Source organism: Nigerium massiliense, from assembly GCF_000826085.1.
GTDB classification, from domain to species: Bacteria; Actinomycetota; Actinomycetes; order Propionibacteriales; family Propionibacteriaceae; genus Propioniciclava; species Propioniciclava massiliense.
In genome coordinates this window covers 1-459,391 of record NZ_CCYM01000003.1, presented here as the reverse complement: position 1 = coordinate 459,391, position 459,391 = coordinate 1, and the positions used below count along the sequence as shown (strand labels likewise).

Sequence of the window (459,391 nt, the reverse complement as noted above, 5' to 3'; positions counted from 1 at the left end):
GAGAACAAGCCGGGGGACTCCTCCGAAGGCGAGTGCCCGTTCTGCCGGTCCCCGAAGCGGGACGACGCCGAGGCGCTCATCGTCCACCGCGGCGAGCTGTGTTACGTGGTGCTCAACCTGTACCCGTACAACCCCGGCCACCTGCTGGTATGCCCGTATCGACATGTGTCGCTCTACACCGACTTGAACGACGACGAGCGCGAGGAGTTCGGCGTTCTGACCCAGACGGCCATGCGGGTCATCGCCGACGTGTCGCACCCGGACGGCTTCAACATCGGCATGAACCAGGGCGCGGTCGCCGGCGCCGGCATCGCCGCGCACCTGCACCAGCACGTCGTGCCGCGCTGGGGCGGGGACGCGAACTTCCTGCCGGTCGTCGGCCGCACCAAGGCCCTCCCGCAGTTGCTCGCCGACACACGCGCGCTGTTGGCCGAGGGCTGGCAGCGACACTCGGACTGAGGCCGGGACCCCAGGGCGTCGCCTAGGGTGATGGGCGTGAACGACGCCACACCTCCGGCGGACGGTCGCCGGCCGGACTTGTCCGGCGACCTGCTCGACGGCATCGTCCGGGACGCGCTCGACCCCGATTATGCGGTGGTCGCGGCGCGGACGACCCGCCCGCGGCGGCGTCCGGTGCTGACGGCGGCGGCGGTGGCGATCCTCGGCATGCTGCTGGCGTTGGCCTGCGCCCAGACCTTCCGGGCCAGGCCCGCCGACGAGGCCGAGCGGCAACAGCTCATCGAGCGCATCCGGTCTGCGGCCGCCCAGGGCGACGCCCTGCGCGCCCGGTCGGGGGAGCTGTCGCGGGAGAACGCGGCCCTCGAGGTGCGTGCCGCCGGGCTGGACGAGGCCACCCGCACGCGCCTGCAGTCGCTCGAACTCGCCGCCGGCACGCTGCCCGCGCGCGGACCGGGCGTCCGGTTGACCGTCGACGACGGACCGGCGGGCGCGCGCGAGGGCGGCGAGGTCGTGGACGCCGACCTGCGCGTCGCGGTGAACGGGCTGTGGCGGGCCGGCGCCGAGGCGGTCGCCGTCAACGGCCACCGGCTCACGACCCGCACGGCGATCCGCAGCGCCGGCGAGGCGATCACCGTCGACTACCGGTCGCTGACCAGGCCTTATGTCGTGGAGGCGATCGGCGATCCGCGCGGCCTGGAGCGGCGGTTTCGCGACGGTGACGCCGGGGCGTCGTGGCGGACGCTCGGCGACACCTACGGGATGCGCTTCGATCTGCGGACCGCCGGCGACCTCGCTCTGCCCGCCGACACCGGGCCCGACCTGACCAACGCCTCCGCGAAGCGCTGAGTAAAGGAGCAGCGTGTACGCCGTCCTCGCCCTGCTGGCCGGCATCGTCGTCGGCCTGCTGCTGCAGCCGTCGTTGCCGGTGCAGCTCGAGCCTAGCTGCCGATCGCGATCGTCGCGGCGCTCGATGCGCTGCTGGGTGGCGCGCTGGCTTATCTGGAGCGGACGTTCTCCGACCGGGTGTTCGTCGTCTCGTTCGTGTCGAACGTGCTTCTCGCGGCGTTGATCGTCTGGGTCGGCGACCTGCTGGGCGTCGGGTCGCAGCTGTCCACGACCGTGGTCGTCGTGCTGGGCATCCGCATCTTCTCCAACGCCGCTGCGATCCGGCGGAGCCTGTTCCATGCCTAGCCGGGCGCCCCGGCAGCTGAGCGCGCGCCGCGTCCTGCGGGACCTGCGGCGTCCGACGCGATCGCACCTGCTCGTCGCGGTCGTGCTGTTCCTGTGCGCCCTGCTGGTGACGCTGCAGGTGCAGTCGCGCGCGACGGCCGACCCGTACGCGAACCTTCGTCGCGCCGACCTGGTCGCGATGCTGGACGACCTGACCGCCCAGTCGCGACGGCTGGAGAACGAGGTGACCGATCTCGAGGCCGCCCGCGCGCAGCTACGGTCGGGCGCCGACCGCGGGGAGGTGGCCCGCCGCGAGGCGGAGCGTCGGCTGACGTCGCTGGAGATCATGGCTGGAACGGTCCCGGCGCACGGCCCGGGCGTCCGGCTCACCATCAACGCCCCGCACGGCAAGCTCACCCCCGAGCTGCTGCTCGGCGCGATCAACGAGTTGCGCGACGCCGGCGCTGAGGTGATCGAGCTCAACGACAAGGTGCGCGTGGTGGCTCAAACGTGGGTGGCGACGTCCCCGGACGGCCTCGTCGCGGACGGTCAGACGCTGGCCGAACCGGTGGTGCTGGAGGCGATCGGCAACCGGACGACGCTGGAGGAGGCGGTCCGCTTCCGCGGCGGCCTCATCAGCCAGGTCGAGGGCAGCCGCGTCGGCGGGACGGTGCGCACCGAGGTGCTCGACGACGTGCAGGTCGACTCCCTGCACACGGCCGCACCGGCGCAGTTCAGCCGTCCCGGATGACTTGCGTCCCAGGGCAGGCGAGGGGAGTCGCGAACCGCTAGGGTGACGTCGTGCGTCGACCCCGCGCACCCGTCGATCATGGACAAGGAGTCGAGCCGTGTACCCCGAAGACCTTCGCTACACCGACAAGCACGAGTGGCTGCGCGCCGGTAACGAGTCGACCGTCCGCATCGGTATCACCGATTTCGCAGCCGAGGCCCTCGGCGACGTCGTCTACGTCTCGCTGCCGCAGGTCGGCGACGAGGTGGAGCTCGACGATGCCTGCGCCGAGGTCGAGTCGACCAAGAGCGTGTCCGACGTCTATGCTCCGGTCTCCGGCGTCGTCACCGCGATCAACGAGCAGCTCTCGGCAACCCCCGAAACCATCAACAGCGACCCCTACGGGGACGGCTGGCTGTTCGAGATCGAGATGTCGAACCCGGAGGAGTTCGACGAACTGCTCGATTCCGACGGCTACGCCGAGGTGGCGGGGTCGAACTAGTCAATCCGGAGACGCGGCGTGGTCGCGTCTCCCCAGGCCGTGCGTGTGAGTAAGGTGTCACGCACGGCAAGAAAGGGGCTGCACCGTGACGTGTCCCGAATGTGGGCGACAGGTTTCTGACGATGTGAACTTCTGCTCGAACTGCGGCGCCTCGCTGAAGCACCAGACCGGTGACACCACGAGGGTCATTCCCGCGCTGGGCAACGAGGACGCCGTCGAGCTGACCGATTCGCAGTTGTCCGCGCTCAAGGACGTGCCGCGAGGCACGGGCCTCCTCACGGTCGTGCGCGGCCCGAACCAGGGCACAAAGTTCGTTCTCGACCACGAGGTCGTCACCGCGGGCAGGCACCCCCAGTCCGACATCTTCCTCGACGACGTGACGGTCTCGCGGCACCATGCCCAGCTGTCCACCCGTGGCGGCCACACCTGGATCAGTGACCTGAACAGCCTCAACGGCACCTACGTGAACCGTGCGCTCATCGACAACGAGGTGGCCCTGCGCCGCGGCGACGAGGTGCAGATCGGCAAGTTCCGCATGGTCTACCTCGTGGACGCGGCCGGGCAGGACTAGATGGCGGGAGATCGGCGGAGCATCGGTCAGGTTCTGAAGATCCTGACCGAGCAGTTCCCCGACGTCTCGATCTCCAAGATCCGGTTCTTGGAGAGCGAAGGTCTGCTGTCGCCGGACCGGGCCCCGTCCGGCTACCGGCGCTACAGCGACGCCGACATCGAGCGGCTGCGCTACATCCTCGAGGTGCAGAAGAGCCACTACCTTCCGCTGAAGGTGATCCGCGAGCACCTGGAGCTCATGGATCAGGGCCTGGAGCCGCCCAAGCTGGATTCGCCCACGCCCGTCGAGCCCGAGGCCGCCGGGCCGGGCTCCTCCGACGCCCACGAGGTCGCCGAGGCGCTCACGCCGCGCGCGCGGGCGCCGCGCAACCCCATCCGCATCACCCGCCGCGAGCTGCTGCGCCTGTCGGGCCTGAGCGACGCGGCCCTGACCGAGCTCGAGCGACACGCCCTCGTCGTGCCCCGGCGCGGCACCGTCTATTACGGGCGTGACGCGCTGACCATCGCGGTCGCCGCGCGAAAGCTCGCCGGCTACGGCATGGACGCCCGCCACCTGCGCGCGATCAAGCAGGCCGCCGAGCGCGAGGCGGGGCTGGTCGACGCCGCGGTCAACGTGACCGTGCGCCGCGGGCAGAACCCGCGCCAGGTCACCCAGGACGTCATGCAACTCATCCTGCACGCCCACGCCGCCATCCTGCGGCAGTCGATCACCCAGTAGGCGCGCCATGATCCAGCTGCTGTACAGCGACGTGCGGTTCACCGACGTCGGCGCCGACCCGGTGCTGCTGCTGCGGGAGGCCGAGGGCACCCGGGTGCTGCCCGTGTGGATCACCGCCAGCGCGGGGACCGCCATCTTGTCGGCGCTGGAGCCGTCCGAGCCGGATCACCCGTCCGTGCACGACGTCTTCATCGACGCGCTGGCCACCCTGGACGGTCTCGTGGACGCCGTCCGCATCACCGGGCACGACGACGCCGTGTTCGACGCAGACCTGCAGGTGAACGGGCAGTCGCTGCCGTGCCGGCTCTCGGACGGCGTCGCTCTCGCGCTCCGCTGCGGGGCGCCGATCTACGTCACCGAGGCGGTGCTGGACGAGGCGTCCATCGACCCGGACGCGACACCGGACGCGGGGGCGTCCCTGGAGGATGACAACGAGCAGGTCGAGCAGTTCCGCGAGTTCCTCGACCAGGTGAACCCCGACGACTTCGAGGGGCGCTGAGCCTGCGCAGGCGCCGGGGCCTCCACGAGCCGGGGTCAACCCTGAGGGCCGACTTCAGGGTTCTCAGTCGCCCGCCTGGGGGGCGGCGTGTCGTTGACCCCGGAAAATGAACGCGGCTACCGTCGTAGACGACAGCGCGGGGACCAGTGAGAAGAGTAGGGGCGAGGGTGAATCCGGAACGACAGCCGCAGCACGACCTGCCGGCCGAGACGCAGGACATGCTGTTCGACGGTGACTACGCGCCCGTGCCCGACGACCTCGGCTTCCGCGGCCCCATCGCCTGCTCGGCCGCCGGCATCACCTACCGCCAGCTCGACTACTGGGCCCGCACCGGCCTGGTGGTGCCCAGCATCCGCTCGGCGGAGGGCTCCGGCACCCAGCGGCTGTACAGCTTCCGCGACATCCTGATGCTGAAGGTCGTCAAGCGCCTGCTCGATGCCGGCATCTCGCTGCAGCAGATCCGCACCGCCATCGATCACCTGCGCGCCCGCGGCGTCCACGACCTCACGTCGGTGACCCTGATGAGCGACGGGGTCTCGGTGTACGAGGCGATCTCGAACGAGGAGATCATCGACCTCGTGCACGGCGGCCAGGGCATCTTCGCCATCGCGCTCGGCCGGGTCTGGCACGACCTGGAGGGCAGCCTTTCAGAGTTGCCCACCGAGAAGGCGGACGCCGAGCCCGCGGTCGACGAGCTGTCGCTGCGCCGCCGCCAGCGTCACGTCAGCTGAGCCAACCTTCGTCGTCCCCTCGTTCAGCCCGGCCTTGTCGCCGGGCTGACGCGCGTGGGGCGCGGCGGCGGACGGGACGGATCGGGCGCGCGCCGACGACGCCGGCCCGGTGTTGTCGGGAGTCAGGATAGATTGGCTCTCGCGTGCAGGACGCGCGGCATGAGGCCGGCGACGCGAGGGGAGAGCGAGCTATGGAAGCTTTTGTGAGCCGTCACCTGGGAAGCGACGAGGGCGAACGCGCGCAGATGCTGCGGTCGCTGGGCTACGAGGACGCCGACCAGTTGGTCGCCGCGGCGGTGCCGTCCGACATCCTGCTCGACGACTCACTGGGCCTGCCGGCGGCCATCTCGGAGCGCGACGCGCAGAACCGGCTCGCCGCGATGGCCGCCGCCAACAACCCCGGGCGGGCGATGATCGGCCTGGGGTACTACGGCACCGTGACCCCCGCGGTGGTGCGGCGGCACGTGCTGGAGAACGCGGGCTGGTACACCGCGTACACCCCTTACCAGCCCGAGATCAGCCAGGGACGCCTCGAGGCGCTGCTGAACTTCCAGACGATGGTCTCCGACCTGACCGGCCTGCCGACCTCGGGCGCCAGCCTGCTGGACGAGGGCACGGCGGTCGCCGAGGCGATCCAGCTCGCGCGCCGGGCCGTCCGGAAGGGCTCGGTCGTCGTCCTCGACGCACAGCTGCTGCCGCAGTCGGAGGCGGTCGTGCGCACCCGCATGCTCGCCCAGGGCATCGAGATCGTCGTCGCCGACGACCTCGTCGAGGCGCTGCAGCGGCACGAGGCCTTCGCCGTCGTGGTGCAGACGCCCGGGGCCGACGGGCAGCTGCGCACGCTCGACGAGCTCACGACCATCGCCGCGAAGGCGCACGAGAACAACGCGCTGTGCATCGCGGCGGCCGACCTGCTCGCGCTGACGCTGCTGACCCCGCCCGGCGAGTGGGGCGCCGACGTGGCCGTCGGCAGCACCCAACGCTTCGGCGTCCCGCTGTTCTACGGTGGTCCCCACGCCGGCTACATCGCGGTGCGGGAGGGACTCGAGCGGCAGATCCCCGGACGCCTCGTCGGCGTCTCGAAGGACGCCGACGGCACCCAGGCATTCCGGCTCGCGCTGCAGACGCGCGAGCAGCACATCCGGCGCGAGAAGGCGACCTCGAACATCTGCACCGCCCAGGTGCTGCTGGCCGTCACGGCGTCCATGTACGCGGTCTACCACGGCCCGGACGGGCTGAAGCGCATCGCGTCCGACGTCGCGACGGCGACCCGGCAGTTGGCGGCGAACCTCGTGCGCGCCGGGCACACCCCGCGTTACGACACGTTCTTCGACACCCTGGCCGTCGAGGTGCCCGGACGCTCCGACGCGGTCGTCGCGCAGGCCCGCGAGCACGACATCCACCTGCGCCGCATCGATACGGACACCGTCGGCATCAGCGTCGGCGAGGACGCCACACCGTTCGACCTGCACGCCGTCGTCGCCTCGTTCGGCGGGGAGTGGCTGACCGAGGAGGAGTGGGGGAGCCTCGGCCAGCCCGAGCGGACGTCGGCCTACCTGACGCACCCGGTGTTCTCGAACTATCACTCCGAGACCGAGATGATGCGCTACCTGCGCACCCTGCAGGACCGGGACTTCGCGCTCGACAAGGGCATGATCCCGCTGGGGTCGTGCACGATGAAGCTCAACCCGGCGGCCGCGATGGAGCCCATCAGCTACCCCGGCTTCGCGAACCTGCACCCGTTCGTCCCGATCGAGGACGCCGAGGGCTACACCGCGATGATCGCGTCGCTCGAGGAGTGGCTCGCCGCCGTCACCGGGTATGCGCGGGTCAGCCTGCAGCCCAACGCGGGTAGCCAGGGGGAGTTCGCGGGGTTGATGGCCGTCCGGTCGTACCACCGGGCCAACGGGGAGGAGGGGCGGACGGTGTGCCTGATCCCCGCGTCGGCGCACGGGACGAACGCCGCGTCCGCCGCGATGGCCGGCATGAAGGTCGTCGTCGTCAAGACGATCAGCGAGGACGGCTCCATCGACATGGACGACCTCGCGGCGAAGATCGACAAGCACCGCGACCAGCTGGCCGTGCTGATGGCGACGTACCCGTCGACGCACGGGGTCTTCGAGGGCCGCATCGCCGAGGTGTGCGCGATGGTGCACGACGCCGGCGGGCAGGTCTACGTCGACGGCGCGAACCTCAACGCGATGATGGGCCTGGCGCAGCCGGGCCGGTTCGGCTCGGACGTCAGCCACCTGAATCTGCACAAGACGTTCGCCATCCCGCACGGCGGTGGTGGCCCGGGCGTCGGGCCGATCGGCGTCCGCGAGCACCTGGCGCCGTACCTGCCGAACCACCCGCTGCTGCCCGAGGCCGGCCCCGAGACGTCCTACGGCCCGGTGTCGTCGGCGCCGTTCGGGTCGGCGGGCGTGCTGCCGATCACGTACGCGTTCATGGCGATGATGGGCCCGGACGGGCTGCGCGAGGCGTCCGTGGCGGCGGTGCTGAACGCGAACTACCTGGCCAAGCGGCTCTCGGAGCACTTCCCGATCTTGTACCACGGGGAGAACGGGCTGGTCGCGCACGAGTGCATCGTTGACCTGCGGCCGATGACGCAGCGCACCGGCGTGACGGTGGACGACGTCGCTAAGCGCCTCATCGACTACGGGTTCCACGCCCCGACGATGAGCTTCCCGGTGAGCGGGACGCTGATGGTCGAGCCGACGGAGTCGGAGTCGCTGGCCGAGCTGGACCGGTTCGCCGACGCGATGGCGCAGATCGCCGCGGAGAGCGAGCGGGTCGCCGCGGGGGAGTGGCCCGCCGACGACAACCCGCTGCACAACGCCCCGCACACGCTGGCCGAGGTGACCGCCGACGAATGGGACCACCCGTACCCGCGGTCCGTGGCGGCGTTCCCGGCTGGGCGAGTGCTGGGCTCGATCGGTGCCGGCGGGACGGACAAGTACTGGCCGGCGTCCGCGCGTATCGACGGCGCCTTCGGCGACCGGAACCTGGTGTGCTCGTGCCCGCCGCTGGAGTCCTACGCCGCCGACGACGACGTGGACGCCGACGGTGAGACCCCGGCGGGGCCGTAGGAGGCACGATGAATGTTGAGCATCCCGAAGGGCTCCCGGACAAGTTCGCCGCCACGGTCAAGGTCGGACCGAAGGGCCAGGTCGTCATCCCCAAAGGCGCTCGTGACCTGTTCGACATCAAGCCCGGGGACTCCCTCCTGCTCCTCGCCGACGTGGAGGGGGGGATCGCCCTCCTCCGCCAGGAACTCCTCGACCAGATCGTCGCGCAGGCCATGCCTGGTGGACGGCCCGGACCAGGGCCCGTACCGCCGGCTGAGTGAGCGGTCCCACCCGGCACCTGCGTCGCTGCGGCTGACTCAGCCCACGCGGAAGGGCGGACACGCGCGTGGCGTGTCCGCCCGAACTCGTTCACGGCCCGACGCGCCCGAGGCCGGTGGACGCGTGGGGGTGGACTGCCGTTCTCGGGGCTCCTGACAGGGACGGGTGAGGTATCCCAGACCACTGTCGCGCTACTTGTGCCACAAGTTATACTTGTGGCACAAAGGCTACCAATGCACGCGACGAACGGAGTGGGATGAAGAGACAGGCGCTCGACCGACCGGGCGGCCAGGCCGTGCCCGGCGGGGACCCCGAGATGGCGACCCGCACCTCCGGGGGGGCCCGGTGACCGCCGTGGTGGTGTGCGAGGACGTCCGTCGCTCGTTCGACACGACGGTCGCTCTGGACGGGGTGAGTCTGGCGGTGCGACGGGGTGAGATCTTCGGCATCGTCGGCCCCAACGGCGCGGGGAAGACGACCCTCCTCAACTGCCTCGAAGGACTGGACTCCCCGACCTCCGGACGCGTCGAGGTGCTGGGTCTCGATCCGGTGCGTCATCGAGCGGAACTTGCCACGCGTGTCGGGGTCCAGCTGCAGAGCGCGGCCCTGCCGCCGCGGCTGACCGTGGGAGAGTCGTTGGAGCTGTACTCCGCCCTCTACCCGCAGCCCCAGCCGTGGCGCCCGCTCCTCTCCACTCTCGGAATCGAGGGCAAGGCTAAGGATCGGGTGGATCGCCTCTCCGGTGGCGAGCGGCAGCGGGTCTTCGTTGCCCTCGCGTTACTCCACAGGCCCGAGCTCGCCTTCCTCGACGAACTCACCACCGCCCTGGATCCACAGTCGCGCCGCGACATGTGGGGCACCGTCGAACAGGTCCGCGACCAGGGGGCGACCGTCGTCCTCACGACGCATTACATGGAGGAAGCCGAGCGACTCTGTGACCGCGTGGCGATCATCGACCACGGCAGGATCGTCGCCCTCGACACGGTGCCCGCTCTCGTCGCTCAGTACGCCCCGGTCGGGACGGCTCGCTTCGTGCTCTCCGCCGTACCCACCGACGACCTCTCGCTGGCCGATATCCCCGGGGTGGGCCACGTGCAGCTCGAAGGGCGTGACCTCGTCATCCGGGGTTCCGCCGGTGTTGTGCCTGCAGTCTTGTCCCGCCTCGCGGACGACAACATCACCGTCACGGACGTCTCCACCACCTCTCCCGGGTTGGAGGACGTCTTCCTGGCCCTGACCGGGCGCGGCATCCACTCAGAAGGGACTCACTGATGAAGGCGTATCGAGCCCTCGTCACGGCGCTCTGGCGATCCCAACGCCGTGAGCCCGTCGGGCTGTTCTTCGCGTTCGCGTTCGCGCCGGCCCTCGTGCTCATCCTGGGCCTGATCTTCGGGAACGAGCCGCGGCCCGAATTCGGCGGGCGGGGCATGCTCGACTCCGGCCTTCCGGGCTTCGCGTCCCTGGTGCTCGCGATGACCGGTGTCCTTCAGGTCCCCGTCAGTCTCCTGACGCTGCGCGACACGGGTGCCCTGAGGCGACTGGAGCTGACGCCGCTGCGTCGCTCGACGTTCGTCGCGGCCACGCTCACCGTGAACTTCCTCGTCGGCATGGTCGGCATGGTGGCGGCGCTGTTGGTCGGCGTGGTTGTCTTTCAGGTGGCGCTGCCGAGCACCGTGTTGGGCGTCCTCCTCGCGTGCGCGTTCGGCCTCGTGGTGTTCCTGGCGCTCGGGTTCGCATTGGCGGGCCTGTACCCCTCGGTGGGGGCGGCGACCGGCATCGGGAACGTCCTCATGATCCTGCTGATGCTGACGTCGGGGGCCTGGACCCCCATCGCCGTGCTCCCCGAGGGAGTGCGCCGGGTGTTCGCGTACTCGCCGGTGCGGTGGTTCGTCGAACTCGTCCAGCCGCTGTGGGACGGCGGTGCGACGTCCGCTCGCCCACTCCTCCTGCTCGCCGGGCTCCTCGTCGTGTCGGCGCTGGTCGGTCGCCTTCTCTTCCGATGGGAACCGACGCGATGACCTCCCCCGTGGACAACAACCCCTGCCGTCGCGGTCCGTCCGCGGCGGATCCACGGTCTCGACGCCGTGCGAGGCGGAGCGCTCCTGCTGTGCATCATCCTTCACAGCCTGATGCCGATCGCCGCGGGGATGCCGTGGCTCGTCGAGGACACGCGGCGTGCGGACTGGCCCATCGTCCTGATCTCGGCCATCCACTTCTTCCGGATGAGTCTCTTCATGCTCATGGCGGGGTATTTCGGTCGCATCATGAGGGACCGGCGGGGGACGGGTGCCTACCTCGTCGACCGGCTCAAGCGCATCACTCTGCCCGTGGTGGTGTTCTGGCCGTTCGCCGTGATGCCGCTGGGGCTCCTCGCGGCGTGGCACGCCTCCCGGACGGGGACCGAGCTGATCCGGCCCGATGTCGCCGGTCACGGCGGCCTGCTGGGAGGCATCGACCTGGGGCATCTCTGGTTCTTGTGGGTCCTGACCCAGGTCATCGTGACCGTCCTCGTCCTGCGAGCCGTGGCTGTTCGCTTCTTTCCGGCCGCGAGCGATCGAGTGGCGAAGGGCCTGGCCCGCGTGCTCACCATCCCCGGTGGCGTCCTTGTCGCCGCCATTCCCTACGCCGTCACGACGAACATCCAGGCCGACCCCTCAGGGATCGTCGCGCCCTCCACGATCCTTCCCGACCCCGTCGCGCTCATCGCCTACGTCGGGGCGTTCGGGGTCGGATGGCTGCTGACCCATGACGAGGGGTCGCTCGTCCGGCTGGGGCGGCAGGCGTGGTGGCACGCCGGCGCTCTGGTCGTCCTGGTGGTCCTGCTCGAACTGGGCCTCCTACCCGTGGACATGAATGCGCCGCCCCCCGGTTGGTCGACGTTGATAGCCCTCTTCGGCTGGCTGTCCTGCTACGCCGCGCTCGGCCTAGCCGTCCGGTACCTGACCACGGAGCGGCCCTGGATCCGCTACCTGGCGGACGCCTCCTACTGGATGTACCTCCTGCACCTCGTCCTCCTCACTTTCTTCGAGGTGCTCATCGCCGGTCTCGCGTGGCCCCCGGCTCTCAAGGCCTTGCTCAACATCGTCGTGACAACGGCGATCCTCCTGGCCACCTACCAGCTCTTCGTCCGAAACACCGCCGTGGGCGCGTGGCTCAACGAACGACGAGCAAACAGGGCCAGAGGGGAGAGCGCACCTCGTGCGGCGCGGCCATGAACGACACGAGCCAGGAGGTCGCGACCCACTTCGGCCCGGCCACCACACGGCGGCGGGTTCGTCTTGGACGCGACCCTGCCGGGGGCGGTGTCGGCCGCGGAGTCCTGACCGAGCGATGGCGTCCTCACCTTTGGAGCAGACCTGCCATCTGCTTGGCGATGAACTCCATGGCTCGCTGGGGCGCGGCGCGCACAAAGGCGTCCAGGAAGGTGGCGTCCCTCCCGACCATCACCCGGTAGGCGCCCTTCTCCATGCCCTTGATGATGGTCTCGGCGGCGTCTTGCGGCGAGGTCGTGCGGTTCTTGGCGTCGACGGACTCCGGCGGCGGGCTCCCGGGAGTATCGACGCCGCTGTTGGCGGAGATATTGGTGCCGATCGCGCCGGGGAAGACCACCGTCACCGCCACCGCGGTGCCGCGCGTCTCGGCGCGTAGCCCCTCCGTCAGCAGCTTCACCGCGGCCTTGGACGCTCCGTAGACGGTCTGTCCGGGCACGGGGAGGAAGCCGCCCATCGACGACACGTTCACCAGGGACGCCGCGGGTCGCGCCAGCAACTCGGGCAGGAACGCCTGGCAGGTGTTCACGACGCCCCAGAAGTTCACGTTCATCACCCGTTCGATCGTCGCCCGGTCGAGTTCCGCGAAGGGCACGAACGGCTGGATGATCCCCGCCACGTTCAGCACCCCGTCGACCGACCCATGCGCCGGGATCACCTCGGCGGGCAGAGCGTTCACCCGGTCCACGTCGGCGACGTTCGCCTCGTGGGTGCTCAGCCGGGCGCCCGAGCCGGCCAAGGACGCGGTTGCCGCCAGGGCGTCCGGCATCAGGTCGACGGCAGCGACGCGGGCGCCGCGCTTGAGCAGGGCGAGGACGACTTCGCGTCCGATCCCGTTGCCTCCGCCGGTGACGACGAAGGTCTTGCCGCGCACGTCCATGTCAGTTCCCTTCGGCCAGGTGGCGTCCGGCGATGAAGCCGAACACACAGGCCGGGCCGAGCGTCGAGCCGGGGCCGGGGTAGGTGCGGCCCATGACGGACGCCGAGCAGTTGCCGGCGGCGTACAGGCCGTCGATGACCGAGCCGTCCTCGCGGAGCGCGCGGGCGTGCTCATCGGTGACGACACCGCCCTTGGTGCCGAGGTCGCCGGGGACGAGCTCGATCGCCGTGAACGGGCCCTTCTCGATCGTGCCCAGGGTGGGGTTAGGGCGGCAGAGCGGGTCGGAGTAATACCTGTCGTACGCGGAGTTGCCGCGGCCGAAGTCCTGGTCGATGCCGGTGCGGGCGAACCCGTTGAACCGGTCGATGGTGGCGCGCAGGCGGGTGGGCTCCATGCCGAGCTTGGCGGCCAGGGCGTCCAGGTTCGGGGCGACGTGGCGGATGCCGGCCTCGGTGCGTGCCTTGGTGACGCGCGGGTCGAGGGCGTAACTGCGCATGTACTTCAGCGCGTGCCGCAGGTCACTGATCATCCAGTATCTGCCCGGCACGGACGCCGCGTGCTCGCGCATGTGGTGGCCCAGGTCGACGTAGCTCTCGGACTCATTGGCGAACCGGTCGCCGGCGGCGTCCACGATGATGCAGTGCGGCACCGACCGCTCGGAGACGAGGAAGGCCGGCGTGGAGTCGGGGGAGTACGGCGGGATCGAGCCGCCCCACCAGGCGTCGTCCATGAGGGCCAGCGCGGCCCCGATCGACTCTGCCAGCGTGATCGGACCGCCGAGGTTGCCCCTGCTGCCCTGGGACGCCGACCCGTCGACCTCCTGGTACCGCTCGCGCATCTGCTCGTTGTGGTCGAAGCCGCCGGAAGCCAGCACGACGCCGCGGGTGGCGTGGATCGTCTGGCCCTTCGTGACGACGCCCGTGACGCGGCCGTCGGAGACGACGAGTTCGTCGACCGGGGAGCTCAGGCGGAGCTCGATGTTGAGATTCTGGGCGACGTCGAGCAGCGCGCAGGCGAGCGCGGCGCCCATCCCGACCAAGCGTTGACCGCGGGCGAGCATGGCAGCGACGCGGCCCATGACCTGGGCGCCCCGCATCATGCCGCCCGGAGAGGACCACGCCCGCTGCAGCAGCCAGAAGTCGTCGGTCATCGCCGGGGCGGGGACGCCGTCCTGGCCGCGCGAACTGTCCCACCAGTCGCCGATGCGTTTGCGGTCGAACGGCACGACCTCGACCGGACGCCCGATCTTCCCGCCGGGCAACTCGGGGTAGTAGTCGGGGTAGTCGGCGCCGCGAGCGAAGCGGACGCCGTGGCGTTCCAGCAGTTCGACGAGCGGCGCGATGTTGTCGACGAACGCCTCCTTGCGGGCTCGGGAGGTGGCGGCGCCCTCGTCGCCGACGGTGCGCTCAAGGTAGTCCAGCGCCTCCTCGCGGGAGTCGCCGGCGCCGTCGCGCTGCATGAGTGGGTTGTTGGGCAGCCACAGGCCGCCGCCCGACATGGACGTGCTGCCGCCCCAGCGATCGGTGGATTCGAGCATCAGCACCGTCAGGCCGGCGTCCTTGGCGGCGATGGCCGCCGAGAAGGCCGCGCCGCCGGAGCCGGCGACGACGACGTCGTAGGTGGAGTCCGCGGACATGATCCCTCCTATCCGGACAGCAGTGTCCGGTTGCTAGGGTTCCAGCATGCCGCACGAGAAGGCCAGCCACAATCGGGGACCCGCGGCCGCGTCCGCCAACCGGGAGGCGCTCATCGGAGCCGCGCGCCGCCTGTTCGCGGAACGCGGCTACGAGGTGCCCTTGAGCGCGATCGCGAAGGCGGCCGGGGTGGGGCAGGGGGTGCTGTACCGGCACTTCCCTTCCCGGATCGCGCTGGCGCTGGCCGTGTTCTCCGAGAACATCGACGATCTGGCGCGGTTGGCCGCGCTGCACCCGGGGCCGGACGCGCTGGGCATCTTGATGGCTCAGTTGCTGGGGTCGGTGGTGGAGTCGTCCGCATTCGTGGACGCCGTCGTGCACGCGGGGGAGGTGCCCGAGTTCGAGGGGACCGGGACGATCGCCGCGCTGTTAGAGGGGCCGCTGGCGCGGGCACAGGAGTCAGGGCTGGTGCGCTCCGATCTGGAGGTCGCGGACCTGATCCTGGTGGTGCGGATGGCCTACGGGGTCGTGGTCACCAACCCCAGCCCGGACGCCGCACCTGCCGCCGTTCTGCGGGCGGTGGGGTTGGTGGACGCGTCCATCATGGAGAGCGTGCGCGCGACCTGGAATTGATTGGCGGCCCGGAACATTCGGACAATTGATCACGGGCGGTTCGTCGAGAGATCGAGTTCCTCTCCTCGCATCCTCCCGCGGGCAGCCCGTCGGTTCTTCCTCGGGCCTGGGGACGTAGCGAGCGTCATGCTCTCGTCGGTGCGTTAACGTCGTGTTGGCGAAGCGGCTGCCGCGGGGCCTCATATAGGCTGAGTCGGTGGCTGAAGAAACAAAGCAAGAGGTGCTGGAACAGCTGCGAACGATGGTTCGTGAGCGTGACTGGGGACAGTTCCACGCGCCGGACAACTTGGCCAAGAGCATCTGCATCGAGGCAGGGGAACTGCTTGAGTGCTTCCAGTGGGACGCCAACCCGCGACAAGACCGCGTGGCTGAGGAACTCGCCGACGTTCTCACGTACTGCTACCTGCTTTCCGACAAACTGGGACTCGATCCCGACCAGATCGTCCTGGACAAGCTTGGAATGACGGTTGGCAAGTATCCGGTCGAGAAGGCTCGGGGGCGGAGCACGAAGTATGACGAGCTTTAGGATCGACGAACTCTCGTTCCGTCACGGTGTCAAGCCCGAATGGAGCAACGACGACGAAAAGTACGGGAACTGGCCGGTCGTCTACGTGCTGAACAATGCGCGTGACGTCTACGTGGGAGAAACACTTAACCTCGCTGCGCGCATGCGGAACCACGTCGTCTCCGAATCGAAAGCAGGGCTGACGGCCCTTCGCGTAGTGCTCGACGAGCGTTTCAACAAATCAGCCTGTCTTGACCTGGAATCGACCCTCATCCGATGGTTCGCCGGTGACGGAACTCTTCGCGTTCTCAACCGCAATGAGGGCATCACGAACGCGGATTACTATGAGCGTGTCCTCTATGCCTCCACGTTCGATGCAGTTTTCGATGAGCTGAAGGCTAAGGGGCTCTTTACGCGGACGATCCCGCAGATCGAGAGCAGCGACCTCTTCAAGCTCTCGCCGTTCAAGGCGCTGAACCACGACCAGGCCGTGGCCGTTCTCGACATCGTCGAGGGGCTGTTCGATGACATCGAGAGGAAGACACGGTCGCTCAGCGTCGTCCGAGGTGACCCCGGAACAGGGAAGACGATTGTCGCCATCTACCTCATGAAGCTCCTCAAAGACATCGAACACAAAAATCCGCACGAAGATCCTGACGCGGACTCGATGTTCGCCGAATTCTTCACGGCGGGTCACGCCGACGTCTTGCAAGGTCTCCGTATCGGCATCGTCATCCCCCAGCAATCCCTGCGCGCCTCGATCAAGCGGGTTTTCAAGAAGACGCCTGGCCTGGATTCATCGATGGTGCTCAGCCCGTTCGATGTGGGTGACGCTGCCGAAACTTTCGATGTGCTGGTGGTGGACGAGGCCCACCGGCTCAGCCTCAGGGCAAACCAGTCGTCCGGGATGCAGAATGCCAAGTTCCGTGCGATCAACGAGGCATTGTTCGGTGACGACGACCTCAGCCACACGCAACTCGATTGGATCCTGGCTCGCAGCCGTCACCAAGTGCTCTTGTTCGACCCCTTACAAACGGTGCGGCCGGGCGACCTTTCCAAACAAACGGTGGACGCCATCCTGCGCTCCGCTGTCGCCTCGGGACGGTACTTTCAATTGAGTTCCCAGATGCGGGTCCAAGGCGGCGCTGACTACATCGAGTACGTGCGTCGTGTCCTGGGCGACGAACCGCCGCCGGCGCCGCGGACGTTCGGCGGCTATGACCTTCGCTTCTTCGACGACGCAGGGGCCATGCACGACGAGATCAAGCGGCTGGACGCCGAGCACGGGCTTGCTCGGCTGGTGGCGGGTTTCGCTTGGCCTTGGGTCTCGAAGAACAATCCGTCCGCTTACGACATTCATCTCGACGGGCGGGACCTGCGGTGGAACACCACGGAACGAGACTGGATCAACGCCCCGGGCTCGGTGAATGAGGTCGGCTCCATCCACACAATCCAGGGGTACGACCTCAACTACGCGGGCGTCATCATCGGCCCCGATCTGCGACTCGATCGCAGCACTGACCACGTGGTGGTCGATCGGTCGAATTACTACGACAAGAAGGGCAAAGAGAACAACCCCAGGCTGGGGATCGTTCTTACCGACGACGATCTGCGTCGTTATATCGTCAACATCTACGCGGTGTTGCTCACGCGAGGCATCAAAGGCACGTTCGTGTACGTGGGTGATCCTGGATTGCGGGAGAGACTGAGGCCGTTTTTCAGCCAGGGCTGAGGTGCGGCCAAGAATCTGTCTCCCAGGCACCGCGCGGGCCAGCGCACGAGGCGCCAGCCCGCGGGTTGTACTTGTAAAGGGATGCCTGCTTGCAGGTCAGGCCTGCCCGATGTCACTCAGAAGCGCCTTGAACCAGTCCTGCTCCACATCGAAGGGCTTGCCGCCCTTGATGCGCTCGAACTCGATGGCCCGCAGTTCGTCGCCCTGCTCCTCGTCGTGACCGATGACCCCGGATTCACCGCGCAGCGCGCACTCCACGGCAAGGTCCGCCATCGTGTGGATGAGATCCAGGTCGAACTGGTTCGACGCGGCCGACCGCGCGAAGTAGCCGGACTTCTGCACCAGAACCTTCTGGGCGTCCAGGGCCTCGGCGAACTGCTTGCCGAAGTACTGGCCCGGGTTCACCGAGTCGAGCCGGACGTGACCGAAGGCGTCCCGGGCGACCTCCTCACCGCGGGACTCCATCTCGGCGACGATCGACTCCACGCCGGCGCCCTCGGAGATGAACATGTTCACGCAGCTGACCTCGTCCATCACCTTGTGCAGGCGCTCGGCCTCGGCGGCCAGGTCGATCTCGCGCTCCGGCACATAAACCGCGTGGATGTCCCACGCCTTCGGGTCGAGGCCGATCTCCGGCAGCCACTGGGTCTCCTTGACCCAGTCGTGGTACTTGCGGGCGGTCGCGGCGGTCAGCCAGCCGCAGTTGCGGCCCATCACCTCGTGGACGATCAGCGTGCGGCTGTTCGCGTTGTGCTCGGCGAGCACGTTCTTGGCGAACAGGGCGCCCTGATCCGCGGCGGTGTCGGCGCCCAGCGACTGGCGGATCGGCACGACGTCGTTGTCGATCGTCTTGGGCAGGCCGACGACGGTGAGGCCGTAGTCGTTGTTCTTCAGGTAGGCGGCGAGGTCGGCGGCGGTGGTGTTGGTGTCGTCGCCGCCGATGGTGTGCAGCACGTCGACGCCGTCGGTGACCAGGCGCTCCGCGGCGACCTGCAGCGGGTCGGCGCCCTCCTCGACGAGGCCGCGCTTGACGAGATCCTTGGCGTTGGTGAGCTTGACGCGCGAGTTGCCGATGGGGGAGCCGCCGAAGCGCTCCAGCAGCCCGGCGTTCTTGCGGACCTCGTCGGTGACCTCGAAGTAGTCGCCGGTCAGCAACCCCTGGTAACCGCTCTTGTAGGCGATGATCTCGGTGTCGGGCGACAGCTCGGTGTACTTGCTGATGAGCCCACCGACGGCGGTGGACAGGCACGGGGCGAACCCGCCCGCGGTCAGCAGGGCGACCTTCTTGACCATGACGAAACCTCTCGATCGGGAATGCTTGCTGCCCCCAGCCTAAGAGGGGACTTCTCCCCATGCATATGCCTGCAGAAAGTCGCCGGACGCCTCCGCGCCCATGCCAGACTGACGCCGCGGCGTCCGGCCACCGACGCCGCGGACGCGACGGGGGAGGGCCATGAGGAAGCGACGGGACGACCGCGACGAGCGCGGACACTCGCTGACGGTGTTCGTCGCCGTGGTCGTGGCGGCCCTGATCCTGATGGCGGGCCTCGTCGTGGACGGAGGCGCCCAGTCGGCGGCGTCCCGCAAGGCCCACCAGGTGGCGGCCCAGGCCGCCCGCGCAGGGACGGACGCCGGCGCCACCGCCCGGGCCGGCGGACGCGAAGCCGACAGCGCCGAGATGCTCGCCGCCGCGCGCCAGGTGTTGGCGGGCAGCGGCGTCCAGGGGACGGCGACCGTGTCCGGCGGGGCCGTCGAGGTGCGCACGCGCGTCAGCACCGACACCGTCTTCCTGAGCATCATCGGCATCCGGACGCTGTCCGCCGAGGCCGACGCGACCTCGGTGCTGCTCGCCTCCGACCGCGCCGGCGGCTGAACGCCAGCGGCTGGCCTCAGCGCTCCAGCGAGGACGCCATCCGCGTCACGGCCTCGGTGATGAGCTCGGGTGCGGCGGCGAGGTTCATCCGCACGAACTGCCCGTACTCGGGGCCGAAGTCGCTGCCGTTGTTCAGCGCGACCTTGCCCTTCGTCCGGAAGTGCAGCGAGGGGTTCTCCAGGCCGAGGGCCGAGCAGTCGAGCCACGCCAGGTAGGTGCCGGGGGCGCGGCGGTAGACGACGGCGGGCAGCTGCTCGGCGAGCAGGCGCTGCAGCAGGTCCTTGTTGGCAGACACCTCGGCCATGAGGTCGTCCACCCAGCCCTGGGCGTGCCGCATGGCGGCCGTGTGGGCGATCTTCGCGAACTGCCCGCCGGACTGGCGCGCCAGCGGCGGCAGCGCGGCGAGCTTGTCGGCGGCGTCCGTGCCGCGGATGATCAGCCCGCCCTTGAAGCCGGCCAGGTTCCAGCCCTTGCCGGCGGACGTCGCCACCATCGCGTGCGAGCACGCGGGCACCGACAGCAGCGGGACGAACTCGGTGCCGGGGTCGACGAGCACGTTGTGGATCTCGTCCGCGAGCAAATGGACGCCGAACTCGGCGCACAGCTCACCGACGGCGGCGAGCTCCTCGCGGGTATGCACGGTGCCGGTCGGGTTGTGCGGGGAACACAGCAGGTAGGCGGTCGGCTTGTCGGGGCCGGCGAAGGCGGCGCGCAGGCCGTCCAGGTCGAGGCGGTCGTCCACGAGCGGCACCTCGGTGAGGTGGCGCTTGTAGCCGGTGACGATCTGGCGGAACGGCGGGTAGATGGGCGGGTTGATGACGACGTGGTCGCCCTCCTCGGTGAGGCCCTGCAGCATCGACAGCATCGCGTTCATCACGTCGCCGACCCGCGCGATCTCGGTGGCGGGGTCGGGGTGCCAGTCCCAACGGGCCGCGGCCATGGCGGCGAAGGCCTCCTGGTACTCGTTGCCCGCGGGGTAGCCGGTGTCGCTCGCGTCCAGCGCCTCGTCGATCGCCGCGCGGACGGCCGGGTGCATCGCGACGTCCATTTCGGCCACCCACAACGGGAGGACGTCGGCGTCGTACATGCGCCACTTCATGCTGCTGCGCTGGCGGAGGGTCTGTTCGGGGAGGTTCAACGGCATGGCCGTCATTGTGCCACCGGCCCCTCCGGTACCCGGCGGCGGTCCGACTGACCTCGAAGGACGCCGCGGGCGTCCGCCGGGCCGCGTCCGTCAGGGGTGAGCCCGACGACGTGGTGGGGTGGTGGAGCGGGTCTATCCTGACGGAATGGCTCGCTACTTCGAGGTTCACCCGGCCAACCCGCAACGACGCTCGATCGGCCAGGTCGCCCAGATCCTCCGCGACGGGGGCCTGGTGGCCTACCCGACGGACTCCGCGTTCGCCCTCGGCTGCACGATGGGCAACAAGGACGGCCTCGACCGCATCCGCCGCATCCGCAGGCTCACCGACAAGCACCACTTCACGCTGGTCTGCAGCGAGTTCGCGCAGCTGGGCCAGTACGTCCAGATGGACAACGACGTGTTCCGCGCGATCAAGGCGCTCACCCCCGGGCCGTACACGTTCATCCTGCCCGCCACCCGCGAGGCGCCGCGCGCCATGCTGCAGCCGAAGAAGCGCACCGTCGGCGTCCGGGTGCCGTCGCACATCACGGCGCTGGCGTTGCTGGACGAGCTGGAGGAGCCGCTCATGTCGAGCACCCTGATCCTCCCCGACGAGGAGGATCCGCTGATGGAGGGCTACATCGTCGACCATGAGGTCGGCGCCAGCGTCGATGCGATCCTCGATTCGGGCGACTGCGGCTACGGCCCCACCACCGTCGTCGACCTCTCCGGCGACGAGCCTGAGATCGTCCGCCGCGGCGCGGGAGACCCGTCCCCGTTCGAGTGAACGCCGCTCACCTCGAGTGACCTGCGCGGGCAGCCCCCGGCCTCAAAAGACGGTCCGGGGTGCCGACCACGCTGTCGGCACCCCGGGCCTGATCAGGGACGCCCCCCGCGTCCGCCCGGCCGCTACGGGCGCTTGCCGGACTTGCCCTTGTCGCCGTGGGACTTCGCCTTGCCCGACGTCTTTGCCTTGGGCGGCGTGGTCGTGTGGGGCGGCTCGACGTCGTGGTGCTGGTCGTCGCCGTCGTCGGCGTCCTCGGGGTCGACGTACTTCTTCGGCGGCGGCCCGGAGTGCTTCTCGAGCTTGGACGCCACGTCGGGCACCTCGTTCTGCAGCGAGCGGTCGGTGCGCTGGTAGCCGGTGCTCGGTGGCCGCTTCGGCAACTCGAAGCCGGGGTGCTCGACGTGCTCGTAGGGGATCGAGTCGAGCAGGTGCGCGATCATGTTGATGCGCGCCCGCTTCTTGTCCTCGGCCTCGACGACGTTCCAGCGGTTGCCGGGGATGTCGGTGTGCACGAACATCTCGTCCTTGGCGCGGCTGTAGTCCTCCCAGCGGGTCAGCGACTCGAGATCGGTGGGGGAGAGCTTCCAGCGCCGCATGGGATCGGTCAGGCGCGACCTGAAGCGCTTCTCCTGCTCCTTGTCGGACACCGAGAACCAGTACTTGCGCAGCAGGATGCCGTCGTCGATGAGCATCCGCTCGAACGTCGGCACCTGCCGCAGGAAGCGGGTGTGCTCCTCGGGCGTGCAGTAGCCCATCACCTTCTCGACACCGCCGCGGTTGTACCAGGAGCGGTCGAACAGCCGGATCTCGCCGGCCGCCGGGAGGTGCTCGATGTAGCGCTGGAAATACCACTGTGTCTTCTGCCGCTCGGTGGGCGCCGGGAGGGCGACGATCTGGGCGATGCGCGGGTTGAGGTACTCGCTGATGCGCTTGATCGCGCCGCCCTTGCCGGCGGCGTCGCGTCCCTCGAAGATCACGACGATGCGCGCCCCGCTCGCCTTCACCCACTCCTGCATCTCGACCAGCTCGGCCTGGAGCCGCGTCAGTTCCGCTTCGTATAGGTCTTTGTCGAGCTTCTTCTGCTTCGGTGCCATGCCCCATTCTGGCCCACGACCGCCGGTTCGGCGAGGTTTCGGCCTGATCGGGTGGATTTCCGCCACCTCGGGTCGAGGTTTGCCAGGGGTCCGGGGGCGGCGGAGAATGGGGCGTCCGGCCCGCGCCACCTGGAGGAAACGTGATCTACCTGCCCGCCTTCGAGGCCGATTGGACGATGTCGCGCTGGACGGGGCGTCCGCAGGGGCTGTCGATCGACCCGATCGGCGTGGAGTGCCTGGTGCCGGCCGAGGTGCGCCGGGGTCTGTTCGGACGCCGCAAGGCCGCCGAGCAGCCGGCGGCGTTCCTGCACGTCCTCGTACACGAGGAGATGCCCAGCGACCGTATCCGCTCCTGGGCGGCCCGGCAGGTGGCGCTCATGCTCGCCCTGGACGAGCAGCCCCAGCTCGCCGGCGACGCGCTGAACCGGCTCGCCGACGACCACGCGCGCGACCTGCGCGGCCGCGACTGGGTGCCGGCGACGGTGATCCTCGACGGGACCCCGCGCGAGGCGTCCGTCTTCGAGGCGGCGCCCGACCGCTGGGCCGCCTACCTCGACCTCGGCACCGACCGCGTCGCGATCGTCGGACGCGACCTCGCCCTCGCCGACGCCCCGCTGCGCACCGCCACCGCCGAGGAGGCCCGTCAGCTGCGCACCGAGGCGCTCAAGGTCTAGCCCGGCCCGTCCGGGCCGAGCCAGGACGGCAGCCCCCGGGCCGATCCCGCGTCCGAGGAACGGGGTCAGCGGCCGAGCCCGGCCAGCTCCTTGTCATCCTCGCGCCGGGCCGACGCGGGCGTCGCGGCCGCGTTCTTGTGCGCGGTCGCCACCATCAGCTTGATGCGGTTCAGCTGGTTCACCTCGGACGCCCCCGGGTCGTAGTCGATCGAGACGACGTTGGCCTGCGGGTAGAGCCGGCGCAGTTCCTTGAACATGCCCTTGCCGACGACGTGGTTCGGCAGGCAGGCGAACGGCTGGGCGCAGATGATGTTCGGTGTCCCGGTCTCGATGAGCTCGATCATCTCGGCGGTGAGCAGCCAGCCCTCGCCGGCGGTCGTCCCGAGCGAGATGATCGACTCGGCCCGCTGGGCCATCGTCGCGATGTCCACCGGCACGGTGAACTTGCCGTTCGCCCTGGCCAGGGCGCGGTGGGCGGGCTTCTGGTACTGCTCGATCAGCCAGAGCACCACCTTCTGCGCGCGGACGCCGTTGGCGCTGCCCAGCCCGAGGTTCTTCAGCTTCCAGCCGCTGCTCTGCAGGGACTGCAGGAAGAACTCGACGAGCCCGGGCAGCACGGCCTCGCAGCCCTCGTCCTCGACGACCTTGATCGCGTCGTTGTTGGCGTCCGGCTGGAACTTCACCAAGATCTCGCCGACCAGCCCGACGCGGGGGCGCCGCGGGGCGTCCGTCAGGGGGAGGTCGTCGAACTCGCGGACGAGGTGATCGACGATCCAGCCGTAGCCGATGCGGCGTCCCAGCGTGGCGGAGTAGCCGCCGGTGGTGAAGAACTCGCGCACCAGGCCGTCCCAGCGCTCGTAGAGCCGCTGCGCGCTGCCCGGCTCGGCCTCGTAGGGACGCACCCGCAGCAGGCAGTTCTGCAGCAGGTCGCCGATGACGAGGGCCTGGAAACCGCGGTGCAGCAGCCCCGGCGTCAGCTTGAAGCCGGGGCTCTCCTCCAGGCCCTGGGCGCTCATCGCCAGCACTGGCACCTGACCGAAGCCGGCGTCCCGCAGCCCCTTGCGGAGCATGCCTGCGTAGTTGGTGGCCCGGCACATGCCGCCGGTCTGCGTGATGGCGACCGAGGAGTTGTTGGGATCGGCCTTCCCCGAGACGAACGCGTTGATCAGCTGCCCGATCACCATGATCGCCGGGTAGCAGACGTCGTTGTTGACGTAGTTGAGGCCCACCTCGACGTCCTCGGTGGACGCGTGCTCGAGCAGCTCGAAGCGATAACCCAGCCGGTTGAAGATCGGCATGAGCAGCCGGAAGTGGATCGGCGCCATCTGCGGCACGTAGACGGTGTGGTGGCGCCGGTTGTCGGCGGTGAACACCGGGTGGTCGTCGGCGGAGCCGCGCCGCGGGGCGTCGTAGGTGACGATCTCGCTGGACGCCCGCCGCTCCTCGGCGGCCGCCTTCAGCGACCGCAGCCGGATCGTCGCCGCGCCCAGGTTCGCGACTTCGTCGATCTTCAGCGAGGTGTAGACGTCGTCGGCGGCTTCCAGAATCTCCTGCACCTGGTCGGACGTCACGGCGTCCAGGCCGCAGCCGAACGAGTTGAGCTGGACGAGCTGCAGGTCGTCCTCGTCTCGGACGCGTCCGGCCGCCTCGTAGAGCCGGGAGTGGTAGGTCCACTGGTCGCGGACGCGCAGCGGACGCTCCAGGCGCGGGGCGTCGGCCACCGCGTCCTCGGTGAGGACGACCATGCCGAGCTGGTTGATGAGCTCGGGGATGCCGTGGTTGATCTCCGGGTCGGCGTGGTAGGGACGCCCCGCCAGCACGATTCCCTTGCAGGAGTGCTCGCGCATGTACGCCAGCGCCCGCTCGCCCTCCGCGTGGACGTCGGCCTTGACCCGGGCCGCCTCCTCGTAGCCGAGCCGGACCGCCTCGCGCATCTCGGGCAGGCCGATCTCCCAGGCCTCGAAGGTCTCGACGAGGCGCTCGGCCAGCTTGTCGGGCTGGTCGAGGTTGACGAACGGGTCGAGGAACCGCACGCCCGGTGCGCGCAGCGCGTCGATGTTCTTGTCGATCACCTGCGGGTAGAACGCGACGATGGGGCAGTTGAAGTTGTTGTCGGACGCCTCGAACTCCCGCTGCTCGTAGCTGACGCAGGGGTAGAAGATCGTCGTGATCCCCTTCTTCAGCAGCCACTCGATGTGCCCGTGGGCGAGCTTGGCGGGGTAGCAGACGTTCTCGGACGGGATCGACTCCATCCCCGACTCGAACAGCTCGTGGCTGGAGCGTCCGGACAGCACGACCTTGAACCCCAGCGACGTCAGGATCGTGAACCACAGCGGGTAGTTCTCGTACATGTTCAGCGCCCGCGGGATGCCGATCTCGCCGCGGACGGCCTTCCCGTCGGTCAGCCGCCGGTAACGGAATACGCGCCGGTACTTGTACTCCATCAGGTTGGGGATCTCGGAGCGCTTCGGCTTTGCCTCCTGGGACGCCCCCCGCTCGCAGCGGTTGCCGGAGACGTGCTGGGTGCCGTCCGGGAAGTGCGAGATCGTGAGCCCGCAATGGTTCTGGCACAGCCGGCAGGTGCGCCGCTCGGTGTCGATGCGGAAGCCGTCCAGCTCGTCCAGCCCCAACAGCGAGGTGCGCTCGCCGGGGTGGTGGTTGCGGTGGGCGGTGAGTGCGGCGCCGTAGGCACCCATCAGCCCCGCGATGTTCGGGCGGATCACCTCGCGCTTGGTCAACAGCTCGAACGCGCGCAGCACGGCATCGTTGAGGAACGTGCCGCCCTGGACGACCACGTGGTCGCCGAGCGCGGAGGCGTCCCGGAGCTTGATGACCTTGAACAGCGCGTTGCGGACGACGGCGTACGACAGTCCCGCGGAGATGTCCCCGACCCCCGCGCCTTCCTTCTGGGCCTGCTTCACCGAGCTGTTCATGAACACGGTGCAGCGCGACCCCAGGTCGACGGGACGCTCGGCCTCGAGCGCCACCTGGGCGAAGTGGGCGACGTCGGTGCCCATGGTCTCGGCGAACGTTTGCAGGAACGATCCGCAGCCGGCGCTGCACGCCTCGTTCACCGCGATGGAATCGACGGCGCCGTTGCGGATGCGCAGGTACTTCATGTCCTGGCCGCCGATGTCGATCACGGACGTCACGCCCGGCGACACGTGCTCGGCGGCGCGGTAGTGCGCCATCGTCTCGATCTCGCCGTCGTCGACGCGCAACGCGGTCTGGATGAGCTTCTCGCCGTAACCGGTGACGCATGCCCGCCCCAGGTGCGCGCCATCGGGCAGCGCTTCGCGGATGCGCCGGACGATCGCGACCGCGGCGGTGACGGGGTCGCCCTCGTTCTTCGCGTAGTGGCTGAAGACGATCTCGTCGTCGGCGTTCAGGATGACCGCCTTGATCGTGGTCGAGCCGGCGTCGATACCGAGGAAGCACGCCCCGGTCGCGGACGCCAGGTCGCCCTGGGCGACCGTGTGCTGCGCGTGCCGCTCGTCGAACGCGCGGCGCTCGGCGTCGTCGGCGAAGAGCGGGCGCATGGCGGCGGACGCCAGCGGCAAGACGGTGGTGCTCGTCCGCTCCAGCGCCCCTGTGAGCCGGGGGAGCTCGACGGCTTCGCCGGTGGCGAGCATCGCGGCGCCGAGCGCGACGTAGAGCTGGGCGTTGGGCGGGGTGGTGAACGACTCGACCTGGTCGCCCAGCGCCCGCTCGTAGGCGGCGCGCAGCTGGGGCAGGAAGTGCAGTGGGCCACCGAGGAAGACCAGGTTGCCGCGGATCGGGTGCCCGCAGGCCAGCCCGGCGATGGTCTGGGTGGCGACGGCCTGGAACACGGACGCCGCGAGGTCGGTGTGGGCGGCACCCTGGTTGAGCAGCGGCTGCAGGTCGGACTTGGCGAACACGCCGCAGCGCGAGGCGATGGGGTACAGGTGCTCGTAGCGGGACGCCAGCTCGTCGAGCCCCGAGGCGTCCGTGTGCATGAGCGTGGCCATCTGGTCGATGAACGCGCCGGTGCCACCGGCGCACGTGCCGTTCATGCGCTGCTCGGGGACGGGCTTGAGGAACGTGATCTTGGCGTCCTCGCCGCCCAGTTCGATCACCACATCGGCCTCGGGGTGGCGCCTTTCGATCGCCTCCGTCGCGGCGACGACCTCTTGGACGAACGGCACCCCCATGCGCTCGGCCACCTGCAGGCCCCCGGAGCCGGTCACGGCCGCGCGGACGCGGATGGGGCCGAGGGCGTCCGCGATCGACGTCAGCAGCCGGCGCACCTCGCCGCGAACATCGGCGTGGTGCCGCCGATAATCGGAGAAGACGGTCGTGGCTCCGTCCAGGACGACGGCCTTCACCGTCGTCGAACCGATGTCAAGGCCGAGGGTGAAGACCGAAGACACAAACCCTCCCGGGGCAAGGCAAAATGCTCGTTCTAGTCAGGGCTGACTATAGTCTCGCGCAGACGGGAGGGTGCATGAACAGGGAACGAAGTGGCGCGCGCGACGCGATCGTGGACGCCGCGGCGCGCCTGATCCGCACCCGGGGTGTGCATGGGACGTCGATCGCGGGGATCATCAAGGAATCCGGCTCATCGGCCGGCTCGATCTACCACCACTTCTCGTCGAAGAACGACGTCGTGCTGGCGGTCGCGACCAAGGCCCTCTCCGAGCCGCTGTCCGCGCTCGTGCCCAGCGACGGGGCGGTGCTATCGCCCGGCGACCTGCTTCGTACCTTGGTGGCGAACATCGTTGCTGACCGCTTCGATTCGGCGCTGATCCTGCAGTTGTGGGCGGGTTCGTCCGCGGACCCGCACCTGCGCGACCTGGTGGCGGGACAGATGTCCGCGGTGCGCGGCGGCCTGGAGAAGATCTGCGCCGCGTGGCTCGAGTCGCAGGGCCGGCCCGCGACGCCCGTGGCGGTGTCCGCGCTGGCGAGCGCCACGATCGGTTCCGGGATGGGGTTGGTGGCCCAGCGGACGATGCTGCCCGGCATGGACGCCGAGTCCTACATCGCGATGATGGCGGCCACGCTCGACTCGTGCGCGACCGGAGGGGAGTGAACCCGGCGCGCGGCGGGGCGCCCGCGCCGCTGCTGATCGTCGGCGGCGCGATGCTGTGGGGGACGACCGGGACGTCGCAAGCGCTCCTGGGTCCCTCGGTGAGTTCGGTGGCCGTCGGCGGCCTGCGGCTGCTGATCGGCACGACGGTGCTGATGGCGGCGGCGCTGCTCAAGGCACCGCGGGCCGTGCGGGAGATCCCGCGTCGCGTGCCGTGGCGGTGGCTGCTGGCGGGGGGCTTGGGCGTCGCCGGCTATCAGCTGACGTTCTTCGCCGGCGTCCAGCGCACGGGGGTGGCTGTCGGGACGCTGATCATGCTGACGACCGCCCCGGTCGTCGCAGGCCTGCTTGGCTGGCTGGTGCAGCGTGAGCGTCCGGGGGTTCCCTGGGCGATCGGGACAGCGGTCGCGTTGGCCGGCTGCGCGCTGCTGGTGCTGGGCGCCGGGGCGTCCGTGCGGGGCGACGTCGGCGGTGTGCTGCTGAGCGTGGCCGCGGGCGCGTTCTTCGCGCTGTACGTGGTGGCCGGGCGCGGCGTGATGTCGCGCACGCAGGACGGTCTCGCCGCGACGGCGTGGGTCTTTCTCGTGGGGCTCCCGGTCGTGGTCGTCCCGCTGCTGTGGTCCGACCTGTCGTGGGCGGCTTCGCCGAGGTCGGCGGTGATCCTGGCGTGGCTGGGGATCGTCGCCACGGCCGTGGCCTACCTGCTCTATCAGGCGGGCCTGGGCGGGGTGAGCGCCGCCACCGCCGCGACCCTCGCTCTCGCGGAGCCGCTGACGGCGTCGGTGCTGTCGGTGGTGGTGCTGCACCAGCCGTTGACGCCGCTGTCGCTGGCGGGCATCGGGATGGTGCTGCTGGGGCTGGCCGGGGTCGGGGTCGTCAGTTCGCGGCGCCGTCGTCCGGCTCGGCGGGACCCTCTCCCTCGTCCGGACGCTGCTCGACGTTCTTGAGGAACTCCTCGAACTCCTGAGCCAACTCGTCGCCCGAGGGCAGGTCCTCGGCCTCGGCGGTGACGCGGCGGCGTCCCTCCATGAAGTTGTCGTACTGCTCCTCGAGCTGATGGACGACCGCCTGCACCTCTTCGCTGCTCTCGACCTGCTCGTTGACCGAGTTCATCGTGGCGGCCGAGGAGACCTCGAGCCCGGTGGTGGGCAGACGCAACGACGAGTAGCGGCTCAGCTCGTTGAGCAGGGCCAGCGAGGCGGGCGGGTACTCCATCTCGGCGACGTAGTGCGGCACGTGCGCCAGCAGGCCGACGACGTGGTGGCCGGCCTCCCCGAGGCGGACGGTGAGCATGGACGTGAACGACGAGCTCATGTGGAACGCGCCCAGCATCGGGTTGTGCTCCGGGAGCAGGTCGGGGTCGTTGGCGAATGGGGTGATGGCGACCGGACGCGTGTGCGGCGCCGGAGCGGGCATGGCCTGCAACAACACGGTCTGCTCGACGTCGAACTGGTCGATGAGGTGCTCAACGGTGGCGGCCATCCGCTCCCACTGCAGGCTCGGCTCGGGGCCGCTCAGCAACAGGAAGTCGGTGCCGGCGTCGTCGGTGACCTGGCGCAACTCGATGGCCGGCTTCTCGTAGCGGCTCAGGTGGTCGCGGTCGAACAGGATGGACGGACGGTGGTCGGCGTAGTCGATGAGCTGGTCGACGTCGAAATGCCCCAGCAGGTGGTTGGGCAGCGAGTTCATCAGGTGTTGGTTGATCATCTGCTGGCTGTGCCCGGCGTCGACGAAGCTGCCCAGGGTCACGACGAGCGTGCGGGCATGGACGCGTCGCTGATCGACGTGGTCCTCGTAGCTGAACAGAGCGATGGGATCAAGCACGGTTTACCTCCTGACGACCCCCGATGTGACGGTCGATGCTTGTTCAACGCCCGCCGACGGGCGGACATTCCCGGGCGGAAACGGCGTTCGCCGAGGACTGTGCGGCAGGGCGGTTGATCGAGCTGTGGGATGCCGGTGTCCGCCGGTCGGACGCCGTTACCTTGACCTGATGACGAACCAACCCTCCACAGCCCCGGTGATCACCCCGGCGATGGCCCGACGCGCGGCGGCCGGCAGCTTCCTCGGGGCCGTCGTGGAGTGGTACGACTTCCTGCTCTACGGCGTGGTCGCCGCGCTGGTGTTCGCCCACGAGTTCTTCCCGACGTCCGACCCCGCCATCGGGACGATCCTGTCGTTCGGGACGCTGGCCGTCGGGTTCGTGTTCCGGCCGCTCGGAGGCGCGGTGTTCGGCCACTACGGCGACAAGCTGGGGCCCAAGCGGATGCTGGTGATCACGATCGTGATGATGGGCCTGTCCACCGTGCTGATCGGCTGCCTGCCGTCGTACGACTGGTTCCAGGAGCACCTCGGCGCCGGCATCCTCGCGCCGATCCTGCTGACGCTGCTGCGCGTCGTGCAGGGCTTCGCGGTCGGGGGCGAGTGGGGCGGCGCGGCGCTGATGTCGGTGTCCCAAGCGCCGAAGCACCGCAAGGCCTTCTTCTCCTCGGGCGTCCAGATGGGCTACGGCGTCGGGCTGATCCTCGCCAACGGGCTGGTGCTGGTCATGAGCCGTCTGTCGGGCGACGGCTTCCGCGAGTGGGGCTGGCGGGTGCCGTTCCTGATCAGCATCGTGCTCGTCGCGGTCGGGCTGTGGGTGCGCTCCGGCGTCGCGGACATCCACCATGCCCAGACCGCCGAGGCCGCGCTGCAGGAGGAGCGGACGACGCGCCCCCCGCTCGTCGAGGCGCTGACCCGACACCCGGGCGCGTTCCTGCAGATCATCGGCATCCGCATGGTCGAGATGTTCACCATGTACACGGTGACGACCTTCGCGCTGTCGTACTCGACGACGACGCTGCGCTGGCCGCGGGAGATCTTCCTCAACATCGCGATCGCCGTGGGCGCGATCAGCCTGGTGACGATCCCGCTGTTCGCCTACGTCTCCGACCGCATCGGGCGCAAGCCGGTCTACCTGACCGGCGCGGTCGTCGGGGCGGGGTTCGCGATCCCGTTCTTCGTCGCGCTCGGCAACGCCGACGTCATGCTGACGTGGCTGTTCGCGTTGATCCTCGTCAACATCCCCCACGACCTCGCCGTGTCGGTGCAGCAGCCACTGATCACCGAACTCTTCGGCGCGCAGTACCAGAACTCCGGCGCCGGCTTCGGCTACCAGGTCGCGGCGGTGATCGACGGCGGCTTCACCCCGATGATCGCGGCGGCGATCGTCGCCGCGTCCGGGGGTTCGTGGCACGGGGTGGCCGCGTACCTGATCGTCGGATCTGTGATCTCGTTCCTGGTCGTGGCGTTCATGAAGCCGAAGGTGCCGCAGGTGATGACCGCGGACGAGGCGAGGGACGCGCCGGTTCGTTAGGCGCCCGACGTGTCGACGGCGCCGGCGAAGCCGCATTGGCGCCAGGCCTCGTACACGGCGATCGCGGCGGCGTTGGCGAGGTTGAGCGAGCGGCGGTCCGGCAGCATCGGCAGGACGATGCGCTCGGTGACCCGCGGGTCGGCGAGGACGTCCGCGTCCAGCCCGGTGGGCTCGGGGCCGAACAGCAGGACGTCTCCGGGCTCGTAGCGGATATCGGTGTAGCGGACGGACGCGTGCGCGGTGAACGCGAAGACGCGCGCCGGCAGGAGCGCGGCGTAGGCGTCCTCGAGGGAGTCGTGCACGGTGACCAGCGCGAGGTCCCGGTAGTCGAGTCCGGCGCGGCGCAGCTTGGCGTCCTCGAGGTCGAAGCCCAGCGGACGCGCGAGGTGCAACTCGGCGCCCGTAAGGGCCGACAACCGCATCGCGTTGCCGGTGTTCCCGGCGATACGGGGCTGGTGGAAGAGGATGCGGACGGGACACGACATCCGGCCATTGTCGCACCCGTCCGCGACCGAGCCGTCCTAGACCGAGCGGAGCTGCAGCGCCAACCGGGGGCAGGCGGCGACGGCCTCGCGGGCGAACGCCTCGTCCTTGCGGGCGAGCGGAACGTCCGTGCGTCCGGCGGCGGGCTGCCCGGCGGCCTTGGGGAAGCCGTCCTCGTCGGCGACGAGGACGCCCTCGAGGAGTTCGATGCAGACGCCCCGGCCCTCGCAGCGGGTCCAGTCGATGTGCAGCGCGGCGTGGGGCTGCCGTCCGCGGCTCACCGGACGCCCCCGGTGCAGCGGCCCGCGGCGTGCGCGGCCACCTCGGCGCCGAACGTCTCCAGCGTGGAGGCGGCCAGCCTGGCGGTGCCGTCCGGGTGGTGGCAGGCTCCGCTTCCGACCACGGCGTCCAGGCGCTGCCTCAGCCGCGCGGTGTCGCCGCGTCCGGCCGCGATCGCGTGCATCTCCTGCGCGATCCGGGGCAGGCCGAGGACGCAGGGTCCGCACTGCCCGGCGGACTCGGCGGCGAGGTAGTCGAGGATGGCGGCGGTGACCGCGAGCGGGCAGCGGTCCTGGTCGAGCACCATCAGCACGCCGGCGCCGGCGCCGATCCGGCCCGGTCCGGCGGTCGCGGCCAGCGGCTGCGCGTAGCGGACGGGGGTGACCCAGGCGCCGTGGTAGCCGCCGACCAGCACCCCGGCCGTGGCCGTGGGGTCGACGCCGGCGCCGCCCAGTACCAACCCCAGCGTTGCGCCGCCGGGCACCTCGAGCACCTTCTCGGGGCCCTCGGGACGGCCCAGAGTGATCAGGCGCGTGCCCGGGTCGTCCGGCGTCCCCAGGCCGCGGAACCAGCCGGCACCGAAGCGGGCGATGAGCGCTACGTGGGCGAGGGTCTCGACGTTCTGCAGCAGCAGCGGTTTCCCGCGAAGCCCGCGGTCGGTGAGGTGGTGCACGGTGTCCTGCGGGATCTGCTCCTTGCCGGCCAGCGCCGCGGCGACCGCGGTCGACTCGCCGGAGACGAAGCGGTCCTCGGCGACGCGGACGGTGAAGCGCCGGCGGTCGCCGCGCTCGGCCAGGGCGGCGCTGACGGACGCCTCAGAGCCAGGGCCCGCCATCACGACCAGGTCGGCGCGGGGCGCCAGCGCGTCGCCGAGCAGCGCGAGCCCGTCCAGGACGAGGTGGGGCGAGGCGCGCAGCAGCACGGCGTCCTTCGCGCTGAGGGGCTCGCCCTCGGAACCGCTCGCGACGATCACCGTCGGGGCCGTGCGCAGCGAGGCGATCTTGACATCGCCCCCCGGGCCGAGGCCCGACGACTGCTCATCTCCCATTACTCCTACATGGGCACGACACGCCGGCAGGAGCATGAGTGGCGCCGAGTCATCGCCCGAGACTATCGGCGGCCCGTCGCCCTGGCGCATGACCTGTCCTCCTACCGCGTCCGCAGTTCCTGACCATGGGGTTCGTCGCCGGCGAGGATGCCGGCGACGAACGCCAGCCGGAAGGCCGAGGGGCGAGGGTCGACGCGCTCGTGGCGTGCGTGCGGCCCGGACCCCTCGCCGCCGAGCCCGCACAGCACAGGCCGGCCCAGCCCGGCGACGAAGTTCGCGTCGCTCGCGCCGCCGACCGTGATGTCGTCGAGCTCGCGTCCCAGTTCGGACGCGACGGCGCGCGCCCGCTCCAGCAGGGGTCGGGACGCCTCGGTCAGCGTCATCGGCGGCCGGTTCCAGTTCGGCTCGACGTGGACGGCGACCCGGTCGTCCGAGACCCGCAGCGCGCGCAGGCCGGCGTCCACCCGCGCCTGCTCGTCGGCGGTCAGCACGCGGACGTCCATGAGCGCCCGGCAGCGTCCGGCGACGACGTTGCTGCCGGTGCCGCCGTCGATCATGCCGACGTTGATGGTCGTGCCCTGCTCGGGCGAGGCCAGCGCGACGGACTGGGTGATCAGCTCGGCCATCGCATGGATTGCGGACGCGCCCTTCGTGGGTTCGAGGCCGGCGTGTGCTTCGACCCCGGCGGTGGTCAGCTCGACGATGCCGATGCCCTTGCGGCCCGACTTCATCGCCCCGCCGGGGCCGCTCGGCTCCAGGACGAGGGTGGCGTCGGCGTCCGCGCAGACTCGCTCGATGATCGGACGCGACGACGGGGAGCCGATCTCCTCGTCGGAGGTGAACACGAACACGACGCTCGGGAACCGTTCGCCCGACTCGCGCAGCAGCTTGAGGGCGTAGAGCCCCTGGACGAGGCCGTACTTCATGTCGAAGACGCCCGGCAGGCTGAGCCGGTCTGGCTCGTCGACGACGTCCCACTCGGCCAGCGTGCCGACCGGCCAGACGGTGTCGTAGTGGGCCAGGACGACCGCGGTGCCAGGCTTCGTGCCGGGGTAGGTAACGACCGCGCAGTCACCCTGCGGCGCGCAGTCGATGCGCTCGATCGACGCGGGCTCGCCGAGCAGCCGACGGGCGAGGTCGAGCACGTGGTTGAGCCCGGCGTCCAGAGCGGCCTGATCGTAGCTGTGGGTCTCGACGCGGCACAGCGCCTTGACGTCGTCGAGGAAGGGCGCGACGAGCGCGTCTGCGGCTGCGAGCAGTTGAGCGGGGTGGGGCATCAGGTTCCGATTCCGAAGGGGAGGCCGGCGGGGCGCCAGCCGTGGGTGCTGCCCAGAAAGATCAGGCAGTCTCGGCACCCTAAGCGAGGGCGTCAGCCGCGACAACCGCGATTCCGGGACGGTGCGGGTGGCCACGGCAACGAGGCGCCGCTGCGGAAGGCCCGCCGGGTGCCGTCGACCGGGTCGGTGAAGGCGAGTTCCCGGGCGATGAGGGCGAGCGGACGCGAGAAGTCGTCGGCGTCCTCGCCCGGGACGGGGTAGAGCGGGTCGTTCAGGATCGGCGCGCCCAGGCCGCTGAGGTGCGCCCGCAGCTGGTGGGTCTTCCCGGTCAGCGGCGTGAGGCGGTACCGCGCGAGGCCACCGCGGCCCTCGGCGACCTCGACCCGGGTCACGGCGTTGGGTGCGCGCCCGGGCACGGCGACCGCGATCAGCGACCCGCGCGGCTTCGCCAGGTGGTTCGCGACCGTGCGGGGGAACGGGCCCTCGAGGCGGGGCGCCAGCGCCTCATAGGTCTTGTGGACGCCGCGGGTCGCGAAAAGCTGCTGGTAGGGGGCGCGCCAGCGCCGGGCCGTGGTCAGCAGCAGCACCCCCGCGGTGAGCCGGTCGAGCCGGTGGGCGGCGGTGAGCTCCGGAAGGCCGAGCTCCACCCGCAGCCGCACCACCGCGCTCTCGCGGATGTGTCCACCCCGGGGCGTGCTGGAAAGGAACGCCGGCTTGTCGACGACGACGATGCGCTCGTCGCGGTACAGCACCTCGAGCCGGCCGGGCACCGGCGGCTCCGGCGGCAGCTCGCGGTGGAACCACAGCACCGTGTGCGGGCGATACGCCTCCGCCGGCGCCACCGGACGTCCGCGGCCGTCCACGATCTCGCCGGCGGCCAGCATCGCGTCGACGGGCGCCCCCTCCGCGAGACGCTCCCGCAGGTAGGCGCGCATGGTCGCCCAGGGAGGCTCGTGGCCCGGCACGCGATCGGGCGTGCGGACCCACTGGGCGTCCACACCGTCGCGCTGCGGCAGCGGCGAGCGGGGCATCAGGCGGCCATGGCCAGCGCGAACGGCAGCACGGCCGGCGCGCCGGCGCGGCGGAGTTCGGCCGCGGCGACGGTCATCGTCCAGCGCGAGTCGATGAGGTCGTCCACGAGCAGCACGGGGCCGTCCAGACCGGCGAGCCGCCCGCCCAGGTCGTCGCCGGCGACGATGCGTCCCCAGACGCCGGCCAGCCGGAAGGCGCTGTTGCCGCCGCGCTCACCTGTCGGGCCGCCGTGCCGCAGCTCCAGCGGGCCGAGATCGGCCATGCGTCCCATGCGGGCCAGGCCCGCGGCCAGCGTCGCGACGAGCTGGGGGTGCCGCCGCGACGGGATCGAGGCGACGGCCGTCGGCCGCTCGGCCCAGTCCCAGGCCCGGAGGACGAGCGCGCATTCCCGCGCCAACTCATCAGGGACCGGGGCGTCGGGGCCGTCCAGCAGCGTCCGCAGTCGCTGGCCGAGGCCTAGGTCGGTGAGGCGCGACAGCACCCGGCCGGGCTCGGCGCGCAGGCCGGGGTCGATCTTGCCCTTCACTTCGACGCCGAGCCGATCGACGCCCGTGGGCCACAGCCCGCGCGGCTCCACCAGGACGCCCGGGCTGTGCAGCGAGGTGCGGGCCCGCGCGACCGCGCCCTCGGGCAGCTCGGCGTCGTACCACGGCCCGGCGCAGTTGTCGCAGCGGCCGCAGGGCTGCGCCTGAGGGTCGTCGAGCGCCCGCTGAAGGAACGCCATGCGGCACTCGTCGGTGCGCTCGTAGGCGAGCATCAGCTGCTGTTCGCGCTCGCGCGCCGCGGAGATGCGCTCGTAGCGCTCGGCGTCGTAGGTCCACGGTCGCCCGGTTGCGATCCAGCCGCCGCGCACCCGCTCGACCGCGCCGTCGACGTCGAGCACCTTGAGCAGCAGCTCCAGCCGGGTGCGTCGTACATCGACGGCGGTCCCGAGGGCGGCGGTCGACAGCGGCCCTGGCGCGGCCGAGAGCGCGCCGATGACCGCGGCCGCTTGCTCTTCGCGCGGCATGGACGCCGTCGCGAAGTAGTGCCAGATGTCCTCGTCGCCCGCGCTCGGCAGCAGCAAGACGTCCGCGCGCTCGGTGGCGCGACCGGCGCGTCCGACGTGCTGGTAGTAGGCGACCGGGGAGCTGGGCGCACCGACGTGGATCACGAACCCCAGATCGGGCTTGTCGAACCCCATGCCCAGCGCGCTTGTGGCGACCAGCGCCTTGAGCCGGTTGCCTCGCAGATCGTCCTCGAGCTGCTGACGCTCCGCGGTGTCGGTGCGGCCCGTGTAGGCGCGGACGTTGTGGCCGGCCTCGCTGAGCGCGCGGGCGACATCGTCGGCGGCCGCCACAGTCAGCACGTAGATGATGCCGCTGCCCTCGAAGTCGGCCAGGTGCGTGGACAGCCACGCGAGCTGGGTCTCGGCGTAGGGGAGCCGCAGCACCCCGAGCCGCAGCGAGTTGCGCGCCAGGCCACCGCGCACGGTCAGCACATCGCGGCCGCCGGCGCCCAGCTGCTCGGAGACGTCGGCGACCACCCGCTCGTTCGCGGTGGCCGTCGTGGCCAGCACCGGGGTGTCCTGCGGCAGTTCCGTCAGAAGGTCGCGGATGCGGCGGTAATCGGGCCGGAAGTCGTGGCCCCAGTCGCTGATGCAGTGCGCCTCGTCCACCACGAGCAGGCCGCAGGTGGCGGCGAGCCGCGGCAGCTGGGCCGCGCGGAACGCCGGGTTGTTCAGCCGCTCCGGGCTGACCAGCAGGACGTCCACGGCGTCGTCGTCGATCGCGGCGGCGACCTCGTCCCAGTCGGTGGCGTTCGCCGAGTTCATCGTCATGGCCCGCACCCCTGCTCGCTCGGCGGCTGCGATCTGGTCGCGCATGAGCGCCAGCAGCGGCGAGACGATCAGCGTCGGCCCGGCGCCCTGCTCGCGGCGTAGCGCCGTCGCCACGAAGTAGACCGCCGATTTGCCCCACCCGGTGCGCTGCACCACCAGGGCGCGCTGCCGCCGGGCGACGAGCGCCTCGATCGCCTCAAGTTGGCCGGCACGGAACTCAGCGTCGTCGCGTCCGACGAGGCGGCGCAGGACGGACAGGGCCTGGCTGGCGGTGAGGTTCGACATGAGGTGCAGGCTAACGGGCGCCTCCGACATTCCACAGGGAGGGGCATTGTTCCTTGTCGCGAGGTCGTTTCCCCGCTGACCGGACCGTCATGCGGAGGATCTGGAGGCTGTGAGAAAACGTGCGGTGTCTCTGCGTGCATCGCTCCGGGCGCGGTGTTACCTTTCCGATGTGAGACCCGAGGTCCCGGGCGGCGAGGCTCGGCGGGACAAGGGGGCATGGCACAGAATCGCGCGACATCGTTGACGCGCCGACGAGAGGGTATATCAACGTGGATATCAACATCCTGTGGCTCCTGGTGGCTTTCGGCGGTGGAGCCTTCGGAGCCGCGATCGGCCCCCAGACGGCCTTCATCTTGACGGGCTTCGCGTACCTGTTCGGTCTCGCTGGCTTGCTGGCCACCGGCGGCGACAACGCCATGGCGGGCGCCTTCATCGACACGGTCGCCTTCGGCCCCATCTTCGGCCCGCACATCGCGTGGGCGGGCGGCGCGGCCGGCTCGGCATACGCGGCCTATAAGGGCTACATGGAGTCGGGCCGTGACGTGGTCAGCCCACTGGCCGGCCTCGCCAAGTTCGACGTCCTCGCCGTCGCCGGCGTCTTCGGCATGGGCGGCTACCTGTTCGAGCGCGTCCTGCACCTCGTGCCCGTGCTGTCCACCAACGACGGCACCGCCATCGGCTGGACCGACACCGTCGCCCTGACCGTCGTCATCTCGCACGTCGTGGCCCGCATGATGTTCGGCAAGGCGAGCAAGAAGGTCTTCGGCCCGTTCCCGAACGGCCGCCCGCTCGTCCTCGACGATGGCAGCCACTGGGTCGAGCACCAGGAGCGCTGGGGCCTGTCCGCCGGGCACGGCTTCACGTCGGGCATGATCTTCGCCTTCGGCGCGATCTGGCTGGTGGTGAACTACCCGGGCAACGAGATCATCCAGAGCAAGGCCTTCCTGATCGGCTGGGCCGTCTCCGCGCTGACCCTGACCTTCCTGACCTGCGGCCTGAAGACCCCGGTCACGCACCACATGACCCTGATCGCCGCACTGGCAGGCGTCATCTCGCTGCAGATCATGACCCAGGGCGGCAGCATCGGCGACGCCACGATGACGCAGATGGTCATCGCGACGCTGATCGGTGCGGTCATGGGCGCGGTCTCCGGCCTGTGGGGCGAACTCCTGTCCCGCCTCATGAACGCCCGCGGAGACACCCACATCGACCCGCCGGCGCTGGCCATCTTCTCGCTGACGACCGTTCTGTTCATCGTCAAGGCGCTGGCCATGTGATCAGGCGTCCACGCTGACGACCTGCGAGGGCCCCCGAGTTCGCTCGGGGGCCCTCGCCGTGCGTCCTGCGGCCGGCGGTGCTGAGCCGGACGCCGCCGCGTGCGCCTGCGGGCGGCTAGCGGCCGGCGAGGAAGGCGTCCGCCACCTGGAGCAGTCGGTCGTTGGCCTCGCGCTCGCTGATGGTCACGCGGACGCCGTCGGTGCCGTAGAGGCGGACGACGAGCCCGGCGGCGTCGCAGGCGTCGTTGAAGGCCGCGCTCTGTTCCCCCAGGGGGAAGTGGACGAAGTTCGCCTGGGAGCGGGGGAGGCGCCAGCCCTGCAGCGCCAGGGCGTCCGCCACCCGTTCGCGCTCGGCGATGAGCTGCCGGACGCGCTCGGCCAACTCGTCCGCGGCGGACAGCGAGTGGACGGCCGCCGCCTGCGCCAGCACGTTCACCCCGAACGGGATCGCCGTCTTGGCGAACGCCTCCGCCAGCGTGGGGTGCGCGACCGCATAGCCGACGCGCAGTCCGGCCAGGCCGTAGGCCTTCGAGAAGGTCCGGGCCGTGATGAGGTTCGGGAAGTCCGCCTGAAGGCTGAGCCCGTCGGCGGCGTCCTCGTCGCTCACGAACTCGCCGTACGCCTCGTCCAGGACGACGGCGACGGACGGCGGGACCTGGGCGAGGAACGCGCGCGCGTCGGCGTCCGAGATGACGGTGCCGCTGGGGTTGTTCGGCGAGCACAGCAGCACCAGGCGCGTCCGGGCGGTGATAGCCGAGGCCATCGCGCGGAGGTCGTGGTCACCGGTGTCCGTCAGCGGCACCTGCACCGGGACCGCGCCGGCCAGTTGAACGAGGATGGGGTAGGCCTCGAACGAGCGCCACGCGAAGACGACCTCGTCGCCGGCGTCGCAGGTCGCCTGGATGATCTGCGCGAGCACGCCGGTCGAGCCCGGCCCCACGACGATGTTCTCGGCCCGCCGCGCACAGGACGTCGCGATCGCCGCCTTCAGGGCCACGTTGTTCATGTCGGGGTAGCGGTTGATGACGGACGCGGCGCGCGCGATCACCTCGAGGACGCTCGGGAGCGGCGGGTACGGGTTCTCGTTCGAGCTCATCTTGTAGGTCGTCACGCCGGGAAGCGGGGCCGCCGGCTTGCCGGAGACGTAGGCCGGGACGCCGTCGAGCGCCGGACGCAGCCGGACGACGCTGGGCTGGCTGAAGAGATCCGTCATGGCCTCAATCTCTCACGTCCCACGCCGGGACGAGATCACCGTTCGCCCCGGGACGCGTTGGTAGCTTTGCGACATGGCGCATCGCGACGACGACACCATCTGGGAATCGATCCGGGCAGAGGCGGCCGAAGACGCCCGGGCGGAACCGAAACTGGCCGGCTTCCTCAACAACATCATCCTCGGGCGCTCCTCGCTGGAGGACTCCCTGGGCTACCTCCTGGCGAGCAAGCTGGAGAGCCCGGTGCTCTCGGCGCTCACGCTGCGCGAGGTCATCATGCACGTGTTCGGCCACGAGCCCTCGATCCAGGACGCCGTCCGCGCCGACCTCCAGGCCGTGGTGACGCGCGACCCCGCCAGCCGCGGCTACTCCCAGCCGCTGCTCTACTTCAAGGGCTTCCACGCGATCCAGGCGCACCGGGTCGCCCACCACTACTGGACGAACGACCGCCACCCCTTGGCGCTCTACCTGCAGAGCCGCATCTCGGAGGTGTTCGCCGTCGACATCCACCCGGGAGCGAAGCTCGGAAAGGGGCTCCTGTTCGACCACGCGACGAGCGTCGTGATCGGGGAGACTGCCGTTGTCGAGGACGACTTCTCGATGCTGCACGAGGTCACGCTCGGCGGCACCGGCAAGCAGGGCGGTGACCGGCACCCCAAGATCGGCCGTGGCGTCATGATCGGCGCGGGCGCCAAGGTGCTGGGCAACATCCGCGTCGGCGAGGGCGCTCGGATCGGCGCCGGCAGCGTGGTCCTGCACGACGTCCCGCCGCACACGACGGTTGCCGGGGTGCCCGCGAAGCCCGTCGGCATGCAGCCGAAGGGAGCCTTCCCCGCCCTCGAGATGGACCAGGATTTCGGGGCGGAACACGAGTCCTGACGGCGGGTAGGCGACAGCACGGTGACCTCCCGGTGAGCAGCGAGTGTCGCTAACCGATTCTTTGCCAACTTTCAGCTGGAATGCCGGTCCCACTTGCCCTTTTTTCAACATCGATTGAGAGGGTGATCGCGTTGGGACCAACAGGGAGTTCTTATGCTGAACCTTCGTACGTTTGGGGCGTCGCTGATGGCCGTCGCCGTGGTCATGTCGACCGGGACGACGCTCGCCACCGAGACCGCCCAAGCGGCCAAGTCGAACACGACGGCCTCGAGCCAGGTCGGGGCGAAGGCCACGACCAAGACCGCGATGAAGGCGAAGCCGAAGGCCAAACCCTCGTGCCGCGGCATCGTGAACTCGAAGGTGCTGTTCGGCGTCAACTACAGCAGGCTCACCACCCGGCGCGCCTGCGTCACGACGCGCGACTGGGCCACGGCCGGCGAGAGCAACCTGGCCGCCAACACGATCGTGGTCTACGCAGACCCGCGCGTCCCCACCAAGGAGATCGCGCAGACGGCCGCGCACGAGCTCGTGCACCACGTCGACTTCCGCACCACCAACGCCTACCGCAAGCAGCTCTACCGCTTCCTCGGGTACAAGACGAACGGCTCGTTCTGGTCGGTGCCGAGCCCGGCGTCCAACTGGAACGGTGACATGAAGGCCTGGCTGTCCGATCCGCACGAGCGGCTCGCCGAGTCTGTCGTGCGCTGCCAGAGCGGCACCGCACGCTTCAACGGCATGCGGCTGGTGCCCACGAAGAACTGCAAGGCGCTGCTGAGCGTCTACAAGAAGGCGGTCGCGAGCGCCCGCTGAACCCCGCCGACGCCCCGTCTCCGCCGCCGGAGGCGGGGCTTTTCTTCGCTGTTCGCCTGAAGTGGGAAGGGCGATCACTTTAGGATGGCGGCACCGAGGAAAATCGCCACGAGGGGAACAGAAGATGCGCCGTGCGTTGCTGGCCGGACTGATCGCTGCGGGCCTGGTGACGGGGTGCTCTGCCCCGGCGGCCCAACCGGGCGCTGCGTCAGCGGCGTCATCCACGCCCGTGGCGAACGACGACGGCGTCCTGAACCGCCACGGACTCGAGGGACTGGACACGAAGCAGATCATCGAGCGGCTCGACCGCACCAACGAGGACCGCAACCAGGTCAGCGGATCGGTCCGTGGGCACGAGCTCGTGCTCACCGACGACCAGGGAACCGTGACGAAGGCGCTGCCTGAGGGGCAGTTCTACCTGTCGGTCGCGCCCTTCGTGTCCCAGACCCACGACTGCTTCCACCACAACCTCGCCTCCTGCCAGGGCGAACTCGTCGACAAGCCCCTGAAGGTGACGATCACCGATCAGGCCGGCAAGAAGCTCGTCGACGAGGACGTCACGACCTACGACAACGGGTTCGCCGGCTTCTGGCTGCCGGCCGACACCATCGGCACCGTCCAGGTGAGCTACGACGGCAAGACGGGCACCGCACCGTTCAACAGCGGTGCCGACGGCGCGAGCTGCATGACCGACCTCCGGCTGAGCTGAGCCGACTGAACTGAGCCTGCGCCCTCGGTCCTGGTCTTGCGGCGCTCCGAGGAGTCGTGCGGCCGAGCGCGACGGTCGTCCAGGCCGCCGACGGCTGAGGCTCTCGATGCGTCGTTTTAGGTGGTCGAGTGGGTGAAGGTCGGCCGGCGCCGGGAACGGGGCTCGTCTGAGGCGGCGAGAGGGTCCTCTTGCGGACGGATGCGGCGGCCCTTGGAACTCTCGGCGAGGGTCTTCTCCTCGGAGTCGCGCAGGTCGTACGTCGCCAGCGGCTGCGGCCCCGCCATGACCGACCGGGCGACGTGCAGGTAGCCCGCGGAATCCGGCTCGACGCGCCAGCGCACGAGCGCGATCGTCCCGCCGGAGATCTCCAGGCAGGTGATCGAGTCGGGAAAGGTCCCGGCGCCCGTGTTGAAGTAGGGCAGATCGTGGCGGCGGGGGAAGCGCTCGCGGTGCGTGTGCCCGCAGATCAACGGGACGCGGTTGTCGCGGATCCACTTGGCGAAGTTCCGTTCCACCTTGTGCCGCTTGAAGCTGTTGCGCACCGGGCTGGACGGGGAGTTGAACCCGAACGCGTGCAGGTAGCGCCAGAACAACCGGAAAGACAGGCGGGTCATCCGCCAGTTCTGATCGTTTGAGAAGTCGCCCTGGTGACCGTGAACCGTGAGGATCTCCTGGTTGGTCTCCCGGTGACGGAACAGCAGGGCTTGGTGGACGACGAGTCCGGGCATCAGGTCGTGCCAGCTGTCGGTGAACTGGTCGTACCACCGGGATAGGCTTTCCTTCACCACGGCCGGGTCGCGCAGGTCGAGGTCGTGGTTGCCGTACAACCGGTAGTACCGGCCCTGGAGGAACAAGCGGCGCAACTGCTCGAACGTCTGCGGGTTGGCGCGCAGGATGTGCCGGTACTTGAACTCCCACAGGTCGTCGTTGTCGCCGGCCTCGACGAGCGCGAACCCCTCGGCGTCGTAGTGGGCGAGCGCGGCGTTGAAGAGGTTCTTGTTGCGCGCGAACTCGTCCGACTTGCTGCCGTCGCCGCGGTGCGTGTCGCTGAAGAAGACGAACTTGGAGTCATCGTCGAAGTCGATGACGGTCGCCGTCTCGTACGCGTGCGTCAGCTTGGCCTTGGTCTTCACAGAACTCCTCGGGGGTTGTGGTGCTCGTCTCCATTGTTCCCGGTGCGCCCGGTCACAGGGCGTCCCGACGCCCGGGGACACCGCCTCCGGTCGAGCCCGTGTTGACAGCCGCCCGGCCGGGCGAGGTGCCGCGCGGCGTCCGCTCAGGCGTCCTGAGGCTCTTCGGGGGCGATCTCGAGGTCGACCATGAGGTGGGTGGCGACGCCCTCCAGCAGCCCGATCAGCTGGTCAACGTCCACCGAATCCGGGAGCCGGACGACCGCGTCGGCGCGGAACAGTTGCCCGCCGTGCATCGGCGCGTCGCTCGTGGTCGAGGTGAACTCGTCGATGGTGACGCCCCGGCCGGCCATCGCCTCGGTGATGTCGCGGACGATGCCGGGCTGGTCGTCGCCCACGAGGCTCAGCACGAGGCGGGGACCCGCGCTCGTTGTCGGCTCGAAGACCTCGGCAGTCTCCTCGGCATCGGTGCGTGTGACCGACACGGCGAGGTGGACGCTGTCGCCCAGGCGATCGAGGTCGGCGCCGAGCGCGTCGATGGCGTCCTCTGGGGCGTCCACGAGCACGATGCCGGCGAACTTGCCGGCCAGCCGCGCCAAGCGGCTCTCGAGCCAGTTGCCGCCGTTGCCCGCCACGGCCGCCGCCAGGGCGGACACCAGACCGGGTCGATCCGTCCCGATCACCGTCAACACCACGTTCGTCATGCTCTGCACCCTAGTGCCGCGGGGGAGGCGTCGCGACGGTCTCGCGGGCGACGGACGCGACCGCCGACGCCGTGACGTGCCTCAGACGGTGGCGGCCTTGCCGAAGCGCAACTCGTTGCGGGCTCGCGCCTTGGCCCGCTCGACATCGCGATCCTTCGGCGGCGCGGCCGTGGTCAGCGCGTCGACGAGCCGCTGCGTCGCGGCCTCGACCTCGTCGACGGCGGCGTCGAAGGCGGCCCGGTTGGCCTGGGACGGCTTCGTCATGCCGCTGATCTTGCGCACGTACTGCAGCGCGGCGGCGCGCACCTCGTCGGGCTGGGCGGGCGGCTCGAAGTTGAACAGGGGACGGATGTTGCGGCACATGCGACCCAGCGTGACACGCGGCGCCACCCCCGGCAACGGGCGCGACGGCCCCCTGTCGTCATGGAGGTGTCGACGGCGCGTCCGCTCCTGGCAACGCGGCCGACATCGGCGGCCACTTAGATGGAAACGCCCGCCCCCTCTCGAAAGGCACCCCGCCATGCCACGTCCCATCGTCGCGGCCGCCATCGCGTTCGCCACCGCCGCCGCGTGCACCCTCGCTCCCGCCCCTGCGGCCGAGGCGCGAGCCCAAGGACCGGCGCGTCCCCTCACCGTCGTCAGCTACAACATCCACCACGCCCAAGGCGCCGACGGCGTCCTCGACCTGGAGCGCATCGCCTCCGTCCTGGAGGACACGCACGCCGACGTCATCGGGCTGCAGGAGGTCGACAACCACTGGGGCGCCCGCTCGGGCTTCGCCGATCAGGCCGACGAGCTCGCGCGCCGGCTCCGCATGAACGTGTGCTTCAGCGCGAACCTCGACAACCCGCCGGTCGCCGGTCGGACGAAGCGTCAGCAGTACGGCACGGCGATCCTGTCGGTCTACAAGCTGCGCAACTGCCGCAACACCCCGCTGCCGAACCACCCGGGAGGGGAGCAGCGCGGGCTGGCGCAGGCCGACATCAGCGTGCGCGGCGCCCAGGTGCGCTTCTACAACACGCACCTGACGCACAACAGCCAGCCCGGACGCGTCGCGCAGGCGCAGGTCGTGAACGGAATCGTCCAGGCGTCCGGAAAGACGGCCATCCTGGTCGGCGACCTCAACGCGGGGCCGGAGGCGGCCGAGTACGGCACGTACACCGCCTACCTCCGCGATGTCTGGCCAATGGTCGGACGCGGCCCCGGCTACACCTTCGACAGCGACAACCCCAAGGGGCGGATCGACTACGTGCTCACCACCCCCGACGTCACGGCGCGGAGGGCGAAGGTCGTGCCGACCATCGCGTCCGACCACATGCCGGTCGTGGCGACGCTGACGGTGCCGAAGAAGGCGAAGCACCTGCGCCGCTGAGCGGACGCGGCCCGGGCGGGGGACAGCTCCCCCTCGCCCGGCCTGGGGGCGGTAGGCTGCGCTCGTCTGCCGTCGCACGGCGGGCAGCCCAAGGCACCCGAACCTGGAGGATTCCCGTGGCCGGTGGACTCGCAGCCCTGCTCGACGATGTCGCGATGATCGCCAAGATGGCCAGCGCCGCCAGCACGAAGGCCGTGGGCGTGGTCGTGGACGACACAGCGGTGACGCCGCGCTACGTGCAGGGCTTCAGCCCGGCCCGCGAACTGCCGATCATCTGGAAGATCGCCAAGGGATCCCTGCGGAACAAGATCGTCTTCATCCTCCCTGCGGCGCTGCTGCTCAGCCAGTTCGTGCCGTGGCTGCTGACGCCGATCTTGATGCTGGGCGGCACGTACCTGTGTTTCGAGGGTGCCGAGAAGGTCTGGGAGGCCGTCACCGGTCACGGCCAGGAAGCCGCTGAGGCGCCGGCCGCCGAGCGCGGCCCGGATTACGAGGACACGATGGTCAGCGGCGCGATCCGGACCGATTTCATCCTGTCCGCCGAGATCATGGTGATCTCCCTGGGTTCGGTCGCCAACGAGCCGCTGATCCCGCGCGCTGTCACGCTCATCATCGTCGCGCTCGTCATCACCGCGCTGGTCTACGGCGTGGTCGCGCTGCTGGTGAAGCTGGACGACATCGGCCTGGCCATGACCGAGACCGACTCGACATTCAGGCAGCGGGCGGGCCGCGTTCTGGTCTCGGCGATGCCGAAGATCATGAACGTCCTGTCCGGCGTGGGCATCGTCGCGATGTTGTGGGTCGGCGGCCACATCCTGCTGGTCGGAGCGGACACTCTCGGCTGGCACGCGCCCTACCAGCTGGTGCACCACCTCGCCGAGCCGGCCGCGCACGTCGCCGGCGTCGGCGGCTTCCTGGGCTGGCTTGTCGAGACGCTCTGCTCCGCCGTCGGCGGACTCATCGTGGGCGCCGTCGTCGTCGCGATCATGCACGTCCTGCCGTTCCGCAAGGGTGCCGGGCATGCCTCCGGCGATCACGATGCCGTGCGCGACGAGGTGGGCGCCGAGCCGTCCGAGCGGTCCGGGGGAGACGCGAGCCCCGGCGGAAGCACCCGCGCGTAGCGGGCGCCCACCGGGGCCTGTGGCGCCCCGTCAGGCCGAGAAGTTCACGCCCTGGGCGAGCTCGACGCGGCCGGAGTAGTTGATCGTGTTCGTCGCGCGGCGCATGTAGGAACGCCAGGCGTCCGAGCCCGATTCGCGGCCGCCACCGGTCTCCTTCTCACCGCCGAACGCGCCGCCGATCTCCGCCCCCGACGTTCCGGCGTTGACGTTCGCGATGCCTGTGTCGGCACCCTCGGCCGACAGGTAGCGCTCGGCTTCGGTCTGATCGGTGGTGAAGATGCCGCTGGACAGGCCCTGCGGGACCGCGTTGTGCAGCGCGAGGGCCTCGTCGAAGTCGGCATAGGTGACGACGTAGAGGATGGGCGCGAACGTCTCGGTCAGCATGATGCCCTCTTGCTTCGGCACCCGGACGAGGGCGGGGCGCACCCAGGCGCCGCCCATGCCGGTGTCGACGCGCTCGCCGCCGGTCACCACCTCGCCGCCGATCTCGCCGACGCGGCCGAGGGCCTTCTGCATGGTCTCGAAGGCGTCCTCGTGGACGAGCGGGCCGACCAGCGTGCCGCTCTCGAACGGGTCGCCGATGGGCAACGTGTGGAACGCGGCGGCGATCTTGGCGACCACCTCGTCCGCGATCGACTCGTGCACGATCAGGCGGCGCATGCTGGTGCAACGCTGGCCGGCGGTGCCGGCGGCGGCGAACACGATCGAGTTCACGGCCTGATCCTTGTCGGCGCTCGGGGTCATGATGACCGCGTTGTTGCCGCCGAGCTCGAGCAGTGAGCGCCCGAACCGCGCGGCCACCCGCGGGCCGACCTCGCGACCCATCCGGGTGGAGCCGGTGGCGCTGACGAGGGCGACGCGGGGGTCGTCCACCACGATCTCGCCGACCTCGCGGGCGCCCAACACGAGCTGGTGGACGTCCTCGGGCGCGCCGACGTCGCGTGCTGCGCGGCGCAGCAGCGTGTGGCAGCCGATGGCGCACAGGCTCGTCAGCTCGGACGGCTTCCACACGACCGTGTCACCGCACACGAGCGCCACCGCGGTGTTCCACGACCACACGGCGACGGGGAAGTTGAACGCCGAGATGACGCCGACCACGCCGAGCGGGTGCCAGGTTTCCTGCAGGCGATGGCCGGGCCGTTCGGACGGCATCGTCTTGCCGTACAGCTGCCGGCTCAACCCGACGGCCAGATCACAGACGTCGATCATCTCCTGCACCTCGCCCAGCGCCTCGCTGCGAATCTTGCCCGCCTCGATGGTCACCAGGGTGGCCAGCGTCTCGGCGTTCTCGCTGATGAGTTCTCCCAGCCGCTTGACGAGCTTGCCGCGCACCGGGGCGGGCGTCAGCCGCCACTGCGTGAACGCGTCGCGGGCCCGTCCGATGGCCTCCCCGGCCTCGTCGGGGGTGGTCTGCCGGACGCCGAAGAGCTGCTGCCCGCTCAGCGGCGAGCGTGCCCCCAGCGCCGAGTCGGGCACGAACAGCTCCTCGTCGGCGCCGAGCTTTCCCAGCGCCTCGCGCGCGAGGTCGATCAGGTCGTCGTTGGTCTTCATGGGGTGGCCTCCTCGGCGTCGATCGTGATGCCCAGCGTGCCAGCCGCGTCCGACAACGAACGCGCCTGCTGCTCGGCGTAGAGCTTCATGGGGTCGTGCACCTCGCGTCCCATCGCCTGGGCGAACCAGGCCTCGTCGCGGGGCGAGCCCTCCCGCTCGCTGTCGCGGGAGCCCGTGTCGTCCAGGTTGGACGCGAAGATGCCGGCCGCCGACCGCGGCAGGAAATCCTCGTAGACGATGGGCGTCCGGACCAGCCAGCCGTCGGCGACCAGGCTCGTCAGGTCGGCCGGCGGCTCGCCGGCGGGCAGGTCGTGAGCGACCGCGTAGGTGAAGAACGCCAGCCCGCGCTCGGCGAGGCCGTCCTCGTCGGCCGGCAGGTTGCGGCGCCAGACCTCCAGCTTGGCGTCGTTGCGCCCGGCGGGGTCGCGGCCGGCGGCCAGCTCGTCGACGTCGAGGATCATGCGGTCGTACAGGTCGCGGCCGGCCGGGGTGAGCGCGATGCCGCGTTGCTCGACCTCGCCGAACCGTACCGACAGCGTTCCGTCGGCGACGGAGCCATCCTCCTCGCGGAAGCGGCGCCGCTCGGCGAGCGCCTTGAAGGACGTCTGCCGCAGGAGGACGTCTGGGCCCTCCCAACGGGGCGGCCCCTGGATCTCGTCGATCATCGTGATGCCGAGCTCCGACATGCGGCGATACAGGTCGTCGATGTCGAGGACGCGCGGTGTCAGGTGGTTGATGTGGGTGGTGGTGACGCCGCCGATGTCGGCCGCGACCCCGGAGATGCCTGCCAGCCGCCGGTACCAGGACCGGTCGACGGGCTCGTCGGAGAGCTCGAAGCAGGCCGTGGCGATCCGCAGGAAGTGCTCGGCGTCGTCGTCGCCGAGCCCGCCGGCCTTCTCGGCCTCGGCGGCCAAGTCGACGACCTCGTCCGGAAACAGCGTCCTGCCGGCGAGGAAGGTGTCGAGCTCGGCCTGCAGTTCCTCGTCGAAGTAGCGTCGGTCGTCGGTGACCAGGACGGACGTGAACACCCGGAACGGGTTGAGCGCGAGCGCCTCGGGCGACGTCGGGCGGAAGGCGGTCGAGACGATGGGCAGCGACGTCTCTTGAGCCCCGCGCAGGTCGTAGAAGCCGACGGGGGACATGCCCAGGGCGGCGAAGATATGCGCGACGCGGCGCAGCTCGTCGGCCGTCCCGACCCGGATGGCGCCGTGCCGCTCGGCCGTCACCCGGTCGATGCGGCCGAGCCGCTCGGCGGTCTCGGGGTGCTTTTCGACGTAGTCGCGGTTGACCGCGGTGGAGACGTCCACGAGCGTGTTGTAGGCGGGCACCTCGGTGCCGTACATGGCGGACAGCGAGCGGGCGAACGCCGCGCGCAGCCCGTGCGTGTCGAGCATGGCGGTCCTCCTTGACTCAGCGATCGAGGCCGGCGACGACGCGGTCGATGGCGTCGATCGCGCGGTCGAGGTCCTCTCGGGTGACGGTCAGCGGCGGCCGGACGCGCAGCGAGCGCTCACCGCACCCCAGCATGATGATGTGCTCGTCGGCCATCAGCCGCTTCAGGATCTCGTCGCGGATCGCCCCGTTCGGCAGGGTGACCGCGCACATCAGGCCCAGGCCGCGCGGGTTGGAGATGACGTCGTGCTTGGCGGCGAGCTCCGCGAGGCGTCCGACCAGATGGTCGCCGAGGGCGCTGGCGTTCTCCATCAGATGGTCGGCCTCCATGATCTCCAGGATCCGGCGGGCCCGCACCATGTCGGTGAGGTTGCCACCCCAGGTGGAGTTGATGCGGCTGGAGACCTGGAACACGTTGTCGGGGACCTCGTCGACGCGCCCGCCGGCGGTCAGGCCGCAGACCTGCATCTTCTTGCCGAAGGACACCACGTCGGGCTCGATGGACTTGTGCTGGTAGGCCCAGGGCTTACCGGTCATGCCGCCGCCGGTCTGCACCTCGTCGAGGATGAACAGCGCATCGTGGGAGTGGGCCAGGTCGCGCATCGCGGCGTAGAACTCGGGGCGGAAGTGGTGGTCGCCGCCCTCGCCCTGGACTGTCTCCATGATGAAGCCCGCGATGTCGTGCTTGTTCGCCTCGAACGCGGCCTCGGCCTCGCGGAGTGCCTGAGCCTCCAGCGCGGGGACGTCGCGGTCGTCGGCGATGTAGGGCGACGTGATGCGCGGCCAGTCGAACTTGGGGAAGCGGGCGACCTTGTTGGGGTCGGTGTTCGTCAGCGACATCGTGTAGCCGGAGCGCCCGTGGAAGGCCCCGGTCAGGTGCATGATCTTCGTCCCGAGGTCGGGGGAGATGCCGTGCGCCTCGTTCCAGCGGGACTTCCAGTCGAACGCCACCTTGAGCGCGTTCTCGACGGCGAGCGAGCCGCCTTCGATGAAGAAGTAGTGCGGAAGCTCCGGGTCGCCCATCACCCGGGCGAACGTCTCCACGAACCGGGCCATCGCGACGGTGTAGACGTCGGAGTTGCTCGGCTTGTTCAGGGCCACGGTGAGCAGTTCTTCCTTGAACTCGGCGTCCTGGGTGATGCCGGGGTGGTTCATCCCCAACGCGTTGGACGCGAAGAACGTGAACATGTCGAGGTAGGTGTCACCGGTGGCTTCGTCGACCAGAGTTGTGCCCTGGGACTTCTCGAGGTCGAGGACGATCGGGAAGCCGTCGACCAGCAGGTGCTCGCCAAGGGTGCGGCGAACATCGTTCGCGGACAGTGTGTGTGCCATGGCCCGGATCATCTTCGGTGCGGGGTCTAAACCGCAATAGGTAGCGCAGAAGTCGACAACAGTTATTGATTCAGCGGTTCCGGGCCATGGCAAACGAAAAATGTTTTGGCAGTACTCAGAGCTGTTTGAGAATGCCGCGCATCTGTTCGATCTCGGCGTTCTGGCTGTCGATGATCGACTGGGTGAGCTGCTTCACGTCGGGGCTTTGGGAGGTGGGCTGCGCCTTGCGGGCCATCTCGACCGCGCCCTGATGGTGCTCGATCATGCCTTCGAGGTAGCGCTTCTGGCCCTGCTTGGCGTCGGCGGCCTCGAGCTCGCGGATCTGCTGTTCGGACAGCATCCCGTCCATCATGGTCTCGCCGGAGCCGTGGTGCATCTCGGTGGGCGCCCCCCACGCCTGCAGCCACGAGGTCATCTGGTCGATCTCGGGCTGCTGCGCACCCTTGATCTGTTCGGCGAGGGACCGGACGTCGGGACGGATGCCGCCCTTGGCGAGGATGATGTCGCTCATCTGCACGGCCTGGCGGTGGTGGGGGATCATCATCTGCGCGAACTCGACGTCGGATTGGCTGTGGGCAGTCGACGTCATGGAGGGCTTCGGGGAGGCGGACCCCGTCGGTGTCGCGGAGGCCGGTGTGCTGGTCGGCTCCGGGGACGCCGAGGAGGCGACCGTCGACGTGGACGACGGGTGGTCGGCGTCCACGCTCGGCGACGCGGACGGTTGGGCGGAACAGCCGCCCACGAGGAGGAGCGCCGCGATCGACGACGCGAGGAGGGTTCGCCTGAAATCAGTCATGTATTCGTTCTAGCGCACCTTCGCTGATACCCCAAGGGGGTATACGCAAATGGGGCCTGTCGCTCGCGTGGTCGGTGCCGCGTCCGCGGATCCGGCAACGGTCGGCTGGCAGACTGAGGGCATGCAGCAGACCGTGGTGGCCGGGATCGTGGCGGTGCTCGCGAGCGTGGGTCTAGCGCTCGTGCTGGTGTGGGCGCTGCGCGTGGGCACGCCGGAGGGCGAGGAGCGCCCCGATCTCATGGACTCCCAGGGGTGGTGGTCGTCCGTGGGCACCGGCATCGCGCTGGGCGCGGGCGTGTTCGCCTGGCTGTCGGTGAGCAACGGCCTGCAGGCCCCCGCGTGGGCCGCCGGCGTGACCGCCGTTGCCGTCGGGGTGGCCTGCAAGGCCGTGACGATGCTCGCAGGACGACAGATCAGGCGGCGCCGCCGATGAACTCCACCTCCGCAGCCGGGACAGCCTCGGTGGTCCGGCCCGGGGCGCGAGTGAAGCTCCAGTACAGGTTCGCGTAGTCGATCGCCTGACGGGCGGTGATCGGAGAACCCCACTGCGCCATGTCCTCGGCGGTGTGCGCGTCGGTCACCAACGTGACGTCGTAGCCGCGCGCGAGCCCGCCGTGCAGCGTGCAGCGGATGCAGGCGTCCGTGGACGCGCCGGTGACGACCAGGCGTCCGACGCCGGCCTCGCTGAGCACATCGGAGAGGTTCGTGTCCTCGAACGCGTCGCCGTACCGCTTGTGGACGACGGTCTGCGCCTCCGCACGGAGCGCGTCGACGATCTGCCAGGCGTCGGAACCCTCGGCGAGTTCCTCGTCGGAGTGCTGCACGAAGACGACGGGGACGTCTTCGGCGTGCGCCCTGTCCACCAGCCCCCTGATGCGTCCGATGACGCCGTCACGGTCTTCGGCCTGGGCGACGACGCCGTTCTGGACGTCGATGACGAGCAGTGCGGTGCGGTCTTTGTCGAGCGTGCTCATGAGTCGTTCCTCTCGTTGGCTGGGGCGGTGTTCTCGGTGGCTGTCTCGGACGGTGTCGGTTGCGGGTCGTCCGGGCCGGTCGGACGCCAGCCCTCGGGCGGATCTTCACCTACCCGCCCGTCGATCGCTTCGCGGATCAGGTCGGCGTGGCCGGTGTGGCGTCCGTACTCCTCGATCAGGTCGCAGACATACCGACGGATGCTGGGCCGCTGGTCTCCGAACGTGAGATGCCCCGGCTCGTCGAGGCGTCCCTCGGCGACGATCGCGGCCAGCGTCCGCCTGGACCGCGCGACCGACTCGTCGTACCGGCGGTAGAGCCAGCCGGGGTCGTCGCCCGAGGCGTCGAACTGCCAGGCGTCGAGTTCCATGTCGTCGGGCGCGTCGAGGAGCGCGGTGGGTCGCTGGCCGGCGATGCGCCAACTGAAGATGTCGTCCTCGCAGTTGGCGAGATGCTTGAGCAACGCGCCGATCGTCAGCGCCGAGCTGGGGAGGCGCCGGTTCAGCGCTTCGTGGTCGAGGCCGTCCGCCTTCCAGCGGAACGTCCAGCGCAGGCGGTCGAGCATGCCGGTCAGGTGTTGTGCCTCGGAGCCGGCCAGCGGCGGCTCCCACGGGCGTGGGTCGTCGGTCATCGTGGTTCCTCTCGCGGTGGTTAGGGGTGGACTTGGGTGGAGAGCGCGGCCCGGCCCTCTGAGCCGGGAGGCGACGTCGCGGGCTCGACGCTGCGCGCCATGATCCAGGCGTGTTTTCCGACCTGGCGTACCTGCTCGAAGCCTTGCTCGGCCAGGAGTTCGGCGGTGCCGCTGAACAGAAACCGGCCCTGCGCCACGCGCCCCGCGGTCACCTCGCTGATCGCCTCGACCCGTCCGCCGCCGGCCCGGCCGATGAGGGACAGCGCACCTTCCAGCGCCAGCCGGGCGATGCCCTGCCCGCGGTGGCCCTTGTCGACGAAGATGCAGGTGATGCGCCAGTCTGGGGGAGGGGGAGGCGCCTTGGCGTAAGCACGCTTGTGCTTGATGCCGGACAGCTCCTCCGGGTCGCCGTACTGCGCCCAGCCCTGAGCCAGACCGTCTTCGTCGAGCACCAAGGCCGCATGGGCGGTGCCGGACAGGACGCGATCGCGCTTGGCGGCCCGATGGTCGATGCGCTGGCCGCACTCGGGGTGGAACCCGATGCACCAGCAACCGCCGAAGATGCCGTTGTTGCGCTCGACGAGGCCGGCGAACGCGTCCCAGGTGTCGGGCCCCAGCGGGACGACGGAGTAGCTCATGAGTCGACGCTAAACGCGGTCCCGGACGATCGGCGTCCGGGAAGACCGCGAGAGTTCTAGAATTTCTGCATGCCCACCCAGCTCGCCGCCGAGGCCACCCCGGTGGCTCGGGCGCTGCGCGCGCTGGAAGCCATCCAGGATCGGCCCGGCATCACCGCCGCGGCGCTCGCGGAGCGGCTGGGAGTGAGTGAGCGCGCCGTGCGCCGTTACGTGGCGACGCTGCGCGACGGTGGCGTCCCGATCGAGTCGACCGGGGGGCGGTTCGGCGGCTACCGGCTCGGCCGCGGCGCGCGCCTGGCTCCGGTGGTGTTCACCGAGGACGAGGCGATCGCCCTGGTGACGTCGGTGCTCTCCGTCACCGCCGGCCGCCGCAGCAGCGACCCGCGGATGGACGCCCTCGACAAGGTGATCCGCGCTCTGCCGGCACCGGCGCGCCAGGTCGCCGCCGGCGTCCGGGATTCAGCGACGGGCACGGGTGCCCCCGACCCGCTGCCGCAGCCGGCCGTCACCACGACGGTCGTGGGGGCCATTACCCGCGCCCAGGTGCTCGAGCTCGCCTACCGCAGCGAGCAGGGCAACGAACGCGCGTGGCGGGTGGATCCCTGGGCGCTCGTGGTGCGCCACGGGCGCTGGTACCTGTTGTGCCGGGCGCACCACGCCGATGCGGTGCGGACCCTGCGGATCGACCGGATCATCGAGGCGCGGATGGTCGAGGAGCGCTGTGTGATCCCGGACGGCCTCGACGCCGGAGAGGCGCTCGAGCGCGCGCTGGGCGAGGGGTGGCGCTACGACGTGCGTGTCTTCATCGAGGCTCCTCCGGACGAGGTCGCCCCGCGCCTCGGCTCGGCCAGCGGCACCCTCGTCGCCGTCGAGGGAGGCTGCGAGCTGCGCGGCTCCACCCGTAACCCGTGGCTGTTCCTGTGCGAGCGGCTGGCGCCCATCCCCGTTCCGTGGCGCGTGCTGGGCGGCGAGGAGATGCGGGACGCCGCGCGCGACTTGGCGGCACGCCTGGACGCCGCCGCCCGTTGATCGCTTCCGGGAAGCCGCGGTCACCGCGGTGGCGGCAGATCCCCGGGAATCCGCGTCCCCGGTGGCAGACTGTCCCGGGTGACTGTGCCCTCCGCCGATGACCCCTCGGGCGACGTCCCCGCATCGAAGCCGTCCTCGCTCGGACGCGCCAGCGCGCTCATGGCGTCCGGATCGATGGTCTCCCGCGTCCTCGGCATCGTCCGCAACATGCTGCTGGGCGCCTGCATCGGTGGCCTGGGCGGCACGTCGTCCGCGTTCAACACTGCCAACACGCTCCCCAACACGATCTTCATCCTGCTCAGCTCAGGGGTGCTGACGGCCATCCTGATTCCGCAGATCACCCGCGCGTTGAAGCGCGACGGGGGAGGGTCGGACGCCATCAACGCCCTTCTCACCGGGTGCTTCGGGCTCATCACGCTGGTCACCCTACTGGCGACGGCGCTCGCGGGGCCGCTCATGCAACTCATGGGACTACGGGGGGACGCGTTGGTCCTCGGCGTCGCCTTCGCCTACCTCTGCCTGCCGCAGATCTTCTTCTACGCCGCCTACGCGGTCTGGTCGCAGGTGCTCAATGTGCAGGGGCGGTTCGGCCTGGTGATGTGGACGCCCGCGCTGGCCAACCTCGTCCAGATCGTCGGCATGATCGCGTTCCTGGCGTTGTTCACCGGTCAAGCCCCGCCGCAGGAGTGGACGCCGGAAATGATCTGGCTGCTGGCCGGCACGTCGACGCTGGGCGTGGCCGTCCAGGCCCTGGCGCTGGTGCCCGCCGTGCACGCCGCGGGGCTTCGTTACCGTCCCAACTTCCATTTCCGCGGCCACGGGTTCCGCGCGTCCGGGACCGTGGCGACCCTGATGATGGTCGCCGTCATCATCGCCCAGCTGAGCGGCGTCGTCACCCAGGCCGCCATCAACACGGTGAGCGAGGGGGCGCGGCTGGCCGGACAACTGGTGCCCAACATCACGGTCTACGCCTTCGCGTTCACGATCTTCATGGTTCCGCACGGCATCGTCACGGTGTCGATCTTGACGGCCCTGCTGCCGCGGATGACCCGGTCCTCCCTGGATGGCGACACCGGCGCCGTCCGCAATGATGTGGTGCGTGGCCTCGTCCTGCCGCTGCTGGCCATGCTGCCGATGACGGCGGCTGCCGTGGCGCTCGCGTACCCGGGGAGCAAGCTGCTGAACCCGAGCCTCGATGAGCCGTCCGTGCGGGCGATCGCCTGGTCATTCTCGCTGATGTCGCTGGGGCTCGTGCCGTTCGCCGTCGCCGGGCTCCAGCAGCGGTTCGCCACCGCGCGCGAGGACGGCCGCCAGTATCTGCGCTTCCAGCTCATCGTCTCCGGCATCCAGTTGCTCGTCGCTGGACTGATCTTCGTGCTGCCTGCGTCGGTGGCGGTCTACACCGTGAGCCTGGGGCAGACCGTGAGCAACGGCGTCGCAGCTGTAGTGTTCCTGTGGTCGGTGCAGAGGCGGCTCGGGGGGTTGCCGCTCCGCCGGCTCGGCTCGATCGCGTTGCGCCTGGGTTCCGCGTCCGTGCTCGCGGCGTTGCCGGCGTGGTTCGCCGTGGAATGGATCGGCCGCGTGTGGGAACGCGGCGCGCTGCACGCCCTCGTCCTTCTGGTGCTCGGAGCGGCGATCTTCGGCGTCGGGTTGCTCGTCACCGTCCGCATCTTCCGGGTCTGGGAGCTCAATTGGCTCCTGGGGCGTGCCGGGCGCTTCTTGGTGCCCGCGATCCCCGAGGACGCCGAGCCGCTCTACCGCTGACACCGCGCGGGGACCCCGGGCCTGTTGTTGACCTTGATAAAAGCATCGGCAATGCCGCTGACCCCGCGCGGGGAGCGGCTTCGCTTGGTCCGGTGATTGTCTTCGCGCCCCCGCTGACCCCGCGCGCGGGCACCGCGGCTCATGGTCAGCCCGAAGCCAACGCCATCGCTGGTTGGCCCAGGGCGGCTGAGGCGCCACGACAACTCGCCTCGGCGGGTTCGACGGCCATAACGGGATTATCCTGCCACCAGCGCCGAGCCCACGGTCCCCGGGGCGCTAAAAGCCGTTGTCAGCGAGTTATGCACATAGTGGCACTTCGTCTAGCGGCAGGATAATCCCGTTATGTTTTCGATGGCCTTCGGGCGGGACGCGCTGTCGTTCTCGAAAAGCGGGTTCCGCGGCGGACGGTGGGGGACGCCTTTGGCCGGTTGTTCGCGGGACAGAGAACTCAGCGCCTCCGGTTATGCGACGAACCGCGCGGCATGATGACTGCAGACCCGGGTTCATGCCTTTACCGATCGGGTGAGCCGGGCGGCCAGGCTTCCCACCGCCGCCCGGATCGCCTCGTCTCCGACCACGGTGATCTCGTGATCGATGGCGGCGATCCACCGGGCGGCGGTCGCCGGGTCGTCCGCCCCGCTGGTGAACTCCGTGGTGTGCTCGTCCAGGGCCCGCAGCCGCGGCACCTCGGTGGGCAGGCTCGCGGCCACCGCAGCCAGCGGGGCATGCACGTGTACGACGACGCGATGCCGCCAGGCCGAGGCGGGCATGGGTCCGTCCAGCCTGGCCAGCGCCGCGTCCAGGCCGGGGCGAGGGGAGAAGCGCCACGTGGTCACCTCGGCGTCGCGCAATCGGTCGAGTCGGAAGGTCCGCCAGTCGGCGCGGTCGCGGTCCCAGGCGACGAGCACCCAACCCCGGCCGCGGGAGACCAGCCGATGCGGCTCCACCGTCCGCGTCGTGACGACGCCGCGTCGGTCGGTGTAGCCGAAGGTGAGCCGGACCTGGCGGCGGACGGCGTCCGCGCAGGTCATCAGCAGGTCTCCGTCGACGACCGGAGGACCGCTTGGCAGCACCAGAGCGTCCCGCAGCCCTCGCAGGCGGTGCCGCAGGGGACCGGGCGTGACGCCGTCGATCTTGGTGAGTGCCCGCTGCGCCGCCTCCGAGTGGACGCCGACGCGCTGCACGGCCTCGGCGACCAGGCCCAGCGTCACGGCGACGGCCTCCTCCTCGTCCAACAACAACGGCGGAAGCACCTGGCCCCGTCCCAGCGAATAGCCGCCCTCGGCGCCCGCCTCGGCGTCCACGGTGTAGCCCAGGCTGCGCAATCGCTCGACGTCGCGACGGACGGTGCGCGTCGTGACGCCGAGGCGCTCCGCGAGCTCGGGACCCGCCCACGTCGCCCGGGACTCCAAGAGGCCCAACAGCGTGAGGGCGCGGGTGGTCGGATCGCTCATGGGTCCATCATCTCAAGCACTGCGGACAGTATCTGTCCGCATCGTGGTTCACGCTTGGCGCAGCGCCCGGGAGCCCGGGCCGACACGATAGGAGCCGATCATGTCCTTCCTCACCCCGAACGCCTCCGGCGAACTCGCCGTCCTGAAGACGTTCGCCCTTCAGCAGCTCGCGCAGATGCGCACCACCGTCCACGGCCTGAGCGACGAGCAGGCGTACGCGACGCCGAGCGCGTCCGACCTCAACCTCATCGGGCTGTTGCGCCATGCCGGCGAGGTGGGCGCCCACTGGTCGGCCATGGCAGCAGCCGCGCCCGGCGAACCCACCCCCGATCGCCACGGCGGCGACACGATGCTCGAGGAACTCGTCGATGGCGACATGACGCTGCAGGACGCCCTCGCCGAGTTCGACCGCTGCGTCGAGCTGACCGCCGAGAACTTCGATGCGGTGACCGACCTGTCGGCGCCGGTGCCCGTCCCGGAGGCGCCCTGGTTCCCGAAGGAGCTCACGCACTGGGAGGCTCGCTGGTGCCTGACGCACATCACCGCCGAGGTCGCCCGGCACGTGGGTCACGCCGACATCATCCGCGAGACCATCGACGGCTTGGGATCTTACGAGCTCAACGACCTCGCCGACGGTATCGAGCCGGGCTCATGGTGAGGACGACCCCGCCGGCGTCGGCGGGCGCGGTTCACCGGCTCGAGGCGTCCGCGGCGGTGCGGGGGAAGGGATCCGCGCAGCGCTTCCGTCAGGCCCTGGAGGGGCTTCTCGCCGCGGCGCCGGCACCCTGAACAGGCGAACGGCCCGCCCCCTCCATGGGGACGGGCCGTTCGATCAGGACTCGTCAGAGCCCATCAGCGGGTCACTTGGCCGCGTTGGAGTTCTCCTCGGGGACGGGGTTGTGAGCCTCGCCGTCCTTGGGATCGCCACCCGGGACCTGCGGGCCCTTCTTCTCGTGGTACGCCTTCTCGATGCGCTCGCCGACCTCCTGGTCGATGTTGCGCCAGTACTGGAACACGTTGGAGAGGACGGGCTCCTCGACGTCGGGGATCAGCGTGCCGGCGACGGTCTCCACGAGGCGCTCGCGCTCCTCCTCGGAGAAGACGTCGCGGACCAGGGTGTGCGCCTGACCGAAGTCGTCGTCCTCGGCGTGCAGCGTGTAGGCCGCGCGGACGAGCTCGCCGTCGGTCTCCCAGCCGTTGTCGACCGTGCCCTGCTCGTCCTGGAAGCTACGACCGTAGGAGTTCGGCGAGTACACCGGCGCGTTGCCGCTGTGGTGGTACTGCATCTGCCCCTCCTTGTCGTAGGAGTTGGTCGCCACGATCGGCGCGTTGACCGGCAGCTGGTTGAAGTTGACGCCGATGCGGTTGCGGTGCGCGTCCGGGTAGGAGAACACGCGGCCGAGCAGCATCTTGTCGGGGGAGACGCCGGTGCCCGGAACGGTGTTGGACGGGCTGAAGGCCGCCTGCTCGATCTGGGCGAAGTGGTTCTCCGGGTTCTCGTTCAGCGTGAACCGGCCGACCTCGTGCAGCGGGTAGTCCTTGTGCGAGATCGTCTTGGTCAGGTCGAACGGGTTGAACCGGTAGGTCTTGGCGTCCTCGTACGGCATGATCTGCACGCTGAGCGTCCACGACGGGTAGTCGCCGCGCTCGATGGCGTCGAACAGGTCGCGACGGTGGAAGTCGGCGTCTTCACCGGCGATGCGGCCGGCCTCTTCGTTGGTGAGGTTCTCGACGCCCTGGTCGGTGTGGAAGTGGTACTTGACCCAGAACTTCTCCCCGGCCTCGTTGACCCACATGTAGGTGTGCGAGGAGTAGCCGTTCATGTGGCGCCAGCTGCTCGGGATGCCACGGTCACCCATCAGGTAGGCGACCTGGTGCGCTGACTCGGGCGACAGCGACCAGAAGTCCCACTGCATGTTGTTGCTGCGCAGGCCGGAATCGGGCATGCGCTTCTGGCTGTGAATGAAGTCGGGGAACTTCATGGGGTCGCGGACGAAGAAGATGGGCGTGTTGTTGCCCACCATGTCGAAGTTGCCGTCCTCGGTGTAGAACTTCAGCGAAAAGCCGCGGACGTCACGCCAGGTGTCGGGGGAGCCGAGCTCGCCGGCGACGGTGGAGAAGCGGGCCAGCATGCGGGTCTTGACGCCCGGCTGCAGGAACTTCGCCTTGGTGTACTGCGAGACATCCTGCGTCACGACGAACTCGCCGAAGGCGCCGGAACCCTTGGCGTGCGGGCTGCGCTCCGGGACGCGCTCGCGGTCGAAGCGGGCGAGCTTCTCAACGAGAGCGACGTCGTGCAGCATCAGCGGGCCATTGGGGCCCACGCTGAGCGAGTTCGCGTCCGACTCGCGGCGCGCTCCGGACTCGGTGGTGGACGGGATTGACGGATCGAACTTGGTCATCTGCCTGTTCCTTTCGTTCGACACTGACAAGGTGGTTTCTTCCCACCGGGGGGATGGTGGGAGATCAGGGGGAGGCGATCGCCTCGGGGGTCGCCTCGGCGCGGAGACACGCGGCGCACAGGCCGCGGTAGACGACGTCGGCGCCCTCGACGGAGAAGGGGACGTCGCTCGGGACGATGCACGGCGCACTCCCGACGGCGCACGGGACGTCTTCGAGGCGTCCGCAGCGGCGGCAGGCGAAGTGGTGGTGGTTGTCGTGGCGGTTCAGCTCGTAGCGGGTGCGGCGTCCGTCGACGTTCACCTTGCGCAGCAGGCTCGCGTCGCTCAGGGCGCCGAGGCCGTCGTAGATCGCCTGCTTGGAGACCGATCCGAGACGACGGCGGACCTCGCTCACAACGAGGTCGGCGTCCGCGTGATGATGCTCCTCGACCACCGCCAGCGTGGCCAGACGCGGGGCCGTGACGCGCAGCCCGGCCGCGCGGAGGTCGTCCTCGTACTGCGGGGCGTCCTCGTGGCTCAACATGCCTTCACACTATCGGCGTTTCTGGACTTACTCAAGAAAGCACCTGAGTCCAGAAATGTTGCTGTTGGGTCACAGACCCCGAACGGCGGCCGAGATGTCGGACGCCGCCGCCCGGTGGGCGCCCGGATCAGACGACGCCCAGCGACCCTAGGGTGGGCCCGTGACCCATGACTCCAGCGCCCCCGAGGCGCACAGACGCAAGACCGCGCCGCTCTGGTCGCTGCCGGCGGCCGTTCTCGCGGGCGTCGGTGGGGCCGTCCAAGCCCAGCTCAATGGCCGCCTCGCCGTGGAGATCGGCGACGGATTCGTCTCGGCGGTGCTGAGCTTCACCATCGGGCTGCTGTTGGCGACGGTGCTGGTGGCGAGCTCGCCGTCCCTGCGCCGAAAGGCGGGTGAACTCGCCCGCGACGTGCGGGGCGGCAGGTTCCCCTGGTTCTACCTCCTCGGCGGGCTCGGCGGCGCGCTGCTGGTGCTGGGCCAGACCCTCGCCGTCCCGCTGATCGGGGTGGCCCTGTTCATCATCTGTCTCGTCGGTGGCCAGACCGCCGCCGGACTCGTCGTCGACAAGGCGGGGATCTCGCCGGGCGGGCCGCGCCCGCTGTCGGCGAACCGGCTGGTCGGCGCGGGCTTGATGATCGCGGCCGTGGCGCTGTCCATGACGGGCGGCCTGCGCGCCGACGTCACGTGGCTCCTGCTGGCGTTGCCGCTGATCGCGGGGATCGCGACGAGCTTCCAGCAGGCGTTCAACGGCCGGATCACCGCTTGGTCGGGCCACTACCTCATCGCGACGCTCGTCAACTTCCTCGGCGGGACGGCGCTGCTGGCCGTCGTCGCAGCAGCGCACGTCCTGATCGTCGGGCCGCCGGCCGGGGCGCTGCCGGCGAACCCGCTGCTCTACCTAGGCGGCCCCATCGGCGTTGCCTACATCGCGCTCGCGGCGCACCTGGCTGAGCCGCTCGGCGTCCTGACGCTCGCGATGGCGATGATCGCGGGCCAGATCGTCGGCTCCGTCGCCCTGGACGCCTTCGCGCCGACCTCCGCGGGGCACCTCGGCCTTCCGACCGTGGCCGGGGCCGCCTTGACGCTGGTCGCCGCCCTCGTCACGGCCGGCCGGCGACGATGACGTAGAGCGTGCGGGGGCCGTGGACGCCCTCGACGCGCTTGAGCTCGATGTCGCTGGTGGCGGACGGGCCGCTGACCCAGGTGATCGGACGCCGCTGCGCCACCGAGTCCTGCAGCCGCTCGACCGCCTCGGGAACGTCGGAGACGACCTGGTCGGCGCGGACGACGCACACATGGACGTCCGGCACGAGGGTGAGCGCGCGACGGCCCTGGTCGGCGGCATGGTCGAGCATGATCGTCCCACTCTCGGCCGCGCCCACCCGGGCGGCGGTGACGACCCCGCCGATGGCGTTGAGCCGTTCCCGCGAGAGGGGCGGGTCGTCGTCCACGACCTCGACGCCGGCGTCCGCGATGGCCTGCCGCCAGGGCTGCGGCAGCCCGGGCGGCACGACGACGTCGTGGACGCCGATCGTGGCCAGGCCCTCGACGAGCGCGCGCCCGATGGCATCGTCCGACCCGTCGTGCAGCCTGACAACCGTCGCCTCGTAGTCGGCGACGCGCTCGACGAAGCGGTCGAGGACGTCTGGCATGGCCGTGGGGCGCCCGTAGGTCCACTGGCTGGTTTTCGGCTCGTCCGCCGGGACATCCGCGAGCGCCTCGCGGATGCGGCCCAGCACGGCGTCGCGGGCGGAGCTGTTCTCGCTCATCGGGCGTCCCCTTCCTCGGACGCCAGGTGCTCCCGGCCCTTGGCGTCGGGCCTGTCGCCGCGATGCTCGAACCAGTGCCGGAACGTCTCGTCGGGCACCATCGGGACGTCGCGCGCGTTCGTCCACTTGCTCAGCGGCCACGGCAGCGGACCGAAGTGGTCGGTCACGCGGCCGAGCACCTTGCCGCCCACGGTCGCCTCGGCGCCGAGCGCGGCGCTCCAGCGGCGTCCGTCGGAGAACAGCCAGGACGCCGACTTCATCAGCGCCGGCTCGGCGTGCAGGCCAAGCCCCTTCGCCGACACGAGCGGATCGGCCTTCTTCGACTCGACCACCTTGTGCCGCATGTGCACGAGCAGTTCGGCGAGCGGGATCTTCACGGGACAGACCTCGTTGCACGCCCCGCACAGGCTGGACGCGAACGGCAGCGACCGGTCGACGCTGGACGCCGTCCCGCGCAGTTGAGGCGTCAGCACCGCGCCGATGGGGCCCGGGTAGACCGAGCCGTACGCGTGGCCGCCGACCTTCTCGTAGACCGGGCAGACGTTGAGGCAGGCCGAGCAGCGGATGCAGCGCAGCGCGTCGCGTCCGACCGGGTCGGCGAGCACGTTCGTGCGGCCGTTGTCGACGAGCACCACGTGCATGTCCTGCGGGCCGTCGCCGTCGGTGGGCCCGGTCCACAGGCTCGTGTACGGGTTCATCCGCTCGGCCGTGGAGCTGCGGGGTAGCAGCTGCAGGAAGACCTCCAGGTCGGCGAAGGTCGGCACCACCTTCTCGATGCCCACAACCGAGATCAGCGTGTCGGCCAGGGTCAGACACATCCGCCCGTTGCCCTCGGATTCGACGACGCACAGCGTCCCGGAATCGGCGACCGCGAAATTCGCCCCCGAGATGGCCACGTGCGCGCGCATGAACTTCTCGCGCAGGTGCTCCCGGGATGCGTTCGCCAGGTTGACCGGCTGGGAATCGAGATCGGCCGGGGCCGGCTTGCCGTAATTGCCCATCTCGGTGGTGAAGATCTCGCGGACCTCGCCGCGGTTGCGGTGGATCGCCGGTACCAGGATGTGGCTGGGCCGGTCGTGACCCAACTGCGCGATCAGCTCGGCGAGGTCGGTCTCCCAGGCGGCGACGCCCGCGTCCTCGAGAGCCTCGTTCAGCTCGATCTCCTGGGTGGCCATCGACTTGACCTTGACGACCTCTTGGTACGGCTCGTCGACGAGGCGCTCCTTGACCAGGTCGACGACGATGCGGTTGGCCTCGGCGGCGTCCCGAGCCCAGTGCACGACGGTTCCCGCCCGGGTCAGCGATTCCTCGAGCTGAACGAGGTAGCGGTCGAGGTGACGCACCACGTCGTCCTTGATCGCCGCGCCGGCCGCCCGCAGGTCCTCCCAGTTGTCGAGCTCGGCGACGACGTCGGCGCGCTTGGTGCGGATGGCCGTCATCGCGTGGCGCAGGTTGGTGCGCTGGACGGGCAGGCCGAGCTCGCGCCGCGCCGCCTCCGGGAACGGAGGGGAGTCGATCAATTCGCCTTCGGGAGGCGCCGGCGTGAGCCGGGCCCGGCCGTGGTTGTTCTGGGTGACCAGCTTGAGCGGCCTCGGCCCGGTGGGGGACGCGTCCGGGGTGGTCTGGGTGTCGGTCATCGCTGCGCTCCCGTCAGGGTGGGCTCGACGGAGGCCAGGATCTCCGCCAGATGGATGGGCTTGGTGCCGCTGTTCTGCCGGGCGAGGACGCCCCCGATGTTCAACAGGCATGAGTTGTCGCCGGCCACGAGGAACTCCGCCTCGGTGTCGCCGACGTGCCGCGCCTTGTCGGCGGCCATCGCGACGGAGACGTCCGGGTTCTTCATGCTGAAGGTGCCGCCGAAGCCGCAGCAGCGGTCGGCGTCCTCGAGGTCGACGATCTCGATGCCGCGGACGGCCTCCAGCAGCCGGTAGGGCTTGTCGCCGACCTTCGTGATGCGGAGGGAGTGGCAGGTGGGGTGATAGGTGACGCGGTGCGGGAAATACGCTCCCACATCCGTCACGCCGAGGACGTCGACGAGGAACTCGGGGAGGTCGTAGGTGCGGGCGACGATGGCGTCCACGCGGGCGACGAGATCGGCGTCCCCGGTTCGTCGCGCGAGCATCGGGTGCTGGTCGCGTACCGATCCGGTGCAGGAGCCGGACGGGGTGACGATGTAGTCGTAGCCCTCGAAGGCGCGCAGGTAGTTGTGGATCAGCGGCAGCGTCTCGTCGTAGTAGCCCGAGTTGCTGAACACCTGCCCGCAGCACGTCTGCTCCGAGGGGAACTCCACCGTGCAGCCGAGCCGCTCCAGCACCTGGACGACCGCCTTCGGGGTGCCGGGAAACATCGCCTCGTTCACGCAGGTGGCGAACAGCGCTACCCGCTTTCCCGCACCCACCGCTTCGATCTGACCCATGCGTTTCCTCCTCGATCGTGGGATCCGGGCCCGGATGCCGTCTCGCCGGACGCCGCATTTCCCACTCAGCACTGTACGACGTCCGCACCGCCCGCGACACCCCGTTCGTGCATGCCGGCGCGGCACCCGTCAGCTGGGCTCTGTCCGGGTCTCACGGGACGCGCGGGTGCTGAAACCCAGCGACGACAAGACCCGATGTTTTTGGGGAGGGGCGTTCAGCCGACTACGGTGAACGAGTTTTTGCGCCCGGCCCCCTCCGGACGCCACCCTGTTCGCCTCGTAGAGAGAAGCATGTGTGGCTGGCACCCCTGATCGATCCAACCCGACGGACATCCCGCGCCGGTATGCGCTGTCCAAACCCGTCTTCTTCGTCTCGGCCGGCATCATCCTGCTGGCCGTCCTGTTCGCGCTGCTGCTCCCGGACGCCTTCGACGCGGTCGTCTCGGGCATCAACGGCGCCGTCGTCGACTCCATCGGCTGGTACTACGTGCTCGTCGTCACCGTCTTCGTGGCGTTCAGCATCGTCGTCGCGGTCTCCCGCTTCGGCGACGTCAAGCTCGGCAGGGACGACGACGAGCCCGAGTACAGCACCTTCTCGTGGTTCGCGATGTTGTTCGCCGCGGGCATGGGCATCGGCCTGGTGTTCTGGGGCGCCGCGGAGCCGCTGAGCTTCTTCGCAGGCAAGGGCACCATCCCGCCGAACGCCCAAGACCTGGAGGGACCCGCCCGGGCGCAGCGCGCCATGGGACAGACGTTGCTGCACTGGGGGCTCCACGCGTGGGCCACCTACGTCGTCGTCGGGCTGGCCGTCGCGTACGCGGCGCACCGCCGCGGGCGTCCGATCTCGATCCGGTGGGCGCTCGAGCCGGTCCTCGGCAAGTACACCGACACCTGGGCCGGCGACCTCGTGGACATCACCGCCGTCATCGGCACGATCTTCGGCATCGCCACGTCGCTCGGCTTCGGCGTGAACCAGATCTTCGCCGGCCTCGCCCACCTCGGCCTCGTGCCCGGGGACATGCAGTGGCTGAAGATCGTCATGGTCGTGGCGATCACGGGGCTCGCGACGCTGTCGGCCGCGTCCGGCGTCGACAAGGGCATCAAGATGCTCTCGAACGCCAACCTGACGCTGGCGGCGGTGCTGCTCGTCGCGGTGCTGGCGCTGGGCCCCACGGTCTTCCTGCTGCGCGACTTCGTCTCGGGCATCGGCTACTACCTGTCGAACTTCGTTTCCCTCTCGTTCCAGACGCTGCCCTTCTACGGGGACGCCGGCGCCGCCTGGCTCAACGGCTGGACGGTGAACTATTGGGGCTGGTGGATCTCCTGGTCGCCGTTCGTGGGCGTCTTCATCGCCCGCATCTCCCGGGGGCGTACGGTCCGGGAGTTCATCACGGGCGTCCTGCTGGTGCCGACCCTGGTGACGATCATCTGGTTCACCGTCATGGGCGGAACCGCGATCTCGCAGATGGTGCTGCGCGGTCTCGACCTGCGTCAGCCGGACGGGACCATCAACCCCGACACGGCGCTGTTCGACGTGTTCAACAACCTGCCCGCCGGCCCACTGCTGTCAGGCATCGCGATCCTGCTGGTGACGATCTTCTTCATCACCTCGGCGGACTCCGGCGCCTTCGTCGTCGACATGATCGCCCACGGCGGCGACCCGCAGCCGCCGCGGATCACGCGGGTGTTCTGGGCGTCGGCGTCCGGCCTCATCGCCGCGGCGCTCATCGCGGTGGCGCTGCCCTCCGGCGGCGACAGCGCGGGCATGGCAGGGCTGCAGGCACTCGCACTGGTGGCCGCCGCGCCGTTCTCGGTCGTGATGATCGGCATGATGGTGTCGGTCTGGCGTGAACTGCGCAGGGAACTCACGGCGATCGAGCGGCTGGAACGCAAGGCCCGCCAGCGCGAGTTCGCCGAGGAGTATTCGGACGCCTTCGTCGACCGGGTCACCGACCAGGTCGTCGACACCTTGTCGCACCGGCGGCGCTGACCGGCGCCTTTCCGTTCGCCGGCGCCCCGGCCGTCCCGCGTGGACGCCGGGGCGAGGTGCGGACGGGCGTCGCTTGACGGCGGCCCGCTCAGGTAGTCTCGGGCGGCGTCGTGGCCCGCGTCCGGGCCGTGTCCTCCTGGAGATGGGTGAGTGGACTTGCATCAGATCGGCTTCGACCGGGAGAAATACCTCGCCCTCCAGTCCGAGCACATCGAGGCGCGCAGGCGGCAGTTCGGCGGCAAGCTGTATCTCGAGTTCGGCGGCAAACTGTTCGACGACTTCCACGCCTCCCGCGTGCTGCCCGGGTTCACCCCCGACAACAAGATCGCGATGCTGGAGAAACTGGCCGACGACGTCGAGGTCGTGATCGTCGTGAGCGCGGCTGACATCGCCCGGCACAAGGTGCGCGCCGACCTCGGCATCGGCTACGACGCGGACGTGCTGCGGCTCGTGGACGCGTTCCGGGGCTATGGGCTGCACGTCGGCAGCGTCGTCCTGAGCCGGATGACCGACGACAACCGCCAGGCCAAGGCGTTCAAGCGCAAGCTCGAGCGGTTGGGGCTGCGGGTGTTTCGGCACTACCCGATCAAGGGCTATCCGCACGACGTCGCCACGATCGTCAGCGACGCCGGCTACGGCCGCAACGAGTACATCGAGACCACCCGCGACCTCGTCGTGGTCACCGGGCCCGGGCCGGGCAGCGGCAAGATGGCGTCCTGCCTGTCGCAGCTGTACCACGACCACCGGCGCGGCATCGCGTCGGGGTACGCCAAGTTCGAGACGTTCCCGATCTGGAACCTGCCGCTCGATCACCCCGTGAACGTCGCCTACGAGGCGGCGACGGTCGACCTGGACGACGTCAACATGATCGACCCCTACCATCTGGCCGCCTACGGCGAGCAGGCGGTCAACTACAACCGCGACGTGGAGATCTTCCCGGTGCTGAACCTGCTGTTCGAGCGGATGGTGGGCTCGTCGCCGTACCAGTCGCCGACGGACATGGGCGTGAACATGGCCGGCAACTGCATCAGCGATGACGCGGTGTGCCGGCGGGCGTCCGAGCAGGAGATCATCCGGCGCTACTACAAGGCGCTCGTGGACGAGAAGCGCGACGAACTGGAGCCGGCGCTGTCGGACAAGGTTGCGCTGCTGATGGGGCAGCTCGGGATCAGCGCCACGGACCGGCCCGTGGTGAGCCCGGCCCTGGCGCTGGCGAAGAAGACGAAGGCGCCGGCGTCCGCAATCGAGCTGCCGGACGGACAAGTGGTGACCGGTAAGACGTCCGCGCTGCTGGGCTGCTGCTCCGCGATGCTGCTGGACGCGCTCAAGGCCCTGGCCGGCATCGACCCGGACGTCAAGCTGCTCGCCACCGAGAACATCGAGCCCATCCAGCGGCTGAAGACCGAGCACCTGGGCAGCAGGAACCCGCGGCTGCACACCGACGAGGTGCTGATCGCCCTGGCCGTGAGCGCGAACACCGACGACAACGCGCGGCGCGCGCTCGACGAGCTGAACGGTCTGCAGGGCTGCGACGTGCACACCACGACCATCTTGGGCACCGTGGACGAGGGGATCTTCCGCAACCTCGGGGTGAACGTCACCAGCGAGCCCGTCTACCAATCGAAGGGGCTGTACCGGAAGCGCTGAGCCCGGACCGCGACGCGGGACGCGCGCCCCTGGGAGGTCGCGGGGCCGGCCGAGCGGAGTTTCCTACCCCGCGGAGTAGGAAACTTCCGCGGGGTAGGACGCCTCCGCGCGGGCGATCTCGCGCTCGGCGGTAGCGGACAGCGGCGCGAACGGCGCGACGGTCAGGGACCGACGCTTGACGGACCCCGTCCGCGACCAGGTGCCGACGATCTGTCCGGCGCGGTGCACGGTCGCGCGGAAGATCCCGTTGTTTCCGGGGGCGAGCAGCGGGTGGTGCTCGGACGCCACGATGAGCTCGCGGTTCGGGTAGCCCAACACGATTTCGTCGAACGCCGGCAGCAGCAGCGCTCGGGAGACCGACGCGCCCAGGGCGGCGCGCCGCTCGATCAGCCCGGGCGGCCCCCACAGGTCTTCGCCCGCGTCCTGGCCGTACACCTCGAGCCCGCCGGTCGCTGCGGGCGCGGCCGCGCGGATCACCCCGAGCGGGAGCTTGGTCCACCAGGCGAAGTCGCGCACGGTCGCGGGCCCGTGGCCGAGTAGGTAGCGGCGCAGCCAGTGCGCGACGGCGGCGGTCTCGTCGCCGCCGAACCGCTCGGCGAGCCCGTTGCCGGCGGGCAGCCAGGTGGCGGCGTCCACGATGAGGTGGTCGCGGCCGCGGAACGGCCCGTAGACGAGGACGCCCGCCGCCATCAGCGTGAAGATCACGTGGTAGCGGCGCCCGCTCGTCAGGTCGAGCCCGGACGCCTCCAGCGTCGCGGCGAGTTCGTCGCGGGACGCCGTATGGCCGGGGACGTCGGCCAGGAAAGAGCGGATGGTGTCGGCCGCGCGGTCGAGGTCGGTCCGGGTGAGGCCGTGCTCGTCGCGGCGCGTCGCCGCCGCCCGCAACTGGCGCGGCCCGGTGAGGTCGGTGAGCCAGGCGACGTCCTCGGCGGCCACGGCGAAGACCGTCTGGCGCATGGGATAGCTGCGCACGAGGCGTCCCGCCGCGAAGTCGGCGAAGACGTCGTCGATCGTCGGACGCCTCGCGCGCAGGGCGAGCGCCGCGAGGACGCCTGGGACGTGCTGGCCCTGCGCGCAGACGAGGTGGCGGGCGGCGTCCACCGGCCGGGCGAACGGGCGGTCGATGACGCCCTGCGCGACGAGCCGCAGCTCGGCCAGCATCCGGCGGCCGCGGGCCGAGGTGAGGTCCATGGACGTCACCCTAACGGCGGCGCGAGCGGGGTCGATCACGCCGCCGGCTAGGGACCTTCAGCGCTGGGGCGTGACCGTGTAGGTCGGAACGGGGCCGGGGGTCGGATCGACGGGCGTCTCCTCCTCCATCGTCTGCGTTCGCCCGTCGATGACCTCCTTCGCGACCTTGTCCGTGCCCAGGGTGCGGGCCACGTCGGCGGGCAGGGCGTCCACGACCTCGCGGTCGGTGACGACGAGTTCGTAGCGGAGCCCGTCGCTCAGGTTGCCGCTGCCGAGCAGCAGCCCGGTCACGGGATCGAGGTAGAGGAACTGCATCATGCCGGGCCGGGTTCTCTCATCGACGAACGTCACCTTCAGGGCCTGGCGGCCTCGGGGATCCGTGGTCTTCTGCACGGTGACCTTGGGGTTGAGCCCGAGGACGCCGATGGCCGCAGCGCGGACCGTCGCGGGGGCGGCCTCCTGGCGCAGCATGTCGCCCACGGCGACGAAGACGGCCTCGTCGGGGGAGGTCGACCCGGTCACCCGGGCACGCAGGAAGGCGTCCAACAGATGCGGTTCGGTGGGCATGGTGGCCGCGTAGCCGGGCCGGTTCCAACCCCAGCTGGGCGAGAAGATGTACCGCTCAGACCTGCCGTTGACGACGCGGTCGGACCAGGTCCATCCGTCAGCGGCGTGGAAGTCGTCGAAGGAGATGCGCTCGTGGACGTCCTCGGAGCCGGCCATCGGCTCGCTGTCCTGCGTCGAGACCGACCGGACGCGGAGGAACTGTCCGTCGGACCAGGCCTGCGCCGGCCTGCTCTCGACGGAGCGGCCCAGCAATTGGAGATCGGCCGCGGCGGCCGGCGGGGTGAGCCAGCCGGGGACGAGCGCGGGGGCGGCCGCCAGCCCGCCGACGATGACGCAGGCCGCGGCCGCCAACGGCCAGCGGCGGTGCGGGTTCGGCATGGCGGACCGGCCCGCGAAGGCGTGGGAGAGGGCCCTGTCGCGCTGCTCTGGTGTCCAGAGCCGCTCAAGGCGGTCATCGGTGGGCTTGGTGCGATCGATGAGGTTCATAGTGAGTCTCCTTGGGGCAGGGGAGCAGCGCGCAACGTGGTGGCGCGTCCCTCGGTCTGGTCGGTGAGGCGGCGTCGGGCTCGAGAGAGCCGCGCGGCGAAGGTGTTGGGCGAGCAGCCGACGACGCCGGCCGCCTGTTGCGGGGTGAGGCCGTCCCAGCCGACGAGCAGGAGTGTCTCCCGGTCGGCCTCGCTGAGGCGGCTGAAGGCGGTGACGAGCGCCTGCCGGTCGTCACCGTCGGCTGAGGACGCCGTGGCGAGCGCCTCGATGCCGGCGAGTTCGGTGGCGAGCCGCTGCTGTCGGGACCGCGTACGCCAGTGCCGGTGCAGCACGTTGCGCGCCGTGACGATCAGCCAGGGGACCGGCTCGTCGGGAACCTTGTCGCGACGCTTCCAGGCGATCAGGTAGACCTCCGCGACGACGTCCGGGGCCGTGTCCGCGTCCGCGTGCCGTCGGGCGTAGGCGTAGACGCGGGCGCTGGTGGCCTCGAACATGGCACCGAAGGCCGGCTCGGTGGAGTAGGTGCTCACACCCGGTAGTGCCCCGCCACCGGCGATCATGACAGGGCCGCGCCACAACCTCGCGACGGGGGCGCTACGGCGGCCCTCAGGACGCCGCGCATCGGGCGCAGACCCCGGACAGGGCGACGTGGGTCGGGTCCAGCGTGAAGCCGTGCGCCTCCGCGAACGCCTCGCCCGCGGACGCCAGCACCCCCGTCGGCAGGGCGACGAGGGTGCCGCAGCGCCGGCACTGGGCGTACACCCGGTCGTCGGCGGCGAGGTGGTAGACGGTCGTCCCGTGCCCGACGTGGACGTGCGCCACGATGCCGAGCGCGACGAAGGCGTCGATGCTGCGGTAGACGCTCGCGCGGGCGACGGCCGGGTCGCGCTCGGCGACGGCGGCGGCGATCTCCTCGACGGTGCGGTGTCCGGGGCTCTCGGCCAGCGCCTGCAGGACGGCCCGCCGGGGCACGGTCATCCGCTCGCCGCGGGCGTGCAGGTCGGCGGCGGCGCGGGCGAGAAGCTGGTCGGCGTCCACGGCGTCAGGCTAGACCAGCGCCAGGAACGGCGCGGCGGCGGCTCAGGCGCTTTCGAAGCTCTCCTTCACCTTGGGGCTGAGCGCGCCGAAGCTCATCGACGACACGTTGAGCAGCGCCATCGGGTAGGGCTTGGAGCAAGCGGGGCCACCGACCATCACCATCGGCGGCGTTTTCAGCTGCGGTACCGGCGCGACCGAATGCACGAGCCACTCGTAGCCGACCTCGTTGACGTCGCGCTCGGTGCCGAACGCCTGCTCGCCATGGATGCCCTTGGCGCGTTCGTAGATGATCGTGCGGACGTCCCGGTCGAAGGGGCGGCCGTCCCAATTGCGCTCGATGAAGTACTGCTGCATCTCGGGACGGATGCTTTCGAGCAGGTAACGCATGTGGCCGAGGACCGGGTAGTTGCGCAGCACCGCGTGCCGGCGCTGGGTGAGATCGTGGATCGCGAGCCCGGCGAGGGCCGCCCCCGCCGCAGTGAGCGGCGTGATCGCTTTCATTCGTGCTCCTGTCGATCGAGCTGGGGCCCCGCGCCCCGCTGGATCGTAGCCCGGTGCGGGGCGGCGGAAGCCACCCCTGGGTTCAGACCAGGGACGGTTCAGGGGACGGCGCCCTGTGCGAGGGCGACGCGTCGCGCGACGACGGCCGCTTGGGGGTCGGCCTCGGACACCAGGGGCGCCCGCTCGAAGCGGAGGACGACCTCGAGGTCGGCCTCCTCGGCCAGGGCGACGACGGCGTCCACGGGGCGGTGGTGGCGCAGCAGGACGACGTCGTGCCCGCGGTCGCGGAACGCCTGCCCGACGTCGCGTACCGTGCCGTCCCCGGACTGGAACCCCAGCAAGACGTGCCCGCCCGGACGCAGCGTGCGTCGTGCCTCGGCGAGGAAGGCCCGGACGTCGGCGTCCGGGCTATGGATCGTGGAGTACCAGGCGAAGACGCCGTCGAAGGAGGCGTCCGGGTAGGGCAGCGCGGTCAGCGAGCCGACGGTGACGTCGAAGCCCGGGTGGTCGGCGCGGGCACGGCGGACGAACTGCGGCGACAGGTCGAGGCCGCGTACCCGGCAACCGCGGGAGGCCAGCAGCGGCAGCATCCGGCCGGGGCCGCAGCCGGCATCCAGCACGTCGCGCGGGGCGGGCAGCAGCGCGCAGAAGTGGGCGATCAGGGCCAGATCGACGGGCGATTCCGGCACCACGCCGGCGAAGAAGTCGGCGTAGGTGTCCGCCACGGCGTCGTAGGCGTCCCGGACGGCGTCGCGCTCGGTCATCGCGTCACTCCTCGCCGGCGCCCAGAACCTCGTCCACGTAGCACCAGCGCCAATCCTCGCCGGGCTCGATGGAACGCATCACGGGGTGGCCGGTCTCCTCGAAGTGCTTGGTCGCGTGTCGCCCGGCGGAAGAGTCGCAGCACCCGACGTGGCCGCACTCGAGGCACAGCCGAAGGTGCACGGGCGTGAGGCCCTCGGCCTGGCACTCGGCGCAGATGCCGGGCGTGAGCGGAACGACGACCGCGTGGGCGTCCGCGAGGTGTTCGCAAGGCGCGGACCGCAACCGCGGACGCAGCGGATCGGTGCTGGTCTGCTCGTCGGCCTCGTGCAGGCGCGCCAGGCCCGCCTCCTCGATGTCGAGGGCGGCCAACACCTCCCGGACGACGTGGTGGTCGGCCTCGCCGGCGTCGCGCAGGGTGAGGACCTCCGCGCGCTCGGCCTCCAGGCCTATGCTGCGCAGCCGGCGGTAGGCCGCGGCCGGGGTCTCGCCCTCGGGATGGCCGAGGCGCTCCCAGATGCCGTTGACGCGGCGCTCGCCCAGTTCCTGAAGCCGCTCGACGGTCTCTTCGTCGCCGGGACGGGCTGCGGCGACGGTGGCCTCCATCCCGGCGGCGAAGGCACGGCGATAGAGGGCGGCCTCCTGCAGGGCGTCCTCGCGTGCATCGGGGCCGTGGACGCCCAGCCGGAGGGCCAGCCACGGCAACGTCAACCCTTGGATGAGCAAGGTGCCGAGCGTCACCGTGAACGCGCACAGGATCAACACCGCGCGGTAGGGGGTCTGTGTCGGCAGCGTCAGCGCGGCGGCCAGCGTGACCACGCCGCGCATGCCCGCCCACGAGACGACGAGGGTCTCGTTGGTGGTCATCGTCTGCTTGCGCGGGCCGAGATGCACGAGCAGCCGGGTGGCGAGCAACCACACGACGCGCAGCACGATGACGGTGCCGAGCGTGGCCGCGCAGACGCCGGCGACCTGCGTCCAGGTGAGGTCGGTTCCGGTCGCGTTGGAGACGATCTGCCGGAACTGCAGCCCGACGAGCAGGAACACCGAGTTCTCCAGGATGAACTGGATGGTGGTCCAGTTGATGCGCTGGGCCAGCCGCACCTCGCCCGACTGGATGGCGGGGGACTTGTGCCCCAGCACGAGGCCGGCCACGACCACCGCGAGCACCCCGGAGCCGTGCAAATGCTCGGCGGGGACGAACGCGAGGAAGGGCGTCATGAGGCTCAGCGCCGTCGACGTGCTGGTGAAGGACGCCCGGCGGAAGACCCACGAGACGACCAGGGCGACGGTCAGCCCCACCAACACGGCGACGATGACCGCGACGGCGAAGTCGCGGCCGACCTCGCCGACCGTCACCGCGGCCCCCATCGCGGCGACCGCGGTGCGCAGGCTCACCAGGGCGGTGGCGTCGTTCACGAGGCTCTCGCCCTCGAGCAGCGTGACGACGCGACGGGGCAGCCCGATGGTGCGGGCGACGGCGGTCGCGGCCACGGCGTCCGGGGGAGCGACGACGGCTCCCAGCGCCAGCGCGGGCGCCCACGCGATGCCCAACAGGTAGTGGACGACGGTGCCGACCCCGAACGTGGTGAAGATGACCAACCCCACGCTCAGCCAGCCGATGCTGCTCAACTGCCGGCGGAAGTCGACCAGCGACGACGTGATCGCGGACGCGTACAGCAGCGGGGGCAGCGCGACGACGAGGATGAGTTCGGGGGCGAGTTCGGGCGCGTGCACGAACGGCACGTAGCTCCCAGCGACGCCGACGACCACGAGCGCCAGCGGGGCGCTGATCCGGACGCGGCGGGCCGCAACGGACACCGCCAGCACCGTCGCGAGGAACGCGACCACCCCGATGACGAGATCTTCCACGGCGTCCAGTGTGACAGGCGCCCGTCACGGTTCAGGACGCACCTCGGTTCCCGGACCGAACCCGGCACCGCGGGCGCGAGGGCCCCGCCCCTTGGGGGACGGGGCCCGGAGGGTCACCGGTGAGCCGGCGGACGCTCGCCGGGGTGAACGGTGACGGTGGCGTAGTCGGCCGACACCTCGACCATGACGCGGTCGCCGTTCTTGGTGCCACGGGCGTCGAAGGATCCGTCGGCGTCCTTCCGCACCCTCTCGACGGTGATGGCCGCGTCCTTGGCCTTGACGGCCTCCTTGACCTTGGCGGTCTCGGCCGCCGTGGCGTCCGTGTGAGAGTGGCCGCCGCGGGGGCGGCAACCATCCTTGTCGCCCCCGACGTCGGAGGACGCGCCGGAACTGGCCGACGGGGAAGCCACCGGCGTGGTGTCAGGCGTCTGGCCCGCGGCGTTGGCGAGCACCGCGCCGCCGGCCGTGATGATGACGGCGGACGTTGCGGCCCCCGCCGCGAGGATGAGCTTGTTGTTGGGCATGGATCTCTCCTTTGATGGCGAGATGCCGGTGAGGCATCGATGCATCCGAATGCATCGAGCACCACTGTGGAGAGGCGGTCTGTCGTCGCCCTATCGCGAGCCTGTGGACCAGGTATCAGTCCGGCCGGTGCGCCTCGATGACGAACTGCATCGGGAGACGCTCGGGACGATCCCGCAGCCGGACGTCGCCGTCCACGAGCTCCTGCAGATCGGGCCAGCGCACCCACGCCGAGACCGGCGCCTCCTCCAGGGCGTCCAGCACGAGCCCGGCGTCGAGCAGGGCGGTGACGATCTCTCCGATCGCGTGCCGGTGGCGCCGATCGAGTCGAGTTGTGCTCGGCGCTGGAGTTGGGCGGGCTGACGCCGAGCCTCGGGGCCCTGCAGGTCGCTACCGAGCAGGCCGAGGACGTGTTCGTCACCGTCCTCGTCCGGTCGCGTGCGGGCGACTTCACCTACGTCCCCGCGGAGCTGAACGTGATGCAGCGAGCCCGCCTACCTCGAAGAGACCGTCACGGCGACGCGGGACGGGGAGACACCGCCGCCGCTGAGGCGAGCGACGATGATGTCCCCGTTCCCGCTGGCGAGGGTGAGGTCGCCGGACGCTTCGTCGAGTTTCTGGTCGCCCGAGCCGGTCTTGACCTCGAGCGTCCCGTCGATGGAGCCACAATGATCCGCATGGACGACGACGGCGCACACGATCCCCGTTCCGCTCAGGGGGACCCCCATCGACGGGTCGACCCGTACGAGGGTGACGCGCCCATGTGGAGCGGTGACCCCAACCAGGCGCTCGTCGCCGAGGTCGCGGGCATGAGGCCCGGTCGCGCGGTCGACGTCGGCTCCGGCGAGGGCGCGGACGCGCTGTGGCTCGCTCAGCGGGGCTGGCGGGTCACGGCCGTGGAGCCGTCCCCGAACGCGATGCGCCGGGCGCGTGACGCGGCCGACGCCGCCGGCGCCGACGTGGACTGGGTGCAGGCGACCCTGTTGGACGCCGGCCTCCCGACGGCGGCGTTCGACCTGGTCAGCTGCTTCTACCCGGCGTTGTTCCGCTCGCCCGGACGGGACGCCGAGCGCACCCTCGCCGGGCTCGTCGCGCCGGGCGGTTCGCTGTTGTTCGTCAGTCACGCGGAGGTCGATCGCGAGCGCGCCTTGGCGCACGGCTTCGACCCGGACGGCTACGTCGATCACGTCGCCATCCGGGACGCCCTGGGTGACGGTTGGGTCGTCGAGAGGGACGAACGCCGCGAGCGCCACGTCGCCGGCGGGGGCGGCGCGCATCACCACACCGACCTCGTGCTGGTCGCTCGGCGGGCCTGACGACCGGACCAGCGCGGCGCCCGAGCGTTCCTCAACGGGTGGTGGTGGCCGAGGACACCCTCTAGCGTGTCCTCATGGTGAGCCAGGCCTGGCGCCCGCTCGGCGGCGCCACGACGGCGTGGTTCGACGCGCCGTCCCTGGTAAAAGCAGCGGCGCTTGCCGTCCACGCTCTCGCTGTGGCCCCGGACGCCGCCGTCGACGTCCGCGCCACCGGAACCCGCGTGCGCCTGTCGTCCCAGGCGCAGGCCGAAGCCGTCTCTGGACACGCCCGCGAGCTGGGACTCACGGCCGACCCGGCCGCCCTGCAGTTGCTCGACGTCGCGATCGACTCCGTCGCGCCGGCGGCCACCAGCGCCTTCTGGGAGCGGGCGCTCGGCTACGAGGCAACCGGCGGCGAGCTCACCGACCCGCTGCGCCGTGATCCCCGGCTCCTCGTAGGGCGCGTTGAGTCCGCGAGCACCCTGCGCGACCGCTTCCACCTCGACGTGGTGCGACCGGGGGACGCGGTCCGGCGCGCTGGCCTCGGCGAGGCGTCCGGTCCGTACGGCGTCCGGCACGTCGACCCGGACGGCAACGAGGTCGATGTGGTTCCCGGCGATCCGCTTGAGGGAGCCGGCGACTGGCGCGTCGTGTTCGCCACCATGGCGTGCTATCGCACGACGGAGCCGGAACGGCAGCGCCACCTCGTCACCGAGGCTGCGATGATCGCGGACCGGGCCGGCTTCCCCCTGCTCATCGACGTGCGGCCCGGTCTGGTGATCCTCGACAGCGGCAAGGACCGGGCGGACGCCGACGCGCACGGCCTCGATGTCGATTTCCCCGCCTCGGCGGCCGATCTGTAACGCGCGGCACGCGAGGTGGGCGCCTCAGCCGACCCGGCTCTGCCACGGTTCGTCCAGCTCGTCCTGGATGTGCTCGACCCGGTCGCCGCCCGTGCGTTCTGGACGGCCGCACTCGGCTACGTCCCCGATCGCCGCGTCGCCGTCACGGACATCGTCGATCCGCGGCGGCTCGGCCCCGTGCTGGTCTTCCAGGACCTCGACCCCGCCGACGCCGAGCGCCGTGCCCAGCGCAATCGGATCCACCTCGATCTCACGGTGCCCTCCGATGCCGCAGCGGCCCGCGTCCGGGCCGCCGTCGCGGCGGGAGGCACCGCCCTGTCAACGGACGTCGGACGCTGGCGAATCGCCGATCCCGAGGGTAACGAGGTGATGATCCGTGGCGAGTGAGACGTCCTACACGGTCACAGCGCTGACCCCTCAGACATGGCCGGCGTTCGAGGCCCTCGTCGAGCGCCAATCCGGCCTTTTCAAGGGCTGTTGGTGCACCTGGTTCCATCCGGCGTGCGAGGAGCGCGGGCAGAGCGCCGAGGGTAACAGGGCACACAAGTTGGATCTCGTCGAGCGTGGGCTGGCGCACGCAGCGCTCGTCATGGACGGCGACGACGCCGTCGCGTGGGCCGAGTACGGCACCCCGGCCGAGCTGCCGACGATCCACCACCGCAAGCAGTACGACGCGGAGAAGACAGGGGATCCCGACTTTCGCGTCACGTGCGTCTTGTCGACAAAGCACACCGCCGACGGGGCCTCACCGAGATCGCCATCCGGGGTGCGTTGGAGCTGATCGCCCAGGCCGGCGGCGGCACCGTCGAGAGCTACCCGCACGACCTGACGCACCAGACGAAGAAGATGTCCTCGTCGTTCCTCTACAACGGCACCCGGCGCCTGTACGAGCGGCTCGGCTTCACCTATGTGCGTCCCAAGGGCCTGAAGAACTGCGTGATGACGACGACGGTCCCGCCTGCGGCGAACTCAGAGGCCTGACGCGGCTGTCCGCGTGGCCGGTGACGCTCGGGGACACGGACGCCTCCGCCTCAGGCCCGACCGAACGCGTCCAGCAGAACCGCCACGTCGTCGCGCGTCTCCGCGCGGACGCCCAGGAGCGCTTCCGCGGTGCGGCGTCCGAGGAGAACCGCCTCGGGCGAGAGCGCCGCGTCCGGGACGTCCAGATCGTGATGATGGACCACGAGCTCCACGGCCCACGTGGCCAGCAGATCGCCGGCGCTCAGCACGTGCCCTTGGAATCGGACGGGCTGGTCCGGCATCTGAGCAACGGACACGCGGAGCCCGGCGGCGACGATGTGCAGGTGCTCCAGGGCGTGGGTCGGGCGGGCGTAGGCGGTCGCGAGGCGACGCGTCATCAGGATCCCCCGGGACGGGGTCGCTGTCGGCTTGGGCTTCCCAGGCGGACCAGTACGAGGCGGCGTCCTGATCGGGGGAGGCATCGGTGATGGCGGGCAGCCCAGCGAGCAGTTCCTGCAAACCCAGGGTGACGTGGACGAGACAGTCGAGGCGCGCCCACCCGTACGCGCGGCACGCGCCCAGGAGTGCGTGGTCATCGAGCGATTCGGCGGCGGCGACGAAGCGGTCGAGCTCGGCCAGGAACGCCTCCCGCGCCTCCTCCAGGGCGACGCTGTACGCGCGCGGGCCGGTCGCAGGCTGCGTGGACGTCACCTCGACGCCGTCCGCTTCGATCAGCGCCTTGAGCCGCGCGAGATCCTCACGCACCATGGCGCAGTCGCGGTCGAACTCCTCGTCGGTGAGCTCGATCTGACGCACGGTGAACACGACCTCGGCGCCGTCCGGGTGGGCCATCACCCGCAGCGGGTTGGTCACCGTCGTACGCGAGGGCAGGACGACGTCGTGGTCGGCGACGCCGAAGCCGTTGCGGGGCGTGAACCGGACGCGCACCTCGCCCATCGGCGAAGCGGCGATCAGGTCGTCACCGTCGCGCCGCACCTCCGTCTTGGCCAGGCCGGACGCCCACGCCGGAAGATTGTCCGGGTCGGCCACAATCTCGTACACGCGATCCGGATCGGCGTCGATGACGCAGCTGATATGGCGACTCTCCATGACGTCCACGGTGCCACGGGGGCGGCAGTCAAGCCATCTCAATGGTCGAAGCTCTCGTTGGAGCTGCGCCGGCGAGTGAACTACTCGATGCCGTGGAGGGCGATCTCCATGCGCCGCACCTGCTGGACGTCGAGGTCACGTCCGTCCTACGGGGTTTGGAACTTGGCCGCGTCCTGCACCCGGACCGAGTCCGCGAGGCTCTGGACGACTACTGGTCCTTCAGCATCGAGCGTTACGACTTGGAGCCCTTGCGAGCGCGAGTCTGGGCGCTCCGCCACCAGTTCACCAGCTATGACGCGTCCTCCATCGCTCTGGCGGAAGCTCTCGGAGCGCCCCTCGTCACGTGCGACCGAAAGCTCGCCGCGCCGGGTCACCGTGCCGAGGTCCTTGTCATGCATCGCGCCCCTTGACTCGGTGATCTCGCTTCCGGCGTCGTTGTCTCCCTAGACTGACGCCATTCCAACGACAGGAGCGGCGATGACCGGTCAGCCCAACGACGCCATCGAGACCGACGAGCACGGGAGGCCCGAGCCGCCCCTGTCCGCGGGAGAGGTCGCGACGCTGCTCGGCTTCCTCGACTACCAGCGCGCGACGCTGGAGTGGAAGACCCGGGGGCTGGACGACGCCCAGCTGCGCCGACCACTCCCGCCGACGTCCATGACCCTGGGTGGGTTGTTGTCGCACATGTCCTACGTCGAGGACAACTGGTTCACCGACGCCGTCTCCGAGGCGGCGCCCAGCGAGCCGTGGGCGTCCACCGATTGGAAGGCCGACGTGGACGCCGACTGGCACCGGGCTCACGAACTGCCCGGCGACCAGTTGAGGGCCGAGTGGCAGCGCGCGGTCGAGGCGTCCCGCGCGGTCGTCGCGGCCGAGTTGAAGCACCCGGACGGGCTCGACCGGACGCATCCGGCCTGGGGAGGGCGCGCCCAGGTGTCCCTGCGGTGGGTGCTCGTCCACATGATCGAGGAGTACGCCCGCCACAACGGCCACGCCGACCTGCTGCGGGAGTCCGTGGACGGCGAAACGGGCGAGTAGCTCGTCGAAAGCCTGGGATCCTAGCCGCTCTGCGGGGAGCTCACGAGGCGACGGTGAAGTGCTGCTCCCCGGACGGGCTCTCGAGTTCGTCCAAGAGGGCCAGGGCGAGTTCTCCGGGAGTGACCCGGGAGTTGCCGGCGCCGTCGACCAGCAGCGTGGTCGTACCCCGCCTATAGCGACCCGTGGGCTGGCCCGGCTCGAAGACGGCGGAGGGACTGAGGTAGGTCCACCGCTGATAGGCGTGTGCCCGACAGGCTTCCCACTGCGCGAGGCTGGCCGCGGCAATGTCCCGCCATTCGGCAGGGACCCACCGAGGGTCGTCCAGCACGAGGGCATCCGTGGTGGGGGAGGTGAGGGGTGCCGAGCCCCCGACGATCAGGACGGATGCGTGGTGTGCCTGGGCGGCGTCGAGGCATCGGGCGGTCACGTCGCTCACGCGCCGTTCCTGGCCCTCGGGGAAGCGGAGGGCGACGACGACGGCGTCCGCGCCGGCGACCAGGCTGGCGACTTGGCCGCGGTCACTGGCGTCCACCGCGATGGGGGTCACCAGCGGGCTGGCGTGCTGCCGGGGGCGACGTGAGGCGGCCAGGACGTCGTGCCCCGCGCAGGGCGGCCACGTCCGTGATGGCGGTTCCGGCCATGCCGGTGGCGCCGAGGATGACGTTCTTCATCGGGGATCCTTCCAGGTGGGGTTGAGCTGTCCGGCGACCATCGCGGTGAGGGCGACGCCGAAGCCGGCGAGTTGAAGCGGTGCAAGGGTCTCCCCGGCGAGCAGGACGCCGAGCAGGGCTGCCGTGAGCGGGGAGAGAAGCCCGAGGAGGGCCATGGGGGTGACGGAAAGGTGGCGAATGCCCGCGAACCACACGGTGTAGGAGACCAGGGCGCCGACGAGGCCGAGCCAGGCGTAGCCGGCCCAGGCTGGCGCGTCGATGCGTGCCGGTATCCCGTCGAACAGCAGAGCCGGGATGGCCAAGAGGAGCCCGGCCGCCGTGAGTTGCCATCCGGCGAGGCCCATCGCGCTGACGTGTTCCGGACGGCCCCATTTCTTGGTGAGGACGACGCCGGTCGCCATCGACGCCGCACCGCCCAACCCGGCCAGGACGCCGACCGGCTCCAGGGCCGCCTCGGGCCCCAGGACGACCATCGCGATGCCGGCGACCCCGGCGACGCCCCAGAACGACCGCCAGCCCGAGAACGGCTCGCGCAGGATCCAGACGGCGAGGACGGCGATGATGAGGGGCTGGACCGCGCCCAGGGTGGCAGCCACCCCGCCCGGTAGGCGTTGAGCGGCGACGAACAGCAAGGGGAAGAAGACGGCCATGTTGAGGCCACCCAGAACCAGGGTCCGCCACCACCACGCGCCCCGCGGCAGCTGCCTCGTCCAGGCCAGCGCGATCAACCCAGGTGGCAGCGTCCTCATGAACGCGGCGAAGATCGGGTGACCGCCCGGCAGCACGTGGGTGGTGACGATGTAGGTCGTGCCCCAGACCACGGGGGCCACCGCGCTGAGGAGGATCCATCCGAGCTGGGTGCCGGGGGCCGATCCCTCTTTCGTGGTCAGGCTTGTCATGACCTCCAGCGTGCCTACTGGCCAAGGATGAGTCCAACACATGTTTCTCATGGAAGCGATGCACTGGCATCATTTTCGGGTGGAGTTGCAACAATTGAGGTACGCCGTCGCCGTCGCGGAGGAACGAAGTTTCACCCGGGCGGCGGAGCGCTGCTTCGTGGTCCAGTCGGCGCTGAGCCATCAGATCAAGGCGCTGGAGGGGGAGATCGGCGTCCGGTTGTTCGCGCGGAACTCGCGGAGGGTGGAGCTCACGCCCGCGGGGGAGGCCTTTGTGGCGTCCGCCCGAGAGAGCCTGCGGGCCGCCGAGCGCGCCGTCGTGGACGCCGCGGCCGCGGAGGGGGAGGTGCGCGGCGTGCTCTCGCTCGGCATGATTCCCACGGTCGGAGCGGTCGACGTTCCCGCGCTCCTGGCGGATTTCCATGCGGCGCACCCGGCCGTTCGGGTGCGACTGCGGAGCGGGAACAGTGAGGAGTTCCTCGCCGATATCCGGGCGGGAGCCCTGGACGTGGCGTTCCTGGGGCTGCCCGAGGGTGCTCCGCCGGACGGCGTCGGCCTGCGGGAGTTGTCGCGGGAGTCGCTGGTGGCGGTCCTGCCCGCGCAGCACCGCCTCGCGGGCCGGACGCGTCTGGCCCTGGCCGACCTGGCCGACGAACGGTTCGTCGACTTCCCGACGGGGTCCTCCGGGCGGGCTCAGTCCGACCTCGCCTTCAGCGCCGCAGGGCTGGATCGGGACGTCTCGTTCGAGGTCATGTCGCTGCCGGTCATCGTCGACCTGATCGAGCGTGGCTTGGCTGTGGGTCTGCTCTCGGCCTCGGTCCTCCCCGCAGATTCCTCGATCGTGACCGCGGCCCTCACGGACGGTCCCCGACGCGTGGAGTACCTGGCCTGGGACGCGTTCAACCCCAACCCGGCTGCGGTGGCTTTCTTGGCGTTGGTCGCGAAGCAGTCGGCCTAGCGAAACGGGCGCGTTCCCCGCCGGCGCTCCCGGTGGCGCGCCCGTCCGCGACCCTCCAAAGCAGCTCCCTCCCGTCCTCCGTCGGAACGGTGGGCGGGAGGGAGCGCGTCGGGCGCTGCTCAGAGCGTGCCGTCCACCTGCATGACGAGGAACACCGCGCCGAACGGGTCCTTGGCCGTGGCCACGACCGTGCCTTCCTCTTCCTCGACGGGACCGTCGGTGACGACGCCCCCGGCGTCCTTGATGGCGGCGACGGTGGCGTCCATGTCGTCGGTGCGGAAGAACACCCGCCAGCTCGACGGATGGTCGGCGGGGAACATCTCGGCGGCGTCGAACAGGCAGATCTGGGCGTCCTCGTACGGGCCGACGGTGGCGAACTTCTCGCCGCCCTCGCCGTCGCCGTAGACAATGTCCCAGCCGAAGGCCTTCTCGTAGGCGGCGACGTCCGCCGTCAGATCCTTCGTGGGCGTGTCCACGAGCATCGCCATGCCGGTGCAGGTCGGCTCACCGAAGCCGGAGAGCGTCCCCGCTTGCCAAAGCCCGAACGTCGCCCCGGACGGCGCCGTCACGATCGCCATCGAGCCCATGTCGCCGACCGGCATGGCCGGCCGGAAAACCGAACCACCGCTCTGCGCGATGGTGGCGCTCGTCCCTTCTGCGTCGTTGGTGCCGAAGTAGACCATCCAGAACACCGGCATGGCGGGGTCCGGGTTCTGCATCAGGCCGCCGACGAGCGAGCCGTCGCTGGCGGTGATCTGGTGGTAGTGGCCGTACTCGTCACCGCCGTCGGTGAAGGTCCAGCCGAAGACGCGGCCGTAGAAATCTGTCGCTTGTTCGAGGTCAGGGACGCCGAGGTCGATCCAGACGGCCCGGTTGGTGTTCGCGGACATGTCGTCCTCCTTGGTCGGGTGCGTTCAGCCTAAGCAGGACGCCCCCGCCGGGTTTGTCCGATCCTGCACAGTGGCTCGGCTCGTTCGCAGCCTGATCGTCAGCCCATCATCGCCGTGATCAGCGCGACGGCGACGGCGACGATCACGGTGTTGAAGACGAAGGCGATGAGCGCGTGCACGCCTACGTGGCGGCGCATCTCGGTCGTCCGCGCCTCGACGTCGGTTGTTCCGAACGTCGCCTGCACGCCCAGGGCGAGGTAGAGATAGTCGTCGAAGTGGTGCCGGACGTCGCTCCCGGGAAAGCCGAGGTGGCCCTCCGGCTGCGCCGGGTCAGCGAGGTCGAGACGGGCGTAGTGCTCGGCGTAGACCACGACCACGTCCAGCCAGCACGCGGCGACCAGCGCGAATGTCAGCGTCATCAGCGAGCCGTTATCGGTGCCGTGCCGGGTCACGGTGACGCCGACCATTCCGACCAGCGCCAGTACCGCCGAAGTGAGCGACCACGCCGGCGCGTCGCTGCTGACGAAGAGCCGTCGCAGGAGGCTCGGCTTCTGCGACGCCTTCGGCGCTTGCACCATTGCGCGCAGGTCGTCGCCTTCGCGGCGCCGGAACGCGACCCAGGTGAGGACGAGGTGACTCACCGTGAGCGTCAGCCACGTGCAGACGGTGATGAACCAGGCGGTCTCCGGCGGCTCGAACCAGCGGTTGGCGTAAGCGGCGGAGCCCACGCCGAGACCGACCGCGACGGCGATGATAGTGGGCACGGTCGCCCGGCGGTTCGCCGACGTCAGCCAGCGCGGCGGGCCGGCCTGTTCTCGTCGCCGAGAGGCTGGGGAGGACACACCACCCACCCTACGGGCACCCAGGTCAATGTTCGGCTTTAGGTCTTGCTCTCCGACGCCGGTCGGCGCTCGATCGCCAGGAAGCGTCGCACGGCGTCGGCTCCGGTGACCGAGACGGGCCGATCGGGCCGAACGTACGTGTCAGGCGTGATAAGCATCCGCTGCTCGGTCACCCCGATCGTGCCGTCGGCGGTTCGCTGCGCGATGCGTTGGAGGCCGTTGTCGACGTAGCCGACCTTGCGGCTCACCCCCGCCGACCGGTCGTTGCCGACGATGTAGCCCGACCCGCACTCGAGGGCGCCGAGCTCGTCGAACGCGAACCCGACCGCCATCTGGCGCATGAGCGTGCCGATGCCTCGACCCTGATGGGGTAACCCGAGCCACGAGCCGGTCTCGACGTGGCGGGTCTGCGTGAAATCCGTCGCCATCATGTCCTGCATCCCCACGAGGACACCCCTCCTGCGGACGGCCAGCGCCAAGCTCCACTTCTGAGGCTGGAATTGGGCGCGCTGGGTCCACCACCAAGCCAGCGAGGTCGCGGGGAACCCGTCGGGGGAGCCGGGGGAGAAGGGTTCTTCGTGCCACGCCTGCAGGAACGGCATCGGCGCACCCGGCGCCTGGATGCCCCCGCGCACCAGTTCGACCAACTCGGGCAGGTCGTCGTCCCGCAGCACGCGAAGCTCGACGTCCCCGCACGTGATGGCCAGACCATATGGCGGAAAGATCTCCTCGAGGGTGAGCATGATCGATTCTCCCACCCCCGCCTTCCCTCTTCCACGGACGAGGCAGGACGGTCCCTCGGGATAGGTCAGGACGCCGATCGTCGGTACGCCCTCGTCAGCCCGGCGCCTCGTCCCGCAGGTTGGGGAGGTGCGCCGCCGTCCAGCCCGCGGCAAGCAGGAGGCCGGGGGCGTCGGCGTCCAGGTCGGCGTCGGGCGCGGAGAGTTGGTGCAGCAGGAGCCCGTTGACCAGGGCAAGCACCAGACGTGCGCCCGCCTGGGGAGTCCCTTCCGGAAGCGAGGCCGCCGCGGCGTCCAGGAACCGTTGGCGTTGCGACCGGATGAGGCCCTGCAGTTCGGGGCGATCCACCGCGTGCAGGTACAGCTCGAACCGGGCCCGCACCAGGGCCGGACGCGACGTGAGCTCCCGCCAGGCGGCCTCGGCCGCGCGCCAGATCTCGGGAGGGAGGACGCCGGTCCGCTGGGCCCGCGCGTACTGCTCGGGGGTGACGCGCACGACGGCGTCCAGCTCGACGGCCGCCATGTGCGCCACGACCGCCTCGATGAGGCCATCCAAGGAGCCGAAGTGGTACTTGACCAGGCCCTGCGTCACGCCGGCGCGGGTCTCGACGCGGCGGTGGGTGAGGGCGCGCATGCCGCCCTCGGCGAGCTGCTCGATAGCGGCGTCGATGATCCGGGCGCGGGTGGTCGCGGCGTCGCGGCGGCGGGCGTCCGGATTCGGCATGGGTGTGATGATAGCTATTCCACGTTCGTGGAGTAAGCTCCCGACATGGCGATGCAGTCAGCACCCGAGCCCGCGCGTCTCCCCTTGGCCGAATGGATCCTGCGGCGCTCCCGGCGGGTGGGGCCGCTGGCGTTCGGATGGTTGGGACGCCCCTTCGTCTACCTCGTCGGTCCGCGGGCCAATGAGTTCGTGTTCGCCCACGACGACCATTTCAGCCAGCGCGAGGCGTTCAAGTCGCTGATTCCCGTGGACGGGCCGAGGTCGGTGGTCGTGAGCGACGGCGAGGACCACGAGCGGCGCCGCCGACTCGTCCGGCCGGGGTTGCACCGGCGTCAGGTCGATGGTTACGTCGCGACGATGGTGCGGGTGGCCGACGAGGCGCTGGACGCCCTGACCCCCGGCGAAGCCTTCGACGCGTACGCGGTGTTCCGGGCCGCGATCCGCCGCTCGACGATGCGGACGCTCTTCGGCGAGACGATGGCTGACCATGCGGACGCGGTGGGGGACCTACTGCAGCCGCTGCTCGACCTCACGGACCTGCTGCCCGACCTGATCACCTGGCATGAGCGGCTCCGGACGCCCCGGTGGCGACGCGCGATGGCGGCCCGCGCCCGGTTGGACGCCTTCGTCTACGCCGAGATCGATCGGCTGTCGCGGCCCGAAGGGGCGGGGGAGAGCCAGGTTCTCGCGACGCTGGTGCACGGACGCGACGGGTCCGGGTCCGGACTCAGCCGCGATGAGGTGCGCGACCAGGTTGTGACGCTGATCGCGGCGGGCTACGAGACCACGAGCGCGGCGTTCGGCTGGATCGTGCACGGCCTGTCGGGACGCGCCGACATCGCCGAGTCCGCGCGGCGGCAGCTCCGGGAGGTGACGGGCGGGCGTCCGCCCAGCGCGGAGGACCTGCCCAAGCTGACGTGGCTGGGCGCGATCGTGAACGAGGCGCTGCGGCTGCACCCGCCGGGGGCGATCTCTGCGCGCTACGTGGTGCGCGAGCTCGAGTTCGACGGACGGCGGATTCCCGCCGGCACCACGCTGATCTACAGCCCGTACGCGACGCACCGGATGCCCGAGGTCTATCCCGACCCGCTGGCGTTCAAGCCCGAGCGCTGGATGGACGGCCTCGACCCCGGCGCGGGGGAGTTCGTCCCGTTCGGCGGCGGACGCCACCGCTGCCTGGGCTCGACCATGGCGACCACGGAGTTGACGGTGATGGTGGCCCGGCTGCTCGCGCGTGGCCCCTGGGAGTGGGAGCCGCAGAGAGTGACCGCCCGCGGGATGGCGTCCATGCGCCCGCATCCAGGGGTGAAGATCCGGTTCGCTTAGACGAGTCGGGACGCTCGTTCAACGCGATGGCCGGACAGCGAGCGGCCTCAGCCATGCCCGTCTGCGGCGCTCATGCCAGTGGGCTCAGCATGCTGCGGTAATGCCCTGCGGTGTGTCCGACCAGGTGCAGGGCATGAAGACAGACCAGCCGCTGCTCGGTCGTCCGCGTGGCCTGAGCAGGTTGCTCGTCCGATGCGCCCGTTGCGTGGGGTCATTGCCCTCATCGAAGCCTTCCGACTCTCACCCCAGGGAGGCGGTCTCTGCAGCGCAGCCTCGAGGTACGGTGCCGATGCACCGGCTCCGGACGAGGCGACCTGCGCGGGGGTGCCTGAGGCGACCACAGTGCCGCCGTCGTCTCCCGCGCCGGGTCCGAGGTCGATGACGTGGTCGGCTGCGGCGACCACGCGCATGTCGAGCTCGACCGCGACGACGGTGTTGCCTGCTTCTACGAGGGTCTGTAGATGCGCCACGAGCCGGTCGGAGTCGGCGCAGTGCAGTCCCGAGGTCGGCTCGTCGAGTACGTAGAGAGTGTCCCCGCGCTGGGATCGCTGGAGCTCGGTTGCGAGCTTGACGCGCTGCGCCTCACCACCAGAGAGCTCGGTCGCCGGCTGCCCGAGACGCAAGTAGCCCAGGCCCACGTCGATCAGTGCCGTGAGCGAGCGCATGATGTCGAACTCGCCGTCGAAGAACTCGTGCGCCTCCTCGACGCTCATGGCGAGGATCTCCGCGATGTTCCGGCCACGCCAGAGGATCTCCAAAGTGCTGGACTGGTAGCGGGTTCCGTGGCAGTCGGGGCACTCGGTGTAGACCGAGGGGAGGAAGAGCAGTTCCACCGTGACCGACCCCTCGCCCTCGCAGGTGGGGCAGCGGCCGCCGGTGACGTTGAAGGAGAATCGGCCCGGCTTATAACCCCGCGCGCGAGCCTCGGGCGTCTCGGCGAACCTCCGCCTCACGTGGTCGAACAGGCCGGTGTAGGTGGCGACGTTCGAGCGCGGGGTGCGGCCGATGGGCTTCTGATCAATGCTCACGACGCGGCGCACCCCAGAGAGGTCTCCCTGGACCGTTCCCTCGAGCTCCTCGGGCTCGTCCGACAGCAACAGCTCGTCCCCCTCGGCGGCCGCAGCGTCGTCCGCCTGGACAGCCCGCCCCAATCGCTCCCCGAGCAGCGCAGGCAGTGCCTGGCTGACCAGGCTCGACTTGCCCGATCCGGAGACTCCGGTAACGGCGGTGAATGCCCCGAACGGAAGGGGGATCGACACGTCGCGCAGGTTGTTGCGCGTGACGTGCTCGAGCTGCAGCCATCCCTCTGGCTCCCGCGGGGGTCGGTGAGGCAGGCCACTGCCCCCGAAGACATACCCGCGAGTCACGGACTCCTCCACCGCGGCGAGTCCCTCGGTGGGACCGCTGAAGACGACGCGGCCGCCGCGCTCGCCCGCGCCGGGACCGATGTCGACCAGCCAGTCCGCGTGCCGCATCACGTCCACCGAATGCTCTACGACGAACAGGCTGTTGCCTCGGCGCTTGAGCCCGTCGAGGATGCCGAGCAGCGCGCTGACGTCCTGCGGATGAAGCCCTGCGGAAGGCTCATCGAGCACGTAGACCACACCGAACAGTTCGGAGGTCAGCTGGGTCGCGAGCCGCAGTCGCTGTAGCTCCCCACCCGAGAGGGTGGGGGTGGTGCGGCTCAGGGAGAGATACCCCAGACCGAGGTCGATGATGGGCCGCAGCCTGTTGACGAGTTCTGCGCCCAGGCGCGCTGTCGCGGCCAGCTTCTCCACCGAGTGGTTCGGCGTCCTGCGCACGTCGGGGGCTGCCTCGTGGGCTGATCCGCCAGCGTCGACGCGCTGCTGCACAGCGTCGCGTCGGGCTGCCTCGTCCAGTGGCTGACCGGCAGTCTCGGTCCCGTCGAGATCGCCGGTGGCCCGCGCGACTGCCTCCTCGATCAACGTCGAGAGCTCCGCGAGGGGCAGATCGGAGAGATCAGCGACATCGAGGCCCTCGAAGGTCACCGACAGAGCCTCCGGCTTCAGCCGCTTGCCGTGGCAGGCAGGGCAGGGCGCGGCCGTGAGGAACTGTGCCACGCGCCGCTTCATCGACCCGCTCTTGGTGTTCGCGAACGTGTCGAGCACGTACCGGCGCGCACCGACGAAGGTGCCCGAGTAGCTCGGCTCGACGCCAGCCGCGATCGCGGCCCTGGCCTCGGCGAGCGTCAGGCGCGAGTGGACCGGGACGTACGGCGTCTCGTCCGTGTAGAGGATCCAGTCCCGATCCTCCTTCGGCAGATCCTTCCAGGGCACATCGACGTCGTAGCCGAGCGCGACGAGGACATCGCGCAGCTGATGACCGTGCCAGGCCGTCGGCCAGGAGGCGATGGCCCGCTCGCGGATCGTCAATGAAGGGTCCGGCACCATCATGTCCTCGGTGACCTCGTACACCCGGCCGATGCCGTGGCACTCCGGGCATGCGCCCTGCACGGTGTTGGCGGAGAAGTCCTCGGCGTAGAGCATCGGCTGATCATCGGGGTAGTGGCCGGCCCGGGAGTAGAGCATGCGCACCAGCGAGGAGAGCGTGGTGATGCTGCCCACCGAGGACCGCGCGCTGCGGCCCCCGCGCTGCTGCTGAAGAGCGACGGCCGGCGGCATACCCGTGATGGAGTCGACGTCCGGGACGCCTGCCTGGTCGATGAGGCGACGGGCGTAGGGAGCGACGGACTCGAGGTAACGGCGCTGGGACTCCGCGAACAGGGTTCCGAAGGCCAGGGAGGACTTTCCCGAGCCGGAGACGCCGGTGAACACCACCAGAGCGTCGCGGGGGACCGCCAGGTCGATGTCCTGGAGGTTGTGCTCGCGCGCGCCGAGCACCAGCACGTCGGGCTGGACGGGTGAGGAGTCCGACGATGAGGACCTGCGTGCTTCGACCATGCCGGCGAGACTAGCGATACGTTCCACCGATCGGTCGGAGCATGGCCCGGTCCTCCACGGTCCACCTGCCCGTGGTGCCTATCGCCGCAGCCAGGGCGGGCACCTCGGTGGACGGCGAGATTCCTCCTCGCCTAAGCTCGACGAGAGCCGAGGTCGCGGCGACGGGCATCCAAATGACCGTGGCACTTCCGCGACCGGGCCATCCACAACTGGAGGAGATCGTCATGGCAAGCAGCAACCGCGCCGTCGTGTTCCAAAACGTCAAGGACATGCGCGTCGAAACACTCGACTTCCCGAAGCTCGAGATGCCGAACGGCAAGAGCGCCCCGCATGGCGTCATCCTCAAGATCGTCGCCACCAATATCTGCGGCTCCGACCTGCACATCTACCGCGGTTCCTTCCCCGTACCCCAGGGCATGGTGATGGGGCACGAGATGACCGGCGAGGTCGTCGAGGTCGGCTCCGACGTCGAGTTCCTCTCCGAAGGCGACCTGGTCTCGGTCCCCTTCAACGTCGCCTGCGGCCGATGCCGCAACTGCCGCGCCCGCCACACCGAGGTGTGCGAGACGGTGAACCCCGACGTGTCCTGCGGCGCCTACGGGTTCAACCTGGGTGATTTCCAGGGCGGGCAGGCGGAGTACCTGTTCGTCCCCTACGCCGACTTCCAGCTGCTCCGCTTCCCGGACAAGGACCAGGCCATGGAGAAGATCCGTGACCTCGCCCTTCTCTCGGACATCCTGCCCACCGCGTTCCACGGCCTCATGGAGGCCGGGGCGAAGCCCGGCTCGACCGTCTACATCGCCGGCGCCGGACCTGTGGGACGCTGCGGCGCCGCGGCGGCGCGTCTCCTGGGCGCTTCCTGCATCATCGTCGGTGACTACCATCAGGACCGGCTGGACCTGGTGAAGAAGAACGGCTGCGAGACCATCGATCTCAACCAGGACGTGCCGCTGACCGATCAGATCGAGGCCATCCTCGGCGAACCCATGGTGGACTGCGCCGTCGACTACGTCGGCAGCGAAGCCCACGGGATTGGCCGCGAGGCCGAGGACATGAGCCCGGCCCACGCCATCAACCAGGTCATGGACGCCACCCGCGCAGGCGGTGCCACCGGCATCGTCGGCGTCTACGGCCCCGACCCGCTGGCCTCCTCCAAGGCCGAGCAGGAGGGAACCTTCTCGCTCGACTTCGGCAAGGCGTGGATCAAGTCGCCTCGGATCTCCGGCGGCCAGGCCCCGATCATGCACTACAACCGTGAGCTGATGATGGCGATCCTGTGGGACCGCATGCCCTACCTCAGCGACATGCTCAACACCAAGGTCATCAGCCTCGACGAGGCCCCCGACGCCTACGCGACGTTCGACACCGGTGCCTCGGAGAAGTTCATCATCGACCCGCATGGCATGATCCCCGCCTGATTTCGCGCCGTCGTCCCCGGCCCGTGACCATCGCCTCAGCGGCGGTCGCGGGCCGGCTCTCTGCACGGATCGGTTCTCGATGCCGATCCGGGCGAGGGCCGGCGTCGTACTCTGGTAGGCCAGACCGGTATGGAAGAGCACACCAGCACGGACCAGCGAGCAGGGGCGTGATCATGGGACAGGAGAGCACCTCGCTGCCGCGCCTAACGTCCTTCTCGACTCGGAACGCCCCACGGGGCGACGAGGTCGACTACTGGCGCCAGGTCCGCCGGGAAGCGTGCGTCTCAGTTCGGACCGATCCCGTCGGTGCCGGATTCGGCGGAGAGATCCGACTGGGCCAGTACGCCGACTTCCGCCTGTCCACCAAACGGGCCAGGGCCGAGGAGGTCAGGCGCTCCCGCAGCGATATCGCCCAAGCCCACGATGAGCAGGACTACCTTTACTTCCTGTTCCAGACCCGCGGAACCCTGCTCCGCCTGTTCGAAGAAACCGGCGAGTCGGTCATGGGGCGTCTACGCACACTGCGCCTCGAAAGAGCCCGGCTGGTGCTCCGCACCCAACCCGACAAGCCGATCTCCGCGCGTGTTAGATCGTTGAGGGTCATTGCGTGTGGATCATCAGTGATCAGCACGCAGTAGCCGGGGAAGTGCTGGACGTCGCCGATGACGGCGAAGCCGGCACGGAGTCGCTTTAGCACAGTGGGATTGGTCCCCCGGAGCGCGGAGCCCACTCGATCCAGCTTCCAGGCATCGTCCATGGCCCGAGCTTGACACATGATGCGGAACGTACATTGTACGTTGACAGCCTTCTTGGGTCGGACCTGGCCTTGGCTAGGTGGTTGACAACTTGGTTGTCAATCCGCGGTTCGGTTCGTTGACAAGCGTGTTGGCAATTCTGCCGCCGGCTCGTCTAGGAGTCTGCGGGCAAGCAGGTCCAGCCGTCCGGGCACCGCAGGGCCAAAGACCCCCACGCGGCGCAGTTCGCCGATCGCCCGTGACACCGTGACGCGCGTCAAGCCGAGAACAGCGGCGAGTTCCGCTGCAGCGGAACAGGGCAGGGCTGGGCTGAACTGGCTCTGTCATAATGCACATTATCGGACACGCGGAAGTCGATGCGGCAGGCTTGGCGGCACAACTCTGCCAAACCCTGTCACTCTGCTGGTCGCGGGCGGTTGACTATCCCACGATAAGCAAGAGCGCGCGGTCAGTCGTCGTAGACCCTGGACCGGTGGCCAACGTCGAGTGCGACGATGACGACCTCGCTTCGACGGATGTCGAGGACGACCCGGTAGTCGCCAACAGGCAGGCGCCAAAGTCCGGCCAACGGCCCCGACAACGCCTTGCACGGACCCGTCGGATCTTCCAGGGTGCCCAACCGCTCAACCCCGTCGAACACCCGACGGGCCACGGGCTTGTCGAGCTTGCGCATCGCCTTCGCGGCGCGCGGAGCGTACCGGACGCTCCAGGTCATCCGAACAGCTCGGCGGCAAGATCCTCGCTGGAGATCGTCTCGATCTCGCCACGACGGATCGCCTCAGCCTCGCCGGTGATCGCGTAGGCGTACTCCAACTTATCGAGGTGCTCCAGCAAGGCCTGGCGCACGTAGAAGGCAGCCGGGCGTCCGGTGGCAGCGCTCAGAGCATCCAGTCGACTCTTCATCTCATCGTCCAGGCGGACGCTCACCACAGCTGTAGACATGTTTACAGGCTACCTGAGCCACTCGCCGGACCACCAGTGGTCAATCGGTGACGTTGGAGGGTTTCGCGTTGAACGCGAGTGGCTGGTACTCGGCGTGCTTGGCCATGTAGCCGTTGTAGAAGGGGCCCAGCGGCATGACCTTCTTCGTGCCGGTCGCCTTCACCTCGTCGAGGGAGAAGCGCGCCAGCGCACCACCCACGCCGCGGCCCTCGTACTCCGGCTCGACCTCGGTGTGGGTGAAGATGATCAACTCGTCGGTCTCCATGTAGTCGGCATAGCCGGCCAGATTGCCGTCGAGCAGAGCCTCGTAGCGGTTCTTCTCGGGAAGCTTCACCACCGTGATGTCAGTCACGCGGCGACAGTACTAGCGGTCGCTCCGCATCGCTGGAGCGCAGCTGCGTCAGCAGCCGTCGATGAGCGGCCCCGGTGGGGGGCGCCAGCTCACGTCGACGCCCCCTATGGCAGGTGCGCCTGGCCTCAGTGGCCGTGGTGGCGGCGGCGTCCGCGATGTCCGCGATGCAGCGGAGCCTTGGGTGCCCAGCCCTTGATGCCGAGAATGTCGCTGACCTCGGGGTAGTGATTGGTGCACAAGATGCGGAAGCCGGTCTCCACCGCCCGGGTGTAGTATCAACCGTCGAGCTCATCGTTGTGCAGATTATGGTCGTAGCGATTCATCTCGAGCTGCATCGGCGCGTTCCAGTCGTCCTGCATCGTCAGGGAGTCCCTCATATCCGGCAGGTACCAACCGGCGAAGCCAATGACTTTGCCGATCCGTGCCGCACTCTTGATGGACTGGACCGTCGGAAGGCTGCCCGGATCGGTCGGGATGAAGTAGACGCACTCGGGAGCGAGTTGCCTGAAACGCGCGACGTTCTTCGCGCCGTAGGCGCTGAGCACGACCTGCGACTCCAATTCGTACTCGCGGATCTGACGGACGACGTACTCGGGGGTCGCGTCCTTGATGTCGACCCACAGGACCGCGTCGACACGCTTGGCCCACTCGAAGATGTCCTGGACGAGGCGGGGACGCAGCTGCGTGGTCTTGCCCTGCGCGTTGACCAGGCGCTGGTCGAGGACGTACGCCTCGAGGGTGGACATCTTGCCCTTGCCCGTCGTCTCGCGGTCGATGGTGTCGTCGTGCATGTTGATGCACCTGCCGTCCTTGGTCATGCGCATGTCCATCTCGACGAAGACGCTGCCGCGCGTGGCGAGGATGTTCTGCATGGACTCCAGGGCCGACTCGGGCCAGGGACCGTCGGGGTAATAGCCGCCGCGGTGGCCGATGAGCAGCGGCTGGTGCGCGGTCAGGTAGTCGTAGCGGGTGTAGGCGGCGAGCTCCTCAGGACAGTCGAAACGCAGGCCGAACTTGGCCGGACCGGGGGTCGGGACGACGATCGTCTCGCCGGTGTGGGCGGGAGCCGGTTTGAGGGCGGCCTGGGCCGTCGTCGGCAGGGCGGCGGTCGCAGCTGCGGCCAGTGCCCCACCGCCGAGGCCGATGAGGGCAGAACGGCGAGAGATGTCGGTCATCGCGAGAACTACTCCTAAGTCGAAGAAACAGGTGACGCCACAACCTCTCTCGGCCCGTTTAACGTCGATCCTACGGACGGCGTCCGCCGGATGAATCTCTTGGTGCCACACGCCGGTAGCCAGAGCCACTCCGGCCACGCTCGTGCCGTCCGTAACGACTCGGCCCGGGGACGCCTCCAGGTGATCCGGGATCGCCAAACGTTGTGCCATTCTTGGCGCGCGAGCCGTGCGGCTCGGGACGGAGGAGGCGCAAACGATGGCCACGGACGAGGCAGACCCCCCGGATTCGTCGCGCCGCTCCCCCGGGCTGGGTGGGGCGCGCGACGGACGCCGCTCGGCTCAGGGCGAGAATCGCTGGCCCCCGGCGATCGCGGCGATCTGCGCCATCATCGTGTACGCCCTCATGCCGGAGTCGCTGCTGGTCGGGCCGCGCATCGTCATCCCGGCCGTCGAGGCCGTCCTGCTCATCGCGATGCTGTGCACCAACCCGTGGCGGATGACCCGGCAGAGCCGGTGGTCGCGGGCTGCGTCCATCGTGCTGTCCCTGCTGGTCATCGGGACGAACCTGGTCGCGTTGGTCCTTCTGGTGGCCCAGATGGGGACGGACGCGAGCGGCGCCTCCATGCTCATCGGGGCGATGCAGGTATGGGCCACCAACGTGATCGGCTTCGCCCTGTTGTACTGGGAGCTGGACCGCGGCGGCCCGGTGATGCGGCGGCGCGAAGAGCGCCAGAAGATCCCCCTCGCGGACTGGCGGTTCTCCCAGGACGAGAACCGGGACACCGTCGGCGAGGTGAAGGACGGAGCCAGCAGCGAAGCCGACTGGATGCCCCAGTTCATCGACTATTTCTACATGTCTCTGACCAACTCCAGCGCCTTCAGCCCCACCGACACGATGCCGCTGTCGACCCGCGCCAAGCTGCTCATGGGCACCCAGGCCACGGCCGCGCTGCTGACTTCGCTGCTGCTCGTGGCCCGCGCCGTCGGCTCGCTGTCCGGCGGCTGACCAGGCAGCTTCGGCGTCAGGCCGGCTTGATGGTGCCGTCCGCGACGCCGAGCCCGGTGCAGGCGTCCCAGCCCGGACCGGCCTGGTAGGCGCCGTTGTCCCCGTCGACGATGTCGCGGAATCCTGCGGCCGGGCGCTGTGCGGCGGCCGTGGCGTACCAGGCGGGCGTCCCGAGCCCGACGCGTCCGCCGCTGTTCTGGTTGAGCCGCGCGACGAGGCCCGCATAGAGCGGGGCGACCGCGGACGTGCCGCCGATGACGGTCTTCGTGCCGTCGACGAGCACCTGGTAGCCGGTCGCGGGGTCGGCGTTGCCCGCGACATCGGGCACTCCCCTGCCGCTGGCTACGGGGTCCGCGGGCGGCGGGGCGGGCTTCCGCTTGCGCCGCGCCTGGGCGCTCACCTCGGACCGGGCATCCACGTGGGACTGGGCGCTCACCTCGGCCTGTGCATCCATGTCAGACTGGGCGCTCACCTCGGACCGGGCGGTCACCCCCGACTGCGTGAGCGCCGCGGCCTGCCAGGACGGCACCGGAAAGACGTCGCTGATGCCCCCGCCGGTCGCGTTGTTCCAGACGGTCTCGATGATCGCGCCGGCGGAGACACTCAATCGCGTCCCGCCGCAGGCGATGACGTGGGGCGAAGACGCCGGGAAGTCGCAGTGGGTCGTCGTGCCCCGGGCATTCCGGCTGGAGTCCTGATCACCGAACCCGTTGTCGCCGGCGGCGCAGGTCACCGAGATCCCCAGCGCCGCCGCGTCCGCGAAGGCCTGACCCATGGCGTTGCGCGCCTGGGGCGTCCACTGGTCCTCGGAGAGGCCCCAGCTGATGCTGAGGGCCGCCGGCGCGGGTGTCTGATGCGTGGCGGTGGTGATGGCGTCGAGGAATCCGGCGTCGGTGTTCGGCGCGAAGTAGACCACCTGCTGCGCGCCGGGGGCGACGGCTCCGGCGACCTCGATGTCGAGCAGCACCTCACCGTCCGCGCCCCGCGGATCCTGGCCGGGCACGTTGCCGGCCCCGTCGACGCCGACGGCGCGCACGCTGGGCGTCGGAAGGTTGAGGGAGCCGAAGTACGCCGTGAGGTCGCTGTCGGCGAAACCGCCGCCCAACTCGATGAGCGCGATCGTCTGCCCGCGTCCATCGCCGGCCGGCCAGCCGTATAAGTCGGCGACCTCGTTCGGGGTGAACGAGGCGTCCACGCCGGCCCGGGTCCCGGCACATCGTCGCGCCCAGGAGCGACGAGGCGTCCTCTCAGCGACTGAACAGCGCGGACCCATCCCCGGCGGGCCGGGTCTTGCCGGACGCGGGACCGGTGAGGAAGACTCCGCTCATCCCTCCGCAACGAAGCCAGGAGCCCTGAATGACGAGCCTCGATGTCCGCATGCCCGACCCCGCTTCCGCTGATCAGACCCCCGTACTCCAGAACCCCCACGGACTGTCCCGCCGCACCGTGCTCGCCGGAGCCGGCGCCGTCACCCTCGCCGCCGGTCTCGACGTCACGATCCCGGTGTCGGCGACCGCGGCCCCCCACGTCCCGGACGCCGACGTACGCCTCGGCTCCGGAACCGATTTCGGCGTCCGCATCAGCCCGGACGGCCGCCAGATCGCGCTCGACCTGCTCGGCGTGCTGTGGGTCGGGTCGTCCTCGGGCGGCGCGCTCCGCCGGTTGACGAGCGACCTCGACGACATCGCCCAGCCCGACTGGTCACCCGACGGCTCGCTGATCGCCTACCAGGGCTACCGGGAGGGCAACTTCGACCTGTGGGTGATCCGCCCCGACGGATCCGGCAAGCGCCGGCTCACATCGGGCCCTGCCGACCACCGCGAACCGCGCTGGTCCCCGGACGGCCGCACCCTCGTCTTCTCCTCCGACGTCCGCGGCAGCTACGGCATCTACACCTACGACGTCCGGACGGGGCGCATCGCCGTCCTCGCTCAGACGGACGCCGAGGAGTACGAGCCCGCCTGGTCGCCGGACGGCAAGCGCGTCGCGTTCGTCGTGGACAAGACCCGGATCGACGTCGTCACCGTGGCGACCGCCGCCCGGCAGACGCTGGTGCGCGCCGGCGACACCGAGGAGATCCACCAGCCCGAGTTCACCCCTGACGGCAAGGATGTCGTCTACCACCTGTTCCGCAACGGCGAGAACGTCCTCATGGGGGGCGCCGCTCCCCTCGTCCAGGGCGAGGAGCCCTTCCCCTTCCGGGTGAGCTTCCGCGCCGACGGCCGGTTCCTCTACACCGCCGGCGGGCGCGTCCGCGAGCGCAGCCTTCCCGCGTCGGGGCCGGCGACCGGCCAGGCCCGGGCGATCGGGTTCTCCGCGGCGCTGTCGGTGCAGCCCGCGCGCTACCGCAAGCGTCCGCGCGACCTGGCCGGCACCGGGAACCGCCAGGTCATCGGCATCGGCAGCCCGGTGCTCTCCCCCGACGGCAAGTCCGTCGCCTTCCGGGCGCTCGGCGACCTGTGGATCATGCCGCTCGGCGGGACCCCCAAAGCGCTGTTCAAGGACACCACCTGGTGGTATTGCGACCCCGACTTCTCGCGCGATGGCACCAAGCTCGCCTACTGCACCGACCGTTCCGGGACGCTGAACGTCTGGGTCCGTGATCTGGCCACCGGCAAGGACACCCAGGTCACCGCGATGACCGAGCGTGCCGCACTCTCGGCCCGCTGGTCGCCGGACGGCCGCGAGATCGCCTTCCTCGACGAGACCGGCGCGCTGTGGACCGTCGAGGTCGCAACCGGTGACATCCAGCGGGTCTTCGAGGCGACGTTCGAGCCGGGCCGTCCCACCTGGAGCAAGGACGGCCGCACGATCGCGCTGGCCGCCGTGAAGCCGTACTCGAAGCGGTACCGCGAAGGCCTGAGCACCCTGCTGTTCGTCGACCGGCAGACCGGCGCGGCGCGCTACGTCGAGGCGATCCCCAACCGGTCGCTGCAGACTCGCGGCGACGACGGGCCCGTCTGGTCCCCGGACGGCACGAAGATCGTGTTCGCGCTCGGCAGCGTGCTGTGGGTGGCCGACGTGGCGTCCGACGGGACGATGCGAGGGGCCCCGCGCCAGATCACCGACGAGGTCAGCGACGCCCCGAGCTGGGCGGGCGACTCGGCCACCATCGCCTACCTCTCGAACGGACGCCTGCGCACCATCCGCGCGGACGGCCGCGGCGCCCGCACCTGGAAGGTGCCGCTGACCTGGACCAACCACGGGGGCGAGCAGCAGAAGGGTTCCGGGGACCTCGTCATCCACGCAGGCCGGATGTGGGACGGGGTCTCGCGGCAGGTGCGCCGCGACGTCGACGTCGTTGTCCGCGGGCAGAAGATCGTCGCCGTGGAGCCGCACCGCGACAACCGTCCGGCAGCGCGGCGTATCGACGCGTCCGGCAAGTTCGTCATGCCAGGCCTGATCGACATCCACCACCACCGAGAGATGGCCGGCTACGCCTACGGCAACCGGCAGGGCCGCCTCTGGCTGGCGTACGGCATCACGCTCACCCGCTCCCCGGGCAGCCCGGCCTACCACATGTGCGAAGAGCGAGAGGCCATCCAGGCGGGGCTTCGCGTCGGGCCGCGCTACCTGGCCACGGGCGAGGCGGTGGACGGCCCGCGGATCTACTACAACTTCATGCGGCCGACCTACAGCGACCGGCAACTGCGCCTCGAGCTCGACCGGGCGGGCGCCCTGCAGTACGACCTCATCAAGGCCTACGTCCGGTTGCCCGTGCGGTGGCACAAGGTCGCGACGCAGTGGAGCCACCGCCACGGCGTCGCGATCACGTCGCACTACCACTACCCGCCGATGGCGTTCGGGGCCGACCAGACCGAGCACATCGGGGCGACCAACCGGTTCGGGTACAGCCGCACGATCACCAACGTCGGGACGGCCTACGACGACGTCATCGACATGTTCGTTCGCTCGGGCATGCGCCGGACGCCCACGCTCTTCGACGCCAGCGCGCTCTACCGGACCGACACCTCCCTGGTCACCGACGAGCGGACGCGGACGCTCTATCCCTCGTGGCGGCGGGCGGCCCTCAACACGAGCGTGCAGACAGCGAACGGACCGACCCAGCCCGCCCAGCTCGTCAAGCTCGAGAACCAGGTCAAGCAGATCCGCGCGATGCTGGCGAAGGGCGGCAACGTCGTCAGCGGGACCGACGCCCCCATCGACCACGTCGCGATCAGCCTGCACATGAACCTGCGGGCGATGGTGCGGTTCGGCATGTCGCCGCACGCGGCGCTGGTCACGGCGACGAGCGCGACCGCCGACTTCCTCGGGCAGCCGTTGGGCCGCATCGCCGCCGGCAAGCTCGCGGACATCGTCGTCGTCGATGGCGACCCACTGGCCCGCATCGAGGACGCGGCCAACGTCACCCACACGGTGGTCGGTGGGCGGGTACACACCCCTGCGGACCTGATGAAGCCGTACCTGGACGCCGGCGCCTCACCCGCCTCCGGTGGGGGCCAGCGCGTCACCGGGACCTCGTCCGTGACCAACGGACGGCCCAGCCGCGTCCGGCCGGCCGTTCCGACGCATCCGAGCTCCCTGGAGTTCTGGTGGAACGAGCCTTCCGTCCTCGCCGCCGCCCGGAGGTCTTGCTGCGACCACTGACGTGTCCGGGGCGGTTGGGCAGCGCACGAGCTGTGCCCAACCCCCCCGTTGTCTGATCAGGCGGATGCCCAGGAGTGGCGATCGGATCCTCGCAGGGCCATGCTTGGCGACGATCTGATCGGAGATGATGCGGATGAACCACCGTCAAGCCGTGTCGCGGCTCCTCACGGCTCTGGTCGCGGGTGCCGTGACGCTGCCCTTGGTGCTGTGGGGCGGTGGCGGAGTCGTCCTCGCCATCGTCGCCGCCTGGACGGTGCTCGCGCTCACCTACTGCGCGGTGACCTGGCACGCGCTGGCGAAGATGCCCCCCGACCAGACGAAGGAGCACGCCATCACCGAGGAGGCGGGGCGTCACGGGACCAACCTCGTCCTTACCCTTGCGGCTCTGGCGAGCGTGGCCGGCGTCGGCGTCCTGTTGCAGGCCAGCTCCTCCCAGGGGCCGATCCCGTGGGAGGCGCTCGTCGGGACGTCCGCGGTGGCGTCCTCCTGGATGCTCATCCACGTCATCTACACCACGCGGTACGCCGACCTGTACTACCAGGACGCCGAGGCGAAGCCCATCGACTTCGGGGACGACCAGCCTGACTACCAGGACTTCGCCTACCTCGCCTTCACCCTCGGCATGACGTACCAGGTCTCCGACACCGACTTGAAGACGCGCCGCATCCGTCGGGCGGTGCTGCGGCACAGCCTGCTCAGCTACGCCCTCGGGGCAGTGGTGATCGCGTCCACGATCAACTTGGTGGCCCAGCTGGCCTCCTCAGGGGGAGGCCACTGACGCGGGCTCTTCGGGATCCTCGGTGAAGCTCACCGAACTGAGGCCCCCACGTACTCGGCGAGGTGCTGCCCGGTAAGGGTGCTGCGGTCGGCGACCAGGTCGGCGGGCGTCCCCTCGAAGACGACGCGGCCGCCTTCGTGCCCGGCCCCGGGGCCCAGATCGATGATCCAGTCCGCGTGCGCCATCACCGCCTGATGGTGCTCGATCACGATCACCGAGCGGCCGGCGTCGACCAGATGATCGAGCAGGCCCAGAAGCTGTTCGACGTCGGCCAGGTGCAGACCCGTGGTGGGCTCGTCGAGGACGTAGATGCTGCCCTTCTCCCCCATGCGGCTGGCCAGCTTGAGCCGCTGCCGTTCGCCGCCGGACAACGTGGTGAGCGGTTGGCCCAGGCTCAGATAACCGAGGCCCACGTCGTCCAGCCGCTTCAGGATCGTGTGCGCGGCAGGCAGCTTCGCCTCCCCGTCGGCGAAGAACGCCAGGGCGTCTGTGACGGCCATGGCCAGCACTTCACTGATGTCTTTGCCGCCGAAGTGGTACTCCAGCACGGCGGGCTGGAACCGCTTGCCATCGCAGTCTTCGCACACGCTGGTGACGCCGGTCATCATGCCGAGGTCGGTGTAGATGACGCCGTTGCCGTTGCAGGTGGGGCACGCGCCCTCGGAGTTCGCGCTGAACAGCGCCGGCTTCACCCCGTTGGCCTTGGCGAACGCCTTGCGGATCGGCTCGAGCAGGCCCGTGTACGTCGCCGGGTTGCTGCGCCGCGACCCGCCGATGGGGCTCTGATCGATCGCCACGACGTCGTCGCGTCCCGCCACCGAACCGCTGATCAGCGAGCTCTTTCCAGAGCCGGCCACCCCGGTCAGCACCGTCAGCACGCCGAGCGGGATGTCGACGTCGACGTCCTTCAGGTTGTTCTCGTTCGCTCCGCGCACCTCAAGGACGCCGTGGGGTGTGCGGACGTCGTCCTTGAGCCGTGCCCGGTCGTCCAGGTGCTGGCCGGTGCGCGTGTCGGACGTCCGCAACCCCTCGACGTCGCCCTCGAAGCAGACCGCGCCGCCGGCCGACCCGGCGCCCGGCCCGAGGTCGACGACATGGTCGGCGATGGCGATGACCTCGGGCTTGTGCTCGACGACCAGAACGGTGTTGCCCTTGTCGCGCAGTTGCAGAAGCAGCTCGTTCATGCGCTGGATGTCGTGCGGATGCAGCCCGATCGACGGCTCGTCGAAGACGTAGGTGACGTCGGTGAGCGCCGACCCGAGGTGCCGGATCATCTTCGTGCGCTGCGACTCGCCGCCCGACAGCGACCCCGCCGGTCGATTCAGCGACAGGTAGCCCAGCCCGATCTTCACGAAGTTGTCGAGCGTGTCCGACAACGTCTGCAGGAGCGGCCCGACGGACGGCTCGTCCAGCCCGCGCACCCACGTGGCGAGGTCGCTGATCTGCATGCTGCAGGCGTCCGCGATGCTGATGCCGGCGATTGTGGACGTCCGCGCGCCCTCAGCGAGGCGGGTGCCGTCGCACTCGGGGCAGATGGTGAACGTCACGGCCCGATCGACGAACGCGCGGATGTGCGGCTGCATGGCCTCGCGATCCTTACTCAGCATCGATTTCTGGAGCCGCAGGATCAGCCCCTCGTAGGTCATGTTGATGCCGGCGATCTTCATGCGCGTCGGCTCCTTGTACAGGAAGTCGTTGAGCTCGCGCTTGGTGTACGTGCCGATCGGCTTGTTCGGGTCGACGAAGCCGGACTCCTTGTAGAGGCGCATGTTCCAGCCGCCCTGGTTGTAGCCCGGGATGGTGAGCGCGCCCTCCTCCAGCGACTTGGAGTCGTCGTAGAGCTGCGTCAGGTCGATGTCGGTGACGTTCCCCATGCCCTCGCACCGCGGGCACATACCGCCGACCACGTTGAACGTCTTCTTGACCGCCATGGTGTGGCCGCGCTTGACCGTGATCGCGCCGCCGCCCTGCACCGACGGCACGTTGAACGCGTAGGCCTTCGGGCCGCCGATGTGCGGGTCGCCGAGGCGGCTGAACAGGATGCGCAGCAGCGCGTTGGCGTCCGTCGCGGTGCCGACGGTGGAGCGCGGGTTGGCGCCCATGCGCTCCTGGTCGACGATGATCGCCGTCGTCAGGCCCTCGAGCACGTCCACGTCGGGCCGATTGGTCGACGCCATGAAACCTTGCAGGAACGCCGGGTAGGTCTCGTTGATCATCCGCTGCGACTCCGCGGCGATCGTCGCGAACACCAGCGAGCTCTTGCCCGAACCGGAGACGCCGGTGAAGACCGTGAGGCGCCGCTTCGGCAGGTCGACGCTGACGTCGCGCAGGTTGTTCTCGCGCGCGCCGATGACCCTGATCAGGTTGTGGCTGTCCGCGACCGCCTCGATGCTGCCCCGTGCCATGACTCTCCCTCCGCCGCCCGCCGGCGTCCCGCGACACTCGTCGCCGGTGCACGCACGAGTGTGACAGGTCCAGCTGACAAAACCCGCACGCAGCACTCGTGTTTGCTCCCGTCGTCCGCGGCGTACCGGCGCCTGCGCGAGGTGCTGCACTCGTACCGGAGGCAGTAGTGTTTTCTACACCTCCTACTAGAGAAAGGCATCGCCGATGCTGTCTGAGAAGTCTCGCCCGGTGATCGAGGCGACCGCGCCCGTCATCGCCGAACGCATCCCGCACATCACCCCGCTGTTCTACCGCCGCATGTTCACGGCACGCCCCGACCTGCTGGACGGCATGTTCAGCCGGTCGAACCAGAAGTCGGGCGAGCAGCCGCGCGCCCTGGCGGGCTCGATCGTGAACTTCGCCGTCCACCTGCTCAACCATCCCGACAGCTACCCGGACGCGGTACTGTCCCGCATCGCGAACAAGCACGCGGCGCTGGGGCTGCAGGAGGACGAGTACCCGACCGTCTACGAGCACCTCTTCGCGGCGATCGCCGACGACCTGGGGGACGCCGCCACGCCGGAGGTCGTCGAGGCCTGGACCGAGGTCTACTGGCTGATGGCCCACGCGCTGATCCGCATGGAGAAGGGCCTCTACGCGTCCCAGGCCAACGACAAGATGTTCGCTCCCTGGACGGTGGTCGACCGCCAGGAGACCGGTCACGACGTCGTCGTGTTCACCTTCGAGCCTGCCGACGACACGCCCGTCACGCAGGCGCTTCCCGGGCAGTACGTCTCGATCCAGACCGTCGTCAGCGACGGCATCAAGCAGCCTCGCCAGTTCACCCTGCTGCCCGCCCAGACCTCGCAGCGCCGGTTCGCGGTCAAGCTCGATCCCAAGGGTGAGGTGACGCCGCTCCTGCACGCGTCGCTGAAGGTCGGTGACGTCGTCGAACTGTCGAACCCGTACGGCGACCTCATCCTGCGCGACGTCGACAACCCCCTGGTCACCATGTCGGCGGGCATCGGTGTGACCCCGATGCTCGCGCTGCTGGACGCCCTGAAGGAGAAGAACCCGCAGCGCGAGGTGCTGGTCGTACACGCGGACCACTCCCCCGACGCCTGGCCACTCGCCGACGAAATGAAGGCGGACGTGGACGCCCTGCCGAACGCCACCTTGAAGACGTTTTTCGAGGAGCCCGGCACCGGCGACTTCGACGGATTCCTCGACGTCACCAAGCTGGACATCCCCGAGGACGCCAACGTCGTCCTGTGCGGTCCGCTCCCCTTCCTCCAACACACCCGCGAGCAACTGCTGGCCGCGAACGTGCCGGCCGAGCGGATCTTCTACGAGATCTTCGGCCCGGACGTCTGGCAGGTGCAGGGCGCGGTCGGTTGATCGCCGGACGCTGACCTGAGCGTCCGGCCGCCGCACCACACCTCTGCCCCCCACCCTGGACGCCGCGTCGCGCCGGTCTCGGAGCGACCCGGCGGCCGTGAAGACGGTGATGCCCGCCCGGAACGATCCGGGCGGGCATCGCTACGAAGGTCAGGCCCCGTACGGGTGGTACTTCACGGTGACCCGCGGCTCGGCCATCAGGTCGGCGACGTCCTCGCGCCACTTCAGGTAGTGCTCCTGAGTCTTGTGGAAGTCCAGGTCGGAATCCTCCCGGTAGTGCTCGACTAGGACGAAGCGCGTAGGATCGTCGTTGGCCTGAATGAGGTCGAAGAACTCGACGCCCGGCTCCGTCCGGCTGGCTTCTGCGTTGGCCAGGCTGGCCTTGGCGAAGGCGTCGACGCCGTCGTCGGTGACATGAACGTTGCAGTGCACGATGAGCATGGGCCCATCATCCTCGCCGGTTTCGGCCGATGACAAACGGGACGGCCGGCCGGCTGGCGCTCTCCCCTCGCCGGCCGACGGCAGATGCTCAATTCCCGGACGCCTTCTCTGCCCTCGCGGCCGCCTTGGCCTGCTTCTTGAATGCCCGCACCTGCTGCAGCGACTCGGCGGACGTGATGTCGGCGACCGAGCGGTGGCCGTCCAGCCCGTAGTCGCCGGCGGCCTCGCGCCAGCCGGCCGGCGTGACGTGCCAGCGCTTGCCCAGCAGCGCGACGAAGATCTTCGCCTTCTGCTCACCGAATCCGGGGAGCGCCAGCAGCAGCTTCTTCAGCTCTTTGCCGGTGGACGCCGCGGCGTACAGGTTGGCGGCGTCGCCGTCCCACTCATCAACCAGGACGCGGCACAGGTTCTGCACCCGCTCGCCCATCGACTTCGGGAATCGGTGGATCGCCGGCGGCTTCGAGCACAACTCGACGAACTCGGACGTGTCCATCGTGGCGATCTTCCGGACGTCCAGAGTGCCGCCCAACCTTTCGGCGAGGACGGCGGGCCCGCGGAACGCCTTTTCCATCGGCACCTGCTGGTCGAGCAGCATGCCGATCAACAGGGCGTTCGCGTCCTCGGCGAGGAGGCGGTCGGCGTCCTCATCACCCGTGAGATACATCGTGCGGCTCATGCGATCACTCGAACAACACGTACTCGGGTTCGGGCTGCAGGCCCATGACCTCGTCGGGCGTCATCAGCTTCCACGAGCCGCGGGTGTCCTCTTCGTAGAAGAGCTTGAATCCCTTGTGCACGTACTCGGGCGTCCGCTTCACGATGACGTCGTAGGTCTCCTTCTTCATCTTGTAGGAGCCGATGCCGTCGATCGACTTCACCAGCGCGATCCCGGGATGTTCCTTGAGGTCGGTCTCACTACGGACGATGCCGACGTGCAACTGGTGGTACAGAAACACCTTCTGCGGCAGGTCGTTGTCGGTGACGATCTTCGACACGTACTCGGCGCACTCGTTGAGTTCCTGACCGGTGGTGTTGCCGAACACCGCGCCGGGCTTCTGGTTCGCGTCCACCGCCCACTCGGGGTCGAGGGCGACGCCGACGTCCGGCTCCTTCAGCCACTTCTCGAAGTACTTGAGCTCGTCGATGAAGTTCGCGCGTCCCGGCTGAATGTTCAGCAGCAGGATCGCCTTGTGCTGGCGGGCGGTGTCGAGCCAGCTCTGGATGACCTGGTCGTCGACGCGGGTGCGGTACATGCCGTCCGCGCCGGGCTTGCCGTGGACGATGGTCGCGATGAGCTCCATCGTGGGCAGCAACTCGCGGCCCTTGCGGTAGGCCTGCCCGCGCTCCTCCATCTCCACCATGCGCTCGTTGATGTCGCCGATGCCGAGGCGTCCCAGCGCCTTGGCGCCCGGGTAGCCCGAATAGCCGAAGAGGCGGTAGCGCGGGAAGACCTCGCGGCCGCCGCGGGGCAACTCCTTGGGGCCCGGCGTGGACTCCGGGCCCGCCTGCGTCTCGCCCGTCGTGCCAGGGGCCGCGCCCCAGCCGACGTCCGGCCCGACGGACCGGCTGGTCTGCGTCGCCTGGTCCGCCGGCGTGCCGGACGATGCGGGGGCGGCGACGTCCGTCTGTGGCGGCGCGGCGGGGCCGGCCGAGCAGCCGGCCAGCAGGGCCGCGGCGATCAGTCCCACGGCGGTTGAGCGGTAGCGCATGGGCGGCGTCCTTCGAGAGTTGCCGACGACAACGTCGGCCGGCGGTCTGGTCGTCCATGAGGCTAGGCGCTGGCTGTCAGCACCCCCGGGAGGACACGCCCGGTCGTCCAGCACGCCGGATCGCGGGCCGCACCGCTCGCAGGAACGCCGCGGCTCAGGCGTGGTAGTCGTCCTCGGAGACAGGGTCGAGCCACGCGACGACCTGTCCGGACTCGTCCGCCTCCTGCATCGCTACGTGCGCCATGAACCGGTCGCGCGTGGCACCGTGCCAGTGCAACTCCCCGGGCTCGATGTAGACGACATCGCCTGGACGGATCTCCTGTGTGCCCGAGCGCGTCCCAACCCAGCCGATGCCGTCGGTGACGTACAGCGTCTGCCCCTTGGGGTGCGTGTGCCAGTACGTCCGAGCGCCGGGGGTGAACCGCACGTGGGAGCAGCCGATCGCGGTCTGCTCGTCGGGCTTGCGGATGCCGTCGATGAACACTGTGCCGGTGAACGAGTCCGCGGGTCCCGCGGCGCTCTGGGCGCCAATGGGCGTGTACTTCACGGGTCCTCCTAGGGGGATGGATACCTCGGGGTCCACCAATACCGCCGTGACGCGGTGTCCGTCCAGGCCGCATGCGCGGCCGCGAGCTGCAAGGGTGACGGGTCGCGCCCGGGCACCTTCCACGATGGAGCGACGACTACCTTTCGACAGCGCGGCGCGCGTCCATCAGGGACGCACCCGTGCGCTGCCGGTAGAGCCTCATCGCCTGAACCGGACGCCCCTCGTCGACCAGGCCCTGCTCTTCGGGGCTCAACGGTGCGAGCCCCGGTCGGCGCGGGTCACGGATCGGATCGCTCTTGGCGAGCACCGAGAGGTAGGACGCGGCCAGCGCGAGCAAAGCGACGCCGACGACGCCGCTGGCCCACGCGGGCACCGAGGCGATCGGCTGGGGGTACAACAGCCCGGGCAACACGGTGAGCACCATGCCGACGAGCAGGAAGACCAGGAGCCCCCACAGGCGCTTGGTCCTCGCCAGCACTGGGAACGCCCGAGCGAGGACCACGCTGACCACCGCGAGGGCGCCGACGGCCACCACCTCGCCGAGCCGCACCGGGACCGGGCCGCCCCCGGACAGGAGCGCGCCGATGACCGCGCCCGCCCCGAGGTAGGCCGCGCCCCCGACCGCCACGACACCCGCCAGGGATCGTCGGCTCTCGGCCCGCTCGGCAGGCATGACGGTCTCCGCGTAAGCGCGCGGATCGCCGAAAGCCTCCTGCGGGGTCTGCCCCGAGTCGGCGACGAAGGACTCGACCTCCGCCAAGGCGTCCCCCGTCTGCGCGCCGGTGGCGCCCCGCAGGCGAAGCTCGGCGGCGAACCGGTTCAGCCACCCGGTGGTCGTGGTGAGGTCGAAGGTCGAGGAATTGTCCGTCATTGCGTGCTCCCAGAGTGAGTGACGAAACGGCTGGTCAGCTCGGCGAACCGGCCCCAGTCGTCGGAAAGGGCGTCCGACCGCTCGCGGCCGGCAGGGGTGAGCTCGAAGAACTTGCGCCCGGGGCCGCCCTCGCCGGCGGCCCAGTGCGTCGTGACCAGCCCGGACGACTCCAGGCGCGACAGCAACGGGTAGAGCGTGCCGCCCTTGATGTCCCCGTAGCCCGCCTGCGCGAGGCGCTGCGCGATGGCGTACCCGTAGCTCGCGCCGTCCGAGAGAACCCGGAGCACCGAGACCTCCAGGACGCCGCGCAGCCACTCCCCTGGCCAGTTGTTCCCTTGCACAACTAGATCGTATGTCTGACTAGCCAGGCGCGCAAGCTACCTCGTCGCCGAGAACGACGGAGCCCCGTGGGACAACTCCCACGGGGCTCCGGTGCGATCGCTCGGAGGCGCTCTTTAGAGGTTGATCATGTGACCGGCGACGCCCTCGACGGCCTCCTTCAACGCCTCGGACAGAGTCGGGTGCGCGTGGATGGAGCGACCGACCTCGTCCGCGGTGAGGTCCCACATCTGAGCCAGCACGAGCTCGGGCAGCAGCTCGGTCACGTCCGGACCGATCATGTGCGCGCCGAGGATCTCGTTGTAGCGGGCGTCCGCGACGACCTTCACGAAGCCGACGGCGTCGCCCAGGCCCCACGCCTTGCCGTTCGCGCTGTAGGGGAACTTCGCGACCTTCACGTCGTAGCCGCGCTCCTTGGCCTGCTCCTCGGAGTACCCGAAGGACGCGACCTGCGGCTGGCAGTAGGTGGCCCGCGGGATCATGTCGTAGTTGATCGGCATGGTGTCCGCGCCGGCGATGGTCTCGGCCGCAACCACGCCCTGCGCCTCGGCGGTGTGCGCGAGCATCATCTTCGCGGTGCAGTCGCCGATCGCGTAGATGCCCTCGACGTTCGTGCGCATGTAGTCGTCGATCGCGATCGCCTTGCGCTCGGTGAGCTCGACGCCGGTGTTCTCCAGCCCGAAGCCGTCGACGCGGGCCGCGAAGCCCATCGCCTGCAGGAACTTGTCGGCCTCCAGCACCTGCTGGTCGCCACCCTTGGCCGGACTGACGGTCACCTTGACGCCGGAGCCGGTGTCTTCGACCGTCTCGACCTTGGTGCCGGTCATGACCTTGATGCCGAGCTTCTTGTACTGCTTGGCCAGCTCGGCGGAGATCTCCTTGTCCTCGGTGGGCACCATGCGGTCGAGGAACTCGACGATGGTGACCTCGACGCCGTAGGAGTTGAGGACGTAGGCGAACTCGGTGCCGATGGCGCCCGAGCCGCCGACGATGATCGACTTGGGGAGCTTCTCGGCGAGGATCTGCTCCTTGTAGGTCACGACGTTCTCGCTGACCTCGGTGCCGGGCAGCAGCTTCGTGGTCGCGCCGCCCGCGATGATGACGTTGTCGTACGTCACTTCCTCGGTGGAGCCGTCCTCCTTCTCGACGCTGATCTTCTTCGCGTCGACGAACGTTCCCCACCCGTGGATCTCGGTGATCTTGTTCTTCTTCATCAGGAAGTGGACACCCTTGACCATGCGATCGCTCACCGCACGGCTGCGGCTGAACGCCTTGCCGTAGTCGGCGGTCATCTCGCCGGAGAGGCCGAAGGTGTCGGCCTCCTTGGTGATGATGTGGACGATCTCCGCGTTCCGCAGGAGCGACTTGGTCGGGATGCAGCCGACGTTGAGGCAGACGCCGCCCCAGTACTCCTTCTCGATGATCGCGGTCTTGAGACCGAGTTGCGCAGCCCGGATCGCGGCTACATAGCCGCCGGGGCCGGCGCCCAGGACAACAACGTCGAAGTGTGAGCTCATGACGCCACTCTATTCCACGTCCCTGACCTTCCGGTACGGGCGGCGACCGCCGTGCCGCGTGCCGGGTTTCCGTGTCCAGATCGACACCAGCGGGCATGACCGTGGACGACGGCCAGCCGCTCCGCGTCCCTCGTCCCGCTGGGATAACATGCCGAGGTGACTGAGATCTCACCCACGAGCATCGGCGGCCTGATCCGCATCGTTCGGCATCAACGCGGCTTGTCGCAGGATCAACTGGCCGAGGCCGTCGGCACCGAGGCGAGCCAGATCAACGCCATCGAGTCCGGCGAAACCGCGGACGCCGACCTGGTCAACCGCAGCGCCGAAGCCCTCCAGCATCGCCTGTTCGAGAAGCCCGGCGCGGCCATGCACCTGCGGGTGAAGGGACCGACGAAGCTGCACGGCTCGATCCACGTGCGTTCGTCGAAGAACGCGGCGGTGGCCCTGCTGTGTGCCTCGCTGCTCAACCACGGCCGAACCGTCCTGCGGGGCATCGCCCGGATCGAAGAGGTCAACCGCATCCTCGAGGTGCTGGAATCGATCGGCATGAAGGTCGAGTGGGCCGAGGACAAGTCCACCCTGACGCTGGAGCGCCCGGCCGTCCTCGACCTGGAGTCGATGAACGTCGAGGCGGCCCGCCGCACGCGCAGCATCATCATGTTCCTGGGCCCGCTGGTGCACATGATGGACCTGTTCCAGCTGCCCTACGCCGGTGGCTGCAACCTCGGAACCCGCACCGTGACGCCGCACATGCAGGCGCTGCACAACTTCGGCCTCGACGTCACCGCGACGGAAGGCTGGTACAAGGCCCGCGTCCACCAGGTCGGCGCCGACCAGCACAACATCACGCTCACCGAACGCGGGGACACCGTCACCGAGAACGTCCTGATGGCCGCCGCGCTCAACCCGGGCCTGACCGTCATCCGCAACGCCTCGCCGAACTACATGGTGCAAGACCTCTGCTTCTTCCTGCAGCAACTCGGCGTCCAGATCGACGGCATCGGCACCACCACCCTGCGGGTGCGCGGCGTCGAGCGCATCGACAAGGACGTGGAGGTCAGCCCGTCGGAAGACCCGATCGAGGCGATGAGCCTCATCACCGCGGCGATCGTCACCGGCTCGGAGCTCACGATCGAGCGCTGCCCGATCGAGTTCCTTGAGATCGAGTTGGCGATCCTCGAGGAGATGGGCCAGGACTTCTCCATCTCCCCGGAGTACCCGGCCGACAACGGGCACACCCGGCTGGTCGACATCACGGTGCGTCCGAGCCACCTGCACGCGGCCGCGGACAAGATCCACCCGATGCCGTTCCCCGGCCTCAACATCGACAACCTGCCGTTCTTCGCCGTCATCGCGGCGGTGGCCGACGGCCGCACCCTGATCCACGACTGGGTCTACGAGAACCGCGCCATCCACCTGCTCGACCTGGGCAAGCTCGGCGCCACCACGCAGCTCCTCGACCCGCACCGGCTGAACGTCCAGGGGCCCACGCGCTGGCGTCCGCAGGAGCTCGTCTCCCCGCCGGCGCTGCGCCCCGCGGTGTGCCTGCTGCTGGCGACGCTGGCGGCGTCCGGCACGAGCGTGCTGCGCGACGTCTACGTCATCAACCGCGGCTACGAGGACCTGCCGAACCGCCTCAACGCGTTGGGCGCCGAGATCGAGGTCTTCTACGACTAGGCGGACGCCCGGCGCCTGACACGATCACGGGCGGCTCCCTGCCGGGAGCCGCCCGTGGCGCGTCTGCGGGATCGCTCAGATCGGCATGACCTCGAAATGCGCCGTCGGGTTCGCCAGCAGGTCCTGTCCCTGGACGAGGGCGAGCTCGCGGCGTCCGAGCTCCTTGGTCTTCTCCAGCACCGAGTAGACGACGTCCGCGGTGCGGCCCAGCGCCTCCGGCAGCGACCGGCTCCGCAGCCAGTGGTGCAGGAACATGGCGGACGTCAGGTCGCCGGAGCCCGTGTAGTAGTAGTTCATCCGCGGGGTGCGGACGCGCCAGGCGCCCTCGCCGTCCACCGCGATCAACGACAGCTCGTCCTCGGGCGCGCCGTCGACGAGCGCGCTCGTCACGAGCACGGTCTCCGGTCCGGACGCCCGCAGAGCCTGCGCGGCGTCGACGATGTCCTCGACCGTGGACGTCTCCCGCCCGGCGAGGAAGTTCAGCTCGTAGTGGTTCGGGGTGATGATCTGGGACGCCGGGACGACCTCGTCACGCATGAACTCCGGGATGCCCGGCAGCACGTACATGCCCAGACCGACGTCACCCATCACCGGGTCGCAGCACCAGACGGCCTCGGGCGCGCGCTGCTTGACCAGTTCGGCGATCCGCAGGATCTGCGACCCCATCTCGGGCGCGCCCTGGTAACCGGTCAGCACGGCGTCCACCTCACCGAGGACGCCCAAGGCGTCGAGTCCCGCGACGACGTCGTAGACGTCCTCGGGCCGAAGCATCGGTCCCGTCCACTGGTCATAGGACGTGTTGTTCGAGAAGTGCACGGTGATCACCGGCCAGACTTCGACGCCCAGACGCATCAGCGGGAACGTCACCGCGGAGTTGCCGACGTGGCCGTACGCGACCGTGGACTGGATCGAGAGAATCGTTGTCACAAGGGACCATTGTGCTCCACCGTGGCGCTCAGCCCCGCGTGAGCGGCCGCCGCAAGACGTACAGTGTCCCCGTGCCCGACCGTCACCCGTACTTCGGCCGCTTCACCGCTCTCGCCCATCGCGGCGGCTACGGCGGGGACGTCCCGCCGGCGCTCGAGAACACCCTCACCGCTTTCCGCAACGCCCGCGCGCTCGGCTTCCGCGCCATGGAGACCGACATCCACGTCACCGCCGACGGCCAAGTGGTCGCCTTCCACGACGACGTCCTCGACCGAGTGACCGACGGCGCCGGCGCGATCGCCGACCTGACCTACGCCGAACTCGCCGATACCCGCATCGGCGGGAGTGAGCCCGTCCCGCTATTGAACGACGTCCTCGACGCGGTCCCCGACTGCACCCTCAACATCGACATCAAGAGCGACGCGGGCGTCGAGCCGCTCGCCGACCTCATCGAGCGCCGCGGCGTCCAGGATCGGGTGTGCGTCGGATCGTTCGACACCGCCCGCATCCACCGGTTCCGCCGCCTCACCCGGCGCAGCGTCGCGACGTCCGTGAGCGCCGTCGGCGTCGCCTGGCTGGCCGCTCCCCTGCTGCCGCTGCTGGGCCGCCCCGGCGGGGTCGCGGCGCAGGTGCCCACGCGCGTGCCACGCCTCGGCGTCCCCCTGGTCACCGAGCGGTTCGTGGCCGCCTGCCACCGCGCAGGAAAGCTGGTGCACGTCTGGACGATCAACGACGCCGACGAGATGAACCGGCTGCTCGACCTCGGCGTGGACGGCCTGGTCAGCGACGACCTCCTGACGCTGCGCGACGTCGTGACCTCGCGCGGGCTGTGGGAAGACCTATGAGCACCGCGCAGAACGGTGCCCTCGCCCAGCCCGGACGCGGGTCGAAGCGCCAGGTCGTCGCCTGGGCGATGTGGGACTGGGGCACCCAGCCCTTTCAGACCGTCATCACCACGTTCGTGTTCAGCGTCTACCTCACCTCGCCGGCCTTCGGGGAGACCAACTTCACGTCGCAGTCGCTGTCGCTGAGCACCGCCCTCGCCGGGCTGTTGGTGGCCCTTCTCGCGCCGGTGCTGGGCCAGAACTCCGACCGCACCGGGCACACCGTCCGCAATCTGCGCTGGCTGACCTGGGCGCTGGCCGTGATCTCGGGGTTGCTGTTCTTCGTCCGCCCGCACCCGAACTACCTCTGGCTCGGGCTGATCATGCTCGGCGTCGGTTCGATCATCGCCGAGATCGCGAACGTCAACTACTACTCGCTGATCGATCGGGTCGCGACCCCCGCCAACGTCGGACGGGTGTCCGGCTTCGGCTGGGGCATGGGCTACCTCGGCGGGATCGTCGTGCTGCTGCTGCTTTACTTCGCGTTCATCCAGCCGCAGGTCGGCCTCTTCGGCGTCAGCAACGCCGACGGGCTCGACATCCGGGTGTCGATGCTGGGCTGCGCGCTGTGGACGGTCGTCTTCACCCTGCCCACGTTCCTGGCGCTGCGGGACGAGCCACGGCCCGCGGCGCCCAGAATCGGCGTCGCCCGCTCGTACGCCCTGCTCTGGGATTCGATCAAGCGGCTGTGGCGCACCCAGCGCAACACCGCGTACTTCTTGATCGCGTCCGCGCTGTTCCGCGACGGGCTGAGCGGCGTGTTCACCTTCGGCGCGGTGATCGCCGCGGGGACGTTCGGCTTCACCGGCGCGCAGGTCATCGTGTTCGGCGCCGCGGCCAACATCATCGCGGGCCTGGCGACGATCGCGTCCGGATGGTTGGACGACCGATTCGGGCCGAAGCGGGTCATCATCGGGTCGCTGGGCGCGCTCGTGGCCCTGTGCGTGGCCATCTTCGCGCTGCACGACCGCGGGCCCCAGGTGTTCTGGGTGTGCGGCCTCCTGCTCTGCGCGTTCGTCGGCCCGGCCCAGTCGGCGTCCCGTTCTTTCCTGGCCCGGCTCATCCCCGAGGGGCAGTCCGGCGAGATCTTCGGCCTCTACGCCACGACCGGACGCGCCGTGTCGTTCCTGGCGCCGTCGGCGTTCGGCCTGGCGATCGGGCTGGGCGCCCTCGTCACCGGTCAGGCGAACACCCAGTACTGGGGCATCCTGGGCATCGTCGCGGTGCTCCTGCTGGGGGCGCTCGCCATGCTCGGCGTCAAGGACGTGCGAGGCACCCACTGAACATCGGCACGCCGCCCCGGGGGGAACAAATCATCGAGTGGCAACGTTGGAGTGAGCAACCCCGCTCGTAGAAGGAGAGGACGACGACATGGCTGAGAAATCCCTCAAGGGACACGGGCTCGGGTCGAAGAGCCTGGCCGACACCCAGGGGGTGGAGCTCGCCGCCCGACAAGATCTCGAGTTCGATTGCCCCAACGAACATCACTTCGCCGTGACCTTCGCGATGGAGGCCGAGTTGCCCACCGAGTGGGAGTGCCCCCGTTGCGGCGAGATGGCCCGCCGCTCCGACGGCGTGGAGCCCGAGGTGAAAGAGACCAAGCCCGTCCGCACCCATTGGGACATGTTGCGCGAACGCCGCTCCATCGAAGAGTTGGAAGACATCCTCGCCGAGCGGCTGGAGGCCCTCCGCAAGGACCAGTGACCGTGACCGGCGCCACGGGCGCCGCTCGCGCTACTCCTCGATTTCGCCCCGGATGATCGTCGGCCCGCCCGGGCCCCGGTCGCCGGGGCGATGTGCGTCACCGGTCGGGTCGTAGGCGCCCGGACGCCCCGGCTCGGCGGCGCCCTCGACGGTCTCCCCCTCGACGACCGAGCCGCGGTCGAGCCGCGCCTCCACGATCGAGATGCGATCCCTGATGTCCTTGGTCGCCCAGCGCCACACGCCGTTGAGCGCCCGCCCGGCGAACCCGCGGGTGGGCGGCAGCACCAGCAGCGCGCCGACGATGTCGGTGAGGAAACCCGGGACGATCAGCAGGAACGCCCCCAGCATGACGAGCGCGGACGAACTCAGCGCCTCCTCGGCGTGCGCTGGATCGGTGGCGCTCCGCAGGGTGCGCAGCGTTTCGGCGCCCTGCCGCCGGGCGATCCACGCGCCGACGAGGGCGCTGGCCAGCAGGATCAGCAGCGTCCACAGGCCGCCGATCTTGTTGACCGCCGTGGCGATCAGCCAGATCTCCACGATCGCGAGCACCGCCGCGGCCAGCCACAGGATCGTCGAGCGCCGCACGTCAGCGCCCCCCGCCACGAGGGCCGCGCCGGAACCGGCGCGCCAGATCACGCGCCTGACCCGCGCGGTACTTCGCGCCCATCTGCGTGGTCTTCTTCAGCGCCTCGAGCACGACGTCGGAGCCCATCTTCGAGTCGCCGCGCTCGCGCTCGCGGAACTCGATCGGCACTTCCACGATGCGGAAGCCCTTGCGGTAGGCGTTCCAGGTGAGGTCGCGCTGGATGCCGTAGCCGCCGGACCCGCCCGCCTCGACGTCGTCGATGATCGCGCGCAGCGTGTCGGCGCGGAAAGCGTTGAGGCCCCCGGTGACGTCCTTGACCGGGATGCCGAGCATCAGCCACGTCCACACCCCGCCGCCGCGGGACAGCAGCTCGCGCGACTTCGGCCAGTTGACGACTGATCCCCCCTTGACCCAGCGGGAGCCCTTGACCATGTCGGCGTTGCGGAGCGCGGCGAGGATCTGCGGCAGCTGCTCGGGCTGGTGCGAGCCGTCGGCGTCGAACTCGACGAGGACGTCGTAGCCCCGCTCCAACCCCCAGCGGAAGCTCGCCAGGTAGGCGGCGCTCAGGCCCTCCTTGCCCTTGCGGTGGAGCACCTTGATGTGGTCGTCCTCGGCCGCGAGCTCGTCGGCCCGCTCGCCCGTGCCGTCGGGAGAATTGTCGTCGGCGATGAGGATGTCCGCTTCGGGCACGGACGCGCGGAGGCGTCCGGTGATCATGTCGACGTTGTCGACTTCGTTGTAGGTCGGAATGATCACCAGGACCTTTCCCAAATCGGCCTCAGCCATCAGTTGCTCCCCCTCGTCGTTCGGTCGTAGTCGTCCATTGTTCCGCATGGCGGCCGCGTCGCGCTGCGATAAACCCGCCGAGCAGGCACAGGGCCGCCGCGAGGGCGATCGCGTGCTCGGCGAACCGGCCGCCGAGCACGACCGGGGTGCGCAGCGTCGAGCGGTGCAGCGTCACCACGCCGCTGGCGCCCACCGACTCCGGTAACCGCTGGAGCGTGCCGCCGTCCGGCCCGATGAGTCCCGAGACCCCGGACGTCGTGACGACCAGCAGCTCGCGCCGCAGCTCCGCGGCGCGCACCCGGGTGATCAAGAACTGCTGCTCGATCTGCGGCGTGTGCTGGAACATCGCGTTGCTGCTCTGGATCGCCATGGTCTGCGCGCCGGCATCGACCGCCTCGTACAGCGTCTCGGGGAACGCCACCTCGAAGCAGATCGCGACGCCGGCCCGGTAGCCCATCCCAGTCTCGAGGACGCCCGGGGTGGTGCCCGGGACGGTCTGCTCCCCCACGTACCGCAGCAGCGGGATCAGTGGCAGCAGAAGCGAGCGGAACGGGATCCACTCGCCGAACGGCACGAGGTCGCGCTTGGCGTAGGTGCCGGAGGGGCCGTCGGGCGTCCACCAGAGAGCCAGCGTCTGCCGCTCGTCGACGCCCGGGCCGACGACCGGCGAGCCGACCATGACCGGGAGCCCGCCGGCGCGCACCGCGTCGTCCACCAGGCGGCGCGTCTCGGAGTCGCGGAAGGGGTCCATGTCGGTGGAGTTCTCGGGCCAGACGATGAACGCGGGTTGGGGCAGTTCTCCGGAGCGGATGCGGGCGAGCAGCCGGGCGTTCTCCCGGATGTGGTTGTAGGTGATCGTGCGCGGTGTCCCGAGGCCGTAGACGCCGCCGCCGGGGGCGCCGCCCTGCACGTAGCCAACGTCGACGGTGCCCAGGGAGGCGTCCCGGTCGGGTCGGTAGGTGGTGCCGAGGGCGCCGATCCCGAGGACCAGCGCGGCGACGACGAGGGCGGCGAGGACGCGTCGGAGCGTCCGGCGTCGGTTCCGCCCGACGGACCAGACGATCAGGTGTGCCACCAGCGCCACCAGGAAGCCGACAGCGCCCGCCCCGATGAAGGGGTAGTAGCCCTCGAACGGGGAGTCGATCACGCCGTAGCCCAGCCGCGTCCACGCGAACCCCCCGAACGGCCAGCGGGCCTGGACGAACTCGACCGCCGTCCACAGGCCGGCCTGGAGCACGGGCGCGGCCGCCCACGCGCGCACCGCGTACAGCGCGGCGCCCAGAGCGGAGAAGTACAGGGCTTCGATGACGGTGAGCCCGACGTAGGACTCCACGCTGATCACCGCCTGCCAGCTGATCGCCAGCGCGTTGAGCACCAACCCCGTGATCGTCAGCGCGCTCACGCAGGCCCACAGCCCGGGTGCCAGCCGGACCACCGCGGCGACGGCGACGACCCCGGCCAGCGTCCATCCCCAGCCGCCGACGGGCGGGAACGCAGCGGACAAGGCGACGCCGGCCAGCGCGGCCAGCGGAAAGAGCGCCCACCAGGCGAGGAACGGACGGGTCGAGGTCGCGCCTGTGGTGGTGGCTGTCACGGCGTGCAGCCTAGTCGGCGGCTCCGACATCCTCGGGCATTGCTTGCCGGTTCCCACGACCTCGGCGACCGCCGAGCGCCGTCCCCTTCGCGGATTGTCGGAGCACCTCGCTAGGGTCGCTGTCATGACCGAGACTGATCTGCGCGAGGCCGTGGCCCGCGAACTCCCCGGGGTCATCGACGACCTCACCCGCCTGGTAGCGATCCGCTCCATCAGCGCGATGCCCGATCACGACGCCGACGTGCGCGCCAGCGCCGAGGCGGTGGCGCAGCTGCTGCGCGAGGCGTCCTGCCCGGACGTCCAGATCCTCTCCGCGGACGGCGGCAAACCCGCCGTCGTCGGCCGCTACCCCGCGCCGGAGGGCAAGCCCACCGTCACCCTCTATGCCCACCACGACGTGCAGCCGATGGGCGATGAGGAGCTGTGGACGTCCGACCCGTTCACCGTCTCGGAGCGCGACGGCCGGCTCTACGCCCGGGGCGTCGCCGACGACAAGGCGGGCGTGGCGGTCCACCTGGCGGTGCTCCGCGCCTTCGGCGGGAAGCCGCCGGTGGGCGTGACCGTGTTCGTGGAGGGCGAGGAAGAATCCGGATCGCCCACCATGGGCGCGTTCCTGGACGAGCACGCCGACCTCGTCCGCGCGGACGCGTTCGTCATCTGCGACTCCGCCAACTGGACGGTCGGCAGCCCCGCCTTCACCACCACCCTGCGCGGCCTCGCCGACGTGGTCGTCGAGGTGCGCACCCTCGACCACGCGCTGCACTCGGGGCAGTACGGCGGCGTCGTGCCGGACGCGGTGACGACGCTGTGCAAGCTGCTCGGCACGCTGTGGGACGACGACGGCTCGGTCGCCGTCGAAGGCCTCACCGTCGACGACGTCGCCGACCTCGACTACCCCGAAGACCGGCTCCGCGAGGAGACGGGCCTTCTCGACGGCGTCGGTTTCATCGGACGCGGGTCGCTCGTCGAGCGCATGTGGGCCCAGCCGACGATCACCGTGATCGGCCTGGACGCGACGCCGGTCGCCCGGGCGTCCAACACGCTGGCGCCGAGCGCGCGGGCGAAGGTGAGCATGCGGCTCGCCCCGGGGCAGGACGCGGACGCCGCGCTCGCGGCCCTGAAGAAGCACCTCAGCGAACACGCGCCGTTCGGGGCTCAGGTGTCGTTCGGTGAAGAGGGCGCCGCCGGCGGCACGAACGTTCCGTTCGAGGGGGCGGTGACGGACGCCGCGTTCGCCGCGTTGTCCGAGAGCTTCGGCACCGAGCCGGTGTTCATCGGCCAGGGCGGATCGATCCCGCTGGCCGCCGACCTGCGGGCCCGGTTCCCCGAGATGGACCTGCTCGTGACCGGCGTCGTCGACCCCGACACCCGCATGCACGGCATCGACGAGTCGCTCTCGGTGGCCGACTTCGAAAAGGCCATCCTGGGCGAGGCACTGTGGATCAGCAAGCTCGCCGAGCGCCCCTGACCCTGCGAGACCCGGACGGGCCCCGGCCGGCTGGCCGGGGCCCGGTGGTTCGAGTCGTGACGGGCGGGCGGCTCGGCTACCTGGCGGGGCTGATGCCCACCAGCGGCCTCCGCGGAGCCCGAGGCTCAGACGAGCGGGCGGTGCTCGAACGGCACCGAGAGCACCAGCGTCGTCCGGGTGCTCACCCGCGCCGACGTCCTGATCTTGGTCAGCAGCGACTCCAGCTCGAGCGGCGTCCCGACCTGGGCGATCAGCATGTGGGAGGCGTCCCCGGCCACGGAATAGCACGTGACGACCTCGGGCAGTTCCGCGATGCGTTCGGGGACGAGCTCCTCCGCGTCCGGGTCGGTCGCGCGCAGTTCGATCATCGCGGTCAGCACCTTGCCCAGCGAACCGGGATCGACCAACGCGCGATAGCCGGTGATCACGCCACGCTGCTCCAGGCGGCGGACGCGCTGCTGCGCCGCGGACGTGGACAGTCCGGTCTCGCGGCCGATGTCGGTGTACGACATGCGTCCGTCTCGCGCAAGGAGCGCGAGGATCTGCTGGTCGGTGCTTTCCATGCGAGAGATTGTGTCACCATGAGCCAATGAACGAGCCCCATTCGCAGTTTTTTGACGCTGCATCGCTCTTTTTCCGGGCTTTTTTCGGACTTCCCGCCACCCTCGTCTCCCGTGACGGACGCCCCGTCAACGCCGTCCGCGGGCTGCTGGACTTCCTCGCGCGGTTCATCACCGACTACTCCCCCGAGCGGGTCGCGTGCGCCTGGGACAACAGCTGGCGCCCGCAGTGGCGCGTCGACCTGCTGCCCACGTACAAGGCGCACCGCGTCGACCACGGCGACGTCGAGATCGTGCCGCCGGAGTTGACCGCGCAGGTGCCGCTCATCCGCGAAACGCTGGACGCCCTCGGCCTGCCGATCGTCGGCGCGGACGGTTACGAGGCCGACGACGTCATCGCCACGCTGGCCGAGCGCGCCCCCGGCCCGGCGGACGTCGTGACCGGCGATCGGGACCTCTTCCAACTCGTGGACGACGACCGCTCGATCCGCGTGCTGTACGTCGCCCGCGGCGTCCAGAAGCACGAGCGCGTCACCGACGGCTGGCTCGCGGCGAAGTACGGCATCACCGGCGGGCAGTACGTCGACTTCGCCGTCCTGCGCGGCGACCCGTCCGACGGGCTGCCCGGAGTGAAGGGCATCGGTGAGAAGACCGCGGCGTCCCTGCTGGCCCAGCACGGCGATCTCGAGGGCATCGTCGCGGCCGCCGACACGTTCACCCCCGCCGTGCGCAAGGCGCTGACGACGAACGTCGACTACCTGGCGAACGCGTCCCAGGTGGTGGCGTGCGAACGGGACGTCGACCTTCCCGAGCTGGATCTCACCCGGCCCCGAGAGCCTCGCGACCCGAAGCGGTTCGCCGAACTCGCCGACGAGCTCAATCTGGGGGGCGCCGCCGAGCGAATCCTGGCGGCCCTGGCCGGCTGAGGACCGCTCGGCTCGCGCATCCGAACGCGCCCGACGACGACAGCCCACCGACCACGGGGCGCAACCACCCTCCCTCAGCCGGGCGTGGGCGTCCCGCTGGTCGGGCGCAGGACGTAGATCGCGGCGCCGGCGAGGAGGTTGGCGCCGCGTCCGAGCTGGCGCAGTCGGCGTCCGCTGGCGGTGTAGGTGTAGCGGCGCTCGATCCGGAAATTGAGCCGGTCGAACAACGTCTCCAGATCCCGCAGCGTCGTGTGCCGGATGTTCGGCGTGTCGTACCACTCGAACGGCAGCTCCCGCGACTTCGGCATCGAGCCGGCCAGCAGGCGCAACCGATGCCCCCACCAGCCGAAGTTCGGCACCGACACGATCAGGTGTCCGGCGATGCGACCCATCTGCTCCAGCACGTGTGCCGGTCGCTGGATCGTCTGGATCGTGCGCGACAGGACGCACACGTCGTAGCTCCCGTCGCCGAAATCGGTGAGCTGCTCGTCGAGGTCGAGCTCGATCACCGGGACTCCGCGCCGGATGGCCCGCACGACCTTCTCGTGGTCGATCTCGATGCCGGTCCCGGTGCAGTGCTGCTCGGCCATCAGGTGCGCCAGCAGCGTGCCCGACCCGCACCCGATGTCGAGGACGCGCGCGCGCGCCGGGATCTCGCTCGCCACCAGGGCCAGGTCCGGCCGAAGGGCCTCTGTCGCTCCGCTCACAGCCCCACCTCCAGGGCACGGTCGAGATAGGCCCGCACGGTGTCGTGATAGTCGGGCACGGTCAACAGGAACGAGTCATGCCCCCACGGCGCCTCGATCTCCCGGAACGTCACCGGGCACCGCGCACCCTCCAGGTGCCGGACGATCCGCCGCGAGTGCGCGGTCGAGAAGCGCCAGTCCGAATCGAACGAGAGCACGAGGTAGCGCACCGGGCGCTCCCGCGGGACCGGCTCCAGCGTCGCGAACGGGTCGAAGTAGTCCATCGCCCTGGTCAGGTAGAGGTACGACAGCGCGTCGAAGCGCTGCAGGAACACCTGGCCCTGGTGGTCGAGGTAGCTCTCGACCGCGAAGTCGATGCCGAACCCGGGCGCCCGGACGTCCCCCTGCGGCATTCGGCCGAACTTCTCGTCGAGGGCGTCCTCGGACATGTAGGTGATGTGCGCCATCATCCGGGCGATCGCCAGCCCCACGTCCGGGTTGACCCCGCGCGCCGCGTACTGGCCGTCGTGGAACGCCGGGTCGCTGGTGATCGCCCGTCGCGCCACGGCGGAGAACGCGATGTTCTGCGCGGTCAGCCGGCTCGACGCCGCGATGACGATGGCGTTGGCCACCTCGTCGGGGTAGCGCAGCGACCAGTCCAGCACCTGCATGCCGCCGAGCGACCCGCCGATGACGGCCAGCAGCCGCGTCACCCCGAGGTGCCGGGCCAGCGCCCGGTGCACCTCCACGAAGTCGCCCATCGCCAAAAGCGGGAAGTCGAGCCCGTACGCGTGGTCGGTGCCGGGCATCGTCGAGGACGGCCCCGTCGTGCCCTGGCAGCCGCCCAGCAGGTTGGCGCAGATCACGAAGAACCGGTCGGTGTCGACCGGCTTGCCGGGGCCGACCAGCGTGTCCCACCAGCCCGGACGCGTCTCGTCGCCGTGGTAGCCGGCCGCGTGGGCGTCCCCGGTCAGGGCGTGGCAGATGACGACGGCGTTGCCGCCGTCCTCGTCCAGCGTGCCGTAGGTCTCGTAAGCGACGTCGATCGGGCCGAGCGTGCGTCCCGACGTGAGGGCGAGGGGCTCGTCGGCGCTGAACAGCCGCGCCGAGCGGGTGACCGTCAAGCCCACCGAGCCCGCGTCCCTACCGCTCAATGCGTCCTCGCCAAAGCTTGGTCGAGGTCGGCGATGAGGTCGTCGGCGTTCTCGATGCCGACCGACAGCCGGACGCCCTCCGGCACCACGCCGGCCTGGACGAGCTCCTCGTCCGTCAGCTGGCTGTGCGTCGTGGTGGCGTTGTGGATCGCGAGGCTCTTCGCGTCGCCGATGTTGGCCAGGTGGCTGAAGATCTGCAGGCTCTCGATGAACGTCGAGCCGGCCTGACGCCCCGCCTTCAGTCCGAACGAGACGAGGCCGCCGAAGCCCTGGCCGTCCAGGACGCGCAGCGCGGTCTCGTGCCACGGCGTCCCCTCGAGCCCGGGGTAGCTGACCCACGCGACGTCGGGGTGCTGCTGCAGGAACGTGGCCACGGCCATCGCGTTGCTGCTGTGCCGCTCCATGCGCAGGTGCAGGGTCTCCAGGCCGATGAGGATCTGCCAGGCATTCGTCGGAGAGATCGTCGCGCCCATGTTCCGCATCAGCACCGTGCGAGCGCGCGTGATGTAGGCGGCAGGGCCGGCGGCATCCGTCCAGACGGTCTCGTGATAGGCGTGGTCGGGCGAGGTCATGTTCGGGAAACGCGCCGCGTTCGCGGCCCAGTCGAAGCGTCCCGAGTCGACGATGACGCCGCCCATGTGCGTACCGTGGCCGCCCATGTACTTGGTGGCCGAGTGCACCGAGATGTCGGCGCCGTGGTCGAAGACGCGGCACAGATAGGGCGTCGCGACGGTGTTGTCGATGACCAGGGGCAGCCCGTGCGCGTGCGCGCGTTCGGCCCAGGCGTCCACGTCCATCACGTTGAGGGCGGGGTTGCCGATCGACTCGCCGAAGACGAGCTTGGTGCGGTCGTCGACGACGGCGTCCAGGGCGGACGGGTCGTCCGGGTCGACGAAGCGGCACTCGATGCCGAACTGCGGCAGCGTGTGCGCGAACAGGGCGAACGTGCCGCCGTAGAGCTTGGACGACGCGACGAAGTTGTCCCCGGCGCTGCACAGGTTCTGGACGGCGATCGTGATCGCAGCCGCCCCGGTCGCGGCCGCGAGCGAACCCAGGCCGCCCTCGAGGGCGGTGACCCGGGCCTCGAAGGCGTCCTGGGTGGGGTTCATCAGGCGCGAGTAGATGTTGCCGGGAGTGCGCAGCGCGAAGAGGTCGGCGGCGTGCTCGGTGCTGTCGAAGACATACGAGGTGGTCTGGTAGATCGGCACCGCCCGGGCGTTCGTGGCCGGGTCCGGCTGCTCCTGGCCCGCGTGCACCGCGAGCGTCTCCAACTGGTAGTCCATGTTCCCCTCCCAGGACGGGTGTCGTTCGGCCCAGCCTAAGGCGGTCTCACGAGCCGAGCCGCGCTATCTCATCTCTGCAAGGGCAGACGGGCGATCGTCTCGTAGCGGTGGCCCGGATCGTTCAGGTGCGACTCGATCAGCTCGACGCTCTCGGCGCGGAAGGATGCCCCCGGGTACGCGCCGACGACGCCGAGCCACTTGGTCGCGTTGAAAGGCCGTCGGGCGCGGGCCAGCGTGAGGTGGCCGACGTAACGCGCCCCATCGACACCGACGCCGGCGCGCTCGGCTGCGGTCCGGGCGCGATCCGCCAGCTGGGCGAGCTGTGGCTCGCCGTCACGGACGCCGAGCCACAGCGCCCGCGCCTCAGCCGGGTTCGGGAAGACGCCGCCACCGCCGAGATGGAGGTCGAAGGCGGCCGTCCGCTCGCACGCCTCTGCGAGGGCCTCGAGGAGCCGATCGACGTGCCGCTCCCCCACGGCCGCCATGAAAGCCAGGGTGATGTGCCAGGTCTCGGGACGTGTCCACCGGAGCCGGTCGTCCGCACTGCGGCGCGGCTCGACGAAGCCGGCCAGGTCGTCGACGACGTGCTGCGGCGGGACGAGGGCCACGAACATGCGAGCTGCCATGGGCCGATCCTAGGCACTGACCAGCCCGAGCCGGATGACAAGGAGTCGAGGGCGTCCGTGCGAAGATGGACGACGAATCAGAGGAGGAAGCATGGGAAGCCTGGAGAGCCGGCTGAACGCCGACATGATCGCGGCCATGAAGGCCGGGGACAAGCAGAAGACGAGCACGCTGCGCATGGCCATCGCAGCGCTCAAGAACGAGAAGGTGGCCGGCAAGGCCGCCAAGGATTTGAGCGAGGCCGACGAGCAGGCCGTCCTGACCCGTGAGGTCCACAAGCGCAAGGACTCCGCCGAGGCCTACACCCAGGGCAACCGTCCCGAACTGGCCAGCAAGGAACTCGCGGAGGCCGAGACCCTCGCCGCGTACCTGCCGGCGCCGCTGACGGACGAGGAATTGGTCACCCTGGTGGGCGAAGAGGTGGCGAACGCCGAGGCGTCCCTGGGGGCGAAGCCGACCATGAAGCAGATGGGCCAGATCATCAAGGCCGTCACCGGACGTGCCGAGGGACGCGCCGAGGGCGGCACGGTCGCGGCGAAGGTGCGCGCGGCGCTGTCCTGAGCGCTCGCGATCAGCGCTTCAACGTCGCGATGGGGCCGAGGTACTTCTCGGGGTTCACGTACGCGCCGTTCTCCAGCACGCAGAAGTGCAGGTGCGCCACCGTGACCGAACCGGTCGACCCCACGTACCCGATGAGCTGGCCGCGGGTCACCTCGGTACCGGACGTCACCACCGAGCGCGACAGGTGAAGGTAATAGGTGCGGACGGTGGCCACCGCGCCGACCCGCCCATGGTCGATCTTGACGGTGTTCCCGCCGCCGTTCGACCACCCGGACGAGAGGACCGTCCCGCCGTAGGCGGCGTAGACCGGCCGTCCCGCCGCGTTGCCGATGTCGATCCCGTTGTGCAGTTGGCGGACCTTGGTGATCGGGTGGACGCGCATGCCGAACGGCGACGTGGGCGACCCGTTGGTGCCCGTCGGCTGCAGGAAACCGACGGTCACAGGCGTGGCGGGCTTCGCGGGGCCGGGATCAACCGGTGCCGGCGTGGCGGGGGCGGGTGCGGGCGTGGCGCGCGCGGACTCGGCGGGCGCTACCAGCCTGGGTGCGGTCGGGGCGCACGTGTAGGAGTAGCTCATCCAACGGCTGGTGCCGATCTTGAGCCAGCCGCCGCTCTTGGTTCCCCGGACGACGACGCCCTTCTTCACCGACCCGACCTTCTTGTACCTGGTGCTGGGTCCGGAGCGCACGTTGACCGAGGTGGCCTTGCAGACCTGCCGGGTCACGGTCGTTGCGGTGGCGGCCTCGGCGGGCGCGGCCGCGACGGCCGGCAGGGCCAATCCGGCAGCGAGGACGGCGACGGGCAGGGCTTTCTTGAACGACATGGTGGTGATCTCCCGGCACAGGACGGATGGTTGCTGGCTGGCGTCCGCCGGGGGAAGAACTATCGGGACTCTGGTAGCCAGGTACGACCCTCGCAGTTTTAGAGACAGATGTCACCATGCTCTGAGAGAACACCTTCAGGATTGCTTCAACCAATTTTCACATTCACTCGCCGGTGGGCCACCGGACGACCGGGCGAACTCCGGGACCCTTCGAGGGGCTGGGTCGGATCCGGCCGCCCTGCCGGCCCGCTGACGGCGTCTCCGCGCCAGCGGGCCGGTGATGATTCAGGCCAGCTTCACCCGGTAGATGTGGTAGCTGTCGTGGGTGGCGAAGGTGTCGGTGAAGGTCTGCTTCGCCTGAAGCGTGCGCCCCTCGTCCACCACCTCGACGGTCTTGCCCTGCAACTCGCGCGGCAAGGCGAACGTCCGGGAACCCGGCGCATGGTCGTCCGTCGACATCGCGAAGATGTAGGCGTAACCGTCATGCGCCTTCAGCATCGTCTCCAGCCCGTCGCCGAAGGTGAACGCGTACGACTGGGTGTTGAGAACCGGGGCGAGCCGCTGAATCTGCCGGTTCACCTCGCCCATCGCCTCGACCTGCGGCTTGCAGGCGTACCCGGGCTTGGTCTGCGCCTGCCGGATGGCGTTGCTGGCCGCGCAGGCGCCGCCGAAGGAGTTGTTGAACCAGACCAGCCCGCGGGCCTCGTTGATGAGGGAACTCATGGCGGCCCCCTTCACTTGAGCGGGGCTCAGCCGGTACGTGCTGTAACCGTCGGGTGCCACCTCGGTGTTCTCCACGAAGTTCCACACCGGCTGCAGCTTGCCGTCGGCTGCGTCTCGGGCCCGGAGCGACTTCACCGTGCGGCCGTAGTTCTGAGACGTCCGGCACTGGGACTTCGTGAACGGCGTGAGGTAGGCGCCGCCGTGCGGCTCGTCCTGGTCGCATTGGTAGCCGGAGAACCAGTAGGAGTCCAGTGAGACGGCGTCCGTGTACTTGTTCACGAAGTCCAGGGACGCCTTGTCCCACGCCGGGTTGTTGGCGAACCACGAGATCACCATGCCGGTGAAGTTGGTGTACACGATCTTTTGGTGATCGGGCAGCGCGTTCACCGTATCGGCGAGGTGCTGCTGCCCGGCGGCAGGCTCGTAGCGGCCGTCCACCTCGTCAGAGAGGAAGTCGCCCACCCAGGCCGCCGAGCGCCGCTTCTGCCCCGGCAGCGCCGTGCCGATGTAGTCCATGCCGGTGCGCTCGAACATCGCCGGGTCGGAGTCAGGGTTGGTGATGACGTACGTGTTGATTCCGTAGCCCATGTCCGCCTTCATCTCGGCGTCGCTGGACGCCACCCCCCACCACAAACCGATCGGGAAGTGGTGCGCGTCCGCCCATCCGCCACGCACGGCGTCCGGGAACCGCTGGTAGTAGGCGGCCCCGCCCTCCCACGGGACCCGCGACAGGCTCGTCAGGCTGGGGTCCGCGCCGGCACCCCCTGTTGGCGGGACCGAGGCATTGGCGGGACGCGCGGCGGTCGCCCGCAGCGTGGCCTTGGGGGCGGCGCCGACCTGCACCGTCCCCGTCAGGGTGTAGGACGCCTCAGCAGCCGTGGGCTGGGATCGCGCGGTCAGCGCGGGCTCGCCTCCGACCATCGCCTGGTCGACACGGACGGTCACGCTGGCGCGTGCGGGACTGCACTCCTTACGCACGGGCGTGAGGTTGCGCCAGCCACCGGCCTTGCCGTGGCCGATGCCGAGCGTGGCGCAGTCGATGCGGGTGGACGGGTCCGTGTCCGCGGTGAGGGTGATGTCGCTGCCGACAGTGCCCGCGGTGACGGACGCGGCCGAGACGCGCCAGCCGATCGTGGAGGCGGGATCCTGCCAGCGCTCGGGGGCTTGCCAGCCCGACCACGCGGTCGGCCCGGGGGCGGCTTGCGCAGCCGGGACGCCGGCCGCGAGACACAGGAGAGAGGTGGTGATGACGGCCAAGGATCGGAGACCGGGGCACGCAGAGCTGCCCCGACTGGGGTTCGTGTTCACGTGGGGGTTCTTTCTGGGAGAAGGCCAATACGGAGTTGGTCCCTTGGTCCGCTCTTCATTTTTGAGGACACATGTCTCTATGACTAGGTCCGAAAGTACGAAGGACTCGTCAACTTGTTAAGTCCCACCCCGGGGACGCCTCCCCCTGAGGGCCGAGGCCGAATACCCCTGCGGTCCTTGGCCCATCGGCCCGTCGATGTGACCCCCTTGGCGCGCCTCCGATAGGCTCGTTGGGATCCGTTCACCAGAGAGGAAGTCATGGGTAGCCGACTGGTTGCGTTCTGGTTGGGGGGCGTTCGTTGATCGCCGACCCTGACGACCTTCGCGCCTCCGACTTCGATTGCCTGGTGGTGGGGGCCGGCCTGTCCGGCACCACGGTGGCCCGCGAGCTTGCCGAACGGGGCGGGCGGCGTGTGCTCGTTCTCGAGGCCCGCAGGCATGTCGGCGGCAACGCCTACGACGAGTTGGACTCCTCGGGCGTCCTGATCCACCTGTACGGCCCGCACATCTTCCACACCAACAACCAGACGGTGTTCGATTACCTCTCCCGCTTCACGGACTGGAACGGGTACCAGCATGAGGTCCTGGCCAACGTTCACGGACAGTACCTGCCGGTCCCGTTCAACAAGCAGTCGATCCGCGTGGCCTTCGGTCCGCAGCGCGGCGAGGAACTCATCGCCAAGCTCATTGACCGCTACGGCGACGGCGAGAAGGTGACCATCCGGCAGCTGCGGGACGAGAGCGACCCCGACCTGGCCGAGGTCGCCGACTACGTCTACCGCAACGTCTTCGTCACCTACACCACGAAGCAGTGGGGCGTGGGCCCTGACGAGGTCGACCCGTCGGTGACGGCGCGGGTGCCGGTGTTCATCTCGGAGGACTGCCGCTACTTCCAGGACGCCCACCAGGGCCTCCCCGCCGACGGCTACACCGCGATGGTGCAGCGCATGCTCGACCATCCGAACATCACCGTCCGCTGCGGCATCGACGCCCGCTCGGTGCTGAGTCTCGAAGCCGAGCAGGTGCTCGTCCAGGGGGTGCCCTTCGACGGAACCGTCGTCTACACCGGGCCGCTGGACGAGCTCTTCGGCAACCAGTTCGGGCACTTGCCGTACCGCACGATCGACTTCGCCTTCGAGTCGCTCCCCGTGGACGAGTACCAGCCCAGCGGCACGGTCAACTACACCGTCAGCGAGGACTTCACCCGCATCACCGAGTTCAAGCACCTCACCAAGCAGCAGGTGCCGGGGCACACGTCGATCGTCCGGGAGTACCCCCGCGATTACCAGCCGGACACGGACGACGAGGCGTACTACCCGATCATCGACGACGCCAACCTCGACCTGCACCGCCGCTACAGCGAGCTGGCGGCCGAGCTGCCCGACTTCCACGCGATCGGCCGCCTGGCCGACTACCGCTACTTCAACATGGATCAGGTGGTGAACCGAGCGCTGAAGCTCGCGGGACGCCTGATCGACCGCCACTGACCCTACGACCGGAGTTCCCGTGACCGACCCCAAGACGATCTCGTTCGTCATCCCCTGCTACAACTCCGCGGCCTACATGGATCAGTGCGTGGAGTCGATCCTGGTGGGGGGTGACGACATCGAGATCATCATCGTGAACGACGGCTCCACGAAGGACAACACCGGCGACAAGGCCGACGAGTGGGCGGCTCGGCACCCGTCCATCATCAAGGCCATCCAGCAGGAGAACGCCGGACACGGCGGTGCGGTCAACGCCGGCCTGGACGCCGCGACGGGCGTGTTCTTCAAGGTCGTCGACTCCGACGACTGGCTCGACGCCGACGCCCTGCACGCCATGCTCGACACCCTGCGCGGCTTCATCGCGAACGACCAGCAGGTCGACCTTGTGGTCGCGAACTACGTCTACGAGCACACAATCTCGAACTCCCAGCGGGTCATCAACTACCAGCGCGCGCTGCCGGAGAACCGCATCCTCGGCTGGGACGAGGTGGGCCACTTCGGCCCTGGGCAGAACATCCTGATGCACGCGGCGATCTACCGCACCGAGCTGTTGCGCGAGTGCGGTCTGCGGCTGCCCGAGCACACGTTCTACGTCGACAACATCTTCGTCTACGTGCCGCTGCCGCACGTGAAGACGCTCTACTACCTGCCCGTCGACCTGTACCGCTACTTCATCGGGCGCGACGACCAGTCGGTCAACGAGCCGGTGATGGTGTCGCGCCTCGACCAGCAGATGCGCATCACGCGCATCATGGTGGAGGCCCACCGCCTCCCCCAGGACGCCGGCAACCCACGCCTGGCGCGCTACATGGAGGCCTTCCTCGCTCTGATCGTCGCGGCGAGCTCGATCATCGCCATCCTGGCCGATCGGGCCGGCAACGCCGAGGCGCTCGCCGACCGCAGGAAGATGTGGGACCACATCCGCTCGACCGATCCCGCGCTGTACCGCCGCCTGCGCCGCGCGATGCTGCCGCTGGGCGCCAACTTCCCGGGCAAGCTCGGACGCCGCCTGTCGCTGGGTCTCTATCGCCTCGCCCAGCGCCTGTACCGGTTCAACTGACCCGTCGGTACGGTTCCCACAGGGGTCTCTCCCCCAACCGCCGGCCGGCCCGTGTGGACGGTCTTCTGGGCTCTGACCCGCGAGGGGAGAATTCAGCTGCGGGCGGGTTCTTCAGGCGTTCGACCACTGTCATCGGTGGCGCGCTGCCAATCAGGGTGGACGCGCGTGAGCGTCACGACCCCGCCGATGGCGCACAGGCCCAACGCGATCATGCCGATGATCGGCAGCACCCCCATGTGGCGCGCCTCCCCCAGCACCAGGAAGCCGTAGAGCACGGCGACCACGGGGCTCGTCACGGTCATCGAGCCGACGACCACCTCGGCGGGGCCCGTCGCGTAGCCCTGCTGGACGAACGCGCCCGCGGCGATGCTGCCGATGATCAGGGCGATCACGATGCCCCAGATCAGCGGGTCGTGCAGCCAGTCGTGCTCTTGGGCGTACTCGATCAGCGCCTTCACCAGCGCCGCCTCGAGCCCGTAGAAGAGGGCGCCGCCGGACGCGAAGAACAGGCAGCGCCACGGCTTGGGCCCCCGCGTCCCCATCACCGCGAACGCGATGGCGAACACGTACACCACCAGCGCCCCGATCACGATGTCGCGGGCCTTCAGGCCGCGGCCCGACTGGGCGTACACGCCGGTGAGTACGGTGAACGCCAGCGTCGCGACGATCGTGACGGCGAGGGCGACCTTGATCTTGCCCCGCACCGGCGTCTTCGACGCGCGGGCGGCCAGCAGCACCGACCACGGGAAGGCGAGCAGCCCGACCGGCTGCACCACGGACACCGGCGCCATGGTCAGCGCCGCGACCTGGAGCAGGAAGGACGCCCCCATGAAGGCCAGCCCGGCCCACCAGCGCGGCACGCTCAGCAGCCGGGCCAGGGAGCGCAGGTTCATGGCCTGGCGTTGGGAGGGATCCTCCAGGTGGCCGCCGACAGCGCCGTGCTGCACGTGGGCGGACATCGCGAAGCAGAACGATCCGATGACGACCAGAGCGATCGCCAACGGGGTGTTCTGAGGCATGAGGCTCCTTCGGGGGCGCGGGTCCGACGACCAAGCTACTGTACGAGCGCCGGCCACGCACTCAAGCCCCGCGGGGCTGGTCTCACGCTCGCACCCGCAGCAAGGAGACGCGCATGCTCATCACGGACGCCGACGACTCGGCGGTCGCGGCCATCACCGCGATCTACAACGACGCCGTCCGGGAGACCTCAGCCATCTGGAACGACCGGCTTGTCGACGAGGACAACCGCCGCGCCTGGCTGGCCGAGCACGAGCGGAAGGGGTACCCCGTGCTCGTGGCCGTGGACGACGGCGCCGTGGTCGGCTACGCGACGTTCGGCGACTGGCGGCCTTTCGACGGCTAGCGGCACACCGTCGAGCACTCTGTCTACGTCCGGCCCGGCGCCCAGGGCCGCGGGGTCGGGACGCTCCTGACCACCGAACTCATCGCGCGGGCGCGCGCCCTGGGCAAGCACGTGATGGTGGCCGCGATCGAGGCACGCAACACGTGTTCCCTGGCGCTGCACCGCAAGCTCGGTTTCGTGGACGCCGGCGTGCTGCGGCAGGTCGGCACCAAGTTCGGCGAGTGGCTCGACCTGTCCTTTCTGACGCTGCAGCTGGACGACCGGGCGGTTCCCGACGCGGTGCCGCGCTGACGCCGTCCAGCCCGGTGATCCGGACGGCGAGCGCCACCGCCACGCAAGGCAGCGAGCGCGTGTCCGCGGCAACTCCGTGCAACCGGGGCGGCACCGCGCGTCGCGTCCGGTGATCAATCCGTGATGTTCTAGTGTGCGGCCCGCGGCGGGATGCGTCCCGACCGCTCGGCCGCCCCGACGAGGGAGCGGGCGCGTTTCTTCGGCCTGGACGGACACTCATGAACACACTCGACTGGATTGTGGTCGGCCTCTTCTTCGCCTTGATGGTCGGCATCGGTTTCTACAGCAAGCGAAAGAGCAGCGACTCGGCCGACTTCTTCGTCGGCGGCGGCAAGGTGCCCTGGTGGCTGTCGGGCGTCTCCCACCACGTCTCCGGGCACTCCGGCGTCGTCTTCGTCGCCTACGCGGCGATCGCCTACAACATGGGCTTCACCATCTACGTCTGGTGGGCCTTCGTCATCGGCATGGCCACCATCATCGGAGCCTTCTGGCTCGCCCCGCGCTGGCCCCGACTGCGCCAAAAGCTCGGCATCCAGTCGCCCACCGAATACCTCAAGACGCGCTACGGCCTGCCGAGCCAGCAGGTCATCGCCTGGCTCGGCGTCCTGATGAAGCTCCTGGACATCGGCGCCAAGTGGGCGTCCATCGGCATCCTCGTCAACGGATTCTCCGGCGGCGCCGTGCCCGTGCTCTGGGGCATCATCCTGGCGGGCCTCGTCTCGATGATCTACATCACGATCGGCGGCCTGTGGGCCGACCTGCTCACCGACTTCGTCCAGTTCGCCGTCCAGCTGCTGGCCGGCATCTTCATCGCGGTCGGCGTCGGCTTCGCCCTCGGCGAGCGCGGCCTCAACTACGTCACCATGTGGGGTGCGCTCGACCGCGTCCAGCCGAACTTCTCGGCGCCGTTCAACGGCGACTACACGATGCTGTGGTGCCTGCTCTACCTGTTCGTGAAGACGTTCGAGTACAACGGCGGCAACTGGAACCTCGCCGCCCGCTTCATCGCGACGTCGAACGGACGCGAGGCGCGCAAGGCCGAGCTGCTGTCGTCCGCGCTGTACTTCGTGTGGCCGCTGCTGATCTTCGCCCCGATGTGGGCCGGACGCCTCATCTTCCCGGGCATGGACAAGCCGGACGCCAACCTCTACCCGACCCTGACGATGACCTACCTGCCCCACGGCCTCGTCGGCCTGGTGTTGGCGGCGATGTTCGCCGCGACGATGGGCATGACGGTCTCCGACATCAACGCGCTGGCCGCGGTCACGCAGCGCGACATCCTGCCGGTGCTGTCCCGCAAGTGGCGCGCCATGATCGACTCGGGCCGCGAGTCGCTGATGTGGGCGCGCATCATCACGGTCACGTTCACCGTCGTCACGATGATCGTCGGCGCGAACAACGCCGCGTTCGGCGGCGTCATCGGCCTGGTCCTCACCTGGTTCAACGCGCTGGTGGGCGTCACGGGCGGCCCGCTGATCCTCGGCCTGTTCAAGCGGTTCCGGCACACGGACGGCACGTGGACCCTCATCAGCATCGCCGGCGGCGTGGTGGCGTTCGCGATCACCCAGCTGTTCCCGAAGGCGCCGCTGATGTCCGACATCCGCACCGGCCTGCCGCTGTTGGTCACCTGCCTGCTGTTCATCATCGGCAACTACGTGAACAAGTCGGCCGGCAAGGCCGTCCCCCCGGCCGTGGACGACATGCTGGATCACGTCGACGCCCCGGACGCCCCCGAGCCGGCCCCCGCCACGCTCAAGGGCTGAGCGGAGCGGGACGCGCCCGCCTTCGCGACCGTCCCGCTCGCCGTCACCGGGCCCCCGACGCCACCAGCTCCGGCCCCCCGGTTGGCCCGTCGGTCACCGACGGCCCCGCGCCACTTATCTGGCGCGGGGCCGTTCGTCGTCTGCTCACGAACGAGCTCGTCGCGGGCACCACACACACCCCCTGCGCCCACCGTCGCGACCCGCGTTCCCCGCCCAGGTCGGCACCAATCCGGCAACCGGGCTTCCCGGACCCTCGCGAAACGGGTGGAATGAAGCCATGACCGCATCCGGAGACATCATCATCGGCCTGGACGTCGGCACCACGGCTGCGAAGGCGTCCCTCTTCTCCTTCGACGGCACCGTGCGGCTGACCGAATCACGGGAGTATCCCCTCCTCAACCCCCAACCGGGCTGGCACGTGCAAGACCCGGACACCATCGCTCTCGGCGTCCTCGAGGCGACCCGCGACGCGGTCAGCCAGATCGACCCGCAGCGCGTCGTCGGCATCTCGATCAGCACCGCCATGCACGGCCTGATCGGTCTCGGCGAGGACCTCCGGCCCGTCACCCAATTGCTCACGTGGGCGGACTCGCGAGCGTGGGAGCAGGCCAACGAGCTGAACCAGCACTCCACCGGACCGCGCCTGTACTACACGAGCGGGACGCCGACCCACCCGATGTCGCCGCTGGTCAAGCTCAAGTGGTTCGCCGACACCAGCCCGCGGACCGTGTCCGGCACCCGCTACTGGGTGGGGCTGAAGGACTGGATCCTCGTGGTGCTGACCGGCCAGGTGGCCACGGAGCTGTCCACGGCGTCGAGCAGCGGCATGCTCGACATGGAGGAGCAGGCCTGGAACCCCGAGGCGATGGAGATCACCGGGGTCCGGCCGGAGCAGTTGCCCGAGATCCACGACACCACCGACACGCTGCCGCTGGGCGAGCGCGCGGCGGGCATCCTCGGGCTCAGCGCGGGACTGCCCGTCGTGCTCGGCGCCGGCGACGGCCCGCTCGGCAACCTGGGCACCGGCGCGATGGAACCGGGCAAGGCCAGCTTGTCGATCGGCACCAGCGGGGCGGTTCGAATGGTGCTGCGCGCCCCCGCGGTCGTCTCCGGGCTGTTCTGCTACGCCCTGACCAAGGACGTCTGGGTGTCCGGCGGCGCGGTCAGCAACGGCGGACTCGTCCAACGCTGGCTCACCGAGACGTACGCGCCGGGTTGCGACGACGCCGAGGCGTGCCGCCGCGCCGAGGCGATCCCTCCGGGCGCGGACGGCCTGCGGATGATCCCCTACCTCGTCTCCGAGCGCGCCTCGCTGTGGGATTCGGAGATCCGGGGGGCCTTCCTGCACGTGCGCCAGGCGCATACGCCCGACCACTTCATCCGCGCCGGCATCGAGGGGGTGTCGTTCCAGCTGTGGACGATCCTGCGCCGGGTGCGGATGATCAACCGCGTCGAGGAGATCCGGGCCACCGGCGGCGTGTTCCGCTCGCCGGTGTGGCGCGAGATCGCCGCGGGCGTCCTGAACCGTCCCCTCGTCGTGACCGGCGCCGCCGAGGGCTCCGGGCTGGGCGCGGCGATTGTGGGCGTGTACGCCCTGGGCGTCGCGCCCTCGCTGCAGGACGGCTACGAGCTGCTGCGCGGCGACTCCGAGGAGGTCCGCTTGACGGTCTCCGACGATGCGCGCCAGGTGTACGAGGAGATGCACTACGAATTGCCCCAATTGCTCGCCCGCTACGGACGCCTCGGCGCCGATTTCCGCTGACCCGCCGTGCGCCATAAGACGTCATAGCATAACGATGTGATAAGCGAAATCGTGAACAATATCTTCATCGAAACAGTGGCAGAAGCCAATTTGCATAGTTGCCGGATTGTGATGCTAGATCCCTCTTAACCGAAGCACCGTCCCTCCCCCCATTCAGAGCAGTTGCCGAAGATATGGGTTCCCCCGGCGCCATGGTTCAAACAAATGACGCCCTAGGAAGGGAATCTCACCATGTTCGGCAACAACACCGCCACATTGCCTCGGCCTGTGCTCGGCATGATCTTCGGCGCCTTTTTGGCGCTGACGATTCCGGTCACCACTCTGGCCACCGCCGCGCCCCTCGGCGGGGCGGCCCCCGCACCGTTTCCGCCGCCGTCAGCGCAACCGACGACGCGGTCGACCACGTCGCCGTGATCCGCGGCACGGACGCCATCCGGGAAGGCGCCGGCATCCGTACGGCCAACGGCACCTGGTTCGGCCAATGGATCAACGCCGGGCGACTCGCGTACTGCATCGGCCCCGGCCTCAACGTGGCCACCATGCCGTGGTTCACCGAGACCGCGCCTGCGAAGCTCACGCAGGCCTAGACCCGTCGGCTGTCCTACATCGTGTCGACCTGGGGCGACACGAAGAACAAGGCTCAGGCGGCCGCCGTCCGGCTGGCGGCGCTCCACATCGACGACCCGAACAGCGCAGCCGTGAAGCGCGGCCTGGACGCCAAGAGCGGGCTGCCCGCGACGGTGATCGCCCGCGCCCGCACCATGGTGACCGACTCCGCGACCATGGCCGGCCCGTACCGGGTCCAGCTATCCGTGACGAAGGCCGCTCTGCCGGGGGTCGCCGGATCCCTCAGCGTGACCGTCCGACCGGCAACCGGCAGGATCGTCGCCGCGCCGGTGAGCCTGAGCGCCACGTCGCCGCGCCTCGCCAGCGCCACGGTCAATTCCAGTGCGGCTGGCGCGGTCAAGGTCTCTTTCACCAGACATAACACGCCGGCTTCCGTGTCTTTCCGAGCCACGGCGACCGTGGCGTCCCCCGCACTCATGATGACCCGGCCGCGGGCCGGCTAGCAGCGCCTGATCAGCTTCGCCCCCAAGGCGCAGGTGGTGGGCACCGCCAGCTACCAGGCGCAGCTCAACGCCCCCACGGTCAGCTACACCTGCTCCACCGAGTGCGTGGGCGTTCCGCCGGTGACCGTCCGCGCCTGCAACACCTCGTCGGAGCCCATCACGTACGCCGTCCGCGACAACGACTCGGTGGTGGCGCGGTTCACCGCGGTGAGCAGCATGCGGCCGCCCCCGGCGCGTGCGGCTCGCGCACGGTGCCTGTGTCCGACACGCACGTCGTCACGACCACCTGGCAGGCGACCGGCGGCCCCGTCACTCCGTTCGGGGAGCGCCTCACCGTCGACTGCCCGCCGCTGCCGTCCCTCGCGGTGAGCGCCGCGACGAACTGCACGGCCGGCAAGGTGACCGCGACGCTCCCGCTGAACGCCACCCACGCGCAGCGGCTCCTCGTGAACGGCGTCGTCCGCGAGGAACTCAAGGCCGGCCAGGCCCCCACGCCACTCACGGTGCAGGTGCAGTGCGGCCCGACGGAGACGATCGTGCGGTTGGCGGCTTCGGTGCAGCGGACCAACGGCCTTTGGAATCCCGGCGACGTGCTCGCGATCGCGATTCCTGCCCAAAAGAAGTAGGCCTCCGAAACTTGGTCCAAAAGTGCCCGGAATTCATTCTTTAGTCCCGTCCGCTTCGCGGTCCTGGTACGAAAGTAGGAGGACGGTCATCAATCGCCCGGCGACGAAAGCAGTGCGATCTCGCGGTGATTGCTAAGGGGCATGGTGTCGGCCCTCGGACGGCCGCCACCGTCCCGTCCCCTTTGCACCGAGCAAGGCGATGCCCCCGCGCCTAATGCGCGGGGGGCATCGCTGATATCTGGTGCGGGGAATGTCACAAGGCGTCGATGGCCCCGACGAAGTCGTCGAGGTCGTCGGGATTGCGCGAGGTGATCAGCGTCCAGCCGTTCGCGTCGCACGTCACGACGGACTGGTCGTGCCACGTCGCGCCGGCGTTCTGCAGGTCAGGGCGAACCGACGTGTAGGACGTCAGGTTCTTGCCGCTGGCCAACTCGGTATCGACGAGGACCCACGGCGCGTGGCAGATGGCGGCCACGGGCCGACCGGCGCCGGCCTGTTCCTTCACGATGGCCCGGATCCCCTCGTCCATGCGGCCGGCGTCGGCGTTCAGGGTGCCGCCGGGCAGCACGATCACGTCGTAGGGGCCGCTGGCGTCGGCAAGCTTCAGGTCCGTGGGGACGACCTCGTCACGGTCGCGATCACCCACGAACGTCTGGACGTCCTCTCCGGACGGCGTCGCGACACTCACCTGGTGGCCCAAGTCCTTGAGCTTGCGCAGCGGAACCGTCAGTTCGTCGCGCTCGGTGCCGAAGTCGGTCGACACGATCAGAATCTTCTTCTCGGCCATGCATGTCTCCTTCCGCGGGCGGCATCGAGAAACGCGCCCGTCGGGTCCGATTGTAGTAAGAGTGACCGATTATCGGCACACCTCTCCGAGTGAGGACCGCGGGCTGCCGGTCAGGACAGCAACTCCTCGAGCACGACCAAGACGCCATCCTCGTCATGGGACGGGGCCAGCCGGTCGGCTGCCTCCTGCACGCGAGGGCGCGCGTTCCCCATCGCGATCGAGAGCCCCGCGACGCCGAGCATTTCCAGATCGTTGTGGTTGTCGCCGAACGCGACGACGTCGGCCGCATCGACCCCCCACCGCTCCAGCACGTGACCCAGTCCGACAGCCTTGTTGTTCCCGGGAACGTTGAGGTCGACGTCCTCGGGGCCGGAGGCCACGGCGTCCATGCTGCCGCCGAGTGCCTGACCGACCGACTCGGCCGCCGCGACCGGATCGTGCGCCAGGAAGCTCGCCCGGACGACCTCGTCCGCATGCTCCCTCGGGTCAGCCACCCGGGTCAGCCGGTGGAAGTACTGGCTCGCCCAGGACCACCCCTCCGCGCTGACGTCCGAGCGCATCAAGGCACCTTCGGGTCCGCTCACCAGGTACGGCCAGCCGCCATCCTCCAGCAGGCGAATCATGCTGCGCACAGCGTCGGGAGACTGCTCTGCGGAATAGAGGCGCTCGCCGTCCTCGTAGACGAAGTGGCCGTTCTCGCTGACGAAGGCGTCCACCAGGCCGCCATCGAAGAAGGACGCCAACTGCCAGTACTGGTTGCCGCTCGCGACGACGAAGCGGATGTCTGCGGCGCGCATGCGCTCGCGGAGGCGGACGAAGCGCTCGCGGTCATAGGTCATGTCGGAGCGTAGGAACGTGCCGTCCATGTCGACGGCGATGACGCGCACGGTCATGGGGACCTCCCGGGGTGGCAGGGGCGACGGATCGGGGCGTCGAGATCAGGCGGCGGGCGCCTCGTCGGTAGGGGCCCCGGGCAACGGGTGCCTGGCGATGCCGCGCCAGGACCGCCACGCCCAGACGCTGAAGAACCCGACGATCAGCCACGCGAGCACCACCGCCACACCCAGCGCGACGGTCGGCTGGGCGGCGAAGGCGCCGATGCCGACGAGCGAGACCTGCCCTGGGACGGACGCGATGAGCGACGCGACCAAGAAGTCGCGTTGGCCGACACCGAGTCCCCCGGCGGCGTAGTTGACCGGCCAGTACGGGATCCCCGGCAGGACGCGCAGGGTGAACACCGCTGAAAAGCTGCCGTGCTCGAGGCGCTCTTCGAGGGTGTCCCGGTGGGAGCCGAGCATGCGCAGGACGGTGCTGCGGCCGAGCAACCGGGCGATCCAATAGGCGCCATAGGCCCCGATCATCGAACCGATCACCGACAGGAAGCTGCCCTCCACGATGCCGAAGAGCACTCCCCCCGTCAGCGCCATGATCGTCACCGGGATCGGCGTCAGGGCGACCACGGCGTACACGGCCACGAACACGAGGCTGCTCCAGACCCCGTAGCTCTCGATCCGGGCGCGCAACACCGACAGCTCCGGGAGCCGCACGTTGAAGCCGATCCAGATCAGCATGAGCACCGCCACGACCAGAGCCGCCGAGCGCAGGATCGACTGCCAGTCGAGCCCACCGTTCGCCTTCCGCGGCGCCAGTCGCGCGCCCGCGTCAGAGCGCTCGGAATCAGGGGGGATGGACATGACGACCAGCCTACGCGCTGGGCTCGCAGCGCTCCGTGGACAGCTGCCACCGGCACAATGGTCCCATGACTCCTGCCGGCGCCCCCGATCGCGGCCACCCATCGGCTCCGGTACCCGACGCCGGTTCCCGGACCGGCCGGCGTCCGACCGAGGAGGCGGGGCGGGAGATCGCCGGCACCGGGGTGGACGCCGAGGGACGCTGCGCCCACTACCGCACCGAACGGGACGTCGTCGCCAACCGTTGCGCGACGTGCGGGCGCTACTGGGCCTGCCACCGCTGCCACGACGAGCACGCCGGCCACGCGTTCGGCCGGATGCCTCTCGACGCTCCCGACGCCGTGCTGTGCGGCGCCTGTGGCCACGTCATGGGCTACCGCGAGTACAGCGCGCACCCCGCGTGTCCGTCCTGCGGCCATCCGTTCAACCCCGGCTGCGCCGCGCACGCGCCGCTGTACTTCGCGCTGGACGCACCAGACGCGCCGGAGGCGGACGGGCTCCCATGACGGACGACGCCACCGGACGACAGGGGGCCACCAACGGACGCCGGAGGCGCGGCGTCCCCCGCTGGTCCGCCGTCCTGCTCGCCATGGTCGTGGCGACCCTGCTGGCGGGCGCCGTCCTCGTCCCGCGGGACTTTCTGCCGCGTCCGACCGGCCCGTACCCCATCGGCACCACGGTGTTCACCGTCAGCGACGCCGCCCGCGAGGACATCTTCGCGCCCGGGCGCCCGCGGACGTTGACGGTGCAGGCGTGGTACCCGGCGGCGCCCGGATCGTCCGGCCCCGTGGAGCCCTACCTACGCGACCGCGACGCTCTCGCGGGACTCCTCGACTACGCCGGGGCGCCGCGCTGGTTGCTGTGGTACCTGGCCTCCTCGCCCACGCACGCTCTCACCGACGCTCCACCCGCTGAAGGGCGCTTCCCCGTGGTCGTCGTCCTCACCGGCAACATGGGCTACCGCCAATCCCAGACGATCCAGGTGGAAGAACTCGTCTCCCGTGGGTTCGTCGTCGTGGGGCTCGATCAGCCCGGTACGGCGAGCTCGGCCTTGCTCGAGGACGGTCGTCGCATCCCCTACGCCGGATGGACCGTCGCGAAGCCACTCATCGACCAGTCCATCGATCCGGTGTCCCCGGCGCCAACTCTGCGCGGCACGCCCTAGCCGCGCGGCATCGTGCCTTACCTCGCCCAGGACGCCCGGGCGGTGCTCGACCGCCTCGCTGCCGGCCAGCCCGGACGCCTCGCCGGCCACCTCGACCTCGCGCGCGTGGGCGCATTCGGACTCTCCCTCGGCGGGCTGGTGACGTCCGAATGGTGCGCGACGGACGCCCGCGTGCGCGCCTGCCTCATGCTGGACGCCCCGATGGCCCGCGACGCGCGTGCCGGGTTCGGCGTCCCGGCGATGTGGATCACCCGGCCCGCCGCGGACATGCGCTCCGAGGACTGGTCGGAGGAGGAGATGCGTCTCTACGCCGAGGGTCAGCGCGCGCTCTACGAGTTGAACCGCGCACCGGCCTGGTACGCCGAACTCGCCGGGCGCCTGCACGCGGATCTCAGCGACGCCCCCTTCGGCAACAGGTTCCTCGCGTTCGCCGGGTTCACCAGCGCCTCCGGCTGGGAGTCGACGCACGAGGTGACCCGGACGCTGACCGCCGCGTTCTTCGAACGCGCGCTGGTCGGCCGCACTTCCCCGGTGCTGGACACCTCGCCCTGGCCCGATGTCACCCTCGCACACCGACCCTGACGGTCAGCCCACCCTGGCCCCAGCTCGAGCGCGCAATCCTGCGTGACGCGCGGCTGTGGCAGCGGGCCCGTTCCGGTTACTTAGCCTCGCCCCCGGAGGCGTCCGAAGGCGAGGAGAAGTAGCGCAGCGCCAAGGCGAACGCGGCACACACGGTCGACAGCGAGAACGCCAGGTCGCTGAAGCGCTCATCGACCCCTGCGACCAGGGCCCCGTTGTTGAGGAGGACCCCCGCGATCTGCCCGAAGACGACCACGCCGCCGAGCACCATGAACGCGGCGAGGGAGACCCAGAACCCAACCTCGAGAATCTTCTTCATGTCCACATCCTTTCTCGACGCGGTCAGTGCGGGATGGGGAGCCACCCCATGCCGAGCAGCCAGGCGATGCCGATGATGGGGACGACGAACCACACGATCAGCGGCACGAACGTCTCCTTGGGATCGACCTCGGCCATACCGGAAGCCAGATAGATCGGCGCCCCAACCGGTGGCGAGGCGCCTTCGGTCGACGTGCACACCAAGACGGTGCACACGGCAACCACGGGAGGCACTCCCAGGGCCGACAGGGCGACGACCGACGGCGCACCGATGGCGGCAGCCGTCGCGGTGGACGACAAGGGAGTGGCCACGATGATGCACAGCACCGCAACGAGCAGAATCATCAGCGGCTTCGGCAGGTGGGAGCCCACCAGCGCCTCGTTGAGCTGCTTCCCCACGCCCAGCCGCGACATGATGTCTGACGCCGCCAAGGCCGCGAACAGAGAGATGCCCACGGTCGCGAACTGCGGCACCTCCGCGCGCATCGCGCGCGCCACCTCACCCCAGCGGCCCTTCAGGCGGTTCCAGCCCTCGATGACGGCGATCAGCGAGATGAGGATCGGCACGTGCACGATGATCGAAACCGTAGAGATCGCCTCGCCGACCCGCCCGGGCGCCGACAGGTAGTCGAAGATCGGTCCGAACGTGAGCAGCACCGGGATCGTGATGCCGAGGAAGATCAAAAGGGACGTCCAGCCCTCCCGCACCGCTTGCAAGAAGCTCTGACCACGGGACGCCACCGCCGGGATGCGATCCCGCCGCGTCCAGAGCCAGACGACCAGCATGCGGTAGAGCACGCAGTAGGCGCCCGCGACAAGCAGGGACACGTAGACCTGTCCCCCGGTCACGCCGAGGGCGGCGACGGGTGCCGCGCCCAAAATGATGAACATCGTGGAGTTCGGCGGTAAAGAGACCCCCAGGCCGGAGTTGCCGGCCACGAGCGTCGCAGCGCGGCGCGAGCTCCAACCGTTCTCCTTCATCCATGGGATGGTCACCGAGCCGACCGTCGCGGCATTGCCGGCCGTCGAACCGGCCACCAGGCCGACGGCCGCCGAGCCGAGCGTCGAGACATAGGCGGCGCCGCCGGGCAGGCGTCCAAAGACCGCGTCGAAGATGTGGATCAGGCGCCCGATCAAACCGGTTTGGGCCACCAAAACCCCCATGAAGACGAACGCCATGCCCGCGAAGGTGACGTCGTTGCTCACGGCTCGAACGACGGCCCCCCATAGCAGCTGAGGCGCCTGGGCACCTCCGGCCAGGGAGGTCGCGACCAGCGCCACCAGCAGAGCTTCAGCGATATCGCGCTTGAGCAGCACGTTGAGCAACACCGTGACCGCGATGAAAATGAGCAGGGCAACGACGCCCATGAAACCTCCCTGTGACTAGGGATTCTGTCTAGCACGGCTCTACTGCCACGATGTCCCCCTCCGGCGGTTATGGTCATCGTTGCGGGGGCCGTGACCATCCGTCCTCTTCAAGAGGCCGGACGCCTACCGCTCGGGACACGGCCTTCCCCCGGCCCGACGGCGCGTCCCCAGCGGGGAGCCGCCCCTCCTGTGCAGTCGGCCGCGTCGCTACTCGGGCCCGGTGAGGTCGTGGGCGACCAACTCGGTGCGGGACCGGATGTGAGCTTCGCGTACACCCTCGTCAGGTGGTACCGCACGGTCTTGACGGAGAGGAACAGCTCGGCCGCAACCTCCTTGTTCGTCTGGCCGCGCGGCACGAGCGTCGCGACGGCCAGCTCTTGGGGCGTCAGCGCCGCGGTCGGCGTCTGACTGGTCGCGGACGCCTGGTCGCCGGCGCAGCGCTCCACGTAGGCCGTGGCGCCGAGCTCCGCGAACGCCTCGCCGGCCAGGGCGAGAACGCGCTCGGCCTCGGCGCGGCGCCCGGCCCGGCGCAGGGTGCGGCCGTGGGCGAAGTGGACGCGGGCCTGGTCGTAGCGCAGCGCCGTCGGTGCGAGCAGATCGACAGCGCGCGCGAAGGCGGCTTCGGCGGCGTCGAGGTCGCCCCGCTGCCCGAGCAGCCGACCGCGCACGTACGCGAGGCGTCCTCGGGCCGGCGCGTGGCGAGCCGCCTCCGCCCGCTGCTCGTGCACGTGCAGGAAAGCGTCGGCCTCGTCCAGCTGCCCGAGCACCACGAGCGCGTTGCCGTAGACGTCCGCCCACGGCCACCACCCCGGCTGCGATACCCACTCCGCCGCCCACGGCTCCCGCAAGGGGCGCAGGGCCTGTTCGACCCCCTCGTAGTCGGCGCGTGCCTCGCACAGCGCCGGAGCCCTCGCGGACTTTTTCACCGCGTCCTCGTAGCCCCAGCCGTTCGGCCGGATGAGCTCAGGACGCTCCGGTCTGTCCGCGTCGCCGGAATCCCCCGTCCGGCAAGCCTGATCCCCCGACAGGCGCGGCGCTCGGACAGACGAAGGGCGCGACCGGGAGGTTCCCGGTCGCGCCCTTCAGCGTGGCGCACGGCGCGTCAGGCGGCCCTCGCGAACAGCGAGCCCTCGTCGGCGCTCACGGTCTGGGCGCACCAGGGGCAGAACGCCCAGGTCGTGCCGCGACGGACGGACATGGTGTGTCCGCAGGACATGGTGACGTCGTCGAGACGCCAATCAGCGGTATGGGTTCTCATGGTTGTACTCCTTCATGAAGCACCCGGCTGGGTGCGATGCGTGTGGTCCGGCGGGGCGGTGGCCCCCCGGTGGTGATGCGTCCCGCGGCGCGGCCGGTCGTGGCCGCCGCTGTGGCGTGGTCCGCATCGGTGGAGGTCGACCGTTTGTCGACCGCCGTGCCAGGCGGGCACCCATCGCGGGGTGCCCTCTGGAAGACTATTTAGTCAAATATACCAGAAAGGCGGCGCATCCAGAACGTCGCCGTCGACACCGAGCGCCGCCGTGCGATCCGGGTTCGCCCGTCCGGTCTCGTGGTTTGACAGACTGGGCGCATGCTCCATTGCGGCGTCTCGACCCGCCCCCACACCGCCAGCGCGGGAGCGGCTTCGTGAAAGCAGTCATCTCGGCCACGTGCGGTGCCGCCGGGCTCATCGCGCTTGGAGTCGCCACAGGCTTCCGTCGCGCCACAGCCCGCGGGAAGACCCGCCTGGCATGCTACGACGCACGAACGGTCAGGCTGAGCTACGGCGACATGACCTACGTCGACGAGGGACCAGGTGAGCCGGTCCTCTCCCTCCAGGGCCTGTTCGGCGGGTACGACCAGGGCTTCGACGTGGTGCACGCCCACGACCGCGGCTACCGGATCATCGCCCCGTCCCGCTTCGGGTACCTCGGCAGCACGATCAACGGCGACGGAACACCCGCCGACCAAGCGGACGCACTCGTTGAGCTGCTGGACCGCCTCGGGGTCGACGAGACCTACGTCCTGGGAGCCTCCGCGGGAGGGACCTCGGCCATCCGTTTCGCGCTTGACCACCCTGAGCGCACCAAGGGGCTCATCCTCTTCTCCGCTGCGATGCCCTACCCCGCGCCGCCGCACAGGTACTCGACCCACGCGGGGCCGCCCCCGTTCCTCTGTCATGATCTGCCGATGTATCTGCTGAGCCCGTTCTTCCCGCTGGTGATGGGCATGCCGGCCAGCACGATCGACACCATGTTCCCTCTCGCTCAACGTCGCGAGGGAGCACTGCTGGACGCCACCGTCGCCAACCCGGACATGGCACGCAGTTTCGACGACTACCCCATCGAGCAGGTGCGCTGCCCCGTCCTCGTCCTTCAGGGATCGCACGACCGACTGGCGAAGGTCGGCCACGCCGAGGCCGTGCTCGCACGCTTCCCACAGAAGGTCTACGCGCGGTTCGAGGGCGACGGGCACCTGCTGGCCAAACACCAGGCCGAGGTCACGGAGGCGATCTCCTCCTTCATCACCGCCACCCGGGATGAGGATCGCGACCCCGGCACCGAAGCCGCTTGCGAGGAACGTCATGACCACCGATCCAGCAACCGCGGAGGCGCTAGCGCCTGCACAGAGAGCGGCTAGCTGGGCAGCATCTCGCGCAACGCCCGGACATGCCCGGCAAGGGCCCGGCGGCAGGATGATAGGCCGCTCGACGCCGTCCGCCATCGCCTCGATGACCTGCTGCGTGAACGCGCCGTGGTCGGTCGAGGTGCCGATGAGAATGGTCGGTTTGACCTGCTTGACGACCTCGAGGAGGTCGACCTTGCCCTCGGCACGGTTCCAGTCCTTGACCTCGGCCGGATGACGGGCATACACCTGCTGGTAGCCGGGCAGGGCCTTCATGTCATCGGTGACCAGCCCGTTGATGTCAATGAGCCAGACTCGGGACTTGGCCTCCTCCTCGGACAGGCCCGCCCGGACCATCCCGGAATGGATCTGGTCGGCCATGCCGGTGCCCGCAGTTCCCGCTCCGTAAACGACAAGACGCTGATCGGCGAAAGTCTGATGCGTGACCTTCATCCCCGAGATGATCGCGGCCATGACGATGGCGCCCGTCCCCTGCATGTCGTCGTTGAAGATGCGGTACTTGTTCGCGTTGTCGACGAGGATTCGGCGGGCGTTGGATGCGCCGAAGTCCTCGAAGCGGAGCAGCGCCTTGGGGAACTTCTTCGCGGTGACCTCGAGGTAGGTGGCGATGAAGTCGTCGTACTGCTTGCCTCGCACGCGGGAATGACGGTTGCCGAGGTAGGCCGGATCGTTGAGGAGTGCCTCGTTGTTCGTGCCGCAGTCCAGGTTGACGGCGATGGTGCGGCCGGGATGGATGCCGGCGGCGGCGGTGTAGATGGCGAGCTTGCCGACGGAGATATCGGTGCCGTTGACGCCCCAGTCGCCGATTCCGAGGATCTGCTCGGCGTCCGAGCAGACGAGCAGGTCGACGTCGTCTGGTCCGAGGTCGAGTTCATCGAAGGAGAGCTCGATGTCCTCGATGCGGTCGATCGACAGGTAGACCGCGCGGGTGCGGCGGTAATCCCGGGACCACTTCTTGATGGCCTCACCAACGGTCGGGTCATAGACGACGGGAAGCAACTCAGACATGTGATCGGCCAGCAGCCGGTAGTAGACCACATCGTTCCGATTGTGGAGCTGGTCGAGGAAGACGTACTTCTGCAGGTCGCTCTCGTAAGACGACAATTGCGCGTAGCAGCGGGCAGCCTGCTGGTCGAGGGTCTCGACGGCAGACGACCTACGAGACCCAGCTTCTCGCGTTCCTCGGCGGTATAGGCGGTTCCCTTGGTGGCGAGCGGATCATTCAGCGGGCTGGGCACGGTGGACATGGCTGACCTCCGTAGATGTGCGGGCACAGCGACCTGTCGGTCACCGAGACCACCCAATGCATTTTCATCATGGCACCGCACGTCGTGGGCGGCTAGGCGCCTCCGCAGGGTGGATCTCGACGTGATTGAAGCTGTCCCGGCGACAACCGCGCGTCTGACGGCTGACCTGTCAGTATTGGAGCACCCCGGACTGGAAGAAGCTCTGGTAGGAACCCACTCCCACCAGAGCTATTACGTCGGGCTGACAGGATTTGAACCTGCGACCCCTTGACCCCCAGTCAAGTGCGCTACCAAACTGCGCTACAGCCCGCCGTTGCCCGCATCAGCAGCGGTCAACGACTGCCTATGCTAGCCCCAAACACTCTCCAACTTCTAATCGGCCGATGCCGCGTGTCATTGCGGTGTTTCCGCTGGCCACGCGGCCATCAGGTCGGACGGACACGCGCCCGTTGGACACCGACCGCGGCCTTTTTGTCCGGGCGGCAGAGCGCCGCTCGCCCGGTTGACCGGACGCTGGGAGCCGGCCACGCGAGTTCCCGGCCGACGTCGTTGCCTCTTTGGGCGGCGCCGGGACTGGTCCCGTGCGGGAGAAGTGGCTTAGATGGGGGCAACCCCGTCGAGGAGGATGCATCATGACCAACCCGCCGAATGCCCCGACGCCCGAGGAGCGCTACGACGCTGACTCCGACGCCTTCGTCAACTCGAGCGAGCCCGGCTCCGAGAAGAAGGAGTCTCAGGGCGGCAAGGCCCGCTCGCAGGTCAAGCAGGAGTCCGAGCAGGGCAAGTCCGGCCAGTAAGCGCCCAGCGACCGCTCACGCGCGGCGCAGCCGGAGCCACTGGGTGGCCAGCACGTCGAGGTCTGTCTCGCCCGTGAGCGGGGCGTCCGCGATGAGGTCGAAGTAGAAGGCGTGCTCGGTGCTCATCTTCAGGGCGCACCAACTAGACGGGTGTCTAGCTTTTTGTCCTGCGCGCATGCTTCCAGGACCGCGAGGGGACGTCGCCGTGCACCGCGAAGGACGCCCTGCGTCCCCCGTGCCAGCACGGACTCGCGCGCTATGCGTCGAGCTGTCCCGCCCGGTACTGGACGAAGGGCCGATACGCGAGGGCCGCGCAGATCACCAGGATCACGACGAGCGCGCCACCGCCGGCGGCCGTCCAGGCGGTGCCGAGGTATTCGGCCGCCCCGCCGTGCACGACGTCCGCGACGCGCGGACCGCCGGCGACCACCACGATGAACACGCCCTGCAGGCGTCCCCGGACGTGGTCGTCGGACGCCTGCAGCAGGATCGTCTGCCGGAATGCGGCCGACGTCATGTCGGCGACGCCTCCGGCCACCATGGCCGCCACCGCGATCGCCAGCATCGTGGCCGGGAACGCCGGCGCCAATCCGACGGCCACGCCGAACACAGTCATGCTCAGGCCCCACGCGACGATCGCCCAGATCACCGCGAGCCCGTGCCGGGTCACCCGCGACACCCATCCGGACAGGACGCCGCCGAGCGCCGCCCCGGCGGGCATGCCCGCGTAGAGCAGGGCGAACGCGAGCCCGCCCTCGACGGGGCCGCCGAAGCTCTCGTGCGCGATCTGCGGGAACAGCGCGCGCGGCATCCCGAACACCATCGCGATGATGTCCACCACGAACGACATCAGCAGGATGCGGTGCCCGCTGAGGTAGACCAGCCCGTCGATCACCGATCGCAGCCCCGGGGAGCCGGTCGCTCCCTCGACGGGCAGCGACGGCAGCGTCACCACCGCCCAGAGCGTGGCGAACAGCGTGATCGCGTCGGCGAGGTAGAGCCACGAGAACCCGAGCACGGGGATCAGCGCGCCGCCCACCAGCGGTCCGGCGATCGCGCCGGCGCTGAAGACCGTCATGTTGAGCGCGTTGGCGGCGGGCAACTGCTCCAGCGGCAGCAGTTTGGGCAGGATCGACGTCCGCGCCGGCTGGTTCACCGCGAAGAACGCCTGCTGCACCGCGAACAGGCTCAACAGCAGCCACACGTTGTTCAGGCCGAGCGCGGCCTGTGCCCAGAACAGCGCGCTGGTCACGATGAGCCCCGTCGTGGAGATGATGAGCAGGGTCCGGCGGTTCATGGCGTCCGCCAGCGCGCCGCCCCACAGGCCGAACACCACCAGGGGCACCAACCCGAACAGGCCCGTCAGCCCGACGAAGCCGGAGCTGTTGGTGATGGCGTAGATCTGCGCCGGGACCGCGACGACGGTGAGCTGCGCGCCGATGACCGTGATGATGTTCGCCGTCCACAGGCGCCGGAACGCCGGGACCTGCAGCGGCCGAGTGTCGGCGAACAGGCCGCGCAGACGTCCGGCCACTACGAGCGTCCGCGCTTTTCGCGCGCCTTCAGCTCGACGTGCACCGGCGTCCCGCGGAAGCCGAACTCCTCGCGCAGCCGCCGCTCCACGAACCGCAGGTACTGCGGGTCCATGGCACCGGTGGTGAAGAGCACGAACGTCGGCGGCGCCGTCTGGGCCTGGGTGCCGAACAGGATGCGGCTCTGCTTGCCGCCCCGCACCGGGTGCGGGTGCGCCGCCGCGACGCGGCCGAGGAACGAGTTGAGCTGGCCCGTGGTGACGCGCGTTTCCCAGCCTTCCAACGCCTCGCGGATGGCGCGTCCGAGCTTGTCGACGCCACGTCCAGACAGCGCGGAGATGTTGAGCTGCGGCGCCCAGCTGAAGGCCTGGATGTCCTGCTCCACCTCGCGGGCGAGGTAGCGTCGGCGCTCGTCGTCGGTCAGGTCCCACTTGTTGAAGGCGATGACCATCGCCTTGCCGGCCTCCTCGACCATGGTCAGGATCTTCAGGTCCTGGTCGGTGATGGGCTCGGACGCGTCGATGACGACGATGCACACCTCGGCGCGCTCGATGGCGCTTTGCGTGCGCAGCGACGCGTAGTACTCGTGCCCGGACGCCTCGCGAACCCGGCGGCGCAGGCCCGCGGTGTCGATGAACCGATAGACCTCACCGCCGATCTCCACGAGCTCGTCCACCGGGTCGACGGTGGTGCCCGCGACGTTGTCGACGACCGACCGCTGTTGACCGCTGAGCTTGTTCAGCAGGGACGATTTGCCGACGTTGGGCTTGCCGACGATCGCGACGCGACGCGGGCCGCCCACCTCCTCCTCGGACTGCGCGGGCGCCTCGGGCAACGCCGCGAGGATCACGTCGAGCAGGTCTCCGGAGCCCCGGCCGTGCAACGCCGAGACGGGGCGCGGCTCCCCCAGCCCGAGCTGCCACATGGTGATGGCCTCGGGCTCGAGGCGGGCGTCGTCCACCTTGTTGACGGCCAGGACGACCGGCTTGTTGCTGCGGCGCAGGACGCGGACGACCGCCTCGTCCTCATCGGTGATTCCGACGGTGGCGTCCACGACGAACAGGACAGCGTCCGCGGCCTCGATGGCCAGCTCCGCCTGGGCGGCGATGCGACCCGCCATGCCGGACGTGTCCGACACCCAGCCGCCGGTGTCGACGATGACGAACTCGCGGCCGTTCCAGTTGGCGTCATAGCTCACCCGGTCACGGGTGACGCCGGGCACATCCTGGACGACGGCCTCGCGGCGCCCGATGATGCGGTTGACCAGCATCGACTTGCCCACGTTGGGGCGGCCGACGACGGCCAGGACAGGCTTGATACTCAACGTTCTTCCCTCGCTACTCAGGCGTCGGCGCGTCCCGCGTCACGCGCCATGTCGATGATGGTCTGCACGACCTGTTCGAAGCCCATGTCGGACGTGTCCAGCAGGGTGACGCCCTCGGCCGCCGTCTGAAACTCCACGAGCTTGGAGTCGTCCTCGTCGCGGCGCAGCACCTGGTCGCGGAGTTCGTCTTCGGTGACCTCCGGGTCGAGGTCGCCGCGGCGGCGGCGCAGGCGCGCCTCGGGGGACGCGGTGAGCAGGATGCGCAGGTCGGCGTCCGGATAGACGACGGTGGTGATGTCGCGGCCCTCGGCGACGACGCCGTCGGGCGCCGAATCCATGAGGGCGCGTTGGCGCTCGACCAGGTCTGCGCGGCACTCGGGGATGGTGGACACAGCGCTGACGTTCTCGGACGTCCGCGGCTCGCGGATCTCCTCGGTGACATCACGGCCGTTCACCCGCACCCAGCGCTGGTCGGGGTCGAGGCTGACTTGGATGTCGGCCGACCTCGTGGCTTCGATGATGCCCGCGGTGTCGTCGACCGCGACGCCGGAGTCGAGGAACGCCACCGCGACCGCGCGGTACATGGCTCCGGTGTCAAGGTAGCCGATGCCCAGCCGCCGCGCGACCTCGCGGGAGGTCGAGGATTTACCGGACCCGCTGGGTCCGTCGATGGCGATCACGAGGCGGTCGGCGAGAGTCACCCTGGGAGTCTAGTCGGTGGGGCCGTGAACGCAGATCGGCGCGCGACCCGCAGGTCGCGCGCCGATCGGTGCCGTCTCGCCCAGGCCGGGCTGAACCGATGGATCAGACGGTGGCGGCGCGGTTGGCCTTGCGGTCACGCCGGCCACGACCCACCGCGTGGTCAAGCGAGAAGCGCCCGGCGCCCGTGAAGAACAACGCGAGGCCGATGATGGCCCACACGAGCGAGGACTCGAACGACAGGCCGCCGGTGCGAGGATCGATGAAGCCCGCATTCGGCAGGGTGAACACGAAGGCGATGAAACCCATCATGATCGCCAGCAGCAGGCCCGAGAGGCGGGTCAGGAGGCCCACCGCGAGCGCGATCGGCAGCAGGATCTGTCCGGCCACGACGAGGAACGAGAACACGCCCGGCGCGATCGAGCCGAAGGAATTGCTCGCGACCGTCTGGCTGAAACCCGCGTACCCCATTGCCTTGTGGATGCCGTGGAAGAGGAGCATGAGAGTACCGAGGCGCAGGATCAGCAGGCCGATGTCGGTGCTGGCCCGGTTCTGCATCTTGGCCATCTGCAGGTCGTAGAGCACCTTGTCACCCGTGCTCTGCGCGGTGGTCTCCCTGCCGGTGGTGGGACGCGTGGCGGCGGCTCCCGCGGCGGCGCCGGTCGCGGCGGGGGCCACGCTGGTGCGATCGGAGACGGTGCGGCGAGTGTCTCCGTCGCGGTACACGTCGTCGCGGCGGGCATCGTCGCGGCGCAGGTCGTCACGCAGGTTGTCGTCCCGACGGAGGTTGTCCTGGCGCAGGTCGTCACGCAGGTGGTCATCGCGACGGAGGCTGTCGTCACGACGGACGTCGTCACGGTAGGTGTCGCGACGCAGGTCGTCGCTGACGGGGCGATCGGAGGCCCGCGAGGAACCGTCGCGGTCGTAGCCGGCGCGGTCGCCGTTGTCCGCGGTCAGGTCGGGGCGAGTGCCATCGCCCCGAACGCGACCATCTCCCTCGAGATCGGCGTTGAGGTCGTGGGCGCGGCGGTCGGCGTCGCCCTGGTAGCGACGCTCGTCATCAGGAGTGAGGTTGGACATGGGCTTGATCCTCCGATCTGGGAAAAGCTCGGGAACATCCATAAGGCTACGGCAAACACCCCGCTGCACGGCCGTTCGTCAATGAGACACGCCGAGACTCCGCCGGGTCCCTCGGAGCAGTGCTGACCCGCCGGAACCGACCAGGTCACGAGACCTACCGTCGTCACGGCCGCGCGACTCAATCGCGGACGGTCCACCCCGCGGCTTGCATCGCCGTGCGAAGCGAGGGCGCCCGGCCGGGATCCACCAGGACGGTCAGCCGTCCCACCTCGCGTTCGAGCTCGTGGTCGATCGCCACGTCCTCGACGTTGACGCCCGCCTTGTCGATGTCGGAGAACAGCCGCGCCAGCGCGCCCGGCTCGTCGGGGATCTCGACGACGACCTGGGCGTAGTCGGCCGGCAGCGCGCCGTGCTTGCCGGGCAGCCGTCGCGTGCCGCGGCGTCCGCGGTCGAGGAAGGCCGTGACCTGGGCCGGGTCGTCCAGCACGGAGATCAGCTGCTGCAGGTCCTCGGACAGCTCTTCCAACTCGGTGCGGACGGCGCTCGCGTTCGCCGAGATGATCTGCGTCCACATGCCCGGGTCGGACCCGGCGATACGCGTGACGTCGCGCAGGCCCTGGCCGGCGAGCCGGAGATGCTCCACGGGGAGCTCGAGGAGCCCGCCACCGACCAGCGCAGACATCAGCTGCGGCACGTGCGACACCTGCGCCACCGCCTCGTCGTGGTGCCCGGCGGCCATGCTGATGACGCGTGCGCCGCACAGGTCGGCGATGCGCTGCACCGCGAGCACGGCCTTGGCGGACGAGTTGTCGTGCGGGGTGACGATCCAGGTCCGCTCCTCGAAGAGGTCGGCGCGGGCTGTGAGCGGGCCGACGCGCTGACTCCCCGCCATCGGGTGCGAGCCGCAGTAGCGCGACAGGTCGACGCCGCCGGCGCGCAACTGCGCCAGGACGACCCCCTTGATCGAACCGGTGTCGGTGACGGAGGCGTTCGGGTAGGTCGCCAGGGCGTCCTCGATCAGCGGGGCGAGCACGCGCGGCGGGGCTGCGACCACGACGAGGTTGACGTCCTCGGGGTCGATCGGGTCGATGGTGCCCGCGCCGCGGGACGCCGCCACCAGCGCGTGGGTGGGCGAGGCGTCCTGCAGGTGGACCTCCAGCCCGGCGCGGGTCAGCGCGCAGCCGACGGACGCCCCCACGAGGCCGGTGCCGATGATCAGCACCGGCGAGATGCGGACGTCGATCATCGCTGCTCCCCCAGGATCTCCGCGACCTCGCCGGCGCCCAGCCGGCGGAACTTGCGGCGCTGCGGCCGCGTCCGGTCGAGGACGCCGACCTCGAGCGCGGCGGGGTCGATCCGTCGCCCACCCACCGACGCCAGCGCGGCCACCGCGCGGACCAGGGTCGTCGCGAGGTCGTCGGAGGCGGTGCGCTGCGCCGTCTCGTCTGACGTCGAGCCGCCGAGGTCCCGGCGCAGCGCCTTCTCGACCTCGTCGGCCGCCCCGCCGATCACGACGAGCGTCGGATCGTCGCTGACCGAGCCGTCGAAGCCGAGGCGGTACAGCCGGTCGTCCGCGGCGTCCTTGCCGAGCTCGCCGACGACCAGGTCGACCTCCAGCGGCTTCTCCCCGACCGCGGCGAACATGCCCCCCAGCAGCTGGGCGTAGGAGTTCACCAGGGCGCGCGCGGCGACATCCTCGCGGTCGTAGGTGTAACCGCGCAGGTCCGCCTGCCGGATGCCGGACACCCGCAGCGCCTCGAACTCGTGGTAGCGGCCGACGCCGGCGAAGCCGATGCGGTCGTAGATCTCGGAGACCTTGTGCAGCGTGGCCGACAGGTTCTCGGCGACGAACAACAACCCGTCGGCGTAGCGGACGGCCACGACCGAGCGCCCGCGCGCGATGCCCTGGCGGGCGAACTCGGCGCGGTCCTTCATCTGCTGTTCGGGTGAGACGTAGAAGGGCATGCTCATCGCAGCGGCGCTCCCGGGCCGTCAGGACGGGAACGGCGTCCCGCCAGGATGTCGTCGACCAGCGGCTCCAGCCGCTCGGCCCCCCAGCGGCGGACGCCGGCGGCGTCCGCGACGTAGACCAACGGGTAGAGCCGGCGCACCTGATCGGGCCCCGCGGTCGCGGAGTCGTCGTCGGAGGAGTCGACGAGCGCCTGGATCAGCGCGGTGACCGTTCCCTGCTCATCGAGGTCGTCGCGGTACAGCTTCTTCAGGCTGCCCCGCGCGAACACGGCGCCGGAGCCGACGGCGTAGTGGCCGTGTTCCTCGTAGCGGCCGCCCACGACGTCGTAGGACACGATGCGTCCGCGGCGGCCGTCCCAGCCGGCGAAGACCGGCAGCACCGTGAAGCCCTGCATCGCCTGGCCCAGGTTGGCGCGGATGATCCCGCCGAGCCTGGTGGCGCGGCCGTCGAAGGTCAGCGGGGCGCCCTCGATCTTCTCGTAGTGCTCCAGCTCGGCCTGGAACAGCCGGACGAGCTCCACCGCGATGCCGGCCACGCCCGCGATGCCGACGACGGACGACTCGTCGGCCGGGAAGACCTTCTCGACGTCGCGCTGGGCGATCTGGCCGCCCCAGGTGGCGCGGCGGTCGCCGGCCATGACGACGCCGCCGGGGTAGGTGGCGGCGACGATCGTGGTGCCGTGCGGCGCGAGGGGGCCGACATCGGTGCCGGCCGGACGCGGTAGGGCCCCCGGGCTGGAGTGCGCCAGGAGCTCCGCGAAGGACGCGCCGCCCAGGCCCGTGAAGGCGGCAGCGTCGGATCGGGCGTCCGGCGTCCCACCGCGCGGGGAGAACACCGCGCCGTGCTCAGGGATCAGGGGGGTCACTGGCCGCCCTTCTGGACGAAGTTGCGAACGTAGTCCTCCGAGGTCGACTCGAGGACGCCGTCGATCTCGTCGAGCAGCGCGTCGTAGTCCACGGACTGGTCGCGCCGGGCCGTCTGCGTGGCCGGCGCCTCGTCCTGCTGCGGCCGCGTCGACCGTCGTCGTTGGATGCGCTCACTCATGACGCAGGATTCTATCCAGCGTCCAGGCAGGGTCGATCTCGGCGGCCGTCCATGACACGGGCTCGGTCATCTTGAGGTTGTGCAGCCCGCCCGAGGAGTCCTGCACCAGCACCGAGTCCCAGGTCGCCGCGATGACCCGATCGGCGTGCTCGCGGACGAGCAGGCCGCGCGTGAACGCCCGCGTGCCGGACGGCGGTTCGTGCATGGCGGTGGCGACGTCGTCCGGGTCGATCCAGTCGATCAACCGGCCGGCGCGGCGCAGCGCCTCGAACGGGCTACGGTCGCTGAGTTCGGCCCAGAGCAGGTCGAGCCCGGCGAGTCGCGGGGCGTCCCAGGCGAGGTCGTCGCGGTTTTGCAGGCGCTGCAGCAGGGCGCGCTTGGCGCTCCAGTCGAGGCGGTCGGCGGTGGCCGTGGGGTCGGCGGTGAGGTCGTCGAGGACGCGCGCCCACTCGGCGAGGATCTCGTCCGCCTCGGGCTGCTCGGCGCAGCCGGGATGGCCGGCGCACGCGTCGAGGAAGCGGCGCTGGGCGTCCAGGGCGAGCCGCGGGACGTCCTCGCGGCTCGCCGCCCGGAACGCCGCGACGGGGTCGCCGACGTCGACGGCGGGCAGGGCGTCGTCCTCGAGGCAGGCGAGCACGAGCGTCGCGGTGCCCAGCTTGAGCCAGGTGGCGAAGGGGTTGCGGTTGGCGTCGCCCGGGATGACGTGCAGCCGACGCCAACGGGACGGCCGCGCGTGCGGCTCGTCTCGGGTGTTGACCAGGCCGCGATTGCGGGTGGTGTCGAGGCCACTGACACGCTCGAAGAAGTCCGCGCGCTGGGAACGCTGGAAGCCGAGGGTCTCCCCCGCCGGGCCGATCCCCACGCGCCCGGCGCCCGTGTAGATGACCCGGGTCGCGAGGAACGCCGGCAGCAGCGCCAGGACCCGCGCGAAGGGGGTGTCGCGTCGCAGGAGGTAGTTCTCGTGGTAGCCGTAGCTTGCGCCCTTGCCGTCGGTGTTGTTCTTGAAGACCGCGACGTCGACGCCCAGCTCCTCGGAGGCCCGCGCGGCGGCCTGGGCCACGAGGCGGTCTCCGGCGAGCTCGACGACGGTGGCGTCGGTCGGGGTGGTGCTCTCCGGTCCGGCGTACTCGGGATGGCCGTGGTCGACGTAGAACCGCGCACCGTTGCCCAGGACCCGGTTGTGGATCCCCTCGAACACCGGCGTCGCGGGGCCGGCGACGTGCCGGACGACGGTCTGCGAGAGGACGTCCGGGTCGAGGCCGGGTTCGTCCGGCGCGGCGATGCCGAACTCGGTTTCCGTCCCGATCAGCGCCATGCCACTAGGCTAGGGCGTCCGGGGCGTGCGTCTCGGAGCAGCCTGCTGTAGGGAGAGATCCATGCCCACCATCCTCGCCGTCCTCCTCGACCTCGTCGCCGTCGGGCTGTTCTCGATGATCGGCCTGGCCAGCCACGGCGAGCCGCTCGCTCCCGACGCGGTGGTGCGGGTGGCCGCGCCGTTCGTCCTGGCCACGCTGATGGGCTGGATCGTGCTGATGCTGCGCCGGTTCACCGACTCCCTGTGGTGGCAGGGTCTGACCGTGTGGGCGTTCACGCTGACCGTGGGGATGCTCGTGCGCGGCCTACTCGGCATGGGGGTGCAGGTCAGCTTCGTGATCGTCGCCGCGGTCTTCTTGGCGGCGGTGATGTTCGGGTGGCGCGGGATCGCGCGACTCGTCCTGCGGCGCCGGGAGCGGTCCGTTAGGGTGTCCTGATCACAAGCCAGGAGGACCACCCGTGATCGCCACGCCCATCGCGCTCGTCGCCTTCGACCTCGACGACACGCTCGCCCCGTCCAAGTCCGCCCTGCCGGACGAGATGCGTGACGTGCTGATGGAACTGCTCGACCGGCGACCGGTGTGCATCATCTCCGGCGGCAACTACACCCAGTTCGAGACGCAGGTGCTCGGCCGACTGCCCCAGGCGTCCACGCTGGAGCGGCTGCACATCATGCCGACGAACGGCACCCAGTACTACCGCTGCGTCGACGGGGCGTGGCAGGTCCAGTACGCGCACCGGCTCACGCCCGAGCAGGTCGACGCATGCGCCACGGCGCTGGAGACCGGGGCGCGAGAACTGGGGCTGTGGGAGGCGAAGACCTGGGGCCCGCGCATCGAAGACCGCGGCTCCCAGGTGACGTTCTCCGCCCTCGGCCAGCAGGCCCCCGTGGACGCGAAGAAGCAGTGGGACCCCGACGGCAGCAAGCGCGCCGCCCTACGCGACCGGGTGCAGGCCGAGCTGCCCGATCTGGCGGTCCACGCGGGCGGGTCGACGTCGATCGACATCACCGAGCAGGGCATCGACAAGGGCTACGGCCTGAGCCAGCTGTGCGAGATCCTCGAACTCGACCCGGCACAGATCATGTTCGTCGGCGACCGGCTCGCCCCGGGCGGCAACGACTACCCCGTGCTGGCCCTGGGCGTCCAGTCGCACGCCGTGACCGACTGGCCCGACACGCTGGAGTTCCTGCGCGAGCTGATCCCCACGCTCGACCGCGCCTGATCCTCAACCCCACGTGTCCGCCGACGAACGAACCTGATTCCCGACCGCGCCCGGTTCACAGCCTGATGCGCGCCTGATCCTCGAGGCGCTGATCCCGCGCCGCCCGCGCCTGTTTCCACCGCGACCGTTGCGGGCCGTCGCATCGCCCCTCGTCGGTCAGTCCGTCGGGGCCGCGAGCCCACGGATCCGGTCCGCCTGGCGCCGCTGCATCGCTGCGGACGGCTCCAGGAAACCCAACACCGTGCGGAGCTCGGCGTCGCTGAGCTCCTCGAGGATCTCCTTGCCCTCCCGAGCGATGGGCCCGTAAAGCTCCGCCAGGGACGTGACCGCGCGCGGCGTGAGCCGGACGATCGCGCGGCGTCCATCGCCGGGGTCGTGCTCGCGGCTCACCCAGCCCGCCGCCTCGAGGCGCCGCAACGCCACGGTCATGGACGCCGGCGTGATGCGCGCCGACGCCGCCAGTTCCTTCGGCGAGCGCGGCCCCCCGTCGAGGAAACGCAGGATCGCCAGGTCTGTGTGGTTGATCCCCAGATGCTCCGCGGCGCTGCTGTCGACATCGTGGGCGCCGCCCTGCATCTCACGAACCGCGACGACGACGTCGCGCCTCAGGGTCGACGCCTCCGGGTCTCTCCGGGGTTGATGAGACATTCTAACTATCCTAGGATCGGTGATTGTTAGACAGTCTAACTAAATGGACGAGAGCAACAAGCGCTCTCGAAAGGGGATGCACTCATGCGCCACCTCGTCACCGTACTCCTCGCCCTGCTCGCATTCGTCGCAGGCTCCGTCCTCACCGGCTACCTCGGCGATCAGCGCCGCGGGCTCGACGCCGCACCATTGGCTGTCGGCGTCCTCCTCGCGGCCGGGGTCATCGCTCTCCGCCTGTCTCGCCGGCGGACCGTCGCGTGACCCCGCTGTCGCGTCGGCGCGTCCTCGCGCTCGCTGGGGCCACCGCGGGGGCTGCGATGACCGGCTGTGGTGGCCGCTCGTCGACGCCGCCCGCCCGCGATTGGCGGCCCAGCACCCCGCTGCGCATCCCGCCGGTCCTCGAACCGGCGCAGGACCCGTCGGGAGCAAAGCGGGTCGCGCTCAGCCTGCAGGAAGGCGTCCACGCGTTCCTGCCGGGCAAGCCCACGCCGACCTGGGGTATCAACGGGCCGATCCTCGGCCCCACCGTGCGCCTGCGCCGCGGATCGAGAGTCGCCGTCGCCGTGACCAACCGCCTTCCCGAGCTCACCACGCTCCACTGGCACGGGCTCAACGTGCCGGCCGTGTTCGACGGCGGACCCCACCAGCCCATCGAGCCGGGCGCGACGTGGCGTCCGACCTTCACCGTCGACCAGCCGGCCGCGACTCTCTGGTACCACCCACACCCCCACGGCAGCACCGCGCTGCACGTGCACCGCGGCCTGGCGGGGATGCTCTGGATCGACGATCCGGCCACCCCGGCCGAGCTCCCACACCGCTACGGCGTCGACGACGTCCCCCTGGTGCTGCAGGACCGGACGATCGGTCGCGACGGGCAGTCACTGCTCACGACGGAGCCGAACTTCGGGTTCATGGGCACCGACATGTGCGTGAACGCGACGCTGCAGCCGTTCTTCACGGTCACGAGCCGTCTCGTGCGGTTCCGGCTGCTCAACGGATCGAATGCGCGGCTCTACAACCTCGAGTTCTCCGACGGACGGACGTTCCAGGTGGTCGGCAACGACCTCGGGCTGCTGCCCGCCCCGGTCTCTACGGAGCGCCTCCGGCTCGGTCCGGCCGAGCGCGCGGAGATCGTCGTTCCGTTCGGGCCGGGCGAGGCGGTCACCCTGCTCACCCGCGGCGGAACCGAACGCATCGACGCCGGCGACCACAACATCCTGGAGTTGCGCGCGGCGCCTACCCTGGCCGCGTCCGCCCCCCTGCCCGGCTCGCTCGGCGGGGAGGCTCCTCTCGTCCCGGCGCCGGACGCGACCGTCCGGCCGTTCAGGCTGCAGGGCCACGACGCGATCAACGGCCGGGAGATGGACATGGCCAGGGTCGACGAGGTCGTGACCGCCTCCACGACGGAGGTGTGGGAGATCGAGAACACCGTCTACAGCCACAACTTCCACATCCACGGAGTCAGCTTCACGGTCCTGGATGTCGCGGGAAGCCCGCCGCCACCCTGGGCGAGGGGCCGGCGCGACACCGTGCATTTGCCCGAGAAGCAGTCCGCGAGGCTGGCCGTCGAGTTCGGGCCGTTCGCGGACGCCGTGCATCCCTACATGTACCACTGCCACATCCTGCGCCACGAGGACGCAGGCATGATGGGCCAGTACGTCGTCGTCCGACCAGGCGACGAGAGCACGACGCCGCGGATCATCGGCGCGATGGCAACCCACCCGCCGGGGCACTCCGTCCCGGTGACCTCAACCGGTCCCACCGTGGCCGGCGGCGCGCGGCGTCCCTAGGCTTGCGCCATGGCGTGCCGACTCACCGAACTGGTCCTCAACTGCCGCGATCCCGAGGCCTTGGCCGCGTTCTGGTGCGCGGTGCTGGGCTATGAGGTGCTCGGGTACGAAGGCCCGGACATCGAGATCGGGCCGGCGACGGGTTTCGGCGGGGCAGCACCGACCATCATCCTGGCGAAGGTCGACGCCGAGGAGGCGCGGCCCCTGCGCCTGCACTGGGACGTGAACCCGGTCGGCTGCGACCAGGCCACCGAACTCGCCCGCCTCCTCGACCTGGGGGCGCGTCCCGCCGACGTCGGTCAGGGCGAGACGGAGTGGCACGTCCTCGCCGACCCCGAGGGAAACGAGTTCTGCCTGCTGGCGACCGAACTTCCCGCCCTGGAGCGCCCGGCGACTCGAACGACAGACCCGGCGTAGCCCGGTTCAAACGACAGACCGCGCGTAGCCCGGCTCGAACGACAGACGGCGCGTAGCCCGGCTCGAACGACAGACCCGGCGTAGCCCAGCTCAAACGACAGACCGTGCGTAGCCCGCCACGTCGGCGGCGTCCGCCAAGGCGGTCAGTCCTCCACCAGCGCGTGGCGGGGGCTCGTCAGGTCGACCAGCAGGGCGGCCGTGAGGTCGGAGCCCGCGCGCGACAGCCGCTGCATGTCGACCGCGACGCTCCGCCGCGGGGCCTCGCTCGTGGCGGAACTCCCGTCCCCGTCGTCGGACGCCTCCCGCGGCTCCGGCGTCACGGCCTCGGCCATGTCCGCGCGCAGGTCGGCGGACAACAGGCCGCCCTTCTGCCGCGTCCGGTCGGCGAGTTCGACGGCGTACTTCTCGGCCCGGCGCGCGACGTCCGGGTCGTCGCTGGAGAGCAGGTCCGCGGAGTGCACCAGCATCCGGTAACCGCGGTCGAAGTCGCCGCCGCCCGCGTCCGTCACAGCCTGACGGAGCCGGGTCAGCTCGGGACGCTTCGCCTGGCGGGCGAGGATCTCGTACTGCAGGCCGAGCAGGCGCTCCTGGGTGCGGCTGGCGCGTCCCTCGCTGAGCGAATCGACGCCGACGCCGGCCGTCGAGCTGGACGCCATGGTGTCCAGGTATTCGCGGCGACTCTCGTCGGCGGTATGGACGGTCTCGCGCAGCGGCACCTCCTTGATGAAGAGGGTCGCCAGGAACAGCAGCCCCACGATCGGGAGCCACAGCACGAACATGGAGTGCAGCTGATCGGCCAGCCCCTGCCGGACCGCCGTCGCCAAGGCCGGCGGCAGCGACGCCAGCGCGGACGGATCGAGCACAGCGCCGGCGTTCAGGTGCCCCGCCTTGGCCGGGTCCACGCCCGCGGGCAGGTGCGACAGGATCGCCGCTCCCAGCCCGCTCGTCATGACCGTGCCCCACACTGAGATGCCCAGGGTGGAGCCGACGTTCCGGAAGAACTGGGTGGACGCCGTCGCGACGCCCAGGTCGCCGCGGGCCACCGCGTTCTGAACGAGCAGCGTGTAGTTCTGCATCACCGCGCCGAGGCCGACGCCGAACACGATCATCGCGATGGTGACGTCCACGGCCTGCGAGCGGTAGCTCAGCTGCGTCAGCAGGAACACCCCCACAGCGAGGACGACCACGCCGAGCAGCATGAGCTCCTTGTAGCGGCCGGTGCGGCTGATGATCAGACCCGCGATGATGCCCATCACGATCTGGCCGAGGGTCAGCGGCATGACGATCAGCCCGGACGCCGTCGCGCCGACACCCAGGACGCCTTGGGCGAAGACGGGCAGGTAGATGATCGCGCCGAACATCAGCGTCGCGAGCAGCAGGCCGGCGATCAGGCACAGCGTGAAGATCGAGTTCGAGAACAGTCGCAGCGGCAGCACCGGCTCCGCGGCCCGCCGCTCGATCAGGACGAACGCCACCGAGAGGACCGCGCCCGCGACGAACAGCCCGATGATCAGCGGCGAATCCCAGGCGTAGGTGGTCCCGCCCCACGACGCCGCGAGCAGGACGCTGACCAGCGCCAGCGACAGGGTGGCCATCCCGGCGTAGTCGATCGTCGCCTCGCGACGTTCGAACGGCAGCTTCATGAACCGGACGATGACGAACAGGGCCACCAGCCCGACCGGCAGCGCGACGAAGAACAGCCAGCGCCAGCCCCAGGCGTCCGTGATGATGCCGCCGGCGAGCGGTCCGGCGACGGTGGTCACGCCGAAGATCGCGCCCATGTAGCCCTGGTACTTGCCGCGCTGCCGCGGCGGCACGATGTCGCCGATGATCGTCTGGGACAGCGGCATCAGGGTGCCCATGCCGAGGCCCTGGACGGCGCGACCGACCACGAGCATGCCGAAGTTGACGGCCAGGCCCGAGATGACCGCGCCGACCATGAAGACGATCAGGCCGGCGAGGTAGAAGCTGCGGCGTCCATACAGGTCGGACAGCTTGCCGACGATCGGCGTGATGATCGCCGAGGCGAGCATGGCCGCGGTGGCGACCCAGCTGTAGTGCTCCATGCCGCCGAGCTCGGCGACGATGCGCGGCATCGCGGTGCCGACGATGGTCTGGCTGATGGCGGCGACGAACATGCCGAGCATGAGCCCGACGAACGTGCGCGCCTGGTCCCGGCTCATCGTGAACGCAGGGGCCGGGGACGCGGCGGTGAGGGTCGAGTCGCTCACGGGCGATGCTCCTTCGTGGCTGAGGTGGGTCCCGACGCGGCGGGACGGTCGAGGCAGAGGTTGAGTTCATGCAGTTGCACGGTGAGGCGCTCGATGTCGTCCGAGCACCAGGACGCCAGCGACTCCGCGATGGCGCGGGTGCGCTGGCCCCGCTCGGCGGTCAGGGCGTCGTGGCCCGCAAAGGTGATCTGCATCAGGGCCGCCCGACCGTCGTCCGGATCGGGGCGGCGCTCGACCAGACCGCGCTCCTCGAGGGACGTCAGCCGGCGACTCGTCGTCGAGGGGTCGCCACCTTCGAGCTCGGCCAGCGCCCGGCCGCGCAGGGGGCCCTCGCGTTCGAGGATGGCGAGGGCGGAGAAGTCGGCGCGGGTCAGGCAGACCTCGCCCGTGCGCTGCCGGCTCGCCGTCAGCCGGGCGAGGGTGGCGAACAGATGGGTGAGCTCATGCTGGAGCTGATCCACCTCACTTAGTTGCATGCTGCAACCATACGTCTTATTGGTGGCCGCAACCAAATCTTGATGTCGAGAAGACTCTCCTCGGGGGCTGTGAAGCCGAACCGCTGGGTCGCCCAGCCCGTCACAGGCGCAGCACTCCCTTCGGCGTCTGTATGGCGGAGGCATCATCGCCCCTCGTCCCAGCGTTATGCGTTCTCATTCATGCCATCGAGCGCGCGTTCTGTGACGCCCTGCGCACGGTGGACCCGAGCCGGGGGCGTCTATCCGGCGATCCGTCCGACCGGCCGCCGAGCGGGTGCGGGATGATGGCGTCATGCGCGTCTACAACTTCTCGGCCGGACCGTCGATGATGCCCGAGGAGGTGCTCGCCGAGGCCCGCGAGGAGCTCCTCGACTGGCAGGGCTCGGGGATGTCCGTGATGGAGGTCTCGCACCGCGGCAAGCCGTTCGTCGCGTGCGCCGCGGAGGCCGAGGACCGACTACGCCGGCTGATGGGCGTCCCGGCCGGCTACCGGGTGATCTTCGTGCAAGGGGGCGCGTTCGGGCAGTTCGGCGCGGTCCCCCTCAACCTGACCCAGCCCGGCGACACCGTCGACATCGTCGTCACCGGCCAGTGGTCGGCCAAGGCGCGCGCCGAGGCCGAGCGTGCGGGCGTCCGGGTCGACGTCGTCGCGGATCAGTCCGCGTCCGGCTACACGACGGTGCCCGAACCCGGCGACGTCTCCCCCACGCCCGGGGCGCGCTACCTGCACTACACGCCCAACGAGACGATCGGCGGGGTGGAGTTCGGCTACGTCCCGGACGCCGGCGACGTCCCCGTCGTCGCGGACGCCAGTTCGACGGTGCTGTCGCGGCCCATCGACGTCTCCCGGTTCGGGCTGATCTACGCCGGGACGCAGAAGAACCTGGGTCCGTCCGGCATGGCCGTGGTGATCGTGCGCGACGACCTGCTCGGGCGCGCCCGCCCCGGCTGCCCGGCGATCCTCGACTACGCGCGGATGGCGCAGGCCGATTCGATGCTGAACACTCCCAACACGTGGGCGATCTACCTCCTCGGCAAGGTGCTGGGCTGGATCGAGCGCCAGGGTGGGGCCGAGGGCATGGCCGAGCGCAACCGGCAGAAGGCCGAGGCGCTGTACGGCTTCATCGACGGCTCGGGGTTCTACCGCAATCCGGTCGCGGCGAACGCTCGCTCGTGGATGAACGTGCCGTTCCTGCTCGCCGACCCGACCCTGGACGCCCGCTTCGTCGCCGAGGCCGCCCAGGCCGGCCTCACGAACCTGGCCGGCCACCGCTCCGTCGGCGGGATGCGCGCCTCCCTCTACAACGCGATGCCGATCGAGGGCGTCCGCGCGCTGATCGATTTCATGACCGAGTTCGAGCGCATCAACGGCTGACGCTCGCAACGACGATTGCACGGCGAGGCCCGCGGCCGACCGACGTCATGACCGAGTCCGAGCGCATCAACGGCTGACGCTCGCAACGACGATTGCACGGCGAGGCCCGCGGCCGACCGACGTCATGACCGAGTCCGAGCGCGTCAACGGCTGACGTCCGCAACGACGATTGCTCGGCAGAGCCCCGGCTCTGCTCCCGGGCGGCGGGTCAGGCGCGTTGCCGTCGGCGCCCCGCTTTCCCGCCCGGGGGCTCAGCTGGTCGCCCTCGTCGCCGCCGAGCTCGTCGGCGCCTCCCCCTTCCCGCCCGGGGGCTCAGCGTCAACCGACGTCGATCGCGCGGGCGCTGGCCAGCGTCCGCAGGTAGACGATCCGCTCGCCGCGGCGTCCGGACACCTTGGCCCAGTCGTCGGGGTTGGTCGTGTTGGGCAGTTCCTCGTTCTCGGCGACCTCCGCGCGGCAGGCGTCGAGCAGGTGCGCGCGCCGGATACCCCGCTCACCGCCGGCCAAGACCTCCTTGATCGCCGCCTTCTTGGCGCGGCCGACGATGGCGGCGAGCATGGCTCCGGACACGAAGTCGGCGACGTAGAGCACTTCCTTCTCACCGGACGCGTAGGTCACCTCGACGAACCGGTTCTGGTCGCCACGCTCGTACAGGGCATCGACGACGTCGTCGAGCAGGCTGCTCACGAAAGCCTCGGCCCCGCCGGACGCCTCCGCCTCGGACGGGTTCAACGGCACGTCCGTGGTGAGGTAGCGGGCCAGGATCTCGCGGGCGCCGGCGGGGTCCGGGCGGTCGAGCCTGATCTTCACGTCGAGGCGGCCGGGACGCAGGATCGCGGGGTCGATGAGGTCCTCGCGGTTGGTCGCGCCGATGATGATGACGTTGTGCAACTGCTCGACGCCGTCGATCTCGCTGAGCAGCTGCGGGACCACCGTCGACTCGACGTCGGAGCTGACCCCGGAGCCGCGGGTGCGGAACAACGAATCCATCTCGTCGAAGAAGATGACCACCGGACGCCCCTCGACGGCCAGTTCGCGCGCGCGGCCGAAGATCACCCGGACCTGCCGCTCGGTCTCGCCCACGTACTTGTTGAGCAGCTCGGGGCCCTTGATGTTGAGGAAGTGCGAGTCGGCGGCGTTGGCGACGGCCTTGGCGATCATCGTCTTGCCGCACCCGGGCGGCCCATACAGCAGGACGCCCTTCGGCGCGGAAAGCCGGAAGTCCGCGAACAGGTCGCGGTGCTTGAAGGGCAGCTCGACGGCGTCCCGGATCGCCTCGATCTGCTCGCCGAGCCCGCCGATGTCGTCGTAGGTGACGTCGGGGACGTCGTCGAGCCGCAGTTCTTCCAGGTCGCTGCGCTGCACCCGGTCGAGCGCGACGAAGGCGCGCCGGTCGGCCAGCAGCGAGTCGCCCGGCTGCAGATCGGCGTCGGCGAGCGCCACCGCCCGCTGAAGGACGATCTCCTCATCGGACGCCCCGGCCACCAGCACCCGGCCGTCGGGCAGCGCCTCGCGCACCCGGACGATCTCCCCGCCGGGCGGCACCGAGGCGGCGCCCACGACGGTCATCGCCTCGTTGAGGAGCACGGTCGTCCCCACGCGCAGCTCTTCGGGATCGACGAGCTCGTCGGCCAGCTTGACCCGCAGGACGCGCCCCGACACGGAGACGTCCGCCGTCCCGTCGACGGCCCGCGCCACGACGACGCCGAACTGGGCGGGCGGGGCGGCCAGCGCCTCAAGCTGCTCCCGCAGGGACAGCAGCGACTCCCGCGCCTCCCGCAGCGTGCGGTTGAGCCGCTCGTTCTGCTGAGCCAGCGCCCGGGCGTCCGCGCGCGCCTCGGCGAGCCGGCGCTCGACGACCTCCTCGCGCCGCGTGTGCGGCTCTTCCCCGAAGGTCATGCGTCCTCCTGGGTGAACGACCGCTCAGAGCTCGGCCGCTCAGTGACCGGCTCCGACGATCCCGGCAGCGGCGCATTCCCCTCCCGGCGAGCCCGTTCGTCCGAACCCGGGCCCACCAGCGCGTCGTCCAACCCCGCGGTGGCCGCATTCTCTTCGCGCTGCGTCTCTTCCGGTTCACCGTCGCGCGGAGCATGCCGGCGCGCGGCGCGCCGCGGGACGGGCTCGCCGGCGTCCCGGGCGGCCGGTTGCCGAGAGACCTCCTCCAGCGTGGGGACGCCCTTGGGCCGCGGGCCGAGGTACTCCGGCCCGTACGCGCCGGGTGCGGGGCGGCGCCTGCGCATCGGCGCCTCGACGCCCGGGGCGAGTCGTCGGCTGAACACCAGAAACCCGGTGTGGCCGCTGGTGGCGTGCCCGGGGCGGATCGCCAGCCCCTCCGCGTGCCAGTCCCGCGACGTGAACTCACGCCCCACGGGTTCGGTGAACCCGCCGTGGGCGCGCAGGGTGTCCATGACGCGGCCGAGCTGGGTGGCGGTGGCGACGTAACAGCACAGGAACCCACCGGGGACGAGGACGTTCGCGACGGCGTCGATGCAGTCCCACGGGGCCAACATGTCGAGGATCGCCCGGTCGATCGGCTCGGGCCCGATCGCCTCGCCCAGGTCGCCGACGCGAAGGTCCCAGGCCGGGTGCGGCTCGCCGAAGAAGCGGTCGACGTTGCGGCGGGCGACGTCCGCGAATTCCTGCCGGCGCTCGTAGCTGTACAGCCTGCCCCCGGACCCGATCGCCCGCAGGAGCGCCATGCTCAGCGCGCCCGATCCCGCCCCGGCCTCCAGAACGCGGGCGCCGGGGAAGATGTCGTTCCACATCACGATCTGGCCGGCGTCCTTGGGGTAGATGACGGCGGCGCCGCGCGGCATCGTCACCATGAACTCGTTCAGCACCGGCCGGAACACCAGAAACTCCATGCCGCCGACCGACCTGACCACGCGCCCCTCGGGGCCGCCGATCAACTCGTCGTGGCCGATGCCGCCCTTCGTGGTGTGATACGTCGCGCCGGCACGCAGCACGACCGAGTGCCGTCGTCCCTTGGGATCGGTCAGCGTGACCCTCTCCCCCTCAGCCAACGGCCCGGTGCGGACGCCGGACGGGCTCGGCTGCGGCGCTGGCGGCTGGGTTTCGGTCATTCGGTCAGCCTAGTGGCTACCGCCGACAATCCCCGCGCCGCCGCTGCTCGGCGGGCCAGCCCATCGCGGACGGCCGTCCGCTGCCGGCCAGGCCAACCGGATCACCGCGTGCGGAGCCCCCACAATCCGAGCTGGTTGCCCGGACCGAAGGTCTCGCCCTCGGTGCCGGCGTCCCGGGCGGTGTAGAACGGCTCGGGTCCCAGCGAGACGGGCAGCACCGTCAGGTCCGCGGCGGCCTGCTGCTGGATCTCGGCGAGCAGCGCGCGGCGCGTGTCTGGATCGGTCGTCTCGCGGGCGTCCTGATCGAGGCCGAGCAGCTTGCTCTTGCTGCCCGGAAGGGGGTTGTCGAGGTAGGGCTGCAGCCAGCCGAACGCGGTGTTCACCTGTGCCGGCTCGTCGGTCAGCCGCAGGTCGGCGTCCGCGCTGTCCGGCCTCAGTTGGACGCTCAGGCCGCCGCGCTCCTCGAGGCGATCGCGCAGGAGCCGGGCCGAGTCCTGCTGCCCCGGGACGTCCGCGGCGTACGACAGCGTCAGGCGCACGCGCTGCCCGCCGCCTGTGGGCGTGCTCGGGCGTCCGCCGACCGGGAACGAATTCACCGCGCCGTCCACCTCGGGCGGGAGCAGCGACGCTTGGCTGCGGTCGGGCTGCAGCGCTTTGGCAACGGTCGTCCGCAGCGACGCCGTCAGCACATGCGGCGACTTCGGGTTCCACATCAGCCGCTGCATCTTGGCCGAACGCACCGCGAGCTTGTCGAAGCCGGCCCGCGTCAGCTGATCCTGCCCGGAGCTGATCTCGCCGTCCATCCGCGCTTGGGCCGCCGGGTCGAGCCCTCGCCACACCGCTTCGACCTGGTCGTCGTTCATGGCCTGCTCCACGCCCACGCTGTCGCGCCCGTAGGCGAGGCGGATGCGGTCGATCGTGCCCGCGGTGGCCCCCTGGTAGCCCTCGTACCGGACGAACGTGAGCCCCTCGTTCGTCGCCTGCGTCAGCGTGAAGGGTCCCGACCCGACGGGCAGCTGCTCGTTGGCGCGCAGCGCGTCCGGGTCGTAGATCTGTTCGTCCACGATGGACGCCGCCGGCGCGGCCAGCGCGTAACCGAACTGGCTGTCGGCCCATTTCAAGTGGAACCGCACCGTCTTGTCGCCGACGACCTCCACCCGCTGCAGGGAGTTCAGCAGGGACGTGGAACTCCCGCCCACGCCGAGGCGGTAGGCCCGGTCGATGCTGAACTTCACGTCGGACGCGGTGAGCGCGTGCCCGTTGGTGAACGTCAGGCCGTCCTTCAGCTGGCACTGGTAGACCGTCGGGGAGCTGTACAGGCAGTCGTCGGCCGCGTCCGGGTGCAGCTGGCCCTGCGTGCCATAGACGACCATGAGCCGCTGGAAGGCGTCGAGAGCGACCGTGGCGTCCATGGTCGTGGTCGCGGCGGCCGGATCGAACACGACGGCGCGGTCCGTCGTCATCACCGTGAAGTCGCGTGGCGTCTGCGTCGGCGTCGGCTGGGTCGGCTGCGGCGGAGGCACCGCCGGAGTGCAGCCGACCAACGCCAGCACGGACACCAACAGCCCTGCCGCCGCCCGACGGGTCGGGGCGGGACGGCGACGTCCGTCGGGATCAGCGGGCATTGAAGTACTTGGCCTCCGGGTGGTGGACGATCAGCGCGTCCGTGGACTGCTCGGGGTGCAACTGAAGCTCTTCCGACAGCGTGACACCGATCCGGTCCGGACGCACGAGATCGACGAGCTTTGCCCGATCCTCCAGGTCGGGGCACGCCGGGTAGCCGAACGAATAGCGCGACCCGCGGTAGGCCTGGTCGCGGATCATGGCGTCCACGTCCGCGTCCCCGTCCAGCTTGAGCTCCGACCGGACGCGGGCGTGCCACATCTCGGCCAGCGCCTCGGTGAGCTGGACGGACAGCCCGTGGAGCTCGAGGTATTCGCGGTAGGCGTCCTCGGCGAACAAGCGTCCGGTCTCCTCGGCGATGCGGGACCCCATCGTGACGAGCTGGAACGCGATGACGTCCGGGCCGAGCTCGGCCGCCTCCCGCTCGTCGCGGAAGAAGTCGGCCAGGCAGAGCCGCTTGTCGCGTCGCTGTCGCGGGAACGTGAACCGATGCAGCTCGCGGGCGTGGTCCTCCGGATCGAGCACCACGAGGGTGCGCCCCGTCGAGTAGCAGGGCCAGTAGCCGTAGGTGACGGCGAACTCCCCCAGGCCCTCGGTGTGGATGCGGTCGAGCCACATCCGCAGGCGCGGGATGCCCTCGGTCTCGACGAGTTCCTCGTAACTGACCTGCTTGTTCGCCCGCAGCCCCCACTGGCCCATGAAGGTGGCGCGGTGGTCGAGCCAGTTCGCGATCTCGCCCAGCTGGACGCCCTTGACGACGCGGGAGCCCCAGAACGGCGGCGTCGGGACGTCGATGCGGCGGGCCACGGCGGAGCGGACGTCGTCGCCGGAGTCCTCGGGCTCGTCAGCGGAGTGGGGCTTGGCGGCCACGCGGCGCTTGCGCGGCTCGGGCAGCGATGCGCCGTCGACGCCGCGCCGGACGGCCATCACCGCGTCCATCAGCGAGAGCCCCTCGAAGGCGTCCCGGGCGTAGCGGACTTCGCCCTCGAAGATCTCGTTGAGGTCTTGTTCGACGTACGCCCTTGTCAGCGCGGCACCGCCGAGCAGCACCGGGATCTTCGTCATCCCGCGGGAGTTCATCTCCACGAGGTTGTCGCGCATGACGACGGTCGACTTCACGAGCAGGCCGGACATGCCGATGGCGTCCGCGTGATGCTCCTCCGCGGCCTCGAGGATGGCTCCGACCGGCTGCTTGATGCCCAGGTTCACCACGGTGTAGCCGTTGTTGGTGAGGATGATGTCGACGAGGTTCTTGCCGATGTCGTGGACGTCGCCCTTGACGGTGGCCAGCACGATCGTGCCCTTTCCCTGGTCGTCCGTCCGCTCGATGTGCGGCTCCAGGTGCGCGACCGCGTGCTTCATCACCTCGGCGGACGCCAGGACGAACGGCAACTGCATCTGGCCGGAGCCGAACAGGTCGCCGACGGTCTTCATGCCGGCGAGAAGGTCGTCGTTGATGATGTCGAGGGCCGGCTTGTCGGCCAGCGCGGCGTCCAGGTCCTCGTCCAGTCCGCGCTCCTCGGCGTCCACGATGCGGCGGGCCAGCCGTTCGCCCAGCGGGAGGGCGTTGAGCTCGGCGAGACGCTCCTCCTTCGCCTCGGTGGTGGTGACGCCCTCGAACAGCTCGAGGAACCGGGCGAGCGGGTCGTAGCCCGGACGCCTGCGGTCGTAGATCATGTCGAGCGCGACCTCGCGCTGCTCGTCGTCGATGCGGTTCATCGGCAGGATCTTGCTGGGGTGGACGATCGCCGAGCTGAGCCCCGCCTCGACGCACTCGTGCAGGAACACCGAGTTGAGCGTCTGCCGGGCCGCCGGGTTCAGGCCGAAGCTGACGTTGGAGACGCCGAGCGTGGTGTGCACGTCCGGGTGGCGGGCGGTGATCTCGCGGATGGCCTCGATGGTCTCCAGCGCGTCGCGGCGCGTCTCCTCCTGCCCGGTGCCGATGGGAAAGGTGAGGGCGTCGATGATGAGGTCGGATTCCCTCAGCCCCCAGTTGGTCGTCAGGTCGGCGATGAGCCGCTCGGCGACGCGGATCTTCCACTCGGCCGTGCGGGCCTGGCCCTCCTCGTCGATGGTCAGCGCGACGACGGCGCAGCCGTGCTCGACGATCATCGGCATGACCTTGGCGTAGCGGGAGTCGGGGCCGTCGCCGTCCTCGTAGTTGACGGAGTTGATGGTGCAGCGACCCGGGAGGCGCTCGAGCCCCGCCTGCAGGACGGCGGGCTCGGTGGAGTCGAGGACGATCGGCAGCGGCACGGCGGTGTTGAGCCGGAACGCGAGCTCGGACATGTCGCCCGCGCCGTCGCGTCCGACGTAGTCGACGCAGAGGTCGAGCAGGTGAGCCCCCTCGCGCGACTGGGCCTTGGCGATGTTGAGGCAGGCGTCCCAGTTCTCGGCCAGCATGGCCTCGCGGAACGCCTTGGAGCCGTTCGCGTTGGTGCGCTCGCCGATGGACAGGTAGGAGGTGTCCTGGCGGAGGGGAACGTCGGCGTACAGGCTCGAGACGCTGGGGACCGGCGTGGGCGTCCGTTCGGCGAGGGGCCGGGCGCGGACGCGGTCGGCGAGCTGGCGGATGTGCTCGGGTCCGGTGCCGCAGCAGCCGCCGACGAGGCAGAGGCCGAACTCGCCGACGTACTGGTCGAGCGCATCGGCCAGCTCGGTCGGCTGCAGCGGGTACCGGGCGCCCTCCTTGGTGAGTTCCGGCAGGCCGGCGTTGGGCATGCAGGAGACGCCGATGCGGGCGAAGCGGGCCAGGTGGCGCAGGTGCTCGCTCATCTCGGCGGGGCCGGTGGCGCAGTTCAGCCCGATGACGTCGATGCCGAGCGGCTCCAGGGCGGTGAGGGCGGCGCCGATCTCGGAGCCCATGAGCATGGTGCCGGTGGTCTCGACCGTGACGCTGACGATGATCGGCAGGTCGGTGCCCGCCTCGGCTTGGGCGCGCTTGACGGCGATGACGGCGGCCTTGGCCTGCAGAAGGTCTTGGCAGGTCTCGATCTGGAAGCCGTCGACGCCACCGCGGAGCATGGCCGCGGCCTGGGTTTGGTAGCCGTCCCGGATCGCGGCGAACGTCGTGTGCCCGAGGCTGGGCAGCTTGGTGCCGGGTCCCATGGAGCCGAGCACCCAGCGCGGACGCTCGTCGGTGGACGCCTCGTCGGCGGCCTCGCGGGCGAGGCGGGCGCCCGCCTCGGCGAGCTCGGCGATGCGGTCCGCGATGTCGTACTCGCCGAGGGCGGCGAGGTTGGCGCCGAAGGTGTTCGTCTCGACGCAGTCGGAGCCGGCCTCGAGGTAGGCGGCGTGGATGGCCTTGACGACGTCGGGGCGGGTGACGTTGAGGATCTCGTTGCAGCCCTCGAGGTTGTCGAAGTCGTCCAGCGAGAGGTCGAAGCCCTGCAACATCGTCCCCATGCCCCCGTCGGCGACGACGACGCGGGAGGACAGGGCGGAACGAAGAGCTGGACGCATTCGGCCAGGATACGTGGATGAGTACAGTTGGGCGCATGCCATCCACGACCGACCTCCGCAACCTTCGCAATCCAGTGGTGGTGGCCGCGTTCGGCGGCTGGAACGATGCCGGCGAAGCCGCGTCCGGGGTGATCGACCACCTGTCGGACCTCACCCGGGCGGAGTTCATCTTCGCGCTCGACCCCGACGACTTCTACGACTTCACGCAGAACCGCCCGGTGGTCACGACGACCGCGACCGGCGAGCGGATCAACCAGTGGCCCACCGTCGAGGTGCTGGTGGGTCACCTTCCCGAGCGCGACCTGGTGCTCATCGGCGGTCCGGAACCCAACTTCCACTGGCGCGAGTTCTGCTCGCGGCTCGTGTCTGCGATGCGGACGGTGCAGCCGGAGAAGGTCGTGATGCTGGGCGCCATGCTGACGGACGCGCCGCATCGCCGCCCGGTCTTCGTCTCGCAGGACGGCACGGACTACGAGGGCCCGACGGGCATCGTCGGCGTGCTGACCCAGTCGTGCCGGGACGCGGGCCTGGAGACGACGACGCTGTGGGCGTCGGTGCCCCACTACGTGACGGAGCCGCCGAACCCGAAGGCGACGCTGGCGCTGCTCGGCCGCGTCGAGGACGTGCTGGACACGGTGCTCGACGTGAAGGACCTCCCCCAGGAGGCCGCCGAGTGGGAGGAACGCGTCAACGACCTGGCCTCCGACGACCCCGACGTGGCGTCGTACATCAGCTCCCTGGAGGAGCACTACGACCAAGCCGCCGAGGGCGCGGAACCGGGCGACGTGATCGCCGCCGAATTCGAGCGCTACCTCCGTCGCCGCAACCGCTAGTCTCGGACGGCCGACCCAAGTCGACGGACACCTCGGTGACTCCCTCCGGCCGCGACGACTCTGGGTCCCCGGGGATCAGGGATCGCCCGAATGCGCTGGCTCCAACCGCCCGCGACGGCTCCGGCCCCCCGAGAGTCAATGACTCGCGGCGATTCCAGCCGTCGAGCGTCAAGTGACTCACAGCGGCTCCGACCCTCGAGCGTCAAACGACTCACAGCGGCTCCGACCCTCGAGCGTCAAACGACTCACAGCGGCTCCAGCCGTCGAGCCTCAAATGACTCACAGCGGCTCCAGCCGTCGAGCCTCAAATGACTCGCCGCGGCTCCAGCCGTCGAGCCTCAAATGACTCGCCGCGGCTCCGACCCTCGACAGCGCCTCAGACCTTCGGGCGCGGGAGACTGCGCTTCGGGCATCGGAGACTCGCCGGGGCGGCGGCGTCAGCTGACCGCAATGGCTCAGGGCACCCCCTGGCGTCGACGGTTGCTCAGTGGCACCTGGGCACCGTCCACCCGCCGGGGCGGCACCACCTCCGGCAGCCCGTGCGCGTCCATGCGGAGCGTCCACCGGTCGGGCGGCGGACCACTCCAGAACCTGGGCGGTTCGAGCAGATGATGGTGATGCGGACAGACCAGGGCCAGGTTGTCGAGGCTCGTCCGGCCGCCGGCCCACCACGGTTGCACATGATGCGCCTCGCACCGGACGTCAGACACGTCACAGCCCGGGAAGACACAGCCGCCGTCCCGTAGCGAGAGGGCCCTCCTGATTGGCGCCGTCACCAGGCGCGTACTCATCCCGACGTCCAGCACCTCGGAGCGAGTGCCCAACACGACGGGTACGACGTCGGCGTCGCAGCACAACCTCCGCAGGTCGCCAGCGCTGATCGTCTCGCCGGTCTCAAGAACGCCGGCCTGCTCGGCGCGGGCCCGTAGGTCCTCCTCGCGCATCGTGACGACCACGCGCGGTCGATCTCCAGCGACGCGAACGGCCCTCGCTGGCGGGCGAAGCTCAGGCATCGTCGAGGCCGCCGGACTGACCGCTTGCTGCCGGTTGGCGCGAGAACCTGGGGCCGCACCGGGGTGAAATGTCCCTACCTCGTCTCTGCCGATGGAGTCAGCGCGCGGGCGGAGACGGTCGTCGGGAGGGGATGCACGGCCGACCACGGCACCCGGTTCCGCGGCTGCTCGGCCCCCGGCGTCGGCTTCCGCCGCTGCTCGGCCTCCGGCGTCGGCTGCGATCGCTGCTCGGCCCCCGACGTTTGCTCCCGCCGCTGCTCGGCCCCCGACGTTTACTCCCGCCGCTGCTCGGCCCCCGACGTTTGCTTCCGCCGCTGCTCGGCCCCGGGCGTCTGCTCTCGCCGCTCCGCCGGTCAGCTGAGCAATGATCTCGAGAAAGGCGTCGGCCCGGCGCTGCTCCATGGTGGGCGTTCCGGGTGCCCGCGGGGCCGCGCCGCGTCCGTGCCGGGCACCCGGCGCCTGTTCGTCCGGAACACCCGCGGCGTCCCCCGCCGGCCGATTCCGCTCGGCGCGACGGGCGGATTCTACGTAAGCGTCCACCAACGTCACCAAGGGCGCGGCCGACAGCGTCGGCAGGGAGCCCCGGATGTTGGTCGACCCGTCGCCCGCGGGCGACAACACCAAAGACCGTCGAGCGAAGGCGCGGGCGCGTTGGGCGTCCAGGCGGGCCATCTCATCCTCGACCGGGGGCGCCTTGTCGGGAGCGATCATCGTCACGAGCTCCCGGGCCTCCCGATGCGCCTGCTGCGCGTTCAGCAACGGCGCCCGCGCCACCAACTCGTCGTGAGCGCGGGCGCGCTGATCGGCGTCGAGCGTGCCGGGGAGCTCCTCAATGACTCGCTCGATGGTGCGCGCCTGCTTCACCGTGACAGTCCCCGCCAACGCCGCCGCCGCGACGACCGGATGCCGCGCCACGTCGCGTGCTGTGAAGACCAACCCGGCCGCCTCCTTCGGTGGCGTTCCGTCCGCAGCCAGGAAGCTCGTGGTCGGCGTACCGCGGGCGATCGACGCGGACTTGGCGTCATCGGCCTCGGCCACGAGCACGGCCAGCAGCGCCTCGGTACGCCGCGCAACGGTGCGGGCGGCCTCGAGTAGCCCCAGACGGTCGCGGTGCCCCAGCGCTCGCCGCTCGGCGTGGTCGATCTGGTCGAGCGCGTGCGCCATCACCCCTAGCGCACGCCCCGTCGAGCTGCTGACTTCCTCCATGCCTCGACACTACGGACGGGGTCTGACATTTTTCGAACACACTAATCGAACAATCTCTGAAGCTTCTCCCACGACCAGGGTCATGCGTGCAGCGCCCTCCGCACGGCCTCAGGGACGCGGCCAGAAGGTCACGCGGCCAAGAGATCTGGCCGGTCGCCCTCCGCACGGTCCAAGAGTCCAGGCAATCGTCACCGCAGGCAGCACGGCCCTCTCACGTGGGCGATACCCCGTCTCCGCGAAGCCCACAGGACACCGAGACCGCGGGTGGTGGCCAGATTCCAAGAACCGCGGATGGTGACCAGATCCCTGAGATCCCGCGTGGTGGCCAGATCCCTGAGACCCCGCGTGGTGGCCAGATTCGCAGAACCGCGGATGGTGGCCGGATCCATGAGACCGGGGGTGGCCGGGATTCTGACCCGGGGGGTGGCCAGATCCACGGAGCCCGCAGAGGGCAGATTCACAGAGACCGCGCGGGCCAGATCCCCTGGGACCGCAACTCGTGGCCTGCTTCACTGGGACCGTGGCTGTGACCTGGGACGACGCCGATCACCTGGCGCGCGAGTTGATCGCCCGTGAACCCCTCTTCGATCAGCCCGACTTCATCTGGGACGAGGAATCGTTCGAGGCAGAGATCGCCCCCGATTTCACCGAGGTGGGAGCATCGGGAAAGATCTACACCCGCGAGGCGATCAAGGCCGTCGTGCTCGGCCGACTTCTGGGCACCCACCCCATCTCCCTGGTTGGCGGCTACCGGATCGTGGACCCGCATGTCGTTCCGCTGATCAACGGTCTCGTCCACGTGCGATACACGCTGCATGCCCAGGACCGAGTCACGCGGAGGACCACCCTCTACCGCTACACGGGCCGCGCCTGGCAGGCGGTCTTTCACCAAGGGACGGTGGTCGCCGGCGCACGCCCTCTTCCGCCTGACCGGCCGAACCCCGCTGACGCGGGGAGGACCTCACCCCGGATGATGAGCCACCAGGTTCCCTCGGTGAACGAACCCAACGGGCTGCCCCGGCACCCTCCTCATCCACCGCGGTCAGGACGCCTCGCCCCACGCACCAATGTGGGAGGCGAACTGGCTGATCAACTCGGGCACGGTGGACCGCATGAGCCGCGCCACCGCGTGGTGATCGGCGCGCACAACGCCGTCGCCCCAAGCCAGAAGAAGTGCAAGGTCGTCCGCGAGTTCCGGGTGGAGCTCTGCCCATCGGGCGGCCCCCGTGGCCCGGTCCGTGGTCCAGATCGCGTCGTGGACGCTCACCATGCCGGCCACGGCGAACAACGACTTGCGACCGATCCTCCGCGCCAAGGCAGCGATCTCATCGGGGCGATCATCGCTGAGGGAGCCGACTGCCGCGCTCCAGCGGGTCACAACAGCGGCGAAGTCACCGTTGAATCCCCGAGCGGCCCGCGCATCGCCCCTGAAGCGCGGCAGCGATGCGGCCGGGTCCGGACCCGAAAGCCAGGCGCAGTAGTGCTTGAGGAAGATCCGATTTCCGTAGCCTGCGTCACCGTCCGTGAGGTCATCAGGCGACCACGCACCGATCGCCACCTCGCGGGTGACGGCTGCGTACTCGCTCGACAACTCGCGGCCCAGAAGGCGTGCGTGGGTCGGGTCCATGCCTAGAGCAACCACATCGACGTCAGAGTGACCCACCCTCGCGCGTCCTGTGGCGACGGACCCGTAGACGTAGACCGCCACGTCGTCATCCACGGAGTCGCCGATCGCGTCGAGGATCGGCTGGAAGCACGCTTGCACCTGGCGCGCGTCGACGCCCGTCTCGATGAAGCCGGCAGAGTCCAATCGCTCCAGTGGGTCGCGCACGGCTGCTCCTCATGGGCGTCGGGCCAGATCGGTGTTGGCCAGATGGGTGGTGACCAGGCGGCAAGCGTGCCAGAAGCGATCCGCTCCTGCCGCCGACCGCGCTCCGACTCCTCACGCCTTCAGGCGTGGACGCACCAGACTGTTAGTCTCCTTGTTGAGACCTGATCGCAACAACGAGGACCGCTATGTCCCTGCGCCGCACCCTGACGGCACTCACCGCCGTCGCAGCACTCGCGCTGTCCGGTTGCGCCCTCACCACGCCCTCAGGACCCGGCTCGGCCAACGTCACTGACCCAGCCGGCAAGAATCCCTCCTCCCTGGTCCTCGCCGACACCCTCGAGCTCGGCGGCTTCAACCCGGTCTCCGGCTACGGAGAACTCGGGACGTCCCCGCTGTACGACGGCCTTCTCCGCCTCGACAGCACCGGCGACGACAAGCTCCCCGCGCTCAAGCCTGCCCTCGCAGCCAGCGAGCCGACGCTCGAGGCCGACCACACGACCTGGCGCGTGAAGATCCGCCGGGGCGTCACCTTCCACGACGGCACGACGCTCGGTCCCGAGGACGTCGTCGCGACCTACCGCGCGATCCTCGACCCGCGCTCGGCGTCCCCCCTCGCCTCGACGCTCGACATGGTCGCCGGCGTCCGCGCGGATGGCGACGACGTCGTCTTCAGCCTCAGGTATCCCTACTCCGATTTCCCGACGCGGCTCCTCATCGGCATCGCACCGTCGGAGAAGCTGACGGGCGGCCCGTCCGATGAGTCGTCCCTCAACACGCAGCCGATCGGCACGGGCCCCTACAGGCTCGCCCGGCTCAGCCCCGACGAGGCGACCTTCGACGCCAACGCCCGCTACTGGGACGGCGTCCCGCAGGTCAGTCGCCTCACCGTGGTCCGGGTCGCCGACGACAACACGCGCGCCCAGCGGCTGCTGGCCGGCGACCTGGACGGCGCCCAGCTCCCGCCCCTGCTGGCCCACACCTTCGCCGGCAAGGACGGCTGGACCGAGGTCGCGGTGAAGTCCGCCGACTGGCGGGGTGTCTCGCTACCCAAGAACAGCGCCTTCGCCCGCGACCCCGCGGCCCGCATGGCCATGAACCTCGCCGTCAACCGCGACGCGATGGTCTCCCAGGTGCTCGGCGGCGAGGGCATCCCCGCCTTCACCCCGGTCTCCCCCGTCTACGGGGACGCCTACGATCCCGGCGCGACGTTCCCCTTCGACCGCGCCCGCGCCGAACGCCTCCTGGACGCCGCCGGCTGGACCAAGGGCACTGACGGCTTCCGGCACAAGGGCGCCGACGTCGCCCGCTTCACCGTCGCCTACCGCCCCACCGACATCGTCCGCCGCGACCTCGCCACCGCCTTCGCCGCCGACATGCGCGCGATCGGCGTCGACGTGCAGCTCGAAGGTCTCGACTTCGCCGCCATCGAACCCCGCCGCGAAGACCTCGGCATCCTGCTCGGCGGGGGCGACAAGCCGTACTCGCTCGACAGCCAGCTCTACGGGCCCCTGCACACCCGCGTCCCGGGCGCGTCCACCTGGGACAACCCCGGAGACTTCTCCTCCCCCCGGCTGGACGCCGCCCTCGAGCGCGCCCGCCGCAGCACGGACGCCGCCGAGCGCACCGCCGCCTACCGTGCCGTGCAGGCCGACTACGTCGAAGACCCGAGCTACGTGATGTTCGCGTTCCTCCGACACACCTACGTGATGAAGGACGACGGCTGGCAGCCGGGTCCATCCGTGACCGAGCCACACAGCCACGGCGTGAGCTGGGGTCCGTGGTGGAACCTCGCCGGCTGGCGCCGCTCGTGAGGACGCCGTGAGCACCTCGGCGACGAACGCCCGGACGCCCGGACGCTGGGTGCGTCGCCGCCGCGAGGTCGGGGTGCTGCTGGCCCGGCGGGCCGCGGTGTCGGTCCCGCTGCTGATCGTGGTGTCGGGCGTGGTCTTCCTCCTCGCCGCGATGTCCCCGTTCGATCCGCTGGCCGGCTACCTCGGGGACCGCTACGAGCGGGCGACCCCGGCCCAGCGGGCCGAGCTGGAATCGGCCCTGGGCCTGGACAGGCCCTGGTGGCAGGCGTGGCTTCTGTGGGCGTCCGCCCTTGTCAGAGGCGACCTGGGGACGTCCCGCGTGTTCGCCCAGCCCGTCGCCCAGGTCATCGCGGAGCGGCTCCCGTGGACGATGCTTCTCTCGCTGAGCGCCTTGGTGCTGGCGCTCGTCCTGGGATTGACGCTCGGCCTCCTCGCCGGCCTGCGCCCCGGCAGCCTCCTCGACCTCGTCTGCACGGCGGCGGCCGTGATCGTGCAGGCGGTGCCGCCGTTCGTGCTGTCCCTCGTCGCGATCACCGTTCTCGGGCTCGGCCTGCGCCTGCTGCCGATCGGCGGGGTGGCGCCGCCTGGAGAGCCGCTCACCGCAGCCACCTTGCTGCGGCACCTGGTCATGCCCGTGACGGTGCTGGCGATCTCCCAGACCCCGTGGCTTTTGCTCAGCTCCCGGATGTCGGTGCGGCAGGCGCTCGCCTCCGACCCCGTCCAGGCCGCCGCCGCCCGCGGGCTCCCCCGCCGCGTCGTGGTCACCTCGCACGTCCTGCCGGTCTCGCTGGCGCCGCTGGTGAGCGTCCTGGGCGCGCGGCTTCCCGAGCTGATCGTCGGCGCCGTGCTGGTCGAGGAGATTTTCTCCTGGCCCGGCATCGCCGCCGCGCTGGTGGCGTCCGCGCAGCAGTTGGACTTCTCGCTGCTGGCCGTCCTCACGCTCGCCTCGACGCTGCTCGTGCTGCTCGGCTCCGCGCTGGCGGACGCCTGCTACCTGCTGCTGGACCCGCGGGTGAGCGCCGATGCGTGAGCGCACGTGGCAGGACGCCGGGCGGACGGCCCCGCCGACCCCCGGCGATCCCGCCCGCCGCCTTCCGGGGTCGACGACCGTGACCGTCCTGGCCGGCGTCGTCCTGCTGGCCTACGTCGTCCTCGTCCCGCTGCTCTGGCCGGAGGCGTCGTCCCAGGCCAGCCTCTCCCGGGCCCGCCTCGCGCCCAGCGCGGCCCACTGGTTCGGCACCGACTACGCCGGCCACGACCTGTTCGTCCGGGTCGCCCAGGGGCTGCGCGTCAGCCTGACCATCGCCGTGCTGTGCGCCCTCATCGCCACCGTCGCCGGGCTGGCGGTCGGGCTGACCGCCGCCGCGCTGGGCGGGCGCACCGACGCGGTCCTCATGCGCATCAGCGACGCCGTCAACGCGCTTCCGCACCTGTTGCTGGGCATCGTCCTGGTGGCGCTGTTCCGGGGGTCGCTGACCGCGATCGTCGTCTCGATCGCCGTCACCCACTGGCCGCAGGTCGCGCGCATCGTCCGCTCCGAGGCGCTGACCACCCGCGCCGCGGAGTTCGTCGACGCCGCCTACCTCGCCGGGGCGTCCCGCTGGCAGGTGCTGGCCCGCCACCTGCTGCCCGCCACGTTGGCCCAGGCGTCCGTCGCCGTGGTGCTGCTGGTGCCGCACGCGATCTGGCACGAGTCGACGCTGTCCTTCCTCGGGCTGGGCCTCTCCCCCGACCGTCCGTCGCTGGGCACGCTGCTGCAGCAGTCACGCGGCGAGATCCTGCTGGGCGGGTGGTGGAGTCTGGCGTTCCCCGCCCTGGCGCTCGTGGTGGCGACGCTGGTCGTCTCCGGGCTCGCCTCCGCCGCCCGCCACCGCTGGGCTCCCCTGGCGGACGAGGCGCAGGTGCGCTGATGCTCGTCGACGTCGCGGGCCTGACGCTGCGCCTCCCCACCCGGGTGGACGGTCGGCGCGCCTGGGTGCATGCCGCCACCGACCTCTCGCTCACCCTTCAGGCCGGACGCCTCCGCGCGCTCGTCGGGGAGTCCGGCTGCGGCAAATCGATCCTGGCGTCCGCCCTGGTGGGGATGCTCCCGCACGGCACGCGCGCGTCCGGCACCGTGATCATCGACGGCACGGACGTCTCCGGCGCCCTCACCAGCCCGCGCGCCGCCGTCTGGGACCGTCTCCGCGGCCGCGTCGTCGGGCGCGTCCCGCAGTCCAGCGCGACGTTCCTCACCCCCACTCGCACCGTCGGAGCCCAGCTCGCCGAGACGGTCCGTTGGCTCGACGGCCCCCTCCCGCCGGACGCGCTGGCCCGCCGCGTCCGGCTCCCGGAGCCGGCGCTCGACCGGTACCCCCATGAGCTGTCCGGGGGCATGGCCGGACGCGCCGCCGTGGCCTTCGCCCTCGCCGGCGACCCGCGCGTCCTCGTTGCCGATGAGCCCACCGCCAGCCTCGATCCCGAGCTCACCGAGCACGTCCTGGGCCTGCTGCGCGGCTGCGCCGACGAGGGACGCGCCGTGCTGCTCATCACCCACGACCTGCAGTCCCTCACCACGACGGGGGTCGCCGACGACCTCAGCGTCGAGTACGCCGGACGCCTCGTCGACGACGGCCCCGCCGCAGGCCTGCTCGCCCACCCGACGGTCGACTACACCCGCGCGCTGGTCGCCGCGTTGCCCGCCAACGGGTTGCACGCGGCGCCGGGGATGCCGCCCGCCCTGACCGACCTGACGGACGGCGTCCGTTTCGCCGACCGGCTCAGCGAGGCGGCGCGATGACGCTGGAGGCGCGGCGCGTCACGGCGGGCTACGGGGGCGCCCCGGTGCTCGAGGACGTCAGCATCGCGGTCGAACCCAGCCGCATCGTGGGTCTTCAGGGGCCGTCCGGCTCGGGGAAGTCGACGCTGGCGCGCGTGCTGGCCGGGCTGCTCGCCCCCGCGGCGGGTGAGGTCACCCTCGACGGCGTCCCGGTCGAGTTCCGTCGCGGACGCCTGAGCGGTCGGACGGCGATGCTGTTCCAGTCCCCGCGGCGCTCGTGCAGCGCGCGGCGGACGCTGGCCCAGATCATCGCGGAGCCGCTGCACGCCGGGCGCGTCCGGACGACCCGCGCGGCGGTGGCGTCCCTCGCCAGCGAGGTGGGCCTCACCTCCGACCTCCTCGGACGCTTGCCCGCCCAGGTCAGCGACGGTCAGCTCCAGCGCGCGGCGCTGGCCCGCGCGCTAGCCCAGGACCCGCGCTACCTGATCTGCGACGAGGCCACGGCCATGCTCGACCCCATCAGCGCAGCCGTGATCGCCCGGCTCGTCCGGGCCCGGGCGGAGGCGGGCCTGGGCGTCCTCGCGATCAGCCACGATCGGGCATTGCTGGAGGCTTGGGCCGACGAGGTCACCACCCTGGACGCCCGGCGCTAGGCGTCCCCGCCGGGCGTCTCACCCTCGGTCAGCCGGCCGCCGGGGCCACGGCCCGGACGGTCTGGACGGCCTCGGCGTCCACGACGATGCCCATCTTCTCGAAGGCGGTGTTGAAGATCGTCAGCCCCTCGAGCCCGGGCATGCGCGCGACGGACTGGTCGAGCTTGTCCAGCGCTTCCTTCTGCCCGGTGAACAGGTAGGTCATCACGTAACGCACCTCGTCGTCGTCCATGATGCCGGAGCCGACGGGGCGCCACGCCTTGCTCATCAGCAGCCGGGTCAGCTTCGGCGCGGACTCGGAGCGCTCCAGCGCCGCGCGGGCCTGCGTCGTGTAGAACGCGACGTGCCGGGTCTCCTGCTGCGCGATGCGCTGCAGCAGCGGCGAGAGCGCCGGGTGAGACATCATCTCGGCGAGCCGGCGGTAGGCCGCCACGGCCGACAGCTCGTTGGCCGCGCCCCACGTCATGTGGACGGCGATGAAGTCGTCGCCCACCAGGTTCGAGCCCGCGGACTGCTTCAGGGTGCTCAGCGCGTCCTGCCAGCCCAGCTTCATGCGGCGGGCCTTCAGCTCGTCGTAGTCGACGATGATGCCGTGCTGCTTGAGGACGGCCGAAAGAGCCTCCCCGTGCCAGAACTCCTCGCGGTTCCACGTGGTCATGAACCCGCGGGCGTCCTCCTGGCGGTGCGAGCGGGTGACCAGCAGGTCACGCAGGTAGCAGGTCGTGTGGTACTCGACATCGCACATGTAGCGCAGGACGCGCAGCGTTTCGGCGTCCAGCGGGTGGCTGTCGAAGGCGTCGAAGTCGAGGTCTTCCCACGTGACCCGCTCCGAGGTTTCGGCGAACTTTTCCAGATCAAACACTATGACGGTTCCTTCTCGTGAGCATGCCGGGGGTGGCGGGCGGCGCGGCGGACCCGTCGGGCCCGGCGCCGGGGATGGCGTGGCTGGGACGCAGCAGGTCGCGCACGGCGCGCTGAGCCTGACCCAGCGCGGCGCGGGATTCGGGGGTGGCGAAGATGCTCGACAGGGCGCGCCGCTCGTCGGGGTCGGGGACGCCGACGACGCGCAACGGGTGCCAGCCGGTCAGCAGCTGCCACCGGGTGAGGTTCGCCTCCCGGGACGACCGCGCCACCCGGGCGGACGCCTCGAGGGCGAAGAAGCGGATCATCTCGTCGCGGCGATCGGCCACCTCGGCGACCACCCGGGCGGCCTCGCCGTCCAGCCGCGGCAACAGCGCCCGGTAGGCCTGCTGCAGGGACGTCTCCTGCAGCGCCAGCTTGGCCATCTGACCGCCGGTCGAGGCCTCCCCGATGATCGACGTGACGACGGGCACGACCATGGGCATGACGCGCTCGATGTAGCCCTCGTGCAGCTTGGCCCGCACCGACTGCTTGGCGCGGGGCTCGGGGAGGTCGCCGGTGGCGATCATCAACTCGCGCGTCGCGCGGGCGGTCCAGAATCGCTCGTACGCCCACGTGGCGATGAAGGCCGTGATGCGGGCCTCCTTGGAGGTCCAGCTCGCCAGCACCGCGCGGGCCTCCGACAGCGCGGCGGCGTCGAGGCGCCACAGGAAGGCCAGGTCGTCGCGCACGCCGGAGTCGAGGCCCTGCTCGGCGACGGCGTCGCGATCGATCGGGATGCGCCCCCGGGCGGCCCTGGTGTAGGCCTCGACGTCGAAGTCGGTGAACAGGATCTGGGAGTTGTCGGGGTCGGAGAACAGCCGGCCGCGATCGCCGAAAACCTCGCGGGGGATGCCGGGTGATTCTGCCTGCTCGTTCCTGGCGTTCGCTGCTGTGTCGACAAAAGTGTGGGAGGACGCCATGACCCCGACTCTACCCATCCGGGAGGCACCGTCCTAACCGCCCACCGAGGTTTGCCAGGCGGTCGGGACGCCGCGCTCAGCCGTTCCATAGCCGGGTCGGGACGCCGCCGCGCTCAGTCGTTCTCGAGCCGGGCCAACACCTCGAACCCCTCAGCCGCGGCGTCGGCCTCGAGCTGCTGCGTGTTGCGGCTGTTCACGCCCAGCAGCACGGTGCTGTGCTGCCCGTCGCCCCGGTAGACGGCCAGGTGCATGATGTTCGCGCCGTGCTTGGCCGCGATGGCTCCGAGCCGGGAGAGGACGCCGGGGGCGTCCGGGGCCTGGATCGTGAACCGCGTACCGGGGTCGCGGAAGCCGAGCACCTCGATGAACGCGTCCAGGATCGCGCTCTCCGTGATGACGCCGACGAGCGTCCCGTCGTCGACGACCGGCAGCATCTCGATCTTGTTGTCCCGCATCAGCACGGCGGCCTCCTCGAGGAGGGCGTCCGAGCTGATCGTGATGGGGTCGCGCGTCATCACCTTCGCGACCCGCAGCTTGGCGAGCAGGTAGGTGATCTCCCCGGCGCTGAACGTCGTCGCCTGCGACGGGGACGCCGCGGCGATGTCGCTCGGGGCGAGGACGCCGACGACGCGGCCGTCCTCCACCACCGGCAGGTGCCGCACGTGCTTGTCCTCCATCAGCTCCACTGCCTCGGGGAGCCGGGTCTGCGGGGTCACCGTGTACGGGTTCGCGGTCATCCGCGTCTTCACGAACATGGCCTCAGCCTCCCAGGTACGCCTTCTTGATGTCGTCCGTTTGCGACAACTCCGCGGCCGTACCGCTCATCACCATGGTGCCGGTCTCCATGACGTAGGCGCGGTGGGCGACCTGCAGCGCCATGTTGGCGTTCTGCTCGACGAGCAGCACCGTCGTCCCCTCCGCGTTGATGTCGGCGATGATGGAGAAGATCTCCTGCACCAGAAGCGGAGCCAGGCCCATGGACGGTTCGTCCAGCAACAGCACTTTGGGCCGGCTCATCAGCGCTCGTCCCATCGCGAGCATCTGCTGTTCGCCGCCGGACAGCGTGCCGGCCAACTGGCGACGACGCTCCCCCAGCACGGGGAACCGCTCGAACACGTTCGTCAGGTCGGCGGCAACGCCGGCGCGATCCCGGCGCAGGTAGGCGCCGAGGTCGAGGTTCTCCGACACGCTCATCGCGGGGAACACGCGGCGTCCCTCGGGCACCTGGCACAGCCCGCGCTTCACGCGGTCCTGCGCGGACAGCTTGGTGATGTCCTTGCCGTCCAGCGTGATCCGTCCGCTGGTCGGCTTCTTCAGCCCGGACGCTGTCCGCAGCGTCGTCGTCTTGCCGGCGCCGTTCGCCCCCACCAGGGTCACGATCTCCCCCTCGTCCACCCGGAGCGAGATCCCCTTCAGGGCGTGGATCCCTCCGAAGTGGACGTTCAGGTCCTCGACCTCAAACATCGGCTTCCTCTCCGAGGTAGGCCTCGATGACCTTGGGATGGCGGCGCACCTCATCCGGCGACCCCGACGCGATCACGACGCCGTGGTCGAGCACGTAGAGCCGCTCGCAGATGCGCATCACGAGGCTCATGTCGTGCTCGATGAGCAGGATCGAGAGCTTGAACCGCTCCCGCAGCGACGTGATGAGGTCGGTCAGCTGGGAGGTCTCGGCGGGGTTCATGCCCGCGGCGGGCTCGTCGAGGAGCAGAAGCGTGGGCTCGGTCGCCAGAGCCCGGGCGATCTCGAGGTGCCGCTGATCGCCGTAGGACAGGTTGCGTGCCTGCGCCCCGGCCTTGTCGGCCAGGTTCATGATGCCGAGCAGCTCCATGCTGCGGTCGACGATCTCGACCTCGGCCTTGTGGAACTTCGGAGTGTGGAACATCGCCGCGAACAGCCCGTACGGCACGTTCGCCTGCATCGCGATCTTGACGTTGTCGAGGACGGAGAGGTCCTTGAACAGCCGGATGTTCTGGAACGTCCGGCCGATACCGGCGGCGCAGATGCGGTGCGGCGCCATGCCCCCGATGTCGCGCGTGCGGTCGTCGCGGGTGAACTCGATCGCGCCGTGGCTGGGCGGGTAGACGCCGGTCAGCAGGTTGAACACCGTGGTCTTTCCCGCGCCGTTGGGGCCGATCAGGCCCACGAGCTCGCCGCGCCGGATCTGCAGCGACACGTTCGAGACGGCGGACAGGCCGCCGAAGTTACGAGTGACCTTGTCGACGCTCAGCAGCGTCTCGCCGGCCCGGTCGGCCTGCTCGGACGCCGCCGGCCCGGACGCCTGCGGTGCGGGGTGCGCCATCTAGACCACCTCCTCGTCGTCGTCGCGGCGGATGGCGGGAGCGGCGGACGCCGTCGCGACCGCGGGCTCACGGCGCCGGAACCGGTTGAGCACACCCAGGCTGACCTCGCGGGAGCCCATCAGCCCCTGCGGCCGGAAGATCATGATCACGACCAGCGCCAGCGAGTAGATGATCATGCGCAGCTCGGGGAACGGCTGCAGCGCCGTCGAGATCAGGGCCAGCAGGATCGCCGCGATGATCGAACCCGACAGGCTGCCCAGGCCGCCGAGCACCACGATCACCAGGATGTCGACGGACTTGAGGAAGCCGAAAAGGTCGGGCTTGATGAAGTAGAAATAGGACGCGTACATGCCGCCCGCGATGCCCGCGAAGAACGCCCCGATCATGAAGGCCAGCACCTTGGAGCGCACGGTGTGGACGCCGATGGACTCGGCGGCGATCTCGTCCTCGCGCACCGAGATGCAGGCGCGGCCCTGCGAGGAGTGCAGGAAGTTCGCGATGATCCACACCGTCGCGACGGTCAGGAAGAACATCCAGTTCCAGTCGAGGAACGCCGGGATGCCCGACAGGCCGGCCGCGCCGTTGGTGGCGTCCTGGTTGAGCAGGATGATGCGGATGATCTCGGCCATGCCGAGCGTGGCGATCGCGAGGTAGTCGCCCCGCAGCCGCAGGGTGGGCAGCCCGACGAGGAGGCCGACGAGGGCCGCCAGGACGCCGCCCCCGAGCAGTCCGCCGACGAAGCCGAGGACGGACGGCTCCGCCATCGTCACCATGGCGCACGTGTAGGCGCCGATGGCCATGAAGCCGGCGTGCCCGAGCGAGAACTGGCCGGTGAAACCTGTGATCAGGTTCAGGCTGACGGCCAGCACGATGTTGATGCAGATCGTGGCCATCGTCGCCAGGTAGTAGTCCGTGACGATGCCGGCGTTGATCAGCACCAGCACGATCGCCCAGGCGGCCAGCAGCGGCACCGCCTTGACCAGGAAGGAGACCAGGCCCTTCTTCATCGGCTACACCTTCTCCTTGACGTTCCTGCCGAGCAGGCCCGTCGGCTTGATGATCAGGATCGCGATGAGGATGCCGAAGACGACGGCGTCCTTGTAGAGCGACTGACCCGCCGCCGAGACGAACGTCTCGACGCCGCCGATGAAGAAGCCGCCGATCAGCGCGCCCGGGATCAGGCCGATGCCGCCGAACACGGCGGCGACGAAGGCCTTGAGGCCGGGCAGGATGCCCATGAGCGGGTTGATCGAGTTGTAGTAGACCCCCACCAGGACGCCCGCGGCCCCGGCGAGCGCCGAGCCCAGGGCGAAGGTGAACGAGATCGTGTTGTCGACGTTGATGCCCATGAGCCGGGCGGCGTCGGCGTCCTGGGACACGGCCCGCATCGCCCGCCCGACCCGGGTGCGCCGCACGATCAGCTGCAGGATCGCCATCAGCAGCAGCGAGACGCCGATGATGAGTACCTGCTGGTTGCCGACGGTGACACCGCCGACCTGGAAGGAGCCCGTGAGGTAGTCCGGCAACGGCGGGTACGACCGCACCGCCGCCCCGACGAAGAACATCATCGTGTACTCGAGCAGCAGCGAGACGCCGATCGCCGTGATCAGCACGGCGATGCGCGTCGAATTGCGCAGCGGCTTGTACGCCACCCTCTCGATGACCACGCCCAGCACCATGCAGATCACCATGGCGATGAGGAGCGACTCGAAGAACCCGAGCCGCAGCGTGGTCATCGAGAAGTACCCGACGTAGGCGCCGACCATGTACACGTCGCCGTGAGCGAAGTTGATCAGCTGGATGATGCCGTAGACCATCGTGTAGCCGAGCGCGATCAGGGCGTAGATGCTCCCCAGCGACAAGCCGTTGATGACCTGTTGCGCGAACTCTCCCACGGGCCGTTCCCTTTCCTGTTGCGAACGCTCGGGATCAGGACGCGACCTTCTCCGCCGTGGACTGCTGGCCGTTCTTCATGCCGATGACGACGATCGTCTTCACCGGGTTGTGGTTCGCGTCCATGCTGAACGAGCCGGTCACACCCGAGAAGTCCTTGGTGTCGGCCATCGCGGTCTTGATCCCCTCGGCGTTGACGTCGGAGGCCCGGTTGGCGGCGTCCGCCACGAACTTCGCGGTGTCGTAGCCGAGGGCGTTGAACGCGCTGGGCTCGGTGTTGTACTTCGCCTTGAAGTCGCTGATGAACTTCTGGACCTTGGCGTCCTTGTCGAGCGAGCTGTAGTGGTTCGTGAAGTACACGTCGGTCAGCGCGGACGCGCCGGCCAGCTGCAGCAGGGTGGGGCTGTCGAAGCCGTCGCCGCCCAGGATCGGCGCGGTGATGCCCTGCGCGCGGGCCTGCTTGATGATCAGGCCGGCCTCGTTGTAGTAGCCCGGCAGGTAGATGACGTCGAACTTCTGGCCCTTCGCGCGGGTGAGGATCGCGTTGAAGTCGGTGTCGTTGGTGACGTAGGCCTCTTCGCCCACGATCTGGCCGCCGGCCGCGGTGAACGTCTTCTTGAAGTTGTCGGCCAGCCCCTTGGAGTAGTCGCTGGAGTTGTCCTTGATGATCAGCGCGCTCTTGGCGTTCTTCTTCTCGGCCGCCCACTTCGCCATCGCGGTGCCCTGGAAGGAGTCGTTGAAGCACGTGCGGAACGCGTACTCCTGGACGCCCTGGGCGCCCACCGTGACGTCGTCGGCGGTCGCAGACCCGGAGACCGCAGGCACCTTCGCCCGCGTCGCGACGGGGATCTCCGCCTTGAACGCGCCGGAGGTGGCCGGGCCGATGATGGTCAGCACCTTGTCGCTGCTGGTCAGCTTGCTGGCCAGCGTCGTCGCTTCGGCGGGCTCGGACTTGTTGTCGTACTTGACGAGCTCGATCTTCTTGCCCTTGACGCCGCCGCCGTTGTTGATCTCGTCGACGGCCATCTCGATGCCCTGGACGCTCGCCTGGCCATAGGTGGCGACCGGACCGGACAGCTCGTAGTTGAGGCCGACCTTGATGGTGTCGCCGGCCGCATTGCCGCCGCCCGCGGCTCCTCCACCGGCACAGCCGGCCAGCATCGTCAGCCCCATCGCTGCGGCGGCCAGCATCGTCGCGGTTCGCTTCATCGTTGTCCCTCTCCTGGAAGAACCGGGGGTTGACCACGTCGGCACCACCGCGTTGTCAGGCATACGACGCGGCCCCGGGGGCCCGGTGGCCGAAACCTAGTGCAGCGCCGTGAGCGTCCGCCCGATCGGCCCGGAATGTGAGACCCGGGGTCCGATCAGCCGGATGCCCTGTCGGGACGTCGCCCGCCTGCTCAGGCCGAGGGGACGCGGGCGCCCACGCGCATGTCCCAGCGGCCGTCGGACGGCGGTTGCTCGCCGCGCAGCCCGGCCACGAGCTCGCTGATGGCGTCCATGATGCGGCCGGACGCCGCGACCTCCTGCTCACGGGTCGGCGGCTCCCCCGCGGGCGGGCGCAGGTCGTCCAGGTGGACGGGCGGGCCGAGCGTCACCTGGACGGTGCGGCGCGGGAACAGCTTGATCCGGGTGACCTTGGGCGGCGCCATGATCTCGTGCGCACCCCACTGGCCGGCGGGGACGACGTCCGCGCCGGTCCTCAGGGCCAACCGGGCCGCGCCGAGCCGGGGGGTCATGGGCCACAGGTCGGGGTCGCGGGTCACCGTCCCCTCGGGGTACATCGCGACGCACTCTCCGGCGGCCAGCGCGGCCTCCGCGGCGACGAGGGACTCCCCCGAGCGCTCGCTGTTGCGGTACACGGGGATCTGACCGCAGGAGCGCCCGAGCCACCCCACCACGGGCATGTCGAACAACTCCGCCTTGGCCAGGAAGCGGGGGTAGCGGCCGGCCCTCACCAGGAACCACTCGAGCATCACCGGGTCGACGTAGCTGATGTGGTTCGACGCCACGATCACCGGTCCGGACGGCGGCAGGTGCTCCGTCCCCGACCATCGGGTGCGCACCAGCAGGGGCAGCACCGCGTCCTCGACACGGCCGAGGTTGCGGTAGACCGGCCCGACGCGCTCACGTGTCACGCGCCGAAGCGTACGCCGGGCCGGGTCACCGTTCAGTGCCCGCAGCGCAGATCGGCCTTGTCGCGCAGGGCGTTCACCATCGCGTCGGGCTCGTCGGCGCGGAAGACCGCCGAGCCGGCGACGAAGACGTCCGCACCGGCGTCCACGCAGCGCTCGATCGTCGATTCGGAGACGCCACCGTCGACCTGGATCCACAGCTCCTGACCCGTGCGCTTGGCGATCTCGCGGGTGCGCTCGATCTTGGGCAGCATGCTGTCGAGGAACTTCTGCCCGCCGAAGCCGGGGTCAACGGTCATGATCAGCACCATGTCGAACTCGGCGATGATGTCGGCCAGCGGCTCGATCGGGGTCTGCGGGCGCAGGGCGACGGACGCCCGCGACCCGGCGGAGCGGATCTTCCGCGCCGTGGTGATCGGCGCCTGCGACGCCTCGAGGTGGAACGTCACCGACTCGCAGCCGAGTTCGGCGTACTGGGGAGCCCAGGTGTCGGCGTTCTCGATCATCAGGTGCATGTCGAGGAACGAGTCGGGGTGGTTCTTGCGCAGGCACTCCACGACGGGGAGCCCGAGGGTGAGGTTCGGGACGAAATGGTTGTCCATGACGTCGATGTGGATGCCGTCGGAGCTCGGGATGCGAGCGATCTCGTCGTCGAGAGCCGCGAGGTTGGCGTTCAGGATGCTGGGATGGATGCGATTGGCCACGTTCCGACCCTAGTGCCCCACGCGGAACAGGGCCATGAACATCCCGTCGGTTCCGTGCCGGTGCGGCCACAGCTGCGCCGACCAGCCGCCCTCGCGCGCCGCGTCCGGGACGCCGAGGAGGTCGGCGGTGCGCAGCCGCTCGACGGGGGTGGCGGACGCGGCGAGAACGTCAAGGACGATCTCGACGGTCTCGCGGGTGTGCGGGCTGCAGGTCACGTAGGCGACGACGCCGCCCGGACGCGCCGCCCGCAACGCGGACGTCAACAGCCGGCGCTGCAGCCCGACGAGCTCGTCCAGGTCGGCGGGCCGGCGCCGCCACCGCGACTCCGGACGCCGCCGCAGCGCGCCCAGCCCGGTGCAGGGGACGTCGGCCATCACCTTGGCGAAGGCGCCGTCCGCCCAGGCCGGACGGGTGCCGTCGGCGCAGAGCGTGACCGGGGCGTTGGCTCCGGTGTAGGCCCGCAGCCCCTGCTGAACGAGGCGGGCGCGGTGCTCGGCGAGCTCGGACGCCACGAGCGTTTCGCCGGAGGCCATCGCCAGCCCGGCCAGCAGCGCGGCCTTGCCGCCGGGGCCGGCGCACAGGTCGAGCCAGGGCCCGGGCGGCGCAGGATCGACCGCGGCGAGCGCGGCGGCGACCAGCTGCGAACCCTCGTCCTGGACGCCGGCGCGCCCCTCGCGGACGGCGGGGACGTCGGCGGGGTTCCCGGGACGCCGCGCGCCGAACCGGGAGAACCGGGTCGGATCGCCCTCCAGCTCGGCGACCTCGGCCAGGCCGGGGCGGACGACCAGCGTCGGCGCCGGGTTGACGTTGTTGGCGGCCAGCGCCGCCTCGGCCTCGTCCCCGAGCAGGGCCACGTACTCGGCGGCGATCCAACGCGGGTGGTGGGTGCGGGTCGCCAGGGCGCCGAGGGCGTCCTCGTGCCGGGTGAGTTCGGCGATCCAGGCGTCCAGGTCGCGCGCGGCGACCTTGCGGAGCACCGCGTTGGTGAGGCCGGCGACCTTCTCCCCGACGTGCGCGGCGGCGAGCTCGACGCCGGCGTCCACCGCCGCGTGCTGCGGGACACGCATGCTCAGCAGCTGGTGGGTGCCGAGGCGCAGCACGTCGAGGAGTTCGGGTTGCAGCGAGCCGGGCTTGCGGCCGGACGCCGCGGCGATGATGCGGTCGTAGGTGCCCTGCAGGCGGCAGGTCCCGGAGACGAGCTCGGTGACGAAGCCGGCGTCGCGGGCGTCCAGGCCGGCCTCGGCGAGGGCCTGGTGGGTGGCGAGATTGGCGTAGGCGCCGTCCGCGGTGACCTGGCGCAGAACCTGGTAGGCCAGCGTGCGGGCAGGGTCGGCGCCGCGGCGGCGGAGCCGCTGGTGCGGCATCAGCGACCGCCCGGCTCGGCGTCGAAGCGGACGCCGTCCGCGTGCAGGCCGCGTCCCCAGTCGGGGGCGGCCATCTCTTTCTTGCCGGCGGGCTGGACGCGGACGAGCTCGAGGTCGCCGGCCCCGGTGCCGACCAGGACGCGGCGCTTCTCGGCGCGGACCTGGCCGGGCGCGAGATCGGTCGTATCGAACGGCCTGGCCAGGGCCACCTTGACGCGGTCGCCGTCCAGGGTGGTCCAGGCCATCGGTTCGGGGGACGCCCCGCGGATCAGCCGGTCGAGCTCGGCCGCGGGACGGGTCCAGTCGAGGCGGACCTCGTCGACCTCGATCTTCGGCGCGACGGTGACGCCGTCGGCGTCCTGCGGAAGGGGGGTGACGCTGCCGAGCGAGCCCACCACGTCGGCGAGCAGGGCGGCGCCCTCGTGGGCGAGGAGGTCGAGCAGCTCGCCGGCCGTCTCGGTTCCGCTCAGCGGCTGGATGACGCTGCCGTAGAGGGGGCCGGCGTCCAGTTCCTTGACGAGCTCGAACACCGTCGCGCCGGTCACCTCGTCGCCGGCCATGATCGCCCGCTGCACCGGCGCCGCTCCGCGCCAGCGCGGGAGCAGCGAGAAGTGCAGGTTGACCCAGCCGAACCGCGGGATGTCGAGCACGCGCTGCGGGAGGAGCGCGCCGTAGGCGATGACGGGGCAGGCGTCTGGGGCGATCTCGGTGAGTTCCGCGATGAAGTCCTCGTCGCGGGGACGCTGCGGCTTGAGCGTCGGGATCCCCTTGTCGGACGCCCACTGCCCAACCTCGCTGGGCAGCAGCTTCTTGCTGCGCCCGCGGGCGGCGTCCGGGCGCGTGACGACGGCCGCGATCTCGTGGCCGGCTGCCGCGAGGGCCTCCAGGGACGGGATGGCGACGGACGGGGTTCCTGCAACGACGAGACGCACGGCGACCACCCTAGCCGCCCCCTTGACACCGCCCCGGAACGGTTGCCAGCCTCATGCTGGCCGACGACGTTCCCGGCGTGGGACCCGACCTGGAGGCGACCCGGTGAAGATCGACCTGAAGAAGGACCTCAAGCACCTCTACGCGCCCGGGGCCCGCGACTTCGTCGAGGTCGAGGTGCCGCCGCTGACCTATCTGGCGATCGACGGGCACGGCGATCCGAACACGAGCGAGGAGTACGCGGCCGCCGTCGCCGCGTTGTACGCGGCGGCCTACACGATCAAGTTCGCCTCGAAGGGCGCCGGCGTCGACTTCGTCGTCGGCCCGCTCGAGGGTCTGTGGACCAGCGCCGACCCGGCGAGCTTCACCGCCCGCGACAAGTCCGCCTGGGACTGGACCATGCTCATCGCCCTGCCCGACCAGGTCGCCGGCGAGGTCATCGTGCAGGGGCTGAGTTCCGCCGCCACGAAGAAGCCGGAGCTGCCGCTCGACCGGGTGCAGACGCGCCGGATCGACGAGGGCCGGTCGCTGCAGATCCTGCACGTCGGGTCGTACGACGACGAGACCCCGACCCTGGCCAGGCTGCACGGCGAGGTGATGCCCGCCCTCGGGGTGACGTGGAACGGCCCCCACCACGAGATCTATCTGGGCGACCCGCGCAAGAGCGCGCCCGACAAGCTCAAGACCGTGCTGCGCCAGCCGGTCAAGCCCGTGTCCTGAGCCCACCCTTCCGAGGACGCCTTCCGAGCGCCCCCAGGGGTCGCGCCGCGTCAGCGGCGGAAGTGCTCCCCCAGCTCGCCGATCAGGGCGGCGCAGGCGTCCTCGCGCTGGGCGACGATGGCCGACAACCACTGGGTCCCGGCGGTGACGAGCCCGTCCGGCAGCGCCTTGACGGCGTCGACGTACCTCGTCCCGGACGCGGCGGCGGTGCTGAGCTCGTCGACCAACTCCGTCGGCGCCTCGGGCAGCCCGTCGGCGCCGAACCCGCCCAAGGACGCCTCCAGGCCGGCGGCGAACGGAGCGTGCTTGGGGTCGTCCGGGTTGAGCTTGGCCCCCAGATTGCGCAGCCGGGTCAGACGCTCGCCGCGCCCGGACGCGATCATCGCCAGGGCGCCCTCGGCGACCAGGTCCCCCAGCGGTTGGGCGGCGAAGAACCGCAGCCGGACCGTACGGTACCAGGCTTCGAGGGCGTCGAGGTTAGCGAGATAGGTCACGTTGTGCGCGACGAGGCCCGCCAGCTTGGGCAGCCGATGCGGGTCGAACGGGCGGCTCAGATCGGGAGGCGGCGCGACGAGCGTGAGCCGGTCGGGGTCGTCGATGTCGGCGCGGATCACCGACCCTGCCCCGACGATCGAGCCGTACGCGACCCGCACGGGTCCCACCGCGCCGCCCTGACCGCCCAGGAAGATCGGCTTGCTGCGCAGCATCACCCCGGCCGGAACGTCGCCGAACAGCGACGGGGTCGTCTTGTCTCCCGACGGGGTGAAGTTGAAGTGGATGTAGCTCGAGCCGACCTCGGAGTGGTCCGAACGCGACGTCCCGCCGGCCAACAGGCAGTCGCAGAAGTTGATCAGCGACCCCAGGGTCGCGAACGGGAACAGGATGGTCTGCTTCAGCCCGACGGTGTGCGCGCCGCCGGACTCCTCCTCGAGCAGGCAGCCCTCGCGGATGTGGTGGCCGAGCCCGACGTTCGCCCCCTCCAGGAACACCGCCTTCGCGGCGTAGCCGCCCTTGAGCGCGACCTTCGGGCCGAGCCGGCAATCCTCGATCGTCACGGGACCCTCGCGGCCCAGCTCGCAGCCCGCGCTGATCACGGTGGCGGCCCCGCTGAGGCGGCAGCCAGGGTGAATGGTGACGCCGTCGCCGCTGATGCGGTCGGCGTCCACGTCGTCGCCGATGGTGACGGTCGCGGGATTCGGCATCCGAACCCCCTTGTCGAGCAGGCGTTGGACGGCGTCGCTCGCGTCGGCGGATGGCATCGTTCCTCCCTCGGACAGGCTTGGTCCCAGGATGTCAGTCGATCACCTGCGGGTCGACCCGGACGCGCACGGCACCCGCCACCTTTCGGGACGACCGCCGGCTCGACTCGGCCTTCACCCCCGCGAGCAGTTCGACGGTCGCGGACGCCGGCGCCCGCAGCGTCAGCCGGAAGACGTCGTCGGACAGCTCCAGCGGGCCGAAGAGCTCGCGTCCCGGCACCTGGGCGGTCGCGTCGTCGTACCCGGGCAGCGCGTCGGCGGGGCCCTCGATCACGACGAGCTTCGCCACGGGCGGCATGGACGCCGCGGCACGCTCAGCAAGCTCCCGCTCGGCGAAGCCCGGGGCGTCCAGCCGCACCAGGGCCTGGAGGGCGCGGGCGTCCGCGGGGCCGACGGCGATGACGCTGCCGCCCTCCCCGCCCGGACGCACCAGCGAGCACACGGTCAGCCAGCGGCGCAACGCCTCCTCGGCGGCGCGCAGCTCGGGCCGGGTGAGCAGCAGTTCCGAGTCCAGCAGGACGGCCGCGGCGTAGCCGGCGGCCGGTCGCGGCTCGGACCCGGGCGTCGCCAGCACGATCGCGGGCGACTCGCCGACGGCGTCGACCGGGTGACCCGACCACGACTGCACGACGGCGGTCCCGGGGAAGGCCCGGCTCAGTTCCTCGGCGGTCCGGGTGACGCCGACCCGCGGTGCCCGCAGCCTGGTGTCCCCGCACGTGTCGCAGCGCCACGGCTGCCGCAGGGGGCCACACAGCGGGCAGACCAGCCGCAGCCCGGCCGCGGGGTCGCGTTCGCCCCGCAGGGTCTGGCCGCAGCGCGGGCAGCGGGCGGGCTCGCGGCACGTCTGGCACGAGACCGCCGAGACGTAGCCCGCGCGTGGCACCTGCACCAGCACGGGTCCGGACGCGAGTCCCTGCCGCAGCACCGCGAAGACGTCGTGCGGCAGCCGGGCGGCGAAGGCAGCGGGGTCGCGGTCGAGCGCGCGGTCGGTGTCGGACGCCACGCGCACCAGCGGACCCTCCCGGCGGACCGCCGTGAACGGCAGCGCCAGCGGCACCAGCCAGCCCTTGGCCACCAGCGCCTGCACCTCGGCGGTGCGCTGGTAGCTGGCGAACAGCAGCGCGCAGTGCTCGACGCTGGCCCGCAGCGCCGCGACCTCGCGGGCGTGCGGGTAGGGCGCGCGCGGCTCGCTCAGCGTGTCGTTGCCGTCGTCCACCACCACGAGCAGCCCGAGGTCGGGCACCGGCGCGTACACGGCGGCGCGCGTCCCCAGCACGATCCGGACGTTCCCCCGGGCCGCGGCCAGGAAGCTGCGGTAGCGCGCGGCCGGGCCCAGATCGGCGCTCAGCGTGACGAAGCTGCCCGCGCCGAAGCGCTCCTCGACAACCTCGACCAGCCTGTCGAGCGCGTCGGCGTCCGGAACGACGATGACGCCGCGGCGTCCGGACGCCAGCGTGGCGCCCAGCGCCTCGCACACGCCCGCGGCCCAGTCCCCCGCCGGGCCGAACACCGGCGCGGGGTTCCAGGCTGCGCGGACGGGGTTCCCGGCCGCCAGCTCGGCGAGGAACGCCTCCCCCTCGGGGTGGGCGGGCAGCAGCGTCGGCTCGGGCGCCGGGTCGGGGTCGGGGTGGAGCGTCGGCTTGGCCTTCTCGGTGGTCGCGTGCCTGCCGGGCACGGCGAGCCGGGCGACGTCGGCGAACGTCCCGGCGTAATGGTCGGCGACCTCGCGGCACAGCCGCGCCACGGGACCGCTGAGGACGACCTCGCTCGAGACGACCCGCTCCAACGGGCGCAGCTTCGCGTCGGCGTCCGAATCGTCGCCGAGCCCCAGCACGAAGCCGTCGCGCAGGCGCCCGGCGAACCGCACCCGCACCCGGCAGCCCACGGCGATCGCGTCGCGGGCGACCTCGGGCACGAGGTAGTCGAAGGGGCGATCGAGGTGCGGCAGCGACATGTCGACCGCGACGCGCGCCACCAGGGGCGTCGTCGGTTCGGTCATGCCGGCGATCCTAGGGCTCGCCCGGGACGCCCAAGGTTCGGCCGGCGACGGTGCGGGGCGATCAGCCCTTCACCGCGGCGGCGAGCGCCTCGGCGCGGTCGGTGCGCTCCCAGGTCATCACGTCGAGCTCGCGGCCGAAGTGGCCGTAGTTCGTGATCTGGGAGTAGATCGGGCGCAGCAGGTCGAGGTCGCGGATGATCGCGGCCGGACGCAGGTCGAACACCGACAGCACGGCGTCGTTGATCTGCTCCACCGGCACCTTCTCCGTGCCGAAGCACTCGGTGTAGAAGCCGACGGGGTGCGCGCGGCCGATGGCGTAGGCCACCTGCACCTCGCAGCGGTCCGCCAACCCGGCCGCCACCACGTTCTTCGCGACCCAGCGCATCGCGTAGGACGCGGAGCGGTCGACCTTGGACGGATCCTTGCCGGAGAACGCCCCGCCGCCGTGCCGGGCCATGCCGCCGTAAGTGTCGACGATGATCTTACGGCCGGTGACGCCGGCATCGCCGCGCGGGCCGCCGATGTTGAACCGCCCCGTCGGGTTGACGTACGAGCGCATCCCCTGCGAAGAGATGTCGTAGCGGTCAAGGACGGGGGCGATGACCTTCTCGCGGACGCCACTCTCGATGAGTCCTGCGTTCCACGCCTCCTCGGTGTGCTGGGTGGAGACGACGACGGTGTCGACCCGGACGGGCGTGACGCCGTCGTACTCGATCGTCACCTGGGTCTTGCCGTCGGGCAGCACCCAGTCGAGCTCGCCCGACTTGCGCACCTGCGCCAGGCGCTCCGACATGCGGTGCGCGATGTCGATCGGCAGCGGCATCAGCGAGGGCGTATCGCGGCAGGCGTACCCGAACATCAGGCCCTGGTCGCCGGCGCCCTGCTGGTCGAACGCCTCGTCGGCCTCGCCGTCGCGGACCTCCTCGGCGTTGTCGACGCCCTGGGCGATGTCGGGGCTCTGGCTGCCCAGGCAGACCAGGACTCCGCAGGCGCGGCCGTCGAACGACGTCTCGGCGCGGTCGTAACCGACGTTGACGATGCGCTCGCGCGCGATGCCCTGGATGTCGGCGTAGGCCTGCGTCGTCACCTCGCCGGCGACGACGACGGTGCCGGTGGTGACGAGGGTCTCGACGGCGACGCGGCTCTTGACGTCCTGGTCGAGGAGCGCGTCGAGGACCGCGTCGGAGACGGCGTCCGCGACCTTGTCCGGGTGCCCCTCGGTGACGGACTCGGAGGTGAAGAGGCGGCTCATGTGGTTACTCCTTCTCGGCTGCCGGCCGGTGCTGGCGTGCGCGGACGCCGAGGGCGGCGTCCAGGATGCGGTGAGCGACGACGTTCTTGTCGGCGGTCGCGGAGGCGACGATGCGGTCGCGGTCGATGATGGTGACCGCGTTGCCCGCGGCGCCGAAGACGGCTCCCCCGCTGACGTTGTTGCAGACGAGCAGGTCGCAGCCTTTGCGGGCGAGCTTGGCGCGCCCCAGTTCGAGCAGCGCCTCGGGGCTCTCGGCGGTCTCCGCCGCGAAGCCGACGATGACGCCGGCGCGCGGGTGGTCGGACGAGATCGTCGCCAAGACATCCATGGTCTGCCTGAGCTCGAGCGTGAGCCCGGCGTCACCCTGCTTCTTCAGCTTGGTCTGGCTGGACGCCGCGGGCGTGAAGTCGGCGGGCGCGGCGGCCATCACGACGATGTCGGCGTCACGGGCCTCCTCGCGCATCACCGCGCCGAGGTCACCGGTGGAGACGACGCGGCGCACCTCGACCGAGCTCGGCGTGGGCTCGGAGACGTTGGCTGCGGCGAGCGTGACGCGCCCGCCGCGCAGCGCGGCGGCGCGGGCCAGCGCGAGGCCCTGGCGTCCGCTCGAGGCGTTGCCGAGGAACCGCACCGGGTCGAGTGCCTCGTGGGTGCCGCCCGCGCTGACGACGACCTTCAGACCGGCCAGGTCGCGGGTGCGGACGCCCGTGACGGTCGCATCGTCGCCGAGCAGCGAGGACGCCGCCTGGTGGATGTCGTCGGGGTCGGGCAGGCGCCCGGGGCCGGAGTCGGCGCCGGTGAGGCGTCCGTCGGCCGGGTCCATGACGATGGTGCCGCGCTCGCGCAGAGTCGCCACGTTCGCCACGGTGGCGGGGTGCCGCCACATCTCGGTGTGCATGGCCGGGGCCATCAGCACGGGGCAGCGCGCGGTCAGCAGCACGTTCGTCAGCAGGTCGTCGGCGCGCCCGCCTGCGGCCCGCGCCAGCAGGTCGGCGGTGGCGGGCGCCACGACCACGAGGTCGGCTTCCTGCCCCAGCCGGACGTGCGGCACCTCGTGGACGTCGGACCAGACCTCGGTGCGGACGGGACGCCCCGACAGCGCCGCCCAGGTCGCCTCGCCGACGAACGTCAGCGCGTTCCGGGTCGGGACGACGGTGACCTCATGGCCACCTTCGGAGAACCGGCGCAGCAGCTCGCAGGCCTTGTAGGCCGCGATGCCGCCGGCGACGCCCAAGAGGATGCGGCTCACGTCGCGGCCCGATCAGGCCAGATCGTCGGTGCTGAACGGATCGAGGCTGAAGTCGGGGTCCTTCTCGGCCTCGGCGCGCGCGGCGGCCTCGGCCTCGGGGTCGATGTCCGTGCACACGAGGACGTCCGCGTTGATCTCGCGGAGCGCGATGGTCAGCGGCTTCTCCTGCACGGTGGTGTCGACGAGCGGGCCGACGTTCTCCAGCAGGCCCTCCCCGAGCTGGCTGTAGTACGCATTGATCTGCCGGGCGCGCTTCGCTGCGAACGTGACGAGGCGGTACTTCGAATCGACCTTCGTCAGCAGTTCGTCGATCGGCGGGTTCGTGATGCCCTCAGGAATGGGATTGCTCAAGATTGACCTTCGGTCTCGGAGTTTGTCGCTAAGCCAAGCAAGTCTATCAACTGTTCAACAGTCTGGCTCACCTGCTCGTTGACGACGATGTGATCGAACTCGCTCGCGGCGGCCATCTCCACCTTCGCCGTGGCCAGCCTACGCTCCATCTGTTCGACGTTCTCGGTGCCGCGGCCCACGAGCCGGTCGACCAGCGCGCCCCAACTGGGCGGCGACAAGAACACCGACCGCGCCTCGGGCAGCCGCTCGCGCACCTGGCGGGCGCCCTGCAGGTCGATCTCGAGGATCACCGGACGCCCCTCGGCGGCCGCCGCCAGGACCGGCGCCTTCGGCGTCCCGTACCGGTGGACGCCGTGGACGGTCGCCCACTCGAGCAGCCCGTCATTGGCCACGAGGTCGTCGAACTCCTCGTCCGAGACGAAGAGGTAATGGAAGCCGTCCCGCTCCGTCGGGCGCGGCGGTCGTGTCGTCGCGGACACCGACACCCACACCTGGGGGCAGGCCCGGCGCAGGGCTGACACCACGGTTCCCTTCCCGACCGCCGTCGGCCCCGAGATGACCGTGATGTCACCGCTCACTTGAACTCAGCCTTCAGCCCTGCGATCTGGTGACGACCGAGCCCGCGGATGCGGCGGTTCGGGGCGATGTCGAGACGCTCCATGACGGACGACGCACGCTTCTCGCCCACGCGCGGCAGCGACTTCAGCAGGTCGATTACCTTCACGTGCGCGAGGACGTCGTCCTCCCCCGCCGCGTCGATCGCGTCGGAGAGGCTCAGCTGGCCGCTACGCACCTTCGCCTTGAGGTCGGCTCGCTGCCGGCGCGCCTGCGTCGCCGCGGCCCGGGCGGCCTGCAATTGCTCGGTGGTCAGTTGTGGAATCGACACGATGATCTCCGGGGCTCGGTACTGATGAGGTGGCCCCCAACCTAGCGCCCTACGAATGGGTGGGACAGGTTATTCACCCAGGAATTCGGCTACCTTCCGGCGAAGTTCCGGGGCCCGCGGACTTGCGGAAATGATGGCGCGGCCGACAACCGGCAGCACCTGATCGGTCGCGGAGCCGAACAGCGCGGGGAGATCCTCCATGCGTCCGCCCTGGTGCCCGATGCCGGGCACCAGGATCGAACCGTTGAATTCCGAGACGTCGCAGCCCAGGGCCGAGTGCGTCCCGCCGACGACGAGCCCGATGGCCCGGGTGTGCGCGGCGTAGTTCGCCTCCGTCGCGGCGTCGATGATCTGCTGGGCCACCGAGCCCTCGTCGCTGAACGCCAGCTGCACCTGCCCGCCCTCGGGGTTGGAGGTGCGCGCGAGCACGTAAACGCCGCGGTCGTTCTCGAGCGCGCGGTCGAAGGCCGGCTGCAGCGAGCCGAAGCCGAGGTACGGCGAGACGGTGATCGCGTCGCAGCACAGCGGCGCGTCCGGCAGCAGGTAGGCGTCGGCGTAGGCGTCCATGGTCGAGCCGATGTCGCCGCGCTTGACGTCCAGGATGCTCAGCGCCCCGGCGTCCTCGATGTCGCGCAGCAGCCGCTCCAGGACGGCGATGCCGGCCGCGCCGTAGCACTCGAAGAACGCCGACTGTGGCTTGAAGACCGCCACCTGGTCGCCGATCGCCTCGACGATGCCCCGGGCGCAGGACTCCAGCCCGGCGACCGACCGATCGAGGCCCCACGTCTTCAGCACCCCGGGGTGCGGGTCCACGCCGACGCACAGCGCGCCGCGTTCGGCGACGATCTTCGTCAGCCGCTGCCGGTACGTGCTCATGTCAATCCCTCTCCGGCGTCCTAGCCAGGTTCTCGATCCCGCCGATCAGGGCGGGCCCGGCGTAGATGAAGCCGGTGTAGAGCTGGACGAGCTGGGCGCCCGCCTCCAGCATCGCACGGGCGTCGTCGGGCGTCATGATGCCGCCCGACGCGATGATCGGCAGCGCCGTCCGGGCGCGCAGCGCGGTCACGACCTCCAGCGCGCGTGCCGTCAGCGGGCGCCCGGACAGCCCGCCGGTCTCGTCGGCGAGGTGTCGGTCGGCCGGGGCGATCCCCTCGCGGCGCACGGTGGTGTTGGTGGCGATGAGGCCGGACGCCCCGCGCCGCTGGGCCACGTCGACGACGTCGGCCAGGCCGTCGTCCGACAGGTCCGGGGACACCTTGACGAAGATCGGCACCGGCCTCCCGCCGACCGCCAGCGTCCTCGCCTCCTCGACCAGGGCTCCGACCAGCTCGTCGAGCGCCTCGATCTGCTGCAGGTCGCGCAGGCCGGGGGTGTTGGGGCTGGAGACGTTGATCGCCACGTAGTCGGCGTGCGGGGAAACCCAGCGCAGCGACGTCAGGTAGTCGTCGACGGCGTCCGCGACGGGGGTGACCTTGCTCTTGCCGATCGAGATGCCCAGCGGGAGGCCCGCGCGTCCGTTGCCGCGGAAGACGCCCGCGACGGAGAGCCGGTTGGCCAGCGCGAAGGCACCGTCGTTGTTGAAGCCCATGCGGTTGATCAGCGCGCCGCTGTCGGGCAGCCGGAACACCCGGGGCGCCGGGTTCCCGGGTTGCGGGCGGGCCGTCACGGTGCCGAGTTCAGCGAAGGCGAACCCGAGCCGGCGCCACGCCAGGGCGGCGCGGCCATCCTTGTCCATGCCAGCGGCCAGGCCGACGCGGCCGGGGAACGTGATGCCGGCGACCTCGACGGGGTCGGACGCCGCCCGGGTGAGCGCGGCGACGCCCTGGCGGAGCCCGGGAAGGGCCGGCAGCGCGGACAGCGCCCCGATCATCGCGTGGTGGATCTTCTCGGGGTCGCCGCCGCGGGCGCGGAACAGCGCCGGGCGCAGCAGCCGGGCGTAGCCGTCCTCGACGAGGCGGCGGCGATTCGGGTGCTCGGTCATCGGGCGATCTCCTCGTAGCTGTCGCGCAGGTCGTCCTCGTCGGGGGCGACCTCGATGCGCGGGCGGGCGACGTCGTCCAGCAGGACGAAGCGCAGCGCCGACGCGCGGACCTTCTTGTCGCGGTTCATCAGGCGGCGCAGCTCGGGCCAGGCGGCGCGGTCGTAGTCGGTGGGCAGCCCGAGGCGCTCCAGCAGACGACGGTGCCGGCCGACGAGCGCGGCGCCGGCGTGGCCGAGCCGGTGGCTCAGGACGGCGGCGTAGAGAAGCCCGACGCTGACGGCCTGGCCGTGACCCCAGCCGGAGTGCCGCTCGACGGCCAGGCCGAGGGTGTGGCCGTAGTTGAGCACCTCCCGGCCGACGTCGGTGCCCACCGAGGTCGCCTCGCGCAGGTCGGCGCTCGCGATCGCGGTCTTCACCTGGATCGAGCGCGCGATGCCCTCGGCGAGCTCCGGGCGGGCGGGGTCGAACATCGCGGCGGTGCGCGTCTCGAGCAGCTCCAGGGTGGGCGGGTCGGCGACGAGGCCGTGCTTGGCCATCTCCGCCAGACCGCCGCGGAGGGCGTCCGGGTCGCCGGTGAGGTGATCGGTGTCGCACAGGACGGCGATCGGCTCCCAGAACGCGCCGACGGCGTTCTTCGTGCGGCCGACGTTGATGCCCGTCTTGCCGCCGATGGCCGTGTCGACCATGGCGAGCAGGGTGGTCGGGATGCTGACGAAGTCGAGGCCGCGCAGCCAGGTGGCGGCGACGAAGCCGGCCAGGTCGGTGGTCGAGCCGCCGCCGAGCCCGACGACGGCGTCCGCGCGGGTGAAGCCGGCCTCGTCCAGGCGGTGCCAGACGGCGTCCAGCACGGCGGCGCGCTTGGCGTCCTCGCCGTCGGGGACCTCGATCAGGGTCACGTCCGCGTCCGTCGTCTCGACGAGGAGCCCGGCGGCCTCGGCGAGCGGCGCCGGATGCAGCAGAGCGACGCGCTCCCGGCGGCCCAACGCGCGGCCGAGTTCGAACGAGACGCCGCGGCCGACGCGCACCTCATACGGCTTCTCCGCGTTGACGGGGATGACCTCGCCGCCGAACGCGTCGGGCGTGAAGTCGGCGACGTGCGCGGCGATGGAGTCGACGACGGCGTCCACGCCGGCCCGGTCGGTGTCGACGGCGAGGCTGGCCAGCGCCGCGTACGTGCCCGCGCGCTGGGACAGCATGCTGCGCAAGCGCAGCGCCGCGTCCCGGCCGGCGAGCAGCGGACGGTTCTCGTCGTGGCCGATACGGGCGGCGGCGACGGCCGGCGCCACCCGTAGCCAGACGACCGGGTGGCCGCGCAGGGCGTCCGCAACCTGCGGCGTCAGCGGACCACCTCCGCCGAGGCTGAGCACGCCCGGGGTCTGGAGCAGGTCGATCGTGGCGTCACGCTCCAGCGCGCGGAACGCGGGCTCCCCGTCCGCGTCGAAGATCTCCCGGATCGTGCGGCCCTCGCGCCGCTCGACCTCGACGTCGACGTCGTGGTGCGGCAGGCCGAGCTTGGCGGCGAGCATCGGGCCGACGGTCGACTTGCCGGATCCCGACAGCCCGATCAGCGCGATCGCGCTCCCGCGCCCCTTCCGTGCGTGATCTCCGTGCCCGTTCATCGCGCCGAGCCTAGTGGACGGCGCTGCGCGATCCGTCGCGACTCCGGTTCGTGAACCACGGCGTCGCAGGCCGGCGCTCAGAGGTTGTCGTGCACCAGGTCCAGGACGGGCACCAGCTTCTCAACCGGCACCTGGCCGGGGGCCGACGGACGTCCGACCATGCCGAAGGTGGCACACGAGCCGAACACCTCGCCCGCCAGGCGCGACACGACGCCGACGCCCGACATGGCCATGGTCAAGACCACCTGGTTGCTCAGCGCCTTGCGCATCTCCCACGTCGCCTGCAGCAGCGTCAGCACGTCCCCGGCGTCGGCCGGCATCACGGCCGCCTTCGACACCGCGCAGCCGCGCTCGGCCATGGTCTCGAGGTGGCCCACCAGCTCGTGGACGGGCGGGGTGCCGTCGAAGCGGTGGAAGCTGCCCACCACCGGCACGCCGACCTTCCGCGCGGCGGCGATCACCGCGTCCCCGGCGGCTTGGTCGAAGAGGAGCTCGACGTCGACGGCGTCCACCAGCCCGGACTCCACGAGCGCGATGTTCAGCGACGCGTAGGCGTCCGGCTCGATCGACTGCAGCCCACCCTCGGCGGCCGTGCGGAACGTGAACAGGACCGGCACATCGCCGAGGACCCCGCGCAACCGGCGAGCCGCGGCGAGCACGTCCTCCGGGTCGGGGGCGTCGGGAAGGTAGTCCGCCCGCCACTCGACGATGTCGACATCGTCGCGGCCCGCCAGCGCGGACGCCTGCTCGACCAGCTCGTCCGCGCTCTCCCCCGTGATCGGGACGATCACCTTGGTGCGGCCCTCGCCGAGGGTCACCGATCCGAACGCCACCGTTGCCATGTCTGTCCCTCGCCTCCGCCGCGGCGTCGCACCGCCGCGGTCGAGGCTCAGGCTACTCCGCGAGCTCGGCGCGGACGTCGGCGGCCCACTCCTGCAGCGAGCGGACGGTGACCTCGCCGTTCTTCGCGGCCTCGATGCCCTGGACGGCCGCCGACAGGCCCTGCACCGTGGTGATGCACGGGATGTCCATGTAGATGGCCGCCGAGCGGATCGACCAGCCGTCCCGACGCGGCGAGCCCTCCGCGCTGGAGCCTTGGGGCGTGTTGAAGACGATGTCGATCTCGCCGTCGAGGATGCCCTGGACGACCGTCTTGGTGCCGTCGGCGCCGGGGCCCTGGTGCTCCTTGCGGTAGACGGTGACATCGATGCCGTGCCTACGCAGCACCTGCGCGGTGCCGGCGGTCGCGGCGATGCGGAAGCCGAGGTCGGCCAGCCGCTTCACCGGGAAGATCGCGTGCCGCTTGTCCCGGTTCGCGACCGAGACGAACGCGGTGCCGGTGGTGGGCAGGCCGCCGTAGCTGCCGGTCTGGGACTTGGCGAAGGCGGTGCCGAACAGGGAATCGAGCCCCATCACCTCGCCCGTCGACTTCATCTCGGGGCCGAGCAGCGAGTCGACCGAGACGCCCTCGGGCGTCCGGAAGCGGTTCCACGGCATCACGGCCTCCTTGACCGCGACCGGGGCGCTGTCGAGCGACGTCGTCCCGTCGCCGTGCCGGCGCAGCATGCCGTCCCCACGCAGCGCGGCGATGGACTGGCCGAGCATGATGCGCGCGGCCGCCTTCGCGAGCTGGGTGTCGGTCGCCTTCGAGACGAACGGCACGGTGCGGGACGCCCGCGGGTTCGCCTCGAGCACGTAGAGCACGTCGCCCTGCAGCGCGTACTGGATGTTGATCAGGCCCAGCACGCCGATGCCGCGGGCGATGGCCTCGGTCGAGACGCGGATGCGGTCGATGACCTCCTTGCCCAGCGTGATCGGCGGCAGCGAACACGCCGAGTCGCCGGAGTGGATGCCGGCCTCCTCGATGTGCTCCATCACGCCGCCGAGGTACAGCTCGGTGCCGTCGAAGAGCGCGTCCACGTCGATCTCGATCGCGTCGTCGAGGAAGCGGTCGACCAACACCGGCTGCTGGGGCGTGATGAACGTGGCCCGGTTGATGTAGCCGGTCAGCGCCTCGTCGTCGTAGACGATCTCCATGCCGCGTCCGCCCAGCACGTACGAGGGCCGCACGAGCACCGGGTAGCCGATGCCGTTGGCGATCTCGATGGCCTGCTCGGCCGACTGCGCCATGCCGTACTTCGGCGCGGGCAGCTCGGCGGCGGCCAGCACGTCGCCGAACGCGCCCCGCTCCTCGGCCAGGTCGATGGCCTCGGGCGACGTGCCGACGATCGGGACGCCGTTGGCCTTCAGCGCCGCGGCCAGCTTGAGCGGGGTCTGCCCACCGAGCTGGACGATGACACCGGCGATCGGCCCGTGGTCGAACTCGGCGTGGTAGACCTCGAGGACGTCCTCCAGCGTCAGCGGCTCGAAGTAGAGCCGGTCGGAGGTGTCGTAGTCGGTCGAGACGGTCTCGGGGTTGCAGTTGACCATGACGGTCTCGTAGCCGGCCTCGCGCAGGGTCATCGCGGCGTGCACGCAGCTGTAGTCGAACTCGATGCCCTGGCCGATGCGGTTGGGACCGGAGCCGAGGATGAGGACGGCTGGCTTCTCGCGGCGAGCGACCTCGTCCTCCTCGTCGTAGGTCGAGTAGTGGTACGGCGTCGCGGCGGCGAACTCGGCCGCGCAGGTGTCGACGGTCTTGAAGACCGGGTTCACCCCGAGCGCCCAGCGGACGCCGCGGACGACCTCGTCGCTGGTGTTGCGCAGCGTGCCGATCTGCGCGTCCGACAGACCCATCCTCTTGGCGCGGCGCAGCAGGACGGGGTCCATGTTGTAGGACTCTTGCAGCGCCCTGGCCGCCTGGAAGATCTGCACGAGCTGGTCGCAGAACCACGGGTCGATGCCGGTGGCCTCGTGGACGTCGGCGACGCTCGCGCCGGCGCGGATGGCGTCCATCACCTTGTTGAGCCGCCGGTCGTGCGGACGGGAGGCCTGGCGCAGGTACTCCTCGCGGGAGTGCCGCAGCTCCGAGGTGAAGTCGAAGGGGGCGCGCGGGTCCTCCAGGGAGCGCAGCGCCTTGCCGAGCGCTTCGGGGAACGTGCGGCCGATCGCCATGGCCTCGCCGACCGACTTCATGTGGGTGGTCAGCGTGTCGTCGGCCGTCGGGAACTTCTCGAACGTGAAGCGCGGCACCTTCACCACCACGTAGTCGAGCGTCGGCTCGAAGGACGCCGGGGTCTCGCGGGTGATGTCGTTGGGGATCTCGTCCAGCGTGTAGCCCACCGCGACCTTCGCCGCGATCTTCGCGATCGGGAAACCCGTCGCCTTGGACGCCAGCGCCGAGCTGCGCGAGACCCGCGGGTTCATCTCGATCACGATCATGCGCCCGGTCTCGGGCTCGATCGCGAACTGGATGTTGCAGCCGCCGGTGTCGACGCCCACCTCGCGGATGATCGCGATGCCGACGTCACGCATCTGCTGGTACTCGCGGTCGGTCAGGGTCATCGCGGGCGCGACGGTGATCGAGTCGCCGGTGTGGACGCCCATGGGATCGACGTTCTCGATGGAGCACACGATCACGACGTTGTCCGCCCTGTCGCGCATGACCTCGAGCTCGTACTCCTTCCACCCGATGATCGACTCCTCGACCAGCACCTCCGTCACCGGGGAGGCCGCCAGGCCGATCTGCGCCATCTCGCGGAGTTCGGCCTCGTCGTAGGCGATGCCCGAGCCGACGCCGCCCATCGTGAAGGACGGGCGCAGCACGATCGGGTAGCCGAGGTCACCCACGGCGTCCATGATCTCGTCGAGGGTGTGGCAGATCACCGAACGAGCAGACTCGGGACGGGCGCCCGGGACGTCCAGCCCGGCGACGATCTCCTTGAAGCGCTCCCGGTCCTCGCCCTTGTGGATGGCCTCGAAGTTGGCGCCGATCATCTCCACGCCGTACCGCTCCAGGACGCCGTTGTCGTGCAGCGCGACGGCCGCGTTCAGCGCGGTCTGACCGCCGAGGGTCGCGAGGATGGCGTCGGGTCGTTCCTTGGCGATGACCCGCTCGACGAACTCCGGGGTGATCGGCTCGATGTAGGTCGCGTCGGCGAACTCGGGGTCGGTCATGATCGTGGCCGGGTTGCTGTTCACGAGGACGACGCGGAAGCCCTCCTCGCGCAGCACGCGGCACGCCTGGGTGCCGGAGTAGTCGAACTCGCAGGCCTGGCCGATGACGATGGGCCCCGACCCGATGACGAGGATCGAGGAGATATCGGTACGGCGGGGCATCAGGCGTCCTTTCCGGCGCTGTGGCCGTCCTGGTGAGCGGTCATCACGGCGCAGAAGCGATCGAACAGGTAAGCCGAATCGTGCGGGCCTGCCGCCGCTTCGGGGTGGTACTGGACGGAGAAACCCGCCACCGCGCCGTCGCGGGTGAGCTCCAAGCCCTCCACGACGTCGTCGTTGAGGCAGACGTGGCTGACCCGGACGTCGCCCCAGCGGGTGGTGGTGGTCTCCCCCAGGGGCGCGTCGACGGCGAAGCCGTGGTTGTGCGCGGTGATCTCGACCCGGCGCGTGGCCAGGTCCATCACCGGCTGGTTGATGCCGCGGTGTCCGTACTTCAGCTTGAACGTGCCGAAGCCGAGCGTGCGGCCGAAGATCTGGTTGCCGAAGCAGATGCCGAAGTACGGCAGGTCGGCGTCCAGCACGTCCGTGAGCAGCGCGACCGCGTCGTCGGCGGTGGCCGGGTCGCCCGGGCCGTTGGAGAAGAACACTCCGTCGGGGCCCAGCGCCGTGATGTCGTCGATCGTCGAGCCGGCGGGCAGCACGTGCACCTCGATGCCGCGCCGGGACAACAGCTCCGGCGTCATCTCCTTGATGCCGAGATCGATCGCGGCGACCGTGAAGCGCTTCTCACCCTGGGCGGGAACGACGACGGGCTCGGCGACGGTGACCTCGTCCACGAGATTCGCCCCGGCCATCGCCGGCTGCTGCAGGACGCGTTCGCGCAGCTTGTCGGGGTCGGTCTCCACCGTGGACAGGCCCACCCGCATGGCGCCGCGCTCGCGCAGGTGCCGGGTGAGCGCACGCGTGTCGACGCCGGTGACGCCGACGACGCCCTGAGCCTTCAGCTCGTCGCCCAGGTCGCGCTTGGCTCGCCAGTTCGAGCTGATGCGGGACGCCTCGCGCACCACGAAGCCGGCCACCCAGATCCGCCGGGACTCGTCGTCCTCGTCGTTCCAGCCGGTGTTGCCGATCTGCGGGGCCGTCGCGATGACGACCTGGCGGCGGTAGCTGGGATCGGTGAGCGTCTCCTCGTAACCCGTCATGCCGGTCGCGAAGACGGCCTCCCCGAACGCCTCGCCCGGGGCGCCGAACGACTCCCCGCGGAAGGTTCGGCCGTCCTCGAGGACGAGCAGCGCAGGGACGGGTTGAGGTGAGTTCATGGTGATCCTTCCTGGCCCGCCGCGCGGGGAATACGGGCGCCGGTCAAACGATCTGAGCCTACCAGCGGGACCGTCGTTGCCCGGCGAGCGTTCACCCCGCGGCGCGGGGCTCACCGAAGGGGGTGAACCCGGCGCTGCCGCCGCGCTCCTGGACTGACGGCGGTGCGGGGGCGAGGGGCGATCCGGAGGGCACGATGAGAATCTTGGTCGTCGAGGACGAGCCCCAACTCGCCCAGACGATGGCCTACCCCCTCGAGGGCGAGGGTCATCAGATCGTGCGGGCCGGAACGGCCGCGGACGCCGTCCGCTCGCTCGACTTCGACGCCCCGGACCTGCTCGTCCTCGACCTGGGGCTGCCCGACCAGGACGGCCTGGAGGTGCTGCGCCACCTCCGGCGGGGCTCGCCGTCCCTGCCCGTGCTCGTCGTCAGCGCCCGCGCGCTCGTGGACGACCGCGTCCGGGCGCTCGACCTCGGGGCGGACGACTACCTCACCAAGCCCTTCTCCCTGGACGAGTTCCTCGCCCGCGTCCGGTCGCGGCTGCGGGCCCCGGGGCAGCCCACCGCCGCGGAGCCGCGCGTCGGGCCGACGGTGGTCGACCTGCGCACCCGCGAGGTCGTGCGCGCGGACGTCTCCTCCGACCTCACCGCGCGGGAGTACAGCCTGCTCGTGCACCTGATGCGCCACCCCGGACAGGTGCTCAGCCGCGGTCAGCTGCTCGACGGGGTGTGGGGCCCCGGCTACGACACGGACACGAAGGTCGTGGACGTCTACGTCGGCTACCTGCGCCGCAAGCTCACGCGCCCCGGCCTCGCCGACCCCATCGAAACGCTGCGTCACGCCGGCTACCGGTTCCGGAGCGACGGGTGAGCCGGGTGAGGCGGACGCACTCGTTGTGGGTCCAGCTGTCGTCGTCGCCGCGCTCCTCGGCCTGCTCACGCCGCTGGCGGCCCTCGCCTTGGTCACCCAGGCCACCGACCAGCGCCTCGTCGCGCTGTTGGACGCCGACCTCGACACCCAGGCCCGCGAGTGGGGTCGTTACCGCGCGGGCATCCGCGTGTCCGATCCCGCGGCGCTCTGCCGGGCCGCGACCACGTGGCTGGGACAGCAGCGGGACCACCCGGCCAGCCAGTTGCAGCTGATCCAGTGCGGCGACGCCGGGCTGGTCGCCAACCACCCCGACCTGGAGGCGCGGGCCCGCGAGGCTGCGCCGGCCCCCGCCCAGGGCGATCGCCCCTGGCTCCTCCGGGCGCCCGACGGCTTTTCGGTCGCGACGCTGGGCACGGGCGAGGAGCTTCGCGTGCTGTCGGTGCCCGTGATGGACGGCGACCGCCGCCTGGGCACCTTACGGATCGCGGACTCCCTGCTGCCCGTCTCCCGCATGCGCGGCTCGCTGCGCTGGATCGCGCTCGGCACCGGCGTGCCCCTGTCGCTGCTCGCCGCCGGGCTGCTGGCCCTCCTCGCCCACCGGCTCACCCGTCCGCTGCGCCGGGTCGCGGACGTCGCCGCCGACGTCGCCGCGGGCGACCTGACGCAGCGTTCCTCGGTGCGCGAGGGCGCCAGCGAGGTGGTCGCCGTCAGCGCGTCGTTCGACGCGATGCTCGACCGCGTCGAGGAGAGCCGGGACCGCGAGCGCCGCTTCGTCTCGTCCGCGTCGCACGAATTACGGACGCCTCTTTCCGTGCTGCGCATGGGGGCCGAGTCCCTCGAGCGGTTCCAGGGCATCGAGACCGGACGCCTCGTCCGGCAGGTCGACACCCTGAACGCCCCCGTGAGCGACCTGTCAAGTACGCCAACTTCGCCAAGCAGGCCCGCAAGGACGGCTACCCGAAGGTCGCCGAGCTGTTCGCGAAGACCTCCACGTTCGAGTTCCGCGAGCACTACTCCGAGGAGGCCAACATGGTCGGCCTCGTCGGGTCGGTCAAGAAGGATCTCCGCGACGCCATCAAGGGCGAGCGCCACAACATCCGGATGTACTCCTCCTACGCCCGGCAGGCCACGAAGGACCGCGACAAGGTGACCGCCGCGGTGTTCCGCGACATCGCCTCGGACGAGGTGTCCCACCTCAAGCACTTCAAGGCGGCTCTCCGGCACGTCAAGTGAGCGTCCCGCCCCGCTGATCGCGGACGGCCGACGGCCCGGCTCCTCGCAAGGGGGCCGGGCCGTCGTGGTTCGTGGCCACCGCGGAGCGGCGATGCGGGTGCGTCGCCGCGGGCCGCCGTCAGGGGGCGGGCTGGACAGGGTCGTCCCAGTCGTCGCCCGCCTCGGGGTCGTCGGCCGCGTCGTCCTCCTCGGGACCGTCGCCGGTTCTCCGGCCGCCGAGCGGGTAGGTCTCGCGCAGCGTGGCGAGGGCCTTGCCGAGGACGCCGTTCAGGAAGGACGGCGAGTCGTCGGTGGACAGCTCGCGCGCCAGCCCGACGGCCTCGTTGACGGCGATCTCGGGCGCCAGGTCGGTGAAGAACATCTCGTACACAGCGATCCGGGCGAGGTTGCGGTCCACGCGCGGCATCCGCTCCAGCGACCAGCCGGCCGAGAGGCTCTCCGCGATGATGCGGTCGATCTCCTCGCGGTCGGCGGCGACGCCCTCCACGATCTCGGACGTGAACGGGCGCACGGGCGGCTCGCCGGCGGCCACCCGCGCGGCCAGGGTGCCGATGGCCTCGTCGTCGCGCAGGTCGGCCTCGAACAGGATGTCGAGGGCGCGCTTGCGCGCTTTCGTGCGGGTGCCGTAGTGGTGACGCTGGTCGGCCACCCTCAGACCCGACCGAGGTAGCTGCCGTCGCGGGTGTCGACCTTGACCCGCTCGCCCGTCGTGAGGAACAGCGGGACGTTGATCTGCTTGCCCGTCTCGAGCGTCGCCGGCTTGGTGCCGCCGGTGCTGCGGTCGCCCTGCAGACCGGGCTCGGTGTAGGTGATCTCCAGCTCGACCGAGGCCGGCAGGTCGATGTAGAGGGGGGTGCCCTCGTGCAGCGCGACGGTGGCGAGCTGGTTCTCCAGCAGGTAGTCCTTGGCGTCGCCGACGGTCTCGTCCGGGATCGGCAGCTGGTCGAAGGTCGCGGTGTCCATGAAGACGAACGCCGAGCCGTCGTGGTAGAGGTACTGCATCTCGCGACGGTCGACGGTCGCGGTGTCGACCTTGGTGTCGGAGTTGAAGGTCTTGTCGACGACCTTGCCCGTCAGGACGTGCTTGAGCTTGGTGCGCACGACGGTGTTGCCCTTGCCCGGCTTGTGATGCTGGAACCACAGCACCTGCCACAGCTGGCCGTCGAGGTCGAGGACCATGCCGTTCTTCAGATCGTTCGTGGAAGCCACGGTTATGCCTTTCGCCGGGGAATCTGCTCCAGCGGGCAAGTCTAGCGAGACTTGTCCTGCCCCGGAAAACCGGGCCGCCCCTCCCGCAGCTCGCCGAGCAACCGGTAGCGCTCGACCGCGTGCGGCAGAGCAACCTCGTCCATGGCCTCGGCCACCCGAGCGGCGTCCGCGTCGCCCGTCGCGCGCAGGCCCGCCGCGATGCCCTCGACGTCGGCGGGAGCCTTGTTCTGCGACAGCTTGGCCTTGCCTACGACGCGGGTGAGCCGCAGCTCGAGCCCCACGATGGCGCGCAGCATGCGGGCGAAGCCGTCGGCGTCCACGAGCGCGGTGTCGAAGCCGTGCCGGGCGGAGACCTCGCGGACGACCCGTGCCGTCCAGTCGGCGTCGTCGTGGACGATCAGGTCGCCGTAGGCGTGCACGGTGACGTAGTTCCAGGTGGGGACGCCGGGGTTGTCGGCGTAGGACGCGAGCCAGGGCGGGGCGACGTAGGCGTCCGGGCCGGAGCAGATCGCCAGCGCATCGCCCAGGTGCGGACGCTGCCACACGTCGTTGGTGCGGGTCACGTGGAACAGCAGCGAGCCCAGCCCGTCGCCGTCCGGGCGGTGCAGCACGGGCAACAGGGTCGCGGCCGGCCCGTCGGGGTGCGCGGTGACGAGCTCGGCGGTCTCGGCGGCGGTCAGCAGTTCGACGGCCTGCTCGGTCGTCATCGAGAAGTGGCGCGGGACGTACACGGCTCAGCCCTCGATCCGGGCGAACGCGTCGCGCAGCGCGTCCTCGGGCGGGGCGAGCGCGATGCCGGGGTCGGCGACGGCGTCCAGCACCACGAACCGCAGCACCGAACCCCGGGTCTTCTTGTCCAGGCTCATCGCCGCGCGCAGGTCGTCCCACGCGCCGCTGGAGTACGTCGTCGGCAGGCCAAGCGAGGCCAGCACGTCGCGGTGCCGGGCGACGACGGCGGCGTCCAGGCGGCCGAGGGCGGCGGACAGCTCGGCGGCGAACACCATGCCGACGCCGACGGCGTCGCCGTGACGCCAGCGGTAGCGCTCGTGACGCTCGATCGCGTGGCCGAGCGTGTGGCCGTAGTTGAGGACCTCGCGGCCGATGTCCTTGCCGACGGACGTCGTCTCGCGCAGATCGGCCGACACCACGGCGGACTTCACCCGGATCGCCCGGTCGACCACCTCGACGAGCGCGTCCGAGCGGGGGTCGAGGACCGCCTGAGGACCGGCCTCGACGACGTCCAGGATGCGCGGGTCGGCGATGAAGCCGGCCTTGACGACCTCGGCGAGTCCGGCGGCGAGGTCGCGGGCCGGCAGGGTGTCGAGCAGGTCGAGGTCGCACAGCACGGCGCCGGGCTCGTGGAACGCGCCGACGAGGTTCTTGCCGGCCGGGACGTTGATGCCTGTCTTGCCGCCGACGGCGGCGTCCACCATGCCCAACACGGTGCTGGGCACGGCGACGTAGGCCACGCCGCGCAGCCAGGTGGCGGCGACGAAGCCGGCCAGATCGGTGGTCGCTCCCCCGCCGAGGCCGACGACGGCGTCCGAGCGGGTGAAGCCGGCCTCGGCGAGCCGCCCCCAGCACTGCTCGAGGACGCCCGCGGTCTTGGCGCCCTCGGCGTCCGGCACCTCGATCAGGGTCGTGCGGCGGCCGAGCTGCGCGGCGAGCGCCCGGGCCCGATCGGCCAGGACGGCGGGGTGGAGGAGGGCGACGCGCTCGGCGGCCCCGAGGTGGTCGCCGAGCGTGGCCGAGACGCCACGCCCGACGACGACGTCGTAGGGGCGCTCCGCGTGGACGGCGATGGTGCTCATGACCGGGCTCCTCAGGCGAGGCCGCGCTCGGCCAGCCGGGCCAGGTAGGCGGCGTGGTTGCGGCGCACCTCGTCGAGGGAGTCGCCGCCGAACTTCTCCAGCGTCAACTCGGCCAGCACCAAAGCGACCATCGCCTCCGCGACGACGCCCGCGGCCGGCACGGCGCACACGTCGGAGCGCTGGTGATGCGCGGTGGCGGGCTCGCCGGTGGCGACGTCGACGGTGCGCAGCGCGCGCGGCACGGTCGCGATGGGCTTCATCGCCGCCCGGACGCGGAGCGGCTGGCCGTTGCTCATGCCGCCCTCGGTGCCGCCGGAGCGGTTCGACAGCCGGCCGATGCCGTCGGCGCCGGGGACGATCTCGTCGTGCGCCCGCGAGCCTCGGGTGCGGGCCAGCTCGAAGCCGTCGCCGACCTCGACGCCCTTGAACGCCTGGATGCCCATCAGCGCGCCGGCGAGCTTGCCGTCCAGGCGGCGGTCGCCCGCGCTGTGGCTGCCGATGCCCACCGGGACGCCGTAGGCGATGACTTCGACGACGCCGCCGAGGGTGTCGCCGTCGGACTTGGCCGCGGCGATCTCGTCCAGCATGCGTGCCGACGCGTCCGGGTCGAAGCAGCGCACCGGGTCGGCGTCCACGGCGGCGAGGTCGTCGGGGCCGGGCTGCGTGCCCGGCGCCGCCTTGACGGTGCCGAGCTCGACGACGTGGCTGACGATGCGGATGCCGAAGGCCTGCTCCAGGAAATTCGCGCACACCCGGCCGAGGGCGACCCGCGCGGCGGTCTCGCGGGCGGAGGCGCGCTCCAGGATCGGGCGGGCCTCGTCCCAGTCATACTTGGCCATGCCGGCCAGGTCGGCGTGCCCGGGACGCGGCCGTGTCAGCGGGGCGTTACGCGCAAGCTCCGCCAGGACGTCGTCGTCGACGGCGTCGGGCGCCATGACCTGCTCCCACTTCGGCCACTCGGTGTTGCCCACCATGATCGCGACCGGCGAGCCTAGCGTCTCGCCGTGCCGGATGCCGGCGAGCAGCGTGACCTCGTCCGCCTCGAACTTCATCCGCGCCCCGCGTCCGACGCCGAGCCGCCGCCGGGCCAGCGACTCACCGATGTCGTCCGTGGCCACGCGCACGTGCGCCGGCAGCCCCTCGATGGTGGCGACCAGCGCGCGGCCGTGGGACTCCCCTGCGGTCAGATAGCGAAGCATGCCGTCCAGTGTCGCAGAGCCGCCGCGCGGCGCGCGCCTCGTCCCGTAGTCGGGACGGGGATCACGCGCACTTCTTGCGGTTGGCGTCGGACGCCGCGCACCACTGCTGCAGCTTCTGCCGGTTGGCGTTGTGCTCGGCGTTGGTGGTGGCGAAGGCGTTCTCGCCGGTGTCCATGTTGACCACGACGAAGTAGAGCCAGTCGCCCGCCTCGGGGTTCAGCGCGGCCTCCATCGCCCTCTTCGACGGCGACGTGACGGGGCCCGGGGGCAGCCCGGTGTGGAGGTAGGTGTTGTAGGGACTCTTCGTGCGGCGCTCGGCCTTCGTCGTCCAGACGGTGTCGGTCTTGCCGGTGGCGTAGTGGACGGTGGAGTCGAGCTGCAGGCGCATCCCCTTGTCGAGGCGGTTGTACAGGACGCGGGCGACCTTGGCGCGGTCGGCGTCCCGGTGCACCTCGCGCTCGATGAGGCTGGCGACGATGAGCACCTTGTAGGGGTCCTTCACCGGCGTCTGGGCCGCCTTGGCCTGGAAGTCGAGCTGCTTGGCGACGGTGTTGAACTCGGACGTCGTCGTCGAGATCACCGACTCGGCCGTCGGGCTGTCGGGCACCTCGTAGGTGTCCGGGTAGAGGAACCCCTCGAAGTCGGACGCGCCCCGGCCCGGTCTCGACCAATCGGGGACGCCGAGCTCGGCCGGCGAACCCTCCTTGACCGTCTTCTGCAGGTCGGCCAGCGGGACGCCGGACGCCTTGGCCATCACCGGCAGCTGGTCCTTGATGGAGAGACCCTCGCGCAGCTGCATCTGCGAGCGTACGGAGTTGGCCGGATCGAGCATCATGTCGAGGGCGGTGGCGGCCGGGAGCTCCGTCTTCAGCTTGTACCGGCCCGCCTGGAGCTTCTTCGCGTCGTCCGGGCGCATCTGGGCCGCCTGCTGGAAGCTCTTGGCCTCCTTGACGACGCGGGCCTCCGCCAGGACGCGGCCGATCTGGGCGACGCTGGCGCCCTTCGGGATGGTCACCTCCACCGGCGCCACGCCTGTGCCGGTGTAGTCGCCCGCGCTGCGGAAATCGGCCCAGACGCCGCTGATCTTGGTGACGACGAAGATCCCGGCCACGGCGAAGACGCCGAAGGCGATGAGGACGGCGATCCAGCCCTTCGCGCGGCGCCGGACCTCCTTGACGTCCCACTCCCCGGTTTCGGGATCGCGCAGCGTGTCGCGGTCCTTGTACCTATGCCCCGCCATGCTGGGTTCCTTCCAGGATGAGTTCGCCACCGGGTTCGCCTACGTTGCGTTCGACCGTCAGCGCGTGGTCGAGGATCGCGACGGCGGCCGCCTGATCGATGATCGCACGCTGTTTCCTGCTGCCCCGGCCGACGTCGTGGAGCTGCCGCGTCGCCATCACCGTCGTCAGCCGCTCGTCGATCAGCCGCACCCCGATCGAGGGGAACTGCCGGGTGAGCCACTGTGCCCGCTCCCGGATCTTGGCGGCCGAGGCACCTTCGGCCCCCTTGAGGTGCCGGGGAAGCCCCATCACGATCTCGATCGGTTCGTACTCGGCGACGAGTTCGGCCAGCCGCTTCGCGATAGCCCGCTCGTCGCCGACGTTTGCAATTGTCTCCACAGGATAGGCGAGGGTCCCGCGTGGGTCACAAGCGGCGACGCCGATGCGCGCCTGACCCCAGTCGAGGGCCAGGCGCGCGCCGGTGCGGAACTCGCTCATGCGCCCGCCAGCGCCTGCCGGACGGCGGCCAGCGCCTCGGGGGCCTTGGCCGCGTCGGAGCCGCCGCCCTGGGCGATGTCGTCCTTGCCGCCGCCGCGTCCTCCGAGTTGCTGCGCGGCGACGCCGACGAGCTCGCCCGCCTTCGCGCCGGCGGCACGGGCCGCCTCGTTGGTGAGGACGGTGACGACGGGCTTGGCGTCGGTGCCGCCGACCAGCGCGACCACGGCCGGCTGGGACGCCAGCGCCTGGCGGACCTCCATGCCGAGGGTGCGTAGGTCGCCGCCGGCGACGCCCGGGACGTGCTGCGCGACGAGGCTGACCGCGCCGGCCGGGCTCGCGGACGCGGCCAGCTCGCCCACGCGGGACAGCAGCTCGCGCCCCTTGTAGTCGGCGATCTCCTTCTCGGCGGCCTTCAGCTGGCCGATCATGCGCTGGACCCGATCCTCGAGCTGGTCGGGCTGCACCTTCAGCAGGTCCGACAGCGTCATCACCAGCGCGCGCTCGCGGGCGAGGTGATCGAAGGCGTCGGTGCTGACCAGCGCCTCGACGCGGCGGACGCCGGAGCCGACGGACGCCTCCCCCAGCAGGTCGAGCATGCCGATCTGGCCGCTGGAGCGGACGTGGGTGCCGCCGCACAGCTCGCGGCTCCACGGCCCGCCGACCTCGACCATGCGGACGATCTCGGGGTACTTCTCGCCGAACATCGCCATCGCGCCCATCGCCTTGGCCTCGGCCAGCGGCATGTGCCGCTCGGTGACCTCGTAGTCGGCGCGGATGGCCTCGTTGCTGAGCCCCTCGACCTCCTGGCGCATGTCGTGCGAGAGGCCGACCGAGCTGTTGAAGTCGAAGCGCAGGTAGCCGGGCTTGTTGAACGAGCCGGCCTGCACCGCCGTCGGGCCGAGCACGGTGCGCAGCACCTTGTGGATCACGTGGGTCGCCGTGTGCGCCTGGCTGCCGCCGAACCGGGTCTGCGGGTTCACCCGCGCGGTCAGCGTCTCTCCCGTGCCGAGCTCGCCGTCGGTTACCTGCACCTTGTGCACGATCAGGCCGGGGACGGGGCGCTGCACGTCGAGGACGTCCAACGTGACTCCGTCGCCGGTGATCTCGCCCTGGTCGGCGTCCTGGCCGCCGGACTCGGCGTAGAACGGCGTCTTGTCGAGGACGATCTCGACGACGTCGCCCGGCTGCGCGCTCGGGACGACCTGCCCGTCGCGGACGATGCCGCGCACTGTGGAGTCGGCGGTCAGCTCGGTGTAGCCGAGGAACGGGGTCTCGCCCTCGGCGCGCAGGGTGCGGTAGGCCTCGGTGCTGGCGGCGCCGCCCTTCTTCGCGCGCGCGTCGGCCTTCGCGCGGTCCTTCTGCTCGGCCATGAGGCGCTTGAAGCCCTCGCGGTCGACCTCGAGGCCTTGCTCGGCCGCCATCTCGAGCGTGAGGTCGATCGGGAAGCCGTACGTGTCGTGCAGCTGGAACGCCTCGGCGCCGGCGAGCGTCGTCTCGTGCGCGGCCTTCGCGCGTCCCACCGCGGACTCGAAGATCTGCGTGCCGGAGTTCAGGGTGCGCCGGAAGGCGTCCTCCTCGGCGTAGGCGACGGTGGAGACGCGCTCCCACTGGCTCAGCACCTCGGGGTAGGACTCGCTCATCAGGTCGCGGCTGACGGGCAGCAGCTCGGGCAGGACGCGGCCGTCCACGCCGAGCAGTCGCATCGCGCGGATGACGCGGCGCAGCAGGCGGCGCAGGACGTACCCGCGCGCCTCGTTGCCGGGCGTGACGCCGTCCGTCATCAGCATCAGCGAGCTGCGGACGTGATCGGCGACCACGCGCATGCGGACGTCGTCCTCGGGGTCGTCGCCGTAGCGCTTGCCGGCGAGCTCGGCCGCGCGCAGCAGCACCGGCTCGATCTCGTCGATCTCGTACATGTTGTTCCTGCCCTGCAGCAGGAACGCGATGCGCTCCAGGCCGGCGCCGGTGTCGATGTTCTTGCTGGGCAGCGGCGCGGAGATGTCGAAGTCGTCCTTGGCTCGGACGGCCGAGAGATCCTCGGTCTGGAAGACCAGGTTCCAGATCTCGAGGAAGCGGTCCTCGTCGACGACCGGGCCGCCGTCGGAGCCGAACCCGGGGCCGCGGTCGACGTAGATCTCCGAGCAGGGTCCGCCCGGGCCCGGGACGCCCATGTTCCAGTAGTTGTCCTTGAGGTTGCGGCGCTGGATGCGCTCGTCGGGGATGCCGACCTCACGCCACAGCCGCGCGGCTTCCTCGTCGCCCTCGGGGTAGTCGGGGTGGTGGCCGGGGCCGAGCACGGTCACCCAGACCGTGTCGGGGTCGAAGCCGAAGCCCCCCTCGTCCACGGAACCGGTGACCAGCTCCCACGCGAACCTGATCGCGCCTTCCTTGAAGTAGTCGCCGAAGGAGAAGTTGCCGAGCATCTGGAAGAACGTCCCGTGCCGGGTCGTCTTGCCGACCTCGTCGATGTCGAGCGTCCGGACGCATTTCTGACAGCTGACGGCGCGGTGATACGGGGCAGCCTCGTCGCCGGTGAAGTACGGCTTGAAGGGCACCATGCCCGCGTTCACGAACAGCAGCGTGGGGTCGTTGTAGACCAGCGAGGCCGACGGCACCAAGGTGTGGCCGGCCGCGACGAAGTGGTCGAGGAAACGGCGACGGATCTCCGCAGTCTGCATGGTGGCGTCCTTCGGGTCGATGGTGCGGGCAAAACCGACGGCCATCCTACCGCCCGGCCCGGACGCGCCGTCAGGTCAGCTCACGGCGCTCGTCCTGGACGAGCAGGGCGGTCAGCTCGGACTTCTTGGCGGCGTGGGCCCGCCGGTAGGTGTCGGCGAAGTCGGTCACCCAGTCGGTGGCCTGGACGCGGCGCCTGCCGACCTCGCTCTCGATCTGCTCGCTCATGCCCGCCGGCGTGAGCCGGCGGTAGAGCCGCTGGCCCTTCACCGTGACGTAGGCGGACGCCGCGGCCCCGGCCAGGAACCAGAACCCGCGGCGCATCACAGCTCCTCCGTCCGGCGGTTGCCGTCCACCTTGGAGGCGATGGCGGTCCGCAGCGCGTGCGACGTGGACGCCACCGCGACCAGGGGGCGTCCGACCGCGGCGGTCATGACCTTGGACAGGGCCGCCGCATTGCCGGCCGCCTGCGAGGCGTGCCCGCTGACCTTCGCGACGTCGGCGGTCACCTTCTCGACCTCCGCGGTCACGTCCCCGAGGCGCGCGATCTCGGCGTTCGTGACCTCGACGGTGCCCTTGAGCTCGTCGAGGATCGGGGTGGTGCCGGTGCCGACGTCCCGCACGACCGCGGCGAGCTCGTCGAGGACCTTGCCCATCTTGAACAGCGGGATCGCGCACATGCCGACGAGCAGCACGAACGCGATGGCCGCGATCAGCCCGGCGATCTCTCCGACACTTATGCACGCGAGACTATCCGGTCCCGGCTCAACAGCGGTGCATGGTCCCGTGGGCTGAGTGCATGCGACGAGTCGGCCACCCAGGTGAACGCTCGGTGAACAGGCGAGGCCTGAGGGGGTGGTCCTGCGTATCTTGAGCTTTGTGAGAGTCCACCCCTTCCGGCTCGTGGCCCTGCTGGTGGCCGTCGTGCTGAGCGTCGCCGGCTGCACGTCCGACGCCCCCGCCCCCGGATCGTCCTCGTCGCCGATGGAGGCGGCCCCCGGCCGCACGCTGCGCATCGTCGCGGGCAGCGAGCACCAGTCGGTGCTGGAGGAGATCGTGCTGCCGTGGTGCCGGGAGAAGGGTTACTCCTGCGCCTACGAACTGAAGGGGTCGGTCGACCAGTCGCGCATCCTCTCGGCCGGCGGCAGCGACCGCTACGACGCCTACTGGTTCGCGTCCTCGGTCTTCGCCCAGTTGGGCAACACCGATGGCCGCCTGACGGACGTCCAGCCGATGTTCCTGACCCCGATCGTCTACGCCGGCTGGGCGTCCGAGATGCAGCGCCTGGGATTCGGCCCCGCGTCGGACGTGTCGGTCGAGCAGGTCCTGGACGCCGTGGAGGGCGGCCGGACCACCGTGTGGGCGACCAACCCGACCCAGTCGAACTCGGGCGCGACGATGTACTTCGCGTTCCTGAACTGGTTCGCCGGCAACGGCCCCGGCCAGGCGCTCACGATGGAGCAGCTCGCCTCGCCCCAGGTGGCGGACGGCATCTCGCGCTTCGTCCGGGCCATGGACCGCACACCGCCCTCGACCGGCACGATGATGAACGAGTGCCTCGAGGCGGGCCCCGCCACGTGCAAGACCCTGTTCACCTACGAGGACCTCGTCATCGAGAAGAACCTCGAACTCGTCGCGGCGGGCCGCGAGCCCCTGACCGTGGTCTACCCCCAGGGGGCCCTCGCCATCAGCGATGCGCCCCTGGGGTACTTCCCCCGCGCGGACGCCGAGAACGCCACCCGGCGCACCATCTTCACCGAGCTGCAGCAGTACCTGCTGCACGACGACGGCGCCAAGCGCGCCCTCGCCGGCCTGGGACGCCGCCCCGCCGACTCCGTGGGCCTGTCGATGGACAACCCCGACCAGAACGTCTTCAACCCGGCCTGGGGCATCCGGACGGACGTGCGCGCGCAGGCCATCACGTTCCCGGCCGCGCCGGTCATCCAGAAGGCGCTCGACGACTACCACGTGCGCTACCGCCAGCCGGCGAACGTCGCCTACTGCCTGGACGGGTCCGGATCCATGTCCGGGGCTGGCTGGGACGGGGTGAAGGCGGCGGCCGCCGAGCTGTTCGACCCGGACCGTGCCGCGCTGAACCTGCTGCAGACCGGCCCGCAGGACCGCACCACCCTGACCATCTTCAACACCGACACCGCCGCCGGTCCCCTCGTCCTCGACGGCAACGACCCGGCCGGTCTGAAGCGGTTCCAACAGCAGGTCGACCAGTACCGACCGGGCGGCGGCACGAACATGTACGGCTGTCTGGACGCCGCCACCCGCGACCTGCAGGCCGACCAGCGCAAGCGGCTCATCGTCCTGATGACCGACGGCCGCTCGACCACCGGCGGCTCCCGCGAAGCGGTCGAGAACACGAGGCGTGCCGGCATCCCCGTCGTCGCGATCGCGTTCGGCGACGCGGATCCGGAGCAGATGCAAGAGGTTGCGAAGACCACCGGCGGCGCGTTCGTGAAGAGCGACGACCTCGTCGCGGCCCTCCGCGTGGCGGCGGGGTACCGATGATCCGACGGTGGGCGAACCCCCTGGCGTTGGCGACGGCGACGGTCGTCTTCCTGGTGTTCTACGTCGCACTGGCGAGCGCCGGCCCCGTCGTCCAGCTCGCCCTGCCGGCAGTGCTGGCCGCGGCCGCGGCGACCGGCGTGTGGGTGATGCTGGGGCGGACCCCGGCCCAGATCACCGACGACGCCTACCACGACGACGCCGAGGCCATGGCGCGGCAGGTCGGCACCACCCTCGACGCGGTGTCCAGCGCGGCGCGCACCATCCGCTCCCCGACGGTGCGCGCGGACGTCGCCCAGATCGCCAAGCAGGTGCCCGAACTGGTCCGCCGGACTCGCGAGGAGGCCCCGACCAGCCTGTACTCGACCTCGGCGCGGCTGAACGGGCACCTGCAGAGCCTCCACGGGGTCGTCACCCGCTACGCGGAGATCGAGGCGCAGCCGACCTTCTACCCCGGCGCGCACGAACTCCTGACCGACGGCGAGGCCGCCGTCCGCCGCTTCAAGGAGTTCACCCTCAAGTCCATCCAACTCATCAACTCCGGGGGGATCGCCGACTACCGCGCCAACCTCGACACCGTCGCTCCCCCGTCCATCCCCACCTTCGGAGGTGACCAATGAACAGTCGTACGCGGTTCATCGTCGGGCTGCTCCTCCTGCTCCTGGCCCTGGTCGGCGGAGGCGCGGCCGTCGCCTGGATCGGCAACCGGCCCCAACCGCTGCGCCATAACCCGATCACCCTGACCTGCGCCATCGGGTCGGAGAAGAACCCCCTCGTCGCCGACCCGGAGGTGAAGCGACTGTTGTCGGAGCGCTACGGCATCACCTTGGAGACCCGCTCGATGGGCAGCTACGACCAGGTGCTGCTCCCGACCGAGGAGATCCGCTCGCGCGGCTTCGACTGCCTGTGGCCCTCGTCGGCGTCCGCGCTCGGGGTGTTCCAGACCCGGCACGCCGGCGCGTTCCCCGAGGCCCGCAGCGACACCGCACTGCAGTCGCCGCTGGTGGTCTACGCCGGCGTGAACGGCACCGCGGCCCTGGAGAAGGCGGCCCTGGTCGAGAAGCGGGACGGCCGCCACGACCTGCTCAACGTGAAGTCGCTCCTGTTGGACCACGTCGACAAGGGCGCGACCTGGGAGGGGCTCGGCGCGTCCGAACTGCGCGGCCCCGTGAACATCTCCAGCACCGACCCCGCGCGCTCCAACTCCGGGTTCACGCTCAGCCAGCTCGAGCTGACCGTCCTCGCGACCCAGGACGTGACCCGGCCGCCGTCGCTGGAGCAGGCGCAGGCCGCGCTCCCCCGGATGCGCCAGATCTACGACGCCCAGGGCCTGCAGGCGTCCTCGTCCGACAACGGGTTCCGGCAGTGGCTCACCCAAGGGGGCGAGTTCTCGGCGCCGCTCTACGCTGGCTACGAGAACCAGATCATCCAGCAGGTGGTCAGCTCCGGGGCCTCGCGGACGATCGTCGACCAGGTCCGCGTCCTGTACCCCGACCCGACCATCTACTCCGACCACCCCGTGATCGCGCTCAACAGCAATGCGTACCGCCTCATCGACGCGCTCAACGACGAGGAGATCCAGAAGCGCGCCTGGGAGGGCTACGGCTTCCGATCGGCCCGCAACGCCGACCTCAACGACGTCAGCCGCTTCCCGGACCTGCCGCTGCTGCCGAAGGTCCGGGTCATCCCGCCGCCGAGCGGCGAGGTGACCCTGGCCCTCATCGACTGCCTGAACGACCGTTCGCAGTGTTCCTGACCACCCCGACCCACCAGGAGAAGACATGACCGAGATGGCGATCGACTTCGGCGCGATCACCGGGGGCGCCCCGGCCGCCGTAGGCGCGGCCGAGAGCAGCGTCGGCGACGCGCTCCAGACGCAACGGGCCCTGCCCGGCAACGAGGTGGGCGAGCTGTCCTGCCTGAAGATGCTCACCCCCACCCAGGCCGAGCAGGCAGGGGCCGCCGCCGCGCAGCTCTACCCCAAGATGCTCGCCAACACCGACCTCATGGCCACGTTCGGCGACCAAGCCCTGGACGGCGTGAACGCGCAGGTGAACCGGATCTTCTCCGAGATCGGGCCGGTGGAGATCCCGGAGCTGACCTCGATCATGCATGAGATCAACGACCGGATGCGGTCCTTCCGCTCGAAGTACGACCCGACCGTCCCCCAGGTGCGCGAGGCGTTCGACCGGTTCATGGACGCCGTGAAGGGCGTGTTCCAACGCGGACGCGACCTGCTGGAGATGCTGTTCGAGGAGGCGCGCTCCATCGAGCAGCAGCTCGACCGCATCGCCGGCCAGCTGTCCGTGAAGCAGCGCGAGTTGAAGCGCAACGTCGTGCTGTGCGATGAGCTGTACAAGGCGAACGAGGCCGCCATCTCGCAGCTGATCGGCACCATCGCCGTGATGGAGTGCGTCCGCGACATGGCCGTGGAGAACGCCCACGCGATCGTCATCGACCCGAGCGACCCGCAGGCCCGCGAGAAGCAGGAGCAGGTCTCCCGGATCACCGAGTTCGCCTCGGCGATGGAGGTGCGGGTCAACGAGTTCCAGCAGCGCCTGTTCGTCGCGTGGTCGACCTCCCCGCAGATCCGCAACACCCGCGCCCTGCACTTCGGCCTGGGCCAGCGCCTCGCGCTGCTGGTCAACCTCACCATCCCGACGATGAAGCTGACGATCGCCCAGTGGGGCCTCATGCTCCAAGCGCAGCAGGCCGCCCAGATGCAGCAGGCCGTGTCGGACGGGGCCAACGAGGTGCTGCAGGCTTACGCGCGGGCGTCCGGGGCGGCGGTGCCGGAGATCGCCCGGACCATCCAGACCCCGACGCTGAAGCCGGAGACCATCCTCGAGGTGGCGACGTCCCTGGACGCCCAGGCCACCGGCATCGAGGAGGCCCTGCGCTACGGCGAGCAGGCCCGCGGGGAGGTCGTCGCGGCCATCACCACGGCCGCCTCCTCGATGGCGCAGACCCAGCAGCGGCTGAGCTCGACGGTCGTGGAGCTCGTCGGACGCGCGGAGAAGCCGGTGGCCCTTCCGCCCGCACCCGAGCTGCCGGAGGCAGTGCTCGAGATGGCGCCGGCGGTCGAGGAGCGCGTCGCCCGCGGCTGAGTGACCGCCTCAGGCGTCCGGCCGCCCCAGCAGTTGGCGGATGGCCCGGACGCGCTCGGTGACCTGCGCCTCGTAGCCGTGCTGCGTCGGCTCGTAGTACCGGGCGTCGGCGAGGTCGTCCGGCAGGTACTGCTGGGCGGCGACCGCGTGGGGAGCGTCGTGCGCGTACTGGTAGCCCTGGCCGTGCCCGAGCTTCTCGGCGCCCGCGTAGTGGGCGTCGCGCAGGTGGGCGGGCACCGGCCCGCCCTTGCCGGCCGCGATGTCGGCCTGGGCGGCGTTGATGGCCAGGTAGGACGCGTTCGACTTCGGCGCCGTCGCGCACGCCACCACCGCCTGGGCCAGCACGAGGCGGCCCTCGGGCATGCCGATCAGCTGGACCGCCTGCGCCGCGGCGACGCAGGTCTGCAGCACGGACGGAGCGGCCATGCCGATGTCCTCACTGGCCAGGATGATGAGGCGGCGCGCGATGAAGCGGGGGTCCTCCCCGCCCTCCAGCATGCGGGCCAGGTAGTGCAGGCCGGCGTCCACGTCGGAGCCGCGGATCGACTTGATGAACGCGCTGATGACGTCGTAGTGCTGGTCGCCGTCGCGGTCGTAGCGCAGGGCGGCCCGGTCGACGGCCAGCTCGACGGCCTCCGGCGTGATCGTGTCGCTGCCCAGCGCGGTGGCGGACGCCGCGGCCTCCTCCAGGTAGGTGAGGCTCCGGCGGGCGTCCCCGCCCGCGAGGCGGACCAAGGTGGCGCGGGCGTCCGGGTCGAGGGTGAACGAGCCACCCTCCGGGGTGCGGACGCCGCGCTCGTCCGTGAGCCCGCGGTCCAGCAGCGTGTCGATGTCGGCGTCCGTGAGCGGCTTGAGGGTCAGCAACAGCGAACGCGACAACAGCGGAGAGATGACCGAGAAGCTGGGGTTCTCGGTCGTGGCGGCGATCAGGGTGACCAGCCGGTTCTCGACGGCGGGCAGCAGGACGTCCTGCTGCGCCTTGTTGAACCGGTGCACCTCGTCGACGAACAGGACGGTGCCGCGACCGCGGGCCAGTTCGGCCTTGGCCGTGGCCAGCTCGGCACGCACCTCCTTGACACCGGCGGTCACCCCGGACAGCTCGACGAACCGACGGTTGGTCGCGTGCGAGACGACGGACGCGAGCGTGGTCTTGCCCACCCCGGGCGGGCCCCACAGGAACACCGACATGGGCTGTCCCTCGGCCAGGCGGCGCAGCGGCGAGCCCGGCCCGAGCAGGTGCTGCTGGCCCACGACCTCGTCCAGGGTGCGCGGCCGCAGCCGCACCGCCAGGGGCACGTTCGCGTGGTCGGCCCCCGCGAGCGACCCCCCGCTCGCCGGAGCCGGCCGCTGGTCGGGATCCGGGTTCCCGAAGAGATCCGTCACGTTCTCGAACCCTCTCGCGCGCTCAGGCCGGCTCGGACCGGGGCGCCGCCGTCAACCCCGTCACCGTCAGGATGCCCGTGAGCACGGTCTCGTAGGAGCGCTCGGGGTGGTTCACCAACCAGTCGAGCGCCGCCACCAGGGTGGCGCCGAGGATCCCCGCGGCCTGCACCGAGGCCTGTTCAGCGTCGAGGTGGGGAAACTCGGTGCGCAGCGACCGCTCCAGGGGCCCGGCCGTGACGGCACGCCAGTCCTGGGTCGCGTCCGCCCAGTCCCGACTCGTGCGGAACAGCTCGCTCACGATGAAGCGGGTGGTGTCCGGCATCTCGGCGATCGCCTGCAGCAACCCAGCGACGATGGCGCGCCGCTCAGCAGCCCCGGACCGGTCGCGGGCGTCCTCGCGGAGGCGCTCGTCCAGGGCTGCGTTCTCCTCCCGGATCAGTTGCGCCACCAGCTCGTCCTTCGACCCGAAGCTGTTGTAGATGCTGCCCTTGGCGATCCCCGCAGCGGCGGCGATGTCGTCCATGGAGGAGGCCGACACCCCGCGCGTCCCGAACAGGTGGGTGGCCGCCGACACGATCTTGGCTCGGGTGACCTGCGCACGATTCGAACGGCCATCGGACGCGCCCTGTCGATGGGCCATGAGGCATCCCTCCTGTTCAGCGGTAGTCTCACACTACAGCCAGGGCCCCAGTTTGTGAACTGACCGGTCAGTCATTATGGTTGGAGACTGCATTTGCACCCGAGCGAGGCACCGACATGAGGCAAGCACCCAAAGACTCCACGAGTGAACCGGCGTCCGCCGCGCCGGACGCCTCACCGCACCGTGTCACCGAGGAGGGCGCCCCGAGCCAACCCCTCGAGCAGACCCACGTTCCTCAGCATTCGCTCGATTCGGCGCCGGCGCCGGACCGTGTGGCCCCGGACGACGCGCCGGCGCCGGGCCCTGACCTCCCGGACGACGCTCAGCCGCCGGACCATGACGTCCCGGACGACGAGCAGGCCCCGCCCGGGGACGAGCCCCACGGGCCCCTCCCGCTGCTGCGGGCTCGGGGTCTCACCGCTTCGACCAAGCGCGGACGAATCTTCAAGCCGGTGGACCTGGACCTCTACCCCGGGCAGCTGTGCACCATCAGCGGGGAACAGGGCTCAGGCAAGTCCTCGCTCCTGTTGAGCCTGGCGGGGCGCTTCAAGTCGGCCACCGGGGAACTCATCATCAACGGGATCGATGCTTCCGCGGAGCCCTACGCCGTGATCCAGCAGACGTCCGTGGCGCGGTTGGGCGACTACGTCCAGCCCGAGGACCGGTTGACGCTGGACGAGTCGATCATCGAACGCTGCTTCATCGACGGCTATCCGCGTGCCCAGGGCGAGGAGCGGGTGCGCCGGATGGAGGAGGCGCTCGGCTACCGCGTCAACCGAGCGATCGAGCTCGAACAGTTGCAGCCGGTCGAGCGTGCCGTCATCTCGGTGGCACTGGCCATGATCAGGCCCGCGGCCGTCGTCATCATCGACGACGCCGACACGATGGTCCCCCACAGCCAGCAGCACCGCCTGTTCGAGCTCCTCGCCGAACTCGCTCGGCTGGACGACGCCGTGGTCATCGCCTCGGTGGTGGACAACGACGAAACGCTGCCCAGCAGCGTCCACCTGCATCTCGAGTCGCCCATGCCCCCGGCGGGCGAGCCTCTCGACGCCGTTCAAGTAATCGCCGCTCCGCCGGAGCCCGACAACTCACCCGAGGTGATCTCGTGAAGAACGACCTCTTCGTGCCCGTTGGCCGCCTGCTCCAGTTCGAGTTCAGGCGTTTCAAGGGCCGCTCGCGCCTGGCACTCCTGTTCATCCTGATCATTCCGCTGCTGTACGGCGGCATCTACCTGCACGCGAACTGGGATCTCTACAACCACCTGGACCGCGTCCCCATCGCCGTCGTCAACCACGACAAGCCCGTCAAGGTGAACGGGGAGGTGGTCTCGGGAGGCCGCGACTTCGAGGACGCGCTCCGGGAGAACCCCACCTTGGGCTGGAAGTTCCTCGGGGAGAACGAGAGGGCCGCGAACGCGGGCTTGGCGGACGGCAAGTACTACGCCGTGATCGTGGTCCCCGAGGACTTCTCGGCCAAGATCACGAGCGCCTCGACCTACGAGGCGACACGCGCGTCCTTGGTCCTGCACCGCGATGACGCCAACGGCTTCATCATCGGGCTGCTGACCGGTAACGCCGACGCCGCGCTCACCAAGAGCCTCGACGAGTCGGTCTCGCGCACCTACTTCAAGACGCTGTTCACCGATCTCGGGACCATCAAGGACAGCCTCACCGAGGCGTCCGATGGCAGCAAGCAGTTGGACGACGGCCTCGCGCAGGCGCGGGACGGCGTCCACACGATGAACACCCGGGTCGCTGACGCCTTGAGGTCGTCCGCGGGGATCAAGGGTGCGACCGATCAGCTCTCCGCCGGGCTGGACAGCGCGGACAAGGCCACCCAGCAGCTGATGGCGGCCTCGGCGCGGGCCCGCCGGGGCACGTCCAAGATCATGTCGGCCTCCCAGGCCGCCCTGAACGACCTGCAGAACATCACGTCGGCGTCCGACGCGATCCTCGCCTTCATCAAGGACAAGCTGCCGACACTGCAGAAGGACGCGAAGGATCTCGTCGCGATCCACGCCACGCTGCAGAACCCCAACGGCGACTCAGTCGTCGCGATCTCGCGGCACTGGAACGCCAGCGGCCAGAAGCTCTCGGAGCTGCTCGCCGCCCACCCGGAACTCGCAGACGACGCGAGCTATGTCGCCCTCAGCAAGGAGCTCCAGGCCGGGTCCGATTCGACCACCTCGGTGGCGACCAACCTGGCCGCCGCGGCCAAACTCTCCGGCGGCCTCAACCTGAACCTCAACGCCAAAGACCTCGCCGGCGCCGGCAACCGACTCCAGACAGCCACGGGCAAGGCGCGTGACACGTTCGCGAAGCTCTCCTCCGGGCTCGACGACATCAATGCCGCGCTGAACACGGCGGACGGGGCGATGTCCGACCTGAGCGCCGCGGAGGGCAACCTGACGAGTGCCGGGCGGACCCTGTTGAAGGAGGGTGGGAACGCGCTCAGCGGCGTCCAACAACTCTCGGACGGACTCGGCCGGCTGGACACCGCCATGCCGCAACTGGCGTCCGGCGCCCACGAGCTGTCGACCGGACTGGCAGACGGCGCGCAGCAGATCCCGGGCCTGAGCGAGAATCAGCGCGACAACCTGTCTGAGATCATGTCGCAGCCGGTCCAGATCGATCAGGTCGTCGACAACCCCGCCACCTACTACGGACGGGGGCTGGCGCCGATGTTCTTCTCGATCGCCCTGTGGATCGCCGGCGTCTCCACGTTCCTGGTGGTGCGCACGATCTCCGGACGTGCCATGACCGGACGTTCCAGCACGCCGCGCACGACGCTCATGGGATTCGGCCCGATCGCGACCGTCGCCATCGTCGGCGGCCTCATCATGGGCTTCGGCGTCTGGCTGGCCCTGGGGCTGAACCCGGTCCACCCGGTTCTGTTCATCGGCCAGATCATCGTCACCGCGCTCGCCTTCATGGCCCCGGCCTATCTGTTGCGCCTGATCTTCGGTTCGCCGCAGACAGCTCTGTACCTCGTGTTCCTGATCCTGCAGCTGCCGACCTGTGGTGGAACGTTCCCCGTGGGCCTGCTGCCGCCGGTGTACCAGAACCTGGCGATCGTCTCCCCGCTGAAGTATTCGGTGGATGCTTTCCGCGTGTCGATCTCGGGCGGCAACCTTTCGATCTTCTGGGGCTCGATGACGGTGCTCGCCGGCGTCGCCGCGGTTTCGCTGGCCCTGACCATGGTCCTCGTCCACCGGCGCAAGAAGCTGAGGATGCGCGACCTGCACCCGCCGATGGTCACATCGAACTCGACGGCCGACTACGCATTCTCGGTGCGTCCCCGCTGAGTGTGCAGGAGGGTTTGGCGTCCAGAACAGGACGCCACCCTCTCGCTCGGTAGGAGGGCCGGGTGCGTCGGGGCCATGCCCGGGGACGGGCTCCTCAGCCCACCCGCCGCCAGAGGGTCCAGATGTTCTGGGACAGGTGTCCGTCGGGGCGCGGCGCCGACTCAGGGTCGCAGGTCGAGAGCCGGACGACGCTGTCCGGCACGTCCCCGCGGTAACGCGCGGGGTCTGCGTTGAGTTCCGCCTTCGCGATCGTCTCGGCGCCTTGGAGGGCGCGGAACTCGGCCTCCTCCCCGGAGGAGTACGCCACGGTCATGGTGTCCCCGGGCACCACGTCGCGGAGAGCATCGAGCGTGTACAGCTCGCGCCCGCACCGCACGTGCCCGCTCATCAACGCGTAGTAGGGGCTCGAAGCGCCCGGCTCGGGCCATCCGGGCTCCGCGTTCCACGCGACGGAGCCGCACGCAGAGGAGAGGTCTCCGCTCGCGTCGTAGCGGGCGGAGTGCATCGGCATGTCGACGATGACCCGATCATCGTGACGGACGAGAAGACGGGTGGGCGACCCCGCCGGAGCCTCCGACGGGAAGTCGGCCGGCCCGCCCGAGGACGCCCCCGCTGAGCCGCCGTGCAGCGCGGAGGACGCGCCGTCCCCGGCGCTCCGGACGATCGCCGATTCGGCGATGTGACCCGGCTGGGCCACGAGATGGGGGCTGGTCCCCCAGGCGAGCGCACCCGTCAGGGCCAAGGCGCTCCCCCAGATCAGGAGCGGACGCCCCCCTCCCATGTCAGGCGCGCGCCCGCGGGGGCCGAGACCCCCCGAACACCACGGTGCCCGCGGCGGCCAGGGTCAGGAACACGCCCACCCAGGCCCAGAGAGGCAGGCTCGAACGCGTCCCGTCGGAGGCGTCCTCCCGCGGTGGCACGGGCGTCGCGCTGGACGACGCGCTCGGGGAGGCGGGCTCCTCGGTCGCGGTGCTGGAGGGGTCCGTCGTGCGGGTGTCCAGCTGCTGGGTCTCGTTCCCAGCGGCCCGGGCGGCGGGCGCCACCCCGGCACGCGTGACGGTCACCCGGGGCTCGGGCAGCTCGACCGTGTGGCGGGGCAACTGAACACTGACGTCGGCGCGGGGCAGCTGAACACTGACGTCACGCCCGGGCAACTCCACGTTCACATCACGCCCCGGCAACTCCACATTCACATCACGCCCCGGCAACTCCACGTTCACATCACGCCCCGGCCACTGCACGTTCACATCACGCCCCGGCAACTGGACGTTGACGTCACGCCCGGGCAGCTCGAGCTGACCCCGAGCCGTCACCGTGCCGGACGCGGTGACCGTGGGGCGCGACAGCGGGGGACGACTCGCCGACGGGGAAACCTCGCTCTGGCAGAAGCCCTGCAGCTGTTTGGTCACCCGGAACGTACGGCCCCCGCTCGCGGCGCCCTCCGCCCCGGACACCTCGCGCCCGCTGATCGTGAGGACGGGTGTCGAGCAGCGCACCACGGGAATCGAGATCGTCCGGGGCGCAGCCTTCGTGACGACGAGACTGCCGGTCGTCCCCCCGGGGGTCGAGAAGTCGACCTCGACGGGAAGGTCCAGGCTGGTCGAGAGGGTGACCCGGGCTTTGGCGTCAGGTGAGGACGGCTGGGCCACCGACACGCTGAGCCCCCCGTCGGCTTGGGCGAGGGCGGGCAGTCCGGCGACCAGAGCCAGCCCCAGAACTGCCGCCGCAGCGGTCTCACGCACCCTCATGGCGAACCCCTTTCACTCAGAGCAAGCATAGCCCGATACTGACCGGTCAGTACATTCTGTAAGTGCCTCTTTCGTGCCCCGGATGCACCGCGATCGACCGAGCATCGGGCCGCCGGGGGCGACCAAGGGGGGACCGAGCCCGAACACTCGATCCCCCAGGACGCGCACGACGGCGCCGCATCGACGCTCAGGAACGTCCCGGCGCCTCCGCGTCCTCGATGGTCCCCGCCGCCTCGCGTTCGGCAGCCGCGGACTCGGCCATGGCGGCCTGGTCACCCTTCTCGACCTTCGGGGCGGGCTTGAAGTCGACGCCTGCCTCCTTCCGCTGCTGCGGGGTGATGGCGGTGGGTGCCTCGGTCAGCGGGTCGAACCCACCGCCCGACTTCGGGAACGCGATGACGTCGCGGATGGTGTCGAAGCCCCCGAGCAACATCACCAGGCGGTCGAGGCCGAAGGCGATGCCACCGTGCGGCGGGGCGCCGAAGCTGAAGGCGTCGAGCAGGAAGCCGAACTTCTCCTGCGCCTCCTCCTCGGAGAGGCCCATCACGTTGAAGACGCGCTCCTGCACGTCGCGGCGGTGGATACGGATCGAGCCGCCGCCCACCTCGTTGCCGTTGCAGACGAAGTCGTAGCCGTACGACAGCGCCGAGCCGGGATCGGTGTCGAACGTCTCCAAGGATTCGGGCTTGGGCGAGGTGAAGGCGTGGTGGACGGCCGTCCACTTGCCCGCACCGACCGCGACGTCGCCGGACGCCACGGCGTCCGCGGACGACTTGAACATGGGGGCGTCCACCACCCAGAGGAACGACCAGGCGTTCTCGTCGATCAGCTCGCAGCGCCGGCCGATCTCCAGACGGGCCGCGCCCAGGAGCTCCTGGGACGGCTCGCGGGCACCCGCGGCGAAGAAGATCGCGTCACCCGGGTTCGCACCGGCCGCGGCGGCCAGGCCCTCGCGCTCGGCGTCCGAGATGTTCTTGGCGACCGGCCCGCCCAGCGTGCCGTCCTCGCCGACCGTCACGTAGGCCAGGCCCTTCGCACCGCGCTGCTTGGCCCACTCCTGCCACGCGTCGAACTGCCGGCGCGGCAGGGAGGCTCCGCCCGGCATGACGACCGAGCCGACGTACGGGTTCTGGAACACCCGGAACGGGGTGTCGGAGAAGTACTCGGTCAGCTCCCGGATCAACAGGTCGAAGCGCAGGTCGGGCTTGTCGGAGCCGTAGTCGTCCATGGCGTCGTGCCACGACATGCGCGGCAGCGGGCGCGGCATCTCGACGCCGATGAGCTTCCAGCACTCGGCCATGACCTCCTCGGCCAGCGCGATCACGTCGTCCTGGTCGACGAAGCTCATCTCGATGTCGAGCTGGGTGAACTCGGGCTGGCGGTCTGCGCGGAAATCCTCGTCGCGGTAGCAGCGGGCGATCTGGTAGTAGCGCTCCATGCCGCCCACCATGAGCAGCTGCTTGAACAGCTGGGGGCTCTGCGGCAGGGCGTACCACTTGCCGGGGTGCAGGCGCGCAGGCACCAGGAAGTCGCGCGCCCCCTCGGGCGTGGAGCGCGTGAGCGTCGGGGTCTCGATGTCATAGAAGTCGTTGCGGTCCATCACGTTGCGGATCGCGTGGGTGACCTTCGAGCGCAGCACGAGGGCGTCGTGCTGGCGCGGACGCCGCAGGTCCAAGTAGCGGTACTTCAGGCGCGCGTCCTCGCCGACACCGGAGCGCTCGTCGATCTGGAACGGCAGCGGCGCGGCCGGGTTGAGCACCTCGAGCTCGCGGATCGCGACCTCGACCTCGCCGGTCGGCAGGTTCGGGTTGACGTTCTCCGGCGTCCGGGCGTCGACGACCCCGGTGACCTTGATGCAGAACTCGTTGCGCAGGTCGTGGATGCCGGCGGAGGCGAGGTACTCGTCGCGGACGACCACCTGGCAGATGCCGGAGGCGTCCCGGAGATCGATGAAGGCGACACCGCCGTGGTCGCGTCGCTTCGCGACCCAGCCGGTCAGCGTGACGGTCTGGCCGACGTTCTCGGCGCGGAGTTCGCCCGCCTTGTGCGTGCGCAGCATGTGATTCCTTTCTTGCCCCCGCATCGACGGTGCGGAGCGCGTGGGGACGAGTCTAAGGGCTGGCTCCGCTGCGGACGAAGCGCGGTCGCCTTGCGGCCCCGGATCGGCCGTCCGGGGACGCCATGCTCAGAGCCACGTCCGGCTTCCGGTCAGCCCCGGGGGTCTGGGCGCCCCACGTGCGGGCGCAGGTCGTCCGCCGGGGGCGTCCATGCGGACGCGTCGGCCGGCACCTGCTCGCCCGACCGGATGTCCTTCACCGAGCCGTCGCTGAACCACACGTACGGGATGCCGCGGCGGTCGGCGTAGCGGATCTGCTTGCCGAACTTGTCCGCCTTCGGGGCCACCTCGGTCGGGATGCCGCGGGCGCGCAGTCGCTGCGCGGTCGCCACGGCCGCGTCGCGGGCGTCCTCGTTGTCGACGGCCACCAGCACGCAGGTCGGCACCGAGCGGGACGCCACCAGCTCGCCGCGTCCGATCAGCACCCCGAGGATGCGGGTCACGCCCACCGAGATGCCCACGCCCGGGAAGGTGCGCTTGCCGTCGGAGGCGAGCGCGTCGTAGCGGCCACCCGAGCAGATCGACCCCAGGTTCTCGTGGCCCTCCAGCACCGACTCGTAGACCGTGCCGGTGTAGTAGTCCAGCCCCCGGGCGATCCGCAGGTCGGCGACGACGGAGCCCGTGGCCGCGGCGTTCACGGTCCGCACGACGGACGCCAGCGCCGCCAGCCCCTGGTCGAGCAGCTCGTGCTGGACGCCCAGGGCGCGCACCTGCTCGACGAACGACTCGTCACCGCTCTGGATGGTGGCGAGGGCCAGGCACTTGTCGGCGGCGTCGCCGCTCAGGCCCAGCTCGTCGACCAGCAGGGCGCGCACGGCGTCCGGGCCGATCTTGTCGAGCTTGTCGACCCGCTGCAGCACGGCGAGGTGGTCCTCGATGCCCAGCCCGCGGTAGAAGCCCTCGGCGAGGAGCCGGTTGTTGATGTGGAACGTGACCTTGGGCACGCCGAGGGCGCCGAGGCGTCCGAGCGCCTCGACCATGACGAGCAGCACCTCGGCGTCGTGGTGGTCGGCCAGCGAGCCGTCGCCGACGACGTCGATGTCGGCCTGCAGGAACTCGCGGTAGCGACCCTCCTGCGGGCGCTCGCCCCGCCACACCTTCTGGATCTGGTACCGACGGAACGGGAACGCGAGGTGCCCGGCGTTCTCCACGACGTAGCGGGCGAACGGCACCGTCAGGTCGAAGTGCAGGCCGAGGTCGTCGCCCTTGTCGCCCTCCTCGGCGTGCAGCCGGCGGACGACGTAGACCTCCTTGGTGATGTCGCCCTTGCGCGTCAGCGCCTCCATCGTCTCGACGGCGCGCGTCTCGACGGAGGCGAAGCCGTGCAACTCGAACGTGTGACGCAGCGAGTCCAGGACGGCCTGCTCGACGATCCTGCCCTGGGGCAGGAACTCAGGGAATCCGGACAGCGGCTTGGGTCTCATGGTCACCTCAGGAACGACGGTTGCAGGGACGGGTTGGTGGCGCGCTCGTGTGCCACGGTGGTCGCCGGGCCGTGCCCGGGCAGCACGGCGGCGGCGTCCGGCAGCGGGAGGACGACGTCCTTCAGCGTCGCCAGCATCGCGGCGGGGTCGCCGCCGGGCAGGTCGGTGCGGCCGATGGAGCCGGCGAAGACGACGTCGCCGCTGAAGATGAGTTCGCCCTCACCGCCGCCGAGGCGGAACAGCACGCAGCCCGGACGGTGCCCCGGCGCGTGCACGACGTGGAAGCTGAGCCCGGCGACGTCGATCGTCTCGCCGCCGCCCAGCAGCTCGAGGCGGCGCGGCGGTCGCACGTCGACGCCCATCGCGTCGACGAGCTGCTGCATCATCGGGTCGCCGGCCGCCGGGTCGTCCAGTAGCTCGCGGTCGGCCTCGTGCAGCCAACAGGGGACGCCGGAGGCGTCCGCCACGTCGGCGGCGGCCGCCACGTGATCCACGTGGCCGTGCGTCAGCAGAACGCCCACGACGCGGCGGCCGTGCTCCGCGGCGAGGGTGGCGACGCCGTCAGCGGCGCCCTCCCCCGGGTCGATGACGACCGCGTCGTCGCGACCGTCGGCGCCGACCAGGTAGCAGTTCGCCTGGAGGGCGCCGGCGAGGAAGGACGCAACAAGCACGTCGTCCAGCTTATCGCCGAGCACGCGTCACACGATCCCCCGCCTTAGGGCAAGATGGGCGCCATGACTGACTCCACAGGTCCGGCCAGCTTCGGTCGCGTCGCCGAGGACGGCACCGTCTTCGTGCGCGAGGGCGACGACGAGCGCATGGTCGGTCAGATCCCCGACGTCTCCGCCGACGAAGCCCTGCAGTTCTACGTCAGACGCTTCGAGGCTTTGGAGTTGGAGGTGTCGCTGCTGGAGCAGCGCGTCCGCTCGGGCGCACTGTCCCCGGAGGAAGCACGCAAGTCGATCAACACGGCCCGCACGTCCGTGGCCGGCGCGAACGCCGTGGGCGATCTGGCCGCGCTCGCCGCGCGCCTGGACAACCTGGCGCCGCTGCTCAGCGAGCAGTCGGCGGCCCGCAAAGCGGAGCGGGCCAAGCAGCACGAGGAGACCCGACAGGCCAAGGAGGGCATGGTCGCCGAGGCCGAGAAGCTCGCCGAGGGCAACGACTGGCGCGGCGGCGTCAACCGGTTCCGCGCGCTGCTCGATCAGTGGAAGGCGCTGCCGCGCATCGACCGGGCGACCGACGACGCGCTGTGGCGCCGGTTCTCGTCGGCCCGCACCACCTACACCCGTCGCCGCAAGGCTCAGTTCGCCGAGCAGTCCGCGCAGCGCGACACGGCCAAGCGCGTCAAGGAAGCCATCATCGAGGAGGCCCGCCCGCTGGTCGAATCCACCGAGTGGGGGCCGACGTCGGGGGCGTTCCGCGACCTGATGGCGCGCTGGAAGGCGGCCGGTCCCGCCCCGCGCGACGTCGACGACAAGCTGTGGTCGGAGTTCCGCGGCCTGCAGGACCAGTTCTTCAACGCGCGGTCCGCCGCGCAGTCGGAACAGGACGCCGAGTTCCGCGGCAACCTCGAGGCGAAGGAGAAGCTGCTCGCCGAGGCCGAGGCGACGGTCGTCCCCGTCACCGACCTGGAGAAGTCCCGCGCCGCCTACCGGCAGTTCCTCGAGCAGTACAACCAGTTGGGCAAGGTGCCGCGCGACGCGATCCGCGGGCTCGACAACCGCGTCCGCGCGCTCGAGCAGGCCGTCAAGAAGGCCGAGGACGACGAGTGGAAGCGCACCGACCCCGAGGCGCGCCAGCGCGCCCAGGAGACGGTGAACATGCTCTCGACCGAGATCCAGCGCCTCACCGAGAAGGTCGCCAAGGCCGAGGCACGCGGCGACCAGCAGGCCGTGAAGAAGGCGCAGGACTCCATCGCCACCTATCAGACCTGGCTCGACCAGGCGCAGGCGACGCTGGCCGACTTCACCCGCTGACGCTCAGCGCAGCAGCCCGCGAGCCCGGGCGGCGGCGACCGCGGCCGTCCGGTTGTCGACGCCGAGCTTGTCGAAGACGTGGACGAGGTGGGTCTTGACCGTCGCCTCCGACAGGAAGAGCCGCTTCGCGATCTGCCGGTTCGTCATCCCGACGGCGAGCAGCGCGACGACGTCCCGCTCGCGCTCGGTGAGCGAGGTGCCGGGCTCGCCGCCGATGCGGGCGGCCAGCCGTCCGGCGACGCTCGGCGCGTAGACCGGCCGGCCCTTGGCGGCCGACTCCACCCCCGCCACCAGGGTCGCCGGGTCGGCGTCCTTGAGCAGGTAGCCCATCGCACCGGCCTCGACGGCGGCGACGATGTCGGCGTCCGTGTCGAAGGTCGTCAGCACGAGCGCCCGGACGGCCGGGTCGCGACGCCGCAGCTCCCAGATCACGTCGGCGCCGTCGTCGTCGCCGAGCTGAAGATCCATCAGGACGACGTCGGGGCGTTCGCGGCCCACGACGGCCAGCGCGTCGGCCTTCCCGGACGCCTGCCCCGCGACCTCGACCCCGCTGGCCGACAGCAGTGCCACGAGCCCGGCCCGGACGACGGGGTGGTCGTCGACCACGACGACGCGGGTCACGGGCGTTCCCAGGGCAGGGACGCCCCGATCGCCGTGCCCTCGCCGGGGGCCGACTCCACCGAGAGCGTGCCGCCGAGCGCGTCCAGCCGGTCGCGCATGGCGCGCAGTCCGAAACCGCCGTCCGCCGCCGCGGGCGTCGCAGCGGCCGGGTCGAAGCCGACGCCGTCGTCCACGACGTCGACGAGCAGCCCGTCGGGCTCGTAGGACAGCGAGACCGCCACCGTGGACGCCTCCGCGTGCGTCCGCACATTGGCCAACGCGCCCTGCACCAGGCGCAGCACCTCGACGTCGAGCCGGGTCGACGACAGCCGGGGGTCGCCCACGACGTCCAGCCGGGTCTCGATGCCGGTGTGCTCGGCGAGCCTGTTCAGCAGCCGCCGTACCGCGTCCGGCAGCGGCGCATCCGCGAGGGCCTCGGGACGCAGCGCGTGCACGACCGCCCGCGCCTCGGCCAGGTTGTCGGAGGCGGTCTGCTCGATGCGGCGCAGCACATCGTCGGACGGCGACCCTCCGCTGGCCCGGGCCGCCCGGGCGAGCAGGACGATCGACGAATAGCCCTGGGCCAGCGTGTCATGGATGTCGCGGGCGAGGCGGCCACGTTCCGCCAGCGCGCCGGCCTCGCGCTGGGCGACGGCCAATTCCTCCTGGACGGCCACCAGATCGGCCTGTGTCCGGGTCAGCTCCTCCACCAGCCGGCCGCGCGCGACTCTCGTCGAGCACCCGGCGGTAGCCCAGCGCCACCCCGACCGCCACGAGCGCCCCCAGCACCGGGCCGACGATCGCCCCGACCGGCTCGGACGCCGTGGGCGCCAGCGCCACGATCGACAGCGTCGTGAGCACGACGACGATCACGATGCCGCCGACGAACGGCAGCAGGTGCATCGCCAGCAGCGACAGCGGGAACATCAGCCACCCGAGGGCCGGCGACAGCCCGACGAGCAGCGCCCACAGCAGGGTGAGCACCGCGTACCAGGCGCGGCCCGCCGCCGGGGACGCCGCGCCGCGCGCCCAGCGGACGCCGACCAGGTACCAGGCCACGAAGAACGCCAGCGTGACCACGACCCAGGCGGACAGCCGGCCGTCCGCGGCGGTCTGCACCGTCCCGACCAGCACGAGGACGGCGAACAGCACGTGCTGGCCGATCTGGACAGCGCGGGTCGCCGAGGAGACTGCCGAAGACATCGCGTTCACCGTAGCCCCGGCGGCGGTCGGCGCACAGTCCCGCGGGATCAACCGTTCGATGGATGACGGCTCCATCCCCCGGGCGATCTGCCAGCGGCGTCCGCTTCGTAGCGTCGACGACATGCTGATTCTCGCCATCGTTCTGATCACCGGCGCGCTCGTCGCCTACACCGCCGGCGTCTGGGCCGAGCACCGCGCCGGCACCCTGCGCGCCGGCCACGTCGCCCTGTTCGCCACCGGCCTCGTTCTGGACGCCTCCGGCACCGGCGTGATGGGCGTCATCGCCCGTTCCGGCGGCGCAAAGGCCGGCGTCGCGGGGGTGCTCTCCCAGGTCATGCAGGTCACGGGCGCGATCGCGCTCGTGCTGATGGCGGCCCACCTAGCCTGGGCCGTCTGGACCTGGCGGCGCGGCTCCGCGCGCGAGCGCCTGCGCTTCCACCGCTTCTCCACCCTCGTCTGGGCGCTGTGGCTGGTGCCCTACTTCACCGGCATGGCCAGCTCGATGGCGTGACCGGCACCGCTACCCGGAATGCACCCGGCTGACCTCGTAGACGCCGCTGACCCGTTTGACCGCGTCGATCACCCCGGACAGGTGCCGCGGGTCGGGCGTCTCGAAGGTCATCCGGATCGTCGAGACCCGGCCCCGCCCCGCCTGAGCGGACGCCGACAAGATGTTCATGTGCATATCCGACAGCACCCGCGTGACGTCGGACAGCAGGCCCGCCCTGTCGATCCCTTCCACCTGGATGGCCACCAGGAACGCGGCGTCTGCGCTGGGCGCCCACTGCACGGGCACGAGCCGCTCGGGGGTGCGCCGCAGCGCCGCCACGTTCGGGCAGTCGACGCGGTGCACCGAGACGCCGTCCCCGCGGGTCACGAACCCCAAGATCTCGTCGCCCGGTACCGGCATGCAGCAGCGCGCCAGCTTCGCCCACGTGTCCGGATCGCCGTCCACCATGACCCCGGAGTTGTTCGTCGAGGACGAACGCCGCGGCGTCCGCGTGATGAGCGGGACGTCCGCGACGGACGCGTCCGCCACCGCCTCCTCGCCGCCCATCGTGGTGATGAGCGCGGACACGACCGCCTGGGCGCCCGTGACGCCCTCGCCGACGTTCGCCAGCAAGGCGTTCGCGTCGGCGACATGGAACTGCTGGGCCAACCCGGCCAGCGCCTCGGGGGTGATGAGCCGTTGCACCGAGAGGTTGTGCCGCCGCAGCTGCCGGGCCAGCAACTCCTTGCCGTGCTCGATCGACTCGTCGCGCCGCTCACGGGTGAAGTACTGCCGGATCTTCGACCGCGCCCGCGGCGTCTTGACGAAGCTCAGCCAGTCTCGGCTCGGGCCCGCGTTGTCGGACTTGGAGGTGATGATGTCGACGACCATGCCCATGTCGAGCGTGGAATCCAGCGGGACGAGACGTCCGTTGGCGCGGGCGCCGATGCAGCGGTGGCCCACCTCGGTGTGGATGGCGTAGGCGAAGTCGACCGGGGTCGAGCCCTGCGGCAGCGAGATGACATCGCCCTTGGGGCTGAAGACGAACACCTCGTTCTTGACGATCTCGTCGCGGAACGTGTCGAGGAACTCGCCCGAATCAGCCGTCTCCTGCTGCCAGTCGGAGATCGACTGCACCCAGTTGATCTCGCTGCCGTCGGCCTTGCCCTCCTTGTACCGCCAGTGCGCCGCGACGCCGTACTCGGCCTGCCGGTGCATCTCGTGGGTGCGGATCTGCAGCTCCACCGGCTTGCCGCCCGGCCCGAGCACCGTGGTGTGCAGCGACTGGTAGAGGTTGAACTTCGGCATGGCGATGTAGTCCTTGAACCGTCCCGGCAGCGGACGCCAGCGCGCGTGGATCACGCCCAGCACGTCGTAGCAGTCCCGCTTGTCGTTGACGAGCACGCGCAGCCCCACGAGGTCGTAGATCTCGTAGAAGTCGCGGCCGCGGACCATCATCTTCTGGTAGATCGAGTAGTAGTGCTTCGGACGGCCGTAGACGGTCGCGTCGATCTTCGCCTCGGCGAGGTCGGCCCGCACCTGCTCGAGGACGGTGTGGAGGTACTCCTCACGCATCGGCGCCCGCTGCGCGACCAGCTTGACGATCTCGTTGTAGACCTTGGGCTCGAGCACCGAGAACGACAGGTCCTCCAGCTCCCACTTGATCGCGTTCATGCCCAGGCGGTGCGCCAGCGGCGCGTAGATCTCGAGGGTGTCCTTGGCGATGCGGTTCTGCTTGTCGGGCCGCAGGAAGTGGATCGTGCGCATGTTGTGCAGCCGGTCAGCCAGCTTGATCACCAACACGCGGATGTCGCGGCTCATCGCGATGACCATCTTGCGGATCGTCTCGGCCTTCGCGGACTCGCCGTAGACCATCTTGTCGAGCTTGGTGACGCCGTCGACCATGCCCGCGATCTCGTCGCCGAAGTCGGTGCGGAGCTGCTCGAGCGCGTACGAGGTGTCCTCGACGGTGTCGTGCAGCAGCGCCGCGCACAGCGTCGGCTCGGTCATGCCGAGGCCCGCCAGGATCGTCGCGACCGCGAGCGGGTGGGTGATGTAGGGGTCGCCGCTCTTGCGGGTCTGCCCGGTGTGGTAGTGCTCGGCGGTCTTGTAGGCGCGCTCGATGAGGGCGGTGTCGATCTTCGGGTGGTGGGCGCGCATCGCGTTGTACAACGGCTCGAGCTGCGAGCCCTGATTGTTCCGGGGCGCCCCGAGCCGGGCGAGCACCTGCCTCATGCGGATGCGCGGCTGCTCACTGGCGATGCGCTCGCCACCGTCGGGATCCCCCGCGGGCGCAGGAGCGGACACGGTCGTCGGCGTCACCCCGCCGGGACGCTGCGCGCGATCACTCACGACGGTCTCCTTCCTGGTGGGACGAGTTTAGGCACACCCGCCCAAGCGAACCAGCACTCCCACGCAGGAGGCCCGGCAGGACTCCGCCGGCCGCGACCGGGAGGTTCGCGCGGTCGGACGCGCCCGCTCGTTCAGCCCTCGTCGTCGGGCAGCTTGGTCGCCTTCCCCTGCGGCGTCGCGGCCCGGACGACGATCAGCTGATCACCGCCCTGCAGCTTCTCGACGGTGGGGTCGTAGAAGCGGCGCAGGATCTGGTTGCGGACCACGCCGATGACCCGCTCGCCCTCGATATCGGCGGGCGTGATCCCGATCTCATCGCGCTCGAGGTCGCGCTGGGCGACCTCCAGACCGTCGCCGTAGGAGAGCATGTCGTCCATCATCGAGCCGAGCTCGGGACGCACCGCCGACAGCCCGACGAGACGTCCGACGGCGTCCGACGAGGTGACGACCGCGCTGGCGCCGGACTGGCGCAGCAGCGCGACGTTGGGCGACTCGCGCACCGCGACGACGATGTGCGCGCCGGGGCTCAGCTGGCGCACCGTGAGGGTGGCCAGGATCGCTGTGTCGTCGCGGTTGACGGTGATGATGACCTCGCGCGCCTTGGAGACCTCGGCGCGGCGGAGCAGTTCCCGCGACGTCGCGTTGCCCTGGAAGGCCGCCAGCCCGAAGCGGTTCGCGGCGGCGATGGCTCCGCCGTCGTTGTCGAGAACGACGATCTGTTCCTTGTCGACGCCCTGGCGCAGCAGGGTCTTCAGGGCGCTGCGCCCCATCGTCCCGAAGCCCAGCAGCACGGTGTGGTTGCGCATCCTCTTCCTCCATCGGGCGTCGTTGAGGGCCCGGCGGCCCTCGTTCGCCAGCACCTCGAGCGTCGTGCCGACCAACAACACGACGAACGCGATGCGCAGCGGCGTCACGAGGAACGCGTTGAGCAGCCTCGCGTGGTCGGCCACCGGCGTGATGTCGCCGTAGCCGGTCGTGGTGACGGTGACCGTCGCGTAGTAGAAGGCGTCGATCAGGCTGACGCCGTCGCCGTTCGTGTTGTCGGCGTAGCTGTCCCGGTCGAGGTAGACGATGAGGGTGATCAGCGCCAGGATCCCGAGCGCGAGCAGGCCCCGCAGAAGGATCTCGGTGAACGGCGACCTGGTGCGGACGGGCAGCCGCACCATCGCGCGGTAGTCCGTCCAGCGTGACCCGTCATGCGACGGCTGCCCCGACTCCATCGGGTCAGACCGTGACGACGGCGGAGAACGAGTCGATGCCCGCGTCGGCGATGGTCTGACGGCCGTCCAGGAAGCCGAGTTCCATGAGCACGGCGACGTGGACGAGTTCCGCGCCGCCCCGCTTCACCAGGGCCGCGGTCGCGGCCATCGTGCCGCCGGTGGCGAGGATGTCGTCGATGATCATGACGCGGGCGCCCGGCCAGAGGGCGTCCACCTGCATGCTCAGCGACTCCTGCCCGTACTCCAGCGTGAACTGCTCGGTGATGACCTCGCCGGGAAGCTTGCCAGGCTTACGGACGGGGACGAACCCCGCGCCTAGGCGCAGCGCGACCGGGGCGGCGAAGATGAACCCGCGGGCCTCCATGCCGACCACAAGGTCGATCGGGGCCGGCGCCAGCGCGACCAGCTCGTTGATCGCCGTGCGCAGGCCCTGCGGCTTCGCCAGCAGCGGCGTGATGTCCTTGAACACGACGCCCGGCTTGGGCCAGTCGGGGACGTCGTGGATCAGGTCGTTGATGAGCCGCTGGTTGGGCGTGAACTCGTCGCTCATCACTTCTTCCTCTCGCTGCGCGGGCTGCGCTGCGGCTGCTGCCGTTGCGCCGACGTCGCGGGCCGGGCGGGACGCTCCTGCGAGCGGCTCCGCACCTCCTCGGCTGAGACCATCCCGATCGTATCCGGATCGACCGGCTCGGCGGACCCCGTGGCGACGACGCGGCGCGAGGCCGTGGCCCCGCCGCCGGCGGCCGCACCGGCGTTCGCGCCCGCGGCGACGGGCTGGCGCGACGAACGACGGCGCAGGCGGGCCGCGTGCTCACGCAGCGCCGGCTCGCGCTCCTTCATGTCGGTGAGCAGCGGCGTCGCGATGAAGATCGACGAGTAGGCGCCGGCGATCATGCCGACGAACAGGGCCAGGCCCAGGTCCTTCAGCGGGCCGGTGCCGAGGATGAACACGCCGGCGAACAGGATCGCGGCCACTGGCAGCACGCCGATGATCGTGGTGTTGATCGACCGGACGAGCACCTGGTTGACCGCCGCGTTGGCGGCCTGCGAATACGTCCTCCGCTGGTGCGTGATGTCGGCGGTGTTCTCCCGGACCTTGTCGAAGACCACCACCGTGTCGTACAGGGAGTAGCCGAGGATCGTGAGCATGCCGATGAGGCTGGCGGGGCTGAACGTGAACTGCAGGATCGCGTAGACGCCCACGGTGACGAGCAGGTCGTGCACCAGCGCGACGATCGCCGCGATGGCCATCTTGCCGTTGCGGAAGTAGACCCAGATCAACACCGACACCAGCGCCAGGAAGATCACCAGCGCCAAGATGCCGCTCTCGGTGATCTGCTTGCCCCAGGAGGCGCCGATCAGGTTGTTGGTCACCTGGTCGGCCGGGACGCCGGCGTGCGTCGCCAGCGCGTTGCGCACCGTGGTCTCCTCTTGGGCGTTCAGCGCGCGGGTCTGGACGCGGATCTCGTTGGTGCCGATCGCGTTGGCCTTGACGTTGCCGTTGTCGGGCAGCGGCAAGGACTGCACCACGTCGATGTACTCGTCGACGCTCGTGGCCGTCACCGTCGTCGGCACGGCGAACTCCGTGCCGCCGCGGAAGTCGATCGACAGGTTCAGCCCGCGGAACAGCACGAACAGCAGGCAGATCACCAAGATGACGCCCGAGAAGAGGTACCACCTCTTGCGGTGGCCGACGAAGTCGTAGGAGACGTCGCCCGTGTAGAGCCGGTGCGCGATGCTTTGGCGCCGCGCGGCCTTCTCGGGTCGGCCGTCCTCGCCCACCACGGCCGTGGTGTCGTCGCCGGGCGCCGCGGAGCGCTGCTCCTCGCCGGCCTCCGGCGCCTCGTCGAGGACGCCGCCGGTCTGGTCGGCCGCCGCGTCGTTCGTCGTCGCGTCGATGTCGGGGCGATCGTCGTCGGTGCGGGGCATCAGGCCTCCTTCGCGGTGGTGGCGGACAAGCGGCGCGTGCGGCGTCCACGCTGTTCGGCGCCCAGGTGGTCTGCCTCGAAGCCCGAGAACCTGCGTCCCTCGCCGAAGAACTTCGTCCGGCCGAGCAGCGTCACGAGCGGTTTGGTGAAGAAGAAGACGATGAGGATGTCGACCACCGTCGTCAGGCCCAGCGTGAAGGCGAAGCCCTTCACCGATCCGATCGCCAGGATGAACAGCACCAGCGCCGAGAGCAGCGAGACCGCGTCCGCGACCAGGATCGTCTTACGGGAGCCGATCCAGCCGGTCTCGATAGCGGTGGACAGGGAGCGGCCGTCGCGCACCTCGTCCCGGATACGTTCGAAGTAGATGATGAACGAGTCGGCGGTGACGCCGATCGCCAGGATCGCGCCGGCGATGCCGGGCAGGTTCAGCGCCAGCCCCATGCTTTGCCCGAGCAGCACCAGCAGGGCGTACGTGATCAGCCCGCACAGTGCCAGCGAGGCGATGATGACGATCGACAGGCCCTGGTAGTACGCGATCGCGTACAGCGCCACGAGCGCCAGGCCGACGGCGCCGCCGATCAAGCCGGCGCGCAGCTGCTCGCCACCCAGCGTCGGGGACACGTTCGCCGACTCGGAGAGCTCAAAGCTCAACGGCAGAGCGCCGTACTTCAGCACGTTGGCCAGATCGGTCGCGCTGGCCTGGTTGAAGTCGCCGGTGATCTGCGCCCGGCCGCCGGCGATCGCCTCGTTGACCCGTGGCGCCGAGATGACGTCGGAGTCGAGCACGATGGCGAACTGGTTCTGCGGCTCCTGGCGGTCTGGCTGCGACAGCATACGCGTCGCCTCCTCGAACTTCGCCGCGCCCTCGCCGTTGAACTGGAGGCTCACGGTCCAGGAGACGCCGCCGCTGAGGATGCCGGCTTGGGCGTCGGTCAGCTGGTCGCCACGGACGATCACCGGGCCGAGCAGGTATTTGGCCGTGCGCTCCCGGTCGCAGGTGATCAGCGGCTGGTCGGTGACGTCGGGGAACGGCTCGCCGCACTGATAGGCGGCGAAGTCGGCCAGGTCGCGCTGGGTGGGCTGCCAGGCCATCGCCTCGGCGACCGTGGGCTGCTTGGCCGCGGGGGCGGTCGGACGCGGCGAGGGCGCCGGCGTCGGCAGACCCGGGGCCGGGCGCCGGTTCGCGCTGGGGGACGCCGACGGTTCGGCTGGCTGCGGCGCCGGCGTCGCCTGCTGCATCTGGTAGACGGGACGGAAGTACAGCTGGGCCGTCTGGCCGACCATCTCGCGGAGCTGGTCGGGGGCCACGTTCGGCACCGACACCGTGATCTGGTTGCCGCCGACGGTGGTGACCTCCGACTCGCCGACGCCCATGGAGTCGACGCGCTGCTGGATGATCGTGCGGGCCTGCTCGAGGCTGGCCTGGTCGACGCCGCCCTGGCCCGTGGAGTTACGGGCGGTCAGCGTGATCGTGGTGCCGCCGCGCAGGTCGAGGCCCAGCTTGGGCGTCCAGGCGTTGGTGGCGGCCATGACGACGAACAGCGCCGCCGTGCAGAGAAGAAAGATGACCAGCGAGCGCACCGGGTGGGTGCGCACCGCCGGGCGCCTGCTGTGCGTGTTCGTGCTCCCGGCCAATGCCGTTACCCCCGAGGACGATCGTCGTCGGTGCCGTCGACACGGTGGCTGCCCTCGGGGCGCTCCACGTCGACGTGGCCGGGTTCCGCCGGGCGCTCGAAGCCGGTGCGAGGCTCGTCCGTGGCGTCGCCGTCGACGACCGCGCCCTGCTCGAACGCCGGGTCGGACGGCGCGACGTTGTCGGCGGCCGGGGGCACGTTGTCGTAAGAGGAGGCGTAGCCGTCGGACAGTTGGTCGCCCGCGACGCCGGCGGCACCACCCGCGACGGCCGGGTCCGCGGGGGCGTCCGGCTCGTCGGTGTACTCGAAGTCTTCGTCGTCGGAGGAGACGACGCGGCCGATGGCCTGCTTGGCGATGGTCATCTCGACGCCGGGGGCGATCTCGACGATCGCCTGGCGGTCACCCATGTGGACGATGGTGGCGTAGACGCCGGCGGTGGTCATGATGCGGGCGCCGGGCTCCAGCGCGCTCACCGTCTGCTGCTGTTGCTTGAGGCGCTTCTGCTGCGGACGGATCATCAGCAGGTACATGGCGCCCAGCACGACGGCGAACGTCAGCAGCAACGACCAGAAATTATTGTCACCCATGGGTTTCGGCAATCCCTCGAACGAGAAGTCAGGTCAGTCGGGCCACGCGGGCCCGTGCCCGGTCAGACTACCGCCTAGGCGTCGCCGTCCGTGAACAGGTCCGGACCCTCGGCCTGTTGCGGCGCCTGCAAGCCCAGATGCGTCCAGGCCCGCGGGGTGGCGATGCGCCCGCGCGGCGTCCGCATGACGAAGCCCTGCCGGATGAGGAACGGCTCGGCGACCTCCTCGACGGTCTCGGTCTCCTCCCCCACGCTCATGGCCAGCGTCGACAGCCCGACCGGGCCACCGCCGAACCGGACGCAGATCGACTCGAGCACGGCCCGGTCGAGCCGGTCGAAGCCCAGCTCGTCCACCTCGTAGAGCTCCAGCGCGCCAGCGGCCACCGCGGGGGTGATGCGTCCGGACGAGCGGACCAGCGCGAAGTCGCGCACCCGGCGCAGCAGCCGGTTGGCGATGCGCGGCGTGCCCCGGGAGCGGGACGCGATGACCCGGGCGCTGTCGTCGTCCAGCCGGATGTCGAGCAGGGCGGCGCTGCGCAGGACGATGCCGACGAGCGGCTCGGTGTCGTAGTAGTCGAGCTGGCCCGTGAAGCCGAAGCGGTCGCGCAGCGGACCGGGCAGCAGGCCGGCGCGGGTGGTGGCGCCGACCAGGACGAACGGCGGGATCTCCAGCGGGATCGCGGTCGCCCCGGGCCCCTTGCCGACGACGACGTCGACGCGGAAGTCCTCCATGGCGAGGTAGAGCATCTCCTCGGCGGGCCGGCTCATGCGGTGGATCTCGTCGAGGAAGAACACCTCGCCCTCGCTCAGCCCCGACAAGATCGCGGCGAGGTCGCCGGCGTGCTGGATGGCGGGCCCCGACGAGATGCGCAGCGGCGAGCCGAGCTCGCTGGCGATGATCATGGCCAACGTCGTCTTGCCCAGCCCGGGAGGACCGGACAGCAGGATGTGGTCGGGCACGCGGGCGCGCTGCTGGGCTGCGGCCAGCACGAGGCCGAGTTGCTCGGCGACGCGTTCTTGACCCCGGAACTCCGCCAGCGTCGGCGGCCGCAGCGCCGACTCGGCCGCGCTCTCGTCGCCGTGCACGTGCGGGTCGAGCGGATCAGACTCGAGCCGGCTCATTTGGCCAGGCCCCGCAGCGCGGCCTTCATCAGCTCGCCGACGCCGTACTCGGGATGCTCCGCCGCCAGCGGCTCGACGCGTTCGCAGGCCGCCTCGGCGTCCCGGGCCGACCAGCCGAGCGACTCCAGGCCGCCGCGCACCTGGTCGCGCCAGTCGTAGGCCGGCGCGGCGGCCACCGGGCCGGCACCCTCGGCGGTGACGGCGGCCAGGGTGTTGACCTTGTCTTTCAGCTCGATGACGAGCCGGCGGGCGCCCTTGGGTCCGATGCCCGGGACGCGGGTCAGCGCCGCGACGTTCTCGGCCGCGATGGCCGCGCGCAGCTCGGCGGGCGGCAGCACGGAGACGACCGCCTGGGCGATCTTCGGACCGATGCCCGTGGCGCTGCGGACGAGGTCGAACGCGTCGCGCTCGTCGGCGTCGGCGAACGCGAACAGCGCGGGCACCTCGTCGCGGATCACCATCGAGGTGTGCACGGTCGACGTCTTCCCCAGCCGCACGGCGGACGCCACCGCGGGCGTGCACAGCGCGCGGAAGCCGACGCCGCCGACGTCCACCACCACGGCGGTCGCGCTCACCGCGACGACGGTTCCGGTCAGTTGCGAGATCACCCGCGTCTCCTCTCGGCCGCGCGGGCGCGCGCCCGGGCGACCCCTTCGGCCAGCTCCATGCGGCGTTGCGCCTCGGCGATGCGGTTCTGGATCGGCGCGCGCCACAGGTGGCAGACCGCGAGCGCCACCGCGTCCGCCGCGTCGGCGGGCCGGGGCGGGGCGTCCAGCTTCAGCACGCGCATCACCATCTGTCCGACCTGCGCCTTGTCGGCCCGGCCGGAGCCCGTGATCGCGGCCTTCACCTCGCTGGGGGTGTGCTGGACGACCGAGAGCCCGGCCCGCGTACCGACCAGCAGCGCGACCCCGGACGCCTGCGCCGTCCCGATGATCGTCGAGACGTCGCGGCGGGCGAAGACCCGCTCGATCGCCATCGCGTCGGGGCGGTACTCGGCCAGGTACTGCACGAGCGCCCGCTCCAGGTCGGCGAGCCGCTGCCCGGTGTCGGCGGCGGCGTCCGTGCGGACGACGTCGGCCATCACCAGCGCCGGCGGGCGCCCGGTCGTCCCCTCGACCACGCCGATACCGCAGCGGGTCAGGCCGGGATCGATCCCGAGCACACGCATACGCCCTCCTCCGAACAGACGTTCGGATACTAACCTCAGGCGTCGAGCGCAGCGAGCATTTCGTCCGGCACGTCCTCGTTCGAGTAGACGGCCTCGACGTCCTCGACGTCCTCGATCGCGTCGAGCAGCTTGAACAGCTTCTCGGCCTGCTCCTTGGACTCGATCGGCTGGGTGAACTGCGGGATGAACTTCAGGTCGGCCGACTCGTAGTCGATGCCCGCGGCCTGGACGGCCTTGCGCACCTCGACCATGTCGCTCACCTCGGAGATGATCTCGAACACGTCGTCGCCGTCGTTGATCTCCTCGGCGTCCGCCTCGATGGTGGCCTCGAGCAGGTCGTCCTCGGTGATGGTGCGCGGCGCGGCCTTCTTCTCCTCGGGCTGCTGCACCTTCTTCACCTCGACGACGCCCTTGCGGTCGAACACGCGCGCGACCGAGCCCATGTCGGCGACCGTGCCACCGTGGCGGGTGATCGCGACCTTGATGTCGGACGCCGAGCGGTTGCGGTTGTCGGTGAGGCAGTTGATCAGGATCGCCACGCCGCCGGGGCCGTAGGCCTCGTAGGTGATCTCGTCGTAGGAGACCGCGTCCGAGCCCGCACCGGAGCCGCGCTTGACCGCGCGATCGATGTTGTCGTTGGGGACCGAGTTCTTCTTCGCCTTCTGGATGGCGTCGTACAGCGTCGGGTTTCCACCGGGGTCACCACCGCCCACCCGGGCGGCCACCTCGATCTTCTTGATGAGGTTGGCGAAGAGCTTGCCGCGCTTGGCGTCGATCGCCGCCTTCTTGTGCTTCGTGGTGGCCCACTTGGAGTGACCGCTCATCTGTGTCCTTCTAGAGTCGATGTTTGCCGCGGCAACTCTAGTCGAATCGGTCAAAGCGTGTTCGGCCGCCCGTCACCGCGGCGTCCCGCGCCGGTCACCGGGCGCTGATGGGGTGAGGGTGTCTCCTTCATAGACACCCGCGGCCGCCCCGCCACGACGCGGGCGCGGACGCGTCCCTCCCCCTCGATAGGAGTATCTGTGTCCGACAACACCCCCTCCCTGAACCGCCGCCGCCTTCTGGGCGCCACCGGCGCCGTGGGCCTGGCCGCCGGTGCCGGTGCGCTCGGCTTCCCCCAGACCGCTCAGGCGGACAACGCGCAGGGCGACCGCCGGCCCGTGGCGAAGCGCGGCGGCGTCGCCCGCACGTCCCTGCGGTTCCGCAACGACGGCAGCTTCACGATCCTGCAGTTCAACGACACCCAGGACACCCAGCTCACCGACAAGCGCACCCTGGAGCTGATCACGAAGGCGGTGCGCACCGAGCGGCCCGACCTCGTCATCCTCGTGGGCGACAACATCAACGGCACCCCGGCCACCGCGCTGGAGCACAAGCAGGCGATGAACAACGTCGCCGCCACCGTCGAGGCCACCGGCACGCCGTGGCTGGCCACCTTCGGCAACCACGACGAGGACTCCACGCCGAAGTCGGGCATCGACGAGGCCGCCATGCTCGCCTTCTACCGCCAGTACCGCCACAACGTGAACGTCGACGGCGCCCGCGGCATCACCGGCACCGGCAACATGTACCTGCCGATCCTCGCCCCGCGCGGACGCCGCAGCGCCTACGGCATCTGGCTGCTCGACTCCGGGCGCTACGCCCCCGAGAAGATCGCCGGCCAGGACTTCGAGGGCTACCCCGACTGGGACTGGCTGCGCATGGACCAGGTCGACTGGTACTACCGCCTCTCCCAGGAGCTCGAGCAGGACAACCGCCGCGTCGTCCCGTCGTCGATGTTCTTCCACATCGCCCTGTGGGAGCACCGCTTCATGTGGTTCTCCAGCGTGGACGACCGCTCCGCCGCCGCGCACCAGCGGGCCGTCGCCAAGCACGGCATCACCGGTGAGCGCAACGAGGACGAGTGCCCCGGGCCGTTCAACTCCGGCATGTTCAACGCGCTGCTCAAGCGCGGCGAGACCCGCTCGGTGTCCGTCGGTCACGACCACATCAACACCTACTGGGGCAACTACTACGGCATCCAGCTGGGTTATGGCCCCGGCAGCGGCTTCGGCGCCTACGGCCTTGGCGGCGCGCAGAACCACCGCCTGCGAGGCGGCCGCGTGTTCAAGCTGCAGATGGGGTCGAACGGGCTGGCCGAACTCGACCGCACCTACCCCGTCTACGCCAAGGACCTCGGCATCGACATCACCGCGGGCAACCAGCGCATCCCGGCGCCGCTCCCCTTCCCGCGCGGCGTCCGCTGACCCACGCGCTCGCGACGCCCTCGTCGCCTTGTGACCCACCGCGGCCCGGACGCCTCACGCGTCCGGGCGGCGAGCCTGGTCAGCGACCCGCCGCGTCCAGTGCCTGGGGCAGGGAGAAGTTGCCCACATAGAGCGCGGTGCCGATGATCGCGCCGGTGACGCCGGTGGGGACGAGCCCGCGCAGGGCGGTCAGGTCGTCGAGGCGGGCGATGCCGCCGGACGCGATCACCTCGGCGTCCGTGCGCTCGGCGACGGCGCGCAGCAACTCCAGGTTCGGGCCCGTCAGCATGCCGTCGGACTGCACGTCGGTGACGACGAACGTGCGACAGCCCGCGTCCGACAGCCGGTCGATGGCCTCGGCCCAATCGCCGCCCTCGCGCACCCAGCCGCGGGCGGCGAGCTGGGTCCCCTTGACGTCGATCGCGATCCCGATGCGGTCGCCGTGCTCGCCGATGATGCGCTCGCACCACGCGGGGTTCTCCAGCGCGGCGGTGCCGATGTTGACGCGTCGGCAGCCGGTGCCCAGGGCGCGATCGAGGGTCGCGTCGTCGCGAATGCCGCCGGACAGCTCCACCTTGAGATCGAGCGTGGAGATGATCTCGGCGAGGAGCTCGGCGTTGGAGCCGCGTCCGAACGCCGCGTCCAGATCCACCAGGTGCAGCCATTCGGCGCCCGCGTCCTGCCAGCGCCGAGCGGCGGCCAGCGGGTCGCCGAACGTCTTCTCGGTGCCCGCCTCGCCCCGGACGAGCTGGACGGCCTGACCGCCCTGGACGTCGACGGCGGGCAGCAGCGTGAGCTTGTCGGACACGGATTCTCCTTGAACAGTGCGGTTGTGGTCTGCCCGTCAGGCTAGCGGCTCGCTCGTCGACGCTGCGGGCCGCCGGGAGGTGGCCGATCCGCGGCGACGGGCGCCGGCGAGCACGACGCCGGGGTTGCGGTGGGCGTCCGGTCGCGGCAGCGACGCTCAGCGCGGCAGCGTCGCGACCCAGTTGCGCAGCAGCCGCGCACCGGCGTCCGCGGACTTCTCCGGGTGGAACTGGACGCCGGACAGCGCGCCGTACTCCGCGCCAGCGACGAAGCGGTCGCCGCCGTGCTCGGCCCAGGTGAGCCGCGCGCCGTCGGGCCAGTCGGCCCGGTCGTGGACGCCGTAGCTGTGCACGAAATAGAACCGCTCGGTTTCGATGCCGGCGAACAGGGCCGACGAGTCGGCCGCGTCGACGGTGTTCCAGCCCATGTGCGGCAGCCGGTCGCTTGTCAGCCGTTCGACGGTCCCGGGCAGCACGCCCAGCCCCCTCGCCTCCGCGCCGTGCTCGACGCCTCGGTCGAACATCACCTGGTGGCCGACACAGATGCCGAGCACCGGGGCGCCGCGGCGCAGGCGTCCGAGGATGAGCTCGGGCCCGCCGGCGGCGGTCAGCCCCGCCATGCAGGCGGCGAAGGCGCCGACGCCCGGGACCACGAGGCCGTCCGCCTCGTCCGCAGCGGCGAGGTCGGAGGTGAGCAGCACGTCGCTGCCGGTCGCCTCCAAGGCCCGGGTCGCCGAGTGCAGGTTCCCGGAGCCGTAGTCGAGGATGACGACCCGCGCCGTCACAGGGAGCCCTTCGTCGACGGGACGAGGCCCTCGATGCGCGGGTCGGGCTCGACGGCGGCGCGCAGCGCGCGGGCGAGCGCCTTGAACTGCGCCTCGACGATGTGGTGCGGGTCGCGACCGGCGAGCAAGCTCAGGTGGACGCAGATCCCGGCGTTCATCGCGAACGACTCGACGACGTGGTACGTCATCGAGCCCTGGTAGGGCACCCCGGATCCGCCGATGCGCGCGTAGACCTGCGCGTCCGGCTCGCCGGAGCACACGACGTAGGGGCGCCCCGCGAGGTCGACCACGCACCGGGCCAGCGCCTCGTCCAGCGGGACCGTGGCGTCGCCGTAGCGGCGGATGCCCGCCTTGTCGCCGAGGGCCTGGGCGAGCGCCTGGCCGAGGACGATCGCGGTGTCCTCGACGACGTGGTGGCCGTCGATGTGGACGTCGCCGCTCGCCTCGACGGTGAGGTCGATGAGCGAGTGCTTGGACAGCGCGGTCAGCATGTGGTCGTAGAAGCCGACGCCGGTGCTGATCTGGCTGCGTCCGGTGCCGTCGACGTTGACCTCGACGGTGATCGTCGACTCGGACGTCTCGCGGTGCAGTCGGGCGGTGCGGTCGGTCATCGGGCGTCCTCGATCTGCGCGAGCGCGCGGTAGAAGGCTTCCATCTCGGGCTGGGTGCCGGCGCTCACCCGCAGGAACCCCGCCGGACCGGTCTCGCGGACGAGAACGCCCCGGTCGAGCAGCTGCTGCCAGACCGCGTGCCGGTCGGCGAAGCGTCCGACGAGGACGAAGTTCGCGTCCGAGGGGACGATCTCGAACCCCATCGCGGGCAGCCTCGTCAGCATCTCGTCGCGGGTCTCGCGCAGCAGGTCGACCTTGGCGAGCATCTCGTCGGCGTGCGCGAGCGCCACCTCGGCGAGCGCCTGGGTCTGCGCCGAGAGGTGGTAGGGCAGCCGGACGATGCGGCAGGCGTCCACGATCGCGGGGGCCGCCGCGAAGTAGCCCACGCGTCCGCCGGCCAGGGCGAACGCCTTGCTCATCGTGCGGCTCACGACGAGGTTGCCGTAGCGGGACAGCAGCCGCAGCGCAGTGTCCTCGGGGTGCGCGGCGAACTCCTGATAGGCCTCGTCGGCGACGACGATCGCGTCCGTGCCCGCGAGGATCTCCTCGAAGACGTCCAGGCTCGTGGACGTGCCCGTGGGGTTGTTCGGCGTCGTGATGATGACGACGTCGGGACGGTGCTCGTCGATCGCGTCGAGCACGAGGCGCCCGTCGAGACCGAAGTCGTCGCGGCGCGGCACGGTGATGTAGTCGGTGTGCGTGTTGCGCGCGTACTCGGGGTACATCGAGTAGGTCGGGGTGAAGGTGAGCGCGCGGCGTCCGGGGCCGCCGAACGCACCGAGCAGGTGGGTCATCACCTCGTTGGAGCCGTTGGCCGCCCAGGTGTTGTCGATCGTCAGGCCGTGGCCCAGGTAGTGGGCGAGCGCCCAGCGCAGGTTGGTCGCCTCGCGATCGGGATAGCGGTTGACGCGGGTGGTGACGTCCATGACCGCGTCGGCCATCGCCCGGCGGATCTCGGTGGTCGGCGGGTAGGGGTTCTCGTTGACGTTCAGGCAGACCGGGACGTCGAGCTGCGGGGCGCCGTAGGGCTCCTCCCCCACCAGCTCCGGGCGCAGCGGCAGGTCGGCCAGGCTCGGGTTGGGCCTCATCGGGCCTCACCCCGGGGACGGCGGACGGTGACGGCGGCGGCGTGCCCGGGCAGGTCCTCGGCCAGGGCGAACGTCTCGACCGTGGACGCCAGGTCGAGCAGCGCGGACTCGGAGTAGTTGATGACGTGGACGGCCTTGTAGAAGCTCGACACGTTCAGCCCCGACGAGTAGCGCGCCGCGCCGGCGGTGGGCAGGACATGCGTCGAGCCGGCCGAGTAGTCGCCGAGCGAGACCGGCGCGTATGAGCCGACGAAGATCGCCCCCGCGTTGGTGATGCGCTGGGCGACCTCGTAGGCGTTGCGGGTCTGGATCTCGAGGTGCTCGGCGGCGTAGGCGTCCACGACCGCGATGCCCTGCTCGACATCGTCGACGAGGACGATCCCGGACTGGTTGCCGGTGAGCGCGGTGCGGACGCGGTCGGCGTGTTTCGTCTCGGCGACGCGACGCGCGAGTGCGGCGTCCACGGCCTCGGCGAGCTGGGAGCTGTCGGTGACGAGCACCGAGCCGGCCATCGGGTCGTGTTCTGCCTGGCTCAGCAGGTCGGCGGCGACGAACTCGGGGTTCGCGCTGTCGTCGGCGAGGATCGCGATCTCGGTGGGTCCGGCCTCGGAGTCGATGCCCACGACCCCGCGCAGGTGCCGCTTGGCTCCGACCACGTAGATGTTGCCGGGGCCGGTGACCATGTCGACGGGCTCGCACAACCCCTCGACGCCGTAGGCGAACATCGCGATCGCCTGCGCGCCACCGACGGCGTACACCTCGTCGACGCCGAGCAGGTGGCACAGGCCGAGGATGTTCGGATGCGGCAGGCCGCCGAAGTCCTTCTGCGGCGGGGACGCCACCGCGAGCGACCCGACCCCGGCGACCTGCGCCGGGATCACGTTCATCACCACCGAGCTGGCCAGTGGGGCGAGGCCGCCCGGAACGTAGAGGCCGACGCGCGCGACCGGGATGATGCGCTGCTCGACGAACGCCCCCGGCGCCACCTCGACGCGGTTGAGCTCGGGCCGCTTCTCGATGACGGCGACCGCGCGCCGGCGACGGATCGACTCCTCGAACGCGGCGCGGACGGTCGGGTCGAGCTCGTCGGCGCAGCGGCGCAGCACGTCCGCGGGCACGCGCAGGTTCTCGGGGACGACGCCGTCGAAGCGCTCGGCGAACTCGCGCAGGGCGTCCTCGCCGCGTTCGGCGACGGCGTGGCAGATCGGCGCGACGACGTCGACGGCGTGGTCGACGTCGAAGTCGGCGCGGGGGATCACCCGGCGGTAGTCGAGCTGGCGGCCACGGACATCGATCGTTCTCAAGAGCACAGGGTGATTGTATGGGCGCATGTTCATCGGACTCGGCACGGTCACGAACGTGGTCACCGTCGCGGCGGGGGCCCTGCTCGGTGTCCTGCTCGGCAACCGCATTCCCCAGCACGCGCGCGACATCGTCACCGACGTCCTCGGGCTCATCACGGTGGTGCTCGGGTTCGGCAGCGCCGCCGCGATGGGCACCGAGGCCCTGCGCGCCGAGGTCGGCGGGGCCGGCATGCTGATCGTGCTCGGGTCGCTGCTCGTGGGCGCGATTCTCGGCACCGCGCTGCGGCTGGAGCAGCGCATCGAGGGCTTGGCCGAGTTCGTCCAGCGCCGCTTCGTGTCCGGAGGCCAGGACGCCCGCTTCGTGGACGCCGTGGTCACCCCGACCCTGCTGTTCTGCGTCGGCCCGCTCACGATCCTCGGCTCGCTGTCGGACGGCCTGGGTCGCGGCGCCGACCAACTGCTGGTGAAGTCGGTGATGGACGGGTTCGCGGCCATCGCGTTCGCGTCGAGTCTGGGAATCGGCGTGTTGTTCTCGGCCGTCGCGGTCGGGATCATTCAGGGCGCGCTCACGCTGCTGGGGTTCGTACTCGGGGACTTTCTGAGCGCGGCCCAGATCGACGCCCTGACCGCCACCGGCGGCGTCATGCTGTTGGGGCTGGCGCTGCGGCTGCTGAACCTGAAGCAGATCGCCGTCGGGAACCTGCTGCCCGCCCTGCTGCTGGCCCCGCTCGCCACCTGGGGTGTGGCCGCCCTGCTCTAACGGACCCCGTCGCGCGTGGACCGCAACCCCCTCAACCGCAAGGAACGACATGGCGAAGAAGAACAAGGCCGCGGGCGGCACCCCGGCCACCGGCGCGCTCACCGCCGCCGGCGTGCCGTTCACGCTCAGCCACTACACGCATCACGACGGCGAGACCCACTTCGGCGCGGAGGCCGCCGCCGAACTCGGCGTGGACCCCGCGCGCATCTTCAAGACCCTCGTCGTGGACGCCTCCGGCAAGCTCGCGGTCGCGGTCGTCCCCGTCGCGGGGATGCTCGACCTCAAGGCGATGGCCGCCGCGCTCGGTGTCAAGAAAGTGGAGATGGCCGACCCGGCGGTTGCGCAGCGATCGTCCGGCTACGTCGTCGGCGGGATCTCTCCGCTCGGCCAACGCACCCCGCTCCCGACGGTGATCGACGAGAGCGCGACGCGTTTTCCGACCATCCACGTCTCGGCCGGACGTCGCGGCACCCAGGTCGAGCTGGCGGCCGGCGACCTCGCCGCGGTGACGTCCGCGACTTTTGCGCCCATCTCGCGGGGCTGACCTCGCGACGCGCCAAACCGCCACCTGGGGCCCTGTCGCGGCGACCTCCGACGCGCCATCGTCACGTGCGCCCCTGTCGCGGGACTGACCTCCGACGGCGCAGTGACGCCGTAGGGGCCACGGCGCGACGGTTCCGGAAGCGCATGCTCCGCGCTTCGTCGTCACTAGCGCGCAGCTCTCGCGGGACTGATCTGCCGACTCACGCAACATCTCACGTGCAGATCGCGCGGGGCTGGCATCGCGCGCAGACCAGCCGATCGAGCGCGTGCTGTTTACCAAGCTCTCCGGCGCGAGGCGGTCGCCGCGGAGGCTGTCCCGGGCCCCGTCAATCGCCGATTTCGGGCCGAACGCACCCCAGGCGACGAGGGCCAAGTGGACGCCCGCTCCGAGCAGCCGCCTGTGAGCGAGAGGTCACCGTCGCCGACCTGAGCGGCGGACATAACGGGATTATCCTGCCACTCGTGGCGACGGACTCGGTCACTGGTTCGCGAACCTCCTTGTCATCGCAATATGCGTCGATCCGCATCCCGTCTGGTGGCAAGATAATCCCGTTATGCCTAGCAGCGGCGCGGGCAAGGACAGCGCGGGCCGCGCGCAAAGCCGACACGGGCAGCGCGGGCAGCTCGCAAGGACGACACGGGCCGCGCGCACCGCCGCCAGCGCGGACGGCACTGGCCGCGCGCCGGGCCAGCCTGGGCAGCGCAGGCAAGCCAGCGCGGACGAAGCCGGCAGGAGGCGAGCATCCCGTCAGTTCGCGGCGTCTCCAGCGGGGCTGAGGTCCACGCCGGCTGCGAGAGCGCTGTCGACGGCTTCGATCCCGCGCTCCAAGGCGTCCTTGCGGCGGGCGAGCTCGAGGCCGATCAGCGTCAAGTACGTGTCGGTGGGCTCGCCGGCGAGCTCCGCAGCCCAGGCGCGCTGCGCGAGGACGTGCTCGCCGACCACGCTGTCCTGCATCGAACCCAGCGATTCGGTGACCGCCTCCCACCGCTTGGCGATCTGCGCGGCAGCGTCCCCGAACGTGTCCACCAGCGCCTCGGCGCAGTAGCGCACCGCCTTGGCCGCCTTGCGGACGTCGTGCCACGGCTCCAGAACCTGGAGGTCGCCCCCCGCTTTGGCCCGCACGGCCCGCGCCCGCTCGACGGAGGCGTCCAGCAGGCCTGGCAGCACCTCGGTGGCGGGGCGCTCCCCGAGCTCGGAGCTCGGCCGGGTCGCGACCAACTCGTCGAACAGTCCGCGCACCTCGCGGTACCGGTCGGTGTCGAGCGCCTCGACGAGCGCGGCATGCGCACGGGCGTGCTCGGCCTCCAGGTCGGCGGGCAGGCGCTCGGCGACGGGGCCGACGAGCGAGTCGCCGTCCAGCTCGCCAACGAGATCGATGAGGTAGTCGCGCAGCACCTCGGCGTCCCGCGGCGCGCCCAGCTTCTCGCCGAACCACTTCAGGCCCGACTCAAGCTGGCGCGCGCTCCGCTTGTCGAGGACGCTGCGGTAGATCTTCAGGATGCTCCGGGATCTCCTCGCCGCGACGCGCGACTTGTGCACGGCGTCCGGACCGTCCGCCCGGACGTCGTCGGCGTACTGGTCGATCACCTCGGCCTGCTTGGCCAGGTAGGCCCAGACCACCTCGGCGGCCGTGTCAGCTCGCCCGGGTTGCTCCTGATCCGTCATGGTCATCCAGCGTAGTGGACGCCGCCTCCTCGCTCAGCGGCAGGGCGCGGGCAGGTTCGTCCCGGACCTCGGGGCCGAGCGACGACAGGAACAGGGTGGGCGCGACCGCCGCGAAGGCCCACACGGCGATCGCGGACGGGGCGTCCAGGTGCAGCGAAACGGGGACCAGATCGCCGGGCTGCGCGGCGGCCAGCCGTGCGTCGAACGGGCCGGGCCCCAACAGCTGCCCCACCGAGCGGCACACCAGCGCGGCCAGCAGGCCCGCGCCGGTGGCGATGAGAGCGCACGGCCAGCCGACGTGCTTGAACCAGGTCCAGGCCAGGGGGCCGAGAAGCAGCCCGACCGCCATGCCCACCAGGACGTAGACGGCGTCCGCACTCACGATCTGCATCTGCCCGAGCTCGCCGAGGGTGGCGCTCCCGTCGGCGGCGACGCGGTACCCGGGCAGCACGGCGACGCGCGACCACACGAACGCGCCGACGACGCCCGCGAGCGCCGAAACGGCCGCGAGGACGCCCACCCACGTCACGATCCGGGAGTTACGCACGGCGGAAACTCTAGGCCCCGACACAGCTCGGGCCCAACAGCGCCTTGAGGTCGGCCATCAGCGACGGCGACGGGAGCACCCGCAGCCGGTCGTCCAGCCGCCACACCTTGGCGCCCTGCGGGCCGAGCAGCCGCATGCGCACCTCCGCCATCCCGGGATGGTTCCCGAGCACGTAGCGCAGCTGTTCGACGACCGCCGGCGTGCACCGCGCGGTCGGCAGCTGGATCGTCACCGGGCCGGACGGGCCCTCGCTCGTGTCGGGGAAGCTGACGTCCTGGCCGCTCAGCTCCACGCTGTCGTCCTTCTCGCGCACCCGTCCGCGAATGCGGACGACCGTGTCGGTCGCCAGCGACATCGCCACGGGCGCGTACGCGTTGGCGAAGACGAGCACCTCGACGGACGCCTCCAGGTCCTCCACGGTGACGATGGCCCAGATGCGGCCGTCCTTCGACTGCTTGCGCTGGACGGCGGTGACCATGCCGCAGATCGTCACCGACCCGTCGCGGGGGCCGTCGTCGGAGACCAGCTGCGCGATGCTGATGTCCCGGTTCGCGGTCAGGATGTGCTCCAGCCCCTGCAGCGGATGATCCGAGACGTAGAGGCCCAGCATCTCGCGCTCGAAGGCGAGCCGGGTGCGCTTGTCCCATTCCTCCAGGTCGGGCACGGGGCTGGTCGCCAGGCCGCCCCCGCCACCCGAGGCATCGTCCGCGCCGAAGAAATCGGCGAAGAGGTCATCCTGGCCGTTGGCCTGGTTTCGCTTCAGGTCGATGACCTCGTCGACCTTCGTCTCGAAGCACTCCATCAGGCCGCGGCGCGTATGGCCGAGCGAGTCGAACGCCCCGGCCTTGATCAGCGACTCGATGACCCGCTTGTTGCAGGCGATCAGCGGGATGTGGTCGAGGAACTCGTTGAAGTCGGACGCCGGACCCTGCTCGGAGCGTGCTTCGACGATGCCGTGGACGACGTTGTTGCCGACGTTACGGATGGCGGCCAGCCCGAAGCGGATGTCGTCCCCGACAGGGGTGAACCGACCCTCGGACGAGTTCACGTCGGGCGGCAGCACCTTGATCCCCATGTGCCGGCACTCGCCGAGGTAGATCGCCATCTTGTCTTTGTCGTCCTTGACGGACTCCAGCAGGGCGGCCATGTACTCGGCCGGATAGTTCGCCTTGAGGTAGGCCGTCCAGTACGAGATGACGCCGTAGGCGGCGGAATGGGCCTTGTTGAAGGCGTACGCCGCGAACGGGACCATGATCTCCCACAGCGTGTTGATGGCCTCCATGGAGTAGCCGTTCTTCAGCATGCCCTCGGAGAACGGCTTGAACTCCGCCTCGAGGACCTCCTTCTTCTTCTTGCCCATCGCGCGGCGCAGCAGGTCGGCCTGTCCCAGGCTGTAGCCGGCGACCTTCTGGGCGATCTGCTGGATCTGCTCCTGATAGACGATCAGGCCCTGGGTGGTGTCGAGGATGTCGGCCAACGGCTCGGCCAGCTCGGGGTGGATCGGCGTGATCGGCTGCTTTCCGGTCTTGCGCAGCGCGTAGTTGGTGTGCGAATCGGCGCCCATCGGGCCCGGCCGGTACAGCGCGATCGTCGCGGAGATGTCCTCGAAGTTGTCGGGACGCATCAGCTTCAGCAGCGACCGCAGGCCGCTGCCGTCCAGCTGGAACACCCCGAGCGTCTCCCCGGACGCCAGCAGGTCGTAGGCCTTGCGATCCGTCATGTCGCGGCGCAGCTCGTCGAGGTCGAGGTCGATGTCGCGGTTCAGCGACACGTTCTTGACCGCGTCGTCCAGGATCGTCAGGTTGCGCAGGCCGAGGAAGTCCATCTTGACCAGGCCCAGGCTCTCGCAGCTCGGGTAGTCGAACTGCGTGATGATCTGGCCGTCCTGCTCGCGCTTCATCACGGGGATGACGTCCATCAGCGGCGCGCTGGACATGATGACGCCGGCGGCGTGGACGCCCCACTGCCGCTTCAGCCCCTCGATGCCGCGGGCGGTGTCGACGATCTCGCGCACTTCGGGGTCGCCCTCGTACAGCGCGCGGAACTCGCCGCCCTCGTTGTAGCGCGCGTGCTCGGGGTCGAAGACGTCCGCGATCGCCACGTCCTTGCCCTGGACCGGCGGCGTGTAGGCCTTGGTGATGCGCTCGCCCTCGCTGAACGGCTTGCCGAGGACACGGCCGGCGTCCTTGATGGCCTGCTTGGCCTTGATGGTGCCGTACGTGACGATCTGGCAGACCCGGTCGTCGCCGTACTTCTCGGTGACGTACTTGATGACCTCGCCGCGCCGACGCTCGTCGAAGTCGATATCGAAGTCGGGCATCGACGGGCGCTCGGGGTTGAGGAACCGCTCGAAGATCAGGCCGTGCGGCACCGGGTCGAGGTCGGTGATGCGCATCGCGTAGGCGCACATCGAACCGGCGCCCGAGCCGCGACCCGGACCCACCCGGATGCCGTTCTCCTTCGCCCACTTGATGTAGTCGGCCACGACGAGGAAGTACCCGGCGTAGCCCTTGCCGATGATGACCTCCTCCTCGTACTCGGCCTGCTTGACCGCGTAGTCGGGGACGCCCTCGGGGAACCGCTCCAGCAGGCCCCGGTCGACCTCCTTGATGAACCAGGACTGTTCCGACTCCCCTTCCGGGACGTCGAAGCGGGGCATGTACGTGCCGACGCCCTCGTCGAAGCTCGTGCTGCACCGCTCGGCGATGGCCAGCGTGTTGTCGCACGCCTCGGGGAGGTTGCTGAAGAGCTGCCGCATCTCGGCCGGCGACTTGAGGTAGTAGCCGTTGCCGTCGAACTTGAACCGGCCGGGGGTGTCCCGATTCGCGCCGGCAGACACGCACAGCAGCGTGTCGTGCGCGTCGGCGTCCTCGGCGCTGGCGTAGTGCAGGTCGTTCGTCGCGACGAGCGGCAGCGAGAGCTCCTTGGCCAGGCGCAGCAGGTCTTGCCGGACGCGGTTCTCGATGTCGAGGCCGTGGTCCATCAGCTCGACGTAGAAGTTCCCGGCGCCGAAGATGTCGCGGAACTCCGCGGCCGAGTTGAGCGCCTCCTGGTACTGCCCCAGCCGCAGGTACGTCTGAACCTCGCCGGACGGGCAGCCCGTGGTCGCGATCAGTCCCTCGTGGTACTCGTTCAGCAGCTCGCGGTCGGCGCGCGGCTTGTAGAAGAACCCCTCCAGGGACGACCGCGACGACAGCCGGAACAGGTTGTGCATACCGGCGTTGTCGGCCGACCACATCGTCATGTGGGTGTAGGCGCCCTTCGCCGCGACGTCGTCGCCGGTGCCGTCGCCGAACTGAACCCGCTTGCGCTCGCTGCGGTGGGTCTTCGGGGTCAGGTACGCCTCGAGGCCGACGATCGGCTTGACGGTGCTGTCTTTCGCCGTCTTGTACCACTCGTAGGCGCCGAACATGTTGCCGTGATCGGTGACGGCGAGCGCGGGCATGCCCAGGCGCTCGCAGCCCTTCACCAGATCTTTCAGGCGCGCGGCGCCGTCCAGCATCGAGTATTCGGAGTGGCAGTGCAGGTGTACGAACTCATCGGCCATTGCGTGTGGTCAACCTCCCAGAGCGCCTACCCTAACGCGCCGCGCCGACAGTCCCGAGCAGCACCCGCCCGACGTCCTTGGGCGACGTCGCGCCAGCCGGACGCGGCGACAAGATCCACGCCTTCGTTGCCGACACCGCGGCGAATCTCCACTCCTGCCACCGGCGGACACTAGGATCGCCGCGATCACTACTCGGGCCGCTGGCCCGCCCGACACTCCTGAAGGAGCCCCATGAAGGTCTCGCTCATCGGCGTGCCCACGGACATCGGCGCCAGCACCGTCGGCTGCCGCCTCGGCCCCCAGGCGCTGCGCGTCGCCGGCCTCACCAAAGCCCTGGAGGGCTTCGGCTGCGAGGTCCGCGACACCGGGGACCTCGAGGGGCCTCCCAACCCGGAGCTGCCCCCCGTCGACGGCTACCGCCACCTCGGCGAGGTCATCGCCTGGAACACCGCCGTGCGTGACGCCGTCGCCGCCGAACTGGCCGACGGCCGGTTCCCGATCATGCTGGGCGGCGACCATAGCCTGGCGATCGGCTCGATCAGCGCCGTCGCCGCCCATTGCCGGGCGACCGGCAAGAAGCTCCGCGTCATCTGGGTGGACGCCCACGCCGACTTCAACACCGCCGAGTTGACGCCCTCCGGCAACATCCACGGCATGCCGGTGGCGTGCCTGACAGGCCACGGCCCGAAGGAGCTGACCACGCTCTCCGACGTCGAGCCCGCCCTGGGCCACGACGAGATCCGACAGGTGGGGCTGCGCAGCGTCGATCCCGGCGAGAAGAAGTTCCTGTTCGACGAGGGCGTCGAGGTCTTCGACATGCGCTACATCGACGAGGTCGGCATGCGCGCGACGATGGCGCGCGCGCTGGAGGGCGTCGATGACAACACCCACGTCCACCTCAGCCTCGACCTCGACTTCGTCGACCCGGCCGTCGCCCCCGGCGTCGGCACTCCGGTGGTCGGGGGCCCCACGTACCGCGAGGCCCAGCTCGTCATGGAGATGCTGGCCGACGTGGGACGCCTCGGTTCCATCGACCTCGTCGAGGTCAACCCGGCCCTGGACCTGCGCAACGCCACCGCGAAGCTGGCCGTCGACCTGGTGGAATCGCTGTTCGGCAAGAGCACGCTGCAGCGCCTGACGAACCCGGTCGGCGAACCCGATCACGCCCAGGGCTGACCTTCAGGCCTGGTCGGACGGGTCGGCCTGGGCGTCCGGACGCTCGGCCGAACCGGGCCCGGCCTCCTCACGCTCCAGCGGACCGCCTTCGCGCCCGGTGCGCACCAGGTCGCGCAGGGCGTGCCAGCTCTCGATCTTCGTCCGGGCGCGGGCTCGCTCCGCGCCGAGGGACTGCTCCCCCGCGTCGATGCGCAACCAGTCGTCGTAGGTGGACGGTGCGCTCCCTCGCTCGGCCAGCAGGGCCGGCACGTCGACGAGCTGCGCCGACGGCGTCCGGGCGGCGAGGTCGGCGACCAGATGGGCGACGGTCTCCTTGGCGTCCGCCTTGTTGGTGCCGATGACGCCGATGGGGCCGCGCTTGATCCAGCCGACGACGTACTCGCGCTCCTGGACGGCGCCGGCGGTGTCCGTGACCCGCCCCTCGACGTTGGGGATGACGCCGAACGCCTCGTCGAACGGCACCCCGGGCAGCGCCTTGCCGCGGTAGCCGATCGCCCGCAGCACCAGCTGGGCCGCGATCTCGGTCTCCTCGCCCGTGCCGACGACCGACGTCCCGCCCGCGGGCCGGGTGCCCTCCACGACGACGGACTCGACGGCCGCCGTGCCGAGCAGTCTCACGGGCCGGCGCCAGAACAGCAGGTGCAGCGTCGCCCGCGGCTGCGGCACCTCGCGCTCCAGCCCGGCGGCCAGCGCGTCGAGGTTCGCGCGCACCCGTCGATCGAGACCCGCCGGGTCGATCCCCTCGAGCACCGCCGGGTCGAGGTCGAGCGCGACGCCGTCGATGCTCAGCAGCTCGCGCAACTCGGGGGTGGTGAAGCTGGCGTGCTGCGGCCCGCGGCGTCCGATCACCCAGACGTCGGTGACCGGGCTTCCGGCCAGCTCGTCCAGCACGGGCTGCGGCACGTCGGTGCCCTCCAGTTCGAGGGGCGTAGCGAGCAGCATGCGAGCGACGTCGACGGCGACGTTGCCCACCCCGAATGTCACCGCGCTGCGGACGTCGCCCAGCGGGTGGGGGCGGGCGTCCGGATGGCCCGAGTACCAGGCGACGAACTCCCGGGCCGACACGCTGCCCGGCAACTCCTCGCCGGGGACGGACAGCCGGCGGTCTTCGGACGCCCCCGCCGCGTAGACCACCGCGTCGTAGCCGGCGAGCAGTTCGTCGCGACTGACGGTCTCGCCGAGGTCGACCAGGCCGAAGAACCGCACGCGAGGGTCGGCGAACACGTCCGAGAGCCGCTGGGCGATGGCCTTGATCGAGGTGTGGACGGGCGCGACGCCGTAGCGCAGCAACCCGAACGGCGTCGGCAGCCGGTCCAGGACGTCCACGCGCACGTCGAGGTCGTTCTGCTTCAGCAGCGCCTGGGCCGCGAACAGGCCGGAGGGACCTGCGCCGACGATGGCGATTCGGGCGGGGCGCTCAGCTGGCTCGTCCATGCGGGCAGCGTAGCCGCGCCGCCGTCCCGCACGCCGGGGCGACGCCGTTCGCGGACAAGCCGCGCGTCGCGCGGAAAATGATGACACCATCGCCAGGTGAACGAGAGCACGAACAGCCAGGGCTCGGGGGCGTCGGTGGCGCCCGCCGACGAGGGCGGCGCGTCGGAGAGCCTGCTCACGGTGTTGATCGCCCTGGGGGCGAACGCGGTGATCGCCGTGCTGAAGTCGGTCGTGGCCGCGTTGACCGGGTCGGCGTCCATGGTGGCGGAGGCCGCGCACTCCTGGGCCGACACCGGCAACGAAGGTTTCCTGCTGATCGCCGAGCGACGCGCCGCCAAGCCGGCGGATCGCGACCACCCGCTCGGCTACGGACGCGCGGCCTACGTCTGGTCGATGATCGCCGCGTTCGGCCTCTTCGCGGTGGGCGCCGGCGTCTCGATCGCGCACGGGATCAACGCGCTGAGCGCACCAGAGGAGGAGACCGACTACTTCTGGGCCTACGTCGTCCTCGCCGCGGCGTTCGTGCTCGAGGGCGTCTCGTTCCTCCAGGCGCGCCGCCAGCTCAAGGCCGGCGCGGAGAAGGCAGAGGTCAGCCCGCTGCACTACCTCAGCCACACGTCCAACCCGACGCTGCGCGCTGTCTTCTTCGAGGACGCCGCGGCGCTGATCGGCGTCCTGATCGCCGCCGCCGCCATGGCTCTGCATCAGGTGACCGGGAACCCGGCCTGGGACGCCATCGGGTCGATCTTGGTCGGCGTCCTGCTGGGGTTCGTCGCGGTCTACCTGCTCTCGCGGAACATGGCCTTCATCGTGGGCCAGGTGGTCGACCCCGCGATCAACCGGGCCGCCCTCACCTGGCTGGTGGAGCGGCCCGAAGTGCTGCACGTGACCTACCTGCACCTGGAGTACGTCGGGCCACAGAAGGTGTTCCTGATCGGCTCCGTCGACCTGGCCGGCGACGATCCGGAAAGCCAGGCCGCACGCGAGCTGGAGGCGCTGGAGGACGGCCTCGAGCAACATCCGCTCATCGCCAAAGCGCTCCTGTCGCTCGCCGAGCCGGGAGAGGCTCCCCTCTCCCCGCCCGGGCGTTAGCCGCTGAGAACCAGACCCGGGCGTCTGGATTGCTGCGCGCCGCGCTACCCCGCCCACGAGTGACATCGGGTGGGGGACGCCGACGCACTCGCTGACCGACCTTGGCTCATGCTCGACGACCGGCCCGATCACGTCTTCCGTGAGCGCCCCCTCCGAACGTCGTTACGCGCCCAGCGGGGCGCGAGCGGCACTAAAGGACCAAGGCCGCTAACTTTCGGACATCGTGTCGAATGCGGTGCTGACAGGGGGATTCACCGCGTCCTAGCGTTCCTGTCGGCGACACCACCCGGGTGTCGCCCAGCACAAGTGAGGAACAGTCATGGCGATCACCCCCACACGTTCGATCAAGCACCTCCTCGTCGGCACGGCCACGGCCGCCGTCGCCAGCGCGGGTCTGCTCGTATCGGCCCCCTTGGCCCACGCAGCAGCCACCGGCTACACCACCGCCCCGCTCACCGTCCGGGCGGGCACCAACACGAGCACCGCGGCACTCACCAACATCCCCTCCGGTGCGGCGATCTCGCTGCAGTGCCAGACCCCCGGCCAGGCCATCGCCGGCACCTACAACTCCAACTACTGGGGCCGCGTCACCTACAACGGCAAGACCGGTTACGTCTCCCGCGCCTACGTCCGGGTTCCGAACGCGTCCGGCCTCGGCGCCTGCAGCACCTCCACCCCGACGCCGACGCCTGCTCCGCCCAAGTCCGCCGTCAACGGGCCGATCCGACGCGCCGAGGTGCTGGAGCGCGGACGCTACTGGGTCAACCGGGCCGTCCCGTACTCGATGTACAAGTTCACCAACGACCCGCAGGGCCGGAGCTACCGCACCGACTGCTCGGGCTTCGTGTCCATGGCGCTGCACCTCGACACCAGCCTGTCGACCGTGACGCTGCCTGAGCGCGTCCACTCGATCTCGAAGAGCTCGCTGCGCCCCGGTGACATCGTCGGCAACCTGGGCCCCGGCACCGGCGGTGCCGCCGGGCACGTGATGATCTTCAACGGCTGGACGAGCTCGGCTCAGACGAGCTTCCACACCCTCGAGGAGACCCCCGGCTACGCGCAGGCCAAGATCCGCACCTGGGGCTCGGCGTCCTACACCTCGCACGCCTGGCGCTACGGCAAGATCGCCGACTGACACCACCGAGCAACGACACCGGCGCCGCGCCCCTCGTGGGACGCGGCGCCGGTCTCGTCGGTGGTCGTCTACCGCCGGGCGTCGGCTCGCCGGCGTCCCACGAGGACTCACTCGCGGGACGAGCGACGTCCGGTCACACCACCAGCGGGCGAACCTCCGGGCCGATCGGACGCGGCAGGGTCGTGGTGCCCTGCAGGAAGGCGTCCACGCCGTTGGCGCAGGAGCGTCCCTCGGCGATGGCCCACACGATCAGCGACTGGCCGCGGCCGGCGTCGCCGCAGGCGAACACGCCGGGGACGCTGGTCTCGAAGTGGTCGGACCGCTCGATGTTGCCGCGGGGATCCAGCGTCAGGCCGAGCTCCTCCACCACACCGTTGTGCTGCGGGTGCATGAAGCCCATCGCCAGCAGCACGAGGTCGGCGGGGATCTCCCGCTCGGTGCCCTCGACCGGCTCGAAGCGGCCCTCCTTCATCGCCACCTCGCTCAGCTTCAACGACCGGACGTGTCCGTCGTCGTCGCCCACGAACTCGGTGGTCGAGACCGCGTAGAGGCGCTCGCCCGCCTCCTCGTGCGCCGAGCTGACCCGCATGATCATCGGGTAGGTCGGCCACGGCTGGTTGACGGGGCGCTGCTCGGGCGGGGTCGGCATGATCTCCAGCTGGGTCACCGTCTTGGCGCCCTGGCGCACCGAGGTGCCGAGGCAGTCGGCGCCGGTGTCGCCGCCACCGATGATGACGACGTGCTTGCCGGTCGCGACGATCTGGTTCTCGACCTCCTGGCCGAGGGCGGCGCGGTTGGCCTGCGGCAGGAACTCCATGGCCTGGTGGATGCCGTCGAGTTCGCGTCCGGTGGCGGGCAGGTCGCGCGGGATCGTCGAGCCGATGGCCAGCACGACGGCGTCGAACCGGTCGCGCAGCTGTTCCCCGGTGATGTCGACGCCGATGGTGGTGTTGTTCTTGAACACCGTGCCCTCCTGCCGCATCTGGCGCAGCCGGCGGTCGAGGACGCTCTTTTCCATCTTGAACTCGGGGATCCCGTAGCGCATCAGGCCGCCCGGTGCGTCCGCCCGCTCGTAGACGACCACCGTGTGGCCGGCACGGGTCAGTTGCTGCGCGGCGGCGAGTCCGGCCGGCCCCGAGCCCACGACCGCGACGGTCTTGCCGCTGTGCCACTCGGGAGTTTCCGGCACGATGCGCCGGTCGTCCCAGGCCTTGTCCGCGATGGCGACCTCGACGTTCTTGATCGTCACCGGGTCGCGGTTGATGCCGACCACGCACGCCGTCTCGCAGGGCGCCGGGCACAGCCGCCCGGTGAACTCAGGGAAGTTGTTCGTCGCGTGGAGCCGGTCGGTCGCCGCGCGCCAGCGATCGCGATAGATCAGGTCGTTCCACTCCGGGATCAGGTTGCCCAACGGACAGCCCGAGTGGCAGAACGGAATGCCGCAATCCATGCAGCGCGACGCCTGCCGGCTGATGATCGGAAGCACGGCCCGCCCGGGCGTGCCCGGGTAGACCTCGTTCCAGTCATGAACGCGTTCCTCGACGGGACGCCGCTGCGCCACCTCGCGGGGAACCTTCATGAAACCCCTGGGATCAGCCATGTGCAGCCTCCATCATTCTGGCGGTGATCTCGTCCTCGCCCAGGCCTTCCGCCTCGGCGCTGTCGCGTGCGTCCATGATCCGCGCGAAGTCGCGCGGCAGGACCTTGGTGAACCTCGTCCGGAGCGCGTCCTCCCCGGCGTCCAGAAGCTTCTGGGCGACCGGCGAGCCGGTCTGCTCCGCGTGCCGGCCGAGCAGTTCGGTGACGCGCCGGACGTCGAGATCGGTGAGCTCCACGGCGTCCACCATCTCGGTGTTGAGCAGGTCGCGGTTCAGGTCGAGGATCCAGGCCAGCCCGCCCGACATGCCCGCGGCCACGTTGCGGCCGGTGGGGCCGAGGATCAGCGCCTCGCCGCCGGTCATGTACTCGCAGGCGTGGTCGCCCACGCCCTCGACCACCGCGGTGGCCCCGGAGTTGCGCACGCAGAACCGCTCGCCGACCTGGCCGCGGACGAGGATCTCGCCGCTGGTCGCGCCGTAGCCGATGACGTTGCCGGCGATGATCTGCTCCTCCGCCGCGAAGTGGACGCCGTCGGCGGGCCGTAGGACGAGGCGTCCGCCCGAGAGGCCCTTGCCGAGGTAGTCGTTCGTGTCGCCGACGAGCCGCAGCGTGACGCCCCGGGGCAGGAACGCCCCGAAGCTCTGCCCGCCGGTGCCGGTGAGGGTGAACTCGATCGTGTCGTCGGGCAGCCCCTCGCCGCGGGTGGCCTTCGTCACCGCGTTGCCGAGCATCGTGCCGACGGTGCGGTCGACGTTGCGGACGCTCAGTTCCTCGCTGACCTTCTCGCCGCCCTCCAGCGCGGGCCGGGCCAGCTCGATGAGCCGGTTGTCCAGCTTGGCGGCCAGGCCGTGGTCCTGGCCGACGGTGTTGCGCAGCGCCGCGCCCGCGGGCAGCTCGACGCGGTGCAGCACCGGCCCCAGGTCGAGGCCTTGGGCCTTCCAGTGGTCGATCGCCTTGCGGGTCTTGAGCGCCTCGACGTGCCCGACGGCCTCGGCGATGCTGCGGAACCCGAGCCTGGCCAGGTGCTCGCGCACCTCCTCGGCGATGAACTCGAAGAAGTTCACGACGAAGTCGGCGTGGCCGGAGTACTTCTCGCGCAGCTGCGGGTTCTGCGTCGCGACGCCGACCGGGCAGGTGTCGAGGTGGCAGACGCGCATCATGATGCAGCCGCTGACCACCAGCGGCGCGGTCGCGAAGCCGAACTCCTCCGCGCCGAGCAGGGCCCCGATGACGACGTCCCGGCCGGTCTTGAGTTGGCCGTCCACCTGCACGACGATGCGGTCGCGCAGGCCGTTGAGCAGCAGCGTCTGCTGGGTCTCGGCGAGGCCGAGCTCCCACGGGCCGCCCGCGTGCTTCAGCGACGTGAGCGGCGCAGCTCCGGTGCCGCCGTCGTGGCCGGAGATCAGGACGACGTCCGCCTTGGCCTTCGACACGCCGGCCGCGACCGTCCCGACGCCGACCTCGGCGACGAGTTTCACGTGGACGCGAGCCACCGGGTTGGCGCACTTCAGATCGTGGATGAGCTGCTTGAGGTCCTCGATCGAGTAGATGTCGTGGTGCGGCGGCGGGCTGATCAGGCCCACCCCCGGCGTGGAGTGCCGGGTCTTGGCCACCCACGGGTACACCTTCGGGCCGGGCAGCTGGCCGCCCTCGCCGGGCTTGGCGCCCTGGGCCATCTTGATCTGGATGTCGTCGGCGTTCGTCAGGTAGTCGCTGGTGACGCCGAATCGTCCCGACGCCACCTGCTTGATCGCCGAACGGCGCTCCGGGTCGTAGAGGCGCTCGGTGTCCTCGCCGCCCTCGCCCGTGTTCGACTTGCCGCCGAGGCGGTTCATCGCGATCGCGAGCGTTTCGTGGGCCTCGCGGCTGATGGAGCCGTAGCTCATCGCGCCGGTGGAGAACCGCTTGACGATCTCGCTGACCGGCTCGACCTCCTCGAGCGGCACGGGCGTGCGCGACTCGTCGAACTCCAGCAGGCCGCGCAGCGTCATCAGGTTGCGGCTCTGGTCGTCGACCTGGGCGGTGTACTTCTTGAAGATGTCGTAGCGCTTCTGCCGCGTGGCGTGCTGCAGGCGGAACACAGTGTCGGGGTTGAACAGGTGCGGGGAGCCCTCCCGGCGCCAGCGGTACTCGCCGCCGACCTCCAGCGTCCGGTGCGACGGGTTGAGCCCCACCGGGTAGCCATGGTCGTGCCGCGAGCGGACGTCCCCGGCGATCTCGTCGAGCCCGATGCCGCCGATGCTGCTGGTGGTGCCGGTGAAGTAGGTCTCGATGAGTTCCTCGGACAGGCCCAGAGCCTCGAAGATCTGCGCGCCCGTGTAGGACGCGATGGTGGAGACGCCCATCTTGCTCATCACCTTCAAGACGCCCTTGCCGAGCGCCTTGCGGACGTTCCGAACGGCCTGCTCGGGGTCGACGTCGACGAACGTCTCCTTGCGGGCCAGGTCTTCGGCCGACTCGAACGCCAGGTACGGGTTCACCGCGGCGGCGCCGTAGCCGATGAGCAGCGCGACGTGGTGCACCTCGCGGACGTCCCCCGCCTCGACGATCAGGCCCACCTGGGTGCGGGTCTTCTCGCGGACGAGGTGGTGGTGGACGGCCGCGGTGAGCAGCAGCGACGGGATCGGGGCGTCGTCGATCGTGCTGTGCCGGTCGGACAGCACGATCGTGCGGCAGCCGCGCTCGATCGCTTCGCTGACCTCGGCGCAGATCTCGTCGAGCCGGGCGCGCAGGCCCTCGCCGCCGGACAGCACCCGGTACAGGCCGCGGACGACGTAGGTGTCGAACTCGGGCATGGAGCCGTCCCGGTTGATGCGCACCAGCTTGGCCAGCTCGTCGGAGTCGAGCACGGGGAAGCCGATGACGATCTGCCGGCAGGACGCCGGGCCCGGCTCCAGCAGGTTGGCCTCGGGACCGATCGTGGACGCCAGCGACGTGACCAGCTGCTCGCGGATCGCGTCCAGCGGCGGGTTCGTCACCTGCGCGAACAGCTGGGTGAAGTAGTCGAACAGCAACCGCGGCCGGTCGGCCAGCGCCGCGAGCTGCGCGTCGTTGCCCATCGAGCCGATCGCCTCGGCACCGGTCTGCGCCATCGGCGCGATGATCGTCTTCAGCTCCTCGTGGGTGTAGCCGAAGACCTGCTGACGCCGCACGACGGACGCCGACGAGTGGATGACGTGCTGCCGCTCGGGGAGGTCCTCCAGGCGCAGCGAGCCCTTGTCGAGCCACTCGTGGTACGGCTGCTCGGCGGCCAGGCCGGACTTGATCTCGTCGTCGTTGATCAACCGGTGCTGGTCGAGGTCGACCAGCAGCATGCGGCCGGGCTGGAGCCGGCCCTTCTCGACGACGCGGCTCTGCTCGATGTCGAGGACGCCGGCCTCGGACGCGAAGACCACCAGCCCGTCGTCGGTCACCCAGTAACGTCCCGGACGCAGGCCGTTGCGGTCCAGCGTCGCGCCGATCAGCGAGCCGTCGGTGAAGCACAGGGCGGCGGGACCGTCCCAGGGCTCCATCACCGAGCTGTGGAAGCGGTAGAAGTCCCGGCGGGCGGGATCCATCTCCTCGTTGTTCTCCCAGGCCTCGGGCACCATCATCAGGATGGCGTGGGGCAGCGAGCGTCCGGCCAGGTGCAGCAGCTCCAGCACCTCGTCGAACGTCGCCGAGTCGGAGGCACCCGGAGTGCAGATCGGGAAGCAGCGCTCCAGGTCGCCGGGGATCAGGTCGGTCTTCAGCAGCGCCTCGCGGGCACGCATCCAGTTGCGGTTGCCCCGGACGGTGTTGATCTCGCCGTTGTGCGCCAGCATGCGGTACGGGTGGGCGAGCTCCCAGCTCGGGAAGGTGTTCGTCGAGAAGCGCGAGTGCACCAGCGACAGCGCCGACTCGGTCCGCTCGTCCAGCAGGTCACCGAACACCTCGGCGAGCTGCTGGGTGGTGAGCATGCCCTTGTACACCAGCGTGCGGCTCGACAGCGACGCGAAGTACACGCCGGCCTCGTGCTGCGCCCGCTTCCGCAGCGGGTAGACGAGCCGGTCGAGCTCGAGGCCGCTGCGGTTCTCGCCCTGCGCCGTCACGAGCAGCTGCTCCATGTGCGGCATCACGGCCAGCGTGACGGGACTCAGCGTGTCCGAGCGCGTCGGCACCTCGCGCCAGCCCAGGACGCGCAACCCCTCCTCGATGGCGAGGTACTCGATGGTCCGCTTGGCCCGCGCGCGGTCGACCGCCTCAGCCGGCAGAAAAGCCAGCCCGATCGCGTAGTGCCCGGCGGGAGGCAGGTCGAAGCCGACCGTCTCACGGATGAGCCGGTCGGGCACCTGGAGCAGCATGCCCGCGCCGTCTCCCGCGGCCTCGTCGGCGCCGGTCGCGCCGCGGTGGTCGAGGTTCGCCAGGGCGGTCAGGCCCTGGGCGACGATCTCGTGGGTCGGGCGGCCGTCCAACCGCGCGACGAAGGCGACGCCACAGGCGTCGTGCTCGAACTCGGGGCGGTACAGTCCCTCCGCCCGGCGTGCGGGCATGGACATCGCAACCATCTGGTCTCCTTCGATTCGCCTCACCGGCACGCGCAGACTACTGACGCAGAAGTTCTCGTCTCACACCGTGTCGGCTGGTGGAAACAAGAGACTTTCTCGCGGAGCCGCGCTACTGGTCGTCGGCCCCGGCGGGCCGCGCCTCCACCCGGTAGATGCTCTCCTCCCGGCCCGGGAAGGCCCTTCTCAGCCAGACGAACGCGACCACGCCGACGAGCGCCAGGATCAGCGCGGTGATCTGGTTGGTGCGCAGCGGGCCGAGGTAGTAGGAGAAGTCGGTCCGCATGCCCTCGATGAAGAACCGGATGATGCCGTAGCACACGATGTAGAGGCTCAGCGTCTGTCCGTGGCCGAGCCGGAACCTCCGGTCGGCCCAGAGCAGCAGCGCCGCCGCGGCCAGGTTGAGCAGCAGCTCGTAGAGGAACGTCGGGTGGAACGTCGCGTACTGCTCCAACCCCGGGGGCCGGTGCGCGGCGTCGATCTCCAGCCCCCAGGGCAGATCGGTCGGCCCGCCGAAGAGTTCCTGGTTGAACCAGTTGCCGAGCCGTCCGACGGCCTGGGCGACCGGCAGGGCCGGGGCCAGGGCGTCCCCGAAGGAGAGCAACCGGACCCCGGTGCGTCGGCAGCCGATCCAGGCGCCCAGCGCGCCGCCCATCAGCGACCCGAAGACGGCGATGCCGCCCTCCCAGATGAAGAACGCCGACCACGGGTTCACCCCCGGGGCGAAGTAGTCGCCCCAGTGGGTGATCACGTGGTAGATGCGGGCGCCGACGATGCCGAACGGCACCGCCCACAGCACGATCTCGTCGAAGTCCTCCCCCGCGCCGCCGCGGTTGCGGAACCGGCGCGAGGCGATGAGGTAGGCCACGACGATGGCGGCGAGCATCGTCAGGGCGTAGATGCGGATCGTCAGCGGCCCCAGGTTGAAGCTGTTGAACGGCGGGGACGGGATCGACAACAGCATGCGGCTCAACTCCGGGGTGTGCGGCGGACGCCGTCGGCCAGGTCGGCGACGACGCGGCGCAGGGCGCTGAAGTCGCCGGGGCGGCCGGCGTCCTCGGCGTCCAGCAGCGTGCGGACGAATGCGGAGCCGACGATCGCGCCGTCGGCATAGGAGACGACGTCGGCGGCCTGGTCGCCGTTGGAGACGCCAAGGCCGACGCCGACCAGCCGGTCGGGGGCCAAGGCCCTCAGCCGCTCGACGAGCACCGGCGCCAGCGAGGACGACTGTTCGCGCGTCCCCGTGACGCCCATGATCGCGGTGGCGTAGATCCACCCGCGGGACGCCTCGGCGGTCGCCTTCAGCCGCTCGTCCGACGACGAGGGGGCGACCAGGAAGATGCGGTCGAGGTCGTGCTCGTCGGACGCGGCGATCCACTCGCCGGCCTCGTCGGGCGTCAGATCGGGCGTGATCAGGCCGCAGCCGCCGGCGTTGGCGAAGTCGCGCGCGAACCGCTGCACCCCGTAGCGGTCGACGAGGTTCCAGTAGGTCATGGCGACCGCGGGCGTCCCGGTGGCGGCGATGGCCTCGATGGCGCCGAAGACGTCGCGGGTGTGGACGCCGCGGGCCAGCGCCGACGTGCCCGCCCGCTGGATGACGGGGCCGTCCATCATCGGGTCGGAGTACGGCAGCCCGATCTCGACGAGGTCGACGCCCGGGTTGTCGCCGTCGCCGCACAGCGCGGCCATCGCGGCGTACGAGGTCGGGACGTCGGGGTAGCCGACGGGCAGGTAGCCGATCAGCGCGCCGCGTCCCTCCTCCTTGGCCTTCTGGAACGCCTTGCCGGACTTGCCGGCGTGGTCCGGCACGCTCACTTCACGCCTCCCACGGTGTCGTTGGGGAGCCCGTCGATGCCGAACCACGTCAGCGCGGTGTCGATGTCCTTGTCGCCCCGCCCGGACAGGCACACGCAGATCAGCGGCCGCAGGTCCGGGTCGGTCTCGGCGAGCCGGCGGCCGAGCCGCAGGGCGCCGGCGACGCCGTGCGCCGACTCGATGGCCGGCATGATGCCCTCGGTCTGGGTGAGCAACCGGAAGGCGTCCATGGCCTCGGCATCGGTGACGGGCTCGTAGACCGCCCGGCCGCGGGACGCCAGGAACGAGTGCTCGGGGCCGACGCCCGGGTAATCGAGCCCGGCCGAGATGGAGTGGCTCTCGACGGTCTGGCCGTCCTCGTCCTGCAGGATGTACGTCCGGGTGCCGTGCAGGACGCCGATGGAGCCGCCGCCGATGGACGCCGCGTGGCGCTGCGTCTCGACGCCGTCGCCGCCGGCCTCGAAGCCGAACAGGTGCACCTCGGGATCGTCGATGAAGTCGGCGAACATGCCCATCGCGTTCGACCCGCCGCCGACGCACGCCGCCACCGCGTAGGGCAGCTCGCCGTACGTGTCGAGGATCTGCCCGCGGGCCTCGGTGCTGATGACGCGCTGGAACTCCTTGACCATCAGGGGGAACGGGTGCGGGCCCGCGACGGTGCCGATCAGGTAATGGGTGTCGTCGACGGACGCGACCCAGTCGCGCATGGCCTCGTTCATGGCGTCCTTGAGCGTCGCCGATCCCGCCTCGACGGCGATGACCTCGGCGCCCAGCAGCTTCATGCGGGCGACGTTGACGGACTGGCGGTCGGTGTCGACCTTGCCCATGTACACGCGACACTCCAGGCCCAGCAGCGCCGCCGCCGTGGCGGTCGCGACGCCGTGCTGTCCCGCTCCGGTCTCGGCGATCACACGCGTCTTGCCCATCCGCTTGGTGAGCAACGCCTGCCCGAGCACGTTGTTGATCTTGTGCGAGCCCGTGTGGTTGAGGTCTTCGCGCTTGAGCAGGATGCGCGCGTTGCCCGCCTGCTCCGAGAGCCGGCGGGCCTCCGTGATGGGCGAGGGCCGTCCCGCGTAGTCGCGCTGGAGCCGGTGCAACTCGTCCATGAAGGACGGGTCCGCCAGCGCCGAGGTGAACTCGCGTTCGAGCTGGTCGAGCGCCGCGTACAGCGCCTCGGGGACGTACTTGCCCCCGAAGACGTCGTAGTGACCCGATGCGTCGGGCAATGTCACGTCGTCATTCTCCTTACAGGTTCTTCGCGCGCAGCGCGCCCTTGGCGACGCTGCCGACCTCGACGAAGTCGGTGACGGCTTGGCGCGGGTTGCCACCCGTGACGAGCGCCTCCCCCACCAGGATCACGTCGGCCCCGGCCTCGGCGACCCGGGACACGTCCGCGCTGGACATGATCCCCGATTCGGCGACCTTGACCCGGTCGGACGGGATGAGCCCGACGAGCTGCTCGAAGCGGGCGAGGTCCACGTCCAAGGTCTTCAGGTTGCGGTTGTTGACGCCTAGCAGCTCGGCGCCGGAGTCGACGGCGCGGCGCACCTCGTCGGGGGTGTGGACCTCGACGAGCGGGGTCATCGTGAGCTGCCGGGTGAGCTCGAGCAGGTGCGCCAACTCGGCGTCGTCGAGCGACGCGACGATCAGCAGCGCCAGGTCGGCGCCGGCCTCGCGCTGCTCGTAGAGCTGGTAGTCGGTGACGATGAAGTCCTTGCGCAGGATCGGGATGTCGACCGCGGCGCGGACGGCGCGCAGGTCGTCCAGGCTTCCGCCGAAGCGGCGCTTCTCCGTGAGCACCGAGATGGCGGCCGCACCGCCGGCGACGTACTCGCGGGCCAACGCGGCGGGATCGGGGATGTCGGCCAGCGCGCCCTTGCTGGGGCTGGACCGCTTCACCTCGGAGATGACGGCCAGCTCCGGCGCCCGGAACCGCGGCAGCGGGTCGCGGGCGGGCGGCAGGTCGGCCACGGCGGCGATCAGGTCGTCCAGGGGACGCCCGGCCTCGCGCTCGGCCAGGTCCTCCCGGACCCCGGCGACGATCTCGTCGAGGACCCCTGCGCTCACTCCCACACCTGGCCGCGTCCGGCCCGGGACATCAGGCCGCCCGCGATCGCGCCGCCGAGGACGACGACCAGCCCGAGGGCCACGACGATCCAGTTGATGTTCATGAAGAACCCGATCGCGGCGACCACGAAGCCGACCAGCGCCACCATGCTGCCCACCCAGGCGGCCGGCGTGCGGCCGTGGTGGTAGCGCTCGGTGATGCCCTCCGCTCGCGGCGCGAGCGTCGCTGCGTAGTAGCGCTCGGCGTCTGGGTGCTCGACGTACTTCATCGTTGATCCTCCCGGCTGGGTGCGTCTGCGGTGGGGTCGACCCCGGCGTCCATAGCTTTCCAGGAAGCCAGCGAATCATCCAGCGGCTCGCCCTCGTCGCGGACGCCTCGGGGACGGTCGGGCCGTCCCGGGCGCCTGAGTAGCCACAGCGAGGCCGCGACCCCGGCGACCCCGATGACAGCGTACGCCCACGGCCACGCCGTCTCGGTGACCGACTGGGCCGGCGCGAACGTCATCGTCCGCAGCGCCTCCTCGATGGCGCCCGCGCTCGGCCGCGGGTGAACGGCGCCCAACACGGCCACCCCCGCGTAGGTCAGGGCCAGCAGGACGCCGATGACGCGGCGTCCGGTCGAGCGGAGCGTCAGCGTGACGAGGATGCCGCCGAGGCACACCAGGGCCAGGGCTTGGGCGAGGCCGCCGGTCGCGGCCGTCCCGGTCAGCGACGCGGTGACCGCTCCGCCGTCGGCGGCGATGCGCCACCACGGCTGCAGCGCGACGACGAACGCGAGCGCCCCGGTCGTCCAGAGCGCCGGGACCGGCCCGAGCTTCATCGTGGACTCAGCCGCCGCAGCCCGGCAGCGGCCTGGACGGCGCGCAGCGCGGCGGCTGCCTTGTTGCGGGACTCGGCGTCCTCGTTGGCGGGGATCGAGTCGGCCACGATGCCGCCGCCGGCCTGGACGTAGGCGGTGCCGTCCTTGATGACCGCGGTGCGGATCGCGATGGCCACGTCGGAGTCCCCGGCGAAGTCGAAGTAGCCGACGACGCCGCCGTAGAGGCCCCGCCTGGTCAGCTCGAGGCGGTCGATGATCTCCATCGCGCGCACCTTCGGCGCGCCCGACAGGGTGCCGGCCGGGAAGCAGGACAGGGTGGCGTCCAGGGCGGTGAACTCGGGACGCAGCTCACCGACGACGGCGGCCTCCATGTGCATGATGTGGCTGTAACGGCGCACCTTCATGAACTCGACGACCTCGACGCTGCCGGGCACGCAGACGCGGCCGAGGTCGTTGCGGCCGAGGTCGACGAGCATCAGGTGCTCGGCGCGCTCCTTCTGGTCGGCGAGCAGCTCCGCCTCGAGCAGGGCGTCCTCCTCGGGCGTCGCCCCGCGCGGCCGGCTGCCCGCGATGGGTCGGGTGACAACCCGGTGGTCGTTGACGGTGACCAGCGCCTCGGGGCTGGCCCCCACGACGTCGAGGCCGTCCAGGCGCAGCAGGTACAGGTACGGGCTCGGGTTGGAGCGCCGAAGGACCCGGTAGACGTCAAGGGCGTCCGAGGTGCACTCCACCGAGAAGCGCTGGGCGACCACGATCTGGAACGCCTCGCCGGCGTGGATGTCCTCGATGGCCTCGCGGACGGCGGCCTCGAACTCTGGCTGGGGACGCTGCCGGACGATCTCGGGCGGCTCGTGATCCCCCACCCGGACGGCCGTCAGCGGCCGGGCCGGCTCGCGCAGCCGGTCGGCGAGCCTCTCGAGTCGCGCGCAGGCGTCGGCGTAGGCGTCGCCGACGTGCTCGTCGGAGTCGTCGAAGTTGATGGCGTTGGCGATGAGCCATACCTCGCCGGTGTGGTGGTCGAGGACGGCCATGTCGGTCACCAGCATCATCACCAACTCGGGGATGCCGAGATCGTCGGCGCAGGTGTCCGGCAGTTTCTCCAGCCGCCGGACGACGTCGTAGCCGAGGTAGCCGACCATGCCGGACGCCAGGCTGGGCAGTCCTTCCTCGCGCGGGGTGTGCAGCAGCGCCAGGGTCTCGCGGAGCACCTCCAGCGGGTCACCGGCGGTGGGCAGGCCGATGACCTCGCGGCCCGGGAACCGCCAGACGGGCTCGCCGTCCTCGACGGTCAGCGTCGCGGCGGCATTGACGCCGATGAAGGAGTAGCGGGTGAAGACGCCGCCCTCCGCAGACTCGAACAAGAAGGTGTTCGGCCGATCGCCGCACAGCTGGTCGTACAGGCCGACCGGCGTGACGTCGTCCGCCAGCAGCTTGGTATGGACGCTGACCACGCGGCAGCCGTCCACCGCCGCTGCCGCCTCGAAGCCGGCCAAGTCGGGGACGATGGTCAGCTCACTCACCGGCGTCTCCCGCGTCGTCGGCGAGCAACAGGCTGACGTCGAAGCAGCTCTGCTCGCCGGTGTGGCAGGCGGGACCGACCTGGTCGACCAGCACCAGCAGGGTGTCCCCGTCGCAGTCCAGGTGCACCTCGCGCACGTGCTGGGTGTGGCCGGACGTGAGCCCCTTGACCCACAACTCGTCGCGGCTGCGCGACCAGTACGTGCCCTGCCGGGTGGCCAGCGTGCGGGCGAGCGCCTCGTCGTTCATCCAGGCCATCATCAGCACCTCGCGCGTCGTCGCGTCCTGGACGACCGCGGGCACCAGACCGGCATCGTTGCGGCGCAGGGCCCCGGACAGCTGGGGATCGAGGGCGTAGGTCAGATTCACCCGGTCATTCTCCCACGGACGCCCGGGGCGTCCCAGCGCGGTCCGCTCAGTCGACGTTGCTGGCGAACCCGCCGTTGCTGAGCAGCCGCTGCCCGTTGATCCAGCGGCCCTGCGGGCTGAGCAGGAACCGGACGAGGTCGGCGACCGTCTGCGGCTCCCCCAGGACGCCGTAGGGGGTCTTCGCGGCGACGTCGGCGCGAAGGTCGTCGGACATCCACCCGGTGTCGATCGGGCCGGGGTTGATGACGTTCGCCTGCAGGTCGAGGTCCGTCAGCTCGTACGGGGCGGCCACCACGAGCCGGTCGAGCGCGGCCTTGGTCGTCCCGTACGGCAGGTTGTGCACCGCGTGGTCGCTGGTCAGCGCGACGATCGAGCCGGGACCGGCCAGCTGCTCGGCGAACGCCTTGATGAGCTGCCAGCTCGCCCGGACGTTCACCGCGTAGTGGCGGTCGAAGCTCTCCACGGTCGAGTCGAGGATCGAGGAGTCGACCGACTCGCAGTGGCTCAGCACGAGCGCCGAGACGGGACCGAGGGCGTCCCGCGCCCGATCGAGGAGCGTTGCCGGGACGTCCGGGTCGGCCAGGTCGGCGTCCAACAGCTCGACGCGGCGGCCGGTCGCGCGCAACTCGTCCGCCAGGGCCCCCGGGTCGTCGGCGGAGCGGACGAGGTCGAGGCGCTCGTCGTAGTCGCGGTGATACGACAGCGCGAGGTCCCAGCCGTCGGCGGCAAGCGTTCGGGCGATCGCCGCGCCGAGCCCGGCGAGGCGTCCGACCCCGGTGATCAAGGCGGTGCGGTGCATGGCCGCAGCTTAGGCGAGCGCCTCTACAGTGGTGCGCATGAGCTTTGCGAGGAACGAACGCGACGCCTGCTGCGACGCGCTGTTGTCCGCCGGCCCGGACGCCCCGACCCTGTGCGCCGGCTGGACCGCCCACGACCTGGCCGCCCACCTGTGGGTGCGGGAGAACGACCCGATCGGCGTGCCCGGCATGTTCGTGCCCGCACTGGCCAAGGTCACCGACGACCGGATGGCGCGGGTCAAGAAGCGCTGGCCGTTCCCCGAGTTGGTCGAGACCATCCGTCGCGGCCCGAAGGCGCCCTCGCTCTTCGCTCTGCCCGGCCTCGACGAGCAGGCCAACACCGTGGAGTACTTCGTGCACACCGAGGACGTCCGGCGCCCCGCCGGGCTGGAGCCGCGCGAGTTGCCCGCTGAACTGGAGGACGTGCTGTGGGGACGGGCGCGGTCGATGGCGAAGCTGCTGCTGCGCGGCAGCCACGACGGCATCGTCCTCGAGCGCGAGACCGGCGAAAGCGCCCACGTCCAGCCGGGCTCGGAGATCGTCACCGTGATCGGCAAGCCCTCGGAGCTGATGCTGTTCACGTTCGGCCGCAAGCAAGCCGCCCGCGTCCGCTACGTCGGCGAGGCCGGCGCGGTCATGCGGGTACGGCGCGACTGACGCGGCCCCCTCCCCCTCCGGTCGGACGTCCGTCCCCGACAGCGATCGCACCCGAGCGGGCGTCAGCGCCCCCGGACACAGGCGACGTCCGCCCGCAGCGTGCGGGCGGCCGTCGTCGTGGCGGGAGGAGACTCAGCGCTTGACGCGCGCGTTGCCCTTCCAGATCGCCCAGACCTGATCCTCGTCGGCGGGGGCGCCGTAGTCGTACAGCGACGTCGCGGCGAGCGCGCCGGTGGCCCAGCCGAACTGGGCGCACTTCTCGACGTCCCAGCCCTGCAGGATGCCGTAGAGCACGCCACCCACGGAGCCGTCGCCGCCACCGATGCGGTCGATGACCTGGATGTCGCGGAGCGGGCAGACGACGAACTCGCCCTCGCCCCACAGCACCATGCCCCAGCGGTGCTGGTTGGCAGACTCGACCTCACGCAGCGAGGTGCCGATGTACTTGGCGTTCGGGAACGTCTTCTCGACGCGTCCGATCATCGCCTTGAAGTCCTCGATCTTCTCTTCGATGGACTTGCCGCCGGCCTCCGGGCCCTCGATGCCGAGGCAGAGCTGGAAGTCCTCCTCGTTGCCGTAGAGGATGTCGCAGTTCTCGGCGATCTCGTGGAACGCCTTGGACAGCTCGTCCTCGCGGCCCTTCCAGAAGGACGCGCGGTAGTTGAGGTCCATCGCGACGAGGGTGCCGTGCTTCTTGGCGGCCTTGGCCAGCTCGACGCAGAACGTCGAGGTGGACGGCGACAGCGCCGCGATCACGCCGGACATGTGGAGGATCTTGACGCCCTCCTCGCCGAAGAGGCGCTCAAGGTCGAACTGGTCGACCGACAGCTCGCGACCGACCTCGCCGGAGCGATCGTTCCACACGCGCGGCCCGCGGCCGCCGTAGCCGCCGTCCGCGATGTTGAACTGGTGACGCAGGCCCCACGCGTCACCCTGGGGCAGATCCGGGCCCTCGTACTCCATGAAGCGGGAGCGCAGGTTCGACTTGATCATGAGGGAGATCGGCGACTCGGCGACGAAGGCGGTCAGCACCTTCGTTGGGACGCCGAGGTACGAGGTCACGCTGGCGACGTTCGTCTCCGCGCTGGTGACCTGCATGAAGAAGTGATCCGCGGTGTGGACCGGCTGCCGATCCTCCGGGGTGATACGCACGCCCATCGAGGTCGGAACAACGAGGCCCCACTTGGCGTCCTGGCGAAGATCCATGACAAACCTTCCTTTCCTTCTACGCTGACGGTTGGTTCATCCTCGCATGACGCCCACGCGCGGGTCAGGGCCTTGCCGGACTCTTCCAACCCGCCACCCGCACTGTTAGATCAGCGTTACAGTGCCCTCACCCCGGGTCCCGGAGCGAGCGACACCGCTCGGTTCGCGAGCCGGATCCACCCTCGACCCACACACCGCCGTGCAGGAGCGCCATGTCGAACGCGACCGACTACCCCGAACGCACGTTCGCCCAGGACAAGGACCCCTACGTCCTGGATCCGGCGAACATCCAGGAGCCACCGACGAGCCTTGCCGGATCGCTGAAGTTCCTCGGCCCGGGGATGATCACCAGCGCGGCCGTCGTCGGGTCGGGCGAGCTGCTGACCGCCACGACGCTCGGCGCCCGCGTGGGGTTCATGCTCTTCTGGCTCGTCTTCGTCTCGACCTTCGTGAAGGTGTGGGTGCAGATCGAGCTGGCGCGCTGGTCGATCTCGACCGGGCAGCCGGCGATCACCGGCTACAACCGGGTCCCGCCCCGCATCGCCGGTCGCGGCTGGATGGCGTGGCTGGTGCTGCTCATGTTCCTGCAGTTCCTCATGGGGCAGGCCGGCGTGATCAGCGCCAGCGCGTTCGCCTTCTCGACCCTGTTCCCGATCGGCGGCGACCCGTATTCGCTGCTGTCGATCGGAGTCTGGGTGGGCCTCCTGGCCGCGATCGCCATCGGCGTCCACCTGACGAACAGCTACGCCGTGCTGGAGAACATCTCCACCGTGCTGGTCGTGCTGGTCACCGCCTTCGCCGTCGTGGTCGTCTTCCTGCTGCAGGGCACCCCGTTCGCCTGGACGTTCGGCGACGTCGGGGACGGGCTGCGCTTCCAGATCGCCGCCGGCGCTCTCGGCGTCGCGCTGTCGATGTTCGGCATGACCGGCGTCGGCGCGGGCGAGATCACCGCGTACACCTACTGGTGCGTCGAGAAGGGCTACGCCGCCTGGTCGGGCCCGAACGACGGCTCGGACGCCTGGCGCGCCCGCGCGCGCGGCTGGATCCGCGTCATGAAGATGGACGCCTGGGTCTCCTGGATCGTCTACACGATCTCCACCGCCGCCTTCTACATGCTGGGCGCCGCCGTGCTCAACCCTCAAGGCCTGGAGCCCGAGGGCAACGCCGTGATGACGACGATCGCGTCGATCTTCTCCACCGTGGTCGGCGAGTGGGGGGCGGTCGTGTTCCTGCTGGGCGCGGGCGTCGCGCTGTTCAAGACGATCCTGGCGAACGTCCCGAGCCTCGGACGCCAGACCGCCAACACGCTGTCGGTCTTCGGCGCGTTCGACTGGACGGACAAGCCCGTCCGCGACCGCTGGATGCGCGTGATCATGATCGTGCTGCCGCTCTCGTGGGCGATCCTCGGCACGGTGGTGCGCTCGCCGCTGCAGTTGGTGATCATCGCCGGCATCCTGAACGCCGTCTTCCTGATGGGCTTGGCCATCTCGACGCTGTACCTGCAGCGCGCGGAAACCGACCCGGCGGTGCGGGACGGCATGGGATTCCAGGCGATCCTGATCGTCTCCGCGATCGCGATCTTCGCCGTCGGCGTGTACTCGCTGTACGGAGAGTTGATGAAGGCGATCGGGGGCTAGGCCCCGCTCCCCTTGTTCCGTCCCTGGAGGGCGGATCGGCCGGGGGCGCCCCGTCAGAAATGGAGCGGTTCCTGCGGGGTGGCCTGGGGAGCCGGCGCGCCGAGGACGGCGCGATCCCAGAGTTCGTCCTCGACGGCGTGCAGCAGGCGGCGCCCGGTCGGCTCCAGGTAACCCGCCTCTTCGAGCGCGTCGTCGACCGCGTCGCAGGCGGCCTGGTACGCCTCCCGCGAGCCGTACCGCCGGGTGGCCGCGTCCGCCGGGCGGAGCGCCATCGCCCCGAACACGGCATTGATCGGATCGGCGGCCGAGAAATCAGCCAGCGGATTCTCCAGCAGCCCCAGCCGGATCCCGCTTGTTGATGAACCCGGCCTTCGCCGACTATCTCCACTCCTGCGGCGTCACGCTGATGGGGCGGCGGGAGCTTCTGTCGGCCAGCTGAGGACGCGGGTGCGCTCGGCCAGCACCCGCACCACGGCGCTGAGGTCACCCGAAGCGGACGCGGCGGCGGCACGCTGCGCGTCCGCCCCGGTGCCGTCGGCCAGGACGCGATCGAGCGAGGACCGGAGCCAGTCGGCGTCCCCCGGCGCGAGGTGGTCGCGCACCCGGTCGAGGGTCGCCCCCAGCACATCGCGCGCGGACGCCAACCGTCCGGTCACCGGATGCACCAGTTCGCCGCCGAGCCCGTAGCGGCCGGCGCGCCAGTGCGCGGCGTGCAGCAGGTCCGAGCGCACGTCCGGCACGGGACGTCCGGCGTGCAGGTCGGCGACGGCGGCGTCCACCAGGCCACGGCACAGCACCGCCACGGTGAGGGTGTCGCGCAGGTCGAGGCAGACGTCCGCGACGCGGATCTCCACGGTCGGCAGGCCGGCGGCCAGGCGGGCGTCCAGGTAGAGCATCCCGGGGTCGAGGCCGGCGCCCGCGTCGAGCAGGGCCTGCGTGGCGGCCCGGTAGCCGGCGGCATCGCCGTACGGCTCGGCCTGGCCCGCCGTCGGCCAGCGACGCCACACCTGGGACCGGAAGCTCGCGTGCCCGGTGTCGCCGCCGCCCCAGAACGGCGAGTTCGCCGCGAGCGCGACCAGCACCGGCAACCACGGACGCAGCCGGTCGAGCACGGCGACGGCCAGGTCGAAGTCATCGCCCACCTCGACATGCACATGCGTGCCGCAGGTCAGCGCGTCCCGGGCGATGCGGCCGTACTCGGCCTCCATCCGCCGGTAGCGCTCGTCGGGGGTCATCCTCCGTCCGGCCCGCTCGATCACCGGGGTCCCGGACGCCACCAGCGCGGCGCCCGCCTCCTCGGCGGCCCGCAGCGCCAGCCCGCGCACCCGGACGAGGTCGGCGAGCAGTTCGGCGCGCGTGTGGCACGGGTCCGTGCCGGTCTCGATCATCGGCAGGAACAGTTCCTTGGTCACGTCGGAGCCCTCAACGTCGCCGGTGCGGGCGACGTGCCGCCGCAGGGCCCGGCCGCCGGCGGGCACCAGCGCGCCGCTCGCCGGGTCAACCAGCAGAAGTTCCTCCTCGATGCCCACGGATCGGTCCATGCGCACCCCTCCCCCTCGGCGCGGCGCCGTGGCGTCGCGGGTAGATCAGCCCAGCTTGGTCATGATGAGCTCGCGGACGGCCGCCGCGTCGGCCTTGCCCTTCATCTCGCGCATGACCGCGCCGATGAGGGCGCCGACCGCCTGAACCTTGCCGTCGCGCACCTTCGCGGCGGCGTCCGCGTTGGCCGCCAGCGCGCGATCGACCGCCTCGGCCAGCGCACCGTCGTCGGAGACGATCGCCAGACCGCGGGCGTCCACGACCTCGGCCGGGGAACCCTCGCCCGCCAGGACGCCCTCGATCACCTTGCGGGCCAGCCCGTCGTTGATCGTCTTGGCGTCCAGCAGCCTCTGCAGCTCAGCGACCTGCGCCGGCGCCATCGCGACCTCGTCCAGCTCGAGGCCCGACTCGTTCGCGCGCCGCGCCAACTCGCCCAGCCACCACTTGCGGGCGGCCTGGGGCGTCGTCCCCGCGGCGACGGTGGCCTCGATGAGGTCGATGGCCCCTGCGGCGTCCGCGTCGCGCATCTCCAGTTCGCTGAAGCCCCACTCGCCGGCCAGGCGCTCGCGTCGCTGGGCGGGCGGCTCGGGCAACGACGCACGCAGCTCCTCGACCCATTCGCGGCTCGGCGCGACCGGCACGAGGTCGGGCTCAGGGAAGTAGCGGTAGTCCTCGGCCTGCTCCTTGGATCGCCCGGCCGTGGTGACGCCGCCGTCCTCCTGCCACATGCGCGTCTCCTGCTTGACCCGCCCCCCGGAGGCCAGAACCGCGCCCTGGCGGCGGATCTCGTAGCGCAGCGCGTTCTCCACCGAGCGGAGCGAGTTCACGTTCTTCGTCTCAGTGCGCGTCCCGAGCTCAGCGGCGCCCTTCGGCATCAGCGACACGTTGGCGTCGCAGCGCATGTTGCCGCGCTCCATCCGCGCCTCGGAGACGTCGAGCGCCCGCATCAGGTCGCGCAGCAGCGCCATGTAGGCCCGGCCGACCTCGGGCGCCTTGTCGCCCAGCCCGCGCACCGGCTTCGTGACGATCTCCATCAGCGGGACGCCCGCCCGGTTGTAGTCGAGCAACGAGTGGTCGGCGCCCTGGATGCGTCCGGTGGCGCCGCCGACGTGCGTCAGCTTGCCGGCGTCCTCCTCCATGTGCACGCGCTCGATGTCGATGCGGTACGTCTGTCCGTCCACCTCGACGTCGACGTGCCCGTCGAAGCACAGCGGCTCGTCGTACTGGGAGATCTGGTAGTCCTTCGGCATGTCCGGGTAGAAGTAGTTCTTCCGCGCGAACCGGCACCACTCGGCGATCTCGCAGTTGAGCGCGAGCCCGATGCGGATCGCCGACTCGACGGCCTTGCCGTTCACCACCGGCAGCGAGCCCGGCAGCCCCAGGCACACCGGGCAGGTGTGGGTGTTCGGCTCGCCGCCGAAGGCTGTCGTGCAGCCACACCACATCTTGGACGCGGTGTTCAGCTCGACGTGCACCTCCAGTCCGAGCACGGCGTCGTAGTCGGCCATCACGTCGTCGTAGTCGAGGACCTCGTCCATGTCAGGCCTCCTTCAGGTTCAGGTAGGCGCCGGCTTCGCCGTCCGCCAGTTGGTCGGTGAGCGTCCCCGTTCCCCAGCGCTCGGCGAGCTTGCGCTCGAGCGCCGCGCCGACCCGGTAGACCCGATCGTCGGCCAGCGGCGGGGCCATGACCTGGAAGCCGACCGGAAGGCCGTCCTCGGGCGCCAGCCCGCAGGGGAACGACCCGGCCGCGTTGCCCGCCATGTTCGACGGGATCGTGCACAGGTCGGACTTGTACATCGCGAGCGGGTCGGCGACCCGCTCGCCCAGCTTGAACGCCGTGGTGGGCGTGGCCGGCGAGACGAGCACGTCCACGTCCTGGAACGCGGCGTCGAAGTCCTGGTCGATGAGCGTGCGGACGCGTTGCGCCGACCCGTAGTAGGCGTCGTAATAGCCCGAGCTCAGCGCGTACGTGCCGAGCATGATGCGGCGCTTCACCTCGTCCCCGAAGCCGGCCGCCCGGGACAGGCTCATCACCTCTTCGGTGCTGCGCGCGCCGTCGTCGCCGACGCGCAGGCCGTAGCGCATGGCGTCGTAGCGGGCCAGGTTACTAGAGACCTCGCTCGGCATGATCAGGTAGTAGGCACCCAGCGCGTAGCGAAAGTGCGGGCACGACACCTCGACGATCTCGGCGCCCGCCTCGCGCAGCAGGTCGAGCGCCTCGCGGAACCGCTGCTCGACCCCGGGCGCGTAGCCCTCGCCGCCGAGCTCGGTCACGATGCCGATGCGCAGGCCCGTCACGTCGCCGGACCGCGCCGCCTCGACGACCGGCGGCACCGGGGCGTCGATGGACGTCGAGTCGGCCGGGTCGTGCCCGGCGATCACCTCGTGCAGCAGCGCGGCGTCGAGGACCGTGCGCGCGCACGGTCCGGGCTGGTCGAGGCTGGACGCCATGGCGATGACGCCGTAGCGCGACGTCCCGCCGTAGGTCGGCTTCACCCCGACAGTGCCCGTGACGGCGCCGGGCTGGCGGATGGAGCCTCCGGTGTCGGTGCCCATCGCCAACGGCGCCTCGAACGCCGCCAGGGACGCCGCGGAGCCGCCGCCGGATCCGCCGGGGATGCGGTCGAGGTCCCACGGGTTGTGCGTGGGACCGTAGGCGGAGTTCTCGGTCGAGCTGCCCATCGCGAACTCGTCCATGTTGGTCTTGCCGAGGATGACGATGCCGGCCTCCTGCAACCGGCGCGTGACGGTCGCGTCGTAGGGCGGACGCCAGCCCTCCAGCGTCTTCGACCCGGCCGTGGTCGGGATCCCCTCCTGGCAGAAGATGTCCTTCAGCGCGAGCGGGACGCCGGCCAGCGGGCCGAGCTTCTCCCCGCCGTCCAGCCGCTCGTCGATCGCGGCAGCCTGGGCGAGCGCGCCCGCGGCGTCCACGTGCAGGAAGGCGTGGACCCGACCGTCGACGGCCTCGATCTGGTCGAGGAAAGCGCGCGTGACCTCCACCGACGTCACGGTGCGGGCCGCGATCGCCGCGCCCAGCTCAGCGGCGGTGGCCCGCAGGATCTCCAGCCGGTTCATGCGCCCTCCCCCAGGATCCGCGGAACGCGGAAGCGGTTCTCCTCGACGTCCGGCGCCGCCGCGAGGACGGCCTCGGCGCTCAGGCTGGGCCGCACCTCGTCGGCGCGGAACACGTTGGTCAGCGGCAGCGCGTGCGACATCGGCGGGACGTCGTGGGTCGCGACCTGCGAGACCTCGGCGACGGCGTCGAGGATGACGTCGAGCTGGGGCGCCATGCGCTCCAACTCCTCGGCCGTGAGGTGGATGCGCGCGAGGCCTGCCAGCCGCGCGACATCGGTGGGGCTCAAAGCCACGGTTGTGCTCCTTGTCGATCGAAGGCTCGACCCATCCTAGGGCCCGCGCCGAGGCGTCCCGGCGACGATGTCCTACGTCGTGGTCGGTTTGACGATCCCGGTGGGGACTGGGCAAGACTGGTGAAGTGTTCTTGATGCGTGTCGCGCTGCCCGACCGTCCCGGTTCCCTCGGGGCGGTCGCGAGCGCCCTGGGCACGGTATCGGCCGACATCGTCGCGGTGGAGATCGTGGAGAAGTTCGAGGGCTACGCCATCGACGACTTCATGCTGCACCTGCCGGCGGGCGCGCTCGCCGACAGCCTGGTGACCGCGTGCCGCAACATCCCCGATGTCGAGGTGCTCTGGCTGTCGTACTACCCGGAGACGTGGGGCCTCCTGGCCGACGTCGACGTGCTGAACGACATGAGCGAGCACCCGGGCGAGGCCGAGCGGATCCTCGTCGACGCGGCGCCGCAGACGTTCCACGTGACGTGGGCGCTGATGGTCGACCGCGACCGCGGCACCGTCCTGCATCGCTCCGAGTTGGCGCCCGACCTGACGGACGAGCAGGTGGACGTGCTGGGTGACCTCACCACGCTCAGCGCGCGCGAGTTGCCCGACGGCTGGTTGCCCCACTGGAACGACACGCTGCTGGCGATCGCCCCGGTGCGCTACGGCGCGCACTCGGTGGTGCTGGGCCGCAACGGCGGCCCCGAGTTCCTGAAGTCGGAGCTCGCCCGCCTGAGCCACCTGGCCGCGCTGACCAACGTCAGCTGACGCCGTCCCGACGGGCGTAGCGCCCGATCGGGCCAGGCCGCGGCTGACTCCGCGGGGTTCGATCAGCGCAGTTGCGTCCAGGCGAAGAAACCCAGACAGACGAGCGCGACGACGACGGCGACGAGGACGATCACGGTCAGCCACACCTGGCGCAGCTTGGCCGACGTCGTCGGGACGCCCGTGGCGCCCCACTCGCCGATCTGCGGCAGGACGCGCGGAGACGCCTGGCCGTTCAGGTCGAGGTCGCTGTCGAGTCCGTCCACGGCGGTCAGCCTAGCTCGGCCAGCAGCTCGGCTCCCCGGGCCAGCAACTCACCGAACCGCTCCGCGGGCAGGATCGGGACGCCGAGGTCTTCGGCTTTCGCCACCTTCGAGCCCGACGACTCCCCCGCCACCAGCACGGACGTCTTCTTCGACACCGACCCGGCCGCCTTGCCGCCGCGCGCCACGACGGCATCGTTCGCGGAGTCGCGCGTGTAGCCCGGCACCGCCCCCGTGACGACGACGGTCAACCCGTCCAGCGTCTGCGGCTCCTCGGACGCCTCGGGCGCGGGGTCGGACAGCTCCGCCCCGGCGTCCTGCCACTTGCGGACGATCTCGCGGTGCCAGTCGACCGTGAACCACTCCACGATCGCCGCCGCCACGATCGGCCCGATGCCGTCGACGGCCGACAGCTCCTCCTGCGAGGCGGCGGCGAGGGCGTCCACGCTGGGGAAGGCGGCGGCGACGTCGGGCGCGACGCCCTTGCCCACGTGCCGGATCGACAGAGCGACCAGGAACCGCGTCCACGGGCGAGACTTGGCCTGCTCGATGTTCTCCAGCAGCTTGGCGCCGTTGGCCTTGAGCCTGCCCGCGTTCGTCCGGAAGAACGGGGCGGTCAGCAGCTGTTCTTCGGTCAGGTCGAACAGGTCGCCCTCGTCGGCCAGCAACCCGGCCGAGAGCAGGGCGTCCGCGGCCTGGTAGCCGAGCGTCTCGATGTCGAGCGCCTGCCGGGACGCCACGTGGAACAGCCGCTCCCGCAGCTGCGCCGGGCAGGAGCGCTGGTTGGGGCAGCGCAGGTCCTTCTCGCCCTCGCGCTCGTAGGCGAGCTCCGTGCCGCAGGCCGGGCAGGTGGTCGGCATGACGAACGGGCGGGCGTCGGCGGGACGCAGCGGGAGCACCGGGCCGAGCACCTCGGGGATCACGTCCCCCGCCTTGCGCAGGATCACCGTGTCGCCGATCAGGACGTTCTTGCGCGTCACTTCGAACGCGTTGTGCAGCGTTGCCTGCTCGACGGTCGAGCCGGCCACTTTCACCGGCTCCATCACCGCGTACGGGGTCACGCGCCCGGTGCGGCCCACGTTGACGCGGATGTCGAGCAGCGTCGTCGTGACCTCCTCGGGCGGGTACTTGAAGGCGATGGCCCAGCGCGGGGCGCGCGAGGTGTACCCCAGCTCCTCCTGCCGGGCGAGGTCGTTGACCTTGAGGACGGCGCCGTCCATCTCGTGCTCGAGGTCGTGGCGGTGCTCGCCGAGGTAGTCGATGCGCTCGAACGCCTCCTCGAGCGTGTGCACTACCGTGTTGTGGCTGCTGACCGGCAGGCCCCAGCCCTTGATCAGGTCGTAGCACTCGGATTGCCGCGCCGGCCGCTGCCCCGACAGCTCGCCCAACCCGTGGCACAGGAAGTCGAGGTTGCGGGACGCCGTGACCCGGCTGTCCTTCTGCCGCAGCGAGCCCGCCGCCGAATTGCGCGGGTTCGCGAACGCCGGCTTGCCGGCGGCGGTGAGCCCCTCGTTGAGCTTCAGGAAGTCGTCGGGGTGCATGAACACCTCGCCGCGGACCTCGACGACGTCGGGGGCGTCCGCCGGGAGCGTGCGCGGGATCGCCTTGATCGTGCGGACGTTCGCCGTGACGTCCTCGCCGACGCGGCCGTCGCCGCGGGTCGCGGCGCTGACCAGGCGGCGGTTCTCGTAGACCAGGTCGAGCGCGAGCCCGTCGATCTTCACCTCGCACAACAGCTCGGGCAGCTCCGGGCCGAGGCGGGCCGCCCAGCGGCGGACGTCGTCGAAGGAGAACGCGTTGTCGAGGCTCATCAGCGGCACCCGGTGCACGACGGGAGCGAATGTGGCGGCACGCTCGCCGCCGACCTGCTGGGTCGGCGAATCGGGCGAGATCAGCTCGGGATGGCGTCGCTCGAGATCGATGAGCTCGTTCATCAAGGCGTCGAACTCGCCGTCGCTGATGATCGGCGCGTCGTCGATGTAGTAGCGGGCCCGGTGCGCCCGGATCTCCTCCGACAGCTCCAGATGCCGCTTGCGGTCCGCCTCGCCCGCCGCGTCCTGGGGGGTCATGTCCAACTCGTCGCTCACGCGGAGCAAACTACCAACCGGGACGGACAATCCTCGCCCGGGGGCAGCCGGATCAGGCGGCCAGTGTGAGGATGCCGCGGCGGGCGATCCAGCGTCCGGCCTCGGCGAGCTGCTCGGCGTCGCCGTCCAACTGAACCGTGACGACCGAGACGAGCCAGAACTCCATCCGACGGCGCTGCTCGGCGATGAACTCCACCCTCAATCCGAGGTCGTGGACGAGCTGGGAGAGGGTGGCGCGGCCGTCGTGGGCGCCGACGAAGACGAGAGAGGTGGTCATGACGTGCTCCTGGACTGTGGGTGGTGTGGTGGGTGATGGGCTCACCCCGCACAACCCGTCCGGGCGTGTCAGAGGCGAGCGTCGCTCCAGCGACAACACCGACAACAGCCCAGGGGCACGGCGGACGACACGAACGTCGCTCCGCCTGTCCTCTGCATGGGCCCGACTCTAGGCGCTGGCCGAAGCTCACGCCACTGGCCGACCCGCCGATGAGACGGAACTTTCGTCCAGGACTCAGCTCCGCAGCGCGTCCTGCACCTCGTCGGACGCGGTGCGCAGCGCGGAGAGGACGCGGGTGACGTCCGGCGCGGAGAGCCCCGCCAACCCACACGAGGGCGTCAGCCAGAGCCGGTCGGCCAGCGTCTCTCCCAGCTCCAGCGGGCGCAGCTCCGCCAGCACCCGGCCGGTCAGCGCGTTCGCGGGCTCCGGCGCGGAGGTGACGCCCCAGAACAGGTCGATCCCCCGCTCGACGGCGTCCGCGATCGGGTCGAGGTCGCCGACGAGCGCGGCGTCCAGGCTGATGCCGGCGAAGCCCGCTCCGTCGCGCCCGGGGTGGGTCAGCAATTCCACCGGGACGCCCGCCGCACAGCAGTGCGCCACGGATCCCGGGGTCAGCGCGCCGAACGCGGCGAGGGTCTCGGCCACCTCGGGCGCCTCCACACGGCGGTGCCGAAAGTAGCCGCCCTCGGTCGGGACGGCTCCGGTCAGGACGGCGGGCAGGGACGGCTCGTCGACCTGCAGCCGGACGTCCAGCCCCGGCAGCCGGCGGCGCAGCTCGCCGAGCAGGTCCGCCACCCCGGCGGCAAGCGACTGGCCGACGTCGCGCCGGGCGCCGCGGTCGCCCAGGACGCGCCCGCCGAGCGGCCGGAACAGGGCCGCGGCGAGCGTCCACGGCCCCGCGACCTGGATCTTGAAGGGGCCCTCGTAGCCTTGGGCGTTCTCTTCGAGGACGTCGAGGTCGTCGCGCAGGGTGGCCCGGGCGCGGCGGGCGTCGATGCCGGCGGTCGGGGCGAGCTTCCACTGTCCGGCGCTGAGTTCGGTGGCCAGGCCGGAGAGCAGCGCGCACGAACGGCCGATCATCCCGGCCCACGGGCCGCGCGCGGGCAGCTCGGGCAGGCACGGAAGGTCGGGCGTCGCCTCGAACATCAGCCGGACGGCGGCCCCGGCGTCCGTGCCCGGCAGCGAGCCGAGCGCGGCGACGCCGCTCACGCGGCCGCCCGCCCGGCACCCTCGGTCGCCGCGATGGTGGCCGCCCCGATCACCAGGTCGCCCTCGTAGTGCACGGCGGCCTGGCCGGGCGCGATGCCGTGGGCGGGTTCGTCCAGCTCGACGCGGACGCGGTCGCCGTCGGCGGTGATCGAGGCCGGCATCGCGGCGCCGTGGGCGCGCACCTGCACCAGGCCACGCCACGAGCCGGAGCGGGCGCTGCCCGTCCAGGTCGGCCGGATGCACTCCATCGACCGCACCGTCAGCGACTCCCGCGGGCCGACGGTCACCGTGTTCGCCACCGGCGAGATGCCCAGCACGTAGCGGGGCTGGCCGTCCGCGGCGGGCGTGCCCAGCCGCAGCCCGCGCCGCTGCCCCACCGTGAACTGGTGGCTGCCGGTGTGGCGCCCGACGACGGCCCCGGACTCGTCGACGATGTCGCCGTCGGCCTCGCCGAGGTGGCGGTTGAGGTAGCCGGCGGTGTCGCCGTCGGGGATGAAGCAGATGTCGTGGCTGTCGGGCTTCTTCGCCACGTAGAGCCCGCGCTCGGCGGCCTCGGCGCGCACCTGTGGCTTCTCGGTGCCCGCCAGCGGGAACAGCGAGCGGCGCAACTGCTCCTGGTTGAGGACGCCCAGCACGTAGCTCTGGTCCTTGGCCGCATCGGTCGCGCGGCGCAGCTGCACCTCGTCGCCGACGCGCGTCACCCTCGCGTAGTGGCCCGTGGCGATGGCGTCGAAGCCCAGCGCGACGCCGCGCTCCAGCACCGCGGCGAACTTGATCTTCTCGTTGCAGCGCAGGCACGGGTTGGGCGTGCGCCCGGCCTCGTACTCGGCGAGGAAGTCGTCGACGACGTCGGCCTTGAACCGGTCGGAGAGGTCCCACACGTAGAACGGGATGCCGAGCATGTCGGCGGCGCGGCGCGCGTCGTGGGAGTCCTCCAGCGAGCAGCAGCCGCGCGCTCCGGTGCGGAACGACTGCGGGTTCTTGCTCAGCGCCAGGTGGACTCCCGTGACGTCGTGGCCCGCGTCGACCATCCGCGCGGCCGCCACCGCGGAATCGACCCCGCCCGACATCGCGACCAGCACCCGCATCGGCTTCCCCTTCTCTTCGCGGCCGCCTCGACGGCCCAGCCTTGATCTCCCGGTCGCGGCAGTGCCCCGCCCGACCGATGCGCCAGTCTAGGCGAGGGGCCGTCCGCGGGGCTGCGCCGTTACCAGGCGTACGCGGCCCGCGCGCGCCCCACGGCGTCCGGCAACGCGCCGACCAGCGCCTCGACGTCGTCGTCGGTCGTGGCCCAGCCGAACGAGAATCGCACGGACGCCGACGCGTCGGCCTCGCTGCGGCCCATCGCCAGCAGCACCTCGCTGGGCCGGTGGACGCCGGCGGTGCAGGCCGAGCCGGTGGAGCAGTCGACGCCGGCGGCGTCCAGCATGAGCAGCAGGTCGTCGGCGCGGAGCCCGGCGAAGGTCGCGTTGCAGATCGCCGGGGACGTCCCCTCTCCGTTGACGCGCGCCCCCTCGATGCCCGAGATCGCCGCGACGACGCGCTCCCGCAACCCCCCGATCCTGGACGCCTCGGCCGCCAGCTCGGCGACGGCCAGTTCGGCGGCCGCGGCGAACCCGACCGCCAGCGCGACGGAGACGGTCCCCGAGCGCAGCTTGCGCTCCTGCCCCCCGCCGTACATCACCGGCGCCGGCTCAAGGCCGCGGCGCACGACCAGGGCCCCGACCCCGACCGGGCCGCCGACCTTGTGCGCGGACAGGCTCAGCAGATCGAGGCCGGAGTCGGCGAACGAGACGGGCACGTGCCCCAGCGCCTGGACGCCGTCGCTGTGCGCCCACGCCCCGGCGCGGTGCGCGGCCTCCGCCAGGGACGCCACGTCGAAGATCACGCCGGTCTCGTTGTTCGCCCACATCGCCGACGCCACCGCCACGGACCCGTCGAGAGCGTCCATCCACTCCCCCTCGTCGAGGCGGCCGGCGTCGTCCACCCCGACGACGCGGGTGCGGTCCGCCAGCGTCGTCGCAGCCTCGGCCACGGCCGGGTGCTCGACGGACGTCGTCACCAGCCGAGTCCGGCCCGCCTCGCGTGCCCAAGCCGAGGACACCCCGCCCAGCACCGCGATGTTGTCGGCCTCCGTGCCGCCGGAGGTGAACACCACCTCGGCGGGCAGGGCGCCGACGGCCGCAGCCACCTGCTCGCGCGCACCCTCCAGCGCCGCGCGGGCGACGCGCCCGGACCCGTGCAGCGAACTCGGGTTACCCGCGCGTGCCGCGACGGCTGCCATCGCCACGCCCACCTCGGGGCGCAAGGGAGCGCTCGCGGCGTAGTCAAGGTAGTATCGGTAGTCGGCCACTTTCCTCCTGCCCTCGTCGAACTGCCATGGTGCATCACCGGCGAGCAGCCTGGAGGGGTGCTGCGGCTCCTGGGCGCGACGGTTAGAGTCTTCCCTGAAACAGGAGAGGCTCTCGCCCGAAGGCGCGACACACCCCGCACCGCGACCTCGACCTCGACCTCAAGCGAAAGAACCATTTTGACTCGACCACTACTGCCCGCCCCGGAGGATTCCTCGGTTCTCGGCGCTCACGTCAGCGACGGCGGGACGAATTTCGCCCTGTGGGCTCCGCGGGCAACCCGCGTCGAGCTGGCCCTCGTCGCCGACGACAGCTCCCAGACGAACTTCGACATGGAGCGCGAACCGGACGGCGTCTGGCACTTCTTCGCCGAGGGCGTCGGCGCCGAGCAGCGCTACGGCTACCGCGTCCACGGGCCCTGGAGCCCCGAGACCGGCCAGCGTTTCAACCCGGCGCGCCTGCTGCTCGATCCCTACGCCCGCGCGATCACCGGCGGCGTCGACTACTCCGGCCCGATCCGCGACCACCTGGAGGAGTCCAACTACCTGCCCGATCCGACCGACTCGTTCTCGGCGGTCCCGCTGAGCGTGGTGGTGGCCGACACCGAGCCCCCGACGCCGATGGAGTCCCGTCCCAGCCTCGACGAGATGGTCATCTACGAGACGCACCTGAAGGGCTACACCCAGCTGCATCCCCAGGTGCCCGAGCACCTGCGCGGCACCTACGCCGGCCTGGCTTACCCGGCGGTCGTCGACCACCTGAAGTCGCTGGGCGTCAACGCGATCGAGCTGCTCCCGATCCAACACTTCGTCTCCGAGCCCTTCATCGTCGGCCGCGGCCTGACCAACTACTGGGGCTACAACACGCTGGGCTTCTTCGCGCCGCACGCCCCGTACTCCTCCACCGGGACGCTCGGGCAGCAGGTCACCGAGTTCAAGCAGATGGTCTCGACGCTGCACGAGGCGGGCATCTCGGTGATCCTCGACGTGGTCTACAACCACACCGCCGAGGGCGGCCACGAGGGCCCGACGCTGAGCTTCCGCGGCATCGACCACGCCGGGTACTACCGGCTGACCCACGACCTGCGCAACGACTACGACGTCACCGGCTGCGGCAACGCGGTGGACTCCTCCGAGGGCGGCGTCCTCGACATGATCCTCGACTCGATGCGGTACTGGGTCAAACAGATGGGCGTGGACGGCTTCCGCTTCGACCTGTGCACCACGGTCATCCGCGACGGGGAGCACCACGTCGACCAGAACCACGAGTTCAAGAAGCGCGTTGCCGCCGACCCCGACTTCGACGGCATCGTCATGATCTCCGAGCCCTGGGACATGGGCCCCTACGGCTACCAGGTCGGGCGCTGGGGCCCGGGCTGGGGCGAGTGGAACGACCGGTTCCGCAGCTTCACCCGCGACTTCTGGCGCGGCGCCCTGTCCGGCGTCCAGGAACTCGCGACGCGCGTGTCCGGGTCGACCGACATCTACGAGACCCCCGGACGCACCCCGGCCGAGTCGGTCAACTTCGTCACCGCGCACGACGGCTTCACGATGCGCGACCTCGTCACGTACGACCTGAAGCACAACGAGGCCAACGGCGAGAACAACCGCGACGGCTCCGACAACAACTCCAGTTGGAACCACGGCTACGAGGGCGAGACCGAAGACGGCACGATCCAGGCGGACCGGCACCGCACCGTCCGCAACATGATGGCGATGATGCTGCTCAGCGCGGGCACGCCGATGATCGTGGCGGGCGACGAGATGGGACGCACCCAGGGCGGCAACAACAACGCCTATTGCCAGGACTCGCCGCTCTCGTGGGTCAACTGGCACACCCTGGACGGCTGGGGCGACCAGTTCGAGCTCACCCGGACGCTGTTGAAGCTCCGGCAGGAGCACCCGATCCTGCGCCCGTCCCGCTTCCGCACCCGCAACGAGGTGCTGGACGCCGACGGCCACAGCCTCAAGCGCGCCGAGACCGCCTGGTTCAACGAGGCGGGCGTCGAGATGGGCGTCGAGCACTGGCACGACGGCGGACGTCGGACGGTCGGCTGGTACATCAGCGACCGTGACGAGGCGTTCTACATCTTCTGCCACGGCGGCTACGACGGAACGAACCTGACGCTGCCGGGCTCCGACTGGGGCGACCGCTACCGCGTCGTCGCGCACACCGGCAACGAAGGCGAGCTGCCGTCCGACGACCTGGCGCCCGGCCAGACCCTCGGCGTTCCGGCGCGCACGACGGTGGTCTTCCAGGCCGACGTCCGCTCCGTGGCCGAACCCGAGCCCGAGCCTGAGCCCGCGGACGCCGCCGCGTCCGACGACACGTCGGCGGCCACCGACGCGGCGCCGGACGGGAACGCCGAGGCGCCGCAGTCCACCGAGACCAGCGAAAGTGTCCCGGACGGGCCCCAGCAGCCCGCCGACGGGGACGCCCCAGCGTCCTCGTGAACCGATGACCGAAAGCCCCCGCCGGCGCTGGCCGGCGGGGGCAATCGATCGTCCATTCGCCGGCGTCCCACGATGGCCTGCCGACGACCCGGTGCAGTAGCTTGGAGCCATGACCCAGACCACGCCCTCCGCCCCCGCGCGCGGCTTCGGACGCATCCCCGTCACCGGCGTCTCCCCCGTCGTCGAGGGCGGTGCCTATCCGGCCAAGGCCGTCGTCAACGAGCTCATCCCGATCCGCGCGACCGTCTTCCGCGAAGGCCACGACGCGGTCAACGCGTCCGTGATCCTCACCGACCCGGACGGCAACGAGACCCGGCACGACATGACGGCCATGGAGCCCCGCGGCCTCGACCCGTGGGAAGCCTGGGTTCGCCTCGACCGCGAGGGCGCCTGGTCGTTCCGGGTCGAGGGCTGGTCCGACCCCTGGGGCACCTGGCTGCACAACGCCGAGGCGAAGCTCCCGGTCGGCGTCGACGTCGAGCTGGTGTGCCTGGAGGGCCGCGACCTCTTGGAGAAGACCGCTCAGCGTGCCGACGAGCTCGGCGACCCGGTCGAGGCGTCCATCCTGCGGGCCACCGCCGCGCTGCTGATCCCGCAGCGCGAGGCCACCGACCTGCTCGACGTCGCGACCGCCGCCGGCCTCAACGCCTCGATGCGCAAGTTCGGCCCGCGCGAGCTCGTGACCCCCACGCGCGACTACCCGATCTGGGTCGACCGCCGCCGCGCCCTGTACGGCTCCTGGTACGAGTTCTTCCCGCGCTCCGAGGGCGCCTACCAGGACGAGGACGGCCACTGGCACTCCGGCACCTTCGACACCGCCAGCAAGCGCCTGGACGAGATCGCGGCCATGGGCTTCGACGTCGTCTACTTCCCGCCGATCCACCCCATCGGCGACGCCTTCAAGAAGGGCAAGAACAACTCCCTCGACCCGAGCCCCGAAGATCCGGGCTCGCCGTGGGCCATCGGTAACGCCGCCGGCGGGCACGACGCGATCCATCCCGACCTGGGCGACTTCGAGTCCTTCGACCGGCTCGTCGCGCACGCCAAGGAGCTCGGGCTGGAGATCGCGCTCGACTTCGCGCTTCAGGCGTCCCCCGATCACCCGTGGGTCACCGAGCACCCGGAGTTCTTCACCACCCGCCTCGACGGCACCATCGCCTACGCCGAGAACCCGCCGAAGAAGTACCAGGACATCTACCCGATCAACTTCGACAACGACCCCGAGGCGATCTTCACCGAGGTCATGCGGGTGCTGCGCCTGTGGATGGATCACGGGGTGCGCATCTTCCGCGTCGACAACCCGCACACCAAGGCCGTCTCGTTCTGGGACCGCCTCATGCGGGAGCTGCGCGAGACCGACCCCGACGTGCTCTTCTTCGCCGAGGCATTCACCAAGCCGGCGATGATGCACACGCTCGGCAAGGTCGGCTTCCACATGAGCTACACCTACTTCACGTGGCGCGACACCACCGAGGAGCTCCAGGAGTACCTGCTCGAGCTGTCGCGGGAGATGGACGCCTTCTACCGGCCCAACTTCTTCGTCAACACCCCCGACATCAACCCGTTCTACCTCCAGACGGGGAACCCCTCGGCGTTCGCGATCCGGGCGATCCTGGCCGCGACGCTGTCCCCGTCGTGGGGCGTCTACTCCGGGTTCGAGTTGTTCGAGCACGAGCCGCTCAAGCCGGGCGGCGAGGAGTACCGCAACTCCGAGAAGTACGAGTACCGGCCGCGTGACTACAGCGCCGAGCCGAACCTGAACCTGCTGATGGGCACGCTGAACAGCATCCGCCGCGCGCATCCCGCCCTGCAGCAGCTGCGTCGCATCGACTTCCACCGCACCAGCCACCCGGCGCTGATCGCCTACTCGAAGGTGGACGGCGACGACTGCGTCCTGACGATCGTGTCGGTCGACCAGACCAGCACGGTCGAGGGCGAGGTCTTCGTCGACATGGACGCGATCGGCCTGGCCGAGGACGCCCCGCTGCCGCTGCGCGACGAGTTGACCGGCGCGACGTTCACCTGGGGGCAGCGCAACTTCGTCCGGCTCAGCCCGTCGCAGCCGGCGCACATCCTGCACGTCCTTTGAGCACGGAAGGATCCATGACCGCCGAACCCGATTGGTTCAAGACGGCAGTCTTCTACGAGGTACTGGTGCGCTCGTTCGCGGACGCGGACGGCAACGGCATCGGCGACCTCGCGGGGCTGACGTCCAAGCTCGATTACCTGGCCTGGCTGGGCATCGACTGCCTGTGGTTACCGCCGTTCTTCCCGTCCCCGCTGCGCGATGGCGGCTACGACGTCGAGGACTACTTCGACGTCCAGCCCGAACTCGGCACCCTCGACGACCTGCGCACGCTGATCGACGAGGCGCACAAGCGGGACATGCGGGTCATCTCCGACTTCGTCATGAACCACACCTCGGACGCCCACCCGTGGTTCGAGGCGTCGCGGTCCGACCCGGAAGGGCCCTACGGCGACTACTACGTGTGGCGCGACGAGCCGACCGAGTACGAGGACGCCCGGATCATCTTCATCGACTCGGAGGAGTCGAACTGGACCTACGACCCGGTGCGCGGGCAGTACTTCTGGCACCGGTTCTACGGGCACCAACCCGACCTCAACTTCGAGAACCCGGCGGTGCTGGCCGACATCCAGGCCGCCATCCGCTTCTGGCTGGAGCTGGGCTTCGACGGGTTCCGCCTGGACGCCGTCCCCTACCTCATCGAGGCCGACCGGACGAACTGCGAGAACCTGCCGGGCACGCACGCCGTCCTCAAGCAGGTGCGTGCGATGGTGGACGAGGAGTTCCCGGGCGCGATCCTGCTGTGCGAGGCGAACCAGTGGCCGAGCGACGTCATCGAGTACTTCGGCGACGACGACGAGTGCCACATGGCGTTCCACTTCCCCGTGATGCCGCGGCTCTACATGGGGCTGCGGCGCGGCTCGCGCGAGTCGATCAGCCAGATCCTGGCCGACACCCCCGCGATCCCTCCGGGCTGCCAGTGGGGCACGTTCCTGCGCAACCACGACGAGCTCACGCTCGAGATGGTGACCGAGGACGAACGCCAATACATGTGGCACGAGTACGCGCCGGTCCCCCGCATGCGCTGCAACCTGGGGATCCGACGCCGGCTCGCGCCGCTGATGGGCAACGACCAGCGCCGCATCCGGCTGCTGCACGCCATGCTGCTGGCCCTGCCGGGGTCGCCGGTGCTCTACTACGGCGACGAGATCGGCATGGGCGACAACATCTGGCTGGCCGACCGCGACGGCGTCCGCACGCCGATGCAGTGGACGGACGCCCCCGGCGCGGGCTTCTCCGAAGCCGAGGAAGAGCTCTTCCCCTACCCGGTGATCGACGACGAGGAGTACGCGCCCGCGGCGGTGAACGTCGCCGCCCAGCGGGACGATCCCGACTCGCTTCTCAACTGGCTGCAGGGCGTGCTGGCCCTGCGCCGCGAGCACCTCGAGTTCGGGCTGGGCGAATTCAGCGACCTGGGCGGTTCGCACCAGATGTTCTCGTTCGCCCGCCGGCACGAGGACACCACCGTCTTGTCCTTCAACAACTTGACCGACGAAGAATTGACCGTCGAGGTGAACCTCTCCGCGTGGGCCGGGCGCCGGCCCGAACCGCTGTTCGGCAGCGCCCTGGGCACCGAGCCCGCGGAGATCACCAGCGAGCCGTACCGGGTGACCCTGCCCGCCTACGGGTTCTCGTGGCTGACGGTGTGAGGAATCTCCATGACCGCTGACCTGTCCACCGCGTGGTGGAACCATCTGCAAGGCGTCCGCTGGTTCGGCGGCAAGGGCTCGCCCGGCCGCATCACCGAGCTGGCGCCGCTGCCCTTCTCCACCGCCCCGGGCGTATGGCCCGCCGTCCGGAGCGAGATCGCGACGCTCTCCTACGACGACGGCCGCACCGAGCATTACCACCTGCTCGCCGCCTACCGCCCGGCCGCGGACGTCGCCAAGCCGTTGGCCACCGTCGAGGTGCCCGGCCTGGGCCAGGTGGCCGCCACGGACGCCACCGAGGACCCGCAGGCGGTCCTCGCGTTCGTCACGGCGGTCGCGGAGAATCCCGGGGGGCACATGACGTGGAACCGCGCGCTCACGGCCGACGATCTCGCGGCGGCGAGGGTGTGGCGCGGCGAGCAGTCGAACACGACGATCGTCCTGGGCGGCAGCGCCCTGTTCAAGCTGTTCCGCAAGGTCGAGCCCGGCCCCAACCTGGACGCCGAGGTGCTCACCGCCCTCGACGGGACGCCCGCCGCCACCCCGGCCCTGTTCGGACGCCTCACCGGCGCCTGGCCGGTCGGCCAGGTCACCGACCTCGGCATGGTGATCGAGAAGGTGGCCGACGTCACCGACGGCTGGGAACTCGCCACCGCAGCCTGCGCCGCGGGCGAGGACTTCGCCGACCGCGCCGCCGAGCTGGGTCGTAGCCTGCGCCGCGTCCACGACGAGCTGCGCACGCGCTTCCCCACCGCGACGGTGCCCGGCTCCGACGTCGCGGCCACGATGACCCGGCGCCTCGACGAGGCGATCCGCGCGGCGGACGTGCTCGCGCCGCACCGCGACGCCCTGGCCGCCGGCTTCGCGGGTCTGGCCGGCACGGACGTGGCCGTCCAGCGCGTCCACGGGGACTTCCACCTCGGCCAGACCCTGGCCGGGGCGGACGGCCGCTGGACGATCATCGACTTCGAGGGAGAGCCCGCCAAGAGCGCGGCCGAGCGCCGCGAGCCCGATTCCCCGTGGCGCGATGTGGCCGGCATGCTGCGGTCGTTCGACTACGTGCGCAGCGCCCATCCGCGGCCCGAATCCGAGGCCGCAACGAGTTGGTCGCGCACCTCCCGCGAGGCATTCCTGACCGGATACTGTGGGGGCCTGAATCGACCAGCAGCGTTGTTGGACGCCTACGAGATCGACAAGGCGATCTACGAGGTGGTGTACGAGACGAGGAACCGTCCCGACTGGGTGTCCATCCCCATGCGAGCGGTCATGGAGCAAGCCCGACGAGCCTCTATCCAGAGTGAGGACAAGGAGTAACGATGGCGAACGACATCCACGGTGGCCTCACTGGTTGGGACCTGGAGGGATTCCACAGCGGCGGTGACACGGAGGTGTGGCGCCGGCTCGGGTCCCACGTCGTGACGATCCACGACGACGAGCGCGGTGAGGTGACCGGCACCCGGTTCGCCGTCTGGGCGCCCAACGCGCAGGCCGTCCGCGTGAACGCCGACTTCAACTGGTGGACGGGCGACGCGATGACGCTCGTGCCCGGCTCCGGCGTGTGGGCCACCTTCATCGAAGGTGTCGGCGAGGGGACGTTGTACAAGTACAACATCCTCGGCGCCGACGGGGTCTGGCGCGAGAAGGTGGACCCGATGGCCCGGTTCGCCGAGCAGGCCCCGGCCAACAGCTCCATCGTCTACGAGAGCAAGTACGTCTGGAGCGACGACGAGTGGCTCGCCCAGCGCGCGCTCAAGACGCACCACCAGTCGGCGATGTCGATCTACGAAGTGCACCTGGGCGGCTGGCGCAAGGGGAAGACCTACCTTGACCTCGCCGACGAGCTCGTCGACTACGTGAAGTGGCAGGGCTACACGCACGTCGAGTTCATGCCGGTCGCCGAGCACCCGTTCGTCCCGTCCTGGGGCTACCAGGTCACCAACTACTTCGCGCCACAGTCTCGTCTGGGGCGTCCCGACGAGTTCCGTTACCTCATCGAGCGGCTGCACAAGGCTGGCATCGGCGTCATCCTCGACTGGGTGCCCGGCCACTTCCCGAAGGACGAGTGGGCGCTCGGCTTCTTCGACGGGACGCACCTGTACGAGCACGCGGACCCCCGTCAGGGCGAGCAGAGGGACTGGGGCACATACGTCTTCAACTTCGGCCGCAACGAGGTCAAGTCGTTCCTGGTCTCCAACGCGCTGTACTGGATCAAGGAGTTCCACATCGACGCGCTGCGCGTGGACGCCGTCGCCTCGATGCTGTACCTCGACTACTCCCGCGAGCCGGGCCAGTGGGTGCCGAACCGCTACGGCGGCAACGAGAACCTCGAGGCGATCGACCTGCTGCGCTACGTCAACAAGCACCTCTACGAGCGCGAGCCCGGCGTCATCATGATCGCGGAGGAGTCGACGTCGTTCCCGGGCATCACCCGGCCGACCAACTTCGGCGGCCTGGGCTTCGGCTTCAAGTGGAACATGGGGTGGATGAACGACACCCTGCGGTACCTGGCGTTGGAGCCGATCCACCGTCAGTACCACCACAACGAGATGACCTTCGCGATGGTCTACCAGTACACGGAGAACTTCATCCTGCCGATCAGCCACGACGAGGTCGTCCACGGCAAGGGGTCGATGATCAACAAGATCCCGCAGGACGACTGGCGCAAGTTCGCCACCCTGCGCGCCTTCTACTCCTACATGTGGTCGTTCCCCGGCAAGATGCTGCTGTTCATGGGCCAGGAGTTCGGCCAGCGCAGCGAGTTCAACGAGGAAGCCAGCCTCGAGTGGTGGGTCACCGACCTGTGGGGCCACCACGGCCTGCAGCGCATGATCAAGGACCTCAACGCGATCTACAAGGAGCACCCGGCGCTGTGGCGCCTGGACTCCGACCCGAAGGGCTTCCGCTGGATCAACGCGGACGACGCCGGCGCCAACACCTTCAGCTGGATCCGCAGCGACGGCGAGGGCCAGGAGATCGCCGTCATGGTGAACTTCAGCTCCGAGGCGTGGAACGACTACCGCATCGGCCTGCCGCACGCCGGCACCTGGACCGAGATCTTCAACAGCGATGCCACCATCTACGACGGCTCCGGCGGCACCGGCAACATGGGACGTATCATCGCGACGCCGGATCCGCACAACGGGTTCGACAACAGCGCCCTGGTGCAGGTCCCGCCGCTGGGCGCCGTGTTCTTCCGTTACGACCCCGACACCGACACCACCAAGGAGGAAACTGTGAGCGAAGACACCAGCAAGGCCGAGGGCAACTCCGACCTGTCGGAACCGACGAAGGACGTCGACGCGTCCGACGCGGCCCAGCCGGAGAAGCAGCAGCAGCAGGACAAGGCGGTCTCCGGCCCCGGCGTCGTGACCAACGTCGATCCTGAGTGACCAGGTGAGCGGCCGGGTCGAGGTGCAGCTCCAGGTGCAGGGTCCCGCCGGGATCCTCACCTGGGACGGTTCTCCCGACCCGGCCGCTCTCGCGTCCGTCCTGCCGAGGGCCGTCGACGACGCGTTCGCCCAGGGCGTGCATCGCCTGACCGTGAGCGTCCCCGCCGCCGACGGGGAAACCCGCCGCGTCCTGCACCGCGCCGGCTTCCGGTTCGAGGGTCTCGCGCGGCACGAGGACGAGCTCCCCGACGGCGCGTGGGCGGACCGGGCTCACTACGCGTTACTGGCGAGCGACGCCACCGAGGGACGCGAACGCTTCACGTCGGTGATGAGCGCCGTCCTGCCGCGCAAGCGGCTGATCGCGCACGTGCTGCTGCTCGACGGGGCCGGGCGCGTCGCCTTGTGCGAGACCACGTTCAAGCCCGACTACGAACTGCCCGGCGGCATCGTCGAGCCGCTGGAGTCGCCGCGCGACGGCGTCCTGCGAGAGATGATCGAGGAGCTGGGCGTCGCGTTCGAGCCCGACCGGGTGCTGCTCATCGACTGGCTGCGCCCTTATCTCGGCTGGGAGGACGCGCTCGAGCTCGTCTTCGGGTGCCCCGTGCTCTCCGAGGACGACAAGGAGCGGATCCGGCCCGACGGCCTGGAGATCCGGGCCGTGCACTGGCTGTCCCCCGAGGAGGCCGCTCCCACCATGACCGACTTCGGCGCCCGTCGCCTGTTCTCCGCTCTCGCCGCCCACGAGCGCGGCGTCACCGCCTACAGCGAGGCCGGCGTCACCATCGCCGCCCCCGGGGATTGACAAAGCGCCCCTCGCCGTGGGGCGAAGGGCGCAGTTTCGATCGGGCGACGGATCAATCCCTCGGGTAGTCCATCGCGGCAGCGTGGACCGCGTTGTCGCGGATCCAATCCCGGTACATCGTGTGGGCGACGTTGATGATGTGCAACGCATTCCTTCTGTTGTTCTGCTCCAGCCGACGACGGCCGTCCGTCGTCGCGTCCATCCGGAGTGTCTCCATCATATCCAGCAATGAGTCAAGAAGACAAGAAATATTGCAACTCGTCGACAACTGACGCGAGGTTTGCGCGCGAACCCCGCGGGTTTCCCGAAATTGGGTTGTACGGCTTGGCGTCGCGGGCCGCTGCTAGCGTCGGTGCCATGACGGACGCGTTCCCTCCCGCACACCGCGCCGAGGTCGCCCTGCCGTGGGGCCCGGTCTCGTTCCTCGCCTGGGGCGAGCCGGGGCACGGCGAGACGGTCGTGCTACTGCACGGCGGCGGCGTCGACAACGCGGCGCTGTCGTGGGGTTCGCTCGGCCCGGCCCTCGCCGCGGCCGGTCACCACGTCGTGGCCCCCGACCACCCCGGCTACGGCCACAGCCCCGCGGCCCCATGGCCCTCCACCGTCGCGAACCTCGTCGGCTATGTGGACGCCTTCGTCGCCGCGGCCGGCGTGCGCGACCGCTACGTCCTGGGCGGCATCTCGCTCGGCGGCGCGCTCACCCTCGGCCAGGCGCTCGACCACCCCGACGGAATCGTCGGGCTCCTGTTGTTCGCGCCGTACGGGATCGTGCCGTCGATGGGGCGGGGCTGGACGGCGCCGCTCACGCAGGCGCTGAGCTGGGCCTCGATCCAGTCGGGGATTCTCGATCGGCTCACGCCGCTGTTCCTGCGCAGCCGTCGCCTCACGCGGGCGTCCCTGGGCAACCTCATCGGTGACCCGGCCCGCCGAAGCGAGCAGCTGCTGGACGCGGTCATGGCCGCCGGCGCGTCGCCGGCGGCGGGTCGGGCCTTCGCCGAGTTCCAGCGCGACGAGGTGGGCCCGCGCCGCAACAGGACCGACTTCTCCGCCCGCCTGCCCGAGATCGGCGTCCCCGCGCTCTTCGTGCAGGGCGGCCTCGATCCCGGGGTCCCCGCCTTCCGCGCGCGAGCGGCCGCCGATGCGATGCCCCGTGGGCGGCTCCTGCTCGTGGACGGCGCCGCGCACTGGGTACAGCGGGACCGCCCCGACGTCGTCGAGCCCGCCGTCGCCGGCTTCGTCGCCTCGCTCGGACGCCGCTGATCTGACCGGGCCCGGACAGGGCGACGGCCGAGCACCCCCGCGGGGACGCCCGGCCGTCGGGATCGCCAGGTCAGTACAGCGCGGCCATCAGGTCACGGCGCGCCTTGAGCACGGCGGGGTCGGTGTTGCCGATGGTGTCGAACAGCTCCAGCAGCCGCACCCGGACGCGGTCACGCTCGTCGCCGGCGGTGTTGCGAACGACCTCGATCAGCCGCGCGAAGGCGGCCTCGGGGCGTCCGCCCGCGAGCTCGACGTCGGCGGCCGCGAGCTGGGCCTCGACGTCGCCGGGCGCCGCCTGCGCCCGAGCGAGGACGTCCTGCGGGTTCTGGTCGCCCAGGCGGGCGAGGAGCTGCGCGCCGTTGCGTCCGGCGGTGGCATCGGGGTCGTTCGGGGTCTCGGCGAGGATCTTGTCGAACTCGGCGACGGCCTTCTCGAAGTCCCCAGCGGCCATGGCCTCGTCCGCGGCGGCGAAGCGGGGGTCCGGGCCGGCGGGCTCTGCCTCGCCGGAGCCGTCCGCGGGTCCGGAGACCGGCTGGGCCTGGCCGACGATGCCGTTGGCCACGGCGACCTTCAGCAGTTCGTCGATCATCTGCGCGGCGTGCGCCTTGTCTGCGGTGCCCTGGAACAGAGGAGCGAGCTGGCCACCGATCACGCCGACCACCATCGGGACAGCCTGGACGCCCAGGGCGCCGGCGATCTGCGGGTTGGCGTCCACGTTGAGGCGCACCAGGAGGTACTTGCCGCGCGCGGCGTTCGCGAGCGCGACGAGATCGTCCGAGACCTGCTGGGCGTTGGCCCGCGGCGAATAGAACTCGACGACGAGCGGGTACTGCATCGACCGTCCGAGGTACTGCTCGAACGATCGGGCGTCCGCCTCGACGACGTAGGACCCACCCGAGGGCGCGGACGGGGAGCCCCCCGTGCCCGCCTTGGCCGCGTTGGCGAGCCCGGACAGGTCCATCGCGCGCGAGGAATCGAAGTTTGCTGCATTCATGGGTCCATTGTTGCACCGGGGCACCTACACGCTCTGCGCGGGAAGCGGTTAGATGGGCCCATGGCTCATGAACGCGCAGGACAGCCGGCCCGGCCGGAAGACCTCATCGACTACGACGCCGTGATCGGCGCGTACTACGACCTCGTACCCGACCCCAGCAACCCCGACCAGATGGTCGTGTTCGGCACCTCGGGGCACCGCGGATCGTCCCTCAAGACCGCCTTCAACGAGGCGCACATCGCGGCGACCACCCAGGCGATCGTGGAATACCGCGCCACCCAGGGCACCACCGGTCCCCTGTTCATCGGCAAGGACACCCACGGGTTGTCGCTGCCGGCGTGGAAGACGGCGCTGGAGGTGCTGCACGCCAACGGCATCGATGTGCGCGCGGAGCGTGAGGACGAGTACACCCCGACCCCTGCGGTCTCGCGCGCGATCATCGTCTACAACCGCGACAACGACGGCCCCCGCGCGGACGGCATCGTCGTCACCCCGTCGCACAACCCGCCCACCGACGGCGGCTTCAAGTACAACCCGCCGCACGGCGGCCCCGCCGACTCGGACGCCACGAAGGTGATCGCCGCCCGCGCGAACGAGCTGCTGGGCAACTGGAAGAGCATCGCCCGCTCGCCCTACGAAACGGTCGAGAAGGAGATCACCCGCTTCGACTACCGCACGCCGTACTGCGAGGATCTCTCCAACGTCGTCCAGCTCGACGTGATCCGGGGGGCCGGGCTCAACATCGGCGCCCATCCGCTCGGCGGCGCGTCGGCGCAGTACTGGGAGTACATCGCCGACAAGTTCGACCTCGGCCTGAGCGTCATCGACCCGACGATCGACCCGCGCTGGCCGTTCATGACGCTCGACTGGGACGGCAAGATCCGCATGGACTGCTCCAGCCCGTACGCCATGGCGTCGCTGATCGAGAATCGCGACAAGTACGATCTCAGCCACGGCAACGACGCCGACTCCGACCGCCACGGGATCGTGACGCCCGACGCCGGCCTGATGAACCCGAACCACTACCTCGCCGTGGCGATCCAGTACCTGTTCAGCCACCGCGACGGCTGGAACCCCGAGGCCGGCATCGGCAAGACGCTGGTGTCGAGCTCGATGATCGACAACGTCGCCAAGAAGCTGGACAAGTTGCTCGTCGAGGTGCCGGTCGGCTTCAAGTGGTTCGTGCCGGGACTGTCGGACGGCTCGATCGGCTTCGGCGGGGAGGAGTCCGCGGGCGCGTCCTTCCTCACCCTGGACGGCCAGACCTGGACCACCGACAAGGACGGCATCATCCTCGACCTGCTGGCGTCCGAGATCCTCGCCTCGACCGGCAAGACCCCGTCGCAGCACTACGCCGAGCTGGAGAACGAGTTCGGCAAGACGGCCTACGCCCGCGTGGACGCCCCGGCGAGCCGCGAGCAGAAGGCCAAGCTGGGCAAGCTGTCGCCTGAGGACGTCGAGGCGACCGAGCTGGCGGGCGAGCCCATCACGGCGAAGCTCACCAACGCCCCCGGCAACGACGCCCCGATCGGCGGGCTCAAGGTGGTGACGGAGTCCGCGTGGTTCGCGGCTCGTCCGTCCGGCACCGAGGACGTCTACAAGATCTACGCCGAGTCGTTCAAGGGCGCCGATCACCTCGCCCAGGTGCAGAAGGAGGCCAAGGAGGTCGTGGACGCCGTCCTCGGCTGATCCCCCTCCCGGCGCAGCGGCGCCCGGCCCCCTGCGGGGTCGGGCGCCGTTGTCGGTGTGGGCCCTGCCGGGTGATCGTCGGGTGGGCCGGCGCCGCCGCCGGACGGACGCCGATGCCGGTCAGCTCGCGCCGTCGTCCTCGTCGGCGTCGGGCCAGTCCATCCGGGCCCGCAGGCCGGCGCGCTGGATGACCCGCTGGATCGTCAGGTCGCGCTCGTCGATGTTGGGGACGAACTCGATGCGCTTGAGGCCCTGGTCCTGCGCGGCGCTCTCGAAGACGAAGTGGCCATAGCCCAGCAGCAGCCCGAGCGGCGGCTGCAGCACTGAGATGTCGAGGATGCGGGCGATCGGGACGGTCGCGAGGTGCTGGTTGAAGATGCCGTGCACCCGGAACACGCGCATGTTCGTGATGACGAAGCGATCCATGTACTCGTAGTGCATGCGGTAGAACCCGTAGCCGCCCAGGCCCAGCCCCGCGACCAGGCCGAGCCACCACAGCGGACCCAGCAGCGGCATGCAGGCGAAAACGACCATCCCGGCGATGACCAGCAGGACGGGCACGATCAGGGTGACCCAGTGCCGCATCACCTCGTCGACGATGAACTCGCCTTCACTGACGAGCATGCGGCGCGACGTCTGCGGCCACAGCAGCCGCGACAGGTCGAGCGCCACGCGTCACCTCGCGAGCGAGTCGAAGAATCGCCCGATGGAATCGAAGATGCCGAAGATGCCCCGGATGAAGTTCGCGGCCTCCTCGGGGCGCGTGTACAGATAGTACAACAAGAACGCGACGAGAAGCGCCAACAGAAGAGTCTTGAGAAACTTCGACATCGTGGCCCCTAGGGAAGAGTGGCATCAGGCGTACGCACGTCCATGATGCCCCACCCCGCCCCGGGTCGCCCCCGGGACGCGCCGACGATGCGTCCACGCCGTTGCAGGTTGGCTACGAGTTCGTCCAACCCCAGCCACCGCCGGTCGGCTGTGCCAAAGTGAAGGCATGGATAACTCCGATCTGTTTGTCTGCATTGATCACGTTGGTCTCGCTGTTCCCGACTTGGACGAGGCCATCAAGTTCCACACCGAGGTGATGGGCTGGCGCGAACTGCACCGCGAGAAGAACGAGGAGCAGGGTGTCGAGGAGGCGATGATCGGCACCGGCGACCAGGGCCCGGAGAACGCCCAGATCCAACTCCTCGCCCCGCTGAACGAGAGCTCCACGATCGCCAAGTTCATCGGCAAGAACGGCCCCGGCATGCAGCAACTCGCCTACCGCGTCCGCGACCTCGATCAGGTGATGGAGACGCTGAAGGAGCGCGGCGTCCGCCTGCTCTACCCGGAGCCGCGCCGCGGCACGGCGGATTCCCGCATCAACTTCTGCCACCCCAAGGACACCGGCGGCGTCCTGCTCGAACTCGTCGAGCCCAACAAGAACGCCGCGCACTGACGCGTCCTCGTAGATCCCCGGCCGCCACGGCCGGGGATCTGCGCGTGTGATCGGTGAGAACGTGTCGCCAACCCAGTAGAATCCAGCATTGACGACAGCGCCACCTCCAAGGGGAAATCCGTGACCCAGAACCAGTCCAACTCCGACGGCCTCGACCTGTTCGACGAAAAGGCTTCGGCCGTCCGAGGGTTCCCCAACGCCATGCTGGGCTACGACAAGAAGGTGGTGGACGACTACGTCCGCGACCTCGAGCAGCAACTCTCCCGCGCCAAGCACCAGTACCGCGAGGTGCAGAAGGAGCTGACCGCCGCGAACCTGCGCAGCGACGACACCGACTTCTCGAAGCTGGGCGGCCACACCGCCTCCCTGCTGCGCGTCGCCGAGTCCCAGGCGAACGACCTGGTGGTCAAGGCGCAGAACGAGGCCGACCGCCTGGTGTCCCAGGCGCGCGACGAGGCCGAGCGCACGCGCTCCGAGGCCCTGCAGGAGACCGACCATGCCCGCCGGTCCGGCATCGACGAGCTCAAGTCTCTGCGCCTGGAGCTGCAGGACCAGACCACCGCCGAGCTGGAGGCCGCCCGCGTCGAGGCCCAGGGCCTCCGCGAGGCCGTCGACAAGCACCGCGCGATGGTGATTGCGGACGCGCAGCAGCAGGCCAACGCCATGATCGAGGCCGCTCGCGCCGAGGCCGCCCACATCGTGCAGAAGGCCGAGCACGAGGCCGCCCAGCTCACTGACCGGGTCACCCGTGAGACGAACGCCTTGCGGGCCGACACCGCCCAGGCCGTCCAGGAAGCCCGCGCCGCCGCCGACGCCGAAGTGGTCGAGCTGCGCAACATGGTCAACGCCGAGGTCGCCGCCCTGCGCAACCAGACCAAGGCCGACGTCGCCGAAACGCGGGCCCGGCTGGCCGACGAGGTCGCCGCGGTCCGCGACCGAGCCAACGCGGACGCCAACCAGATCCGCGCCGAGGTCGCCGCCGAGCGCGACGAGTCGCTCGCCGCCCTCGAGGTGCAGCAGCGCGAGTTGCGCGACCAGCTCGCCGGAATGGTCACCGACGCACGCCGTCAGTCCGACGACCTCCAGGAGAAGCTGGCCGCCGCGTCCGAGGAGCTCCGCCGCCGGCAGCAGTCCGTGTACGCCGAGGCGGAGCGCATCAAGGCCGACAGCATCAACGAGGCGGCCGCGATCGTCGCTCAGGCCCGGCACAACGCCGACGAGCACTGGCAGCGCACCGAGGGCGAGCTGTTGCGCCGTACCGAGCAGCTCAAGCGCGAACAGAACCTGCTGCGCCAGCGCAAGGAGGCACTCGTCGCCCAGCTCAACAACCTGTCGAGCCTGGCCAACCTCACCGCGCTCGAGTTCCCCGAGGAGGAGAGCAACACCGACCTTGCCGAGCTCATCGAGGAGCCGTCCGAAGGCAAGGGCACCGTCGACGAGGTCGAGATCGTCGACTCCACCGACAACTCCCCTGACGTCAGCGAAAGCCGCCTGGGGTGACGAGCGACCCCGCTCTGCCGGGTTCGACGCCGCCGGCGGGCGTCAACGCCTCCCCCGGCCCTGCGCCGGTCAGCCTGCTTCACCGCTCGCCGCTGCAGATCGGGTTCCTGGGCGTCCTCGGCGGCGTCTTCGCGCTGGCGCTGATCACCGCGCTCATCGCCCTGCAGAACATCGTCCTGGTGGTGCTGTTCAGCCTGTTCCTCGCGCTCGGCCTCAACCCGGGTGTCGAGTGGCTGAACCGGCGGGGTCTTCCGCGCGCGCTGGCGGTGCTCGCGATCGTCATCGCGGTGCTCGCCGCCGTGGCGCTGGCGTTGTGGGCGGTGCTGCCGCTGCTCAACGAGCAGATCGCCAACCTCATCACCAACACCCCCGGCTTCCTGCAGGCGCTGCGGGAGAACCGTCAGATCGCCGGCCTCGACGCGCGCTACGGCGTGATCGACAAGGCGACGCAGTTCATCACCTCCGGCACGTGGCTGACGACGATGTTCGGCGGCCTCGTCGGGGCCGGCCGGCTCGTCGCCGACACCGTGTTCTCGGTGATCATGACGCTGGTGCTGACGCTGTACTTCCTGGCCTCCCTGCCGTCGATCAAAGCCACCGTCTACCAGCTCGCCCCGGCGTCGCGTCGCCCGCGGGTGCGCTACCTGGCCAACGAGATGTTCCGCCGCATCGGCGCCTACATCACCGGCATGTTCCTCGTCGTGACGCTGTGGGCCGTGGGCTCGACGATCGTGATGTACTCCGTCGGGCTGGCGCAGTACGCGCTGGCCCTGGCCGTGCTGGTGGCGATCTTCGCGTTCATCCCCGTCGTGGGGTCGACGTGCGCGATGATCATCGTCTCGATCGTGGCGTTCTCTTCGTCCCCGACCGCCGGTGCGATCGTGCTCGCCTACTTCCTCATCTACCAGCAGTTGGACGCCTACGTCGTCCAGCCGCGGGTATTCTCCCGCTCGATGAACGTGCCCGGCGTGCTGGTCATCCTCGGCGCCATCTCGGGCGGGCTCCTGTTCGGCATCATCGGCGCGCTGGTGGCGATCCCGACCGTGGCGTCGCTCCTGCTGCTCTACCGCGAGGTGCTCGTCCCGCACCTCGACGCCCGCTGACGCCTCCCGTGACCAACCCTCCGAGCATGGCACAGTGAGAACGTGCCCCTCACCGACCGTCTGATCTTCCTCACCGTCGCCGCCTCATCGTGGGAATCACGGTGTGGCGCATCCGCACCGACGCCCGCCGGCTCAGCAACTCCTTCTGGGTGCTCGCCTCGATCGTGACCATCATCGGCGTCATCGCGCTGGCAGGCGCCGACGACCTCGTCGCCGGCTTGATCCTCCTCGTCGGGGTGCTCTCCCCCTGCTCGTGCTCGTGCTCGCGGCGGCGCTGATCGCTAACGGCGTGACCATGCTCAACAAGGAGGGACGCAGCCTCGGCAACCTGCTGTCGCTGCTGCTGGGCGTCGGGATCCTGGCCGTGGTCGCCGGAGCGATCGCGACCCTGGCGCTGGCCAAGGTCGCGCCGTGGCTGGTTGCGGTGCTGATGTTCGTGGTGATGATCTGCGGCTGGTTCGGGTTCCTGTTCTGCGCGTACCTGCTCTACGCCTGGCTGTACCCCAAGCTGTGGAAGCGTCCCGACCCGCGCTACGTCATCGTGCACGGATCAGGTCTCGTCCGCGGACGGGTGCCCCGCCTGCTGGGCGCACGCGTCGACGAGGGCATCGTCCGCTGGCAGGGGGCGCTCGGCCATCACCCGGACGCCACGCTGATCGTCTCCGGCGGCCAGGGGGGCCGACGAGCCGCGCTCCGAGGCGTCCGCGATGGCGGAGTACGCCGTCGGCCGCGGGGTGCCGGAGGGCGCCATCCTGCTCGAGGACCGCTCCACCACCACCGAGGAGAACCTCAGGTTCAGCAAGGAGATGGTGACCCAGCGCTACGGGCCGGACGCCGCCGGCGTCGCCGTGACCAGCGAATACCACGTTCTGCGGACCGCCACCTTGGCGCGACGGCTCGGCGTTGATGTCCAGGTCGCCCCCGCGCCCAGCGCCGCCTACTACCGGGTGAGCGCGTTCCTCCGCGAGTTCGTGGCCCTGCTCGCCCAGCACCCCGTGCTGCACCTCGTCCTGGCCGCGCTCGTGAGCGTGCCGCTCCCGGCGCTCGCCCTCATCGCGATCAACTCCTGAGGGCCCTTCGGCTGCGGGCTCAAAAGAGCCGGTCCTCGGCGTTGTCGAGGCCGCGCAGAGCGTCGTAATCGACGGTGACACAGTCGATGCCGCGGGTCGACGCCAGCACGCGCGCCTGCGGTTTGATCAATTGCGCGGCGAACACCCCGCGAACAGGACGCAGCGCCGGGTCGGCGTTCATCAACTCCAGATACCGCGCCAACTGCTCGACGCCGTCGATCTCGCCGCGGCGCTTCACCTCGACGGCGACGTAGCCGCCTTCGTGGTTGCGGTAGAGCAGGTCGACCGGACCGATCGGCGTGGGGTGCTCGCGCCGCACGAGGCGCCAGCCGCTGCCGAACGTCTCGGGGTGCTCTGCCAGCAACACCTGCAGGTGCGCCTCGACGCCGTCCTTCTGCAGCCCCGGGTCGACGCCCAGGTCGTGCTGGGAGTCGTGCTCGACCTCGGCGATCAGGATGCGCAGGGTGTCGCCGTCCTTGTTCTTGACCTCCCACACCTGCCGCAGGCCCTCCTCGTCCGCGTCGGCCGGGTCGGCGTCGCGCATGGTGACCGTGCACGGCGGGCTCATCCAGTTGAGCGGCTTGTAGGCGCGGTCGTCCGCGTGGACCGAGATCGATCCGTCGGCCTTGCAGAGGATCAGCCGCGTCGCCATGGGGAGGTGGGCGGTGAGGCGTCCCGCGTAGTCGACCTGACACCGGGCAATCATCAAACGCACCGGCCCACCGTACCCGTTATCGTTGAGCGCATGGCCCGTCGACCCAGCAAGCACCTGCGGTCGCCGCGTCCGCTGTCCGCCAGCCTGGGACGGTCAGAGGTCAAGAGCGACGGCCGCTGGATCATCAAGAACATCCCCGCCGAACGCGCCGAGAAGCGCTATCTGTGCCCCGGCTGCAACCGCGACATCCCCGTCGGGGTCGCCCACCTCGTGGCGTGGCCGGACGAGCCGCACATCGGTTCGTCGACGGGCCTGGACGACCGCCGGCACTGGCACAACGCCTGCTGGGCGAGGAGGCGCTGAATGCTGCACACCACCCGCATCGGGGACGGGGAGCCCCGGCTGATGTTCCTGCACGGGTTTCTCGGTCAGGGAAAGAACTGGACGACCGTGGCCCGCGGCCTGGCGCCGCTGGGCGCGAGCATCTTGGTGGACCTGCCCAACCACGGCCGCAGCGACTGGACCGAGGATTTCTCCTACGCCGACATGGCCGACAGCGTCGCGGAACTCGTCCGCGCCGAGCGGGGTTCCGACCCCTTCACGCTGGTGGGTCACTCGATGGGCGGCAAGGTCGCGATGGCCGTCGCCCTGCGCCATCCCGACCTGCTGGACGGCCTCGTCGTCGTCGACATCTCCCCCGACGACTCCGGCGAGGGCTATGGCTTCGGCACCATCATCGCCGCGCTGCAGGCTGTGCCGGCGGCGTCCCTCACCCACCGCAAAGAGGCGGACGCGGCGCTCCGCGACAGCGGCGTCGCCGACGCTGGAGTGCGGCAGTTCCTGCTGCAGAGCCTGCGGCACCGCCCCGAGGGTGGTTTCGGCTGGCAGTTCAACCTCGACATGCTCGCCCGGTCGCTGCCGCAGGTCAGCGGCTGGCCCGACGTCCTGGACGGCCGCTACGACCGCCCGGTGCTGTGGGTGCGCGGGGCGCGGTCCGACTACGTCACCGAGGCCAACTACCCGCAGATGATGCGGCTGTTCCCCCAGACCGCCCTGCTCACCGTCCAAGATGCCGGGCACTGGGTGCACTCCGAGCAGCCGCAGGCCGTGATCGAGGGGCTGCGCAACTTCCTGCTCGCTGAGCAGCTCGCGACCGACCCCGGCGCCTGAGCCGGACCGACCACCCACCGACAATCCCCTAGGGTGGGGCCATGGTCAACCTGACGCGCATCTACACCCGCACCGGCGACAAGGGACAGACGCGGCTCGTCGACAACTCCGTGGCGGACAAGACCGACCCACGCGTCTGCGCCTACGGCGACGTCGACGAGGCCAACGCGATCATCGGCATCGCCACCGCGACCGGCGACCTGCCCCCCGAGCTCACCGAGGCGCTCGGTACGATCTCCAACGAGCTGTTCGATCTCGGCTCCGACCTGGGCAACCCCGTCGTCGCCGAACCCGCGTGGGAACCGCTGCGCATCGAGCAGCCGTCCATCGACCGGCTTGAGGCCTGGTGCGACCGCTTCGGCGCCGACCTGCCCGACCTCACGTCGTTCATCCTGCCGGGCGGCACGGTCGCAGGCTCGCATCTCCACCTGGCCCGAACCGTCGTCCGGCGGGCGGAACGGTCGGCGTGGGCGGCCGCCGCTGAATACGGCCTGGGCCCGCAGGAGGAGGGCCGTCCCGGCGGCATCAACCCGCTGGCGATCACCTACCTCAACCGGCTCTCGGACCTGCTGTTCATCGCCGCGCGGGTGGCGAACGTCTCCGCCGGCGACGTGCTGTGGATCCCCGGGAAGGACCGCGAGCCCACGGACGCCCGGGCCAAGCGGCAGCGCGAACGCATCACCCGCTCGACGACCCTGGCCGCCGGGGACGACGCGGGCGCCGGTGACTGAGCCGGCCTCGCGGGACCCCGTGACCTGAGCCGGCGTCCTTCGGCGCACGCCCCTTCGCTCCGCGGGCTCCTCAGCGCTCGTAGCCGAGACCCGGGGGCGAGGCCTCGAACCAGCTCAGGAAAGCCGTCATGTCTCGCGGGGCCAACGCGACCTCGACGCGGTCCGTGCTGCCGCCCCGGATGGAATCCACCGCGGCGATACGGCCCTGGTCGTAGAGGGAGGCGACCTCGGCTCGGGTGGGTTCCCGGGTGGACGCGACGTAGGCGTCCACGCGGCGGACGGTGAAGCGCGGGCGCAGCGAGAGGCTGAACACCCGGTACCACTCGAATCGGTCCCCGACCAGCCTCGCCACCCCGAGCATCCAACCGGTCGACGTCTCACCAGCCGAGCGCAGCGAGCAGTCGAAGACCCAGCCCTGCTTCGCCAGCCAACGCCCGCGGACGATCAGCCCCAGGACAGGCAACAAGAGGAGGGCCACCGCGAGCACCACCAGCAGAGCTGTCCAGCTCATGTCAGGCGGCACGCGGCACCCTCCCCTTGATCGCGTCGTGCTGGTCAGTGACCCTGTCCGGACGCCTTGTTGGCAGCCTTCACCTGGGCACTGGCCATGTTGTACCGGCGACGAGTCTCCTCGCTATTGTCGCCCTCTTCGAGGAGTTTCACCGCGGCGGCCAACTCGCGCTGAGCGACGTCCTCGGAGATCTCCCGAGCGACCTCGGCGTACTGGGCGATCACCGCGACGTGGTTGTCCTCGACCGAGATGAAGCCCCCGTCGACGGCGACGACCTCGCGCTTACCGTCTTGCGTCACGATCTCCGTGGCAGACGGCACGAGCGCCGCGAGCAGCGGGGCGTGGCGCGGCAGGATGCCGATGTCGCCATCGATGGTGCGCGTGATGACTTGCACGGCCTCGCCCTCCCACTCGGACCCGGTCGCGCTCACCACCTCGACGTGCAGGGCGTCGTCGGCCATGTCAGCCTTCCTTCTGGATCCGGTCCCAGTTCTCCATGACCATGTCCAGGTTGCCGACGTTGAAGAACGCCTGCTCGGCGATGTGGTCGACCTCGCCGTCGCAGATCATGCGGAACGACTCGATGGTCTCGGAGAGAGGAACGGTCGAGCCGGGCACCTGCGTGAACTTCTCGGCCATGTAGGTGTTCTGGCTCAGGAACTGCTGGATGCGCCGGGCCCGACCGACGACGATCTTGTCCTCCTCGGACAGCTCGTCGACGCCCAGGATGGCGATGATGTCCTGGAGTTCCTTGTTGCGCTGGAGGATCTGCTTGACGCGGGTCGCGACGTCGTAGTGCTCCTGGCCCACGTACTGCGGGTCGAGGATGCGGCTGGTCGACGACAGCGGGTCCACGGCCGGGTACAGACCACGGGACGCGATGTCACGGCTGAGCTCGGTGGTGGCGTCCAGGTGGGTGAACGTCGTGGCCGGGGCCGGATCGGTGTAGTCGTCGGCGGGAACGTAGATCGCCTGCATCGAGGTGATGGAGTGACCCTTCACCGACGTGATGCGCTCCTGCAGCTGACCCATCTCGTCGGCCAGGTTCGGCTGGTAGCCCACAGCGGAGGGCATGCGGCCGAGCAGCGTCGAGACCTCGGAACCTGCCTGCGTGAACCGGAAGATGTTGTCGATGAAGAGCAGCACGTCCTGGTTCTGCACGTCGCGGAAGTACTCCGCCATCGTCAGCGCGGACAGCGCGACGCGCAGACGCGTGCCCGGCGGCTCGTCCATCTGGCCGAACACCATGGCGGTGTCCTTGAGGACGTTGGCCTCGTCCATCTCGTTGATGAGGTCGTTGCCCTCACGCGTGCGCTCGCCGACACCGGCGAACACCGAGGTGCCACCGAAGTTGTGGGCGATGCGGTAGATCATCTCCTGGATGAGGACGGTCTTGCCGACGCCGGCGCCGCCGAACAGACCGATCTTGCCGCCCTGCACGTACGGCGTCAGCAGGTCGAGCACCTTGATGCCGGTCTCCAGCATCTGCGTCTTCGGCTCGAGCTGATCGAACGCGGGCGCCGGGCGGTGGATCGGCCAGCGCTCGGTGATCTTGAGCGACGCGGTGTCCTCGTTCAGGCAGTCGCCGGTGACGTTCCACACGTGGCCCTTGGTGACGTCGCCCACCGGGACGGTGATCGGCGCGCCGGTGTCGATGACCTCGGTGCCGCGGCGCATGCCATCGGTCGGCTTCAGGGAAATGGCGCGCACCATGTTGTCGCCGACGTGGAGCGCGACCTCCGCGGTGATCTCACGGCTGAGCTCGCCCGCGTCGATCTCGATCTTGAGCGCGTTGAGAATGTCGGGCATCTGGTCGGGCGGGAACTCGACGTCCACGACCGGGCCGATCACGCGGGCAACGCGACCGGTGCCGCCGCTCCGCTGCTCCGCAGAAGTCTGGTCTGCTGTCACTGTCATGGTCTCTTAGCCTCTCGATGCCTACTCGTTGCCGCTTGATTCTTCGAGCGCGCTGGCCCCGCCAACGATCTCGGTGATTTCCTGGGTGATCTGCGCCTGACGCAGCTGGTTCTCGACCCGGGTGAGGTCGTCGATCAGCTGGGTGGCGTTGTCGGTCGCCGACTTCATCGCGCGCTGCTGCATCGCCAGCTGCGACGCCGCCGACTGCAGCATGTAGAACCACACGCGGCTGCGCACATACAGGGGCATCAGCTCGTCGAGCACCGTCTCGGCGTCCGGCTCGAAGTCATAGATCGGGAAGACCTCTCCCTCGCCGACCTCCCGGACGCCCTCGACGACCTCGACCGGCAGCAATCGCCGGGCGCGGGGCGCCTGGGTGAGCATGGACTCCATGCGGGTGTAAACCGCGTGGATCTCGTCGACGCCACCCTCCTCGCACGGCAGCATGAACTCTTGGATGAGCCGGTCGGCGACGCGCTGCGCGTCCGCGTACGTCGGGGACGCCGACGACCCGTCCCAGGCCTCCGCGTACTCCATGTCGCGGAACTTGAGGTAGCTCGTGCCCTTGCGTCCCACGGAGTACCGGACTACCTCCACGTTGTCGTCGCGCATCCGCCGCGCGAGCCGCGCGGTCATCTTGATGACGTTCGACGAGAAGGCGCCGTTCATGCCCCGATCGGACGTGAAGAACACCAGGGCGATGCGCCGGGGACGCTCCGCCTTCGTGACCGTCAGCGGGTGATCCGACTTCGCGTGCGTCGACACGGACGACACCGCCCGGATGATCTCCCGGGTGAACGGGATCGCCGCCCGGGCCGCCTGCTGGGCCTTAATGACCCGCGAGGCCGCGATCAACTCCTGAGCCTTCGTGATCTTTCTGGTTGACGTCACCGACCTTCGCCGGTTACGCAACTCGCGCAAGCCTGCAGCCATGGATCACTTGCTCCTGTTCACGGCGATCTGCTCGTTGTCCATCTGGCTTTCTTCGAGCGGAGCCTCGTGTTTGGTGTCGTCCCCCTTGGCCTGCGCCTCTTCGGTGCGGAACGTGTCCTTGACCTTCTTGATCTCCTCGACCAGCGCCTGCTGGGTGTCCTCGTCGAACTTCTTGGTCTCGGCGATGGTCTGCAGCACGTTGGAGTTGCGGTGCAGGTGATCAAGCAGGTCGCGCTCGAAACGCAGCACCTGATCGGTGGGGATGTCGTCTAAGTGCCCGTTCGTGCCGGCCCACACGCTGACGACCTGATCCTCGATGGGGTACGGATCGTACTGCGGCTGGCGCAGCAGCTCGGTGAGCCGCTCGCCGCGGTCGAGCTGACGGCGAGTCGCCGGATCGAGGTCGGACGCGAACATCGCGAAGGCCTGCATGTCGCGGTACTGAGCGAGACCGATCTTCAGGGTGCCCGCGACGCCCTTCATCGCCTTGATCTGGGCGGCGCCGCCGACGCGGGAGACCGAGACGCCGACGTCGATGGCCGGGCGCTGGTTCGCGTTGAACAGATCGGACTGCAGGAAGATCTGGCCGTCGGTGATGGAGATCACGTTGGTCGGGATGTAGGCCGACACGTCGTTGGCCTTCGTCTCGATGATCGGCAGGCCGGTCATCGAGCCGCCGCCCAGCTCGTCGGACAGCTTCGCGCAGCGCTCCAGCAGGCGGGAGTGCAGGTAGAAGACGTCGCCGGGGTACGCCTCGCGGCCCGGCGGCCGGCGGAGCAGCAGCGACATGGCGCGGTAGGCCTCGGCCTGCTTGGTCAGGTCGTCGAAGATGATCAGGACGTGCTTGCCCTGGTACATCCAGTGCTGACCGATCGCAGAACCGGAGTACGGCGCGATGTACTTGAAGCCGGCCGGGTCGGACGCCGGGGAGTGCACGATCGTCGTGTACTCCATCGCGCCGGCCTCCTCCAGCGTCGAACGCAGCGCCGCGATGGTCGAGCCCTTCTGACCGATCGCCACGTAGATGCAGCGCACCTGCTTGGTCGGATCGCCGCTCTCCCAGTTCGCGCGCTGGTTGATGATCGTGTCGATCGCGATGGCGGTCTTGCCGGTCTTCCGGTCGCCGATGATCAGCTGGCGCTGGCCGCGGCCGATCGGGATCATCGCGTCGATCGCCTTGATGCCGGTCTGAAGCGGCTCACGGACCTCCTGGCGGTCCATAACGCCGGCGGCCTGAAGCTCCAGGATGCGGCGCTCGGGCAGATCGGTGATCTCGCCGAGCCCATCGATCGGGTTGCCCATCGCGTCGATGGTGCGGCCGAGGTAGCCCTCGCCGACCGGAACCGACAGCACCTGACCCGTGCGGCGCACCGTGGAGCCCTCTTCGATGCCCTCGGAGTCACCCAGGACGACGACGCCGATCTCGCGCTCCTCGAGGTTCTGGGCGATGCCCATCGTCCCATCGGAGAACTCGAGCAGCTCGTTCGCCATGGCGGACGGGAGGCCCTCGACGCGCGCGATGCCATCGCCCGACGTCGTGACGGTTCCCACCTCGTCGCGAGTCGAGGTCTCGGGGGTGTAGTTCTGCACAAACCGGTCAAGGGCGTCCCGAATCTCCTCGGGACGAATCGTCAGTTCCGCCATTGGTTGCGTCCTTAGCAATCGTTTCGTACTAGCTCAACTTACGCCGCGCGTCATTCAGACGCCCGGCGACGGTGCCCTCGATGACTTCGTCACCGATGGTCACCCTGACCCCGCCCAGCACGGCGGGATCGACGATCACGCGCAGCGTGAGGTCACGGCCGATCTGCCTGCTCAGCACGCTGCGCAGGCGCTCTTCCTGATCGCCGGTCAGCGGGTGCGCCACCTCGACGACGGCGATGCTGCGTTGCCGCAACTCGGCCGCCAGCTTGAGGTAGCTCTCCAGCGTGAGATCGAAGGTGCGCTCACGCGCCAGCACGGCACGGCGAGCGAGACCCGCAACCGACGCCAGCACGCGATCAGAGATCAGGCCCGACAACAGGTCTTGGCGGCCATCGACGGGCATGCGCTGATCTGCCAGGGCTGCGCGCAGGTCGTGGTTCGCCTCGACCAACCGGCCTACCTTGAACAGCTGGTTCTCGGCCTCGTCGAGGTCGCCCTCGGCCTCGGCCGCGAGCAGCGCCGCCCGGACGCCTTCGCGTTCCAGCGCTCCGGCCAGCGATGCGCCTGAACCCCAACGCAGGTTGGTGGACTCGGCGAGCACGGCCAGCGCGCCCTCGGAAACCTTGCCCCCGAAGATGTCCATCACCAGGCCCTGCCGGGCCGCTGCCGGAGCCGACTGGTCAGCCAGGGAGCGGCGCAACGCGGGCGTGCTGTTCAGCGCATCCACGATGTCGAACAGCTCGCCGGCCAGGCCGTAGGACGGCTGCTGACCCTCGAGCACCCTGTCGAGGGCGTCCAGCCGTGCTTCGGCGTTGCTGCTCATGACTTCTCCACCGGAGTGCGCTCGAGCGAGTCGATGAACCGGTCGACGGTGCGGCGGGACCGCTCGTCGTCGTCCAGGGACTCGCCGACGATCCTCCCGGCCAGCGTGGTGGCCAGGCCACCCACCTCCGTGCGGAGCTCGTGCATGGCTTGGGCGCGTTCGGCGGCGATCTGCGTCTGGGCGTTGGCCAGCAGTCGAGCAGACTCGGTCTGAGCCTGCTGGCGCATCTCGGCGATGATCGCCGCGCCCTGGGCCTTCGCGTCTTCGCGGATACGTCCGGCCTCTTCGCGTGCGGTCGCAAGCTGTGCCTGGTACTCGTCGCGGGCAGCCTCGGCCTCAGCCTTGGCCTTGTCGGCCTTCTCCATGCCGCCCTGGATGGCGGCGGTGCGCTCCGCGTACGTCTGCTCGAAGGCCGGAACGACCTTCTTCGCCAGAACGAACCAGATGATCAGGAACAGGACGATGCCGACGACGATTTCGGACAGATGCTCGGGAAGGAGCGGTCCAAAGTCGGGCATGTTAGGCGCCCAGGACGAAGGCGAGAGCGATGCCGATGATGGCGAGCGCCTCGACCACGGCGAAACCGATCCACGCGGTGCTCATCATGGCGCCACGGGCCTCGGGCTGACGGGCGGTGCCGTTGATGACCGAAGCGAAGATCCACGCAACACCCAGGGCCGGGCCGAGGGTCGCGAGGCCGTAGCCGAGCATGTTGAGAGAGCCGGACAGCTCAAGAATCGGAAGCATTGGGGATTCCTTTCGGATTTCTTGGTTACTCGGAGTTGGACAGGATCAGTGGTCCTCGGCGAGCGAGGAAGCGACGTACTGGGCGGTCAGCACCGTGAAGATGTACGCCTGGATGAAAGCGATCAGCAGCTCGAGGGCGAAGATCGCGAAGCTGAAGACGATGCCGACCGCGCCCGCGGTCTTCATCAGGCCGACCGAGAACTGGCCGATCGGCTCCGACATCGACATCAGCAGCGTCGAGCCCAGGACGAAGACCAGCACCACGAGGTGGCCGGCGAAGAGGTTGGCGAAGAGTCGCAGCGCCAGCGTGAAGGGACGCACGATGAAGTTCGAGAGGAACTCCAGCGGAATGATCAGGAACCACAGCGGCCACGGCACGCCCTCGGGGAGCGTCATCTTGCGCATGTAGTGGGCAAAACCCCACTTCTTGATGCCGACGGCGTTGTAGAGGATGAACGTGCACAGAGCGAGGCCGTACGCATACCCGATCTTGGAGAATGTCGGGAACATGAAGACGAAGAGCTCGCCGAAAAGGTTGTTCACCAAGATGAACGAGAACAGCGCCAGCAGATAGGGCAGGTACTTCCGGAAATCCGGGCCCAGCGCATCGCGGGCCACGCTATTGCGCACGAGGTTGTAGGCCTGCTCGCCGAAGAACTGGCGCTTGCCTGGGACGACGGAATGCCTACGGGCCAGCCACAGCCACACGCCGATGACGATCAGCGCGCCGATGACCGCTTGCGCCATGTGGTTGTTCAGCCAGGCGAAGTTCGGGCCGAGCTCGGGAAAAAGCGGACGCGAATTGAAGCTCTCCGCGCTGGGCGGCCAGCCTGAGTGATCGCCCTCCCCCTCCATCGGGACCAGAAGGCTGCTCAACCCACTCATCGTTCCTCCTGCATTCATGCCCGCCCGTAACGCTTGATCACCAGATAAATTCCTGCCACCGTACCGAGGATCAGCCCGATAGGTAGCCAAAAAGCTGTAGAAAGCAGGTGGTCCGCCAACCAACCGAGGCCACCGTAGAAGACAAGGCCGGAGATGAGATAGCTGATGATGCGCAAGCCCTGGTCCGCGTTGCCCTGCTCGTTCATAGCGCTCATGACTCTATCAGTGACCTGAGGATGGGTCACGTCGGCTCAGGCGGGGTGTCTCGGGATTGGCTCCCGTCGGACGGTCCGCGTCGTCCGGAGCGTCCCAGACCGGGATCCGGAGCCGCGAGAACACCCAGATCTCGGCCGCGAGCCACGTCACGACGACCGTCACCGCGCCCAGCGCGAGCGGCGCGCGCTGCAACCAGCCGAACCCGGCCGCGTTGCTCAGCACAAGCGCGAGCGCTCCTCCGAGCAGCCCGACCCGCACGAGATAGGACGTCAGCGCAGCCAGCAGCAGGCGCTCGGGCGGGCCGTCCGCGAAGGCGAGCTGGACCCCGTGCCCGATCATGCTGAACGCGAGCGCCAGCACGGCTCCGAGCGCGGCCGACAACGCCGTGGGGACGCCGCCGGTCGCCCAGGCGATGCCGATGGCCGCGAGCGCGCCCGCATGGCCGCCGATCGCCGCACCGGCGAGGAGGCGGCGCAGGGACATCGCGGCGAACGTGGGCGGCCGGCGCCCCTCGGCTCCCCGGCGGGGGCGGTTCACGTCGGCGCGATCGCCGGCCGGGCGGTCCGCGCGCTCCGTGAGGCGGCTCATCGGCGTCCCTCCGGCGCTGTCCGCCGGTGGCGCAGGGGCCCCCAGGTCAGGAACGCGGCGAGCGCCACGCCGCCGGCCACCGCGACGTAAGCCCACCACGCGCCCGTGATGCCGATCAGCACGATGCCGTAGGCGACCACGCCCGACCACAGCCACAGCAGCAGCACCGCGACCCGGTGGGAGTGCCCGAGCGCCAGCATGCGGTGGTGCAGGTGCTGCTTGTCCGCCTGGAACCACAGCCGTCCGGCCAGCGTGCGGCGCACGTAGGCCAGGATCAGATCGGCGAACGGCAGCGCCATCACGGCGAACGGCAGCACCAGCGGCAGGTAGGCGCTGATCAGGACTCCGCCGCCGGGGCTCACCAGGGACGGGTCGATCTGCCCGGTAAGGCTGATCGACGAACAGGCCAGCAGGAAGCCGAGCAGCATCGATCCGGAGTCGCCCATGAACATCCGGGCCCGGTGGATGTTATGCGGCAGGAACCCGCCGCAGACGCCGATGGTCGTGACGCTGATCAGGGACGCGGTGGTCGCCCGCACCAGGTCTTGCTCGTAGGAGAGCAGGTAGGCGTAGACGAAGAACGCGCTCGCGCCGATGCCGACCACCCCGGCGGCCAGCCCGTCGAGGCCGTCCATCAGGTTGATCGCGTTGACGCACAGCAGGATGAAGAACACCGCCAGCAGGATCGACGCGGCGTTGTCGAGGGTGATGACGCGGTCGGCCAGCGGGATCCAGTAGAACTTCACGCCGGCGGCCACCACGATGCCCGCGGCGAGCACCTGGCCGGAGATCTTCGCCAGGGCGTTGAGCTCGATGAGGTCGTCCACGGTCCCGACGCCGCAGATCAGCGCCGAACCGGCGAACACCGCGAGCGTGTCGTGACCCACCAGCGGGAAGCTGCCGAGCCACGGCAGGTTGATCGCGGTGACGAAGGCCGCCACGACCCCGGCCAGCATCGCGATGCCGCCGAAGTACGGGATGGGCTTGGTGTGGACGTCGCGGTCGCGGACGAGCGCGACCGCGTGAAATCGGTACGCGAACCGGCGGCACACGCTGGCGCCCAGCAGGGTCACCGCGACGGCGACCAACATGACCAGCATGTACTCCCGCATGGATCAGCCGTCCGCGGCCGTGCGGTTCGCCTCGGTCTCGGACGCCCCGGCGGTGTCCGGGTCGGCCTCCGCCCGGGGGGCCACGTGCCCGTCATTTTCCTCGGCCTCGGGGGCGGCCCGGTCAGCCGCCTCTTCTTCGGCTTCCGCGATGTGCGCGTCGTCGGCCGGCAGCAGGCCCGGCACGACGGCGTTGAGCTGATCGACGGTGAGCCGGCCGGCGCGCAGCAGGCGCGGCACGCGTCCGGACAGGTCGACGATGGTGGACGGCACGGGGCCGCTCATCGGCCCGGCGTCGATGTAGGCCGCGACGGAGTCGCCGAGCATGCCGAGCGCCTCGTCGACGGTGAGCGCGGCGTCCTCACCGGAGATGTTGGCCGAGCTCACGGCCAGCGGCCCGGTGCGGCGGAGCAGCTCACGGGTCAGGTCGTGGTCGGGCACCCGGACCGCGATCGTCTCGCCTCGGTCGCCGAGGTCGATGCGCAGGCTGGGATGCGCCGGCAGGATCAGCGTGAGCGCGCCCGGCCAGAACGCCTCGCCGAGCGCCGCGACGATGTCGTGGTCTCCCCCCGCCAGCGAGCGGACCATCGGCACCTCGGCGACCAACACGGGCGGGGGCATGTCGCGGCCGCGGTGCTTGGCGTCCAGCAGGGCCTGGACCGCGGACGCGTCGAAAGCGTCGGCGCCCACGCCGTACACGGTGTCGGTGGGCAGCACGATCACCTGGCCCGCGGCGACGGCCTCGACGGCCGCGGCCAGGGCCGCCTCGAGATCGGTGCTCGCGTCGTGGACGCGCTCGCGGAGGGATTCGTCGTCGGGCATGGTCACGGCTCCATCTTGCCAGCGGATCGACGTGCCGCCGTGAACCGCGGTCGGTGGTTCAGGTCGACGTGATCGGTGACCCGGTCGTAGGCGTCCGTGGCCAGGAACACCGCCGGCGCACTCTCGCCCTGCACGTCCGCGTGCTCGGCGCACACCCAGCCGCCCGGGCGCAGCAACCGGGCCGCCACCCGCGCCACCACCGCCATCGCGTCGAGGCCGTCGGGACCCGAGAACAGGGCGAGCGCAGGGTCGTGATCGCGGACGTCTGCGGGCACCTCGCCGTAGGAGTCCAACGGGATGTAGGGCGGGTTCGCCACAACCACGTCGACGGAGCCGTCCAGGTGGGTGAAGGCGGCTGCCATGTCCCCGACGACGATGTCGACGTCCGTGCCGGCCAGGTTGCGGCGCAGGTAGTCCGCGGCGTCCTCGGACAGTTCGACGCAGTGCAGTTCCACGTCCGGCGCCTCGGTGGCGATGGCCAGCGAGATCGCCCCCGAGCCGGCGCACAGCTCGACCGCGACCGGCGGGCGTCCCTCGGCGCGCACCTCGGCGAGCCGGTCGAGCGCGAAACCGGTCATCACCTCGGTCTCGGGTCGCGGGATGAACACGCCCGGTCCGACCTCGACCCGGACGGTGCGGAAGTACGCCTCGCCCGTCAAGTGCTGCACGGGGACGCCGTCGAGCCGCCGCCGCACCAGCGCGGCGAAGGCGTCCGCCTCAGCGCCCGAGACGTCGTCGGCGAGGAGCAACCCGTGCAGGTCAGTGCCCAGCACGTGGGCGAGCAGTGTTCGGGCCTCCGCCCCGCTGTTCAGGTCGGCGCCGGCCCGGTGGAGCAGGTCGCGCGCGACAGGCATCAGGACCGCTCCCCCAGCGCTCCGAGCCGCTCGGCCAGGTCGGCCGCCTGGAGGGCGTCCACGACAGGTTGCAGGTCGCCGGCGAGCACCTGATCGAGGTTGTGCGCCTTGAAGCCGATGCGGTGGTCGGCGATGCGGTTCTCGGGGAAGTTGTACGTGCGGATCCGCTCGGAGCGGTCCACGGTGCGCACCTGCGACTTGCGCGCCGCGGACGCCTCGTCAGCCGCCTGCTCGGCGGCCAGCGCGCTCAGACGTGCCCGCAGGATGCGCATCGCCTGCTCCTTGTTCTGCAGCTGGGAGCGTTCGTTCTGGCAGGTGACGACCGTTCCCGTCGGCAGATGGGTGATGCGGACGGCGGAGTCGGTGGTGTTGACGCCCTGGCCGCCCTTGCCGGAGCTGCGATAGACGTCCACGCGCAGGTCGTCGTCGTTGATCTCGACGTCGGCGGGATCGTCGACGTCCGGCATCACCAGGACGCCGGCCGCGGACGTGTGGATGCGCCCCTGGGTCTCGGTCACCGGGACCCGCTGCACGCGGTGGACGCCGCCCTCGAACTTCAGGACGCCGTAGGGCATGTTCTCCGGCTCCGCGTGCGAGCCGGCCTTCACCGCCAGCGTCACGGACTTGTAGCCGCCGAGGTCGGTCTCCTGGGCGTCCAGGATCTCGGTCTTCCAACCGCGGACCTCGGCGTAACGGGTGTACATGCGCGCGAGATCCCCGGCGAACAGCGCCGACTCCTCGCCGCCCTCACCCGACTTGATCTCCAGCAGGGCATCGTTGGAGTCGTTGGGGTCGCGTGGCGCCAGCAGAGCCGCGAGCCGGTCGGTGCTCGCCTCCAGGCGCTGCGCCAGCGAGTCCGCCTCGCTGGCGAAGGCCGCGTCGGCCTCCCCCAGCTCGCGCGCCGCGGCCAGGTCATCAGTCAGCGCGTCGTGCTCGTCCAACGCCTTCACGATCGGCATGAGCTCGGCGTAGCGCCGTCCGACCTTGCGGGATCGAGCGGTATCGGCGTGGGTCGCGGGGTCGGCGAGCTGCCGCTCCAGATCCGCGTACTCCGCCCGCATCTGATCTGCTGACTCGAACATCTGGCTCCCTGGGGACGTGGGCGGCATGGAACACGAAACGCCGGGCCCGGGGGTCGCTCCCCGGGGCCCGGCGTCTGGCGCAGGCTACTTCTTCTTGGCGTAGCGCTTCTCGAAGCGAGCCACGCGGCCGCCCGTGTCGAGGATCTTCTGCTTGCCCGTGTAGAACGGGTGGCAGGCCGAGCACACCTCGGAGCGGATCTCCCCGCCCTTGGCCGTGCTGCGCGTGGTGAACGTGTTCCCGCAGGAGCACGTGACCGTGGTCTCGTGGTAATCGGGGTGAATACCCTGCTTCATGTCGTCTCTCCTCAGTTTTGGCCGGGTCGCCTCGTCCCAGGGGACGTGCGGACGGCGGATGGAACGCCCAGGCGTGAACCGGCACCAATGGGCCATTGTGCCGTAGCACTGGCCCGGACTCCAAAACGTCCGGGCCGGCTGCGTTATTCCCTAGTCAGAGTTCGGGGTGGTACGCGAGATCACGTGGAGGAACTCGAGGTTCGTCGTGGTCTTCTTCAGTCGGTTGATGAGCATCTCGAGGGCCTGCTGATCGTCCAGGCCGCTGAGCACGCGGCGCAGCTTCCAGATGATCGACAGCTCCTCGCGGGTCATCAACTGCTCTTCGCGGCGGGTACCGGACGCGACCGCGTCGATCGCCGGGAAGATGCGCTTGTCGGCCAGCTCGCGGCGCAGGCGCAGCTCCATGTTGCCGGTACCCTTGAACTCCTCGAAGATCACCTCGTCCATCTTCGAACCGGTCTCGACGAGCGCGGTCGCCAGGATCGTCAGCGAACCGCCCTGCTCGATGTTACGCGCGGCGCCGAAGAACTTCTTCGGCGGGTACAGCGCCGCCGAGTCGACGCCGCCGGACAGGATGCGTCCGGACGCCGGCGCGGCCAGGTTGTACGCGCGGCTGAGGCGGGTGATGCCGTCCAGCAGGACGACGACGTCGTGGCCCAGTTCGACCAGGCGCTTCGCCCGCTCGATCGCCAGTTCGGCGATGGTGGTGTGGTCGTCGGCCGGACGGTCGAACGTCGACGCGATGACCTCGCCCTTGACGCTGCGCTGGAAGTCGGTGACCTCCTCGGGACGCTCGTCGACGAGGACGACCATGAGGTGCACCTCGGGGTTGTTCTCGGTGATCGAATTCGCGATGGACTGCATCACCATCGTCTTGCCGGCCTTCGGCGGCGAGACGATCAGACCACGCTGCCCCTTGCCGACGGGCGCCACGATGTCGACGATGCGGCCGGTCATGTTCGTCCGCGTCGTCTCGAGGCGCAGCCGCTCCTGCGGGTACAGCGGCGTCAGCTTGTTGAACTCGGGACGCCCCTTAGCCTTCTCCGGATCATCACCGTTCACCGTCTCGATCTTGACGAGCGGGTTGAACTTCTCCTTGCGCTCGCCCTCGCGCGGCTGCCGGATCGACCCGGTGATGACGTCGCCCTTGCGCAGGCCGAACTTCTTGACCATCGACAGCGACACGTACGCGTCGTTGGAGCCCGGAAGGTAGCCGGTGGTGCGCACGAACGCGTAGTTGTCGAGGACGTCGAGGATCCCGGACGCCTGGACGAGCACGTCGTCCTCGTGGACGTCGGTGTCGACCTCGAGGCGATCCAGGTTGTTGCCCTGACGGTTGCCGCGCCGGTTCTGCCGGTCCCGGCGCCGGCGGCGGTTGCGCCGCCCGCCCGAGTAGTCGTCGTCGTCGGAGTTGCGGCGGTTATTCTGGTGGTTGTTGTCGCGGGACGAGTCGTCGCGATCGTTGCGGTCGCGACGGGAGTTGTCGCCGCCGCGATTGTTGCTGGTGCCGCCGGACGTGTCGTCGCCGTCGGCCTGATTCTCGGAGCGGTCGCGCCGGCGGCGTCCACCGGACTGGGCGAGCTGCTCCAGTCGGGCGGCCACATCGTCGGCGCCGCCCTCCTCGCCCGGCGCCGGGTCACCCGCCGGCTCGTCGTGGCGCCGCTCGCCGTCGCGGCGGTTGTCGCGGTGCTGATCCTTGCCGTCCTCGGTCGAGCGCTCGGGCCGGCGCTCCCGGGTGCGGCGCTCGCCTGAGCCCTCGCCGCGTGAGTCCTGGTCGCGGCGTCCGGCCTGGCGGTTGTCCGCCTGACGCTCGTCGGCGGCCGGAGCCGGTTGCTCGGCCCGCTGCGGCTGCGTCTGCTGAGGCTCCGTGCGCGGCGCCTCGGCCTGCTGCGCGGAACGGTGGGGGGTGGGTGCGGAGCCGGACTGCGCGCCACGGATGGCGGCGATCAGATCGGACTTACGCATCGCCCCGGTCCCCCGGAGGCCCATGGAATTGGCCAGCTTCTTCAGCTCGGGAAGCAACATGGACTCGAGTCCGGATCCCCCTCGACGGGAGGGACCGGATTCCAACGTGTCGGTCACGGAGTTCCTTTCGGATCGATTCCCGGCGACGTCGCCGCACGTCGATGGTGGGAACCGGCTCGGCTGAGCCGAGCTGAGATTGAAAAATGCTGGTGCGGACCGCGTCGACCTTGAGCAGATCGCGGCGATCACTTCCCCGATCTCGCGAAAAGTCTCGGGGCAGGCGGCGAACGCGCAGTCGTTACTGTAGCACCCCGGCAGAGCGATCGCGCATTCCACCGCGGCGCGCCATCCCGAGCCCGTAGCCGAGGCCCATCGCCAGGAACACCACACCGGCCACGATTCCCGCGTTCGCGATGAACTGGAACACCGGCGTGTAGGCCAGTTCGGCGCCGTCGCCGCCCGGGAGCTTCTTGAACGGGGCCTCGATCGTCCACAGGCAGTAGATCAGCCCGAACAGCCGCAGCGGTGCCGGCAGGTGCGTCCCGCGGAGCAGCACCACCGTCAGCGGGACGACCCACACGTAGTGGTGCGACCACGAGATCGGCGAGGCCAACAGGCTCGTGTAGCCGGCCAGGCAGATCGCCAGCGACACCTCGCCGGCACGGTGCATCGCCACCGCGCCGGCGATGCCCAGCACGAGGACGACGGCGCTGAGCACCAGTCCCCCGCGGTTGAGCTCGCCGAACAGGCGCGCCCATAGTCCCATCGCCGACTGGTTCGTCTTGAAGATGATCCCGGTGTTGATCCCGCTGTCCCCCGACAGCAGGCCGCGCCAGTACGCCATGCTCGCTCCTGGCAGGACGAGCAGCGCGAGCAGCGACGCCGCGCAGAAGGTGAAGAAGGCCACCAGGCCGGGCTTGCGGCGTCCAGCGAAGAAGTTGTAGGCCGCGACGACGGCCGGCGTCAGCTTCACGGCGGTCGCGACGCCCACCAGCCAGCCCTCGGGCAGGAGGCGGCGCCGCAGCAGCCGGGGTCCGGGCGCGGAATCCAGCCAGGCCGCGGCGACCAGCAGGATGCCGAGCTGGCCGAACCCGAGGGTCTCGCGGACCGGCTCGACCACGAGGACGCACAGGGTGGTCGCCATCGCGTTGCGCCAGCCCGACAGGCCCAGCCGGCCCAGGATCGCCCACAGCGCCACCACGTTGAGCAGCAGCCAGAACACCTGGGCCGTCTTCAGGGGAATGAGGCCCAAGGGGAGGCTCAGCAGCGCGGCGAACGCGGGATAGATCCAGGGCAGCTGACCGTCCGGCGTCGCGTAGAAATCCCGCCCGGCGAGGAGGTCGCCGGCGGCGCGGCGGTAGACGTCGAGGTCGATCATCGCGGGCCGCCAGGGGTCGATCGACCCGCCGGCGATCTGGACGGCCGCCACCCAGATGGCGGCGGCCAGGGGCAGAAGCAGCCACGCGAGCCCGCGGGCCGCCCGAGCCCAGACAGCCCGGTTCACTGCAGGCGAGCCCGTTCGAACTCCGCCCGCAGCTCGTCGTAGTCGTTGGCGACCGGGAACTGCGGGAACTCCTCGATGACAGTGGCCGGCGGGCTGAACAGGATGCCGGCCTCGGCGGCGCTCAGCATGCCGGTGTCGTTGTAGGAGTCGCCGGTGGCGACCACGCGCAGGTTCAGGGATTGGAACGCGCGGACGGCCTTCGTCTTCGGGTCGGCCTGGCGCAGCTCGTAGCCGGTGATGCGGTCGCCCTCGGTGCGCAGGTTGTGGCACAGCAGCGTCGGATAGCCGAGGTGGGCCATCAGCGGCATGCCGAACTGGTAGAAGGTGTCCGACAGGATGACGACCTGGTAGCGCTCGCGCAGCCAGTCGAGGAACTCGGCGGCGCCGGGCAACGGACCCATGCCGGCGATCACCTCCTTGATCTGCGACAACGCCACGTCGTGCTTCCCCAGCACGTTCAGCCGGTGGGTCATCAGCTGGTCGTAGTCGGGGATGTCGCGCGTCGTCAGCCGCAGCTCCTCGATCCCGGTGCGCTCGGCGACGTTGATCCAGATCTCGGGTACCAGGACGCCCTCGAGGTCGAGGCAGGCCAGGTCCATGTCACATCCCTTCGACTCGCATGACACGCACACCTTCGCGCACCTGGGGCAGCGATTCCAGCTCCGACACGGTGGCGGCGACGTCGCGATGCGACGCGGCGTGCGTCATGACGCCCAGGCGAGCCAGGCCGGTGACCTCGGGTCCCTCTTCACCCGCGCACGGCTCCTGCCGGACGACCTGGATGGACACCCCACGCTCCGCGAACGCCTCCGCGAGGCGCGCGAGCACCCCCGGGCTGTCCTCGACGAGGAGCTGCAGGTAGTAGCGCGAGCTCGCCTCGCTGGGCTCGGTGATCCCGCGGGTCTGGTGGTTCGGGACGGCCGGGCCCGCGACGCCCCGGACACGGTTGCGGGCGGCCGTCACGATGTCGCCGAGCACGGCGGACGCCGTGGGCGTGCCCCCGGCGCCGGGGCCCATGAACATCAGCTGACCCGCGTTGATGCACTCGACGAAGATGGCGTTGTTGGCGCCGTGGATGGAGGCGAGCGGGTGCTCCAGCGGCACCATCGTCGGGTGGACGTTGACGGTCACCGAGCCTGCGCTGTCCAGCGAGCAGTGCGCGAGCAACTTGATCACGCAGCGCAGCTCCTCGGCCGCCTCGATATCGGCCTCGGTGACGGCGCTGATGCCCTCGGTCTCGACGTCGTCGCGGGTGACCCGCGTGTGGAAGGCGAGGCTGGCCAGCAGGGCGGCCTTGGCGGCGGCGTCGTCGCCCTCGACGTCGGCCGTGGGGTCGGCCTCCGCGTAGCCGAGCCGCTGCGCGTCCGCGAGCGCCTCGGGAAAGCACACCTTGGCGGTGTGCATCTGGTCGAGGATGTAGTTGGTGGTGCCGTTGACCACGCCGGTGACGGACGTGACGGCGTCGCCGATCAGCGACTCCGACAGCGGCCGGATGATCGGGATCGCGCCGGCCACGGCGGCTTCGTAGTACAGGTCGACGCCGGCCTCGGCCGCGGCGGCGAAGAGCTCGGGGTGCGAGGCGAGCAGCGCCTTGTTGGCGGTGACGACGGACGCCCCCGAGCGCAGCGCGCTGAGCACGTAGGCCCGGGCCGGGTCGATGCCGCCGATCAGCTCGACGACGAGATCGATGTCGGGCTCTGCGAGCAGGCCCTCGACGTCGGTGGTGAGCAGCGCCGGGTCGATGCCCGGCCGCTCGGCGTCGTGCCGGACGCCGATGCCGACCAGTTCCAGCCGCCGGCCGACGCGGGCCTCGAACTCGTCGGCCTCCTCGAGCAGCAGGCGCGCCACCTGCGAGCCCACCACCCCGCAGCCGAGCAGCGCCAGGCGCAGCGGCCCGTTCCGTTTGATCATCATCGCCCTTCCCCCACGGTCCCCGTCACAGGCCCGCGTCGAGGGCCAGGAGGTCGTCCAGCGTCTCCCGCCGGATCAAAGTGCTCACAGTACCGTCGGCGACCGAGACGACCGGCGGCCGCGGCGTGTGGTTGTAGTTGCTCGCCATCGACCGGCTGTACGCGCCGGCGGCGGGAACCGCGATCAGGTCGCCGGGACGAAGGTCGTCCGGCAGCCACACGTCGCGCACCAGGATGTCGCCACCCTCGCAGTGCAGGCCCACCACTCGGCTCAGCACCGGTTCTGCCGACGACGCGCGGTTGGCGACGCTCGCCGAGTACTCGGCCGCGTACAGCGCGGGACGGATGTTGTCGCTCATGCCGCCGTCCACGCTCACGTAGCGTCGGCTGAAACCGCCGCCGATCTCCACGCTCTTGACGGTGCCGACGGTGTAGACGGCCATCGCCGCGGGCCCGCAGATCGCGCGTCCGGGCTCGATCGACAGCTGCGGCACGGGCAGGCCGAAGCCCCGGCACTCGTGCTCGACGATCTCGATCAGCGACGCCGCCAGGTCGGCCGGGGACGCCGGGGAGTCCTGCGAGGTGTAGGCGATGCCGAAGCCGCCGCCGAGGTCGAGCTCGCTGAGCACCACCCCGGTCGCCTCGCGGAACTGGTCGATGAGCTTCAGCGTGCGGCGCGCCGCGACCTCGAAGCCGTTGGTGTCGAAGATCTGCGACCCGATGTGGCTGTGGACGCCCAGCAGGTCGATGCGCGGGCTGTGGAAGCAGCGCACCATGCCCACCAGCGCCTGCCCGCCGTTGATGGACAGGCCGAACTTCTGATCCTCGTGCGCGGTCGCGATGTACTCGTGGGTGTGCGCCTCGACGCCGGTCGTGACCCGGATGAGGACGCGGGCCCGGACGTCCAGCTCCTCGGTGAGCCGCTCCAACCGGGTGATCTCTTGGGCCGAATCGACGATGATGCGGCCGACGCCGCTGGTCAGGGCCAGCCGCAGTTCCTCGTCCGACTTGTTGTTGCCGTGCAGGCCGAGCTTGGCCGGGTCGAAGCCGGCGCGCAGCGCCACGGTGAGCTCGCCGAGCGAGCACACGTCCAGCCCGAGCCCGGCCCGCTCGAGCCAGCGTGCGACGGTGCCACACAGGAAGCTCTTGCCCGCGTAGTAGACGTGCCAGCCCTCGAAGGCGTCGCGCCACTCGGCCGCGCGCGCCAGAAAGTCCGCCTCGTCGGTGATGTAGACGGCCGTCCCGGTCTCCTCCACGATGCTCGGGACGCTGCGGCCCCCGACCTCGAGCGCTCCGTCCTCGCCCCGGCGTACCGTGCGGCTCCACAGCCGCTGGTCGAGCGCGTTCACATCGTCCGGCTTGGCGAGCCAGACCGGCGCGGGACTGGTGGCATCGGCGTGGATCGAACCGGCAACGTGCATGTGGGTCACGGTCCGCCACTGTGCCAGATCCCCAAGTCGGGCCGCGCGCGCTTTCAGACGATGGACCGCCGCGAGGAGGCCCGCGTTCTTGATGCCGCGGATCCTTTGCTATGCTGAACGACGCTTGTTCGGCCCCCATAGCTCAGGGGATAGAGCACCGCCCTCCGGAGGCGGGAGCGCAGGTTCGAATCCTGCTGGGGGCGCGACGACGACACCGCGGTCACGAGGCGACGATCAAGCCCAACCAGGACCGAGCCCCACCACAGGACCCAGTCCGGCGCCCACACCACCGCCCTGATGCTCACGCTCTCGACCCGCTGGATCACCCACGCGACGCCGCCCGCTCGGGCCTGGCGAGCCCCCGGCCACCCGACGCAATCCGGTCACGAGTGGGACGGAATCCGGTCACGAGAATGTCCCGGTGTCGAGATACAGCGGCCCGGCGGTACCCCAACTTCTCCGCGACTGGTTAGCATGAACTACGCGGGTCATCCCCGTAGTTCATGTAGCGACCGGAAGAAGGCGATTGTGGCGACGGCGCCCGAGAACAACCACGACATCTCCGCTGAGTTCGGAGCCAACGACTGGCTCATCGAAGAGATGTACGACCAATACCAGAAGGACCCCTCGTCGGTGGACGAGAGTTGGCGCTCCTTCTTCGCCGATCAATCTGACTCCTCCGGCGATTCCGGCGGGGCGTCGGCGCGCGCGGAGGCGTCCTCGACCAAGCCCGCCCAGGAGCCGGCCGGCAACCCCGGCCCGAAGCCTGCGCCGCCCCGCCAGTCGGCGCCGACCGCGGCGAAGGAGCCCGCGACGGACGACAGCTCCGCGAAGCAGCAGGGGGCGGACAAGCAGCCGAGGCAGGCGAACGACGTCCCGACCGAGGCCAACACCGGCGCCTCAACGGAGAAGACCGAGAAGGGCAAGCCGAAGGCGTCCAAGCCGTCCGCGGAGACCCGCACCATCGAGAAGGGCAATGCCAGCAAGCCGGTCACCACGGGCAGGGGCCCCGAGAACCCGGGCTCGGCCGGCGGTTTGTCGGCCAACCGCCCCACGCGTGCCACCAAGCGCGAGGCGAAGGCGGACGGGCCGAAGAAGACCGTGATGAAGGGTGCGCCGATGCGCACCGCCAAGAACATGGACGCGTCGCTGTCCATGCCGACGGCGACCACGGTCCGCAACATCCCGATGAAGCTCGTCATCGACGAGCGCCAGATGATCAACGACCACCTGGCCCGCACCACCGGCGGCAAGGTGTCGTTCACGCACATCCTGGGCTTCGCGATGGTCCAAGCCATCAAGATGGTCCCGGACATGAACGTCGCCTACGAGGTGGTCGACGGCAAGCCGAACCTGGTGCAGCCCAACTCGATCAACCTGGGCCTGGCGATCGACATCAAGAAGGGCGACACCCGCCAACTTCTGGTCCCCAACATCAAGCAGGCCGAGGACCTGAACTTCGCCGAGTTCTGGAAGGCCTACGAGGACATCGTCAAGAAGTCCCGTGAGGGCGCACTCACGGTCGACGACTTCGCCGGCACCACGTGCTCGCTGACCAACCCGGGCGGCATCGGCACCAGCCACTCGGTCCCGCGCCTCATGAACGGCCAGGGTGTGATCCTGGGCGTCGGTTCGATCGACTGGCCGCCGGAGTTCCAGGGGGCCAGCGACCGCGTCCGTCACGACATGGCGGTCTCCAAGATCACCACGCTGACGTCCACGTACGACCACCGCGTGATCCAGGGCGCCGTCTCCGGCGAGTTCCTCAAGGTCATGCACGAGCTGCTCATCGGCCAGCACGACTTCTACGACGAGATCTTCGCCGCGCTGCGCGTGCCGTACCAGCCGATCCGCTGGGCCGAGGACGATTCCGCGCACCGCGCGTTCGAGGTCGGCAAGGGCGCGCGCGTCTTGGAGCTGATCGACTCCTACCGCAGCTTCGGCCACCTGATGGCCGACATCGACCCGCTCGAGTACCGTCAGCGCTCCCACGACGACCTGCTGATCGAGAGCCACGGTCTGACGCTGTGGGATCTCGACCGCGAGTTCCCGGTGGGCCGGTTCGCCTCGCACGAGCACGAGACGATGAAGCTGCGCGACATCCTGACGCAGCTGCGCACGTCGTACTGCGGCAGCGTCGGCGTCGAGTACATGCATATTCGGGACGTCGAGCAGCGGCGCTGGATGCAGCAGCAGTTCGAGGTGCCCCTCAAGCGCTGGCCCCGCGAGGAGCACCTGCGCATCCTCGACAAGCTCAACGAGGCCGAGATCTTCGAGACGTTCCTGCAGACGAAGTTCATCGGGCAGAAGCGGTTCAGCCTCGAGGGCTCCGAGTCGATGATCGTCATGCTCGACGAGATCTGCGAGCAGGCCGCCGACGATGGCCTCGACGAGGTCTGCATCGGCATGCCCCACCGCGGTCGCCTCAACGTGCTGGCGAACATCGTGGGCAAGAGCTACGGCCAGATCTTCCGCGAGTTCGAGGGCACCGTCGACCCGAACCAGACGATGGGTACCGGCGACGTCAAGTACCACCTGGGCGCCGAGGGCGAGTTCAAGGCGTCCTCCGGCAAGACGATCAAGACGTCCGTGGCCGCCAACCCCAGCCACCTCGAGGCCGTGAATCCCGTCCTGGAGGGCATCACCCGCGCCAAGCAGGACCACCTCGGCCCGCCCGACGACGACGACTACTACCCCGTGCTGCCGGTGCTGCTGCACGGTGACGCGTCCTTCGCCGGCCAGGGCGTGAACTACGAGGTCCTGCAGATGAGCCAGCTGCGGGGCTTCAAGGTCGGCGGCACAGTGCACGTGGTCGTCAACAACCAGGTCGGCTTCACAACGGCCCCTACCGAGTCGCGCACGTCGGTGTACTGCACCGACGTGGCCAAGTCGATCTCGGCGCCCGTCCTGCACGTCAACGGCGATGACCCCGAGGCCGTCGCCCGCACCGCGCAGCTCGCCTACCGCTACGTGCAGCGCTTCCACAAGGACGTCGTCATCGACCTGGTGACCTACCGTCGCCGCGGCCACAACGAGGGGGACGACCCCAGCTTCACGCAGCCGCAGATGTACGACCTGATCGAGCAGAAGCGGAGCGTCCGCAAGCTGTACACCGAGTCCCTCATCGGACGCGGCGACATCACCACGGACGACGCCGAGATGGTCAGCGAGAAGTTCCGGGCGCGTCTTGAGAGCGTCTTCCAGGAGGTCCGCGAGCAGACCGGCGAGGACGACGAGTACATGCGCACGCCGTTCTACCCGGCCAAGCTCGGCAAGGATCGCGGCACCGCCGTCGACCGGGAGACCCTCGACCGCGTCATCGCGAGCCAGGTCGAGTTCCCGGACGACTTCGCCGTGCACCCGAAGGTGCTGCCGCAGCTGCAGCGTCGCGTCAAGCAGCTGGAGGAAGGCAAGGTCGACTGGGCCACCGCCGAGCTGCTCTCGATGGGCTCGCTGCTGCTGGAGGGCCGTAACGTCCGGCTCGTCGGCCAGGACACCCGCCGTGGCACGTTCAGCCAGCGGTTCGCGGCCATCGTCGACCGGCGCACCAACGAGGAGTACGTCCCGCTGAAGCACCTGTCGGACGATCAGGGCCAGTTCTACGTGTACGACTCCCTGCTGAGCGAGTACGCGGCCATGGGCTTCGAGTACGGCTACTCCGTGGCTTCCCCGCAGGCGCTGGTCTGCTGGGAGGGTCAGTTCGGAGACTTCGCCAACGGCGCCCAGGTGATCGCGGACGAGTTCATCTCGTCGGGCTTCGCGAAGTGGCAGCAGAAGTCGGGCGTCGTCCTGCTCCTCCCGCACGGCTACGAGGGCCAGGGTCCCGACCACAGCTCCTCCCGCATGGAGCGGTGGCTGCAGCTGAGCGCCGAGGGCGCGCTGGCGGTCTGCCAGCCGTCGAGCCCGGCGTCCTACTTCCACCTGCTGCGCCAGCACACCTATGTGAACTGGCACCGCCCGCTGGTGATCCTCACGCCGAAGTCGATGCTGCGCGCCAAGGCGGCCATGTCGTCGGTCGACGAGCTCACCGACGGACGCTGGCAGCCGGCCATGGGCGACCCGACCATCGAGGATCCCTCGACGGTGCGCCGGGTCATCCTGTGCAGCGGCAAGATCCGTTGGGAGCTGTACGCCGAACGCGCCAAGCGCGGGCTCGAGCAGGAGGTGGCGATCCTGACCCTGGAGCGCCTCTACCCCCTGCCCGACAGGGAACTGGCGGCTGAGCTGGAGCCCTACCGCGAGGTCACGGACGTGCGCTGGGTGCAGGACGAGCCCTACAACCAGGGCGCGTACATGTTCCTCGACCACTTCCTGCCGGACGCCGTCGCCAAGCACCTGCCCGGCTACACGCTGTCGATGCGCCCGATCACCCGCCCGGCGGCGTCCGCCCCATCGGTCGGCCTGGCGAACGTGCACAAGGAGCAGGCCAAGACCCTGCTCGACCAGGCGTTCGCGGAGTAGGGGTGTACTTCACCGATCGAGGGACCGAGGAACTCGAGTCCCGCCGGGGCGAGGAAGAGGTCACGCTGGCGTGGGTCGCCGAGCAGTTGCGCGTGTTCACCGACCTCAACCCGGAGTTCGAGACGGCGATCGAGCGGCTGGCCACCTGGCTGGCGCGGCTCGACGACGAGGACGACGACTGAGCGGTCGCTGACGAGGAGGGGAGCCCGGCAACGGGCTCCCCTTTCCGCGTCAGGAGCGGTCGAGGTGCAGCGCGTGGGTCGTGCTGGGCCACACGGCCGCGACGACGGTCGCGAGCGCGACGACGGCACCGAGCCACGCCCACGGCTGGCTGGTGGCGAAGCTCACCATGCTCGCGACATGGATGAGTGCCGCGGCGACCACGGGACCGCGCGCCCAGGGGCGTCCGCGGAACAGGGCGATCGACACCCACCCGACGATCAGCCCCCACAGGGCCAAGAAGGCCGCGACGCCGCGGCCCAGCGAGCCACCGCCGGCGCTCAACGAGGCGCCCGCCATCGCCAGCAGGAAGACGGCGGCCACCGCGGACAGCGCGGCGGCCAGGACGAGGGCGGCCGGGCGTCCGGCGGGCTCAGTGGTCATCAAAGCCCACTGTAGCGAGGGTCGAACGGGCCATGATCTCGCGGAAATTCGTGCATACCCTTGTGAAATCGTCGCCCACACGCCAATCTTGATCGAGTGCCGCGTCCCGCACAACGGGGCGCTTTTCTTATGTTCACCTCAGAACCAAGCATCAAAGGAGTGGGTGCCGCATGGACTGGCGCCACAGGGCTGCCTGCCTGACCGAAGACCCCGAGTTGTTCTTCCCGGTCGGCAACACGGGCCCGGCGATCATGCAGATCGCCGAGGCCAAAAAGGTCTGCGAGCGGTGCGAAGTGCGCGCCGAGTGCCTGCAGTGGGCACTGGAGGCCGGCCAGGATCACGGCGTGTGGGGTGGCCTGAGCGAGGACGAGCGCCGCGCCATGAAGCGCCGCAACGCCCGGTCACGGTCCCGCCGCTGACCCCCTAGACGAGCGACACCTCGATGCGGGCCACGGTGCCGGCGCCGTCCGGCAGCGGCCTCATCGTGAACGATCCGCGCCGGTCCCGCACCAACGTCGAGACGATGGACAGGCCCAGGCTGTTGGTCTGAGCGGTCACATCGAAGCCCTCGGGGATCGGCTCGCCGTCATTGAGCACCTCGACCACCAAGCGTCCGTCCTCCTGGTGGGGGCGGACGCTCACCGTTCCCGGGCCGTCCTTGAGCCCGTGCTCCAGCGCGTTCTGCGTGACCTCGGTCAGCACCAGCGACAGGCTGTTGGCCACATCCGCGGGGATCAGCCCGAACGTGCCCTCCCGCTTCAGATCGACCAGCGACGGGGACGACGAGACGTCCCGCACCATCGACAGCAGCCGGTCGGCCACCTCGTCGAAGTCGACCGAGGAGTCGAACCCCTGCGACAGGATCTCGTGCACCAGCGCGATCGCCGCGACCCGCTTCTGGGCGTCGCTGAGCGCGTCCTGAGCCTCTTCCGATTGGGAGCGCCGAGACTGCAGCCGCAGCAGCGCCGACACCGTTTGGAGGTTGTTCTTGACGCGGTGGTGGATCTCCCGGATCATCGCGTCCTTGGTCATCAGCAGCCGGTCCTTCGACCGCAGGTCGGTGGTGTCGCGCACCATCAGGAACGCCCCGCACGGACCGTCGTCGCCGCGTAGGGGCTGCATCCGCATCAGGATCGACGCGTGCTCGGTCTCGAACTCCAGTTCCCAGGGCCCCGTGTCCGTCCACTGCGACGGGTACTGGATGGGCTCTCGCTTGAGTTGGCTGAACGCGTCGGTGACATCGACGATGTTCTCCCCCACCAGGTCGCCCATGAAGCCCAGCCGACTGAACGAGCTCACCGCGTTCGGGCTGGCGAACGTGATGACACCCTGGGCGTCCACCCGCAGGCTCCCGTCGCCGACGCGCGGGCTCTGCCACCGCCGCGGGGCGTTTTGCTCCATCGGGAACTCCCCGCGCCACAGCATGCGCTGCAGCAGCCTGGCCACCTCGATGTAGGTGTCCTCCAGGGCGCCGGGTGCCCGGACGCCCATCTGGTTGGTGTGCACCTCGACGATGCCGATGACGTGGTCGTTCCGGCTGACCGGAATGGCCTTCACGTCGACGGGGATGCCCGCGTCGAGCTGGTGCTCCGACGAGTAGGCGATCTCTCCCGACAGGTAGGCCATCGTCACCAGGTGATCGGGCTCGTAGGCGATCTCGTCGCCGACGACGTCCTCCTCCAGCGCCGTCGGCCCGGTGGTCGGCCGGATCTGCGCCGCACCCCAGAACGTGTTGTCGTCGTGGCCCGGCACCCACAGCACCAGGTCGGAGAAGGACAGATCGGCGAGCGTCTCCCATTGACTCGTGAGCTGCTCGAGCCACTGCGCCTCGTCGGCGGTGAGGTTGGTCCGTGCGGCGACCACGTCCGCTAGCGACAACAGCATGGCTGCCAGCCTACGGCGCCCGCCGCGGGAGACGAACTTGGGCACACGGCGTCCGGCGTGGCACAATGACTCTTTGTGCGTTTCGGCGCGCCCACGATCGGATCAACGAAGGAGGCCCCCATGGGGAAGACCGGCCGCAAGCGTCGCGCTCGTCGCAAGAACAAGGCGAACCACGGCAAGCGTCCCAACGCCTGACCACCGCCTGCGGGCCGAGCGATCGACCCGCAGCACGGAAACGGAAGAACCCCCTACCGTCGTGACGGTCGGGGGGTTCTGTCGTGTCGGGAGCCGGGGCCCGCTCAGTCGGTGGTGCGGATCTCGACGTGCGTGTAGCGCATAAGCACCCGCGTCCGCAGGCTCTCGGGCGCACGCTGCGAGCCAAAGCACCGGCGCAGCAGGGCACGGGTCGCGGCTTCGACGTCGGCATGCTCCAGGCACTCGTCGCACTCGGCCAGATGCCGACGGACGGCGTCCGCCTCTTCCTCGCTCAACTCGTGATCGAGGAAGGGATCGATGCGGGCGAGGACCTCGCAACAGTCGGTCAGTTCGTGACGGGACAGTTCCTCACTCATCGGCGTTCGCCTGCCGTCCGATACCGCGGGAGCGGGCGTAGTCGCCGAGCTTTGCGCGCAACTGCGTGCGCCCTCGGTTGAGCCGCGACATCACGGTGCCGATCGGGGTGCCCATGATCTCGGCGATCTCCTTGTAGGAGAACCCCTCGACGTCGGCGAGGTAGACGGCCAGGCGGAAGTCGGGCGCCAACTCCGACATCGCCTCGGTGACGACGGAGTCGGGCGCCAGGTCGAGCGCCTCCATCTCGGCGCTGCGCAGGCCCGTGGATTGGTGCTGCTCGGCACGGGCGAGTTGCCAGTCCTCGACGTTCTCGCCGTCCGCGATCTGCGGCTGGCGCTGCTTCTTGCGGTACGTGTTGATGTAGGTGTTGGTGAGGATGCGGTAGAGCCAGGCCTTGAGGTTCGTCCCCGGCTTGAACTGGTGGAACGACGCGTAGGCCTTCGCATAGGCCTCCTGCACGACGTCCTCGGCGTCGGCGGGGTTGCGCGTCATGCGCAGCGCGGCGCCGTAGAGCTGGTCGAGGTACGGCAGGGCGTCACGCTCGAAGCGCGCGTCGCGTTCGGCCGGGGTCTCGTTCTCGAGATCGACCTGGGGCACGGTGTCGCTGGCAGCCGGAACAGTCATCGGTATCGACCATACCGGGCCAAGGCGCCGCCGCCGTTCACCCCCACGGGTCCTCGGTTCCATCAATGTCATGCTCACAGGCGCTTCAACGCCGTCCCGCCGCTCCAATATTCCTGGTGACCCACGCAGGCACCATTCGGGTCACGATGGCGGGGCGGGCTGGCCTCCCGCCGCGCGACCCGCTAGGAATGACCACATGAATCTTCTTCGTGGTGTCGGCCGCGTCATGCTGGCCTCTTTCTTCATCTCCAACGGCGTGAAGGCCATCCGCAAGCCGGACGAGTTCGTCTCGGCCGCCGAGCCGCTCGCCGAGAAGTTCGTGCCGTTCGCGCAGAAGGCCCTGCCGGAGTCGGTGAGCGCCTACATCCCCGAGGACGCCAAGACGCTCGTCCGCGTGGATGGCGCTCTGTCGGTGCTCGGCGGCCTGGGCATGGCCACCAACGTCTCCAGCCGGGGCGGCGCCGGCCTCGCGGCCCTGTCGATGTTGCCGCACCTGGTGGCGTCCAACCCGACCGGAGCCGGCGACAAGAAGGCTGCCCGCTCGATCTTCATCCGCAACCTCGCCCTGACCGGCGCGGCGCTCGTCGTCAGCCAGGACACCAAGGGCAACCCCAGCATCCGCTGGCGCGCCACCGACCTCGGCGCCCGCCTCGGCCGTTCGGCCCGCAAGCGCGGCGAGGAGATCTCGCGCGATGCGAACAAGTTGAACAAGCAGCTCTCCCGCGACGCCGGCAAGCTGAACAAGAAGGCGCACCGCAAGGCAGAGAAGGCCGGCAAGCAACTCCAGAGCACGTTCAAGTGAGGCTGCGCCCGGCGCAGCTTCCCCGATGAGGCCCTGGCGCTGCCCAACCCCGGCCGGCGCCGTCGCCGGTCGGGTGGTGGTCCCCGGCTCCAAATCGGCCAGCGCCCGAGCTCTGGTGCTTGCGGCGCTGGCCGATGCGCCGTCCGAGCTGTCGGGCGTGCTCGACTCGCGCGACACCAGGCTGATGCGCGCTGGCCTGGCCTCGCTCGGAGTCGGGGTCGACGATGTGTCGCCCGGCCTCGTCAGGGTCACGCCGCGCGGATGGTTCATGGCCGCGCCCGTGTCGGTCGGGCTCGCCGGGACGGTCATGCGGTTCCTGCCGCCGATGGCCGCGCTGGCCGACGGACGGTCTCCGTTCACCGGTGATCGGGCCGCCGAGGCGCGGCCCATCGCTCCCCTCCTGGACGGGTTGGGGCAACTCGGCGTCGCGGTGGAACATCCCGAAGGGCTCCCCTTCGCCGTCAGGGGCGACGGCGGCGTCCACGGGTCGGAGGCGACGATCGACGCGTCCGCGTCCAGCCAGTTCATCTCCGGCCTGCTGCTGAGCGCGCCCCATTTCGACGCCGGCCTGACCTTGCACCACGCGGGCGCGACGGTGCCCTCCCCCGCTTATGTCGGCATGACCGTCGAGATGCTGCGCCGCCGCGGCGTCCGCATCGAGCAGCCGGACGCGACCACGTGGCGGGTCGAGCCCGGGCCCATCGCCGCCCGGGACGAGTCCGTCGAGACCGACCTCATCAACGCCGCCACGTTCCTGGCCGCCGGCATGGTGACCGGCGGCCGCGTCGAGATGCCCTGGCCGGAACTCACGCTCCAGGCCGGAGACGCCGTCCTGGCCGCGCTGGAGGCGTTCGGCGCCGTCGTCGAACGCGGCGAGGGAACCATCGCGGTCGGCGCCGATCACCTGGCGGGCGCCGACGTCGACCTGTTCGACGTGAGCGAGCTCACGCCCGTGCTCACCGCGGTGGCCTGCCTGGCCGAGGGGCCGTCCCGGCTGCGCGGCGTCGGGCACATCCGGCACCACGAGACCGACCGGTTGGCCGCGCTGGCCGCCGAGTTCAGCGCGCTCGGCGCCGACGTCCGCGAGGCGTCCGACGGCCTCGTGATCACCCCCGGCCGGCTGCACGGGGGCACGTTCCACACCTACGCCGACCACCGGATGGCGCACGCGGGGGCAGTGGCCGGCCTGCGCGTCACCGGCATCGAGCTCGACGACGTGAGCTGCACCACCAAGACCATGCCGGACTTCCCCGGCCTGTGGCAGGAGTTGGTGGGGTGAGCCGGCACGGCTACGGGCGCGACGAAGAGGACGGGTACGGTCGTCCGCCGCGGCACACGCGCCCGCGCACCAAGGACCGCCCTGACTTCTCGGACGCCGAGGTGGCCCGGGTGATCGCGGTCGACCGCGGCCGCTACACCGTGCTGATGGACGACGAGTCCCGCGAGGTGCTGACGACCAAGGCCCGGCAGCTGGGCCGCAAGGGCGTCATCGTGGGCGACCGCGTCCGGGTCGTCGGAGACACGTCCGGCGAGGAGGGCACCCTGGGCCGCATCGTCGAGGTGCTGCCGCGGGCCACGGTGCTGCGCCGCACCGCCGACGACGACGACCCCTACGAGCGGCCCATCGTCGCGAACGCCGACCAGCTCGCGATCGTGACGGCGCTGGCCGACCCCCCGCCGCGCACCGGGATGATCGACCGCATCCTCGTGGCGGCCTACGACGGTGGTCTGGAGCCGCTCCTGGTGCTCACGAAGGCCGATCTCGCTTCGCCGCAGCAGTTGATGGCGGCCTACCGCGGTCTCGACCTGCGCGTCGTCGCGACCGAGCCGGACGCCGACCTCACCGAGCTGCGCGATCTGCTCGCCGACCGGCAGACCGTCTTCGTCGGGCACTCGGGCGTCGGCAAGTCGACGCTGGTGAACGCGCTCATCCCGGACGCCGGGCGCGCGATCGGCCACGTCAACGAGGTCACCGGGCGTGGCCGGCACACCTCGACGTCCGCGGTGGCGCTCCCGCTGCCGGAGCCGGGCGGCTGGGTGATCGACACGCCGGGCGTCCGATCGTTCGGGCTCTCGCATGTCACGACCGATTCGATCATCGCGGCGTTCCCCGACCTCGCCGAGATCGTCGAGGACTGTCCTCGCGGCTGCCGGCACGACTCGTCCGCCACCGATTGCGCCTTGGACGCCGCCGTCGCCGCGGGGCGGCTGGCACCCGAGCGCCTGGAATCGTTCCGGCGCATGGAGAGGTCGTGGACCACGCCGCCGAGCTACGACCGCTAGGCTGCCGCCCATGGTGGACCAATCCCTCGTCGACGACCTGCGCCTCGCCCATCTGCTCGCGGACAACGCAGACTCCCTCTCGATGGACAGGTTCCGTTCCCTCGACCTGCGGGTGTCCACCAAACCCGACATGACCGAGGTCACCGACGCGGACGTCGCCGTCGAGGAGGCGGTCCGTCGCACGCTCGCCCGGGCGCGTCCGCGCGACGCCGTGCACGGCGAGGAGGGCGACGACACCGGCTGGGGGCCGCGGCGCTGGGTCATCGACCCGATCGACGGGACCCGCAACTTCGTCCGCGGGGTTCCGGTGTGGGCGACCCTGATCGCGCTGATGCAGGGCGACGAGGTCGTCGTGGGTGTCGTGTCCGCCCCGGCGCTGCAGCGGCGCTGGTGGGCTTCCCGCGGCAGCGGCGCGTTCGCCGGGAAGTCGTTGCTCAGCGGCCAAGCGCCGATCCGGGTGTCCAAGGTCGACCGCGTCTTCGACGCGTCCCTGTCGTACAGCTCGATCGGCGGCTGGGTCGACTCCGGCCGCGGCCAAGCTTTCGTCGACCTGATGCGCGACTGCTGGCGCACGCGGGCCTACGGCGACTTCTGGAGCTACATGCTCGTGGCCGAGGGCGCGGTCGACATCGCCACCGAGCCCGAGCTGGCGCTGCACGACATGGCCGCTCTCGACGTGATCGTCCGCGAGGCCGGTGGCCGGTTCACCAACCTGGACGGCTCCCCGGGCCCGGTCGGCCCGGGCGCGCTGGCGACGAACGGGCTGCTGCACGACGACATCGTCGGACGCCTCGTCGAGACCGAGGACACCGCGGAGCTCCGCTGAGCGCCGCGCCTTCCTGGACGGGAGGACGCGGCCGCCCGTCGGGTCAGTGCACGTCCACCCGGATGGATTCGGGCATGGCGCGCAGCGTCGCGATGACCTCGTCGGGCGCGTCGGTGTCGACGTCGAGGACGACGTAGCCGATCTCGCCGCGGGTGGCGAGCGTCTGTCCCTCGATGTTGACGCCCAGGTCGGCGAGAAGGGTGTTGATCTTCGCGAGGACGCCCGGAACGTTGCGGTGGATGCTCACGATGCGGCGGCGGTCGGCCGACTCCACCTGCACCTGGGGCATGTTCACGCTCAGCACCGTGGCCCCGGTGTTCATGTACGACAGCAGCTTGTCCGCGACGAAGTGCCCGATGTTCTCCTGCGCCTCTTGCGTGGATCCGCCGATGTGCGGGGTGAGGATGACGTTCGGTGTGCCGCGCAGCGGGCTGAGGAAGGGGTCGCCGTTGGACTTCGGCTCGGTCGGGTAGACGTCGAGCGCGGCGCCGGCGATGTGACCAGAATCGAGCGCGGCCTTGAGCGCGTCGATGTCGGCCACGGGCCCGCGGGACAGGTTCAGGAACAGTGAGCGCGGGCGCATCCGCGCGAACTCGGCGGCGCCGAACAACCCCGTGTTGCTGGGGCGCCCGTCCACGTGGACGCTGATCGTCTCGGAGACGTCCAGCAGTTCCTCCAACGAGGAGACACGCTTGGCGTTGCCCAGGGCCAGCCGATCGATCACGTCGTAGAAGTACACGTGCATGCCGAACGACTCCGCGACGACCGAGAGCTGGGAGCCGATATTGCCGTAGCCGACGATGCCGAGGGTTCGGCCGCGCACCTCGTGGCTGCCCTTGGCGCTCTTGTTCCAGCGGCCCTCGTGCATGGCGGCGTTGTGATCGGTCACGTGGCGGGCCAGGGCGATGATGTTGCCGAGCGCCATCTCCACCACCGAGCGGGTGTTGCTGTAGGGCGCGTTGAAGACGGCGACGCCGTGCGCGGTCGCCTCGGGCAGCGCGATCTGGTTGGTGCCGATGCAGAACGCACCGACGGCCTTCAGGTCGGGGGCCGACGCCAGCACCCGCGGCGTCACGTTCGTCCGGGAGCGGATGCCGAGCATGTCGAAGCCGGGCAGCGCCGCGATCAGGTCATCCTCGGCGAGGGCGTGCGATCGGGTCTCCACCTCGACCCCGGCGTCGGTGAGCAGGTTGATCCCGTCCGGATGGATGTTCTCCAACAGCAGCGCTTTCACGGCCGGGAGTTTAGGCGAACCGCGGCGGCGCCCGAACCGGTGACCACGGCTCAAGCAGGACGCCCTCCCGTCGCGTCCGCCCGGGCCGGGTCCCTGACCGCGCGGATGGCCGCTCAGCGCCGGAACTGCGGGATCGCGGCGATCAGCTGCCGGGTGTAGTCCTGCTGCGGGTCCGTGAAGATCTGTTCGGCCGGGCCCTGCTCGACGATCCGGCCCCGCTGCATGACGACCGCGGTGTCGCAGACGTGGCGCACGACGCGCAGATCGTGGCTGACGAAGACGAGCGTGAGCCCGAGGGAGTCGACGAGGTCGGAGAGCAGGTTCAGCACCTGGGCCCGGACGCTGACGTCCAGCGCCGAAACCGGCTCGTCGGCGATCAGGACGTCGGGACGCGGGGCGAGGGCGCGCGCGATCGCGATGCGCTGCCGCTGGCCACCGGAGAAGGCGTGCGGGTGCCGGTCGGCGTCGGCGGGGTCGAGGCCCACCGCCACGAGCAACTCGCGCACCCGCGCGTCGGGGTCGATGCCGCGGTCGCGCAGGTGCGGTGAGCGCAGCGGCTCGCTGATGATGCGTCCCACCCGCATCCGCGGGTCGAGCGACGAGCGTGGGTCCTGGAACACCACCTGGACGCGCGAGCGCAGGAAGCCGAGTCGGCGCTCCGGCTCGGCCAAGCTCCGCCCGGCGAAGCTGACCGTCCCGGACGTCGGCTGGTCGAGGGCGTCCAGCAGCCTCATCAGCGTCGTCTTGCCCGACCCGGACTCCCCCACGATGCCCAGCCGCTGCCCGGCCCGCACGGTGAGGTCGACCCCGTCCAGTGCCCGCACTGGAGTCCGTCCGCCGCGGTATACCCGGGTCAGCCCCCGGACGTCGTAGAGCACCTCCCCGGCAGCGGACGCGCTCGCGCCGGTCCCCTCGCTCATCGGCGCTCCCCCGCGTAGAAGTCGCCGATCACGGGCAGCCGGTCTCCGGGCGCGACGAGGTCGAGGCGGGCGGTGGCGACGAGGCCGCGGGTGTAGGGATGCTGCGGCTGGTCGAAGATGTCGGCGGTGCTGCCCCGTTCGACGATCTGGCCGTCCAGCATCACGGCGATGTCCGAGCACAGCTGGGAGACCACGGCCAGGTCGTGGCTGATGAACAGGCAGGCCGCGCCGGCGTCGCTGAGCACACGGTCGAGGACGCCGAGCACCGTCGCCTGCACGGTCACGTCGAGCGCGGTGGTCGGCTCGTCGCAGATGACCAGGTCGGGGCTGTTGATCAGCGCCATGGCGGTGAGGACGCGCTGCCGTTGCCCGCCGGAGAGCTGGAAGGGATAGCTGTCGGCGACGCGCTCTGGATCGTCGAAGCCGACCTCGGCGAGCATCGCCAGCACCCGCTCCCGCGCGGCGCCTGCCGCGGCGCCCTCGTGCAGCCGCAGCACCTCGGCCACCTGCCGGCCCGACCGCATCGTGGGGTCGAGCGCCGACAGGGGCTCCTGGAAGATCATGCCGAGCTTGTCGCCGCGGAGACGGGCGAGCTCGCGGTCGGAACGCCCGATGAGCTCGTCGCCGTCGATCCGGATCGATCCGCTGAGCCGGGCGTTCTCGGCCAGCAGGCCCATGATCGCCAGGGCGGTGACGGTCTTGCCCGACCCCGACTCGCCGATGACGCCGAGCCGCTGCCCGGCGTCGACACGCAGGCAGACATCGCGGATGGCCGGCGCGCCGCGTCCGAACGCGACCGTCAGGCCGTCCACCTCGAGCAGGCTCATGCCGCCTCCCGCAGTCGTGGATCGAGCCGGTCGCGCAGTCCGTCACCCAGCAGGTTGAACCCGAGGACGCCCCCGGCGACCGCGAGCGCCGGCCACAGCACCTGGCCGGGCTGCAGGTAGAGGAAGTCCTGGGCCTCCTTGAGCATCCGGCCCCACGTGGGGGTGGGCGGCTGGGTGGCCAGCCCGAGGTAGCTCAGCGCCGCCTCGGCGAGGATCGCCATGGCGAACGTCACCGAGGCCTGGACGCCGATGAGCGCGCCGATGTTCGGCAGCACGTGCGTCCAGGCGGTACGCCACCGCGGGATGCCCGCCGATCGCGCGGCCGCCACGTAGTCGCTGGACAGCACCTGCCGGGCGCCCGCGCGGGTCACCCGGATGAACTGCGGGACGGCCGCCGCGCCGATCGCCACCATCGCGGTCGTCGTCGACCCGCCGAACACGCCCGCCAGCAGGATGGCCAGCAGTAGCGCAGGCAGCGCCTGGGCGATGTCCGTGGCGCGCAGGACGACCCGGGCGAGCCAGCGTGGCCCCTGCGCGACGAAAAGCCCGACCGGAACACCGATCAGCGCCGCGATGCCGACGGAGATCACGCCCACGCTCAGGCAACTTCGCGCGCCGACGAGCAGCCGGGAGAAGAGGTCGCGGCCGAAGGCGTCCGTGCCGAGCAGGTGAGCGGGACCGGGCCGCAGCAGCCGGTCCGCCGGCACGATACGGATCGGGTCGTACGGCGTCCAGACGAACGAGACGACCGCCATAGCGGCCACGAGCGCCACCAGCGTCACCCCGACCCCGAGCTCGAGGCGCTTCATGCCACCTCCTCGCCCACGCGCGGGTCGAGGGCGACCGCGGCCACCTCTACCAGTGCGTTGATCAGCAGCACGAACACCACGAGCAGCATCACGATCCCCTGGACGACCAGGACGTCCTTCTGCGCGACCGCCTCGAGCAGCAGCTGGCCCAGCCCCGGCAAGACGAAGACCTGCTCGATCACGATCGCCCCGACCAGCACGGACGCCAGCTGCAGGCCGAGCACCGTCACCAAAGACAGGGACGCGTTGCGCAACCCATGACGCAGCATCGCCAGCCCACGCGTCCAGCCGACGGCGCGGGCGGTGCGGTAGTAGTCCTCGGTGAGGACGTCGATGAACGCCGACCGCACGTAGCGGGTCAGGACGGACGCCTGCACCGCGGCCAGCGCGACCACGGGCAGCACGAGGCTGCGCGCCCAGCCGAGCGGGTCGCTGCGCAGCGGCACGTAGCCGGTCGCGGGCAGCAGGTGCAGCCGCACCGAGAACACCGCGACGAGCACGATGCCCGCCACGAACGCCGGCACCGCCATACCGACCTGCGCCACCGCGGACACGACGAAGCCGCCCGCGTCCCGGCGGTGGAGCGCGGCGACCATGCCGAGAGGGACGGCCACCAGCACGGCCAGAACCAGCGCCAGCCCCGTGAGCCACAGGGTGACGCCCAGCCGGGGGGCGATGAGTTCGGACACCGGCGCGCCTGACAGGTAGGAAGTCCCCGCGTCGCCGTGCAGCAGCCCGCCCATCCATTCCAGGTACCGCACCGGCAGCGGACGGTCGAGGCCGAGCTGGGCGCGCAGGGCGTCCACGTCCGCCTGGGACGCCTCGTTGCCCAACATGATGCGCGCCACGTCGCCCGGCAGTGCTTGGGCGATGAGGAAGATCACCACGGACGCGGCGAGCAGGCTCAGCACGAAGACGCCCAGCCGCCGGGCCACGGACGAAGCCATAGAGGACGCCGGTCAGCCCGCCGCGATCGTCGTCACGTCGAAACTCAGCGTCGGCGCGTTCTGCGAGATGCCGGTGATGTTGGGCTTCGTGACGACGAGGTTGGGCAGCACGAAAAGCCACACGCCGGCGGCGTCGTCGGCGAGGTAGCGAGCGACTCGCTTCATGTCTGGGACGTACTGGTCGGGCGCGGCCTGGTCGGCCTCGAGGTAGAGCTTGGTGAACGTCGCGTTGTTGTAACGCCAGTAGTAGTTCGGGTTGGTGTAGGTGCCCAGATCGCGGGCCTCGACGTGCGCGACGATCGACATATCGTAGTCGGCCTTGCCGTAGACGACGTCGGACCACCGGTTGGGGAACTGCAGCTCCTCGATCGTGACGGTGACGCCGACCTCGCGCAGTTGGCTGGCCACGAACTGGGCGGCGCGGGTCGCGTACGGCAGCGCCGCAGGCTTGAGGCGGAGCGTGAGCCCACCCGCGTAGCCCGCCTCCTTCAGCAGCTGCTTGGCGCGCGTCGGGTTGTACGCGTTCACGCCGGACAGGTCTTCGAAGTAGGGGTCGGTCGGGACGGCCATCGACCCGATGACGCGCCCCTTGCCGTTCCAGACGGTGTCGAGAAGCGCCTTCTTGTCGATGGCCGACGCGATCGCCTGGCGCACCTTGATGTTCTTCAGCGCCGGCGTCGCGTTGTTCAGGCCCAGGACGACCTCGCCGTTCGTGGTGCCCTCGATGACCTTGAAGCGCGCCGGATCCTCGAACTGGCCGATGGCGTCGGGCGCTTGGAGGTTGCTGATGATGTCGAGCTGCCCCGACATCATCGCGGCGGTCATCGCTGTCGGGTCGGTGTAGTAGCGGAACGTCACCTCGTCGAAGCGTGCCGGGGTACCCCAGTAGGCCTGATTGCGCTTCAGGGCGACGGACGTCCCGCGCGCCCACCGGTCGAGGGCGAAGGGGCCGGAGCCCGCGGACGCGGACGCGAGGTCGCGGAAACCCGCGGGGTTGGCGACCATGCCCGCCGTCGAGCTCATGTCGTACAGCCACCCGTTGGACGGCCGCGACAGGGTCACCCTGAGCGTCCCCTCGTCGACAGCCTGGGCGGACGACACGATCGCCATCTGCTGCACCAACTTCGCCGCAACGACGGTGCCGGACTTGGCGGCGACCTTCGGATCCTTGATCCGCATGATGTTGTCGACGACCGCCTGGGCCGTCACCGGGGTGCCGTCGGCGAACCGCGCGGCCCTGTTGAGCACGAACGTGTAGGTGCGCCGGTCGGAGCTGACCTCCCAACGTTGCGCCAGCAGTGGCTGCAGGTCGCCCTCGGCGTCCGTCTTCACGAGCGTCTCGTAGACGTTGTAGAGCATCACCTGCGAGCCGGCCGCAGCCGGCACCGCCATCGGGTCCATCGTGGGCGGCTCGGCCGTCGCGCCGATCGTGAGCGTGCGGGCCGGCGCGCTGGAGGTGGTCGGTCCCGCTCCGCCCGGGGTGCAGGCAGAGAGGACCATCGCCGCCACGACAGCGACGGCGGCGATGAGAGGAAGCCGCCGCGTGCGCTTCGACCGGCCCATGGCAGACTCCTTCGCAGAGGACGGGTAGCTGTTCAGAAAGCAGGCGTCCAGGACGCCGCGGTGATTCTAGCCGGTGGCAGGCTGGTGCGGCCGCAGCCCTCGTCGGCAGCCCGATTTGGAACTTTCGGATCGATGGCCTAGTGTAGAGAGAGCAACGCGGGGTGGAGCAGCTCGGTAGCTCGCTGGGCTCATAACCCAGAGGTCACAGGTTCAAATCCTGTCCCCGCTACGACACAGGCCATTGGCCGGGCTTCGATCCCGGCCAATGGCTCTTTTGTTCGCCGCGTGTCATGGAGTCCGGCCTGGTGTCGGGACTCAATTCGCCCCCTCCCCGTGGCAAGATGCTGCTCAGTCGACGACTCTGAGCCGAGATCCACCGGGATAGGTTTAGACTTGTCGGGACAACAGGGTTGGGGGACCCTACGAGCACAGCAGGGACCACAATGAATCGGCATTCGCCTTCGCATTCCGCCACGCGCATCGCGCGTGGGGCCGCGGGACTGACGCTCACGCTGAGCGTCGGCTTCGCCGTGCCCCTCGTCATGCCCGTCGGCACGCAGGCCGCCGCCGCCCCCGCATCGAGCACGCCGTCCGTCGACGCCCCCCAGAAGTCCGCGGACCGGAGGCCGGGCAAGCGCCGGGAACCGGGGCCCCGCGAGGGCGACGAACCCAGGCCCGGCGAGGGCAAGGATCCCCGCAAGGGCAGGGAACCCGGGCCCCGCAAGGGCAGGGAACCAGGCCCCCGCAAGTCGAGGACGCCGCGGCCGCAGCCTACCCAGACGCCGACCAGCGAACCCACGCCGCCCCTGCGCCGCCGGCCCCGCCGCCCGTCGTGGTGGTCCCGCCGGCGCCGACCGACCCCACGACGGCGCCGGGCCCGGGCACGTCGCCGAGCGCGACCGGGCCGAGCACCAGCCAGCCCGGGCAGACGCCGACCGACCCGCCCACACCCGATCCGCGCGTGCCCTACACGCTCCCGCCCGGCGTCGTCGTGCCCCCGGGCACGGTGCTGCCGCCCGGGACGATCCTGCCGCCCGGCTCGGGTCTGGTCCCCGGCCAGCCGCTGCCCGCCGAGACCGTCCTGCCGCCCGGGACCGTCCTGCCCGCAGGCACCGCGTTGCCGTCCGGCACCAAGATCCCGGCCGGCTCGGTGGTGCCCGTCCACGGAACGGCCATCCAGACGCCGACGCGCTACCCGCAGGCCGCCGCCCCGAAGAGCGGTAGCGCGAGCCCCGACGTCACCTCGCGCTGGTACCCGATCAACCGCGCGGACGCCGGCGACGATTCGCTGCCGGCCAGGATCTCGGCCTCGCCGTACACCCCGATGGTGGGTGGCGGAGCCCTCATCGCCGGGCTGATCCTGACCCTGCTGCCGCCGGGAAGCCGCGGACGACTGTTCTGAGCCTCGCTCCGTTTTCGCCGTGGCGAGGGCGTGTGGTTCGATAGAGATCGTGTCTGTCAACCTCGCCGCGCTGAATTACCCGGTGCATCGCTATGAACTGGGCAACGGTCTTCGGGTCATCATCAGCCCGGATCGAGGCGCCCCCGTCGTCGCTGTGAACCTGTGGTACGGCGTCGGGTCGAAGAACGAAGCGCCCGGTGCAACCGGTCTCGCGCACCTGTTCGAGCATCTGATGTTCCAGGGCTCGGCCAACGTCGGCAGCGGCGAGCACCTCGCGATCCTGCAGGCGCACGGTGGCAGCGCCAACGCGACGACCTGGTTCGACCGCACCAACTACTTCGAGGCCGTGCCCACGGGCGTCCTCGATCTGGCGCTGTGGCTCGAGGCCGATCGGCTCGCCACACTGCCCGACGCGCTGACCCAGGAGAACCTCGACACCCAGCGTGACGTGGTCAAGGAGGAGAAGCGCCAGCGCTACGACAACGTCCCCTACGGCGACGTTATCGACCGGCTGCTGAGGCTCACCTTCCCGGCGGGCCACCCCTACGCGCATTCGACCATCGGCTCGATGGACGACCTCGACCAGGTCAGTACCCAGACGGCGATCGACTTCTTCCGTACCTACTACGCCCCCAACAACTGCGTGCTCACGCTGGCCGGCGACATCGACGTTCGCGAGGGCCTGAGCCACATCAAGCACTTCTTCGGCGGCATCCCGGCCGGTCCCTCCCCCGAGGCGCTCTCCGTGCCGCCGCTGCCCCCGCTCGACGGAGTCCCGCAGGCCGCGGCCGTCGCGCCCGTGCCCGCGGACGCCCTGTACTTCAGCTGGCGCCTTCCCCCGACCGGGACGCGCGAGTTCGATGCCTGCGAGATGGCGCTCGACCTGTTGGGCGGCAGCCAGACGTCCCGGCTCCATCGCCAGCTCGTCCACCATCAGGTCGTGGCCGAGAGCGCAGGCGCCGCTGCCCTCGGGCTCGTGCACGGCACGTCGATGGGGTTCACCTTCGCCCGCGCGCTGGAGGGCACCGGGCTCGACCAATTGACCGACGGCATGATCACGGAGATCGAGCGGCTCGCCGACGAGGGCCCCACGGATGCCGAGGTCGCGCGCGGCCGCGTCCAGTTCCAGCGCTACTGGCTCGAGGAGCTGGCGCGGGTCGACCGGCGGGCCGACCTCTTCAGCCAGTACGCGATGCTCCATGGCGACCCCGAGTTGGTCAACGGCCGCATCGCCGCCATGTCGTCGGTCACCGGCGAGGAGATCCGAGACGCGGCGCGGACCTGGCTCAGCCCCGACAACAGGGCCGTCCTACGCTACCGGCGCGGGCCGTTCGGCGGGAAGGAAGACGAGTGAACCTCCGCAAGCGCCCCAAGGTGCATCGTCCGCGTCCGTGGCGCTTCCCGCGCCCCGAGGAGTTCACGCTGCCCAACGGGCTGCGCGTGCTGCTCTACGATCGGCCCGGGCAACACGTGCTGTCCGCGGGTCTGGCGCTCGACCTGCCGCTCACCGCGGAGCCGGCGAACCTCGAGGGAGTCGCGGCACTGACCGTCCGCGCCCTGGATTCGGGCACCGCCAGCCATCCCGACACCGCGTTCGCGGACGCGGTCGAGAGCTGCGGGGCCGTTCTCGAAGGCGCCATCGGCCACTCGAACACCCACCTGTACACCGACGTGCCCGCGCCCCGGATCGCCGACGCCCTGGCGTTGATGGCCGAGGCCGTGGCCGAGCCTCAGCTCGACGACGCGGACGTCGACCGCGAGCGCATGCTGCGCCTCGCGCAGATCGAACAGCAGCTCGCGCACTCGTCCGAGCGGGCGGGGCACGCGTTCCGCCGCACGATCCTGCAGCGGCGCTACCGGGCGGCCCGGATGAAGAGCGGCGAGCCGGACACGCTCGCTCGGGTGCGGGGGGAGCACGTCCGCAGCTTCCACCGGGACTTCTACGGCCCGATCGGCAGCACGCTGGTGGTCGCCGGCGATCTGGATGCCGGGATCACCGGCGTCGTGGAGGACGCCTTCTCGGGCTGGACCAACCCTCACCAGAGGTTCGTCGACCAGGAGATCCCGCAGCCCCGCCACCGGCACCTCTACCTCATCGACCGGCCCGGGTCCGTCCAGGCCGACGTCCGGCTCGGCCGGTTCACCGTCGATCGCGCCGACCCGGCATGGCCCAACCTGCAGATCGGCGCCCACGCCCTCGGCGGCGCGTTCCTGAGCCGGCTGAACCGTGAGCTGCGCGAGGAGCGCGGGCTCACCTACGGCGTCCACCTCGTCAACGCGCCGATGCGCGACGGCGGCTACTCGTACGTGCAGGGCTCGTTCCGCACCGAGGTGGTCGCCGAGGCCGTAGGCATGCTTCCCTCGCTGCTCGACGTCACCGCGAAGCCGTTCAGCGCCGAGGAGATCGACCGCTCCCGCGACTACCTGACAGGCGTCCAGCCGCTGCAGTACGCGACGGCCAGCGGTGTCTGCAACCAGGTGATGAGCCTGCTCTCGGCGGGGCTGACGTCCGACTACATCGACGCGCTGCGCACCGGCTACCTGCACGTCACGCCGGAGTCGGCCACCGAGGTCGTCGCCACCCTGCTGCCGCCCGATGACCTGTCCCTGGTCGTCGTCGGCGACGCGGCGTCCATCGCGGAGCCGCTGCGCGCGGCCGGCTGGCCGGTGCGCGTCCTGTCGCAGGGCGAGTGGATCTGAGCCCGCACCGGACGGAGACGACGGCGCCGGGCGGAAACCCCCAGGGGTCCCCGCCCGGCGCCGTTCTCGGTTCGGTCAGCGACCCATCGCGTTGATGGCCGCCTGGACGGCCTGACGGGCCTCGTTCGTCTTCGTCTGGTACGTGGCCAGGTCACCGGCCTTCAGCGCCTTGTCGGCGTCGGCGAACGCCGTCCGCGCACGGTCGAGCTGACGGTTGACGGCCGCCTGGTCGACCTGACCGGATCCCGGGGACGGCGACGGGGTCGCGCCCGGTGACGGGGCCGGTGACGGGGCCGCTCCGGGCGCCGGCGTGGCGCCGGTGCCGGGCGCCGGGGCCGACCCGTTCGGGTTCTCCCCCGTGTCCGCGCCGGCGTCGCCCTGGAACACCTGGTCGAGCGCCGCCTGCAGTGTGGCGCCGATGCCGACGCTCTGACCGAACCGGACGACCACGAACGTCAGCGCCGGATAGGAGCCCGCGCTACCCGTCCGCACCGTGTACAACGGCTGGACGTAGAGCAGGCCGCCGCCCACCGGCAGCGTCAGCAGGTTGCCGTAGCGGACGTCCGCCGCGCCCTGGTTGGTGTAGTCACGCAGCAGGTTGGCGACCTTGGGGTCGGTCGTCATCGCGTTGAACGTCTGCCCCGGGCCGTCGATCTGGTGGGTGTCCGACATGCGCAACACCTGCAGCTTGCCGTAGTCGGGGCTGGCCGCTTCGGCGTTCACGGCGAAGTAGGACGCCAGGTTCTGCCGGCCGCGCGGGACGAACACGCTCGTCTGGCTGAAGCGCGGCGCGTCCGTGCCCGGCCACTTGATCGACAGGTAGTACGGCGGCTCTTTGTCCTGGTTGTTGCGCGGGTCGACCGGCACCTCCCACAGGTCCGACTGCTGGTACCAGGCGTCGCTGTTCGTCATGTGGTAGCGGCCCAGGATCTGGCGCTGCACCTTGAACAGGTCCTCCGGGTAGCGCAGATGCGCCAGCAGGTCGGGCGAGATGTCCGACTTGGGCTTCACCGTCCCCGGGAACGCCTTGGCGTACGTCTGCAGCAGCGGGTCGCTCTCATCCCAGGCGTAGAGGCTGACGGTGCCGTCGTAGGCGTCCACCACGGCCTTGACCGAGTTGCGGATGTAGTTGATCTCCTCGTCGGCCTGAGCCCCCATCACCCGGGTCTGGGTGTCGGAGGTGGAGTCGGCCAGCGACACCTTCTGGCTGTTCGGGTAGTTGTTGGACGTCGTGTAGGCGTCGATGATCCACACCAAGCGGCCGTCGACGACAGCCGGGTAGGCGTTCTGATCGGTCGTCAGCCACGGCGCGACCTTGTTCACGCGCTCGTCCGGCGTCCGGTCGTAGAGGATGCGCGACGCGCTGTTGACGCGGTCGGACAGCAGGACGTTCACGTCGGAGAACTTGATGGCGTAGAGCACCCGCAGGAACACGTTGCCGATGTCGACGCCGCCCGCCCCGTCGTAGACGTTGTACTGCTCGCCGCCGCCCTGGCCGCCGCCGGGGCTGTCGAGCTCGATGGGCGGCTGGCCCTCCTGGCGTCCGACGATCGCGAACGAGTTGGACTGCTCGCCGTAGTAGATGCGCGACTGCTTCTCCTCGATCTTGCCGACCGGCGGGATGTCGCGGGTCACCCACACCGGCTCGCCGTTCTGCTGGCGGCGGTTGCCGTAGGCGGAGACGAAGCCGTGGCCGTGCGTGTACACGGTGTGGATGTTGTTCCAGTTGCGGTCGGGGATGCCGGCCAGGTTGAGCTCGCGCGCCGCGACGACGAGGTCGGTCTCGGTCCCGTCGAGGGTGTAGCGATCGATGTCGAGGGAATCTGGGAACGAGTAATAGCCGCGCACCTGCTGCAGTTGCTCGAACGTCGGGCCGATCACGTCCGGGTCCATCAGGCGGATCGCGGGCAGCGCCTCCGCGTCCGCGCGCAACTGGCCGGCGCTGGCCGTCGTGCGCGCCGAGTAGTCCTGGATCTCGACGTCGTCGACGTCGTAGGCCGCGCGGGTGGCCCGGATGTGGTTCGTGATGTAGGGACGCTCCCGGTCCGGCTCGTTCGGGCGCACCGTGAAGGTCTGGATCATCGCCGGGTAGATCAGCGACAGGATCAGGCCCGAGACGAGCATCAACACGACCCCGACGACGGGCAGCAGCAGGTTGTTGATGAACGCGTTGGCGAAGAACAGCGCCGCGACCAGGAACGCGATCACGGCCATCACGATCTTCGCGGTCATCGCGGCGTGGTCGTCGGTGTACTGCAGGCCGTCGAACAGCGGGCCGCTGTCGAGCATCAGGCCGTAGCGGTCGAGCAGCGTCTGCAGGCCGTAGACGACCATGAAAAGGCCGGCGAGGATGGACAGGTGCCGCATCACCGGCGCCGGCGTCGCGCTGCGGATGTGGGGACGTCCGGTGACCAGGTTGCCCACCGCGAAGTGGAGGACGGCCGCAGCGATCAGGCCGAAGATGATCGCGCTCATCAGCAGCGACAGGGCGAGGCGCCACACCGGGTACTCGAACATGAAGAACGAGGTGTCCAGGCCGAAGTAGGTGTCGGTGACGCCCGAGGGCGTCCGGTTGAGCCACGCCAGCACCGGCATGACCTGCGTGCTGGTGGACAGCCCGGCCATCACGCCGAGCACCAGCGACGCGAGCAGCGCGACCCCCCGGAAGTTGCCCTCGAGCATCTCGCGGTAGCGGTCGAGGATCGCGCTGGCGCCGCGGCGGCGCTGCGAGCCGCGCATGCGGAACGCGATGAGCATGTTGAGCGCGACCGAGCCGCCCACGAGCAGCACGCCCAGCAAGAACAGCAGCACCTGGGTGATCAGCTGGGTGCTGAACACGCCCGGGAAGCGGATGGCGTCGAACCAGAGCTTCTCGGTCCACAGGTTCGCGAAGATGGCCAGCACGACGCCGGCCGCGACGAGGATGCCCAGGGTCACCCCCAGCGGGCTACGGCGGGTCGGTGGCGCTGCCTGTCGGGCACCGGGCACGTGGGTCTCCTAGCGGGAAGGGTCGATCAGGGTCTGCGCGAGAGCGCGGGTCAGCCCGGGCACCAGGTCGGTGCCCCCGAGCAGCTCGTCGGGCTGGTCAGCGAGCCGGGCCACGCCGTGGGCGGCGCCCGTGCGCGTCACACCGACGACGACACGGACGTCCTGACGTTGCGGATGGTGGGCGACGAACTCGGCGGCGGCGCCGGGCTCGTCCGGGATCTGTGACTCCACGCTGGGCGGCACGAACGTCCGCTCGACCGCCAGAGCGCAGCCGACCACGGCCGGCGGCCAGGCGATGCGCTCCAGGTCGTCGGCGAGGTCCCCACCGGTGTGAAAGTCGTCCTGCTCGACGGCGGTGAGCGCGTCGGGCAACGGGTCGGGAAGGGACGACAGCTGCGCCGCCAGCGAAGGTTCGGCCGCCAGCAGTTCGTCGGTACGGACCAGCGCGAACAACCGGGCGGGCTGGTCCCACCCGCCGTGCCCGACGTGCCGTTCGATGTCCAGCACCGCCGCGGTCAGCGCATCGTCGCTCATGAGCATCCCTTCACGCTCGCCTGCCGCTTCGGATCCTGCAGCGCTTTGAGGCTGTCGATCGCCTGGCCGAGGCTCGAAACCGGCACGATGCGGATGGCGTGCGGCCGATCGGCGAGATCCGAGCAGTTGGCCTGCGGCAACAAGAACACGTTGGCGCCGTCGCGTTCCGCGGCCGCGACCTTCGCCTCGATCGCACCCACCGCGCTCACCGTCCCGGAGCCGTTGATGGCACCGGACCCGGCCACGTCCAGGGAGCCGACCAGGCCGCCGGTGGTGATCTTGTCGTAGATGGCGAGGGCGAACATCAAGCCGCCGGACGGGCCGCCGATCAGCTCATCGATGGCGAAGTCGACCTTGGCCGAGTACCGGTAGCCATCGCTCAGCGTGACGCCGATGATCGGCGCGCTCGGCGCGTTGCGGGCGCTCACCGTCGTGATCGACACCTGGGAGACCGCCTTGTCACGCTCGATGCTGAACAAGACGTGGTCGCCCACCCGATGGCGCGCGACGGCCTCGGTGACCTGCGCGGGGGTGGTGACCGGGCGGCCGTCCACGCTGAGGACGAGATCGCCCGGCTCCAGCTTGTCGACCGAGGGGCCCGCCTGGGCAACGGACGCGATCTGCGGCGCGCGCTTGATCGGCAGGCCGGCCGCCTGGATCGCGGCGGCGACGGACTCGTCCTGCGACGTCGACATCATCTCGGACTCGGCCTCGCGGACATCGCCGACGGTGGCGCCGACGGGGTAGACGTAGTCGCGCGGGAGGACGCCCCGGTCGCCGGACCAGTGCGCGTAGAGCGCCTCGGGCAGGCTGAGGTCGGCGTCGGCGCGGGTGACGGCGACCGTCGTGAGCCGCAGCTCACCGGTCGTCGGATAGGTGCGGACGCCGTCCACGGTCACCAGGGGACGCTGGCCGTTGGCGCCGAGCAGGTTCTGGGTCGCGCCGGGCGCCCAGACCACGTAGGGCACGGGAACCATGGCGATCACCGCTGCGGACAGCACGAACAGGATCGCGGACACCACAGCCGTCCACGTCTGCTTCGTCATCCGCCCCCCTCGGGTCACCCCCACTGCACTGTCCCCCGAGGGTACCAACCGCGGCCAGCGGGCGTGGATTGCGTCGCGCGATGAGCAACAATGGTGGGTGACCCAGTCGAAGGAGATCAACCAGATGGCATCCGACCGAGGCCGACAGGACGACGAGAACCGCCCCGACGACGAGAACAACCCCCTGGCCGAATTCATGCGCCAGTTCGGCATCCAGCCCGGCGCGGACGGACGGTTCGACCTGAACGACCTGATGGGCAGCCTGCAGCAGGCGATGAACCAGTTCTCCTCCCAGATGAACGCCTTCGGCAGCGGCTCCGAGGACGGGTTGAACTGGACGTTCACCAAGGACGTCGCCCGCAAGGTCACCGCCGCGCAGGGCGCCGACCCCTCCCCCACGCCGGCCGACAGCCAAGCGGTGCGGGACGCCGTCGGGCTCGCCGACCTGTGGCTCGACGGCGCCATGACGTTCGGACGGGTGAGCCTGCCCGCCGAGGCGTGGAGCCGCGCGGAGTGGATCGAGAAGACGTTCGACGTGTGGCGCTCGCTGGTGAGCCCCGTGGCGTCCTCGCTCGCCGGCTCGATCGGCGGCCTCATGCAGGCCGAGAGCCAGGAGATGGCCGGGCTGCAGCCCATGATGGAGCCGATGATGCGCGCCGCCTCCGCCGGCATGCTGGCCGCCCAGATCGGCCAGGCGCTCGGCCAGCTGTCCACGGAGGTGGTCAGCGGCACCGACATCTCCGTTCCCCTGACCGCGCAGCCGCGCGTGGCGCTGCTGCCCGCCAACGTGGCGAAGTTCGCCGACGGCCTCGACCAGAGCGCCGGCGACGTCCGGCTGTACCTGGCGCTGCGCGAGACCGCCCGGCAGCGGCTGTTCGCGTCCGTCGGGTGGCTCGGGCCGCAGCTCCTGGCCCTCATCGAGCACTACGCGCGGGGCATCACGATCGATGCGAGCGCGATCGAGGAGGCCATGGAGGGCCAGCTGTCCGGCGAGATGACCCCTGACGCGATCGAGAACCTCGGCAACGAGGTCGCCGGCAAGCTCTTCGAACCCAAGCGCACCCCCGAGCAGGAGGAGATTCTGGCGCGGCTGGAGACGTTGGTGGCGTTGGTCGAGGGTTGGGTCGACGACGTCGTCTCCGACACCACCGCGTCCCTGATGCCGCAGGCGGGAGCGCTGCTGGAGACGATCCGGCGCCGCCGGGCCACGGGCGGGGCGATGGAGAACGCGCTGAAATCGCTGCTCAACCTCGAGCTGCGGCCCCGCCGCGTCCGGGACGCCGCGAACCTGTGGGCGGCCGTCCGTGCCAAGAAGGGCGTCGAAGGACGTGACGCCGCCTGGTCGCACCCCGACGTCGCGCCGACGTCGGCCGACTTGGACGACCCGCTCGGCTACGTCGAACACGGCCACGCCCAGCTCGCCGCGGCCGACGAGGGCGACGATCTGGACGCCGCGCTGCGGGCGCTGCTGGACGAGGAGTCCGGACGTGGAGAGCAGGACGGTCCCGGGTCCGGCGGTCCGGACGACCGGCCCGGCTCGCACTAACGGCCCTGCCTGCGGACCCGGGAGGCGCCGATCAGGCCGGTCTCAGTCGAGGTCGCCGTCGTCGGGTGCCAGGCCCTGCGCCGTCGCGAAGTCGATGCCCTGGAGGAACGCCTCGGCCCGCTCGGCGTCCTCGAAGCGCGCCAGGATCTCGTGGAAGCGGCGCGTGTGGTTGCGCTCGACCAAATGGATGGCCTCGTGCAGCAGCACGTAGTCGACGACGTGGGCGGGCGCGCGGCGCAGGCGGTCGGTGATGCGGATCTCGCCGGTGTCGGGCGTGCACGAGCCCCAGCGGCGGCGCTGGTTGCCGACCCATCGGGCCGCGAGCGCCGGCACCTCGCCGCCCGTCGCCGGCAGCACGTACTGCTCGTAGAGGAGGCGCGTCCGCTGCGTCAGCTCGTCGTCGCCCCGCGGGGCACCCTTGCGCGCCTCCTTGTCCAAGAACCGCTGCACCAGCGCCGGCACGAGGTCGCGACGCTGCCGGGCCGACAGGTGCGCGGGGACGACGACGATGATCTGCCCGGCATCGCGGAACGCCGTCATCGAACGGCGTCGGCGCGTGCTCGTGCGCACTTCGTAGGGGGGAAGCTGCATCCGTCAACCCTAAGCGAAAGGTCGAGACACCCATTTGACCGCTCTCCTCTGGGGTATTAGCTTTTTGGTCACAAGGCCTCCGATCGGGCCGCACCGCATGCAGGGGAAGGCAAGCGGCACGCGACACGATCGGAGGCCTTGGCCTATGAAGCGGGCATCTGTGGCCGGTTGTCCTAGAGTTGTGGTCGCAAGCGCTCGGCGCGACACCCGTCGCGACGATGCACCTGATCTACCTGAGGAGGAAATCGTGGCCGACGAAACCTACAGCGGTTCGTTCTACTGCGTTAAGTGCAAGGATCACCGCGAGGCCACTGGCGACGTCACGGTGAACGACAAGGGCACCCGGATCGCCAAGGCGAAGTGCCCCGTGTGCGGGACCAACCTGACGCGGTTCCTTCCCAAGAAGTAAGCACGGCACGCCACAAAACGCCGGCCGGGCCGCCCACGGGCAGCTGGGCCGGCGTTTTTGCGCGGGCGGTGTTGTCCGGTTGTTGTCCCGGCCCGCGGGGACCTGGCAGAACGGAGCTGCCGGACCCAAGGTTGGGGGCATGAGCACCTCACCAGTCGAGGCCGGCGCCGTCCGGCTGCGCTGTCCCGTGACGACCGTGTGGCGCGAGCCCGGCGTCCTGCAGGTCGGGCTCGGCCCCGACTGCTTCGTGCTGACCGGCTGTCCGCCCGCGGCGCGCGCCGTGCTGGCGGCTCTGCGGCATCCGGTCTCCCCCGCCGATCTGGCGGCCCGGCACCCGGGCGTGGACGAAGGGTGGCTGCGCAGGTTGCTGCGCGAGCTGGACGCAGCCGGGTTGCTGGACGCGGGTGGCCGGCCAGACACCGAGGTCGGGGTGATCGGCGCGGGGCCGTTGGCGCAGGAGGTCGTCTCGCTGCTGCTCTCGTTCACGGACGTCTGGGTGGCCGACACCGCGGCGCGCGAAGAGCGGTCCGGTCGGGCCGGGCGGCGGCGGGCGTGGCGCGAGTTGGCGGCCGGGCGCGACCATGACCTGCAGCTCGCCGATCACTGGCATTCCGCCGTGTCGCGCCCGGCGGACCTGCTCGTGCTGGCCCCCGACACGGTCGAGGTCGACCGGTCGCAGACCGATCAGGTGGTGCGCCACCACAGGCCCCACCTGGTGGTCACCTGCGACGCGGAGCGTGGCATCGTCGGGCCGTTCGTCATGCCGGGCGAGACGCCGTGCCTGCGCTGCCGAGACGTCACGCGTCGACGCGCGACCACGGGATGGGCCGCGTTCCTGATGCGGCTGACGGAGACCCGGTCGGCGGCGGACCCCGTCGTGCGCTCCTGGGCGGCAGCGACGGCGGCGGCGCAGGCACGCGCCTTCCTTGCCGGACAGATCCCGGACACCGTCGGGCGCACCCTGGAGTTGTCCGCCGACGCCGGCGTCCTGGAGGGCACCTCATGGGGCCGACAGGACGAGTGCGGGTGCGCCCGGGTCCCCGCTCGCGTGGCGACAGGGGTGCCGGCGTGAGCCTCGGCCGTCCCACGGGAGCCGCGTGCGGCCGTCGCGGCGTGCGCCGGGGGGCGGGTCGGTCAGCGGTGGGCGTCCAGGATCTGCAGGACGTCGGCGCCGTAGCGCTCGAGCTTGCGCGGGCCGACCCCCGGGATGCGACCGAGGGAGGCGAGATCGGGCGGAAGCTGCTCCGCGATGGCCATCAGCGTCGCGTCGGTGAAGACGACGAACGGCGGGAGGCTCTGCTCGGAGGCGGCGTCCGCGCGCCACGCCTGCAGCGCGTCCCACAGTTGCGGCGAGTAGCTCGACGGGCAATCCAGGTGGCGGCCCAGCTTGAGCTCGGCGCCCGTGGACAAGCCCCGGCCGCACGAACGACACGACGAGGACAGCACCGTGCGCACGGTGTTACGGCGGCGGGCCGGCACGGCCCGCGCCGGGCCGGGGGCGGCGATCAAGCCGTCCAGGAAGCGGCTTCGCGCCCGGCGCTGGCCACGGCCGTCGCGGCTCGCCGACCACGAGACGCGCAGGTGGGTGCGGGCGCGGGTGACGCCCACGTAGAGCAGGCGACGCTCCTCGTCGATCTCGTCGGGGGTCGTGGCGAGCGCGAACGGCAGGCTGCCCTCGTGGACGCCGGCGATCGCGACGGCGTCCCACTCCAGCCCCTTGGCGGCGTGCAGGGTCGCGAGCGTCACGCCCTCGCCCAGTGGCGCCTGTTGGGTGGCGCGGCGCACCTGCAGCTCCTCGACCAGGTCGGCCAGCGCCGCGTCCGGTCTCGCGGCCGCCATCCGGTCGCCGAGGGACGCCAGCGCGGACCACGACTCCCACCGCTCGCGCAGGCTGCCCTGCCCCTCCGGTGGCTCCGTGGTCCAGCCCAGCCCGGCGAGCACCGCGGCGAGCTGCACGTTCACCGGCTCGCCGGAGTCGGACGCGTTGGCCAGCGATCGAAGGGCCGTGCGCACCTCGGCGCGATCGAAGAATCCTTCGCTGCCCCGGGTCACGAAGGGGATCCCGGCCTGGGTGAGCGCCGCCTCGATGGCCGGGGACTGCGCGTGGATGCGGTAGAGCACGGCGATCTCCGCGGGCGCGACGCCGGCGCTGAGCAGCCCGGCGATCCAGGACGCGATTCCGTCGGCCTCGTCGAACTCGCTTGCAGCTCCGGCGAACTCGGGCGCGGGACCGTCCTGGCGCGCCGAGCGGAGGGTGACGCCGGCGCCGTGCCCGGTCATGAGCCGATTGGCCAGCTCCACGACGGGCGGCGTCGAGCGGTAGTCGCGCACCAGCTCGATACGCGTCGCGCGGGGATGACGAGCGGTGAACTCGAGCAGGAAGCGGGCCTGCGCTCCGGCGAACGAATGGATGGTCTGCGCAGGGTCGCCGACGACGCACAGATCGTCGGAGTCGCCTCGCCACAGGTCCAGCAGGGCTTGCTGCAGCGGGCTGACGTCCTGATACTCGTCGACGACGAAATGCCTGTAGGTGCGCCGCACCTCGTGCGCCACATCTGCGTGGTCGGCCAGCATGCCCGCCGTGCACAGCAGGACGTCGTCGAAGTCGAGCTGCGCCCGGTCGAGCTTGGCCTGTTCGTAGCGGGTGAGCAGGCGCGCGATCTCCTCGGGGTCGTGGCCGGCGACCGTCCGGCCCCGGGACTGCGCGGCGGCAGGGTAGTCGTCCGGGGTGACGTTGCTGACCTTCGCCCAGCTGATCTCGCCGCCGAGGTCGCGCAGAAGCCCGGCGTCGGGGACGAGGCCCTGGCGGCGGACGGCCTCGGCGACCAGGCCGGCGCGGTTGTCGGTCAGCGGAGGCAACGGGCTGCCGTAGGCGCGCGGCCAGAAGTACTGCAGCTGCCGCAGGGCAGCCGAGTGGAACGTGCGCGCCTGCACGCCGGCCACGCCGAGCCGGCGCAGCCGGCCGCGCATCTCCCCCGCAGCCCGCGTCGTGAAGGTGAGGGCCAGCACAGCGTGCGGGTCGAACGCGCCGATGGCGACGCCGTACGCGATGCGGTGGGTCATGGCGCGGGTCTTCCCGGTGCCGGCGCCCGCCAGCACGACGACGGGACCCTCGAGGCTCGTCGCCGCCTGCGCCTGCTCGGGATCGAGCGCCGCGAGAATGCTGTCAGGATCGGCCACCATTTCGCCCAGTCTAGGGAGGCTCCCGCCGCACAGAAGGCCAGCGCGCGGTGGCGAGGGCGGCGGTTGGGCGCGCGCGACGGAAACTGTCGGCGCCGGGTCCTAGGGTGGGGACCGATATGAAGACGATGACGCATGCGGGCGGGCTCCGGCTGGTCAGGGGCGCCGACCCCGTGGCGCTGGTGGCGCGGGCGGCGGCCGAATTGCTGGGCGCCGCCGACGACCCGTTCGTGGCGCCGCTGGTCCTGACGCCGGGGCCGGGGGTGCAGCGCTGGCTCTCGCAGTCCCTCGCCGCGGCGGGCGGGCCAGGCACCGAGGGCATCTGCGCAGGCTTCGACTTCGAGCCCGCCGCACGGCTCGCGACGCTCCTGGGTGCACCCGACGACCGCGACGATCCCTGGTCCCCCGGACGCCTCGTCCTGCACATCCTCGACCTCGCCGCCGGCGACGATCCCCAGCTGCGCCCGCTCAGCGACCATCTGGCGGCCAACGACCAACGCTACGCCAACGCCTCGCGCGTCGCCCGGCTGTTCGACCGCTACGCCCGCTACCGGCCCGACGTGCTCGACGCCTGGTCCGACGGGGGCGGCGACGACTTGGGTTTCGACGCCTGGCAGCCGCACCTGTGGCGCGCACTGCACACGCGCATCTCCGCGCCCGACCCGGTCGAGCGGGCTGCGGCGCTGCGCGACGAGGTACGCCACGGTGGCGATCCGCTGCCGTGGCCGTCCGCCGTGCTGTTCTGCCCGCGGCACCTGACCCGCGGGGACGCCCAGCTGCTCGCCGCGCTGGCGTCCCGGTTGCCCGTGACCGCGTACGTCTACGAGCCCGGACCCGACGTCGGCGCGTTCCCCCTCGCGGAGCGCCTCGGCCGGCGCGCCCGCGGGGTCGCCGCGCTGCTCCGTGAGGTGGCCGTCGCCGAGGAGGCGCTGACCGGATCGGTTTCCCCGCCCGCCGTCGACGTGCACTCGTGCCACGGCCTCGACCGGCAGGTCGAAGTGCTCCGCGAGGCGCTCGCCGGGCTCCTCGCCGATGACCCGAGCCTTGAGCCGCGCGACATCGTGATCGCGACACCGTCCGTCCGTGAGCTCGCCCCGCACATCTCGGCGGCGTTCGGCCCGTCGGACGCGGGGTCGGGTTGGCGACACCCCGGCTACGGCTTCCGCGTGCAGATCGCGGGCCGGTCGGCGCGCGACGCCAACGCGCTGCTGCCGCTGCTGGAGCAGGTCACCGAGCTGAGCCACAGCCGGGGCACGGCCGGCGACCTGCTCGGCTTCTGCGCGCACCCCTTCGTGGCGCGGCGATTCGGCTTCGTCCCGGACGCGCTGGAGCGCCTCGAGCGGCTCGTGCCGGAGGCGTCGATCCGGTGGGGCGTCAACGGCGCGCATCGCGGCCTGTTCGGGTTGGCCGGGCTGCGGCAGAACACGTGGCTCACGGGCGTCCAGCGGCTGATGATGGGCGAGGCGCTCGACGAGGATTCCCGAGCCACCGCCGGCGTCATCACCCCCGTTGACGACGTCGAGTCCACCGATGTCGGGCTCCTGGGCGCCTTCGCCGAGCTGGTCAGCCGGCTCACCCGCTTCAGCACCGAGTGCCGCACCCCGGCGAGCGCGGCGGGCTGGGCGGCCCGGTTCCGCGCGATGGCCGACGAACTCGTCGACGTGCCCTTCGAAGACTCCTGGCAGCTCACCCAGCTATGGTCGGTGATCGAACGCATCGAGCGCCGCGGCGCCGGCAGCGAGTTGGAGTTGTCCACGGCGGACGCCCTCGCCCTTCTGGACGCCGAGTTCTCGACGCGCACGGCACGACCGACCTTCGGTAACGGCTCGCTGATCGTGTGCGGGCTCGCCGACCTGGCCCAGGTGCCGCACCGGGTGATCTGCCTCGTGGGGCTGGAAGACCGCACGTTCCCCCGCCGTTTCGTCGCCGACGGCGACGATCTCATGGCACGCTCGCCCCGACCGGGCGACCCCGATCCGGGCGCCGACGACCGGCAGGCGCTGCTGGACGCGCTCGGTTCGGCGCGCGACCGCCTCGTCGTGATCTTCCACGGCCGCTCGTCGCTCACCAACGAACCGTTCCCGCCGCCCTCGGGCGTGGTCGACGTCCTCGAGGCGACCGGCGCCGAGGTGATCCAGGAGGCGCTGCAGCCCTTCTCACCCCGCTACTTCACCAGCCCGCCCCGCAGCTTCGACCAGAGCGCGCTGGCCGCCGCCCGCGCGCTGAAGGGCGAGCGGCACGCGTCCCCCGATCGTTACGACGTCGGCTACTTGCCCGTCGCGCCGCCCGAGGCGATGGATCTCGAGGCGCTGTGCTCGTTCCTGGCGCATCCCGCGCGGTATTTCCTGCGCCAGCGCGCCCAGCTGACGCTCGGTGAGGAGGAGCAGCCCACCCACTCCATCCCCATCGAGCTGTCGGGACTCGAACGCTGGCAGGTGGGCGACCGGGTGCTGGCCGAGATGCTGCGCGGACGCCCGGCCGCCGAGATCGAGCACCGCGAACGACTCAGCGGAGAGCTGCCCCCCGCCCAGCTCGGCGGCGCCGCGCTCGCGGACGTGATGCGCGCGGCGGAACGTATCGCGCGGCGCGCCGAACCGCTGCTCGCCGAGGAGCCTCGCCACGAGAACATCGATCTCGACGTCGAGGGCATCCGCCTCACCGGACGACTGATCACCCACGGCGGGCGCATCGTTCGGCCGCAGTTCAGCCGCGTGCGCGCCAAGCACCTCGCGGAGGCGTGGGTCGACCTTCTCGCCCTCAGCGCCGCGCGCGGGTCGGGCGCCGAAGCCGTCTCCGTCGACAACCGTGGCGCCCAGACGCTGGCGGTCCCCGACGCCGCGACCGCGCGCCGACACCTCGCGACGATCGTGGCGCTCGCCGTCGAAGGGCTGCAGACCGTGCTCCCGGCGCCCGCTCGGGTCGCCGAGTTCTGGGCGCTGTGCCGCCGGCAGCACCGCGATCCGCACGCCGGATACGACCTGCGCGATGCCTGGGACGCCGAGTCGCAGTACGACGCCGTCTGGCCACGGTTCTACGGACGGGGGCACGAGCCGTGGTCGGAGCGCGTCACCGACGAACCGTGGGCGCAGCCGGGCGAGCCGACCAAGCTGGGCTCGCTGGCGGCGTTGTTGTGGGATCCGATCGTGGGGGCACAGGCATGAGGGCGTTCCGACTCACCGATCCGCTCCCCGACGGCACGGTCGTCCTCGAGGCCAGCGCCGGAACGGGCAAGACCTACACGATCGCCGCCCTGGCTGCGCGCTACGTCGCCGAGGGCCGCGTCCGCATCGACGACCTCTTGGTGGTGACGTTCAGCCGGGCCGCGACCGCCGAGCTGCGCTCCCGCGTCCGGGAGAAGATCAGGGACGCGGCGCGCGCGCTGCGCGTCTGCCTGGCCACCGGCGAACTCCCGGACGACCCGGCCGTGCGCGTGCTCGCCGGGACGGGCGATGACCTGGCCGAGCGGAGTGCCCGGCTCGAGGACGCCTTCCAGCGCTTCGACGCGGCGACGATCATGACCACGCACGAGTTCTGCCAGGGAATGATCCACGGCCTGGGGGTCCTCGCGGCCCAGGAGCCGCAGAGCATTCTTGTCGAAGACCTGACGCCGCTCGTCGACGAGGTGTCCGAAGACCTGTATCTCCAGCGCTACGCAGGCGCTGCGCGGCAGCCGTTCCCCTACGTGAAGTTCGGCCAGCAGAAGGTGGACGCCCGCGGCCTGGCCCGGGCGGCCGTCGAGTTCCCCGGCGAGATCGGGCCGTCCGGCCTCGCCGGAGACGCGGGCGAGCGCGTCGAGTTCGCGCGGCTCGTGCGGGCCGAGGTCGAGCGCCGCAAGGCGCGCCAGCGGGTGTTCTCCTTCGACGATCAGTTGCGGCGGCTGCGCGACGCGCTCGCCGCCCCGCACACGGGGGCGCAGGCCCGCGCGAAGCTCGCGGCCCGGTTCCCGGTCGTGCTGATCGACGAGTTCCAGGACACCGATCCGGTGCAGTGGCAGATTCTCCGCTCCGCGTTCGACGGCGCCGCGACGCTGGTCCTCATCGGCGACCCCAAGCAGGCCATCTACGCGTTCCGCGGGGCAGACGTCCACACCTACAGCGTCGCCGTCAACGAGGCGCGGGGCACCACGACCCTCGGCACGAACCATCGCTCCGACCCGCACGTCGTCGACGCCGTCTCGGCGCTGTTCCGCGGCGTCCTGCTCGGCGACGACATCGCCGCCCCGCCCGTCACCGCACAGCGCACCGACCGCCGGGTGGTCGCGGAACCGGGATCCCCGTGGGAGGCGGGCGTCCAGCTGCGGGTGGTCGACAACGAGGCGCCGCTGTGGAAGAGCACCGCGAACCAACGCATCGCGGCCGACCTCGTCGACACGGTGGCCGGCCTGCTCTCCGAACGGGCCCCGCTCGCCCGGCGGAGCGACGCGGACGGCCGGCCCGCGCCGCTCCACCCGCAGGACATCGCGGTGCTGGTCCGGTCGAACTACCGCGGCCACGACATCGCGCGTGCGCTGAACGCGGCCGGCATCCCCGCAGCCTTCAGCGGCACCGCGAGCGTCTTTTCGACCCCCGCCGCCGACGACTGGCTGACACTGTTGACCGCCCTCGATCAGCCCCGCCGGCCCTACCTGCAGCGCGCCGTCCTCACCGACTTCATCGGGGGCGACCTCACCGCCCTGGCCCAGGCCACCGACGACGACTGGTCGACCTGGGCGATCCTGCTGCGCTCCTGGGCCGGCGTCTTCGCGGGAGCGGGCGTCCCGGCGCTGCTGCGCGCCATCGAGCAGGAGACCGGGCTGACCGAGCGCCTGCTCGCCCGGCAGAACGGGGAGCGCACCGTCACCGACCACCGGCATCTGGCCGAGCTGCTCCACCGCCGCGCCCATGGCCGGTCCGTGCACCTGCGTGACCTCGTCGAGTGGCTGACGCGCGCGATCGGCGAAGCCACCGACGTGGAGCGGACGCGGCGGCTGGAGACCGACGACGAGGCCGTCCAGATCATGACCGTCCACCGCGCGAAGGGCCTGCAGTTCCCGGTCGTGTTGCTGCCGGAGGCGTCCACGGGGCGGCGCGATGAGGGCCGCGACGAAGGCCAGCGGCTCGTCCTGCCCGGGCGGGACCACTGGCTCCTCGACATCGGGGGACCCGATACTCCGGGCCGCGAACAGCGCTTCGAGCAGTTCCGGCGGGACGAGGCCGACGAGAACCTCCGGTCGCTGTACGTCGCGATGACGCGTGCGCAGTCCCACGTCGTCGCGTGGTGGGCCTACACGAAGGAGGTCGGCGGGTCGCCGCTGCACCGGCTGCTGCACGCCGCGCACGACGCCGAGCACCCCGCGGCGGCGGCCTACGGCTACTGGGCGCGAGGCGGCGACCACGGCTCGCCGGCCGGCATGGAATGGCTGAGCGGGGCGGGGGTCGCCGTCCACGAGGTCGGCGAGGCGTCCGCGCGGCCGGCCCGCGCGCTGTCCCCCGCGTCCGAGCTGTCCGTGCGCGAGTGGAACCGCACCGTCGATCACCAGTGGCGCCGGACGTCGTACTCCGGCCTCACCGCCGAGGCGCACGCCGCGCCGCTGGACACCGGGCTCGTGCTGGACGAGGTCCCGGCGGAGGTGGCCGTGGCACCCGATCCGACGCTCGCAGTCACCTCGCCCATGGCGACCCTGCCCAGCGGCCCCGCCTTCGGCACCCTGGTGCACGCCATCTACGAACGGCTGGACGCCCGCGGCGACGAGTGGCGTGAGACGCTGGCCGCCCTCACCGGACAGGCGCTCGCCGAGTGGCCGCTGCCGGGGCTGGCCGCGCCGGAGCTGGCCGAGGCGCTGGAGCCGAGCCTCACCACCCCCCTCGGCCCCCTGAGCGAGGGCACCACGCTGCGCTCGTTCGGCCCGGGGAGCCGGCTCACCGAGCTCGACTTCGAGTTCCCGCTGGAGGCCCCCCGGGCCACGCTCGCCGATGTCGCCGACCTGCTGCGCCGGCACCTGCCGCCCGGCGACCCGCTCGCGTCCTACCCCGACCGCATCGCCGGCCCGACGCTGACGACGCAGCGGCTGCATGGGTTCCTCACCGGCTCGATCGACGCCGTCCTCAGGCTGCCCTCCGGACGTCACCTCATCGTCGACTACAAGACGAACAGGCTCGGCACCGCCGACCTCCCGCCCGAGGCGCTGACCATCGGCCACTACACGCCACCGGCGGTCGCGGAGGCGATGATGGCGAGCCACTACCCGCTCCAGGCGCTGCTGTACGCGGTCGCGCTGCACCGCTTCCTCGGCCAGCGGCTGCCGGGCTACGACCCGGACGCGCACCTCGCCGGCACCGCCTACCTGTTCGTCCGAGGCATGGCGGGCCCGCAGACCCCGCTGGTCGGCGAACACCCGCTCGGCGTGTTCTCGTGGCGGCCGTCGCCGGAGCTGGTGGCCGCCGTGTCCGCCCTGCTCGCGGGAGGTGCCCGATGACCACCGAGGTCACCCGCGACATCGCCGTGTCCGCGACGGGGCTGCTCCGCGACTTCAGCGAGTTCGGCGTCCTCACCTGGGCCGACGTCCACCCCGCCCAGCACCTCGCGTTCCTCTACGGCGAGGGCGACGACCGGGTGAAGCTGGCCCTGGCCCTGACCGTGCGCGCGCTTCGCGCCGGATCACTGTGCGTGGACCTCGCGGCCGTCGTCACCGACGGCTTCGCGGACGAGACCGGTGCGGTCGACGTCCCCGAGGGCGTGTGGCCGCCGCTCGACGAATGGCTGGACGCCGTGCGGCAGAGCCCCTGCGTGACCGACGGCGACGGGCCCACGGAGCAGCCGCGCCCGTTCCGCCTGGTCGGCGGCCTGCTTTACCTCGAGCGCTACTACGACGACCAGGAGACCGTCCGCGATCTGCTGCTCGACCGCCTCGATCAGGTCAGCATCATCGCCGGCGGCCCGGGCACCGGCAAGACCTACCGCATCGGGCTGCTCGTCGCCGAGGCGCTGTCGGCAGACCCCCGACCGCTGATCGCGCTGGCGGCCCCGACCGGGAAGGCGGCGGCGCGCATGACGTCCTCACTGCAGGAGTCGGCGGCGCTCTCGGCGCCGGAACTCAGCGGGCACGCCGCGGGGCTGGCGGCGTCCACGATCCACCGGCTGCTCGGCCCGCTGCCCGGCAGCCGCGGCCGGTTCCGCCACAACGCGGGCAACCCGCTCCCGCATGACCTGGTGATCATCGACGAGATGTCGATGGTGTCGATGACGCTGATGGCGCGGCTGATGGAAGCGCTCAAGCCGTCCGCGCGGCTCGTGCTGGTCGGGGACCCCGATCAGCTCGCCTCCGTGGAGGCCGGATCCGTGCTGGCCGACCTCACCACCGGCGCCAAGTCGGCCGCGCTCGTGACGCGGCTGACCGAGCAGCACCGATTCTCCGGCCACCTGTCCGAGTTGGCGGAAGCCATCCGGTCCGGTGACGCCGACGCGGCCCTCGACCTGCTGACCTCGTCGGCGACGGTGCGGCTGCTGGCGCCCGACGACGCGCTGGCCGATCTGCGCGAAGACACCGTGAGCCAGGGCGCGGCCATGTTCGACGCCGCCCGCGCAGGCGACGCGGACGCGGCGGTGGCGGCGCTGCACCGGCACCGATTGCTGGCCGGGCACCGGCACGGGGAGTTCGGCGTCAGCCATTGGACGCGCACGGTGCAGGGCTGGCTGACCGACGACGTCCCCGGCTTCTCGATGGACGCGGAGTTCTACCTCGGCCGGCCGGTCATGATCACGACGAACCTCGCCGACCTGGGCCTGTTCAACGGCGACACCGGCGTGATCGTCGCCGGGCCCGAAGGGGCGCCGCGAGCCGTCTTCGAGACCGGTCCCGGCAAGGCGTACTCCCCCTACGTGCTCAGCGACCTGCAATCGGTGCACGCGATGACCGTGCACAAGTCGCAGGGCAGCCAGTTCGCGACGGTGAGCCTGATCCTGCCGCCGCTCGATTCGCCGCTGCTCACCCGCGAGCTCCTCTACACCGCGGTGACCCGCGCCGAACACGACGTCCTCGTCGTGGGGACGCCGGACGCGGTGCGCTCGGCGGTCGAGCGACCGGCGCGCCGCACCAGCGGGCTGGCCGACCGGCTCGCCTGACCCGGCTACAGGGCGTCGGGCCTTCGCGGGGCGGCGACGTCCAGCTCCCCGCGGCGCCAGGACGAGATCATCGTCGAAGCGATCGACAGCGGCATCGGCAGCGCGAGCCGCCCGTCCGCGACGCGCTGCTCCACCTCGTCGATCGAGTAGAAGTCGCCCCACTCGATCTCCTCGCCGTCGACCTGGGCGTCCACGCTCGTCGCGCGGGCCACGAAGCCGAGCATCAGCGACCGCGGGAAGGGCCACGGCTGGCTGCCCACGTAGCGCACCTCGCCGAGCGTCAACCCGCTCTCCTCCGCCACCTCGCGACGCACGGCCTGCTCCAGCGACTCCCCCGCGCTCACGAAGCCGGCCAAGATCGACACCCGGTTCTGCGGCCAACCGACGTGATGGCCGAGGAAGAGGCGGCCGTCGTCGTCCAGGACGGCGACGATCACCGCCGGATCCATGCGCGGGAAGCGCTCGCGCTCACAACGAGGGCAATAGCGAACGGTGCCGCCCGCGCGCACCTGGGTCGGCCCCCCGCACACGCCGCAGAACGGCGCCACCGCGTGCCAGTTGACCAGGGCGATCGCCGTGGTGACCAGGTCGAGGCTGGTGTCGTCGAGCGTCGGCCCGATCTCCCGCAGCGAGGTGGCCCGCGGCAGTTCGTCGAGGGCGGCCGCAAAGTGCGGGACGCCGTCCACGAGGCCGAGGAGGAATTGCCGCTCGACCACGAACTCACCGCTGGCGGGCCGCCAGTCCAGCGCCGTCCCGTCGGGCGTGACGGCGACGTCGCCCCGCGCATCGATGCCGAGGACCACCGCGTCGTCCGACCAGATGCGGCGGACCCAGTCGGGGTCGGTGCGCTGCGGGTCGGCTCGATCGAGCTGACTGTCCGGTACCCAAAGATCCATGCTGCCTTCCTCTGGCTCGATGCTCCGCACCCGCGGCGCCCGGAGGACCCCGTGCTGTGTCCGTTCACGTCCCAGCGCCCAGGCGGGCGCCCGCGGCGTCCTGAACGATGGCGGGGTGTCCGTCACCCAGTGTGCCCGTCGCCGGACTGACCGGACAGCAGCCCCGCGGCCAGGGACTCCAGCTGAGCCCGCCCGGGCAGGTTCTCGGGCTCGATGACGCGGTCGTGCACCACGTCGTAGAACACCGCGCCGACCTGCTCGGGATCGAGACCGGCGAGTTCGGCCCAGGCGAGCCGGTACACCGCGAGCTGCAGCGGGTTGGCGCGGTGGGCGGCGCCGGTCTTCCAGTCGACGACCTCGATGCGACCACCGTCGGAGTACACCGCGTCGATGCGGCCACGGATGACCTGACCGCCCAGGAACAGCGCGAACGGCACCTCGACCTCGTCCGGCACCCGGTCGGCGAACCGGCCCGCCTTGAACCGTCGGATCAGCGCGGTGACCTGCCCGTCGACCGGGTCGGGTTCGTCCTCGGCCTCCCACAGGCTCGGGGACGCCTCGAAGCGTCGCTGCAGCCAGGCGTGGAACTCCTCGCCGGCCCGCGAGCCGCGGGAGGGTCGCTGCGGCATCGGACGCCGGATCGCTGCCGCGTAGGCGTCCGGATCGGCGTCCAACTGCATGAGCGCCGTGGTGGACAGGTAGCGCGGCAGCGCGAACCCGCCGGGCCGGCCGCGCAGCGCCTTGGCCTCGGGAACGAGCTGATCGAACGCGTGGTCCCACTCGGCGAGCCGGCCGGCATCATCGAGGGTGGCGACCCTGTCGTCGGGGTAACGGCCGGCCGACCTCGCCTTGGCGCGCGCCCGCTCGACCTGCTCCGCCACGGCCAGCCGGCGTCCGCGGGCCTCCTCGTCGAGCAACAGCGGCCACGGCACCCGGGCGGCGCCGCCGTCGAGCGGGTTGGCCGCCGAGATCTCGTCCGCGTGCACCCGCTCGCCCACCTCGGACAGCACCCGCAGGTAGGGCGACTCGAGCCGTGGCCGGCTCAGCCCCGGGTACCAGGTGTGCGTGCTCGCCACCAGGTGTTGCCGGGCACGGGTGACCGCGACGTAGGCCAGCCGGTCGTCACCGCGGCGGTTCTCGTCCTTCAGCTGCCTGGCGTAGTCCTTGGTGGCCGCGTCGGTGACGTCGGCCAGCTGCGGGACGGAGGCGGCGTCCCCCCGCAGGTCGGCGGGGATGACGCCGGCGTTCTTCAGCCAGTTGTCGGTCACGCGGTCGCTGGGGAAGACGCCGTCGGCCAGCGCCGGCAGGAACACCAGCTCCCACTCCAGCCCCTTCGCCCGATGGATCGTCAGCAGCTTCACCGAATTCTCGTCGCTGACGACCGCCTGCTCGAGCCCGACGCCGTGCTCCTCCTCGGCGGCGAGGTAGGCCAGCAGGCCCGCCAGCGACCCGTCGCCGTCGACGTCGGTGTAGGCCGAGACCGCCGCGACGAACGCGTTCAGTTGCCTGGCGCCGTCGGGGCCCCGCAGGCCAAGCTCGACCTCGACGCCGGACGCCGAGATCACGCGGCGCACCAGGTCGGTCACCGGTTCGCCGACGTACCGGCGCAGCATGCGCAGCTCGGCGGCGCAACCCCGGAGGCGCTCCGTGCCGGCGGCCGTGTACGGCCCCTCACCCGGATTCTCCAGCGCCTCGGCGAGGCTCACGACGCTGGTCGACTCGGCCTGGGCCAGCGTCGCCGCGACGTCGCCGGCGAAGTCCTCACCGGTGGGGCGCTCGACCTCCGCCAGCTCCGCGGCCCGCCGCCCGAGCGCCGCGAGATCGCCCGGCCCGAGCGCCCACCGCGGCCCGGTGAGCAGCCGCACGAGGTCGGGGTTGGCGGTCATGTCCCCCAGCACTCGCAGCGTCGCGACGACGTCGGCGACTTCCGGCACCTGCATGAGGCCGTCCAGGCCGACGATCTCGACGGGCACGTCACGCTCCGTCAGCTCCGCGTAGACGCCGCGGATGTTGGCGTTGCGCCGGCACAGCACCGCGATGTCCGACCAGCGCCGCACCTGGCCCTCGGCGTGCGACGCGACGAGCCGGTCCGCCACCCACGTCACCTCGCCGGGCCAGGTGTCGAACGACGCGGTGACGATGTCGCCGGGCGGCGTCCCCTCGGGCGCGACGAGGTTCTGGTCGATCCCGTCCCAGGCGAGGTCGGGGTCGTCGCGCAGCGGCGCGGCGAGGACGTTCGCCGCGTCCAGGATGGTCTGTCCGCTGCGCCGGTTGACGGTCAGGGCGTAGCCGCGCGCCGGCTCCCCGCCGGCCAGCGGAAAGCTGTCCGCGAACGTGATGATGTTGGACGCCGCGGCGCCCCGCCAGCCGTAGATCGCCTGGCACGGGTCACCGACCGCGGTCACGGGATGTCCCCGGCCGTCTTGGACGGTCTCCCCCGAGAACAGCGCGCGCAGCAGTTCGGCCTGCGCGCTCGAGGTGTCCTGGTACTCGTCGAGCAGGACGACCGCGAACTGCTCGCGCAGCGCGCGAGAGACCTCCGGGACGGCTTGGGCGAGTCGCGCGGCGATCGCCATCTGATCGGCGAACTCCACCGAGCCACGCGCGCGCTTGAGCCGCTGGTACTCCTCGACGAGCCCGGTGAGCTCCTCACGCTCGCGGGCCTTCGCCTCCGCGATCTTCAGCGACGCGTAGATCTGCTTGGTGCGGTTGCGCGGGGACGACTCGACCTCGCGGACGAACTCCTCCGACTGCGCCCGCACCGCGTCGGTGCCGGCGAGGTGCGACTGGAGGTCGGCGTCCAGGCGCAGCACCCGCTCGGTGACCGAGTCGGGCCGCAGCCGGGCCAGGTGCTCGAACGGCCCCGGCGCCGCCGTCACCACCCGGGACGCCAGCCGGAACCGCGCCGCGCCCGTGATCATGCGGGCGTCGCCTTCGATGCCCAGCCGCAGCCCGTGGTCGGCGACGAGCCGGGCGGCGAACGCGTCGTAGGTCATGATGAGCTGCTCGCCCGCGTCGTCGAGGCCCTCGAGGTCGAGGGCCCCGGCGCGCAGCAGCGCCGTCCGCACCCGGCTCGACAACTCGGCGGCGGCCTTGCGGGTGAACGTCAGCCCCAGCACCTGCTCGGGGCGCACCGCGCCGGTGCCGACGAGCCAGACCACCCGGGCGGCCATCACGGTCGTCTTGCCCGAGCCCGCGCCGGCGATGATGACCCCGGGCTCCAGCGGCGCGGTGATCGCCCGCAACTGCTGTTCCGAGAAGTCGATGCCCAACGCCTCGGAGACGTCGCGCGGGAACCTCAGCAGGTGCCGGCTCATGCGATCACCTGCTGCACCTTGGCCGGGCAGCTGGACACGAACGCACAGAACCGGCACTGCTCCCCCGGCGTCGCGTCGTAACGTCCGGACGTCAGGATGCGCCGCGCCTGGGCGAGGCGGTGGTGCACCCAGGTCGGGTAGGCGAGCTCCTCGGGATCGTCGGAGAGATGAGGCCTCTCCCGCAGGGACGGCTGGCCGAGCACCTTCGGGTAGCCGCCGCTGTCGTCGTGGCGCAGGTAGACCAGCGCGCCGCCGCCCGACGGTGCCGGGCCGCCCGCGACGTCGCCGAACGCGCCCTCCTCGACGGCCACCTGGTAGAGGCCGACCTGGTCCATGGCCTCGGCGTCCGCCTTGCTCGGCAGCGAGCGGGACGACTTGAAGTCGACGACCCGCAGCGCCCCGGACCCCTCGCGCTCGAGCCGGTCGACCGACCCGCGGATGACGACCGGTTCGCCGTCCACTTCGACCGTGGTGTCGAACCTCACCTCGACGCCCAGCACGTCGGCGTAGTCGTGGGCCTCGTGCCACGTCATGAAGCGGTTGACGGCGTTCTCCGCCTCCACCCGCTCGGACGCCGAGAACCACGGCGCGGGGAACGGGATGTCGTCCCACACCCGGCCGAGGTACTCCAGGGCCTGCTCGCGGTCGAGCCCGTCGACGAGGGCGTGCTCGGCCAACGCGTGGATCACCGAGCCCAGGATCGTCGCGCTGCCCCGCGGCGGGTCGGCGTTGGCCTCCCGGGACAGGAAGTACTGCCGGGGGCACGCCAGCACCGAGGCCAACTGGCTCGGCGACAGCACGACCCGGTCGCCCAGCTGCACCGCGGTCTCGCCGGTGACCGGCCGCATGCCCCACCAGCGCTGCGGATCGGCATCGGGCACCAGGGGGCGCCCTAAGGCGTCCGTCTCGTCCGCCAGCCGTGCGAGCCGGACGGCCGCCGCGGCGCGCAGTTCGGGGCTGGCCGCCGGATCCTGCGCCGCACCGCGCAGCGACGCGACCAGCGCGCGCAGGGTGTGCAGCCGGGCCGGCTGGGTCGTCACATGCCGCACCGGGACCCCCAGCTCTGTGACGAACCGGGACGGCTGGTCGGCTTCGCCCTCGGTGCCGGCCAGCGCCGTGACGAGCAGCCGCTGCGACGCGCGCGTGCAGGCCAACAGGAACAGCCGGCGCTCGGTGGCGACGAGCTCGCGGGTGTCGAGCCCGGGCCCCAGACCGCCGCCGTCGAGACGCTGCGGGTCGAACATCGAGCCGCGCCGGCGCACGTCGGGCCACACCCCCTCCTGCACGCCGGTGATCACGACGAACGGCCACGAGCGGCCTTTGCTGCGGTGGGCGGTGAGGATGCGGACGCCCCGTCCGCCCACCGCCGCCTCGCGCTCGAGGTCGGCCGGGATCTGTTGCGCCGCCACCTCCGCGAGGAACGCCCGCACCCCGCCCGGCCCCGTCGGGGCCTGCGACTCGCGAGCCAGGGTGAACAGGGCCACCACGGCGTCCAGGTCGCGGTTGGCCCGCGGGGCGCCTTCACCGGCCCCCAGGGCGGCGCCACGCAGCCGGCCGGGCCACGGCGTGGCCGACCACAGCACCCAGAGGATCTCTTCGACGCGGGCCCCGGCGTCCATCGTCCCCACGGCCTCCGCCAGGATCTCGCGACGCCGCTCCACCGCGTCGAGCACCTCGCCGATGCCGGGGTCGTCCGCGGACGCCTCGGGCAGCTCCGCCGCGCCGCTGAGCGCGTCGGCGATCAGCTCGGCCGACGTGCGCCCGCGCGTCGCCTCGGGGTCCGTCTCGGCGCGGCGCGCCCGCAGCGCTCGGCCCAGCCGGCGCATCGCCACGGCGTCCAGCCCTCCCCAGCCCGACGTCAGCAAGCGCACCGCCTCGTCGGGGTCGGCGGGGCCGCCGCGGGCGACCAGCTCGAGGGCCAGCAACAGCGGACGAACAGCGAGCTCGTCGGCCAGCCCGATCTCGTCGCCGGCCACCTCGACCGGGATGCCGGCATCGGTCAATGCCCGGGCCAGCGGCGGGATCTGCGCCCGCCCCGCGCGCACGAGCACCGCCATGTCCCCCCAGGGCACCTTCTCGTCGAGGTGCGCCGCGCGCAGCTCCGCCGCCACGTAGGACGCCTGCGCGGGTTCGTCGGCGAACGTCACCGCCTGGAGTCGCCCGGGCGCGCCGGCGGGCGCCTCCGCCTCGCGGTACCCCACCACCGCGCCCACGTCGATCGCCGCCGTACCCAGCCGCGCCGCCACGTGTCGCGACGCGGCCGCCAAAGCCGGACGCGACCCGTGCCGCACGCCGAGCGTCAGAACCGGCGCCCCGAACGACTCCACGAACGCCGCCGCCCCGCGCGGGTGCGCACCCCGGAACCGGTAGATGGCGGTGTCGGGGTCGGCGAACGCCACGATGTCGCCGCCGTCGGGCACGAGCTCCCGGAGCAGAGCCAGCTGCGCCGGGTCGAGCTCGGCGAACTCGTCGACGTAGACTGCCGCGTACTGCCTCCGGACGGCCGCGAGCACATCGGGCCTGGTCAGGAGGATGCGCGCCCGGTGCACGAGCTCGGAGTAATCGAGGACGCCCTCCGCATCGAGCACATCGAGGTACTCGTCCATGAACGCGCCCAGCCCCGCCCAGCCCGCGTCCCCGGCCCGGGCGCCGGCCGCGGCCACGTCGGCCGGGTCGAGCCCCAGCTGGCGGGCGCGGGCCAGCACCGCGCGCACCTGCATCGCGAACGCCCGCGTGCCGGCCGCGGCGCGCAGCTCCTCGGGCCAGCGCGGGACGTCGCCGGCCAGCAGCTCGCGGATGCGGAACTCCTGCTCCGGTGCGGTCAGCAGCCGGGGCGCCGGGGCGTCCTCGGCCGGCCAGCGCATGAGCAGGCTCAGGCAGAACGAGTGCAACGTCATGACGGCGGGCTGCCGGCTCGTGCGCCCGGACGCCCGGATCACCCGGTCGCGCACCTCACTGCCCGCCTGCCGCGTCAGGCAGAGCGCGAGAGCCTCGCCCCCGCCGCCAGCCAGCCGCCGGGCGACCAGCTCGACCAGCAGCGACGTCTTGCCGGTGCCGGCCGCGCCGAGCACGAGCAGCGGCCCTCCGCCGTGCTCCAGCACCGCCCGCTGGCTGTCGTCCCACATCTCCACCACGCCGTTCATCTCAGCACACGCCACCGACAATTCCTCGTCCCCGGACGCGCGCCCGGGATCCGGTTGAACCGTCGGTTAGAGTGGCGGCGCAATCGTCGACGAAGGAGAGTCATGGAAGTCAAGGTCGGTATCCAGCACGTCGCGCGCGAGGTCGTCGTCGACACCGATCAGCCGGCAGCGGATGTCGAGAAGAGCCTGCGCAGCGCCCTGACGGACGGCGACGTCTTCTCGCTGACGGACGACAAGGGCCGAACCGTCCTCATCCCCACGGCTCACATCGCCTACGTCGACCTCGGCCAGGAGCACGCCCGCCCCGTGGGATTCGGCGCGGTCTAGCCCAAGCGCTAGGCTGGGGCCCGTACGCACCGATACGTGCGTCCTCGGTCGCGCCCCGAAGCGGCGCGCGCGATCGGGTGTCCATCCCCGGCCGCGCGGCCGGTGAGTAGTAGTGAGGCAAGACCCTGAGCGACATTGAGCGGCCCCAGGCCGACGAGCAGACCACTTTCGCCGACCTCGGCGTCCTCCCCGAGATTGTGCAGGCGCTGGAATCCGTCGGCATCGTCCACCCGTTCCCCATCCAGGCGCAATCGATCCCGATCGCGCTGATGGGCACGGATATGATCGGGCAGGCGCGCACGGGTACCGGCAAGACGCTGGCCTTCGGCGTGTCGCTGCTGCAGCGCATCAGCGTGCCGACCGACGACGATTACGCCGAGTTGAAGGCGCCGGGTAAGCCGCAGGCGCTCGTCATGACGCCGACGCGCGAGCTCGCCCTGCAGATCACCAACGATCTCCAGACCGCGTCCACCGTGCGCCGGGCCCGCGTCCTCACCGTCTACGGCGGCGTCGGCTACGAGCCGCAGCTCGAGGCCCTCAGCGACGGGGTCGACGTGGTCGTCGGCACCCCGGGGCGTCTCCTCGACCTGGCCAACCGCCGCGACCTCGACCTCAGCCACGTGCAGGTCCTGGTGCTCGACGAGGCGGACGAGATGCTCGACATGGGCTTCCTGCCGGACGTCGAGCGCCTGATCGCCAAGACCCCGGCGTCGCGGCAGACGCTGCTGTTCTCGGCCACCATGCCCGCCGCCATCGTCGGCCTGGCCCGCATGCATCTGAGCCAGCCGGTGAACATCCGGGCGGAGGCGCACGACGCCAAGGTGACCGTGCCGGACACCACCCAGTTCATCTACCAGGCGCACGACCTCGACAAGCCCGAGATCGTCAGCCGCATCCTGCAGGCCGACGGCGTCGGCAAGGTGATGATCTTCACCCGCACCAAGCGCTCCGCGCAGCGGCTGGCCGACGACCTGGAGTCGCGCGGCTTCGAGGCCACCAGCATCCACGGCGACCTGTCCCAGGCGCTGCGCGAGAAAGCGCTGAAGAGGTTCCGCGACGGAGCGGTGCAGTGCCTCGTCGCCACTGACGTCGCCGCCCGCGGCATCGACGTGGCCGACATCACTCACGTCATCAACTACGAGTGCCCCGACGACGAGAAGACCTACGTGCACCGCATCGGCCGCACGGGCCGCGCCGGCAAGAAGGGCCGCGCCGTCACGCTCGTCGACTGGTCGGACGTCACGCGCTGGAAGACGATCAACCGTACGCTCGGCCTGAACTTCACCGAGCCGGTCGAGACCTACTCGACCTCCCCGCACCTGTTCACCGACCTCGACATCCCCGAGGGCACGAAGGGCCGCCTCAAGGACGCCCCGGCCCCCGAGCACGCCCCGCGCGTGCCGCGGCGCGAACGTCCCCGCGAGCAGCGTCCCCGGTCGAACCGGTCGCGCCGCCGCACGCACAACGGCGAGCCCGTCGCGCGCGAGAGCGGCGCCCCGGGCGCGGAGGCCGCGGCGTCCCACGACCCGGAGAAGTCCCCCACCAGCAGCGCCGTCGACGACGCGCCGTCCCCCCGTCGCCGCCGTCGCCGGGGCGGACGCGGCGGCTCGCGTCCCGACTCGGGCACCGCGGCGCGGTCACGCTCGGACGCGTCGGAGGGCTGACCTCCGCGCTTCCCGAGCGACCGCTCGTCTCTCGTCCCGTCGGCCCCTGCCGGCGGGACGCTTGATTTCGCCACCCGAACGAGAAACGATCGCGTCGTGAACAGTGTCAAGGGAGTCATCGCGCGCGCCAAGGGCGCGTCAGTGGAAATCGTCACCATCAACGTCCCCGACCCGGGACTGGGCGAGGCGCTCGTCCGGGTCGTGTCCTGCGGCGTCTGCCACACGGACTTCCACTACCGCGAGGGCGGGATCGGGGATGACTATCCCTACCTGCTCGGCCACGAGGCCGCCGGCTACGTCGAGGCGGTCGGCGAGGACGTCACGCAGGTGGCCCCGGGCGACTTCGTCGTGCTGAACTGGCGCGCCGTGTGCGGCGAGTGCCGCGCCTGCCGCCGTGGCGAGCCCTGGTACTGCTTCGCCACCCACAACGCCACCCAGAAGATGACGCTCACCGACGGCACCGAGCTCGAGCCCGCCCTCGGCATCGGCGCGTTCGCCGAGAAGACGCTGGTCGCCGCGGGCCAGTGCACCAAGGTCAACCCGGACGCCCGGGCCGCCGCCGTCGGGCTGCTGGGCTGCGGCGTCATGGCCGGCATCGGCGCGGCGATCAACACCGGCGGCGTACGGCGCGGCGAGTCCGTGGCCGTGATCGGCTGCGGGGGCGTCGGGGCGGCCGCGGTCGCGGGCGCGCGCCTGGCCGGGGCGACCACGATCGTCGCCGTGGACGTCGACGACCGCAAGCTCGACCGGGCCAAGCAGCTGGGCGCCACCCATGTCGTCAACTCGACGCAGACCGACCCCGTCGAGGCCGTGAAGAGCGTCACCGACGGCAACGGCGCGGACGTCGTGATCGAGGCCGTCGGCCGCCCCGAGACCTACAAGCAAGCGTTCTACGCCCGCGACCTGGCCGGCCGGGTGGTGCTGGTCGGCGTGCCGACCCCGGAGATGACGATCGAGCTCCCCCTCGCCGACGTCTTCAGCCACGGCGGCGCGCTGAAGTCGTCCTGGTACGGCGACTGCCTGCCCGAGCGTGACTTCCCGATGCTGACCGACCTGTACCTGGCCGGACGCCTGCCGCTCGACGACTTCGTGACCGAGGAGATCGCGCTCGACCAGGTCGAGGACGCCTTCGCCAAGATGGCGTCCGGTGACGTGCTGCGCTCGGTCGTGACCAGCTTCGAGGAGGCCGAGTGAGCGCCCGCATCGACCACACCGTCACGTCCGGCACGTTCAGCCTGGACGGGGAGACCTTCGACGTCGACAACAACGTGTGGGTGGTCGGCGACGACGCGGAGTGCCTCGTGATCGACGCCCCGCACGATCCCGACGCGGTCATGGACGTCGTCGGCGACCGGCGCGTGCTCGCCGTCATCTGCACCCACGGCCACGACGACCACGTCCGCTACGCCCCCGAGGTCGGCCGCCGCGCGGTGGCGCCGGTGCTGCTGCACCCCGCCGACCTGGAGGTCTGGCACCTCACCCACGCCGACGACCCGACGGGCGCTCTCACCGAGGGGCAGGAGTTCCGCGTCGGGGACGCGACGCTGCGCGTCCTGCACACCCCGGGGCACTCCCCCGGGTCGGTGTGCCTGTACTCCCCCGAGCTCGGCGTCCTGTTCTCCGGCGACACCCTGTTCGAGGGCGGACCGGGCGCGACGGGACGCAGCTTCAGCGACGCGGACGTCATCGTCGACTCGATCAAGACCCGGCTGTTCGAGCTCCCCGGGGGCACGGTCGTCAAGACCGGCCACGGCGACGACACGACGATCGACGCCGAACGCGCGAACGTCTGAGCCTCCGCGCCGCCGCCCCCTCAGTCCTTGGGACGGCGGCGCAGGGGCGGCGGCCGCAGGGAGCGGACGTCCATGCTCAGCGGCCGCGGCAGCGTCCACTTGAGCCGGCGCGCGGCGAGCCCCAGGACGACGCACGTCACGATCGCCAACCCCATACCCGCGTCCGGCATCCCCAGCTGATCGAAGATGACCATCTCGATCGCGCCCGCCATCGCGATGACGGCGTACAGAGGACTGCCGCTGAGGAAGATGGCGGGCAGCCGCCCGACGGTGATGTCGCGAAGCGCCCCGCCGCCGACGGCCGTGGTCACCCCGAGGAACACCGCGGGGACGGCGCCGAGCCCGACGCCCAGCGCCTTGCCCGCCCCGGTGGCCGACCAGCAACCGACGGCCAGAACGTCGATGAGGGCGAGCGTCCATCGGCTCCACCGGCCCTGCAGGTCGATGATGTAGCCGATGGCCGCCGCCGAGACCGCGCAGCTCAGGTAGGCCGGGTTGGTCAGCGCGACGGGCGGCCCCGCGTCCAGCATGACGTCGCGGATCATGCCGCCACCCAGGCCGGACAACAGCGCGACCACGGTGAAGCCCACGAGGTCGAACTTCATCTGGCGAGCGACCGCCGCCCCCAGCAGCCCGTTACCGACGACGCCGACCAGGTCGATGACGCCGAACAGCACCGACGGGTCGAATTCACGCATCGACGCCCTCCTCCACGCGAAAGCATCCCGGGCGAACCATGGCTCAGGTGTAGATCATGCCCATCGCCGTGCGGACGTCTGTCAGCGTGGCGTCCGCGACCGCGTTGGCGCGCTCGTTGCCCTCGGCGAGGAGGTCGCGCAGGTAGCCGGGATCGCGCTCCAGCTCGGCGCGCCGGGCACGCACGGGGGCCAGCTTCTCGTTCAGCGCCTCGGTGAGCAGCTTCTTCAGCGTCCCACCGCCGCCGTTGCCGATCTCCTCGGCCACGTCGGTGGGCGTCCGGTCGGTGCACAGCGCGGTGAGGCGCAGCAGGTTGGCGACCTCGGGGCGCGTCTCGGGGTCGTAGGTGATGAACCGCTCGGAGTCGGTGACCGCCCGCTTGATGAGCTTGGCGGTCTCGTCCGCGCTCATCCGCAGCTCGATGGTGTTGCCCTTGGACTTGGACATCTTCGTGCCGTCCATGCCGAGGATCAGCGATCCGCCCTGGCTCAGCAGCGCCTCGGCCTGCGGGAAGACCGGCTGGTCGGAGCGGGCTCGCCCGTAGCGCTCGTCGAAGCGGCGCGCGATCACGCGGGTCTGCTCCAGATGCGGCAGCTGGTCTTTGCCGACGGGGACGAGGTTGGCCTTGCAGAACAGGATGTCCGCGGCCTGGTGCACCGGGTACGTCAGCAGCAGCCCGGACATCGGACGCCCGCTGGTCGCCTCGTGCTCAGCCTTCACCGTGGGGTTGCGGTACAGCTCGGAGTCGGTGACCAGCGCCAGGAACGGCAGCATCAGCTGGTTCAGCGCCGGGATGGCGGAGTGGGTGAAGATCGTGGTGCGCGCCGGGTCGATGCCGATCGCGAGGTAGTCGGTGAGCAGCGAGTACACCCGCTCGCGCAGGGGGCCCGCGACGTCGCGGTCGGCGATCACCTGGTAGTCCGCGATGACGATGAACGTCTCGACGCCAGCGTCCTGCAGGCGTACCCGGTTGGCCAGCGAGCCGAAGTAGTGCCCGATGTGCAGATGCCCGGTGGGGCGGTCCCCCGTCAACATGCGGAACTCGCTGGGGTCCTTGTCGATCTGCTCGGCGATCTTGGCGCTGCGTTCCTCGCTGCGCCGCAGGGACGCCTCCGAGGTCGCCTCGGCCAGGCTCTCTCCCGCGTCGGTGACGTGCGTGTCGGTCATGGTTCTCCGTTTCTGGGACGCCCCGGGCGGACATGGCAAACGGCCGCCCCAGGGACGGCCGTGGACGCTGGAAGGGGTTAGCGGCAGCCGTCGTGCCGGCGCCACGAACCCCTGTGCTTCATGCCGCTCACCCTACCAGCCCCTCCCCGGACCCTCGCGTGCCGGCGTGCGCCGAGATGCGCGCGCGGAGGGCGTCCAGCGCCGCCGGTTCGGTGAGGCACGCCCCCAGCGGGTTGTGGGTCTTTCCGGCGCCGTGGTGATCGGACGACCCGGTCGCCACCATGCCCAGCCGCTCGGCGACCCGGTGCAGCGCGGCGCGGGTGTCGCCGTCGTGGTCGGGGTGGTCCGCCTCGAGGCCGTCCAGGCCGTGATCGGCGACGAGCGACTCGAGCACTGCCAGGGGCAGCACGTGCGCCCGACCGCGTCCCCAGGGGTGCGCGACGACCGCGGCGCCCCCGGCGCCGTGCACCAGATCGATCGCGGCCGCCAGGTCGGGCGAGTAGCGCCCGACGAACGCCGGGCCGTCGTCGTCGAGGTAGCGCGCGAACGCCTCGTCCCGGTTCGCGACATAGCCCTTGGCGACCAGGGCGTCGGCGACGTGCGGTCGCCCGATGGAGGGCGCGTCCCCGGCCTGAGCCAGCACGTCGGACACCTCCAGCGGCATGCCCAGCTCGGTGAGCTTGCGCACCATCGCCGGGACGCGCCCGCTGCGGCCCTCCCGCACCCGGGCCAACTCGGCCAGCAGCGCGGGGTCGTCGGGGGCGCAGCCGTAGCCGAGCAGGTGCACGGACTCGCCGCCGCGCTGCGTGGAGAACTCCATGCCCTCGACGAGCGCGATGCCCTGCACGACCGCGGCCTCTCGCGCCTCGGCGAGGCCGTCGAACGTGTCGTGGTCGGTCAGGGCGACGACGTCGAGACCGGCCGCGCGGGCCTTGGCGACGAGCTCGGCCGGGGCGTCCGTCCCGTCCGAGACCGACGAGTGGGTGTGCAGATCGATGCGCATGCCCGCCAGTCTCGCACCGCTACGCCAGCAGCGACCGCACCGACCGCAGCGCCACGGACATCTTCGCCAGGTCGGTCGAGCCCTCGCAGATCTGCGCGATGAACGCGGCCTCCGCCTCTCCGCCGCCGACAGAATCGAGCCAGCCGGCCACGACGTCCTCCGCCTCGGACGCCTCCGGCGCCGTCTCCAAGGCCTTGCGGACCAGCTGGCCCACGAGCGCCTCCAGATCGTCGCGGAGCGCGGCCCGGGCCATCGTCGACCACTGATCGGTGTGCGCCAGCTCGTCCACCCGCTCCATCATCTTGTCGATGTGCAGCCGGTCGAGGAGCCCGAACGTCACCCGCGCGACGAGCTCCGGATCCCGGTCGAGCTCGTCTGTCACCTCCGCGATGAGCAGCGCGAAGTGGGCGAACCGCGCCACGGACGCCCGCTCGACCACGGCCTCGTCCACGCCGTGCTCGCGCAGGTCGGCGGCGTCGGCACCCGTCAGCTCGCGCTGCACGGGGGTGAACAGGTCCGGCATCACGCTCAGCAGCCGGCTCACGGGGTCGGTCAGCCGCGCCACCTCGGCGCGCGGGTCGACGCTGCGGCGGTTGTGCAGCAACCAGCGCGCGGCGCGCTCCACCATGCGCTGCAACGCCACCCGGACGCTGGTGTCCACGTCGGCGGGCAGCTTGAGCTTGGCGAGCTTGTTCTCGACCTTGGCGACCTGGAAGATCGCCCGCGCCGCCAGCTGTGCCCGCACGATCTGCTCGATGCCCGCCTGGGTCTCCTGCCCCAGCCGGTAGTAGGCGGAGGGGCCCTGGCTGTTCACGAACCGGTTGACGGTGATCGTCGTGATGATCTCCCGGTGCAGCGGGTGGCTGCGCATCTCGTCGGCGTAGTCGGCCCGCATCGCCTTCGGGAAGTACGTCAGCAGCCGGTCGGCCAGGTACGGGTCGTCGGGCAGCCCCGAGTCGAGCACCAGCTCGGCCAGCCGGATCTTCGTCCACGACAGCAGCGTCGCCAGCTCCGGCCGGGTCAGGCCCTCGCCACGGGCGATGCGTTCGGCCATCTCCTCGCTGCTCGGCAGCGACTCCAGCTCCCGCACCAGGTGGCCGCTGGCTTCCAGCTCCCGCATCCAGCCCTCGTGCGCCGCGGCCCGGCCCTCCGCGCGGGTCTCGGACGCCGCGAGCGCCAGGTTCTGATCGATGTTGTGGTCGAGGACGTGCCGGGCGACGTCGTCGGTCATCGACTCGAGCAGGGCGACGCGCTGCTCGTCGGAGAGGCGTCCGCTCTTGACCAGCGGCGCCAGCAGGATCTTGATGTTCACCTCGTGGTCGGAGGTGTCCACGCCCGCCGAGTTGTCTATGAAGTCGGTGTTGATGCGGCCGCCGTTGTGGGCGTACTCGATGCGGCCCGCCTGTGTCCAGCCCAGGTTGCCGCCCTCGCCGGCGACCCGGGCCCGCACGTCGCCGCCGTTGACGCGGACCGCGTCGTTCGCCTTGTCGCCCACGTCGGCGTTCGTTTCGGCCGCGCTCTTCACGTAGGTGCCGATGCCACCGTTCCAGAGCAGGTCCACCGGCGCCTTGAGGATGGCCGTGATGAGCTGGGTGGGCGTCAACTCTTCGACGGCGTCCTCGAGGCCCAGCACGGCGCGCACCTGCGGCGTCAGCGTGATGGCCTTCAGCGTTCGCTCGTACACCCCGCCTCCGGGGGAGATCAGCGAGGCGTCGTAGTCCGCCCACGTCGACCGGTCGAGGTGGAACAGCCGCTCCCGCTCCGCGAAGGACGCCTCCGGGTCGGGATCGGGGTCGAGGAAGATGTGCTGGTGGTTGAACGCGGCCACGAGCTTGGTGTGCCGGCTGCGCAGCATGCCGTTGCCGAAGACGTCGCCGGCCATGTCGCCGATGCCGACGCAGGTGAAGTCCTCGTTCTGGCAGTCGACGCCGGCCTCGTAGAAGTGCCGCTTGACCGATTCCCAGGCGCCGCGGGCGGTGATGCCCATCTTCTTGTGGTCGTACCCCACCGAGCCGCCGGACGCGAACGCGTCGCCCAGCCAGAAGCCGCGCTCCAGCGCGATCGCGTTGGCGGTGTCGGAGAACGACGCCGTCCCCTTGTCCGCCGCGACCACCAGGTAGGAGTCGTCGCCGTCGTAGCGCACCACGTCGGGCGGCGGGACCGTTTGGCCGTCCACCAGGTTGTCCGTGACGCTCAGCAGGGACGCGATGAACAGCTTGTAGCACTCCAGGCCCTCGGCGGCCCACCCGGCGCGGTCGGTGCGCGGGTCGGGAAGGTGCTGCGGCACGAAGCCACCCTTCGCGCCGACCGGCGCGATCACCGTGTTCTTGACCATCTGGGCCTTGACCAGCCCCAGGATCTCGGTGCGGAAGTCCTCCATGCGGTCCGACCAGCGCAGGCCGCCGCGGGCCACCGCGCCGAACCGCAGGTGGACGCCCTGCACCCTCGGGCTCACCACGAAGATCTCGAAGGCGGGCCGCGGCTGCGGCAGCAGGGACAGCTCCTGGGGCAGGATCTTGAACGCCAGCGCGGGCTGGTCGTCGGCGAACGCGTTCGTGCGCACGAGGGCGCGCAGCACGGACACGAACATGCGGACGATGCGGTCCTGGTCGAGGCTCGCGACGTCGTCGAGCATCTCCTCGATCGCGGCGATGCGCTCGTCGAACGCGGCGGTCCGCTCCTCCAGCGATGCGGAGCCACCGGGAGCGAAGCGGGTCTCGAAGGCGTCCACGAGCGCGGCGGCGATCCGAGGGTGGTCGTTCAGCGCGGCGGCGACGTACACCTGGGAGAACGGGATGCCTGCCTGCTGCAGGTAGCGCGAGATGCCGCGCAGCCAGGAGACCTGCCGCCAGGTGAGCTTGGCGCCCATGACGAGCCGGTTCAGCTGGCCGGGGTGGGCCTGCCCGCGGTACGACGCGGCGAAGGCTTCGCAGAACCGGTCACGGTCGGCGGCGTCCCAGTCGGAGGCGGACTCACCGGCCCCGAGCCTGAACCCGAAGTCGTAGACGTGGACGGGCTCGCCGCGCAGGTCCCAGGTGAAGGGGCGCTCGTCGGTCACCTCGACGCCCAGTACCGCGAGGTGCGGCAGCACGTCCGTCAGCGACATCTCCTGCCGCGAGAACACCTTGAACCGGAGGCCCTCGCCGTCCTGCTCGTAGAGGCTGAACTGCAGGTCGTCCTCGCCGCGGAGCTGGTTGGCCAACTGCAGGTCGGCCAGCGCGGTCTGCGCGCTGAAGACCGCCTCGTACGCCTCGCCGAACTCGACGCCGCGCTCCTGGGCGGGCAGCTCGTCTGCGGCCTCGTTGAAGTCGTCGTCCCAGCTGCGGGTGGCGGCGTTCACGCGGCGCTCGAGGTCGACCACGTCCACGTCGGGCACCACCGCGCCGTCGGGAAGCTTGACCACGAAGAACAACCGCGCGAGCACGGACTCACTGACCTGCACCTGGTACTCCAGCGTCTCCCCGCCCAGCGCCTCCAGCAGCAGCCTTTGCAGCCGCAGCCGGACGGTGGTGGTGTAGCGGTCGCGCGGGAGGTAGACGACGGCGGTGAGGAAGTGGCCGTACGGCGACGCACGCAGGAACAGGCGCACCCGGCGGCGCTCCTGGATGCTCACCACCGAGTCGACGACCGGAGCGAGCTCGCTGACGCTGGCCTGGAACAACTCGTCGCGCGGGAAGGTGTTGATGATCTGCTGCACCACGTGGCCGCCGTGGCTGTTCGGCTCGAAGCCGCTGAGCTCGGCGAGCTTCTTGGCGCGCTCCCGCAGCACCGGGATGTGCTCGACGGATTCGGCGTAGGCCGTCGAGCTGAGCAGCCCGAGGAAGCGCCGCTCGCCGACGAGCTTGCCCGTGCGGTCGAAGACGCGGACACCCAGGTAGTCGAGGTAGGCCGGCCGGTGCACGGGCGAGCGCCGCGGCGCCTTGGTGATGACGATGACGTCGTCGTCGTCCTTGCCGGGGGCGCGGGCGGAGAACTCGTCGGGGTCCTCCTCGCGCAGCAGGCCCAGCCCGGTGCCCTCGACGGGGGTGAACGTGGTGCCGTCGACGGTGTACTCCCGGTAGCCGAGGAACGCGAAGTGGTCGTCGACCAGCCACTGCAGCAGGCTGGTCAGGCTGTGGACGCGGTGCGGGCTGACCGGCTGCGGATTGTTGTCGAGCATCTCGATGCACTCGGCGGCGCGCTCGCGCATCAGCCCCCAGTCGTCCACGACCTCGCGGACGCGTTCGAGCCGGTCTCCCAGCGATGCCGTCAGCGCGGCGGTCAGGTCGCCGGCCGATTCCCCGAGCGGCGGGTAGACCTCGATGCCCATCCACGACTCGCGCGGCGCGTCGCCGGCCTCGGCCGTCGTGAGCCCCGTCAGGACGCCGTCGGCGTCCCGGGTCACGGCGAACTGCGGGTGGTAGAGGTGCCGCACCGACCAGCCGTCCCGGGTGAGGTCCATCAGGACCGTGTCGACGAGGAAGGGGCGGTCCTTGGTGACGATCTGGATCACGGTCGAGCCCTGCGCGCTCCACCCGTCGGCCCCCGACGTCGGGGTGGTGACGCTGACGCGGTCCTCGTCGGGGCGGCGACGTCGTCCGAGCGCCAGGTGCGCCTCCAGGAGACCGGACAGGTCGTCGGACGCCTTCGCCTCCATCTCGTCCACGCCGTTGCGGGCGAAGTAGGCGCTCGCGAACTCGAGCAACTGGGCGGACGACAAAACGTCCGTCCTCATCTGCCCGACCGCCTGTTCGATCCGAGCGGTCTTCTCCGCGCCCTGACTTCTCCATGCCGTGAGCATGTGGCCCTCTCCTCGTTGAACTCGACCACTGCCCACTCTAGCCCGACCATGGGCGCACCGCCGCGAAAATCTTCCGGCTCAGGGCCTCGCTGCCTGATAATGGCGTCCATGGAACTGAACGCGCGCCACCATTTCAATGCCTCGCCCGACCGGGTCCGCACCATGCTGACCGACCGCGATTTCCTGGCCGGCGTCTGCGAACGGCTGGGCGCCGTCGCCCACGACGTGCGCGTGGAGGGTGGCCCCCGCACCACCCTCGCCCACACCAGCGCGACCGTCGACTCCCCCGGCGCGGTTCGCGCCTTCGTCGGCCCGACCCTCGACATCGTCCTCGAAATGAACTGGGGCCCCGCGGCCGAGGACGGCTCCGCGCGGGCCCCGTTCACCATGACGGTGCCGGGCGCCCCCGTCACCGCCCGCGGCGTCGCCGACCTGAGCCAGGACGGCGACGGCGCCGCGGTGACCTATACCGGCACGCTCGACGTCGCCGTCCCGCTGGTCGGCGGGCGCATCGAGAAGCAGATCGCGCCCGAGGTCACGTCCCTGTTGGACGCCCAGCAGCACCTCGGCGACGAGTGGCTCCTCACCCACCCCTGAGCGACCGTCACCCCATGTGCGGGTAGGCCGTCGACGTCGGGGGCACGAACGTCTCCTTGATCGCGCGGGGGCTCGCCCACCGGATCAGGTTCCACATCGAGCCGGCCTTGTCGTTGGTCCCGGACGCCCGCGCGCCGCCGAACGGCTGCTGGCCGACCACGGCGCCCGTGGGCTTGTCGTTGACGTAGAAGTTGCCCGCGGCGTGCCGCAACGCACGGCCGGCCTGCTCGACGGCGACGCGGTCGGTGGCGAAGATCGAACCCGTGAGCGCGTACGTGGCGGTGGTGTCGACCAGGTCGAGCACCTTGTCCCACTGGTCGTCCTCGTAGACGTACACGCCGAGGATCGGGCCGAAGTACTCGGTGACGAAGATGTCGTTGTGCGGGTCGTCGGACTGCACGATCGTCGGGCGGACGTACCAGCCCTGCTCGCCGTCGTAGGTGCCGCCCGCGAGCACGTCGGTCCCGGCGGACTGCTGCACGGTGTCGATGACCTTGCTCAGCTTGTCGAACGCCCGCTTGTCGATGACCGCCGAGGTGAAGTTCGACAGGTCGCGCACGTCGCCGACGCTGAGCGCCTCGGTCTGCTCGATGAGGTCGGTGCGGATCTTCTTCCACAGGCTCGCCGGGAGGTAGGCCCGCGACGCCGCCGAACACTTCTGCCCGGAGTACTCGAACGCGCCGCGCACCAGCGCGGTCACGAGCGAGGCCGGGTCGGCACTCGGGTGGGCCAGGACGAAGTCCTTGCCGCCGGTCTCGCCGACCAGGCGCGGGTAGCCCCGGTACTTCTCGATGTTCTGCCCGATCTCCTTCCACAGGCCCTGGAAGACGCGGGTGGAGCCGGTGAAGTGGATGCCGGCGAGGTCGGGGCTGGCGAGGGCGACCTCGGAGACCTCGGAGCCGTGGCCCGGCACCATGTTGATGACGCCGGGCGGCATGCCGGCCTCGGCGAGGACGTCCAGGAAGTAGTGCGCCGCGAGCGACTGGGTGAGCGCCGGCTTCCAGATCACGGGGTTGCCCATGAGGGCGGGCGCGGTCGGCAGATTGCCGGCGATGGCCGTGAAGTTGAACGGCGTGATCGCGTAGACGAAGCCCTCCAGCGGGCGGTACTCCATGCGGTTCCAGACACCCGGGCTGCTCTGGGGCTGCTCGGCGTAGATCTGCTGGGCATAGGCGACGTTGAACCGCAGGAAGTCGATGAGCTCGCAGGCGGAGTCGATCTCGGCTTGCTGCACCGTCTTGCCCTGGCCGAGCATGGTGGCGGCGTTCATCGTCGCCCGGTAGGGGCCGGCGATCAGGTCGGCCGCACGCAGCATCACCGCGGCGCGCTCGTCGAACGGCAGGGCCGCCCAGGAGCGTCCGGCCTCGAGCGCGCCGGCGATGGCCTGCTGGGTGTCGGCCGCGGACGCCTGCTGCACGACGCCGAGCACGTGGGCGTGGTCGGACGGCATGGTCACGTCGAGACGGTCGGCGCCGGTGCCGGGGCGCCGCTCGTCACCGAACGTGCCGTGGATCTCCACGGGAGACTGGGACACCAGCTCGTCGAGCTTCTGCTCCAGATCTGCACGTTCCGGGGCGCCCGGAGCGTAGGTCTTATTGGGTTCGTTCGCCGGAAGGGGAACATTCGTCATCGCATCCACACTGCGAGACTATCCGAACACGGCGGCACGGGCGAGGCTCCTGGCTCGGAGCCCCGCCCGTGCACGGCAGGTCGTCGGGTTTAGCGGCTGGCCGAGCGCACCGTCGCGGCGCTGAGCCCGCGGTAGTAGCGCAGCTTGTAGGTGCTCACCTTCGCGCGGATGGTGCTCATCTTCGCGTACACGTACCGGCCGGGGCAGCTGGTCGACTTCTCGTTGCGGTGGCCCGAGATCGCGTTCAGCGTTCCGGACGAGCCCCACGTCTTGCCGTAGACGGCGACGTTGTGCATGGCGAACTTCCAGGCGACGACGCGCTCGGCGGTGTCCAGCATCGCCGACGACGGGGCCTTCACGTCGTAGTTGCCGAGGAACGACAGCCCGAAGACCCGCGCGTTGGTCACGCCCATCCCGTGGCCGCCGACGACCGCGTTCGTCAGGCCGCCGCCGCGGCCCTCCCACGCGACGCCGTACTTGTCGACGATCACGTTGTAGGCGATGTCCTTCCAGCCGCGTCCCTTGATGTGGTAGCTCTGAATGCTGCGCAGGATGGCCGGCACCTGGGCGCGCGTGTAGCTGTTCGTCGTGGCCGTGTGGTGGAGCATGACGCCGGTGACGACGCCGTAGCCGTACTTGGAGCCCTGCGGCAGCGCGGCGGCCCGCCACGAGGCGCGGGACCGGATGGCCGGCTTGTAGACGCGGCGCTTCCGGGCGTTGGCGCTGACGGCGGACGTCGAGCTGCCCTTGACGGCGGACGTGGAGCTGCCGCTGACCGCCGACGTGCTGGCGATGGCCGAGGTGCTGGCACCGGTGAGCGCGCTCGCCGGCGTGGCGGACGCGTTGGCCGCAGCGTTGGCCTGGGCGGCTCCGGCCGCCTGGGCGGCGTCCCCGGCCGTGACCTGGGTGCCGAAGACCCGCAGGGTCGTGGGCACGGGCGCCGTCGAGACGGTGACGACCTCGACGGTCGCGTGGCCGGTGACCAGCGTGGGCGACGTGCCGAGGTTGGCCGACGCCTCGGCGGCCGTCTCCTTCTCCTGGACCTGCCAGGCCGACGTCTTGCCGCCGACGGTGGTGCGCAGGTAGGAGCGGACGGTGGCAGACGTGATCGGCCACGTGATCCCGACCATGCTTACGTCGCCGGTGACCGTCGTCTTCAGGGAGCGCACATAGGCCCCCTTGGCCGAGGCGGGCAGCCCGGCAGGACGCGAGGACGGACGCAGCGTGCCGCCGCCGGACGTGACGGCGGCGCCCGAGACGCCCTGGGCGGCGGAGGTGCTGGAGGCGGTGACGGCGGGGGCCGCGGTGGCGGTGGGCGCCTGGAGGGGTGGAACGAGGGCCCAGGGAGGGGGCCCACCCGAGGCGGCGACCGGCGGAGGCCGGCCGCCGCCGCGGGAGATCAGCGGTAGTAGCCGGCGACGTCACCGATCAGGTGGGTCGTGTCCGGGGCGGCATTGCGCAGCGCGATGCCGCCGCCGGTGCCGGTCGTGGCCACCACGAGGTTGGGCACGTCCTGACCGGCGACGAAGTTGAGCGAGGACGACGCGGGTACAGCCGGCCCGGCCGGGTAGACCTGGATGTTGCCGGGGGCTTTGGGCTGGGTGACCGTCACGTTAATGACAACCGCCGCGACGCCGGTGGCGGGAAGCCCGCCGCCGCCGGCCGCCTTGAGCACGACCGCGGACCGCGCCGCGACCGGGCCCTTCGCCCCGATCGAGGACCGGGTGTCGAGGACGCGCGCCGGGTTCAACGGCACGAACGCCCCCTTCGCGCTCACCGGGCCGTCGAGGTAGTAGCCGGCGACGTCGGCGATGAGGTTCGTCGCGGACGACGCGCTGTTGGCGAAGTTGATGCGGCCGTCCGACCCCACCTTGACCACGACGAGGTTGGACGTGTCGGTGCCGGGCGTCATGTTGAGGCTGGACGACCGGGGGGCCGAGGTGCCCGACGGGTACACGGAGATGGTGCCGGCCGAGGTCTGGCCCGTGGCGGTGACGTTGAGGACCACCGCTGAGACCCCCGTCGCGGGGACGCCGCCCACGCCGGTGACCTTGAGCGACGCGGTCCCCCGCCCGGAGACGGCGGTGCCCACGCCCGTGCCGCTTCGGGTGTCGAGCATCCGCGCCGGGTCGACGGCCCGGAAGGCGCCCGGCACCGTGGCGGTGCCGCCGAGGTGGTAGCCGGAGACGTCCGCGATGAGGTGGACGGACCCCGAGGACCCGTTGCGCAGCTTGATCTTGCCGTCCGCGCCGACCCGGACGACGACCGCGTTCGGGGTGTCCGTGCGCGGCAGGAAGTTCAGGCTGGACGTGGACGGCTCCGTGCCGTCGGAGGGCCACACCTTCACGTGCCCGGCCGTCTCGGCCCGGGTGGCGGTCAGGTTGAGGACGACCGCCCCGACGTTCCGCGCGGGGACGCCGCCGGCGCCGGTCACCTGCAGGGTCACCACGCCATAGCCCGGGATGGCCTGGCCGCTCGTGCGCGAGTCGTAGATGCGCGCCGGGGTGAGCGGACGGTAGGCGCCGGCGAACTCGGTGGTCATGGTGACCGTGCCGGGCAGGGTCGAGGTGGTGCCGAAGCGTTGCGACGTGCTCGGGCTGAGCCGGATCGAGCCGGACGTGGTGACGCGGAGGATGTCCGGGCCTCCGACGCCGTCGAAGTTCGCGCCGCCGACGATCGCCGCGGCGTCGTCCCAGCCGCTGCCGATGCCGGCCGTGGTCGACAGCACGCGGCCGAAGCCGTTGCCGGCCAGCAGGTCGAGGCTGCCGCCCGGGCGGCGAGCCACCAGGTCGGGCGTGGTGTCACCGTTGAAGGTGCCGGCCAGGCCGATGAGGTCGTAGTCGACGCCGGCGGTCGTGATCGACTGCTCCTTGAGCAGGCCGCCGCGCCCGTTGGACGGGAAGACCAGGATCCGTCGGTTGGCGCGGTCGAGCGCGATCAGCGACGAGCGGATGTCGCCGCCGAAGTTCGGCGCGGCGATGAACGAGGCGTAGCCGCCCCAGCCCGTGGCCAGCGTGGTCGGCGTCTGGCTGTAGGTCAGGCCGCCGGTCAGACCGCGGTAGAGCTGCAGGGTGCCGTCCTGGGTACGCACGACGATGTCGCGGATGCCGTCGCCGCTCAGGTCGCCGGCCAGCACCGCGTCCCGGGCGGGCTCGGCCAGGGTGAGCACCCGGGTCGGAGTGGACGGCTGCTTCATCAGCTGGGCGATCGAGACAAACTTGCCGTCAACGATCGCGACGTCGGGTTTGCCATCGCCGGTGGCGTCCTGGTTGAAGGAACGGTTGCCGTCGTAGTCGGTGGCCAGGTACCCCTTCACCTTCGACCGGATCTCGCCGAACTTCGCGTACACGTTGCGGCCGGGGCACGTGGTGGCGTTCTCGTCGCGGTGGCCGGAGATGGCGTTGAGGAAGGTCGAGCCGCCGTCCTGACCGCCGGAGCCGAAGGTCGTCCCGTAGGGGTCGACGCCGTGCAACTGGAACTTCCAGGCGATGATGCGCTCGGCCTTGTCGAGCATGGCCGCCGACGGCGCCGCCGTCTCGTAGTTGCCCATGAAGGACAGGCCGAAGGTGCGGGCGTTGGTGACGCCCCACCCGTGGCCGCCCTGGACGGCACGGTTCAGGCCGCCGCCGCGTCCCTCCCAGGCGGTGCCGTACTTGTCGACCAGGACGTTGTAGGCGATGTCCGACCAGCCGCGTCCGTTGATGTGGTACGCCTGGATCGAGCGCAGGATCGCGGGCACCTCGGCCTGGGTGTAGCTGTTGCTGCCGGCCGTGTGGTGGAGCATGACCCCCGTCACGGAGGCGTACGTGTACGGCGTGCGGGTGATCGACTCGTTGGCGCCCCACTCGGCGCGGGTGCGGATGCCCAGGCTCGCCGGGGCGCCGTCGATCGCGGTGCCCGACACCTTCTCGGACGCGGCGACCGCGTCGGACGCGGTCTGCCGCGAGGACATCACCTGCAGCTCCGGCTTGATCGGCTTCGCCGAGACGGTGGCCACCTCCACCTTGGCCACGCCCGTCACGACCGTCGGGTCCGTCCCCTGGGTCTGATCCTCAGGATTGGCGTTGGTCTGGTCCTGCAGTTCCCACGCGGTCGCCTTGCCTGCGGCGTCCACGATGCGCAGGTAGACGACGGGCTTCGCCCCGGCAACGGTGCGCCACGTGACGCCGGCGACGGCGACGCCCGCGGGGGCGGGCATCGATGCGGTGGTGACGAGCGCGCCCGCCGAGGCGGACGTCGAACCGGTGGGGACGCCGGCGCCCGCGACGGCGGGGAGGCCGAGATCGGCCTTCGTGGGGGTGAGTACGACCTTGGCGGAGTCGACCGCGGGGGCGGTCGCGCCTCTGCGCCGCCGCCTGCACCGGGGTGGGGGTCGCGTTCGCGAGGGGGACGGTCAGGGACAGGGCTGCCAGGATGGCGAGCATGCGGCGGCGCAGAGGGGATGCCATAGGGCCTGAAGACTCTCTTGGACAGGGACCCGAAGGTCCGTGAGGGCGGCCTCCCCCCCAGCTGATTGCTCTGGGACCGATGTCGTCTGGTCAGGACATGAGGATCCTAAGACATTTTTAGCGACATGGCTCCCTAAAAATCAGCCAACTTGAGACTTTTTCGTCCCCTCGCCCCCTTTCCCCTTGTCAGAACCAGAACGCCGTTTCTTTGCTGCCTCGACCGAAGCCTTAAGGGCCGCCACCAGATCGACGACATCGGCCTCCTTCGGCGCCTCCTCGTCGCTCTGCTCAGGCATCGCGACGCCCTCCAGCTTGGCGGAGACGACCTCCTCCAGCGCCGCGCGGTAGCTGTCCTCGAACGCGGTCGGGTCGAAGTCGGCGGTGAGCTGGTCGATGAAGGACGTCGCCATCGTCAGCTCCGCCTTCGACGCCTTGGCGGTGTCCGGCGGCGCGGCGAACTCCCCGTCGCGTAGCTCGTCTGGCCACAGCATGGTGTGCATCATCAACACGTCGTCACGGGCGCGCACCAGCGCGAGCGACTCGCGGTTGCGCAGCGCGACCTTCACGATGCCGGCGCGCCCCGAGTCGGCCAGCGCCTGGCGCAGCAGCACGTAGGGCTTCACGCCCGGCCCCTCGGCCTCCAGGAAGTAGGACTTGCTGAAGTAGGCCGGGTCGATCTGCTCCATGTCGACGAATTGGACGATCTCGATCGACTTCGCGCTGGGCAGCGGCAGGTCCTCGAGGTCCGACGCCTCGAGCGTCACCATCCGGCCGTCGCCGGCCTCGTACCCCTTGGCGATGTGCTCGTAGGGGATCTCGTTCCCGCAGACCTCGCAGACCCGCTTGTAGCGGATACGTCCGCCGTCCTCGTCGTGAACCTGGCGGAAGGTGATGTCCTTCTCCTCCGTGGCCCCATAGAGCTTGATGGGGATGGTGACGAGGCCGAACGAGACGGCACCCTTCCAGATCGAACGCGGCATGCGCCCAGTGTGACAGGACTGCCCGTGTTGGCAACTTCAGGGACGCCGTCCGGAGCGGTCGGTTCGCCGGGGCCGCGCCTCGGCCCGGGCGCGGGGCCGCTCGGCATCAGTCCTGGGTCAAGCGGTCCCACTCCGCCGGGCCGTGCCACAGCAGGTCGGTCTCGGCGAGCAGTCGCTCGTGGGCCGGATCGTCCCAGGCCTGCGCCAGCGGCGCCTCCCCCAGCTCGGCACGCACGCCGGCGGCGATCGACCGCCCTTCCTCATCGTCGGAGAAGAGCGCGCTGACCGCGTCGAAGCCCACGGTGCCGGTCTCGACCTGACCGAAGTCGTCGCGCAGGTCGCGAGCGCGCTGGTCCTCTGCCACCGCGACCAGCCGGACGCCGTGACGCAGCAGCGCCTCCAGTGCGGCGACGTAGAGGGCGGTGCGCTCGGCGTCCTCGTCGTCCGCCTCGGTCAGGCCGAAGGAGGCGAGGAACGACGGCGTCGTCGCGTAACCGCGGACGCCCTCCAACGGCGTCCCGGACGCGAGCGCGGTCAGGTCGAGCGGGCTGAGCGGAAGAAACACGAGCACGTCCCCAGCATCGCACGCATCGCGACGGGGAGTCCTCCCCATTCCCCGTTCGGCCACGGTGCGGCACCGTGCGCTCATGATGATCCTCGCTCCGGCGCCGCTGACGCGCCCCGCTCGGCGGCTGCTCAACACCGCCACGCCGCTGTCCCCCTTCGCGGTGCCGCTGCCGGCGGCGTCCCGGAGCTCGGGCCGCGGGACGTCCGACGCGCAGCAGGTGGCGCATCGCATGGGTCAGGCGTTGGTGGAGGTGCTCCGCGGTCGGCGTCCGGCCCAGCATCTGGAGGGCGTGACCGCCCCGCGCGTCTACGACACCGTGGAAAGGCTGGCCCGCGGCGGGCACGGCGCCTCCCTCCGCCTCGTGCGGGTGCACGCCCAGGTGCCGGCGCCCGGGGTCGTCGAGGCGACGCTGGCGCTGAGCCACGAGGGGTCCGGGCAGACGTACGCCGCGGCCCTCCGGCTGGAGAACCGCGGCGCGCGCTGGGTCTGTCAGGCCATCGAGATCGCCCTGGCGGGCGGCGGCGTCACCGTCGCCCGTGGCAGTTCTTGAACTTCTTGCCCGAGCCGCAGGGGCACAGCTGGTTGCGGCCGACGTTCTTGAACGTCTCCTCCTCGACCGTCGGGGCGGCGTCCTCGGCCCGGACGATCTGGTTGCCGTCCTCATCCGGCGCCGAGTAGTTGAGCGCGTGCCGGGGGCGGTGCTCGGCGAGTTCGCTGTCCCCGAGCATGTCGGCGGCACGCAGCGGCGTCCCTCCCCCGTCGACCTGCATCCCCACCTCGGGCTGCGGCTGCGCGGGCTCGACGTTGACCTCGAGGTTGAACAGGTAGCCGACGACCTCCTCCAGGAACGCGGCCATCATCGCCTCGAACATGTCCGCGCCTTCGCGCTGGTACTCGATCAGCGGGTCGCGCTGGGCCATCGCACGCAGGCCGATGCCCTCGCGCAGGTAGTCCATCTCGTAGAGGTGCTCGCGCCACTTGCGGTCGAGGACGGTGAGCAACACCTGCCGCTCGAGCTGGCGCATGATGTCGGGGGTGAGCTCCTGCTCGCGCCGATCGTAGGCAGCCTGCACGTCGCCGGTGAACGCCTCGACGAGCTCGGCCTGGGTCAGCTCGACGTCCAGGTAGTCGTCGAGATTCAGCCCCACCGGGTAGAGCGTCTTGAGCTGGGTCCACAGGTGTTCGAGGTCCCAGTCCTCGATGAAGCCCTGGGTGTGCTCGACGACGACGTCGCTGACGACCTTGGACGCCGCGTCGCGCAGCTCCTGCTCGACGTCGGCGCCCTCCAGGACCCGCCGGCGGTCGCCGTAGATCGCGTGGCGCTGGCGGTTCATCACGTCGTCGTACTTCAAGACGTTCTTGCGCATCTCGAAGTTCTGGGCCTCGACCTGCTTCTGGGCGCTCTGGACGGCGTTGGTGACCTGCTTGTTCTCGATCGGCTGGTCGTCGGGGATGCGCAGCACCGTCAGCACCCGGTCGATCAGGTCGCTCTTGAACAGGCGCATCAGGTCGTCCTGCAGCGACAGGTAGAACCGCGACTCGCCCGGGTCGCCCTGACGGCCGGAGCGGCCACGCAGCTGGTTGTCGATGCGCCGCGACTCGTGGCGCTCGGAGCCGACGACGTAGAGCCCACCGAGCTCGACGACCTCGTCGTGCGCGCTCGCAACCTGCTCCTCGAGGGCGGCGAGCATCGCGGGGAACTGCTCGTCGTACTCGTCGGCCCGCTCCACGGGGTCGATCCCCTTGTTCTTCAGGGCGGCGTCGGCCAGGAACTCGGCGTTGCCGCCGAGCATGATGTCGGTGCCACGGCCGGCCATGTTCGTGGCGACGGTGACGGCGCCCTTGCGCCCGGCCAGGGCGATGATCGCGGCCTCACGCGCGTGGTTCTTCGCGTTGAGGACCTCGTGGGCGACGCCCGCGGCGTCCAGCTTGGCGGACAGCAACTCCGACTTGGCGACGGACGCCGTGCCCAGCAGCACCGGCTGCCCCGCCTCGTGCCGCTCGAGCACGTCGGCGACGATCGCGTCGAACTTGGCGTCCTCGGTGCGGTAGATGAGGTCGGCGTTGTCCTTGCGGATCATCGGCCTGTTCGTCGGGATCGGCAGGACCCCCAGGCCGTAGATCTTCTGGAACTCGCTCTCCTCGGTCTTGGCCGTGCCGGTCATGCCCGAGAGCTTGTCGTACATGCGGAAGTAGTTCTGCAGCGTGATGGTCGCCAGGGTCTGGAACTCGTCCTTGATCTCGACGTGCTCCTTGGCCTCCAGCGCCTGATGCAGGCCCTCGGAGTAGCGGCGTCCCAGCAGCGTGCGGCCGGTGAACTCGTCGATGATCATCACCTCGTCCTCGGGCGTGACCATGTAGTCCTTGTCGCGCTTGAACAGCTCCTTGGCGCGGATCGCGTTGTTCAGGTAGCTGATCAGCGGGGTGTTGGCGCTCTCGTAGAGGTTGTCGATGCCGAGCTTGTCCTCGACCAGCGAGATGCCGTCCTCGAGGATCGACACCGTCTTCTTCTTCTCGTCGACCTCATAGTGACCCCACTTGGTGACGTTGCCCTGGCCGTCGGTCTGACCGCGGGTCATCTGGCTGGCGATGCGCGCGAACACCGGGTACCAGCGGTGGTTGTCCTCGGCCGGTCCGGAGATGATCAGCGGGGTGCGCGCCTCGTCGACGAGGATCGAGTCGACCTCGTCGACGATCGCGAAGTGGTGGCCGCGCTGGACGCAGTCCTCCAGCGACAGCGCCATATTGTCGCGCAGGTAGTCGAAGCCGAACTCGTTGTTCGTGCCGTAGGTGATGTCCGCGCCGTAGGCCACGCGGCGCTCGGCCGGGGTCATGTGGGCGAGGATCACGCCGGTGGTCATGCCCAGGAAGTGGTGGATGCGGCCCATCTGCTCCGACTGATACTGCGCCAGGTAGTCGTTGACGGTGACGACGTGGACGCCCTTGCCGGTCAGCGCGTTCAGGTAGGACGGCAGCGTGGCGACGAGCGTCTTGCCCTCGCCGGTCTTCATCTCGGCGATGTTGCCGCGGTGCAGGGCCGCGCCGCCCATGATCTGCACGTCGAAGTGCCGCTTGCCCGAGACCCGCCGGGACGCCTCGCGGACCGTCGCGAACGCCTCGGGAAGCAGGCGATCCAGCGATTCCCCGTTCTCGAGGCGCTGCCGGAAGTCCGCGGTCTGGCCCCGGAGCTCCTCGTCGTCCATCGCCTCGTAGTCGGATTCGATGGAGTTGACCTGGTCGGCGATGGCCCGCAACTGGCGAAGGATGCGTCCCTCACCCATATGCAGCATTTTGTCTACGACACTCACGTGTTTCGCGCTTCCCTTGCTTTCGTCGAAGGCCGCCCAGGTGGCCGGGACCAGATTCCATCGTAGGGGGTGCGCGTCACCTCGTCATGGCGACACCGCCCCGACCTCCCACCAGATCGGCCGCCACACATGCAGCCTGGACGAAAATCATGGTGGATCGCGCCCTTATCATGCTTAGATTCCGCCACCGAACCACGTGAGGGGAAAACAATGCGGACGAAAAAGCCTGCTCTTTGGGCCATCGCTACCACCGTCGGCCTCCTGCTGAGCGCTTGCGGATCGCCGTCGCTGAGCGGGGGCTCCGCCTCCCCCGCCGGCAGCTCCAGCGCCACCGTCGCGCCCGTGGCCGCCGACCCCGCGCTGCACGACAAGTTGCCCGACCGGGTGAAGAGTTCCGGCACGATCATCGTCGGCGTCGACGCCACCTACAAGCCCAACGAGTACCTCGACTCCGACGGCAAGACGGTGATCGGCATGGACGTTGAGCTGTTCGACGCCGTCGCCGCGCGCATGGGCGTCAAGACGTCCTGGCAGCCGTCCGCCTTCAACGCGATCCTCAGCGGCATCCAGGCCAACAAGTACGACGTCGGCGTCTCTTCGTTCACCATCAACACCGAGCGCAAGAAGTCGGTGAACATGGTCAGCTACCTCAACGCCGGCACGCTGTGGGCGGTCCCCGTCGGCAACCCGAAGAAGATCGACCCGAAGAGCGTGTGCGGTCAGACCATCGCCGTGCAGACCGGCACCGTCCAAGAGGACGAGATGAAGGCCGCCCAGGAGAAGTGCCCGATCAACAACAAGATCACCGTGCTCTCCTTCGGCGACCAGGGCCAGGTCAACAACGCGGTCATCTCCGGCCGGGCCGGCGCGATGCTCGCGGACTCGCCGATCACCAACTTCGCGATCAAGCAGTCGAACAACAAGATCGAGGCGCTCGGGGAGGTCACCGACTCCGCGCCGTACGGGTTCGTCGTCTCCAAGAGCAACACCGCGTTCGCCGACGCGATCGCCCAGGCCACCCGTGACATCAAGAAGTCCGGCCAGTACGACGCGATCCTCGCCAAGTACGGCCAGGAGAACTCCGCGACCGACCAGATCTCGGTGAACCCCTGACGATGGCTGAGTCAACTCCTCGGGCTGAGGAACGGCCCGGCGCCATCGACGCCGTGCCCGTCCGGCACCCCGGGCGGATGGTCGCCGTCGTCGTCGTGATCCTGATCGCCCTCATGCTGATCGACCAGTTGCTGCACAACCAGGCGTTCGACTGGTCGTTCACGTGGGCGGCCATGCAGCAGCCGCCGGTCATCGACGGGTTCATCAAGGGCACGCTGATCGTGACCGTGCTGGCGATGCTGTTCGGCGTCGCCCTGGGCATCGTCTTGTCGATCATGCGGTTGTCGCCGAACCCGATCCTGCGCGGGGTGGCGTTCGCCTACACGTGGTTCTTCCGGGCGATCCCCCGGTACGTGCTGCTGACGCTGCTCGGCGCCGCGGGGGCGTTCTTCCCCAGCGGCATGATCCCCCTGGGCATCCCCTACGGGGATCGGTTGATGTCGTTCTTCGGTATCGATGCCACCCTGACGTGGGGCGCCGTCGACGCCAACCAGCTGTTCACCGGCCTGCTCGGCGCGGCGCTCGGCCTGGGCCTGTCCGAGGCGGCCTACATGGCCGAGATCGCCCGCTCCGGCATCATCAGCGTCGACCGCGGGCAGACCGAGGCCGCCCAGGCCCTGGGCATGAGCCGGAGCCAGGCCATGACGCGCATCGTCCTGCCGCAGGCGATGCGCGTCATCGTGCCGCCGACGGGCAACGAGACCATCGCGATGTTCAAGGACACCTCGCTGCTCAGCGCGATCCCGCTGGCCACCGAGCTGTTCTTCCAGCTGAACCAGATTTCCACGCAGTATTACAAGCCGATCCCCTCCTACGTCGCGGCCACGATCTACTATCTGTTGGCCACGACCGTGCTGATGATCGGGCAGGCACAGCTCGAGAACCACTTCGGCCGCGGCTACGCGCCGTCCCCGTCCCGCCGGAACGCGGCGAAGGCGAACGACACCACCGCCGTCGATTTCCCCGGGAGTGATCACTGATGGCCCAGCCCGACCCGTCCGCCCACCAGGTGCTGGCGGTCAACGTCCAGAAGTCGTTCGGCTCGGTGCAGGTGCTGCGCGGCGTCGACCTGACGGTCGACCGCGGCGAGGTCGTCTGCCTGCTCGGCCCCTCGGGCTCCGGCAAGACGACGTTCCTGCGGCTGATCAACCAGATGGAGCGGCTGGACGCCGGCCGCATCTGGGTGGACGGCGAGCTGGCCGGCTACGAGGAGCGGGACGGCAAGCTCTACGAGCGCACCGACAAGGACATCGCCCGTCAGCGCTCGCACATCGGCATGGTGTTCCAGCGGTTCAACCTGTTCCCGCACAAGACCGCGCTGGAGAACGTCACCGAGGCCCCCATCGTCGTCAAGCGGGAGCAGCCCGACCGCGCGCGCTCGCGCGCGATGGACCTGCTGGGGCAGGTCGGCCTGGCCGACAAGGCCGACAACTACCCCTCCCAGCTGTCCGGCGGCCAGCAGCAGCGCGTGGCGATCGCCCGCGCGCTCGCCATGGAACCCGACCTGATGCTGTTCGACGAGCCGACGTCCGCGCTCGACCCCGAACTCGTCGGGGAGGTGCTCGGCGTCATGAAGGACCTCGCGGCGCACGGCATGACGATGATCGTCGTCACCCACGAGATCGCGTTCGCCCACGACGTCGCCGACCGGGTGATCTTCATGGACGGCGGCGTCGTCGTCGAGCAGGGCACGCCCGACGCGGTGCTGCGGCACCCGCAGGAGGATCGCACGCGGACGTTCCTGAGCCGGGTGCGGCACGACCAGGAGCGCGCCGAGGAGACGATCGAACAGCGGGCGATCCCGTTCGCTCACGACGAGCGCGACGGCGCTCCGGTCCCGACCGGAGTAGACGTCGCAGACCGTCAGGCCGGCGACGACGAGCGCCGCTCGGCCGAGGGCGGCTCGTCGCGGGCCGAGGGCTGAGCCTGTCAGGACAGCGCGCGGGCCAGGTGCTCGTGCAGGTCGCCGCGCGGCTCGACGGCCACGTCGCCCAGCGCCTGCCAGGACGCCAGCGTGCGTAGCTCGCCGGCGAGGCGTGCGGCGGTGTCCCCGGCATCCGCGCCGGGCTCGAGCCAGGACGCCAGCACCCGCAGCACCCCGGCCGCCCGGTCGGCCTTGAGGTCGACCCGCGCCGCGATGGCCTCGTCGCACAGGAACAGGTACACGTAGTAGCCGAACTCCCGGCGCGCCGCGGGCGTGTAGATCTCGATGCGGTACCGCAGCCCGAACAGCGTCTCGAGGCGCTGCCGCTCGTAGACGAGCGAGTCGAACGGGCTGATCAACGCCTGGCCATGGACGCGGCGGGGTCGGGCGGCCGTCGTTGCCAGCCAGCCGTCGCGCCAGCCGGGGACGGTGACCCGTTCGGCCTCGCCGGCCGCGACCAGGGTCTGCAGCGAGCGCTTCGTGGTGTCGACGCGCAGGCGGAAGTAGTCGGCGACCGCACGGGTGTCGGCGACACCGAGGGCGCTCAGCGCGCGCCGGGTGAGCTGCAGGTTCGCCTCGACCGGGTCGGGCGTCTCCTCCGCGAGCACGGCCGCCGGGAGGACGTCGGAACGCAGCGCGTAGAGCCGCTCGAACGACGGCGTACGCCCCGCAGACGACACCACCCCCGTGCTGAGCAGCCACTCCAGGACGTGCTTGACCTCCGACCAGTTCCAGCCCCAGTGGTCGCGGCGGCGATCCTCGGCGTGCTCGATGTCGTTGGCACGCAGGGGTCCGCGCTCGGCGAGCTCGGCCACGATGCGTTCGGCGAGGCCGGGGTGGGCGGCCCGGACGGCGTCCACCGCGGGCCACCGCCGCGCCTGCGCGGCCGCCATCCTCGTGCGCAGCGCCGGCTCCAGCCGGACGTCGATGAGGCTCGCCGCGTGCCCCCAGTACTCGAACAGGCGGCGGGGCGCCTTCGCGTAGCAGCGGTCGAGCAGCCCCGGCTCGTAGGGGCCCAACCGGGCGAACAGCGGAAAGTAGTGGGCTCGCGCGACGATGTTGATGGAGTCGATCTGGAACTGTGCGACCTGGTCGATGACCCGCTGCACCTGCCGCATCCCCACCGTGGCGGGACGCGGACGCCCGAAGCCCTGGGCGGCCAGGGCGATCCGGCGCGCCTGCGGCAGAGTCAAGGAGCGGCCGGGCGCCCGAGACGCCCGGCCGCTCACCGAGGGACTCACTCCGCGAGCTTCTCGTCCACGGTCAGGTGAATGACGCCGTAGTCGTAGGCGCGGCGCCGGTAAACCACGCTGGGAGCCTTGGTCTCGGCGTCGCAGTAGAGGAAGAAGTCGTGCCCGACGAGCTCCATCTCGTCCAGGGCCTGTGCCAACGTCAACGGCGTCGCCGGGAAGAACTTCTCGCGCACGACCAGCGGGCCGTCGCCGGTGACCTCGAGCCCCGCGATGCGGTGGGTCTCGACGCCCTCGCCGTCGCCGGAGTCGCCCGGTGCGGGCGACGAACCCAGATCCTGCACCTCGTACTGAGGCGGCCGGAGCCCGCGGTGGTGCTTGCGCCGATCCGCGGCGCGGCGCAGCTGCGCCTTCAGCTTGTCGAGGGCATGGTCGAACGCCACCTGCTTATCCTCGGCCGCCGCGACGGAGCGCACGACCGGCCCCTTCCCCACCAGCGTGATCTCACACTTGATGGCCTGGTCGGGCTGCTTGGCGTGCGGTTCGGCCGAAATCTGGACCTCGATCCGGATCACGCGGTCCTTGAACCGCTCGATCCCGGAGAGGCGCTCAGTGATCTTGTTGCGAAGATCGTCGCTGATGGTGCAACGCCGACCGGTGACGAGGACGTCCATGTCTTCCTCCTGTCTAGGTGCCACTAACAACGACACCCCGGCCGCGCTGTCCCGGCGAAGCCGGTTTCCCGCGGGCGAGGTGCCATGTCGCAAAGCTAGCGCACCTCGGCGGTAACCACAGCGTCACCCTCCCGTCACGCGAGGATGTCGCCGAGGCGTGACCGCCACCACAGCCGCCCCGGCGACTCGGTGCCCGGCCGCCCGCAGCGCACGCTCCGCCTCGAGCAGCGTGGCCCCGCTGGTGACGATGTCGTCGACGAGCACGCAGCACGCGGGCGGGCGCCGCGTCCGCACCCGCATGCTGCCCGCCAGATTCGCCCAACGCCCCTCGACGCTCAGGCCGGCCTGATCGGCGACCGGGCGGGCGTGGGCCAGCAGCGGCGCCGCGGAACAGCCGGTTCCCGCGGACCGCAGTCGTCGCGCGGCGCGCCTGGCCAGCGCGAGCGTGACATCGCGCCCGCGGGAGCGCACGGCGGCCGGCGACGACGGCATCGGCACGAGCAGCCACGGGCCGAGCCCGAGCAGCAGGACTGCCGCGGCGTCCCCCAGAAGGTCGCCGAGCGGGGCGGCCAGCCCGGCGGCGTCGCGTTCCTTGTAGGCGATCAGGGCGGCTCGCCGGGCATCGGCGTACAGCCCGGACGCGCTGACGGGCAGGCCGCCCACGACCAGGCGGGCCGGCTCGGGTGCCAACAGAGCCGCGCAGCCGGGGCACAGCGCGCGGCCCGGGACACCGCACACCGCGCAGCGGCCCCCGAGCAGAAGGTCAGCGGCGGCGGCCGCGAGGCTCGACACAGGCACGCCCCCACGATGGGACCGGCGTTTCAGCCCTTGTCAGCGCGGAGACTCAGCCGGGATAGAGGACCGAGCTGGTCGCGCCTTCCAGCGGCAACCAGCGCATGTTGGAGGAGTAACGCATGGTCTCTGAGTCGGCCAGCCGCACGACCGGCGCCACCCCGGGCGCGCCCGCCAGCACCGAGATGCCGGTGGCGCCCGCCGGCCCCATGGTGTTCGACTGGGCGCCCTCCTGGTCGGAGTGGACGACGCTCGTACCGCCATTGATCGAGGTGACGAGCAGCACCTCGCTGTCGGAGGCCCACGCCACGTCGGTGACGGACGGGTTGTCACCCGACAGTTGCCGCACCCCCAACTCGGTCCAGCCCGCGACGCGGATCCGCCCGTCGTGGCGCTCGATGCGGGCGATGCCGGCGGCGCAGCGCCCGTCGGTGCGTCGCACGACCAGTGCGAGCCGGGTGCCGTCCGGGGCCACCCGGACGTTGGTGACCGCCCCGTCCGGGAGGCCGCCGACGGTGAGGCTGGTCCAGGCGCCGTTCGCATACACCCGCAGGCCGCCGTCGACGGGCGCGAACACCTCACCCTGCCGGGAGAAGTGCGGCCGCCCGATGGACTTGGCGGTCAGGATCGGCTGCAGCGACGGCTCGGTGACCCCCGCGAGCGCCAGCGTGCGCCCGTTCTGCACGACCGCCGCCTGCACGGCGTCGCCACGGACGGCCGCCGCGGTGAGGCCGGTCGCGCCGGGGGCGGCCCCGAGGACGTTGGTGTTCTGCTCGATGTCGAGCACCCGCACGAGCCGCCCGTTACGGATCGCGAACAGCTGGCGCGACGTCTGGGCGGCCACCGGCGAGGCGTCCAGCCCGAACGACATCGGGACCGTGCCGCCCGGATTTCCCGGGAACGTCCAGGGCGTGCCGTCGGCCGACAGCACCCGCAACTTGGTCACGTAGGGGAACTGCCGGAACGTCCAGACCATGCGGGTCACCACCCGCTGCTCCTCCGCGTCCGGCAACGGGGACGCCGTCGGCTTCACCTTCACGGTGACGACGCCCGCGGCGTCCACCTCGGTGGAGTCGAGGTCGAGGGTGGGGCCGGCCTGCACCGACGGCGCCAGCCAGGCGGCGGGACCGCCCAGGACGGCCGCGGCGGCGCGATCGCGGGCGTGCGGTCCCCGCGGGAAGTAGTGCGGTTCCGGCACGAGCCACTGCCCGCTCGGGTCGTAGTGGTACGCGTTGATCCGCAGGAACGACGTGGAGAAGATCGACTGCGACACCAGCAGGCCGGTCGGCGGGTTGGCGATCCGCCACTCCCCCGAGGCGTCCCGGACGACGCCGAAGTCGTGGGTGATCGTGCCGGTGGCCTGCCGGAAGATCCCCTCGGAGTTCACGGCGCCGAGACGTTGCGTGGACAGGACGTAGCGGCCGCCGGTCAGGGTCGGGGCGGCCTTCTGCTCATACACCTGGACGCCCGCGCGCGGGTCCCAACGCGCTGCCGCCTCGGGCGTGAGGTATTCCCGGGCGACCTCGTAGCCGGTCTCGTAGGAGGCCATCGCGGCGACGAAACCGTCCACGACATCCTCGGCGCTCTCGCCGCGGGTCGGCGGATGCGGGTTGACGCGGACGCCGGGGTTGACCGGGTTCGGTTCCGCCGGCACGGGGACCACGGGCCCGGACGTGGGCACCGCGGTGCAGCCGGCGGACAGCGCCGTCAGGCAGGCCAGCACGGCAGCGACGCGTCGCCTCATCGGCCCTCCTCCCCCTCGGGCACGAGCGGCAGCGGGGACCGGACCAGCGGCCGGCCGGGGTGCCGGGGCAGCGTCAGCCGGAACTGGGCGCCCCGCCCGGGCCGACCCCAGACGTCGAGCCAGCCGTGGTGCAGCTCGGCGTTCTCCAGCGCGATGGCCAGCCCGAGGCCGGTGCCGCCGACCGTGCGCACCCGCGAGGGATCGGCCCGCCAGAACCGGTCGAACACCTTCTCGGCCTGCTCGGGGGTCAGGCCGATGCCGTGGTCGCGCACCGCGACGGCCACCGCCTGATCGTCGGCGACCACCGTGGCCTCGACGGGGCGCCCCTCGCCGTGTTCGATCGCGTTGGACAGCAGGTTGCTGACGATGCGGCGGATGCGGCGGGCGTCGAACTGTGCCACGCAGGGTCCGTCCACGTGCACGACGAGTTCGCTCCCGTAGCTGTCGGCGAGCGGCTGCTGCGCCTCGACCTCCTCGGCCACGACGTCGGCCAGATCGTTCTCCTCGATCGCCAACAGCGCGGCTCCGGCGTCGAAGCGGGAGATCTCGAGCAGGTCGGTCAGCAGCGTCTCGAAGCGGTCGACCTCGCGGTTGAGCAGCTCGGCCGACCGGGCGGTGACCAGCGGGAGGTCGTCGCGCTCGGCGTAGATGACGTCGGCCGCCATCCGCACGGTCGTCAGCGGAGTGCGGAGCTCGTGGGAAACGTCGGAGACGAACTGCTGCTGCACCCGGGACAGGTCCTCGAGCTCGCCGATGCGTCGGCTCAGCTCGGCGGCGAGGTGGTTCATCGAGCGGGCCAGCCCGGCGGTGTCGGCGGGGCCCTCCTCGTTCATCCGTGCCTCCAGGTTTCCGGAGGCCATCCGCTCGGCCGCGCGCCGGGCCGCGCGCACGGGCCGCAGGATCTGGGTGCTGATGAGGTACATGATCATCGCCATCAACGGCAGGAAGATGACGCCGCTGACCAGCGCGGCCCGGCGCACGAGCTCGGCCGTCTCGACCTCCTGGTTCATCGTGAACAGGAAGTAGACCGGGTAGTGCCCGAAGGCCTGGGATCCCAGCGTGCCGGCCACGACGACGCCGGGCTCGGGGTCGCGGCCGTCGGTGTAGCGGATCTCGGTGGGGGTGGTGAATATCTCCCCCGGGCTCGCCGCCCGCACCCGCTGCCGGATCTCGGCGGGCACCGAGTCGACGTCCACGCCGGCCGACGCGGCGTCCGCGGAGCCGATCTCGGTGACGACCGAGTAGACGTCCGCCACGTTGCCGCGGTCGGCCGCTTCCCGGGTGATGGTCATGAGCAGGGCGTCGACGTTCGTCCCGCGCAGGTCGCTGCTGCGCAGCTGGTTCTGCATCCACTCGATGGTCGAGGACGCCTCGGCTACCGACTCCTGGGTCTTCGCCTCCACCACGCCGCGTTCGGACTGGTACAGCAGGACGGCGCCGGTGACGGCCAGCACGAGGAGGCTCGCCACGATGACGCTGACCACCGTGCGGAAGGGCAGCGAGTTCGCCCAGAGCCGTTTCGGCGCACCCAGAACGCGGCGCAGAGCGGTCATGCGGCCGACGGAGTCCCCGCCCGGTAGCCGATGCCGCGCACCGTCACGATGATCTCAGGGTGCTCAGGGTCCTTCTCGATCTTCGAGCGCAGCCGCTGCACGTGCACGTTGACGAGCCGGGTGTCGCCGGGGTGCCGGTAGCCCCAGACCTCCTGCAGCAACAGCTCGCGGGTGAACGCCTGGCGCGGCTTGCGGGCCAGCGCCAGCAACAGCTCGAACTCGAGCGGGGTCAGCGCGATCGCGGTCTCCCCGCGGTGCACCGTGTGGGCCTCGACGTCGATGACGAGGTCGCCGATGCGCAGCACCGTCTGCTCGTCGCCCTCGGTGCCCGAACGGCGCAGCCGGGTCTTGACCCGGGCCAGCAGCTCCTGGGTCTTGAACGGCTTCGCCACGTAGTCGTCGGCGCCCGCCTCGAGCCCCGCGACGACGTCCTGGGTGTCGGACTTCGCGGTCAGCATGACGATCGGCACGTCGGACTCGGCGCGCAGCTCGCGGCACACGTCGACGCCGTCGAGCCCGGGAAGCATCAGGTCGAGGAGCACCAGATCGGGGCGGAAGCGCCGGAACGCCTCCAACGCCTCGTCGCCGCGGCCCACCCAGTCTGTTTCGAGGCCGGACGCCTGCAGCACGATCTGCAGCATCTCGGCGAGGGCAGAATCATCGTCGACCACGAGCACGCGGCTACCGGTGAGAGCCTTGGCGGAATCGGGCACCGTTCACTTCCTTCTAGTTCAGTTCGGGGGTGGCGGTCCACCCTGCCAGTAAGGATAGTGCTCCACCCTGCCTGCGGAGCACGCGCCGCCACAGTGTCGACGGGTCGGGGTCGAAGACATCGGAGTAGCGGGTGCTGACAGCGTGCCACAAGCCCCGATCCAGCTCCGCATCGAGCTGACCGGGTCCCCAGCCGGCATACCCCGCGAAGACGCGCAGGTCACGGTAGGCGCCCGCGGCGATCTCCAGCGGGGTGTCCAGGTGCAGCAGGCCGATGCCGCCGTACAGCGGACGCCACCCCGGCGGCTCCTCGCCGTCGTTGAGCGGGGCGGCCAGGCAGATGGCGCCCTCGGGCGAGACGGGTCCGCCGTCGAAGAGGACGGCCGGGAAGCTGGCCAGCGCGGCCCAGCCCGGGAGCGCGGTCTCCAGATCGAAGCCGCTCAGCCGGTCCAGCCGGACGCCCAGGGCGCCGGAGGCGTCCGCGTCGAGGACGAACACGACGGCCTGATCGAACACACCGTCGCTCAGGGCCGGGCTCGAGACGAGCAGCAGCCCCGGCTCGATCGGCGATGTCGTCATCCGCGTCCCCTTTCCGCCCCTCATCCTGCCAGGCGGACAACCCCCGAGCGGGTCGGGGCCGCAACGACGAAGCGCCCGGACCCTCAGGGGCCGGGCGCTTGGCGCTCACACGGGGTGGAGGTGGCGGGAATCGAACCCGCGTCCTCAAGAGGCGAACCAGGTCTTCTCCGGGCGCAGCTGGCGGTGGCGTTCTACTCGGCTCCCACCCTCTACACCAGCAAGTGGTGGACGAGCCCAGCCCTAGAAAAGTCCCGATCAGCCGCTAAGGCGTCAGCTGATCAGCAAGCCTTCTGAATGAGGCCAGGAACCGGGCGGAAGGCTACGCCCGGGCTGACCCTTCGATCGCTGTATCAGGCAGCGAGAGCGAAGTCTGCGCGATTGGATTCGGCAGTTATTAGTTTCCAGGAGTCGTTAACGAGATGTCCCTGGATCCTCGGCCCGCTTCCCCTGGGACTACCGTCCCAAGTCGAAACCAGTCACCCCCTGTTGAGTTGTGCCGAGCCCTGCAGCCCGGCGTCGGACCAGCATACTCCACGCTCGGCCCGCGTTGAACCGGGCGACTCAGCGCTGCGGATCGAGCACCTGCCAGTTGATGACGCGGGTGACCGGATTGCGCCAGTCGGAGCCGCCCGCCGCGCGCACCCCGCCGAACACGGTCAACAGGAACCAGCCGAGCCACCCGATCACCATCACGACGCCGACCGACTCGGTCAAGAGACTCGCGACGACGCCCGTCACGACCGCCAGCACCGACGCGACGACCTGGAAGTTGAACGCCTTGGCGGCCTCGCGGCGCGCGTAGCTGCCCGGGGCGGCGACCTGATAGGCGAGCCACGGCCCGATGATCCAGGTGAACAGGGCCGAGAAGTGCGCCAGGGACGCAAGCCCGGTTCCGCGCGTCACGGCGGGACGCGGGATCGGCGGGATCATGGCCTGGACGGGGACGACGCCCGAGCACGCGCGCATCAGGTCGGTCCGCTGCTCCGAGCCCAGCACCAGCGTCATGCGCTCGTCCAGCTCGACCTCGTCGATGCGCCCCTGCGCGTAGGCGTCCTTGAGCAGGCCCTCGGCGCGCTGGCGCTCCTGGGTGGTCACGGTGGTGGCGGGAGACGGAAACAGGGAACTCATACCTCCAGTGTGCCGACCAAGCCCGCCTGGCGGATCCGGTTTCCCCCGGACGACCCCCGGACCCTAGGCTTCGGGCCATGGACAAGCCTGACGTTGAGATCCCCACCGGCCCCGCCCCCACCGAGCTCGTCATCGACGACCTCGAGGTCGGGACCGGCCCCGAAGCCGTCCGCGGCAAGCGCATCGCCGTGCACTACGTGGGCGTGGCCCACAGCAGCGGCGAGGAGTTCGATGCGAGCTACGACCGCGGCGAGCCCCTCGTGTTCAACCTGGGTGCGGGCCAGGTCATCAAGGGGTGGGACGACGGCCTCGTCGGCATGAAGGTCGGCGGACGCCGCCGCATCACCATCCCGCCGCACCTGGGCTACGGCGCTCGGGGCGCCGGCGGCGTCATCAAGCCCAACGAGACGCTGATCTTCGTCTGCGATCTCGTCGGGGTCGCCTGACCTACCAGCTGCCCGAGCCGCCGCCCCCGAAGCCGCCGCCGGAGAAGCCGCCGCCCCCGAAGCCGGAGCCGCCGCCGAACCCGGAGCCGGAGCCGAAGTTGAAGTTCCCTCCGCCGGCGCCGGTGTCGGGGGCCGGCAGCGCGGTGGTGTTCATGCCGGAGTTCCACAGGCTGAGGTTCCACAGCATGAAGGTGGGATCCCAGCCGGTGGCCCCGTACCAATCGCCGCGAGGCTCGTTGAGGATGCCAAGCTGAACGGCGCGCTCGCACACCTTCACCCAGCGCTCGGTCAGCCCGAACAGGATCGCCCAGGGTAGGTAGCGGCTGAAGATGTCCCCCTCGCTCTCCTCGAACCGCAGCTGGTCGGCCTCGGCGGTCGCGATGTAGCGCCGGAAACCTTCGATCTGGTCGGTGAGCGCGCGGCCCGTCGCCGAACGTTGACCCTTGCGCATCTTGCTGCCCACCACCATCGCGGTCAGCAGAACCATGCCGACGACCGGAAGGGCGAACCACAGCAGCGCTCCCGCTCCCCCGCCGAAGAAGACGATCGCGACCAGCACCATGATGAGCAAGCCCGCACCGCCCCCGACCTGGGCGCGCCCGGGCAGGTTGCGGAACCATCCGTTGCGCGCCGCGGCGAGTTCGGCATCGCGGTTCAGCTCACGGCGCGCCTTGTCCATCTCGCCGGGGACGTTGAGGGCGATCGGCCGCTGGTCGTAACCGAAGAGCCGCTCGTACAGGAGCCGGCTCGGCTCGTCGGGGATGCGGCTCGGGTCGCGCGGCTCCACGATGGGGCTCTCCCCGTCGGTGCGCAGCCGGACGGCCCCCGCCACGGCGAGACCGACCAGGGTGGCGGTCAGGTGCTCGATCTTGTGCTCGCGGTCGAACAGGTAACCCGAGTACGTCAGCGGCAGCCGTGGCGGGCTGAACGCGACGGGCACCTCCACCTTGCCGGTGTCGGCCACGGTGGTCGCGGCCTGGCCGCGACCCGGGAACGTGCCGGGCGGCAGCCCCGCGAAGCGCTCGTCGCGTCCGCGGCGGCGGTAGTAGAGGAAGCCGAGGATGGGCGCCAGCAGGGAGACGCCGGCGCCGGCCCCCAGCGCGGTGTTCCGCGCGCGCTCCTCGGCCAGGCCGTAGCGCTCCACGAGGATCGGTGTCGCCTGGCTCACCTGGCCGGGCTTGATGCCGGCCACGATCGTGAACAGCTCCCCGTCGGCGAGGTTGGTGGCCTTGAAGGTCGCCTTTCCGTCGGCGCCGACCGTGTCGGAGGCGCAGCTCTGGTTCGATCGGACGGCGCCGACGAAGCAGTCGGTCTGGGTCACGCCGCCCGGCACCGTGAGGGTGACCGTCGAGGAGCGGACGGCCGGGTGATCGGAGCCGAAGGCGTCCACGTACAGCTGCGGGGTGTTATTCGGGCTGCGCAGCCAGCCGCGCACCTGATACTTCAACACGTAGGTGGCCGTCGGGGCGCTGATGCGCCGGTTCGCGTCGCCGACGCGCAGCCGCAGGCCCTGGTCGCGGCCGTTGTCGTCCGTGCTGATGGACGTCGCCGTCGAGACGCCCGAGTCGGGCGAGGTGACCTTGATGCTGTTGCGCGGGATCTCGAACACGACGTCCTGGTCGTCGTCGTACGGCTCGCGCGTGGGCAGCGTGCGCTCCAGCCCGTGGCGGCCCGACTGGGAGCCGAAGCGCAGGGTGATGGTCTCGGTGACCTCGGTCCAGCCCTGCGCGTTGACCACGTAGTCGATGTCGTAGCGGTCGTACTGATCGTCCGACGCCGCCATCGCCGGGCGGGCGAAGCCGATCACTGCCCCCAGGGCGAGCAGGACAGCCACGACGAGGCGGGCCGCCACGGTTGGGATGCGGGGGGAGTTAGACCGCGCCGTCACCGCCGCCGGTGCGGTGGGCGCGGCGTGCGCTGACGACAGGGCGTCGGGGCGCCCGGACGTGCTCGTGGCGAGGTTCATCGACGTCCCCTGTTCCGGGCGGCGAGGGCGCGCTGCGCCTCGCGGTTCGCGTCGCGCTCGGCGATGGCCTGGCGCTTGTCCCAGTCCTTCTTGCCGGTGGCGACGGCGATCTCGACCTTGGCGTAGCCGTCGGAGAAGTACAGCGACAGCGGGACCACCGTGCGCCCCGAGTTGTCGGTCTCGCGCTCCAGCTTGTCGATCTGCTTGCGGTGGAGCAGCAGCTTGCGGTTGCGCTTGGGCGCGTGGTTCGTCCAGGTGCCGAAGCGGTACTCGGGGATGTTCACGTTGCGGAGCCAGGCCTCGCCGTCGTCCACGGTGACGAAGCCCTCGACGAGGGACGCCCGTCCCTCACGCAGCGACTTGACCTCGGTGCCCGTGAGCACGAGGCCCGCCTCGAAGCGATCGCCGATGTGGTAGTCGTGCCGGGCCTTCTTGTTCTGAGCGACCAGGACGCGGCCGGATGGTCGTGGCATGGGCGATCCCTCCCCTAGCGCAAACGGTGCCGCCACCCTACCAGGGGCCCCTAGCGCGGCCCGGCCCGCCGGAGGCGTCCGATCCGGGCGCCGCTACGGGGATCCGTGCCGCCCCGGGCCCAGCCGACGCTCGGCCCTTAGGGTGCCGCCGGTCCGGGGCACGGCGGGCAACCGGGCGCCGGCGCGGCCCGCCCTGGGAGGTCAGGGCAGGTAGGCCAGCGGGTTGGTCGGGACGCCGTTGTGGCGTACCTCGAAGTGCAGGTGGCACCCGGTCGACAGCCCGGTCGTGCCGACGTACCCGATGATCTGGCCCTGCTGCACGGTCTGCCCGGTCCTGACGACGATCCGGGACTGGTGGGCATACCCGGTGGTCAAGTAGCCGCCCGGCTGCTCGCCGTGGCCCAGCAGGACGAAGTTGCCGAAGCCGCCGCGCGGGCCGGCCCACAGCACCTTGCCGCTCATCGCCGCGTGCAGGGGCATGCCGCAGGCCGCGCCGAAATCGGTGCCGTTGTGCATGCGCCAGTACTTCAGGATCGGGTGGAAACGCAGGCCGTAGGACGAGCCGGGCGTGGCGTTGACGGGCGACACGAACCCCCGTGCGGACACGCGCCCCCGGACCGAGGCGGTCCGCACGACCGAGGTGGCACGGGACGAGGCGGACTGGCGGGAGACGGCCGCCGCGCGGCTGGCCGTCCGGCTCGCGTTGGCCGCGGCGACGCGGAGCCGCTGGGCCTTCGCCACGGCCGCCCGGGCCTTGGCGGCCCGCTGGGCGCGTTCCTTGGCCGAGCGGGCACGGTTCTCGGCGATGCGGGCGGCCTCCGCCTCGCGGGCGGCTCGCGCCGCGGCGGCCTTGGCGGCGGCCTGCCGGGCGGCCTCGCGCTTGGCGGCGGCCTCGGCGCGGGCCTTCTCGGCGGCGCGGCGCTTGGCCTCCGCGATGGCGCGCTGGCGGGCGGCCTCCCGCTCGGCGGCGATCTGGGCCTGGATCTGCCGGGTCAGGTCGGCGCTCTCCTTGCTGAGCTCGCGGTAACGGGCCTCGTCGGCAGTGAGCTCACCCTGGGCGGCGGCGCGGTTGCGCTCGTTCGTGGCCACCAACCGCGCGACGGTGGCGGCCTGCGCGGACGCCTCGTGCTCCAGGCCGGCGACGACGCCCACCTGGGCGGCCGCGGCGTCCTTGTCGGAGGCGGCCTTCTTCTCGGCGGCGTCCTGGCGCGCCTGAGCCGCCTCGAGGCGCGTCAGCGCCTCCCCGAGGCGGAGCCGGTCCTGGGTCTGGGCGTCGAAGACGGTGGTGTTCCACTGCATCCGCTGCTCCAACTGGGCGGGCGACTCGGCGCCGAAGACCACCGTGACCCCGGTCAGGTCGCTGTGCGACTGAAAGGCCTCCCGAGCCGCCTGCCCGAGGAGGCGTCGCTGGGCGGCCACGTCTGCGGCACCCTGCGCCGTGGCCTTCTTGGCCGCGGCGAGGTCGGCGCGCGCCTGGGCGAGCTCCGCGGCCAGTTGCTTGTCGTAGGCGCGGGCCTGCTGCAACTCCCCCCGGACGCCGGCGAGCTTCGACTGGGCGTCGTCCAGGGCAGCCTGGGACTTCAGCAGGGTGTCGGTGGCGGAGGTGACGTTCGCCTGGGACTGGCGGACGTCCGCGGCGGCGCCGCTCTGCTGTTCGGCGAGCGCGGCGGCGCGACGCTGCTTGTCGGCGACGCTGTCGGCGATCGCCGGCGGGACGGCGACGCCGGCCGTCAGCGCGGCCGCGGCAGCGACCAGGCCGACGCGCAGGCTGGCACGGCGGAGGTTGACCAGGGCGGGGGAAACCTCGAACACGATCGAACTCTCATTCCTTGAGTCAGGGACGCGATCGCGGCACCGGAAGCTGGTCAGACCTTGAGGTACCTACGTGTCGCTATCAACGCAGGAACAGTAGAGAGGACGATCGCCACCAGAACAACCCCTGCCATAGCGACACTCGCATGTTGCCACTCAACCCAGTGCACAGTCTGAATCGAGACTTTAGCGTTGTCGATGATCACGAACTGCTCCAGAGCGGCGAGCGTCCCGCACGCCAGCGCCGCCCCGATGAGGGCCGCGATAAGGGATTCGAGCACGAACGGGGCGGTGATGTACCAGTTGCCGGCGCCCACCAGGCGCATGATCCCGAGCTCGCGCCGACGCGAGTAGGCGGCCATCCGGATGGTGTTGATGATCTGCAGCGCCGCGGCCAGCAGCAGCAATGCCGAGGCTCCCACCGCGAGCCCTTGGGCCAGGTTGAGCCAGCCGAACAAGGGCTCCAGATATTGCCGCAGGTCTTGGACCGCCTGGACGCCGGGCATCCCCTCGACCGCGGCGCGGACGCCCTGGTACTCCTGCGGGTCCTTCAGTTTGATGCGGTAGAGGTCCTGCATGTCCTTCGGCGACATCGCGCTCAAGATCGAGGAGTCCTTGTAGACCTCTTTGAACTCCTCGAAGACCTGATCCTTGCTCTGGTAGTAGACCGTCTGCACCTCGGGGTTCGACTCCAGCGCCTGCCGGATGGCGTCCTTCTGCGCCTGGGTGGCGTCCTGGCCTGCGTCGCAGTTGGGGCCCTGGGACGCGGACGTGCACAGGAAGACCGTCAACTCGATGCGGTCGTACCAGCGGCCCTTGATGAGGTCCACCTGCTGGGCGGCCATGACGCCGACACCGAACAGGGACAGCGAGACCCACATCGTGACGATGACGGCGATCGTCATCGACAGGTTGCGGCGCAGACCGGTGAACGTCTCCGAGAGGGTGTGGCGCATGGGGATCCTTTCCGATTCGACGGTGCTGGCTAGGAGCCGTACACGCCCTTGCTCTGATCGCGGACCACGACACCGTCCACGAGCTCGATGACGCGGCGGCGCATCTGGTCGACGACGGTCGCGTCGTGGGTGGCCATGATCACCGTGGTGCCGGTGCGGTTGATGCGGTCGAGCAGCTTCATGATGCCGACGCTGGTCGCGGGGTCGAGGTTGCCGGTGGGCTCGTCGGCCAGCAGCATCGGCGGGCGGTTCACGAAGGCCCGGGCCAGCGCCACGCGCTGCTGCTCGCCGCCCGCGAGCTCGTCGGGCATCCGGTCGCCGAGGCCGGCGAGGCCGACGAGCTCGAGCGTCTCGGGGACGGTCTTCTTGATCACGGAGCTCGGCTTGCCGATCACCTGCAGCGCGAACGCGACGTTCTGGTAGACGGTCTTACCCGGCAGCAGCCGGAAGTCCTGGAAGACGACGCCGACCTTGCGACGCAGGCCCGGGACGCGCCAGGACGGGAGACGTCCCACATCGTCGCCGGCGACGTAGACATGGCCGGACGTGGGCCGGTATTCGCGAAGGATGAGGCGCAGGAACGTGGACTTGCCCGAGCCGGACGCGCCGACGAGGAAGACGAACTCGCCCTTGGCCACGTCCACGCTCACGTCGGTGAGCGCGGCGTGGGTCTGACCGTGGTAGGTCTTCGAGACGGCGTCGAATGTGATCACAGCGGTTCCCGGAGGGTCGAGGGCGGACACGCACCCCCAGCACGCGGGGGTGACCGTCGCCGAGTCTACGGCTTGCCGCGCAGCGCCCCCGGGGCGACGCGCCTGGGCGGGCACGCTGATCACGACGCGTGTCTCGAAACCGGCTGGACCACGCCCCTCGACCACGACCCACGTTGGGTCGCGACGGGTCAACCAGCGGAAGGTTCTACCGGCAGGTCAACCGCCGGAAGGTTCCACTGGCGGGGCAGCCGCCGGAGAGTTCTACCCAGTGCGTCGTCCGCCACGCGGGTTCGTGAGACGACGCGCACTAAACCGCCGCCGGCGTCCGCGAGGGGCTCAGGCGTCCACCGCCTGCTGGCGGCGCCAGCGGATACCGGCGTCCAGGAAGCCGTCGATCTCACCGTCGAAGACCGCGTCGGGGTTGCCCACCTCGTAGTCGGTGCGCAGGTCCTTGACCATCTGGTAGGGGTGCAGGACGTAGCTGCGCATCTGCGAGCCCCAGCTGTTGCCGCCCTCCCCCTTCAGCGCGTTCATCTCCGCCTCGCGGTCTTGGCGGGCCTTCTCGAGCAGGCGGGACTGCAGCACGCGCAGCGCGGCCGCCTTGTTCTGCAACTGGCTCTTCTCGTTCTGACAGGACACCACCAACCCGGTCGGCAGGTGCGTGATGCGGACAGCGGAGTCGGTCGTGTTCACGGACTGGCCGCCGGGGCCCGAGGAGCGGAAGACGTCTACGCGGATGTCACCCTCGGGGATGTCGATGTGGTCCGCCTCCTCCGTGACGGGCAGAACCTCGACCCCGGCGAAGGACGTCTGGCGGCGGCCCTGGTTGTCGAAGGGGCTGATGCGGACGAGGCGATGGGTGCCCTGCTCGACCGACAGCATGCCGTAGGCGTACTGCTCGCGGATCGTGAAGGTCGCCGACTTGAGCCCCGCCTCCTCGGCGTAGCTGGTGTCGTACACCTCGGACGGGTAGCCGTGCCGCTCGCTCCAGCGCAGGTACATGCGCAACAGCATCTGCGCGAAGTCGGCGGCGTCGACGCCACCGGCCTCGGCGCGAATGGTGATCAGCGCGTCGCGCTCGTCGTACTCGCCGGAGAGGAGGGTGCGGACCTCGAGGGTCTCGATGTCGCCGGTCAGCTTGCGGAGTTCGCGGTCGCACTCGGCGAGAGCATCGGGGTCGTCCTCCTCCTGCGCCATCTCGACCATGAGACCGAGATCATCCAGGCGAGTGCGCAGCGTCGAGACCCGCTCGAGCTGGGCCTGGACCCGCGAGAGGCGCGACGTGACCCGCTGCGCGTTCTCCTGGTCGTTCCACAGGTCGGGCGCGGCGGCCTGCTTCTCCAGGTCCTCGATCTCCGCCCGCAGCTTGTCGGGGTCGATGACGGCCTCGATGGACGTCAGCGACCGATCGAGCTCGGGGATCTTCTCAAGAATGTCTGCAGCAGCCACGAAGGAGGAGTCTAGCCGCGACCCGCACCGGACGCGCGCCGCCGCGTCCGGTGCGACCGTCCCAAACCTCTAGAACGCACGAACGCCCCCCGCGTCCGGGCAGCCGTCCGGCTCAGCCCTTGACCAGACCGCCGTCGACGATCAGGTTCTGACCCGTCACGCCGCGGGCCCACGGCGAGGCGAAGAACAAGACGGCGTCGGCGAGCTGTTCGGGGGTGGTGACGCGGCGCAGCGGCGTGCCCGCGGCGATCGCGTCGAAGACCTCGTCCGGGGTCGCGGCGGAGGCGTCCGTCGTGCGGAGCAGACCGCCCGAAACCATGTTCACCGTGATGCCCTGCGGGCCGAGATCGTCGGCGAAGGTCCTGGTGAGCGACAGCAATGCAGCCTTGGCGGCGGTGTAGTCGTGGTAGGGGACGACGGGATACTGGAACAGATTGGTGCCGATGTTGATCACGCGGCCGAAGCCGACGGCCGCCATGCCCGGTCGGGCCGCCTGGATGACGTTGAGCGGACCCTGAACCGAACCCGCGAACTGGGCGGCGAAGGCGTCGTAGTCGATGCCGCCGGCCTTGGCGCGGGCGTCGCCGTTGAACGAGAAGTCGGCCAGGGCGTTGTTGACCACGGTGGTGAGGGACGAGCCGAAATGCTCCCCGGCGCGGCCCACCAGGTCGTCGACCTGGGCGCGGTCGCGGACGTCCGCCCGGACCGCCCACGCCCGGTCGGGGTATTCACTCACAAGGTCCTGGGCGGCGGCCCGCGACGTCCGGTAGTTGACGACCACGCGGGCGCCCTGGGCGAGGAAGGCCCGGGAGATCGCGGCGCCGAGGCCGCGGGCGCCCCCGGTGACGAGGACGAGCTGCTGGTCGAGTGGGAGGGGGTTGGTCATGTCATGCCTCACTGCCGGGGGCGAAAGCACATCCGACCGCGGCGGGCCCACCTCGGCCCGGCAGTCCGCGGGAAGGGCCGTCGAGCGGCCGATCGGGACATTCCCTTCGCCAGTGCTAACTGGATCAGGTTCGACGGGTGTCATCTCAGCCGACCCGTACTCCGTCCTGGAGAACAGACCCGGCACCCCGTGTCACTGGCGTCATCTCACCACGCGCTCCGGGGACAGCACAAGCGCAAACGGCGGTCGACCCTTCGACGAGGAGGACGGACGATCGCCGGGGAACATTCCGGCCGGCTGCCGTTGAATCACCACTCGACTCATCACACCCCGTGGGCGCAGAGGGACTCGAACCCCCGGCCACCTCCTTGTAAGGGAGGCGCTCTACCAACTGAGCTATACGCCCGAGCCTGGTCATCCTAGCGAGTCGCCCGGCCGCGTCCGCCGAGTCGACGGCGAACCTCCGGGAGCGACGGGCGGCGGACGGACGGTCAGCGGCGTCCGTGCTTGGGCCGGACGATCTTCTGCGCCTGCCATTCCCTGGACACGCTCGCCGGGTTGGCCAGCGCGAGTCCCGCGGTGAGCGTGGCCTCTTGGATGTCGGCGGGATCGACGTAACCCGTGCGGCCGACCTTCGGCGTCAGCAGCCAGATCGAGCCGGTGTCCGAGAGGTCGCGCAGCGCGTCGACCAGGCCGTCGACGAGATCGCCGTCCTCCTCGCGCCACCACAACAGCACGATGTCGACGGCCTCGATGGGCTCCTCCACCATGTCCGCGTCGATCGCGTCCATGATCTGCTGCCGAAGGTCGTCATCGACATCCGAATCCCAGCCAAGTTCCTGCACGATGTTCCCCTGCGCAAGCCCTAGTGCGACGGCTCCCCGGGGCTGGGTGCCCCCGGGCCCGGTCGTGGTACCCACTCGATTCCTCCAGCTCATCGTTACGTCTGATACTGACGACTACCTTGCCAGATATCGGCGCACCCGTGCATGACCTGGCAGTCGCGACGGCCCGATAGACGGCCTCGCCAGGGCCTCAACGGGCGGACGGGACCCCACCCGAAGGTCAGGTCCCGCCGTCAGGAGCGAGCGGTCAGCTCTCGCCGCCGGCGTTGCCGGAGGTGCCGGCGGTCACGTCGAGCAGGCGGTAGCGCTCGGCGGCCTCCTTCGGCATCGACGGGTCGAGCTCGCCGTTGGCGGCCAACATCTGCATCGCCCGGACCGCGATGGACGGCCCGTCGATGTGGAAGTAGCGGCGGGCCGCCGCGCGGGTGTCGGAGAAGCCGAAGCCGTCCGCGCCCAGCGACATGAACTGGCCCGGCACCCAGTTGAGGATCTGGTCCTGCACCTGGCGCATGTAGTCCGACACCGCGATGACCGGGCCGGGACGACCCTCGAGGCGCCGCGTCACGTAGGGCACCTCGCGCTCTTCCTCCGGGTGGAGGAAGTTGTGCTCGTCGCAGCGCAGGCCGTCGCGGCGCAGCTCCGTCCAGGACGTGACGCTCCAGACGTCCGCGACGATGCCGTAGTCGTTCTTCAGCAGCTCCTGAGCCTCCAACGCCCACGGCACCGCGACGCCCGAGGCGAGGATCTGGGCGCGGCGGGCGTCGTCGTTCACGCCCTCCATCGAACCCTCCTTGAGCAGGTACATGCCCTTGAGGATGCCCTCGGCGTCGACGTTCTCCGGCTCGGCGGGCTGCACGATCGGCTCGTTGTACACCGTCAGGTAGTAGATGATGTCTTCGGGGTTCTCGCCGTACATGCGGCGCAGACCGTCCTGCATGATGTGCGCGATCTCGTAGCCGTACGCGGGGTCGTACTGGACGACCGCCGGGTTAGTCGCCGCGAGCATCGGGCTCTGGCCGTCCATGTGCTGGGTGCCCTCGCCGGTCAGCGTGGTGCGGCCGGCGGTGGCGCCGATGAGGAAGCCACGGCTCATCTGGTCGGCGGCCGCCCACATCAGGTCACCGGTGCGCTGGAAACCGAACATCGAGTAGAAGACGTAGACCGGCACCATGGGCAGGCCGTGCGTCGCGTAGGACGACCCGGCCGCGGTGAAGGCCGCCATCGAGCCCGCCTCGTTGATGCCCAGGTGCAGGATCTGACCGTTCTTCGCCTCGCGGTAGGACAGCATCAGCTCGTGGTCGACCGGCGTGTAGTTCTGGCCGTGCGGGCTGTAGATCTTGATCGTCGGGAAGAACGAGTCCATGCCGAAGGTGCGCGCCTCGTCCGGGATGATCGGGACGACGTGCGGCGCGAACTCCTTGTCGCGCATGAGGTCCTTCAGCAGGCGCACCCACGCCATAGTGGTGGCGATCTCCTGCTTGCCGGAGCCCTTCTTCACCGAGTCGTAGGCCTTGTCCTCGGGCAGCTTGATCGACTTGGTCCAGCTCGTGCGGCGTTCGGGGATGTACCCGCCCAGTTCGCGGCGGCGCTCCTTGGCGTAGCGGATGCGCTCGTCGTTTTCGTCGGGACGGATGAACGGCGGCGCGTACGGATCCTCCTCGAGCTGCGCGTCCGTGATCGGCATGTCGAGCCGGTCGCGGAACTGCTTGAGATCGTCGAGCGCGAACTTCTTCATCTGGTGCGTCGCGTTGCGGCCGGCGAAGTGCTGGCCGAGGAAGTAGCCCTTGATGGTGTGCGCCAGGATGACCGTGGGCGCGCCAGTGAACTTCGTCGCGGCGTCGTAGGCGGCGTACACCTTGCGGTAGTCGTGGCCGCCCCGGGTCAGGCGCCAGATGCGGTCGTCGTCCCAGTCCTCCACCATCTTCGCGGTGCGCGGGTCGCGCGCGAAGAAGTGGTCGCGGACGTACTTGCCGTCGTTGGCCTTGAAAGTCTGGTAGTCGCCGTCGGACGTGGCGTTCATCACGTTGACCAGCGCACCGTCCTTGTCGGCGGCCAGCAGCGGATCCCAACCGTGGCCCCAGACGACCTTGATGACGTTCCAGCCGGCACCGCGGAAGAACGACTCCAGCTCCTGCATGATCTTGCCGTTGCCGCGGACCGGGCCGTCGAGGCGTTGCAGGTTGCAGTTGACGACGAAGGTGAGGTTGTCGAGTTCCTCGTAGGCAGCCATCTGCAGGGCGCCACGGCTCTCGACCTCGTCCATCTCGCCGTCGCCGAGGAACGCCCAGACGTGCTGCTGGGAGGTGTCTTTCAGGCCGCGGTTGTGCAGGTACTTGTTGAACTGCGCCTGATAGATCGCGTTGATCGGCCCGATGCCCATCGAGACGGTCGGGAACTCCCAGAAGTCGGGCATCTGCCGCGGGTGCGGGTAGGACGGCAGCCCGCGAACCTTGCCGTCGACGATATGGCTGTGCTCCTGGCGGAACCCGAGCAGGTCTTCCTCCTCCAGACGCCCCATCAGGAAGGCGCGGGCGTACATGCCGGGGCTGGCGTGGCCCTGGAAGAAGATCTGGTCGCCGCCGCCCGGATGGTCCTTGCCGCGGAAGAAGTGGTTGTAGCCCACCTCGTACAGCGTTGCCGACGACGCGTAGGTGGAGATGTGACCGCCGACGCCCACGCCCGGGCGCTGCGCACGGTGCACGGTGATGGCGGCGTTCCAGCGGACGAGGCGGCGGAACCTGCGCTCCAGGTCGGTGTCGCCGGGGTACCAGGGCTCCTGCTCCGGCGGGATGGTGTTGACGTAGTCGGTGGCGGTCAACGACGGAACGCCGAGGTGGCGTTCACGCGAGCGCTCCAACAGCTTCAGCATGACGTAGCGGGCGCGGTTGCGGCCCGCGGAGTCGATCATGCCGTCGAGAGACTCCAACCACTCGGCGGTCTCCTCGGAGTCGATGTCCGGGAGGTTGGTGGGCAGACCGTTGAGGATCGGTCCCTGCTGGTCGCTTCGAGCCACGAGAGGAGTCCTTTCTCCATCCATACTTGTGCTTCGCCATCTTCGCGCATCCGACTGACATTTCCAACGTGAGTACCGTCGGGACGTCGCCCGAGCGCGCGGGGATGCGTTCGACCGGGACGGCGTGCCAGGAGGTCCAGACCGCCTCGCGGAAGTCGCCCGGGATCACGTCGGGGAGCGCGGATGGACGGGACGGTCCGCTCCGCCTCAGGAGCGCGCCCGGGTCCACTCCAGCAGCCGCTCGACGGGCCAGGTGTTCACGATGCGTTCGGGGTCGATGCCGGCGTCCGCGGCGCGGCGCGCGCCGTACTCGCGGAACTCCAACTGGCCGGGGGCGTGGGCGTCCGTGCCGACGGAGAAGACACATCCCATGCCGGCAGCCAGCGCGAGCAGGTCGTCGGGCGGGTCGCGCCGCTCCGGACGCGAGTTGATCTCGACCGCGACCCCGAAGTGCCGGCAGGCCTCGAAGACCACCTCGGCGTCGAAGACCGAGGGCGGACGCGTCCCTCGGTCGCCCTGGACGAGGCGCCCGGTGCAGTGCCCCAGCACGTTCACGCGCGGGTTGGCGATCGCCCCCACCATGCGGCGCGTCATCGCGGCGGAGTCCATCGTCAGTTTGGAATGGACGCTGGCGACGACGACATCCAGCCGGTCGAGCATCGCCGGGGTCTGGTCGAGAGAGCCGTCGTCCAGGATGTCGACCTCGATCCCGGCCACGATGCGAAACGGCGCCAGCACCTCGTTGAGGTCGGCGATCAGGTCGAGCTGGCGAGCGAGCCGGTCCGCGTCCAGGCCGTGCGCGACCTTCAGCCGCGGTGAGTGATCGGTGATCGCGCAGTACTCGTAGCCGAGCGCTCGGGCCGACAGCACCATCTCCTCCACCGAGCTGGAGCCGTCCGACCATTCCGAGTGCACGTGCAGATCGCCGCGCAGCGCGCCCAGCACGGGGTCGTCGCCGGCGACGAGCGGCTCCCGGGACGCCCGCAGCTCGGCCAGCCGGTCCGGCAGCCGTCCCGCGGACGCCTGCCTGATCACCGCAGCGGTGGACGACCCGACCCCCGGCAGGGACGCCCAGTCGCCGCTCGCACTCAGTGCGGCCCGGCGCTCGGGCTCGAGGTCGGCGCAGACGTCCGCGGCCTTCCGGTACGCCTGCGCGCGGCGGGTCTGCCCGCCGGAGCGCTCGAGCAGGTAGGCGATCTCGCGCAGCGCGACGACGGGGTCCATCAACGCCTCCCCGGCCGGACGACTGTTCGCACGCCGACACCCTAGCGACGGGCCCGGGCCGCATCGCGCCATGACCACGCCCGCGGTGCCCCTGGACCGACGATCCGGCCCCCCGGCGCGGCCGACTGGCGGGTCTCCGACCCAGTAGGCTCAGCGCGCGAAGGAGGCGCGATGGCGAGCAAGAACCGTCCGGCGTGGCTGCCCGGGACGCGGACCCGCGCGGCCATGACGAGGCGGCTCGCCGCGGCCTCGGCCGAGATCACCACCGCCGCGCTGACCAAGATGGCGGAGCGCTACCCGTGGTTCCGCGAACTCGATGCCGACCACCGCGCCTCGATCACGCTGGTCGTCCGGTCGGGTATCGACGGCTTCTCGCAATGGTTCTCCGCGGGGGCCGACGAGTCCACCACGACCAACATCTTCGAGAGCGCGCCGCGCTCGCTGCGCACGCTCAGCCTGCAGCAGACGGTCGCGATGATCCGGGCGACGATCGACACCGTCGGCGAGCAGATCGGCCTGATGATGCCCCGCGGCGACCGCGCCGTCCTCGAGACCGCGATGCTGCACTACGCCCGCGAGGTCGCGTTCGACGCGGCCGACGTCTACGCGCGCGCCGCCGAGGAACGCGGCGTCTGGGACGCCCGCCTGGAGAGCCTCGTCATGGACGCCGTGATCCGCGGTGAGGCCGACGAATCGGTGGTCTCCCGCGCCTCCACGCTCGGCTGGCGCGCGCGGTCGTCCCTGGCCGTCGTCATCGGCGACCTGCCCGAGGTGCCCCAAGGACGCGACACCCTGCGGCATCTGGCCGCCCGGGCCAAGCTCGACGTGCTGTCCGCCCCGCAGGGCGACCGGCTGGTCGCGCTGCTCGGCGGCTCCTTCGCCGACGAGGACGAGGCGGTGGCTGCGGCGTCCGCGCTCGTCAGCGCATTCGGGCCGGGACCCATCGTCGTCGGCCCCGTCGTCACCGAGTTCGGCCATGCGGTCACCAGCGCCCGGGCGGCGCTGTCCGGACGCCGCGCGGCGTCCGCCTGGCCCGGGGCGCCCCGCCCGGTGGCGGCGGGGGCACTGCTGCCCGAGCGGGCGCTCTCCGGCGACGGCCAGGCGCGCCGCACGCTGGCCGGGAGCGTCTACCTGGCGCTGCGCGAGCACGGTGGCGACCTGCTGGAGACCCTCGAGACGTACCTCGAACTGGGCACCATCGAGGCGTCCGCCCGCGCCCTGTTCATCCACGCCAACACCGTGCGCTACCGGCTGGCCAAGGTGCACGAGGTCACCGGCTACGACCCGCAAGACTCCCGCGACGCCTACGCGCTCCGGTTGGGGCTGACGCTGGGCCGGCTGCTCTCCTGACGCGGCACGACGACGCTTCGGCGTCCTTCGGCCGGTCGGCGCGGACGCGCGTGCCGAGCGGTCTGATCACCACGCCCGTCCCTGGAGAAGCCGTTGTAGGAAACCCACAAAACTGCGGCGACACATTCTGTCGAGGCAACCCCCGCCCAGGTGACAGGAAAGCGGCATTCTTATGAACGTGCTTGCCATCGTTGCGCCCGGACAGGGCGCCCAGACCCCCGGTTTCCTGAGCCCTTGGCTCGCCGAGTCCGCCTTCGAGGCCCGGCTGCAGTGGTTGTCGACTGTTGCCAACCTCGACCTCGTGCACTACGGCACGGAGGCCGACGCCGAGACCATCCGCGACACGGCCATCGCGCAGCCCCTCCTCGTCGCGGCCGGCCTGCTGGCAGCCCTGGAACTGTTCCCCTCCCCCGCCGACGGCTTCCGCCGCACCGGCGTCGGGGCCGGCCACTCGGTCGGCGAGATCACCGCCGCGGCGGCGTCGGGTGTCCTCACCGCCGAGCAGGCGATGGTGTTCGTCCGCGAGCGGGGCAAGGCGATGGCCGAGGCGTCCGCGCTGCAGCCCACCGGCATGTCCGCCGTCATCGGCGGTGATGCCGACGAGGTGCTCGCCGCGATCGACAACTTCGGCCTGACCCCGGCCAACAACAACGGCAAGGGGCAGATCGTGGCCGCCGGCCCCATGGAACTGTTGGCCAAGCTCGCCGAGAACGCTCCGGCCAAGGCGCGCGTGCGGCCGCTGAGCGTCGCCGGCGCCTTCCACACGTCCTACATGCAGCCCGGCAAGGACCACCTCGCCAAGCTCGCGGGCGCCATCAGCACCCACGATCCGCGCACCGCCCTGCTGTCGAACGCCGACGGTCAGGTGGTGCAGTCGGGCCACGAGTTCCTGCGCCGCCTGGTCGACCAGGTGACGCTGCCCGTCCGCTGGGACCTGTGCATGCAGACCATGACCGACCTCGGCGTCACCGGCCTGCTCGAGTTGCCGCCGGCCAAGACGCTGACCGGCATCGCGAAGCGCAACATGAGCGGCGTCGAGCTGTTCAGTCTGAACACGCCGGACGACCTCCCGGCCGCGCGCGCCTTCGTCGAGAAGCACAGCGACCTTGAGGCGCATCACCGCCGCACGCCCAACACCACGTGGACGATGGTCGTGTCGCCCGCCAAGGGCGAGTTCGCCCCGGCCGACGACCTCGGGTCCGGCGCGACGCTGGAGCCCGGCGCCGTGGTCGGCGCGGTCGCGAACCTGCGCGAGTCCGTCGCGGTGCACACCGAGCACGGCGGCCAGATCACCGAGTGGCTCGTCGAGCCGGGCGACATCGTCAGCCCCGGCCAACCTCTCGTCCGCCTCTACCCCGCTCCGGAGGGAACCGAATGACCACCATCCAGGCCCGACCCGGCAGCCCCTACGCCCGGCTGTACTCGGTCGGCTCGGCGATCCCCTCGCGTGTCGTCGACAACGAGGAGATGTGCACCTACATCGACAGCTCCGACGAGTGGATCCAGCAGCGCACCGGCATCACCGAACGCCGCTGGATCGCCGAAGGTGAGGACGCCCAGTCGCTCGCCAAGAAGGCCGCCGAGTCGGCGATCGAGCGCTCCGGTCTCTCGCTCGACCAGATCGACGCCGTCATCGTCTCGACCGTCTCCCAGTACAAGCAGACCCCGGCGATGGCGCCCCTGCTGGCCGCCGACCTCGGCCTCCAGGACGCCGCGGCGTTCGACATCGGCGCCGCGTGTGCCGGCTTCTGCTACGGGGTCGCTCAGGCGGACGCCCTCGTCCGCTCCGGCGCGGCCACCCACGTCCTCGTCGTCGGCGTGGAGACCCTGTCGAAGATCACCGATCTGCACGACCGCTCCACCGCGTTCCTGTTCGCGGACGGCGCCGGCGCCGCGGTCGTCGGCCCGAGCGAGGTCAACGGCATCGGCCCGGTCGAGTGGGGCTCGGACGGCTACCAGGCCGAGGTCATCGACATGACGGCCGACTGGCTGACAGCCGTCGAGCAGGGCGTCCCCAGCTACGTCAAGATGAACGGCCAGGCGGTGTTCCGCTGGGCGACCGGGTACATCGCGGACGCCGCCAAGCGGACGCTCGAGGCCGCCGGGATCACCCCCGACCAGCTCGACTGCTTCATCCCGCACCAGGCGAACAACCGCATCACCGACTCGATGCTGCGCCACCTCAAGCTGCCCGAGAAGGTCGTGGTGGCGCGCACCATCAAGCAACTCGGCAACACGTCGGCGGCGTCCGTGCCGATCGCGATGGATGAGCTGCTGTCCTCCGGTCAGGCCAAGAGCGGCGACACCGCCCTGATCATCGGCTTCGGCGCCGGGCTCGTGTACGCGGGCCAGGTCGTCGTCCTGCCCTGATCACCACCAGATTCAACCGGCTCCGGCCGGAGTGAGCCCCAACCACACAAGAGGAGAACATCCATGGCTACCACCGAAGAGATCCGCACCCAGCTCGCCGAGCTCGTCAACGACGTCGCCGGTGTCCCGGTCGAGGACGTCCAGCTCGACAAGTCCTTCGTGGACGACCTCGACGTCGACTCCCTGGCGATGGTCGAGATCATCGTCGGCTGCGAGGAGAAGTTCGGCGTCACCATCCCCGACGAGGACTCCAAGAACCTCAAGACCGTGGGCGACGCCGTCGCCTACATCGAGAACCACAGCTGACCTCAGCGCACACGGCGCGCGGCGGTCGTCCGGCCGCCGCGCGCTCCCACCATCCACCTAACACGGAGGACCAATGACGGACGTAGTCATCACCGGCATGGGCGCCACCACGCCCCTGGGCGGAGACCTGGCGTCGACCTGGGACGGCCTCGTCGCCGGCCGGTCGGGCGTCGTCGCCCTCACCGACGAGTGGGCCGCACCGCTCGCCGTCCGCATCGCGGGCACGCTGGCCCAGGAGCCGTCGGAGAAGATCGACCGGGTGAAGGCGCGCCGTCTCGACCGCTCCGCTCAGGTCGCGCTCATCGCCGCCGAGGAGGCCTGGCACGACGCCGGCCTGGGCCTCGGCGAGGACAACCCCATCGACCCCGACCGCTTGGCCGTCTGCCTCGGCAGCGGCATCGGCGGCCTCCACGCGCTGCTCGACAACTGGGACAACTACCGCGACCGCGGACCGCGCCGGGTGAGCCCCTTCACCATCCCGATGCTGATGGCGAACGCGCCGGCGGCGAACGTCGCCCTGTTGGTGGGGGCGGCCGCGGCCGTCCACGCCCCCGTCTCGGCGTGTGCGTCGTCCAACGAGGCGATCTCGCTGGCCGTCGACCAGATCCGGCTCGGTCGCGCCGACGTCGTCGTCGCCGGCGGCGCCGAGGCGACCATCCATGCGCTCCCGCTGGCCGCGTTCGGGCAGATGCAGGCGCTCAGCAAGCGCAACGACGACCCGACCGCCGCGTCGCGTCCCTGGGACAAGGGACGCGACGGGTTCGTGCTGTCGGAGGGCTCCGCCGTCCTCGTGCTGGAGAGCCTCGAGCACGCCAAGGCGCGGGGCGCGAAGATCTACGGCACCGTGGCGGGCGCGGGCGTCTCCAACGACAACCACGACATCGTGCAGCCCGATCCCACCGGCCTCGGGCAGAGCTCCGCGATGCTGAAGGCGCTCCGCGAGAGCGGGCTCAGCGCGTCGGACATCAAGCACGTCAACGCGCACGGCACCTCGACCCCGCAGGGCGATGTCACCGAGGCCGTCTCGATCCGGCAGGCCTTGGGCGACGCCGTCGACGACTGCGTGGTCACCAGCACCAAGTCGATGACCGGGCACCTGCTCGGCGCGGCCGGCGCCCTGGAATCCGTCACCACGATGCTGGCGCTGCACCACCGCATCGTGCCGCCGACGATCAACCTGGAGGACCCCGAGGACGACCTCGGCATCGACATCGCCGCCAACGCCGCCCGCGAGCTGCCGGGCTCCGGCGAGCTGGCCGCGCTGAACAACTCGTTCGGTTTCGGCGGGTCGAACGTGGCCGTCGCCCTCACCACCGCCAACGCCACCGGGCGCTGAAAGGAGCACCATGACTGACACCCTCGCTCCCGCGAAGCCCCGCAAGGTGCCTCGCGAGGAGGATCCCCGTAACCCGAACTTCCGCCTCGCCGCGCTGATGGACGAGGGATCGCTCGCGCTCATCAGCCCGGACGACGGATCCGGCATGCTCGCCGCGACCGGCACCATCATGGGCTCCCCCGTCGTCGCCTTCTGCAGCGACGCCACCGTCATGGGCGGCGCGATGGGCCTGGCCGGCTGCGAGGTCGTCGTGCAGGCCTACCGTCGCGCGATGGTCGACCGCGTCCCGATCATCGGGATCTGGCACTCCGGTGGCGCCCGCCTCGGCGATGGCGTGCTGTCGCTGCACGGCGTGGGCGGCATCTTCCACGCGATGACGCAGGCCTCGGGCAAGATCCCGCAGGTCTCGATCGTGCTGGGCGCGGCCGCCGGCGGCGCCGCCTACGGGCCGGCGCTGACCGACGTGGTCATCATGGCGTCCACCGGCCGCATCTTCGTGACCGGCCCGGACGTCGTCCGGTCGGTGACCGGCGAGAACGTCGACATGGAGCGCCTCGGCGGCGTCGACACCCACGCGCGCCGCTCCGGCGTCGTGCACGTCACCGCCGAGAACGAGCCTGACGCGCTCGACAAGGGTCGCACCGTGGTGAACCTGCTCGCGGCCCAGGGCAGCATCGAGAAGGACATCGACGACGTCGACGTGACGCAGTTCCTGCCCGAGTCGCCCAAGCGGGCCTACGACGTGCACCCGCTCATCGAGGGCATCCTCGACGACGACACGTTCTTCGAGCTGCACGCGCGCTGGGCGCCGAACGTCACCGTCGGTCTCGGACGCCTCGGCGGCCGCACCGTCGGCGTCGTCGCCAACAACCCCCTGCGTCTCGGCGGCTGTCTCGACTCACTGTCGGCGGAGAAGGCCGCCCGCTTCGTGCGGTTCTGCGACACCTTCGGCGTGCCGCTCGTCGTGCTCGTGGACGTCCCGGGCTACCTGCCCGGCGTCGGTCAGGAGTGGGACGGCGTCGTGCGCCGCGGCGCCAAGCTGCTGCACGCGTTCGCCGAGGCCGTCGTCCCCCGCGTCACCCTGGTGACCCGCAAGGCCTACGGCGGCGCGTACATCGCGATGAACAGCCGCTCGCTCGGCGCGACCAAGGTGTTCGCCTGGCCGGGCGCCGAGGTGGCCGTGATGGGCCCGGTCGCGGCGATCCGCATCCTTCACCGGCGCAAGCTGGCCGAGGTGGAGCCGGACCGGCTCGCCGAGGTCGAGCAGGAGTTGGCCGACGAACACGCGCGCCTGGCCGGCGGCGTCGAGAAGGCCGTCGAGATCGGGGTCGTGGACGAGCTGCTGGAGCCCACCCGCACCCGCACCGCCATCGCCGACGCGATCCGCGCCGACGACGACGGCGTCCGCGGGCTGCACACGAACATTCCGTTGTGAGCACGCGTTCCTGACGGGCAGGACCCGGCACCGAGCACGGTGCCGGGTCCTGTTCTATCTGCGTCGAGTACCGGCGAGGCCGGACCTTCGCTGGCGGGTCAGGTCGCGCGGGCGATGCGGAAGTCCGGGAGAATCTTCCGACGCGCGAGGGTTCCGCGCCGGTGTCGCGAGGCCGGCGCGGCCCTCAGCCCACGCGGTGCAGCCAGCGCACCGGGGCACCGTCGCCGGCGAGGCGGAAGGGCTCGAGTTCGGCGTCCCAGGCGGAGCCGAGCAGCGCCTCGAGGGACGTGCGCAGCTGCGGGCCGTCCGGGTTCAGCAGCGCCGCGCGCAGGCGGTTCTCGTCGACGACGATGTCGCCGCTGGGGCTGGTGGCGGCGTGGAAGACCCCGAGGTTCGGCGTATAGGAGTAGCGGCACGCCTCCGCGGCCGCCGAGGCGTCCTCGGTGACCTCGAAGCGCAGCCGGGCCCACCGCATCATCGCGCTCGTGATGCGCGCGGCGGAGCCCGCCGGGCCGGTCCAGGCGTACTCGCAGCGGTAGCTGCCGGGCTCGACGGGCTGGGCGTCCCACTGGAGTTCCACGGGCGCGCCAAGGGCGCCGCCCACCGCCCACTCGACGTGTGGGCGCAGTGCGGACGGCGCGGAGTGGATCTGGACGATCCCGCGTGTCGTTGTCATGGCGTTTCCTCCCGGTTCGAGTGATGCCTTCCCCTGCACACTCACCGGACGAAACGCGCCTTGCCGCTTCATTGTGCCCCACAGACGGCGCCGGCGCCACATGGGTGAAGGGGTGGGGACGCGCGCGGCGAATCCGCCTGCCGGCAAGCGACTGCGACGGCAGCTGACAGCGTCGATGTCCGGCCGTCAGCGCCGAGACGCCGTCCTCAGCAACTCCTGCGCGTGGGCGCGCGAGGCGGCCGAGCCGTCCAGGCCGGCCATCATGCGGGCCAGCTCGTCGACGCGCGCCTCGTCGACGACCTCGCTGATGCCGGAGGTCGTCACCTGCCCGTCGCCGGACTTCGCCACCACGAACTGCCGGTCGGCGAACGCGGCCACCTGGGCGAGATGGGTGACGACGATGACCTGGGCGTGCTCGGCGAGCGCCGCCAGCCGACGCCCGATCTCCAGCGCCACCGAGCCGCCGACGCCGGCGTCGACCTCGTCGAAGATGAAGGTGTGCCCGTCGCTGCCGGCCGCGAGCACCACCTCGAGACCCAGCCGAACACGCGACAGCTCGCCGCCCGAAGCCACCTGGGCGAGCGGCGCAGGCTCCGAACCCGGGTTCGCGCTGAACAGCAGCGAGACCTGGTCGGCTCCGTGGGCGGTCAGGTCGGGCAGCGGCGTCAGCTCGAAGCTGAGCCGCGCCCGCGGCAGCGCCAGCGCTGCGAGCTCGCGCTCCACACGGGATGACAGCTCGGACGCGGCCTTCGTGCGCAGCCGGGTCATGGTGCCCGCGCGCTCGCGCAGGGAGGCGTCCATCGTCTCGATGAGGCCGTCGAGCTCCTGCACCCGGTCGTCGCTGCCGCCGAGCCGCGTGACGTCGCCGGCGGACCGCTGCGCCCAGGCCAGCACGTCGTCGACCGTGTCGCCGTACTTGCGGGTCAGGCCCTGCAACTCGGCCTGCCGCCCGGCGATCCATTCGAGGCGGAGCGGGTCGGCGTCCAGCCCGGCCAGGTAGCTGGCCAACTCCCCGGCGACGTCGTTGAGCACGTAGCCGGCCTCCTCGAGCCGCGTAAGCAACGACGGCACTTGCTCGTCGCTGTCGGCGGTGGTCGACAGCGCCTTGCGCGCCGCCCCGAGCAGGCCGAGCACGTGCGGCTGGTCGTCGAAGGACTCGTCGTCACCGGCAAGCGCGACCAGGGCGTCCCGGGCGGCGGCGCGCAGGTCGTCGACGGCCTGCAGCCGGCGGGCCTCCACCCGCAACGCCTCGTCCTCCCCGGGTTGCGGGTCGACCTTCTCGATCTCGGTGAGCCCGAATTCGAGCATCGCCAGCTCGCGCGCCCGGGCCTGCGCCTCGCCGACGAGGGCGGCACGCTCGGCCGTCCAGGCCCGCAACTGGGCGAAGTCGGTGCGGAACCCGTCGGCCAACGCGGCGAAGTCGGGTCCGGCGAAGGCGTCCAGCACCTCGCGCTGCCGCTCGGACGTGCCGAGGCGCAACTGCTCGGACTGACCGTGGATCGTGACCCGCTCCCCCACCAACTCGCTGAGCGATGCGACCGGCACCTGGACGCCTCCGGCCTGCGCCCGCGACCGGCTGGGGGTGAGCACGCGGGTGAGGATGACCTCGCCGTCGTCGTCGGCGCCGCCGAGTTCGTCCAGGCGGGCAGCCAGGGCGGCGTCCCCCTCGAGACGTCCCTCGACGACGGCCCGCTCGGCGCCGTGCCGGATCAGGCGCGAGCCGGCCTTGCCGCCGAGCAACAGCCCGAGGCCGGTGACGATCATGGTCTTGCCCGCGCCGGTCTCACCGGTCACGGCGGTGAAGCCGGGCCCGAGCTCGAGGATGGCGTCGTCGATCACGCCCAGGTTGGTGATGTGCAGGTGGGAGAGCATGGCTACGCGTCCCGGGACTGGTGCCCCATCTCGACGCCGGGGCTGCGTTCGTCCGATCCGCGCCAGCCGGCCACGGGAAGCTCGAATTTGCGCACGAGGCGTTCGACGAACGGCGCGCTGTCGAGCCGGGCCAACTTGAGCCGCAGGTCGCTGCGTCGGATGCGGACGACGGTGCTCGCCTTCGCGTCCGTCGAGCGCCGCCCGTCGCACCACAGGACGCCGCCCGGACCCTGCGACGGCAGCATGGTGATGGCGATCTCCGAGTGCGGGCTGAGCACCAGCGGCCGGGCGAACAGCGCGTGCGCCAGCAGCGGGACCACGAGCAGCGCCTCCAGGTCGGGCCAGAGCACCGGCCCCTGGGCGGAGAACGCGTACGCGGTGGACCCGGTCGGCGTCGAGACGAGGACGCCGTCGGTGCCCCAGCGCTGCAGCGGCCGGTTGTCGATCTCGACGAGCACCTCGATCATGCGCTCACGGGCGGCCTTTTCCAGCGACACCTCGTTGATCGCGAACGATTGCCAGATCGGCTCCCCGTCCCGTTCGGCGAAGTGCCGGACGTCGAGGCAGAGCCGCTCCTCGACCGTGTAGCGCTTCTCGACGACGCTGCGGATCAGGCTGTCGAACTGGCTCGGCTCGAGCTCGGCCAGGAACCCGACGTGGCCCAGGTTGACGCCGAGGATCGGCACCCCCGCCGGCACCGCCCACTCCGCCGCACGCAGAATGGTGCCGTCGCCACCGAAGACGACGACGAGCTCGAGGTCGACCCGGTCATCTTCGAGCCGCAACTCGTGGATCGTCACGTCATCGCCGAGGTCCGCGCTGATCGCCTCGTAGGTCTCCGTCCGCAGCCAGCACTCCACGCCGAACCCGGAAACCGCGGAGATGAAGTCGACGGCTGCCTGGACGGCCTGCTGCCGCTTGGTGTGCACCGAGATGGCGATGTTCCGTTGGGTCACGGGCTTCACCCTAACCGTCGGCTACGACAAATCCGCCGATCGGGCGGACCCGTGCCGCAATTCCACGAAGAACTCCACGTTGCCCTCGCCGCCCGGCAAGGGGCTGCGCCCGCGCCACACGCACGCCCAGCCCAGCCGCTCGGCGTCCGCAACGACGAGGTCCACCGCGTCCTCCCGGGCCGCGTCGTTCACGACCACCCCGCGGGAGTCCAGCCCGGCGCGTCCGACCTCGAACTGCGGCTTCACCATGAGGAGCGCCACCCCGTCGGGGCGCAGCACGGCGAGCATCGGCTCGACGAGAAGGCGCAGGGAGATGAACGAGACGTCCGCGACGAGGACATCGACGGGCTCGCCGTCCACGTCGGCGAGGGTGAGATCGCGCAGGTTCAGATGCTCGCGGGCGGTGACGCGCGGGTCGCGGCGCAGTTCGTCCACCAGCTGGCCGGTGCCCACATCGACGGCGTAGACGTGGTCGCAACCGCGCTCCAGCAGCACCTGTGTGAAGCCGCCCGTGGACGCACCGGCATCCAGCGCGCGGCCCGAGACCGCGAGACCGGCCTCGTCCAGTGCGCCCAGCAGCTTGTGCGCGGCGCGGGAGACGTACCGGTCGGTCGGCGCGCCCAGCTCGTCGTCGGGGCCCACCGGCGTGGACGGCCGCAGGACCGCTCGGCCGTTCACCAGCACCTCGCCGGAGCGGATCAGGTCGCGCGCCTGGCCACGCGAGCGCGCGAGCCCGCGCTGGACGAGGGCGACGTCCACCCGCTGCCGGTCGTCCACCTCAGCGGCGGGGCTGGGGCTGCTGCGCCTCAGTCAGCACCTGCTGGACGGTCTCCAACGCCCGGGCGAGCTGCTCGTGGTGCGTGTCGGCGTCGCCGGTGAGATCGACGGACGCCAGCGCCGCGTCGATGCGCTCGTGCCCTGTGACCGGACGCTCGTCGCTCATCGGATGCGATCCAGCTTCTCCAGGACGGGCGCCGGGTCGGTGACGATGCCGGCCCACGTGAGCTGCGCGAGCGCCCACACCGCGTCCAGCTGCTCTTCGGGACCGCCGAGGTCGCCCTGCACGGACGCGACGCCCCGGTCGTCGGCCTCGACGACGACCTCGCGACACGTCGCTCGCCGACCCTCGACACGTGCCTCGCGGCGCGGCTCCAGGAGGGAGCGGACGTCGAGCCCGATGCTCGTCGGACGCTGCGCCTCGACGGCCTCGACCAGGTCCTGCTTGCCGTGGGCCCCGGTGAAGACGAGGAACGACTCCATCCCCACCCCGACGGCGCCGGCGATGTCGGTGTCGAGGCGGTCGCCGACGAAGATCGGATTCGTCGCCCCGGTGCGCCGGACGGCCTCCTCCATGAGAGGCGCGTACGGCTTGCCGATGATCGTCGGGCGGACCTTCACGGTCGCGCCGACCGCGTCCACCGCCGCGCCGGCGCCGGGAACGAGCCCGCGGTCGGTGGGTCGCGTGGAATCGGTGTTCGTGGCGAACCAGCGCGCGCCCCCCTGGACGGCGTAGCCGGCCTCGTCGAGCCGCGGCCAGGTCATTTCGGGGTCGTACCCCTGGATGACAGCGACCGGATCGTCCTTGGCGCCGGTGACGGCGGTGAAGCCCGCGCCGGTGATTTCGTCGACCAGGTTCTGGGTTCCCGCGACCAGGATCTTCGCCCCGGGCTCCAGTTCGCGCCGCAGGTAGCCGGCGGCGGCTTGGGCGCTGGTGATGACGTCGTCGAGCGTGCTCGGGAACCCGAGCCGGGTGAGTTGGTCGACCACCGTCTGCGCCGGGCGCGCCGCGTTGTTCGTCACGAAGATCGTCCGGACGCCCCGCTCGCGGAGAGTCGCCACGCCCTCCGGCGCGCCCTCGACGGCCGCCGGGCCGAGGTAGATCACGCCGTCCAGGTCGAAGAAGGCGACGTCGTGGCCCTCGATAACGGGTCGTGTCATGCCCGGTCCTCCTCGTTGTCGTCCCCGCCGGGCGTGTGGTCGCCAGAGGGCTCGTCCTCGACCTTAGCGACCTGGGGCCGGTCCCGTTCGGACGACGGCGGTTCCGGCTCGGACGCCGGCCGTTCCGGTTCGGACGCCGGGGGCGTTTCACCCGCCGCGTCCATATCTCGCGCCGCGTCCGCGTCGGCGTCGGCGTCGGACACACTCTCGGCGCCATCCGCGTCGGCATCAGACACCCCGTCCGCGTCATCCGCGTCGGCACCAGACACCCCGTCCGCGTCTCCCGCGTCGGCACCAGACACCCCGTCCGCGTCATCCGCGTCGGCACCAGACACCCCGTCCGCGTCTCCCCCGTCCGCGCCCATCAGGTCGTCCTCGTCGAGTTCGAGCACCATGCCCTGCAGGACAGCCAGGCGGTCGGCGGCATCGGTCTCGCCCTCGGCGTCAAGGGCGTCGGTCGCCGCGAACCACCGCTCGGCGTTCTCGGTGTCCCCCGTGCGCTCGAGCAGGTCGGCATAGCCGTAACGCAACCGGGCGCGGACCAACCGCGAGCCCTTGCCTCCGCTGGATTCGATCTCGTTCTTGAGCAGGCGCAACGCCTCTTCGGGCTGTTCCATGTCGAGGCGCGCGCCCGCCTCGACCAGGCGCAGCTCGACCCGCTGGGCGAAGTCCGGCGCCGCGGCCAGGCCCTCGCGGACGAGTGCCAGCGCCCGCTCCGGACGGCCCAGCGCGCGCTCGCAGTCGGCCATGGCCGCCAGGTACTCCTCGCCCCCGCTCATCCTCCGCAGCGCGCGGAACTCGTTCAGCGCCACTGCGTACTCGCCCGCGGCGTAGGCCGCCTCGCCGGTCGCCTCGCGGGTCACAGGCAACCGTGCCGCGCGCCGCCGCGCGGCCTCGGCGTGCGCGTAGGCGAGCTGCGGGTCCGTGTCGAGCAACTTGCCCGCCATCAGCAGATGGGCGCCCACCACGTCGGCCCGCTCGCTCGTCAGCGAACGAAGCTCCGCCCGGACGGCGCGGGGCAGTTCGCGCAGGTCGAGGTCGCGCGGGGTCGCGGGCTCGTTCTCCTTTGCGGCGAGGCCGGGACGGGGCGGCTCCCGATGCTCGGCATCCCTGTGATCGTCGTGGACGTCGTCTCGACGCGGGCTGTCTTGTCGGTTGTCGCGGCGGGAACGATCCTCGCGGTCGAAGCGACCGCCTCGACGGTCACCTTGGTTGAACCGCTCATCGCGACCCGGCCGTTCGCCCTGCCCCGAGCGAGCGGCTCGCGGACGATCGCCGCGGTCGTCCCGGCGGGGACGGTCGTCACGGTCGAAACCGCCGTCCCGGCGCGCGTCGCGATCCAAACGCCCACCTCGCCGCCCGTCTCGGTCGAAGCGGTCGTTCCGGCGCGGCCGGTCGGCACGCTCGAAACGGTCACCGCGGTTGTCGCGGCGCGGACGATCGTCGCGGTTAAACCCGCCCTCGCGACGCGGACGCTCGTCCCGATTGAACCCCCCCTCGCGGCGCGGACGGTCATCTCGATTGAACCCCCCCTCACGGCGCGGACGATCATCCCGATTGAACCGATCATCCTGGCGCGGCCGGTCGCCACGCTCGAAACGGTCGCCGCGGTTGTCCCGGCGCTGGCGGTCGTCCCGGTTGAACCCACCGTCGCGGCGCGGCCGGTCGTCCCGGTTGAACCCACCGTCGCGGCGCGGACCCTCGTTCCGGTTGAACCCAGCCTCACGGCGCGGACGCTGATCGCGATCGAAGCGCCCGCCGCGGCGATCGTCCCCAGCAGAACGTTCATAGCGGTCACCGCGCTGCTGGCCGCCGTCTCTACCGAACTTGTCTCCACCGCCGTTGTCCCGGCTTGCTCGCCCGTCGCGGGAGAAACGCTCGTCACGCGAGGAATAGGACCGTCCGCGGTCCCCGCCGCGAGGCCGGTCCCCTCGGGCAGAACGTTCACCGGCGGATCCGGAATCGAAGGAGCGGCGGCTTGACGACGAGGACCGCTCCCCGCCGTCCCCGCGCCACGACCCTCGGGAGTCTTTGCCGCGCCCTCGGCTCCACGAGCCCCGGCTCTGCTCCCCGCCGCTTCCACCGTTGCGGGCGCCTCGGCCGTAGCCCGCGCCGCCGGACGGCCGGCTCGCGCTCGGACGACCCTGTCGGCGCCGGTCCTTCGAATCCCCACTGTATTGATCTGCCACCCCCATAGTTTGCCCGTCCGACACCCGCCGGACCAACCTCGCAGGGCGACGGTGGGGCCACAGGCACAGGGCGGCGATCGCCTCGGCCTCCATCGCAGCCTCACCCGATGGACATGGGACGGCCCCGCAGCGGGAAAGGCTCGTTATAGGCAACTGTCCCCCGTAACGGTTGTTACGGGGGACTGTTGTTGTGTGTCCGGCGATGACCTACTCTCCCACACACCAGCGTGTGCAGTACCATCGGCGCTGAAAGGCTTAGCTTCCGGGTTCGGAATGGGGCCGGGCGTTTCCCTTTCGCCATTATCACCGAAACGACTATTCATTTATCAATCCCCACCCGCCGGGTGGGGGGAACATCACAGACACTCCGGCCACCCCGGACCGGGGTGGTGTGTTGTCTGGGAATCGTATAGCGGACGCGAAACATCTTGCAGCAATCATCTGCGTCAAGACATGTTTTTGGTGGTGTGACAAGCCCTCGGCCTATTAGTAACAGTCAGCTCCACACATTACTGTGCTTCCACATCTGTCCTATCAACCCGGTCGTCTCCCGGGGGCCTTACCAACAAAATGTTGTGAGAGTCCTCATCTTGAAGCGTGCTTCCCGCTTAGATGCTTTCAGCGGTTATCACTTCCCAACGTAGCCAACCAGCCGTGCACCTGGCGGTACAACTGGCACACCAGAGGTTAGTCCGTCCCGGTCCTCTCGTACTAAGGACAGCACTTCTCAAGACTCTTACGCGCGCAGCGGATAGGGACCGAACTGTCTCACGACGTTCTAAACCCAGCTCGCGTGCCGCTTTAATGGGCGAACAGCCCAACCCTTGGGACCGACTCCAGCCCCAGGATGCGACGAGCCGACATCGAGGTGCCAAACCATGCCGTCGCTATGGACGCTCGGGCAAGATCAGCCTGTTATCCCCGGGGTACCTTTTATCCGTTGAGTGACGGCGCTTCCACATGCCACCGTCAGATCACTAGTCCCGACTTTCGTCCCTGCTCGACCTGTCAGTCTCACAGTCAAGCTCCCTTGTGCACTTACACTCAACACCTGATTGCCAACCAGGCTGAGGGAACCTTTGGGCGCCTCCGTTACCTTTTAGGAGGCGACCGCCCCAGTCAAACTACCCATCAGGCACTGTCCCTGAACCAGATCATGGCCCGAAGTTAGATATCCAGAACAACCAGAGTGGTATTTCAACGATGACTCCACAACCACTAGCGTGACCGCTTCACAGTCTCCCACCTATCCTACACAAGCTGTACCGAACACCAATACCAAACTATAGTAAAGGTCCCGGGGTCTTTCCGTCCTGCTGCGCGTAACGAGCATCTTTACTCGTAATGCAATTTCGCCGAGTTCGTGGTGGAGACAGCGCCCAAATCGTTACTCCATTCGTGCAGGTCGGAACTTACCCGACAAGGAATTTCGCTACCTTAGGATGGTTATAGTTACCACCGCCGTTTACTGGGGCTTAAGTTCACCGCTTCGCTCACGCTAACAGTTCCCCTTAACCTTCCAGCACCGGGCAGGAGTCAGTCCGTATACATCGTCTTACAACTTCGCACGGACCTGTGTTTTTAGTAAACAGTCGCTTGGGCCTGGTCTCTGCGACCATCACCGCTACCAACCGCAAAGGGCTGTCACGGATCAGGTCCCCCTTATCCCGAAGTTACGGGGGTATTTTGCCGAGTTCCTTCACCACGATTCTCTCGATCGCCTCGGTATTCTCTACCAATCCACCTGTGTCGGTTTAGGGTACGGGCGGCTCACAACTCGCTCACGAAGCTTTTCTCGGCAGCATAGGATCACCCACACCACACACACGTGTGCAGTGCCATCAAGTCTCAGACACACAGCGCACGGATTTACCTACACGCCGTCCTACACTCTTAGCCCGGGACAACCATCGCCCGGGATGGGCTACCTTCCTGCGTCCCTCCGCAGCTTGCCTACTACAAGATCAGGTCACAGACTCACCCGCCATCACCCGAAGGATCCGACAGACTCGCATGCTTAGTCTCACTCGCCTCGGCAGGATCGTTGTTTCGCCGGTACCAGAATATCAACTGGTTGTCCATCGACTACGCCTGTCGGCCTCGCCTTAGGTCCCGACTTACCCAGGGAAGATTAGCTTGACCCTGGAACCCTTGGATATTCGGCGGACGGGTTTCTCACCCGTCATTCGCTACTCATGCCTGCATTCTCACTCGTGTGAACTCCACGATCGGGTCACCCCACCGCTTCACCGCACACACGACGCTCCCCTACCCACCACACATAACGTGCGGCGCCACAGCTTCGGCGGATTACTTGAGCCCCGCTACATTGTCGGCGCAGAATCACTTGACCAGTGAGCTATTACGCACTCTTTCAAGGATGGCTGCTTCCAAGCCAACCTCCTGGTTGTCTTCGCAACTCCACATCCTTTTCCACTTAGTAACCACTTAGGGGCCTTAGCTGATGATCTGGGCTGTTTCCCTCTCGACTATGAAGCTTATCCCCCACAGTCTCACTGCCGCCCTCAACCTTACCGGCATTCGGAGTTTGGCTGATTTCGGTAAGCTGTTAAGCCCCCTAGACCATCCAGTGCTCTACCTCCGGCAAGAAACAGGCGACGCTGCACCTAAATGCATTTCGGGGAGAACCAGCTATCACGAAGTTTGATTGGCCTTTCACCCCTATCCACAGCTCATCCCCTCGGTTTTCAACCCAAGTGGGTTCGGGCCTCCACGACGTCTTACCGTCGCTTCACCCTGGCCATGGATAGATCACTTCGCTTCGGGTCTAGAGTGCGCGACTCAACCGCCCTATTCGGACTCGCTTTCGCTACGGCTCCCCCACACGGGTTAACCTCGCCACACACCACTAACTCGCAGGCTCATTCTTCAAAAGGCACGCCGTCACCCCGCAAGGCTCCGACGGATTGTAGGCGACCGGTTTCAGGTACTATTTCACTCCCCTCCCGGGGTACTTTTCACCTTTCCCTCACGGTACTCGTGCACTATCGGTCATCAAGGAGTATTTAGGCTTAGCGGGTGGTCCCGCCAGATTCACACGGAATTTCAGGGGTTCCGTACTACTTGGGGTCCATCCAAGGAAGACCACACCATACGCCTACGGGACTATCACCCACTCTGGTCTGCCATTCCAGACAGTTCAACTTCGACGCAGTTTTATCACTCCCCGGCCGGTCAACAGCCCGACCACGAACGGCCCCACAACACCACACATGCAACACCTGTCAGCTCTCACACACGCGCGGTTTAGCCTCCTCCGCTTTCGCTCGCCACTACTCACGGAATCACGGTTGTTTTCTTCTCCTATGGGTACTGAGATGTTTCACTTCCCCACGTTCCCTCCCACTGCCCTATACATTCAGACAGGGGTCGCCGGACACAACTCCGGTTACCTTCGAGGTTTCCCTATTCGGACATCCACGGATCACAGCTCGTTTACCAACTCCCCGTGGCTTATCGCAGGTTACAACGTCCTTCATCGGCTCTTGATGCCAAGGCATCCACCGATCGCCCTTAGTAGCTTGTCACCAAAAAACATCCAACACAGACAAAAAACTACAAAAGATGCTCGCGTCCACTATACAATTCTCAAACAACACACAAACCAACCCGACCAACCCTTAGGCCAGCCAGCGAAGATCCGCCACAGAAACAACCACAACCAACGGCTGCGGAAGCCTCAAAACCCAACAACGTGCCCCACAAACCCATGCCGCCACCGGCCACCCGTTCCACACCCACCCCACAAGGGCCGGCAGTACTAGACGCGCCAACAACAAACACAAGCCTGCATCATCAATGCCTCCACAAAAACAAACCCCCACCCCGCCCACACACAACGGTGGAACCAAGAGTGCAAACTAACCACCACCCACCCACAAGGATGCGTGGCGATCAAAAAGGGCTCCTTAGAAAGGAGGTGATCCAGCCGCACCTTCCGGTACGGCTACCTTGTTACGACTTAGTCCTAATTACCGATCCCACCTTCGACGGCTCCCCCCACAAGGGTTAGGCCACCGGCTTCGGGTGTTACCGACTTTCATGACTTGACGGGCGGTGTGTACAAGGCCCGGGAACGTATTCACCGCAGCGTTGCTGATCTGCGATTACTAGCGACTCCGACTTCATGGGGTCGAGTTGCAGACCCCAATCCGAACTGAGACTGGCTTTAAGGGATTCGCTCCACCTCACGGCATCGCAACCCTCTGTACCAGCCATTGTAGCATGCGTGAAGCCCTGGACATAAGGGGCATGATGACTTGACGTCATCCCCACCTTCCTCCGAGTTGACCCCGGCAGTCTCCTATGAGTTCCCGGCCGAACCGCTGGCAACATAGGACGAGGGTTGCGCTCGTTGCGGGACTTAACCCAACATCTCACGACACGAGCTGACGACAGCCATGCACCACCTGTAAACCGGCCAAAAAGGCACAACCATCTCTGGCTGCTTCCGGCATATGTCAAACCCAGGTAAGGTTCTTCGCGTTGCATCGAATTAATCCGCATGCTCCGCCGCTTGTGCGGGCCCCCGTCAATTCCTTTGAGTTTTAGCCTTGCGGCCGTACTCCCCAGGCGGGGCACTTAATGCGTTAGCTACGGCACGGAGAACGTGGAAGTCCCCCACACCTAGTGCCCACCGTTTACGGCGTGGACTACCAGGGTATCTAAGCCTGTTTGCTCCCCACGCTTTCGCTCCTCAGCGTCAGGAAAGGTCCAGAGAACCGCCTTCGCCACCGGTGTTCCTCCTGATATCTGCGCATTCCACCGCTCCACCAGGAATTCCGTTCTCCCCTACCTTCCTCAAGTCTGCCCGTATCGAAAGCAAGCACAGAGTTAAGCCCCGTGTTTTCACATCCGACGCGACAAACCACCTACGAGCTCTTTACGCCCAATAAATCCGGACAACGCTCGCACCCTACGTATCACCGCGGCTGCTGGCACGTAGTTAGCCGGTGCTTCTTTACCAGGTACCGTCACAAAAGCTTCGTCCCCGGCGAAAGCGGTTTACAACCCGAAGGCCGTCATCCCGCACGCGGCGTTGCTGCATCAGGCTTCCGCCCATTGTGCAATATTCCCCACTGCTGCCTCCCGTAGGAGTCTGGGCCGTATCTCAGTCCCAGTGTGGCCGGTCGCCCTCTCAGGCCGGCTACCCGTCGAAGCCTTGGTACGCCATCACCGCACCAACAAGCTGATAGGCCGCGAGCCCATCCCCCACCAAAAAATCTTTCAACCCACCACCATGCGGCAACAGGTCATATCCGGTATTAGCCACCGTTTCCGGCGGTTATCCCAAAGTGAAGGGCAGGTTACTCACGTGTTACTCACCCGTTCGCCACTAATCCAAACCCCGAAGAGTCCTTCATCGTTCGACTTGCATGTGTTAAGCACGCCGCCAGCGTTCGTCCTGAGCCAGGATCAAACTCTCCATCGAAAAAACAAAGAGCAAGACCATGACAAAAAACCAGAAAAACTGGCATCAATCACTAATCAATCACTCAAAGAAACCTGTAACCCAACC

General features: G+C 70.4%; 418 protein-coding genes, 4 tRNA genes, 3 rRNA genes, 1 other RNA gene, 12 pseudogenes and 1 riboswitch (1 of these 439 cut by a window edge). Of the genes and pseudogenes, 161 read left to right on the top strand and 277 right to left on the bottom strand.

Annotated features, from left to right (window positions below):
- The 14 genes and pseudogenes from BN1187_RS08525 to BN1187_RS08460 all read left to right on the top strand — a co-directional run.
- Positions 1-459, top strand: partial view of an HIT family protein gene (locus BN1187_RS08525; protein ID WP_218184623.1) — the 3' portion only. Its footprint begins 102 nt before the window's first position; the window shows 459 of its 561 coding nt (coding positions 103-561); its start codon lies off the left edge, out of view; the stop codon is at positions 457-459.
- A gap of 36 nt (positions 460-495) precedes the next feature.
- Entirely contained in the window at positions 496-1,305 is an 810-nt protein-coding gene (locus BN1187_RS08520; RefSeq protein WP_040162726.1) for a DUF881 domain-containing protein, read from the top strand.
- A 13-nt stretch (positions 1,306-1,318) separates the two neighbouring features.
- Positions 1,319-1,650, top strand: a pseudogene (locus tag BN1187_RS08515) (small basic family protein).
- Entirely contained in the window at positions 1,643-2,380 is a 738-nt protein-coding gene (locus BN1187_RS08510; protein ID WP_040160853.1) for a DUF881 domain-containing protein, read from the top strand. Before BN1187_RS08515 ends, BN1187_RS08510 begins: the two are co-directional and overlap by 8 nt.
- A gap of 97 nt (positions 2,381-2,477) precedes the next feature.
- A complete protein-coding gene (gcvH, locus tag BN1187_RS08505; protein WP_040160851.1) occupies positions 2,478-2,861 on the top strand; it encodes a glycine cleavage system protein GcvH in 384 nt (127 codons plus the stop codon).
- Positions 2,862-2,946: 85 nt separating this feature from the next.
- The gene (locus BN1187_RS08500) at positions 2,947-3,432 is read left to right on the top strand and encodes an FHA domain-containing protein (protein ID WP_040160848.1); all 486 of its coding nucleotides are present in this window, start codon (positions 2,947-2,949) and stop codon (positions 3,430-3,432) included.
- Positions 3,433-4,149 (top strand): transcriptional regulator FtsR, encoded by a 717-nt coding sequence (ftsR, locus tag BN1187_RS08495; protein ID WP_040160846.1) that lies wholly within the window; start codon positions 3,433-3,435, stop codon positions 4,147-4,149.
- Positions 4,150-4,156: 7 nt separating this feature from the next.
- A complete protein-coding gene (locus tag BN1187_RS08490) occupies positions 4,157-4,648 on the top strand; it encodes a bifunctional nuclease family protein (protein ID WP_052462526.1) in 492 nt (163 codons plus the stop codon).
- Positions 4,649-4,866: 218 nt separating this feature from the next.
- Positions 4,867-5,379: a MerR family transcriptional regulator gene (locus tag BN1187_RS08485; RefSeq protein WP_052462749.1), complete on the top strand. Its 513-nt coding sequence runs from the start codon at positions 4,867-4,869 to the stop codon at positions 5,377-5,379.
- 191 nt (positions 5,380-5,570) lie between these two features.
- Positions 5,571-8,468, top strand: a complete 2,898-nt coding sequence (gcvP, locus tag BN1187_RS08480; protein ID WP_040160842.1) for an aminomethyl-transferring glycine dehydrogenase — start codon at positions 5,571-5,573, stop codon at positions 8,466-8,468.
- Between the two features lie 8 nt (positions 8,469-8,476).
- Positions 8,477-8,728 carry an AbrB/MazE/SpoVT family DNA-binding domain-containing protein gene (locus tag BN1187_RS08475; RefSeq protein WP_040160840.1) on the top strand — a complete coding sequence of 84 codons (252 nt, stop codon included), beginning with the start codon at positions 8,477-8,479 and terminating at the stop codon, positions 8,726-8,728.
- Between the two features lie 343 nt (positions 8,729-9,071).
- Positions 9,072-9,998 (top strand): ABC transporter ATP-binding protein, encoded by a 927-nt coding sequence (locus BN1187_RS08470; RefSeq protein WP_040160838.1) that lies wholly within the window; start codon positions 9,072-9,074, stop codon positions 9,996-9,998.
- Positions 9,998-10,744: an ABC transporter permease gene (locus tag BN1187_RS08465; RefSeq protein WP_040160836.1), complete on the top strand. Its 747-nt coding sequence runs from the start codon at positions 9,998-10,000 to the stop codon at positions 10,742-10,744. Before BN1187_RS08470 ends, BN1187_RS08465 begins: the two co-directional genes overlap by 1 nt.
- A gap of 48 nt (positions 10,745-10,792) precedes the next feature.
- The gene (locus BN1187_RS08460; protein WP_072042025.1) at positions 10,793-11,941 is read left to right on the top strand and encodes an acyltransferase family protein; all 1,149 of its coding nucleotides are present in this window, start codon (positions 10,793-10,795) and stop codon (positions 11,939-11,941) included.
- A gap of 124 nt (positions 11,942-12,065) precedes the next feature.
- On the opposite strand, the gene BN1187_RS08455 is transcribed toward BN1187_RS08460, so the two are convergent.
- Both BN1187_RS08455 and BN1187_RS08450 read right to left on the bottom strand, forming a co-directional pair.
- Positions 12,066-12,875 carry an SDR family NAD(P)-dependent oxidoreductase gene (locus BN1187_RS08455; RefSeq protein WP_040160834.1) on the bottom strand — a complete coding sequence of 270 codons (810 nt, stop codon included), beginning with the start codon at positions 12,873-12,875 and terminating at the stop codon, positions 12,066-12,068.
- A gap of 1 nt (position 12,876) precedes the next feature.
- The gene (locus tag BN1187_RS08450) at positions 12,877-14,511 is read right to left on the bottom strand and encodes an FAD-dependent oxidoreductase (protein ID WP_040160832.1); all 1,635 of its coding nucleotides are present in this window, start codon (positions 14,509-14,511) and stop codon (positions 12,877-12,879) included.
- Positions 14,512-14,557: 46 nt separating this feature from the next.
- On the opposite strand from BN1187_RS08450, the gene BN1187_RS08445 reads away from it, so the two are divergent.
- The 3 genes from BN1187_RS08445 (at position 14,558) to BN1187_RS08435 (ending at position 17,379) form a co-directional block, all read left to right on the top strand.
- Positions 14,558-15,142 carry a TetR/AcrR family transcriptional regulator gene (locus BN1187_RS08445; protein WP_040160829.1) on the top strand — a complete coding sequence of 195 codons (585 nt, stop codon included), beginning with the start codon at positions 14,558-14,560 and terminating at the stop codon, positions 15,140-15,142.
- A gap of 196 nt (positions 15,143-15,338) precedes the next feature.
- Entirely contained in the window at positions 15,339-15,668 is a 330-nt protein-coding gene (locus tag BN1187_RS08440) for a nucleotide pyrophosphohydrolase (RefSeq protein WP_040160827.1), read from the top strand.
- Positions 15,655-17,379, top strand: coding sequence for a DUF2075 domain-containing protein (locus BN1187_RS08435; RefSeq protein WP_040160825.1), 1,725 nt, complete (start codon positions 15,655-15,657; stop codon positions 17,377-17,379). Before BN1187_RS08440 ends, BN1187_RS08435 begins: the two co-directional genes overlap by 14 nt.
- A gap of 96 nt (positions 17,380-17,475) precedes the next feature.
- On the opposite strand, the gene BN1187_RS08430 is transcribed toward BN1187_RS08435, so the two are convergent.
- A complete protein-coding gene (locus tag BN1187_RS08430; protein ID WP_040160823.1) occupies positions 17,476-18,672 on the bottom strand; it encodes a pyrophosphate--fructose-6-phosphate 1-phosphotransferase in 1,197 nt (398 codons plus the stop codon).
- A 160-nt stretch (positions 18,673-18,832) separates the two neighbouring features.
- Here BN1187_RS08430 and BN1187_RS08425 point away from each other — a divergent pair, with 160 nt between their 5' ends.
- A complete protein-coding gene (locus BN1187_RS08425; RefSeq protein ID WP_040160821.1) occupies positions 18,833-19,252 on the top strand; it encodes a hypothetical protein in 420 nt (139 codons plus the stop codon).
- 16 nt (positions 19,253-19,268) lie between these two features.
- On the opposite strand, the gene BN1187_RS08420 is transcribed toward BN1187_RS08425, so the two are convergent.
- Complete coding sequence (locus BN1187_RS08420) at positions 19,269-20,396, bottom strand: MalY/PatB family protein (RefSeq protein ID WP_052462524.1); 1,128 nt, start codon at positions 20,394-20,396, stop codon at positions 19,269-19,271.
- A gap of 145 nt (positions 20,397-20,541) precedes the next feature.
- Between BN1187_RS08420 and BN1187_RS08415 the strand changes: the two genes are divergently transcribed.
- Complete coding sequence (locus BN1187_RS08415; RefSeq protein ID WP_040160816.1) at positions 20,542-21,162, top strand: L-threonylcarbamoyladenylate synthase; 621 nt, start codon at positions 20,542-20,544, stop codon at positions 21,160-21,162.
- 122 nt (positions 21,163-21,284) lie between these two features.
- Here the strand turns inward: BN1187_RS08415 and ppk2 are convergent, their stop codons facing one another.
- Positions 21,285-22,256: a polyphosphate kinase 2 gene (gene ppk2, locus BN1187_RS08410; protein WP_082034609.1), complete on the bottom strand. Its 972-nt coding sequence runs from the start codon at positions 22,254-22,256 to the stop codon at positions 21,285-21,287.
- A gap of 140 nt (positions 22,257-22,396) precedes the next feature.
- Between ppk2 and BN1187_RS08405 the strand changes: the two genes are divergently transcribed.
- Entirely contained in the window at positions 22,397-22,930 is a 534-nt protein-coding gene (locus tag BN1187_RS08405; protein WP_040160814.1) for a hypothetical protein, read from the top strand.
- Positions 22,931-22,995: 65 nt separating this feature from the next.
- On the opposite strand, the gene BN1187_RS08400 is transcribed toward BN1187_RS08405, so the two are convergent.
- The gene (locus tag BN1187_RS08400; protein WP_052462523.1) at positions 22,996-27,321 is read right to left on the bottom strand and encodes an acyl-CoA dehydratase activase-related protein; all 4,326 of its coding nucleotides are present in this window, start codon (positions 27,319-27,321) and stop codon (positions 22,996-22,998) included.
- Between the two features lie 74 nt (positions 27,322-27,395).
- On the opposite strand from BN1187_RS08400, the gene BN1187_RS08395 reads away from it, so the two are divergent.
- Positions 27,396-27,980 (top strand): TetR/AcrR family transcriptional regulator, encoded by a 585-nt coding sequence (locus BN1187_RS08395; protein WP_072042024.1) that lies wholly within the window; start codon positions 27,396-27,398, stop codon positions 27,978-27,980.
- Positions 27,959-28,924, top strand: coding sequence for a DMT family transporter (locus BN1187_RS08390; RefSeq protein WP_147675100.1), 966 nt, complete (start codon positions 27,959-27,961; stop codon positions 28,922-28,924). Before BN1187_RS08395 ends, BN1187_RS08390 begins: the two co-directional genes overlap by 22 nt.
- Here the strand turns inward: BN1187_RS08390 and BN1187_RS08385 are convergent.
- Positions 28,854-29,801: a proteasome assembly chaperone family protein gene (locus tag BN1187_RS08385; RefSeq protein WP_040160808.1), complete on the bottom strand. Its 948-nt coding sequence runs from the start codon at positions 29,799-29,801 to the stop codon at positions 28,854-28,856. The genes BN1187_RS08390 and BN1187_RS08385 overlap by 71 nt on opposite strands.
- Before the next feature lie 169 nt (positions 29,802-29,970).
- On the opposite strand from BN1187_RS08385, the gene shiA reads away from it, so the two are divergent.
- Positions 29,971-31,332 carry a shikimate transporter gene (gene shiA / locus BN1187_RS08380; protein WP_052462521.1) on the top strand — a complete coding sequence of 454 codons (1,362 nt, stop codon included), beginning with the start codon at positions 29,971-29,973 and terminating at the stop codon, positions 31,330-31,332.
- Here the strand turns inward: shiA and BN1187_RS08375 are convergent.
- The 6 genes from BN1187_RS08375 to BN1187_RS08350 all read right to left on the bottom strand — a co-directional run bounded on the left by BN1187_RS08375 (position 31,329) and on the right by BN1187_RS08350 (position 37,555).
- The gene (locus BN1187_RS08375) at positions 31,329-31,817 is read right to left on the bottom strand and encodes a tRNA (cytidine(34)-2'-O)-methyltransferase (protein WP_040160806.1); all 489 of its coding nucleotides are present in this window, start codon (positions 31,815-31,817) and stop codon (positions 31,329-31,331) included. The two genes, shiA and BN1187_RS08375, sit on opposite strands and share 4 nt — an antisense overlap.
- A gap of 36 nt (positions 31,818-31,853) precedes the next feature.
- The gene (locus BN1187_RS08370) at positions 31,854-32,096 is read right to left on the bottom strand and encodes a ferredoxin (RefSeq protein WP_040160804.1); all 243 of its coding nucleotides are present in this window, start codon (positions 32,094-32,096) and stop codon (positions 31,854-31,856) included.
- Positions 32,093-33,142: an NADH-ubiquinone oxidoreductase-F iron-sulfur binding region domain-containing protein gene (locus BN1187_RS08365; RefSeq protein WP_052462520.1), complete on the bottom strand. Its 1,050-nt coding sequence runs from the start codon at positions 33,140-33,142 to the stop codon at positions 32,093-32,095. Before BN1187_RS08365 ends, BN1187_RS08370 begins: the two co-directional genes overlap by 4 nt.
- A gap of 101 nt (positions 33,143-33,243) precedes the next feature.
- The gene (locus BN1187_RS08360) at positions 33,244-34,419 is read right to left on the bottom strand and encodes a M20 family metallopeptidase (protein ID WP_040160802.1); all 1,176 of its coding nucleotides are present in this window, start codon (positions 34,417-34,419) and stop codon (positions 33,244-33,246) included.
- Between the two features lie 92 nt (positions 34,420-34,511).
- The gene (locus BN1187_RS08355; RefSeq protein WP_390620226.1) at positions 34,512-35,354 is read right to left on the bottom strand and encodes a pseudouridine synthase; all 843 of its coding nucleotides are present in this window, start codon (positions 35,352-35,354) and stop codon (positions 34,512-34,514) included.
- Between the two features lie 95 nt (positions 35,355-35,449).
- Positions 35,450-37,555, bottom strand: coding sequence for a RecQ family ATP-dependent DNA helicase (locus BN1187_RS08350; protein ID WP_218184622.1), 2,106 nt, complete (start codon positions 37,553-37,555; stop codon positions 35,450-35,452).
- Between the two features lie 269 nt (positions 37,556-37,824).
- Between BN1187_RS08350 and BN1187_RS08345 the strand changes: the two genes are divergently transcribed.
- The gene (locus BN1187_RS08345; protein ID WP_052462519.1) at positions 37,825-38,832 is read left to right on the top strand and encodes a DUF7973 family transport facilitator; all 1,008 of its coding nucleotides are present in this window, start codon (positions 37,825-37,827) and stop codon (positions 38,830-38,832) included.
- A 115-nt stretch (positions 38,833-38,947) separates the two neighbouring features.
- Here the strand turns inward: BN1187_RS08345 and hisC are convergent, their stop codons facing one another.
- A complete protein-coding gene (gene hisC / locus BN1187_RS08340) occupies positions 38,948-40,045 on the bottom strand; it encodes a histidinol-phosphate transaminase (RefSeq protein WP_040160795.1) in 1,098 nt (365 codons plus the stop codon).
- A 73-nt stretch (positions 40,046-40,118) separates the two neighbouring features.
- On the opposite strand from hisC, the gene cysE reads away from it, so the two are divergent.
- The 3 genes from cysE (at position 40,119) to BN1187_RS08325 (ending at position 42,441) form a co-directional block, all read left to right on the top strand.
- Positions 40,119-40,922: a serine O-acetyltransferase gene (gene cysE, locus BN1187_RS08335; protein WP_040160793.1), complete on the top strand. Its 804-nt coding sequence runs from the start codon at positions 40,119-40,121 to the stop codon at positions 40,920-40,922.
- 153 nt (positions 40,923-41,075) lie between these two features.
- A complete protein-coding gene (locus BN1187_RS08330; RefSeq protein WP_147675099.1) occupies positions 41,076-41,732 on the top strand; it encodes a hypothetical protein in 657 nt (218 codons plus the stop codon).
- Positions 41,733-41,961: 229 nt separating this feature from the next.
- The gene (locus tag BN1187_RS08325; RefSeq protein WP_147675098.1) at positions 41,962-42,441 is read left to right on the top strand and encodes a CueP family metal-binding protein; all 480 of its coding nucleotides are present in this window, start codon (positions 41,962-41,964) and stop codon (positions 42,439-42,441) included.
- Positions 42,442-42,557: 116 nt separating this feature from the next.
- Here the strand turns inward: BN1187_RS08325 and BN1187_RS08320 are convergent, their stop codons facing one another.
- From BN1187_RS08320 to BN1187_RS08310, 3 genes are all read right to left on the bottom strand, one after another.
- Complete coding sequence (locus BN1187_RS08320; protein ID WP_052462518.1) at positions 42,558-43,574, bottom strand: metallophosphoesterase; 1,017 nt, start codon at positions 43,572-43,574, stop codon at positions 42,558-42,560.
- A gap of 143 nt (positions 43,575-43,717) precedes the next feature.
- Positions 43,718-44,275 (bottom strand): glycine cleavage system transcriptional repressor, encoded by a 558-nt coding sequence (locus BN1187_RS08315; RefSeq protein ID WP_040160786.1) that lies wholly within the window; start codon positions 44,273-44,275, stop codon positions 43,718-43,720.
- A gap of 81 nt (positions 44,276-44,356) precedes the next feature.
- Positions 44,357-44,638, bottom strand: a complete 282-nt coding sequence (locus BN1187_RS08310; RefSeq protein WP_040162704.1) for a DUF2277 domain-containing protein — start codon at positions 44,636-44,638, stop codon at positions 44,357-44,359.
- A 157-nt stretch (positions 44,639-44,795) separates the two neighbouring features.
- On the opposite strand from BN1187_RS08310, the gene BN1187_RS08305 reads away from it, so the two are divergent.
- Both BN1187_RS08305 and BN1187_RS08300 read left to right on the top strand, forming a co-directional pair.
- A complete protein-coding gene (locus tag BN1187_RS08305) occupies positions 44,796-45,647 on the top strand; it encodes an endonuclease/exonuclease/phosphatase family protein (RefSeq protein ID WP_040160784.1) in 852 nt (283 codons plus the stop codon).
- Positions 45,648-45,763: 116 nt separating this feature from the next.
- Positions 45,764-46,768 carry a DUF808 domain-containing protein gene (locus BN1187_RS08300; RefSeq protein WP_072042023.1) on the top strand — a complete coding sequence of 335 codons (1,005 nt, stop codon included), beginning with the start codon at positions 45,764-45,766 and terminating at the stop codon, positions 46,766-46,768.
- Positions 46,769-46,798: 30 nt separating this feature from the next.
- Here BN1187_RS08300 and amaB read toward each other — a convergent pair whose 3' ends face one another.
- The 4 genes from amaB to BN1187_RS08280 form a co-directional block, all read right to left on the bottom strand.
- Positions 46,799-48,319 carry an L-piperidine-6-carboxylate dehydrogenase gene (gene amaB, locus BN1187_RS08295; protein ID WP_040160782.1) on the bottom strand — a complete coding sequence of 507 codons (1,521 nt, stop codon included), beginning with the start codon at positions 48,317-48,319 and terminating at the stop codon, positions 46,799-46,801.
- Positions 48,316-49,713: a 2-oxoadipate dioxygenase/decarboxylase gene (gene hglS / locus BN1187_RS08290; RefSeq protein WP_040160780.1), complete on the bottom strand. Its 1,398-nt coding sequence runs from the start codon at positions 49,711-49,713 to the stop codon at positions 48,316-48,318. The genes amaB and hglS overlap by 4 nt, the downstream gene beginning before the upstream one ends.
- A gap of 16 nt (positions 49,714-49,729) precedes the next feature.
- Positions 49,730-51,043, bottom strand: coding sequence for an L-lysine 6-transaminase (gene lat, locus BN1187_RS08285; RefSeq protein ID WP_218184621.1), 1,314 nt, complete (start codon positions 51,041-51,043; stop codon positions 49,730-49,732).
- Between the two features lie 115 nt (positions 51,044-51,158).
- Positions 51,159-51,632, bottom strand: coding sequence for a DUF305 domain-containing protein (locus tag BN1187_RS08280; RefSeq protein ID WP_147675097.1), 474 nt, complete (start codon positions 51,630-51,632; stop codon positions 51,159-51,161).
- Between BN1187_RS08280 and BN1187_RS14315 the strand changes: the two genes are divergently transcribed.
- The gene (locus BN1187_RS14315; RefSeq protein ID WP_147675096.1) at positions 51,631-51,852 is read left to right on the top strand and encodes a hypothetical protein; all 222 of its coding nucleotides are present in this window, start codon (positions 51,631-51,633) and stop codon (positions 51,850-51,852) included. The two genes, BN1187_RS08280 and BN1187_RS14315, sit on opposite strands and share 2 nt — an antisense overlap.
- A gap of 108 nt (positions 51,853-51,960) precedes the next feature.
- The gene (locus tag BN1187_RS08275) at positions 51,961-52,272 is read left to right on the top strand and encodes a hypothetical protein (RefSeq protein WP_147675095.1); all 312 of its coding nucleotides are present in this window, start codon (positions 51,961-51,963) and stop codon (positions 52,270-52,272) included.
- Here the strand turns inward: BN1187_RS08275 and BN1187_RS08270 are convergent.
- Genes BN1187_RS08270 through BN1187_RS08260 form a run of 3 tightly spaced genes read right to left on the bottom strand, consistent with a single transcriptional unit; the run spans position 52,253 to position 54,080 of the window.
- Positions 52,253-52,813: a cysteine hydrolase family protein gene (locus BN1187_RS08270; RefSeq protein ID WP_040160772.1), complete on the bottom strand. Its 561-nt coding sequence runs from the start codon at positions 52,811-52,813 to the stop codon at positions 52,253-52,255. The two genes, BN1187_RS08275 and BN1187_RS08270, sit on opposite strands and share 20 nt — an antisense overlap.
- A complete protein-coding gene (locus BN1187_RS08265) occupies positions 52,810-53,442 on the bottom strand; it encodes a mycothiol transferase (RefSeq protein WP_072042022.1) in 633 nt (210 codons plus the stop codon). The genes BN1187_RS08270 and BN1187_RS08265 overlap by 4 nt, the downstream gene beginning before the upstream one ends.
- Positions 53,443-53,462: 20 nt before the next feature.
- Positions 53,463-54,080 (bottom strand): GNAT family N-acetyltransferase, encoded by a 618-nt coding sequence (locus BN1187_RS08260; protein ID WP_052462515.1) that lies wholly within the window; start codon positions 54,078-54,080, stop codon positions 53,463-53,465.
- A 69-nt stretch (positions 54,081-54,149) separates the two neighbouring features.
- On the opposite strand from BN1187_RS08260, the gene BN1187_RS08255 reads away from it, so the two are divergent.
- Positions 54,150-55,109, top strand: a complete 960-nt coding sequence (locus tag BN1187_RS08255; RefSeq protein WP_040160769.1) for a helix-turn-helix transcriptional regulator — start codon at positions 54,150-54,152, stop codon at positions 55,107-55,109.
- Positions 55,110-55,187: 78 nt separating this feature from the next.
- Positions 55,188-56,873, top strand: coding sequence for a murein biosynthesis integral membrane protein MurJ (gene murJ / locus BN1187_RS08250; RefSeq protein ID WP_147675094.1), 1,686 nt, complete (start codon positions 55,188-55,190; stop codon positions 56,871-56,873).
- 503 nt (positions 56,874-57,376) lie between these two features.
- On the opposite strand, the gene BN1187_RS08245 is transcribed toward murJ, so the two are convergent.
- Complete coding sequence (locus tag BN1187_RS08245; protein WP_040160768.1) at positions 57,377-58,327, bottom strand: helix-turn-helix transcriptional regulator; 951 nt, start codon at positions 58,325-58,327, stop codon at positions 57,377-57,379.
- Between the two features lie 100 nt (positions 58,328-58,427).
- On the opposite strand from BN1187_RS08245, the gene BN1187_RS08240 reads away from it, so the two are divergent.
- A complete protein-coding gene (locus BN1187_RS08240) occupies positions 58,428-58,985 on the top strand; it encodes a mycothiol transferase (protein WP_040160761.1) in 558 nt (185 codons plus the stop codon).
- A 202-nt stretch (positions 58,986-59,187) separates the two neighbouring features.
- On the opposite strand, the gene BN1187_RS08235 is transcribed toward BN1187_RS08240, so the two are convergent.
- Both BN1187_RS08235 and BN1187_RS08230 read right to left on the bottom strand, forming a co-directional pair.
- Positions 59,188-60,729 carry a catalase gene (locus BN1187_RS08235; protein ID WP_052462513.1) on the bottom strand — a complete coding sequence of 514 codons (1,542 nt, stop codon included), beginning with the start codon at positions 60,727-60,729 and terminating at the stop codon, positions 59,188-59,190.
- A 64-nt stretch (positions 60,730-60,793) separates the two neighbouring features.
- The gene (locus BN1187_RS08230; RefSeq protein WP_040160759.1) at positions 60,794-61,252 is read right to left on the bottom strand and encodes a Fur family transcriptional regulator; all 459 of its coding nucleotides are present in this window, start codon (positions 61,250-61,252) and stop codon (positions 60,794-60,796) included.
- Between the two features lie 160 nt (positions 61,253-61,412).
- On the opposite strand from BN1187_RS08230, the gene BN1187_RS08225 reads away from it, so the two are divergent.
- Entirely contained in the window at positions 61,413-62,375 is a 963-nt protein-coding gene (locus BN1187_RS08225) for a DMT family transporter (RefSeq protein WP_040160757.1), read from the top strand.
- On the opposite strand, the gene BN1187_RS08220 is transcribed toward BN1187_RS08225, so the two are convergent.
- From BN1187_RS08220 to BN1187_RS08210, 3 genes are read right to left on the bottom strand one after another with little or no spacing between them, the layout of a single operon-like run.
- Positions 62,353-63,021 (bottom strand): LutC/YkgG family protein, encoded by a 669-nt coding sequence (locus tag BN1187_RS08220; RefSeq protein WP_040160755.1) that lies wholly within the window; start codon positions 63,019-63,021, stop codon positions 62,353-62,355. The two genes, BN1187_RS08225 and BN1187_RS08220, sit on opposite strands and share 23 nt — an antisense overlap.
- Positions 63,018-64,658: a LutB/LldF family L-lactate oxidation iron-sulfur protein gene (locus tag BN1187_RS08215; RefSeq protein WP_082034605.1), complete on the bottom strand. Its 1,641-nt coding sequence runs from the start codon at positions 64,656-64,658 to the stop codon at positions 63,018-63,020. Before BN1187_RS08215 ends, BN1187_RS08220 begins: the two co-directional genes overlap by 4 nt.
- The gene (locus tag BN1187_RS08210; RefSeq protein ID WP_040160753.1) at positions 64,655-65,437 is read right to left on the bottom strand and encodes a (Fe-S)-binding protein; all 783 of its coding nucleotides are present in this window, start codon (positions 65,435-65,437) and stop codon (positions 64,655-64,657) included. The genes BN1187_RS08215 and BN1187_RS08210 overlap by 4 nt, the downstream gene beginning before the upstream one ends.
- A gap of 295 nt (positions 65,438-65,732) precedes the next feature.
- Here BN1187_RS08210 and BN1187_RS08205 point away from each other — a divergent pair, with 295 nt between their 5' ends.
- Positions 65,733-67,427, top strand: coding sequence for a BCCT family transporter (locus tag BN1187_RS08205; protein WP_052462512.1), 1,695 nt, complete (start codon positions 65,733-65,735; stop codon positions 67,425-67,427).
- Positions 67,428-67,577: 150 nt separating this feature from the next.
- Positions 67,578-69,074, top strand: coding sequence for a DUF1846 domain-containing protein (locus BN1187_RS08200; protein ID WP_235750642.1), 1,497 nt, complete (start codon positions 67,578-67,580; stop codon positions 69,072-69,074).
- Positions 69,075-69,137: 63 nt separating this feature from the next.
- Here BN1187_RS08200 and BN1187_RS08195 read toward each other — a convergent pair whose 3' ends face one another.
- The 9 genes from BN1187_RS08195 to BN1187_RS14310 form a co-directional block, all read right to left on the bottom strand.
- Positions 69,138-70,265: a winged helix DNA-binding domain-containing protein gene (locus BN1187_RS08195; RefSeq protein ID WP_052462511.1), complete on the bottom strand. Its 1,128-nt coding sequence runs from the start codon at positions 70,263-70,265 to the stop codon at positions 69,138-69,140.
- A 57-nt stretch (positions 70,266-70,322) separates the two neighbouring features.
- On the bottom strand, positions 70,323-71,318 hold the full coding sequence (locus tag BN1187_RS08190; protein ID WP_040160751.1) for a hypothetical protein: 996 nt from the start codon (positions 71,316-71,318) through the stop codon (positions 70,323-70,325).
- Positions 71,315-71,848, bottom strand: coding sequence for an RNA polymerase sigma factor (locus BN1187_RS08185; protein WP_052462510.1), 534 nt, complete (start codon positions 71,846-71,848; stop codon positions 71,315-71,317). Before BN1187_RS08185 ends, BN1187_RS08190 begins: the two co-directional genes overlap by 4 nt.
- Before the next feature lie 76 nt (positions 71,849-71,924).
- Positions 71,925-72,356: a Fur family transcriptional regulator gene (locus BN1187_RS08180; RefSeq protein WP_040160749.1), complete on the bottom strand. Its 432-nt coding sequence runs from the start codon at positions 72,354-72,356 to the stop codon at positions 71,925-71,927.
- Positions 72,357-72,398: 42 nt separating this feature from the next.
- Complete coding sequence (locus BN1187_RS08175; RefSeq protein WP_040160747.1) at positions 72,399-72,857, bottom strand: hypothetical protein; 459 nt, start codon at positions 72,855-72,857, stop codon at positions 72,399-72,401.
- Between the two features lie 98 nt (positions 72,858-72,955).
- The gene (locus BN1187_RS08170) at positions 72,956-73,621 is read right to left on the bottom strand and encodes a class I SAM-dependent methyltransferase (protein ID WP_040160745.1); all 666 of its coding nucleotides are present in this window, start codon (positions 73,619-73,621) and stop codon (positions 72,956-72,958) included.
- 4 nt (positions 73,622-73,625) lie between these two features.
- Positions 73,626-75,491 (bottom strand): Na+/H+ antiporter, encoded by a 1,866-nt coding sequence (locus tag BN1187_RS08165; protein ID WP_040160743.1) that lies wholly within the window; start codon positions 75,489-75,491, stop codon positions 73,626-73,628.
- A 113-nt stretch (positions 75,492-75,604) separates the two neighbouring features.
- The gene (locus BN1187_RS08160; RefSeq protein ID WP_052462509.1) at positions 75,605-76,015 is read right to left on the bottom strand and encodes a hypothetical protein; all 411 of its coding nucleotides are present in this window, start codon (positions 76,013-76,015) and stop codon (positions 75,605-75,607) included.
- Positions 76,016-76,130: 115 nt separating this feature from the next.
- A complete protein-coding gene (locus BN1187_RS14310) occupies positions 76,131-76,277 on the bottom strand; it encodes a hypothetical protein (RefSeq protein ID WP_157754765.1) in 147 nt (48 codons plus the stop codon).
- Between the two features lie 53 nt (positions 76,278-76,330).
- On the opposite strand from BN1187_RS14310, the pseudogene BN1187_RS15225 reads away from it, so the two are divergent.
- The 6 genes and pseudogenes from BN1187_RS15225 to BN1187_RS14635 form a co-directional block, all read left to right on the top strand.
- Positions 76,331-76,489: pseudogene (locus tag BN1187_RS15225) on the top strand (copper homeostasis protein CutC); the annotation flags it as partial.
- A gap of 3 nt (positions 76,490-76,492) precedes the next feature.
- Positions 76,493-77,329, top strand: a complete 837-nt coding sequence (locus BN1187_RS08155; protein ID WP_390620225.1) for a class I SAM-dependent methyltransferase — start codon at positions 76,493-76,495, stop codon at positions 77,327-77,329.
- A gap of 74 nt (positions 77,330-77,403) precedes the next feature.
- Positions 77,404-78,171, top strand: coding sequence for a VOC family protein (locus BN1187_RS08150; protein WP_040160741.1), 768 nt, complete (start codon positions 77,404-77,406; stop codon positions 78,169-78,171).
- A 15-nt stretch (positions 78,172-78,186) separates the two neighbouring features.
- Positions 78,187-78,558, top strand: coding sequence for a VOC family protein (locus BN1187_RS14640; protein ID WP_218184620.1), 372 nt, complete (start codon positions 78,187-78,189; stop codon positions 78,556-78,558).
- Complete coding sequence (locus BN1187_RS08145) at positions 78,548-78,952, top strand: hypothetical protein (RefSeq protein WP_218184619.1); 405 nt, start codon at positions 78,548-78,550, stop codon at positions 78,950-78,952. Before BN1187_RS14640 ends, BN1187_RS08145 begins: the two co-directional genes overlap by 11 nt.
- The gene (locus BN1187_RS14635; protein ID WP_218184618.1) at positions 78,943-79,152 is read left to right on the top strand and encodes a hypothetical protein; all 210 of its coding nucleotides are present in this window, start codon (positions 78,943-78,945) and stop codon (positions 79,150-79,152) included. The genes BN1187_RS08145 and BN1187_RS14635 overlap by 10 nt, the downstream gene beginning before the upstream one ends.
- Positions 79,153-79,202: 50 nt before the next feature.
- Here BN1187_RS14635 and BN1187_RS14860 read toward each other — a convergent pair whose 3' ends face one another.
- Entirely contained in the window at positions 79,203-79,529 is a 327-nt protein-coding gene (locus BN1187_RS14860) for a hypothetical protein (RefSeq protein WP_052462507.1), read from the bottom strand.
- A gap of 553 nt (positions 79,530-80,082) precedes the next feature.
- A pseudogene (locus BN1187_RS15220) lies at positions 80,083-80,241 on the bottom strand (SRPBCC family protein); the annotation flags it as partial.
- Between the two features lie 41 nt (positions 80,242-80,282).
- Between BN1187_RS15220 and BN1187_RS08135 the strand changes: the two are divergent.
- Both BN1187_RS08135 and BN1187_RS08130 read left to right on the top strand, forming a co-directional pair.
- Positions 80,283-80,651, top strand: a complete 369-nt coding sequence (locus tag BN1187_RS08135; protein ID WP_040160739.1) for a type II toxin-antitoxin system VapC family toxin — start codon at positions 80,283-80,285, stop codon at positions 80,649-80,651.
- Between the two features lie 67 nt (positions 80,652-80,718).
- Entirely contained in the window at positions 80,719-81,279 is a 561-nt protein-coding gene (locus BN1187_RS08130; RefSeq protein WP_040160737.1) for a DinB family protein, read from the top strand.
- 40 nt (positions 81,280-81,319) lie between these two features.
- Here BN1187_RS08130 and BN1187_RS08125 read toward each other — a convergent pair whose 3' ends face one another.
- From BN1187_RS08125 to BN1187_RS08120, 3 genes are read right to left on the bottom strand one after another with little or no spacing between them, the layout of a single operon-like run.
- On the bottom strand, positions 81,320-81,826 hold the full coding sequence (locus BN1187_RS08125; RefSeq protein ID WP_235750641.1) for an NAD(P)H-binding protein: 507 nt from the start codon (positions 81,824-81,826) through the stop codon (positions 81,320-81,322).
- Positions 81,798-81,950, bottom strand: a complete 153-nt coding sequence (locus BN1187_RS14625) for a hypothetical protein (RefSeq protein ID WP_218184616.1) — start codon at positions 81,948-81,950, stop codon at positions 81,798-81,800. The genes BN1187_RS08125 and BN1187_RS14625 overlap by 29 nt, the downstream gene beginning before the upstream one ends.
- On the bottom strand, positions 81,947-82,849 hold the full coding sequence (locus tag BN1187_RS08120) for an EamA family transporter (protein WP_052462506.1): 903 nt from the start codon (positions 82,847-82,849) through the stop codon (positions 81,947-81,949). The genes BN1187_RS14625 and BN1187_RS08120 overlap by 4 nt, the downstream gene beginning before the upstream one ends.
- 40 nt (positions 82,850-82,889) lie before the next feature.
- Here BN1187_RS08120 and BN1187_RS08115 point away from each other — a divergent pair, with 40 nt between their 5' ends.
- On the top strand, positions 82,890-83,804 hold the full coding sequence (locus tag BN1187_RS08115) for a LysR substrate-binding domain-containing protein (protein WP_218184615.1): 915 nt from the start codon (positions 82,890-82,892) through the stop codon (positions 83,802-83,804).
- Between the two features lie 119 nt (positions 83,805-83,923).
- Here the strand turns inward: BN1187_RS08115 and BN1187_RS08110 are convergent, their stop codons facing one another.
- From BN1187_RS08110 to BN1187_RS08095, 4 genes are all read right to left on the bottom strand, one after another.
- Positions 83,924-84,694 carry a VOC family protein gene (locus BN1187_RS08110; RefSeq protein ID WP_052462505.1) on the bottom strand — a complete coding sequence of 257 codons (771 nt, stop codon included), beginning with the start codon at positions 84,692-84,694 and terminating at the stop codon, positions 83,924-83,926.
- Positions 84,695-84,792: 98 nt separating this feature from the next.
- Entirely contained in the window at positions 84,793-85,458 is a 666-nt protein-coding gene (locus BN1187_RS08105) for a DUF1345 domain-containing protein (protein ID WP_157754764.1), read from the bottom strand.
- A gap of 116 nt (positions 85,459-85,574) precedes the next feature.
- Positions 85,575-86,294 carry a GNAT family N-acetyltransferase gene (locus BN1187_RS08100; RefSeq protein WP_218184614.1) on the bottom strand — a complete coding sequence of 240 codons (720 nt, stop codon included), beginning with the start codon at positions 86,292-86,294 and terminating at the stop codon, positions 85,575-85,577.
- Positions 86,295-86,373: 79 nt separating this feature from the next.
- Positions 86,374-87,000: a TetR/AcrR family transcriptional regulator gene (locus tag BN1187_RS08095; RefSeq protein ID WP_040160733.1), complete on the bottom strand. Its 627-nt coding sequence runs from the start codon at positions 86,998-87,000 to the stop codon at positions 86,374-86,376.
- 45 nt (positions 87,001-87,045) lie between these two features.
- Here BN1187_RS08095 and BN1187_RS08090 point away from each other — a divergent pair, with 45 nt between their 5' ends.
- A complete protein-coding gene (locus BN1187_RS08090; RefSeq protein WP_218184613.1) occupies positions 87,046-88,326 on the top strand; it encodes a cytochrome P450 in 1,281 nt (426 codons plus the stop codon).
- A gap of 47 nt (positions 88,327-88,373) precedes the next feature.
- On the opposite strand, the gene BN1187_RS08085 is transcribed toward BN1187_RS08090, so the two are convergent.
- Positions 88,374-91,247 carry an excinuclease ABC subunit UvrA gene (locus tag BN1187_RS08085; protein WP_218184612.1) on the bottom strand — a complete coding sequence of 958 codons (2,874 nt, stop codon included), beginning with the start codon at positions 91,245-91,247 and terminating at the stop codon, positions 88,374-88,376.
- 224 nt (positions 91,248-91,471) lie between these two features.
- Between BN1187_RS08085 and BN1187_RS08080 the strand changes: the two genes are divergently transcribed.
- The gene (locus BN1187_RS08080) at positions 91,472-92,665 is read left to right on the top strand and encodes an alcohol dehydrogenase catalytic domain-containing protein (RefSeq protein WP_040160731.1); all 1,194 of its coding nucleotides are present in this window, start codon (positions 91,472-91,474) and stop codon (positions 92,663-92,665) included.
- Positions 92,666-92,832: 167 nt separating this feature from the next.
- The gene (locus tag BN1187_RS14305) at positions 92,833-93,303 is read left to right on the top strand and encodes a helix-turn-helix domain-containing protein (protein ID WP_218184611.1); all 471 of its coding nucleotides are present in this window, start codon (positions 92,833-92,835) and stop codon (positions 93,301-93,303) included.
- Between the two features lie 215 nt (positions 93,304-93,518).
- Here the strand turns inward: BN1187_RS14305 and BN1187_RS15215 are convergent, their stop codons facing one another.
- From BN1187_RS15215 to BN1187_RS08050, 6 genes are all read right to left on the bottom strand, one after another.
- The gene (locus tag BN1187_RS15215; RefSeq protein ID WP_082034603.1) at positions 93,519-93,722 is read right to left on the bottom strand and encodes a helix-turn-helix domain-containing protein; all 204 of its coding nucleotides are present in this window, start codon (positions 93,720-93,722) and stop codon (positions 93,519-93,521) included.
- A 146-nt stretch (positions 93,723-93,868) separates the two neighbouring features.
- Positions 93,869-94,135, bottom strand: a complete 267-nt coding sequence (locus BN1187_RS08065) for a type II toxin-antitoxin system RelE family toxin (protein WP_040160729.1) — start codon at positions 94,133-94,135, stop codon at positions 93,869-93,871.
- On the bottom strand, positions 94,132-94,362 hold the full coding sequence (gene relB / locus BN1187_RS08060) for a type II toxin-antitoxin system RelB family antitoxin (protein WP_040160727.1): 231 nt from the start codon (positions 94,360-94,362) through the stop codon (positions 94,132-94,134). Before relB ends, BN1187_RS08065 begins: the two co-directional genes overlap by 4 nt.
- Positions 94,363-94,402: 40 nt before the next feature.
- Positions 94,403-94,714, bottom strand: a complete 312-nt coding sequence (locus tag BN1187_RS08055; RefSeq protein ID WP_040160725.1) for a GNAT family N-acetyltransferase — start codon at positions 94,712-94,714, stop codon at positions 94,403-94,405.
- Between the two features lie 125 nt (positions 94,715-94,839).
- Positions 94,840-94,974 carry a hypothetical protein gene (locus BN1187_RS15000; RefSeq protein WP_261795296.1) on the bottom strand — a complete coding sequence of 45 codons (135 nt, stop codon included), beginning with the start codon at positions 94,972-94,974 and terminating at the stop codon, positions 94,840-94,842.
- A 15-nt stretch (positions 94,975-94,989) separates the two neighbouring features.
- Positions 94,990-95,889 (bottom strand): glycerophosphodiester phosphodiesterase family protein, encoded by a 900-nt coding sequence (locus BN1187_RS08050; protein ID WP_052462503.1) that lies wholly within the window; start codon positions 95,887-95,889, stop codon positions 94,990-94,992.
- A 256-nt stretch (positions 95,890-96,145) separates the two neighbouring features.
- Here BN1187_RS08050 and BN1187_RS08045 point away from each other — a divergent pair, with 256 nt between their 5' ends.
- Complete coding sequence (locus BN1187_RS08045; protein ID WP_235750640.1) at positions 96,146-96,895, top strand: hypothetical protein; 750 nt, start codon at positions 96,146-96,148, stop codon at positions 96,893-96,895.
- Between the two features lie 16 nt (positions 96,896-96,911).
- On the opposite strand, the gene BN1187_RS08040 is transcribed toward BN1187_RS08045, so the two are convergent.
- A complete protein-coding gene (locus tag BN1187_RS08040) occupies positions 96,912-98,090 on the bottom strand; it encodes a S53 family peptidase (RefSeq protein WP_052462502.1) in 1,179 nt (392 codons plus the stop codon).
- A gap of 161 nt (positions 98,091-98,251) precedes the next feature.
- On the opposite strand from BN1187_RS08040, the gene BN1187_RS08035 reads away from it, so the two are divergent.
- Together BN1187_RS08035 and BN1187_RS08030 are read left to right on the top strand one after the other, a co-directional pair.
- Positions 98,252-101,503 (top strand): amidohydrolase family protein, encoded by a 3,252-nt coding sequence (locus BN1187_RS08035; protein ID WP_218184609.1) that lies wholly within the window; start codon positions 98,252-98,254, stop codon positions 101,501-101,503.
- Positions 101,504-101,636: 133 nt separating this feature from the next.
- Positions 101,637-102,281 carry a DUF1345 domain-containing protein gene (locus BN1187_RS08030; protein ID WP_040162668.1) on the top strand — a complete coding sequence of 215 codons (645 nt, stop codon included), beginning with the start codon at positions 101,637-101,639 and terminating at the stop codon, positions 102,279-102,281.
- 29 nt (positions 102,282-102,310) lie between these two features.
- Here BN1187_RS08030 and BN1187_RS08025 read toward each other — a convergent pair whose 3' ends face one another.
- Complete coding sequence (locus BN1187_RS08025; RefSeq protein WP_040160723.1) at positions 102,311-104,686, bottom strand: ATP-binding cassette domain-containing protein; 2,376 nt, start codon at positions 104,684-104,686, stop codon at positions 102,311-102,313.
- 205 nt (positions 104,687-104,891) lie between these two features.
- Here BN1187_RS08025 and BN1187_RS08020 point away from each other — a divergent pair, with 205 nt between their 5' ends.
- Positions 104,892-106,064: a globin domain-containing protein gene (locus BN1187_RS08020; protein WP_040160721.1), complete on the top strand. Its 1,173-nt coding sequence runs from the start codon at positions 104,892-104,894 to the stop codon at positions 106,062-106,064.
- A gap of 150 nt (positions 106,065-106,214) precedes the next feature.
- Here BN1187_RS08020 and BN1187_RS08015 read toward each other — a convergent pair whose 3' ends face one another.
- From BN1187_RS08015 to lpdA, 7 genes are all read right to left on the bottom strand, one after another.
- Entirely contained in the window at positions 106,215-106,505 is a 291-nt protein-coding gene (locus BN1187_RS08015) for a putative quinol monooxygenase (RefSeq protein ID WP_040160719.1), read from the bottom strand.
- An 88-nt stretch (positions 106,506-106,593) separates the two neighbouring features.
- A complete protein-coding gene (locus tag BN1187_RS08010) occupies positions 106,594-107,181 on the bottom strand; it encodes an HhH-GPD-type base excision DNA repair protein (RefSeq protein ID WP_040160717.1) in 588 nt (195 codons plus the stop codon).
- Between the two features lie 4 nt (positions 107,182-107,185).
- Positions 107,186-108,214: a hypothetical protein gene (locus BN1187_RS08005; protein WP_040160715.1), complete on the bottom strand. Its 1,029-nt coding sequence runs from the start codon at positions 108,212-108,214 to the stop codon at positions 107,186-107,188.
- A 154-nt stretch (positions 108,215-108,368) separates the two neighbouring features.
- Complete coding sequence (locus BN1187_RS08000; protein WP_040160713.1) at positions 108,369-108,761, bottom strand: (R)-mandelonitrile lyase; 393 nt, start codon at positions 108,759-108,761, stop codon at positions 108,369-108,371.
- Between the two features lie 136 nt (positions 108,762-108,897).
- Positions 108,898-109,632 (bottom strand): hypothetical protein, encoded by a 735-nt coding sequence (locus BN1187_RS07995; RefSeq protein ID WP_040160711.1) that lies wholly within the window; start codon positions 109,630-109,632, stop codon positions 108,898-108,900.
- Positions 109,629-109,973: a PadR family transcriptional regulator gene (locus BN1187_RS07990; protein WP_040160710.1), complete on the bottom strand. Its 345-nt coding sequence runs from the start codon at positions 109,971-109,973 to the stop codon at positions 109,629-109,631. Before BN1187_RS07990 ends, BN1187_RS07995 begins: the two co-directional genes overlap by 4 nt.
- Positions 109,974-110,087: 114 nt before the next feature.
- On the bottom strand, positions 110,088-111,488 hold the full coding sequence (lpdA, locus tag BN1187_RS07985; RefSeq protein ID WP_040160707.1) for a dihydrolipoyl dehydrogenase: 1,401 nt from the start codon (positions 111,486-111,488) through the stop codon (positions 110,088-110,090).
- A 156-nt stretch (positions 111,489-111,644) separates the two neighbouring features.
- On the opposite strand from lpdA, the gene BN1187_RS07980 reads away from it, so the two are divergent.
- Positions 111,645-113,165, top strand: a complete 1,521-nt coding sequence (locus BN1187_RS07980) for a helix-turn-helix domain-containing protein (RefSeq protein WP_082034601.1) — start codon at positions 111,645-111,647, stop codon at positions 113,163-113,165.
- A gap of 75 nt (positions 113,166-113,240) precedes the next feature.
- Here the strand turns inward: BN1187_RS07980 and pdxY are convergent, their stop codons facing one another.
- Positions 113,241-114,092 (bottom strand): pyridoxal kinase PdxY, encoded by an 852-nt coding sequence (pdxY, locus tag BN1187_RS07975; protein ID WP_040160705.1) that lies wholly within the window; start codon positions 114,090-114,092, stop codon positions 113,241-113,243.
- A gap of 71 nt (positions 114,093-114,163) precedes the next feature.
- On the opposite strand from pdxY, the gene BN1187_RS07970 reads away from it, so the two are divergent.
- The 3 genes from BN1187_RS07970 to BN1187_RS07960 all read left to right on the top strand — a co-directional run bounded on the left by BN1187_RS07970 (position 114,164) and on the right by BN1187_RS07960 (position 116,680).
- On the top strand, positions 114,164-114,937 hold the full coding sequence (locus BN1187_RS07970; protein WP_040162664.1) for a glycerophosphodiester phosphodiesterase family protein: 774 nt from the start codon (positions 114,164-114,166) through the stop codon (positions 114,935-114,937).
- A complete protein-coding gene (locus BN1187_RS07965) occupies positions 114,934-116,259 on the top strand; it encodes an MFS transporter (protein ID WP_040160703.1) in 1,326 nt (441 codons plus the stop codon). The genes BN1187_RS07970 and BN1187_RS07965 overlap by 4 nt, the downstream gene beginning before the upstream one ends.
- 88 nt (positions 116,260-116,347) lie before the next feature.
- Positions 116,348-116,680 (top strand): RNA polymerase-binding protein RbpA, encoded by a 333-nt coding sequence (locus tag BN1187_RS07960; protein WP_040160701.1) that lies wholly within the window; start codon positions 116,348-116,350, stop codon positions 116,678-116,680.
- 30 nt (positions 116,681-116,710) lie between these two features.
- On the opposite strand, the gene BN1187_RS07955 is transcribed toward BN1187_RS07960, so the two are convergent.
- Genes BN1187_RS07955 through lnt form a run of 3 tightly spaced genes read right to left on the bottom strand, consistent with a single transcriptional unit; the run spans position 116,711 to position 119,646 of the window.
- Positions 116,711-117,265: an FxsA family protein gene (locus BN1187_RS07955; protein WP_157754761.1), complete on the bottom strand. Its 555-nt coding sequence runs from the start codon at positions 117,263-117,265 to the stop codon at positions 116,711-116,713.
- Position 117,266: 1 nt separating this feature from the next.
- Positions 117,267-118,052 (bottom strand): polyprenol monophosphomannose synthase, encoded by a 786-nt coding sequence (locus BN1187_RS07950; protein WP_040160699.1) that lies wholly within the window; start codon positions 118,050-118,052, stop codon positions 117,267-117,269.
- Positions 118,045-119,646 (bottom strand): apolipoprotein N-acyltransferase, encoded by a 1,602-nt coding sequence (lnt, locus tag BN1187_RS07945; RefSeq protein WP_052462499.1) that lies wholly within the window; start codon positions 119,644-119,646, stop codon positions 118,045-118,047. The genes BN1187_RS07950 and lnt overlap by 8 nt, the downstream gene beginning before the upstream one ends.
- Before the next feature lie 124 nt (positions 119,647-119,770).
- Here lnt and BN1187_RS07940 point away from each other — a divergent pair, with 124 nt between their 5' ends.
- The gene (locus tag BN1187_RS07940) at positions 119,771-121,114 is read left to right on the top strand and encodes a dipeptidase (protein ID WP_040160697.1); all 1,344 of its coding nucleotides are present in this window, start codon (positions 119,771-119,773) and stop codon (positions 121,112-121,114) included.
- Positions 121,115-121,239: 125 nt separating this feature from the next.
- Here the strand turns inward: BN1187_RS07940 and BN1187_RS07935 are convergent, their stop codons facing one another.
- Positions 121,240-121,677: an Lrp/AsnC family transcriptional regulator gene (locus BN1187_RS07935; RefSeq protein WP_040160695.1), complete on the bottom strand. Its 438-nt coding sequence runs from the start codon at positions 121,675-121,677 to the stop codon at positions 121,240-121,242.
- 26 nt (positions 121,678-121,703) lie between these two features.
- On the opposite strand from BN1187_RS07935, the gene BN1187_RS07930 reads away from it, so the two are divergent.
- Positions 121,704-122,600, top strand: coding sequence for a 5'-3' exonuclease (locus BN1187_RS07930; protein WP_040160693.1), 897 nt, complete (start codon positions 121,704-121,706; stop codon positions 122,598-122,600).
- 74 nt (positions 122,601-122,674) lie between these two features.
- Here the strand turns inward: BN1187_RS07930 and metW are convergent, their stop codons facing one another.
- The 4 genes from metW to thpR form a co-directional block, all read right to left on the bottom strand.
- Complete coding sequence (gene metW / locus BN1187_RS07925; RefSeq protein ID WP_040160691.1) at positions 122,675-123,307, bottom strand: methionine biosynthesis protein MetW; 633 nt, start codon at positions 123,305-123,307, stop codon at positions 122,675-122,677.
- Positions 123,304-124,416 (bottom strand): homoserine O-acetyltransferase MetX, encoded by a 1,113-nt coding sequence (metX, locus tag BN1187_RS07920; protein ID WP_235750639.1) that lies wholly within the window; start codon positions 124,414-124,416, stop codon positions 123,304-123,306. The genes metW and metX overlap by 4 nt, the downstream gene beginning before the upstream one ends.
- Before the next feature lie 20 nt (positions 124,417-124,436).
- The gene (locus BN1187_RS07915) at positions 124,437-125,723 is read right to left on the bottom strand and encodes an O-acetylhomoserine aminocarboxypropyltransferase/cysteine synthase family protein (RefSeq protein WP_040160687.1); all 1,287 of its coding nucleotides are present in this window, start codon (positions 125,721-125,723) and stop codon (positions 124,437-124,439) included.
- A gap of 68 nt (positions 125,724-125,791) precedes the next feature.
- Positions 125,792-126,349 (bottom strand): RNA 2',3'-cyclic phosphodiesterase, encoded by a 558-nt coding sequence (gene thpR / locus BN1187_RS07910; protein ID WP_040160684.1) that lies wholly within the window; start codon positions 126,347-126,349, stop codon positions 125,792-125,794.
- A gap of 91 nt (positions 126,350-126,440) precedes the next feature.
- Between thpR and BN1187_RS07905 the strand changes: the two genes are divergently transcribed.
- Positions 126,441-126,908 carry a GatB/YqeY domain-containing protein gene (locus tag BN1187_RS07905; protein WP_040160682.1) on the top strand — a complete coding sequence of 156 codons (468 nt, stop codon included), beginning with the start codon at positions 126,441-126,443 and terminating at the stop codon, positions 126,906-126,908.
- Between the two features lie 10 nt (positions 126,909-126,918).
- Here the strand turns inward: BN1187_RS07905 and BN1187_RS07900 are convergent, their stop codons facing one another.
- Both BN1187_RS07900 and BN1187_RS07895 read right to left on the bottom strand, forming a co-directional pair.
- Positions 126,919-127,731, bottom strand: coding sequence for a M23 family metallopeptidase (locus BN1187_RS07900; protein WP_052462497.1), 813 nt, complete (start codon positions 127,729-127,731; stop codon positions 126,919-126,921).
- 285 nt (positions 127,732-128,016) lie between these two features.
- Entirely contained in the window at positions 128,017-129,711 is a 1,695-nt protein-coding gene (locus BN1187_RS07895; RefSeq protein ID WP_040160680.1) for a hypothetical protein, read from the bottom strand.
- Positions 129,712-130,061: 350 nt separating this feature from the next.
- Here BN1187_RS07895 and glf point away from each other — a divergent pair, with 350 nt between their 5' ends.
- Positions 130,062-131,249, top strand: a complete 1,188-nt coding sequence (glf, locus tag BN1187_RS07890) for a UDP-galactopyranose mutase (protein ID WP_052462496.1) — start codon at positions 130,062-130,064, stop codon at positions 131,247-131,249.
- A 19-nt stretch (positions 131,250-131,268) separates the two neighbouring features.
- On the top strand, positions 131,269-132,309 hold the full coding sequence (locus BN1187_RS07885; RefSeq protein ID WP_040160678.1) for a glycosyltransferase family 2 protein: 1,041 nt from the start codon (positions 131,269-131,271) through the stop codon (positions 132,307-132,309).
- A gap of 92 nt (positions 132,310-132,401) precedes the next feature.
- Here BN1187_RS07885 and BN1187_RS07880 read toward each other — a convergent pair whose 3' ends face one another.
- Complete coding sequence (locus BN1187_RS07880; RefSeq protein ID WP_072042020.1) at positions 132,402-133,328, bottom strand: DMT family protein; 927 nt, start codon at positions 133,326-133,328, stop codon at positions 132,402-132,404.
- A gap of 113 nt (positions 133,329-133,441) precedes the next feature.
- On the opposite strand from BN1187_RS07880, the gene BN1187_RS15115 reads away from it, so the two are divergent.
- The 7 genes and pseudogenes from BN1187_RS15115 to BN1187_RS14295 all read left to right on the top strand — a co-directional run bounded on the left by BN1187_RS15115 (position 133,442) and on the right by BN1187_RS14295 (position 138,558).
- Positions 133,442-133,672, top strand: coding sequence for a GNAT family N-acetyltransferase (locus BN1187_RS15115; RefSeq protein WP_315969068.1), 231 nt, complete (start codon positions 133,442-133,444; stop codon positions 133,670-133,672).
- Between the two features lie 15 nt (positions 133,673-133,687).
- Positions 133,688-133,963 (top strand): annotated as a pseudogene (locus BN1187_RS15110) (N-acetyltransferase family protein); the annotation flags it as partial.
- Positions 133,964-134,181: 218 nt separating this feature from the next.
- Positions 134,182-135,726, top strand: coding sequence for a sodium:solute symporter family protein (locus tag BN1187_RS07870; protein ID WP_040160676.1), 1,545 nt, complete (start codon positions 134,182-134,184; stop codon positions 135,724-135,726).
- A gap of 277 nt (positions 135,727-136,003) precedes the next feature.
- Positions 136,004-137,488, top strand: coding sequence for a gluconokinase (locus BN1187_RS07865; protein ID WP_052462495.1), 1,485 nt, complete (start codon positions 136,004-136,006; stop codon positions 137,486-137,488).
- A 231-nt stretch (positions 137,489-137,719) separates the two neighbouring features.
- Positions 137,720-137,902 carry a hypothetical protein gene (locus BN1187_RS07860; RefSeq protein WP_040160674.1) on the top strand — a complete coding sequence of 61 codons (183 nt, stop codon included), beginning with the start codon at positions 137,720-137,722 and terminating at the stop codon, positions 137,900-137,902.
- On the top strand, positions 137,899-138,075 hold the full coding sequence (locus tag BN1187_RS14300; RefSeq protein WP_157754760.1) for a hypothetical protein: 177 nt from the start codon (positions 137,899-137,901) through the stop codon (positions 138,073-138,075). The genes BN1187_RS07860 and BN1187_RS14300 overlap by 4 nt, the downstream gene beginning before the upstream one ends.
- Positions 138,076-138,096: 21 nt before the next feature.
- Positions 138,097-138,558: a hypothetical protein gene (locus BN1187_RS14295; protein ID WP_147675093.1), complete on the top strand. Its 462-nt coding sequence runs from the start codon at positions 138,097-138,099 to the stop codon at positions 138,556-138,558.
- 83 nt (positions 138,559-138,641) lie between these two features.
- On the opposite strand, the gene BN1187_RS14995 is transcribed toward BN1187_RS14295, so the two are convergent.
- Complete coding sequence (locus tag BN1187_RS14995) at positions 138,642-138,776, bottom strand: hypothetical protein (RefSeq protein WP_261795292.1); 135 nt, start codon at positions 138,774-138,776, stop codon at positions 138,642-138,644.
- Between the two features lie 39 nt (positions 138,777-138,815).
- Here BN1187_RS14995 and BN1187_RS07850 point away from each other — a divergent pair, with 39 nt between their 5' ends.
- Positions 138,816-139,184 carry a hypothetical protein gene (locus BN1187_RS07850; RefSeq protein ID WP_040160670.1) on the top strand — a complete coding sequence of 123 codons (369 nt, stop codon included), beginning with the start codon at positions 138,816-138,818 and terminating at the stop codon, positions 139,182-139,184.
- Between the two features lie 253 nt (positions 139,185-139,437).
- Here the strand turns inward: BN1187_RS07850 and BN1187_RS07845 are convergent, their stop codons facing one another.
- The 3 genes from BN1187_RS07845 to BN1187_RS07835 all read right to left on the bottom strand — a co-directional run bounded on the left by BN1187_RS07845 (position 139,438) and on the right by BN1187_RS07835 (position 141,665).
- Entirely contained in the window at positions 139,438-139,971 is a 534-nt protein-coding gene (locus BN1187_RS07845) for a DJ-1/PfpI family protein (protein ID WP_040160668.1), read from the bottom strand.
- Positions 139,972-140,081: 110 nt separating this feature from the next.
- Positions 140,082-140,864 carry a Cof-type HAD-IIB family hydrolase gene (locus BN1187_RS07840; RefSeq protein WP_040160666.1) on the bottom strand — a complete coding sequence of 261 codons (783 nt, stop codon included), beginning with the start codon at positions 140,862-140,864 and terminating at the stop codon, positions 140,082-140,084.
- A 45-nt stretch (positions 140,865-140,909) separates the two neighbouring features.
- A complete protein-coding gene (locus tag BN1187_RS07835; RefSeq protein ID WP_072042019.1) occupies positions 140,910-141,665 on the bottom strand; it encodes a TVP38/TMEM64 family protein in 756 nt (251 codons plus the stop codon).
- A gap of 65 nt (positions 141,666-141,730) precedes the next feature.
- Here BN1187_RS07835 and BN1187_RS07830 point away from each other — a divergent pair, with 65 nt between their 5' ends.
- From BN1187_RS07830 to BN1187_RS07820, 3 genes are read left to right on the top strand one after another with little or no spacing between them, the layout of a single operon-like run.
- Positions 141,731-142,168: a CHY zinc finger protein gene (locus tag BN1187_RS07830; protein WP_082034599.1), complete on the top strand. Its 438-nt coding sequence runs from the start codon at positions 141,731-141,733 to the stop codon at positions 142,166-142,168.
- Complete coding sequence (locus BN1187_RS07825) at positions 142,165-142,827, top strand: alpha/beta hydrolase (protein WP_052462494.1); 663 nt, start codon at positions 142,165-142,167, stop codon at positions 142,825-142,827. Before BN1187_RS07830 ends, BN1187_RS07825 begins: the two co-directional genes overlap by 4 nt.
- Positions 142,828-142,839: 12 nt before the next feature.
- Complete coding sequence (locus tag BN1187_RS07820) at positions 142,840-143,409, top strand: alpha/beta hydrolase (protein WP_147675092.1); 570 nt, start codon at positions 142,840-142,842, stop codon at positions 143,407-143,409.
- 76 nt (positions 143,410-143,485) lie between these two features.
- Here the strand turns inward: BN1187_RS07820 and BN1187_RS07815 are convergent, their stop codons facing one another.
- The 4 genes from BN1187_RS07815 to BN1187_RS14290 form a co-directional block, all read right to left on the bottom strand.
- Positions 143,486-143,725 carry a hypothetical protein gene (locus tag BN1187_RS07815; RefSeq protein ID WP_040160664.1) on the bottom strand — a complete coding sequence of 80 codons (240 nt, stop codon included), beginning with the start codon at positions 143,723-143,725 and terminating at the stop codon, positions 143,486-143,488.
- A 23-nt stretch (positions 143,726-143,748) separates the two neighbouring features.
- Positions 143,749-145,092, bottom strand: coding sequence for a TRAP transporter large permease subunit (locus BN1187_RS07810; protein ID WP_040160662.1), 1,344 nt, complete (start codon positions 145,090-145,092; stop codon positions 143,749-143,751).
- 107 nt (positions 145,093-145,199) lie between these two features.
- Positions 145,200-146,018 (bottom strand): helix-turn-helix transcriptional regulator, encoded by an 819-nt coding sequence (locus BN1187_RS07805; RefSeq protein WP_040160660.1) that lies wholly within the window; start codon positions 146,016-146,018, stop codon positions 145,200-145,202.
- Positions 146,019-146,194: 176 nt separating this feature from the next.
- A complete protein-coding gene (locus tag BN1187_RS14290) occupies positions 146,195-146,350 on the bottom strand; it encodes a hypothetical protein (RefSeq protein WP_157754759.1) in 156 nt (51 codons plus the stop codon).
- 14 nt (positions 146,351-146,364) lie between these two features.
- Here BN1187_RS14290 and BN1187_RS15210 point away from each other — a divergent pair, with 14 nt between their 5' ends.
- Positions 146,365-147,711 (top strand): alpha/beta fold hydrolase, encoded by a 1,347-nt coding sequence (locus BN1187_RS15210; protein ID WP_082034724.1) that lies wholly within the window; start codon positions 146,365-146,367, stop codon positions 147,709-147,711.
- Positions 147,712-147,759: 48 nt separating this feature from the next.
- On the opposite strand, the pseudogene maeA reads toward BN1187_RS15210, so the two are convergent.
- Together maeA and BN1187_RS07790 are read right to left on the bottom strand one after the other, a co-directional pair.
- Positions 147,760-148,964 (bottom strand): annotated as a pseudogene (gene maeA / locus BN1187_RS15205) (oxaloacetate-decarboxylating malate dehydrogenase); the annotation flags it as partial.
- Between the two features lie 236 nt (positions 148,965-149,200).
- Positions 149,201-149,274 (bottom strand) — tRNA-Pro (locus BN1187_RS07790).
- A 322-nt stretch (positions 149,275-149,596) separates the two neighbouring features.
- Between BN1187_RS07790 and BN1187_RS14285 the strand changes: the two genes are divergently transcribed.
- A complete protein-coding gene (locus BN1187_RS14285) occupies positions 149,597-149,761 on the top strand; it encodes a hypothetical protein (protein WP_157754758.1) in 165 nt (54 codons plus the stop codon).
- Between the two features lie 256 nt (positions 149,762-150,017).
- Here BN1187_RS14285 and BN1187_RS07785 read toward each other — a convergent pair whose 3' ends face one another.
- The 9 genes from BN1187_RS07785 to BN1187_RS07745 form a co-directional block, all read right to left on the bottom strand.
- On the bottom strand, positions 150,018-151,295 hold the full coding sequence (locus tag BN1187_RS07785; protein ID WP_218184607.1) for an MFS transporter: 1,278 nt from the start codon (positions 151,293-151,295) through the stop codon (positions 150,018-150,020).
- Positions 151,295-152,638 carry a ribosome biogenesis GTPase Der gene (gene der / locus BN1187_RS07780; RefSeq protein WP_040160658.1) on the bottom strand — a complete coding sequence of 448 codons (1,344 nt, stop codon included), beginning with the start codon at positions 152,636-152,638 and terminating at the stop codon, positions 151,295-151,297. The genes BN1187_RS07785 and der overlap by 1 nt, the downstream gene beginning before the upstream one ends.
- Complete coding sequence (gene cmk, locus BN1187_RS07775) at positions 152,635-153,318, bottom strand: (d)CMP kinase (protein WP_040160656.1); 684 nt, start codon at positions 153,316-153,318, stop codon at positions 152,635-152,637. The genes der and cmk overlap by 4 nt, the downstream gene beginning before the upstream one ends.
- Before the next feature lie 103 nt (positions 153,319-153,421).
- Positions 153,422-154,396, bottom strand: coding sequence for a DoxX family protein (locus tag BN1187_RS07770; protein ID WP_040160654.1), 975 nt, complete (start codon positions 154,394-154,396; stop codon positions 153,422-153,424).
- A 178-nt stretch (positions 154,397-154,574) separates the two neighbouring features.
- Positions 154,575-155,642 carry a prephenate dehydrogenase gene (locus BN1187_RS07765; RefSeq protein ID WP_040160652.1) on the bottom strand — a complete coding sequence of 356 codons (1,068 nt, stop codon included), beginning with the start codon at positions 155,640-155,642 and terminating at the stop codon, positions 154,575-154,577.
- Positions 155,639-156,367 (bottom strand): proteasome subunit alpha, encoded by a 729-nt coding sequence (prcA, locus tag BN1187_RS07760; protein WP_040160650.1) that lies wholly within the window; start codon positions 156,365-156,367, stop codon positions 155,639-155,641. Before prcA ends, BN1187_RS07765 begins: the two co-directional genes overlap by 4 nt.
- Complete coding sequence (gene prcB / locus BN1187_RS07755; protein ID WP_040162646.1) at positions 156,364-157,143, bottom strand: proteasome subunit beta; 780 nt, start codon at positions 157,141-157,143, stop codon at positions 156,364-156,366. Before prcB ends, prcA begins: the two co-directional genes overlap by 4 nt.
- An 86-nt stretch (positions 157,144-157,229) precedes the next feature.
- The gene (locus BN1187_RS14990; protein ID WP_040160648.1) at positions 157,230-157,412 is read right to left on the bottom strand and encodes a ubiquitin-like protein Pup; all 183 of its coding nucleotides are present in this window, start codon (positions 157,410-157,412) and stop codon (positions 157,230-157,232) included.
- Entirely contained in the window at positions 157,405-158,727 is a 1,323-nt protein-coding gene (locus BN1187_RS07745; RefSeq protein ID WP_052462492.1) for a proteasome accessory factor PafA2 family protein, read from the bottom strand. The genes BN1187_RS14990 and BN1187_RS07745 overlap by 8 nt, the downstream gene beginning before the upstream one ends.
- A gap of 61 nt (positions 158,728-158,788) precedes the next feature.
- On the opposite strand from BN1187_RS07745, the gene BN1187_RS07740 reads away from it, so the two are divergent.
- Together BN1187_RS07740 and BN1187_RS07735 are read left to right on the top strand one after the other, a co-directional pair.
- Complete coding sequence (locus tag BN1187_RS07740) at positions 158,789-159,163, top strand: DUF3054 domain-containing protein (protein WP_040160646.1); 375 nt, start codon at positions 158,789-158,791, stop codon at positions 159,161-159,163.
- A 22-nt stretch (positions 159,164-159,185) separates the two neighbouring features.
- Positions 159,186-159,950, top strand: coding sequence for an HAD-IIB family hydrolase (locus tag BN1187_RS07735; protein WP_235750637.1), 765 nt, complete (start codon positions 159,186-159,188; stop codon positions 159,948-159,950).
- A gap of 156 nt (positions 159,951-160,106) precedes the next feature.
- On the opposite strand, the gene BN1187_RS07730 is transcribed toward BN1187_RS07735, so the two are convergent.
- A complete protein-coding gene (locus BN1187_RS07730) occupies positions 160,107-160,598 on the bottom strand; it encodes a MarR family winged helix-turn-helix transcriptional regulator (RefSeq protein WP_040160644.1) in 492 nt (163 codons plus the stop codon).
- Between the two features lie 84 nt (positions 160,599-160,682).
- On the opposite strand from BN1187_RS07730, the gene BN1187_RS14280 reads away from it, so the two are divergent.
- Genes BN1187_RS14280 through BN1187_RS07720 form a run of 3 tightly spaced genes read left to right on the top strand, consistent with a single transcriptional unit; the run spans position 160,683 to position 162,805 of the window.
- Positions 160,683-160,859, top strand: coding sequence for a hypothetical protein (locus BN1187_RS14280; RefSeq protein WP_157754757.1), 177 nt, complete (start codon positions 160,683-160,685; stop codon positions 160,857-160,859).
- On the top strand, positions 160,856-162,388 hold the full coding sequence (locus tag BN1187_RS07725) for a multicopper oxidase family protein (RefSeq protein ID WP_072042018.1): 1,533 nt from the start codon (positions 160,856-160,858) through the stop codon (positions 162,386-162,388). Before BN1187_RS14280 ends, BN1187_RS07725 begins: the two co-directional genes overlap by 4 nt.
- Before the next feature lie 9 nt (positions 162,389-162,397).
- Complete coding sequence (locus BN1187_RS07720) at positions 162,398-162,805, top strand: VOC family protein (protein ID WP_052462491.1); 408 nt, start codon at positions 162,398-162,400, stop codon at positions 162,803-162,805.
- A 143-nt stretch (positions 162,806-162,948) separates the two neighbouring features.
- Here the strand turns inward: BN1187_RS07720 and BN1187_RS07715 are convergent, their stop codons facing one another.
- Complete coding sequence (locus BN1187_RS07715) at positions 162,949-165,036, bottom strand: MDR family MFS transporter (RefSeq protein ID WP_040160642.1); 2,088 nt, start codon at positions 165,034-165,036, stop codon at positions 162,949-162,951.
- The gene (locus tag BN1187_RS07710; RefSeq protein ID WP_072042016.1) at positions 165,033-165,512 is read right to left on the bottom strand and encodes a MarR family winged helix-turn-helix transcriptional regulator; all 480 of its coding nucleotides are present in this window, start codon (positions 165,510-165,512) and stop codon (positions 165,033-165,035) included. The genes BN1187_RS07715 and BN1187_RS07710 overlap by 4 nt, the downstream gene beginning before the upstream one ends.
- Before the next feature lie 292 nt (positions 165,513-165,804).
- Between BN1187_RS07710 and serC the strand changes: the two genes are divergently transcribed.
- Positions 165,805-166,887 carry a 3-phosphoserine/phosphohydroxythreonine transaminase gene (gene serC, locus BN1187_RS07705; protein WP_040160641.1) on the top strand — a complete coding sequence of 361 codons (1,083 nt, stop codon included), beginning with the start codon at positions 165,805-165,807 and terminating at the stop codon, positions 166,885-166,887.
- A 318-nt stretch (positions 166,888-167,205) separates the two neighbouring features.
- On the opposite strand, the gene arc is transcribed toward serC, so the two are convergent.
- The 4 genes and pseudogenes from arc to metH all read right to left on the bottom strand — a co-directional run bounded on the left by arc (position 167,206) and on the right by metH (position 175,055).
- Positions 167,206-168,786, bottom strand: coding sequence for a proteasome ATPase (gene arc, locus BN1187_RS07700; protein WP_052462489.1), 1,581 nt, complete (start codon positions 168,784-168,786; stop codon positions 167,206-167,208).
- Between the two features lie 272 nt (positions 168,787-169,058).
- A pseudogene (locus BN1187_RS07695) lies at positions 169,059-169,910 on the bottom strand (tRNA (adenine-N1)-methyltransferase); the annotation flags it as partial.
- 161 nt (positions 169,911-170,071) lie between these two features.
- Positions 170,072-171,595 (bottom strand): ABC transporter substrate-binding protein, encoded by a 1,524-nt coding sequence (locus BN1187_RS07690; RefSeq protein ID WP_082034597.1) that lies wholly within the window; start codon positions 171,593-171,595, stop codon positions 170,072-170,074.
- A complete protein-coding gene (metH, locus tag BN1187_RS07685) occupies positions 171,585-175,055 on the bottom strand; it encodes a methionine synthase (RefSeq protein WP_040160637.1) in 3,471 nt (1,156 codons plus the stop codon). The genes BN1187_RS07690 and metH overlap by 11 nt, the downstream gene beginning before the upstream one ends.
- Positions 175,056-175,090: 35 nt before the next feature.
- Here metH and BN1187_RS07680 point away from each other — a divergent pair, with 35 nt between their 5' ends.
- A complete protein-coding gene (locus BN1187_RS07680) occupies positions 175,091-175,888 on the top strand; it encodes a PAC2 family protein (protein ID WP_040160635.1) in 798 nt (265 codons plus the stop codon).
- A 455-nt stretch (positions 175,889-176,343) separates the two neighbouring features.
- Here the strand turns inward: BN1187_RS07680 and BN1187_RS07675 are convergent, their stop codons facing one another.
- From BN1187_RS07675 to BN1187_RS14270, 3 genes are all read right to left on the bottom strand, one after another.
- Positions 176,344-178,107, bottom strand: a complete 1,764-nt coding sequence (locus BN1187_RS07675; RefSeq protein WP_082034596.1) for an HNH endonuclease signature motif containing protein — start codon at positions 178,105-178,107, stop codon at positions 176,344-176,346.
- A gap of 457 nt (positions 178,108-178,564) precedes the next feature.
- Positions 178,565-178,906: a hypothetical protein gene (locus tag BN1187_RS14275; protein ID WP_157754756.1), complete on the bottom strand. Its 342-nt coding sequence runs from the start codon at positions 178,904-178,906 to the stop codon at positions 178,565-178,567.
- 243 nt (positions 178,907-179,149) lie between these two features.
- On the bottom strand, positions 179,150-179,938 hold the full coding sequence (locus BN1187_RS14270; protein WP_040160631.1) for a nucleotidyltransferase domain-containing protein: 789 nt from the start codon (positions 179,936-179,938) through the stop codon (positions 179,150-179,152).
- A gap of 185 nt (positions 179,939-180,123) precedes the next feature.
- On the opposite strand from BN1187_RS14270, the gene BN1187_RS07660 reads away from it, so the two are divergent.
- Genes BN1187_RS07660 through BN1187_RS07640 form a run of 5 tightly spaced genes read left to right on the top strand, consistent with a single transcriptional unit; the run spans position 180,124 to position 185,160 of the window.
- Complete coding sequence (locus tag BN1187_RS07660; protein WP_040160629.1) at positions 180,124-181,749, top strand: ABC transporter substrate-binding protein; 1,626 nt, start codon at positions 180,124-180,126, stop codon at positions 181,747-181,749.
- A 7-nt stretch (positions 181,750-181,756) separates the two neighbouring features.
- Positions 181,757-182,779, top strand: a complete 1,023-nt coding sequence (locus tag BN1187_RS07655) for an ABC transporter permease (RefSeq protein WP_052462487.1) — start codon at positions 181,757-181,759, stop codon at positions 182,777-182,779.
- Positions 182,772-183,659 (top strand): ABC transporter permease, encoded by an 888-nt coding sequence (locus BN1187_RS07650; protein WP_082034595.1) that lies wholly within the window; start codon positions 182,772-182,774, stop codon positions 183,657-183,659. Before BN1187_RS07655 ends, BN1187_RS07650 begins: the two co-directional genes overlap by 8 nt.
- Positions 183,659-184,528, top strand: a complete 870-nt coding sequence (locus tag BN1187_RS07645; RefSeq protein ID WP_040160627.1) for an ATP-binding cassette domain-containing protein — start codon at positions 183,659-183,661, stop codon at positions 184,526-184,528. The genes BN1187_RS07650 and BN1187_RS07645 overlap by 1 nt, the downstream gene beginning before the upstream one ends.
- Entirely contained in the window at positions 184,525-185,160 is a 636-nt protein-coding gene (locus BN1187_RS07640) for an ABC transporter ATP-binding protein (RefSeq protein ID WP_040160625.1), read from the top strand. The genes BN1187_RS07645 and BN1187_RS07640 overlap by 4 nt, the downstream gene beginning before the upstream one ends.
- 28 nt (positions 185,161-185,188) lie before the next feature.
- On the opposite strand, the gene BN1187_RS07635 is transcribed toward BN1187_RS07640, so the two are convergent.
- The 12 genes from BN1187_RS07635 to fmt form a co-directional block, all read right to left on the bottom strand.
- A complete protein-coding gene (locus BN1187_RS07635; RefSeq protein WP_218184606.1) occupies positions 185,189-186,022 on the bottom strand; it encodes a ferritin family protein in 834 nt (277 codons plus the stop codon).
- Positions 186,015-186,983, bottom strand: a complete 969-nt coding sequence (locus BN1187_RS07630) for a hypothetical protein (RefSeq protein ID WP_052462485.1) — start codon at positions 186,981-186,983, stop codon at positions 186,015-186,017. The genes BN1187_RS07635 and BN1187_RS07630 overlap by 8 nt, the downstream gene beginning before the upstream one ends.
- A gap of 113 nt (positions 186,984-187,096) precedes the next feature.
- Positions 187,097-187,738 (bottom strand): CBS and ACT domain-containing protein, encoded by a 642-nt coding sequence (locus BN1187_RS07625; RefSeq protein ID WP_040160622.1) that lies wholly within the window; start codon positions 187,736-187,738, stop codon positions 187,097-187,099.
- A gap of 4 nt (positions 187,739-187,742) precedes the next feature.
- Entirely contained in the window at positions 187,743-188,447 is a 705-nt protein-coding gene (locus BN1187_RS07620) for an ABC transporter ATP-binding protein (RefSeq protein ID WP_040160620.1), read from the bottom strand.
- Positions 188,440-189,285 (bottom strand): ABC transporter ATP-binding protein, encoded by an 846-nt coding sequence (locus BN1187_RS07615; protein WP_082034594.1) that lies wholly within the window; start codon positions 189,283-189,285, stop codon positions 188,440-188,442. The genes BN1187_RS07620 and BN1187_RS07615 overlap by 8 nt, the downstream gene beginning before the upstream one ends.
- Positions 189,286-190,293, bottom strand: coding sequence for a branched-chain amino acid ABC transporter permease (locus BN1187_RS07610; protein ID WP_052462484.1), 1,008 nt, complete (start codon positions 190,291-190,293; stop codon positions 189,286-189,288).
- A gap of 3 nt (positions 190,294-190,296) precedes the next feature.
- Positions 190,297-191,181, bottom strand: a complete 885-nt coding sequence (locus BN1187_RS07605) for a branched-chain amino acid ABC transporter permease (RefSeq protein ID WP_040160618.1) — start codon at positions 191,179-191,181, stop codon at positions 190,297-190,299.
- 34 nt (positions 191,182-191,215) lie between these two features.
- Positions 191,216-192,388 (bottom strand): ABC transporter substrate-binding protein, encoded by a 1,173-nt coding sequence (locus BN1187_RS07600; RefSeq protein WP_040160615.1) that lies wholly within the window; start codon positions 192,386-192,388, stop codon positions 191,216-191,218.
- Positions 192,389-192,579: 191 nt separating this feature from the next.
- Positions 192,580-193,317: a lysophospholipid acyltransferase family protein gene (locus tag BN1187_RS07595; protein ID WP_235750636.1), complete on the bottom strand. Its 738-nt coding sequence runs from the start codon at positions 193,315-193,317 to the stop codon at positions 192,580-192,582.
- A 32-nt stretch (positions 193,318-193,349) separates the two neighbouring features.
- A complete protein-coding gene (gene rpe, locus BN1187_RS07590; RefSeq protein WP_040160613.1) occupies positions 193,350-194,018 on the bottom strand; it encodes a ribulose-phosphate 3-epimerase in 669 nt (222 codons plus the stop codon).
- 9 nt (positions 194,019-194,027) lie between these two features.
- Positions 194,028-195,386, bottom strand: coding sequence for an RsmB/NOP family class I SAM-dependent RNA methyltransferase (locus BN1187_RS07585; protein WP_390620224.1), 1,359 nt, complete (start codon positions 195,384-195,386; stop codon positions 194,028-194,030).
- Positions 195,383-196,315, bottom strand: a complete 933-nt coding sequence (fmt, locus tag BN1187_RS07580; protein WP_040162615.1) for a methionyl-tRNA formyltransferase — start codon at positions 196,313-196,315, stop codon at positions 195,383-195,385. Before fmt ends, BN1187_RS07585 begins: the two co-directional genes overlap by 4 nt.
- 103 nt (positions 196,316-196,418) lie before the next feature.
- On the opposite strand from fmt, the gene BN1187_RS07575 reads away from it, so the two are divergent.
- The gene (locus BN1187_RS07575; RefSeq protein ID WP_040160609.1) at positions 196,419-197,033 is read left to right on the top strand and encodes a GyrI-like domain-containing protein; all 615 of its coding nucleotides are present in this window, start codon (positions 196,419-196,421) and stop codon (positions 197,031-197,033) included.
- A 50-nt stretch (positions 197,034-197,083) separates the two neighbouring features.
- Here the strand turns inward: BN1187_RS07575 and BN1187_RS07570 are convergent, their stop codons facing one another.
- From BN1187_RS07570 to carA, 13 genes are all read right to left on the bottom strand, one after another.
- A complete protein-coding gene (locus BN1187_RS07570; protein WP_040160607.1) occupies positions 197,084-198,292 on the bottom strand; it encodes a UDP-N-acetylglucosamine pyrophosphorylase in 1,209 nt (402 codons plus the stop codon).
- A gap of 34 nt (positions 198,293-198,326) precedes the next feature.
- The gene (locus tag BN1187_RS07565) at positions 198,327-200,291 is read right to left on the bottom strand and encodes a primosomal protein N' family DNA-binding protein (protein ID WP_040160605.1); all 1,965 of its coding nucleotides are present in this window, start codon (positions 200,289-200,291) and stop codon (positions 198,327-198,329) included.
- A gap of 61 nt (positions 200,292-200,352) precedes the next feature.
- A complete protein-coding gene (gene metK, locus BN1187_RS07560) occupies positions 200,353-201,543 on the bottom strand; it encodes a methionine adenosyltransferase (protein ID WP_040160601.1) in 1,191 nt (396 codons plus the stop codon).
- Positions 201,544-201,547: 4 nt separating this feature from the next.
- On the bottom strand, positions 201,548-202,792 hold the full coding sequence (gene coaBC, locus BN1187_RS07555) for a bifunctional phosphopantothenoylcysteine decarboxylase/phosphopantothenate--cysteine ligase CoaBC (protein ID WP_040160599.1): 1,245 nt from the start codon (positions 202,790-202,792) through the stop codon (positions 201,548-201,550).
- A 12-nt stretch (positions 202,793-202,804) separates the two neighbouring features.
- A complete protein-coding gene (rpoZ, locus tag BN1187_RS07550; protein WP_040160597.1) occupies positions 202,805-203,143 on the bottom strand; it encodes a DNA-directed RNA polymerase subunit omega in 339 nt (112 codons plus the stop codon).
- A complete protein-coding gene (gene gmk / locus BN1187_RS07545; protein WP_052462483.1) occupies positions 203,140-203,721 on the bottom strand; it encodes a guanylate kinase in 582 nt (193 codons plus the stop codon). Before gmk ends, rpoZ begins: the two co-directional genes overlap by 4 nt.
- Complete coding sequence (mihF, locus tag BN1187_RS07540) at positions 203,718-204,029, bottom strand: integration host factor, actinobacterial type (RefSeq protein WP_040160596.1); 312 nt, start codon at positions 204,027-204,029, stop codon at positions 203,718-203,720. The genes gmk and mihF overlap by 4 nt, the downstream gene beginning before the upstream one ends.
- 69 nt (positions 204,030-204,098) lie before the next feature.
- Positions 204,099-204,905, bottom strand: coding sequence for an orotidine-5'-phosphate decarboxylase (gene pyrF, locus BN1187_RS07535; protein ID WP_040160593.1), 807 nt, complete (start codon positions 204,903-204,905; stop codon positions 204,099-204,101).
- Position 204,906: 1 nt separating this feature from the next.
- Positions 204,907-206,010: a quinone-dependent dihydroorotate dehydrogenase gene (locus BN1187_RS07530; protein ID WP_040160590.1), complete on the bottom strand. Its 1,104-nt coding sequence runs from the start codon at positions 206,008-206,010 to the stop codon at positions 204,907-204,909.
- A complete protein-coding gene (locus BN1187_RS07525; RefSeq protein WP_040160588.1) occupies positions 206,007-207,629 on the bottom strand; it encodes an iron-containing alcohol dehydrogenase in 1,623 nt (540 codons plus the stop codon). Before BN1187_RS07525 ends, BN1187_RS07530 begins: the two co-directional genes overlap by 4 nt.
- 77 nt (positions 207,630-207,706) lie before the next feature.
- Positions 207,707-208,471: a type I 3-dehydroquinate dehydratase gene (gene aroD, locus BN1187_RS07520; RefSeq protein ID WP_040160585.1), complete on the bottom strand. Its 765-nt coding sequence runs from the start codon at positions 208,469-208,471 to the stop codon at positions 207,707-207,709.
- 52 nt (positions 208,472-208,523) lie between these two features.
- A complete protein-coding gene (gene carB / locus BN1187_RS07515) occupies positions 208,524-211,847 on the bottom strand; it encodes a carbamoyl-phosphate synthase large subunit (RefSeq protein ID WP_040160583.1) in 3,324 nt (1,107 codons plus the stop codon).
- Positions 211,847-213,004, bottom strand: coding sequence for a glutamine-hydrolyzing carbamoyl-phosphate synthase small subunit (gene carA, locus BN1187_RS07510; protein WP_040160580.1), 1,158 nt, complete (start codon positions 213,002-213,004; stop codon positions 211,847-211,849). Before carA ends, carB begins: the two co-directional genes overlap by 1 nt.
- Positions 213,005-213,198: 194 nt before the next feature.
- Between carA and BN1187_RS07505 the strand changes: the two genes are divergently transcribed.
- From BN1187_RS07505 to BN1187_RS15095, 3 genes and pseudogenes are all read left to right on the top strand, one after another.
- Positions 213,199-213,873 (top strand): response regulator transcription factor, encoded by a 675-nt coding sequence (locus BN1187_RS07505; RefSeq protein ID WP_040160577.1) that lies wholly within the window; start codon positions 213,199-213,201, stop codon positions 213,871-213,873.
- A gap of 448 nt (positions 213,874-214,321) precedes the next feature.
- Positions 214,322-214,750 (top strand): annotated as a pseudogene (locus BN1187_RS15100) (HAMP domain-containing protein); the annotation flags it as partial.
- 152 nt (positions 214,751-214,902) lie between these two features.
- Positions 214,903-215,106: a ferritin family protein gene (locus BN1187_RS15095; protein WP_082034593.1), complete on the top strand. Its 204-nt coding sequence runs from the start codon at positions 214,903-214,905 to the stop codon at positions 215,104-215,106.
- 118 nt (positions 215,107-215,224) lie between these two features.
- On the opposite strand, the gene nusB is transcribed toward BN1187_RS15095, so the two are convergent.
- The 10 genes from nusB to BN1187_RS07445 all read right to left on the bottom strand — a co-directional run bounded on the left by nusB (position 215,225) and on the right by BN1187_RS07445 (position 224,432).
- Positions 215,225-215,755 (bottom strand): transcription antitermination factor NusB, encoded by a 531-nt coding sequence (gene nusB, locus BN1187_RS07490; protein WP_072042015.1) that lies wholly within the window; start codon positions 215,753-215,755, stop codon positions 215,225-215,227.
- A 2-nt stretch (positions 215,756-215,757) separates the two neighbouring features.
- Positions 215,758-216,315 (bottom strand): elongation factor P, encoded by a 558-nt coding sequence (efp, locus tag BN1187_RS07485; RefSeq protein WP_072042014.1) that lies wholly within the window; start codon positions 216,313-216,315, stop codon positions 215,758-215,760.
- Between the two features lie 41 nt (positions 216,316-216,356).
- Positions 216,357-217,046 carry an FMN-binding negative transcriptional regulator gene (locus BN1187_RS07480; protein WP_052462482.1) on the bottom strand — a complete coding sequence of 230 codons (690 nt, stop codon included), beginning with the start codon at positions 217,044-217,046 and terminating at the stop codon, positions 216,357-216,359.
- Positions 217,047-217,049: 3 nt separating this feature from the next.
- The gene (aroB, locus tag BN1187_RS07475; RefSeq protein WP_040160573.1) at positions 217,050-218,126 is read right to left on the bottom strand and encodes a 3-dehydroquinate synthase; all 1,077 of its coding nucleotides are present in this window, start codon (positions 218,124-218,126) and stop codon (positions 217,050-217,052) included.
- 11 nt (positions 218,127-218,137) lie between these two features.
- Positions 218,138-219,325: a chorismate synthase gene (aroC, locus tag BN1187_RS07470; protein WP_040160571.1), complete on the bottom strand. Its 1,188-nt coding sequence runs from the start codon at positions 219,323-219,325 to the stop codon at positions 218,138-218,140.
- A 61-nt stretch (positions 219,326-219,386) separates the two neighbouring features.
- A complete protein-coding gene (gene mltG / locus BN1187_RS07465) occupies positions 219,387-220,565 on the bottom strand; it encodes an endolytic transglycosylase MltG (protein WP_052462481.1) in 1,179 nt (392 codons plus the stop codon).
- Positions 220,552-221,043 (bottom strand): Holliday junction resolvase RuvX, encoded by a 492-nt coding sequence (ruvX, locus tag BN1187_RS07460; protein ID WP_040160569.1) that lies wholly within the window; start codon positions 221,041-221,043, stop codon positions 220,552-220,554. The genes mltG and ruvX overlap by 14 nt, the downstream gene beginning before the upstream one ends.
- Positions 221,040-223,721, bottom strand: a complete 2,682-nt coding sequence (gene alaS, locus BN1187_RS07455; RefSeq protein ID WP_040162603.1) for an alanine--tRNA ligase — start codon at positions 223,719-223,721, stop codon at positions 221,040-221,042. Before alaS ends, ruvX begins: the two co-directional genes overlap by 4 nt.
- 70 nt (positions 223,722-223,791) lie before the next feature.
- Positions 223,792-224,043 carry a DUF6167 family protein gene (locus BN1187_RS07450; RefSeq protein ID WP_040160567.1) on the bottom strand — a complete coding sequence of 84 codons (252 nt, stop codon included), beginning with the start codon at positions 224,041-224,043 and terminating at the stop codon, positions 223,792-223,794.
- Positions 224,043-224,432, bottom strand: coding sequence for a DUF948 domain-containing protein (locus tag BN1187_RS07445; RefSeq protein WP_261795327.1), 390 nt, complete (start codon positions 224,430-224,432; stop codon positions 224,043-224,045). Before BN1187_RS07445 ends, BN1187_RS07450 begins: the two co-directional genes overlap by 1 nt.
- Positions 224,433-224,598: 166 nt before the next feature.
- Between BN1187_RS07445 and BN1187_RS07440 the strand changes: the two genes are divergently transcribed.
- From BN1187_RS07440 to BN1187_RS07425, 4 genes are read left to right on the top strand one after another with little or no spacing between them, the layout of a single operon-like run.
- On the top strand, positions 224,599-226,239 hold the full coding sequence (locus tag BN1187_RS07440) for a vWA domain-containing protein (protein ID WP_235750634.1): 1,641 nt from the start codon (positions 224,599-224,601) through the stop codon (positions 226,237-226,239).
- On the top strand, positions 226,236-226,856 hold the full coding sequence (locus BN1187_RS07435; protein ID WP_040160564.1) for a hypothetical protein: 621 nt from the start codon (positions 226,236-226,238) through the stop codon (positions 226,854-226,856). Before BN1187_RS07440 ends, BN1187_RS07435 begins: the two co-directional genes overlap by 4 nt.
- Entirely contained in the window at positions 226,853-227,992 is a 1,140-nt protein-coding gene (locus BN1187_RS07430) for a hypothetical protein (RefSeq protein WP_040160561.1), read from the top strand. Before BN1187_RS07435 ends, BN1187_RS07430 begins: the two co-directional genes overlap by 4 nt.
- Positions 227,993-228,017: 25 nt before the next feature.
- Entirely contained in the window at positions 228,018-229,343 is a 1,326-nt protein-coding gene (locus BN1187_RS07425; RefSeq protein WP_040160559.1) for a toxic anion resistance protein, read from the top strand.
- A gap of 9 nt (positions 229,344-229,352) precedes the next feature.
- Here BN1187_RS07425 and BN1187_RS07420 read toward each other — a convergent pair whose 3' ends face one another.
- Complete coding sequence (locus tag BN1187_RS07420) at positions 229,353-230,726, bottom strand: replication-associated recombination protein A (RefSeq protein WP_040160557.1); 1,374 nt, start codon at positions 230,724-230,726, stop codon at positions 229,353-229,355.
- A 22-nt stretch (positions 230,727-230,748) separates the two neighbouring features.
- Positions 230,749-231,366, bottom strand: a complete 618-nt coding sequence (locus BN1187_RS07415; protein ID WP_052462480.1) for a TetR/AcrR family transcriptional regulator — start codon at positions 231,364-231,366, stop codon at positions 230,749-230,751.
- Positions 231,367-231,482: 116 nt separating this feature from the next.
- Between BN1187_RS07415 and BN1187_RS07405 the strand changes: the two genes are divergently transcribed.
- Both BN1187_RS07405 and BN1187_RS07400 read left to right on the top strand, forming a co-directional pair.
- Complete coding sequence (locus BN1187_RS07405; protein WP_082034591.1) at positions 231,483-232,478, top strand: ATP-binding cassette domain-containing protein; 996 nt, start codon at positions 231,483-231,485, stop codon at positions 232,476-232,478.
- On the top strand, positions 232,475-234,673 hold the full coding sequence (locus BN1187_RS07400) for a YhgE/Pip domain-containing protein (RefSeq protein ID WP_235750633.1): 2,199 nt from the start codon (positions 232,475-232,477) through the stop codon (positions 234,671-234,673). Before BN1187_RS07405 ends, BN1187_RS07400 begins: the two co-directional genes overlap by 4 nt.
- Positions 234,674-234,767: 94 nt before the next feature.
- Here BN1187_RS07400 and BN1187_RS07395 read toward each other — a convergent pair whose 3' ends face one another.
- The 5 genes from BN1187_RS07395 to BN1187_RS07375 all read right to left on the bottom strand — a co-directional run bounded on the left by BN1187_RS07395 (position 234,768) and on the right by BN1187_RS07375 (position 240,656).
- Positions 234,768-235,370, bottom strand: coding sequence for a sortase family protein (locus BN1187_RS07395; protein ID WP_147675090.1), 603 nt, complete (start codon positions 235,368-235,370; stop codon positions 234,768-234,770).
- Between the two features lie 85 nt (positions 235,371-235,455).
- Entirely contained in the window at positions 235,456-236,421 is a 966-nt protein-coding gene (locus tag BN1187_RS07390; protein WP_040160554.1) for a hypothetical protein, read from the bottom strand.
- A 187-nt stretch (positions 236,422-236,608) separates the two neighbouring features.
- The gene (gene aspS / locus BN1187_RS07385) at positions 236,609-238,480 is read right to left on the bottom strand and encodes an aspartate--tRNA ligase (protein WP_052462477.1); all 1,872 of its coding nucleotides are present in this window, start codon (positions 238,478-238,480) and stop codon (positions 236,609-236,611) included.
- Between the two features lie 149 nt (positions 238,481-238,629).
- Positions 238,630-239,961 (bottom strand): histidine--tRNA ligase, encoded by a 1,332-nt coding sequence (gene hisS / locus BN1187_RS07380; protein ID WP_040160551.1) that lies wholly within the window; start codon positions 239,959-239,961, stop codon positions 238,630-238,632.
- Positions 239,962-239,963: 2 nt separating this feature from the next.
- Positions 239,964-240,656 (bottom strand): MBL fold metallo-hydrolase, encoded by a 693-nt coding sequence (locus BN1187_RS07375; RefSeq protein ID WP_235750632.1) that lies wholly within the window; start codon positions 240,654-240,656, stop codon positions 239,964-239,966.
- A 39-nt stretch (positions 240,657-240,695) separates the two neighbouring features.
- Between BN1187_RS07375 and BN1187_RS07370 the strand changes: the two genes are divergently transcribed.
- Positions 240,696-241,940, top strand: coding sequence for a DUF349 domain-containing protein (locus BN1187_RS07370; RefSeq protein WP_052462738.1), 1,245 nt, complete (start codon positions 240,696-240,698; stop codon positions 241,938-241,940).
- A gap of 3 nt (positions 241,941-241,943) precedes the next feature.
- Here BN1187_RS07370 and BN1187_RS07365 read toward each other — a convergent pair whose 3' ends face one another.
- Genes BN1187_RS07365 through BN1187_RS14615 form a run of 3 tightly spaced genes read right to left on the bottom strand, consistent with a single transcriptional unit; the run spans position 241,944 to position 243,743 of the window.
- Entirely contained in the window at positions 241,944-242,561 is a 618-nt protein-coding gene (locus BN1187_RS07365; RefSeq protein WP_040160547.1) for a response regulator, read from the bottom strand.
- Complete coding sequence (locus BN1187_RS14620; protein ID WP_218184604.1) at positions 242,558-243,217, bottom strand: sensor histidine kinase; 660 nt, start codon at positions 243,215-243,217, stop codon at positions 242,558-242,560. Before BN1187_RS14620 ends, BN1187_RS07365 begins: the two co-directional genes overlap by 4 nt.
- Complete coding sequence (locus BN1187_RS14615; RefSeq protein WP_218184603.1) at positions 243,132-243,743, bottom strand: hypothetical protein; 612 nt, start codon at positions 243,741-243,743, stop codon at positions 243,132-243,134. The genes BN1187_RS14620 and BN1187_RS14615 overlap by 86 nt, the downstream gene beginning before the upstream one ends.
- A gap of 58 nt (positions 243,744-243,801) precedes the next feature.
- On the opposite strand from BN1187_RS14615, the gene BN1187_RS07355 reads away from it, so the two are divergent.
- Positions 243,802-244,254: an HsmA family protein gene (locus BN1187_RS07355; RefSeq protein WP_072042013.1), complete on the top strand. Its 453-nt coding sequence runs from the start codon at positions 243,802-243,804 to the stop codon at positions 244,252-244,254.
- A gap of 9 nt (positions 244,255-244,263) precedes the next feature.
- On the opposite strand, the gene BN1187_RS07350 is transcribed toward BN1187_RS07355, so the two are convergent.
- The 10 genes from BN1187_RS07350 to BN1187_RS07305 form a co-directional block, all read right to left on the bottom strand.
- Entirely contained in the window at positions 244,264-246,468 is a 2,205-nt protein-coding gene (locus tag BN1187_RS07350; protein WP_082034720.1) for a RelA/SpoT family protein, read from the bottom strand.
- Positions 246,469-246,716: 248 nt separating this feature from the next.
- Entirely contained in the window at positions 246,717-247,805 is a 1,089-nt protein-coding gene (locus BN1187_RS07345; protein WP_040160544.1) for a potassium channel family protein, read from the bottom strand.
- 4 nt (positions 247,806-247,809) lie between these two features.
- Entirely contained in the window at positions 247,810-248,355 is a 546-nt protein-coding gene (locus BN1187_RS07340; protein WP_040160542.1) for an adenine phosphoribosyltransferase, read from the bottom strand.
- Positions 248,355-249,734, bottom strand: coding sequence for a protein translocase subunit SecF (secF, locus tag BN1187_RS07335; RefSeq protein WP_082034590.1), 1,380 nt, complete (start codon positions 249,732-249,734; stop codon positions 248,355-248,357). The genes BN1187_RS07340 and secF overlap by 1 nt, the downstream gene beginning before the upstream one ends.
- Positions 249,734-251,266, bottom strand: a complete 1,533-nt coding sequence (gene secD / locus BN1187_RS07330) for a protein translocase subunit SecD (protein ID WP_052462736.1) — start codon at positions 251,264-251,266, stop codon at positions 249,734-249,736. The genes secF and secD overlap by 1 nt, the downstream gene beginning before the upstream one ends.
- 110 nt (positions 251,267-251,376) lie before the next feature.
- Positions 251,377-251,958: a preprotein translocase subunit YajC gene (gene yajC / locus BN1187_RS07325; protein WP_082034589.1), complete on the bottom strand. Its 582-nt coding sequence runs from the start codon at positions 251,956-251,958 to the stop codon at positions 251,377-251,379.
- 74 nt (positions 251,959-252,032) lie between these two features.
- Positions 252,033-253,079, bottom strand: coding sequence for a Holliday junction branch migration DNA helicase RuvB (gene ruvB / locus BN1187_RS07320; RefSeq protein ID WP_040160540.1), 1,047 nt, complete (start codon positions 253,077-253,079; stop codon positions 252,033-252,035).
- Positions 253,076-253,687, bottom strand: a complete 612-nt coding sequence (gene ruvA / locus BN1187_RS07315) for a Holliday junction branch migration protein RuvA (protein ID WP_040160537.1) — start codon at positions 253,685-253,687, stop codon at positions 253,076-253,078. Before ruvA ends, ruvB begins: the two co-directional genes overlap by 4 nt.
- Complete coding sequence (ruvC, locus tag BN1187_RS07310) at positions 253,684-254,250, bottom strand: crossover junction endodeoxyribonuclease RuvC (protein WP_040160535.1); 567 nt, start codon at positions 254,248-254,250, stop codon at positions 253,684-253,686. The genes ruvA and ruvC overlap by 4 nt, the downstream gene beginning before the upstream one ends.
- Before the next feature lie 35 nt (positions 254,251-254,285).
- Positions 254,286-255,074 carry a YebC/PmpR family DNA-binding transcriptional regulator gene (locus BN1187_RS07305; RefSeq protein ID WP_040160533.1) on the bottom strand — a complete coding sequence of 263 codons (789 nt, stop codon included), beginning with the start codon at positions 255,072-255,074 and terminating at the stop codon, positions 254,286-254,288.
- Positions 255,075-255,272: 198 nt separating this feature from the next.
- Between BN1187_RS07305 and BN1187_RS07300 the strand changes: the two genes are divergently transcribed.
- A complete protein-coding gene (locus tag BN1187_RS07300; protein WP_040160530.1) occupies positions 255,273-256,496 on the top strand; it encodes a metallophosphoesterase family protein in 1,224 nt (407 codons plus the stop codon).
- Between the two features lie 79 nt (positions 256,497-256,575).
- On the opposite strand, the gene priA is transcribed toward BN1187_RS07300, so the two are convergent.
- From priA to hisD, 5 genes are all read right to left on the bottom strand, one after another.
- Positions 256,576-257,304, bottom strand: a complete 729-nt coding sequence (gene priA / locus BN1187_RS07295) for a bifunctional 1-(5-phosphoribosyl)-5-((5-phosphoribosylamino)methylideneamino)imidazole-4-carboxamide isomerase/phosphoribosylanthranilate isomerase PriA (RefSeq protein ID WP_040160528.1) — start codon at positions 257,302-257,304, stop codon at positions 256,576-256,578.
- Between the two features lie 156 nt (positions 257,305-257,460).
- Positions 257,461-258,087, bottom strand: a complete 627-nt coding sequence (gene hisH / locus BN1187_RS07290; RefSeq protein WP_040160526.1) for an imidazole glycerol phosphate synthase subunit HisH — start codon at positions 258,085-258,087, stop codon at positions 257,461-257,463.
- Entirely contained in the window at positions 258,084-258,698 is a 615-nt protein-coding gene (gene hisB, locus BN1187_RS07285) for an imidazoleglycerol-phosphate dehydratase HisB (protein WP_040160524.1), read from the bottom strand. The genes hisH and hisB overlap by 4 nt, the downstream gene beginning before the upstream one ends.
- On the bottom strand, positions 258,695-259,786 hold the full coding sequence (locus BN1187_RS07280; protein ID WP_040160522.1) for a histidinol-phosphate transaminase: 1,092 nt from the start codon (positions 259,784-259,786) through the stop codon (positions 258,695-258,697). Before BN1187_RS07280 ends, hisB begins: the two co-directional genes overlap by 4 nt.
- A complete protein-coding gene (gene hisD / locus BN1187_RS07275; RefSeq protein ID WP_235750630.1) occupies positions 259,783-261,096 on the bottom strand; it encodes a histidinol dehydrogenase in 1,314 nt (437 codons plus the stop codon). The genes BN1187_RS07280 and hisD overlap by 4 nt, the downstream gene beginning before the upstream one ends.
- A 19-nt stretch (positions 261,097-261,115) precedes the next feature.
- Between hisD and BN1187_RS07270 the strand changes: the two genes are divergently transcribed.
- Both BN1187_RS07270 and ybaK read left to right on the top strand, forming a co-directional pair.
- Entirely contained in the window at positions 261,116-261,850 is a 735-nt protein-coding gene (locus tag BN1187_RS07270; RefSeq protein WP_040160520.1) for a DUF554 domain-containing protein, read from the top strand.
- Positions 261,851-261,899: 49 nt separating this feature from the next.
- Positions 261,900-262,394 (top strand): Cys-tRNA(Pro) deacylase, encoded by a 495-nt coding sequence (ybaK, locus tag BN1187_RS07265; RefSeq protein ID WP_040160518.1) that lies wholly within the window; start codon positions 261,900-261,902, stop codon positions 262,392-262,394.
- Positions 262,395-263,141: 747 nt separating this feature from the next.
- Here the strand turns inward: ybaK and BN1187_RS07260 are convergent.
- Genes BN1187_RS07260 through dnaE form a run of 3 tightly spaced genes read right to left on the bottom strand, consistent with a single transcriptional unit; the run spans position 263,142 to position 268,153 of the window.
- Positions 263,142-264,065: a CHAD domain-containing protein gene (locus BN1187_RS07260; RefSeq protein ID WP_082034588.1), complete on the bottom strand. Its 924-nt coding sequence runs from the start codon at positions 264,063-264,065 to the stop codon at positions 263,142-263,144.
- Positions 264,028-264,606 (bottom strand): hypothetical protein, encoded by a 579-nt coding sequence (locus tag BN1187_RS07255; RefSeq protein ID WP_052462472.1) that lies wholly within the window; start codon positions 264,604-264,606, stop codon positions 264,028-264,030. Before BN1187_RS07255 ends, BN1187_RS07260 begins: the two co-directional genes overlap by 38 nt.
- Positions 264,607-264,616: 10 nt before the next feature.
- On the bottom strand, positions 264,617-268,153 hold the full coding sequence (gene dnaE, locus BN1187_RS07250) for a DNA polymerase III subunit alpha (RefSeq protein WP_040160516.1): 3,537 nt from the start codon (positions 268,151-268,153) through the stop codon (positions 264,617-264,619).
- 231 nt (positions 268,154-268,384) lie between these two features.
- Between dnaE and rocF the strand changes: the two genes are divergently transcribed.
- The gene (gene rocF, locus BN1187_RS07245; RefSeq protein WP_040160514.1) at positions 268,385-269,329 is read left to right on the top strand and encodes an arginase; all 945 of its coding nucleotides are present in this window, start codon (positions 268,385-268,387) and stop codon (positions 269,327-269,329) included.
- 3 nt (positions 269,330-269,332) lie between these two features.
- Here rocF and BN1187_RS07240 read toward each other — a convergent pair whose 3' ends face one another.
- On the bottom strand, positions 269,333-270,763 hold the full coding sequence (locus BN1187_RS07240; protein ID WP_072042012.1) for an NAD(P)-binding protein: 1,431 nt from the start codon (positions 270,761-270,763) through the stop codon (positions 269,333-269,335).
- A gap of 96 nt (positions 270,764-270,859) precedes the next feature.
- On the opposite strand from BN1187_RS07240, the gene BN1187_RS07235 reads away from it, so the two are divergent.
- Together BN1187_RS07235 and BN1187_RS07230 are read left to right on the top strand one after the other, a co-directional pair.
- The gene (locus BN1187_RS07235) at positions 270,860-271,855 is read left to right on the top strand and encodes a cation diffusion facilitator family transporter (protein WP_052462471.1); all 996 of its coding nucleotides are present in this window, start codon (positions 270,860-270,862) and stop codon (positions 271,853-271,855) included.
- A gap of 319 nt (positions 271,856-272,174) precedes the next feature.
- Positions 272,175-272,990: an SH3 domain-containing protein gene (locus BN1187_RS07230; RefSeq protein WP_052462470.1), complete on the top strand. Its 816-nt coding sequence runs from the start codon at positions 272,175-272,177 to the stop codon at positions 272,988-272,990.
- A gap of 133 nt (positions 272,991-273,123) precedes the next feature.
- Here BN1187_RS07230 and BN1187_RS07225 read toward each other — a convergent pair whose 3' ends face one another.
- The 11 genes from BN1187_RS07225 to BN1187_RS07175 form a co-directional block, all read right to left on the bottom strand.
- Positions 273,124-274,590, bottom strand: a complete 1,467-nt coding sequence (locus BN1187_RS07225) for a glutamate synthase subunit beta (protein ID WP_040160512.1) — start codon at positions 274,588-274,590, stop codon at positions 273,124-273,126.
- Positions 274,583-279,106, bottom strand: a complete 4,524-nt coding sequence (gene gltB, locus BN1187_RS07220; protein ID WP_040162569.1) for a glutamate synthase large subunit — start codon at positions 279,104-279,106, stop codon at positions 274,583-274,585. The genes BN1187_RS07225 and gltB overlap by 8 nt, the downstream gene beginning before the upstream one ends.
- A 118-nt stretch (positions 279,107-279,224) precedes the next feature.
- Positions 279,225-280,085 carry a prolipoprotein diacylglyceryl transferase gene (gene lgt, locus BN1187_RS07215; protein ID WP_390620211.1) on the bottom strand — a complete coding sequence of 287 codons (861 nt, stop codon included), beginning with the start codon at positions 280,083-280,085 and terminating at the stop codon, positions 279,225-279,227.
- Entirely contained in the window at positions 280,082-280,927 is an 846-nt protein-coding gene (trpA, locus tag BN1187_RS07210; RefSeq protein WP_052462469.1) for a tryptophan synthase subunit alpha, read from the bottom strand. Before trpA ends, lgt begins: the two co-directional genes overlap by 4 nt.
- Entirely contained in the window at positions 280,924-282,159 is a 1,236-nt protein-coding gene (trpB, locus tag BN1187_RS07205) for a tryptophan synthase subunit beta (protein WP_040160504.1), read from the bottom strand. Before trpB ends, trpA begins: the two co-directional genes overlap by 4 nt.
- Positions 282,160-282,172: 13 nt before the next feature.
- Entirely contained in the window at positions 282,173-282,994 is an 822-nt protein-coding gene (gene trpC / locus BN1187_RS07200; RefSeq protein ID WP_040160501.1) for an indole-3-glycerol phosphate synthase TrpC, read from the bottom strand.
- The gene (locus BN1187_RS14850) at positions 282,991-283,263 is read right to left on the bottom strand and encodes an HGxxPAAW family protein (RefSeq protein WP_052462468.1); all 273 of its coding nucleotides are present in this window, start codon (positions 283,261-283,263) and stop codon (positions 282,991-282,993) included. The genes trpC and BN1187_RS14850 overlap by 4 nt, the downstream gene beginning before the upstream one ends.
- Positions 283,260-283,814, bottom strand: a complete 555-nt coding sequence (locus BN1187_RS07190; RefSeq protein WP_052462467.1) for a Trp biosynthesis-associated membrane protein — start codon at positions 283,812-283,814, stop codon at positions 283,260-283,262. The genes BN1187_RS14850 and BN1187_RS07190 overlap by 4 nt, the downstream gene beginning before the upstream one ends.
- On the bottom strand, positions 283,811-285,334 hold the full coding sequence (locus BN1187_RS07185; RefSeq protein ID WP_390620210.1) for an anthranilate synthase component I: 1,524 nt from the start codon (positions 285,332-285,334) through the stop codon (positions 283,811-283,813). The genes BN1187_RS07190 and BN1187_RS07185 overlap by 4 nt, the downstream gene beginning before the upstream one ends.
- Positions 285,327-285,701 (bottom strand): phosphoribosyl-AMP cyclohydrolase, encoded by a 375-nt coding sequence (hisI, locus tag BN1187_RS07180; RefSeq protein ID WP_040160499.1) that lies wholly within the window; start codon positions 285,699-285,701, stop codon positions 285,327-285,329. The genes BN1187_RS07185 and hisI overlap by 8 nt, the downstream gene beginning before the upstream one ends.
- A gap of 46 nt (positions 285,702-285,747) precedes the next feature.
- Positions 285,748-286,500, bottom strand: a complete 753-nt coding sequence (locus BN1187_RS07175; protein ID WP_040160496.1) for an SDR family oxidoreductase — start codon at positions 286,498-286,500, stop codon at positions 285,748-285,750.
- Between the two features lie 37 nt (positions 286,501-286,537).
- Between BN1187_RS07175 and BN1187_RS07170 the strand changes: the two genes are divergently transcribed.
- Positions 286,538-287,155, top strand: a complete 618-nt coding sequence (locus BN1187_RS07170; protein WP_040160493.1) for a TIGR03085 family metal-binding protein — start codon at positions 286,538-286,540, stop codon at positions 287,153-287,155.
- Positions 287,156-287,287: 132 nt separating this feature from the next.
- Here the strand turns inward: BN1187_RS07170 and BN1187_RS07165 are convergent, their stop codons facing one another.
- Entirely contained in the window at positions 287,288-288,361 is a 1,074-nt protein-coding gene (locus tag BN1187_RS07165) for a PfkB family carbohydrate kinase (protein ID WP_040160491.1), read from the bottom strand.
- A gap of 212 nt (positions 288,362-288,573) precedes the next feature.
- Between BN1187_RS07165 and BN1187_RS07160 the strand changes: the two genes are divergently transcribed.
- Positions 288,574-289,998, top strand: coding sequence for an Nramp family divalent metal transporter (locus tag BN1187_RS07160; RefSeq protein ID WP_072042011.1), 1,425 nt, complete (start codon positions 288,574-288,576; stop codon positions 289,996-289,998).
- Positions 289,999-290,051: 53 nt separating this feature from the next.
- On the opposite strand, the pseudogene BN1187_RS07155 reads toward BN1187_RS07160, so the two are convergent.
- The 5 genes and pseudogenes from BN1187_RS07155 to gatC all read right to left on the bottom strand — a co-directional run.
- Positions 290,052-290,351, bottom strand: a pseudogene (locus BN1187_RS07155) (alpha/beta hydrolase domain-containing protein); the annotation flags it as partial.
- Between the two features lie 45 nt (positions 290,352-290,396).
- The gene (locus BN1187_RS07150; RefSeq protein ID WP_040160487.1) at positions 290,397-291,539 is read right to left on the bottom strand and encodes a carboxylate-amine ligase; all 1,143 of its coding nucleotides are present in this window, start codon (positions 291,537-291,539) and stop codon (positions 290,397-290,399) included.
- Positions 291,540-291,584: 45 nt separating this feature from the next.
- Positions 291,585-293,075 (bottom strand): Asp-tRNA(Asn)/Glu-tRNA(Gln) amidotransferase subunit GatB, encoded by a 1,491-nt coding sequence (gatB, locus tag BN1187_RS07145; RefSeq protein ID WP_040160484.1) that lies wholly within the window; start codon positions 293,073-293,075, stop codon positions 291,585-291,587.
- A gap of 1 nt (position 293,076) precedes the next feature.
- Positions 293,077-294,612 (bottom strand): Asp-tRNA(Asn)/Glu-tRNA(Gln) amidotransferase subunit GatA, encoded by a 1,536-nt coding sequence (gene gatA, locus BN1187_RS07140; protein ID WP_040160482.1) that lies wholly within the window; start codon positions 294,610-294,612, stop codon positions 293,077-293,079.
- Positions 294,609-294,905 (bottom strand): Asp-tRNA(Asn)/Glu-tRNA(Gln) amidotransferase subunit GatC, encoded by a 297-nt coding sequence (gatC, locus tag BN1187_RS07135; RefSeq protein ID WP_040160479.1) that lies wholly within the window; start codon positions 294,903-294,905, stop codon positions 294,609-294,611. Before gatC ends, gatA begins: the two co-directional genes overlap by 4 nt.
- A 134-nt stretch (positions 294,906-295,039) precedes the next feature.
- Between gatC and BN1187_RS07130 the strand changes: the two genes are divergently transcribed.
- Positions 295,040-295,660, top strand: a complete 621-nt coding sequence (locus BN1187_RS07130) for an ACT domain-containing protein (RefSeq protein WP_235750683.1) — start codon at positions 295,040-295,042, stop codon at positions 295,658-295,660.
- Positions 295,661-295,722: 62 nt separating this feature from the next.
- On the opposite strand, the gene BN1187_RS07125 is transcribed toward BN1187_RS07130, so the two are convergent.
- The 6 genes from BN1187_RS07125 to BN1187_RS07100 all read right to left on the bottom strand — a co-directional run bounded on the left by BN1187_RS07125 (position 295,723) and on the right by BN1187_RS07100 (position 301,846).
- Entirely contained in the window at positions 295,723-295,923 is a 201-nt protein-coding gene (locus BN1187_RS07125; protein ID WP_052462466.1) for a hypothetical protein, read from the bottom strand.
- A 5-nt stretch (positions 295,924-295,928) separates the two neighbouring features.
- The gene (gene ligA, locus BN1187_RS07120) at positions 295,929-298,007 is read right to left on the bottom strand and encodes an NAD-dependent DNA ligase LigA (protein ID WP_235750629.1); all 2,079 of its coding nucleotides are present in this window, start codon (positions 298,005-298,007) and stop codon (positions 295,929-295,931) included.
- Positions 298,008-298,059: 52 nt separating this feature from the next.
- Positions 298,060-298,284, bottom strand: a complete 225-nt coding sequence (locus tag BN1187_RS07115) for an NIL domain-containing protein (RefSeq protein ID WP_040160472.1) — start codon at positions 298,282-298,284, stop codon at positions 298,060-298,062.
- 234 nt (positions 298,285-298,518) lie between these two features.
- Entirely contained in the window at positions 298,519-299,493 is a 975-nt protein-coding gene (locus tag BN1187_RS07110; protein WP_040160470.1) for a uroporphyrinogen decarboxylase/cobalamine-independent methonine synthase family protein, read from the bottom strand.
- A complete protein-coding gene (gene mnmA, locus BN1187_RS07105; RefSeq protein ID WP_040160468.1) occupies positions 299,490-300,581 on the bottom strand; it encodes a tRNA 2-thiouridine(34) synthase MnmA in 1,092 nt (363 codons plus the stop codon). The genes BN1187_RS07110 and mnmA overlap by 4 nt, the downstream gene beginning before the upstream one ends.
- Before the next feature lie 119 nt (positions 300,582-300,700).
- On the bottom strand, positions 300,701-301,846 hold the full coding sequence (locus tag BN1187_RS07100; RefSeq protein ID WP_040160466.1) for a cysteine desulfurase family protein: 1,146 nt from the start codon (positions 301,844-301,846) through the stop codon (positions 300,701-300,703).
- 177 nt (positions 301,847-302,023) lie between these two features.
- On the opposite strand from BN1187_RS07100, the pseudogene glgX reads away from it, so the two are divergent.
- The 6 genes and pseudogenes from glgX to BN1187_RS07070 all read left to right on the top strand — a co-directional run.
- Positions 302,024-304,129, top strand: a pseudogene (gene glgX / locus BN1187_RS07095) (glycogen debranching protein GlgX); the annotation flags it as partial.
- A gap of 277 nt (positions 304,130-304,406) precedes the next feature.
- The gene (locus BN1187_RS07090) at positions 304,407-306,386 is read left to right on the top strand and encodes a maltotransferase domain-containing protein (RefSeq protein ID WP_040160463.1); all 1,980 of its coding nucleotides are present in this window, start codon (positions 304,407-304,409) and stop codon (positions 306,384-306,386) included.
- A 14-nt stretch (positions 306,387-306,400) separates the two neighbouring features.
- Complete coding sequence (gene treS / locus BN1187_RS07085; protein ID WP_072042009.1) at positions 306,401-308,032, top strand: maltose alpha-D-glucosyltransferase; 1,632 nt, start codon at positions 306,401-306,403, stop codon at positions 308,030-308,032.
- Between the two features lie 9 nt (positions 308,033-308,041).
- Positions 308,042-309,346 (top strand): hypothetical protein, encoded by a 1,305-nt coding sequence (locus BN1187_RS07080; protein WP_040160462.1) that lies wholly within the window; start codon positions 308,042-308,044, stop codon positions 309,344-309,346.
- Between the two features lie 2 nt (positions 309,347-309,348).
- A complete protein-coding gene (gene glgB / locus BN1187_RS07075; RefSeq protein ID WP_082034585.1) occupies positions 309,349-311,421 on the top strand; it encodes a 1,4-alpha-glucan branching protein GlgB in 2,073 nt (690 codons plus the stop codon).
- Positions 311,422-311,425: 4 nt separating this feature from the next.
- Positions 311,426-312,223 (top strand): NUDIX hydrolase, encoded by a 798-nt coding sequence (locus BN1187_RS07070; protein ID WP_052462465.1) that lies wholly within the window; start codon positions 311,426-311,428, stop codon positions 312,221-312,223.
- A gap of 52 nt (positions 312,224-312,275) precedes the next feature.
- Here BN1187_RS07070 and BN1187_RS14265 read toward each other — a convergent pair whose 3' ends face one another.
- A complete protein-coding gene (locus BN1187_RS14265; RefSeq protein ID WP_157754755.1) occupies positions 312,276-312,425 on the bottom strand; it encodes a hypothetical protein in 150 nt (49 codons plus the stop codon).
- 155 nt (positions 312,426-312,580) lie between these two features.
- On the opposite strand from BN1187_RS14265, the gene BN1187_RS07065 reads away from it, so the two are divergent.
- Entirely contained in the window at positions 312,581-313,483 is a 903-nt protein-coding gene (locus BN1187_RS07065; RefSeq protein WP_040160457.1) for an alpha/beta fold hydrolase, read from the top strand.
- A gap of 70 nt (positions 313,484-313,553) precedes the next feature.
- On the opposite strand, the gene BN1187_RS07060 is transcribed toward BN1187_RS07065, so the two are convergent.
- On the bottom strand, positions 313,554-314,477 hold the full coding sequence (locus tag BN1187_RS07060) for a co-chaperone YbbN (RefSeq protein WP_040160455.1): 924 nt from the start codon (positions 314,475-314,477) through the stop codon (positions 313,554-313,556).
- A 60-nt stretch (positions 314,478-314,537) separates the two neighbouring features.
- Here BN1187_RS07060 and pgm point away from each other — a divergent pair, with 60 nt between their 5' ends.
- Positions 314,538-316,166 carry a phosphoglucomutase (alpha-D-glucose-1,6-bisphosphate-dependent) gene (gene pgm / locus BN1187_RS07055; RefSeq protein ID WP_040160452.1) on the top strand — a complete coding sequence of 543 codons (1,629 nt, stop codon included), beginning with the start codon at positions 314,538-314,540 and terminating at the stop codon, positions 316,164-316,166.
- A gap of 120 nt (positions 316,167-316,286) precedes the next feature.
- Here the strand turns inward: pgm and BN1187_RS07050 are convergent, their stop codons facing one another.
- Together BN1187_RS07050 and BN1187_RS14470 are read right to left on the bottom strand one after the other, a co-directional pair.
- Positions 316,287-316,838: a PH domain-containing protein gene (locus BN1187_RS07050; protein WP_040160451.1), complete on the bottom strand. Its 552-nt coding sequence runs from the start codon at positions 316,836-316,838 to the stop codon at positions 316,287-316,289.
- Between the two features lie 3 nt (positions 316,839-316,841).
- Positions 316,842-316,997, bottom strand: a complete 156-nt coding sequence (locus BN1187_RS14470; protein WP_173424973.1) for a hypothetical protein — start codon at positions 316,995-316,997, stop codon at positions 316,842-316,844.
- 166 nt (positions 316,998-317,163) lie between these two features.
- Between BN1187_RS14470 and mce the strand changes: the two genes are divergently transcribed.
- The 6 genes and pseudogenes from mce (at position 317,164) to BN1187_RS14985 (ending at position 321,283) form a co-directional block, all read left to right on the top strand.
- The gene (gene mce, locus BN1187_RS07045; RefSeq protein ID WP_040160449.1) at positions 317,164-317,610 is read left to right on the top strand and encodes a methylmalonyl-CoA epimerase; all 447 of its coding nucleotides are present in this window, start codon (positions 317,164-317,166) and stop codon (positions 317,608-317,610) included.
- Between the two features lie 120 nt (positions 317,611-317,730).
- Complete coding sequence (locus BN1187_RS07040) at positions 317,731-319,110, top strand: DivIVA domain-containing protein (protein ID WP_040160447.1); 1,380 nt, start codon at positions 317,731-317,733, stop codon at positions 319,108-319,110.
- A complete protein-coding gene (locus tag BN1187_RS07035) occupies positions 319,107-320,213 on the top strand; it encodes an AI-2E family transporter (RefSeq protein ID WP_052462463.1) in 1,107 nt (368 codons plus the stop codon). The genes BN1187_RS07040 and BN1187_RS07035 overlap by 4 nt, the downstream gene beginning before the upstream one ends.
- 89 nt (positions 320,214-320,302) lie before the next feature.
- Positions 320,303-320,491 (top strand): hypothetical protein, encoded by a 189-nt coding sequence (locus BN1187_RS14260; protein ID WP_147675089.1) that lies wholly within the window; start codon positions 320,303-320,305, stop codon positions 320,489-320,491.
- 429 nt (positions 320,492-320,920) lie between these two features.
- A pseudogene (locus tag BN1187_RS15200) lies at positions 320,921-321,127 on the top strand (YdcF family protein); the annotation flags it as partial.
- Positions 321,128-321,160: 33 nt separating this feature from the next.
- Positions 321,161-321,283, top strand: coding sequence for a hypothetical protein (locus BN1187_RS14985; protein ID WP_261795282.1), 123 nt, complete (start codon positions 321,161-321,163; stop codon positions 321,281-321,283).
- Between the two features lie 19 nt (positions 321,284-321,302).
- Here the strand turns inward: BN1187_RS14985 and nucS are convergent, their stop codons facing one another.
- Entirely contained in the window at positions 321,303-321,998 is a 696-nt protein-coding gene (gene nucS, locus BN1187_RS07020) for an endonuclease NucS (protein ID WP_072042007.1), read from the bottom strand.
- A 30-nt stretch (positions 321,999-322,028) separates the two neighbouring features.
- On the opposite strand from nucS, the gene BN1187_RS07015 reads away from it, so the two are divergent.
- Genes BN1187_RS07015 through BN1187_RS07005 form a run of 3 tightly spaced genes read left to right on the top strand, consistent with a single transcriptional unit; the run spans position 322,029 to position 323,839 of the window.
- Entirely contained in the window at positions 322,029-322,301 is a 273-nt protein-coding gene (locus BN1187_RS07015; RefSeq protein WP_040160441.1) for a hypothetical protein, read from the top strand.
- Positions 322,302-323,108 (top strand): alpha/beta fold hydrolase, encoded by an 807-nt coding sequence (locus tag BN1187_RS07010; protein ID WP_040160438.1) that lies wholly within the window; start codon positions 322,302-322,304, stop codon positions 323,106-323,108.
- 41 nt (positions 323,109-323,149) lie between these two features.
- Positions 323,150-323,839 (top strand): cob(I)yrinic acid a,c-diamide adenosyltransferase, encoded by a 690-nt coding sequence (locus tag BN1187_RS07005; protein WP_052462460.1) that lies wholly within the window; start codon positions 323,150-323,152, stop codon positions 323,837-323,839.
- Positions 323,840-323,909: 70 nt separating this feature from the next.
- On the opposite strand, the gene BN1187_RS07000 is transcribed toward BN1187_RS07005, so the two are convergent.
- The 21 genes and pseudogenes from BN1187_RS07000 to lysA form a co-directional block, all read right to left on the bottom strand.
- On the bottom strand, positions 323,910-324,350 hold the full coding sequence (locus BN1187_RS07000; protein ID WP_040162550.1) for a DUF2550 domain-containing protein: 441 nt from the start codon (positions 324,348-324,350) through the stop codon (positions 323,910-323,912).
- Between the two features lie 44 nt (positions 324,351-324,394).
- Positions 324,395-324,811 (bottom strand): F0F1 ATP synthase subunit epsilon, encoded by a 417-nt coding sequence (locus BN1187_RS06995; protein ID WP_040160436.1) that lies wholly within the window; start codon positions 324,809-324,811, stop codon positions 324,395-324,397.
- Between the two features lies 1 nt (position 324,812).
- The gene (gene atpD, locus BN1187_RS06990; RefSeq protein WP_040160434.1) at positions 324,813-326,267 is read right to left on the bottom strand and encodes a F0F1 ATP synthase subunit beta; all 1,455 of its coding nucleotides are present in this window, start codon (positions 326,265-326,267) and stop codon (positions 324,813-324,815) included.
- 21 nt (positions 326,268-326,288) lie between these two features.
- Positions 326,289-327,200: a F0F1 ATP synthase subunit gamma gene (locus tag BN1187_RS06985; RefSeq protein WP_040160432.1), complete on the bottom strand. Its 912-nt coding sequence runs from the start codon at positions 327,198-327,200 to the stop codon at positions 326,289-326,291.
- Between the two features lie 147 nt (positions 327,201-327,347).
- Positions 327,348-328,844: pseudogene (gene atpA, locus BN1187_RS06980) on the bottom strand (F0F1 ATP synthase subunit alpha); the annotation flags it as partial.
- Between the two features lie 28 nt (positions 328,845-328,872).
- Positions 328,873-329,667, bottom strand: coding sequence for a F0F1 ATP synthase subunit delta (locus tag BN1187_RS06975; protein WP_040160427.1), 795 nt, complete (start codon positions 329,665-329,667; stop codon positions 328,873-328,875).
- Positions 329,664-330,185, bottom strand: coding sequence for a F0F1 ATP synthase subunit B (locus BN1187_RS06970; protein WP_040160424.1), 522 nt, complete (start codon positions 330,183-330,185; stop codon positions 329,664-329,666). Before BN1187_RS06970 ends, BN1187_RS06975 begins: the two co-directional genes overlap by 4 nt.
- A gap of 1 nt (position 330,186) precedes the next feature.
- On the bottom strand, positions 330,187-330,414 hold the full coding sequence (atpE, locus tag BN1187_RS06965; protein ID WP_040160420.1) for an ATP synthase F0 subunit C: 228 nt from the start codon (positions 330,412-330,414) through the stop codon (positions 330,187-330,189).
- Between the two features lie 45 nt (positions 330,415-330,459).
- Positions 330,460-331,290: a F0F1 ATP synthase subunit A gene (atpB, locus tag BN1187_RS06960; RefSeq protein ID WP_390620209.1), complete on the bottom strand. Its 831-nt coding sequence runs from the start codon at positions 331,288-331,290 to the stop codon at positions 330,460-330,462.
- A 23-nt stretch (positions 331,291-331,313) separates the two neighbouring features.
- On the bottom strand, positions 331,314-331,505 hold the full coding sequence (locus BN1187_RS06955) for an AtpZ/AtpI family protein (RefSeq protein WP_040162548.1): 192 nt from the start codon (positions 331,503-331,505) through the stop codon (positions 331,314-331,316).
- Between the two features lie 16 nt (positions 331,506-331,521).
- Complete coding sequence (locus BN1187_RS06950) at positions 331,522-332,103, bottom strand: hypothetical protein (protein WP_052462457.1); 582 nt, start codon at positions 332,101-332,103, stop codon at positions 331,522-331,524.
- Positions 332,100-333,215 carry an MraY family glycosyltransferase gene (locus BN1187_RS06945; RefSeq protein WP_040160415.1) on the bottom strand — a complete coding sequence of 372 codons (1,116 nt, stop codon included), beginning with the start codon at positions 333,213-333,215 and terminating at the stop codon, positions 332,100-332,102. Before BN1187_RS06945 ends, BN1187_RS06950 begins: the two co-directional genes overlap by 4 nt.
- A gap of 3 nt (positions 333,216-333,218) precedes the next feature.
- Positions 333,219-334,034 carry an L-threonylcarbamoyladenylate synthase gene (locus tag BN1187_RS06940; protein WP_052462456.1) on the bottom strand — a complete coding sequence of 272 codons (816 nt, stop codon included), beginning with the start codon at positions 334,032-334,034 and terminating at the stop codon, positions 333,219-333,221.
- Between the two features lie 2 nt (positions 334,035-334,036).
- Entirely contained in the window at positions 334,037-334,888 is an 852-nt protein-coding gene (gene prmC / locus BN1187_RS06935; RefSeq protein WP_040160414.1) for a peptide chain release factor N(5)-glutamine methyltransferase, read from the bottom strand.
- Complete coding sequence (gene prfA / locus BN1187_RS06930) at positions 334,888-335,970, bottom strand: peptide chain release factor 1 (protein WP_040160412.1); 1,083 nt, start codon at positions 335,968-335,970, stop codon at positions 334,888-334,890. The genes prmC and prfA overlap by 1 nt, the downstream gene beginning before the upstream one ends.
- Positions 335,971-336,054: 84 nt before the next feature.
- Positions 336,055-336,264 (bottom strand): 50S ribosomal protein L31, encoded by a 210-nt coding sequence (gene rpmE, locus BN1187_RS06925; protein WP_040160411.1) that lies wholly within the window; start codon positions 336,262-336,264, stop codon positions 336,055-336,057.
- Between the two features lie 150 nt (positions 336,265-336,414).
- On the bottom strand, positions 336,415-338,346 hold the full coding sequence (gene rho, locus BN1187_RS06920; RefSeq protein WP_072042006.1) for a transcription termination factor Rho: 1,932 nt from the start codon (positions 338,344-338,346) through the stop codon (positions 336,415-336,417).
- 181 nt (positions 338,347-338,527) lie between these two features.
- Positions 338,528-339,733, bottom strand: coding sequence for a glycosyltransferase 87 family protein (locus BN1187_RS06915; RefSeq protein ID WP_040160409.1), 1,206 nt, complete (start codon positions 339,731-339,733; stop codon positions 338,528-338,530).
- Positions 339,730-340,332, bottom strand: a complete 603-nt coding sequence (thrH, locus tag BN1187_RS06910) for a bifunctional phosphoserine phosphatase/homoserine phosphotransferase ThrH (RefSeq protein ID WP_040160408.1) — start codon at positions 340,330-340,332, stop codon at positions 339,730-339,732. The genes BN1187_RS06915 and thrH overlap by 4 nt, the downstream gene beginning before the upstream one ends.
- A 1-nt stretch (position 340,333) precedes the next feature.
- Positions 340,334-341,644, bottom strand: coding sequence for a homoserine dehydrogenase (locus BN1187_RS06905; protein WP_040162542.1), 1,311 nt, complete (start codon positions 341,642-341,644; stop codon positions 340,334-340,336).
- Between the two features lie 25 nt (positions 341,645-341,669).
- Positions 341,670-343,073, bottom strand: coding sequence for a diaminopimelate decarboxylase (lysA, locus tag BN1187_RS06900; RefSeq protein ID WP_040160406.1), 1,404 nt, complete (start codon positions 343,071-343,073; stop codon positions 341,670-341,672).
- A gap of 122 nt (positions 343,074-343,195) precedes the next feature.
- On the opposite strand from lysA, the gene BN1187_RS06895 reads away from it, so the two are divergent.
- From BN1187_RS06895 to BN1187_RS06885, 3 genes are all read left to right on the top strand, one after another.
- Positions 343,196-343,267, top strand: a tRNA-Arg gene (locus tag BN1187_RS06895).
- 325 nt (positions 343,268-343,592) lie between these two features.
- The gene (locus BN1187_RS06890) at positions 343,593-347,525 is read left to right on the top strand and encodes a multifunctional oxoglutarate decarboxylase/oxoglutarate dehydrogenase thiamine pyrophosphate-binding subunit/dihydrolipoyllysine-residue succinyltransferase subunit (RefSeq protein ID WP_072042005.1); all 3,933 of its coding nucleotides are present in this window, start codon (positions 343,593-343,595) and stop codon (positions 347,523-347,525) included.
- Between the two features lie 2 nt (positions 347,526-347,527).
- Positions 347,528-347,707 carry a DUF6104 family protein gene (locus BN1187_RS06885; RefSeq protein ID WP_040160405.1) on the top strand — a complete coding sequence of 60 codons (180 nt, stop codon included), beginning with the start codon at positions 347,528-347,530 and terminating at the stop codon, positions 347,705-347,707.
- Between the two features lie 49 nt (positions 347,708-347,756).
- Here the strand turns inward: BN1187_RS06885 and BN1187_RS06880 are convergent, their stop codons facing one another.
- Positions 347,757-348,128, bottom strand: coding sequence for a hypothetical protein (locus BN1187_RS06880; protein ID WP_040160404.1), 372 nt, complete (start codon positions 348,126-348,128; stop codon positions 347,757-347,759).
- 170 nt (positions 348,129-348,298) lie between these two features.
- Between BN1187_RS06880 and BN1187_RS06875 the strand changes: the two genes are divergently transcribed.
- A complete protein-coding gene (locus tag BN1187_RS06875) occupies positions 348,299-348,547 on the top strand; it encodes a WhiB family transcriptional regulator (protein ID WP_040160403.1) in 249 nt (82 codons plus the stop codon).
- A 4-nt stretch (positions 348,548-348,551) separates the two neighbouring features.
- Here BN1187_RS06875 and BN1187_RS06870 read toward each other — a convergent pair whose 3' ends face one another.
- A complete protein-coding gene (locus BN1187_RS06870; RefSeq protein ID WP_040162538.1) occupies positions 348,552-350,009 on the bottom strand; it encodes a sensor histidine kinase in 1,458 nt (485 codons plus the stop codon).
- Positions 350,010-350,132: 123 nt separating this feature from the next.
- Here BN1187_RS06870 and BN1187_RS15195 point away from each other — a divergent pair, with 123 nt between their 5' ends.
- Positions 350,133-350,207 (top strand): 50S ribosomal protein bL37, encoded by a 75-nt coding sequence (locus BN1187_RS15195; protein WP_390620223.1) that lies wholly within the window; start codon positions 350,133-350,135, stop codon positions 350,205-350,207.
- A gap of 104 nt (positions 350,208-350,311) precedes the next feature.
- Here BN1187_RS15195 and rsrA read toward each other — a convergent pair whose 3' ends face one another.
- Together rsrA and BN1187_RS06860 are read right to left on the bottom strand one after the other, a co-directional pair.
- Entirely contained in the window at positions 350,312-350,584 is a 273-nt protein-coding gene (gene rsrA, locus BN1187_RS06865; RefSeq protein WP_040160401.1) for a mycothiol system anti-sigma-R factor, read from the bottom strand.
- Entirely contained in the window at positions 350,577-351,287 is a 711-nt protein-coding gene (locus BN1187_RS06860; RefSeq protein ID WP_390620208.1) for a sigma-70 family RNA polymerase sigma factor, read from the bottom strand. The genes rsrA and BN1187_RS06860 overlap by 8 nt, the downstream gene beginning before the upstream one ends.
- Positions 351,288-351,405: 118 nt before the next feature.
- Here BN1187_RS06860 and BN1187_RS06855 point away from each other — a divergent pair, with 118 nt between their 5' ends.
- From BN1187_RS06855 to BN1187_RS06840, 4 genes are read left to right on the top strand one after another with little or no spacing between them, the layout of a single operon-like run.
- Positions 351,406-352,011: a DoxX family membrane protein gene (locus BN1187_RS06855; protein ID WP_040160399.1), complete on the top strand. Its 606-nt coding sequence runs from the start codon at positions 351,406-351,408 to the stop codon at positions 352,009-352,011.
- Positions 352,012-352,036: 25 nt separating this feature from the next.
- Positions 352,037-353,290, top strand: coding sequence for a 3-phosphoshikimate 1-carboxyvinyltransferase (gene aroA / locus BN1187_RS06850; protein ID WP_040160397.1), 1,254 nt, complete (start codon positions 352,037-352,039; stop codon positions 353,288-353,290).
- Entirely contained in the window at positions 353,287-354,294 is a 1,008-nt protein-coding gene (gene rsgA / locus BN1187_RS06845) for a ribosome small subunit-dependent GTPase A (protein ID WP_040160394.1), read from the top strand. Before aroA ends, rsgA begins: the two co-directional genes overlap by 4 nt.
- A gap of 10 nt (positions 354,295-354,304) precedes the next feature.
- Positions 354,305-355,120 (top strand): inositol monophosphatase family protein, encoded by an 816-nt coding sequence (locus tag BN1187_RS06840; protein ID WP_040160392.1) that lies wholly within the window; start codon positions 354,305-354,307, stop codon positions 355,118-355,120.
- 43 nt (positions 355,121-355,163) lie between these two features.
- Here the strand turns inward: BN1187_RS06840 and serA are convergent, their stop codons facing one another.
- The 6 genes from serA to BN1187_RS06810 form a co-directional block, all read right to left on the bottom strand.
- A complete protein-coding gene (gene serA, locus BN1187_RS06835) occupies positions 355,164-356,354 on the bottom strand; it encodes a phosphoglycerate dehydrogenase (RefSeq protein ID WP_040160389.1) in 1,191 nt (396 codons plus the stop codon).
- A 113-nt stretch (positions 356,355-356,467) separates the two neighbouring features.
- Positions 356,468-357,274 carry an ABC transporter ATP-binding protein gene (locus BN1187_RS06830; RefSeq protein ID WP_052462453.1) on the bottom strand — a complete coding sequence of 269 codons (807 nt, stop codon included), beginning with the start codon at positions 357,272-357,274 and terminating at the stop codon, positions 356,468-356,470.
- A complete protein-coding gene (locus BN1187_RS06825; protein WP_040160386.1) occupies positions 357,271-358,101 on the bottom strand; it encodes an ABC transporter ATP-binding protein in 831 nt (276 codons plus the stop codon). The genes BN1187_RS06830 and BN1187_RS06825 overlap by 4 nt, the downstream gene beginning before the upstream one ends.
- Positions 358,098-358,910 (bottom strand): ABC transporter permease, encoded by an 813-nt coding sequence (locus BN1187_RS06820; RefSeq protein ID WP_040160384.1) that lies wholly within the window; start codon positions 358,908-358,910, stop codon positions 358,098-358,100. Before BN1187_RS06820 ends, BN1187_RS06825 begins: the two co-directional genes overlap by 4 nt.
- Entirely contained in the window at positions 358,907-359,857 is a 951-nt protein-coding gene (locus BN1187_RS06815; RefSeq protein WP_040160381.1) for an ABC transporter permease, read from the bottom strand. The genes BN1187_RS06820 and BN1187_RS06815 overlap by 4 nt, the downstream gene beginning before the upstream one ends.
- A 12-nt stretch (positions 359,858-359,869) precedes the next feature.
- The gene (locus tag BN1187_RS06810) at positions 359,870-361,420 is read right to left on the bottom strand and encodes an ABC transporter substrate-binding protein (protein ID WP_052462452.1); all 1,551 of its coding nucleotides are present in this window, start codon (positions 361,418-361,420) and stop codon (positions 359,870-359,872) included.
- Between the two features lie 155 nt (positions 361,421-361,575).
- On the opposite strand from BN1187_RS06810, the gene BN1187_RS06805 reads away from it, so the two are divergent.
- Positions 361,576-361,649 (top strand) — tRNA-Met (locus tag BN1187_RS06805).
- A gap of 542 nt (positions 361,650-362,191) precedes the next feature.
- Here BN1187_RS06805 and BN1187_RS14255 read toward each other — a convergent pair.
- Positions 362,192-362,368, bottom strand: coding sequence for a hypothetical protein (locus BN1187_RS14255; RefSeq protein ID WP_157754754.1), 177 nt, complete (start codon positions 362,366-362,368; stop codon positions 362,192-362,194).
- A 13-nt stretch (positions 362,369-362,381) separates the two neighbouring features.
- On the opposite strand from BN1187_RS14255, the gene BN1187_RS06800 reads away from it, so the two are divergent.
- From BN1187_RS06800 to BN1187_RS06790, 3 genes are read left to right on the top strand one after another with little or no spacing between them, the layout of a single operon-like run.
- The gene (locus BN1187_RS06800) at positions 362,382-362,822 is read left to right on the top strand and encodes a hypothetical protein (protein WP_040160377.1); all 441 of its coding nucleotides are present in this window, start codon (positions 362,382-362,384) and stop codon (positions 362,820-362,822) included.
- Positions 362,823-362,871: 49 nt separating this feature from the next.
- Positions 362,872-364,176, top strand: a complete 1,305-nt coding sequence (locus BN1187_RS06795; protein ID WP_235750626.1) for a M16 family metallopeptidase — start codon at positions 362,872-362,874, stop codon at positions 364,174-364,176.
- Entirely contained in the window at positions 364,173-365,522 is a 1,350-nt protein-coding gene (locus BN1187_RS06790) for a M16 family metallopeptidase (RefSeq protein WP_040160376.1), read from the top strand. The genes BN1187_RS06795 and BN1187_RS06790 overlap by 4 nt, the downstream gene beginning before the upstream one ends.
- Positions 365,523-365,597: 75 nt before the next feature.
- Here the strand turns inward: BN1187_RS06790 and BN1187_RS06785 are convergent, their stop codons facing one another.
- From BN1187_RS06785 to BN1187_RS06775, 3 genes are read right to left on the bottom strand one after another with little or no spacing between them, the layout of a single operon-like run.
- Positions 365,598-368,510 carry a UPF0182 family membrane protein gene (locus BN1187_RS06785; protein ID WP_040160372.1) on the bottom strand — a complete coding sequence of 971 codons (2,913 nt, stop codon included), beginning with the start codon at positions 368,508-368,510 and terminating at the stop codon, positions 365,598-365,600.
- Positions 368,511-368,519: 9 nt separating this feature from the next.
- A complete protein-coding gene (locus BN1187_RS06780) occupies positions 368,520-369,050 on the bottom strand; it encodes a PPA1309 family protein (RefSeq protein ID WP_040160369.1) in 531 nt (176 codons plus the stop codon).
- Positions 369,041-370,090 (bottom strand): YlbL family protein, encoded by a 1,050-nt coding sequence (locus tag BN1187_RS06775; protein ID WP_052462451.1) that lies wholly within the window; start codon positions 370,088-370,090, stop codon positions 369,041-369,043. Before BN1187_RS06775 ends, BN1187_RS06780 begins: the two co-directional genes overlap by 10 nt.
- A gap of 97 nt (positions 370,091-370,187) precedes the next feature.
- On the opposite strand from BN1187_RS06775, the gene BN1187_RS06770 reads away from it, so the two are divergent.
- A complete protein-coding gene (locus tag BN1187_RS06770) occupies positions 370,188-371,636 on the top strand; it encodes a zinc-dependent metalloprotease (protein ID WP_052462450.1) in 1,449 nt (482 codons plus the stop codon).
- 42 nt (positions 371,637-371,678) lie between these two features.
- Here the strand turns inward: BN1187_RS06770 and BN1187_RS06765 are convergent, their stop codons facing one another.
- Positions 371,679-372,227, bottom strand: a complete 549-nt coding sequence (locus BN1187_RS06765; RefSeq protein ID WP_040160368.1) for a M48 metallopeptidase family protein — start codon at positions 372,225-372,227, stop codon at positions 371,679-371,681.
- A 247-nt stretch (positions 372,228-372,474) separates the two neighbouring features.
- Here BN1187_RS06765 and BN1187_RS14465 point away from each other — a divergent pair, with 247 nt between their 5' ends.
- Positions 372,475-372,636: a DUF5679 domain-containing protein gene (locus BN1187_RS14465; protein ID WP_097677323.1), complete on the top strand. Its 162-nt coding sequence runs from the start codon at positions 372,475-372,477 to the stop codon at positions 372,634-372,636.
- A gap of 139 nt (positions 372,637-372,775) precedes the next feature.
- Entirely contained in the window at positions 372,776-373,708 is a 933-nt protein-coding gene (locus tag BN1187_RS14040) for a hypothetical protein (protein ID WP_040160365.1), read from the top strand.
- Positions 373,709-373,770: 62 nt separating this feature from the next.
- On the opposite strand, the gene BN1187_RS06755 is transcribed toward BN1187_RS14040, so the two are convergent.
- The gene (locus tag BN1187_RS06755) at positions 373,771-375,819 is read right to left on the bottom strand and encodes an ATP-dependent DNA helicase UvrD2 (RefSeq protein WP_040160363.1); all 2,049 of its coding nucleotides are present in this window, start codon (positions 375,817-375,819) and stop codon (positions 373,771-373,773) included.
- 116 nt (positions 375,820-375,935) lie between these two features.
- Between BN1187_RS06755 and BN1187_RS06750 the strand changes: the two genes are divergently transcribed.
- From BN1187_RS06750 to recD, 3 genes are read left to right on the top strand one after another with little or no spacing between them, the layout of a single operon-like run.
- Positions 375,936-378,977, top strand: coding sequence for an exodeoxyribonuclease V subunit gamma (locus BN1187_RS06750; protein WP_040160361.1), 3,042 nt, complete (start codon positions 375,936-375,938; stop codon positions 378,975-378,977).
- A complete protein-coding gene (locus tag BN1187_RS06745) occupies positions 378,974-382,270 on the top strand; it encodes a UvrD-helicase domain-containing protein (RefSeq protein WP_040160358.1) in 3,297 nt (1,098 codons plus the stop codon). Before BN1187_RS06750 ends, BN1187_RS06745 begins: the two co-directional genes overlap by 4 nt.
- Positions 382,267-383,916: an exodeoxyribonuclease V subunit alpha gene (recD, locus tag BN1187_RS06740; RefSeq protein ID WP_052462449.1), complete on the top strand. Its 1,650-nt coding sequence runs from the start codon at positions 382,267-382,269 to the stop codon at positions 383,914-383,916. Before BN1187_RS06745 ends, recD begins: the two co-directional genes overlap by 4 nt.
- 5 nt (positions 383,917-383,921) lie before the next feature.
- On the opposite strand, the gene nudC is transcribed toward recD, so the two are convergent.
- The 3 genes from nudC to BN1187_RS06725 form a co-directional block, all read right to left on the bottom strand.
- The gene (gene nudC / locus BN1187_RS06735; RefSeq protein WP_052462448.1) at positions 383,922-384,812 is read right to left on the bottom strand and encodes an NAD(+) diphosphatase; all 891 of its coding nucleotides are present in this window, start codon (positions 384,810-384,812) and stop codon (positions 383,922-383,924) included.
- A 122-nt stretch (positions 384,813-384,934) separates the two neighbouring features.
- Positions 384,935-388,129: an ATP-dependent DNA helicase gene (locus BN1187_RS06730; protein WP_040160356.1), complete on the bottom strand. Its 3,195-nt coding sequence runs from the start codon at positions 388,127-388,129 to the stop codon at positions 384,935-384,937.
- The gene (locus BN1187_RS06725; RefSeq protein ID WP_147675088.1) at positions 388,126-391,287 is read right to left on the bottom strand and encodes an ATP-dependent helicase; all 3,162 of its coding nucleotides are present in this window, start codon (positions 391,285-391,287) and stop codon (positions 388,126-388,128) included. The genes BN1187_RS06730 and BN1187_RS06725 overlap by 4 nt, the downstream gene beginning before the upstream one ends.
- An 87-nt stretch (positions 391,288-391,374) precedes the next feature.
- Here BN1187_RS06725 and BN1187_RS06720 point away from each other — a divergent pair, with 87 nt between their 5' ends.
- The 4 genes from BN1187_RS06720 (at position 391,375) to BN1187_RS06705 (ending at position 395,056) form a co-directional block, all read left to right on the top strand.
- Positions 391,375-391,599, top strand: a complete 225-nt coding sequence (locus BN1187_RS06720) for a DUF3107 domain-containing protein (protein ID WP_040160351.1) — start codon at positions 391,375-391,377, stop codon at positions 391,597-391,599.
- A gap of 269 nt (positions 391,600-391,868) precedes the next feature.
- The gene (locus BN1187_RS06715; RefSeq protein WP_235750681.1) at positions 391,869-393,263 is read left to right on the top strand and encodes a DEAD/DEAH box helicase; all 1,395 of its coding nucleotides are present in this window, start codon (positions 391,869-391,871) and stop codon (positions 393,261-393,263) included.
- 96 nt (positions 393,264-393,359) lie between these two features.
- Complete coding sequence (locus BN1187_RS06710) at positions 393,360-394,457, top strand: S-(hydroxymethyl)mycothiol dehydrogenase (protein ID WP_040160349.1); 1,098 nt, start codon at positions 393,360-393,362, stop codon at positions 394,455-394,457.
- Positions 394,454-395,056: an MBL fold metallo-hydrolase gene (locus tag BN1187_RS06705; protein ID WP_040160347.1), complete on the top strand. Its 603-nt coding sequence runs from the start codon at positions 394,454-394,456 to the stop codon at positions 395,054-395,056. The genes BN1187_RS06710 and BN1187_RS06705 overlap by 4 nt, the downstream gene beginning before the upstream one ends.
- A gap of 20 nt (positions 395,057-395,076) precedes the next feature.
- On the opposite strand, the gene BN1187_RS06700 is transcribed toward BN1187_RS06705, so the two are convergent.
- The 4 genes from BN1187_RS06700 to BN1187_RS06685 all read right to left on the bottom strand — a co-directional run bounded on the left by BN1187_RS06700 (position 395,077) and on the right by BN1187_RS06685 (position 402,636).
- Positions 395,077-395,754, bottom strand: a complete 678-nt coding sequence (locus BN1187_RS06700) for a trimeric intracellular cation channel family protein (RefSeq protein ID WP_040160345.1) — start codon at positions 395,752-395,754, stop codon at positions 395,077-395,079.
- Positions 395,755-395,797: 43 nt separating this feature from the next.
- A complete protein-coding gene (gene trpS, locus BN1187_RS06695) occupies positions 395,798-396,919 on the bottom strand; it encodes a tryptophan--tRNA ligase (RefSeq protein ID WP_040160342.1) in 1,122 nt (373 codons plus the stop codon).
- A gap of 127 nt (positions 396,920-397,046) precedes the next feature.
- On the bottom strand, positions 397,047-397,922 hold the full coding sequence (locus tag BN1187_RS06690; RefSeq protein WP_040160340.1) for a PHP domain-containing protein: 876 nt from the start codon (positions 397,920-397,922) through the stop codon (positions 397,047-397,049).
- Positions 397,923-397,941: 19 nt separating this feature from the next.
- Positions 397,942-402,636 (bottom strand): NAD-glutamate dehydrogenase, encoded by a 4,695-nt coding sequence (locus BN1187_RS06685; protein ID WP_157754753.1) that lies wholly within the window; start codon positions 402,634-402,636, stop codon positions 397,942-397,944.
- Between the two features lie 174 nt (positions 402,637-402,810).
- Here BN1187_RS06685 and BN1187_RS06680 point away from each other — a divergent pair, with 174 nt between their 5' ends.
- Entirely contained in the window at positions 402,811-403,299 is a 489-nt protein-coding gene (locus BN1187_RS06680; RefSeq protein ID WP_052462445.1) for a DUF2505 domain-containing protein, read from the top strand.
- Between the two features lie 7 nt (positions 403,300-403,306).
- Here the strand turns inward: BN1187_RS06680 and pruA are convergent, their stop codons facing one another.
- The 5 genes from pruA to BN1187_RS14035 form a co-directional block, all read right to left on the bottom strand.
- Positions 403,307-404,929, bottom strand: a complete 1,623-nt coding sequence (gene pruA / locus BN1187_RS06675; RefSeq protein ID WP_235750625.1) for an L-glutamate gamma-semialdehyde dehydrogenase — start codon at positions 404,927-404,929, stop codon at positions 403,307-403,309.
- Positions 404,930-405,018: 89 nt separating this feature from the next.
- Positions 405,019-406,098, bottom strand: coding sequence for an N-acetylmuramoyl-L-alanine amidase (locus BN1187_RS06670; protein ID WP_040160336.1), 1,080 nt, complete (start codon positions 406,096-406,098; stop codon positions 405,019-405,021).
- Positions 406,099-406,328: 230 nt separating this feature from the next.
- Positions 406,329-409,127, bottom strand: coding sequence for a peptidoglycan recognition protein family protein (locus BN1187_RS06665; RefSeq protein WP_052462444.1), 2,799 nt, complete (start codon positions 409,125-409,127; stop codon positions 406,329-406,331).
- Between the two features lie 390 nt (positions 409,128-409,517).
- Positions 409,518-410,357 carry a non-homologous end joining protein Ku gene (gene ku, locus BN1187_RS06655; RefSeq protein WP_052462443.1) on the bottom strand — a complete coding sequence of 280 codons (840 nt, stop codon included), beginning with the start codon at positions 410,355-410,357 and terminating at the stop codon, positions 409,518-409,520.
- 106 nt (positions 410,358-410,463) lie between these two features.
- Positions 410,464-410,928: a DUF6912 family protein gene (locus tag BN1187_RS14035; RefSeq protein ID WP_040160330.1), complete on the bottom strand. Its 465-nt coding sequence runs from the start codon at positions 410,926-410,928 to the stop codon at positions 410,464-410,466.
- 76 nt (positions 410,929-411,004) lie between these two features.
- Between BN1187_RS14035 and BN1187_RS14030 the strand changes: the two genes are divergently transcribed.
- Complete coding sequence (locus tag BN1187_RS14030; RefSeq protein ID WP_040160327.1) at positions 411,005-411,475, top strand: Rv3235 family protein; 471 nt, start codon at positions 411,005-411,007, stop codon at positions 411,473-411,475.
- Here the strand turns inward: BN1187_RS14030 and secA are convergent.
- Positions 411,450-414,233 (bottom strand): preprotein translocase subunit SecA, encoded by a 2,784-nt coding sequence (secA, locus tag BN1187_RS06640; RefSeq protein ID WP_390620206.1) that lies wholly within the window; start codon positions 414,231-414,233, stop codon positions 411,450-411,452. The two genes, BN1187_RS14030 and secA, sit on opposite strands and share 26 nt — an antisense overlap.
- A 210-nt stretch (positions 414,234-414,443) precedes the next feature.
- Here secA and BN1187_RS06635 point away from each other — a divergent pair, with 210 nt between their 5' ends.
- The 3 genes and pseudogenes from BN1187_RS06635 to BN1187_RS06625 form a co-directional block, all read left to right on the top strand.
- Positions 414,444-415,346, top strand: a complete 903-nt coding sequence (locus BN1187_RS06635; protein ID WP_040160322.1) for an ABC transporter substrate-binding protein — start codon at positions 414,444-414,446, stop codon at positions 415,344-415,346.
- Between the two features lie 2 nt (positions 415,347-415,348).
- A complete protein-coding gene (locus BN1187_RS06630; protein WP_052462441.1) occupies positions 415,349-416,326 on the top strand; it encodes an amino acid ABC transporter permease in 978 nt (325 codons plus the stop codon).
- Positions 416,326-417,102 (top strand): annotated as a pseudogene (locus BN1187_RS06625) (amino acid ABC transporter ATP-binding protein); the annotation flags it as partial. The gene BN1187_RS06630 and the pseudogene BN1187_RS06625, both read left to right, overlap by 1 nt.
- 173 nt (positions 417,103-417,275) lie before the next feature.
- Here BN1187_RS06625 and BN1187_RS06620 read toward each other — a convergent pair.
- The 9 genes from BN1187_RS06620 to BN1187_RS06580 form a co-directional block, all read right to left on the bottom strand.
- A complete protein-coding gene (locus BN1187_RS06620; RefSeq protein ID WP_235750624.1) occupies positions 417,276-418,463 on the bottom strand; it encodes a winged helix-turn-helix domain-containing protein in 1,188 nt (395 codons plus the stop codon).
- A 44-nt stretch (positions 418,464-418,507) separates the two neighbouring features.
- Complete coding sequence (gene hpf / locus BN1187_RS06615) at positions 418,508-419,134, bottom strand: ribosome hibernation-promoting factor, HPF/YfiA family (RefSeq protein ID WP_040160320.1); 627 nt, start codon at positions 419,132-419,134, stop codon at positions 418,508-418,510.
- 123 nt (positions 419,135-419,257) lie between these two features.
- A complete protein-coding gene (locus tag BN1187_RS06610; RefSeq protein WP_072042004.1) occupies positions 419,258-419,932 on the bottom strand; it encodes a ComF family protein in 675 nt (224 codons plus the stop codon).
- Positions 419,933-419,978: 46 nt separating this feature from the next.
- On the bottom strand, positions 419,979-421,670 hold the full coding sequence (locus BN1187_RS06605) for an LpqB family beta-propeller domain-containing protein (RefSeq protein WP_040160314.1): 1,692 nt from the start codon (positions 421,668-421,670) through the stop codon (positions 419,979-419,981).
- Positions 421,667-423,223, bottom strand: coding sequence for an MtrAB system histidine kinase MtrB (gene mtrB, locus BN1187_RS06600; RefSeq protein WP_235750623.1), 1,557 nt, complete (start codon positions 423,221-423,223; stop codon positions 421,667-421,669). Before mtrB ends, BN1187_RS06605 begins: the two co-directional genes overlap by 4 nt.
- On the bottom strand, positions 423,220-423,936 hold the full coding sequence (gene mtrA / locus BN1187_RS06595; protein WP_040160312.1) for an MtrAB system response regulator MtrA: 717 nt from the start codon (positions 423,934-423,936) through the stop codon (positions 423,220-423,222). Before mtrA ends, mtrB begins: the two co-directional genes overlap by 4 nt.
- Positions 423,937-423,949: 13 nt before the next feature.
- Positions 423,950-424,513 (bottom strand): YqgE/AlgH family protein, encoded by a 564-nt coding sequence (locus BN1187_RS06590; protein WP_082034576.1) that lies wholly within the window; start codon positions 424,511-424,513, stop codon positions 423,950-423,952.
- A gap of 112 nt (positions 424,514-424,625) precedes the next feature.
- Positions 424,626-424,997, bottom strand: a transfer-messenger RNA (tmRNA) gene (ssrA, locus tag BN1187_RS06585).
- A gap of 77 nt (positions 424,998-425,074) precedes the next feature.
- Complete coding sequence (locus BN1187_RS06580) at positions 425,075-425,641, bottom strand: DUF1707 and DUF4870 domain-containing protein (RefSeq protein WP_040160307.1); 567 nt, start codon at positions 425,639-425,641, stop codon at positions 425,075-425,077.
- Positions 425,642-425,718: 77 nt separating this feature from the next.
- On the opposite strand from BN1187_RS06580, the gene BN1187_RS06575 reads away from it, so the two are divergent.
- Positions 425,719-426,087: an FKBP-type peptidyl-prolyl cis-trans isomerase gene (locus BN1187_RS06575; RefSeq protein ID WP_040160305.1), complete on the top strand. Its 369-nt coding sequence runs from the start codon at positions 425,719-425,721 to the stop codon at positions 426,085-426,087.
- A 1-nt stretch (position 426,088) separates the two neighbouring features.
- Here BN1187_RS06575 and BN1187_RS06570 read toward each other — a convergent pair whose 3' ends face one another.
- The 11 genes from BN1187_RS06570 to BN1187_RS06520 all read right to left on the bottom strand — a co-directional run bounded on the left by BN1187_RS06570 (position 426,089) and on the right by BN1187_RS06520 (position 439,424).
- The gene (locus tag BN1187_RS06570; RefSeq protein ID WP_052462440.1) at positions 426,089-428,053 is read right to left on the bottom strand and encodes a DUF2207 domain-containing protein; all 1,965 of its coding nucleotides are present in this window, start codon (positions 428,051-428,053) and stop codon (positions 426,089-426,091) included.
- Positions 428,050-428,526 (bottom strand): SsrA-binding protein SmpB, encoded by a 477-nt coding sequence (gene smpB / locus BN1187_RS06565; protein WP_040160303.1) that lies wholly within the window; start codon positions 428,524-428,526, stop codon positions 428,050-428,052. Before smpB ends, BN1187_RS06570 begins: the two co-directional genes overlap by 4 nt.
- Positions 428,527-428,727: 201 nt before the next feature.
- A complete protein-coding gene (locus BN1187_RS06560; RefSeq protein ID WP_040160301.1) occupies positions 428,728-430,338 on the bottom strand; it encodes a M23 family metallopeptidase in 1,611 nt (536 codons plus the stop codon).
- Positions 430,339-430,391: 53 nt separating this feature from the next.
- Positions 430,392-431,294, bottom strand: a complete 903-nt coding sequence (gene ftsX / locus BN1187_RS06555) for a permease-like cell division protein FtsX (RefSeq protein WP_218184601.1) — start codon at positions 431,292-431,294, stop codon at positions 430,392-430,394.
- 29 nt (positions 431,295-431,323) lie between these two features.
- Positions 431,324-432,007 carry a cell division ATP-binding protein FtsE gene (gene ftsE / locus BN1187_RS06550; protein ID WP_040160299.1) on the bottom strand — a complete coding sequence of 228 codons (684 nt, stop codon included), beginning with the start codon at positions 432,005-432,007 and terminating at the stop codon, positions 431,324-431,326.
- Positions 432,008-432,343: 336 nt separating this feature from the next.
- The gene (prfB, locus tag BN1187_RS06545; RefSeq protein ID WP_040160297.1) at positions 432,344-433,456 is read right to left on the bottom strand and encodes a peptide chain release factor 2; all 1,113 of its coding nucleotides are present in this window, start codon (positions 433,454-433,456) and stop codon (positions 432,344-432,346) included.
- Between the two features lie 112 nt (positions 433,457-433,568).
- Complete coding sequence (locus BN1187_RS06540) at positions 433,569-434,342, bottom strand: 3-oxoacyl-ACP reductase (protein ID WP_040160294.1); 774 nt, start codon at positions 434,340-434,342, stop codon at positions 433,569-433,571.
- An 83-nt stretch (positions 434,343-434,425) separates the two neighbouring features.
- Positions 434,426-434,542: riboswitch (TPP riboswitch) on the bottom strand.
- 133 nt (positions 434,543-434,675) lie between these two features.
- Positions 434,676-434,748, bottom strand: a tRNA-Val gene (locus BN1187_RS06535).
- An 85-nt stretch (positions 434,749-434,833) separates the two neighbouring features.
- Positions 434,834-435,262 (bottom strand): DUF3052 domain-containing protein, encoded by a 429-nt coding sequence (locus tag BN1187_RS06530; protein WP_052462439.1) that lies wholly within the window; start codon positions 435,260-435,262, stop codon positions 434,834-434,836.
- Between the two features lie 172 nt (positions 435,263-435,434).
- A complete protein-coding gene (gene aceE / locus BN1187_RS06525) occupies positions 435,435-438,224 on the bottom strand; it encodes a pyruvate dehydrogenase (acetyl-transferring), homodimeric type (protein ID WP_040160292.1) in 2,790 nt (929 codons plus the stop codon).
- Positions 438,225-438,407: 183 nt separating this feature from the next.
- A complete protein-coding gene (locus BN1187_RS06520) occupies positions 438,408-439,424 on the bottom strand; it encodes a PHP domain-containing protein (protein ID WP_040160290.1) in 1,017 nt (338 codons plus the stop codon).
- Positions 439,425-439,649: 225 nt separating this feature from the next.
- Here BN1187_RS06520 and BN1187_RS06515 point away from each other — a divergent pair, with 225 nt between their 5' ends.
- From BN1187_RS06515 to BN1187_RS06490, 6 genes are all read left to right on the top strand, one after another.
- A complete protein-coding gene (locus BN1187_RS06515; protein WP_452436281.1) occupies positions 439,650-440,774 on the top strand; it encodes a PucR family transcriptional regulator in 1,125 nt (374 codons plus the stop codon).
- A gap of 178 nt (positions 440,775-440,952) precedes the next feature.
- A complete protein-coding gene (locus BN1187_RS06510; protein ID WP_040162505.1) occupies positions 440,953-442,152 on the top strand; it encodes an acyltransferase domain-containing protein in 1,200 nt (399 codons plus the stop codon).
- Positions 442,149-443,144 carry a beta-ketoacyl-ACP synthase III gene (locus BN1187_RS06505; RefSeq protein ID WP_040160285.1) on the top strand — a complete coding sequence of 332 codons (996 nt, stop codon included), beginning with the start codon at positions 442,149-442,151 and terminating at the stop codon, positions 443,142-443,144. Before BN1187_RS06510 ends, BN1187_RS06505 begins: the two co-directional genes overlap by 4 nt.
- 63 nt (positions 443,145-443,207) lie before the next feature.
- A complete protein-coding gene (locus tag BN1187_RS06500; RefSeq protein WP_040160283.1) occupies positions 443,208-443,450 on the top strand; it encodes an acyl carrier protein in 243 nt (80 codons plus the stop codon).
- A gap of 73 nt (positions 443,451-443,523) precedes the next feature.
- Positions 443,524-444,786, top strand: coding sequence for a beta-ketoacyl-[acyl-carrier-protein] synthase family protein (locus BN1187_RS06495; RefSeq protein ID WP_040160280.1), 1,263 nt, complete (start codon positions 443,524-443,526; stop codon positions 444,784-444,786).
- Between the two features lie 10 nt (positions 444,787-444,796).
- Positions 444,797-446,221 (top strand): acyl-CoA carboxylase subunit beta, encoded by a 1,425-nt coding sequence (locus tag BN1187_RS06490; protein WP_040160277.1) that lies wholly within the window; start codon positions 444,797-444,799, stop codon positions 446,219-446,221.
- A 184-nt stretch (positions 446,222-446,405) separates the two neighbouring features.
- Here the strand turns inward: BN1187_RS06490 and BN1187_RS06485 are convergent, their stop codons facing one another.
- The 7 genes from BN1187_RS06485 to BN1187_RS13820 form a co-directional block, all read right to left on the bottom strand.
- Positions 446,406-446,897, bottom strand: a complete 492-nt coding sequence (locus BN1187_RS06485; protein ID WP_040160274.1) for a DUF3145 domain-containing protein — start codon at positions 446,895-446,897, stop codon at positions 446,406-446,408.
- Positions 446,898-447,083: 186 nt separating this feature from the next.
- Positions 447,084-448,769: a DNA repair protein RecN gene (recN, locus tag BN1187_RS06480; RefSeq protein ID WP_040160272.1), complete on the bottom strand. Its 1,686-nt coding sequence runs from the start codon at positions 448,767-448,769 to the stop codon at positions 447,084-447,086.
- 2 nt (positions 448,770-448,771) lie between these two features.
- Complete coding sequence (locus tag BN1187_RS06475; protein ID WP_040160270.1) at positions 448,772-449,725, bottom strand: NAD kinase; 954 nt, start codon at positions 449,723-449,725, stop codon at positions 448,772-448,774.
- 21 nt (positions 449,726-449,746) lie between these two features.
- Positions 449,747-450,502, bottom strand: a complete 756-nt coding sequence (locus BN1187_RS06470; protein ID WP_040160268.1) for a TlyA family RNA methyltransferase — start codon at positions 450,500-450,502, stop codon at positions 449,747-449,749.
- 1 nt (position 450,503) lies between these two features.
- Complete coding sequence (locus BN1187_RS14250) at positions 450,504-450,668, bottom strand: hypothetical protein (protein ID WP_157754752.1); 165 nt, start codon at positions 450,666-450,668, stop codon at positions 450,504-450,506.
- The gene (locus BN1187_RS06465) at positions 450,665-451,663 is read right to left on the bottom strand and encodes an HAD-IIA family hydrolase (protein ID WP_040160264.1); all 999 of its coding nucleotides are present in this window, start codon (positions 451,661-451,663) and stop codon (positions 450,665-450,667) included. The genes BN1187_RS14250 and BN1187_RS06465 overlap by 4 nt, the downstream gene beginning before the upstream one ends.
- Complete coding sequence (locus BN1187_RS13820) at positions 451,660-452,610, bottom strand: hypothetical protein (RefSeq protein WP_147675087.1); 951 nt, start codon at positions 452,608-452,610, stop codon at positions 451,660-451,662. The genes BN1187_RS06465 and BN1187_RS13820 overlap by 4 nt, the downstream gene beginning before the upstream one ends.
- Positions 452,611-452,784: 174 nt before the next feature.
- Here BN1187_RS13820 and BN1187_RS13815 point away from each other — a divergent pair, with 174 nt between their 5' ends.
- A complete protein-coding gene (locus BN1187_RS13815; RefSeq protein WP_147675086.1) occupies positions 452,785-453,645 on the top strand; it encodes a hypothetical protein in 861 nt (286 codons plus the stop codon).
- Between the two features lie 401 nt (positions 453,646-454,046).
- Here BN1187_RS13815 and rrf read toward each other — a convergent pair.
- From rrf to BN1187_RS06445, 3 genes are all read right to left on the bottom strand, one after another.
- Positions 454,047-454,163, bottom strand: a 5S ribosomal RNA gene (gene rrf / locus BN1187_RS06455).
- Between the two features lie 155 nt (positions 454,164-454,318).
- A 23S ribosomal RNA gene (locus tag BN1187_RS06450) occupies positions 454,319-457,400 on the bottom strand.
- A 385-nt stretch (positions 457,401-457,785) separates the two neighbouring features.
- Positions 457,786-459,304, bottom strand: a 16S ribosomal RNA gene (locus BN1187_RS06445).
- Together the 16S, 23S and 5S rRNA genes form the textbook arrangement of a ribosomal RNA operon.
- Positions 459,305-459,391: the final 87 nt, after the last annotated feature.

Coding starts and splice junctions, on each gene's coding strand:
- gcvP (WP_040160842.1), top strand. CDS start 5,571: ATGGAAGCTTTTGTGAGCCGTCACCTGGGAAGCGACGAGGGCGAACGC.
- BN1187_RS08130 (WP_040160737.1), top strand. CDS start 80,719: ATGACCGGTCAGCCCAACGACGCCATCGAGACCGACGAGCACGGGAGG.
- BN1187_RS06875 (WP_040160403.1), top strand. CDS start 348,299: ATGGACTGGCGCCACAGGGCTGCCTGCCTGACCGAAGACCCCGAGTTG.
- BN1187_RS08045 (WP_235750640.1), top strand. CDS start 96,146: ATGGCCACGGACGAGGCAGACCCCCCGGATTCGTCGCGCCGCTCCCCC.
- BN1187_RS07390 (WP_040160554.1), bottom strand. CDS start 236,421: ATGAGGGTGCGTGAGACCGCTGCGGCGGCAGTTCTGGGGCTGGCTCTG.
- BN1187_RS08005 (WP_040160715.1), bottom strand. CDS start 108,214: ATGCGCTACCGCTCAACCGCCGTGGGACTGATCGCCGCGGCCCTGCTG.
- ppk2 (WP_082034609.1), bottom strand. CDS start 22,256: ATGGCACCGAAGCAGAAGAAGCTCGACAAAGACCTATACGAAGCGGAA.
- mnmA (WP_040160468.1), bottom strand. CDS start 300,581: ATGCGGGTGCTGGTCGCGATGTCGGGCGGGGTCGATTCCGCGGTGGCG.
- BN1187_RS06495 (WP_040160280.1), top strand. CDS start 443,524: ATGACGGACGTAGTCATCACCGGCATGGGCGCCACCACGCCCCTGGGC.
- BN1187_RS07225 (WP_040160512.1), bottom strand. CDS start 274,590: ATGGCTGATCCCAGGGGTTTCATGAAGGTTCCCCGCGAGGTGGCGCAG.
- BN1187_RS06815 (WP_040160381.1), bottom strand. CDS start 359,857: ATGGCTTCGTCCGTGGCCCGGCGGCTGGGCGTCTTCGTGCTGAGCCTG.
- BN1187_RS06840 (WP_040160392.1), top strand. CDS start 354,305: ATGGTGGACCAATCCCTCGTCGACGACCTGCGCCTCGCCCATCTGCTC.
- BN1187_RS07825 (WP_052462494.1), top strand. CDS start 142,165: ATGACGGACGACGCCACCGGACGACAGGGGGCCACCAACGGACGCCGG.
- arc (WP_052462489.1), bottom strand. CDS start 168,786: ATGACCTTCGGGGAAGAGCCGCACACGCGGCGCGAGGAGGTCGTCGAG.
- BN1187_RS07860 (WP_040160674.1), top strand. CDS start 137,720: ATGTTCGGCAACAACACCGCCACATTGCCTCGGCCTGTGCTCGGCATG.
- ruvB (WP_040160540.1), bottom strand. CDS start 253,079: ATGAGCCGGCTCGAGTCTGATCCGCTCGACCCGCACGTGCACGGCGAC.
- BN1187_RS06720 (WP_040160351.1), top strand. CDS start 391,375: ATGGAAGTCAAGGTCGGTATCCAGCACGTCGCGCGCGAGGTCGTCGTC.
- rpmE (WP_040160411.1), bottom strand. CDS start 336,264: ATGAAGCAGGGTATTCACCCCGATTACCACGAGACCACGGTCACGTGC.
- BN1187_RS07405 (WP_082034591.1), top strand. CDS start 231,483: ATGAGGCAAGCACCCAAAGACTCCACGAGTGAACCGGCGTCCGCCGCG.
- BN1187_RS06985 (WP_040160432.1), bottom strand. CDS start 327,200: ATGGCTGCAGGCTTGCGCGAGTTGCGTAACCGGCGAAGGTCGGTGACG.
- BN1187_RS06780 (WP_040160369.1), bottom strand. CDS start 369,050: ATGCTCATGAGCGACGATGCGCTGACCGCGGCGGTGCTGGACATCGAA.
- BN1187_RS06830 (WP_052462453.1), bottom strand. CDS start 357,274: ATGAGCGAGGGGACCGGCGCGAGCGCGTCCGCTGCCGGGGAGGTGCTC.
- BN1187_RS07150 (WP_040160487.1), bottom strand. CDS start 291,539: ATGGACCGATCCGTGGGCATCGAGGAGGAACTTCTGCTGGTTGACCCG.
- BN1187_RS14030 (WP_040160327.1), top strand. CDS start 411,005: ATGATGATCCTCGCTCCGGCGCCGCTGACGCGCCCCGCTCGGCGGCTG.
- BN1187_RS08310 (WP_040162704.1), bottom strand. CDS start 44,638: ATGTGCCGCAACATCCGTCCCCTGTTCAACTTCGAGCCGCCCGCCCAG.
- BN1187_RS08155 (WP_390620225.1), top strand. CDS start 76,493: ATGCAGCGAGCCCGCCTACCTCGAAGAGACCGTCACGGCGACGCGGGA.
- BN1187_RS08395 (WP_072042024.1), top strand. CDS start 27,396: ATGAACAGGGAACGAAGTGGCGCGCGCGACGCGATCGTGGACGCCGCG.
- BN1187_RS06520 (WP_040160290.1), bottom strand. CDS start 439,424: ATGGACCCCGTCGTCGCGCTGCGCGAGATCGCCTACCTGCTCGAGCGC.
- prcA (WP_040160650.1), bottom strand. CDS start 156,367: ATGAGCATGCCCTTCTACGTCTCACCCGAACAGCAGATGAAGGACCGC.
- BN1187_RS07170 (WP_040160493.1), top strand. CDS start 286,538: ATGAGCTTTGCGAGGAACGAACGCGACGCCTGCTGCGACGCGCTGTTG.
- BN1187_RS07905 (WP_040160682.1), top strand. CDS start 126,441: ATGGGAAGCCTGGAGAGCCGGCTGAACGCCGACATGATCGCGGCCATG.
- BN1187_RS08450 (WP_040160832.1), bottom strand. CDS start 14,511: ATGTCCGCGGACTCCACCTACGACGTCGTCGTCGCCGGCTCCGGCGGC.
- aroC (WP_040160571.1), bottom strand. CDS start 219,325: ATGCTTCGCTATCTGACCGCAGGGGAGTCCCACGGCCGCGCGCTGGTC.
- BN1187_RS07965 (WP_040160703.1), top strand. CDS start 114,934: ATGAGCACCGCGCAGAACGGTGCCCTCGCCCAGCCCGGACGCGGGTCG.
- mltG (WP_052462481.1), bottom strand. CDS start 220,565: ATGGCGGGGCATAGGTACAAGGACCGCGACACGCTGCGCGATCCCGAA.
- BN1187_RS14470 (WP_173424973.1), bottom strand. CDS start 316,997: ATGTCGAAGTTTCTCAAGACTCTTCTGTTGGCGCTTCTCGTCGCGTTC.
- BN1187_RS06630 (WP_052462441.1), top strand. CDS start 415,349: ATGGCTGAGTCAACTCCTCGGGCTGAGGAACGGCCCGGCGCCATCGAC.
- BN1187_RS06950 (WP_052462457.1), bottom strand. CDS start 332,103: ATGAGCCGCCTCACGGAGCGCGCGGACCGCCCGGCCGGCGATCGCGCC.
- BN1187_RS07720 (WP_052462491.1), top strand. CDS start 162,398: ATGGCGTGCCGACTCACCGAACTGGTCCTCAACTGCCGCGATCCCGAG.
- BN1187_RS07345 (WP_040160544.1), bottom strand. CDS start 247,805: ATGGAGTCGGGGCAGCCGTCGCATGACGGGTCACGCTGGACGGACTAC.
- BN1187_RS07810 (WP_040160662.1), bottom strand. CDS start 145,092: ATGGGCGTCGTTGCCCTGCTCATTTTCATCGCGGTCACGGTGTTGCTC.
- glgB (WP_082034585.1), top strand. CDS start 309,349: ATGGCGAACGACATCCACGGTGGCCTCACTGGTTGGGACCTGGAGGGA.
- BN1187_RS08085 (WP_218184612.1), bottom strand. CDS start 91,247: ATGGTCGAAGCACGCAGGTCCTCATCGTCGGACTCCTCACCCGTCCAG.
- BN1187_RS07010 (WP_040160438.1), top strand. CDS start 322,302: ATGCTGCACACCACCCGCATCGGGGACGGGGAGCCCCGGCTGATGTTC.
- BN1187_RS07230 (WP_052462470.1), top strand. CDS start 272,175: ATGGCGATCACCCCCACACGTTCGATCAAGCACCTCCTCGTCGGCACG.
- BN1187_RS08425 (WP_040160821.1), top strand. CDS start 18,833: ATGAGGAAGCGACGGGACGACCGCGACGAGCGCGGACACTCGCTGACG.
- BN1187_RS08195 (WP_052462511.1), bottom strand. CDS start 70,265: ATGGACCTCACCTCGGCCCGCGGCCGCCGGATGCTGGCCGAGCTGCGG.
- aroD (WP_040160585.1), bottom strand. CDS start 208,471: ATGGCAACGGTGGCGTTCGGATCGGTGACCCTCGGCGAGGGCCGCACC.
- lpdA (WP_040160707.1), bottom strand. CDS start 111,488: ATGAGCTCACACTTCGACGTTGTTGTCCTGGGCGCCGGCCCCGGCGGC.
- BN1187_RS07950 (WP_040160699.1), bottom strand. CDS start 118,052: ATGGCTGAGGCCGATTTGGGAAAGGTCCTGGTGATCATTCCGACCTAC.
- BN1187_RS08030 (WP_040162668.1), top strand. CDS start 101,637: ATGAACCACCGTCAAGCCGTGTCGCGGCTCCTCACGGCTCTGGTCGCG.
- BN1187_RS08215 (WP_082034605.1), bottom strand. CDS start 64,658: ATGACCGACACCCAGACCACCCCGGACGCGTCCCCCACCGGGCCGAGG.
- metK (WP_040160601.1), bottom strand. CDS start 201,543: ATGAGCCGCCTCTTCACCTCCGAGTCCGTCACCGAGGGGCACCCGGAC.
- BN1187_RS08090 (WP_218184613.1), top strand. CDS start 87,046: ATGGCGATGCAGTCAGCACCCGAGCCCGCGCGTCTCCCCTTGGCCGAA.
- BN1187_RS06750 (WP_040160361.1), top strand. CDS start 375,936: ATGAAGACGATGACGCATGCGGGCGGGCTCCGGCTGGTCAGGGGCGCC.
- carB (WP_040160583.1), bottom strand. CDS start 211,847: ATGCCCCGCCGTACCGATATCTCCTCGATCCTCGTCATCGGGTCGGGG.
- BN1187_RS07530 (WP_040160590.1), bottom strand. CDS start 206,010: ATGACCGAGCACCCGAATCGCCGCCGCCTCGTCGAGGACGGCTACGCC.
- BN1187_RS14280 (WP_157754757.1), top strand. CDS start 160,683: ATGCGCCACCTCGTCACCGTACTCCTCGCCCTGCTCGCATTCGTCGCA.
- aroA (WP_040160397.1), top strand. CDS start 352,037: ATGAGGCCCTGGCGCTGCCCAACCCCGGCCGGCGCCGTCGCCGGTCGG.
- BN1187_RS07880 (WP_072042020.1), bottom strand. CDS start 133,328: ATGCCTCAGAACACCCCGTTGGCGATCGCTCTGGTCGTCATCGGATCG.
- recN (WP_040160272.1), bottom strand. CDS start 448,769: ATGCTCTCCCACCTGCACATCACCAACCTGGGCGTGATCGACGACGCC.
- BN1187_RS07175 (WP_040160496.1), bottom strand. CDS start 286,500: ATGCACCGCACCGCCTTGATCACCGGGGTCGGACGCCTCGCCGGGCTC.
- BN1187_RS14040 (WP_040160365.1), top strand. CDS start 372,776: ATGAGCACCTCACCAGTCGAGGCCGGCGCCGTCCGGCTGCGCTGTCCC.
- ftsR (WP_040160846.1), top strand. CDS start 3,433: ATGGCGGGAGATCGGCGGAGCATCGGTCAGGTTCTGAAGATCCTGACC.
- aceE (WP_040160292.1), bottom strand. CDS start 438,224: ATGGATGGAGAAAGGACTCCTCTCGTGGCTCGAAGCGACCAGCAGGGA.
- BN1187_RS07620 (WP_040160620.1), bottom strand. CDS start 188,447: ATGTTTGAGGTCGAGGACCTGAACGTCCACTTCGGAGGGATCCACGCC.
- BN1187_RS07845 (WP_040160668.1), bottom strand. CDS start 139,971: ATGGCCGAGAAGAAGATTCTGATCGTGTCGACCGACTTCGGCACCGAG.
- BN1187_RS08305 (WP_040160784.1), top strand. CDS start 44,796: ATGCCACGTCCCATCGTCGCGGCCGCCATCGCGTTCGCCACCGCCGCC.
- BN1187_RS07645 (WP_040160627.1), top strand. CDS start 183,659: ATGCTCGTCGACGTCGCGGGCCTGACGCTGCGCCTCCCCACCCGGGTG.
- BN1187_RS08020 (WP_040160721.1), top strand. CDS start 104,892: ATGCTGTCTGAGAAGTCTCGCCCGGTGATCGAGGCGACCGCGCCCGTC.
- BN1187_RS08270 (WP_040160772.1), bottom strand. CDS start 52,813: ATGAGCACGCTCGACAAAGACCGCACCGCACTGCTCGTCATCGACGTC.
- BN1187_RS06755 (WP_040160363.1), bottom strand. CDS start 375,819: ATGGTGGCCGATCCTGACAGCATTCTCGCGGCGCTCGATCCCGAGCAG.
- BN1187_RS07740 (WP_040160646.1), top strand. CDS start 158,789: ATGCCCACCATCCTCGCCGTCCTCCTCGACCTCGTCGCCGTCGGGCTG.
- BN1187_RS08240 (WP_040160761.1), top strand. CDS start 58,428: ATGTCCTTCCTCACCCCGAACGCCTCCGGCGAACTCGCCGTCCTGAAG.
- BN1187_RS07270 (WP_040160520.1), top strand. CDS start 261,116: ATGTTCATCGGACTCGGCACGGTCACGAACGTGGTCACCGTCGCGGCG.
- gatB (WP_040160484.1), bottom strand. CDS start 293,075: ATGGACGAGGTCCTCGACTACGACGACGTGATGGCCGACTACGACGCC.
- BN1187_RS07005 (WP_052462460.1), top strand. CDS start 323,150: ATGGTCAACCTGACGCGCATCTACACCCGCACCGGCGACAAGGGACAG.
- BN1187_RS08430 (WP_040160823.1), bottom strand. CDS start 18,672: ATGGTCAAGAAGGTCGCCCTGCTGACCGCGGGCGGGTTCGCCCCGTGC.
- BN1187_RS07160 (WP_072042011.1), top strand. CDS start 288,574: ATGTCGAACGCGACCGACTACCCCGAACGCACGTTCGCCCAGGACAAG.
- BN1187_RS07350 (WP_082034720.1), bottom strand. CDS start 246,468: ATGAGGCAGGTGCTCGCCCGGCTCGGGGCGCCCCGGAACAATCAGGGC.
- BN1187_RS07675 (WP_082034596.1), bottom strand. CDS start 178,107: ATGGAGGAAGTCAGCAGCTCGACGGGGCGTGCGCTAGGGGTGATGGCG.
- BN1187_RS06580 (WP_040160307.1), bottom strand. CDS start 425,641: ATGAGTTCCCTGTTTCCGTCTCCCGCCACCACCGTGACCACCCAGGAG.
- BN1187_RS14850 (WP_052462468.1), bottom strand. CDS start 283,263: ATGAAGTACGTCGAGCACCCAGACGCCGAGCGCTACTACGCAGCGACG.
- gltB (WP_040162569.1), bottom strand. CDS start 279,106: ATGTCCATGCCCGCACGCCGGGCGGAGGGACTGTACCGCCCCGAGTTC.
- BN1187_RS08170 (WP_040160745.1), bottom strand. CDS start 73,621: ATGACCGAGCGCGACGCCGTCCGGGACGCCTACGACGCCGTGGCGGAC.
- BN1187_RS07840 (WP_040160666.1), bottom strand. CDS start 140,864: ATGACCGTGCGCGTCATCGCCGTCGACATGGACGGCACGTTCCTACGC.
- BN1187_RS07305 (WP_040160533.1), bottom strand. CDS start 255,074: ATGAGCGGTCACTCCAAGTGGGCCACCACGAAGCACAAGAAGGCGGCG.
- BN1187_RS07960 (WP_040160701.1), top strand. CDS start 116,348: ATGGCTGAGAAATCCCTCAAGGGACACGGGCTCGGGTCGAAGAGCCTG.
- aroB (WP_040160573.1), bottom strand. CDS start 218,126: ATGAGCACCATCGCCGTCCACGCGGAGCGCCCCTACGACGTCGTCGTC.
- BN1187_RS06820 (WP_040160384.1), bottom strand. CDS start 358,910: ATGAAGCGCCTCGAGCTCGGGGTCGGGGTGACGCTGGTGGCGCTCGTG.
- BN1187_RS06945 (WP_040160415.1), bottom strand. CDS start 333,215: ATGCGGGAGTACATGCTGGTCATGTTGGTCGCCGTCGCGGTGACCCTG.
- BN1187_RS07065 (WP_040160457.1), top strand. CDS start 312,581: ATGACGGACGCGTTCCCTCCCGCACACCGCGCCGAGGTCGCCCTGCCG.
- BN1187_RS08465 (WP_040160836.1), top strand. CDS start 9,998: ATGAAGGCGTATCGAGCCCTCGTCACGGCGCTCTGGCGATCCCAACGC.
- mce (WP_040160449.1), top strand. CDS start 317,164: ATGGATAACTCCGATCTGTTTGTCTGCATTGATCACGTTGGTCTCGCT.
- BN1187_RS07615 (WP_082034594.1), bottom strand. CDS start 189,285: ATGGCGCACCCCGCACCGCAGGCGTCCGGGCCGGCGGCGTCCGAGCAG.
- BN1187_RS06810 (WP_052462452.1), bottom strand. CDS start 361,420: ATGGGCCGGTCGAAGCGCACGCGGCGGCTTCCTCTCATCGCCGCCGTC.
- BN1187_RS07355 (WP_072042013.1), top strand. CDS start 243,802: ATGGATGACGGCTCCATCCCCCGGGCGATCTGCCAGCGGCGTCCGCTT.
- BN1187_RS07080 (WP_040160462.1), top strand. CDS start 308,042: ATGACCGCTGACCTGTCCACCGCGTGGTGGAACCATCTGCAAGGCGTC.
- BN1187_RS08315 (WP_040160786.1), bottom strand. CDS start 44,275: ATGACGAACGTGGTGTTGACGGTGATCGGGACGGATCGACCCGGTCTG.
- shiA (WP_052462521.1), top strand. CDS start 29,971: ATGACGAACCAACCCTCCACAGCCCCGGTGATCACCCCGGCGATGGCC.
- BN1187_RS14625 (WP_218184616.1), bottom strand. CDS start 81,950: ATGAAGAACGTCATCCTCGGCGCCACCGGCATGGCCGGAACCGCCATC.
- ruvX (WP_040160569.1), bottom strand. CDS start 221,043: ATGAGCGAGTTCCGCACCGGCGCGCGCCTGGCCCTCGACTGGGGTCAG.
- BN1187_RS07340 (WP_040160542.1), bottom strand. CDS start 248,355: ATGAGCGACGAGTTCACGCCCAACCAGCGGCTCATCAACGACCTGATC.
- BN1187_RS08260 (WP_052462515.1), bottom strand. CDS start 54,080: ATGAGCTACTCCGTCGTCCCGCTGGGGCCCGACACCTGGGACGCGTTC.
- recD (WP_052462449.1), top strand. CDS start 382,267: ATGACCACCGAGGTCACCCGCGACATCGCCGTGTCCGCGACGGGGCTG.
- BN1187_RS06880 (WP_040160404.1), bottom strand. CDS start 348,128: ATGACCACTGAGCCCGCCGGACGCCCGGCCGCCCTCGTCCTGGCCGCC.
- BN1187_RS07565 (WP_040160605.1), bottom strand. CDS start 200,291: ATGACCGAACCGACGACGCCCCTGGTGGCGCGCGTCGCGGTCGACATG.
- BN1187_RS07640 (WP_040160625.1), top strand. CDS start 184,525: ATGACGCTGGAGGCGCGGCGCGTCACGGCGGGCTACGGGGGCGCCCCG.
- pyrF (WP_040160593.1), bottom strand. CDS start 204,905: ATGAGCACGTACCGGCAGCGGCTGACGAAGATCGTCGCCGAACGCGGC.
- pruA (WP_235750625.1), bottom strand. CDS start 404,929: ATGACGAATGTTCCCCTTCCGGCGAACGAACCCAATAAGACCTACGCT.
- BN1187_RS06570 (WP_052462440.1), bottom strand. CDS start 428,053: ATGAACCTCGCCACGAGCACGTCCGGGCGCCCCGACGCCCTGTCGTCA.
- ftsX (WP_218184601.1), bottom strand. CDS start 431,294: ATGCGCCACACCCTCTCGGAGACGTTCACCGGTCTGCGCCGCAACCTG.
- BN1187_RS06680 (WP_052462445.1), top strand. CDS start 402,811: ATGGAACTGAACGCGCGCCACCATTTCAATGCCTCGCCCGACCGGGTC.
- rocF (WP_040160514.1), top strand. CDS start 268,385: ATGAAGGTCTCGCTCATCGGCGTGCCCACGGACATCGGCGCCAGCACC.
- BN1187_RS08015 (WP_040160719.1), bottom strand. CDS start 106,505: ATGCTCATCGTGCACTGCAACGTTCATGTCACCGACGACGGCGTCGAC.
- BN1187_RS06490 (WP_040160277.1), top strand. CDS start 444,797: ATGACTGACACCCTCGCTCCCGCGAAGCCCCGCAAGGTGCCTCGCGAG.
- gatA (WP_040160482.1), bottom strand. CDS start 294,612: ATGAACCGGCTGGAGATCCTGCGGGCCACCGCCGCTGAGCTGGGCGCG.
- hpf (WP_040160320.1), bottom strand. CDS start 419,134: ATGGACGTCCTCGTCACCGGTCGGCGTTGCACCATCAGCGACGATCTT.
- BN1187_RS07915 (WP_040160687.1), bottom strand. CDS start 125,723: ATGGACTACCAGTTGGAGACGCTCGCGGTGCACGCGGGCCAGGAGCAG.
- yajC (WP_082034589.1), bottom strand. CDS start 251,958: ATGGGTGACAATAATTTCTGGTCGTTGCTGCTGACGTTCGCCGTCGTG.
- metH (WP_040160637.1), bottom strand. CDS start 175,055: ATGCGTCCAGCTCTTCGTTCCGCCCTGTCCTCCCGCGTCGTCGTCGCC.
- BN1187_RS06685 (WP_157754753.1), bottom strand. CDS start 402,636: ATGAGGACGGACGTTTTGTCGTCCGCCCAGTTGCTCGAGTTCGCGAGC.
- BN1187_RS06940 (WP_052462456.1), bottom strand. CDS start 334,034: ATGCCCGACGACGAATCCCTCCGCGAGCGCGTCCACGACGCGAGCACC.
- BN1187_RS07745 (WP_052462492.1), bottom strand. CDS start 158,727: ATGGCGCTGATCGGGACGGAAACCGAGTTCGGCATCGCCGCGCCGGAC.
- BN1187_RS14615 (WP_218184603.1), bottom strand. CDS start 243,743: ATGTCTTCGGCAGTCTCCTCGGCGACCCGCGCTGTCCAGATCGGCCAG.
- BN1187_RS07570 (WP_040160607.1), bottom strand. CDS start 198,292: ATGCCATCCGCCGACGCGAGCGACGCCGTCCAACGCCTGCTCGACAAG.
- BN1187_RS07165 (WP_040160491.1), bottom strand. CDS start 288,361: ATGGATCTTCGCCAGGACGCCAAGTGGGGCCTCGTTGTTCCGACCTCG.
- BN1187_RS06635 (WP_040160322.1), top strand. CDS start 414,444: ATGCGGACGAAAAAGCCTGCTCTTTGGGCCATCGCTACCACCGTCGGC.
- BN1187_RS08275 (WP_147675095.1), top strand. CDS start 51,961: ATGCAGCAGACCGTGGTGGCCGGGATCGTGGCGGTGCTCGCGAGCGTG.
- BN1187_RS08210 (WP_040160753.1), bottom strand. CDS start 65,437: ATGGGTCAGATCGAAGCGGTGGGTGCGGGAAAGCGGGTAGCGCTGTTC.
- BN1187_RS08025 (WP_040160723.1), bottom strand. CDS start 104,686: ATGGCACGGGGCAGCATCGAGGCGGTCGCGGACAGCCACAACCTGATC.
- BN1187_RS07815 (WP_040160664.1), bottom strand. CDS start 143,725: ATGAAGAAGATTCTCGAGGTTGGGTTCTGGGTCTCCCTCGCCGCGTTC.
- BN1187_RS07435 (WP_040160564.1), top strand. CDS start 226,236: ATGATCCGACGGTGGGCGAACCCCCTGGCGTTGGCGACGGCGACGGTC.
- mtrB (WP_235750623.1), bottom strand. CDS start 423,223: ATGACCGCTCTGCGCCGCGTTCTGGGTGCGCCGAAACGGCTCTGGGCG.
- cysE (WP_040160793.1), top strand. CDS start 40,119: ATGGCGCATCGCGACGACGACACCATCTGGGAATCGATCCGGGCAGAG.
- BN1187_RS08110 (WP_052462505.1), bottom strand. CDS start 84,694: ATGTCCGCGAACACCAACCGGGCCGTCTGGATCGACCTCGGCGTCCCT.
- BN1187_RS07625 (WP_040160622.1), bottom strand. CDS start 187,738: ATGTTCGTGAAGACGCGGATGACCGCGAACCCGTACACGGTGACCCCG.
- BN1187_RS07680 (WP_040160635.1), top strand. CDS start 175,091: ATGCCATCCACGACCGACCTCCGCAACCTTCGCAATCCAGTGGTGGTG.
- serC (WP_040160641.1), top strand. CDS start 165,805: ATGCGCGTCTACAACTTCTCGGCCGGACCGTCGATGATGCCCGAGGAG.
- thrH (WP_040160408.1), bottom strand. CDS start 340,332: ATGGACCTGGCCTGCCTCGACCTCGAGGGCGTCCTGGTACCCGAGATC.
- atpE (WP_040160420.1), bottom strand. CDS start 330,414: ATGCTTCCGATTCTTGAGCTGTCCGGCTCTCTCAACATGCTCGGCTAC.
- BN1187_RS08475 (WP_040160840.1), top strand. CDS start 8,477: ATGAATGTTGAGCATCCCGAAGGGCTCCCGGACAAGTTCGCCGCCACG.
- BN1187_RS07770 (WP_040160654.1), bottom strand. CDS start 154,396: ATGTCCAACCTCACTCCTGATGACGAGCGTCGCTACCAGGGCGACGCC.
- alaS (WP_040162603.1), bottom strand. CDS start 223,721: ATGCAGACTGCGGAGATCCGTCGCCGTTTCCTCGACCACTTCGTCGCG.
- atpD (WP_040160434.1), bottom strand. CDS start 326,267: ATGACAGTGACAGCAGACCAGACTTCTGCGGAGCAGCGGAGCGGCGGC.
- BN1187_RS07600 (WP_040160615.1), bottom strand. CDS start 192,388: ATGAAGCGAACCGCGACGATGCTGGCCGCCGCAGCGATGGGGCTGACG.
- BN1187_RS07995 (WP_040160711.1), bottom strand. CDS start 109,632: ATGACGGACAATTCCTCGACCTTCGACCTCACCACGACCACCGGGTGG.
- BN1187_RS07710 (WP_072042016.1), bottom strand. CDS start 165,512: ATGCAACTAAGTGAGGTGGATCAGCTCCAGCATGAGCTCACCCATCTG.
- lat (WP_218184621.1), bottom strand. CDS start 51,043: ATGGCACACACACTGTCCGCGAACGATGTTCGCCGCACCCTTGGCGAG.
- BN1187_RS06500 (WP_040160283.1), top strand. CDS start 443,208: ATGGCTACCACCGAAGAGATCCGCACCCAGCTCGCCGAGCTCGTCAAC.
- BN1187_RS07865 (WP_052462495.1), top strand. CDS start 136,004: ATGACCGCATCCGGAGACATCATCATCGGCCTGGACGTCGGCACCACG.
- BN1187_RS14860 (WP_052462507.1), bottom strand. CDS start 79,529: ATGACGCGTCGCCTCGCGACCGCCTACGCCCGCCCGACCCACGCCCTG.
- BN1187_RS07930 (WP_040160693.1), top strand. CDS start 121,704: ATGAACGAGCCCCATTCGCAGTTTTTTGACGCTGCATCGCTCTTTTTC.
- BN1187_RS06575 (WP_040160305.1), top strand. CDS start 425,719: ATGGACAAGCCTGACGTTGAGATCCCCACCGGCCCCGCCCCCACCGAG.
- BN1187_RS06605 (WP_040160314.1), bottom strand. CDS start 421,670: ATGAGGCGACGCGTCGCTGCCGTGCTGGCCTGCCTGACGGCGCTGTCC.
- BN1187_RS06540 (WP_040160294.1), bottom strand. CDS start 434,342: ATGACCAACCCCCTCCCACTCGACCAGCAGCTCGTCCTCGTCACCGGG.
- BN1187_RS08455 (WP_040160834.1), bottom strand. CDS start 12,875: ATGGACGTGCGCGGCAAGACCTTCGTCGTCACCGGCGGAGGCAACGGG.
- BN1187_RS06715 (WP_235750681.1), top strand. CDS start 391,869: ATGGGCACGGATATGATCGGGCAGGCGCGCACGGGTACCGGCAAGACG.
- BN1187_RS06690 (WP_040160340.1), bottom strand. CDS start 397,922: ATGCGCATCGATCTGCACACCCACTCGTCGGTCTCGGACGGGACGGAC.
- BN1187_RS07130 (WP_235750683.1), top strand. CDS start 295,040: ATGCGTGTCGCGCTGCCCGACCGTCCCGGTTCCCTCGGGGCGGTCGCG.
- BN1187_RS07610 (WP_052462484.1), bottom strand. CDS start 190,293: ATGAAGAAGGGCCTGGTCTCCTTCCTGGTCAAGGCGGTGCCGCTGCTG.
- trpS (WP_040160342.1), bottom strand. CDS start 396,919: ATGACCGACACGCACGTCACCGACGCGGGAGAGAGCCTGGCCGAGGCG.
- BN1187_RS08435 (WP_040160825.1), top strand. CDS start 15,655: ATGACGAGCTTTAGGATCGACGAACTCTCGTTCCGTCACGGTGTCAAG.
- BN1187_RS07765 (WP_040160652.1), bottom strand. CDS start 155,642: ATGATCGACGTCCGCATCTCGCCGGTGCTGATCATCGGCACCGGCCTC.
- BN1187_RS07690 (WP_082034597.1), bottom strand. CDS start 171,595: ATGCCCGCTGATCCCGACGGACGTCGCCGTCCCGCCCCGACCCGTCGG.
- BN1187_RS08350 (WP_218184622.1), bottom strand. CDS start 37,555: ATGTCGAACCTCACCGCCAGCCAGGCCCTGTCCGTCCTGCGCCGCCTC.
- BN1187_RS06485 (WP_040160274.1), bottom strand. CDS start 446,897: ATGACAACGACACGCGGGATCGTCCAGATCCACTCCGCGCCGTCCGCA.
- BN1187_RS07450 (WP_040160567.1), bottom strand. CDS start 224,043: ATGCGCCGCGGGTTCTGGTTCCTGGCCGGGGCCGCGGCGTCCGCCTAC.
- BN1187_RS07505 (WP_040160577.1), top strand. CDS start 213,199: ATGAGAATCTTGGTCGTCGAGGACGAGCCCCAACTCGCCCAGACGATG.
- BN1187_RS06905 (WP_040162542.1), bottom strand. CDS start 341,644: ATGATCAAACGGAACGGGCCGCTGCGCCTGGCGCTGCTCGGCTGCGGG.
- BN1187_RS07935 (WP_040160695.1), bottom strand. CDS start 121,677: ATGGAAAGCACCGACCAGCAGATCCTCGCGCTCCTTGCGCGAGACGGA.
- BN1187_RS06745 (WP_040160358.1), top strand. CDS start 378,974: ATGAGGGCGTTCCGACTCACCGATCCGCTCCCCGACGGCACGGTCGTC.
- ku (WP_052462443.1), bottom strand. CDS start 410,357: ATGCCGCGTTCGATCTGGAAGGGTGCCGTCTCGTTCGGCCTCGTCACC.
- BN1187_RS13820 (WP_147675087.1), bottom strand. CDS start 452,610: ATGGCGGGCAAGTTGCTCGACACGGACCCGCAGCTCGCCTACGCGCAC.
- BN1187_RS14250 (WP_157754752.1), bottom strand. CDS start 450,668: ATGAGCGACGAGCGTCCGGTCACAGGGCACGAGCGCATCGACGCGGCG.
- BN1187_RS08120 (WP_052462506.1), bottom strand. CDS start 82,849: ATGACAAGCCTGACCACGAAAGAGGGATCGGCCCCCGGCACCCAGCTC.
- BN1187_RS08220 (WP_040160755.1), bottom strand. CDS start 63,021: ATGAGCGAGAACAGCTCCGCCCGCGACGCCGTGCTGGGCCGCATCCGC.
- BN1187_RS08365 (WP_052462520.1), bottom strand. CDS start 33,142: ATGGGAGATGAGCAGTCGTCGGGCCTCGGCCCGGGGGGCGATGTCAAG.
- BN1187_RS07940 (WP_040160697.1), top strand. CDS start 119,771: ATGACCGAGACTGATCTGCGCGAGGCCGTGGCCCGCGAACTCCCCGGG.
- prfA (WP_040160412.1), bottom strand. CDS start 335,970: ATGTTCGAGTCAGCAGATCAGATGCGGGCGGAGTACGCGGATCTGGAG.
- BN1187_RS08265 (WP_072042022.1), bottom strand. CDS start 53,442: ATGACCGACGACCCACGCCCGTGGGAGCCGCCGCTGGCCGGCTCCGAG.
- hisS (WP_040160551.1), bottom strand. CDS start 239,961: ATGAGACCCAAGCCGCTGTCCGGATTCCCTGAGTTCCTGCCCCAGGGC.
- BN1187_RS07660 (WP_040160629.1), top strand. CDS start 180,124: ATGTCCCTGCGCCGCACCCTGACGGCACTCACCGCCGTCGCAGCACTC.
- BN1187_RS06955 (WP_040162548.1), bottom strand. CDS start 331,505: ATGAACGAGCAGGGCAACGCGGACCAGGGCTTGCGCATCATCAGCTAT.
- BN1187_RS08095 (WP_040160733.1), bottom strand. CDS start 87,000: ATGCCGAATCCGGACGCCCGCCGCCGCGACGCCGCGACCACCCGCGCC.
- BN1187_RS14285 (WP_157754758.1), top strand. CDS start 149,597: ATGACCAACCCGCCGAATGCCCCGACGCCCGAGGAGCGCTACGACGCT.
- BN1187_RS06730 (WP_040160356.1), bottom strand. CDS start 388,129: ATGAGCCGGCACCTGCTGAGGTTCCCGCGCGACGTCTCCGAGGCGTTG.
- BN1187_RS07835 (WP_072042019.1), bottom strand. CDS start 141,665: ATGTCCATCCCCCCTGATTCCGAGCGCTCTGACGCGGGCGCGCGACTG.
- BN1187_RS08050 (WP_052462503.1), bottom strand. CDS start 95,889: ATGACCGACATCTCTCGCCGTTCTGCCCTCATCGGCCTCGGCGGTGGG.
- BN1187_RS08245 (WP_040160768.1), bottom strand. CDS start 58,327: ATGAGCGATCCGACCACCCGCGCCCTCACGCTGTTGGGCCTCTTGGAG.
- BN1187_RS06700 (WP_040160345.1), bottom strand. CDS start 395,754: ATGCGTGAATTCGACCCGTCGGTGCTGTTCGGCGTCATCGACCTGGTC.
- BN1187_RS07370 (WP_052462738.1), top strand. CDS start 240,696: ATGACTGACTCCACAGGTCCGGCCAGCTTCGGTCGCGTCGCCGAGGAC.
- BN1187_RS07650 (WP_082034595.1), top strand. CDS start 182,772: ATGCGTGAGCGCACGTGGCAGGACGCCGGGCGGACGGCCCCGCCGACC.
- BN1187_RS06775 (WP_052462451.1), bottom strand. CDS start 370,090: ATGACGAAGCAGACGTGGACGGCTGTGGTGTCCGCGATCCTGTTCGTG.
- BN1187_RS08415 (WP_040160816.1), top strand. CDS start 20,542: ATGGCTCGCTACTTCGAGGTTCACCCGGCCAACCCGCAACGACGCTCG.
- BN1187_RS08360 (WP_040160802.1), bottom strand. CDS start 34,419: ATGCCCCACCCCGCTCAACTGCTCGCAGCCGCAGACGCGCTCGTCGCG.
- BN1187_RS14265 (WP_157754755.1), bottom strand. CDS start 312,425: ATGGACGCGACGACGGACGGCCGTCGTCGGCTGGAGCAGAACAACAGA.
- rsrA (WP_040160401.1), bottom strand. CDS start 350,584: ATGAGTGAGGAACTGTCCCGTCACGAACTGACCGACTGTTGCGAGGTC.
- BN1187_RS06855 (WP_040160399.1), top strand. CDS start 351,406: ATGAATCTTCTTCGTGGTGTCGGCCGCGTCATGCTGGCCTCTTTCTTC.
- thpR (WP_040160684.1), bottom strand. CDS start 126,349: ATGGCAGCTCGCATGTTCGTGGCCCTCGTCCCGCCGCAGCACGTCGTC.
- BN1187_RS08490 (WP_052462526.1), top strand. CDS start 4,157: ATGATCCAGCTGCTGTACAGCGACGTGCGGTTCACCGACGTCGGCGCC.
- secF (WP_082034590.1), bottom strand. CDS start 249,734: ATGCCCCGCACCGACGACGATCGCCCCGACATCGACGCGACGACGAAC.
- BN1187_RS07900 (WP_052462497.1), bottom strand. CDS start 127,731: ATGTCGTTCAAGAAAGCCCTGCCCGTCGCCGTCCTCGCTGCCGGATTG.
- treS (WP_072042009.1), top strand. CDS start 306,401: ATGACCGCCGAACCCGATTGGTTCAAGACGGCAGTCTTCTACGAGGTA.
- BN1187_RS08330 (WP_147675099.1), top strand. CDS start 41,076: ATGCTGAACCTTCGTACGTTTGGGGCGTCGCTGATGGCCGTCGCCGTG.
- BN1187_RS07525 (WP_040160588.1), bottom strand. CDS start 207,629: ATGAACGGGCACGGAGATCACGCACGGAAGGGGCGCGGGAGCGCGATC.
- BN1187_RS06765 (WP_040160368.1), bottom strand. CDS start 372,227: ATGCAGCTTCCCCCCTACGAAGTGCGCACGAGCACGCGCCGACGCCGT.
- BN1187_RS07115 (WP_040160472.1), bottom strand. CDS start 298,284: ATGACCACCTCTCTCGTCTTCGTCGGCGCCCACGACGGCCGCGCCACC.
- BN1187_RS06995 (WP_040160436.1), bottom strand. CDS start 324,811: ATGGCCGACGACGCCCTGCACGTCGAGGTGGTGAGCGCGACCGGGTCC.
- BN1187_RS08065 (WP_040160729.1), bottom strand. CDS start 94,135: ATGACCTGGAGCGTCCGGTACGCTCCGCGCGCCGCGAAGGCGATGCGC.
- BN1187_RS06590 (WP_082034576.1), bottom strand. CDS start 424,513: ATGACGACATCGCCGATCGAGCCGGGGCTGCTGCTCGTCTCGAGCCCG.
- BN1187_RS07240 (WP_072042012.1), bottom strand. CDS start 270,763: ATGGACGAGCCAGCTGAGCGCCCCGCCCGAATCGCCATCGTCGGCGCA.
- BN1187_RS08175 (WP_040160747.1), bottom strand. CDS start 72,857: ATGAAAGCGATCACGCCGCTCACTGCGGCGGGGGCGGCCCTCGCCGGG.
- BN1187_RS14290 (WP_157754759.1), bottom strand. CDS start 146,350: ATGAGAACCCATACCGCTGATTGGCGTCTCGACGACGTCACCATGTCC.
- BN1187_RS07415 (WP_052462480.1), bottom strand. CDS start 231,366: ATGGCCCATCGACAGGGCGCGTCCGATGGCCGTTCGAATCGTGCGCAG.
- BN1187_RS08115 (WP_218184615.1), top strand. CDS start 82,890: ATGTTTCTCATGGAAGCGATGCACTGGCATCATTTTCGGGTGGAGTTG.
- BN1187_RS08445 (WP_040160829.1), top strand. CDS start 14,558: ATGCCGCACGAGAAGGCCAGCCACAATCGGGGACCCGCGGCCGCGTCC.
- BN1187_RS08485 (WP_052462749.1), top strand. CDS start 4,867: ATGCTGTTCGACGGTGACTACGCGCCCGTGCCCGACGACCTCGGCTTC.
- BN1187_RS08190 (WP_040160751.1), bottom strand. CDS start 71,318: ATGAACCTCATCGATCGCACCAAGCCCACCGATGACCGCCTTGAGCGG.
- BN1187_RS06505 (WP_040160285.1), top strand. CDS start 442,149: ATGACCACCATCCAGGCCCGACCCGGCAGCCCCTACGCCCGGCTGTAC.
- secD (WP_052462736.1), bottom strand. CDS start 251,266: ATGGCCGCCACCAACGCCTGGACGCCCAAGCTGGGCCTCGACCTGCGC.
- BN1187_RS14315 (WP_147675096.1), top strand. CDS start 51,631: ATGGAGGGCTTCGGGGAGGCGGACCCCGTCGGTGTCGCGGAGGCCGGT.
- smpB (WP_040160303.1), bottom strand. CDS start 428,526: ATGCCACGACCATCCGGCCGCGTCCTGGTCGCTCAGAACAAGAAGGCC.
- BN1187_RS15095 (WP_082034593.1), top strand. CDS start 214,903: ATGGTCGGCCTCGTCGGGTCGGTCAAGAAGGATCTCCGCGACGCCATC.
- BN1187_RS08255 (WP_040160769.1), top strand. CDS start 54,150: ATGCCCACCCAGCTCGCCGCCGAGGCCACCCCGGTGGCTCGGGCGCTG.
- BN1187_RS07060 (WP_040160455.1), bottom strand. CDS start 314,477: ATGAATGCAGCAAACTTCGATTCCTCGCGCGCGATGGACCTGTCCGGG.
- hglS (WP_040160780.1), bottom strand. CDS start 49,713: ATGCTCGACACGCACGGGCTGCGCGCGGCGTTCGCCCGCTCGCTGTCC.
- amaB (WP_040160782.1), bottom strand. CDS start 48,319: ATGAAGACCAACGACGACCTGATCGACCTCGCGCGCGAGGCGCTGGGA.
- BN1187_RS07730 (WP_040160644.1), bottom strand. CDS start 160,598: ATGTCTCATCAACCCCGGAGAGACCCGGAGGCGTCGACCCTGAGGCGC.
- BN1187_RS08010 (WP_040160717.1), bottom strand. CDS start 107,181: ATGAGCCGCACGATGTATCTCACGGGTGATGAGGACGCCGACCGCCTC.
- BN1187_RS07260 (WP_082034588.1), bottom strand. CDS start 264,065: ATGACCATGACGGATCAGGAGCAACCCGGGCGAGCTGACACGGCCGCC.
- relB (WP_040160727.1), bottom strand. CDS start 94,362: ATGTCTACAGCTGTGGTGAGCGTCCGCCTGGACGATGAGATGAAGAGT.
- BN1187_RS08160 (WP_052462509.1), bottom strand. CDS start 76,015: ATGCCCAACAACAAGCTCATCCTCGCGGCGGGGGCCGCAACGTCCGCC.
- BN1187_RS07830 (WP_082034599.1), top strand. CDS start 141,731: ATGACTCCTGCCGGCGCCCCCGATCGCGGCCACCCATCGGCTCCGGTA.
- BN1187_RS07000 (WP_040162550.1), bottom strand. CDS start 324,350: ATGAGCTGGACAGCTCTGCTGGTGGTGCTCGCGGTGGCCCTCCTCTTG.
- BN1187_RS06515 (WP_452436281.1), top strand. CDS start 439,650: ATGACGAGGCGGCTCGCCGCGGCCTCGGCCGAGATCACCACCGCCGCG.
- BN1187_RS06970 (WP_040160424.1), bottom strand. CDS start 330,185: ATGCCCGACTTTGGACCGCTCCTTCCCGAGCATCTGTCCGAAATCGTC.
- BN1187_RS07015 (WP_040160441.1), top strand. CDS start 322,029: ATGGCCCGTCGACCCAGCAAGCACCTGCGGTCGCCGCGTCCGCTGTCC.
- BN1187_RS07425 (WP_040160559.1), top strand. CDS start 228,018: ATGACCGAGATGGCGATCGACTTCGGCGCGATCACCGGGGGCGCCCCG.
- BN1187_RS06465 (WP_040160264.1), bottom strand. CDS start 451,663: ATGACACGACCCGTTATCGAGGGCCACGACGTCGCCTTCTTCGACCTG.
- BN1187_RS07870 (WP_040160676.1), top strand. CDS start 134,182: ATGAACACACTCGACTGGATTGTGGTCGGCCTCTTCTTCGCCTTGATG.
- BN1187_RS08080 (WP_040160731.1), top strand. CDS start 91,472: ATGGCAAGCAGCAACCGCGCCGTCGTGTTCCAAAACGTCAAGGACATG.
- aspS (WP_052462477.1), bottom strand. CDS start 238,480: ATGCTGCGCACGCACAAGGCGGGCGAACTCCGCGCCGAGAACGTCGGC.
- BN1187_RS08235 (WP_052462513.1), bottom strand. CDS start 60,729: ATGACCAAGTTCGATCCGTCAATCCCGTCCACCACCGAGTCCGGAGCG.
- BN1187_RS14990 (WP_040160648.1), bottom strand. CDS start 157,412: ATGAGTGAGCGCATCCAACGACGACGGTCGACGCGGCCGCAGCAGGAC.
- BN1187_RS07280 (WP_040160522.1), bottom strand. CDS start 259,786: ATGAGGCCCAACCCGAGCCTGGCCGACCTGCCGCTGCGCCCGGAGCTG.
- carA (WP_040160580.1), bottom strand. CDS start 213,004: ATGAACTCACCTCAACCCGTCCCTGCGCTGCTCGTCCTCGAGGACGGC.
- BN1187_RS08420 (WP_052462524.1), bottom strand. CDS start 20,396: ATGCCGTTGAACCTCCCCGAACAGACCCTCCGCCAGCGCAGCAGCATG.
- hisC (WP_040160795.1), bottom strand. CDS start 40,045: ATGACGGATCTCTTCAGCCAGCCCAGCGTCGTCCGGCTGCGTCCGGCG.
- dnaE (WP_040160516.1), bottom strand. CDS start 268,153: ATGGCCGATGAGTTCGTACACCTGCACTGCCACTCCGAATACTCGATG.
- BN1187_RS07190 (WP_052462467.1), bottom strand. CDS start 283,814: ATGAAGCTCGGGCCGGTCCCGGCGCTCTGGACGACCGGGGCGCTCGCG.
- BN1187_RS06975 (WP_040160427.1), bottom strand. CDS start 329,667: ATGAGCAGCAACGCCGAAGCACGGCTGGACGCCCTCGACAGGGTGCTC.
- BN1187_RS15115 (WP_315969068.1), top strand. CDS start 133,442: ATGCTCATCACGGACGCCGACGACTCGGCGGTCGCGGCCATCACCGCG.
- BN1187_RS06825 (WP_040160386.1), bottom strand. CDS start 358,101: ATGAGCCTGCTCGAGGTGGACGGCCTGACGGTCGCGTTCGGACGCGGC.
- ybaK (WP_040160518.1), top strand. CDS start 261,900: ATGGCGAAGAAGAACAAGGCCGCGGGCGGCACCCCGGCCACCGGCGCG.
- BN1187_RS15210 (WP_082034724.1), top strand. CDS start 146,365: ATGAAGCACCCGGCTGGGTGCGATGCGTGTGGTCCGGCGGGGCGGTGG.
- nudC (WP_052462448.1), bottom strand. CDS start 384,812: ATGGATCTTTGGGTACCGGACAGTCAGCTCGATCGAGCCGACCCGCAG.
- BN1187_RS08280 (WP_147675097.1), bottom strand. CDS start 51,632: ATGACGTCGACTGCCCACAGCCAATCCGACGTCGAGTTCGCGCAGATG.
- pgm (WP_040160452.1), top strand. CDS start 314,538: ATGGCTCATGAACGCGCAGGACAGCCGGCCCGGCCGGAAGACCTCATC.
- hisB (WP_040160524.1), bottom strand. CDS start 258,698: ATGACCGACCGCACCGCCCGACTGCACCGCGAGACGTCCGAGTCGACG.
- BN1187_RS08135 (WP_040160739.1), top strand. CDS start 80,283: ATGGTCGAAGCTCTCGTTGGAGCTGCGCCGGCGAGTGAACTACTCGAT.
- prmC (WP_040160414.1), bottom strand. CDS start 334,888: ATGCCTGTCGCGCGCGACCTGCTCCACCGGGCCGGCGCCGACCTGAAC.
- BN1187_RS06665 (WP_052462444.1), bottom strand. CDS start 409,127: ATGCCCGCCCCCGCGGGCGTCGCCGTCGCCGGCGTCACGTGGCGCACC.
- ruvC (WP_040160535.1), bottom strand. CDS start 254,250: ATGCGTGTGCTCGGGATCGATCCCGGCCTGACCCGCTGCGGTATCGGC.
- BN1187_RS08150 (WP_040160741.1), top strand. CDS start 77,404: ATGGTGAGCCAGGCCTGGCGCCCGCTCGGCGGCGCCACGACGGCGTGG.
- BN1187_RS14995 (WP_261795292.1), bottom strand. CDS start 138,776: ATGCTGCTCACCGCGGTGAACCGCGCCACCACCGAGTCGTTGTCGCGG.
- BN1187_RS08375 (WP_040160806.1), bottom strand. CDS start 31,817: ATGTCGTGTCCCGTCCGCATCCTCTTCCACCAGCCCCGTATCGCCGGG.
- BN1187_RS07090 (WP_040160463.1), top strand. CDS start 304,407: ATGACCCAGACCACGCCCTCCGCCCCCGCGCGCGGCTTCGGACGCATC.
- BN1187_RS08035 (WP_218184609.1), top strand. CDS start 98,252: ATGACGAGCCTCGATGTCCGCATGCCCGACCCCGCTTCCGCTGATCAG.
- BN1187_RS08355 (WP_390620226.1), bottom strand. CDS start 35,354: ATGCGCGCCTACCTGCGGGAGCGTCTCGCGGAGGGGGCGCCCGTCGAC.
- BN1187_RS07430 (WP_040160561.1), top strand. CDS start 226,853: ATGAACAGTCGTACGCGGTTCATCGTCGGGCTGCTCCTCCTGCTCCTG.
- BN1187_RS08510 (WP_040160853.1), top strand. CDS start 1,643: ATGCCTAGCCGGGCGCCCCGGCAGCTGAGCGCGCGCCGCGTCCTGCGG.
- BN1187_RS08230 (WP_040160759.1), bottom strand. CDS start 61,252: ATGTTGAGCCACGAGGACGCCCCGCAGTACGAGGACGACCTCCGCGCG.
- BN1187_RS07630 (WP_052462485.1), bottom strand. CDS start 186,983: ATGGCGTCCTCCCACACTTTTGTCGACACAGCAGCGAACGCCAGGAAC.